471 protein-coding genes, 14 pseudogenes, 2 CRISPR repeat arrays and 1 riboswitch (2 of these 488 only partly in view) are annotated in these 461,373 nt (G+C 35.9%); of the genes and pseudogenes, 365 read left to right on the top strand and 120 right to left on the bottom strand.

Translation table 11 applies throughout. From position 1 onward, the window contains the following. The 7 genes in view from ACB089_RS15670 to ACB089_RS15640 are tightly spaced (at most 14 nt apart) and all read left to right on the top strand, a layout consistent with a single transcriptional unit that may run on beyond the window. A protein-coding gene (locus ACB089_RS15670) for an ABC transporter permease (RefSeq protein WP_374967233.1) crosses the window boundary here: on the top strand, positions 1-134 show its final stretch. The gene continues 811 nt to the left of window position 1, outside the view; only the last 134 of its 945 coding nucleotides appear in the window; its start codon lies beyond the left edge, outside the window; the stop codon is at positions 132-134. After that, the gene (locus ACB089_RS15665) at positions 134-1,108 is read left to right on the top strand and encodes an ABC transporter permease (protein ID WP_374967232.1); all 975 of its coding nucleotides are present in this window, start codon (positions 134-136) and stop codon (positions 1,106-1,108) included. The genes ACB089_RS15670 and ACB089_RS15665 overlap by 1 nt, the downstream gene beginning before the upstream one ends. A gap of 14 nt (positions 1,109-1,122) precedes the next feature. Further along, positions 1,123-2,178, top strand: coding sequence for an ABC transporter ATP-binding protein (locus tag ACB089_RS15660; RefSeq protein WP_374967231.1), 1,056 nt, complete (start codon positions 1,123-1,125; stop codon positions 2,176-2,178). Next, positions 2,168-3,115 (top strand): ATP-binding cassette domain-containing protein, encoded by a 948-nt coding sequence (locus ACB089_RS15655; protein WP_374967230.1) that lies wholly within the window; start codon positions 2,168-2,170, stop codon positions 3,113-3,115. Before ACB089_RS15660 ends, ACB089_RS15655 begins: the two co-directional genes overlap by 11 nt. Continuing rightward, the gene (locus tag ACB089_RS15650; protein ID WP_374967229.1) at positions 3,112-4,044 is read left to right on the top strand and encodes an LD-carboxypeptidase; all 933 of its coding nucleotides are present in this window, start codon (positions 3,112-3,114) and stop codon (positions 4,042-4,044) included. The genes ACB089_RS15655 and ACB089_RS15650 overlap by 4 nt, the downstream gene beginning before the upstream one ends. Positions 4,045-4,051: 7 nt before the next feature. Next, positions 4,052-4,837: a serine hydrolase gene (locus tag ACB089_RS15645; protein ID WP_374967228.1), complete on the top strand. Its 786-nt coding sequence runs from the start codon at positions 4,052-4,054 to the stop codon at positions 4,835-4,837. Then, positions 4,834-5,649 carry a C40 family peptidase gene (locus ACB089_RS15640; protein ID WP_374967227.1) on the top strand — a complete coding sequence of 272 codons (816 nt, stop codon included), beginning with the start codon at positions 4,834-4,836 and terminating at the stop codon, positions 5,647-5,649. Before ACB089_RS15645 ends, ACB089_RS15640 begins: the two co-directional genes overlap by 4 nt. A 52-nt stretch (positions 5,650-5,701) precedes the next feature. Here the strand turns inward: ACB089_RS15640 and ACB089_RS15635 are convergent, their stop codons facing one another. Then, positions 5,702-6,430, bottom strand: coding sequence for a glucosaminidase domain-containing protein (locus ACB089_RS15635; RefSeq protein ID WP_374967226.1), 729 nt, complete (start codon positions 6,428-6,430; stop codon positions 5,702-5,704). Positions 6,431-6,987: 557 nt separating this feature from the next. Between ACB089_RS15635 and ACB089_RS15630 the strand changes: the two genes are divergently transcribed. The 3 genes from ACB089_RS15630 (at position 6,988) to ACB089_RS15620 (ending at position 11,295) form a co-directional block, all read left to right on the top strand. Next, the gene (locus ACB089_RS15630) at positions 6,988-7,953 is read left to right on the top strand and encodes an ABC transporter ATP-binding protein (protein ID WP_374967225.1); all 966 of its coding nucleotides are present in this window, start codon (positions 6,988-6,990) and stop codon (positions 7,951-7,953) included. Continuing rightward, entirely contained in the window at positions 7,946-9,460 is a 1,515-nt protein-coding gene (gene opuFB / locus ACB089_RS15625; RefSeq protein ID WP_374967224.1) for an osmoprotectant update ABC transporter permease/substrate-binding subunit OpuFB, read from the top strand. Before ACB089_RS15630 ends, opuFB begins: the two co-directional genes overlap by 8 nt. A gap of 566 nt (positions 9,461-10,026) precedes the next feature. Then, positions 10,027-11,295, top strand: a complete 1,269-nt coding sequence (locus ACB089_RS15620; protein ID WP_374967223.1) for a DUF5068 domain-containing protein — start codon at positions 10,027-10,029, stop codon at positions 11,293-11,295. Between the two features lie 743 nt (positions 11,296-12,038). Here the strand turns inward: ACB089_RS15620 and ACB089_RS15615 are convergent. Further along, positions 12,039-12,749, bottom strand: coding sequence for an SUKH-4 family immunity protein (locus tag ACB089_RS15615; protein WP_374967222.1), 711 nt, complete (start codon positions 12,747-12,749; stop codon positions 12,039-12,041). Between the two features lie 75 nt (positions 12,750-12,824). On the opposite strand from ACB089_RS15615, the gene ACB089_RS15610 reads away from it, so the two are divergent. From ACB089_RS15610 to ACB089_RS15590, 5 genes are all read left to right on the top strand, one after another. Next, complete coding sequence (locus ACB089_RS15610; RefSeq protein WP_374967221.1) at positions 12,825-13,109, top strand: hypothetical protein; 285 nt, start codon at positions 12,825-12,827, stop codon at positions 13,107-13,109. Positions 13,110-13,114: 5 nt separating this feature from the next. Next, entirely contained in the window at positions 13,115-13,441 is a 327-nt protein-coding gene (locus ACB089_RS15605; RefSeq protein ID WP_368636507.1) for a multidrug efflux SMR transporter, read from the top strand. Positions 13,442-13,455: 14 nt separating this feature from the next. Continuing rightward, on the top strand, positions 13,456-13,791 hold the full coding sequence (locus tag ACB089_RS15600; RefSeq protein WP_374967220.1) for a DMT family transporter: 336 nt from the start codon (positions 13,456-13,458) through the stop codon (positions 13,789-13,791). Between the two features lie 224 nt (positions 13,792-14,015). Continuing rightward, positions 14,016-14,447 (top strand): hypothetical protein, encoded by a 432-nt coding sequence (locus ACB089_RS15595; RefSeq protein ID WP_374967219.1) that lies wholly within the window; start codon positions 14,016-14,018, stop codon positions 14,445-14,447. Between the two features lie 199 nt (positions 14,448-14,646). Next, entirely contained in the window at positions 14,647-16,818 is a 2,172-nt protein-coding gene (locus tag ACB089_RS15590; RefSeq protein WP_374967218.1) for a YheC/YheD family protein, read from the top strand. 85 nt (positions 16,819-16,903) lie between these two features. Here the strand turns inward: ACB089_RS15590 and ACB089_RS15585 are convergent, their stop codons facing one another. After that, on the bottom strand, positions 16,904-18,106 hold the full coding sequence (locus ACB089_RS15585; RefSeq protein ID WP_374967579.1) for an ATP-grasp domain-containing protein: 1,203 nt from the start codon (positions 18,104-18,106) through the stop codon (positions 16,904-16,906). A 158-nt stretch (positions 18,107-18,264) separates the two neighbouring features. On the opposite strand from ACB089_RS15585, the gene ACB089_RS15580 reads away from it, so the two are divergent. Further along, the gene (locus ACB089_RS15580; protein ID WP_374967217.1) at positions 18,265-19,659 is read left to right on the top strand and encodes a Mur ligase family protein; all 1,395 of its coding nucleotides are present in this window, start codon (positions 18,265-18,267) and stop codon (positions 19,657-19,659) included. 410 nt (positions 19,660-20,069) lie between these two features. After that, on the top strand, positions 20,070-21,455 hold the full coding sequence (gene murF, locus ACB089_RS15575; RefSeq protein ID WP_374967216.1) for a UDP-N-acetylmuramoyl-tripeptide--D-alanyl-D-alanine ligase: 1,386 nt from the start codon (positions 20,070-20,072) through the stop codon (positions 21,453-21,455). Between the two features lie 111 nt (positions 21,456-21,566). Here the strand turns inward: murF and ACB089_RS15570 are convergent, their stop codons facing one another. Then, complete coding sequence (locus ACB089_RS15570; RefSeq protein ID WP_374967578.1) at positions 21,567-21,680, bottom strand: IS3 family transposase; 114 nt, start codon at positions 21,678-21,680, stop codon at positions 21,567-21,569. A gap of 311 nt (positions 21,681-21,991) precedes the next feature. Here ACB089_RS15570 and ACB089_RS15565 point away from each other — a divergent pair, with 311 nt between their 5' ends. Next, entirely contained in the window at positions 21,992-23,116 is a 1,125-nt protein-coding gene (locus ACB089_RS15565) for an IS4 family transposase (RefSeq protein WP_374966526.1), read from the top strand. A gap of 662 nt (positions 23,117-23,778) precedes the next feature. Here the strand turns inward: ACB089_RS15565 and ACB089_RS15560 are convergent. Continuing rightward, entirely contained in the window at positions 23,779-24,711 is a 933-nt protein-coding gene (locus ACB089_RS15560; RefSeq protein ID WP_374967215.1) for a C40 family peptidase, read from the bottom strand. Between the two features lie 285 nt (positions 24,712-24,996). Then, the gene (locus tag ACB089_RS15555) at positions 24,997-25,359 is read right to left on the bottom strand and encodes a VOC family protein (protein WP_374967214.1); all 363 of its coding nucleotides are present in this window, start codon (positions 25,357-25,359) and stop codon (positions 24,997-24,999) included. A 289-nt stretch (positions 25,360-25,648) separates the two neighbouring features. Between ACB089_RS15555 and ACB089_RS15550 the strand changes: the two genes are divergently transcribed. From ACB089_RS15550 to ACB089_RS15535, 4 genes are all read left to right on the top strand, one after another. After that, entirely contained in the window at positions 25,649-25,852 is a 204-nt protein-coding gene (locus tag ACB089_RS15550; RefSeq protein ID WP_068985645.1) for a hypothetical protein, read from the top strand. 7 nt (positions 25,853-25,859) lie between these two features. Beyond that, on the top strand, positions 25,860-26,219 hold the full coding sequence (locus ACB089_RS15545; RefSeq protein ID WP_374967213.1) for a type II toxin-antitoxin system PemK/MazF family toxin: 360 nt from the start codon (positions 25,860-25,862) through the stop codon (positions 26,217-26,219). Between the two features lie 466 nt (positions 26,220-26,685). Continuing rightward, complete coding sequence (locus ACB089_RS15540; protein WP_223554926.1) at positions 26,686-26,868, top strand: hypothetical protein; 183 nt, start codon at positions 26,686-26,688, stop codon at positions 26,866-26,868. Positions 26,869-27,172: 304 nt separating this feature from the next. Next, the gene (locus ACB089_RS15535; protein WP_374967212.1) at positions 27,173-28,531 is read left to right on the top strand and encodes a PepSY-associated TM helix domain-containing protein; all 1,359 of its coding nucleotides are present in this window, start codon (positions 27,173-27,175) and stop codon (positions 28,529-28,531) included. Positions 28,532-28,588: 57 nt separating this feature from the next. Here the strand turns inward: ACB089_RS15535 and ACB089_RS15530 are convergent, their stop codons facing one another. From ACB089_RS15530 to ACB089_RS15510, 5 genes are all read right to left on the bottom strand, one after another. Then, a complete protein-coding gene (locus tag ACB089_RS15530; protein WP_374967211.1) occupies positions 28,589-29,194 on the bottom strand; it encodes a response regulator transcription factor in 606 nt (201 codons plus the stop codon). Further along, complete coding sequence (locus tag ACB089_RS15525; protein ID WP_374967210.1) at positions 29,191-30,189, bottom strand: sensor histidine kinase; 999 nt, start codon at positions 30,187-30,189, stop codon at positions 29,191-29,193. The genes ACB089_RS15530 and ACB089_RS15525 overlap by 4 nt, the downstream gene beginning before the upstream one ends. Before the next feature lie 130 nt (positions 30,190-30,319). Beyond that, on the bottom strand, positions 30,320-31,447 hold the full coding sequence (locus tag ACB089_RS15520; RefSeq protein ID WP_374967209.1) for a DUF418 domain-containing protein: 1,128 nt from the start codon (positions 31,445-31,447) through the stop codon (positions 30,320-30,322). A 210-nt stretch (positions 31,448-31,657) separates the two neighbouring features. Continuing rightward, positions 31,658-32,290, bottom strand: coding sequence for a class I SAM-dependent methyltransferase (locus tag ACB089_RS15515; RefSeq protein WP_374967577.1), 633 nt, complete (start codon positions 32,288-32,290; stop codon positions 31,658-31,660). A 669-nt stretch (positions 32,291-32,959) separates the two neighbouring features. Beyond that, positions 32,960-34,009, bottom strand: a complete 1,050-nt coding sequence (locus ACB089_RS15510) for an NAD(P)/FAD-dependent oxidoreductase (protein WP_374967208.1) — start codon at positions 34,007-34,009, stop codon at positions 32,960-32,962. A gap of 145 nt (positions 34,010-34,154) precedes the next feature. Between ACB089_RS15510 and ACB089_RS15505 the strand changes: the two genes are divergently transcribed. The 5 genes from ACB089_RS15505 to ACB089_RS15485 all read left to right on the top strand — a co-directional run bounded on the left by ACB089_RS15505 (position 34,155) and on the right by ACB089_RS15485 (position 38,371). Continuing rightward, on the top strand, positions 34,155-34,943 hold the full coding sequence (locus ACB089_RS15505) for an ABC transporter ATP-binding protein (RefSeq protein ID WP_374967207.1): 789 nt from the start codon (positions 34,155-34,157) through the stop codon (positions 34,941-34,943). Positions 34,944-34,958: 15 nt separating this feature from the next. Then, entirely contained in the window at positions 34,959-35,876 is a 918-nt protein-coding gene (locus ACB089_RS15500) for an iron-hydroxamate ABC transporter substrate-binding protein (protein ID WP_374967206.1), read from the top strand. A gap of 26 nt (positions 35,877-35,902) precedes the next feature. Next, entirely contained in the window at positions 35,903-36,904 is a 1,002-nt protein-coding gene (locus ACB089_RS15495) for a FecCD family ABC transporter permease (RefSeq protein ID WP_374967205.1), read from the top strand. After that, the gene (locus ACB089_RS15490) at positions 36,897-37,904 is read left to right on the top strand and encodes a FecCD family ABC transporter permease (protein WP_374967204.1); all 1,008 of its coding nucleotides are present in this window, start codon (positions 36,897-36,899) and stop codon (positions 37,902-37,904) included. The genes ACB089_RS15495 and ACB089_RS15490 overlap by 8 nt, the downstream gene beginning before the upstream one ends. A gap of 86 nt (positions 37,905-37,990) precedes the next feature. After that, complete coding sequence (locus tag ACB089_RS15485) at positions 37,991-38,371, top strand: hypothetical protein (protein ID WP_374967203.1); 381 nt, start codon at positions 37,991-37,993, stop codon at positions 38,369-38,371. A 67-nt stretch (positions 38,372-38,438) separates the two neighbouring features. Here ACB089_RS15485 and ACB089_RS15480 read toward each other — a convergent pair whose 3' ends face one another. From ACB089_RS15480 to ACB089_RS15460, 5 genes are read right to left on the bottom strand one after another with little or no spacing between them, the layout of a single operon-like run. Then, positions 38,439-38,708, bottom strand: a complete 270-nt coding sequence (locus ACB089_RS15480) for a hypothetical protein (protein WP_374967202.1) — start codon at positions 38,706-38,708, stop codon at positions 38,439-38,441. Then, on the bottom strand, positions 38,663-38,914 hold the full coding sequence (locus tag ACB089_RS15475; RefSeq protein ID WP_374967201.1) for a hypothetical protein: 252 nt from the start codon (positions 38,912-38,914) through the stop codon (positions 38,663-38,665). Before ACB089_RS15475 ends, ACB089_RS15480 begins: the two co-directional genes overlap by 46 nt. Beyond that, positions 38,869-39,222 (bottom strand): hypothetical protein, encoded by a 354-nt coding sequence (locus tag ACB089_RS15470; protein WP_374967200.1) that lies wholly within the window; start codon positions 39,220-39,222, stop codon positions 38,869-38,871. Before ACB089_RS15470 ends, ACB089_RS15475 begins: the two co-directional genes overlap by 46 nt. Then, the gene (locus tag ACB089_RS15465; protein ID WP_374967199.1) at positions 39,177-39,632 is read right to left on the bottom strand and encodes a hypothetical protein; all 456 of its coding nucleotides are present in this window, start codon (positions 39,630-39,632) and stop codon (positions 39,177-39,179) included. Before ACB089_RS15465 ends, ACB089_RS15470 begins: the two co-directional genes overlap by 46 nt. Next, positions 39,587-40,021 carry a hypothetical protein gene (locus ACB089_RS15460; protein ID WP_374967198.1) on the bottom strand — a complete coding sequence of 145 codons (435 nt, stop codon included), beginning with the start codon at positions 40,019-40,021 and terminating at the stop codon, positions 39,587-39,589. Before ACB089_RS15460 ends, ACB089_RS15465 begins: the two co-directional genes overlap by 46 nt. Positions 40,022-40,191: 170 nt before the next feature. Between ACB089_RS15460 and ACB089_RS15455 the strand changes: the two genes are divergently transcribed. The 5 genes from ACB089_RS15455 to ACB089_RS15435 all read left to right on the top strand — a co-directional run bounded on the left by ACB089_RS15455 (position 40,192) and on the right by ACB089_RS15435 (position 45,802). Next, a complete protein-coding gene (locus ACB089_RS15455) occupies positions 40,192-40,611 on the top strand; it encodes a MarR family winged helix-turn-helix transcriptional regulator (protein WP_374967197.1) in 420 nt (139 codons plus the stop codon). Between the two features lie 11 nt (positions 40,612-40,622). Then, positions 40,623-41,819: an MFS transporter gene (locus tag ACB089_RS15450; RefSeq protein ID WP_374967196.1), complete on the top strand. Its 1,197-nt coding sequence runs from the start codon at positions 40,623-40,625 to the stop codon at positions 41,817-41,819. A gap of 157 nt (positions 41,820-41,976) precedes the next feature. Then, positions 41,977-42,852 carry an iron uptake system protein EfeO gene (efeO, locus tag ACB089_RS15445; protein WP_374967195.1) on the top strand — a complete coding sequence of 292 codons (876 nt, stop codon included), beginning with the start codon at positions 41,977-41,979 and terminating at the stop codon, positions 42,850-42,852. A 6-nt stretch (positions 42,853-42,858) separates the two neighbouring features. Further along, positions 42,859-44,112, top strand: a complete 1,254-nt coding sequence (efeB, locus tag ACB089_RS15440; protein ID WP_374967194.1) for an iron uptake transporter deferrochelatase/peroxidase subunit — start codon at positions 42,859-42,861, stop codon at positions 44,110-44,112. After that, positions 44,087-45,802 (top strand): FTR1 family protein, encoded by a 1,716-nt coding sequence (locus ACB089_RS15435; protein WP_374967193.1) that lies wholly within the window; start codon positions 44,087-44,089, stop codon positions 45,800-45,802. Before efeB ends, ACB089_RS15435 begins: the two co-directional genes overlap by 26 nt. Positions 45,803-45,844: 42 nt before the next feature. Here ACB089_RS15435 and ACB089_RS15430 read toward each other — a convergent pair whose 3' ends face one another. Further along, positions 45,845-46,711 carry a pentapeptide repeat-containing protein gene (locus tag ACB089_RS15430; RefSeq protein WP_374967192.1) on the bottom strand — a complete coding sequence of 289 codons (867 nt, stop codon included), beginning with the start codon at positions 46,709-46,711 and terminating at the stop codon, positions 45,845-45,847. A gap of 231 nt (positions 46,712-46,942) precedes the next feature. Here ACB089_RS15430 and ACB089_RS15425 point away from each other — a divergent pair, with 231 nt between their 5' ends. The 6 genes from ACB089_RS15425 (at position 46,943) to ACB089_RS15400 (ending at position 51,729) form a co-directional block, all read left to right on the top strand. Beyond that, a complete protein-coding gene (locus ACB089_RS15425) occupies positions 46,943-47,599 on the top strand; it encodes a TetR/AcrR family transcriptional regulator (protein ID WP_374967191.1) in 657 nt (218 codons plus the stop codon). Between the two features lie 447 nt (positions 47,600-48,046). Continuing rightward, positions 48,047-48,826: a hypothetical protein gene (locus ACB089_RS15420; RefSeq protein WP_374967190.1), complete on the top strand. Its 780-nt coding sequence runs from the start codon at positions 48,047-48,049 to the stop codon at positions 48,824-48,826. Further along, positions 48,823-49,188 carry a GntR family transcriptional regulator gene (locus ACB089_RS15415; RefSeq protein WP_368636474.1) on the top strand — a complete coding sequence of 122 codons (366 nt, stop codon included), beginning with the start codon at positions 48,823-48,825 and terminating at the stop codon, positions 49,186-49,188. The genes ACB089_RS15420 and ACB089_RS15415 overlap by 4 nt, the downstream gene beginning before the upstream one ends. Further along, the gene (locus ACB089_RS15410) at positions 49,189-49,884 is read left to right on the top strand and encodes an ATP-binding cassette domain-containing protein (protein WP_374967189.1); all 696 of its coding nucleotides are present in this window, start codon (positions 49,189-49,191) and stop codon (positions 49,882-49,884) included. It begins immediately after the preceding gene. A 5-nt stretch (positions 49,885-49,889) separates the two neighbouring features. Further along, the gene (locus ACB089_RS15405) at positions 49,890-50,813 is read left to right on the top strand and encodes an ABC transporter ATP-binding protein (RefSeq protein WP_374967188.1); all 924 of its coding nucleotides are present in this window, start codon (positions 49,890-49,892) and stop codon (positions 50,811-50,813) included. Continuing rightward, positions 50,791-51,729 (top strand): ABC transporter permease, encoded by a 939-nt coding sequence (locus tag ACB089_RS15400; protein WP_374967187.1) that lies wholly within the window; start codon positions 50,791-50,793, stop codon positions 51,727-51,729. Before ACB089_RS15405 ends, ACB089_RS15400 begins: the two co-directional genes overlap by 23 nt. Positions 51,730-51,792: 63 nt before the next feature. On the opposite strand, the gene ACB089_RS15395 is transcribed toward ACB089_RS15400, so the two are convergent. After that, entirely contained in the window at positions 51,793-52,560 is a 768-nt protein-coding gene (locus ACB089_RS15395) for a sporulation protein (protein WP_374967186.1), read from the bottom strand. A gap of 273 nt (positions 52,561-52,833) precedes the next feature. On the opposite strand from ACB089_RS15395, the gene ACB089_RS15390 reads away from it, so the two are divergent. From ACB089_RS15390 to ACB089_RS15365, 6 genes and pseudogenes are all read left to right on the top strand, one after another. Continuing rightward, positions 52,834-53,079 carry a PTS glucose transporter subunit IIA gene (locus ACB089_RS15390; RefSeq protein WP_374967576.1) on the top strand — a complete coding sequence of 82 codons (246 nt, stop codon included), beginning with the start codon at positions 52,834-52,836 and terminating at the stop codon, positions 53,077-53,079. 30 nt (positions 53,080-53,109) lie between these two features. Further along, a complete protein-coding gene (locus ACB089_RS15385) occupies positions 53,110-53,817 on the top strand; it encodes a glucosamine-6-phosphate deaminase (RefSeq protein WP_374967185.1) in 708 nt (235 codons plus the stop codon). Positions 53,818-54,035: 218 nt separating this feature from the next. After that, positions 54,036-54,905, top strand: a complete 870-nt coding sequence (locus ACB089_RS15380) for a LysR family transcriptional regulator (protein ID WP_374967184.1) — start codon at positions 54,036-54,038, stop codon at positions 54,903-54,905. Between the two features lie 152 nt (positions 54,906-55,057). After that, a pseudogene (locus ACB089_RS15375) lies at positions 55,058-55,796 on the top strand (sulfite exporter TauE/SafE family protein). Between the two features lie 84 nt (positions 55,797-55,880). After that, entirely contained in the window at positions 55,881-56,786 is a 906-nt protein-coding gene (locus ACB089_RS15370; protein ID WP_374967183.1) for an aminoglycoside phosphotransferase family protein, read from the top strand. Positions 56,787-57,046: 260 nt separating this feature from the next. Then, complete coding sequence (locus ACB089_RS15365; RefSeq protein ID WP_374967182.1) at positions 57,047-57,370, top strand: YnfA family protein; 324 nt, start codon at positions 57,047-57,049, stop codon at positions 57,368-57,370. Positions 57,371-57,428: 58 nt separating this feature from the next. Here the strand turns inward: ACB089_RS15365 and ACB089_RS15360 are convergent, their stop codons facing one another. The 3 genes from ACB089_RS15360 to nhaC all read right to left on the bottom strand — a co-directional run bounded on the left by ACB089_RS15360 (position 57,429) and on the right by nhaC (position 60,232). Then, positions 57,429-58,184, bottom strand: a complete 756-nt coding sequence (locus tag ACB089_RS15360) for a class I SAM-dependent methyltransferase (RefSeq protein WP_374967181.1) — start codon at positions 58,182-58,184, stop codon at positions 57,429-57,431. A 158-nt stretch (positions 58,185-58,342) separates the two neighbouring features. Next, on the bottom strand, positions 58,343-58,744 hold the full coding sequence (locus ACB089_RS15355; RefSeq protein ID WP_374967180.1) for a hypothetical protein: 402 nt from the start codon (positions 58,742-58,744) through the stop codon (positions 58,343-58,345). Positions 58,745-58,849: 105 nt separating this feature from the next. Next, positions 58,850-60,232: a Na+/H+ antiporter NhaC gene (gene nhaC / locus ACB089_RS15350; RefSeq protein ID WP_374967179.1), complete on the bottom strand. Its 1,383-nt coding sequence runs from the start codon at positions 60,230-60,232 to the stop codon at positions 58,850-58,852. Positions 60,233-60,891: 659 nt separating this feature from the next. On the opposite strand from nhaC, the gene ACB089_RS15345 reads away from it, so the two are divergent. Continuing rightward, positions 60,892-61,512 carry a DUF47 domain-containing protein gene (locus ACB089_RS15345; RefSeq protein ID WP_374967178.1) on the top strand — a complete coding sequence of 207 codons (621 nt, stop codon included), beginning with the start codon at positions 60,892-60,894 and terminating at the stop codon, positions 61,510-61,512. Between the two features lie 15 nt (positions 61,513-61,527). Then, positions 61,528-62,544: an anion permease gene (locus ACB089_RS15340; protein WP_374967177.1), complete on the top strand. Its 1,017-nt coding sequence runs from the start codon at positions 61,528-61,530 to the stop codon at positions 62,542-62,544. A gap of 456 nt (positions 62,545-63,000) precedes the next feature. Here ACB089_RS15340 and ACB089_RS15335 read toward each other — a convergent pair whose 3' ends face one another. Continuing rightward, on the bottom strand, positions 63,001-63,174 hold the full coding sequence (locus tag ACB089_RS15335) for a hypothetical protein (protein WP_374967176.1): 174 nt from the start codon (positions 63,172-63,174) through the stop codon (positions 63,001-63,003). Between the two features lie 32 nt (positions 63,175-63,206). Next, the gene (locus tag ACB089_RS15330; RefSeq protein ID WP_374967175.1) at positions 63,207-63,998 is read right to left on the bottom strand and encodes a hypothetical protein; all 792 of its coding nucleotides are present in this window, start codon (positions 63,996-63,998) and stop codon (positions 63,207-63,209) included. A 139-nt stretch (positions 63,999-64,137) separates the two neighbouring features. Between ACB089_RS15330 and ACB089_RS15325 the strand changes: the two genes are divergently transcribed. From ACB089_RS15325 to ACB089_RS15305, 5 genes are all read left to right on the top strand, one after another. After that, complete coding sequence (locus ACB089_RS15325; protein ID WP_374967174.1) at positions 64,138-64,836, top strand: response regulator transcription factor; 699 nt, start codon at positions 64,138-64,140, stop codon at positions 64,834-64,836. After that, positions 64,833-66,278, top strand: a complete 1,446-nt coding sequence (locus tag ACB089_RS15320; RefSeq protein WP_374967173.1) for an ATP-binding protein — start codon at positions 64,833-64,835, stop codon at positions 66,276-66,278. The genes ACB089_RS15325 and ACB089_RS15320 overlap by 4 nt, the downstream gene beginning before the upstream one ends. Positions 66,279-66,280: 2 nt before the next feature. After that, positions 66,281-67,348 carry an outer membrane lipoprotein carrier protein LolA gene (locus ACB089_RS15315; protein ID WP_374967172.1) on the top strand — a complete coding sequence of 356 codons (1,068 nt, stop codon included), beginning with the start codon at positions 66,281-66,283 and terminating at the stop codon, positions 67,346-67,348. A 10-nt stretch (positions 67,349-67,358) separates the two neighbouring features. Further along, on the top strand, positions 67,359-67,580 hold the full coding sequence (locus ACB089_RS15310) for a hypothetical protein (RefSeq protein ID WP_374967171.1): 222 nt from the start codon (positions 67,359-67,361) through the stop codon (positions 67,578-67,580). Positions 67,581-67,762: 182 nt separating this feature from the next. Beyond that, entirely contained in the window at positions 67,763-68,710 is a 948-nt protein-coding gene (locus ACB089_RS15305) for an MBL fold metallo-hydrolase (RefSeq protein WP_374967170.1), read from the top strand. On the opposite strand, the gene ACB089_RS15300 is transcribed toward ACB089_RS15305, so the two are convergent. The 3 genes from ACB089_RS15300 to ACB089_RS15290 are packed head-to-tail and all read right to left on the bottom strand — an operon-like array spanning position 68,707 to position 70,207. After that, positions 68,707-69,408, bottom strand: a complete 702-nt coding sequence (locus ACB089_RS15300; protein ID WP_374967169.1) for a hypothetical protein — start codon at positions 69,406-69,408, stop codon at positions 68,707-68,709. The two genes, ACB089_RS15305 and ACB089_RS15300, sit on opposite strands and share 4 nt — an antisense overlap. An 18-nt stretch (positions 69,409-69,426) precedes the next feature. After that, positions 69,427-69,780 carry a DUF4260 domain-containing protein gene (locus tag ACB089_RS15295; protein WP_374967168.1) on the bottom strand — a complete coding sequence of 118 codons (354 nt, stop codon included), beginning with the start codon at positions 69,778-69,780 and terminating at the stop codon, positions 69,427-69,429. Beyond that, positions 69,767-70,207 carry a MerR family transcriptional regulator gene (locus ACB089_RS15290; RefSeq protein WP_068985599.1) on the bottom strand — a complete coding sequence of 147 codons (441 nt, stop codon included), beginning with the start codon at positions 70,205-70,207 and terminating at the stop codon, positions 69,767-69,769. Before ACB089_RS15290 ends, ACB089_RS15295 begins: the two co-directional genes overlap by 14 nt. A gap of 378 nt (positions 70,208-70,585) precedes the next feature. Between ACB089_RS15290 and ACB089_RS15285 the strand changes: the two genes are divergently transcribed. From ACB089_RS15285 to ACB089_RS15265, 5 genes are all read left to right on the top strand, one after another. After that, positions 70,586-72,034: a tetratricopeptide repeat-containing diguanylate cyclase gene (locus tag ACB089_RS15285; RefSeq protein ID WP_374967167.1), complete on the top strand. Its 1,449-nt coding sequence runs from the start codon at positions 70,586-70,588 to the stop codon at positions 72,032-72,034. 151 nt (positions 72,035-72,185) lie between these two features. Further along, entirely contained in the window at positions 72,186-72,665 is a 480-nt protein-coding gene (locus ACB089_RS15280) for a DUF2975 domain-containing protein (protein WP_374967166.1), read from the top strand. A 10-nt stretch (positions 72,666-72,675) separates the two neighbouring features. Beyond that, on the top strand, positions 72,676-72,900 hold the full coding sequence (locus ACB089_RS15275; protein WP_068985595.1) for a helix-turn-helix transcriptional regulator: 225 nt from the start codon (positions 72,676-72,678) through the stop codon (positions 72,898-72,900). 154 nt (positions 72,901-73,054) lie between these two features. Then, entirely contained in the window at positions 73,055-73,570 is a 516-nt protein-coding gene (locus ACB089_RS15270; RefSeq protein ID WP_374967165.1) for a sigma-70 family RNA polymerase sigma factor, read from the top strand. After that, positions 73,557-74,225 carry a TIGR04104 family putative zinc finger protein gene (locus ACB089_RS15265; protein ID WP_374967164.1) on the top strand — a complete coding sequence of 223 codons (669 nt, stop codon included), beginning with the start codon at positions 73,557-73,559 and terminating at the stop codon, positions 74,223-74,225. The genes ACB089_RS15270 and ACB089_RS15265 overlap by 14 nt, the downstream gene beginning before the upstream one ends. 251 nt (positions 74,226-74,476) lie before the next feature. Here the strand turns inward: ACB089_RS15265 and ACB089_RS15260 are convergent, their stop codons facing one another. Next, positions 74,477-75,430 carry a DUF2167 domain-containing protein gene (locus ACB089_RS15260; RefSeq protein ID WP_374967163.1) on the bottom strand — a complete coding sequence of 318 codons (954 nt, stop codon included), beginning with the start codon at positions 75,428-75,430 and terminating at the stop codon, positions 74,477-74,479. A gap of 28 nt (positions 75,431-75,458) precedes the next feature. Beyond that, positions 75,459-75,668, bottom strand: coding sequence for a hypothetical protein (locus tag ACB089_RS15255; RefSeq protein WP_068985592.1), 210 nt, complete (start codon positions 75,666-75,668; stop codon positions 75,459-75,461). A gap of 603 nt (positions 75,669-76,271) precedes the next feature. On the opposite strand from ACB089_RS15255, the gene ACB089_RS15250 reads away from it, so the two are divergent. The 3 genes from ACB089_RS15250 (at position 76,272) to ACB089_RS15240 (ending at position 78,848) form a co-directional block, all read left to right on the top strand. Continuing rightward, on the top strand, positions 76,272-76,463 hold the full coding sequence (locus ACB089_RS15250) for a hypothetical protein (protein ID WP_374967162.1): 192 nt from the start codon (positions 76,272-76,274) through the stop codon (positions 76,461-76,463). A 152-nt stretch (positions 76,464-76,615) separates the two neighbouring features. Further along, a complete protein-coding gene (locus ACB089_RS15245) occupies positions 76,616-77,197 on the top strand; it encodes a biotin transporter BioY (protein WP_374967161.1) in 582 nt (193 codons plus the stop codon). A gap of 76 nt (positions 77,198-77,273) precedes the next feature. Next, the gene (locus ACB089_RS15240) at positions 77,274-78,848 is read left to right on the top strand and encodes an amidohydrolase (protein WP_374967160.1); all 1,575 of its coding nucleotides are present in this window, start codon (positions 77,274-77,276) and stop codon (positions 78,846-78,848) included. Positions 78,849-78,915: 67 nt separating this feature from the next. Here ACB089_RS15240 and ACB089_RS15235 read toward each other — a convergent pair whose 3' ends face one another. Further along, complete coding sequence (locus tag ACB089_RS15235; RefSeq protein ID WP_374967159.1) at positions 78,916-79,134, bottom strand: hypothetical protein; 219 nt, start codon at positions 79,132-79,134, stop codon at positions 78,916-78,918. A 245-nt stretch (positions 79,135-79,379) separates the two neighbouring features. Here ACB089_RS15235 and ACB089_RS15230 point away from each other — a divergent pair, with 245 nt between their 5' ends. The 3 genes and pseudogenes from ACB089_RS15230 to ACB089_RS15220 form a co-directional block, all read left to right on the top strand. Continuing rightward, positions 79,380-81,152, top strand: coding sequence for a glycerophosphoryl diester phosphodiesterase membrane domain-containing protein (locus ACB089_RS15230; RefSeq protein WP_374967158.1), 1,773 nt, complete (start codon positions 79,380-79,382; stop codon positions 81,150-81,152). A gap of 327 nt (positions 81,153-81,479) precedes the next feature. Further along, on the top strand, positions 81,480-82,412 hold the full coding sequence (locus tag ACB089_RS15225) for a stalk domain-containing protein (protein ID WP_374967157.1): 933 nt from the start codon (positions 81,480-81,482) through the stop codon (positions 82,410-82,412). 172 nt (positions 82,413-82,584) lie between these two features. Continuing rightward, a pseudogene (locus ACB089_RS15220) lies at positions 82,585-82,689 on the top strand (malate dehydrogenase); the annotation flags it as partial. Between the two features lie 529 nt (positions 82,690-83,218). Here the strand turns inward: ACB089_RS15220 and ACB089_RS15215 are convergent. Beyond that, positions 83,219-83,665 (bottom strand): Imm30 family immunity protein, encoded by a 447-nt coding sequence (locus ACB089_RS15215; protein WP_374967156.1) that lies wholly within the window; start codon positions 83,663-83,665, stop codon positions 83,219-83,221. 441 nt (positions 83,666-84,106) lie between these two features. On the opposite strand from ACB089_RS15215, the gene ACB089_RS15210 reads away from it, so the two are divergent. The 11 genes from ACB089_RS15210 (at position 84,107) to lepB (ending at position 96,455) form a co-directional block, all read left to right on the top strand. Then, positions 84,107-84,946, top strand: a complete 840-nt coding sequence (locus ACB089_RS15210) for an MBL fold metallo-hydrolase (protein ID WP_374967155.1) — start codon at positions 84,107-84,109, stop codon at positions 84,944-84,946. Positions 84,947-85,386: 440 nt separating this feature from the next. Continuing rightward, the gene (locus ACB089_RS15205; protein WP_374967154.1) at positions 85,387-85,920 is read left to right on the top strand and encodes a cysteine hydrolase family protein; all 534 of its coding nucleotides are present in this window, start codon (positions 85,387-85,389) and stop codon (positions 85,918-85,920) included. 16 nt (positions 85,921-85,936) lie between these two features. Next, positions 85,937-86,482, top strand: coding sequence for a GNAT family N-acetyltransferase (locus ACB089_RS15200; protein WP_374967153.1), 546 nt, complete (start codon positions 85,937-85,939; stop codon positions 86,480-86,482). Between the two features lie 514 nt (positions 86,483-86,996). After that, positions 86,997-87,842 (top strand): alpha/beta fold hydrolase, encoded by an 846-nt coding sequence (locus ACB089_RS15195; RefSeq protein ID WP_374967152.1) that lies wholly within the window; start codon positions 86,997-86,999, stop codon positions 87,840-87,842. A gap of 428 nt (positions 87,843-88,270) precedes the next feature. Next, entirely contained in the window at positions 88,271-89,050 is a 780-nt protein-coding gene (locus ACB089_RS15190; protein ID WP_374967151.1) for a hypothetical protein, read from the top strand. Between the two features lie 295 nt (positions 89,051-89,345). Then, positions 89,346-89,669 (top strand): hypothetical protein, encoded by a 324-nt coding sequence (locus ACB089_RS15185; RefSeq protein WP_374967150.1) that lies wholly within the window; start codon positions 89,346-89,348, stop codon positions 89,667-89,669. Between the two features lie 463 nt (positions 89,670-90,132). Further along, the gene (locus tag ACB089_RS15180) at positions 90,133-92,079 is read left to right on the top strand and encodes a primary-amine oxidase (RefSeq protein WP_374967149.1); all 1,947 of its coding nucleotides are present in this window, start codon (positions 90,133-90,135) and stop codon (positions 92,077-92,079) included. A 21-nt stretch (positions 92,080-92,100) separates the two neighbouring features. Next, on the top strand, positions 92,101-92,646 hold the full coding sequence (locus tag ACB089_RS15175) for a hypothetical protein (RefSeq protein WP_374967148.1): 546 nt from the start codon (positions 92,101-92,103) through the stop codon (positions 92,644-92,646). A gap of 14 nt (positions 92,647-92,660) precedes the next feature. Then, the gene (locus tag ACB089_RS15170; RefSeq protein ID WP_374967147.1) at positions 92,661-94,181 is read left to right on the top strand and encodes an aldehyde dehydrogenase family protein; all 1,521 of its coding nucleotides are present in this window, start codon (positions 92,661-92,663) and stop codon (positions 94,179-94,181) included. A 33-nt stretch (positions 94,182-94,214) separates the two neighbouring features. After that, a complete protein-coding gene (locus ACB089_RS15165; protein ID WP_374967146.1) occupies positions 94,215-95,027 on the top strand; it encodes a hypothetical protein in 813 nt (270 codons plus the stop codon). 849 nt (positions 95,028-95,876) lie between these two features. Then, complete coding sequence (gene lepB, locus ACB089_RS15160; RefSeq protein WP_374967145.1) at positions 95,877-96,455, top strand: signal peptidase I; 579 nt, start codon at positions 95,877-95,879, stop codon at positions 96,453-96,455. Positions 96,456-96,836: 381 nt separating this feature from the next. On the opposite strand, the gene ACB089_RS15155 is transcribed toward lepB, so the two are convergent. Then, positions 96,837-98,126, bottom strand: coding sequence for a phenylacetate--CoA ligase family protein (locus ACB089_RS15155; protein ID WP_374967144.1), 1,290 nt, complete (start codon positions 98,124-98,126; stop codon positions 96,837-96,839). Between the two features lie 707 nt (positions 98,127-98,833). On the opposite strand from ACB089_RS15155, the gene ACB089_RS15150 reads away from it, so the two are divergent. The 12 genes from ACB089_RS15150 to ACB089_RS15095 all read left to right on the top strand — a co-directional run bounded on the left by ACB089_RS15150 (position 98,834) and on the right by ACB089_RS15095 (position 110,349). Continuing rightward, positions 98,834-100,018: a thiolase family protein gene (locus ACB089_RS15150; protein ID WP_374967143.1), complete on the top strand. Its 1,185-nt coding sequence runs from the start codon at positions 98,834-98,836 to the stop codon at positions 100,016-100,018. After that, entirely contained in the window at positions 100,008-101,006 is a 999-nt protein-coding gene (gene meaB, locus ACB089_RS15145; protein ID WP_374967142.1) for a methylmalonyl Co-A mutase-associated GTPase MeaB, read from the top strand. The genes ACB089_RS15150 and meaB overlap by 11 nt, the downstream gene beginning before the upstream one ends. Positions 101,007-101,032: 26 nt before the next feature. Continuing rightward, positions 101,033-101,437 (top strand): cobalamin B12-binding domain-containing protein, encoded by a 405-nt coding sequence (locus ACB089_RS15140; RefSeq protein ID WP_374967141.1) that lies wholly within the window; start codon positions 101,033-101,035, stop codon positions 101,435-101,437. A gap of 10 nt (positions 101,438-101,447) precedes the next feature. After that, positions 101,448-103,100, top strand: a complete 1,653-nt coding sequence (locus tag ACB089_RS15135; protein WP_374967140.1) for a methylmalonyl-CoA mutase — start codon at positions 101,448-101,450, stop codon at positions 103,098-103,100. Between the two features lie 162 nt (positions 103,101-103,262). Then, positions 103,263-104,393, top strand: a complete 1,131-nt coding sequence (locus ACB089_RS15130) for an acyl-CoA dehydrogenase family protein (protein WP_374967139.1) — start codon at positions 103,263-103,265, stop codon at positions 104,391-104,393. A gap of 16 nt (positions 104,394-104,409) precedes the next feature. Then, positions 104,410-105,972, top strand: coding sequence for a class I adenylate-forming enzyme family protein (locus tag ACB089_RS15125; protein WP_374967138.1), 1,563 nt, complete (start codon positions 104,410-104,412; stop codon positions 105,970-105,972). Between the two features lie 58 nt (positions 105,973-106,030). Beyond that, the gene (locus ACB089_RS15120; protein WP_374967137.1) at positions 106,031-107,215 is read left to right on the top strand and encodes a M24 family metallopeptidase; all 1,185 of its coding nucleotides are present in this window, start codon (positions 106,031-106,033) and stop codon (positions 107,213-107,215) included. 169 nt (positions 107,216-107,384) lie between these two features. Next, complete coding sequence (locus tag ACB089_RS15115; RefSeq protein ID WP_374967136.1) at positions 107,385-108,146, top strand: SDR family NAD(P)-dependent oxidoreductase; 762 nt, start codon at positions 107,385-107,387, stop codon at positions 108,144-108,146. 65 nt (positions 108,147-108,211) lie between these two features. Next, complete coding sequence (locus ACB089_RS15110) at positions 108,212-108,661, top strand: MaoC family dehydratase N-terminal domain-containing protein (protein ID WP_374967135.1); 450 nt, start codon at positions 108,212-108,214, stop codon at positions 108,659-108,661. Next, positions 108,658-109,062, top strand: coding sequence for a MaoC/PaaZ C-terminal domain-containing protein (locus ACB089_RS15105; protein WP_374967134.1), 405 nt, complete (start codon positions 108,658-108,660; stop codon positions 109,060-109,062). Before ACB089_RS15110 ends, ACB089_RS15105 begins: the two co-directional genes overlap by 4 nt. Before the next feature lie 155 nt (positions 109,063-109,217). After that, the gene (locus ACB089_RS15100; RefSeq protein WP_374967133.1) at positions 109,218-109,805 is read left to right on the top strand and encodes a TetR family transcriptional regulator; all 588 of its coding nucleotides are present in this window, start codon (positions 109,218-109,220) and stop codon (positions 109,803-109,805) included. A gap of 157 nt (positions 109,806-109,962) precedes the next feature. Further along, positions 109,963-110,349, top strand: a complete 387-nt coding sequence (locus ACB089_RS15095) for a tyrosine-type recombinase/integrase (RefSeq protein ID WP_374967132.1) — start codon at positions 109,963-109,965, stop codon at positions 110,347-110,349. 69 nt (positions 110,350-110,418) lie between these two features. Here the strand turns inward: ACB089_RS15095 and ACB089_RS15090 are convergent, their stop codons facing one another. After that, positions 110,419-111,012: a YdeI family protein gene (locus ACB089_RS15090; RefSeq protein ID WP_374967131.1), complete on the bottom strand. Its 594-nt coding sequence runs from the start codon at positions 111,010-111,012 to the stop codon at positions 110,419-110,421. Between the two features lie 120 nt (positions 111,013-111,132). Next, on the bottom strand, positions 111,133-111,372 hold the full coding sequence (locus ACB089_RS15085; protein ID WP_374967130.1) for a hypothetical protein: 240 nt from the start codon (positions 111,370-111,372) through the stop codon (positions 111,133-111,135). Between the two features lie 88 nt (positions 111,373-111,460). On the opposite strand from ACB089_RS15085, the gene ACB089_RS15080 reads away from it, so the two are divergent. The 3 genes from ACB089_RS15080 (at position 111,461) to ACB089_RS15070 (ending at position 113,612) form a co-directional block, all read left to right on the top strand. Further along, on the top strand, positions 111,461-112,204 hold the full coding sequence (locus ACB089_RS15080) for a hypothetical protein (protein WP_374967129.1): 744 nt from the start codon (positions 111,461-111,463) through the stop codon (positions 112,202-112,204). 474 nt (positions 112,205-112,678) lie between these two features. Next, positions 112,679-113,149 carry a hypothetical protein gene (locus tag ACB089_RS15075; protein ID WP_374967575.1) on the top strand — a complete coding sequence of 157 codons (471 nt, stop codon included), beginning with the start codon at positions 112,679-112,681 and terminating at the stop codon, positions 113,147-113,149. Between the two features lie 25 nt (positions 113,150-113,174). Beyond that, positions 113,175-113,612, top strand: coding sequence for a hypothetical protein (locus ACB089_RS15070; RefSeq protein WP_374967128.1), 438 nt, complete (start codon positions 113,175-113,177; stop codon positions 113,610-113,612). 175 nt (positions 113,613-113,787) lie between these two features. On the opposite strand, the pseudogene ACB089_RS15065 reads toward ACB089_RS15070, so the two are convergent. Continuing rightward, a pseudogene (locus tag ACB089_RS15065) lies at positions 113,788-114,015 on the bottom strand (class II fumarate hydratase); the annotation flags it as partial. 256 nt (positions 114,016-114,271) lie between these two features. On the opposite strand from ACB089_RS15065, the gene ACB089_RS15060 reads away from it, so the two are divergent. The 3 genes from ACB089_RS15060 (at position 114,272) to ACB089_RS15050 (ending at position 116,676) form a co-directional block, all read left to right on the top strand. Further along, positions 114,272-114,796, top strand: a complete 525-nt coding sequence (locus tag ACB089_RS15060) for a GNAT family N-acetyltransferase (RefSeq protein WP_374967127.1) — start codon at positions 114,272-114,274, stop codon at positions 114,794-114,796. Positions 114,797-115,006: 210 nt separating this feature from the next. Further along, positions 115,007-115,969, top strand: a complete 963-nt coding sequence (locus ACB089_RS15055; protein ID WP_374967126.1) for a helix-turn-helix transcriptional regulator — start codon at positions 115,007-115,009, stop codon at positions 115,967-115,969. A 74-nt stretch (positions 115,970-116,043) separates the two neighbouring features. Next, positions 116,044-116,676 (top strand): type 1 glutamine amidotransferase family protein, encoded by a 633-nt coding sequence (locus tag ACB089_RS15050; RefSeq protein ID WP_374967125.1) that lies wholly within the window; start codon positions 116,044-116,046, stop codon positions 116,674-116,676. Between the two features lie 434 nt (positions 116,677-117,110). Here ACB089_RS15050 and fumC read toward each other — a convergent pair whose 3' ends face one another. Next, complete coding sequence (fumC, locus tag ACB089_RS15045) at positions 117,111-118,502, bottom strand: class II fumarate hydratase (RefSeq protein WP_374967124.1); 1,392 nt, start codon at positions 118,500-118,502, stop codon at positions 117,111-117,113. Positions 118,503-118,803: 301 nt separating this feature from the next. Next, positions 118,804-119,019 (bottom strand): hypothetical protein, encoded by a 216-nt coding sequence (locus ACB089_RS15040; RefSeq protein WP_374967123.1) that lies wholly within the window; start codon positions 119,017-119,019, stop codon positions 118,804-118,806. Positions 119,020-119,968: 949 nt separating this feature from the next. Between ACB089_RS15040 and ACB089_RS15035 the strand changes: the two genes are divergently transcribed. Further along, entirely contained in the window at positions 119,969-120,700 is a 732-nt protein-coding gene (locus ACB089_RS15035) for an AAA family ATPase (RefSeq protein WP_374967122.1), read from the top strand. Between the two features lie 43 nt (positions 120,701-120,743). On the opposite strand, the gene ACB089_RS15030 is transcribed toward ACB089_RS15035, so the two are convergent. Next, a complete protein-coding gene (locus tag ACB089_RS15030) occupies positions 120,744-122,132 on the bottom strand; it encodes a PLP-dependent aminotransferase family protein (protein ID WP_374967121.1) in 1,389 nt (462 codons plus the stop codon). Positions 122,133-122,243: 111 nt separating this feature from the next. Here ACB089_RS15030 and ACB089_RS15025 point away from each other — a divergent pair, with 111 nt between their 5' ends. The 7 genes from ACB089_RS15025 to ACB089_RS14995 all read left to right on the top strand — a co-directional run bounded on the left by ACB089_RS15025 (position 122,244) and on the right by ACB089_RS14995 (position 126,364). Then, the gene (locus tag ACB089_RS15025; RefSeq protein ID WP_374967120.1) at positions 122,244-122,684 is read left to right on the top strand and encodes a GNAT family N-acetyltransferase; all 441 of its coding nucleotides are present in this window, start codon (positions 122,244-122,246) and stop codon (positions 122,682-122,684) included. 19 nt (positions 122,685-122,703) lie between these two features. Further along, complete coding sequence (locus ACB089_RS15020; RefSeq protein WP_374967119.1) at positions 122,704-123,126, top strand: GNAT family N-acetyltransferase; 423 nt, start codon at positions 122,704-122,706, stop codon at positions 123,124-123,126. A 155-nt stretch (positions 123,127-123,281) separates the two neighbouring features. Then, positions 123,282-123,596, top strand: coding sequence for a hypothetical protein (locus ACB089_RS15015; RefSeq protein WP_374967118.1), 315 nt, complete (start codon positions 123,282-123,284; stop codon positions 123,594-123,596). 96 nt (positions 123,597-123,692) lie between these two features. Beyond that, entirely contained in the window at positions 123,693-124,301 is a 609-nt protein-coding gene (locus tag ACB089_RS15010; RefSeq protein WP_374967117.1) for a lysostaphin resistance A-like protein, read from the top strand. A 59-nt stretch (positions 124,302-124,360) separates the two neighbouring features. Next, entirely contained in the window at positions 124,361-124,756 is a 396-nt protein-coding gene (locus tag ACB089_RS15005; RefSeq protein ID WP_374967116.1) for a hypothetical protein, read from the top strand. Positions 124,757-124,924: 168 nt separating this feature from the next. Beyond that, positions 124,925-125,548, top strand: coding sequence for a hypothetical protein (locus tag ACB089_RS15000; protein WP_374967115.1), 624 nt, complete (start codon positions 124,925-124,927; stop codon positions 125,546-125,548). Positions 125,549-126,049: 501 nt separating this feature from the next. After that, positions 126,050-126,364 carry an RNHCP domain-containing protein gene (locus ACB089_RS14995; RefSeq protein WP_374967114.1) on the top strand — a complete coding sequence of 105 codons (315 nt, stop codon included), beginning with the start codon at positions 126,050-126,052 and terminating at the stop codon, positions 126,362-126,364. 250 nt (positions 126,365-126,614) lie between these two features. Here the strand turns inward: ACB089_RS14995 and ACB089_RS14990 are convergent, their stop codons facing one another. Beyond that, a complete protein-coding gene (locus tag ACB089_RS14990; protein ID WP_374967113.1) occupies positions 126,615-127,115 on the bottom strand; it encodes a DUF1648 domain-containing protein in 501 nt (166 codons plus the stop codon). 90 nt (positions 127,116-127,205) lie between these two features. Here ACB089_RS14990 and ACB089_RS14985 point away from each other — a divergent pair, with 90 nt between their 5' ends. The 4 genes from ACB089_RS14985 to ACB089_RS14970 all read left to right on the top strand — a co-directional run bounded on the left by ACB089_RS14985 (position 127,206) and on the right by ACB089_RS14970 (position 130,452). Then, complete coding sequence (locus tag ACB089_RS14985; protein ID WP_374967112.1) at positions 127,206-127,946, top strand: sulfite exporter TauE/SafE family protein; 741 nt, start codon at positions 127,206-127,208, stop codon at positions 127,944-127,946. A 13-nt stretch (positions 127,947-127,959) separates the two neighbouring features. Beyond that, complete coding sequence (locus ACB089_RS14980) at positions 127,960-128,895, top strand: PD-(D/E)XK nuclease family protein (RefSeq protein ID WP_374967111.1); 936 nt, start codon at positions 127,960-127,962, stop codon at positions 128,893-128,895. A 193-nt stretch (positions 128,896-129,088) separates the two neighbouring features. After that, on the top strand, positions 129,089-129,982 hold the full coding sequence (locus ACB089_RS14975) for a DMT family transporter (protein WP_374967110.1): 894 nt from the start codon (positions 129,089-129,091) through the stop codon (positions 129,980-129,982). 296 nt (positions 129,983-130,278) lie between these two features. Continuing rightward, on the top strand, positions 130,279-130,452 hold the full coding sequence (locus ACB089_RS14970) for a hypothetical protein (protein ID WP_374967109.1): 174 nt from the start codon (positions 130,279-130,281) through the stop codon (positions 130,450-130,452). Positions 130,453-130,768: 316 nt separating this feature from the next. On the opposite strand, the gene ACB089_RS14965 is transcribed toward ACB089_RS14970, so the two are convergent. Further along, positions 130,769-131,014: a YkuS family protein gene (locus ACB089_RS14965; protein ID WP_374967108.1), complete on the bottom strand. Its 246-nt coding sequence runs from the start codon at positions 131,012-131,014 to the stop codon at positions 130,769-130,771. A 925-nt stretch (positions 131,015-131,939) separates the two neighbouring features. Between ACB089_RS14965 and ACB089_RS14960 the strand changes: the two genes are divergently transcribed. Continuing rightward, on the top strand, positions 131,940-132,500 hold the full coding sequence (locus tag ACB089_RS14960) for a hypothetical protein (protein ID WP_374967107.1): 561 nt from the start codon (positions 131,940-131,942) through the stop codon (positions 132,498-132,500). A 75-nt stretch (positions 132,501-132,575) separates the two neighbouring features. Here ACB089_RS14960 and ACB089_RS14955 read toward each other — a convergent pair whose 3' ends face one another. After that, complete coding sequence (locus ACB089_RS14955) at positions 132,576-133,742, bottom strand: hypothetical protein (RefSeq protein WP_374967106.1); 1,167 nt, start codon at positions 133,740-133,742, stop codon at positions 132,576-132,578. Positions 133,743-134,009: 267 nt separating this feature from the next. Here ACB089_RS14955 and ACB089_RS14950 point away from each other — a divergent pair, with 267 nt between their 5' ends. The 3 genes from ACB089_RS14950 (at position 134,010) to ACB089_RS14940 (ending at position 135,688) form a co-directional block, all read left to right on the top strand. Next, positions 134,010-134,198: a transmembrane Fragile-X-F protein gene (locus tag ACB089_RS14950; protein ID WP_068986245.1), complete on the top strand. Its 189-nt coding sequence runs from the start codon at positions 134,010-134,012 to the stop codon at positions 134,196-134,198. A gap of 19 nt (positions 134,199-134,217) precedes the next feature. Next, a complete protein-coding gene (locus tag ACB089_RS14945) occupies positions 134,218-134,874 on the top strand; it encodes an HAD family hydrolase (RefSeq protein ID WP_374967105.1) in 657 nt (218 codons plus the stop codon). Positions 134,875-134,992: 118 nt separating this feature from the next. Then, positions 134,993-135,688: a potassium channel family protein gene (locus ACB089_RS14940; RefSeq protein ID WP_374967104.1), complete on the top strand. Its 696-nt coding sequence runs from the start codon at positions 134,993-134,995 to the stop codon at positions 135,686-135,688. A 657-nt stretch (positions 135,689-136,345) separates the two neighbouring features. Here ACB089_RS14940 and ACB089_RS14935 read toward each other — a convergent pair. The 4 genes from ACB089_RS14935 to ACB089_RS14920 form a co-directional block, all read right to left on the bottom strand. After that, a complete protein-coding gene (locus ACB089_RS14935) occupies positions 136,346-136,729 on the bottom strand; it encodes a hypothetical protein (protein ID WP_068986249.1) in 384 nt (127 codons plus the stop codon). Between the two features lie 5 nt (positions 136,730-136,734). Further along, positions 136,735-136,932, bottom strand: a complete 198-nt coding sequence (locus ACB089_RS14930; protein ID WP_068986250.1) for a helix-turn-helix transcriptional regulator — start codon at positions 136,930-136,932, stop codon at positions 136,735-136,737. A 680-nt stretch (positions 136,933-137,612) separates the two neighbouring features. Next, positions 137,613-138,008, bottom strand: coding sequence for an HIT family protein (locus ACB089_RS14925; protein ID WP_374967103.1), 396 nt, complete (start codon positions 138,006-138,008; stop codon positions 137,613-137,615). Positions 138,009-138,161: 153 nt separating this feature from the next. Beyond that, positions 138,162-138,752: a hypothetical protein gene (locus tag ACB089_RS14920; protein WP_374967102.1), complete on the bottom strand. Its 591-nt coding sequence runs from the start codon at positions 138,750-138,752 to the stop codon at positions 138,162-138,164. Between the two features lie 300 nt (positions 138,753-139,052). On the opposite strand from ACB089_RS14920, the gene ACB089_RS14915 reads away from it, so the two are divergent. Further along, positions 139,053-139,481, top strand: a complete 429-nt coding sequence (locus ACB089_RS14915) for a DUF6241 domain-containing protein (protein ID WP_374967101.1) — start codon at positions 139,053-139,055, stop codon at positions 139,479-139,481. 350 nt (positions 139,482-139,831) lie between these two features. Here the strand turns inward: ACB089_RS14915 and ACB089_RS14910 are convergent, their stop codons facing one another. Continuing rightward, entirely contained in the window at positions 139,832-140,407 is a 576-nt protein-coding gene (locus ACB089_RS14910; protein ID WP_374967574.1) for a TIGR00730 family Rossman fold protein, read from the bottom strand. Between the two features lie 191 nt (positions 140,408-140,598). Here ACB089_RS14910 and ACB089_RS14905 point away from each other — a divergent pair, with 191 nt between their 5' ends. Further along, positions 140,599-141,042, top strand: a complete 444-nt coding sequence (locus ACB089_RS14905) for a GNAT family N-acetyltransferase (protein ID WP_374967100.1) — start codon at positions 140,599-140,601, stop codon at positions 141,040-141,042. Positions 141,043-141,089: 47 nt separating this feature from the next. Here the strand turns inward: ACB089_RS14905 and ACB089_RS14900 are convergent, their stop codons facing one another. Then, the gene (locus ACB089_RS14900) at positions 141,090-141,554 is read right to left on the bottom strand and encodes an NUDIX domain-containing protein (protein WP_374967099.1); all 465 of its coding nucleotides are present in this window, start codon (positions 141,552-141,554) and stop codon (positions 141,090-141,092) included. Positions 141,555-141,664: 110 nt separating this feature from the next. On the opposite strand from ACB089_RS14900, the gene ACB089_RS14895 reads away from it, so the two are divergent. From ACB089_RS14895 to ACB089_RS14875, 5 genes are all read left to right on the top strand, one after another. Beyond that, positions 141,665-142,162 (top strand): hypothetical protein, encoded by a 498-nt coding sequence (locus ACB089_RS14895; RefSeq protein ID WP_175401815.1) that lies wholly within the window; start codon positions 141,665-141,667, stop codon positions 142,160-142,162. Positions 142,163-142,365: 203 nt separating this feature from the next. Continuing rightward, on the top strand, positions 142,366-143,229 hold the full coding sequence (locus tag ACB089_RS14890; protein ID WP_374967098.1) for a GNAT family N-acetyltransferase: 864 nt from the start codon (positions 142,366-142,368) through the stop codon (positions 143,227-143,229). A gap of 100 nt (positions 143,230-143,329) precedes the next feature. Then, positions 143,330-143,881, top strand: coding sequence for a GNAT family N-acetyltransferase (locus ACB089_RS14885; protein ID WP_374967097.1), 552 nt, complete (start codon positions 143,330-143,332; stop codon positions 143,879-143,881). Positions 143,882-144,034: 153 nt separating this feature from the next. Beyond that, complete coding sequence (locus ACB089_RS14880; RefSeq protein ID WP_374967096.1) at positions 144,035-144,268, top strand: hypothetical protein; 234 nt, start codon at positions 144,035-144,037, stop codon at positions 144,266-144,268. Positions 144,269-144,820: 552 nt separating this feature from the next. Then, positions 144,821-146,584 carry a M60 family metallopeptidase gene (locus tag ACB089_RS14875; RefSeq protein WP_374967095.1) on the top strand — a complete coding sequence of 588 codons (1,764 nt, stop codon included), beginning with the start codon at positions 144,821-144,823 and terminating at the stop codon, positions 146,582-146,584. A 196-nt stretch (positions 146,585-146,780) separates the two neighbouring features. Here the strand turns inward: ACB089_RS14875 and ACB089_RS14870 are convergent, their stop codons facing one another. Beyond that, the gene (locus ACB089_RS14870; RefSeq protein WP_374967094.1) at positions 146,781-147,152 is read right to left on the bottom strand and encodes a hypothetical protein; all 372 of its coding nucleotides are present in this window, start codon (positions 147,150-147,152) and stop codon (positions 146,781-146,783) included. Positions 147,153-147,994: 842 nt separating this feature from the next. Between ACB089_RS14870 and ACB089_RS14865 the strand changes: the two genes are divergently transcribed. Next, entirely contained in the window at positions 147,995-148,675 is a 681-nt protein-coding gene (locus tag ACB089_RS14865) for a class I SAM-dependent methyltransferase (protein WP_223555663.1), read from the top strand. Between the two features lie 158 nt (positions 148,676-148,833). Here ACB089_RS14865 and ACB089_RS14860 read toward each other — a convergent pair whose 3' ends face one another. Beyond that, positions 148,834-149,232, bottom strand: a complete 399-nt coding sequence (locus ACB089_RS14860; protein WP_374967093.1) for a glucosamine 6-phosphate synthetase — start codon at positions 149,230-149,232, stop codon at positions 148,834-148,836. A 362-nt stretch (positions 149,233-149,594) separates the two neighbouring features. On the opposite strand from ACB089_RS14860, the gene ACB089_RS14855 reads away from it, so the two are divergent. Further along, positions 149,595-150,383 carry a DeoR/GlpR family DNA-binding transcription regulator gene (locus tag ACB089_RS14855; RefSeq protein ID WP_368636570.1) on the top strand — a complete coding sequence of 263 codons (789 nt, stop codon included), beginning with the start codon at positions 149,595-149,597 and terminating at the stop codon, positions 150,381-150,383. A gap of 308 nt (positions 150,384-150,691) precedes the next feature. Here the strand turns inward: ACB089_RS14855 and ACB089_RS14850 are convergent, their stop codons facing one another. The 4 genes from ACB089_RS14850 to ACB089_RS14835 form a co-directional block, all read right to left on the bottom strand. Further along, positions 150,692-151,744 carry a LysM peptidoglycan-binding domain-containing protein gene (locus ACB089_RS14850; RefSeq protein WP_374967092.1) on the bottom strand — a complete coding sequence of 351 codons (1,053 nt, stop codon included), beginning with the start codon at positions 151,742-151,744 and terminating at the stop codon, positions 150,692-150,694. 200 nt (positions 151,745-151,944) lie between these two features. Further along, complete coding sequence (locus ACB089_RS14845; RefSeq protein WP_374967091.1) at positions 151,945-153,249, bottom strand: alpha/beta hydrolase family protein; 1,305 nt, start codon at positions 153,247-153,249, stop codon at positions 151,945-151,947. Positions 153,250-153,538: 289 nt separating this feature from the next. Continuing rightward, on the bottom strand, positions 153,539-153,973 hold the full coding sequence (locus ACB089_RS14840; protein WP_374967090.1) for a DUF3021 family protein: 435 nt from the start codon (positions 153,971-153,973) through the stop codon (positions 153,539-153,541). A gap of 14 nt (positions 153,974-153,987) precedes the next feature. After that, the gene (locus tag ACB089_RS14835; RefSeq protein WP_374967089.1) at positions 153,988-154,425 is read right to left on the bottom strand and encodes a LytTR family DNA-binding domain-containing protein; all 438 of its coding nucleotides are present in this window, start codon (positions 154,423-154,425) and stop codon (positions 153,988-153,990) included. A 1,244-nt stretch (positions 154,426-155,669) separates the two neighbouring features. Between ACB089_RS14835 and fdhA the strand changes: the two genes are divergently transcribed. The 8 genes from fdhA to ACB089_RS14795 all read left to right on the top strand — a co-directional run bounded on the left by fdhA (position 155,670) and on the right by ACB089_RS14795 (position 162,713). Further along, positions 155,670-156,884, top strand: coding sequence for a formaldehyde dehydrogenase, glutathione-independent (gene fdhA / locus ACB089_RS14830; RefSeq protein WP_374967088.1), 1,215 nt, complete (start codon positions 155,670-155,672; stop codon positions 156,882-156,884). Positions 156,885-157,273: 389 nt separating this feature from the next. Further along, a complete protein-coding gene (locus tag ACB089_RS14825; protein WP_134025864.1) occupies positions 157,274-157,771 on the top strand; it encodes an LURP-one-related/scramblase family protein in 498 nt (165 codons plus the stop codon). Between the two features lie 265 nt (positions 157,772-158,036). Beyond that, positions 158,037-158,570, top strand: coding sequence for a dihydrofolate reductase family protein (locus tag ACB089_RS14820; RefSeq protein WP_374967087.1), 534 nt, complete (start codon positions 158,037-158,039; stop codon positions 158,568-158,570). A gap of 246 nt (positions 158,571-158,816) precedes the next feature. Further along, entirely contained in the window at positions 158,817-159,779 is a 963-nt protein-coding gene (locus ACB089_RS14815; RefSeq protein ID WP_374967086.1) for a DUF4822 domain-containing protein, read from the top strand. 68 nt (positions 159,780-159,847) lie between these two features. Further along, the gene (locus ACB089_RS14810; protein ID WP_374967085.1) at positions 159,848-160,033 is read left to right on the top strand and encodes a hypothetical protein; all 186 of its coding nucleotides are present in this window, start codon (positions 159,848-159,850) and stop codon (positions 160,031-160,033) included. Between the two features lie 50 nt (positions 160,034-160,083). Continuing rightward, positions 160,084-161,298, top strand: a complete 1,215-nt coding sequence (locus ACB089_RS14805) for an ATP-binding protein (protein ID WP_374967084.1) — start codon at positions 160,084-160,086, stop codon at positions 161,296-161,298. A gap of 18 nt (positions 161,299-161,316) precedes the next feature. Further along, a complete protein-coding gene (locus ACB089_RS14800) occupies positions 161,317-162,009 on the top strand; it encodes a response regulator transcription factor (protein ID WP_374967083.1) in 693 nt (230 codons plus the stop codon). A 107-nt stretch (positions 162,010-162,116) separates the two neighbouring features. Next, the gene (locus tag ACB089_RS14795; RefSeq protein ID WP_375122112.1) at positions 162,117-162,713 is read left to right on the top strand and encodes an ankyrin repeat domain-containing protein; all 597 of its coding nucleotides are present in this window, start codon (positions 162,117-162,119) and stop codon (positions 162,711-162,713) included. A 116-nt stretch (positions 162,714-162,829) separates the two neighbouring features. Here the strand turns inward: ACB089_RS14795 and ACB089_RS14790 are convergent. From ACB089_RS14790 to ACB089_RS14765, 6 genes and pseudogenes are all read right to left on the bottom strand, one after another. Next, positions 162,830-163,463: pseudogene (locus ACB089_RS14790) on the bottom strand (sterol desaturase family protein). A gap of 21 nt (positions 163,464-163,484) precedes the next feature. Further along, positions 163,485-164,168: a GntR family transcriptional regulator gene (locus tag ACB089_RS14785; RefSeq protein ID WP_374967081.1), complete on the bottom strand. Its 684-nt coding sequence runs from the start codon at positions 164,166-164,168 to the stop codon at positions 163,485-163,487. Positions 164,169-164,662: 494 nt separating this feature from the next. Further along, the gene (locus ACB089_RS14780) at positions 164,663-165,037 is read right to left on the bottom strand and encodes an SET domain-containing protein (protein ID WP_374967080.1); all 375 of its coding nucleotides are present in this window, start codon (positions 165,035-165,037) and stop codon (positions 164,663-164,665) included. 65 nt (positions 165,038-165,102) lie between these two features. After that, complete coding sequence (locus ACB089_RS14775) at positions 165,103-166,188, bottom strand: CotH kinase family protein (RefSeq protein WP_374967079.1); 1,086 nt, start codon at positions 166,186-166,188, stop codon at positions 165,103-165,105. Between the two features lie 170 nt (positions 166,189-166,358). Continuing rightward, complete coding sequence (locus ACB089_RS14770) at positions 166,359-166,604, bottom strand: hypothetical protein (RefSeq protein WP_374967078.1); 246 nt, start codon at positions 166,602-166,604, stop codon at positions 166,359-166,361. Between the two features lie 469 nt (positions 166,605-167,073). Then, positions 167,074-168,264, bottom strand: a complete 1,191-nt coding sequence (locus ACB089_RS14765; RefSeq protein ID WP_374967077.1) for an MFS transporter — start codon at positions 168,262-168,264, stop codon at positions 167,074-167,076. A 276-nt stretch (positions 168,265-168,540) separates the two neighbouring features. Here ACB089_RS14765 and ACB089_RS14760 point away from each other — a divergent pair, with 276 nt between their 5' ends. The 7 genes from ACB089_RS14760 (at position 168,541) to ACB089_RS14730 (ending at position 176,230) form a co-directional block, all read left to right on the top strand. Further along, positions 168,541-169,449, top strand: a complete 909-nt coding sequence (locus ACB089_RS14760; protein ID WP_374967076.1) for a DUF2268 domain-containing protein — start codon at positions 168,541-168,543, stop codon at positions 169,447-169,449. A 245-nt stretch (positions 169,450-169,694) separates the two neighbouring features. Then, positions 169,695-170,561 carry a carbohydrate ABC transporter permease gene (locus ACB089_RS14755; protein ID WP_374967075.1) on the top strand — a complete coding sequence of 289 codons (867 nt, stop codon included), beginning with the start codon at positions 169,695-169,697 and terminating at the stop codon, positions 170,559-170,561. Positions 170,562-170,564: 3 nt separating this feature from the next. Beyond that, the gene (locus ACB089_RS14750) at positions 170,565-171,392 is read left to right on the top strand and encodes a carbohydrate ABC transporter permease (RefSeq protein WP_068986278.1); all 828 of its coding nucleotides are present in this window, start codon (positions 170,565-170,567) and stop codon (positions 171,390-171,392) included. Positions 171,393-171,417: 25 nt separating this feature from the next. Beyond that, positions 171,418-172,770 (top strand): ABC transporter substrate-binding protein, encoded by a 1,353-nt coding sequence (locus ACB089_RS14745; protein WP_374967573.1) that lies wholly within the window; start codon positions 171,418-171,420, stop codon positions 172,768-172,770. Positions 172,771-172,878: 108 nt separating this feature from the next. Beyond that, complete coding sequence (locus ACB089_RS14740; protein WP_374967074.1) at positions 172,879-173,586, top strand: HAD family hydrolase; 708 nt, start codon at positions 172,879-172,881, stop codon at positions 173,584-173,586. A 271-nt stretch (positions 173,587-173,857) separates the two neighbouring features. Beyond that, positions 173,858-174,820, top strand: a complete 963-nt coding sequence (locus tag ACB089_RS14735) for a sugar phosphate isomerase/epimerase family protein (RefSeq protein ID WP_374967073.1) — start codon at positions 173,858-173,860, stop codon at positions 174,818-174,820. 309 nt (positions 174,821-175,129) lie between these two features. Then, the gene (locus ACB089_RS14730) at positions 175,130-176,230 is read left to right on the top strand and encodes an ABC transporter ATP-binding protein (RefSeq protein WP_374967072.1); all 1,101 of its coding nucleotides are present in this window, start codon (positions 175,130-175,132) and stop codon (positions 176,228-176,230) included. Positions 176,231-176,462: 232 nt separating this feature from the next. On the opposite strand, the gene ACB089_RS14725 is transcribed toward ACB089_RS14730, so the two are convergent. After that, positions 176,463-177,287, bottom strand: a complete 825-nt coding sequence (locus ACB089_RS14725) for a helix-turn-helix domain-containing protein (RefSeq protein ID WP_374967572.1) — start codon at positions 177,285-177,287, stop codon at positions 176,463-176,465. Positions 177,288-177,746: 459 nt separating this feature from the next. Between ACB089_RS14725 and ACB089_RS14720 the strand changes: the two genes are divergently transcribed. From ACB089_RS14720 to ACB089_RS14700, 5 genes are all read left to right on the top strand, one after another. Further along, entirely contained in the window at positions 177,747-178,376 is a 630-nt protein-coding gene (locus ACB089_RS14720) for a GNAT family N-acetyltransferase (protein WP_374967071.1), read from the top strand. 384 nt (positions 178,377-178,760) lie between these two features. Then, positions 178,761-180,455 carry an S-layer homology domain-containing protein gene (locus tag ACB089_RS14715; RefSeq protein ID WP_375122111.1) on the top strand — a complete coding sequence of 565 codons (1,695 nt, stop codon included), beginning with the start codon at positions 178,761-178,763 and terminating at the stop codon, positions 180,453-180,455. A 37-nt stretch (positions 180,456-180,492) separates the two neighbouring features. Then, entirely contained in the window at positions 180,493-181,104 is a 612-nt protein-coding gene (locus tag ACB089_RS14710) for a hypothetical protein (RefSeq protein ID WP_374967069.1), read from the top strand. A gap of 57 nt (positions 181,105-181,161) precedes the next feature. After that, entirely contained in the window at positions 181,162-181,506 is a 345-nt protein-coding gene (locus ACB089_RS14705) for a DUF6176 family protein (protein ID WP_374967068.1), read from the top strand. Positions 181,507-181,897: 391 nt separating this feature from the next. Continuing rightward, a complete protein-coding gene (locus ACB089_RS14700) occupies positions 181,898-183,145 on the top strand; it encodes an MFS transporter (protein WP_374967067.1) in 1,248 nt (415 codons plus the stop codon). Here ACB089_RS14700 and ACB089_RS14695 read toward each other — a convergent pair. Then, the gene (locus ACB089_RS14695) at positions 183,082-183,909 is read right to left on the bottom strand and encodes an AraC family transcriptional regulator (RefSeq protein WP_374967066.1); all 828 of its coding nucleotides are present in this window, start codon (positions 183,907-183,909) and stop codon (positions 183,082-183,084) included. The genes ACB089_RS14700 and ACB089_RS14695 overlap by 64 nt on opposite strands. A 159-nt stretch (positions 183,910-184,068) precedes the next feature. Between ACB089_RS14695 and ACB089_RS14690 the strand changes: the two genes are divergently transcribed. The 7 genes from ACB089_RS14690 (at position 184,069) to ACB089_RS14660 (ending at position 188,646) form a co-directional block, all read left to right on the top strand. Continuing rightward, a complete protein-coding gene (locus ACB089_RS14690; protein ID WP_374967065.1) occupies positions 184,069-184,374 on the top strand; it encodes a hypothetical protein in 306 nt (101 codons plus the stop codon). A gap of 343 nt (positions 184,375-184,717) precedes the next feature. After that, positions 184,718-185,194: a hypothetical protein gene (locus tag ACB089_RS14685; RefSeq protein WP_374967064.1), complete on the top strand. Its 477-nt coding sequence runs from the start codon at positions 184,718-184,720 to the stop codon at positions 185,192-185,194. A 681-nt stretch (positions 185,195-185,875) separates the two neighbouring features. After that, positions 185,876-186,337: a hypothetical protein gene (locus tag ACB089_RS14680; RefSeq protein WP_374967063.1), complete on the top strand. Its 462-nt coding sequence runs from the start codon at positions 185,876-185,878 to the stop codon at positions 186,335-186,337. A gap of 116 nt (positions 186,338-186,453) precedes the next feature. Next, positions 186,454-186,675, top strand: a complete 222-nt coding sequence (locus ACB089_RS14675) for a hypothetical protein (RefSeq protein ID WP_374967062.1) — start codon at positions 186,454-186,456, stop codon at positions 186,673-186,675. A gap of 50 nt (positions 186,676-186,725) precedes the next feature. After that, positions 186,726-186,893, top strand: coding sequence for an SMI1/KNR4 family protein (locus ACB089_RS14670; protein WP_374967571.1), 168 nt, complete (start codon positions 186,726-186,728; stop codon positions 186,891-186,893). Positions 186,894-186,957: 64 nt separating this feature from the next. Continuing rightward, on the top strand, positions 186,958-187,215 hold the full coding sequence (locus tag ACB089_RS14665; RefSeq protein WP_374967061.1) for a hypothetical protein: 258 nt from the start codon (positions 186,958-186,960) through the stop codon (positions 187,213-187,215). Between the two features lie 1,257 nt (positions 187,216-188,472). Beyond that, positions 188,473-188,646 (top strand): hypothetical protein, encoded by a 174-nt coding sequence (locus ACB089_RS14660; RefSeq protein ID WP_374967060.1) that lies wholly within the window; start codon positions 188,473-188,475, stop codon positions 188,644-188,646. Positions 188,647-188,892: 246 nt separating this feature from the next. Here the strand turns inward: ACB089_RS14660 and ACB089_RS14655 are convergent, their stop codons facing one another. Further along, on the bottom strand, positions 188,893-189,306 hold the full coding sequence (locus ACB089_RS14655; protein ID WP_374967059.1) for a DUF3888 domain-containing protein: 414 nt from the start codon (positions 189,304-189,306) through the stop codon (positions 188,893-188,895). A gap of 189 nt (positions 189,307-189,495) precedes the next feature. Between ACB089_RS14655 and ACB089_RS14650 the strand changes: the two genes are divergently transcribed. Then, positions 189,496-189,804, top strand: a complete 309-nt coding sequence (locus tag ACB089_RS14650; RefSeq protein ID WP_374967058.1) for a hypothetical protein — start codon at positions 189,496-189,498, stop codon at positions 189,802-189,804. Positions 189,805-190,216: 412 nt separating this feature from the next. Beyond that, entirely contained in the window at positions 190,217-190,576 is a 360-nt protein-coding gene (locus ACB089_RS14645; RefSeq protein ID WP_374967057.1) for a DUF2750 domain-containing protein, read from the top strand. 482 nt (positions 190,577-191,058) lie between these two features. On the opposite strand, the gene ACB089_RS14640 is transcribed toward ACB089_RS14645, so the two are convergent. Next, positions 191,059-191,502 (bottom strand): hypothetical protein, encoded by a 444-nt coding sequence (locus ACB089_RS14640; protein WP_223555587.1) that lies wholly within the window; start codon positions 191,500-191,502, stop codon positions 191,059-191,061. Between the two features lie 144 nt (positions 191,503-191,646). Here ACB089_RS14640 and ACB089_RS14635 point away from each other — a divergent pair, with 144 nt between their 5' ends. The 4 genes from ACB089_RS14635 to ACB089_RS14620 all read left to right on the top strand — a co-directional run bounded on the left by ACB089_RS14635 (position 191,647) and on the right by ACB089_RS14620 (position 194,963). Beyond that, positions 191,647-192,018 (top strand): hypothetical protein, encoded by a 372-nt coding sequence (locus ACB089_RS14635; RefSeq protein WP_374967056.1) that lies wholly within the window; start codon positions 191,647-191,649, stop codon positions 192,016-192,018. A gap of 327 nt (positions 192,019-192,345) precedes the next feature. Beyond that, positions 192,346-192,570 (top strand): DUF6176 family protein, encoded by a 225-nt coding sequence (locus tag ACB089_RS14630; RefSeq protein ID WP_374967055.1) that lies wholly within the window; start codon positions 192,346-192,348, stop codon positions 192,568-192,570. A 1,314-nt stretch (positions 192,571-193,884) separates the two neighbouring features. Further along, positions 193,885-194,430 carry a type II toxin-antitoxin system HicB family antitoxin gene (locus tag ACB089_RS14625; RefSeq protein ID WP_374967054.1) on the top strand — a complete coding sequence of 182 codons (546 nt, stop codon included), beginning with the start codon at positions 193,885-193,887 and terminating at the stop codon, positions 194,428-194,430. Between the two features lie 329 nt (positions 194,431-194,759). Beyond that, positions 194,760-194,963, top strand: a complete 204-nt coding sequence (locus tag ACB089_RS14620; RefSeq protein ID WP_374967053.1) for a transcription initiation factor TFIIIB — start codon at positions 194,760-194,762, stop codon at positions 194,961-194,963. 185 nt (positions 194,964-195,148) lie between these two features. Here the strand turns inward: ACB089_RS14620 and ACB089_RS14615 are convergent. Beyond that, positions 195,149-196,371, bottom strand: a pseudogene (locus ACB089_RS14615) (IS110 family transposase). Positions 196,372-196,907: 536 nt separating this feature from the next. Between ACB089_RS14615 and ACB089_RS14610 the strand changes: the two are divergent. The 4 genes from ACB089_RS14610 to ACB089_RS14595 all read left to right on the top strand — a co-directional run bounded on the left by ACB089_RS14610 (position 196,908) and on the right by ACB089_RS14595 (position 199,688). Then, positions 196,908-197,405 carry a hypothetical protein gene (locus tag ACB089_RS14610; RefSeq protein ID WP_374967052.1) on the top strand — a complete coding sequence of 166 codons (498 nt, stop codon included), beginning with the start codon at positions 196,908-196,910 and terminating at the stop codon, positions 197,403-197,405. 168 nt (positions 197,406-197,573) lie between these two features. Then, positions 197,574-198,014, top strand: coding sequence for a GNAT family N-acetyltransferase (locus ACB089_RS14605; RefSeq protein WP_374967051.1), 441 nt, complete (start codon positions 197,574-197,576; stop codon positions 198,012-198,014). A 184-nt stretch (positions 198,015-198,198) separates the two neighbouring features. Further along, positions 198,199-198,939, top strand: coding sequence for a hypothetical protein (locus ACB089_RS14600; protein WP_374967050.1), 741 nt, complete (start codon positions 198,199-198,201; stop codon positions 198,937-198,939). 431 nt (positions 198,940-199,370) lie between these two features. Further along, positions 199,371-199,688, top strand: a complete 318-nt coding sequence (locus tag ACB089_RS14595; RefSeq protein ID WP_374967049.1) for a S8 family serine peptidase — start codon at positions 199,371-199,373, stop codon at positions 199,686-199,688. Positions 199,689-199,882: 194 nt separating this feature from the next. Here ACB089_RS14595 and ACB089_RS14590 read toward each other — a convergent pair whose 3' ends face one another. Further along, complete coding sequence (locus ACB089_RS14590) at positions 199,883-201,007, bottom strand: IS4 family transposase (protein WP_374967048.1); 1,125 nt, start codon at positions 201,005-201,007, stop codon at positions 199,883-199,885. A 150-nt stretch (positions 201,008-201,157) separates the two neighbouring features. Beyond that, a pseudogene (locus ACB089_RS14585) lies at positions 201,158-201,373 on the bottom strand (TraX family protein); the annotation flags it as partial. Between the two features lie 131 nt (positions 201,374-201,504). Between ACB089_RS14585 and ACB089_RS14580 the strand changes: the two are divergent. The 3 genes from ACB089_RS14580 (at position 201,505) to ACB089_RS14570 (ending at position 203,696) form a co-directional block, all read left to right on the top strand. Beyond that, positions 201,505-201,699, top strand: a complete 195-nt coding sequence (locus ACB089_RS14580) for a hypothetical protein (RefSeq protein WP_068982732.1) — start codon at positions 201,505-201,507, stop codon at positions 201,697-201,699. Beyond that, positions 201,696-202,049: an IS66 family insertion sequence element accessory protein TnpB gene (gene tnpB, locus ACB089_RS14575; RefSeq protein ID WP_374963681.1), complete on the top strand. Its 354-nt coding sequence runs from the start codon at positions 201,696-201,698 to the stop codon at positions 202,047-202,049. The genes ACB089_RS14580 and tnpB overlap by 4 nt, the downstream gene beginning before the upstream one ends. A gap of 63 nt (positions 202,050-202,112) precedes the next feature. Beyond that, the gene (locus ACB089_RS14570; protein WP_374963680.1) at positions 202,113-203,696 is read left to right on the top strand and encodes an IS66 family transposase; all 1,584 of its coding nucleotides are present in this window, start codon (positions 202,113-202,115) and stop codon (positions 203,694-203,696) included. A 553-nt stretch (positions 203,697-204,249) separates the two neighbouring features. Here ACB089_RS14570 and ACB089_RS14565 read toward each other — a convergent pair. Next, positions 204,250-204,420 carry a hypothetical protein gene (locus tag ACB089_RS14565; RefSeq protein ID WP_374967047.1) on the bottom strand — a complete coding sequence of 57 codons (171 nt, stop codon included), beginning with the start codon at positions 204,418-204,420 and terminating at the stop codon, positions 204,250-204,252. A 1,020-nt stretch (positions 204,421-205,440) separates the two neighbouring features. Between ACB089_RS14565 and ACB089_RS14560 the strand changes: the two genes are divergently transcribed. Both ACB089_RS14560 and ACB089_RS14555 read left to right on the top strand, forming a co-directional pair. After that, on the top strand, positions 205,441-205,941 hold the full coding sequence (locus ACB089_RS14560; protein ID WP_374967046.1) for an amino acid oxidase: 501 nt from the start codon (positions 205,441-205,443) through the stop codon (positions 205,939-205,941). Between the two features lie 845 nt (positions 205,942-206,786). Further along, positions 206,787-208,148 carry a M1 family metallopeptidase gene (locus tag ACB089_RS14555; RefSeq protein ID WP_374967570.1) on the top strand — a complete coding sequence of 454 codons (1,362 nt, stop codon included), beginning with the start codon at positions 206,787-206,789 and terminating at the stop codon, positions 208,146-208,148. 314 nt (positions 208,149-208,462) lie between these two features. Here ACB089_RS14555 and ACB089_RS14550 read toward each other — a convergent pair whose 3' ends face one another. Next, a complete protein-coding gene (locus ACB089_RS14550; RefSeq protein ID WP_374967045.1) occupies positions 208,463-208,963 on the bottom strand; it encodes a hypothetical protein in 501 nt (166 codons plus the stop codon). A gap of 446 nt (positions 208,964-209,409) precedes the next feature. On the opposite strand from ACB089_RS14550, the gene ACB089_RS14545 reads away from it, so the two are divergent. Next, positions 209,410-210,651, top strand: a complete 1,242-nt coding sequence (locus ACB089_RS14545; RefSeq protein WP_374967044.1) for an S-layer homology domain-containing protein — start codon at positions 209,410-209,412, stop codon at positions 210,649-210,651. Between the two features lie 256 nt (positions 210,652-210,907). Here the strand turns inward: ACB089_RS14545 and ACB089_RS14540 are convergent, their stop codons facing one another. Beyond that, the gene (locus tag ACB089_RS14540) at positions 210,908-211,309 is read right to left on the bottom strand and encodes a hypothetical protein (RefSeq protein WP_374967669.1); all 402 of its coding nucleotides are present in this window, start codon (positions 211,307-211,309) and stop codon (positions 210,908-210,910) included. Here ACB089_RS14540 and ACB089_RS14535 point away from each other — a divergent pair. From ACB089_RS14535 to ACB089_RS14515, 5 genes are all read left to right on the top strand, one after another. Further along, complete coding sequence (locus ACB089_RS14535) at positions 211,203-211,541, top strand: cytidine deaminase (RefSeq protein ID WP_374967043.1); 339 nt, start codon at positions 211,203-211,205, stop codon at positions 211,539-211,541. The genes ACB089_RS14540 and ACB089_RS14535 overlap by 107 nt on opposite strands. Before the next feature lie 243 nt (positions 211,542-211,784). Beyond that, positions 211,785-212,102, top strand: a complete 318-nt coding sequence (locus ACB089_RS14530) for a hypothetical protein (RefSeq protein ID WP_374967042.1) — start codon at positions 211,785-211,787, stop codon at positions 212,100-212,102. A 16-nt stretch (positions 212,103-212,118) separates the two neighbouring features. Continuing rightward, the gene (locus tag ACB089_RS14525) at positions 212,119-212,424 is read left to right on the top strand and encodes a DUF3784 domain-containing protein (protein ID WP_374967041.1); all 306 of its coding nucleotides are present in this window, start codon (positions 212,119-212,121) and stop codon (positions 212,422-212,424) included. A gap of 13 nt (positions 212,425-212,437) precedes the next feature. Continuing rightward, on the top strand, positions 212,438-213,208 hold the full coding sequence (locus ACB089_RS14520; RefSeq protein WP_374967040.1) for a CPBP family intramembrane glutamic endopeptidase: 771 nt from the start codon (positions 212,438-212,440) through the stop codon (positions 213,206-213,208). A 1,130-nt stretch (positions 213,209-214,338) separates the two neighbouring features. Further along, positions 214,339-214,674: a histidine kinase gene (locus ACB089_RS14515; RefSeq protein ID WP_374967039.1), complete on the top strand. Its 336-nt coding sequence runs from the start codon at positions 214,339-214,341 to the stop codon at positions 214,672-214,674. Between the two features lie 342 nt (positions 214,675-215,016). Here ACB089_RS14515 and ACB089_RS14510 read toward each other — a convergent pair whose 3' ends face one another. Continuing rightward, positions 215,017-215,913 carry a DegV family protein gene (locus tag ACB089_RS14510; protein ID WP_374967038.1) on the bottom strand — a complete coding sequence of 299 codons (897 nt, stop codon included), beginning with the start codon at positions 215,911-215,913 and terminating at the stop codon, positions 215,017-215,019. A gap of 433 nt (positions 215,914-216,346) precedes the next feature. Here ACB089_RS14510 and ACB089_RS14505 point away from each other — a divergent pair, with 433 nt between their 5' ends. The 5 genes and pseudogenes from ACB089_RS14505 (at position 216,347) to ACB089_RS14485 (ending at position 222,588) form a co-directional block, all read left to right on the top strand. Then, on the top strand, positions 216,347-216,898 hold the full coding sequence (locus tag ACB089_RS14505; RefSeq protein ID WP_374967037.1) for a toprim domain-containing protein: 552 nt from the start codon (positions 216,347-216,349) through the stop codon (positions 216,896-216,898). Between the two features lie 699 nt (positions 216,899-217,597). Continuing rightward, on the top strand, positions 217,598-219,493 hold the full coding sequence (ltrA, locus tag ACB089_RS14500) for a group II intron reverse transcriptase/maturase (RefSeq protein ID WP_374967036.1): 1,896 nt from the start codon (positions 217,598-217,600) through the stop codon (positions 219,491-219,493). Between the two features lie 122 nt (positions 219,494-219,615). Further along, positions 219,616-221,241, top strand: a complete 1,626-nt coding sequence (locus ACB089_RS14495) for a DNA topoisomerase (RefSeq protein ID WP_374967035.1) — start codon at positions 219,616-219,618, stop codon at positions 221,239-221,241. Positions 221,242-221,346: 105 nt separating this feature from the next. Then, positions 221,347-221,635, top strand: a pseudogene (locus ACB089_RS14490) (topoisomerase C-terminal repeat-containing protein); the annotation flags it as partial. A gap of 231 nt (positions 221,636-221,866) precedes the next feature. After that, positions 221,867-222,588 (top strand): annotated as a pseudogene (locus tag ACB089_RS14485) (nucleotidyltransferase). A 299-nt stretch (positions 222,589-222,887) separates the two neighbouring features. Here ACB089_RS14485 and ACB089_RS14480 read toward each other — a convergent pair. Beyond that, a complete protein-coding gene (locus ACB089_RS14480) occupies positions 222,888-223,400 on the bottom strand; it encodes a peroxiredoxin family protein (RefSeq protein ID WP_374967034.1) in 513 nt (170 codons plus the stop codon). Between the two features lie 373 nt (positions 223,401-223,773). Between ACB089_RS14480 and ACB089_RS14475 the strand changes: the two genes are divergently transcribed. The 5 genes from ACB089_RS14475 (at position 223,774) to ACB089_RS14455 (ending at position 228,413) form a co-directional block, all read left to right on the top strand. After that, a complete protein-coding gene (locus ACB089_RS14475; RefSeq protein WP_374967033.1) occupies positions 223,774-224,820 on the top strand; it encodes an ankyrin repeat domain-containing protein in 1,047 nt (348 codons plus the stop codon). A gap of 717 nt (positions 224,821-225,537) precedes the next feature. Next, positions 225,538-226,053: a hypothetical protein gene (locus tag ACB089_RS14470; protein ID WP_374967569.1), complete on the top strand. Its 516-nt coding sequence runs from the start codon at positions 225,538-225,540 to the stop codon at positions 226,051-226,053. Between the two features lie 568 nt (positions 226,054-226,621). Then, entirely contained in the window at positions 226,622-227,191 is a 570-nt protein-coding gene (locus tag ACB089_RS14465; RefSeq protein WP_374967032.1) for an NUDIX hydrolase, read from the top strand. 251 nt (positions 227,192-227,442) lie between these two features. Continuing rightward, positions 227,443-227,583 (top strand): DUF2087 domain-containing protein, encoded by a 141-nt coding sequence (locus ACB089_RS14460; protein ID WP_374967568.1) that lies wholly within the window; start codon positions 227,443-227,445, stop codon positions 227,581-227,583. A 107-nt stretch (positions 227,584-227,690) separates the two neighbouring features. Beyond that, on the top strand, positions 227,691-228,413 hold the full coding sequence (locus ACB089_RS14455) for an SDR family NAD(P)-dependent oxidoreductase (protein WP_374967031.1): 723 nt from the start codon (positions 227,691-227,693) through the stop codon (positions 228,411-228,413). 585 nt (positions 228,414-228,998) lie between these two features. Here ACB089_RS14455 and ACB089_RS14450 read toward each other — a convergent pair. The 3 genes from ACB089_RS14450 to ACB089_RS14440 form a co-directional block, all read right to left on the bottom strand. Continuing rightward, a complete protein-coding gene (locus ACB089_RS14450) occupies positions 228,999-229,505 on the bottom strand; it encodes a hypothetical protein (protein ID WP_374967030.1) in 507 nt (168 codons plus the stop codon). Positions 229,506-229,987: 482 nt separating this feature from the next. Beyond that, entirely contained in the window at positions 229,988-230,587 is a 600-nt protein-coding gene (locus ACB089_RS14445; protein ID WP_374967029.1) for a hypothetical protein, read from the bottom strand. A gap of 421 nt (positions 230,588-231,008) precedes the next feature. Further along, positions 231,009-231,221 carry a hypothetical protein gene (locus tag ACB089_RS14440; protein WP_374967028.1) on the bottom strand — a complete coding sequence of 71 codons (213 nt, stop codon included), beginning with the start codon at positions 231,219-231,221 and terminating at the stop codon, positions 231,009-231,011. A 305-nt stretch (positions 231,222-231,526) separates the two neighbouring features. Here ACB089_RS14440 and ACB089_RS14435 point away from each other — a divergent pair, with 305 nt between their 5' ends. From ACB089_RS14435 to ACB089_RS14285, 31 genes and pseudogenes are all read left to right on the top strand, one after another. Continuing rightward, positions 231,527-232,321 carry a MerR family transcriptional regulator gene (locus ACB089_RS14435; RefSeq protein ID WP_374967027.1) on the top strand — a complete coding sequence of 265 codons (795 nt, stop codon included), beginning with the start codon at positions 231,527-231,529 and terminating at the stop codon, positions 232,319-232,321. Positions 232,322-232,474: 153 nt separating this feature from the next. Beyond that, positions 232,475-233,308 carry a lysostaphin resistance A-like protein gene (locus tag ACB089_RS14430; RefSeq protein ID WP_374967026.1) on the top strand — a complete coding sequence of 278 codons (834 nt, stop codon included), beginning with the start codon at positions 232,475-232,477 and terminating at the stop codon, positions 233,306-233,308. Positions 233,309-233,398: 90 nt separating this feature from the next. Beyond that, complete coding sequence (locus ACB089_RS14425; protein ID WP_374967025.1) at positions 233,399-234,124, top strand: hypothetical protein; 726 nt, start codon at positions 233,399-233,401, stop codon at positions 234,122-234,124. Between the two features lie 177 nt (positions 234,125-234,301). Beyond that, positions 234,302-234,649, top strand: coding sequence for a hypothetical protein (locus ACB089_RS14420; RefSeq protein ID WP_374967024.1), 348 nt, complete (start codon positions 234,302-234,304; stop codon positions 234,647-234,649). 595 nt (positions 234,650-235,244) lie between these two features. After that, the gene (locus ACB089_RS14415; RefSeq protein ID WP_374967023.1) at positions 235,245-235,907 is read left to right on the top strand and encodes a hypothetical protein; all 663 of its coding nucleotides are present in this window, start codon (positions 235,245-235,247) and stop codon (positions 235,905-235,907) included. A gap of 289 nt (positions 235,908-236,196) precedes the next feature. After that, positions 236,197-237,063, top strand: a complete 867-nt coding sequence (locus ACB089_RS14410) for a hypothetical protein (RefSeq protein WP_374967022.1) — start codon at positions 236,197-236,199, stop codon at positions 237,061-237,063. Between the two features lie 165 nt (positions 237,064-237,228). After that, positions 237,229-237,666: an SMI1/KNR4 family protein gene (locus ACB089_RS14405; RefSeq protein WP_374967021.1), complete on the top strand. Its 438-nt coding sequence runs from the start codon at positions 237,229-237,231 to the stop codon at positions 237,664-237,666. Between the two features lie 132 nt (positions 237,667-237,798). Next, complete coding sequence (locus ACB089_RS14400) at positions 237,799-238,359, top strand: SMI1/KNR4 family protein (protein WP_374967020.1); 561 nt, start codon at positions 237,799-237,801, stop codon at positions 238,357-238,359. 471 nt (positions 238,360-238,830) lie between these two features. After that, positions 238,831-239,406, top strand: coding sequence for an imm11 family protein (locus ACB089_RS14395; protein WP_374967019.1), 576 nt, complete (start codon positions 238,831-238,833; stop codon positions 239,404-239,406). Between the two features lie 434 nt (positions 239,407-239,840). After that, complete coding sequence (locus ACB089_RS14390) at positions 239,841-240,203, top strand: hypothetical protein (protein WP_374967018.1); 363 nt, start codon at positions 239,841-239,843, stop codon at positions 240,201-240,203. Between the two features lie 248 nt (positions 240,204-240,451). After that, positions 240,452-240,997: a hypothetical protein gene (locus ACB089_RS14385; RefSeq protein WP_374967017.1), complete on the top strand. Its 546-nt coding sequence runs from the start codon at positions 240,452-240,454 to the stop codon at positions 240,995-240,997. A 262-nt stretch (positions 240,998-241,259) separates the two neighbouring features. After that, entirely contained in the window at positions 241,260-241,724 is a 465-nt protein-coding gene (locus tag ACB089_RS14380) for a hypothetical protein (protein WP_374967016.1), read from the top strand. A 510-nt stretch (positions 241,725-242,234) separates the two neighbouring features. Next, positions 242,235-242,600: a hypothetical protein gene (locus tag ACB089_RS14375; protein ID WP_374967015.1), complete on the top strand. Its 366-nt coding sequence runs from the start codon at positions 242,235-242,237 to the stop codon at positions 242,598-242,600. Positions 242,601-242,865: 265 nt separating this feature from the next. Further along, on the top strand, positions 242,866-243,540 hold the full coding sequence (locus ACB089_RS14370) for a hypothetical protein (RefSeq protein WP_374967014.1): 675 nt from the start codon (positions 242,866-242,868) through the stop codon (positions 243,538-243,540). A gap of 13 nt (positions 243,541-243,553) precedes the next feature. After that, a complete protein-coding gene (locus tag ACB089_RS14365) occupies positions 243,554-244,228 on the top strand; it encodes a hypothetical protein (protein ID WP_374967013.1) in 675 nt (224 codons plus the stop codon). Positions 244,229-244,399: 171 nt separating this feature from the next. Beyond that, positions 244,400-245,041 carry a hypothetical protein gene (locus ACB089_RS14360; RefSeq protein WP_374967012.1) on the top strand — a complete coding sequence of 214 codons (642 nt, stop codon included), beginning with the start codon at positions 244,400-244,402 and terminating at the stop codon, positions 245,039-245,041. Positions 245,042-245,176: 135 nt separating this feature from the next. Then, a complete protein-coding gene (locus ACB089_RS14355; RefSeq protein WP_374967011.1) occupies positions 245,177-245,404 on the top strand; it encodes an SMI1/KNR4 family protein in 228 nt (75 codons plus the stop codon). Positions 245,405-245,406: 2 nt separating this feature from the next. Next, entirely contained in the window at positions 245,407-245,910 is a 504-nt protein-coding gene (locus tag ACB089_RS14350) for an SMI1/KNR4 family protein (RefSeq protein ID WP_374967010.1), read from the top strand. Between the two features lie 396 nt (positions 245,911-246,306). Continuing rightward, positions 246,307-246,954: a hypothetical protein gene (locus tag ACB089_RS14345; protein WP_374967009.1), complete on the top strand. Its 648-nt coding sequence runs from the start codon at positions 246,307-246,309 to the stop codon at positions 246,952-246,954. A 339-nt stretch (positions 246,955-247,293) separates the two neighbouring features. Next, complete coding sequence (locus ACB089_RS14340; protein ID WP_374967008.1) at positions 247,294-247,833, top strand: hypothetical protein; 540 nt, start codon at positions 247,294-247,296, stop codon at positions 247,831-247,833. Between the two features lie 88 nt (positions 247,834-247,921). Next, positions 247,922-248,278: a hypothetical protein gene (locus ACB089_RS14335; RefSeq protein ID WP_374967007.1), complete on the top strand. Its 357-nt coding sequence runs from the start codon at positions 247,922-247,924 to the stop codon at positions 248,276-248,278. Between the two features lie 305 nt (positions 248,279-248,583). Then, entirely contained in the window at positions 248,584-249,024 is a 441-nt protein-coding gene (locus ACB089_RS14330; protein ID WP_374967006.1) for an ankyrin repeat domain-containing protein, read from the top strand. A 147-nt stretch (positions 249,025-249,171) separates the two neighbouring features. Beyond that, a complete protein-coding gene (locus ACB089_RS14325) occupies positions 249,172-249,513 on the top strand; it encodes a hypothetical protein (RefSeq protein WP_374967005.1) in 342 nt (113 codons plus the stop codon). 470 nt (positions 249,514-249,983) lie between these two features. Further along, positions 249,984-250,370, top strand: coding sequence for a hypothetical protein (locus tag ACB089_RS14320; protein ID WP_374967004.1), 387 nt, complete (start codon positions 249,984-249,986; stop codon positions 250,368-250,370). A gap of 307 nt (positions 250,371-250,677) precedes the next feature. Then, positions 250,678-250,875, top strand: coding sequence for an FAD-dependent oxidoreductase (locus ACB089_RS14315; protein WP_374967003.1), 198 nt, complete (start codon positions 250,678-250,680; stop codon positions 250,873-250,875). A gap of 58 nt (positions 250,876-250,933) precedes the next feature. Further along, positions 250,934-251,248 (top strand): thioredoxin family protein, encoded by a 315-nt coding sequence (locus tag ACB089_RS14310; protein WP_374967002.1) that lies wholly within the window; start codon positions 250,934-250,936, stop codon positions 251,246-251,248. A 358-nt stretch (positions 251,249-251,606) separates the two neighbouring features. Then, entirely contained in the window at positions 251,607-251,816 is a 210-nt protein-coding gene (locus ACB089_RS14305) for a hypothetical protein (RefSeq protein WP_368637669.1), read from the top strand. A 517-nt stretch (positions 251,817-252,333) separates the two neighbouring features. Continuing rightward, a complete protein-coding gene (locus tag ACB089_RS14300; protein ID WP_374967001.1) occupies positions 252,334-252,708 on the top strand; it encodes a hypothetical protein in 375 nt (124 codons plus the stop codon). 604 nt (positions 252,709-253,312) lie between these two features. After that, positions 253,313-254,578, top strand: a pseudogene (gene ltrA, locus ACB089_RS14295) (group II intron reverse transcriptase/maturase). 163 nt (positions 254,579-254,741) lie between these two features. Continuing rightward, positions 254,742-255,356 (top strand): cysteine peptidase family C39 domain-containing protein, encoded by a 615-nt coding sequence (locus ACB089_RS14290; RefSeq protein WP_374967000.1) that lies wholly within the window; start codon positions 254,742-254,744, stop codon positions 255,354-255,356. A 124-nt stretch (positions 255,357-255,480) separates the two neighbouring features. Then, positions 255,481-256,616 (top strand): IS3 family transposase gene (locus ACB089_RS14285; protein WP_374966999.1). Its coding sequence is split into 2 segments (ribosomal slippage): positions 255,481-255,706 and positions 255,706-256,616, totalling 1,137 coding nucleotides; the frame shifts between segments, so codons are not numbered across the junction. A gap of 489 nt (positions 256,617-257,105) precedes the next feature. On the opposite strand, the gene ACB089_RS14280 is transcribed toward ACB089_RS14285, so the two are convergent. The 3 genes from ACB089_RS14280 to ACB089_RS14270 form a co-directional block, all read right to left on the bottom strand. Then, entirely contained in the window at positions 257,106-257,261 is a 156-nt protein-coding gene (locus tag ACB089_RS14280) for a hypothetical protein (RefSeq protein ID WP_175401775.1), read from the bottom strand. Between the two features lie 506 nt (positions 257,262-257,767). Then, positions 257,768-258,721, bottom strand: a complete 954-nt coding sequence (locus tag ACB089_RS14275; RefSeq protein WP_374966998.1) for a TRM11 family SAM-dependent methyltransferase — start codon at positions 258,719-258,721, stop codon at positions 257,768-257,770. A 429-nt stretch (positions 258,722-259,150) separates the two neighbouring features. Beyond that, positions 259,151-259,504, bottom strand: coding sequence for a hypothetical protein (locus tag ACB089_RS14270; protein ID WP_374966997.1), 354 nt, complete (start codon positions 259,502-259,504; stop codon positions 259,151-259,153). Positions 259,505-259,725: 221 nt separating this feature from the next. Between ACB089_RS14270 and ACB089_RS14265 the strand changes: the two genes are divergently transcribed. The 15 genes from ACB089_RS14265 (at position 259,726) to ACB089_RS14195 (ending at position 274,668) form a co-directional block, all read left to right on the top strand. Next, a complete protein-coding gene (locus tag ACB089_RS14265) occupies positions 259,726-260,553 on the top strand; it encodes a DNA alkylation repair protein (RefSeq protein WP_374966996.1) in 828 nt (275 codons plus the stop codon). A 689-nt stretch (positions 260,554-261,242) separates the two neighbouring features. Beyond that, positions 261,243-262,601 (top strand): aspartate kinase, encoded by a 1,359-nt coding sequence (locus ACB089_RS14260; RefSeq protein ID WP_374966995.1) that lies wholly within the window; start codon positions 261,243-261,245, stop codon positions 262,599-262,601. A 237-nt stretch (positions 262,602-262,838) separates the two neighbouring features. Continuing rightward, positions 262,839-263,021, top strand: a complete 183-nt coding sequence (locus tag ACB089_RS14255) for a hypothetical protein (protein ID WP_368637677.1) — start codon at positions 262,839-262,841, stop codon at positions 263,019-263,021. Positions 263,022-263,227: 206 nt separating this feature from the next. Then, positions 263,228-263,911, top strand: a complete 684-nt coding sequence (locus ACB089_RS14250; RefSeq protein ID WP_374966994.1) for an adenosylcobinamide amidohydrolase — start codon at positions 263,228-263,230, stop codon at positions 263,909-263,911. After that, complete coding sequence (gene cbiB / locus ACB089_RS14245; protein ID WP_374966993.1) at positions 263,908-264,864, top strand: adenosylcobinamide-phosphate synthase CbiB; 957 nt, start codon at positions 263,908-263,910, stop codon at positions 264,862-264,864. Before ACB089_RS14250 ends, cbiB begins: the two co-directional genes overlap by 4 nt. Continuing rightward, positions 264,851-265,975, top strand: coding sequence for a pyridoxal phosphate-dependent aminotransferase (locus tag ACB089_RS14240; RefSeq protein ID WP_374966992.1), 1,125 nt, complete (start codon positions 264,851-264,853; stop codon positions 265,973-265,975). Before cbiB ends, ACB089_RS14240 begins: the two co-directional genes overlap by 14 nt. Before the next feature lie 466 nt (positions 265,976-266,441). Beyond that, the gene (locus ACB089_RS14235; RefSeq protein WP_374966991.1) at positions 266,442-267,050 is read left to right on the top strand and encodes a histidine phosphatase family protein; all 609 of its coding nucleotides are present in this window, start codon (positions 266,442-266,444) and stop codon (positions 267,048-267,050) included. A 12-nt stretch (positions 267,051-267,062) separates the two neighbouring features. Continuing rightward, entirely contained in the window at positions 267,063-267,638 is a 576-nt protein-coding gene (locus ACB089_RS14230; RefSeq protein WP_374966990.1) for a bifunctional adenosylcobinamide kinase/adenosylcobinamide-phosphate guanylyltransferase, read from the top strand. Between the two features lie 40 nt (positions 267,639-267,678). Further along, positions 267,679-268,455, top strand: coding sequence for an adenosylcobinamide-GDP ribazoletransferase (cobS, locus tag ACB089_RS14225; protein WP_374966989.1), 777 nt, complete (start codon positions 267,679-267,681; stop codon positions 268,453-268,455). Further along, complete coding sequence (locus ACB089_RS14220; protein ID WP_374966988.1) at positions 268,428-269,027, top strand: histidine phosphatase family protein; 600 nt, start codon at positions 268,428-268,430, stop codon at positions 269,025-269,027. The genes cobS and ACB089_RS14220 overlap by 28 nt, the downstream gene beginning before the upstream one ends. Next, the gene (locus ACB089_RS14215) at positions 268,976-269,368 is read left to right on the top strand and encodes a bifunctional adenosylcobinamide kinase/adenosylcobinamide-phosphate guanylyltransferase (RefSeq protein WP_374966987.1); all 393 of its coding nucleotides are present in this window, start codon (positions 268,976-268,978) and stop codon (positions 269,366-269,368) included. The genes ACB089_RS14220 and ACB089_RS14215 overlap by 52 nt, the downstream gene beginning before the upstream one ends. A gap of 395 nt (positions 269,369-269,763) precedes the next feature. Continuing rightward, positions 269,764-270,261 (top strand): ECF transporter S component, encoded by a 498-nt coding sequence (locus tag ACB089_RS14210; protein ID WP_368637686.1) that lies wholly within the window; start codon positions 269,764-269,766, stop codon positions 270,259-270,261. Further along, the gene (locus ACB089_RS14205; protein WP_374966986.1) at positions 270,258-270,941 is read left to right on the top strand and encodes a hypothetical protein; all 684 of its coding nucleotides are present in this window, start codon (positions 270,258-270,260) and stop codon (positions 270,939-270,941) included. Before ACB089_RS14210 ends, ACB089_RS14205 begins: the two co-directional genes overlap by 4 nt. Positions 270,942-271,051: 110 nt before the next feature. Continuing rightward, a riboswitch (cobalamin riboswitch) is annotated at positions 271,052-271,239 on the top strand. A 162-nt stretch (positions 271,240-271,401) separates the two neighbouring features. Then, the gene (locus ACB089_RS14200) at positions 271,402-273,615 is read left to right on the top strand and encodes a ribonucleoside-diphosphate reductase subunit alpha (protein ID WP_374966985.1); all 2,214 of its coding nucleotides are present in this window, start codon (positions 271,402-271,404) and stop codon (positions 273,613-273,615) included. A 12-nt stretch (positions 273,616-273,627) separates the two neighbouring features. Continuing rightward, complete coding sequence (locus tag ACB089_RS14195; RefSeq protein WP_374966984.1) at positions 273,628-274,668, top strand: ribonucleotide-diphosphate reductase subunit beta; 1,041 nt, start codon at positions 273,628-273,630, stop codon at positions 274,666-274,668. Between the two features lie 133 nt (positions 274,669-274,801). On the opposite strand, the gene ACB089_RS14190 is transcribed toward ACB089_RS14195, so the two are convergent. Then, complete coding sequence (locus tag ACB089_RS14190) at positions 274,802-275,698, bottom strand: M23 family metallopeptidase (protein WP_374966983.1); 897 nt, start codon at positions 275,696-275,698, stop codon at positions 274,802-274,804. A 603-nt stretch (positions 275,699-276,301) separates the two neighbouring features. Between ACB089_RS14190 and ACB089_RS14185 the strand changes: the two genes are divergently transcribed. From ACB089_RS14185 to ACB089_RS14160, 6 genes are all read left to right on the top strand, one after another. Further along, on the top strand, positions 276,302-278,032 hold the full coding sequence (locus ACB089_RS14185) for an ABC transporter ATP-binding protein (protein WP_374966982.1): 1,731 nt from the start codon (positions 276,302-276,304) through the stop codon (positions 278,030-278,032). Next, the gene (locus ACB089_RS14180) at positions 278,032-279,843 is read left to right on the top strand and encodes an ABC transporter ATP-binding protein (RefSeq protein ID WP_374966981.1); all 1,812 of its coding nucleotides are present in this window, start codon (positions 278,032-278,034) and stop codon (positions 279,841-279,843) included. Before ACB089_RS14185 ends, ACB089_RS14180 begins: the two co-directional genes overlap by 1 nt. Positions 279,844-279,953: 110 nt before the next feature. After that, the gene (locus ACB089_RS14175) at positions 279,954-280,376 is read left to right on the top strand and encodes a DUF1801 domain-containing protein (protein ID WP_374966980.1); all 423 of its coding nucleotides are present in this window, start codon (positions 279,954-279,956) and stop codon (positions 280,374-280,376) included. 130 nt (positions 280,377-280,506) lie between these two features. After that, positions 280,507-281,490: an alpha/beta fold hydrolase gene (locus ACB089_RS14170; protein WP_374966979.1), complete on the top strand. Its 984-nt coding sequence runs from the start codon at positions 280,507-280,509 to the stop codon at positions 281,488-281,490. Next, on the top strand, positions 281,487-282,158 hold the full coding sequence (locus ACB089_RS14165) for a response regulator transcription factor (protein ID WP_374966978.1): 672 nt from the start codon (positions 281,487-281,489) through the stop codon (positions 282,156-282,158). Before ACB089_RS14170 ends, ACB089_RS14165 begins: the two co-directional genes overlap by 4 nt. After that, on the top strand, positions 282,155-283,153 hold the full coding sequence (locus tag ACB089_RS14160; protein ID WP_374966977.1) for a histidine kinase dimerization/phospho-acceptor domain-containing protein: 999 nt from the start codon (positions 282,155-282,157) through the stop codon (positions 283,151-283,153). The genes ACB089_RS14165 and ACB089_RS14160 overlap by 4 nt, the downstream gene beginning before the upstream one ends. Positions 283,154-283,279: 126 nt before the next feature. Here ACB089_RS14160 and ACB089_RS14155 read toward each other — a convergent pair whose 3' ends face one another. Beyond that, positions 283,280-284,155 (bottom strand): LysR family transcriptional regulator, encoded by an 876-nt coding sequence (locus tag ACB089_RS14155; RefSeq protein ID WP_374966976.1) that lies wholly within the window; start codon positions 284,153-284,155, stop codon positions 283,280-283,282. A gap of 144 nt (positions 284,156-284,299) precedes the next feature. On the opposite strand from ACB089_RS14155, the gene ACB089_RS14150 reads away from it, so the two are divergent. The 6 genes from ACB089_RS14150 to ACB089_RS14125 all read left to right on the top strand — a co-directional run bounded on the left by ACB089_RS14150 (position 284,300) and on the right by ACB089_RS14125 (position 289,349). After that, positions 284,300-285,481: an MFS transporter gene (locus ACB089_RS14150; protein ID WP_374966975.1), complete on the top strand. Its 1,182-nt coding sequence runs from the start codon at positions 284,300-284,302 to the stop codon at positions 285,479-285,481. A 71-nt stretch (positions 285,482-285,552) separates the two neighbouring features. After that, positions 285,553-285,945, top strand: a complete 393-nt coding sequence (locus ACB089_RS14145; RefSeq protein ID WP_374966974.1) for an SRPBCC domain-containing protein — start codon at positions 285,553-285,555, stop codon at positions 285,943-285,945. A gap of 185 nt (positions 285,946-286,130) precedes the next feature. Next, positions 286,131-286,847 carry a toast rack family protein gene (locus ACB089_RS14140; RefSeq protein ID WP_374966973.1) on the top strand — a complete coding sequence of 239 codons (717 nt, stop codon included), beginning with the start codon at positions 286,131-286,133 and terminating at the stop codon, positions 286,845-286,847. A gap of 257 nt (positions 286,848-287,104) precedes the next feature. Then, the gene (locus tag ACB089_RS14135) at positions 287,105-287,647 is read left to right on the top strand and encodes a sigma-70 family RNA polymerase sigma factor (protein WP_068985524.1); all 543 of its coding nucleotides are present in this window, start codon (positions 287,105-287,107) and stop codon (positions 287,645-287,647) included. After that, a complete protein-coding gene (locus ACB089_RS14130) occupies positions 287,631-288,737 on the top strand; it encodes a DUF4179 domain-containing protein (RefSeq protein ID WP_374966972.1) in 1,107 nt (368 codons plus the stop codon). Before ACB089_RS14135 ends, ACB089_RS14130 begins: the two co-directional genes overlap by 17 nt. An 87-nt stretch (positions 288,738-288,824) precedes the next feature. Beyond that, positions 288,825-289,349, top strand: coding sequence for a hypothetical protein (locus tag ACB089_RS14125; RefSeq protein WP_374966971.1), 525 nt, complete (start codon positions 288,825-288,827; stop codon positions 289,347-289,349). A 157-nt stretch (positions 289,350-289,506) separates the two neighbouring features. Here the strand turns inward: ACB089_RS14125 and ACB089_RS14120 are convergent, their stop codons facing one another. Further along, positions 289,507-291,162 (bottom strand): DUF6138 family protein, encoded by a 1,656-nt coding sequence (locus tag ACB089_RS14120; RefSeq protein ID WP_374966970.1) that lies wholly within the window; start codon positions 291,160-291,162, stop codon positions 289,507-289,509. Between the two features lie 416 nt (positions 291,163-291,578). On the opposite strand from ACB089_RS14120, the gene ACB089_RS14115 reads away from it, so the two are divergent. The 15 genes and pseudogenes from ACB089_RS14115 to ACB089_RS14045 all read left to right on the top strand — a co-directional run. Continuing rightward, positions 291,579-292,043: a hypothetical protein gene (locus ACB089_RS14115; RefSeq protein WP_374966969.1), complete on the top strand. Its 465-nt coding sequence runs from the start codon at positions 291,579-291,581 to the stop codon at positions 292,041-292,043. A 27-nt stretch (positions 292,044-292,070) separates the two neighbouring features. Then, positions 292,071-292,979, top strand: coding sequence for a DoxX-like family protein (locus ACB089_RS14110; protein WP_374966968.1), 909 nt, complete (start codon positions 292,071-292,073; stop codon positions 292,977-292,979). Between the two features lies 1 nt (position 292,980). Further along, positions 292,981-293,592, top strand: coding sequence for a DUF4166 domain-containing protein (locus ACB089_RS14105; RefSeq protein ID WP_374966967.1), 612 nt, complete (start codon positions 292,981-292,983; stop codon positions 293,590-293,592). Continuing rightward, positions 293,561-295,114 carry a YndJ family protein gene (locus tag ACB089_RS14100; RefSeq protein ID WP_374966966.1) on the top strand — a complete coding sequence of 518 codons (1,554 nt, stop codon included), beginning with the start codon at positions 293,561-293,563 and terminating at the stop codon, positions 295,112-295,114. The genes ACB089_RS14105 and ACB089_RS14100 overlap by 32 nt, the downstream gene beginning before the upstream one ends. A gap of 462 nt (positions 295,115-295,576) precedes the next feature. Beyond that, positions 295,577-297,259 carry a methyl-accepting chemotaxis protein gene (locus ACB089_RS14095; RefSeq protein ID WP_374966965.1) on the top strand — a complete coding sequence of 561 codons (1,683 nt, stop codon included), beginning with the start codon at positions 295,577-295,579 and terminating at the stop codon, positions 297,257-297,259. Positions 297,260-297,704: 445 nt separating this feature from the next. Further along, a CRISPR array of direct repeats spans positions 297,705-298,814; the repeat unit is 33 nt; unit sequence GTCTCTTCTCATATGAGGAGAGTGGATTGAAAT. Between the two features lie 96 nt (positions 298,815-298,910). Further along, entirely contained in the window at positions 298,911-301,349 is a 2,439-nt protein-coding gene (gene cas3 / locus ACB089_RS14090) for a CRISPR-associated helicase Cas3' (RefSeq protein ID WP_374966964.1), read from the top strand. Between the two features lie 251 nt (positions 301,350-301,600). Continuing rightward, on the top strand, positions 301,601-302,956 hold the full coding sequence (locus ACB089_RS14085) for a transposase (protein ID WP_374964127.1): 1,356 nt from the start codon (positions 301,601-301,603) through the stop codon (positions 302,954-302,956). Positions 302,957-303,296: 340 nt separating this feature from the next. Beyond that, positions 303,297-304,013, top strand: coding sequence for a type I-C CRISPR-associated protein Cas5c (cas5c, locus tag ACB089_RS14080; RefSeq protein WP_374967567.1), 717 nt, complete (start codon positions 303,297-303,299; stop codon positions 304,011-304,013). Then, positions 304,010-305,935: a type I-C CRISPR-associated protein Cas8c/Csd1 gene (gene cas8c / locus ACB089_RS14075; protein WP_374966963.1), complete on the top strand. Its 1,926-nt coding sequence runs from the start codon at positions 304,010-304,012 to the stop codon at positions 305,933-305,935. The genes cas5c and cas8c overlap by 4 nt, the downstream gene beginning before the upstream one ends. A gap of 3 nt (positions 305,936-305,938) precedes the next feature. Next, a complete protein-coding gene (gene cas7c / locus ACB089_RS14070) occupies positions 305,939-306,775 on the top strand; it encodes a type I-C CRISPR-associated protein Cas7/Csd2 (protein WP_374966962.1) in 837 nt (278 codons plus the stop codon). Then, positions 306,756-307,415, top strand: a complete 660-nt coding sequence (gene cas4, locus ACB089_RS14065; protein WP_374966961.1) for a CRISPR-associated protein Cas4 — start codon at positions 306,756-306,758, stop codon at positions 307,413-307,415. Before cas7c ends, cas4 begins: the two co-directional genes overlap by 20 nt. Beyond that, positions 307,415-308,446 (top strand): type I-C CRISPR-associated endonuclease Cas1c, encoded by a 1,032-nt coding sequence (gene cas1c / locus ACB089_RS14060; RefSeq protein WP_374966960.1) that lies wholly within the window; start codon positions 307,415-307,417, stop codon positions 308,444-308,446. Before cas4 ends, cas1c begins: the two co-directional genes overlap by 1 nt. A gap of 9 nt (positions 308,447-308,455) precedes the next feature. Continuing rightward, a complete protein-coding gene (cas2, locus tag ACB089_RS14055; protein WP_374966959.1) occupies positions 308,456-308,746 on the top strand; it encodes a CRISPR-associated endonuclease Cas2 in 291 nt (96 codons plus the stop codon). Between the two features lie 169 nt (positions 308,747-308,915). Then, a CRISPR array of direct repeats spans positions 308,916-310,289; the repeat unit is 33 nt; unit sequence GTCACTCTCTGTATGGAGAGTGTGGATTGAAAT. Between the two features lie 446 nt (positions 310,290-310,735). Next, positions 310,736-310,927, top strand: a complete 192-nt coding sequence (locus tag ACB089_RS14050) for a hypothetical protein (RefSeq protein ID WP_368637709.1) — start codon at positions 310,736-310,738, stop codon at positions 310,925-310,927. A 115-nt stretch (positions 310,928-311,042) separates the two neighbouring features. Next, positions 311,043-311,258, top strand: a pseudogene (locus ACB089_RS14045) (anti sigma factor C-terminal domain-containing protein); the annotation flags it as partial. A 100-nt stretch (positions 311,259-311,358) separates the two neighbouring features. Here ACB089_RS14045 and aac(6') read toward each other — a convergent pair. Further along, complete coding sequence (aac(6'), locus tag ACB089_RS14040) at positions 311,359-311,793, bottom strand: aminoglycoside 6'-N-acetyltransferase (protein ID WP_374966958.1); 435 nt, start codon at positions 311,791-311,793, stop codon at positions 311,359-311,361. A gap of 284 nt (positions 311,794-312,077) precedes the next feature. Here aac(6') and ACB089_RS14035 point away from each other — a divergent pair, with 284 nt between their 5' ends. The 5 genes from ACB089_RS14035 to ACB089_RS14015 all read left to right on the top strand — a co-directional run bounded on the left by ACB089_RS14035 (position 312,078) and on the right by ACB089_RS14015 (position 314,964). Beyond that, the gene (locus ACB089_RS14035) at positions 312,078-312,674 is read left to right on the top strand and encodes a class I SAM-dependent methyltransferase (RefSeq protein WP_374966957.1); all 597 of its coding nucleotides are present in this window, start codon (positions 312,078-312,080) and stop codon (positions 312,672-312,674) included. Between the two features lie 24 nt (positions 312,675-312,698). After that, on the top strand, positions 312,699-313,259 hold the full coding sequence (locus ACB089_RS14030; protein ID WP_374966956.1) for a DNA-3-methyladenine glycosylase I: 561 nt from the start codon (positions 312,699-312,701) through the stop codon (positions 313,257-313,259). Positions 313,260-313,262: 3 nt separating this feature from the next. After that, the gene (locus tag ACB089_RS14025; RefSeq protein ID WP_374966955.1) at positions 313,263-313,946 is read left to right on the top strand and encodes a DUF1963 domain-containing protein; all 684 of its coding nucleotides are present in this window, start codon (positions 313,263-313,265) and stop codon (positions 313,944-313,946) included. A gap of 277 nt (positions 313,947-314,223) precedes the next feature. Next, the gene (locus ACB089_RS14020) at positions 314,224-314,424 is read left to right on the top strand and encodes a hypothetical protein (protein WP_374966954.1); all 201 of its coding nucleotides are present in this window, start codon (positions 314,224-314,226) and stop codon (positions 314,422-314,424) included. Positions 314,425-314,661: 237 nt separating this feature from the next. Beyond that, the gene (locus tag ACB089_RS14015; RefSeq protein ID WP_368637716.1) at positions 314,662-314,964 is read left to right on the top strand and encodes a hypothetical protein; all 303 of its coding nucleotides are present in this window, start codon (positions 314,662-314,664) and stop codon (positions 314,962-314,964) included. Between the two features lie 147 nt (positions 314,965-315,111). Here ACB089_RS14015 and ACB089_RS14010 read toward each other — a convergent pair whose 3' ends face one another. Beyond that, positions 315,112-315,561, bottom strand: coding sequence for a hypothetical protein (locus tag ACB089_RS14010; protein WP_374966953.1), 450 nt, complete (start codon positions 315,559-315,561; stop codon positions 315,112-315,114). Positions 315,562-315,912: 351 nt separating this feature from the next. Here ACB089_RS14010 and ACB089_RS14005 point away from each other — a divergent pair, with 351 nt between their 5' ends. Both ACB089_RS14005 and ACB089_RS14000 read left to right on the top strand, forming a co-directional pair. Further along, positions 315,913-316,302 carry a hypothetical protein gene (locus tag ACB089_RS14005; protein WP_374966952.1) on the top strand — a complete coding sequence of 130 codons (390 nt, stop codon included), beginning with the start codon at positions 315,913-315,915 and terminating at the stop codon, positions 316,300-316,302. A gap of 91 nt (positions 316,303-316,393) precedes the next feature. Then, entirely contained in the window at positions 316,394-317,014 is a 621-nt protein-coding gene (locus tag ACB089_RS14000) for an NAD(P)-dependent oxidoreductase (RefSeq protein WP_374967566.1), read from the top strand. A 194-nt stretch (positions 317,015-317,208) separates the two neighbouring features. On the opposite strand, the gene ACB089_RS13995 is transcribed toward ACB089_RS14000, so the two are convergent. Continuing rightward, entirely contained in the window at positions 317,209-318,057 is an 849-nt protein-coding gene (locus tag ACB089_RS13995) for a hypothetical protein (RefSeq protein ID WP_374966951.1), read from the bottom strand. Positions 318,058-318,133: 76 nt separating this feature from the next. Beyond that, entirely contained in the window at positions 318,134-318,355 is a 222-nt protein-coding gene (locus ACB089_RS13990; protein ID WP_374966950.1) for a hypothetical protein, read from the bottom strand. Positions 318,356-318,654: 299 nt separating this feature from the next. On the opposite strand from ACB089_RS13990, the gene ACB089_RS13985 reads away from it, so the two are divergent. The 29 genes from ACB089_RS13985 to ACB089_RS13845 all read left to right on the top strand — a co-directional run bounded on the left by ACB089_RS13985 (position 318,655) and on the right by ACB089_RS13845 (position 352,148). Then, on the top strand, positions 318,655-319,230 hold the full coding sequence (locus tag ACB089_RS13985; protein WP_374966949.1) for a phosphoglycerate mutase family protein: 576 nt from the start codon (positions 318,655-318,657) through the stop codon (positions 319,228-319,230). Positions 319,231-319,457: 227 nt separating this feature from the next. Further along, positions 319,458-320,030: a hypothetical protein gene (locus ACB089_RS13980; protein WP_374966948.1), complete on the top strand. Its 573-nt coding sequence runs from the start codon at positions 319,458-319,460 to the stop codon at positions 320,028-320,030. An 18-nt stretch (positions 320,031-320,048) separates the two neighbouring features. Further along, positions 320,049-320,195 carry a hypothetical protein gene (locus ACB089_RS13975; protein ID WP_374966947.1) on the top strand — a complete coding sequence of 49 codons (147 nt, stop codon included), beginning with the start codon at positions 320,049-320,051 and terminating at the stop codon, positions 320,193-320,195. A gap of 798 nt (positions 320,196-320,993) precedes the next feature. Continuing rightward, positions 320,994-321,437 carry a MarR family winged helix-turn-helix transcriptional regulator gene (locus ACB089_RS13970; protein ID WP_374966946.1) on the top strand — a complete coding sequence of 148 codons (444 nt, stop codon included), beginning with the start codon at positions 320,994-320,996 and terminating at the stop codon, positions 321,435-321,437. 70 nt (positions 321,438-321,507) lie between these two features. Continuing rightward, on the top strand, positions 321,508-323,271 hold the full coding sequence (locus ACB089_RS13965; RefSeq protein WP_374966945.1) for an ABC transporter ATP-binding protein: 1,764 nt from the start codon (positions 321,508-321,510) through the stop codon (positions 323,269-323,271). Next, positions 323,264-325,090 (top strand): ABC transporter ATP-binding protein, encoded by a 1,827-nt coding sequence (locus ACB089_RS13960; RefSeq protein ID WP_374966944.1) that lies wholly within the window; start codon positions 323,264-323,266, stop codon positions 325,088-325,090. The genes ACB089_RS13965 and ACB089_RS13960 overlap by 8 nt, the downstream gene beginning before the upstream one ends. 448 nt (positions 325,091-325,538) lie before the next feature. Beyond that, entirely contained in the window at positions 325,539-327,722 is a 2,184-nt protein-coding gene (locus ACB089_RS13955; RefSeq protein WP_374966943.1) for a helix-turn-helix domain-containing protein, read from the top strand. 607 nt (positions 327,723-328,329) lie between these two features. Continuing rightward, positions 328,330-328,740, top strand: a complete 411-nt coding sequence (locus ACB089_RS13950) for an acyl-CoA thioesterase (protein WP_374966942.1) — start codon at positions 328,330-328,332, stop codon at positions 328,738-328,740. A 285-nt stretch (positions 328,741-329,025) separates the two neighbouring features. Further along, positions 329,026-329,898 carry a branched-chain amino acid ABC transporter permease gene (locus tag ACB089_RS13945; protein ID WP_374966941.1) on the top strand — a complete coding sequence of 291 codons (873 nt, stop codon included), beginning with the start codon at positions 329,026-329,028 and terminating at the stop codon, positions 329,896-329,898. Between the two features lie 15 nt (positions 329,899-329,913). Next, positions 329,914-330,954, top strand: coding sequence for a branched-chain amino acid ABC transporter permease (locus ACB089_RS13940; RefSeq protein ID WP_374966940.1), 1,041 nt, complete (start codon positions 329,914-329,916; stop codon positions 330,952-330,954). 2 nt (positions 330,955-330,956) lie between these two features. After that, the gene (locus tag ACB089_RS13935) at positions 330,957-331,724 is read left to right on the top strand and encodes an ABC transporter ATP-binding protein (protein ID WP_374966939.1); all 768 of its coding nucleotides are present in this window, start codon (positions 330,957-330,959) and stop codon (positions 331,722-331,724) included. Then, complete coding sequence (locus tag ACB089_RS13930; protein ID WP_374966938.1) at positions 331,724-332,446, top strand: ABC transporter ATP-binding protein; 723 nt, start codon at positions 331,724-331,726, stop codon at positions 332,444-332,446. The genes ACB089_RS13935 and ACB089_RS13930 overlap by 1 nt, the downstream gene beginning before the upstream one ends. A gap of 47 nt (positions 332,447-332,493) precedes the next feature. Next, complete coding sequence (locus ACB089_RS13925; RefSeq protein WP_374966937.1) at positions 332,494-333,660, top strand: ABC transporter substrate-binding protein; 1,167 nt, start codon at positions 332,494-332,496, stop codon at positions 333,658-333,660. A gap of 488 nt (positions 333,661-334,148) precedes the next feature. Next, positions 334,149-335,378 (top strand): NAD(P)/FAD-dependent oxidoreductase, encoded by a 1,230-nt coding sequence (locus ACB089_RS13920; RefSeq protein ID WP_223555245.1) that lies wholly within the window; start codon positions 334,149-334,151, stop codon positions 335,376-335,378. 39 nt (positions 335,379-335,417) lie between these two features. Further along, positions 335,418-335,966, top strand: a complete 549-nt coding sequence (locus ACB089_RS13915) for a hypothetical protein (protein WP_374966936.1) — start codon at positions 335,418-335,420, stop codon at positions 335,964-335,966. A gap of 440 nt (positions 335,967-336,406) precedes the next feature. Next, positions 336,407-337,285 carry a 3-hydroxyacyl-CoA dehydrogenase family protein gene (locus ACB089_RS13910; protein WP_374966935.1) on the top strand — a complete coding sequence of 293 codons (879 nt, stop codon included), beginning with the start codon at positions 336,407-336,409 and terminating at the stop codon, positions 337,283-337,285. After that, positions 337,282-338,061 carry an enoyl-CoA hydratase/isomerase family protein gene (locus ACB089_RS13905; RefSeq protein ID WP_374966934.1) on the top strand — a complete coding sequence of 260 codons (780 nt, stop codon included), beginning with the start codon at positions 337,282-337,284 and terminating at the stop codon, positions 338,059-338,061. Before ACB089_RS13910 ends, ACB089_RS13905 begins: the two co-directional genes overlap by 4 nt. Positions 338,062-338,180: 119 nt before the next feature. Beyond that, positions 338,181-339,884 carry an acyl-CoA dehydrogenase family protein gene (locus tag ACB089_RS13900; protein ID WP_374966933.1) on the top strand — a complete coding sequence of 568 codons (1,704 nt, stop codon included), beginning with the start codon at positions 338,181-338,183 and terminating at the stop codon, positions 339,882-339,884. Between the two features lie 505 nt (positions 339,885-340,389). Beyond that, positions 340,390-341,574: an acetyl-CoA C-acetyltransferase gene (locus tag ACB089_RS13895; RefSeq protein WP_374966932.1), complete on the top strand. Its 1,185-nt coding sequence runs from the start codon at positions 340,390-340,392 to the stop codon at positions 341,572-341,574. A gap of 90 nt (positions 341,575-341,664) precedes the next feature. After that, complete coding sequence (locus ACB089_RS13890; RefSeq protein ID WP_374966931.1) at positions 341,665-343,215, top strand: class I adenylate-forming enzyme family protein; 1,551 nt, start codon at positions 341,665-341,667, stop codon at positions 343,213-343,215. 152 nt (positions 343,216-343,367) lie between these two features. After that, positions 343,368-344,315 (top strand): fumarylacetoacetate hydrolase family protein, encoded by a 948-nt coding sequence (locus ACB089_RS13885; protein WP_374966930.1) that lies wholly within the window; start codon positions 343,368-343,370, stop codon positions 344,313-344,315. A 1-nt stretch (position 344,316) separates the two neighbouring features. Then, entirely contained in the window at positions 344,317-344,808 is a 492-nt protein-coding gene (locus ACB089_RS13880; protein WP_068985484.1) for a DinB family protein, read from the top strand. Between the two features lie 31 nt (positions 344,809-344,839). Next, positions 344,840-345,964: a cupin domain-containing protein gene (locus tag ACB089_RS13875; RefSeq protein WP_374966929.1), complete on the top strand. Its 1,125-nt coding sequence runs from the start codon at positions 344,840-344,842 to the stop codon at positions 345,962-345,964. 882 nt (positions 345,965-346,846) lie between these two features. After that, complete coding sequence (locus ACB089_RS13870; RefSeq protein WP_374966928.1) at positions 346,847-347,722, top strand: phosphotransferase family protein; 876 nt, start codon at positions 346,847-346,849, stop codon at positions 347,720-347,722. A gap of 415 nt (positions 347,723-348,137) precedes the next feature. Then, positions 348,138-348,527, top strand: coding sequence for a GntR family transcriptional regulator (locus ACB089_RS13865; protein WP_374966927.1), 390 nt, complete (start codon positions 348,138-348,140; stop codon positions 348,525-348,527). Next, positions 348,524-349,213 carry an ABC transporter ATP-binding protein gene (locus ACB089_RS13860; RefSeq protein WP_223555262.1) on the top strand — a complete coding sequence of 230 codons (690 nt, stop codon included), beginning with the start codon at positions 348,524-348,526 and terminating at the stop codon, positions 349,211-349,213. The genes ACB089_RS13865 and ACB089_RS13860 overlap by 4 nt, the downstream gene beginning before the upstream one ends. Beyond that, positions 349,210-350,037: a hypothetical protein gene (locus tag ACB089_RS13855; RefSeq protein ID WP_374966926.1), complete on the top strand. Its 828-nt coding sequence runs from the start codon at positions 349,210-349,212 to the stop codon at positions 350,035-350,037. Before ACB089_RS13860 ends, ACB089_RS13855 begins: the two co-directional genes overlap by 4 nt. A gap of 13 nt (positions 350,038-350,050) precedes the next feature. Further along, positions 350,051-351,235 carry a hypothetical protein gene (locus ACB089_RS13850; protein WP_374966925.1) on the top strand — a complete coding sequence of 395 codons (1,185 nt, stop codon included), beginning with the start codon at positions 350,051-350,053 and terminating at the stop codon, positions 351,233-351,235. Between the two features lie 316 nt (positions 351,236-351,551). Further along, entirely contained in the window at positions 351,552-352,148 is a 597-nt protein-coding gene (locus ACB089_RS13845) for a hypothetical protein (RefSeq protein ID WP_374966924.1), read from the top strand. A gap of 203 nt (positions 352,149-352,351) precedes the next feature. Here the strand turns inward: ACB089_RS13845 and ACB089_RS13840 are convergent, their stop codons facing one another. From ACB089_RS13840 to ACB089_RS13830, 3 genes are all read right to left on the bottom strand, one after another. Beyond that, positions 352,352-352,660 (bottom strand): hypothetical protein, encoded by a 309-nt coding sequence (locus ACB089_RS13840; RefSeq protein ID WP_374966923.1) that lies wholly within the window; start codon positions 352,658-352,660, stop codon positions 352,352-352,354. A gap of 355 nt (positions 352,661-353,015) precedes the next feature. Next, on the bottom strand, positions 353,016-353,396 hold the full coding sequence (locus tag ACB089_RS13835; protein ID WP_374966922.1) for a hypothetical protein: 381 nt from the start codon (positions 353,394-353,396) through the stop codon (positions 353,016-353,018). Between the two features lie 671 nt (positions 353,397-354,067). Next, on the bottom strand, positions 354,068-354,262 hold the full coding sequence (locus ACB089_RS13830; RefSeq protein ID WP_223555314.1) for a hypothetical protein: 195 nt from the start codon (positions 354,260-354,262) through the stop codon (positions 354,068-354,070). A gap of 252 nt (positions 354,263-354,514) precedes the next feature. Between ACB089_RS13830 and ACB089_RS13825 the strand changes: the two genes are divergently transcribed. The 7 genes and pseudogenes from ACB089_RS13825 to ACB089_RS13795 all read left to right on the top strand — a co-directional run. After that, positions 354,515-354,685 (top strand): hypothetical protein, encoded by a 171-nt coding sequence (locus tag ACB089_RS13825; protein WP_175401771.1) that lies wholly within the window; start codon positions 354,515-354,517, stop codon positions 354,683-354,685. Between the two features lie 156 nt (positions 354,686-354,841). Next, positions 354,842-355,333: a DfrD/DfrG/DfrK family trimethoprim-resistant dihydrofolate reductase gene (dfr, locus tag ACB089_RS13820; RefSeq protein ID WP_374966921.1), complete on the top strand. Its 492-nt coding sequence runs from the start codon at positions 354,842-354,844 to the stop codon at positions 355,331-355,333. A 163-nt stretch (positions 355,334-355,496) separates the two neighbouring features. Then, positions 355,497-355,880, top strand: coding sequence for a VOC family protein (locus ACB089_RS13815; protein ID WP_374966920.1), 384 nt, complete (start codon positions 355,497-355,499; stop codon positions 355,878-355,880). A 275-nt stretch (positions 355,881-356,155) separates the two neighbouring features. Beyond that, positions 356,156-356,665, top strand: coding sequence for a hypothetical protein (locus ACB089_RS13810; protein WP_374966919.1), 510 nt, complete (start codon positions 356,156-356,158; stop codon positions 356,663-356,665). Between the two features lie 294 nt (positions 356,666-356,959). Beyond that, complete coding sequence (locus ACB089_RS13805; protein WP_374966918.1) at positions 356,960-357,700, top strand: alpha/beta hydrolase; 741 nt, start codon at positions 356,960-356,962, stop codon at positions 357,698-357,700. A 416-nt stretch (positions 357,701-358,116) separates the two neighbouring features. After that, positions 358,117-359,151 (top strand): S66 peptidase family protein, encoded by a 1,035-nt coding sequence (locus tag ACB089_RS13800; protein ID WP_374966917.1) that lies wholly within the window; start codon positions 358,117-358,119, stop codon positions 359,149-359,151. Positions 359,152-359,262: 111 nt separating this feature from the next. Next, positions 359,263-359,428 (top strand): annotated as a pseudogene (locus tag ACB089_RS13795) (hypothetical protein); the annotation flags it as partial. Positions 359,429-359,907: 479 nt separating this feature from the next. Here the strand turns inward: ACB089_RS13795 and ACB089_RS13790 are convergent. Next, positions 359,908-360,273: a VOC family protein gene (locus tag ACB089_RS13790; RefSeq protein ID WP_374966916.1), complete on the bottom strand. Its 366-nt coding sequence runs from the start codon at positions 360,271-360,273 to the stop codon at positions 359,908-359,910. 189 nt (positions 360,274-360,462) lie between these two features. Between ACB089_RS13790 and ACB089_RS13785 the strand changes: the two genes are divergently transcribed. The 7 genes from ACB089_RS13785 (at position 360,463) to ACB089_RS13755 (ending at position 371,006) form a co-directional block, all read left to right on the top strand. Next, positions 360,463-360,903 (top strand): hypothetical protein, encoded by a 441-nt coding sequence (locus tag ACB089_RS13785; RefSeq protein ID WP_374966915.1) that lies wholly within the window; start codon positions 360,463-360,465, stop codon positions 360,901-360,903. Between the two features lie 146 nt (positions 360,904-361,049). Further along, the gene (locus ACB089_RS13780) at positions 361,050-361,535 is read left to right on the top strand and encodes a hypothetical protein (protein ID WP_374966914.1); all 486 of its coding nucleotides are present in this window, start codon (positions 361,050-361,052) and stop codon (positions 361,533-361,535) included. A 488-nt stretch (positions 361,536-362,023) separates the two neighbouring features. Further along, positions 362,024-362,764: a MerR family transcriptional regulator gene (locus ACB089_RS13775; RefSeq protein ID WP_374966913.1), complete on the top strand. Its 741-nt coding sequence runs from the start codon at positions 362,024-362,026 to the stop codon at positions 362,762-362,764. Next, a complete protein-coding gene (locus tag ACB089_RS13770; RefSeq protein ID WP_374967565.1) occupies positions 362,757-364,475 on the top strand; it encodes an ABC transporter ATP-binding protein in 1,719 nt (572 codons plus the stop codon). Before ACB089_RS13775 ends, ACB089_RS13770 begins: the two co-directional genes overlap by 8 nt. A 498-nt stretch (positions 364,476-364,973) precedes the next feature. Beyond that, positions 364,974-365,591, top strand: coding sequence for a hypothetical protein (locus tag ACB089_RS13765; RefSeq protein WP_374966912.1), 618 nt, complete (start codon positions 364,974-364,976; stop codon positions 365,589-365,591). A gap of 337 nt (positions 365,592-365,928) precedes the next feature. Then, positions 365,929-366,717, top strand: coding sequence for a putative protein N(5)-glutamine methyltransferase (locus ACB089_RS13760; RefSeq protein WP_374967564.1), 789 nt, complete (start codon positions 365,929-365,931; stop codon positions 366,715-366,717). Between the two features lie 515 nt (positions 366,718-367,232). Then, positions 367,233-371,006: a S8 family serine peptidase gene (locus tag ACB089_RS13755; protein ID WP_374966911.1), complete on the top strand. Its 3,774-nt coding sequence runs from the start codon at positions 367,233-367,235 to the stop codon at positions 371,004-371,006. Between the two features lie 108 nt (positions 371,007-371,114). On the opposite strand, the pseudogene ACB089_RS13750 reads toward ACB089_RS13755, so the two are convergent. Continuing rightward, positions 371,115-371,390 (bottom strand): annotated as a pseudogene (locus tag ACB089_RS13750) (DnaA N-terminal domain-containing protein); the annotation flags it as partial. A 110-nt stretch (positions 371,391-371,500) separates the two neighbouring features. Further along, positions 371,501-371,719 (bottom strand): site-specific integrase, encoded by a 219-nt coding sequence (locus ACB089_RS13745; RefSeq protein ID WP_374966910.1) that lies wholly within the window; start codon positions 371,717-371,719, stop codon positions 371,501-371,503. A 258-nt stretch (positions 371,720-371,977) separates the two neighbouring features. On the opposite strand from ACB089_RS13745, the gene ACB089_RS13740 reads away from it, so the two are divergent. The 5 genes from ACB089_RS13740 (at position 371,978) to ACB089_RS13720 (ending at position 374,198) form a co-directional block, all read left to right on the top strand. After that, the gene (locus tag ACB089_RS13740) at positions 371,978-372,124 is read left to right on the top strand and encodes a hypothetical protein (RefSeq protein ID WP_374966909.1); all 147 of its coding nucleotides are present in this window, start codon (positions 371,978-371,980) and stop codon (positions 372,122-372,124) included. A 10-nt stretch (positions 372,125-372,134) separates the two neighbouring features. Beyond that, positions 372,135-372,362 (top strand): hypothetical protein, encoded by a 228-nt coding sequence (locus tag ACB089_RS13735; RefSeq protein WP_374966908.1) that lies wholly within the window; start codon positions 372,135-372,137, stop codon positions 372,360-372,362. A 138-nt stretch (positions 372,363-372,500) separates the two neighbouring features. Next, positions 372,501-373,130, top strand: a complete 630-nt coding sequence (locus ACB089_RS13730) for a hypothetical protein (RefSeq protein ID WP_374966907.1) — start codon at positions 372,501-372,503, stop codon at positions 373,128-373,130. A gap of 199 nt (positions 373,131-373,329) precedes the next feature. Further along, positions 373,330-373,698, top strand: a complete 369-nt coding sequence (locus tag ACB089_RS13725; RefSeq protein ID WP_374966906.1) for a hypothetical protein — start codon at positions 373,330-373,332, stop codon at positions 373,696-373,698. Positions 373,699-373,979: 281 nt separating this feature from the next. Continuing rightward, positions 373,980-374,198: a hypothetical protein gene (locus tag ACB089_RS13720; protein WP_374966905.1), complete on the top strand. Its 219-nt coding sequence runs from the start codon at positions 373,980-373,982 to the stop codon at positions 374,196-374,198. Positions 374,199-374,739: 541 nt separating this feature from the next. On the opposite strand, the gene ACB089_RS13715 is transcribed toward ACB089_RS13720, so the two are convergent. Next, a complete protein-coding gene (locus ACB089_RS13715) occupies positions 374,740-375,213 on the bottom strand; it encodes a DUF2975 domain-containing protein (RefSeq protein ID WP_374966904.1) in 474 nt (157 codons plus the stop codon). Positions 375,214-375,516: 303 nt separating this feature from the next. On the opposite strand from ACB089_RS13715, the gene ACB089_RS13710 reads away from it, so the two are divergent. The 3 genes from ACB089_RS13710 to ACB089_RS13700 all read left to right on the top strand — a co-directional run bounded on the left by ACB089_RS13710 (position 375,517) and on the right by ACB089_RS13700 (position 377,229). Further along, positions 375,517-375,678, top strand: a complete 162-nt coding sequence (locus tag ACB089_RS13710) for a hypothetical protein (RefSeq protein WP_374966903.1) — start codon at positions 375,517-375,519, stop codon at positions 375,676-375,678. A gap of 149 nt (positions 375,679-375,827) precedes the next feature. Then, positions 375,828-376,466 carry a pyridoxamine 5'-phosphate oxidase family protein gene (locus ACB089_RS13705; protein ID WP_374966902.1) on the top strand — a complete coding sequence of 213 codons (639 nt, stop codon included), beginning with the start codon at positions 375,828-375,830 and terminating at the stop codon, positions 376,464-376,466. Positions 376,467-376,704: 238 nt separating this feature from the next. Next, a complete protein-coding gene (locus ACB089_RS13700) occupies positions 376,705-377,229 on the top strand; it encodes a DUF2199 domain-containing protein (RefSeq protein ID WP_374966901.1) in 525 nt (174 codons plus the stop codon). Between the two features lie 137 nt (positions 377,230-377,366). Here ACB089_RS13700 and ACB089_RS13695 read toward each other — a convergent pair whose 3' ends face one another. Further along, entirely contained in the window at positions 377,367-378,590 is a 1,224-nt protein-coding gene (locus ACB089_RS13695) for an IS110 family transposase (protein ID WP_374966900.1), read from the bottom strand. A 915-nt stretch (positions 378,591-379,505) separates the two neighbouring features. On the opposite strand from ACB089_RS13695, the gene ACB089_RS13690 reads away from it, so the two are divergent. Next, on the top strand, positions 379,506-382,160 hold the full coding sequence (locus ACB089_RS13690) for a SpaA isopeptide-forming pilin-related protein (protein ID WP_374966899.1): 2,655 nt from the start codon (positions 379,506-379,508) through the stop codon (positions 382,158-382,160). Positions 382,161-382,305: 145 nt separating this feature from the next. Here ACB089_RS13690 and ACB089_RS13685 read toward each other — a convergent pair. After that, positions 382,306-382,568, bottom strand: a pseudogene (locus tag ACB089_RS13685) (IS4 family transposase); the annotation flags it as partial. A 334-nt stretch (positions 382,569-382,902) separates the two neighbouring features. Between ACB089_RS13685 and ACB089_RS13680 the strand changes: the two are divergent. After that, complete coding sequence (locus ACB089_RS13680; protein WP_374966898.1) at positions 382,903-383,622, top strand: hypothetical protein; 720 nt, start codon at positions 382,903-382,905, stop codon at positions 383,620-383,622. Here the strand turns inward: ACB089_RS13680 and ACB089_RS13675 are convergent. Together ACB089_RS13675 and ACB089_RS13670 are read right to left on the bottom strand one after the other, a co-directional pair. Continuing rightward, positions 383,569-383,952: a transposase gene (locus ACB089_RS13675; protein WP_374966897.1), complete on the bottom strand. Its 384-nt coding sequence runs from the start codon at positions 383,950-383,952 to the stop codon at positions 383,569-383,571. The two genes, ACB089_RS13680 and ACB089_RS13675, sit on opposite strands and share 54 nt — an antisense overlap. 567 nt (positions 383,953-384,519) lie before the next feature. Further along, entirely contained in the window at positions 384,520-385,710 is a 1,191-nt protein-coding gene (locus ACB089_RS13670; RefSeq protein WP_374966896.1) for a multidrug effflux MFS transporter, read from the bottom strand. Positions 385,711-386,192: 482 nt separating this feature from the next. Between ACB089_RS13670 and ACB089_RS13665 the strand changes: the two genes are divergently transcribed. The 4 genes from ACB089_RS13665 to ACB089_RS13650 all read left to right on the top strand — a co-directional run bounded on the left by ACB089_RS13665 (position 386,193) and on the right by ACB089_RS13650 (position 389,746). After that, positions 386,193-386,939, top strand: a complete 747-nt coding sequence (locus ACB089_RS13665; RefSeq protein WP_374966895.1) for a YwqG family protein — start codon at positions 386,193-386,195, stop codon at positions 386,937-386,939. Positions 386,940-387,398: 459 nt separating this feature from the next. After that, the gene (locus tag ACB089_RS13660; protein WP_374966894.1) at positions 387,399-388,247 is read left to right on the top strand and encodes an MBL fold metallo-hydrolase; all 849 of its coding nucleotides are present in this window, start codon (positions 387,399-387,401) and stop codon (positions 388,245-388,247) included. 627 nt (positions 388,248-388,874) lie between these two features. Then, entirely contained in the window at positions 388,875-389,324 is a 450-nt protein-coding gene (locus tag ACB089_RS13655; RefSeq protein WP_374966893.1) for a hypothetical protein, read from the top strand. A gap of 47 nt (positions 389,325-389,371) precedes the next feature. After that, entirely contained in the window at positions 389,372-389,746 is a 375-nt protein-coding gene (locus ACB089_RS13650) for a hypothetical protein (protein ID WP_374966892.1), read from the top strand. A 192-nt stretch (positions 389,747-389,938) separates the two neighbouring features. On the opposite strand, the gene csaA is transcribed toward ACB089_RS13650, so the two are convergent. Then, positions 389,939-390,271: a chaperone CsaA gene (gene csaA, locus ACB089_RS13645; RefSeq protein WP_374966891.1), complete on the bottom strand. Its 333-nt coding sequence runs from the start codon at positions 390,269-390,271 to the stop codon at positions 389,939-389,941. A 336-nt stretch (positions 390,272-390,607) separates the two neighbouring features. Between csaA and ACB089_RS13640 the strand changes: the two genes are divergently transcribed. The 4 genes from ACB089_RS13640 to ACB089_RS13625 all read left to right on the top strand — a co-directional run bounded on the left by ACB089_RS13640 (position 390,608) and on the right by ACB089_RS13625 (position 394,200). Next, positions 390,608-391,345 carry a polysaccharide deacetylase family protein gene (locus ACB089_RS13640; protein ID WP_374966890.1) on the top strand — a complete coding sequence of 246 codons (738 nt, stop codon included), beginning with the start codon at positions 390,608-390,610 and terminating at the stop codon, positions 391,343-391,345. 142 nt (positions 391,346-391,487) lie between these two features. After that, the gene (locus ACB089_RS13635; RefSeq protein ID WP_374966889.1) at positions 391,488-392,198 is read left to right on the top strand and encodes a Type 1 glutamine amidotransferase-like domain-containing protein; all 711 of its coding nucleotides are present in this window, start codon (positions 391,488-391,490) and stop codon (positions 392,196-392,198) included. Positions 392,199-392,405: 207 nt separating this feature from the next. Then, on the top strand, positions 392,406-393,530 hold the full coding sequence (locus ACB089_RS13630; RefSeq protein ID WP_374964443.1) for an IS4 family transposase: 1,125 nt from the start codon (positions 392,406-392,408) through the stop codon (positions 393,528-393,530). Between the two features lie 400 nt (positions 393,531-393,930). Next, positions 393,931-394,200 carry a hypothetical protein gene (locus tag ACB089_RS13625; RefSeq protein WP_374966888.1) on the top strand — a complete coding sequence of 90 codons (270 nt, stop codon included), beginning with the start codon at positions 393,931-393,933 and terminating at the stop codon, positions 394,198-394,200. Between the two features lie 57 nt (positions 394,201-394,257). Here ACB089_RS13625 and ACB089_RS13620 read toward each other — a convergent pair whose 3' ends face one another. From ACB089_RS13620 to ACB089_RS13605, 4 genes are all read right to left on the bottom strand, one after another. Beyond that, positions 394,258-395,055, bottom strand: a complete 798-nt coding sequence (locus ACB089_RS13620) for an ABC transporter ATP-binding protein (RefSeq protein ID WP_374966887.1) — start codon at positions 395,053-395,055, stop codon at positions 394,258-394,260. A 14-nt stretch (positions 395,056-395,069) separates the two neighbouring features. Then, positions 395,070-396,125 carry a FecCD family ABC transporter permease gene (locus tag ACB089_RS13615; RefSeq protein ID WP_374966886.1) on the bottom strand — a complete coding sequence of 352 codons (1,056 nt, stop codon included), beginning with the start codon at positions 396,123-396,125 and terminating at the stop codon, positions 395,070-395,072. After that, complete coding sequence (locus ACB089_RS13610) at positions 396,125-397,126, bottom strand: FecCD family ABC transporter permease (RefSeq protein ID WP_374966885.1); 1,002 nt, start codon at positions 397,124-397,126, stop codon at positions 396,125-396,127. The genes ACB089_RS13615 and ACB089_RS13610 overlap by 1 nt, the downstream gene beginning before the upstream one ends. An 81-nt stretch (positions 397,127-397,207) precedes the next feature. Beyond that, positions 397,208-397,357 carry a hypothetical protein gene (locus tag ACB089_RS13605; RefSeq protein ID WP_374966884.1) on the bottom strand — a complete coding sequence of 50 codons (150 nt, stop codon included), beginning with the start codon at positions 397,355-397,357 and terminating at the stop codon, positions 397,208-397,210. Between the two features lie 456 nt (positions 397,358-397,813). On the opposite strand from ACB089_RS13605, the gene ACB089_RS13600 reads away from it, so the two are divergent. Together ACB089_RS13600 and ACB089_RS13595 are read left to right on the top strand one after the other, a co-directional pair. After that, a complete protein-coding gene (locus ACB089_RS13600; RefSeq protein ID WP_374966883.1) occupies positions 397,814-398,794 on the top strand; it encodes an ABC transporter substrate-binding protein in 981 nt (326 codons plus the stop codon). A 411-nt stretch (positions 398,795-399,205) separates the two neighbouring features. Then, positions 399,206-399,496 (top strand): DUF5316 domain-containing protein, encoded by a 291-nt coding sequence (locus tag ACB089_RS13595; RefSeq protein WP_374966882.1) that lies wholly within the window; start codon positions 399,206-399,208, stop codon positions 399,494-399,496. A 253-nt stretch (positions 399,497-399,749) separates the two neighbouring features. Here ACB089_RS13595 and ACB089_RS13590 read toward each other — a convergent pair whose 3' ends face one another. Beyond that, on the bottom strand, positions 399,750-399,884 hold the full coding sequence (locus ACB089_RS13590) for a YjcZ family sporulation protein (protein WP_068985462.1): 135 nt from the start codon (positions 399,882-399,884) through the stop codon (positions 399,750-399,752). A 945-nt stretch (positions 399,885-400,829) separates the two neighbouring features. On the opposite strand from ACB089_RS13590, the gene ltrA (ACB089_RS13585) reads away from it, so the two are divergent. Both ltrA (ACB089_RS13585) and ACB089_RS13580 read left to right on the top strand, forming a co-directional pair. After that, complete coding sequence (gene ltrA, locus ACB089_RS13585) at positions 400,830-402,092, top strand: group II intron reverse transcriptase/maturase (RefSeq protein WP_374963429.1); 1,263 nt, start codon at positions 400,830-400,832, stop codon at positions 402,090-402,092. Positions 402,093-402,482: 390 nt separating this feature from the next. Further along, on the top strand, positions 402,483-402,836 hold the full coding sequence (locus tag ACB089_RS13580) for a hypothetical protein (protein ID WP_374966881.1): 354 nt from the start codon (positions 402,483-402,485) through the stop codon (positions 402,834-402,836). 142 nt (positions 402,837-402,978) lie between these two features. Here ACB089_RS13580 and ACB089_RS13575 read toward each other — a convergent pair whose 3' ends face one another. The 3 genes from ACB089_RS13575 to ACB089_RS13565 all read right to left on the bottom strand — a co-directional run bounded on the left by ACB089_RS13575 (position 402,979) and on the right by ACB089_RS13565 (position 404,949). Further along, positions 402,979-403,203 (bottom strand): hypothetical protein, encoded by a 225-nt coding sequence (locus ACB089_RS13575; protein ID WP_374966880.1) that lies wholly within the window; start codon positions 403,201-403,203, stop codon positions 402,979-402,981. A 224-nt stretch (positions 403,204-403,427) separates the two neighbouring features. Then, complete coding sequence (locus ACB089_RS13570; RefSeq protein WP_374966879.1) at positions 403,428-403,844, bottom strand: YjdF family protein; 417 nt, start codon at positions 403,842-403,844, stop codon at positions 403,428-403,430. A gap of 886 nt (positions 403,845-404,730) precedes the next feature. Continuing rightward, a complete protein-coding gene (locus ACB089_RS13565) occupies positions 404,731-404,949 on the bottom strand; it encodes a hypothetical protein (RefSeq protein ID WP_374966878.1) in 219 nt (72 codons plus the stop codon). A gap of 54 nt (positions 404,950-405,003) precedes the next feature. Between ACB089_RS13565 and ACB089_RS13560 the strand changes: the two genes are divergently transcribed. Then, positions 405,004-407,037, top strand: coding sequence for a YfaP family protein (locus ACB089_RS13560; protein WP_374966877.1), 2,034 nt, complete (start codon positions 405,004-405,006; stop codon positions 407,035-407,037). A gap of 101 nt (positions 407,038-407,138) precedes the next feature. Here ACB089_RS13560 and ACB089_RS13555 read toward each other — a convergent pair whose 3' ends face one another. Both ACB089_RS13555 and ACB089_RS13550 read right to left on the bottom strand, forming a co-directional pair. Next, complete coding sequence (locus tag ACB089_RS13555) at positions 407,139-407,315, bottom strand: hypothetical protein (RefSeq protein ID WP_374966876.1); 177 nt, start codon at positions 407,313-407,315, stop codon at positions 407,139-407,141. A gap of 48 nt (positions 407,316-407,363) precedes the next feature. Further along, positions 407,364-407,873: an NUDIX hydrolase gene (locus tag ACB089_RS13550; protein WP_374966875.1), complete on the bottom strand. Its 510-nt coding sequence runs from the start codon at positions 407,871-407,873 to the stop codon at positions 407,364-407,366. Positions 407,874-408,461: 588 nt separating this feature from the next. On the opposite strand from ACB089_RS13550, the gene ACB089_RS13545 reads away from it, so the two are divergent. Continuing rightward, a complete protein-coding gene (locus tag ACB089_RS13545) occupies positions 408,462-409,337 on the top strand; it encodes a helix-turn-helix domain-containing protein (protein ID WP_374966874.1) in 876 nt (291 codons plus the stop codon). 200 nt (positions 409,338-409,537) lie between these two features. Beyond that, complete coding sequence (locus ACB089_RS13540) at positions 409,538-409,846, top strand: hypothetical protein (protein WP_374966873.1); 309 nt, start codon at positions 409,538-409,540, stop codon at positions 409,844-409,846. Positions 409,847-409,930: 84 nt separating this feature from the next. Here ACB089_RS13540 and ACB089_RS13535 read toward each other — a convergent pair whose 3' ends face one another. Continuing rightward, complete coding sequence (locus tag ACB089_RS13535) at positions 409,931-410,848, bottom strand: LysR family transcriptional regulator (RefSeq protein WP_374966872.1); 918 nt, start codon at positions 410,846-410,848, stop codon at positions 409,931-409,933. A gap of 567 nt (positions 410,849-411,415) precedes the next feature. On the opposite strand from ACB089_RS13535, the gene ACB089_RS13530 reads away from it, so the two are divergent. The 5 genes from ACB089_RS13530 to ACB089_RS13510 all read left to right on the top strand — a co-directional run bounded on the left by ACB089_RS13530 (position 411,416) and on the right by ACB089_RS13510 (position 416,405). Next, positions 411,416-412,618: an ABC transporter substrate-binding protein gene (locus ACB089_RS13530; RefSeq protein ID WP_374966871.1), complete on the top strand. Its 1,203-nt coding sequence runs from the start codon at positions 411,416-411,418 to the stop codon at positions 412,616-412,618. A gap of 310 nt (positions 412,619-412,928) precedes the next feature. Continuing rightward, the gene (locus tag ACB089_RS13525) at positions 412,929-413,810 is read left to right on the top strand and encodes a branched-chain amino acid ABC transporter permease (protein WP_068985452.1); all 882 of its coding nucleotides are present in this window, start codon (positions 412,929-412,931) and stop codon (positions 413,808-413,810) included. Between the two features lie 13 nt (positions 413,811-413,823). Further along, positions 413,824-414,876, top strand: a complete 1,053-nt coding sequence (locus tag ACB089_RS13520) for a branched-chain amino acid ABC transporter permease (RefSeq protein WP_374966870.1) — start codon at positions 413,824-413,826, stop codon at positions 414,874-414,876. Further along, positions 414,869-415,666 (top strand): ABC transporter ATP-binding protein, encoded by a 798-nt coding sequence (locus tag ACB089_RS13515; protein ID WP_374966869.1) that lies wholly within the window; start codon positions 414,869-414,871, stop codon positions 415,664-415,666. Before ACB089_RS13520 ends, ACB089_RS13515 begins: the two co-directional genes overlap by 8 nt. Continuing rightward, the gene (locus tag ACB089_RS13510; RefSeq protein WP_374966868.1) at positions 415,659-416,405 is read left to right on the top strand and encodes an ABC transporter ATP-binding protein; all 747 of its coding nucleotides are present in this window, start codon (positions 415,659-415,661) and stop codon (positions 416,403-416,405) included. The genes ACB089_RS13515 and ACB089_RS13510 overlap by 8 nt, the downstream gene beginning before the upstream one ends. A 125-nt stretch (positions 416,406-416,530) precedes the next feature. Here ACB089_RS13510 and ACB089_RS13505 read toward each other — a convergent pair whose 3' ends face one another. After that, complete coding sequence (locus tag ACB089_RS13505; protein ID WP_374966867.1) at positions 416,531-416,965, bottom strand: PaaI family thioesterase; 435 nt, start codon at positions 416,963-416,965, stop codon at positions 416,531-416,533. A gap of 456 nt (positions 416,966-417,421) precedes the next feature. On the opposite strand from ACB089_RS13505, the gene ACB089_RS13500 reads away from it, so the two are divergent. The 15 genes from ACB089_RS13500 to paaX all read left to right on the top strand — a co-directional run bounded on the left by ACB089_RS13500 (position 417,422) and on the right by paaX (position 430,304). After that, on the top strand, positions 417,422-418,753 hold the full coding sequence (locus ACB089_RS13500; protein ID WP_374966866.1) for a phenylacetate--CoA ligase family protein: 1,332 nt from the start codon (positions 417,422-417,424) through the stop codon (positions 418,751-418,753). Further along, complete coding sequence (locus ACB089_RS13495) at positions 418,750-419,766, top strand: NAD(P)/FAD-dependent oxidoreductase (protein WP_374966865.1); 1,017 nt, start codon at positions 418,750-418,752, stop codon at positions 419,764-419,766. The genes ACB089_RS13500 and ACB089_RS13495 overlap by 4 nt, the downstream gene beginning before the upstream one ends. Positions 419,767-419,795: 29 nt before the next feature. Continuing rightward, positions 419,796-420,035, top strand: a complete 240-nt coding sequence (locus ACB089_RS13490) for a ferredoxin (RefSeq protein WP_068985445.1) — start codon at positions 419,796-419,798, stop codon at positions 420,033-420,035. Between the two features lie 71 nt (positions 420,036-420,106). Beyond that, the gene (gene paaA / locus ACB089_RS13485; RefSeq protein ID WP_374966864.1) at positions 420,107-421,060 is read left to right on the top strand and encodes a 1,2-phenylacetyl-CoA epoxidase subunit PaaA; all 954 of its coding nucleotides are present in this window, start codon (positions 420,107-420,109) and stop codon (positions 421,058-421,060) included. 23 nt (positions 421,061-421,083) lie between these two features. Then, complete coding sequence (gene paaB / locus ACB089_RS13480) at positions 421,084-421,437, top strand: 1,2-phenylacetyl-CoA epoxidase subunit PaaB (RefSeq protein WP_374966863.1); 354 nt, start codon at positions 421,084-421,086, stop codon at positions 421,435-421,437. Further along, complete coding sequence (paaC, locus tag ACB089_RS13475; RefSeq protein ID WP_374966862.1) at positions 421,430-422,230, top strand: 1,2-phenylacetyl-CoA epoxidase subunit PaaC; 801 nt, start codon at positions 421,430-421,432, stop codon at positions 422,228-422,230. The genes paaB and paaC overlap by 8 nt, the downstream gene beginning before the upstream one ends. A gap of 11 nt (positions 422,231-422,241) precedes the next feature. Then, positions 422,242-422,739: a 1,2-phenylacetyl-CoA epoxidase subunit PaaD gene (paaD, locus tag ACB089_RS13470; protein WP_374966861.1), complete on the top strand. Its 498-nt coding sequence runs from the start codon at positions 422,242-422,244 to the stop codon at positions 422,737-422,739. A 20-nt stretch (positions 422,740-422,759) separates the two neighbouring features. Then, positions 422,760-423,062: an EthD family reductase gene (locus ACB089_RS13465; protein ID WP_374966860.1), complete on the top strand. Its 303-nt coding sequence runs from the start codon at positions 422,760-422,762 to the stop codon at positions 423,060-423,062. Further along, complete coding sequence (locus ACB089_RS13460) at positions 423,062-423,838, top strand: enoyl-CoA hydratase/isomerase family protein (RefSeq protein ID WP_374966859.1); 777 nt, start codon at positions 423,062-423,064, stop codon at positions 423,836-423,838. Before ACB089_RS13465 ends, ACB089_RS13460 begins: the two co-directional genes overlap by 1 nt. Positions 423,839-423,840: 2 nt before the next feature. Beyond that, positions 423,841-424,614 carry an enoyl-CoA hydratase-related protein gene (locus ACB089_RS13455; RefSeq protein WP_374966858.1) on the top strand — a complete coding sequence of 258 codons (774 nt, stop codon included), beginning with the start codon at positions 423,841-423,843 and terminating at the stop codon, positions 424,612-424,614. 17 nt (positions 424,615-424,631) lie between these two features. After that, entirely contained in the window at positions 424,632-426,140 is a 1,509-nt protein-coding gene (locus ACB089_RS13450) for an aldehyde dehydrogenase family protein (protein ID WP_374966857.1), read from the top strand. 74 nt (positions 426,141-426,214) lie between these two features. Then, positions 426,215-427,084 carry a 3-hydroxyacyl-CoA dehydrogenase gene (locus tag ACB089_RS13445; protein WP_374966856.1) on the top strand — a complete coding sequence of 290 codons (870 nt, stop codon included), beginning with the start codon at positions 426,215-426,217 and terminating at the stop codon, positions 427,082-427,084. After that, complete coding sequence (locus ACB089_RS13440) at positions 427,081-428,283, top strand: acetyl-CoA C-acyltransferase (RefSeq protein WP_374966855.1); 1,203 nt, start codon at positions 427,081-427,083, stop codon at positions 428,281-428,283. The genes ACB089_RS13445 and ACB089_RS13440 overlap by 4 nt, the downstream gene beginning before the upstream one ends. A 398-nt stretch (positions 428,284-428,681) precedes the next feature. Continuing rightward, the gene (locus tag ACB089_RS13435) at positions 428,682-429,458 is read left to right on the top strand and encodes an enoyl-CoA hydratase-related protein (protein ID WP_374966854.1); all 777 of its coding nucleotides are present in this window, start codon (positions 428,682-428,684) and stop codon (positions 429,456-429,458) included. Between the two features lie 21 nt (positions 429,459-429,479). Then, positions 429,480-430,304 (top strand): phenylacetic acid degradation operon negative regulatory protein PaaX, encoded by an 825-nt coding sequence (paaX, locus tag ACB089_RS13430; protein ID WP_374966853.1) that lies wholly within the window; start codon positions 429,480-429,482, stop codon positions 430,302-430,304. 257 nt (positions 430,305-430,561) lie between these two features. On the opposite strand, the gene ACB089_RS13425 is transcribed toward paaX, so the two are convergent. Both ACB089_RS13425 and ACB089_RS13420 read right to left on the bottom strand, forming a co-directional pair. After that, the gene (locus ACB089_RS13425; RefSeq protein WP_374966852.1) at positions 430,562-430,966 is read right to left on the bottom strand and encodes a PaaI family thioesterase; all 405 of its coding nucleotides are present in this window, start codon (positions 430,964-430,966) and stop codon (positions 430,562-430,564) included. Then, on the bottom strand, positions 430,963-431,940 hold the full coding sequence (locus ACB089_RS13420; protein WP_374966851.1) for an NAD(P)H-dependent flavin oxidoreductase: 978 nt from the start codon (positions 431,938-431,940) through the stop codon (positions 430,963-430,965). Before ACB089_RS13420 ends, ACB089_RS13425 begins: the two co-directional genes overlap by 4 nt. A 74-nt stretch (positions 431,941-432,014) precedes the next feature. On the opposite strand from ACB089_RS13420, the gene ACB089_RS13415 reads away from it, so the two are divergent. The 4 genes from ACB089_RS13415 to ACB089_RS13400 all read left to right on the top strand — a co-directional run bounded on the left by ACB089_RS13415 (position 432,015) and on the right by ACB089_RS13400 (position 435,066). Then, positions 432,015-432,530 (top strand): gamma carbonic anhydrase family protein, encoded by a 516-nt coding sequence (locus tag ACB089_RS13415; RefSeq protein ID WP_374966850.1) that lies wholly within the window; start codon positions 432,015-432,017, stop codon positions 432,528-432,530. A gap of 385 nt (positions 432,531-432,915) precedes the next feature. Further along, positions 432,916-433,335, top strand: a complete 420-nt coding sequence (locus ACB089_RS13410; protein ID WP_374966849.1) for a hypothetical protein — start codon at positions 432,916-432,918, stop codon at positions 433,333-433,335. A 254-nt stretch (positions 433,336-433,589) separates the two neighbouring features. Beyond that, positions 433,590-434,504, top strand: a complete 915-nt coding sequence (locus ACB089_RS13405; RefSeq protein WP_374966848.1) for a DnaD domain protein — start codon at positions 433,590-433,592, stop codon at positions 434,502-434,504. A 118-nt stretch (positions 434,505-434,622) separates the two neighbouring features. Beyond that, a complete protein-coding gene (locus ACB089_RS13400; protein WP_374966847.1) occupies positions 434,623-435,066 on the top strand; it encodes a GNAT family N-acetyltransferase in 444 nt (147 codons plus the stop codon). 251 nt (positions 435,067-435,317) lie between these two features. Here ACB089_RS13400 and ACB089_RS13395 read toward each other — a convergent pair whose 3' ends face one another. After that, positions 435,318-436,220 carry an aminoglycoside phosphotransferase family protein gene (locus tag ACB089_RS13395; RefSeq protein ID WP_374966846.1) on the bottom strand — a complete coding sequence of 301 codons (903 nt, stop codon included), beginning with the start codon at positions 436,218-436,220 and terminating at the stop codon, positions 435,318-435,320. Positions 436,221-437,175: 955 nt separating this feature from the next. On the opposite strand from ACB089_RS13395, the gene ACB089_RS13390 reads away from it, so the two are divergent. The 4 genes from ACB089_RS13390 (at position 437,176) to ACB089_RS13375 (ending at position 440,447) form a co-directional block, all read left to right on the top strand. Further along, positions 437,176-438,180, top strand: a complete 1,005-nt coding sequence (locus tag ACB089_RS13390) for a phosphotransferase enzyme family protein (RefSeq protein ID WP_374966845.1) — start codon at positions 437,176-437,178, stop codon at positions 438,178-438,180. Between the two features lie 293 nt (positions 438,181-438,473). Then, complete coding sequence (locus ACB089_RS13385) at positions 438,474-438,956, top strand: CcdC family protein (protein WP_223556759.1); 483 nt, start codon at positions 438,474-438,476, stop codon at positions 438,954-438,956. A gap of 450 nt (positions 438,957-439,406) precedes the next feature. Continuing rightward, positions 439,407-439,838 (top strand): GNAT family N-acetyltransferase, encoded by a 432-nt coding sequence (locus tag ACB089_RS13380; protein ID WP_374966844.1) that lies wholly within the window; start codon positions 439,407-439,409, stop codon positions 439,836-439,838. Between the two features lie 30 nt (positions 439,839-439,868). Then, positions 439,869-440,447: a GNAT family N-acetyltransferase gene (locus ACB089_RS13375; protein ID WP_374966843.1), complete on the top strand. Its 579-nt coding sequence runs from the start codon at positions 439,869-439,871 to the stop codon at positions 440,445-440,447. Between the two features lie 278 nt (positions 440,448-440,725). On the opposite strand, the gene ACB089_RS13370 is transcribed toward ACB089_RS13375, so the two are convergent. Beyond that, positions 440,726-441,148, bottom strand: a complete 423-nt coding sequence (locus tag ACB089_RS13370; protein WP_374966842.1) for a cytidine deaminase — start codon at positions 441,146-441,148, stop codon at positions 440,726-440,728. Between the two features lie 514 nt (positions 441,149-441,662). Here ACB089_RS13370 and ACB089_RS13365 point away from each other — a divergent pair. From ACB089_RS13365 to ACB089_RS13355, 3 genes are all read left to right on the top strand, one after another. Next, positions 441,663-442,190, top strand: a complete 528-nt coding sequence (locus tag ACB089_RS13365) for an AAA family ATPase (protein ID WP_374966841.1) — start codon at positions 441,663-441,665, stop codon at positions 442,188-442,190. Between the two features lie 129 nt (positions 442,191-442,319). Next, the gene (locus ACB089_RS13360) at positions 442,320-443,036 is read left to right on the top strand and encodes an MBL fold metallo-hydrolase (protein ID WP_374966840.1); all 717 of its coding nucleotides are present in this window, start codon (positions 442,320-442,322) and stop codon (positions 443,034-443,036) included. A gap of 227 nt (positions 443,037-443,263) precedes the next feature. Next, positions 443,264-443,560 carry a YfzA family protein gene (locus ACB089_RS13355; RefSeq protein WP_374966839.1) on the top strand — a complete coding sequence of 99 codons (297 nt, stop codon included), beginning with the start codon at positions 443,264-443,266 and terminating at the stop codon, positions 443,558-443,560. Positions 443,561-443,651: 91 nt separating this feature from the next. Here ACB089_RS13355 and ACB089_RS13350 read toward each other — a convergent pair whose 3' ends face one another. The 3 genes from ACB089_RS13350 to ACB089_RS13340 all read right to left on the bottom strand — a co-directional run bounded on the left by ACB089_RS13350 (position 443,652) and on the right by ACB089_RS13340 (position 446,866). Continuing rightward, positions 443,652-444,809: a Ger(x)C family spore germination protein gene (locus ACB089_RS13350; protein WP_374966838.1), complete on the bottom strand. Its 1,158-nt coding sequence runs from the start codon at positions 444,807-444,809 to the stop codon at positions 443,652-443,654. Between the two features lie 335 nt (positions 444,810-445,144). Continuing rightward, the gene (locus ACB089_RS13345; protein ID WP_374966837.1) at positions 445,145-445,549 is read right to left on the bottom strand and encodes a VOC family protein; all 405 of its coding nucleotides are present in this window, start codon (positions 445,547-445,549) and stop codon (positions 445,145-445,147) included. 111 nt (positions 445,550-445,660) lie between these two features. Beyond that, positions 445,661-446,866 carry a serine hydrolase domain-containing protein gene (locus ACB089_RS13340; RefSeq protein ID WP_374966836.1) on the bottom strand — a complete coding sequence of 402 codons (1,206 nt, stop codon included), beginning with the start codon at positions 446,864-446,866 and terminating at the stop codon, positions 445,661-445,663. Positions 446,867-446,987: 121 nt separating this feature from the next. On the opposite strand from ACB089_RS13340, the gene ACB089_RS13335 reads away from it, so the two are divergent. From ACB089_RS13335 to ACB089_RS13315, 5 genes are all read left to right on the top strand, one after another. Further along, complete coding sequence (locus tag ACB089_RS13335) at positions 446,988-447,581, top strand: TetR/AcrR family transcriptional regulator (RefSeq protein ID WP_374966835.1); 594 nt, start codon at positions 446,988-446,990, stop codon at positions 447,579-447,581. Between the two features lie 337 nt (positions 447,582-447,918). Then, positions 447,919-448,101: a hypothetical protein gene (locus tag ACB089_RS13330; RefSeq protein WP_374967563.1), complete on the top strand. Its 183-nt coding sequence runs from the start codon at positions 447,919-447,921 to the stop codon at positions 448,099-448,101. Between the two features lie 78 nt (positions 448,102-448,179). Continuing rightward, complete coding sequence (locus ACB089_RS13325) at positions 448,180-448,617, top strand: hypothetical protein (RefSeq protein ID WP_374966834.1); 438 nt, start codon at positions 448,180-448,182, stop codon at positions 448,615-448,617. A 318-nt stretch (positions 448,618-448,935) separates the two neighbouring features. Continuing rightward, positions 448,936-449,820, top strand: a complete 885-nt coding sequence (locus ACB089_RS13320; protein WP_374966833.1) for a hypothetical protein — start codon at positions 448,936-448,938, stop codon at positions 449,818-449,820. Between the two features lie 251 nt (positions 449,821-450,071). Further along, complete coding sequence (locus tag ACB089_RS13315; RefSeq protein ID WP_374966832.1) at positions 450,072-450,569, top strand: GNAT family N-acetyltransferase; 498 nt, start codon at positions 450,072-450,074, stop codon at positions 450,567-450,569. 46 nt (positions 450,570-450,615) lie between these two features. On the opposite strand, the gene ACB089_RS13310 is transcribed toward ACB089_RS13315, so the two are convergent. The 4 genes from ACB089_RS13310 to ACB089_RS13295 form a co-directional block, all read right to left on the bottom strand. Continuing rightward, the gene (locus ACB089_RS13310) at positions 450,616-450,900 is read right to left on the bottom strand and encodes a hypothetical protein (RefSeq protein ID WP_374966831.1); all 285 of its coding nucleotides are present in this window, start codon (positions 450,898-450,900) and stop codon (positions 450,616-450,618) included. A 356-nt stretch (positions 450,901-451,256) separates the two neighbouring features. Beyond that, entirely contained in the window at positions 451,257-451,646 is a 390-nt protein-coding gene (locus tag ACB089_RS13305; protein ID WP_374966830.1) for a spore coat protein, read from the bottom strand. Positions 451,647-452,154: 508 nt separating this feature from the next. Next, complete coding sequence (locus tag ACB089_RS13300; RefSeq protein WP_374966829.1) at positions 452,155-452,772, bottom strand: hypothetical protein; 618 nt, start codon at positions 452,770-452,772, stop codon at positions 452,155-452,157. A 1,372-nt stretch (positions 452,773-454,144) separates the two neighbouring features. Continuing rightward, a complete protein-coding gene (locus ACB089_RS13295; protein ID WP_374966828.1) occupies positions 454,145-454,348 on the bottom strand; it encodes a translation initiation factor 2 in 204 nt (67 codons plus the stop codon). A 438-nt stretch (positions 454,349-454,786) separates the two neighbouring features. Between ACB089_RS13295 and ACB089_RS13290 the strand changes: the two genes are divergently transcribed. Then, positions 454,787-455,113: a metalloregulator ArsR/SmtB family transcription factor gene (locus ACB089_RS13290; RefSeq protein ID WP_374966827.1), complete on the top strand. Its 327-nt coding sequence runs from the start codon at positions 454,787-454,789 to the stop codon at positions 455,111-455,113. Next, complete coding sequence (locus ACB089_RS13285) at positions 455,100-455,798, top strand: SRPBCC domain-containing protein (RefSeq protein ID WP_374966826.1); 699 nt, start codon at positions 455,100-455,102, stop codon at positions 455,796-455,798. Before ACB089_RS13290 ends, ACB089_RS13285 begins: the two co-directional genes overlap by 14 nt. 46 nt (positions 455,799-455,844) lie before the next feature. Here ACB089_RS13285 and ACB089_RS13280 read toward each other — a convergent pair whose 3' ends face one another. Next, the gene (locus ACB089_RS13280; protein ID WP_374966825.1) at positions 455,845-456,174 is read right to left on the bottom strand and encodes a hypothetical protein; all 330 of its coding nucleotides are present in this window, start codon (positions 456,172-456,174) and stop codon (positions 455,845-455,847) included. A gap of 367 nt (positions 456,175-456,541) precedes the next feature. Here ACB089_RS13280 and ACB089_RS13275 point away from each other — a divergent pair, with 367 nt between their 5' ends. From ACB089_RS13275 to ACB089_RS13265, 3 genes and pseudogenes are all read left to right on the top strand, one after another. Beyond that, positions 456,542-457,429 (top strand): peptidase MA family metallohydrolase, encoded by an 888-nt coding sequence (locus ACB089_RS13275; protein WP_374966824.1) that lies wholly within the window; start codon positions 456,542-456,544, stop codon positions 457,427-457,429. 730 nt (positions 457,430-458,159) lie between these two features. Beyond that, positions 458,160-458,741 (top strand): MFS transporter, encoded by a 582-nt coding sequence (locus ACB089_RS13270; RefSeq protein ID WP_374966823.1) that lies wholly within the window; start codon positions 458,160-458,162, stop codon positions 458,739-458,741. A gap of 36 nt (positions 458,742-458,777) precedes the next feature. Beyond that, positions 458,778-459,461, top strand: a pseudogene (locus ACB089_RS13265) (MFS transporter); the annotation flags it as partial. A 255-nt stretch (positions 459,462-459,716) separates the two neighbouring features. Here the strand turns inward: ACB089_RS13265 and ACB089_RS13260 are convergent. Beyond that, a complete protein-coding gene (locus tag ACB089_RS13260) occupies positions 459,717-460,031 on the bottom strand; it encodes a hypothetical protein (protein ID WP_068986723.1) in 315 nt (104 codons plus the stop codon). 397 nt (positions 460,032-460,428) lie between these two features. Between ACB089_RS13260 and ACB089_RS13255 the strand changes: the two genes are divergently transcribed. After that, the gene (locus tag ACB089_RS13255) at positions 460,429-460,860 is read left to right on the top strand and encodes a BrxA/BrxB family bacilliredoxin (RefSeq protein ID WP_068986724.1); all 432 of its coding nucleotides are present in this window, start codon (positions 460,429-460,431) and stop codon (positions 460,858-460,860) included. Further along, positions 460,848-461,373 carry the 5' portion of a class I SAM-dependent methyltransferase gene (locus ACB089_RS13250; RefSeq protein ID WP_374966822.1) on the top strand. The gene runs 263 nt beyond the window's last position, so the window shows 526 of its 789 coding nt (coding positions 1-526); its start codon is at positions 460,848-460,850; its stop codon lies beyond the right edge, outside the window. Before ACB089_RS13255 ends, ACB089_RS13250 begins: the two co-directional genes overlap by 13 nt.

Raw genomic sequence — 461,373 nt, 5'->3', positions numbered from 1 at the left:
AGGATAATACGATTGTACAAGGCTTAGTGCTTGTGTTCTCTTCGCTTGGAATTATCGGACTAATTTTAGGCGATATAGCAATGGCCCTTGTTGATCCAAGGATTAAATTAGGGAAAGGGGAGAGTGTACGTTAATGGGGATGTATTCAGAAGAAATTAACAATATTTCAAACAAATCACGTGAAGCATTGTTCGAATTTGCGGAAGTAGATGAACGTCAAGCTGAAGAAACTGCCTATTCGAATTACTCCTATTGGCGTTCAACATGGAAATCCTTTTTGAAAAATCGCATCGCTGTTTTTTTATTGGTGGGCGTGCTTATTATCGTAACCTTTACCATTTTACAGCCGTATTTACCAGCACAAAAATCGCCTACTGAAATATATATCGATGAGCAGACAGGTCTCCAAGCACGTAATATTGCACCGAACGCTGAATTTTGGTTTGGGACGAACTCTATTGGACAAGATTTATGGTCACGTATTTGGGCAGGGACAAGGACCTCGTTATTTATTGGCTGTGTCGTTGCTTTAGTAGAAGCAATCGTTGGTATTACAATCGGTACACTTTGGGGCTTTTCACGCAAATTAGAGGTGCCTATCACACAGCTTTATAACGTTGTTGATAATATACCGACAACCATTGTACTCATTTTAATGTCCTATATTTTGCGACCGAGTATTTTAACCATTATTATTGCCATGTGTATTACCGGTTGGGTAGAAATGGCAAGGTTTATCCGCAATCAAATTGTTATTTTACGTGATCGTGAATATAACTTAGCCTCAAAATGTTTAGGAACACCTGATTACCGCATTATTTTAAAAAATCTATTACCCTATCTAATTTCAGTCATTATGTTACGAATCAGTCTGGCTATACCATTTGCTATAGGTGCCGAAGTTTTTTTAACATATATCGGGTTAGGACTACCGATTAGTGAACCGTCTTTAGGAAATTTAATCAATGAAGGGCGGGTACTCATGATGTCTCCCGATTTACGATATCAGCTCATTTTCCCAAGTATTGTATTAAGTGTCATTACGATTGCATTTTATATTATAGGAAATTCATTTGCAGATGCAGCAGATCCGAAAAATCACGTATAAGGGGGATGTTGGAAGTGATACAAACGAAATCACCTATTTTAACGATCCAAAACCTAGTCATTAAATTCACACTTCGTGGCAGAGTGCTAACGGCCATTCGTCATATTTCCCTTGATTTATACAAAGGCGAAAGCCTTGCAATCGTTGGCGAATCGGGTTCAGGAAAGTCTGTGCTGATGAAATCAATCATGGGCTTACTCGATAAAAATGGCTACATTGATCAGGGGAAAATCATCTACAACGACCGGGATTTAGCACAGTTTAAAACCGAGCAGGAGTGGCTAAGCATTCGTGGAAAAGAAGTGGCAATGGTTACACAGGATCCAATGACATCCTTAAATCCACTTAAAACAATTGGCAAGCAAATTGAGGAATGTGTTGTTTTACATCAGAATGTAAAGGGCAAAGCCGCATACGAAGAAACATTGAAATTGTTAAAAGATGTTGGTATTCACGATGTGGAAAAGCGCTATAAACAATATCCTCACGAATTTTCAGGCGGCATGCGTCAACGAATTGTGATAGCTATTGCACTAGCTTGTAAGCCTAAGATTTTAATTTGTGATGAGCCAACAACTGCATTAGACGTAACCATCCAAGCGCAAATTTTGCAGCTTTTAAAAAATCTCCAGCAAAAATATGGACTAACAACTGTTTATATAACGCATGATTTAGGCGTTGTAGCGAAGGTTGCTGACCGTATTGCCGTCATGTATGCAGGTGATGTCATCGAGGTGGGAAAGACGCATGAAATTTTCTTTAATGGCAAGCATCCCTATACATGGGCACTCATTTCTTCATTACCGCAACTTGGCTCAAAAGGGGAGCAGCTTTATTCGATCAAAGGTACTCCACCAAATCTTTTTCAGGAAATCAAAGGGGATGCTTTTGCACCTCGCAATCAATATGCATTAAAGATTGATTTTGTAGAACGTCCGCCATTTTTTCAGGTGAGTGACACACATTATGCTCGGACATGGCTATTAGATCCACTCGCTCCTAAAGTAGAGCCTCCTGAAGCGCTACAAGCATTTTTCGAAGAAGGGAAACGATACGCGTATGAGCCATAAAGAAGTGTTACTCGAGGTGAAAAATTTAAAGGTTGTTTTTGGTAAAGGCAAAAATAAATTTATAGCTATTGATGATGTCAGCTTCGATATTTTCAAAGGTGAAACATTTGGCTTAGTTGGTGAATCAGGCTCAGGAAAAACAACGATTGGCAGAGCTATTATGCGTATCAATGAAGTGACTGAAGGCCAAATACTGTATCACGGTAAGAAAGTAAATGGCAAAATCTCAAAAGAGTGGGATCGAGAAATTACACAGAAAATCCAAATGATTTTTCAAGATCCTATGGCATCTCTAAATGAACGCGCCAAGGTTGACTATATTATTTCTGAGGGGCTTATGAATACTAAAAATTTCAAAAATGAGGCTGATCGCCAACAGAAGGTACGTAATGCCCTAGTAAATGTAGGATTATTACCGGAGTTTTCTAGTCGCTTTCCGCATGAATTTTCAGGAGGACAGCGACAGCGTATTGGCATTGCACGAGCATTAGTGATGGAACCAGAGTTTATTATTGCGGATGAACCGATTTCAGCATTAGACGTTTCCATTCGTGCACAAGTATTAAACTTACTAGCAAATCTCCAACAGCAAAATGATTTAACCTATTTATTCATTGCACATGACTTATCTGTAGTGCGTTTTATTACGGACCGAACTGCTGTTATTTATAAAGGCAAAATTGTTGAATTAGCTGAGACTGAAAAGCTATTTTCTAATCCGATTCATCCGTATACAAGGGCATTATTATCGGCAGTACCAGAGCCGAATCCTTATAAGGAGCGTGATAAAGTCGTAGAATTCTATGATCCGTCACAGCACCGTTATGACATTCAGCCACCGTCATTGATCGAAATGGAGGAAGGTCATTTTGTATTAGCCAATGAAGAGGAATTGGAAAGATACCGAACTTCACTAAAAATGGAGGTAAGCAAATGATTCGTCCAAAGGCATTGAAAAAAGGGGACACAATTGGTCTTATAAGTGCTTCGGGTGCCACGCCGCCTGAAAAATTTCTTCCTGCAATAGAAAGTATCGAGAAGCTAGGTTTTAAAGTTGTTGCAGGGGAGACCTGTCGAGCAAGGCATGGCTACTTAGCGGGCTCTGATGAACTACGTGCCTCTGAAGTGAATGAGATGTTTAGGGATTCAAATATTGACGGCATCTTCTGTATACGTGGAGGGTACGGGGCAACGAAAATTTTACCCCTGCTGGATTTCGAGATGATCAAGGCGAATCCCAAAGTATTTGCTGGCTATAGCGATGTGACGGCACTACATATCGCCTTTAACCAACAATGTGGCTTTGTCACGTATCATACACCTATGCCCTCTACAGAGTTTATTCAGGAAAAGATGGATGAATATACATGGAATTCTTTTCTCCAAAGCGTGACAGCCACAGACCGAAGTGATTACTATCTTGAAAATGCACCTGGCCGTAATATGACAACACTTGCAGCTGGCAACGCAACAGGACAGCTGATTGGAGGGAATTTAACACTCGTTACAGCATCTCTTGGGACACCATATGAAATTGATACAAAAGGAAAAATATTATTTTTGGAGGATATAGACGAGAATGAGCAGCGAGTAGACCGGATGCTTACCCAGTTAAAATTGGCAGGTAAGCTAGATGATGTAGCCGGTTTATTATTAGGGGCTTGGACAAATTGTGGTCCTGAAAATCCTAAGCGTCCTGAACATAGTCTATCCCTACGAACAGTTTTTCAAGAAATAGTAGGTCCACTAAAAAAACCTATTATCATGGATATCACTTGCGGTCACTGTTTACCAACGATGTCATTGCCTTTAGGGCGAACAATAACAATGGACACGGTAAATCAGACGATTAAAGTTGTAGAGTAGGTGAAATATGGAGCGGACAATCAAACAAATGCTACAAGAAACGCCTTATAAAGTGCATATGTTTGTGAAAGAACCGAAGACAGAACAATTTTTCATGAACGAAAGGCTAGAAGAGGTGTTCCAAAGTGCTAGCTTAATAAAGGTACCTATACTGCTTGCTGTGCTGAATTATTTAGAAAGCCACAATAAATCCTTAGAGCAAGAAATGAAGATAGCACCAGAAGAATGGGTTGACTTTAGTGTTATTAGTGAACAGCGCCTAGAGCAAAGCACCATCTATGAGCTTTTAGTGTGGATGATTATTACGAGTGATAATACCGCAACAAATGTCCTGATCGATTTTCTAGGGATGGATGTACTCAATCAATATTTTCGTGAAATTGGGCTTCTGCATACAACAATCCAACGCAAGATGATGGATTTTGAAAGGCTTGCAAAAGGCTTTGATAATACGACATCTGCACGTGATATGGCACATCTATTTTCGCGAATTTATCGCAGAGATCTGTTATCACCAGCATTTAGTGAGCTTACGCTAGATATTTTAAGCCGTCAACGTGTACACGAATCATTAAAGCGTTATTTAGTAGATGATGTGAAACTTGCTCATAAAACAGGTGGTCTTGATACGATAGATCATGATGTGGGCATTGTCTACAGCAGCTCTGGTGATTATCTTATTGGTATATTCATTACCGAGGTTACGAATAATGATCAGGCAAGACAGTTAATCGGTCGGATTTCCAAAGTTGTTTATGATGATTTGGTGAAGCGGAAGGGGATGATAAAATGAATGCCATTGTGACGTCAATGCTTGCAAATTTACATGCAAAGCCAGATGCATCTTCAGAATTAGTGGATGAGGTACTATACGGAATGACGGTTCAAATCATGGAAGACATAGATGAGAGCTGGGTTCGTATACAAACCGCTTATCGCTATGAAGGTTATTGCCAGAAGGATAATTTACTAGTGGATGAAGCAAAACTGGATACTTGGCTACAAGAAGCAAACCATTTCATTACCCAAAGCTTCGCCGATGTTTTGCAGCAGCCTCTAATTCAAAGCACGAAAATGATGACGCTTGTTAAAGGCTCATTCATCTGTTCTTCGGCTGTTGAAGAGCTAGATCCAGAATGGGCAGCCGTGCAATTAGTGTCAGGTGAGATCGGTTATGTACGTAGCAAATGGCTAGAAGAAAAAATACCCGTAAACAGCTTATCCGAACAACAATTACGAGAAAATGTTGTCCAAACAGCGCTTAGCTATTTAGCAACACCCTATCGTTGGGGAGGAAAATCACCACTAGGAATTGACTGCTCAGGTCTATGTTCTATGGCATATCTGCTAAACGGGGTATATATTTATCGCGATGCCAAAATCGTTGAAGGTTTTCCTATCAAGGAAATCTCTCTAAAGCACATACAAAAGGGAGACTTATTATACTTCCCAGGACATATTGCTTTATATATAGGAGATAACCTTTATGTACACTCATCGCTTGATGGGAACGAGGTTACTATAAATAGTCTGGACGACCAGCATCCGCAATATCGAAAAGATTTGGCAACATCTATTACCGCTGTCGGTAGTTTATTTAAATAAGAAGTAATGAAAAAATCTCCATGTCAAAAATTGTACATGGAGATTTTTTCCGTTAATATTTATAAATGTTTAATTGTTGGCCTGCTTCAATTCTATCAGATCGAAGTTGATTCCATTGTTTAATGGACGTCACATTCACGTTATGAGCCTCCGCAATATGCATAAGGGAGTCACCGTCGGCTACGGTAATCGTCTTTTTATCTTTAACAGGACTGTCATACTGTTGTAAGTCATATTTTGCAATTACTGCATTAAGCTTTTCATTGTATTTAGAATCTGTTGCATAGGAGCCTGTTAAAAACTTCGTAGCATCTGTATAGGACTTCGTCTTGCTTTTAAAAACACCGGCATAGAAATCTTTGTTCCAGGAAACACCATTGCGCATTAATTTAACATAATCTTGTAGGGATGCCTCGTAAGAAGGATACTTGCGGAATTCAGCCATTACCGTTGTCATATTACCCGAACCATCATCCTCAGATGTTTCCAATGTTACGGAGTTATTTTGGTAACTACCTTTCATGCCAAACAAATTGTTATTAGGAGAAGAGCCAAGGCCACTTTGCCCATGATCACTTTCTAAAACGGCTTGCGCAATAATAACCGATGCGTATAAGTCATTTTCAGCACCAAGTTCCCGAGCAGTTTCTGCTATGGAGCCGATAAACTCTTCAACACTAGGATTATCATCAACAACTACAGGTTCTTCTGTGTTGTCATTCGTATTGAACACCTGCGTCACCATAAAAAACGAAATACAGATAACTACGATTGTAATCATAAGACCTTTTAAAAAATTTATTACGTATTTCATTGTTTCATTGATGTTGGTAGATTACAACATCTCCCTCCTTTCGTATAAAGTTAATATATTTATAATTATTACAGAGTCATAAATAGAAATAAAGTCATGTTTATATTTTATAGAGTACATAATTCATAAAACGAAAAAAAACTTAATTAGTTCCTCATTTACCAGCATATTTTAGAAATGAAATGATCGTTACATATAGTGGGGATGGTTCCTTGTGAAAACAAATAATGGTATTATGAACTTTTAAAAAGCTATTAATTTCTTAAAAAATAGTAATTTCATGTTACTTATTCGATTTTCTATTCATCATGCCTAAATTGAGGATCCTTCCTATTTATAACTCAATTCCAACATTGGATGTAGAATCAAAAAAAGTTTGAAAGGATTTTAGTTTGTGAATTATAGAGAAGAAAAAGGATGTTTCTTTAAAAATAATGCTAGTTCTAGATCTACTATGTTTACCGTATATGAAAATGAAGAAGAAAAATAATGTACGTAAAAGCATACCTAAAGGAGCATATACAATGATAACATTTGAAAATGTCACAAAAAAATATGTAAATGACCAAGTCGCAGTGAAGGCTATTAATTTGGAGATCAAGAAGGGAGAATTTTTTGTTCTTATTGGACCGAGTGGCTGTGGAAAAACAACATTATTAAAGATGATTAATCGTTTAATTCCTTTAACGGAAGGGACCATTCGAATTAATGAAAAAAGAATAAGTGATTATAACATACATGAATTACGCTGGAATATTGGCTATGTGCTTCAGCAGATTGCCCTTTTTCCTCATATGACCATAGAAGAAAATATAGCCGTAGTCCCTGAATTAAAGAAATGGGGTAAACAGCAAATCCAAAAGCGAGTGTATGAATTATTGGAGATGGTCGGACTTGAACCAGACAAATATAGCGAGCGTAAGCCAAAAGAGCTCTCCGGTGGTGAACAACAAAGAGTGGGCGTTGTTCGAGCATTAGCAGCTGATCCCGAGATTATTTTAATGGATGAACCATTCAGTGCCTTAGATCCGATTAGTCGTACGAAGTTGCAAGATGACCTTCTTGAGCTTCAACGAGCCATACAAAAAACAATCGTCTTTGTGTCGCATGATATGCAAGAGGCTTTAAAATTAGGTGATCGCATTTGTGTGATGAGGGATGGTGAAATTGTACAAATAGGAACGCCGCAAGAAATTATACAAAATCCTGTTAATGATTTTGTGAGAGAGTTTATTGGGGTAAATAAACATAGTGAGAATCCATTCCATCTTGAAGCTGTAATGAAACCAATTACGGATGAAGATAGTGAAAGAAATTGTAAAGAAAGCATTTCATCTAAAGATTCTTTACAAACGATTCTTCAAAAATTAGCTCAATTTGAATGTTTAGGTGTAGTCGATAACGGAAAAATAATTGGCATGGTCACAAGAGCATCGATGCTACAGTATTTAGCGCATGATTCCTTAGAAAGAGGTAATGCAAATGACTAATTTTTTTGACGTTTTTAGCGAACGAAAAGGCCAGCTATTGGCATCCTTATTAGAGCATATTCAAATTTCCTTTATAGCGCTATTTTTTGCAGTAGTCATTGCTATACCACTAGGAATCTATTTAACGAATAAAAAGAAAATAGCGGAAAGTATTATTGGGATTAGTGCAGTTTTACAAACGATTCCTTCATTAGCACTATTAGGGTTATTGATTCCGTTGTTTGGCATCGGGAAAGTTCCTGCAATTATTGCCTTAGTTGTTTATGCTCTTCTTCCTATTTTACGTAATACTTTTACGGGAATAAACGAAGTGGATCCTTCTTTAAAAGAGGCAGCAATGGCTATGGGGATGAATAAGCGTAAGCGGTTGGTGAAGGTAGAATTACCGCTTGCTATGCCAGTGATTATGGCAGGGATTAGAACAGCAATGGTATTAATCGTTGGAACGGCAACTTTAGCAGCATTAATTGGAGCGGGAGGATTAGGGGATATCATTTTGCTTGGTATTGACCGAAATAATACAGCACTCATTATTTTAGGAGCTGTTCCTGCGGCGATTTTAGCATTAGTGTTCGACTTCTTGCTAAAAAAACTAGAATCACTGTCCTTTAGAAAAACGATGACAGCATTGAGCGTTATTAGCATTGTAGCATTATCACTAATGATCTTGCCGCTACTAAACTTCAAAGAGCAAGAAGAAATTGTCATTGCAGGTAAGCTTGGCTCTGAGCCTGAGATTCTTATCAATATGTATAAATTGCTTATTGAATATGAAACGGACTTAACGGTGCAATTAAAACCGGGTCTTGGTAAAACTTCCTTTGTATTTAATGCACTTAAATCTGGCAGTATCGATATTTATCCAGAATTTACTGGAACGGCAATTTCTGAGTTTTTAAAAGAGGAAGCCATCAATAATAATCAGGAAGATGTTTATCATCAAGCAAAAGAAGGAATGATGAATAAATTTGGCATGTTGATGCTAAGTCCCATGAAATATAACAATACGTATGCATTGGCTGTATCAAAGGAAATGGCTGAAACGTATGATTTGCAATCAATTTCTGACATTAAGCCTCTTCAAGAAACGATAAAAGCTGGCTTCACATTGGAATTTAATGATCGAGAAGATGGTTATTTGGGTATTCAAAGCAGTTATGGTATTACATTGTCTAATATAACAACAATGGAGCCAAAGCTTAGATATCAGGCGATCGAAACAGGAAATATCGATTTATTAGATGCTTATTCAACAGATAGTGAAATACGTCAATACAATTTGCAAGTTTTGGTAGATGATCAGCAACTATTCCCACCTTATCAAGGAGCCCCTTTACTAAGGAAAGAGACGGTAGATAAATATCCAGAGATCGAAACAGCCTTAAATAAGCTGGCAAATCGGATAACAGATGATGAGATGCGCGAAATGAATTATCAAGTAAATGTAGAAGGTAAAAATGTAGAAGATGTGGCACGTGAATATTTAATGAAAGCTGGACTGTTGTAACACGATCATCATATGAAACAGGTAGAGACTGGGACATAAGTATATATTCTAAGCAAAATTAACAACCTTCGTATCAGAAAAGCGCGAGAAATCAACGTTTCTAAAATTGATTTCTCACGCTTTTTAAGGTTTTGACCAGTTATGTCCCAGCCTCTATTTTTGTTAGTTTTAGGATGGATTTGCATCAAAATGTAGTGACAGCCGCCATGACGTTAAGGTGAAAATACGTGATTTCACATGTGTCTATGTTCTTAGGTATATTATCCTTATTTTCTGAAAGTTATAAAATATAAACTTTTTTTAGTACATTTATAATTATTATTCAAAGAAAATAGTTTAAAAAAGCTTGAATATGCAAATTAATGGAAATTGAAAAATAAGATTGAATTATTAAAAAAACAAAATTTGGATTGTCATTGCTTCGATAGTATAATTTCTTCCAATGTACGTTGTTTTGGAACTAAATGTGGATTAAAATGGGTATCAGCTCAAAAAATTGCTTTTATTAGTATAAATTGTTTTTTATTGAGCTTAAAAAATGATAAAGATACATCTTGGAGGAAGAAATGAAAAAGAGTTTATTTTTAATATCTTCGCTAATTTTATCCACTTCAATTATTCTAGGTGGCTGTGGAAACAATGAAGATGAAGCAAAAAAAGATGAAAATTCAAAGAACACACAGGAAGAAAAAGGTCAAGAACAAGATAAAGTTAAAAAAGACGAGCCTAAAAAAGAAAAAGAAACTACTGAAGGATCAGCCGACTTTGCTTCTTTAATTTCTTATATGGAGAAGGAAACTCAAGGGAAAACGAAAGTTCTATTTGAAAACAATGAACCCCAAGTACATAAAATGGAAAATGTTTCGATTTCACTGGATGCATATTCAGTAGTAGAATTGAAGGATTTCCATACTGATTTTAATATTCCATTTAACGAGGAAACAAATGGTGGTGTCATTTTAGCTAAATATACAGTGAAAAATGACATGGATAAAGATGTTTATTATATGCCTAGTTTAGATATCACATTTACGGGTGCAGATAAATATTATACGAACTATAAAGAGTTAATTCCTGAAGAAGATCAATTACCAACAAAGCTAAGCTACTCAACAGATTATTTGCTAAAAAAGGGTGAAGAGGTAACAGGATATATTGCTTATCCATTCGGTGCAACAGATTTAGCAAAAATCAATGAACTGGGCACTGTAGCGGTAATGGTTCCACTACCGCTTACTGAAAAAGAAAAATATGATTCTACGATCGGTTCTGAAGGAAGATTTAATCTAGCTTTACATGCTGCTGGTTCGGAAAAAGTATCAAGTAACGCATCATTCTATCAAGATAAAGCAACGATGGAAAATATGGGTGAAAAGAAGATGCTGAAGGAAAAAAGCGACATCAATGAAAGCAAAAAAATTGGTGATGTCAATGCTACTTTAGAAGGGTATCAGTTTACAGCATTTACACCAAATGAGGTGGAAGCTCCTCGTTTCTCCAATTTCACAAATGGTGTGACGTTATTAACAGTGAAATTTAAACTAGACAATAAAGCTGCTAGTGAAATTGGCTTATCTGCTATGTCTTCCAAATTAACGGTTAATGATGGCTCACAATATTTATTGAGCGAAGGTATGTTATTAAATTACAGTTATAATGACATTATTAAAGCTGGAGAAGCTGGCGAGCTATTGCAAGTATACGTATTAGACCAAGAGCAATATGAAAAAATTTGGAAAGACAAAGCCTTTGAACTTGAATTAGGTCCAATTCGAGATAAAGGTTCAAAGGATACTTCTAAAGGCCATACAGTCACGTTTACATTACCAAAATAAATTGTAAGAGCCCTCTCAATCTAATTTGAGAGGGCTTCATTTTTTCGTTGTTGGGGATTCATACAAGACGAGTATTTTGTCCTAAAGAAAATTATTATATTTTCTCTGACAAAATATGCACAACCAAATAAACAGATGGCTCATCACCAAAAGTTGTGGATGACATTTGTTAAAACATATACTATGTAAATAAGTTGATTGGAGTGGAGGCTGGGTGACTCCTTGGGGATCAGCGATAGGGGAACGAAGGCTAAGAGCATCACGTCCTGTGATAACGCCTTCGTGACCAACATCCTGTTGCCCCGAGACCCTGGAGCGAGCAACGCGACTGAATGCATAAATGCTTCGGGCAAAGGATAATTTTGATAAAAAGATAGAATAAGTAGTGTAATGATAAAAAACAAACTATAAAAAATCATTTTTTTTTTCATATTCCACCTCTAGATATTAGATGCTATTCCACCTAAGATAATATAGTGACTATAAGGAATTAGAACATTTGTCATAAAAACCACAAGTATTTTTTAAACGATTTTATTGTAAATGAAACAACTTTTTTATCACTTCTACGTTTCATTTGTGCTTTGTGGCATCCATTTTACACATTTGTAGCCATGTTCAATATACTGGATGCTCATCATTTTTGCTTCTTCACGCGCAATAGTTGTACCGGCTTCGGTCATTTGGCCAAGGCAACAGTCGGGCTTACTGCTTACCTTAACACTTTAAGTACCACTATATATTTACCACCCTCTTAACCCTAATCCTTTTCGATGAGACGTTTCTAGTAGGGCAAGTTTTTCCACCCAGTCATCACATTTTTTCTCCCAATAGTGTAAAGAATTATTTTTTGAACATAGTATAGTAGAATCAATTTTTCGTAACTTCGTCCTTAATTGATGAGGAATTGCTAATATTTCATCACTAAACTTCATTTCCTCTTGATCTCGAAAATCGTTATAGTATTTAGTAATTTTATTGACGTACCGTTTATAGATCGCTAGTGAAAGACAAAAAGTTTCTATTGATGAATTTACATAGATGCGTTCTTTGTTTTCTACATGGCTATAGTCTAATAAAACAATTTCAGCATTAAGTCGATTGAGCACAAAGTATTCATGATTGATATGCTCTTTAATCAGATAGAAGTTCTCAAAATTTACATAATTCGGTAGTTTATTGATAATATCAGCAAAGTACCAGTCATTTTCAAGTTTCGTTAAAGGTGCCTCCTCACCAGACTGTTCTAATTTTAATACTTCGGTTTTTAATTCCATTTCCTTTAGTGAGGAGTAGCTTCTTAAAAATCCTTTTGAAATAGATAAAAATTTATATTTTCTGCGGAACTTTTCAAAGTCATCCCCAATGTGTTCAACTAAAAAATCAATTGAAGCTGGAGAGATTCCTTTTTGGTCCATTTGCAAAATGGTTCTGTATGTATTTAAAGAATCCAAAATTATATATCCTCTCTTTCTGTCTTTTGTAATAGTATACAGAATTTTATTGGAACGGATAAAATGAAGTGTATAATGAACAAAGCATATCAATATACAAAATTCGTGTCTACGTTAAATGTAATATGCAAGGCATTAAAAATTCAAATTAGGCAATATGATCATTTATCTATCTCATCAGCTTATGAATGCTTGCTAGAGGAGTTATGTATGGATGGATTGGAGGTTTCTATTGTACATTTGATTCGGTTAACGATTGATGGATTGTATTATGCAAAACGATTAAATATCGCACCGATTACGGATGAAGCTGCAGAGGGTGTTTTTGAACAATTAATGCAAATGACATGGAAGGACTAACATAGATGAGTGCTTTTGGTTTTTTATTTATTTCAATTATCTCAGAAGTTTTTGCAAGCTCCATGCTGAAACTTACAAATGGCTTTAAACGAATACTACCGTCAATTGGTGTAGTAGTTGGATACGGGACTGCCTTTTATTTCCTATCCTTAACCCTACAATCTTTAGCAATTGGCACAGTCTACGCGATCTGGGCGGGGGTAGGAACGGCGCTAACAGCGATAGTCGGCGTAGTGTTTTATAAGGAATTATTCAATGTGAAAAAAATGATTGGTATTTTGTTCATTATTGTCGGTGTGGTTTTTCTTAACCTTGCTGGTGGTGGACATTAAGGAGGAAGTTGCCAATGAAAGGTTATCTATTTTTAACGTTATCCATTGTTAGCGAAGTATTTGCCACAACGATGCTCAAGCTTTCAGAAGGATTTACAATTTTAGGTCCATCCATTGCTGTTGTATTTGGATATGGCATTTCGTTTTATTCATTATCTTTATGTTTAAAAACGTTACCATTAAGCCTAGCATACGCCATTTGGTCTGGAATAGGCACAGCATTAACAGTCATTGTGGGAATCGTTATATGGGGAGATATATTTAATCTTTACTCAGCCATCGGAATTACATTCATTATTGGTGGTGTTCTTCTTCTAAATCAAGGAGACCGACATAATGCGACAACATAACGTTCATAACAAGAAAACGTCTAAATGTTAAATGATGGACGTTTTCTTTTTTTTGTAGAATTCTTTCATTTATATAAATTTATCCCGCATGAACATCCCCTTCTTTCATGAAAAAAGTCGTCATATTCCTAAGTTCTACATATTATAACGAGAAGGTGTTAAACATGTTGAAATTGGTTCATTGATAATAGATGTCTCACAAGACTTGGGAGGGGCTGGGGGAAATGAATAATGAAAACAGAAGAAATCATTTTTTATGTGAAGCACTCTACGACATAAAAACACTCCAGGATATGATGAATGATTTTCATTCTAAATACTTTGGACAGCTACTTGTGAATATAATTGGAAGTGATACGATACCCTTTTTTTTAGTTACACATAAAGGTGCTCATTTAAAATTATTAGATACAGTAAAGAAGTTTGAAACAGAGTTTTTTCGTATAGAGGATATTGATAGGGAACGTTGTCGTGGAACTGTTTCGCTTTTACGTGCCTATGATTATGAAGGGCACGATACGAATTTGTTACCAGAGGTTGTGAGGTTAGAGAAAACATCCACAAAAAAATCTATTGAATTAAGTGGTATTTCGGCAATTCAATTATTGAAGCCTGATATGTTAAAAGGGAAATACATCATTGAGCCCAAATGGTGAGGATCATTTTTTTACTATTCAAATGAAACAATACTAAAATCTGTTCTTGATATAAAAAGCAGGAGTGCCGTCAAGTACATATTTTGGTGCGGAGCCACTAAAATAACAGAATGATTAGAGCATCTGTCTGTATGCACGCTGGATTGATTGAATTTATTAGAAAGAGAATTAGAATTACAGGAAAGGAAGAGATTAATGCATGACACTTATTGGGATGTTACATCACCGTTTAGATCCTAGAACTGTTATTAAGTCGTATGCATTTGCAGCTGTGGCAAAAGCAGAAGGAGCTCAATTTTTTTATTTTACACCAAGAAGCGTGAATTTTAATACACGTTCCATAAACGGGAAAGTATATGAAGATGGCGAATGGCACGATAGGAAAATGCCCTTTCCAGATGTAATATACAATGCAGGAAGTCCTGAAAAATTATCGGTATCAAAGAGAATTATTAATAGATTAAAAAAAGAAATACCTTTTACAACACATTCAATCGGAAATAAGTGGAACGTTATGGAACGTCTTAGGGAAGCTAAGAAATTTGACAAGTATTTAATCCCAACAAAGATTGTGAAAAGTGCTGATTTGTTCCATAAGTTTATGACTACCTATAAAAAAGTAGTGTTTAAACCTATAGATGGCCGAAAGGGAAAAGGGATCTATTTTATTTCGCAAGCAGGGAGTACTAATTTTGAGGTAAGGAAGGATAGCGAAAAGAGTCTTTATTCGAAGCCCCAGTTAGATAAATTATTAGCTGATCAACTTTCTACTGGAACCTTTATCATGCAGCCCTATATTCAATCAGTAACAAAATCAGGGCAAGTTTATGATTTTCGTCTGCATGTGCAAAAAAACGGGGAAGGCAAATGGATTATTACGACAATCTATCCGCGCATTGCACCAAATGGCTCGATTATACCTAATATTAACAATGGTGGTTTTACAAATTATTTAGATCCTTTTTTGGAGCAGGAATTTGAAGAAGATGGCTATAATATCCGGCGCATGCTAGAGCATTTTTCTTTGTCATTAGCCCATCATTTAGATGATATTCAAATAGTGCAATTTGGAGAGGTCATTGATGAAATTGGCATTGATATTGGATTAGATGAAAATCAAAAAATTTGGATGTATGAGGTAAACTGGCGGCCGGGCTGCCCACCTGCCTTTTATTTAGAATTAGATGTGGTGATCAATTCTATTAAATATGCAATGTATCTTGCAAAGAACAAGAAACAACTTCAAAGTGAAATTACTCAACAGAAAAATAAACATCTAACCAAAAAACAAAATTTACCAATCATTGCAATTACCGGTAGTGCCGGAAAAACGACTTCTAAAGCATTTCTTGCCTCTATCTTATCGGTAAAATGGAACATTTTTGAATCGAAAGATTATTGGAATACGACAGAGCATACAAAAAAACACGCCGAAGAAATCAATGCTTCACATGAAGCGGTCGTGCTTGAGTACGGAATGGCCTATCCTGGAATCATAACAAATCACTGTAGCATTATCCAACCGAATATTAGTATTATCACAAATATCGGTTTGGCTCATGTCGGTAATTTTGATGGAGATATTAGAGGGGTGGCAAAGGCAAAATCAGAATTAATACATGGAATGACTCAAGGCGGTTTACTAATATTGAATAAAGATGATGACAATTCTAAGTTTTTAGAAACACAGAAGTTTAAAGGAAAGGTTTTAACAGTTGGTATTCATGGCACAGCAGACTATAATGCCTATGATATTCAATATAAAGATATTGGTATGACATTTAAAATAAAGCTGCAGGGACAAGAAACTGAAATGTATATCCCGATTTTAGGGGAACATCATGTTTATAATGCGCTCAATGCGATTGCAGTGGCCGATCATTTAGGATTTAGTCGATTAGATATTAAAGCGGGACTAAATTTCAAAAAGCCGCCAAGAAGGTTAACAATTTATAATTGTCGCGATGAAATCACAGTTATTGACGATACTGTTCACTCTCACCCTCAAGGTGTACGGGCTGCAATTGATGTTCTGAAGAATATTGCAAAGCAACGGAAAGTAGCAATCATAGGTCAGATGCGAGAACTAGGGGATTTAAGGGAAGAGGAATATCGTAAAGTTGGCGAGTACATTCAAGAGCAAGAGATAGATTTACTCATTACTTACGGATTTAGAACAGAGGAAATGGGAAATGCTGCAATAGCTAAGGGGATGAATCCTTCTAAAGTTTATCACTTTATTAATAAGGAAGAACTGCATGTACTATTAGATAAAATCATAAAACCTAATGACACCATTTTAGTAAAGGGTGCAAGTAAAACGAATATGTTTGAAACGGTAAAATTTTTAGACCAAACTTTTAAAGAATAATTTTTAAGCCCGAGTAACTGTCCACTAGAACGTGACAATTACTCGGGTATTTTTTTGGAAATATATTCTGTTTAGAAAATTTATTTTACACTTTTAGAATAAATTTTATCTCTTTTGCTGCGGTTGTTGCATTTTTTTTAGCTTCGGCTAAAGTGTTACCTTCCGCAATGACATATGCATAGCGATGACCCATTGATAAAGGTGGAGTTAGTAATGTTCCTCTTTTCGGCTTTACATATACCTCTACAATACCTGGTGATTTTGTTGCTCTATTTTTTCCAATTACCCTTTCTAAAATACCTTTACTGTCAACAATGATGTATTTTGTATAAACAGATTTTCTATGCCTCGGTTTGACATTAGGGGCTTCACCTAAAAATAACTTAAGCGTTTCTTCCACTAAACTAAATCCAAAAGCAGCTTGTAGCATATTGTTCATGGCGCCGCCTGAAATTCTAGGATTAATCTCGATCAGCTTCCAACCATTTTGTGTTAAACGAAGCTCTAAATGAAGGGCACCATTCTCAATATTAAACGCCTTAACAATGGAATGGAGTACTTCTTCGATCCCAGTTTGAATGTTCGCAGGAGCTTTGACGACTACGCCATAACCGGTAATGATAAAGCGTTTCCCCTTGGTAATTTCTTGTTCAATAATGCCTATTACATGAGCTTGGTGTTGAAAAACGATGGCTTCCACTAAATATTGAGGGCCATCAAGGTATTCTTCAATCATAATTGTTTCATTTGGATTCTTACTTCGAAGAGATTTGAGGTGATTATTAAGCTGAGCTGAATTTTTTGCTAACAACACATCTTTGGAGCCCGTTGATTTTGGAGACTTCACAATCAATGGAAAACCCATATTATTAGAAATGGTTTCGTCTGGTTTAATTAGGGCAAATTGAGGTGAATAACTTTGGTCCCTTAAATGATTTCTTGTTTTTTCTTTATCTTCCATTATTTCGATGGCGGATGAAGATGTATAGTTTTGACAAAATTCATCACATAAAATAGAAGCAATATGGACAAATGGATCAACAAAACTTACAACACTTTTAATCTCAAATCCATTTTTAGATAATTTATCAATTTCTTCTTTCATTTTTTCTATGTTCAAAGTGTCAATAAGAATCATTTTATGAATGTCGGGGTAGGCTTTTCGCTGTTGAAGTTGTTTTTCATTGTTGGTGAAAAGTATTGTAAAATAGCCTAATCTTTCTGCTGCTCTTGTTGCTTCACGACTTGACCCGGATTTATTTGTACCGATAAATACAATGGCTTTCAGAGATATCACTCCTTCTAATGGTACTTAGTTACTTATTCACTTAATCATCTATATATATATGCAAACACATAGTTTTCTTCTAGTTATGTATCATGTCTACATCCAAGCAACTTTAAGCATGCTTCATATACTAGAAATAGAAAGGAGGGAGAGAAAATATGAAGCCTCTTTCGGTGAAGAATTTAACCATGATTACTGCAGGTAAACTAGTGCATGGGTCAGATAAAGTGCTCATTCAGTATGGTGCTTATCGACTAAAGCAAGTGAAAAAAACAAATACAGCCCTTTTTACGGATAAACATATTGTTAATTGGAAAAGTCTAGAGTCGCTTTTTCCTCTAGTGCTAGTAACGGATTGGTCTTATAGTCCAAAAGAGATTCCTAGTCAAGTAATCATTATTAACGTAGCGAATGTAGATGAGGCCTATTGGAAATTTGTACATTTTTATCGAAGTCAGTTTAATATCCCAATCGTTGCGATTACAGGCACTTCAGGAAAAACAACGACAAAAGAAATGATTAAACATATTCTTTCTGCTGAAAATAAAGTGGCAGCCACTACGCTTAGCAGCAATTCTAGAACAGCTTCTTTACAATATTTACTGAGCATTGATGATGAAACTGAAGCGGCTGTTTTTGAAACGGCTGTTGGTTCACCAGGGGATGTCAGAAAAGCAGGAAAATATTTTAAGCCATCCATTGGTGTTATTACCAATATAGGAGCACATCATTTGAATTATTGTAAAACGTTGGAGGGTTATATTGAGGCAAAGGGAGAAATGCTGGACATTATTGATCCCGCTGGCTCATTAATCCTTAATGCTGAGGATGTCAACACAAGCAAAATAGATTTATCAAGGTTTCACGGAAAAATCATTAAAGTAGGTAAGCATCAATCCAGTGATTTTCGAGCAAGTAATATTCGCTACCACAAAAATGGTATGTTGTTTAACGTTCATCACAAAAAGATGAGCTATGAAATCTTTGTACCAGGATTTGGTGAGCATCAAGTATATAATGCGCTTGCAGCCATTGCAGCCGTTTATGAAATAGGTATTCCTATTCCAATGGCTGCTGAACAACTGCGATCATTCCGACACTTAAATAAGCAGCTTCAGCTTTTTGAGGGCATTAATGATTCCGTGTTATTGGATGATACATGGAGTATTACGACCACTTCTTTGGAAGCCGCATTAAAGGTTTTGAATGAGCTTGGAGTAGGTAAGAAAAAGATTGCAATAATTGGAACGATTACAGATTTAGGCTCTTGGGGATATACTATTCACGAGCAGGCGGGAGAGTTAATTAATCGCATTGGGGTCGATGTACTCATTACAATAGGGGAGCATGCACGCATTATGGCGGACCATGCCATTGATTTAGGATTTAGTTCACATGTTTATACATTTAGAAATAGTACGTTCGTCTATAAATTATTACAAAATCTTATTGATGAAAATACGATTGTTCTCATTAAAGGAGATATGTATAGTAAACAAATTTTTGAATTAGCTGCAAAATTAAAGGTAAAAACTGTACCCCCAGCTGAATAGTCTCAACGAATCGTGTGGGATCATGCCTGTGTCACACAGAGTGTTTCTCTACAAATGTATAGTATTCTGCTAGAAAGGAGCGCTCTGGAAAGAAGATAAAAAGGGATAAAACAGAAGTCCATACGAGAAATGTTGGAAGATTGGCCAAACAACAGGTTCATCACCAAAAGTTGTGGATGACATTTGTTAAAACGTTTGCCATCTATATAGGTTGATTGGAGTAGAGGCTGGGCGACTCCTTGGGGCTCATCAGACGCCCTCAGGAAGCTTTGCTCTGCGCGAAAGCGAAGCGTCAGCACCCAAGCGCCCGGTTGGTACAGAAATCAACCACACTTTATGGTGATGAGCCAAACAATACCCAATTGATTAGAGACATATATTATTGGATAAAGAGAGGGGGAATAATTACCTTGCAACATATAAGTGTGAGTGATATTAGGAAATTACTACAGGGGGAATTGATAAGCGGTTCTGAAAATTGGTCTGTCAAACATGCCATCTATTATAATCGACACGATTTGACGCAAAGTCATACACTAATGTTTGTTAGTAAAAATGATGAAATTAACTGGCAAGAGATCAATCGTATGGGTCCGTCTCTAGTGTTATCAAATAAATCAACAACAGAGCTGAAAAACGCACTAGAGAATACAACTGTTATACAGGTTAAAAGTATTGTGCAGGCATACTGGAAGTTTATCGAATATTACAGAGGTCTGTTCCAAATACCTGTTGTTGCTTTGACAGGTACATGTGGAAAAACAACAACGAAAGAAATGATTAAACATATAGCAAGTAAAGAATGGAATGTTCAAGCATCCATAAGTAGTAAAAACGAACCTCGGCAATCATTACCTTATTTGACAGGTATCGATGACACAACGAAAGCAGCAATATTTGAATTAGGTTTAGGAAATACAGGGAATATTAAGCATCAGTGTATGATTTATCAGCCGACAATTGGCATCATTACAAATATTGGTGTGCATCATTTAGATGGCTGTAGAAACCTTGAAGGCTATATTAAAGCGAAGGCAGAAATTGTAGATGGAATAAGGGATAACGGCATCTTGATTATCAATGGCGATGATGAAAATATCAAGAAGATCCCTATGCATACTTTTAAGGGAAAGATGATTACTGTTGGATTACAGGAACAAGCAGATTACAAAGCTTCTAAAATACAATTTCAAGATAACGGCATGCGGTTTGTTTTACATGTATCCGATGCAAAGTACAATGTATTTGTCCCTGGCTACGGTGAACACCAAGTATATAATGCATTAGCTGCTATCGCGGCCATAAAAGAAATGGGACTTTCCATTCGTCATGCCATCTCAAGTTTGCGATCATTTAAACCGATGGCAAGACATTTAGAATTTTCGAAAGGTATTGGTGATAGTACGATAGTAGATGACACGTGGACAAATAACCCGACATCTGTTGAAGCAGCTTTAAAAGTGATAGATACGATAGGAAAAGATAAAAAAGTCATCCTTATTTTAGGAGATATTAAGCGATTAGGTAATTTCGAAGAAAAATATCATCGGGAAATAGGCTCCATGGTCGCCCAAAGAAAAATTGATACACTGATTACGATTGGCAAAAGAGCAGAGACTATTGCAGAACAAGTGCTAAAGGAAGGAACAAGCGCAGAAGTTCATCAGTTTAAAGATGTTACGGGCGTTTTAGAAATTTTGAAACCAAAGCTTGATCAAGATACGATAGTGCTTATCAAGGGACCGATGTCTAGTAGATCTATGATTGAATTTGCCAATAACCTAAAAAATAGATAAATAGAAAAAAAGAAGCTTCCCCTGTCAAGTAGACAGCTTTAAAAGAGACTAAGCAACCATCTGGTGTCGATATTCTATCGGTGCCAGATGGTTGAGTCGTTTTTGGAAGCGTTAGTAATTATAAAAGTATATATATTCTTCAACGGCTTGTATCACTTCATCCTCCGAATTGTCAGCTAAGAGATATAAACATTCACTCTTAAAATGTGAGAAGAAGGATTCGATACAGGCATTTCATGGCAGATCTCTTTACGTGAATGGCTGCCGATTATGCCCAGTTGTTCAACCTGTTAATGGTATTTGATTGACGTGTACTGGTATCCTTGATCAGAAAGAAGGAAACTGCGATACACGTTTCTTTTTGTGGCTAGTTCTATAAAAATAAAAGATATACTATTAATCACTAGCGTCGCATTAAAATAATTCAACGTATTTTAAAAAACTGAATTTTCTGCAATATTATCCGTGCATAAAAAAAGCCTTTATAATGGTTGGGTGGTAGTAAACCATCCAAATCCAAAATAAAGGACATAAGCATGGATAAGTTTACACGAAAAACTTCATTTGAACAATGGTTTTCACCTATTTCTTCTACACAAATGGAGAAATTAGTTGAAATTCATCAATTAAATTACTATACAAAGAAGCTTCACATCGCTTCATTCTTGAAATTATTACTGTTTGCGCAACTGAATGAAACCGAAAGTCTACGTGCCATTAGTGACACGCTGTTATCAGACGACTTACAAAAAGCAACGTATTTAGAGTCCATCAGCTTTTCGCAGTTAGGTCGGCGATTAAACCAAGTGCCAACTGAGTTTTTCCAACAAATTTTTCTAGACTTAGTCGGGCAAATTCATGAGAAAACGCATTTTGAGCAGCGCCGAAAAACCACAACACCACTAAAAATCATTGATTCTAGCACATTGCCATTGAACTTAAACAACCATAGATGGGCTGAATTCCGTAAAACAAAATCAGGTGTGAAGTTACATTTGCGCCTTGTTTACCTAGAAAAAGGTTGTTCGTACCCTGATAAAGCGGTGCTGACGAATGCGAAAGAACATGATCGTGGTCAGCTTGAAATTCTCGTTGATGACAAGGAGTGCTTGTACGTGTTTGACCGAGGCTACTTAGATTATGAGCGCTTTGACCGCATGACAGATGACGGACTTTTCTTTGTCTCACGCTTGCGAAAAAACGCCGTAACACGTGTGATTGAATCATTTAAAGTACCTGAACAGTCATCGGTGTTATCGGATGAAATGATTCTGATTGGCAACACGCAAAATCGTGCTGAAAATGTATTTCGCCGTATCGAAGTAATAGATCCAAACGGTAAAGAGCTACATCTGATTACGAATCGTTTTGATTTAAGCGCAGATGAAGTCGCTAAACTGTATAAGTCACGCTGGGCAATCGAACTGTTTTTCAAGTGGATGAAACAGCATCTGAACATTAAAAAGTTCTACGGGCAAAGCGAGCAAGCTGTGCATAATCAGGTGTACATTGCGATGATCGTTTACTGCTTAAACGTGCTAGCACAGCTTTACACAAACAGTTCACTGACGTACTTACAAATTAGTAGGTACTTAAAAGCAACACTATGGAAGCCCGCACGTATTTGGCTTCGGGAAATCGAAGGAACTACGGTACCATAAGGATTTAGAACTGTCAGTTGCCCCGGTCAAAGGTTATAGTAAAAAAATGGATGTTTACTATCTCTATTTAAGTATCTTTCATTTTCTTTAAAAACGGAAGAAATAGAAAACAGAAAATTCAATTAAAATTCATGCGACATTAGTGACTATTAATGTATGAAATTTTTGATTGAACTTATTTTGCGCTTATTGCTTCGTATAAAACATTTAAAGTGAGGAATAGAGATTATATGAAGATTTTTATATTTATTCTTTTAACAATTACAACATTATGTAGTTGGTTCAAATATAGAAAAGAAATAAAAATAGCTGAAAGTAATGAAGAAATTAGACATGCATTTGTGCGATTCATGCTGATGCTATTTTTATTTTTAATTTTTATAGTTAGTGTTGGTTTCTATTAAAGAATAATAAAATGCAAATAAAAAACTTCTACTGTAGACAAACTATTTTTTCTAGGCATAGAAAAATCCCCTTTAAGTAGAATGTTAATTACAGATTACTGTAGCTCTTTTCTACTTAAAGGGGATAATATCATTCCGCATAAAGGAATGCTTCTTGTCTTCTATTTATTTAAACGTGCGTGCGTGAATAGGAGAGAAATATCGGTCCACTCCACTGTTTAGGTAGTAGAAATGATCAGCAGTTAGAGTTGAACTTTTTTAAAACACACGTTTTGCTGTAATAAAGTGGTCTTTATAATAGTCAACTAATAGTACTCTTGTCATTACACCATCAGAATTTGGAATGATGATACGATGATCACCAGCATAGATAGCTACCATTGAAGGGGTTTTAGAGCCTGTTGAACTATTAAAGAACACCAAATCGCCCTTTTTTAAATTGGCACGTGAAACCGTTGTTCCGACATTCATTTGTTGTTTTAAATTGGTTGTACCAAGATTAACGCCACTCTTACGATAAATAAACTCTACGTATCCTGGTGCTGTAAAACGTAGATTCTTTTCATTATTCGTTGAGCTAATTGTTACTTTATTTTTATAATTTAAGGCGTTTTCAACAATTTTATCGCCTTTCGTTGCAGGGTTAGCTGAAAGTAAAGTAGGTAAGACTCTGCGAGCAGAGACATAATTTTCTGTGTAATATGGCTTGCTATTTAAATCAGAAATAACAATATTTTGTTTAGAATCAGCCATGTGGATCATCTTGTTATTTCCGATATACATACCTACGTGATCAGGGTCTGTTCCTGTCTTTTTACTCTTAAAGAATAGTAAATCGCCTTTTTGTAATTGATTTCTTGCTACATATGTTCCTTGTTGAATCATATAATTTTCATTGTAAGTGCCTAGGTCAACACCGTTCTTCTCGAAAATGTACATTAAAAATGAAGCGCAAGAAAATTTATAAGGATAAGTGGGCTTATATACAGTATTGCTGTATGTTGCCTTACCAATTAAGCTTTTACCTGTTTGAATTAATTGATCTGCTTTCAAAGAAACGGCCTGTGCGTTATTTTGGGCATTTGTTGTTGCAGCTTCTACTTCTATTGGATGAACAGTAGGTTGTATCATCCCCACTGTGCTAAAACCGATCGTCAATGCTAATGTTGTAGTTAAAAATCGTTTATTCATGTTGTTAATTTCCTCCTGAAGCTTTTTTAGGATAAATCCTGTTTTGGCTTGCCATTGGAATTAATCGTAGCATGAAAAAGTAGGGCTTCTTTGAGGTAATTGTTACCACGCCTTTTTGAAATAGGCTTTCAACGCTTGATATAAAAGGCTTCATCGCGAGAGTTTACAGTTTCATTACAAATGTTTCAGTAGGATGTATTATTTGTAGATTGCATGAAATCATAAACTGCTCCAACGATGTTAGAGGACTTCCTAACATCGTTGGAGCAGTACAAAAAGGGCTTTTTAATTTTCCTGAATCATCTCAACTCTATTACCAAATGGGTCTCTAAATTCAAAACGTTCAAAATGAGGGATAGGCACAGAATCGTATATTTCTACATGATGTTCGACTAATACCTGTTTCCAGTATTCTATATTTTCAACTTGGTAGGCAATATGAGCCTTCGTCGTTAATCGATCGAAGCCATCCTCGGTTCCTATATGTACCTCTTTATTGCCGACTTGTAACCAAAATCCACCTCGTCCTTTAAGAGAATCCGGTTTTTCAATCTCATTAAGCCCTAATATCGTACAATAAAAATGTTTGGCCTGATCTTCCTGGCCTTTTGGAATAGTAATTTGAACATGGTGTAAGCCAATAATCATTTTTCTTCCTCCCTAAAAGAATTATTCTATATTTACTTCTAGAATAATATTGTTAAATCCTTCTAAGTATAGTGTTTTTTGCTTTATTAGAAGCTTTCATAAAACCAGTAAGAAGAATGAGGGAATAGGCCCATAACATTTTGTTGTGGTTCTTACTTCTTTTGTCGATAGAAAAGTTAACCTTTCTTGATACTACGCCAATATATGCTATAATTTTCCTAAATAAACCCTATCAATCTCTAATATAATAGTAGTAGTATCCATTCTACTTTATTGGAGGTGATAGACTGTGAAAGAAAGGGATGATAAAGATATGTTAGAAGTTCTAAAAGAAGAAAAATTCGATACAAAAGAAAAGATTCCTAAAAGGTATGATCTTGATAGTAAACGAATTAAGGAACTTGTAGCAAGTAAAGAAACTGTAATAGTCAAGAATGGAGTCATGCAAATTAATCCTTCTCATCCTGATTATGACTTTTGGATGGAGGATTGATTGATTTATGAAAGCAAGAGAAATATACAGACTTAACCATCCTTACGAAGAAGGACATGGTGATAAAGTTCGCCCTGTCCTTGTTTTTGTTTTGACTTCAACGCCTCATGAATTCCTCGCATTAAAAATAACTACAAAACCGAGACCTCAAAATCGAGTAGAAATTAGATATTGGCAAGAAGCTAATTTAGATTGTGAGTCATATGTTCAATGTGACCGATTTACATCTTTCATTTTAGATGGAGAAGCGGAATTTATTGGAACGCTAGAACAAAGTGATTACGATAGTGTTGTCTTGAAATTTAATGAATTTTACCCTATCTTAAATATGCAAAAAGATTATGAGGAAAGTTTAAAACGTACATAGCATTTAACTAACTAAGAAAAACTTTTATATACCTAACTCGCCCATTTTATACTGTGATGGGAGGGTTTTATTATTTCTCAAACCAATTAAATATTTCAAAATAAAAGAAGAAGGTAATTTTGGTACGCTCTTTTTTTGTTTGTAAAAAATAGTGAAAAAGTTACAACAAACAAAAAAATCCTTTATCGCTCAATGATATACCTATTTTTTCTAAATCAACACGCCTGTAAAATGACTTTAAAAATTGACTTCCATACAATAGATTATTGTAATCTTTTAGGATATTGTCTGTGTGTACACACATAATGGAATAATAATTAAAACGGAATAATAAGATAGAGGTACGGATCATAAATTCAATTTGTAGCAATTACGCCAAGACGACATTGATTCGTGATGGCGATCAACATATTATGCCGTGTAGTTGTCATAGTAGACATCTTTTTAAAGAGGAGGCGTGTTACACATGAATCCACAAGTAATTGAGTATTATGAAAGTCTGTTGAAATTTGAAATCATGCAAAAGCAATATACAAACGCTTCTCAAACATTAAGGGAGCTAGTTGAACAGTATGTAGGGCAGGATGCTGTTCATAAAAATGACATATTTACTGCTTATACGAATGTAATGAAAGAACTAATTGGATAAAGTAAAACTATAATCAGTGGGGGGGTTCTTCATCCCCACTGATTATTTATTTGTCTTCACGAATCGGCGGGCGGTTCATGTGGATCTATCAGTGTTATAAAATTTTACTAGGACTTCATTCTTATTTCACTTTTTCTTTATATAATAATTCTGCACTTATCTTCATTCAGTAAAGACTTACTGAAGATAATGCCTCCGGCGGATGTCACGGATTTTGAAAGGAATGAATTGTGCGTGCACAATTCAAAATCCGGACGCAATTACGCCAAGGCGAAATTGTATTTTATAGATTGGAGAACTAGACATGAAAAACACGCTTTATCAGAGCTTTTGGCGAATGCACTTTTATGCCGCTTTATTTATTACTCCACTACTTATTTCGCTAACGCTCAGTGGTATAGGTTTTTTATTTTATACCGATGTAGAAGATCATTTATATGATAACTACTTTTTTGGTGATAGCGGAAAAACTGAGGTACTAACCATTGACGAAGCCGTTAAACGTGCAGAAGAATCATATGCTGGCTATAAAACAAATAAAATTATAGAGTTAGAAGAGCCATACAATACACGTTTAACGATGAAAAATGCAGATGGTGAAGAAAGATATGTGTTCTTAGATGATCATAACCAAATTATTGGTGGTCAAGATGCTGGTTACACCTTTGCAAATATTATGAGAAATCTGCATAGTTCTTTATTTATAGGGGGAACTTTTGTTAATTATTTAGTAGAATTAGCTTCGTGCTGGGCTGTTTTTTTACTGCTTTCAGGTGTATACATGACATTTAAAGCAAAACTACTAAAGAAAACAAAGCAGACAAACAAACGTCAAAAGAGTAGGAAATTTCATGCCATTGTCGGAACAATTATTACGATTCCAATGCTTGTAATCATTTTTACAGGTTTACCATGGTCTGCGTTTATGGGGAACTATATTTACCAAGCTTCACAAGATCATCCTTCTTTCGGCACGCCAGTATTACAGCAGCAGCCTCCTACATCGGATGTAAGTGAGATTCCTTGGGCTACTCGACAAGAAATCCCTCCAACGTCAGATTCAGGACATGCAGCACATCATGGTATGGAAGCCAATACGGGCTGTGGTGTTAACCCTTACCAACTAAGCGTAGAAAAGCTACAACATGAAATTGATGCAATGAATATATCAAAACCTTACGCGATTATCTATCCTACAAGTGAAGTCGGTGTCTATACAGTTGCAAAATCTAGTAACACAGGTATAACAGGACTTGATGTTAGTCCGGATGAAGAAACAACAATGTATTTTGATCAATATAGCGGGAAGTTTATTGACAAAGTTGGATATGAGGACTATGGCATTCTTGCCAAATGGTTCACGTGGGGAATTCCTTTACATGAAGGTCATTTGTTTGGCTGGCCAAATAAATTAATAAATTTACTAGTATGTCTAGCATTTTTAGTGGTTATTGCTTGGGGAGTTAGAACATGGTTGCTAAGAAAGAAAAAAGGTCTTCTATCAGCACCACCTAAAATCTCTCAAAAAGTATCTATTCCTTTCATCGTTTTCATGATCGTTTTAGGTATACTGATGCCACTATTCGGACTTTCTTTAATTGCTGTTGTACTGATAGAAATCATAATAAATTTGGTATCTAAGAATAAAAAAGAAGTCAATTAAAATACTAAGCGATACTGTATCCTTTCTAGATGAGGAAGCAGTATCGCTTTTCTTTTTCTAAAGCCAGCCTTTATCACTGGCAACTTGGGCTGCTTGTTGTCTAGATTCGACATGCAGCTTTTGAATGGAGGTTGATAAATAGTTTCGAATCGTACCTTTCGTTAAAAATAATTTTTTACTAATCTCATTCGTTGTGAGTCCTTCTTTTACAAGTTGTAGAACAGCAATTTCACGTTCATTTAATGGATTTTGTTCCTTCATAAATAAGGTAGCAGCTAAATCTCTGCTAACAACCTTTTCACCATTCATTACTTTTCTGATGGTTTCAATTAAATAATCGATCGGTTCATCCTTTAGTAAATAACCGTGTACCTCACAGTCCATTGCTTTCTGTAAGTAGCCAGGACGTGCAAAGGTTGTGACAATCATCACCTTGCATGGTAAATTTGCCTGTCTAATTTTTTCAGCAAGGTCAAGTCCAGTAAGGTTCGGCATTTCGATGTCCAATACACAAACATCGGGTAGCTCTTGTTGAATAGATTCCCACGCTGTTTGACCGTCTGAAACTTCTGCGATCACTTTGATATCTGGCTCAAACGACAACAAGGAAGTTAAGGCGCCGCGTAACATTTGTTGATCCTCTGCTAGTAATACTCGTATCATGTAGTTGGCTCCTTTCTGTAGTGTTGGATAGGGAGTGTTAACGTCACAATTGTTCCGTTTCTCGATAAATTTTCAATGGAAGCACTTCCGTGAAGGGCAGTCATTCTTTCTTTCATTGATGTTAGTCCATTTCCGAGCCCTTGGTTATGTAAGCCCACACCATCATCCTCGATGTTTAACGTCAAAATGCCATCAATATCATTCATTTCAATGCGACATTTTTTCGCTTGACTATGTTTAATAATATTTGTAGTTGCTTCTCGAAGACATAAAGACAGCATCGTTTCTTCCACACTGGCTAGTAGTAGTTTTGGGCAGTTGTTTTTCATTTTTATGGAAATATTCGCTGTTTGTAAATGCTGTTTACAATGTGTGAGCTCACTTTCTAGAGAAATAAAATTCATATCAGAGACTAATTCTCTTACTTGCTTTAATGCCGTCCGCGTTGTTGCTAAAATATCACTTAATTCATCTTTTACACGCATCGTATCTTTATCGACTAATTTTGATGTTAGTTCTGTTTTTATTTTAATCATTGTCAATGTATGACCAAGCGTATCGTGGAGGTCTCTGGCAATCCGTTGTCTTTCTTCTTGCTGAACTAATTGCGTATTGACCTCTGTTAATTCCGATTGTAATTTTTTGGATTTTTCCACATAATAGATTAACATTGGAAATAGTAGCTGAATGATCATGATAGGTATTAAAGCTTCGGTCTCTAATTGGAAAGATGTTTCGGATTCAAACAAAATAACGATTAAAAACATAAGGGCAATTGCCTTCATGCCTACTGCAATATGCCACTTCGTTTTAGCTCTTCCAAGTAAATCAGCAAATGTAAATCCAAAAATCAACATAGAAGATCCTTCATAAATACCTAGTATGATAATAAGAGTAAAGCCTAGTAAAGAAGCTACAAGTAAACGCCAATCTTTAAACCATAAAGCAATATAGAACGCTACTAAAAATAACAGTAGGATTATTATTTTAGCCAATAATGGTAATTGAGAATTTGACCCTAATACCATGGTGAATAAAAAAATGAGCGATACTACATCGATAATTAGATAATGCTTTGCTTGATCTCTTGGATAAATTTTTATATGCTACACCAGCCCTTTTTGATTATTTACGTGTAATAGCTTGAATAGTACTTTTACGAATCCATTCCAATGGTCCAAAATGAAAGTGTTTTATGCACAGTTGGGCGATAAAAATTTGTAGCAGGGAAATCGTCATCCAAATGGCAATAATCTCAATGCTATTTAGCTTTCCTCCTAAACCTAAACCCCAGCCATAAAAAATGATCGATGCCATTATATTTTGAAGGACATAGCAGCTTAAGGACATTTTACCGACGTCTCCAAGCTTCTTCCATAACCAATCTACCTTCTTGTATTCTATCAGTTTACCTAAAATACCAATATAACCAATTGATAGGATTGGTGCAAATAAATAGCGAACTGGAAAATCAAAAGTTCCTCCTGGAATAAAAATAAGAAGATTCAATGGTACCCCAATATAAATCCCAATTAATAAAAGCTTTTTTCGTACCTTGCGACCCTGTTCACTTTGAGAAAAGACACCGTTACGCATAAATTTCACCCCAAGTAAAAATAAAAAGATGTTCATTGGAATAATAAAGATTGCTTCCGTTCTATAGTAGAGAAAATTTGCTAAGCGATATTGTATTTGCTCAAACCAAGTACCGTGTTGATAAAGTGAAACAACTAAATCGCTTTCATAAAGTACATTGGTACCTTGCAATGTACTGAATAAAATTAAAAGAATCATCATGGCATGAAAGCCACCGAACACATATAAACAACGATTGATCGCTTTATCACCAATTTTGACGATAAAGGCAACGATGACCCCTGTCACAGCATAGCTCATTAAAATATCGTATTCCATGACTAAGGTAAAGTGGATAAGCCCTTCCGTAAATAAAAATAACAGTGTCCAAATATACATACCTGGCCAAGCATTTCCTTGTCGCATGGATTGCTGATATTTTAATTCCAGACCAACCCCAAACATAATAGTTAATAACCCTAGGAGCTTGCCGTTTACTAAAAATAAAACGGACATTCGTAAAAAGTCATTAAATGACCACCAGCCTGAATAATTACTGGTCATAATAGATGATGGGTCCCCAAGGTAAGCAAAAATCCAAATATTTGTACCAAGCGTCCCTAATACAGCAAAACCTCGTAATATATCGATTAATGGTAGTCTTTGATTATTTTGCATGTTTCAAATCACTCTTTCTTTGTTTTCTTACTAAAATCATATGGAAAATCAAAGGAAAAAAACATTCACACGAGTCAAAGGTTCTTTATGACAGGTGTCATTTTATGGTGTATCCAGCGCTCGAAAAGTAAAAAACCAGCAATGCTTTGGCTGCTGGTTTCTTACATTTATTTGTTTAACAGTAAAATCTTTTCCTGCCGTTTGTTTTGACTATTTGGTACATGAATAAATTCTATAGTTTAAAATCTCTTCATACTTTAAGTTCATATCCAAATGTTTATCCATTACCTCATAAAGTTCAGGTTCAATATCCTCCGAGTAATGAAATTCAGGTACCGATGAGATTGATTTGTTTTTTTGAATACGAATATTTTTAAAACCAGCTTGTTGAAACAAAGCGATCCAATCCTTTTTCATTGAGAAAGAGTCAAATCCATAAAACTGTTGGACTTCCTTTTCAATCTTCGCTTCAAGTGGTTGCGTAATAGTAAATTCAATGGCGATAAAACGACCGCCATTCTTTAATACACGAAAGATTTCTTTTAGGGCACTAGGTTTATTGACAAAAGAAAGAACTGATTCGGAAATAATGACATCAAATGTATGATCCGGAAAAGGCATTTGTTCTATAGAACATGGGTATATTTCTACTGGTAGGCGGTTTTTTTTCATTCTCCTTTTTGCTTTTGCAACCATTATGGAATTGCTATCTATACCAGTTACTTTCGATTTATATTTGTCAGCCAAATAGGCAGCGGTTTGACCTGTACCACACCCTACATCTAAAATGTGAGAGGTTTTACTAATGTTCTCCGTCTTGAATATTTCCTTTGTTAGATTAATACCACCAGGATGCGCACCACCAACACCAAATTTGGACAGAAAATCGAGATATTTAGAATTTTGAATAGGAATCCCTTCTTTAATCGTCTTTTTCTATAATATGAAATAAAAAATAGTATGGTTCCTGTAAGAGATCAAATCCGCTTGCAGTGCGCCATTTTAGGCTCCGAGAGATAGAATAAATTACTAGATTTCGGGGCTTTTTTAAGGCATATATATGTATGTTTTTTTCACAAACATCTGTGAAAGTCTAAGTGTTGAAAAAATACCAACATATACTATTTAAAAGTTATTTGTTAGGGGGTGAATGAATGCCGTTTTTTCCGCCAAATCCTAGAAGGGGACCAATCCAACCAAGATATCGACAAGGCTATGGCCCTTCTCAAGGTAGATTCGTGCAGCCCTTCTATTATCCTAATCAACAACCTCAAACTTCTAGAGTAGGAAGATTACCACAGCATCTCAATATGCTTATGGGCCATGCCGGAACCATAACAAACGGAGTAAACATGATCAGGCAAATGGGATATTTTTTAAGTTTATTTAGGTAGTTTTTCTAGATTATAGACGAATAGTAATAAAACCCTCTTAGAACAAATTCTAAGAGGGTTTCTTTAGATTGAAAGAAGACAGCAAACTAATTTGCTACTATCGCAAGGGTTTTTGTGTTTATTTTACTTGTATCAGGTGCTTTTCAATAATAGAGCGATTTTTCTCTTTGAATGCCTCGTTATGTGATGAAACGATGCCATGGCGATAGGCAGTAGGCTCTAAAAATGTTTTGATGGAGTTCACGGCATTGGCTGCATCCTGGAAGGTTCCTAGGAGAAGATGAATTTTCCCTTCAAATGCTAAAATATCACCTGCTGCAAAAATTCCAGGCTGTGCGGTTTCTCCTGTAGCTCTGCCTTCGAAATAGTAATCATCCTTTTTAGGAATAGTGATGGCTTGATCAAATTCTAATGATGCTTCGCGGTTATAGCCATGACTCACAATGACTTCATCAATTTGACGTGTATAGCTTTGCTTCGTTTTTGAGTTTTCGCACGTTACTAATTGAATAGCCGTTTTGTCAGCATTCGCAGTTAGTTTCGTAATAGTTGTATTGCATTCAATCCGGACACCGACATCTAAAGCTTCTTGAATTGTGGCTTCGTGGGCAGATAACTGATCTTTGCGATAAACAACAGTAACGTTTTTAGCGATACGACTAAGCTCAACTGCCCAGTCAATCGCCGCATTTCCACCTCCCGAAATAATAACATCCTTGTCCACAAAACGTTGATAGGATTGCACGGTATAGTGTAAATTGGTCATTTCGTATTTTTCTGCGCCATCTAGAGTAAGCTTTTGAGGGTTAATGATTCCACCACCAACGGCTATAAGAACAGTTTTAGAGTAATGCTGATCGCCTTGGGCACTATGAAGTATAAAAATATCGTCTTGACGCTCTATGAAATCGATTTTTGTGTCTGTTAAAATAGTTGGATCGAACGTTTTAGCTTGCGCAATTAATTGTTGTACAAATTGTTCGCCTAACACAGGAGGGTGACCACCAATATCCCAAATTAGCTTTTCTGGATAAAGCAATACTTTCCCTCCAAGCTGTTGCTGACTCTCGATTAATTTCGTTTTTAATCCTCGTAAACCACTATAAAAGGCACTATATAGACCAGCAGGCCCACCACCAATAATTGTCACATCATATATTTGTTGCATTTTCTCGCACATCCTTAGAAAAATAATAAAAAAGTATTTGACAAAACTTGATCTGATTACTAGACTAATCTAGTGATAATGATTATCATTGTTAGTTGTGAGTATCATAGCATGGAAAGAAGTAAAAAGGAAGAGAGGTTACATTTTGCGTTTACAAGTTGAATCGATTCGTATTGGCTATGAGAACAAAACGATTGTGCATGATTTGTCGCTGGAAATTCCAGACGGTAAAATTACAACGATTATCGGCTCTAATGGCTGTGGTAAATCTACACTTTTAAAAGCTATTACAAGAATTTTGAAGCATGAGAGTGGACAAGTCATTTTAGACGGTCAAAATATTTCCAAGATGAAAACGAAGGAATTAGCGAAAGAGCTTGCTATATTGCCACAAAGTCCAGAAAGTGCGCATGGTTTAACAGTGGAAGAACTTGTATCTTACGGTCGATTTCCATATCAAAAAGGCTTCGGCAATTTATCACAAAAGGATAAAGACGTGATTGACTGGGCCTTAAAGGTAACTAAAACAGATGACTTTCGGTTAAATACAGTGGATGCCTTATCTGGTGGACAGCGTCAACGAGTGTGGATTGCGATGGCATTAGCACAGGAGACCGCTATCATTTTTTTAGATGAGCCAACAACCTATTTAGATATGGCCCATCAGTTAGAAGTTTTAGAACTACTTTACAAGTTAAATGAAGAAGAAGGACGCACAATTGTCATGGTGCTACATGATTTAAATCAAGCAGCTCGTTTTTCAGATTATATTGTTGCTCTTTCGCAAGGAGAGCTTGTGAAGTTTGGTACGGCAGAGGAAGTGATTGTACCAGAAGTATTAGAAAAAGTGTTTAATATTGATGCAGTCATTGGCAAGGATCCACGAACAGACAAGCCAATGTGCATTACATATAACTTACTAGAAACGGTGTAGAAGGAGAATTATGTAATGAAAAAGTGGTTATTACCAATGTTTATGATGGTTGTAGTAGTGCTAGCAGCGTGCGGCAATAAAGAAGAGAAGGTAGAAGAGGGCTCTAAAGAAGCATCATCAGCAGAAACGATTACGTATCAATCTGAAACAGGTCCCATTGAAGTACCTGCTAACCCTAAACGTGTCGTAGTATTATCTTCTTTTGTTGGGGATTTATTACAACTTGGAGTAAATGTCGTTGGCGTAGATTCATGGGCTGCGAAAAATCCAAACTTCCAAGATGATATTAAAGATGCAGTGGTTGTTGAGAATACAGATATTGAAAAAATTCTTGAGCTAGAACCGGATTTAATTATTGGTTTAAGCGGTATTGAAAATGCGGATAAATTAGCAGAAATCGCTCCGACTGTATTATTTACTTACGGAAAATTTGACTATTTACAACAATTCATTGAAATCGGTAAGGTTGTTAACAAAGAAAAAGAAGCTACTGAGTGGGTTGAGGATTTTAAAACGCGTGCTGCAGAAACAGGTACGAAAATTAAAGAAAAAATCGGTGAAGATGCAACCGTTACTGTTGCAGAAAGCTTTAATAAGCAATTGTATGTTTATGGTGATAACTGGGGTCGTGGAACAGAAATTTTATATCAAGCAATGGGCTTAAATATGCCTGAAAAAGTGAAACAAGATGCTTTGAAGCCAGGTTATTTTGCAATTTCACAAGAAGTTTTAGGTGAATATGCAGGAGACTATGTGATTTTTAGTATGTTCCAGGATCAAGATAATTCATTTACAGATGCTGCGTGGTTTAAAGATTTAGAAGCGGTGAAAAATGGACAATTATTTGAAGTGAATGCCAACGCATTTTACTTTAATGATCCGATTACTTTAGAGTATCAATTAGATTTCTTTGAAGAGAAGTTTTTACAATAATTTTTAGTAGAGAGTAGCGAAGGCAAATGACAAAGTTTCGACAATTCCCATTTTGGCTTCAAGCGCTGTTTGCCCTGATCTTATTAGCAGTGACAGTGACGATCTCGCTTTGTGTTGGCGCGGCTAATACTAGCATTCAGGATGTCTATGAAGCTGTTGTCGGACAAAGCGGTGGCAAGCATTATACGATTTTACGTGAAATTCGATTTCCACGTATCATTGCGGCTATTTTTGTAGGCAGTGCACTTGCGGTTGCTGGTGCTATTATGCAAGGAGTTACAAGAAATCCATTAGCAGATCCTGGGCTTCTCGGTCTAACAGCGGGTGCCAATGCTGTACTTGCTTTAACAATGGCATTTATCCCCAATGCCTCTTATATGATGCTTATTTTTGCCTGTTTCGTAGGTGCTGGGATCGGGATGATGATTGTATATGGTATTGGTGCTTCTACAAAGAATGGCTTTTCTCCATTAAAGCTTGTCTTAGCCGGTGCAGCTGTATCTGCTCTTTTACAAGCAATTGCAGATGGTACGGGAATATTATTTCAAATTTCAAAAGATGTATCGATGTGGACGAGTGGTGGTTTAATTGGCACAACATGGCAAGCGCTAATTATTGTTCCTTTTATTATAATAGGCTTAATCGTAGCGTTTATATTTAGTCGTCAGCTAACCATTTTAAGTTTAAACGAAGAAGTTGCTGTAGGGTTAGGACAAAATACAACAGTAATTAAAGGAATTATGATGTTTGTAGTTGTTGTACTGGCAGGCTCTGCAGTTGCCCTTGTTGGGAATCTTGCATTTGTTGGTTTGATGGTGCCGCATATTGTGCGTGCTATTGTTGGGACAGACTATCGATTTGTCTTACCGATGAGTGCCATTATCGGTGGTTGGTTTATGGTAACAGCGGATTTCGCAGGTAGAATGATTAATGCTCCATATGAAACACCGGTAGTTGCAATTATTTCCATTATCGGCCTTCCATTCTTCTTACTTCTTGTTCGGAAGGGAGGTCGTCAGGTTGTTTAATGACGGGCGAAAAAAACAACGTAAATGGTTAATTGTATGGATATTGTTGACAATCGTTATTTTTGTGATGGGCATATCCATGGGAGCTGCTTCGGTTTCTATTGACCGCATCATACCGATCTTGCTGGGAGACGGCAGCTTTAAAGAATCATTCGTATTGTTTTCTGTTCGTTTGCCAAGATTGTTTGTATTGGCAGCAGCAGGGATGGCATTAGCATTAGCAGGTGCCGTGTTGCAGGGAGTGACCCGTAATGACTTAGCGGACCCCGGTATTATTGGGATTAATGCTGGGGCGGGTGTTGGGATTACACTTTTTTATCTCCTTGTAGATGGTAATCTTCCTAACTTTGCGTATATATTACCACTTGTCGGATTTGGTAGTGCTTTATTAACTGCAATGTGTATCTACTTTTTCGCCTATAAGCGCAATACGGGTGTACAGCCAGTCCAACTAATTTTAGTCGGAGTGGGCGTAGCCTCTGCCTTATCTGGAGTTATGATGATGTTAATTTCTTCAGCGGAGCGTAGTGATGTGCAATTTATCGCGCAATGGCTTGCGGGCAATGTTTGGGGAACGGATTGGCCGTTTTTCTGGGCGTTATTGCCTTGGCTGGTGCTAGGCATTCCATTTATTTTTTATAAGGCCAATGTGTTAAATGTACTGGCGATGAACGAACAAACGGCAGTTGGTTTAGGCATGAATATTGCACGCGAGCGCTTGCAATTATTAGTGGTCGCTGTTGCATTAGCTGCGGCTGCTGTTTCAGTTACAGGAGGAATTGCCTTTATCGGTCTAATGGCTCCACATATTGCGAAACAGCTTGTCGGACCACGCTTCCAGTTCTTTTTACCGCTTACCTTGTTTATAGGTGCAAGTTTATTAATGCTAGCGGATACGATTGGCCGCGTAGCGATTGCCAGTGCGACAGTGCCAGCTGGTATTGTCGTAGCATGTATCGGTGCTCCTTATTTTTTATATTTATTACGAAAAAACGACTGAATGGCTTTGGCTGTTCGGTTGTTTTTTTATTTTGAAAGGCTTTTTCGGAATATTTATTGAATATGATAAATGGGGAGTGATGGTATATGAAGAAATTATTAATCGTCTTATTATGTTCAATAATTGTATTGTCAGCATGTAATTCAACAGTAGCAATTACTAAAGTAAAATCTGTACCAAAGGATTTACAAGAAACTTTAAATGTCCTTGGAATGGAAGATTATGCCCAAATGATAAATAATGGTGAAAAGCGCTCGTATATTGTGATCAATACAAAGGAAACTGTTACGGTCAGCGTGGAGAGTAAGGAAGATACGATTGTAATAAACATTGATGAAATTGAAAATCAAAACGACGAAGTTATGAAGCAGCATATTTATAAACTAACGAAAGATGCTAATTATGAATATATTTATTTATATAAAAATGGCGAACAGATTCCGTTTAATACAGTTGCGGCTTTTTAGTTAAAAGGAGTGGCGGAAAGAATAGCGACAACGACGGATAGAAATAGCTGCGACGGAAAGCAAGGCCTTATCGACGGAAAGAAGTCTCAGAGCGACGGAAAGAACCCCGGCACAGACAGAAAGAAAAGCCAAGGAGAAGGATAGAAATAGGGGCGACGGAAACAATGGAGTGATCGACGGAAAGAAGTCTCAGAACGACGGAAAGAACCCCTGCACCGACGGTAAGAAAAGCCAAGGAGACGGATAGAATAGGGGCGACGGAAACAATGGAGTTATCGATGGAAAGAAGTCTCAGAGCGACGGAAAGAACGCCAGCACCGACGGAAAGAAAAGCCAAGGGGACGGATAGAAATAGAGGCGACGGAAACAATGGAGTGATCGACGGAAAGAAGTCTCAGAGCGACGGAAAAAACCCCGGCACCGACGGAAAGAAAAGCCAAGGGGACGGATAGAAATAGAGGCGACGGAAACAATGGAGTGATCGACGGAAAGAAGTCTCAGAGCGACGGAAAGAACCCCGGCACCGACGGAAAGAAAAGCCAAGGAGACGGATAGAAATAGGGGCGACGGAAACTATGGAGTGATCGACGGAAAGAAGTCTCAGAGCGACGGAAAGAACCCCGGCACCGACGGAAAGAAAAGCCAAGGGGACGGATAGAAATAGAGGCGACGGAAACAATGGAGTAATCGACGGAAAGAAGTCTCAGAGCGACGGAAAGAACCCCGGCACCGACGGAAAGAAAAGCCAAGGAAACGGATAGAATAGAGGCGACGGAAACAATGGAATGATCGACGGAAAGAAGTCTCAGAGCGACGGAAAGAACGCCAGCACCGACGGAAAGAAAAGCCAAGGGGACGGATAGAAATAGAGGCGACGGAAACAATGGAGTGATCGACGGAAAGAAGTCTCAGAGCGACGGAAAAAACCCCGGCACCGACGGAAAGAAAAGCCAAGGGGACGGATAGAAATAGAGGCGACGGAAACAATGGAGTGATCGACGGAAAGAAGTCTCAGAGCGACGGAAAGAACGCCAGCACCGACGGAAAGAACAGTCAAGGAGACGGATAGAATAGAGGCGACGGAAACAATGGAGTGATCGACGGAAAGAAGTCTCAGAACGACGGAAAGAAGTCTCAGAACGACGGAAAGAAAAGCCAAGGAGACGGATAGAATAGAGGCGACGGAAACAATGGAGTGATCGACGGAAAGAAGTCTCAGAGCGACGGAAAGAATCCCGGCACCGACGGAAAGAAAAGCCAAGGAGACGGATAGAAATAGGGGCGACGGAAACTATGGAGTGATCGACGGAAAGAAGTCTCAGAACGACGGAAAGAAAAGCCAAGGAGACGGATAGAATAGAGGCGACGGAAACAATGGAGTGATCGACGGAAAGAAGTCTCAGAGCGACGGAAAAAACCCCGGCACCGACGGAAAGAAAAGCCAAGGGGACGGATAGAAATAGAGGCGACGGAAACAATGGAGTGATCGACGGAAAGAAGTCTCAGAGCGACGGAAAGAATCCCGGCACCGACGGAAAGAAAAGCCAAGGAGACGGATAGAATAGAGGCGACGGAAACAATGGAGTGATCGACGGATAGAAGTCTCAGAGCGACGGAAAGAATCCCGGCACCGACGGAAAGAAAAGCCAAGGGGACGGATAGAAATAGAGGCGACGGAAAGAATAGCTACAACGACGGAAAGACCAACGACAACGATAGCGGCTCTAAACTAGAGGAATTCTCGCTAATTCCCTACTAGACAAATCGCTATTTTGGGTATATAGTTACCTAGGCTAACTAATTTATAAGGAGTGGTAACTGTGACGGTTGAACAGAATTTTTTTAATCAGTATCGCTTAATGTACAGACCTTTAATCAATCAAGTGAATGTGCAATTAGAGAAATATCAGTTGTATAGCTCGCAATGGGCTGTTCTTCGATTACTTAATGATAAGGGGCGACATTCATTCGTGGAGATTGCGAATTATATGTCAATTGAAAAGCCCAGTGTCACAAGGTTTGTTCACAAGCTTGTAGATCTAGGCTATGTGGAAACGGTAGCGGGCAGGGATAAGCGCGAAAAGCTTGTACAATTAACGGCTTATGGTGAAGAACTTGTGCTAGAAATAAAGGCGCATTTAAAACCGTTGTTTGAACAGGCACTTGAAGGCGTATCAAAGCAGGAGATAGAGATTGCGACACAAGTTTTAGAGAAAATTTGTGCAAACATAAATCGGTAGGAGAGATGAAAGTGGAAACAACTAGAGATAGACTATGGACAAAAGACTTCTTAATCGTCTCACTTATTAACTTTACGATTACATTAATCTTTTTTTTATTGATGGTAACAATTGCAGGCTATGCGGTTGAGCACTTTGGAGCTTCAACTAGTACGGCAGGGCTTGTATCGAGTATTTTTATTATAGGTACATTAATAGGGCGTCTTGGGGCAGGACGAATCATTGGGGATTGGGGTAGTAAAAAAACATTATTTTGTGGATTATTATTGTTTATGCTATCAACGATGTCATATTTTTTCGCGGTAAATTTGACACTTCTCATGCTCAATCGTTTAGTACAAGGAATTGCACTTGGCGTGGCGAGTACGGCAACTGGAACAATTATTGCACAAATTTTACCGTCAAATCGACGTGGTGAAGGTATTGGTTATTACAGTTTAAGTGCCATCTTAGCAACTGCTATTGGACCGTTTGTAGGTATTCTTTTAACACAACTGTTTGAAGATTTTCGTATGATTTTTGCAGTCGATTCAGTATTAGCTATTATTTGCTTTTTGATGTATTTTATCGTGACAGTTCCTGACGCACCGAAGAAAGCCAAAGAAATGGCAGAGAAAACAAGCTTTAAGCTAAGCCATTTTATCGAAATGCGTGCTGTGCCAATTGCTTTTGTGGGGTTAGTTATCGGTTTTGCTTACTCAGGGGTTATGTCATTTATGACGTTTTATGCGAAAGAGCTTGATTTGGTCTCAGCGGGAAGTTATTTCTTTATTATTTATGCAATCGTGATTCTAGCGACACGTCCATTTACAGGAAAGCTTCTAGACTCAAGAGGCGCGAATATTGTTGTTTATCCGTGTTTAGTTATTTTTGCAATCGGTATGTATGCCTTTAGCTCGGCTACAAGTAGTGTTGTATTTTTACTAGCTGCTGCTTGCATCGGTATTGGTTATGGTAACTTCAATTCTGTAGCGCAAGCAATAGCTATTAAGGTTACACCAAATGAGCGATTAGGACTTGCGACATCGACCTATTTTATTTTATATGATTTAGGTTTAGGTGTTGGTCCTTATTTCTTAGGGTTCTTCGTTCCAACGATGGGCTACAGTGCGATTTTCTTTGCGATGGTATTCGTAATTTTACTGTCAATTATCCTTTATTATTTCTTATATGGAAAATATGAAAATAACAAAAATTTCGTAGATTAGAATCGTTATATTGTAGGAAAAGCGTTATTTTTCTAGTTATATTAAAATATCAACTAGAAAATGACGTTTTTTTCTTTAAATAAAAATACTTCTTGCAATAGAGTGTGATAATCATTATCATTCTCAATATAAACTATTTCGGAAGTAGGTACTTAGCATGAAAAAAACATCAATATTGTCAGTATTAGTTGCAGGTGGCATTCTAATGACTGGCTGTGGCAATACAGAAGAAACAAAAAAAGAAGAGAAGCCCGCAACGGAGCAAGCAGATAAAGCAGAACAAACAAAAGGGGCTGATCTTACAGCTGAACTATCAGCTTATAAACAATTTGCTTTAGAACAAATGGATCAATTTTTACTAGAAACAGAGAAATTTGTAAATCTAGTTAAAGCTGGCGATATTGAAGGAGCAAAAGCAGCCTATGCACCAGCTCGTATGTATTTTGAGCGTTCAGAGCCAATCGCAGAAAGCTTTGGAGACCTTGACCCACGTATTGACGGTCGTTTAGCCGATATCCAAGAAGAAGGTAAGGGCGAGGAAGAGTGGACAGGTTATCATAAGCTTGAACATGCACTTTGGGTTGAAAATAAAACTGCAGGCTACGAAAAAGTAGCAGATCAACTATTAGCCGATGCAAAAGAATTACACGCATTAGTTCAAACTGTTGAAGTAACACCAGATTTAATGATTACAGGTGCTGTTGATTTATTAAATGAAGTATCAACATCTAAAATCACTGGTGAAGAGGAAATCTATTCTCACACTGACCTTTATGACTTTAAAGCAAATATTGAAGGCGCAGAAAAAATCTTTGAAATCTTACGTCCGAAATTAGAAGCAAAAGATAAAGAATTAGTAGCAACATTAGATGAAAAATTCAAAGCAGTGGACGATTTATTGGCACAGCACGCAACAGCTGACGGTGGATATGTTTCTTACGAAGAATTAACAGAAGAAAACACAAAAGCACTTGCAGCAGCAGTTAATCAACTAGGAGAACCATTAAGTCAAATGGGGATTATTTTGGAGTGATAATAAATGACAGAGTCAAATGATGGAAAATGGATCAATAAAAAAATATCTAGACGTGACATGTTAAAGCTAACTGGCATCGGGGCAGCAGGTGTAGCGATCGGTGCTTCAGGCTTAGGTGGTGTTATGAAAGCAATGGGCTATGATGTGTTTGAGCCCGTTGCGGATAGCACGACAGCACGTAATAAAGTTGATTTCTATGGAAAACATCAATCTGGCATTGTTACACCCGTTCAAACGAATATTTATTTTGCTTCTTTAGATGTTTTATTCACATCAAAGAAGGAACTACAAGAGTTGTTCAAACAATGGACACCTCTTGTTGTACGTTTAATGAATGGTGAATTAATGGTAGATTTAACAACAAATACTAGAGTTCCAACAGGAGATACGGGTGAAGCTGAAGGATTAAACGCCTCAAATCTCTCCATAACTATAGGGGTTGGTCCATCTCTTTTCGAAAAGCTTGGTATCCAGCACTTAAAGCCAGCTGAACTAAATGATTTACCACATTTCCCGAAAGATCAGCTACAAAAAGAATACACAGGTGGAGATATTTGTATTCAAGCATGTGCAGATGACCCACAAGTGGCGTTTCATGCAGTACGTAATTTAGTACGTGCAGCTTCTGGTAAAGTAGAGGTTAAATGGTCACAGGCAGGATTCAACTCTTTCCCAACAGGCGGAGGAACACCTCGAAATTTATTTGCGTTCAAGGACGGTACGGGCAATCCTACTGATGAAAAAGATTTAAACAAAGTGGTTTGGGTCGATAAAGGTTGGTTAAAAGGTGGCTCTTATTTAGTTGCTCGTAAAGTTCAAATGCATCTTGAAACATGGGATCGCACATCTTTAAAAGATCAGGAAGCAACATTTGGTCGTTATCGCGATAGTGGGGCACCGTTTGGTAAAAAGAAAGAGTTTGATGATTTCGACGTAGAAGCGAAGGATAGTAATGGTGAGTATATTATGCCAGATACATCTCATGTGCATTTGGCTCGTAAATCGGGTGCGCGTATGTTACGTCGCTCATACTCTTACGCATCCGGTGTTATGACGAATACTGGCGCGCATGATGCGGGGCTAATGTTCATATCTTTTCAAAAAGACCCGGCCCAATTTACAACAGTGCAAAATAGTTTAGGGCGTATGGATAAAATGAATGAGTACATTACCCATCGAGGCAGTGCCGTGTTTGCTTGCTTCCCTGGTGTACAAAAGGGGAGTTATCTAGGTGAAGCACTTTTTAACGCGCTGTAGTTTAATTTTATGCTTGTTATTTGCACTTGCTGTACCAGTGCAGGCAGCGCAATCTTATAGTCATTTGTACATCTCGATTAGTGATGCACTGATGAATACGAAGCAGGATAAAGAAGCCGAGGCAAAACTGGCACTTGAACAGTTTACTAAAGACTGGGCATCCGTAACATCTGAACAGACAGAAGCAAAAGAAAAAGTGGATGAACTTCTTGCACAAGCAGTTGAAGCTACTTCAAAGGATGAACGTTTAGAGGCACTATCGGCTTTGTCAAATGCTTTACGTGCTCTAGAAGAGCTTGAAAACCCTGTGGATGAAGCGGCGCAACGTGCAGAATTTGGACAAAAGTTTAAACCCATCATGGCGGACTTTGAAAAAGCATTAGCCAGTGGGGACATTGCAGCCATCGATGAAGCCTATAAAGACTTTAATATCAAATGGAATAAAAATGAAAGACCTGTGCGTGAGCAAAGTATTGCGATGTATGGGCAAATTGAAACACAAATGGCGTTTTTACGCATTTCCATTTCCGCTGAGGAGCCAGATGTAACTCTTATGAAGTCCCAATTTGCAGAGTTAAAACAAACAATTGAGGATTTTGTAGCTGGTAAGGAAACAGCGAAAGCAGTTGAAGGAGAATATTCGTTATCTACATTAATTGCCTATATTGATGAGGCAAACGATTTTATCGATGCAGGTGATTATAAAGCTGCCTCTGATAAAATTCTTGAATTCATTACGATATGGCCAAGTGTAGAAATTGAAATTTCGACTCGTAACGGTAGCCTATATACTAAAATTGAGAGTGATATGCCGATTATCGCTAGTGATTTATTAAAATCAACAGTCGATAAAGAAGCTATTAAAAGTAAATTAGATAATTTCCGCACTGAAATAGAGTTGATTCAAGCTGATTCAGATTATACTTTTTGGGATTCAGCGCTTATCTTATTGCGTGAAGGCTTAGAGGCATTGCTAATTATTTTGGCATTAGTTTCATTCTTAGAGAAATCAGGACAAAAGCCAATGCGCAAATGGATCTATATCGGTGCATTTGTAGGGGTTCTATTATCAGCAGTAGCGGCTATTTTAATGTCGACAATTTTAAATTCTCCGACAGTTGATACAAACCGAGAGCTGATGGAAGGCTATATTGGCTTACTAGCTGCTGCAATGATGGTAGGAGTTGGGATTTGGCTCCACAGTAAATCAAGTGTGGCAAGCTGGAATCGCTATATTTCTAAACAAATGGGCAATGCGATCTCCAGTGGTTCAGTGTTTGCCATGGCCGCAATTAGCTTCCTATCTGTCTTCCGTGAAGGGGCAGAAACACTTGTCTTCTATGCAGGAATTGCACCTAAAATGGAGACATCGCAATTTGTACTAGGTATCGTAGTAGCACTTCTAGTATTAACGATTTTTGCATTTGTGTTATTTAAAGCAAGTGGAAAAATACCAGTTCATAAATTTTTCGCAGTGGCAACGGTGTTAATTTATGTACTGGCCTTTAAAATTATTGGTGTCAGTCTGCATACATTGCAGCTGAGGGATGCAGTTTCAACAACAATTGTAGATGGCTTACCAGTTATTAGCTTCATTGGTTTTTACCCAACTGTTGAGACAATGATTGGACAAGCGATTTTACTTGTACTAGTTGTAGTTACGATCATCTTTAAAAAGAAACAAAAATAAATAGAAGGGCAGATGAAGATATTTTCATCTGCCCTGTTTTAATTAGTGATCCCAATGAGACGGACGTTTCAGGTGGGAGGGTAATTTTGTTTGATGATTGCCTTGTGCTGAATTAAGTTGCATTTGGGTTAAAAACATACTTGTTGAAAGGTCTGCGCCACGTAAATTGGCATCACGTAAATCCGCACCAATAAAATCAACACCTCTTAAATCTGCATTTTCAAGATTAGCGGCAATTAAATAAGCTCCTCGAAGGTCAGTTGCTCTTAAATCCTTACTTTTTAAATTCTTCCCCATCCAATCGACCCCTCTATTGTCATACTTTCGAGAGTTTTTTCCATTCATCTTTGCGATAAGATTTTGGCGAATTTGCTCACTTGTTTCTAATAGTAAAATGTTCACTGGCAGTCGATAATTAGGAATATCTACTGCTAGTAATGCATCTGCTTCCAGCTCTGTTGCACGCTGTAGTTGTTCTAATTGCAAACGTAGCTTGTTAAATAGAGATGAATCAACTTTGTGGGATAAAGCCTCTGCTACATACGCAATCATTTCATATAACTGCTCCATAATCGGAAAGACACGAAACATTTTCTCAGAAATTTCAGGGGATTGTCGCCAGTCCTGCCCATGAAATGTTGTTTGGGAAACCTTTTGACCTGCTCCTAAACAATCAAAAACTGTACATCCTTTAAACCCTTGATCTCTAAGTTTACTATGAATTTGACAGCTAAAATCTGCTTGTAGATTCGGGCATGGTGTCCCAGCTGCCTTATTAATGGCGAAGTCGCTAGAAGCAACAATATTTAAAGCCGTGCAACAAAGGCCGAAACAACTTTGGCAATCCGCCTGTAAGCTTTCGCGTATCTTTTTTTCCATTGTATTATCTATTTTTTTTACTTCGGACATCATTGATTTCCCCTCTTAACGATCAACTTACATATGATTCTATCACTAATTACCTGCGTAAGGATATTTTTTCCATCGTTTTTATTAAAGATAAAAGCGAAGCGACAGTCACATTACTTAAATTAGAGTTTGTAATTCATCTTTTACAAAAATCAGTTCATTATATTGGCAATTAATTGTAAAACGCTATAATTTAATAGACAGACAGTCGGTCTATAAGGAGGGGTAAAAATGAGAAAAGAGGCGCAGGAACGTAGAAACGAAATACTTGATGCAGCGGATGAGCTGTTCGGTCAGAAGGGCTTTGATGGCACAAGTACAAATGATATTCTCGAAAAGGTCGGAATTGCGCGAGGAACATTGTATTATCATTTCAAGTCGAAAGTGGATATTATGGATGCGCTAATTGAGCGATATAATGCCCAAATTTTAGGGGCTGCTAAGGCAATTGCCGCAGATAAGAGCATTCCCGTTAACGAGCGTATTGTCCGTGTTGTCATGGCACTAAATATAAGTGACGGAAACGGCAAGGAAATTATTGATCATATACATAAGCCCCAAAACGCGCTTATGCATCGGAAAATACAAAAGGTTATCATAAACGGCCTTCCGCCAATCTTGACGGAAATAATCCGTGAGGGTATCGAACTGGGGCTATTCAGTACGCCGTATCCATATGAATGCATGGAAATGGTTGTTGCCTATACGAATACCGTTTTTGATGATGATCTGGTTGAAATGTCCAAGGAAGAGCGTGCTTCACGTATTCCTGCTTTTGTATTCAACGTAGAAAGATTGCTCGGTGTTGAAAGCGGAAGTCTTATGTACATGATGAAGATGTTTGGCAGCGGAGATGAGAGTGGAAGAATTGGAAATGAAGATGGTTAATTGAAAGGGATTATTCTTTCTGCTACGGTCAGGACAGCAGATTTCAGCAATAGGAAGCAAGGTTCCGTCGTTTTGGCTAGATATTTTGTTAAGTATTACAGAATCATCCGTAATGACATCTTAAAATTATTATCGGTGAACATGTTGTAAAGTCTTTTGGCGAGGGCGATGATTAACGCCTTCGTGACCAACATCCTGTCGCTACGTTTACACTACGCTTTCGCACAGAAAATATTTGTTGCCCTGAGCCCTAGGAAAGCGCCCAGTCGGAACGGAAATCACCCCCATATTGCCGAGGATGCATACTTTATTAAACTTAATGTCATTACAACATGAAGGAAGAAGCCTGTAATTAAAAGGCCCTTCCTTTTTTTTGCATTTAATACTTGCAAACTTAAAAGTCATAGTGTAATATTCAACTAGTACACTATAACACGAGGTGTTTGCATGAAAAAATTTGCAGGGTTATTCAAAAAGGAATGGGTGCTTTTTAGGGCATGGCTATTTGTTGCGATTTTTGCAGGGATTATGTTGTCATTGGTGCTTCCATATTTAATAAAGCGATTTGTTGATGGCTTTACATTACCGGAAAATCAGCTATCATTTGCACTCACAATGGTCGTGATTGTATTAGGCGGATTTTATTCGATATTACAATTTTTAGCTAGTATACGACACGATTTAAAGGTCAAAGAAATATGGCTACACTCCACTAGCTCTATTACACAGCTTGTGGGTGTAAAAGTTATTTTTTCACTATTTGGATATGCTATCTTCAATTTATTTTTTATTAGTATAGCCATGTACAATGTAAAAGATGAATTTGTAGCCAATTTTGGACAAATAGTATTATCATTAATACTTTCTGTAGGAATTTTAGTCATTTTCCAATGGATAATGTTTGTCATACTGCTACTATTTTTAGCATTTTATCTCCAAATAAACCACTTAATTGGTCGCTTTGCCATTGTTATTATGATGGGTGCTTTTTTCTTCAGTATGAATTTATGGTATAAATTTACTGAAAGCCAGCTATATGCTTCTATTTTTCATCATATTGAAATTCCATTAGATTGGTTGGCACACTATTTACCAAAGGCAAAAGTATCGACTATTGAGATTATCTATAATCCGCTTTATGTTGTGGAGGAAGTAGTGATGATAATTTTGATTGTCATTCTATTTATCGTAGCGACGAAGTGGCTTGAAAAGGCGGTTTTACGATGACAATCGACTTTTCACGTGATAAGCCCATATATAGCCAACTTGTAGATCGGATATGTGGAGATATTTTGAAAGGAAAGTTAGAGCTAGGGGATCGACTTCCTTCTGTTCGAGAATATGCAGTTGAAACAGGTGTAAATGTAAATACCGTACAACGCGTGTACAAGGAGTTAGAAGCCATGAATATAACGGAAACGAAACGAGGTCAAGGTACATTTATTACAACCAATGAAGAGCGGATTGTACTTTTACGAGAAGATATGAAAAACCAATTAGCTGAAAATTTTTTAACATCTATTGAAGCACTGGGATTTTCAAAGGAAGAGATGCTTGTCGTGTTAACAAAAAATCGTGAGGTGAAATAAATGTTACAGCTATCAAATGTTTCTTTTCGTTATATGAAAAAGCCAATTTTGCAAGATGTGTCTTTTTCCATTCCGGTTGGCCGAATCATTGGGCTTGTTGGAGAAAATGGGAGTGGCAAGTCGACACTTTTAAAAGTATTGGCGGGCTTATTACGTCCATCTAGTGGTGAGGTCTTGCTAAATGGAACGCCTGTAACACGCAGAAGTGCTGATAAAATTGCTTATTTACCAGATATTGATTTGTTTTTTGATTTTTACACAGGTGAGCAGCTTTTTCAGCACTATGCCTCACAATTCGAAGATTTTTCGTATGATAAGGCATGTATCGTAGCAGAGTTTTTAAACGTTGATAAAAATATGAAGCTACGACAATTATCAAAGGGGAACCGTGGTCGAATGAAAATGGCCGCAACTCTTGGGCGAGAAGTACCCTTTTATTTAATGGATGAGCCATTTTCTGGTTTAGATCCAATCGTTCGTGAACAGCTGATTAAAGGGTTAATTCAATTTACAGATATTGAAAACCAAACAATATTGTTATCAACGCATGAGTTATATGAGGTAGAACCTATTTTAGATCAAATTATTTTACTGCAAAATGGTTCGATTATTGCACATGAGGAAGTAGAGACGATTCGAGATGTTACGAATAAAGATGCTGTGCAATGGATGAAAACTTATTATAAGAAAGGATGAAATTAATGACAACACAACCAATAGTTCAATTGCAAAATTTATCAAAAACCATTCGTGGTAAGCAATTAATTCAGCAACTGAATATCGATTTATATCCAGGTCAAATTACTGGATTTTTAGGACCAAATGGTGCCGGGAAAACGACGACTATTCGTATGATGACAGGGCTTATGCATCCAACAGAGGGGAAAGTCATTGTAGATGGCCTTTCCTTACAGGAGAATTATGAAGAAGCGATTAGTAAGATTGGCGTAATTGTAGAAAACCCGGAAATGTATAAATTTATGACGGGCTATAAAAACTTACTGCATTTTGCGCGTATGCATAAAAACGTTACAAAAGAGCGTATTGAAGAAGTGGTTAGACAGGTCGGTCTAGAGAAACGCATTCATGAAAAGGTATCGACGTATTCACTTGGGATGCGTCAGCGTTTAGGACTTGCTCAGGCACTACTGCATCGACCAAAATTTTTAATTTTAGATGAACCAACAAATGGTTTAGATCCAGCGGGCATTCGTGAGTTTCGTATGTATTTGCGTAAAATTGCGGCTGAGGATGGCGTATCTGTTTTTGTTTCTAGCCATTTATTATCCGAAATTGAGTTAATGTGTGATCGAGTAGCGGTTATACAAAATGGTAAACTCATCGATATTCGTGATATTAACATTGAAACTTCTTCATTTTATTATATTGAAGCTGCACCAAAAGATGATGTTGCCATTCATCTGCAGAAGTTCGATTATAACTTTACTGTAGAAAATAATGGTTTCGTGGTGGAAATAAAGAAAGAAGATATACCGAAACTGATTACGCAATTTGTGAACGCAGAAATCCAATTATTCGCCGTACAACCACATCAAAAAACGTTAGAGGATCAATTCTTAGAAATGACAGGAGGTGGCCAAATTGCTGAAGCTAATACAAAATGAATGGATGAAATTGTGGCATAAAAAAGGAACTTGGGCAATGGTCGCACTATTAATCCTCGCTATTGTTGGTCCTGGTATTATGATGAAATACTATGAAACAAAGACTGCAGAGGATATAACGTGGCAGGAAAATGAACAACAGGTCATTAATAGTTATAAAGACATGTTGAAGGGTGACGATGTTTCAGAAGTAGATAAAAAATACTTTGAAGAGCAAATTGCTATTTCTGAGTATCGATTAGCAAATGACGTGCCTTCTCAAACAGAGGGAAGCCTAGCAAGCTTTATGACATTTGCAAGTAATATGCTATCTTTAATCACATTGTTCACAGTGATTTTAGCAGCGAGTATCGTATCAAGTGAGTTTTCAACAGGCACGATTAAAATGTTGTTAACACGTCCTATGTCTCGGGCAAAAATATTAACTTCAAAATTACTGACAACTTTCATATTTGGGCTCTTTTTGATTGCTGTCAATGTAGTAGTTAGCGCTCTAGTAGGGTTCATATTATTTGGTGGTGCAACGGGCGTTGAGTTAGAGATGGTCAATGGTCAGGTTGTTGAAAAAGCAGTATGGAATGATTTGGCCTATCACTATTTACTTTCTGGCGGAGATTTTGTGATGTCGACATTATTTGCTTTCTTAGTGGGCTCAGTATTCCGTTCAAGCTCTTTAGCAATTGGTTTAACGATGTTCTTATCTTTTATGGGCGGAATGATTGTGATGTTCTTAAGCCGATATGAATTTGTTAAATATATTTGGATAACACATTCAAATTTAACACAGTATGAAAGTGGTAATTTAATGATAGAAGGTATTACAATGCCATTCTCTCTTACAATTCTCGCGATCTATGCAGTTTTATTCTTAGCAATAAGCTATATGTCATTCATGAAACGTGATGTGACAGCATAAAAAAGACACGGTGTGAAATCGACTTTCATACCGTGTTTTTTTAATTCTTAGATTCATCAAGGGCTACAAATGTTTAGAGATAATTTGCTGTAGCTTTGCTTGAATAGTTGGTAAGTCCTGTATCGTAATCGTTGTTCTAACATTGCTTTCGTCCATATCTAAAGCTTCAGAGAAGAAGCTACCAATACCTCTTACTTTTCGATCAATTTGCATGAGTAATTCTACTGAATGATTAGTTTGAGATAAAAAGACGATTTCAAGCTCATCTAAATGTCCTCTAAATTGCCCAGTTGGCACAAATTCAAACTCTTGGATGAAAGGATAGTACCCACGGAATCGAGCTGGCGCCTGCTCACATTCTGCTTCGCGTAAACGGAATCCAAGTCCATTAATGGCATCGAGAATATGTGCTGCGAGGTCTGTAGGCTGGACACGAATATAATCTTTATCATGAGGATCTACTGCGTTTTTAATATCAAGCCCTGTTTGAATCCATACTTGTGTTTTGCCCGCTGTAATAGGTGTTTCGAATGGCAATGTTAAAGAAAAGGGAATTACTTTCTTTTCACCAGCAGCAATCACAAATGGCTCCGTTACTTTAACTTTTTGTAGCGCTACGACTTCCGTATATTTATGGTCATTAGATTCTCGAATATAAGTAGTATTCACCGATAAAAAAATGGTATCGACTTGCTGCTCAACATTCCCACCTTGCACAACGATTTCACCACGCATAACTTCTCCTGCCTGGTATGTAGACTTTTCTAGCATTGTATCGACTGTTGCCGAGCCAATCCCAATACTTGCAAGTGCTTTGTTAAAAAAAGACATTTGTATTCCTCCTATTGACTTTAATAATTATACATACGAAAATTTTTGGAAAAGGTTTCAAGATGTAAAAAAGTTTCGTCTTCATAACTGAAAACAAGAGAGGCATATTTATCCGTCACCATAAAAAATACCGAAAAGGCACTAGAAGTAGATTCTATCGACGTTTACAAGATGAATTATACAAGGGATATACATATTGAAAATTCAGAAAAACATTTATTTTTCGCAGGATGAAGATTATAATAGACAGTAAATTAATTGGTATAGACAACTATACCGAAGGGAGGCATAGATACTGTCAACTTAAATGGTGAAGGCTTTGAAACGTTGGTTACAGCTGGTCAAGTCATTCAATGCGGCGATCCGTTATTAATAGTAGACTTAGAGACTATTAAAGACAAAGTGCCTTCTATCATTACACCAGTTGTTTTCACAAGTTTAGTTGGACAGGAAGTAACACTTACTAAATCAGGTTTCCAACGAGCAGGTTCTACTAATATTATTTCGATTAATAAATAGCAAACAGCCTAAAAGAGGGGGAATAAGGAATTGAAATTGGAACGTTTTTCTTCAAAAGAAGATGTATACACGCGTGCAGTAGATATTATAGAAAAAGCTAAAATAAGCGGTGCCACAACGTTCGGTCTAGCTACAGGTGGTACGATGGAACCGCTGTATGCTAAAATCCGTGAAATCGATGTTGATTTTTCTAATTGTATTAGCTTTAATTTAGACGAATATGTTGGACTATGTGCTAAACATGAACAAAGCTATGCATGTTATATGGATCACCATTTATTTCGTCATAAACCATTTAAAGAATCCTATTTACCGAATGGTTTAGCGGATCATCCAGCAGAGGAAGCTGCACGCTATGAATCTTTATTACAGCAGCATCCATTAGATTTCCAATTGCTTGGCATCGGACAAAACGGTCATATCGGTTTCAATGAACCAGGAACGCCATTTGATTCTTTCACACATCTTGTGACGCTTGCACAATCAACTCGCCAAGCAAATGCACGCTTCTTTGAATCAATCGATGAAGTTCCAACCCAAGCATTGACGATGGGGATTCAATCCATTATGCGCGCAAAGTGTATTTTGTTAATCGCTGTCGGAGAAGCAAAACGTGATGTATTAGAACGTGTGCTTGCGTCTGAATATACAGAAGATGTACCAGCAAGTGTTTTATCGAAACATCCAAATGTTATTATTCTAACAGATTTGCAAGAAGAGGAGAATTCACACAAGTAGCCGTTAACTAAACGTTTTAGACGATGAGATAAGATAAAAAAGTAGTTGAAGATACAAGTAAATGTAGAGCTTCAACTACTTTTTTTCTTAGATTTTCTGATAGTAATAAAATAAATCGACAAACGGACGGTTAATGCTTTGTTGAAAAAAGACATAAAAAGGTTTCAATACGTAAATAGATTTCGATATAATGAATGAAAAACTAGAGAGGCCTATTTATGGAAACAGAATGGTTACGAACTTTTATTGTTGCTGCGAAAACAGAGAATTTTCGAGAGACGGCAGAACAACGTTTTATTACGCAATCGACAGTATCGAAGCATATGCAGCATCTAGAAAAAGAACTTCAAACAACACTTTTTGAAAGACAGGGTAAGCAGGTGAAATTAAATCATATTGGTGTCCATTTTTTACTACAAGCAGAGAAAATGATTGCAACAATTGATGAAGGATTACAAAATACTGCGTCCTTTATGGATGGGTATACGTCTCAGTTAACAATTGGTGTTGCACCTCAAATCGCCAATTCCACATTACCAGTAATTATTCACGCATTTCAGCAGCAAAGACCTTCCATTCAAATCACGATCGAACTGTTAAAATCCAATGAAATCGGAGAAGCGGTATATGCAGGCGTAGTAGATATCGGTTTATCAAAATTGACATCGACTCGAGACATTCTAGCAGTCCTTCTCACGCAGGAACCACTTCAATTAATTGCTTCGATGTCAAAAAGAGCGACAGATGCACTGACTCTTTTACAGCAGGAAATCATTTTAACACATGAATACGCACCGTACTGGCAAGACATACAACAAGTATTGCAACAATTCCCAAGCTATAAAAGCATGCGTATCAATCAAACAGAGGTCATCAAAAACTTTGTCAAACAAGGATTAGGTATCGCTTTTTTACCAAAGAGTGTGATCGAGGCAGAATTTCAGCAGCAATTGCTTCATAGCTATTCGGTACAGGAGTTTTCCCATATTGTATCGAACACTTATTTTTTATCAAAATATTTGTCAGCGGATATTGAGGCATTCTTAGCCGTTTGCCATTCCGACTACAATGGGGCGGCTTTAGACTAGCGTTCTTAATGAGCCTTTTTACTTAGACATCATTTGGTCAACGTTTTTCTTCAAACAACATTGTAAAGCAAATCTGCATCATTTATTCATATATTCCTTTTATACTAGATCAAGCGGAAAGTTATATAATTAAAAATAGAAGGTGTTTCTAAATGTATAGTATGATGTCGAACATAAGCGAGTTTATAAGCGGACCTATTTCAATATTTTTAAATTCCTATGAACATTCTCCGTTCATTATGGCCATTCTACTTGGATTAATAGGCGCATTAGCACCTTGTCAGTTAACGGGGAATATGAGTGCTATCACTTTTTATGGGAATCGAGCGATTCAAATGAAAAGTAATTGGCAAGAAATTATGTTTTTTATATTGGGGAAAGTCGTTGTATTTAGTTTTATCGGCTGTTTTGCTTGGTTATTTGGTCAGTCCTTTGAAACGAAGATGACTAAGTATTTCCCTATTTTTCGCCAAGCAATTGGTCCGATACTGCTGATCACAGGACTCGTGCTGATTGGCATTTTAAAACTAAAATTTCTGAATCGAATTCCCTCGTTTTTTCCGACTGTTTTAAAAGAGGGGAAAGTTGGCTCCTTTCTGATGGGTGCTAGTTTTTCCATAGCGTTTTGTCCTACGATGTTTGTTCTGTTCTTTGTTTGGTTAATGCCAACAGTCGCAACCTCTTCGTATGGTTTAGCCTTTGCCAGCCATTTTTGGTTTAGCAACCTCTGTGCCACTTCTGGTAATGCTGGGGCTTATTCATTTATTCGATGCAAAAAGGCTCATTATGCGGACAAGCATGAAAATGGGGAGAGTGATTCAGATGGTTGCGGGCTTTATTTTAATCATTTTAGGTATAACCGATACGATTACATACTGGGGATTGTACTAAAGGCTAAGGAGCGCCTTTGCTTATATAGTCTCTAAACATCGAAATTTGATTTCGAATCAATATATTATCTAAAGGAGGAAATATATGATTGAACAATTATTGAATGAAATGCCTTTGCTAAAAGACTATAAAGAATTCAAGAAAATTAATAAGGGATTTTCTTCAGATGAAAAGTATTTCATTTCTCTAAAAAATAGCGATGAAAAATATATGATAAGATTTTTTCCAATCAGTCAATTTGAAGATAGAGAAAAGGAGTTTGCAATACTAAAGACAGTTGAGACTTATACAAATAAAGCAATAAAAGCATGTGAGATTGGAAAAATTCAAGATCACGGTTATTTGGTAACCACTTATGTGGATGGGAATGATGTTGAAGCTGAGTTGTTAGTATTAACAGAAAAAGAACAATATCAATTAGGTTTTGAAGCAGGACAAGAGCTTTTGAACCTACATAAGATACAAGCACCTAAACATATAGAACCATGGTATGAACGAAAAAGTTTAAAGCATAAAAAATATGTGGAGGGTTATCTAGCATGCCCAATAAAAATTGATCAAGATGAAAAAATCCTACAATTTATAGATAATCATATGTTGTTGATGGAAAATCGCCCTAATATATTTCAGCATGATGACTATCACCCAAGTAATTTAATTGCACAGGAAGGGAAATTAAAAGGAATTATTGATTTTGGGAGATATGATTGGGGTGATCCGATTCATGAATTTGTGAAAATCGGTATTTTCACACGAAATATTAGCATTCCTTTTTCCATTGGTCAAATAAAAGGTTATTTTAATGGAGAAGAACCAAGTGATGAATTTTGGACTTTGTATAGTTTATATCTAGCCATGTGTGTTTTTTCAACAGTTGTATGGACATTAAAAACAATTCCAGCAGATATGGATAATATGCGAAATAAAATTAATATCTTCCTAGATGATCATCAGCATTTCAAAAATGTAAAACCAAGTTGGTATAAATAAAAGACAGACAGCTAATATGAAGCCTTCTAAAGACTGCAACATATCTAAAATTATGTTACAAGTAAGAGGAGTATAGTAAAACATAATAGCGATATCAACGTTCAATATTTTGCATCCCTCCTTTTATATATCTTACCCATCGTTACACAGGAGAAAAGCGAAATTATTTGATTTCATTAATTAATAGTAGCGTGCTTTTATGTAAAATAGAGCAGATAATGCAAATCTACTTTTAAACATATATAGAAAGTGTGAAAAAAATGATTAGTGCAACATTATTATTTATCCTCGCAGGAATAGGCGAAATTGGAGGCGGCTATCTAATTTGGCTGTGGTTAAGAGAAGGTAAACCATTTTATTGGGGTATTATAGGTGGTATTGCCTTAGCTTTATACGGGGTTGTCGCAACTTTTCAATCCTTCCCGACCTTTGGAAGGGTTTATGCAGCCTATGGAGGTGTCTTTATTGTCCTTTCCATTTTGTGGGGTTGGGGAATAGACGGCAAAAAACCAGACGTCTTGGACTGGGTTGGAGCAGGCATTTGTTTAATTGGCGTAATGGTTATTTTATTCCCTCGTTCATAACAAGGAAAAAGGTTACCTTAAAGAAAGTAACCTTTTCCCTTATTATTTTTTTATAGTTTCACTTAATAGCAACAAATCGTAATCGCCTATAATCAGCAATCCATTGATTATCCTGATAAGACACAGGCTTTAATAATTCTTCACATTTTGCATAGATCTGTTCTTTTTCAGCTTCTGATAAATGCTGGAGCATATTATTGCTGAACATCATTAGCCAATTGCGTAGCCCATCGTCACCTTGAAGTGGGGTTGGGCGCTCATATAACGTAATCATTTCAACCGTAAAACCAGCATCTTCTAATTTCGACTGGTATTCTTCTAAAGTAGGGAAGTACCATGGGAAATATTCCTCTATATAAGACAGATTTAAATCCTCCATACTTTTTTGTAATGCCCATACAATAGAAGCAATATTACCGTGTCCACCCATTTCTGCAACGAATCGGCCACCTTGTTTAAGGGAGTTGTAAATATTTTGAATGACTTGATCCTGCTGTTTCATCCAATGGAGTGCAGCGTTTGAGAAGACGGCATTAAATTGATTTGTTATGTGAAGTGCGGCAGCATCCAGTGTGTAAAACTTAATGTCTGGATATTTTTGCTGTGCAGCGATAATCATGTCGTGGGAGGCATCTATCCCTTGCACATTGGCACCAAGTCCTGCAATATCACGTGCTAAATCACCTGTGCCACAACCAACATCTAAAATTTCTTCATTTTCTTGAGGGGCAAGTAAGTCCACTAAGCTTCCTCCAAATTTTGAAACAAAGTCATGCTTTTGATCATATAAATTGGCATTCCATGTTGTTGACATTTCTCTTCATCTCCTTTGTTTGAGCATAACAGAGAGTTTAGGTGAACAGAAATGCGGAAAATGATCAGTTTTGATTCCACATTGGAATATAGAAGGGGGCAGGCTATGTACGATATCGCCATGATCGTTTACCTGCATTAGCAATAACGGCTCCTTCATTAAATAGTCAATTCCGTTTCAAGAAAAGTTGCTACATCATTCCAATCTTCTATTGGAGAACTTTTTTCATATTCAAATGTGCCAAAATTCACATGAGCATCTGGTTCATCTTCATAAAGTGAAAATTCTCGTATTAACTTGCCATTTTCTATTACTATTAGCTCTGCATTAAAATCCTCATCGTAGTATGCATAAGTAACAGAATGATCCATTGCAAGTTCCATCCAAGATTCATTTGTTAAACCAAAGAACGCTTCTCCTTCTAAGTCTACAAAATATGTCCATCCATCTTCATGTTCTGCAATATGTACTGATTGATCAATTTCTTCATCTATCCAATCGCAATATCTTTTTTTAGCATCTTCTAATGGTAAATTCATTTTAAAACAACATGTTCGCATTTCTATTTAACACCTCAATTTCAAATACGGCTACTATTAATTTACAGTTTAACATGAAAGATACTCAACAAAAAAGGTAGCTGACGTTTTCATCAGCTACCAATCTTATTTTTCAAGCTTCGTTAATGTTTTACCACTCCAACCAAAGATGATTGTTAAAATTGGTCCGAGTAGACAGAAGAAGGTATATGGCAGGTAAGAAGTTGTTGGTATATCTAGTACACTAGCAATAAAAATACCGCAAACACTCCACGGAACAAGAGGGTTGACTACAGTACCTGCGTCCTCCATGACACGAGATAGATTTTTAGGGGCAAGTCCGACCTTCTCAAATTGAGCTTTAAATGCTTCTCCAGTAAGAAGGATGGATAAATATTGCTCACCAATTAATGTGTTGACACCAATTCCTGTAATGGCAGCGCCTGTAATAACAGATCCAGCACTTTTAAAGAAACCTTCCACCTTCGATAAAATACTTTGAATAATGCCGAGCGTAAATAATAGACCACCCATTGTTAATGCTAATAAAACTAAGGCAATTGTAAATAGCATACTGTTCATACCACCACGTGTCAGCAATGCATCTACTTCCTTATTACCAGTATTAGAGACATAGCCATCAAAAAGCATTTTGAATACATTCGACAGTGCAATCGGTTCTTGTATGTAGGCAATTCCAACACCAATAATTGAAACGACTGCAAGTGTAATTAGTGCAGGTGCTTTATAAAATGTCATAATAACGAGAACAACAATTGGTAATAATGTATACCAATGAACAAGTCCTGTTGACAGTAATCCTTCTTTAAATTGCTCAACTGTGTCAAATGAAGTATCTGCTCCTGTTGGCGATAATATTGCATAAAGAACAAATGATATTAAGAAAGCTGGAATCGTTGTCCAACCCATATTTTTAATATGCTCGAAAAGGTCTACGCCAACTGTACCAGATGCAAGATTTGTTGTATCTGATAGCGGAGACATCTTATCTCCAAAGAAAGCTCCGGACACAATCGCACCGGCTGTTATAGCTAAAGAGATGTCCATTGCACCTGCAATCCCCATAAAAGCAACGCCCACAGTCGCAACTGTTGTTAATGAACTACCAACTGAAATACCAACGATACTACAAATCAAAAATACGATGGCAAAGAAAAAGCTTGGTGAAACCGTTAAGAAACCGTAGTAGATAAGCGTTGGGATTGTACCACCCATAATCCAGCTTGAAATTAAAATACCAATAAAGAAGAAAATAAAAACAGCTCCAAGACCAGCACTGGCACCTGCCACCATACCAGCTTCAAGCTCACGAAAAGGAACTTTTTTTAGTAATCCATAGGCAATTAAAAGCGAAATGACAAGTAAAATAGGTATATGGGGTGTCGCTTGTAAATACCCAATACTGAATGCCATCGTGGCAATAATTAATAATATAATGAAGCTTGCCTCGATAAATCGAGGGTTACTTTTTGCTTCAATTCGAAACATGCTAATCCTCCTAACAGTCACTTCTCCGCTTCAATGCGGTGAAGCCCAAAAGTATTATAGCATGCACATGAATTTTGTCAATTGATTGAAAATTACGTCAGTTCAATTAGTATGGTCCCAAACTTTCTTGAAAACCGTATAAGTTGCAACTAGGAAGAGCATAACAAGCGTTAGAGGCTTTAAAATAGCTGGTGAAACAAGGTGTATGGTGTATGCACCAATGAACGAGTAAAAAAAGTATTATTTTGGCAATCTTTTCAAAGTCAACCTTACTTGCAAGTAAAAATGTTAGCCATTTTTTGTCATAACACGACGAATGGTAATAAGTAACAATGGAAACTCGACATGTTTATGTAAAAACCGTTTACAATCCCTTAACATTTGTAAAGGCGAAAAAAATTGAAGAGAAAAAAGTTTTTTCAAGTATTTTTATAAAAATAAAAGAAAAAACGGTAATATTTAAAGAAAATATGGTGATTTTTATTAGTAGGTTACCAACGTTTTCAACTTGAAAAAGCACTTAAAAATAAATGTGTCGAATTTTATATTACATTTTTGTAAATTCAACTCGTTTATGTTTAAAAATATGTAGAATTGTGTAAAAGTTTTGTTATGATGATTGCAGAAATCCACTATATTCTTTCAACAGGAGGAACATTATGTTCAACTCAAACAAGCAAGATCCATTTTTTAAGGCGTTATTAAACATTTCTAAAAATGTTAATGAAGGCATCTACTATGCACATAATGCACGTATTCAAGATATAGATGCGCTGAAAGAGATCGCAGATACAATGAAACAATATGAAAAAAGTGGAGATAAGTTGATTCATGAGCTGATCGTCATGCTGAATAAATCATTTATGACGCCTATCGAGCGCGAGGATATTTTAGCTCTTGCTAATAAATTAGATGATGTCATTGACGGCATGGAAGGCTGTATTGCTCACTTTGATATGTATAATTTAACTGAAGTGACAGAGCCAATGCGTCAATTCCTAACATATATTGCGAAAAGTACAGATGAAATGGTACAAGCAATGGAGCTATTAAATAGTAGAAAGCTTGTGGAAATGCGTAAACATGCGATTCAAATTAAGGATTATGAGCGTGAATGTGATGAAATTTTCCGTTCTTCAATGAAGCAATTATTTATCCAGGAAAAAGATCCAATGCGTATCATCGTGTTCAAAGATATTTACGAACAATTTGAAGATATTGCAGACTACTGTCAAACAGTAGCAAATACAATTGAAACAATAATTATGCGTAACGCGTAAGATGGAGTGTACGAAATGGATACGATATTACTAATAACAATATTAATCGTTATATTCGCACTTGTGTTCGATTTTATTAACGGTTTCCATGATACAGCCAACGCGATCGCAACTTCTGTATCAACAAGAGCTTTGAAGCCGCGAACAGCAGTATATTTGGCTGCGGGTATGAACTTCATCGGAGCTATTACATTTGTAGGGGTAGCGAAAGCATTAACAAAGGATATTGTTGACCCATACAGCTTGAATGCTTTTGATGGAGATACTACAGGTTCTGTCGTTATTTTAGCGGCATTATTTTCAGCGATCACATGGAATTTAGTAACGTGGTACTTTGGAATTCCGTCTAGTTCATCGCATACATTGATTGGGTCTGTGGCAGGGGCTGCCATTGCAGCGGCAGGCTTTGATGCTTTAAACTATAGCGGCTTTATAAAAATCCTTCAAGCGCTTCTGTTCTCACCAATAATTGCGTTTGCAGCTGGTTTCTTAATGATGTCTTTATTTAAAGTTATATTCAAGGATATGAATTTATATCGAACGAATAAAGGTTTCCGAACGATGCAAATTGGTACAGCCGCTTTACAATCATTTACTCACGGTACTAACGATGCGCAAAAGGCGATGGGGATTATTACGCTCGCTTTAATTGCAGGAGGCTTGCATCAAGGTGATGATATTCCTTTCTGGGTACGTTTTGCAGCAGCATGTGCGATGGGTCTTGGTACATCAGTAGGTGGTTATAAAATCATCAAAACAGTTGGTGGTAAGATCATGAAAATTCGTCCAGTAAATGGGGTTGCAGCTGACCTTGCTTCTGCATCTATCATTTTTGGAGCGACATTAATTCACTTACCAGTATCTACAACACATGTTATTTCTTCATCCATCATGGGGGTAGGAACAGCACATCGTGTAAAAGGTGTTAAATGGGGCATGGCACGAAAAATTGTGACAACATGGGTGATCACAATGCCAATTTCTGCAGTCATGGCAGGAGCTATTTATTATTTCTTAAGTTTATTTTTCTAACATAATGAGAGGGAATGCACAATTCGCGTGCATTCCTTTTTTTGATTTTATTTAGTGATAGAGACGAGCAGAGTGACGGGAAGATAGGGCGAAGTGATGGAAAGGCTGAGCAGAACGACGGTTAGCAAAGCCGGAGAGACGGAAAGGCCGAGCAGAGCGATTGAAAGAAAGGGCAGAGTGACGGAAAGAAAGGACGAAGCGACGGAAAGCTCGAACAGAACGTCGGATAGAAAAGAAGGCGACGGAAAGTTCAGGTGGAACGACGGAAAGAAAGGGCGGAGTGACGGAAAGAAAAGCCGAAGCGACGGAAAGCTCGAGCAGAACGACGGATAGAAAAGAAGGCGACGGAAAGTTCAGGCAGAACGACGGAAAGAAAGGGCAGAGTGACGGAAAGAAAGGACGAAGCGACGGAAAGCTCGAACAGAACGTCGGATAGAAAAGAAGGCGACGGAAAGTTCAGGTGGAACGACGGAAAGAAAGGGCGGAGTGACGGAAAGAAAAGCCGAAGCGACGGATAGCTCGAGCATAACGACGGATAGAAAAGAAGGCGACGGAAAGTTCAGGCAGAACGACGGAAAGAAAGGGCAGAGTGACGGAAAGAAAAGCCGAAGCGACGGATAGCTCGAGCATAACGACGGATAGAAAAGAAGGCGACGGAAAGTTCAGGCAGAACGACGGAAAGAAAGGGCAGAGTGACGGAAAGAAAGGACGAAGCGACGGATAGCTCGAACAGAACGCTGGATAGAAAAGAAGGCGACGGAAAGTTCAGGTAGAACGACGGAAAGAAAGGGCAGAGTGACGGATAGCTCGAGCATAACGACGGATAGAAAAGAAGGCGACGGAAAGTTCAGGCAGAACGACGGAAAGAAAGGACGAGGCGACGGATAGCTCGAGCATAACGACGGATAGAAAAGAAGGCGACGGAAAGGCCTGGTAGAACGACGGAAAGAAAGGGCAGAGTGACGGAAAGAAAAGCCGAAGCGACGGATAGCTCGAGCATAACGATGGATAGAAAAGAAGGCGACGGAAAGTTCAGGCAGAACGACGGAAAGAAAGGGCAGAGTGACGGAAAGAAAGGACGAAGCGACGGATAGCTCGAACAGAACGACGGATAGAAAAGAAGGCGACGGAAAGTTCAGGTGGAACGACGGAAAGAAAGGGCAGAGTGACGGAAAGAAAGGACGAAGCGACGGATAGCTCGAACAGAACGACGGATAGAAAAGAAGGCGACGGAAAGGCCAGGCAGAACGACGGAAAGAAAGGGCAGAGTGGCGGAAAGAAAAGCCGAAGCGACGGATAGCTCGAGCATAACGACGGATAGAAAAGAATTCGACGGAAAGTTCAGGCAGAACGATGGAAAGAAAGGACGAAGCGACGGAAAGTTCAGGCAGAACGTCGGAAAGAAAAGACAAAACGACGGAAAGTTCAGGCAGAACGACGGATAGAAAAGACAAAACGACGGATAGCTCGCCCCGCTCGACGGATAGCCATATCGAATCGACGGATAGCAGAATCTATGGTAATTATAAAGAAAGTGTAAAGTTCGGATAAAAAGACTTTTTACATAGTAAGGTTAGTACAGGAGGAAAACAGATGAGAGAAAAGCTATTACTGATTGAGGATGATACGGCGATTGGACGTATTGTAAAGGATACGCTTGAACAAGAGGGTTACCAAGTTACTTGGGCAACGACAGGGCTTGAAGGACTAGCAGATTTTCAAGTAAATACATTCGATTTAGTGTTAGTCGATTGGATGTTACCTGAGATGGATGGCCTAACTGTTTGCCAAAATATTCGCTGGCAAAGTGATCTGCCAATTTTAATGATGAGTGCGCGTAAGGAAGAGGCAGATAAGGTTGAGGGCTTGCAGGGCGCTGATGATTATATAGCAAAACCGTTTAGCTTAGAGGAGTTAAAGGCACGTGTAGCTTCTCACTTACGTCGCTGGAAACGTTATAACAAAAAGGAAATATCAGAAGATGTTACATCCTTTGCACACGGCTTAAAGATTGATTGGCAAAAGGAAACAGTGCGCCTTAATGAAGAAGAGCTTGCCTTAACACAGAAGGAATTTGCTCTATTAAAATTACTGGCGAAAAATCCAAGCCAAACTTTTTCAAAAGAAGAGCTCTATCAGCATATTTGGCAACAGGCGAGCGTAGTTGAAACACATACAGTCACTGTACATATAAAGGCGCTACGAGAAAAGCTAAAAGACCCAGTCAAAACGCCGTATTATATACAAACGGTATGGGGCAAGGGCTACTGCTTTATTGGGGAACCGCTATGAAAATTAAAACTTGGTTACTCATCACTTTTTTTATCGTGATGATTTTACCTATAGCTGGTGCATATGGCCTTTATGTGTGGATTAACGCCTATTATCAAGATAAAAACTTTAGTGAATATATCGAAAAGTGGACAGAACTTAATCAGGTAAAATCTGTACTCAACAATCCTGTGTATTATAAAAAAAATGCAGATATAAAAGATATTGAAGTACTAACCAATGATCAGTTAGCCATTACACTGTATTCGAAATCTGGCTATGTTTTGTATTCCTCAAATCCATTGAATTCGGGATTTGTATCGAAAGACCGTATATTTAAAGATTTATACGATTTAAAGCAAAGGTACAATGCCTTTACGTATAAAGAACCTGTTTATCAAGATGAGGAATTGCTTGGGGTATATGAAATTCAATTAGTTAGGACGGATTGGGTAAAAGGCGTAGAAAGTCGTTCTTGGCTTGTAATAGCTGGCTCTATATTATTATTTCTCCTAATATATTTTGCAGTAATGATGCTGCTTAACCGTAAATTAAATCGACCGTTGCATGAATTGATGCGGCAAATGCGAGCTTTTGCAAAGGGAGAGCATGCGGAATCGAATTTAGGGGTAAGAAAAGATGAAATTGGGGAGCTTGCTCAAACCTTTCTTGCTATGCAGGATGAAATAGAAACTGCGCGAGCTCACTTAAAAGCTGAACAACAGCAAAAGGAACTAATGATTGCTAGCATTTCCCATGATTTAAAAACACCTCTTACAGCTATTCAAGCATATGCAGAATCTTTGCAAGGCGAGGCGTTATTAGAGGAACAGCAAGTCGAGTACCGACAGATTATTTTAACGAAGGCTGACATAATGAAGCAGATGTTAGAGGATTTACTAATGTACACTTTATTGCAATCTACAAGCTATCATTTAGAGCTAGTTGAAGTAGATGGGGAAGAATTTTTTGAAATGGCACTGTCGGATTACGAGCATCTATGTGAGAATGAAGGATTTACGCTTTCAGTTACTTGTGACATAGAGGGGATCTATGCAGTACATCCGAAGCAGCTTCAACGTGTGATCGACAATTTAATAAGTAATGCTTGGCGCTATGGGGAAATAGGTACAACGATAGGTTTAGCAGCTGTAAATGTAGGGAAATGTCCTATATGGTGCTTTGATTTTGTAGTACCAGCACTGGCAAAGCAAGATGGCATGTATATTATTGTGCAAAATAGCGGGCAAGGTGTAAATAAAGAAAATATTGAGAAGTTATTTGAGCCGATGTACCAAGCAGATACAGCGCGAACGAAGGCTGGGGAGCGAGGCACTGGACTAGGCTTAAATATTGCAAAACAAATAATAGAAAAGCATGGTGGGACAGTAGAGCTTATATCTAAAGAAGGCTATGGCACAGCTGTATTATGCTGGTTGCCACCATTTAAAGGAGAAATATGATCATGAATTGGAAAAAATCATTACGTGCAGCAGGTTTAGTTGCCGTACTAACATTTAGCTTGGTAGGTTGTAACACCGAGGCATCGTATTCACCACAGGAAATTATTGATCAAGCGTTGCAGGAAACGAAAGAGCCACTTACTTACTACGGTGAATACACAATGGATATGGGCGAGGCTGGTGGAAAAGCTCAAATCAAAGAGTGGACTAAAGATGGGAAACGACGTATTGAGATCATAGGTGAAAATGGAGAGAACAGCATTGCAGTCAACGATGGTTCACAAATTATTACGTATGATGTCAAAGCAAATAAAGCTTTAAAGATGGATATTTCTAAGGATGCATTGAACGCGTTTCCGTCACCTAGAGAACAGGCAGAGACATTGTTTAATTTAGTAAAAGATACGCATGATATATCGATTGCAGGCGAAGAGAAAATTGCTGGAAGAGATACTTTCAAACTTGTAGCGAAAGTCAAAAAAGATGATACTTTATTTGGCGATATGGAAGTTTGGGTTGATAAAAAAACATGGCTGACATTAAAAATGACAATGAACAGCGCAGGCAATAAAACAACGACTGAATATACAAAAATAGATGAAAGTGCAAAAATTGATGATACACAATTTACAATTGATTTACCAAAGGATGTAAAAGTGGAAGAAATAACTGTCGAAGAACCTGAATCAGTGACACTGGATGTAGTGAAAGAACAGCTTGGTGAATTTTTAATGGTGCCAGAAGAAAATGGTATTACTTTAGAAGAGATTTCATTAGATAAAGGGCTAGAAGATCGACCAGAGTATACTTTCAATTATGTAAAGAATGGTCAACAAGAAATTTCAGTAACGGTTTTTAAAGCGAATAGTAGTGTTTCTGAGGAAGAGCCTATTTTTGGTGAAAAAGAAATGGACATCCGAGGTCAAAAAGGTACTGTCATGGACGAGAGTAAATTCCGTTATATTGGCTGGCAAGAAAAGGGTTATCAATATGGCATTATGATGGTAAACCCTGAGCTAACAATCGAAGACCTTGCCGCTTATGCAAAACAAATGACCGTCGTAAAGTGAGGTGAATTGTATGGAGAGGAATGAATTTATAAAATGTCTCGCGTTGTTTTTATTTAGTACAGCTTTTTTATATGGTGTAGGTGAAACATATGACGTTTCATGGCTGCAATTTCATTTCTTTGGACAATACAATGAAGAAGGGTTTTATTTTAACTTTAGTTCTTTAATCCCTATACTTGGTGGCATACTGATTGTGGCATTATATGAAACGATGATTAAGCGACTTATTTAACTTCTTTTAGCGGGTGTTCAATCATCCGCTGAAAGAAGTTAATGCCTCCGGACGCAATTATGCCGAGGCATAATTGATCCTGTTGAGAAAATCCATTCTGGAAAAGAGTGGGTTTTCTTTTTTTATGTTTCTTTAATTAATGTTATAATATGTAAAAAACTTCAAAGGGGGGAGGGTTGTAAATGGCTTGTGAGAGAGTAGAAACCGAATATTTTACTTTGCATACTTTAGATGACGGTGTATTTGCTGCCATTGCTAAACCAGGTCAAGGTGCTTGGAGTAATGCAGGAATAGTTGATTTAGGTGAGGAGCTTCTTGTTTTTGACTCATTAAGTACGCCTTCTGCTGGGAAAGAGTTAAGACGCCAAGCAGAAAGTTTAACTGGTAAGAAGGTAAAGTACTTGATTAATAGTCATTATCATGGAGATCACGTTTTTGGGAATCAAGTATTTTTTGATACAACGATTATTTCAACATATGAAACACAGAAATTGTGTAATGAAAAAAATAATATTGAGGATTTAGAGAAAGAAGAGAAGGACATGAAACAATATCTTCTTCAGCTAAAAAATCAAATCGATTCAACAGAAGACAACAATTTAAAAGCAAGCCTAATCAACCAATATCAAGAAATGTCGAAAGTATTGGATGACTTATCGCAATTACAAATTGTGTTACCATCCTTGTTGTTTGAAGAAAAATTGACCATCAATGGTGCCGAACGAATGGTGGAATTATACTGTTTAGGCGGGGGACATTCACCGAGTGATACATTTATGTACCTACCAAAAGAAAAGATAGCTTTTATGGGTGATATAGCGACAGAAGACTTGCATGTACCGATTGATAACCCTGTGGAATTTTTGTCTATTTTACAGCAAGTTAAACAAATGGATATAGATACAATTATACCTGGTCATGGTAGCGTTACTAATATGGCTTTGTGTGATACATTAATCGATTATTTATCTTTTTTGATTCAAAGCTCAAAAGAGGCGATTCAACGAAAATTGCCAGTGGAAGATTTTATTTCTGCATTTGAAATCCCTAAAAAGTATAAAGAATGGAAGGGTGTAAACGGTATTAAAAAGAATCTTAAAACGATCTACACGTACCTTCAAAAAAACTAAAAAATCCACTGATAAAAAAGTGGATTTTTTAGCGTCAGCGGAATAAACACGATTGCATCGCTGATAAAAGTAACAAAATCGCTGATAAAAGCGTTCGCATCGCTGATAAAAGTAACAAAATCGCTGATAAACCCGCTCGCATCGCTGATAAAAGTAACAAAATCGCTGATAAACCCGCTCGCATCGCTGATAAAAGTAACAAAATCGCTGATAAACCCGCTCGCATCGCTGATAAAAGTAACAAAATCGCTGATAAACCCGCTCGCATCGCTGATAAAAGTAACAAAATCGCTGATAAACCCGCTCGCATCGCTGATAAAAGTAACAAAATCGCTGATAAACCCGCTCGCATCGCTGATAAAAGTAACAAAATCGCTGATAAACCCGCTCGCATCGCTGATAAAAGTAACAAAATCGCTGATAAACCCGCTCGCATCGCTGATAAAAGTAACAAAATCGCTGATAAACCTGCTCGCATCGCTGATAAAAGTAACAAAATCGCTGATAAACCTGCTCGCATCGCTGATAAAAGTAACAAAATCGCTGATAAACCCGCTCGCATCGCTGATAAAAGTAACAAAATCGCTGATAAACCCGCTCGCATCGCTGATAAAGGAAACAAAATCGCTGATAAACCTGTTCACATCGCTGATAAAGGAAACAAAATCGCCGATAAACCTGCTCACACCGCTGATCAATCTATAAAAACCGCTGATTTAAGCGATTTGCTGTAAATGAGTTTTAGTAAAGGCTTCATCATATTTTAATCCATAGCCTAGTGCACGATCTAAAAAGATATGTGCCAACCAAATAATAGAGCCCATTAGTAGTGGTGTAGATATAGTGACGAAGCCAATAATCAGGAGAATGGCTGGTAGCATGAAACTATGACCAATATTGTAAAATAAAGCGCCAACTTTTGTGTTGACGATGTAGCCTAACATGCTTACATCAGGCAGTAATAAAAACAAGACAAAATATACGAACGAAAAGTCAAAATGCCAGTAGAAAAATACAGTTACTAAAAACGCTATTACATATTCGAAAGAAATAATTTTACGTAGTTTCATAATGACCACGACCTTCCTGTAATTTTTTATACATATCCTCGATAAGTGAGCCGATCACCAGTTTATTTTCCGCATATTTCCCTTCAGCTAATAATGTTCGAGTGAGCTGTAAGGACTGTAATGCCTGCTGATAAAACAGCAATTGTTGTTCAATGTGAGTGATCTTGCTAGAGAAGAGCTGTACCGTTTCTTGATTGCAGGAATCTGAAACAGGCTTTTGCTCTAGAGAAAGTAGTTGTTTGATTTCTTGTAATGTAAAGCCAAGCTGCCTTAATACTAGAATAAATTTAATTGTATGTTCACACGTGACATCATACACTCGATAGCCATTGTCCTGTTTATTTGGATGTAGTAATCCTTCTTTTTCATAGTAACGCACGGTATCAGTAGATACATGATACTTAGTTGCAAACTGCTTGATTTGCATAATGAACACCTCCTGAATTTATCCTAACATTGGAGTATGCTCCAAGGTCAAGGTTATATTTCAAATTTTGTGAAAAGAAGTGAAACGGTCGTTTAATGGGAGCGTGGAAGGCGATAGTAGGTATTGAAGAATCTTTGCAAGCCTCTATAAGAAGGGGCTTGTTTTTCTATGTCAGGAAATTTTAGTTTTTGTACGGTCATAAAAATACGAGTCTATTTACATAGGCTAAAAAAATTTTATCGGGAGAAATTAATCCTTATATCTTATTTTTAGGTAAAATTTGCTTATTAAATTGAAAAAAATGTGCCAGAAGAATTGTAATATTTTACACATGAAGATAGTATTAAAGAAGTGAGGATTAATATGAGGGGGCGCGGCATGAACACACAAGAATTTGAAGAATTATGGATTACGCTAAATGAATTATATAATGCGAATCGCTTTTTAGAATATATAGAATTAAGTAGCGCCGCAATTGAAAGTGCCATTGAGCTTGGTATGTATAAAAAAGCAATCCTTTTATTACGTTATCGCTGTGCAAGCTATTTTCAAACAGGTGATTTGCAAGTCTCCATTAGTGTACTTGAGCAATATCGTGAATTAACCTTTCAATATGGTGATGAGATCGATTTAATCCATCATTATATTTTAGCGTCCATCTATTGGGGGACATTTGGTCATTTAAAGAAATCTGAAGAGTTTATGATCAAGGGACTAAATATTGCCGAGCGTATTCAGCATGTAGAAAGCATGGGAAAAATTTATAATAATTTAAGTGATTTAGAAATTACATCGGGAAATTATCATAAGGCAAAAGAGTTTGCTTTAAAGAGCCTAAATTACGTCAATGCTTTAGAGACGAAGGATAATAGGCCTTATACAGGAATTATTTATCCCAAATTAAACTTAGCAGTTGCTAAAATTTGGTTGGGGGAATTTTATGAAGCATATGAAATATTGCAAGAGTTACTGATGAAGATTCAGAAACCACCATATTCCAAGGTTCAATTGGAGGTTATGAATGCCTATGCTTTACTTTGCGAAAAACAAGGAAGCTTTGGTGAGGCAATTGATTGGTATCAAAAATCGAAGTATTATGCCTTAGAGAATAATGATTTATCTTTGCTTCAAACGATCTACAACTCATTAGTGAGACTAATAGAAGAGCAAGGTAATAAAATTGTCTTGTACTCGATACAAAAGGAATATATTAACATTTTACTGGAAATACAGAGGGAGAATTATGCACATGTGTTATTTGAGATGGAGTACAATGACCAGAAGAAGCAATTTGAAAAAACTTCTTATATTGATCCATTAACAAATATTTATAATCGTCGTTATTTTGATGAGAATGCAGAAAAAATGGTGGAAAAAGCTTCATTAGATAATCAGCAACTAGCGCTATTGATGATTGATTTAGACCATTTTAAAGTAATTAATGATACAAATGGTCATTTATGTGGGGATGATGCTTTAACCATTACCGCGACTACATTAAAGGAATTTTTTCATCCGTTTGAGTCGATTGTCGCTCGCTTTGGAGGAGATGAGTTTATTGTCCTTATCGAATTAAAGAAAAACGAGTCTGTTCAAACGATGGCAGAAAATCTCTATCAAGCATTAACTTCTTTGTCCTTAACAATGAATGATGAGGTCGTTCATTTGGAATTTAGTATCGGTGTAAGCACAAATAAAAAAGGGCAAATTACTGAGGTTGGGGAACTAATTCATAATGCAGATCTAGCACTCTATACGTCAAAGCGAAATGGACGAAACCAAATTACAATCAATAATCATTATAGTGAAGTGGGGAATAGTAGATAATAGAGAAGGGGCATGCCGAATATGGTGCCTCTTTTATCTTTTGTCCAATTATGCAAACGATAATAATCTCGCTAAAATAAATAAAAAATTATTGTTAAACGATAAATAATATGTTAAATTCTAATTGACAATAAATAGTGAGGTGCTTTTTATGAAACGGGAAACACTCTTTTTAAAGATGGCTGTTTTTCTTATTGGAATTCCGGTTCTTGCTTTGTGTATATTTTGGTTGCCTTGGTTCGCTAATGAAGCAGCAGAACATTATCCAAAGTTAGCTTATTTGCAATATCCCACTTTAATTGGTGTATATGTGACAGCGATCATGTTTTTCGTTGCATTATATATGGCTTTAAGACTTTTAAGCTATATTGACAAGAATGAAGCTTTTTCGGATTTGTCTGTTAGAACTTTAAAAAATATAAAATATTGTGCAATCATTATTAGTGGCATGTATGTGATAGGCATGCCTGTATTTTATCTCATGGCGGATCTAGACGACGCTCCAGGAATTATTGTAATCGGAATGGTCATTATTTTTGCTTCCTTTGTAATTGCAGTCTTTGCGGCTGTTCTTCAAAAGCTGTTGAAAAATGCCATCGATATAAAATCAGAAAATGATTTAACGGTCTGAGGTGAATAACATGCCAATGATAATTAATATTGATGTGATGCTAGCTAAAAGAAAAATGAGCGTAACAGAGCTTTCGGAGAGGGTTGGAATTACGATGGCTAACCTTTCTATATTGAAAAATGGAAAGGCAAAAGCGATTCGTTTTTCAACTTTAGAGGCAATTTGTGAAGCCTTAGAATGTCAGCCAGGAGATATTTTGGAATATAAAAGAAACGAAGACACACAAGAATCATAATACGGATTAAAAAACATAGTTAAGAATCTGCTTTATTTCAGCGAATCATCGTTGGAATTTTGCAGATTCTTTTCTTTAAAAAAATTTTTTTAAAAAAGTGAATCGGAAATGAATTGGGGTCCGTCAGTAGTGTAGAAAGAAGGTGAGGACAACCATGAATATCGAAAAAATTATTGCTGAGCACGGTGACTATTTACTAAAGGTTGCTTATTTATATGTGAAAAATGAAGCAACAGCTGAGGACATTGTGCAGGATGTGTTTATCGCCTTTTATCAAAAACAGGAACAATTTCGGCAAGAATCATCATTACGTACATATTTAGTAAAAATGACGGTCAATCGAAGTCATGATTATTTACGAAGCTGGAAAAGTAAACGACTGACACTATTTGAGAAAATTACAGGACGTACGACAGCAGTCACGCCTGAAAAAGTATTTCTTGCTAAGTCCACAAAACGAGAGCTAGTGGAAGCTTTGTTTACATTATCTGTGGCATATAGAGAAGTACTGATTCTCTATTATTTTGAGGATATGACAACCGTGGAAATCGCACAACTCGTAAGTTGTCCAGAAGCAACGGTACGCACTAGATTACAACGTGCTAGAAAGCAGCTTGCAGTAGCCATCGGTGACTATGATTGGGAGGTGTTACGCCATGAATCAATTTAAAGAAGAGGTACTTGAAGAACTTCAAGATGTAAAACTCACAGAAGCGCGAAAACAAGTGATTGCCGAAAAAGCTCGAAGTAAAAATAAACGAAAAACGAGTAGCCAGTGGCAATATCGTGTGGTGCTAGCAACGTTTACGATTTTTGTGATTGGTTTTAGTTATTTATTATCTCAGAATAAAGACCAACATAGTGGAAGTCATCAGGCTGCTAGCTTACAACAAGAAGCGGAAACATGGAGCATTTGGACATTTTTACAATACGATTTAGTAAGAGGTATATTAATTTTTAGCTTTATGGTGGGGATTGCTCTTATTGTTAAACGCGTATTAATTAAGAAAGGATATGGTCTACCAGTGTGCATTGAGTGTGGGGAAACTTTGTCGGAGAAGCAAGCTCGAAAAATGTACCGAAAAAATGGACAACTGGAATGTCCTTATTGTGGGAAAAAACAATATCGCACAAGAAAATCAATGCAAATGGGTGGTATTTTAGCTTTTCCAATTCCTCTTATGGCTTTGATGCAACATTTTATTGATAATTTTTCTATAGGGATTATTTTCTTTTTAGCAGGTGTTTTTATTTATTATCGTCTATTAGCACCATATGTATTTGATTTACAAGAAGATGATCCTATGAACGATCCGCTTTGGTAATCATTTTATGAAAGAAATTACTAGTTCAAACTCTTGTACGTTAACTGCAAATGAGTGATTTAGCAAATAAAAACTGTTGTCAATCTATTTTGATGTCTCCAACTATATAAGGCGCTTCTTTAAATGAATAAACGATATGAAAAAGCCCCTCCCAATCACTCGGCAATCGAGCGATTAGGAGGGGTTTGATTATTCCTATTTTTCGAACAATTCAATAACCACATCCGTGAAACGTTTAGCGGTTATTACTCTTACGAATTAACCTTGCTGCGGTCACTCTCCTGGTCCTGTGCCGGTTGCTCTGACTCTGCTAGCTGTTCCGGTTGTGTCGGTTGTTCCTCCGACTGCTCTTTCTTCGATCCGATTCTTCTGCGAATAAAGCCAAAAATCGCGCCACCTACTATCACAAACACGATCCCAAACTTCTTCAATAGAGGGATGAGCACAGCAAACAATCCCGCTTTTTTGGCAACTGCTAAACCCGCGCCTCCAAGAATTAATCCAGTCAAGCCGAATTCAGCTTCCTTATCGGTTTTGCTGTCAAAATCCTCATACCGCTGGCCCTGCTTTAGATGAAACTGCGACAGGATCATGTCGTTAAACACTTTACGGTCCGCTTCCAAATTCGCCGGATCTGAGACAAGTATTGCCGAGATATTACCTTCGCGCGTTAGAATTCGCACGTTGTAGTTAATAACATCGTTGTTCTGATAATCATGTGCCAATAAAGACCACGACAAACTGTGTAAGTCGTTGTCGTAGAATGGAGCAACATCCCATTTGTCAACGAATAGCTGATTTTCAGGACTTACCTCTTTATTCATTTCTTCTGTGCCTTCTTTGTAGCTTTTCAGCAAGGCGTCAGCATCGATTTCCGCTTTCTCGTCGTCTTTTATATGTCCAGATTCTTCATATTCGAAATAAACGGTCCAACTCTGTGCTTCATCCTTTGGGAAAACCACACCGATTTCTAACCCGCTCGCTTCCATTCCGTTCTGCGTAATGTACTTTTTCGTATTTTCTTCATCAAGAAAAAGAAATTCGCTGCCTAACTGCAGTTCCGCTAAATTGGTTCCCACGTCGACTTTCTGTCCACCTTCTATCCATTTTAGCTCCTCTTCGGCGAATGCGGGAACCGCACACACCATCATCATAAAAGTTATAATAGTTACTGATTTTAATAGTTTTGCAATTAACGATTTCAAAAATAGCTTCCTCCCAAACCATGTTTTCTTACGCTGCAGACGACTTGTCCTTCTTGGCTTTAAATAAATGAACGCCTATTAGAACGGCGCCGATACATGCAAGCGCAATTTCGGCATAGGTTTCGCCTCCGCCAAAAATCTTGCCAAAAACGGTGAATAATTTGAATTGCAGACCGAATAGCGGTAGTATGAATGCCCCTAACCCCAAAACTAAAAATAAGATACCAAGATTTTTCATAATTAACCTCCTTAATAATGGAAAAAAATACTTCTGTAGATTATCATATTACCCAAAATATAACAACCCATTTTTTTCTAGAAATGAAAACATAATGGTACAATTTATGGCGCTTGCTCACGTTGGAGACTGAGACACCCATTCTTCGTATTCTGGATACGGGTCTTTTTCCGAACAACTTTCAATCTAAAAAGGACTAATTATTATTAAATCACGAACACTAATTGGAGATTGTTAACGAATCGTATATTTAATAAGCATATCAACCAAACAAATAAGGGGGTTATCTGGCACATCACCAATAGTTGTGGATGACAATTGTTAAAACGTATGCCATGTATATAAGTTGATTGGAGTGGAGGCTGGGTGACTCCTTGGGGATCAGCGATAGGGGAACGAAGGCTAAGAGCATCACGTCCTGTGATAACGCCTTCGTGACCAACATCCTGTTGCCCCGAGACCCTGGAGCGAGCCACTAGAGGAACGAAGGCTAACAACATCACGTCCTGTGATAACGCCTTCGTGACCTACATCGTGTAGGCCCAAGCGGCTCATCGGACGCCCCCAGGAAGCTCTGCTCTGTGCGAAAGCGAAGCGTCAGCAATGTTTTATCTGTGCGAAAGTGCAACGACAGCAACAACAATGTTTTATCTGCGCGAAAGCGAAGCGTCAGCGGCAAATGTTTTATCTGTGCGAAAGCGAAGCGTCAGCAACAAAGCGCCCAGTCGGAACGGAAATCAACCACACGTTATGGTATTAAAAGAGGACGATCCTATGAATACACCACTTTGGTAATGGATATTATGAAAAGAAATTGCTAGTTCACTATAGTAATTTCTTTTTTTATAGCAATTTTTCGAAATAGATTGACAACAGTTTTCATTTGCTTTATCTTTGTGTTAACTTATTTATATTTAGAGTTAACGCACAAAGGGAGGCAATTTAGTTTGAAAAAGAGCAGTACATATAATTATGTGTTGGCGGCATTTGGTGCAGCGATTATCGCCGTGTTAGCACAAGTAAGCATTCCATTACCATTTTCACCTGTACCGATTACAGGACAAACATTAGCAGTAGGCTTAATCGTAACAATTTTAGGGACAAGACTTGGTACGTTTTCAGTACTGATATATATTTTACTTGGCGCAGTAGGTCTTCCAGTATTTAGTGGCATGTCGGGAGGATTTGCAATTTTGGTTGGTCCAACAGGTGGCTATATTGTAGGCTTCCTCGTTACGGCAGTTATTATGGGCTTATACTTAGATAAATTTGGCATTACATTGTTCCACGCTATTATTGCGAACCTGATCGGGATGGTTGTGACATTAGCATTTGGAACGGCTTGGTTAAAAGTTGCAGCAGACTTAAGTTGGACTGCAGCATTTATGGGCGGTGTAGCACCATTTATCGTTGTCGGTATTCTGAAAGCTGTTCTAGCAGCATGGGTTGGCGTAACTGTTCGTCGACGTTTAGAAAGTGCACATTTAATTTCTTTCAGCGGGTTACAAACACCCGCTGAAAGAAATTAAAGCCTCCGGCCGATTCAGGACGCAATTATGCCGAGGCACAATTGATTAGAAGCGATTGCATAGGAGGAGAATTGTTTTGGCAACGTTATGGACAGGTGGAACAATTTACACGATGGCGCAAGTTGGCGAAACAGTTGAAGCAGTCCTTGTAGAAGATGGAAAAATTGTGGCGACAGGCTCAGTAGATAGCCTGTCGCCACATGCTACTTCTATTCAAGATTTGCAAGGAAATGTGATGTACCCAGGATTTGTTGATAGTCATTTACATATTATTGGCTACGGGGAAAAATTAAAGCATATTGATGTATCGAACGTTAGACGTAAGGACGAGCTGCTGGCAATTATTCGTGAGCGGATGACAGACGTTCACGCTGATCAATGGGTCATCGCAATAGGGCTTAATGAGACACAATTTGAAGTTCCTATGTTCCCAACATTGGCGGAGCTTGATGCTCTGGGTGAAGCGCATCTCATTATTAAGCGGAGTTGTCACCATTTAATCTTAGCAAATTCTAAGGCATTAGCATTTGCAGGCATTACAAATGATACCCCTTCACCAGAGGGGGGCGTGATCGATAAGGTGAATGGACAGCTAACAGGTGTATTAAAGGATGTTGCCTTGTATATGATTGTTAACCATATGCCCCATATTACGCCTGAATATATTGAGGATGCTCTCGAGAAGGCAGTAGTATCACTGCAATCATACGGCTTGGTTGGTGGTCATTCTGAAGATTTAAGCTATTATGGGCCACCGATTCAACCAATAAAAGCTTTTCGAAAGATCGTCGAGGCGCAGCAATCATTTAAAGTTCATTTATTGCAACACCATACAGTATTTGAAGAAATTGCTCAGATGCAGGAAACATCTTCTCCATATTTGGAATTTGGTGCAATGAAGATCTTTATCGATGGTGCCTTTGGAGGACGTACTGCTGCATTACGTCAACCGTATTGTGATGAGTTAGACAATTGCGGTATGCTTGTGCATTCAACAGAACAATTACAGGAATATGTTCAACTTGCTCGTCAGCATGGACAAACAGTAGCGGTGCATGCCATTGGAGACTTAGCCATTGAGACGATTTTAGACGTATTTGCCGCCTATCCGCCTCGAGAGGGTCAAGTAGATCGTGTTATTCATTGTAGTTTGGTTGATGAAGATCTCTTAGAAAAACTTGCTTCATTACCGGTTGCAGTGGATATGCAACCGCAGTTTGTGCAGGGAGAATATGCAGCAGAACTAGCTAGACTAGGGGAGGAAAGAGCACAAGGCTTGCATCCGTTAAAATCGCTGCTTGATCGTGGGCTAGTTGTTGCAGGTGGCAGTGATGCCCCGATTGAAGTGCCTAATCCCTTGTACGGTATCTATGCTGCAGTAACAAGGAGAAATTTTGGAGAGACGCATGATGGCTACAACCCACAGGAGAAAATTTCACGCTTTGAGGCAGTAAGGCTTTATACTGTAGGAGCTGCACAAATAATAGCTCAAGATCATGTTCGAGGTAAGATTGAAAAGGGCTATACAGCAGACTTTACAGTACTAGAAGAAGATCTTTTTACAATAGATATCGAAAACATTCCTCAAGTTAAAGTTACATATACGGTTGTTGATGGCCGTATCGTTTATAAAAATCGCTGTAAAGAATAAACTTTACAGCGATTTTTTTGTGATGTTAGACCAAAAAGAAAGGGATAGACTTTAAAGGCTTTTCCCACTATCCTCTTTCTGATAAATCTTTCACTTGTTGCTCTAGTCTTTTAACTTGTAATGTTAAATCTTCAACTTTTTGCTGAAGTGTTTGCTGAGGAGGTAAGGGAGCTGTAGACTTCATTTTTTTAATCATATTAATCATCACGAAAAAAATGGAGAGGAAAATAACAAAAAGTACGGTTGTACTAATGATATCTCCGAAGTTATAGATTGTTTGTCTCATAATGGTTTCTCCCCTTTCAAATAGTATCAATTATATTATCTACTGAGTTACATGCAAAAAAGTTTCAAGAAAATGTTTGGAGCCACCATAAATACATAAATCTTATTCATCATCCTCGCATATTATATGGGACAAATTGTATTTCTATAGATAAAGGTAATTTAAAATAAGCAGATTATCATATCTTATAAAAAGCGTAAACATGCTGAAGTTGAAGTGCGACAGCTATGGACTGGGGTGAATGAATGCATAAAGCCGGACAAGTAATGCGACAAGCCATCTACAATATTTATAAGTATCGCATTGATTATATACAGGTTTTCGCACTGATTAGGTTATTTCAGTTTTTATTAATAATGCCGGTGACAACGATCGTATTTAAGGTAATGCTACAAGTAACAGGCTATACACATATTACTGAGCAAAATATTCAAAGCTTTATGGCGCATCCTTTTGTGATCTCGATGATTATTCTTTTGGTCATGGTCATTTTGTTATGTATTTATTATGAAATGGGCTTTCTTTTTTTAATGGCCTTTCACCAACAAAAAGGTAATCGTTATCGATTTTTACACATATGGCAGCAGCTCAATCGTAAGGTCCTTTCTTTTTTTAGTGTGCAAGTTCTTTTTTTAGTTGTCTATATAGCCCTTTTACTCCCATTAGCTTCATGGATTCTACCGCAAACAATATCTCAAACAATCTCACTTCCACATTTTTTAACAAATGAAATAATGAACAGTCGCTCTGGTAAGCTACTCTATGCTGCTGTTGTGATTGTCTTAATAATAGTAGGTATTCGTAGTTTTTTGACCTTGCCGATTTTTACAATCCAACCAAAGATATCAATCCTTCGATCCTTGATACAAAGTTGGCGTTTTTCAAGACGTGGTTTAGTTTTACTCCTTATAGTATTAGCCGTGCTTTTAGTGGGTCATTTACTCGTAATGCTAGGAATTACAGTGATAAGCACATTGCCATTATATTTGTTGGAGCGTTTTATGCCGAGTGCAGCACTTGTTACAGCAGGGATGACGCTCGCTTTTTTAGAAATGGTTTTCGTCGTGCTATTTAGTTTACTGCAAGCAACATTTTCACAAGTAATGGTAGCTATTACTTATAATACACCTATTTTAAGTAAGTTAAGGTTTACGCCGAAGTTTAAAAAAAGGAGCTATAAGCCATTATCCATCATTATTTTGATTGTTTTCATCGTATTAAGTGTCATGAACACTATTTCACTTGAGAAAAGTGTCTATGCACCAGATACAAAAATTATTGCTCATCGGGGTTATACAACAGGTAATGTGGAAAATACGATTAGTGGTCTTGTAAGTGCCGCGAGTGCTGGGGCAGACTTAATCGAGATTGATATTCAGCAAACAGCAGATGGAGAATTCGTTGTCTTCCACGATCGAACATTAAGAAGATTGACAGGTAAAAATGGTGCCATATCCAATATGACGCTTGGTGAATTAAAGACGCTGACAATCCATGCTAATGGCTTTAACGATAAAATTTCATCTTTAGATGATTTTATTGAAGTAGCAAAGGCTCTAGACGTTGCCTTGCTGATTGAATTGAAAGTGCATGGTAAAGAAACGGAAGATGTATTGCCAAAGTTAGTAGAAAAGCTAAAAGTTTATAAGGTACTCGATACACACTATGTGCAGTCATCAGATCTACAAATGATGGCACAACTAAAAAAATTGGCACCCAACTTACGTGTGGGTATTGTGTATGCATTAAATATCGGACCTATGGTAGAAACTGTAGATTTTATTTCACTTGAGGAATCTTGGATAACAGATCAGCTAATCGCAGAGCTGAAGCAACAAAAGATGGATTTGTTTGTATGGACATTGAATAAAGATCATTCATTACAAGAATTTATCGAGAAAAATGTCAACGGAGTCATTACCGATCTTCCAGATGTCGCCTTGGATATCCGAACAAAGCAAAGTGAGCATCAATATTTTTTACAACGTGTTTTAAATCGGCTTCAATCTATATTTTAAAAAAGACGCTTTTAATCGGAGCAATCCACGCGGGAGAAGTGAATTCCGCACGAGAGGAGCGAATATCGGCGCGGAGCAAGAGAATACCCGAGGAATCGAGGTAAATACCCGCGCGAAGGAGTAGAATATCCGAGAAAGCGAGGTGAATCCCCACGAACCAAACAAAACACCCGTCCAAACAGCAAAAGTAAAAAAGCCGTGATTCTTCATCATAAAAAGAATCACGGCTTTTTGAGTCATTATAAAAAAATGTTGGTAATCTTGTAACCTTTTTCATTTATAACCGACTACTACTATGAATTTGTAAAATGAGGGAGAGGCTTTATTATGAAAATGAAGAAAGTTGTACCATTTGCTATGACAGCATTACTAATTGGGGGTGCTGTAGTAGCTCCATCCGCATCAGCAAACGAAGGAAATGCAGGTGTAACGAACACTACTGAAAATAAGGAGCAAAATCCTCAGGTTGAGCCGGTTTTTATTAAAGTAGCTGGAACAGTTGACAATGTTGAACAACGTGATAAGGCAACGTACTACACTGTTAAAGAGGGCGAAGATACAAATGTTTTAGTCGTAAATGATGATACACTTGTATTCGATAATACGGGTAAAGAAGTAAAACTACAAAAAGGTGATAAAGTCACAGCATATACATATGCAAATAAACCAATGCTTACGATTTATCCACCACAATATAACCCAGAAGTAATCATTGTTGAAACAAAAGAAATGGGAACTGTTGAAGTAGACTTCTTTAATAAAGAATTAGTGAATACGGATAACACGTTAAAACTAAATGTTGGTGAAGAAACAGAATTACTTAGCCTATCTGGCAAAGAAGTAAAGGCTGAGGATCTAGCAGAACAACATTTACTAGTGTTCTATACAATCGCAACTATGAGCATCCCAGCACAAACACCGCCTTCAAAAGTAGTCGTTTTAGATACGATTGCAGAAGAGTCGGGTGAGGTGGATCCATCTGAATCTGCTATACAAGAAATCATTAACAATGACTTTTATGAAGTTGAAGGTACAAAAATGGTACCACTACGTTTAATTGCCGAAGAATTGGGCTATAAAGTAGAATCAACAGGAAAAGGCGCAATGATCTCTAAAGGTGCAGTATCTTACACAATTACACGTGGTCAAAAAGAATACGGCTATAATAAAGCAATTCGTCACTTTAAAGTAGCACCAGCTTTATTAGAACCAACGAAAACATATGTACCAGTTGAATTTGTTGAGGAATTAATGAAATAAAATGTTGTTTACCCCTTCATATTATCTATGGAGGGGTTTTATTGTGATTATTGATTGGAGTGTTGTGGTTTTATGTGTATTTGAGTGTGGTTTGTCATTAATTTAAAATTGCTAGGTATAGCTTAGTGTAGCGAAATAATGTTTTAATTAAGATTAATAGTATGAAAATAGCAATGGTAGAGCTTATTATGCCACAACAGCATCTATCGTCAAGCTGATTGAAGCCATTGTTAAAGATATACGAAGAGTTATGCCAGTGATTGCCTTTTGCAGGGGGAGTATCGTCTTTATTCAATAATAAAGACAACTAAAATGTCATTGATTTAGGTTGGGGCGTAAGAAAAAATATTGGATAGTTCTTCAATTGATTGTTCAATAGAGTTGCCGCTTTTTCACTAACGAACAGTTTTTAGTAAATGGGAAGGAGAGGAATAATTTATGTTATTTTTGCTTTGGCTTGTCATACCTTTATTAGGAGTTTTATGGTTTTTAAATTTTACTACTTTTTTGAAGAACTTAAAGAATGGAAAAAGCACTCATAACCAAAATGTTTTAGGAGCAGTCATAACTTTTATTTTTATCTTAGCTCTCATGTACTGCTATGCTGGAACCCACTAAATAAAAAAGAGCACTTAACATACTTATCAGCTGAAGAATTCATAATTATCCCAAAACGAAAAATGAACTAAATTCTCAGAGACACCTACGAAAAGAAGAAAGTTTCGTTTTGGGGCGTCTCAAAATGTTAGCTTGATGGACATGTGGTGCTACTCCATACCTAAATCATTTCTTGGAACGAATCAAATTTATTCATACGTTCCTATGATCTCGTCTATTTTATCTTTAAACCGGTCCGGCGTATCTATTCTGATCGATTGAAGTAATTGAATAAGAGGTTGTCTTTGATCTGGTTCAAATGTATGGAGATATTCTTTGTACCATATACGAGATTGATCATGATTTAGAATTCTACGATGCATCGTATCTGCCCATTCTGCCGCTCTTTCCATCATTCGCGGAGTAGCTAACATGACTTGTTTTAGTGCATCCTTCCATTCAAATGCTTCAATACAATGAATCAAACCATACATAACCTCAGGGGACTCTGTTTCATCATCAAAAACGAGACAAAGATCATAAACCAACACAGGGTTAGACAGGTCAACTTGAGCAAGTGTAGCTTCGAATGTTTCGAATTCCTCTATGGAGTAGAATAGCCTATTCTGATATAGTATTTCTGCAATTTTGTGCATTTGTCATCATCCTTTCTTACCTTTACAAGAATATGTTTTGTCATATGAACAGTAGTATCGTTAAATTTGAATCTACATTACATATTCCAGAATCAAAAATTGATCTAAAACTTTAAACTCTTATCCACTTTATTTTCAGTTAGAGGAACTTCTTTCAAATTTAAAGATTTTATCTGTTTACCAAATTGTACCGCATATTATTTTATTACACAAAAACCATTGTTGTAAAAGGGCGATACAAACTGATCATATAACAACTGTCTTTTTTTGTTATAATTAACAAAAAAGGTTATTCACCATAACGTGTGGTTGATTTCGGTTCCTCTGACACTGACCCCAAGGAGTTGCCCAGCCTCCACGCCAATCAACTTATCTAAGGCCTTGCGTCATTCAGATGTCATTCGCAATTTTTGGTGATGAGCCCAAAAAGTGAGGTATTATATGAAATTAACCGTTTTAGTAGATAATAATACTTTAATTGATCGCTATTTTTTAGGGGAACCTGCGCTATCCTTTTTTATTGAAGAAGATGATAAACGTATCCTTTTTGATACCGGATATTCTGATGTCTTTATAAAGAATGCAGATAAAATGAGAATAGACTTAAGAAATCTCGATTATGTTGTCTTATCACATGGGCATTTGGATCATACATGGGGACTGACACATTTAATTAGACTACACATGGAAGCTAAAAATGAAGCAATAATATCCAATACGCCCAAGATTATTGGGCATCCATTGATTTTTAACACTAAACTAGTTGATCCTGTAGGAGAGATAGGGAGTATCATATCTCATGAAAAGGTAAGTAGACATTTTCCAGTCCAATTAACTAAAGAACCCTTATGGTTAACCGATCGACTAGTATTTCTAGGGGAAATTAAAAGAAGATTCGATTTTGAAGGAAAAGATTCTATAGGGCAAGTTGTTACAGATCAAGGGAGCGTTAACGACCTCGTTAGGGATGACACAGCAATAGTTTATAAATCTTCAGAAGGGTTAGTTATTATCGTTGGATGTGCACATTCTGGGATATGTAACATTATTGAATATGCTAAAGAGGTATGTCAGGAAGAGAGAGTAGTTGATATTATCGGAGGATTTCACCTATTAAATCCGACTAAAGAGCAGTTAGATCATACAGTTCGTTATATAAAAGATCTTAAACCAACTAAGCTTCATGCTTGCCATTGTACAGATTTACATTCGAAAATAGCTCTTTCAACGGCTGCTGTTTTAGACGAAGTTGGGGTAGGATTACAACTTTTATATTTATAGTTTTAACTTAGTTAGCAAATAAAAGTGCTACCTATATTCCACTCCGATGAAAGAACTAAATCATCTTTCATTTTCTGTGGTGAGTGCTAATTTTTGCGGCGCATTTATTTCATTGGCGTTATATTGTCAGTCGTACTACTTATGTTTATGGGCGAAACATAAAAATCTATAACAAACGTTTATAGGTTTATTTTTATACTTTTTTATATTCATTCACAACAGTAGAGTCCATTTTGATTACACTTTTTCAAAATGGAGTATTTTTATTAGTGATTAATCAAGGAGCAGGTGAGGTGAAAAGCGAAGCGGTTCATCAGACGTCATGCTGAAAGCGCCTAGATAAAAAGGGAACCTTCCTCATTTCTCGAAATTTTCTTTAAATGGAAAATGAATTTCTATACAATAAGATAATTAAAGTCAGATTCTTAAAGGAGAATGAGATGAAGCAGACATTAATTATTATAGATATGCAGGAAGCCTTCTTTTTGGATGACCAAAACTACTTATTTGACTCTAAAAAAGTAGTAGAAAACATTAATTCTTTGATTACTTCGGCACGACATAGCGAAGTCCCAATCATTTTTATCCAGCATACGGATTCAAATGAAGACGATGATTTTGCGTTTGGCAAGCCAGGCTGGGATTTATATCATGAGCTTCTACGACAACCGGAGGATAAAGTCATACAAAAAACAACGTGGGATGCATTTTATCAAACAGAATTGGCGCAATATTTACAAGAACAAAAAATTGAGCAGCTTATTTTTGCAGGAGCTCAAACAGAGTTTTGTCTTGATACGACCATTCGAAGTGCTTATAGCCATGGTTACCACCATAATATGTTAGTCGAAGATGCACACGCTACATTGGATAGTCAGGTATTAGAGGCCCAACAAATAATAAAACACCATGAATCCATTTGGCATAATCGATTCGTGAGCATTCAGCCGAGTACGTTTTTTATAAATAAGTAGTAGAAAGGATTTAACAATGCTAATAAACAGCCAAGAATTTTATGTAAATGAACTTCATTATACAATTAGATCCGCCAAAATAGAAGATGCCGAAGCATTATCTGCAATAAGATTACAACTTGATGGAGAAACGGAAAACTTTGATAGAGAACAAGGGGAAGCTGTTATCGATACAAAAGGTTTCGAGCAGATCATTAAAGTTGACACAGAAAGTCCAAGGAATTTGTGTTTAGTAGCAGTGGTCGATGATCGCATCGTCGGATTCTCTAGATGTGAGGGGTCTCCATTAAAAAGATTTGCTCATAAAGTAGATTTCGGCGTAGGTGTATTAAAGGAATTTTGGCGCTATGGGATAGGGAAAAATTTCTTAAAAGCATCGGTAGAATGGGCTGACGCTAATGACATTAAAAAAATGGCCTTGAATGTTTTAGAGACAAATGACAAAGCGATATTGCTCTATAAAAAGCTTGGCTTTGAAGTTGAAGGCGTCTTAAAAAATGATAAACTCCTTTCAAATGGTAACTATTATAATACGATTGTCATGGGAAGAATTAAGGCATAATTTTATAATAAACCCAGCTAAGCAAATAGGTGCTTAGCTGTTTTTTTTACAACAAAAACAACTTGCTTCTCAAATTGGCTACGAAAAAATGAACTGGATAAAAGATCCTTTGCAAACACGTAATGCCTATTTGAATATAACGAAATTACATGGAGTTTGTGATACGTATATTGAGAATTGCTATGGCAAGATGGAAGTCTAAATGGTGGTCTCCCATCTGATCGTTTCCAAATAGATTGATGGATTAATAGTGATTATGTAAATCAATTTGAAAAAAGAATATGGCAACCCCTCTGTACTTGTTACATGGTTTTACAATAAGCAGCGGGGAATCAATGTAAAACGTTCAAAGGTAAAGTCTCTTGTAGCAAAAGCAGCATAATAATTGAGGTTAAGACTAACAATTATTTTATGAGGCGTGCTCTTTAACTAACGGTGCAGGTTAGTGGAAGAAAGGATATTTTAATAATGTGTAGAAATAAACAAATATAAATAATTTTAAACAGGGGGTTTTATGAAGGATATTAGTTTATGTGTTAAAGAGTTTGATGTCCATTATTACGAATTTGGAAAGAACACTAAACCCACAATAGTCTGTTTACACGGACTTGGAAATAGTGGGGCAGTCTTTTCCGAGTTAGCTGAATACCTAGAAGATGATTTTCATATATTATCTTTCGATAATCCAGGTCACGGAGGCACATCTCCTTTTGTAAATGAAGATGGTTATCTATTTTCAAGTCTTGCAAAATGGTTTAACGATGTATTCGAGCAAGTCTTAAAAGAACCCTTTTATATTTTGGGCCATTCTTGGGGAGCTGATATAGCATTACACTATGCTAAAATGTACCCTAAAAAAATTAAAGGGGTTATCTTACTGGATGGTGGCTATACGTTTCCAGATTTCCAAGAAGATATGACCTTTTCTAAAGTATATGGTGGGTGGAATGATTATATGGAGCATTCCTCGGTTTTTGACACTTGGACCGATGTAACTGGGGAGTACCGACAATATACTGACCGATGGAATGAAAAAATTGAACAAATGGTTCAAACACTTTTTATTAAAAGAGAAAAATATGAACTTATCAGTTCAAAGTTTACTATATTATCTATTATTAAAGCATTTTTTAGAGAAAGTTTTACAACAGCTTATCCATACATAAAATCACCATTGATTCTTATCCACGCAACTCATCCTAAAGAGTTAATAAACGCTAGAAGAACTGGAATCAACAAATTAAAACAGCATATAGAAAATGTCACCATTGTTTCAATAGAAGCAACTAATCATATGGTTCATTGGGATAACCCCAAAAAAGTAGCTAATGAAATTAATACCTGGGTATCTAAATGTTGAGCTACGTGGCGATTGCAAAAAAGAGCAGTCGCATCGATGAACTTTTCTTATGCTGCTAACGGGGTGCTTTCCTTGAAGATCAAGAGGCTGGGACAAAACTGGTTAAAACCTTAAAAAGCGAGGGAACTCAATTTTAGAAACGTTGATTTCCCTCGCTTTTCTGATGTGAAATTTTTTAATTTCGCTTGAAAAATGTACTTATGTCCCAGCCTCTTTCTAATTGTAATAACGGGGCAGTATAGTTGGAAGAGGAAAAAATTACATATATAAATTAAGGCAATACATAGTTATGATTTGATAGGTAAAGTATTCTATGGATGAGAATACAATCTAAACTTGGTTAGAAAATTAAAAGAGGTAAACATTTATCTTGTTCAATTAATGAGGTGCGTTAATTAAAGACATTTATAGAGCAGGAAGGTGTTAATGTGGATGAGTTTGAGAATATTATGGCGGAATTTAATGATTGGTTAGTAGATGCAAAAAAGCAAATAAAGAATTCGGGTCAAATCGATCAATCAAAGTTAGATGCTTTTGTAAAGGTTATTGCAGTGTTGGTCAGTATTAAACAGAAGTACGCGGACAAATTGTTAGAATTACGCTCTGCTGCGGAGGAGAAAATTGTAAGGTTAGAGTATTCTAAAGGAGGAGAAATAATCCATCGTGGATACTACTGTCCGAGCCCCGTTTTAGACTTAATCGTTGGTGGGATGAAAAGGGGTAGACTGTTCAAAAAGAAGAAACCTGAATTCGGGAATTACTCTTACGAATATGGCTTTGATAAGGCCGGCAGGTTGCTTCGAGTAAAGGGTGTGAATGAGTTTACAACACCAGACAGTAGATTTGACGAAGAGTATTTGATATACATTGATGATATTGTTTATGGTTTAGAATTTGATAATTCAAGCGAGTTAGTAGTAGTGTCCAAGTGCATTTACGAAAACGAAAAATTGATGAAGTATGAACGAAGTGGTTGCTGGATGGAGGAATTTGCCGATCTTCAGTATGAGGAATACAAGTACGAAAACAATTGGCTTTCTGAAGTTGATTACTTTTATAATATTTCACCACTATTGGAATCGTACGAGGAGCAAAGATTACGCGTAGAACACGATGAAGTTGGCAATATCATTAGGATAATTGGCAGTACAATTGTTAAAGGAAAATCAGAGACGCATATATATAATGTTAAACCGCTTAAAAAATAAGTGGGTGACCTGAACTATAACGGGATTGAGACTTTTGTTGAGCTAACGAGGAGCATTCCTGTAATAGAGAATTTGCTCGCTCCCCTTTAGTTTGTGAAGAAATTCACTTAAACTCCCATGAAAGAACTAAATCATCTTTCATTTTCTGTGGTGAAGTGCTGATTTTGCGCTTCATGGATGGCTAACGGGGGCAGTTTTGTTATAGAAGGAAATTTTTAAGTGAATGGCGAATTGTTGTAATGGAGTATATTACCAAATAAGGGAGCTATGACGAAGAAGTTGGAGGTGATTTTTTTTGAAGAAGGTTATTATTGGGCTATGTATAGTTGTAACTGGATTTATCCTCTTTATCGCACAAGATGAATTTGAAGGGAACGATACTGTAAATGGTATTGAAAAAATGTTTTCTGGTCAAATTTTTGATGTTGCACAAGAGAAATTTACTGTACACTCTATGGGATTTAGCCCAGAAGAAAATGTCCTTACAGTTAGAATTGGAAAAACACAATACAAAGAATACAAAGAACAAACAGAGGAATACTTTAGAGACATTTTAGATTCTCTTGATATGGAAAGTTATGAACTTGAGGTAGTCCCTGTTGATTTAACTTTAAAATAAAGAGGTTTGTGAAAAATTACACTTAAACTCCCACAGTGTTCTTATTAAACTCCTATGAAAGAACCTAATCATCTTTCATTTTCTGTGATGAAGTGCTGATTATTGCGCTTCATGGAGGGCTAACGGATGCTTTTGTTAAAAAAGGATTTACTAAAGACCAAGTTAATCTACAAAATGTGTAGAATTAACTTGGTTTTTATGTATTAATAGCAACAATCTATACGAAAACAGCCTTACTAAATAACCTTTCTATTTAAAATAGGAGGGTTTTGTTGTTTTAATAGTTACTAAGCTGAACGATAAACAGCTCAATTGGTATTTTTTTATAAAAAACACTTGAAGTAGAAAATATTATCTATTTATAGCTAAAAATAACTTATCTATAAAAATGCCGTTATTTACAATCACTTCACCGAATTTTCTGATTATAATTAAAGAGATCAAATTATAAGGGGTTGATAGAATGTCAGTAAAGGTTAATCCAAACGTTGAGCTTAATCACCCATTATCACCATTATCTGAAGTAGAAATTGAAAAAGCTGTTCAAATAGTCAAGGAACAGCAACAGTTGTCTGAACATGTCCGATTTATGTCGGTGATGTTACATGAACCTAAAAAATCAGAAGTACTAAATTACAAACCAGGTAATACTGTAGATCGCCAAGTATTTTTAGTGATTTTAGATGATAAAGAATTGAAAACATTTGAAGCAGTTGTAAATTTAACTTCAGAAAAGGTTGATTCCTACGAACATATTCCTGGCGTACAACCAAATGTAGCCTTAGAGGAATTTGAACAATGTGAAGAATTAGTAAAGAACCACCCTGATTTTGTAGCAGCTTTACAGAAACGTGGCATTAACAATCCTGAATTAATCATGGTGGATCCTTGGTCAGCAGGGAATTTTGGTGTTCAGGAACATGAGGGTAAACGTTTACTTCGTGCGATTTGTTGGCAAAAACACTCACTAGAAGATAACGGATATGCTTACCCTTTAACAGGTATTGTAACGTATGTAGACCTAAACAAAATGGAAGTTTACAAAGTAGAAGATCACGGGGTACGTCCAATTCCAACAACATCAGGTAATTACCATCCTGAAGTTGATGAATCAATAGTGTTTAGAAATGACTTAAAACCATTGGAAATCATTCAACCTGAAGGTCCAAGCTTTACAATTGAAGGTAATTTGATCAAATGGCAAAAGTGGAGTTTCCGCTATGGATTTACACCACGTGAGGGCCTTGTATTATACACGATTAATTACCATGACAAAGGCAAGGATCGTCCAGTTCTTTATCGTGCAGCATTATCGGAAATGGTTGTCCCTTATGGTGAACCAACATTTTCGCATAACACACAAAATGCCTTTGATGCTGGTGAATATGGAATGGGTCAATTAGCCAATTCGTTAGAACTAGGTTGCGACTGCTTAGGCGAAATTCAATACTTTGATGGTGTCGTTGCTGATGTTAAAGGGAATGCACGTACGATCAAAAATGCGATTTGCTTACATGAAGAAGATTACGGGATTGGTTGGAAACATACAGATTGGCGTACAGGCCATGTAGAAGTACGGCGCTCACGTCGACTAGTGATTTCATTCTTCTGTACAGTTGGAAATTATGATTACGGATTCTATTGGAGTTTCTACCAAGACGGTACGATTGAAGCTGAAGTCAAACTAACAGGTATTTTAAGCACTGGTGCATGTGAAGATGGCATCCAAACAAAATATGGATCTGAGATTTCTCCAGGATTAAATGCATCACATCATCAACACTTCTTTAATTTCCGACTTGATACGATGTTAGACGGTGAAAATAACTCAGTAGTTGAAACAGAAACCGTTTCAGAAACATTGGGAGAACACAATCCAAATGCCAATGGTTTCTATCCTGTTTCACGTATCTTTAAAACGGAGAAGGAAGCATTACGTAATTTAGATTTAAAAACGCAGCGTACTTGGAAAATTATTAATAAAAGCTCACTTAACCGAGTGAATCAACCTGTTGGATATAAAATTTTACCTGGCGAAAATTGCTTCCCATTTGCTCATGAAGAAGCAAGCGTCATGAAACGAGCTGGTTTCCTTAAACACCATTTACACGTTACGCAATTTGATGAAAATGAAAAATATGCAACAGGTATGTATCCAAATCAACATGCTGGGGGAGATGGACTTCCAAAATACGTTGAGAATAACCGTTCAATTGATGATGAAGATATCGTCGTTTGGTACACAATGGGCCATCATCATATCCCGCGCCCTGAAGATTGGCCTGTAATGCCAACTGCATACATCAACTTCCAATTAAAACCAGTTGGATTCTTTGATCGAAACCCAGCGATAGACGTTCCTAGACCGGACAAGAAGTGTCACACAACTTCGTCTTGTCATACGCAATAAAACTCTTACAGGAGTGATTATATGCTACCATTCCTAAGCATGTTGGTGATTGTTACTTTTACGGTAATCACTAACCGTTTATTAAAACAGCGTTTTGCTAATCATGGCATGGCCAAGTGCTGTATAATGCTGATTTCTATGACAATGAGTACTGCTGTTGGGATGAATATGGCTACCTGGCTTCCCGATATGGTACTTGGCGCAATAGCATCTATTATTATTTCTATTGCTTTAGGCTATTTACTGTCAACAGGCTTACCAATGTACCTATTCATGGAAAGTGTAGGATCTAGTTTTATGGGAGCAATGATGGGCGCGATGCTTACATTAATGACCACCCAATATTTAACGTTAAGCATTATCTTTTTTACAATGATGTTTATTGTAAGTGCTATTATTTCTATTGGTGTATGGAATCGTGAGATGTTTCCTATCTTTATAAAAGCCATTCCAAAGCATATTTACATTGTGGCTGGTTTAATGATTTGTGTACTAGTAGTAAGTAGTTTTGAGATTCATAACGAGGTACCTGTAAAAGAGGAACAACAGCATCATAATCATCATTAAAGGGGTCGATCATTATGGTAAAGGTAAATGTTAAACCGAATATTGAAGAATCTGGCATTCAATTCAAAAAGAAATATGACAATTTTATTGGTGGTGAATGGGTAGCACCTGTAAATGGAGAGTATTTCGATAATAGTACGCCTATCACGAAAGAAGTATTTACACGTGTAGCTGGTTCAACAAAAGAAGATGTAGAGCTAGCATTAGATGCCGCTCATGAAGCCCAAAAAACTTGGGGGAAAACACCCGTAGCAGAACGGGCACGTATCTTACTAGCCATTGCTGATCGTATGGAAGAAAATCTTGAAAAAATTGCAAAGGTAGAAACTTGGGATAATGGGAAAGCGATTCGTGAAACGATGTATGCTGATATTCCATTGGCAATTGATAATTTCCGCTATTTTGCAAGTGCCATTCGCACACAACAAGGCCAAGTGACACCTGTTGATGAGGATACAGTAGCTTATCATTACCAAGAACCTATTGGTGTAGTTGGCCAAATCATTCCATGGAACTTTCCTGTTTTAATGGCAGCTTGGAAATTGGCGCCAGCACTTGCTGCTGGAAATAGTGTTGTATTAAAATTGGCAGAACAAACGCCGGTATCATTCTTATTCGTAGTTGAGCTTATTCAAGACCTATTACCAAAAGGTGTATTGAACGTCATTAATGGTTTTGGTGTAGAGGCCGGGAAAGAGTTAGCTTCAAGCCCACGTATAGCCAAAGTGGCCTTTACGGGTTCTACAGCTGTCGGCAAACTGATTATGAAATATGCATCTGAGAATCTAATTCCTGTTACACTAGAGTTAGGTGGCAAATCTCCTAATATCTTCTTTGAAGATGTCATGGATGCTGATGACGGATATCTAGATAAGGCGATTGAAGGATTAGTTATGTTTGCTTTCAATCAAGGAGAAGTTTGCACTTGTCCATCTAGAGCATTGATCCATGAGTCTATTTATGATCGTTTCATGGAAAAAGCCATTGAACGAGTAAAGCAAATTAAAGTTGGTGATCCATTCGATCTTGAAACAATGATGGGTGCACAGGCTTCAGAAGAACAACATAAAAAAATCCTTTCTTATTTTGAAATTGCCAAACTAGATGGCGCAGAATGTTTAATCGGTGGCGCCGAAAATCACCTTGATCATGTAGATGGTTATTTTATTAAACCAACTATTTTTAAAGGCAATAACAAAATGCGTATTTTCCAAGAAGAAATTTTCGGTCCTGTATTAGCAGTGACTACGTTTAAAACCTTCGAGGAAGCGATTGAAATTGCAAATGATACTATGTATGGATTAGGGGCAGCTGTATGGTCACGTAATACAAACGTTACCTATAAAGCAAGTCGAGAGATCCAAGCAGGACGTGTTTTTATTAATGCGTATCATCAATACCCTGCTGGTACAGCATTTGGCGGCTACAAAAAGTCAGGCTTCGGTCGAGAAAATCATTTAAAAGCTTTAGAATCGTATCAATCGACTAAATGTGTTTTTGCAAGTTACAATGAACAGGCGCAAGGGTTCTTTTAATTTTACCTAAGAGTGAAGTGAGGGGGCGGCTTATTGAGTAGCTATTATCCAATCCAACCTGAATTGGTCCAAAAAACGTATTCTTATAGAGAACTGACTCCAAATAGCGAGTTAAACCAGGATATATTATTTTATTATGAGTTTGAACCAATAGGCATTAATAGTGATATTCATGTCATTCCTGATGCTTGTCAAGATTTAATGTTTTACATGGGCAAGGATCAAAAGGTTGTCTTAGGGAATACCCCGACTACACGTGGAATTTATTCATTTACCCCAAAAGGTAAATATTTTGGTGTTCGTCTAAATCCAAAACAAACAGTGATTCAATACAATTGCGCATTAAAACAAATTGTTCAACAACCGTTTGTTAATGTTGGATTAGGCTGCACACTAGACCCTAAATTTATACAAGCTGTTTTTGAAGCAGGAGATTTCGAACAAAGAGTGCAGATTTGTAATGAGTATTTTTGTTCTCAAAAAAAGGAAAAAAGTTTGAGTGATGAAATATTCGCTACTTGTTTTGATTCTATTATTGAAAATAATGGGCTGTTCTTACCAGATGTAATTCAGCATAAAACAGGTTATTCTGAGCGATATATCCGAGAACTTTTCTACAAAAAAACAGGTTTTGGACCGAAAAAACTAAGTAAATTCATACGTATTCAACTCTTGCTTCAACATTTTTCTTTTGAAGAGACACCTGTAAACATTGACCAATATGGTTACTATGATCCTTCACATTATTACAAAGAATTTAAAAGCTTGCTTATAATAACACCTGCTGAATATATAAAAGAATTTTTAGGTTGGAAAAATATAAAACGAAAGTTTCTATCTTATTAGCCCCTCAAAGCGTTCACTCTTTCTTATAAAAAACATACTGATATGAACTGCCCCGTAAAAGTTAGACACCAATCTAACTTTTACGGGGGTTTTTTATTTATTCATGAACAGTATACTTTCTTCCAGAAAAAAGCATATCAGTTAGTCTAACTACATTAACGATTCGCTACTCTAACTTTATGGAAAAATCCTATTAGCTATAAAAATTCAGATAATTGATCCAGTTACAACAGATACTCTCAGACTTAAAAGTAATCCTTTTGATTGGATAATTGTTTTGTAGGTAAAGTACAAAAAAGAGACGTATCCTGGCGATGAACAAAACAAATAACATGACATAATATAGAAACATCAAATATTATTTAAAAGGATGATGTATTATTTCTGTAGTAAGAACCGGTACCCTTCCTAACGGAGAAATACATGACGGCTGGGAAGATGTTGATGTTATTTGGGACATTGATCGTTGGGAGAATGACGGGGGTAGAAGTGTTGGCACATGACTTGGCTACGGCCGTTGAATGAAAAAATTTTTGCATTAAAAGGGAGGCAAGCCAGTCTCCCTTAAAAATATTTGTACGGACAAGAATCGAAAAAAATTTTTTCTATTGTCTTCTACAATCTTCTGTGGAGGGCTTTTTTTAGCTCGCTTAAAGCCTAATCATATTTAGGTTGGATAGAGCCACACACACTCGGTTTTTTGCGGGCCTGTTCTTTACAATTGTTGGGGCATGTCTTGCGCCTATAATTTGTGATGAATTTCCTGAAAAATAAAATATTTTAAGAGAAAGCTGAAACTATTTTCCTTGTTTAGCGTATTAAATAATAGAACACTAGGAGGTGAAAGTTTTGGAAGAAAAAATACAGGGAAAACAAAAAAGTGAGTTTTGGGAATGGGTAAAGGCAATTGCTTTCGCTCTAATGCTTACGTTTGTAATCAAGCAGTTCTTATTTACTCCAGTACTTGTTAAAGGTGCTTCTATGATGCCGACACTTGTAGACCACGATCGCGTGATTGTCAATAAAATTGGTCCAACACTTCAGTCATATGATCGATTTGACATTGTTGTTATTGAAATGAATGAAGAAACAAATTATATAAAACGTATCATTGGTCTACCAGGAGATAAAATCGAGTATAAGGATGATCAATTATACATAAACGGTGAGAAGTACAATGAACCTTATTTAGACCAATATAAGAATGAATTAAAGGATACTGGGACACTCACTTATGATTTTACGCTAGAGCAAAATTTAGGTGAAACTACCGTACCAGAAGGGCATTACTTTGTATTAGGCGATAATCGTCGAGTAAGTAATGATAGCCGAAATCCTGAAGTTGGATTCATCTCTGAAGAACAAATAATGGGGACAACTAATATCATCTGTTGGCCGATGGAGCATATTGACTTAAGGTTTAACTAGATTCATCTTGGACATCGTTGACACACAAAAAGCATCTATCATAAAGTTACTTAATCAAACTAGTTATACCGAGTAAAATCAGTACGATTAAGTATTATTTAAAAGAATATAGGAGTTTCGTAAATTAGGTTCGAACCCTTTGGGGACGTATCAAGGTTCAGAAAGAATAAGTTTGAACCAACTGAAAAGCGCTTTAATTCCTTTAATATAAAGGGTTTGAGGCGCTTTTCCTTTTTTGAGAATACGTTAAAAGATGATATAAAATAAAAATATCTACACATTTTCTACACAAGAAAAAGTAGCACGAAGACACTACCAGACTGCCAATGCGAGAAAGTTTTATTATGGCGCACAGGGAACGATGTCTATTTCGCAAAGCCTTTAGCTCTTTTTACTACGATTATCTACAACTCTTCTAGCTTTGAAAACAGTTTCAGGGATAATTCCTTGTTCTACGAGATTCACGCCTACACGAACCCCAAATTTATTTTTGAACAACTTTGCTGCTTCACCTTCAAAGGATTGTAGATTATCATTTTTATATTGGTTTTGGTATTCAATGTTAATTGTCATTTCATCTAATGACCCTTTTTTATCCAGAATAATTTGATACTCCGCTCCACTCCAATCTAATGATCGAACGGCATTTTCAATTGCACTTGGATAAATATTTACCCCTCGAATGATTAACATATCGTCTATACGGCCAAGCACGCCTTGTGGTAAACGTGGATATGTTCTCCCACAGGAACATGGCTCATCAGTCATATAACTTTCATCTCCTGACCAAAAACGAATCATTGGTTGAGATTTTCTCCATAGATGCGTGTACACAACTGCTCCTTTTTCGCTCATAGGCATTGAGCTATGGGGATCCTCTGAATTTACAATTTCAGTGAAAACCTCGTCTTGATAAAGATGGACTCCTTCCTGGGCTTCGCAAGATGTATTCGTCATGAATGGGTACATTTCCGAAGTAGAGCCAGTATCAAACAAACTAGCACCCCAACCTTTTGTGACGATTTTTCTCGTATTTGGCAAAGATGCGCCTGTTTCTCCAGCTGCGATGATTCTTTTTACAGAGCTTTGGGATAAATCGATGCCTCGACTTCGTGCTTTATCTAGTAAGTGCATACAATAGGAAATTGTCCCAACAAAAGTAGACGGTTGCAATCTTTCAATCAAATCTAAATGTTTGTCTGATTCTGTAGCACCTAATGGAAATATCGTAGCCCCTAGTTTTTCAGCTCCTTGTAATATTCCCCAACCGCCAAAAAACATTGAAAAAGCAAAGCCGAATTGGATTGTGTCTGTTGGTCTCAATCCAGTTGACCATAATGCCATCGCATGCATTTCGGATGCTCTCTCCCAATCATCTTTACTCACTTGATAAAAAGTTGGCGTTCCGGAGGTCCCACTCGATCCCTGTATACGAGCAATTTCTTCCGGTTTAAATTGACCTGCGTAACTTCCGAAAATAGGATTGTTTTTTTGATCTTCAACGAGCATCTTTTTTGTGATTATAGGAACCTTAGTCGTGAAATCTTCTAAGGTTTTTACATCAGATGGCTTAAAGTTATGATTATCATAATGTTTTCTGTAAAAAGGTAAGTTGTTATAGACATATTCCAATTGGTCTTTAATTCTTTTTAATATAAGTTTATTTCTCACCTCTGGATTTAAAGTTTCCCTTTCTTCATTCCAATACTTTTTATAATTAACAGAATTTATACTAAATCCTCCCTTGTATAAATTGTAGTTTTTACATTTTGGTCATTATAATTCCATATCTTCAATTTCTAATCTTCACTCGATTTTTTGAAATATATGTCTAAAACTAGCCGAGATTCATTATGTCTACAGCAATAATCACTACATCAAGAAATTCTATTCACCACCTTTATTGATTTCAATTCCTTGGATTTAAATATATGTTCAAATTTCTAATAATTATTTAATAGATATTATGAGTTAAATATTCAGAATATTCGTTCTATTATTTGTATTATTTTTCATTGAAACATTTTTTTAAAAATACAAATGGAGGAAGTTAACATTTTAAGTTCCAGGTAAACCTCAAAATTGATTATTCTTTTTGGGCTAATACTATATGTAAATTACTTACTGATTAAAAAATAAATATTCGAAATGTTCTGTTAATGAGGTGATTTGAATATATAGTTAATAACATACTATCTGTTCAAAATTTAAATTAATAGTTCTTTTTTTACTGAAATGAAAGTATGTATAGGGTGCCGGCTACTCCTTGGAAGGTGCTTATGTTTAGTGTATTTAGATGTTCCAACTGTTCGGCACTTAAAGTTTTAATATAAGAATAGCTTTTAGTTAATAATTGCGGAGGGGGAGCCGGAATACTTATGAAAGATGTAGCTGTAGTATCTTTTGCCCGAACACCTATAGGGAGGTTCGGATGTGCTTTTAAAGATTTGACAGCAGTTGATCTTGGGACAATTGCAATAGAAGAGGCAATCAAGAGAGCGGGTGTAAGCACTGAACAAATTGATGAAGTTGCTATGGGAGTGGTTTGGCAAGCAGGCTTAAAGGCAAACCCTGCACGTCAAGCAGCCATCCGAGCAGGTGTTAACGTGGAAGCTCCAGCAATTACAATTAATCAACAATGTTCTTCCGGGATACGCGCAATCGATATTGCGTCTGATCAAATAAGATTAGGAAAAGCCCGTGTCATTGTGGCCGGTGGGTTTGAAAGTATGAGTGGTGTTCCGTTTCTCGACGTTTCAGGACGCTGGGGACATGTAAGAGGAAGAAAGAGTTTAGAAGATGGACTTTATTATGATGGTTTAGATGATGCTTTTTCAGGAATAAATATGGGAAATACGGCCGAAACCGTGGGCAAAAATGCTCTCCTCACAAGGGAGGATGCGGACGCATTTGCTTTAGAAAGTCAGCAAAAAGCTGCGAGAGCAATTAGCAGTGGACGTTTTAATCGTGAAATCGTACCGGTTAAAATAGCTGATAGAAAAGGCGAAGAAATGATTATTAGTGAAGACGAGTGTTCTCGTCCGAATACGAAAATTGAAGATTTAAGTAGATTGCAACCTGTGTTTGATAAAGTTGGGATTTCGACGGCAGGGAACTCTCCGCCATTAAGTGATGGAGCTGCGGCACTTGTCTTAATGGAAAAAGAGTATGCGAAAGAAAACAATTTCCCGATTTTAGGATTTATTAAAGATACAGTTTCTGTTAGTGTTCCGCCGGAGATTATGGGATATGGGCCGGTACCAGCAGTGAAACGATTATTAGAAAGAAATAAACTAGCGGTCGAAGATATTGGTTTATTGGAAATCAATGAAGCTTTTGGTGCTCAAGCATTGGCGTGTATAAAGGAACTAGGTTTTCCAACGGATATTGTGAACGTCAATGGAGGAGCCATTGCACTAGGTCATCCCCCTGGAAATACGGGTGCTCGATTAGTAGGAAGCCTTCTTTTGGAACTGGGGATAAAAGGGAAGAGATATGGCATTGCTACATTATGTGCTGGTGGGGGACCAGCCATAGCGATGTTAGTTAGCGTTGAAGAGTAGCGAGAAGGGGGCGTTAACAATCAAACATCTTGATGTTGACCAAATGGTAGAAAATATTAAGTCTAGGAAAGGAAGCGCTTTAGCTAGGGCCATTACTATTGTTGAAAATAATGATGAAGACTATTTAGAAATTATCTCTAAACTTTATTCGAGTACAGGAAAATCGCATATTATTGGCATCACAGGTTCTCCTGGAACTGGAAAAAGTACACTTGTAGATAAAGTTGCTAAAATGCTGAGTGATAACGGGAAAAGTGTTGCTGTTCTTGCAGTTGATCCGAGTAGCCCATTTTCAAGAGGCGCGATTTTAGGAGATCGAATCCGAATGATGTCAGCTCAAAAAACGTCTGATATTTTTATTAGAAGTATGGCATCTAGAGGAGAAGTTGGCGGTTTAGCTAAATCCGTGCGTAATGTGATTACACTCTTTGAAGCATTCGGGTTCGATGCAATATTAATAGAAACAGTAGGCTCGGGTCAAACAGAAGTGGAGATCATGAATTTGGCACATACGACGCTGGTAGTAACAGCTCCTGGATTAGGTGATGAAATTCAGGCTCAAAAAGCAGGGATTATGGAAATTGCTGATATTTTTGTCGTTAATAAAGCTGATTTACCAACTGCTAAAACTACCGCCTATCAAATTCAAAAAATACTTAGCACAGAAGCGGCTGTTAATCGAAAGCAAGTGCCGATCATCATGACATCACCAGTAAAAGAAACAGGCATCACAGAACTTGTAGAGAAGGTTGAAGAAAGGTGGCAGAAGATTAATGACTCAGGAGAGCGAGAGCAGATTGAAAAGTCACATGCCTATTATAAGTTAATGGAAAGTATAAAAGATAAATTTTGGGGATTTATGAAAGAAGAAGTCATGAATAGTGCGAATTGGAGTACCGTTGTTGATGAAGTTTATAAGAAAGACATCTATCCGGAACAAGCGGCAGATGATTTATTTTCAGAGTTTTTCGTCAGTGTGAAAAAGTGAAACGATGGAGAGGGGGAATTTGTACTATGAACAGACCGATAAAAGTTCTGGTAACAAAGATTGGACTAGACGGACATGATCGAGGTGCAAGGGTTGTAGCAAGTGCTTTTAGAAATGCTGGAATGGAAGTGATTTATACAAGTCCATGGCAGCGTATAGAAGATGTCGTCAATATTATCCTACAAGAAGATGCGGATATTATTGCCATTAGCTCATTAGCGTATGATCACTTAATTATTCCGAAGTTAATGGACGCCTTGAAAGAAGAAGGGCTTGAGGATAAAAAGGTGATTGTAGGTGGAATAGTTCCTGATGAAGATGAGGAACTGTTGTTAAAGGCTGGGGTTGAAAAAGTGTTTCATCCAGGCGAAACATTAGATTCAATTGTTAGAAGTGTTGAAGAAATGATGGGGAAAACTATTGAGAAATGAGGTGTTTATTTTGACAAAGTCCGATAATCTCCAGCATGAAGAATGGAGAAAAGAATATGAGAAGGTTAGGAAAGTTGCGCCAGAGCAAGACCTAAAATACAACAGATCAGAAATTCCAATTAAACCATTATATACAGTAGAAGATATAGCGGAACCGGAAAGTTCTTTTCCAGGTCAATACCCGTTTACACGTGGATTATATCCAACGATGTATCGAGGACGCGGGTGGAGTCGAAGGCAATTAATAGGATTAGACACACCAGAAAGATTCAATCAAAGGCAACGAGAATTGATAAGAGCAGGTTCCAACGCGGTCAGCATCATTTTTTGTAATAGCTTTTATCGAGGCTATGATGCGGATATGGTTGATTCGCTTTTAGTGGGAACATGCGGGACGCCGATTAATACAATGGAAGATATGAGAATAGCTTTTGACCAAATCGCGATAGAGGATATTAGTGTTGGCTTAAATGATCCGATTGGTTTTACGGGTTTAGCGATGCTGCTCGTTTTAGCAGAAGAAAGAAACATTCCATATTCCAAAATAACAGGAACGAGTAACCAATCTGATTTTATCTCGCATTATGTTGCAAACCACATGTTTTATCGAATTTCATTAGAAGGAAGTTTAAGAATTTTACTCGATCATATTGAATATACAAATAAGCATGTCCCAAATTGGAATCCTGTCAGTATAGTTGGCCAGCATATGCAACAAGCCGGAGCAACTCCAGCCCAAGCATTAGCATTTACCATTTCAAGTGGAGTTACGTACATTGAAGAAACTTTAAAACGTGGATTACCGATTGATTCGTTCGCACCACGATTTACTTTCTTTTACGATATTAGCATTAGTATGTTTGAAGAAACAGCAAAGTTTCGTGCGGGTAAAAGAATTTGGGCAAAGTTGTTAAAGGAACGTTTTGGAGCGCAGGACCCTCGTTCGATGAGATTTAAGTTTCACGGGCAAACTTCGGGAGCGGACTTAACGAGACAGCAACCATTAAATAATATTATTAGAGTAACCGTCCAAGCGATTGCAGGAATTCTTGGTGGTGCCCAGTCTCTACACACGGATTCATATGATGAAGCGTTGGGTACGCCAATCGAAGAAGCGGCAAGGATTGCGATTAACACACAAAATATTTTAGCAGAAGAAGCGGGACTTGCTGATGTGATCGATCCACTTGGCGGTTCCTATTATATGGAGAAGTTAACAGATCAAATGGAAGAAAAAGTATGGGCATATATTCATGAAATTGATGAAATGGGAGGCATGCTTGAGGCAGTAAGGACGGGATATATTCAAAGAGAAATCGGTGAATCTGCAGAGAAACATCAGCGCGCCATCGATAACCTAGAACGAACTGTTGTTGGTGTGAATAAATACCAAATTGATGAAAGTCAAGATAAACGACCTCCATTAACAAGAGTAGCGCCAGAACTTGTTGAAAAACATTTACAACGTTTAGAAAACTTTAAGAAGAATCGGGACCAAAGTAAAGTCCAGAAAGCACTTGAACAAATTGAAATCGCAGCGAAAGATCCGTCTATCAATATCTTTGAAGCGACCATTGCTGCTGTGAAAGAGGGCTGTACTCATGGCGAGATCATTCATGAGCTTAGAGAACATCTTGGGTTTGGTCATCCAAATATAGTCTAGAAATTGGAAACAAAAGCGGATGCTAGGGAATAGCATAGCCTATCTTCCTCTTTTTACACGATTAAAGGCCCCTCTCGTTATAAAGAGTGTGGGGCTATAAAGTCGATACGGACAGGCAGGAATTATTAATAGCTGTGTTATGTGAAAGGGGTACATTTCAGAATGTATGTAAAAGGTGAAAATCAAATCTTTAGAACATCTCTAAAAAAGTTTTTGGAAAAAGAGGCTTATCCCTATTACGATGAATGGGAAGCTGAACGTATAATTCCACGGGATTTTTGGCGAAAGATGGGCAGTAATGGATTTCTTGCTCCTCACCTTAATGAGGAATATGGTGGAATGGAAACTGACTTTGGATTTTCAGTCATATTAATTGAAGAGCTAGAGCGAGTCGGCGCTGGTTTAATTGGTGTTTCGAATCATAACGATATCGTTGTTCCTTACTTGGACACGTTTGGAAGTGAAGAACAAAAAAAGCGGTGGTTACCGGGATGTATTACTGGAGAGAAAATAACCGCAATAGCGATGACGGAACCTGGAACAGGTTCAGATTTGGCGAATATTAAAACAAAGGCAATTCGTGACGGTGATCATTATATTGTCAATGGTGAGAAAACTTTTATAACGAATGGGATTCATGCAGATTTGGTAGTCGTTGCTTGTAAAACAAGCACAAATGAAGGTCATAAAGGGATTAGTCTTCTTGTAGTTGAACAAGGAACGAAAGGTTTTACAAAGGGAAAAACATTAAATAAGGTTGGTCTTCATTGTCAAGATACGGCAGAATTAATTTTTGAAGATGCAAAAGTTCCAGCTAGTAATCTTTTAGGTGAAGAAGGACGAGGCTTTTATTATTTAATGGAAAAGCTACAACAGGAAAGATTAGTTGTCTCAATTCAAGCCCAAGCTGCGGCAGAAAAGATGTTAGAATTGACGGTTGACTATGTAAAGGAAAGAAGTGCTTTTGGTCAAACTATAAGCAAGTTCCAGAACACACAATTTAAGATAGCGGAATTGGCTACTGAAATAGAATTAGGACGTACATTTTTAGATAAGCTAATCGTAAATCATATGGAAAATAAGCAGATTGTGAAAGAAGTTTCAATGGCAAAATGGTGGGTAACAGAAATGACGAAAAGAGTTGCTGCTCAATGTATACAATTATTTGGGGGATACGGTTATATGGAGGAGTATGAAATCGCTAGAAGATATAGAGATGCCCCAGTTTCGGCTATTTATGCCGGGACAAATGAAATTATGAAGTTAATCATAGCGAAGAAAATGACTTTGTAAAAGGAGTTAATTCTGTATGATAATGAAAAATATGATTGAAAATGTTGTGATGGAGTATGGAACGAAGACAGCCACGGTTTTTGAAGAAGTGGAACGTACTTACCAACAGTTTTATAACAGAATTAATAAAGTTTCGAACAGTCTTATAAATTTAATGATTAAAAAAGGCGACCGAGTCGTACTTTTACTCAACAACAGACCTGAATATTTTGAATTGTATTTCGGTATTTTTGGTTTTGGCGGAATTGCAGTTCCTTTAAATACGAGACTAGCAACTACTGAACTGATTTATATAATTAATCACTCTGGTGCAAATACGCTCATTTATGAGGATGTCTTTAAAGAAAAAATAGCTACTATAATAAATGACTTACCAGAGGTTAAAAATTTTGTTTCGGTGGGCGAAAAAGATGAAAAGAGTCTTAATTATGAAGAAATGCTTCAGGATGCAGAATCTACTGAGATTGACTGTGACGTAGTAGAAGATGATATCGCCTTTCTTTGCTATACGAGCGGGACAACGGGCAGGCCTAAAGGTGCGATGATTACACATAAAAACATGACACAAATGTGTAGTTATCAATTGATTGAATTACCACGTTTTCGTCACTATATCGGCATGTGTTTATTTCCCTTTTTTCATATTGGCGTGATGATGGGCTTGAACAAAATAGCAATGGGCATGACATGTGTTTTCGCTAACTTCTCAACTGAACGAATAGCCAAAGTCATCGAACAATATAAGGTGAATGATCTTGATATCACCGCAACCCAATTGAAAATCTTTTCAAATGACCCTGTCATTCAAGAATATGATCTGACAAGCTTGAAAACAGTTTCAACTGGTGGTGGGTTTTCTTCAGCAGATACACTGGGAAAGTTTTTTGAAAGGTTTAAAAAAGATGATGATGTTGTCGTTGCCAATATCTATGGGATGACTGAAAATACAGCACATGTCATGAGTAATATTATTTCTCCCAAAACATTAGGAAAAGAAATTAAAAAGATGGATCTTCTCCCAGGAATTAAAGCTTCTGGTTTAGGGGCAGGAAAACCGATATACGGAATGCTTGTCAAACTGGTAGACAATAATGGCAATCAAGTATCGGAAAACGAAGCGGGTGAACTTATCGTTAAAGGTGATACCGTAATGAAAGGATATTGGCAAGAACCTGACAAAACAGCCGAGGCCGTCATTGATGGTTGGTATTACACGGGGGATATAGGGGTTCGTTTAGAGACTGGGGAATATTTTGTGGTAGATCGAAAGAAAGATATGATTGTGAGTGGCGATGAAAATATTTATTCAGCAGAAGTAGAAAATGTATTAGCGACGCATCCAGAAATAGAAGAAGTGGCGATGATTGGACTTCCCCACGAAGTGTATGGAGAAGTTGCCATTGCGATTGTTGTGTTAAAGGAAGAAAGTAGTGTGAATGATCAGGAATTGCAAGACTTTTGCCGTGGAAAACTTGCGGGTTATAAAATTCCAAAACAAGTTCATTTTGCACAACAATTACCACGGAATGCTTCGGGGAAAATATTGAAGCACAGATTGAAAGCAACCTATTCCGAATGAACGTACAGCGTACTGACCTCCACTTCGAAAAGATATAGAGGCATAAGGAGTTGAGAGCATGCAAGAAAAAAAAGATGAATATGAAAAAAGAATAGAGAAACTTCAACAGCAATTACAAGCGGAAGAAACTGATGGTGCAATCTTTTTTCACCCTGAAGAAATCTTTTATTTCACAGGGAGTGGTGTTCATAGTGTTCTTTTAGTGCCAAGTCATCAACCACCGATTTTATTAGTACGAATTAATTTTGAACGTGGCAAAAAAGACAGTTATATAGCAGATATTCGTCCTTCTCAGGGAATGAATACTTTAATCGATGTCATAGAGGAAGTATATGGAGAGAAAAAAGTAGTACTTGGACTTTCCTTTGATGTGACAACTCTTCAGTTTTATTCAAGATTGAAGAAAAGCTTACCTCAAGTAACATTTGTGGATGTTCAAAAAATTGTATGGTCACTCAGATTGATCAAATCGAATTGGGAAGTTTCACAAATGAAAAACACAGCCCTAATTTCGCGTAAAGGGTTCGAACAAGCAATAGAAGCCTTGCAAGAAGGCATGACAGAAATACAATTTTTAAAGACAATTGAAAAGATTACTAGCTCTTATGGTGATGAAGGTAACATGATTCAAAGGGGATCGAGTAATCGCTTGCCATTCGGAGTTGTTGCATTTGGTGAAAATACAAGTGTCATTTCTGGTAACTGGTTAACGATGACAGGTTCAGGAAGCAGTCCAAGTCGACCTTATGGTGCAGGCAATCGAAAAATTGCCCAAGGGGATCTCGTTGTCATTGATAAAGGAACAGTTTCCAAAGGTTACCACGTGGACGAGGCACGGACATTTGTTTTCGGAAAGGCGAATCAAAAGCAAAAAGAGCTACACAAAATCGTAAATGAAATATTGGATCATACAATAGAGTCAATTCGGCCTGGAAAAAGAGTGGCCGACATTTATTCAAAAGCTGAGGAAATTGCTTTTTCTTATGATTTGAATAAAGAATTTATGGGACTAGGACAATATGGATTCAAATATGTAGGGCATGGTGTCGGATTAGAAATGGATGAACCGCCACTCGTTTCTTCCTTCAATGAAATGATCTTAGAGCCCGGTATGGTGTTAGCAATTGAGCCAAAAGTTATTTTTCCTAATCAGTTTGGATTAACCATTGAGGATACAGTCTTAGTTACTGAAACAGGCGTAGAAATCTTGACGAGTTCTTCACGTGATACACTCGAAATCTAGAGGCAATGAAAAGGAAGAAAGAAGAGCAATCGGATAGTTGCTCTTCTAATATTTAGTAGACTGTAAATCCCTGTGGTAATAGCCGCTCTCCTAAGCGGAAAAAATAGCGTTAGAAAAATGGTATAATTTGGTGGTGTGCTAAGGTGGATTTGAAAAGGGAGGAATAAAATTGGGGAGATTTGATGGTAGAGTAGCAATTATTACTGGGGGAAGCCGTGGAATTGGCTATGCAATTGCAGAAAAGCTTGCTGAAGAAGGCGCAAAGATCGCACTATTTGACATTGAGGAACAATCATTAGAAGTTGGGGCAAATGAACTTCGTGAAAGTGGTTACCAAGTTATGACCCGAGTCACAAATATTGTGGAGGTTGACCAAGTAGAAAGTGCTGTAAAGGCGGTCGCGAATCAATTCGGAAAAGTTGATATTCTTGTGAACAACGCTGGGATTATTCGCGATAACTATTTGTTTAAAATGACAGACGAAGATTGGCAGTTTGTCATGGATGTTCACCTAAAAGGTTCATTTAACTGCTCTCGTGCTGCTCAAAAGTATATGGTGGAAAATAAATATGGACGTATTGTTAACATTTCATCAACATCTGCGCTCGGAAATCCCGGACAAGCAAACTATTCTGCTGCGAAAGCTGGACTTCAAGGGTTTACAAAAACACTAGCACTTGAACTCGGTCGTTATGGGATTACCGCAAACTCGGTTGCACCGGGCTTTATCGAAACAGACATGACGAGGGCAACAGCAGAAAGAATTGGCGTTCCTTTCGAAGAATTTATGAAAGCAGCTATTTCTCAAATTCCAGTTGGCTTTGGTGGGAAGCCCGCTGATATTGCAAATGCAGTTGCATTTTTCTGTGATGAAGCATCAGGATTCGTTAACGGTCAAGTGATTTATGTTGCTGGTGGACCACAAGCCTAACAAGGAAATTCGAATATCGCTAACTGTTAATTGAGTATGATTAGTAAATTGAAAGGGGAATGATTATGTACCGAGAGATGATTGGCAAGCGTTCTGTGAAGGTGTTGAATATCGTTGAGCCTAGTACTGTAAGTAAGTTTGCACATGCGATTGGAGATGCTCACCCAATTTATTTGGATCCGGAATATGCAAAAAACTCACGACATAGAAGAAATATCGCCCCTGCCACATTTCCGCGTACGTTTGACGATGGAAAAATCGAAGGGCTTGATCTTCCAGAAAAAGGGCTGATTCATGGGACACAGAGTTTTTACTATGAGCGGCCACTTTATGTTGGGGAGAGTGTCTATTGCTACAAAGAAATTAAAAATTACTATGAAAAGAAGGGTGGAAGTGGAGTTATGGGCTTTCTAGTCATAGAAAGTAATGGTGATGATCGTGATGGTCATACAATTTTTACGTCGACCGCAATTATCGTGATTAGTGAGGCAGTTAGAAAGGGAATCAATCCATGATGACACTAGCAAATTTGCAAGTTGGTGGATCATTGGAACCAATTGAATTACCTCCAGTTTCACTCTCGGAGTTAATCGAGTACTCTGATGCTTCCGGTGACTTTAACCCGATACATACAGTCGAAGCAGAAGCCAAAAGAGTAGGACTTCCAGGCGTCATTGCTCATGGGATGTGGACGATGGGTAATCTCGCGAAGTTGTTCACGCCTTACTATGAAGAAGGTTTTATTCAAGATTATGCCATTCGTTTTGTAACGATGTTGTTCATTGATGAAGTTGTTACGCTTAAAGGAAAACTTGTTGAAAAGAACGATGATATTTTAGTATTCCTGGTTGTCGTAGAGAATCAAAAAGCAAAAGAAGTTATCAAAGGTTCAGTAAAATTTAAATTATTTAAGTGAATAGATACAAAATAAATCAATCATAATGACCTTTGGTGTAGACGTTAGTGTGCTTGAAATACAAATAGTGGGGACAGTTAGAGTCTCTCTATCATGACTCTTGAGGAGAGTGTCATTCTTCGTTAAGATACAAATAGTCAAAGGAGTTGTTTTTTATGTCAGCATTTCGAGAGGAAAGGGCTATAGCAAAAAAGCTTGAAATTTTAAGAACAGCAGCAAACCTTTTTAATAGAAACGGATACTTCCAAACAACAATCGAGGACCTTGCAAACGAACTTCGTCTTACAAAAGGTGCGATTTATTATTATGTTGAGAGTAAAGAAGATTTGTTATTTCAATGTCATACGCTAGTAGCAACTGAGTGTATCGAAAGAATTAAGGAAATTGTTAAAAGCAACAAAACGCCAGTTGAAAAGTTAGAAGCAGCGATGGAATCATTAATTATGTTGATGGTTGAAGATGATGCTGTCTTCAGCGTTGTGAACAGAGCTAATATGCTTTCTGGAGATATGCGTGCAGAGGCTCTTCGACAAAGGGATGAATATGAAAGTATTTTTCAATCTATTATTGAAGAAGGAATTACTGAAGGATATTTTCATTCCGAGAATAAAAAATTGGCGAAATTATTAATTTTAGGTGCGATAAACTCCATTCCTTATTGGTTTAAAAAGCAGGATGAAGAATCTGATCAAGAAGTTGTAAAGTTTTTCTCACAGAATTTAATTAAAGTGGTCATGAAGTGATCAGTATTGCACTTGTGTTGCAGTGTATGGAAAAGAAGTTATCTTGAACAAGATTTGCTCAGAATAGCTTCTTCTATCTATAGTTAAGTTGATTTATTGTAGTTGAGTTGTTTAGAAACGATCATATTTATCCTTCTTTCTTCGTCCTATTTTAGTTTTGGGTTCATTATTCAAGCAGAAAAAGAAGGCAAAAGAATTAAATAGCAAAGCGGTAGATGCAAATCAGCTTACAATCAACAGTTTCCGATTCCAAAAGGTTTACTTAATATTATATTTACGTCATACACACGCATCTATCCTAATTTCTAAAGGTGTAGATATTGTTAAGGTGGCACATCGATTAGGACATGTTAATCCTAAAAATACATTAGAAACATACGCTCACCTTATTCCAAATCAAGAAAATGAAGTAGCGGATATTTTCCATTTCGCATTAAGTCGTTCCGTGAGCAAATGCAAAAATGAGAGTAAGAAGCTACTAAGTGAAACGGCCAATAAACATTATTATATTAACGTTTATTGGCTGGGTTATATAATGATTTAGAGTTAAGAGCATTAATCCACAATGAATTGATGCTTTTTGTATTGTATTTCATCTTATCTTCTTTTAAACTTAATCATTTAATCCCTTACCATCAAGAATTTGCTGCGTGTATTTTTCAATCCTTGACACTCGCGTTTTGGATTGTTTAGGCTGAGAAAAATATAAAATATATGCTCTTTGTCGCCCTGGCGTCAATTCTTCAAAAGCAGTTTTCAAAGTAGGCATTTCATCGAATTTATTGTGAAGTTCTTCAGGAATTATGTATTCCTTATGCTCTTTCATGGGCACTTCTAAACCTGCTTTTTCAACTTCAATGGCTTCTTTAATATAGTCTTTAATGATGGCTTCCATTGCAACTATTTCTTGCACATTGGTGAAACGAATTTGGCGTGCAGCTTGTACATTTTCCGTTTGTTGGATTAGTATCCCATGTGTATCCTTTAACAGGGCTCCTTTGTGAAACAGAAGTGCACAATACTCTTTAAATCCGTGTATTAACACGATGTTTTTGTTCTCCAATGTGTAACAAGGATGCATCCACTTAAAATCCTCGGTCAGCTCACAGTCACAAACGATATTTCTCAACACCGAATATTCTTCCTGCCACTTTTTAGCTTTACTTAAAAATTCATCAACCTTCGGATTCATTCTATTATTTGTCATCAAGGAACACCCCTCTACAATTTTTTAATCAGTTGATATCAATTACTCTAATCGATTTATAATAAAACATAAATTAGTATCATGTCTAGCTAGAAAACACTCTAAATTTGGTTTACATTATTATGGCTCATCACCATAGCGTGTGGTTGAAATCCGTTCCGATTGGGCGCTTTGTAGCTGTCGCTTCGCTTTCGCATAGATAAAAATCGTGGATAGAACCTTCGAAATGATGGATAGAAAGTTTAAAGTCGTGGATAGTACCTTTGAAATTTGTCGCTGACGCTTCGCTTTCGCCCAGTCTCCACTCAACTTATATAAATGGCATATGTTTGTCATCCAAAACTTTTGGTGATAAGCCATTACTATTCCTTCATTGGTAGAATATAGGATTAATAGTATATAATACTGAGGGATTATGTTTAGTAAAATTAAGCTGAGGGGGAGAATAATGAAAAAATTTTTTATTGTGTTACTAGCAGCATTTGTACTTGCAGTAATAAATCCAACAAAGTCAGAAGCAAAAGTGATGCATGATGGAGCAGAAGTTGTTAAAGGGCAAACAGGAAAAATGACCTTTAAAAAAGACATCAAGGTATACAAGAGAAATCCAAATGGTACATTTGATTCGTTAGTGGTAAAACAAAATAACTTCTTTAAAACGTATGATATTGAAAAATATGAAGGCAAAACATTCTATCATATGGGGCAATATCGAGTACAAGCAACGGATTTGGTAGTTTTCAAAGAAGTACCAATAAAGATTCGTGCTTCTTTCTATAACAATCCAACTTATGTTGTTATTAATCGTGATGGTAATTATAATTACGGATATTACGGAAAATATTTCAATGAAACGGGTGATACTTCATACGTGGATTTAAATAATGAACAATTTAAGTATTGCGTGAGCAATGGAGTAGGTTGGTTATGTGAGAAGTATCCTGGTACAGATCTTAAAATCTTTGAGACAACAGTGAGACAAATTGACGTGCGTTATGAGCTAACAGAAAATGCAGAAGCGAAACACACTCCATTAAAAGAAGCTAAACCTGAAATAATGTTTGAAAAGGGAAGCATTTTTTCATCAGATAGTATTGAAGTTAATGGTTATCTATTGGTAAGATTTGAGGGAGAAGTCAGATATCTTGGTTGGCTCCCTGTAAATTTATTAAAGCCAGTTGGAGATAAGTGATAGATTATGAATAATATATAGCTCTCTTAATAAATATTTATTAAGGGGGCTATTTTTTTGGTTTGTTGACAGACATACGGATAGGATGTTTGTCGATGTCCTGGGCTTAGCTGAATAAACGATAATAAGGTTTGAATTGGCTCATCACCAAAAGTTGTGGATGACATTTGTTAAAACATATACTATGTAAATAAGTTGATTGGAGTGAAGGCTGGGTGACTCCTTGGGGATCAGCGTCACAGATGAGACCCTGGAGCGAGCAACGCGAGTGAAGCGGCTCATCGGACGCCCCCAGGAAAGCGCCCAGTCGGAACGGAAATCAACCACACGTTTTGGTGATGAACCTTTGAATTATATTAAATGGAAGAATTTATCCAAATGATTCTGGTTTGAGGTATTATTATACTAGCGGAGCAGGATTGTGTTCCATTTATGACCTATACTTTCGATAGATAAAGGGATGGTAGGGTGAATATGAAAGGATTTTTGAAATTATTTATAGGATTGTGTTTAATTTTTATATTAACAGGGTGTATTGGTGAAGATTATGATGTAGGGGTGCCAACTGCCCATATATATTTCGAGGGTTTATCTTCAAATTTTCAATTAACAGAGGCAAATATCAGTTGGAAAACGGCAAGTGAAGAAGTGGAAAAAACAAAAAAAGATATTATCACATACGCATCATCACTGGATGAAATAAAGGTTTTTCCAGGTCAAAAAGTGTCTTTGGATTTTAGAGAGAATCCAAAAAATGGTGGGGATATATGGACTGATCCAAAGATAACTGTTGCCTTATTAAAAGATGGCGAACGAACAGAACTTGCTTTGGATGATTTTAGAGAATTTCAATTCCCAACAGACAAAGGAAATTATGTTTTAGAAGTTGAATTTATTAGTTCAGCAGGCAATGCTCAATATTTAGGAAATATTCTAATTCAGTGATTAAAACATAGCTGAGGAGTTTTGTATGGAAGAAATTACGTTAAATGATTTTATTGTAAAAATAGATACGGATAAAACTCTTGAATTGTATGAAGCACTTCCGAAAGTTTCCGATAAAGCGCATTGTGGTTGTGATGATTGTCAACTTTTCGCTAAGCAAATTCAACATGCGAGCCCAGAAGTTTTAAAATTCTTTAAACAATTTGGAGTTGACCCTACAAAAGAGGCAGAAGTTTGGAGAGCTCTTCCTAATGAAGATGGCTTTGATACTTATACTGCAGATTATCATTTTATAGGCATTATACAAGGGACAGATGAATTAGATTGGATTCAAATAGGAGAAGCATCTTTTGGACTTGCAAATCATGATGGAGATTTACCAAGTCCAATGATTCCAAGCACTTTTTCAAAGCCGATTGTAGAATTAGCTGTGAGAATAACAATGCCTCATATAGCGATATAATATAGAAAGTAATTATTCTATAAATATTTCCACTATTATGGTAATAGAAAAACACTTTCAGCTGCATGATTAGCTGAAAGTGTTTTTTGCCCGATTTATTCTTTAATGGACATATAAATTACATCTTCTACTTCGAACTCTAAGTAATCACATAATTTGTCTATTACACTAATGATCACTTTACATTTGGATAAATCATCGTCGCAGGATCCACATCTTCATCGAACTGTTCCTCTATTAGTTAACCAGTTGCAATCACTGCTTCTTTTAATGTTGTACCTTCTTTATAGACTTTCTTTGCGATTTTTGCCGCATTTTCATAGCCGATATAACAGTTTAAAGCTGTTGCAAGCATTAAAGAGTTTTGTAAATTATGGTCAAGCACTTCTTTATTTGGCTCAATTTCGAAGTGCATGGAATTTATTTGCTACAGAGTAATTGCCGCTGCTACACGCTCACCAAATTCAGGATGTGTGTTAATACCAGTACCTTTTGTAATAAAGATTGATATTTATGTTAAAGTCACTCAAAAGATAAGGTACGTTTGAATTGGGTTGTATATTAAGATTAGCAAAGACGAGCTAAATAAGTAATGACATCCTCACTTTTTTGGTATAAAATGTGTAAAATATTATTTACTTGGAAGTGGGGGGTAAAAAATGTTTCCTGTTTTAGATACTGAACGATTAATGTTAAGAGAACTCAAAATTAATGATGCCCAAGCTATTTTAAATTGCTTTTCTAATCCTGATGTATTACGTCACTATGGGCAGAACCCATTGACAAGTTTGGATCAAGTGAAGCACATAATTAATAATTTTTCTAAGAACTATGATGAAAAACGTGGCATTAAATGGGGAATAGAATTAAAAGGGCAAGAAGGTATAATTGGTACTATTGGTTTTCAGGAATGGTCAACTGAGCATAGTAGAGCCGAAATAAGCTATGCACTTTTTCCAGAGAGTTGGGGAAAAGGATATGCAATGGAAGCTGTTAATAGAGTTATCTCATTTGGCTTTCAAGAGATGGATTTAGTGCGTATTGGAGCAATTGTTTTTACTGAAAATGATGCTTCAAACAAGCTATTAACTAAAGTTGGTTTTGAAAAAGAAGGAATATTAAAAAAATATGTGCATCAAAATCAAGTTCCATATGACACTTATATTTATTCTCTAATAAGATAAAGTCATCATCATTATTATTAACGACAAAGACCAAGCTTGATTTGGTCTTTTTTTACATCAATGTGAGTGAAAAAAATGATGAGGGAGGGAAACACTTATGATTCTAGGGCCTCATTATATAGAAAGCGATCGGAAAGGAACAGTTGATGAGTTATACCAAAAATCGGAAATATATAATAGAAAATAAATTTCATATAGAGGTGGAATTATATGCCTAAAATTGACAATATGTTAGCAATTCTATGGATGCTTCGTTCAGGTGAAAAAATTACTGCAAAACAAATTTCAGAAAAGTTAGAGATGAATATAAGGACTGTGTATCGTTATATTGATACAATTTCAACAAGTGGCGTACCTATAATTTCAGAACCAGGACATAACGGTGGATACACTTTATTGAACAATTTTATTGAGGCTCCTCTTTTTTTTGATTTTGAAGAGCAAACTTCACTATTTCACGCTGCTGTTTTTGCAGAAGAAGCCGGATATTATGGAGGTGAGGCACTAAATAGGGCCATTTCAAAACTAAGTAACTACTCAAATCAAGAGCAGGAAACAAAGATAAACCAACATTTAACTAGTCTTGAAGTAATAAGTCGAGTAAGTTCAGTCTCAATGGAACCTTTTTTGAAGGAGTTGGAGCAGGCCGTAGCTGACGGGTACTCAGTAAAAATTCTTTACCATAAAAGTGGCGAAAAGCAATTAAATGATAGATTGGTCGATCCGTACAGAATTATCTATTGGAATAATAAGTGGTATGTGATTGGATTTTGTCATCTTAGGAAGGATATCCGTAGTTTTAGAGTAGGTCGAATTGAAAGTCTAATGCTAACCGAAAATAAGTTTAACCGGCCAGAAAATTTTTCAGCACGTGACTTTTTTATAAAAAATCTTCTTCCAACTATAGAAGATAAGGAAGGGATTATTTCTTTGGTTATTAATGGGGATAAAAGTGTATTGGCTGATATTTGCCAACATTGGTTTTTAGGACATTATTTACAAGAACGGACTTCAAATCAAGCAGTTTTTCTTCTTGAAAAAGATATATTACATACATATGTACCTTATTTACTTTTACCGTACAATAAATCTATTAAAGTTATTGAGCCAATCAGTCTTAAGAAAAGACTGATTGAAGTTCTGTCGGAATTAATAAAATTTCATCAAGTATGATAACTTCCCTGACGTTAACTGTCAGGGAAGTTATCTTATAATAGCCATATCAATTGTGATTGGAGTGTTATTGGATGCAAACAAAAAAAGTTTTTCTATATGTATTTAATACAATGTCGGACTGGGAATATGGATATTTAATTGCTGAACTAAACTCAGGAAGATATTTCAAAAAAGATTTAGCACCTTTAAAAGTAATTACAGTAGGAGCTAATAAAGAAATAATTACTACTATGGGAGGACTGAGCATAAAACCAGATATGTCCCTTGATGAATGTACTCTTGAGAGTAAAGATCTTTTAATTTTACCAGGAGGGACTACTTGGAGTGAAGAAATTCATCAACCTATCTTGGAAAGAATAGGCCAAGCTTTAAAACTTGGCACTATTGTTGCTGCAATTTGTGGTGCAACTGAGGGCCTCGCGAATATGGGATACTTAGATACTAGAAAGCATACAAGTAATAACTTAGAATATACTAAAATGGTATGTCCTAACTATAAAGGAGAAAAGTTTTATGAGTTGGGATCTGCGGTATCTGATGCGAATTTAATTACTGCATCAGGAATAGCTCCTCTGGAATTTGCAATGGAGGTACTGAAAAAAATAGATGTATTTACACCAGATGCATTACATTCATGGTATAACCTAAATAAGACACATAAACCTGAATACTTCTTCCAGTTAATGAATTCAATAAATAAATGAAGTAACTGAAACGCTCAATTTCTCTATTTTGATTTGTAGAGAAGTTGGGCTTTTTAATTTGGAATTTCCTTATCGTTGTAAATCCGCATTTTCCTGACGCTACCCCAATAAAAAAAGGTGATATTAGCTTAACATTTAGCGGCATATTTTTTGGCTAATACAACTGCAATCCTATCCAAAACGAGGGTTTTAAAAGCACTTGCTACGCAGGTGTTTTTTTGTGGGGGAAAAATAAAAAGGACTGGGGAGTTAACCCCAATCCTTCTTACACATTCCTGTAAACATGCCACCAAAGCGTATTAATTAGCCCACTTATCCTCAAAAACATGCTGTAATATATACCAACTTGCTAAGAACATAAAGGGAGTTTATTATCTAAAAACGTTGATATATCAATGTTTTGAAGGTGTTGTGTGTTTCAACTTGCACCTACATCATTTTACGTTTGGATAGATCATCGTCGCAGGATCCACGTATTCGTCAAACTGTTCCTCTGTCAGTAAACCTGTTGCAATTGCAGCTTCTTTTAATGTAGTGCCTTCTTTGTGAGCCTTTTTCGCGATTTTTGCTGCATTTTCATAACCGATATATGGGTTTAATGCTGTTACAAGCATTAATGAATTTTGTAAATTATGGTCAAGCACTTCTTTATTTGGCTCAATTCCTTCAGCACAATGATCATTAAATGATTTCATCGTGTCTGCTAGTAGGCGAGTTGATTGTAAGAAGTTATAAATAATTACTGGCTTGAAGACATTTAGCTCAAAATTACCTTGGGAAGCGGCAAAAGCAATTGTTGCGTCATTTCCAACAACCTGTGTGACAACCATTGTCATCGCTTCACTTTGCGTTGGATTCACTTTACCAGGCATAATGGATGAACCCGGTTCGTTTTCTGGAATTGTAATTTCACCAATACCAGAACGAGGGCCACTTGCTAACCAGCGTACATCATTGGCTATTTTCATTAAGTCAGCTGCAAGAGCCTTTAATGCGCCGTGTGCGACAACGGCTTCATCATGACTTGTTAGTGCATGGAATTTATTTGCTGCAGAAGTAAAATGTTTTCCTGTCAATTCACTAATTTCCGCTGCTACACGCTCACCAAATTCAGGATGTGCGTTAATACCAGTACCAACTGCTGTTCCACCAATTGCTAGTTCCTTCATATATTCGATATTTTGGATAATCATATGTTCAGATTTAGCAAGCATTGCAGCCCAGCCACTAATTTCTTGACCTAAAGTTAGTGGTGTTGCATCTTGTAAATGTGTACGTCCAATTTTAATAATATCTTTAAACTTTTCTGCTTTGTCATCAAGTGTTACTTTTAGAAAGCGCAGACGAGGTAGTAAATAATCCTCAACTTTTAACACGGCAGCAATATGCAAAGCAGTAGGGAAAGTATCGTTTGAGCTTTGAGATTTGTTGACATCATCGTTAGGATGAATACAATCAGCCTCTCCAGCATTTTGTAAAATTTGGTTTGCTCGGTGTGCAATTACTTCGTTGACGTTCATATTTGACTGTGTACCACTACCAGTCTGCCAAACGACAAGAGGGAATTGATCATCCCATTGACCATTTAAAATTTCATCAGCTGCTTGCACAATTGCATTTGTTTTTATAGCTGAAAGCTTGCCTAGTTTACTATTGGCGATAGCCGCACTTTTCTTTAAAATTGCCATTGCTTGAATAAGCTCAATCGGCATTTGTTCTGTACCGATTTGGAAATTTTCTTTACTGCGCTGCGTTTGAGCACCCCAAATTTTATCTGCAGGTACTTTAATTTCACCCATAGTGTCTTTTTCAATACGATAATCCATGTCAAACAGCTCCTTTATTTATGTAACTCTTCTCTATCTAAATTAAAGTTAAAAAAACGGATATTCTTAGTCTGATGTAAGAATATCCGTTTGATACATGCTTATTTCAAAAAAAAGGGGGGATTCTGATTTAAGCAATTTGGAGAAAAGAAATAATCTATTGATAATGATAATTGTTATCAATTAAAAAGTCAATCATTTTGCTAGAATAAATTTAATGTGAATTGAGAATAGCTTGCAATTGATTATTTCTTATAATTCGATCCCCGCTTTTTAGCGTTGTTACATAAATCGGAAGGGGCTATCTCTTTTTCTTCCCAAGATCTTTAAGTGGTACTTTTTTAGGCACTTTCTCAAAAATGATACGCACATGATAGTTGTTGTTGTCTATTTGAGCAACCTGAACAACTTTTGCTTTACGTCCTTTAATTTTTATGTTCTCTTCAACAGCAGGTAAACTTACAAGTAGCTGGCTTAAAACGGACGTTTTGTTTTCGTAAAAATGAGTTACAAACATATTATTTCTCCTTATAACTTTTTTTTTTGCCTAGAATAAAGCTTGATCTTTTAAAACTTAATAGAGTCAGGGGTGTTACAGGGGTATGAGCATGGTGAAGGTTTTACTCAATGTATGAAAAGGACCTTTTGTATAGAACAATTATGAATTTAAGGCAAGCTACTTGGATTTTGAGCTTTTAATCGATAGAAGCTTAATGAAAAAAAGTAGTAATGAATGTAGTTTCGTTGTGATGAAGGCTTGTGAAAATCATCGCAAACCATTTATGAAGGCGTTCAGGATTTTTTATTTGGGAAATTTTCGATTGTATATGCGGAATTGGTGAGACGCTCAAGTAAATGCTCCAAAACGGAATCGCTTCGGTAAGCTAGATTAAAAGCACGGTTTGAAGGGTTTACGGTAAGAAAAAGAGAGGTAAAAGAATGGGAATCACAAAAAAGTCAACGACGATTATTTTAGTAGCGTTTATTTCGAAAAGCCAGTAGCACATTAGAGAGTGACAAGGGTACACTCAGTGTTTGACTATTAGTAGTTGTTAATGGGAAATTAGCAAGGGTGCTTGATAGAGCGGTTTGTTGCACAATGTATTTTAAATGGGTAAATGAGGATAATTGGTCTTCTTCAATGTTTTTTTGTATATCGCTATTATATGGCATAATTTTATTATTTTTTATTGCAACTTTCGACATGTTTTTTATTTATTTCTCGGGAAATATTTCACAGGTTCTTATAGTATCAGTAAGGGATTTGCATGCAATATATCGTATTTATACAATTAGGGATTCTACAGTGTTCAATGTTAATGATAATGTTGAGTTTATGATGAGTGGTTGAAATATTCTGATTTTTAATTATCGCAATGCTTTCCTGTATCGTCATAAACTTTGGGTGAAAGGGCAGTTTCATAGTAGCATAAGCGCGTTATAATAGTAGTAAGGGAGGAATCGAAATGTATTTAAAATCATGTAAGGTATTACAGGACAACATTGCGGATAAAGACCAGTATCCGTTTAACATACCGAGTTTGCAGGATTTACAGGAGCTAGAGTTTCCTACGAATGTGACCTTCTTTGTGGGGGAAAATGGCTCTGGGAAATCAACACTATTAGAGGCTATTGCGGATCGTTGTGATTTTAATACAGCGGGAGGCGGTCGCCAAAATTTATATGAAGTACATAAAGCGGAATCGTCACTTGGGGATTATATTCGTTTATCCTGGTGGCCGAAAATTTCAAATGGCTTTTTCCTTCGCTCAGAAACGTTTTATCAATTTGCGAGTCATATTGATTTATTAGAAAATCATCCAAATAAGTATGCTGCTTTTGGTGGCAAGTCGTTACATCATCAATCACATGGCGAGTCCTTTTTATCGTTATTTATGAATCGATTTAAAGGGAAGGCAATCTATTTATTGGATGAGCCTGAAGCGGCGTTGTCACCAACGAGACAGCTTAGCCTATTAAAAATTATGAAAGATTTAGAGCACGAGGCACAGTTTATTATTGCCACACACTCACCCATTTTACTTGGCTATCCCAAAGCTACTATCTACAGTTTTGATCATGGGGAAATTGAGTCTATTCGCTATGAGGAAACGATCCATTACATTGTCACAAAACGTTTTTTAAGCGCACCTGAAACTATTTTTTCAGAGTTATTTGATGAAGAAAATGAAACATAAGATTATCGTGAAAATGAGTAGCCATAACCATTGCGGTTATGGCTTATTTTTGAGTTAGCCAAGCTTTTTTTAGCAGATCTACACCGAGTATGATCTCCTCCATTTTTAATTTACTAAAGCCTAATTGTACAATTGGTTCAGAGCTAGGCTGTTGTAGAAAATAGGGGCTCGTAGGGTAGACTTTGACTCCGTATTGTTGTGCATTCTGAATGAGCTGCTCTTCTGAAAGTTGTGTATGCACCTTCACCAATATATATAACCCAGATTGCTCTCCTAATATCGTAATTTTTTCTCCGAATTGCTTGTTAAGCTCATCTACAAGGCCGTTTATTTTATGTTTATAGGTGATACGCATTCTTTTAATATGTCGTGTCCATTCACCCTGTGCCATGAATGTGGCCATTGTGAGTTGATGTAAAGACGAAGCATTATGTTCAAATTGAGCAAAGCGTTCCTTATATGAATGAACAAGTGTTTTCGGTAGCACCATATAGCTCAAACGAATGGCTGGTAAAAACGATTTTGAAAATGTCCCCATATAGATAACACGTGACTTATCAATAGAGGCGAGAGCAGGAAATGGTTGCTGTGTATATCGAAATTCACTGTCATAATCATCCTCTAAAATATAGCCATCAACATTTTTTGCCCATTGAATTAAAGTTTGTCGTTGCTGAATGCTCATGGAAACACCATACGGAAAATGATGGGATGGTGTGACATACATTAAGCGCGAATAGAAATGTGCTAGTTGCTGTAGCTGTGCACCGTTTTCTAACACTTGTAATGTCTCTATTTCAAAGCCTTGCAACTGAAATGCCTCTCGTGCACCGTTGTAGCCTGGGTCCTCCAAAATAATACTTGTAAAGTCCTGTTTTAACAGAAAGCCTAGATAAATTAACATTTGTTGCGTACTACTACCGATAATAATGTCCTCTACATTGACATGAACGCCACGTGCTTGTAGCAAATAATGCACAAGCTGTTCTTTTAAAAGTGGTTCACCGAAAGGGTCGCCATATTCATAGCAATTTTTTAAAGGTAAAACTTGATTGGCCATTTGTCTCCATGCTTTCAAGGGGAAATGCTGTTGATCGACAGCACCTGCTCGAAAGTCAATGATGAAATCTTCACGATTGTTTGCTTTTTGAATAAGGTTTGGACGTTCCTCATCATGTAAAAAAACTTGCTCAATTTCATTAACGAAATAACCTTTCCGTCCTTCACCACGTATGTATCCTTCCGCTACGAGTTGTTCATAAGCAGTCAATGTTGTATTCCGACTGACATGTAAAGTATCGGCAAGCCTTCGAATAGAAGGGAGCGTATCATTCGTTGTCAACGTCCCTTGCTCGATTAACGATTTGATTTGCTGGTAAATTTGTTTATATTTTGGCTCTTCATTCGTCAATAAAAAAATAAAATCATCCATATAGGACCTCCTTGACATGTTGAAATATTTGAAACTGTTTCTTTTTAGATGTCAGATTGTTTTTTATCATAATACAAGAATTACATAAAAATAGAAATGGAGAGAAAGTCAATGGAAATTAGCACAGTAACATTAGCAACAGTCGGAGAAGTGGTGCCATTATTTAATGCATATCGCGAATTTTATGGTCAACAATCCGATTTAGAACAAGCAAAGCACTTTCTTACGGAGCGTTTAAAGAAGGAAGAATCAATTATTTTTCTAGCTTATGTAAATGAACAGCCAGTTGGGTTTGTTCAGTTATATCCTATTTTTTCATCTGTAGCGATGAAAAAGGCATTTATTTTAAACGATTTATATGTGGTTGAACATGCCAGGAAACAAGGAGTAGCACAGGGCTTATTTGAACAGTGTTATTCGTACTGTATGAAGGAAGATGCTCGTTATGTCGCTTTAGAAACAGCGACAGATAACATCAATGCACAAAAGCTCTATGAAAAGCTCGGAATGCACATAGATCATGGAGTATTTCACTATATCAAATATTGGTAATAGAGAGAAGGGCGGAAAAATGACTATTAAACAATTAACAACACAAGAAGAATGGGTTGAAGCATATGCCATAATGGTACAACTCCGCACAGAATTGACGTTAGAAAATTATCTTCAATTATTAGAAGAAATGATGAAGGATGGCTATAGCTTGTTTGCATTATACAAAAACAAGGAAATGGTTGTTGTAGCCGGTGTAAGTTGGCGCATTAATTTTTACAATAAACGTCATATTTTTGTTTATGATTTAGTAACGCATGAGGCTTATCGTTCGTGCGGCTATGGTGAGAAATTATTAGCACATATTCATCAGTGGGGTAAAGAAAACGGCGCACACTATATTGCTCTAGAGTCAGGAGTTCAAAGAAATAATGCACACCGCTTTTATGAGGAGCGATTAGGATATGAAAAATGGTGTTATTCTTTTCGCAAAGAATTGTGATTGCTTATTTAAATTGAACGAAATCTGAATATAGAATGAAGCAGCGACTAGTATAGTTCTAGTCGCATTTTTGGGGGAGAAATCGTTAAATGAATCTTGATATTAAGTCTGCTGTTTAATATGCTTAACATGAAGAGGGGCAGCAATATTGACTATTGGCGATTTTTTTCGAACATCAATCGGTGCAATTGGAGCGTAAACCGGCGGAAAAGCGTGAGTTAGCGGCGGAATTGGAGAGTTTGCCGGCGGAAAAGCGTGGGTTAGCGGCGGAACAGGAGAGTTTAGCGGCGGAAAAGCGTGAGTTAGCGGCGGAATTGGGGAGTTTACCGGCGGAAAAGCGTGAGTTAGCGGCGGAACAGGAGAGTTTAGCGGCGGAAAAGCGTGAGTTAGCGGCGGAATTGGAGAGTTTAGCGGCGGAAAAGCAGGAGTTAGTGGCGCAACAGGAACGAAAACCGATGGAAAAGCAGTAACCACCGGCGAAATTCGAACATCAACCATTGAAAAGGATCTTTTAACAAGTGCTAGTCATTCTACATGTAAAGCTTCATAAAACAGGAGGGAAAATCATGGTTATGGAAAGTGCAATAAATGCAATTATTCAGGTCATTTTATTTTCACTTATACCGTTTGTTTGGTGGTTTTTTACAGCGAAAAAGGAATTATCATTTTTAAAATGGCTCGGCATCAAAAAGCCTGTCATTGAAAATAAAGTTACTTATTTTGCGTGGTGTCTAGTCATTATTGTTTTAATGTTCGTACCAATTAATACAATTATCTTTTTCTATATAGACAGTTCACTATTAGCTTCAAATCGTTTTACAGGACTTGGTTTTTCGGCGCTCGTACCAGCACTATTCTATGCAATTGTACAAACAGGGTTATCAGAGGAGCTGTTTTTCCGTGGTTTTTTAATGAAAAGATTCATGCATAAGTTTGGTTTTCAAATAGGGAATATCATGCAAAGTTTACTATTTGGCACAATACATGGGTTGATGCTGTTTTCTTTTATTCCTTTTGGAGGTGTTGTGTTAGTTGTTATGGCTACTGCGTTGGCAGGTTATTTAATGGGTTGGATCAATGAACAAAAATCCAATGGCTCCATCATAACGAGTTGGGGCATACATGGCATGACCAATCTGATTGCCTCCTTTGTCGCAATGTTTAATGTGCTCTAAAGACCAGAACCAATTTGCATTAAATCGTTTTCGATTGCATAATAGCTAGAGGTGTTTGAATGAAATTGATTGAGAACATTGCAAAAGGATGCTTAATTGTTGGTTTTTTATTACTTGGAGGGCGTTTTCTCACTGCAATATGCCATTATTATAATATAGCATTTACGACTTTTTTTGTTGATTATCATGTCGTTTCACTAGCTATACTATTAATAGGTATTTTAGGAGTTGAGATACGCAATAGACGCAAAAGGAAAGGACGAGCATACATGACGGAGTGGCCAAAGGGAGTAGCGAAGCCTGCTATACGTGCATTAAATGCGGCGGGATATACTCAATTAGAGCAATTGGAAAAAATTGATCTTTCAACATTGAAAAATTTACATGGGATGGGACCAAAAGCGCTAGCGGCCATTGAAACAGCACTGAATGAAAGTAGGAAGCACAGTGAATAAGCTGACATTATTTTTGTTGACAATGGTCGTCTATTATATTTTCGTTGTTTTCGTTATTAGCAAGCTATTTATTATCCCTATCATGAAGTTTATGGCACTTGTATTCTTCCTGGGAGCAGGCTTTATTTTTTCTCGAAAGATCCGAAAGAGATTACAATAGGAGGAGTTATGAAAATCGTAAAACTTAGTATATTTTATTTGATCATTATCATGCTAGCAATAGGGCTATCACTAGCAGGAGTTCGTTTATCCTTGTCACTTGGTATTTTTGCGCTAGTTGCTATCGCCATGGTTTACAGATATATACATATTTTATACCGCACAAATAATATGAAGTTAGTTGATGTACTAGTAAAAGATCGCAAAAAAGAGCCCTTTTTTGCCTACCTTTTTGCAGTTGCTTACGGTACAAGAGAAGACCAGTTACGTTCACTAGATGTAGTCATTGCAAAGTATAAGCAGCCAGCCATGAAGTATAATTATCAATTTTTGAAGGCAATTATGGAAAATAATTTAGAGGAAGCTAAGGATGCGGCTGATAAAATAAATAAAGAGCCATTAACAAGCTATGCAAAATGTTATATCGCTGCACTTGAGGGGCGAACAACAGATATGCGAAGTGAACAGCTTACTCAGCCTTGGATGCAGCCTGCCGTTGAAGCGGTTTATGCGCATAAAATGAAAAATGAAACAGCCTTTCAGCAATTTGCCCAAGAAAGTATGGAAGTGGCTCGAGGTGTACAAAAATATGCGTTAATACATACGTTTGAAGAGATGAAAAAGGATATGTAAAAATTTTGGCTACTTGATACTATTTGTGTCAGGTAGTTTTTCTTTTCATATATGGTTAGTTGTTGAGGGACATGTAATATTAGGGATTGAAAGAAGTTGTTTATTTGGATATTTATACCATGTGATGTGATATAATAACAGTAAGCATGAAACAAATATAGGAGTGAATGTAGTGAAATCGAATTTATTCCTTACAATTGTTCATAAGGGGACGAATGCCTAAGTTAGTGATTATCAAAGAGCACCGACTAGTGGAAGGTGGAGATGTCCGTCTTACAGTGGTTGATACAATTTAACTTCTTTCAGCGGGTGTCAAAGTCAATCGTGGTTCGGATAAAGAGATGAAAAAGGCTCTTTTGAAGTCGGAACTAGAAGTAATCGTTTTGTAGAGCAGAACGGTGAATGGGTCAATCTTGATAAAAGCCTAATGCTACTTACGTAGAAAAACTAAACGGAACCCTTTCTCCAATGATGAAAAATATCATCTTGGAGGAAGAACAATTGAGTAGAAAAACTGAAAATACAGCTTTTCAATGTGAACATTGCGGATTTACTGTTTTACCATTAAATAATGGTAGCTTCCGAAATCATTGTCCAAATTGTTTATATTCTAAACACTTGGATATTTTACCCGGAGATAGAGCTAGTCATTGTAAAGGATTAATGAAACCTATTGATGTAGATTATTCATCTAAAAAAGGTTATCAATTAATTCATCAATGTATTAAATGTAGGTATACGGTTCGAAATAAAGTTGCAACTAATTGCAAGCAAGAAGATCAGCTTGTTCAATTTATGCAAATGCAAACAAAATAATCGTTTCATGCAATGTAAAGACATATTAAAGATTATCGGATCTTTAATATGTCTTTTTAACTTCTTTCAGCGAGTATCCAAACACCCGTACCTGTCGCTACGCTTTTGGTACAAAAGACACCCGCTGAAATAGAGGAACTCAGTCTAAAAACATCTGCAGGCCTAAGCACAAAGCCGATTCCGGACGCAATTATCCCAGGCATAATTGATTTCTCGCCTACGCGTTCTGTACAGCTGTAACTATTTGACCTTATTTATCTTTCTTGCCCAACGTAATACCTCGTACGATGCCTATGATAAATATAGTACTTACTACAAATAGAAATAAATAAGCATGCCATTGCTGTAAAATACGGTTATGGCCTAAAGCAACTGTTAAGTCATTGAAAAGTGAATATGTAAAGTATAATAGAATACTATTTTTGATAAGACAAAAGGTAATAATTCCGTTTTGTCGTTGGGTATGAGATAGAGTAGGCTTATTTTTTCGTAGTATAGGATAAGCTGCTTTCATCTCTAAGTAATGTAAAAGTAAAAATAGCATGAAGCCGATAAAGGGTAAATAAAAAATAGCGATTTTCGGGCCAAATTGTGCATGTTCACTCTTAAAGCTTTGTAAAATTGGTATAGATGCAGGGAGCTTATTATATTGGATAAGCGTTGCTGTCATGCCAGCAATAAAAATGGTTGCGACTATTAGTGTAAGCTGCTTACAGAAACGCGGTGTAGGTGTTTTTTGTTGTTCAGGCATCGATTCACCTCATTTTTCTTCTTAAAAAAAAGCATTCTGTTATACTGTATCATAGAATAACATCATGTGTGTCATAGAAAGAAGGATTACATGGAATACTTGTTGTTTTTAGTCATTGGAATCGCTGGAAACGTCATTGGAACGTTAGTTGGTGGCGGGGGATTAATTACCTTACCGACGATGATGTTAATGGGTGTACCCGTTCATTCAGCGATAGGGGCAAATAAGGTTTCGAATATGGTCAGTGCCTTTTCAAGCTTCTACACGATTTTTAGGAGAAAAGAATTATTATGGTCAGAAATGCGTTCCCTATTACTCGTTTCTCTAGTTGGCGGTACACTTGGCGGACTATTTGCATCGTTCATCAGCAGTCAAACACTCACACTTATTGCCATTATTTTATTAGGTTTTGCACTTATTATGTCCTTTATAGGTGGGGCTGAATTTGGAGAAAAGGACAGTTTTACAATGAATCGCAAAAACGGCCCGATCCTTCTTGCTGTAGGTTTTTATGATGGGTTGTTCGGTCCTGGTAGCAGTACGTTGGCACTTTATACATATGCTCATGAGAAAATCTCCTATTTGAAAGCTGTAGGTTTGTCGCGTGTAGGTGTTTTTGCGATGTGCTCAGGAGCAGCTATTACGTATATTGCTACAGGTAAGATAGAATGGCCGCTGACATTAGTATTAATGATCGGTTCTGTCATTGGTGCGCAAATAGGCATTATCCTTGCAAGGAAGGTCAAGGCAAATCAAGTAAAGCTATTACTTCGTATTGTGACAATTGTACTGATACTGCAGCTTGTCTATGATTTTATCAAACAGTTATAAGGAGGCGATATTCATGTTTGAAATCACACCTTATCCATCTTTTTCGTGGTCATTGTCACGTCATAAAACGTTAACAAGCTGTGCGCGAAAATATGGCTATGAATACTATTTTTCTCATAACGGCTGGCTTAGTTACAATGTGGAGCCCTATCATCAACATGTCTATCGCTTAAAGAAGCTACAATCCATGCCGATTTTATTTGGGCAAATTGTCCATCATTTAATAGAGCAATCGATCAATGATTATTTACAAACAGGCAAGGTGCCGACTTTGGCTGAGTTAGTAAATCGTGCGCGTGGACAACTTAATGCGGCTTTTATTGATTCTACACGCCATGTAGATTTATGGAGACATAAGCCTAATAAATTTTATATGATGCAGGAAATTTATTATGTAGGGAAGCTAAATCCTGAACTTATACAAGATTATAAGGAGCGACTGGCGGCTGTATTTGAAAACTTTCTAAACAGTGAGACGTTTCAGCAAATTACTGCACAAAAAGGCTCCCTACGAATCGGTGAGCCTGAACAATTTCGCTCCATGAAAATTGAAGGTATTCAGGTTTTCGTCGTAATGGATTTTCATTATTATGATGAAATAGCTGACAAGTGGATTATTATCGACTGGAAGACAGGCGGGGAGTCTGATGATGATCGCCAGCAATTAGCACTCTATGCTTACTATGTTCAGCAGAAATACCGTGTAGCTCTTGAGCAGATTGATGTCTATAATGAATATTTACTGACTGGTAAACGAAAAAAATATTCATTTACTGCATTTGATATGGACAATATTTTACATACGTTTCAGCGGAGTGTGCTGGAAATGAAAAAATATCAAGCCGATATTTTTTCCAATGAACCAGTGGACGTTGAGGATTTTGAACAAACCCTTGATAAATGGCACTGCAAAGGGTGTAATTTTAAAGAATTATGTGCTCAGAAATGAGTTGGAAAATGGAGAAGGAGACCAAAAAGAGACTATTTAATAATTTTCTGTGACCTAATTGCACTTGAATTATTTTAATATTCCATAAGAATGATGAAGTGCATGAAAGCTAATTTTCTTAGCCCTACATTAGGAGGGAGTACGCCTTACAAGAGCTACTGAATAAAGATTAACAGAAGGAAGATAATATTTAATGACAAATCTAATGTATGCATTTTGTTTAATCGTATGGGGTCTTAATTTTATTGCCGTGAAAATTCAAGGGACACCAGTAAGTTTAGAATTATCATTGACCTATAGGCTAGTTATGACTGCAATTTTATTTACTGTTCTAGTTTTGTTTCTCAAACCAAAAGGGAAACCGAAAAGTAAAGATATACCATTTATCGTTGTCTTTGGTGTGTGTAACTTTGCTTTAAGCTATTTATGCCTATATTACGCAACCATATTAAGCTCAGCTGCCATTGTAACATTAATCTTTTCATTGAAAGTGATTTTGACGCCACTAGCTCTTCGGATTTTTTTAAAAGAGGAACTACATCCACGCGTTTTATTTGGGGGAGTACTAGGGGTATTTGGTGTATGCGTTTTAATTTATCCTACTTTAAGTAATTTTTCTGGCTTAGATGATTTAAAAGGCATAATGATTGCTCTTTTAGGTACAGTACTTACAGCAATTGGTGATGCCAGTTCTGCAAGGAATGCCAAAGTAAAGATTGATCCAATCTATGCAAATGCTATTGGATTTGCTGTAGGAAGTATATTAATGTCAATCATTGTATTGCTGCAAGGGCAAAAAATTATGATTCCTATATCAATCACATATATTTCAGCTTTATTATACTTAACATTAATCGCATCTTTCCTAGCATGGCTATTTTATTTAAAGCTTGTTGAAAGAATAGGCGGTGCAAAAAGTGGCTACATGGTAGCGTTATTTCCGGTAATTGGAGGTATTGCTTCTGTTCTAATTGGTGAATCACCTCTTTCAATGTATTTGGTAATCGGATGTCTATCTAGTTGTATAGGTGCTGCTATAGCTTTAGGGTTTAGAATTCCAAGAAGAATTTATACGCCTGCTAAATAGGAGAATCAGCCAAAGTTGTGAAAGCTCAACAGTGAACTTCATAGCGGTTGGCAATACATAATTAAGTATTTGCATTGTAATTTTTATTGTGTCTTGAAAAATATCCCATGGTTGCGGCGGGATTTTGATAGAAGTGAAAGCCTCCTGACGCAATTATGCAGAGGCATCATTGATAGGCAATTTTGTCCCCTTTACTTACTTTTATTTAATTCTACAGTAAATGGAAATTACGTATACGGAATAATACTTGAGCCAATAATAAGGGGGAATAAAATTTCCTTAAATGAGGTGAATACATGAAAAAAATAATAAAAGGTACGTGTACAACAATGCTTTCTGCAGGATTATTGTTCGGTTGTGGAACAGCGAATGATGAACAGGAGCCAGATCCAACTGAAGAACCTTCTGAACAACGAGAAGATCAAAATCTAAACGATAACGAAAAGGATCATAAAGACGATAACCATTAATTAAGATTTTGCATTTTTAGCGAGTGCTCCAGTTTTATATTTCATTAAAAGACCATTCCGTAAAAGGATGGTCTCTTATTAATGTTAAAAGGATGGAATAATAAAGAACTATGTAATCTAATTAACCTGATTAGAGGAGCGGTAAATAAAGTATAGTTTGTGCTTAAAAAGATTACGTAAATTTCGTCAGAAAGCCAAGCAAAGAAGATATATACAAGGTCTGAATTGATGAATGTAGATTTCCATTTTATACATAAAAATTATAAGGTGCTGCTCTATCGTCACAAAGACAATAGTGACAGCACCTAGTTCATATTTAGTGGAAATATTTGTCGACACGCTGAAGGACTTCATCAGCAGAAAGTCCATTAGCATCAATAACAGGTCCTGCCAAAACAGGATCACTAATGCCCATAATATCTCTGTCTTGCCCAGTGATTACACAGGCATCACATTTTTTTGCATCTTCTTCAGTACGAAGTTGAATAACTTCATAACCTTTTGACTTTAAAGCGTCTTCAACGTTTGTTAACGATTGTTCCACACCAATTATTCTAGACATTATTCTTCCACCTCCTATATGTAATGTGTCATATAGGATTGCTATTTATTCACTTAATTCGCATTTTGTTAAACATCAATGGATTATTAACAATAACTAAAAGTGAACCACAGTTATGACGGGTAAGATCAATCGCTTAAATCAAAATCAAATCTCTTAGTCCACATTTGTCTCCAAAAGGAATAATAGTAACATTACATATTCTGTCATTTATTGAAAATGAAGGCTCATCACCAAAAGTTGTGGATGACATTTGTTAAAACATATACTATGTAAATAAGTTGATTGGAGTGGAGGCTGGGTGACTCCTTGGGGATCAGCGATAGGGGAACGAAGGCTAAGAGCATCACGTCCTGTGATAACGCCTTCGTGACCAACATCGTGACGCTGACGCTGCGTTTGCACTACGCTTTCGCACAGAAAACATTTGTTGGCCCGAGACCCTGGAGCAAGCAGGCAGAGGAACGAAGGCTAAAACCATCACGTCCTGTGATAACGCCTTCGTGACCAACATCCTGCTGCTGCCGCTACGTTAGCACTACGCTTTCGCGCAAAAAACATCTGTTGCCCCAAGCGGCTCATCGGACGCCCCCAGGAAGCTCTGCTCTGCGCGAAAGCGAAGCGTCAGCGGCAAAGCGCCCAGTCGGAACGGAAATCAACCACACGTTTTGGTGATGAACCAAAACGAATCCATGTTGCCGTACTCCATTATAATTTTTTTCTAAAAACGGAATAGTAGCCTATCCAAAGTCAATCTTCTTTACTGATGGGATGTCATCTGAAGCGTTCAGTTATTGCTTCATTGAAAAATATATAATCTAATGGATAAGGGGAGTAATAATATCATTTTCGAATTTGTTTTTTTCCATATCTAGGTAATTTGTTATTGATAGTATGATGCTTAAGTACAGAGAGGTGAAATGAATTGTTTAAAATTAAATATGAAATCTTTGAGGATGATGTAGAAGAATTAAGAGTTATGGATATGTTGACATTTGATAAAGAATACAACCAAATTTATGGTTCTTTTACCGTAACATTCGGAGGACACGATTTTATTCCGTACCCGCCTGATCATATCCCTATGTCAGCTAAAAGACTGTATTCTGAACTGATTCTTACTTACTTTGAATTATTAAATGAGGCTGTTACATTATTAGATTATCACCATTATATCGCTATAAAATATATAGAAAATAACTCTACTTGGTTAGAATTACGGGTTGAAAAAGATTGCATCAAAGTAAGTGAATTGGAATGCGAAATAGGACCTTCATGGAATAGCCTTATTTGCACAGAGGAAAAATACTTTACAGATGCTAAATTTGGATCCTTTCATGATATCACGATTTTAAAAGAACAGTTTGAGAATGAAGTGAAGGAAAAGACTCAAATGTTTATTGAAGAAATAAAGTGTATTAATCCAATGATAGTAGAATCGAAATTTTTTAAGCGTATTTTTTATTATTCCGCTAAGATGCTTTAGTCGAGTAACCAAAAGAAAGGGGGTATTTCAAAAGCCATTTTACAATGACTTCTGAAATACCCCAAATTCCATTACTTATTGAGCAAGATATTCTTGGCCGTTAATTGTTACTTTAGAAGCGGAGATTAGAGTGTCTTTATTTGCTTCAAAATATGGGTCTAAAATTTTGTAAAATGCTTCCCATTTTTCCTGAGCTTTTTCAACATCCTCTTTTTTATCAAGGGCTAAAGCTTCTTCATAAAGTGATTTTAATTGCTTTTGATCGGCTTCACTGATTTCAAATTCGAAGTCAGACATGTATTCTTCAAATGTTACTGGTTTGATGAACGGAATAATCAATTGATGGAATTCTTCCCATAGCTTTTCAGACAACTCCACATCTTCCTCTTTCTCTGCTTTTTGAGCATTTTCATAGATCGTTTTTAGTTTGGCTAAAGTTTCAGTAGGGATATCTAATTCCCAGCCTTCCATGTACTCTTCAAAAGTTTGTGGTGGATATAGTTCATCTAAATATGGTTGGAGGATTTTATAAAATTCATCCATTTTTTCAGTAGCTTTTTCATCATCACCGTTTTTTTGGAGCTTTACCCATTCTGCATAAATAGGTTTAAGCTGTGTAATATCGTTTTCTTTAATAACGATATTTTTCTCTTTAAACCCGAAATCTTCTATATACTCTTCAAAAGTTTGTGGCTGCCAATTAGCCAAAATATAAGGTTTTGCAATTTTATACATTTCTTCGTGAATCTTTTCTATTTCTTCATATTTCTTTTCGATCTCTTCTTCAGTCGCTTCTTTTTCTATTTCAGCAGACACTTCTTTTTCTAACTTCTTGATATCATTAAACATTTTTTCTAATTTTGTTAAATCTTCTTTAGTTACTTCTTTAGGCAATTCTTTTTTAAAAACTTCAAACGTATAAAAGTCTGAATAACTCTCTACAACACTACCTTCTACAGAAATTTCCTGTCCTTCTACTAAGTTCATTTTTTCTAGCTGTTCGGCAGGAAATTTATAGAAACTGATAAAGTAATTTTTACCATCATTTCCTTTAAGGTTCATTCCATCGCCGTAGATGTCTTTAATTGTTCCTGTAATTTTGTGTTCAAGTTGAACAGTAATACTACTACTACTATCTGTTGTTTTTATTTCTTCAGCTCCTGCTGAAAGTGGTGTCAGAACAGCCATTCCTATTGTTAGTGCAGATGCAAGCATCCAAGTTTTTTTAATCGGTTTGTTCATATTTATTTCTCCTTTTATTTTTAAAATTGGTTGTTACCAATAATTAGACGATTTACCATTTGAAAAAGTTCATTGTTTTAGAAAAAAAGTTAAAAAGTAAAAAAGGTGAGTGGATGAAAAGACATATTTCATGATTGGTGCTTTAATAGTTGTAGAACAAAAAGCTTTAGCATTCTAATTTAAGTACAGACTTCATCATAAAGTCTGAGGCATGACGAAATTCAGGCATTCATTGGAGAGACTTTATATTTGACAGGTGGTGTGAACATGGGAGTCGCTGAAGTATTAACAATTGTCTTGGTAGTGTTAAAGCTTACAGGTGTTATTGCATGGTCTTGGTGGTTAGTGCTATTACCAGCAATCATTTCCTTCAGTATTTACCTATTAATTTTCGTGATAAAGTTAATAACGGTCATAATTGCTGCGGTAGCCGTGAAAAAACGTAAAGAGGTGTAGTGAAAGGGGATAAAGGACATTGATTAAAGCGGTAATATTTGATTTAGATGGAACATTGTTAGATCGTGATCGTTCTGTACGTTTATTCATTGACCAACAGTACGAGCGATTAAAGCCACATCTGTCACATATTTTAAAGGAGACCTATGTTCATCGCTTTATTGAGTTAGACAACGGAGGCTACGTTTGGAAAGACACAGTTTATAAGCAAATGGTTGAAGAATTTTCTATTGAGCTTTCTCCAGAAGCATTGTTAGAGGATTATTTACAACAATTTAAACATCACAGTGTTCCATTTGAAAACTTGCATAGTATGTTACACAATTTGAAAAAGCAAGGCTTCAAACTTGGCATCATTACAAATGGTTATGGGCAATTTCAATTAGACAATATACGGGCATTAGGGATTGAAGATCATTTTGACGTGATTCTTATTTCTGAATGGGAAGGCATCAAAAAGCCGAATGCTGAAATATTTCATCGAGTACTATCCAAACTAGGGGTGTCAGCAAACGAAAGTATGTACATAGGGGATCATCCTTTCAATGATGTGGAAGCTGCTAAAAAAGTAGGAATGGTGGCTACTTGGAAAAGAAATGATGGATGGCAAAGTGTTGAAGCGGATTACATCATTGATCATTTAATTGAAATTCAAGACATTTTAAAAGTTTTGTAGGCAACCTAAGGAGTTTATCCTGGTGGTAAAGTATATAGAGAGGATGGATAAAAATAGTTCAACACACTTGATATGAAATAGATGACTAATAAACTATTTGATATAGGCGGTAGATTTAGTGAAAAAGTTTGTAATTACATATGAAATTTTTATGATTGTTTTAATCCTTATCTCAGTAGTCCTTGCTCTCATGGTTGATAAACGATTTGTGATTTTTCAACAAACTATTTGGCTCATCTTCGTAGTGGATTACATTGTTCGTTTTGCTCGAGCAGAAAACAAGTGGCACTATGTAAAGAAACATCCCTTAGAGTTAGTAGCTATAATCCCTTTCGATTCCCTTTTAAGAGCAGCTAGACTCGTCCGTATATTTAAAGTTCTTCAATTGCTTGGCATTAGTTCTCGTTATTTAAAACCTTTTTATGAGGTGTTAAAAACGAATGGATTAGACACAGCTTTCAAGTTTGGTGTCGCAATGTTATTTCTCATACCAATACCGATTGCTATAGTTGAACCGGCGATTGAAACTTACGCTGAAGCGTTGTGGTGGGGTTTGATTACAATTACTACAGTTGGATATGGAGATATTGCGCCTGTTACCGTAGTAGGTCGATTAATGGCTGCTGTATTATTAATGGTAGGGCTTGGGATTATCGCTATATTCACATCTGCAGTGACTAATTATTTTAGTAATAAACCTAAAGATTCTCGAGATAAGCAAGTTATGAAAGTCATTCAGTCGATTGATGAGATTGAAGACATAACAAAAGAGGATATTGAGTTTATCCAGTTATTCTTGAAAAGGAAATTATGACTATACGCAAAAGGGTTACCCATCGGAAGCGCCCACTCTTTATTTAACAGAGGTTTGTTTTCAGAAATCCATTAATTCACCTTTTAACGTTTTTTGGGTCACCTGGTTGTATGCTTATGTTAATAATATGTATCATTGTCTTTTTTCTTCTTAAAGATTACTTTGGAATGTGAAAAACGATTTGTTATATGTACATAGACTTTAGTTAGAAATTAAAAAAGAAACAAGAATCAGTATGCAGTATTATACATGCTGCATCTGATGATCTAGCCGAAAAACAATTGTAATGGAGTAACAACAAGCCCGACAACACATTGGTGGGGGAAAAGTAGGAAACTTAATTCATGTGATGCTAATAAATTTGCAGCTGATTTAGCTAGTGTAGCAGTAGGTGGTGGTAGTGCTGCTCTTTTAGCAGTTTGGATTCCAGGAATGGGATGGGCAAGTATAATTGCAGCAGGATATGCTGGTCTATTTTCAACACGTGTTTATGCAAACAATTCATATAGTACTGGAGTAATATGTAATCTCACTAGGGATAATTATTTTTGTTTTAATACTAAATCACCTCTTTATGGAATTAAGTTTTCTGATTGATCTTTACATCATAGGATAAACTTCGTAATTAACAATTTATTAGTACTAGATTGTTAATTACTAAACTCTTTTAGAATAAAGAATCATTGTTCCTGGAATAGTCAGGGCCATGATACAAAATAGAACACTAAGTGCTTGTGTCGAGCTAAGCGTTAAAGGTCCTAAGGAACTTGTTAGTAAAAAAAGAACGCTGATCGTACCGAATAAAACGAAATAATTAACTGTCATTGCTTTTCCAATAATTTCTTTTGCACGTTCATCCTTAGGGAAAATATGTGGTGAAAGGTATGCTAGCATTAGCTGATTTAACCCCAAAGCTAGGAGTATAATATAATTAGGAAATTCTCCCTTGAATATAGCCTCATAATTTAAAAAAATCCCCATTCCAGTTGCAAAAAGTCCAGAAGTTAAAAATGATATTTGATTTTTCTTTGCATCAGACATAAAGTTCATTCCTCCTGATAAATAAATATCTCTTCAATTCTACAATTAAATATACGAGCTAGTTCAAATGCTAATATGATAGATGGGTTGTAGCGTTCTTTTTCGAGTGAAATAATTGTTTGTCTTGATACATTAAGTAATTCAGCCAATTTATCTTGAGTTAAATCATGCTTAGCGCGTAAATTCTTTATATTATTCTTCAAACTTTGCCCTCCCAAAAAAAGTAAACTTAACTTTACGTAAAGCTTACTTTACTTTCTGGAGGTCGTCAAGTACAAAAAGCACTTCCGATTTGAGTGTTCTTTAGTGTTCCCCCAGACCCCTGGCGCGCTACCTATAAGGTAGTTACCAGAGATCAGGATTGCCACCCTGCTAATAACTTTTAAAGCAACAAATCCGTGTTGCAGTAGATCCATGCAAAAAATACGTACGGTTCAACCGCAGCACTCCTTTTATTCTCTCAAATAAACTATTGCCAATCTCCAATGATTAAATGCTTTCACTCCTCAAAAAGGCGTCTTAACTTTAATTTGTCAGTTTTGACTCACACAAAAAAAGAATCCAACTATTATAGATGAATTTTAGAAACATTAAAAAGTATAATCTTCGTCATTTTCATACCATTCCCGATCATGGGGTCCCGTCAGATTAATGCGGATAACGTTACAGAAATATACACGATTTTATGCAAAGTGAAGAACAAACCAAACAAGTAAAAATACTGCTACATCAACCGTTTACGTCACCTGTATAAAAAGACGTATAAACAATGTTCAAAAGAAAATCCACGAAACGTTGATTTAACAACATTTGTGGATTTTTGGTGTATGTCCAAACTTCGATTTGGGAACGTTATTTTTAAATGAAATGTATATATACTATTTTAAATTGATAACAATTTTAAATGTGATTGAAGGTCTTGAAGTGAAATTTTTTGTTCTTTTACGATTTGATTATCCCAAAAGTTATCATTAACATACCTAGGGATTAAATGAACATGAAAATGTGTCCCCTCATCCATAATTGGACCATTATTTCGAATTACACTTACACTTGTTATTGAAAAATGTTTTTCAAAGATATTAATTATGGATTTTTCTAATTCTATTAATTCAATAAGTTTGGCAGTAGTTATTTCTCTGATATCCATAATGTGATTTTTAGAGATGATGAGTAAATGTCCAAATTGAATTGGGTCAATATCAAAAACAACTTTATAGTTTTTAGATTCAACTAGTATTTGTTCGTCTGTTATTGCATTACAAAAAATACAGTTCATAATAAACACCTTCTTTTTAGTCCAATGATATTGAATTTACATATTAAGTCAAGAATTATTCCAAGCAACTAAAACAACGCCTATTCAATTGAATAAGGGTGTTGGTTCCCTAAGTCTTATTTAGGAATGTTTTTAAGTATATATGTGTATATTTTATTCGACAATTTTTGCTTGGCTATTTAATTTATAAGAGCGAATAAAATTTACTGTGTACTTTACTAAAAATATGCTTAATACTCCGCCTGAAATATTAAATAACAAATAGAGAATATCTGTATAAGTAAAGCTACTTATAGTAAAACCAGTCCACCCAAGTAAAAGACGAGCTAAATCCAACACTAAACAGCTTAAAATGACCATTGAAATGGCTTTCTTATTACTTTTTAAATTGAATAAAAGGAATAAATAAATGCCTAATGGTACAAATAAAATGACGTTATAAACCATAGCTGAGTAGCTCCACATAGAAATCTTAAAGTTCATTGTATCGAATATTCCAAACCAATCATTCGTTGAAATAAAAGTTCTACTATTATCTGATGAATTTTGATGAAGTGTAAATCCACCAAATTTAATTTGAATAAGGCTGATTAAGTAAAAAATAAAGCTATACAGAATAACTCGTTTCTTATTGCTTTTTTCTGCTTTTCTAAAATAATCAAGAAATATATCAATAAAAATATATACCAGCAAAATAAAAAATGCTACGGGAACAATATTGTAAAGAATATATGTTGAATCCACATTTAACCCCTCCCACCGTTTATAATATTTTATAGCCACTATTAATTTTACTTAATTCACCACCTTAAAACAAATGCAATTCATTATATTAATCAAAGTACAAAACAAGTTACCAGCATGGATTTGATCCATCGCTTCCCTTGCATCTGCAATAGATGCTTATCATGTTCGCTCAGAATACCATAGCTGCCGCGCGACCCATTTGAAAAAGGAGAGTCCGAACATGCTGAGAACGAATTAGAAAATGGTTCAAAAGAAGATGAAAAAGAAAAATTTGTATCGACGGTGGAAACGAGCGGCATGGGGTGGGAAACTCCTACTTTTTCCAAGAGGATTGATGAATGGAAAAGTGGAGATGAACCCTTCGTTGGCAATCTAGTAGAAGAAGTGATTCAACAGATGGCGCACCAAAAGATTATCGCTGAAATGAAAGAAGGTTCTATTATGAATACGCCAGAAAGAATCGACATTTTATTACAGATGGTAGAAGAAAACAAAGATAAATATGAACGTCATGAAACGTATCTAGATATATTAAAGCGTTGGAAAAAGGTCGATTTTTCAATAGTTGACGATGATCATAATGTTTTGATGCGTATGCAAGGGGGGGAACGGCCTGAAGGTTCAGCGATAGGTATTGCTTCAGAAGAACAAGAGAAAGACTATATATTCCAAGTCATCGCTAAAGAGGTAGATGAAGTCTTTGGAACGACAGAAAAACGGAATTAAATTATGTTATTTTGCTATTTGAAGTTTTTGTTAAATCATCAATGTATAAAATGCAGAATAAATAGTCCAAGAATACACCAAAAAAACATCTGTTGCCCCAAGCGGCTCATCGGGCGACCCCAGGAAGCTTTGCTCTGTGCGAAAGCGAACCGACAGCACTCGGTCGGAACGGAAATCAACCCCCGCGTTTTGCCATAGAGTCATACTTAATTTAATATGACACCTCAATTCAATATGAAAAACAGCTGATGAACATATTTCAGCTGTTTTTTGAGTATGTAAGATAGTAAAGAATTTTTATTAAAACCAATACAATATCTTATAATTTCAAGCCACTTTTATCAATCTAATCATTTACTAGTTTGATATGTTTTAACTGCAGGAGGAACATATGCTGCACATTTGTCCAAAAGCGCTACAACGTCTTCATCGACAAGCAATGCGTTTCGATATTGGGCTTGTAAAAATTGTTCGTTTTGCATATGATCAAATAACCCAATGAGTAAATCGTAATAATGATTAATATTTAAAATACCGCATGGCTTTTGCAGAAGGCCAATTTGATTCCATGTGAATACTTCGAAAAATTCTTCTAACGTACCAGGTCCACCCGGTAAAGCGATAAAGCCATCAGCTAGTTCCATCATTTTGCTTTTGCGTTCATGCATTGAATTGACAACAATTAGCTCTGTTAAATGTTTATGTGAAATTTCTCGTTCCTCTAGCAAAGTAGGGATCACGCCAATCACTTTACCACCTTCACGAAGAACCGTGTCTGCAACTGTACCCATCACACCTACACTAGCTCCACCATAAATTAAGGTAATATTACGTTTAGCTAATTCTTTTCCTAGAAGAATAGCCCCTTCTTTATATGCCTCAGAAGCACCGATGCTCGATCCGCAAAACACTGCAATACTATTCATCATCTTTCCTCCATAACTGATTCTTTTCTTATATAGTATAATTTAATTTTAAAAGGAAAGAAATGGAGGAAGATGAAATGGAATTAAATGAATTTCAAAAATGGGTGAAAGATATGAAATTTTCACAGCTCATCAGGAAAAGCTAATGGCGCGTTATAAAGCGTAAAAATCTGTATCGAAAGGGGATTCATATGGATTATCAAATTGAGGTTTTATTAGAAAATCACGATGACTTTACTACGTTTTTAAATACAAAGTTAAAAGAGTACAATGACGAACATTCACCGTATCATAAAGAAAGTAGACAAAAAGGTTCTGTACGTCCTTTAAACTTAATCGTCACAGATCACCAACATCAATGGATTGGTGGTATCACTGCTGAGGTTTATTGGGGATGGGTGGAAATCAACAAGTTTTGGTTTTGTAAAGAATACCGTGGAAAAGGAATTGGTGGACAGCTACTAGCGAAAGCTGAAGAAACAGCTAAGCAAATGGGAGCTACAAAGGCACTGTTAACTACATATGAATTTCAAGCACGCACGTTTTATGAAGCGAGGGGCTACCATGTTGTAGGAGAAATAAAAGACTATCCTCCAGGAAGTAGCTATTTCACAATGGTAAAACATTTAGTTTAAGGTTAAAGGGCTGTCACATTCTTTCGTTATGACAGCCTTCTGTTTTATTAATTTATATCTCCTAAATAGATGGGCGTTGCTTGACCGCTATCATACTGCTGGAGATACTTTTTTAATTCCTTTGGGTAAAGTCGATAATTAGATAAATCCTCAATCGTTACCCATTCTAGTCCTATTTGATGACTATCAGGATTTGTTGGCTGAAAGTTCGTGTCTTTTCCCTGTGATAACTGACAAACAAAATAAAATTCCGCTTGATGAGCATCAAAATCGAAAGCTGCATGCTCATGATTTTTCCCAATATATTCCCGAATGAACAGTAGATCTCCGATTTCAACCGAGCAACCAATCTCTTCGATACATTCTCTTTTTAAAGCAGTGTGAAAAGTTTCTCCATGCTCCTGACCACCTCCAGGAAAAAGATAAAAGTAGCCTTCAGTATCTTTATTTTTTGTCAGTAAAATTTTATTTTCTTCTACTATTACAGCTTTAATGGAATTCCTAATATGCATGTATATCTCTCCTAAATTAGATTGTGTAATGAAAATATATGGCTTAAAGATGACTAAAAAAACGCCCGAATGTCAAACTTATAGAAAAGGGGAGATTTAGTGTGTACTCTATGTCAAATTTTAAATTACTCGTTGAAAAGCAGGCTGAAATTGATACTATTTATCAAAATTGCGATACATTAATACAAAATAATGTAACGCCAAAATTAGATGCTGAAGTCAATACATTTCTTGATAGCATAAATAAAAAATTAACAGAACAAGGCTTTACAATAACTGTAACATCTACGGGACTAATTGCCAATTATAATGAAGCTGTTATTAATGTTGATAAGTCTTCGAAAAATCTAGAAGAATGTTTTTTCATTAATTTAAATAATTACGTGGAGGATCAAGTTTCCATTAAGCTCGACATTTCGGATTCAATGCTGCCGAAAATATCTAATAATCTTGATGGCTATTCTGATATGATCGAGCAAATGACCGATACGTTGAAGCAAGCAAAAAGTCTCGAAAAAGCCTGTACTTCACCAAAGTTTATTTATAAAACCAAAAATAATATCGTGTTAAATTCTGCGGACGAGGCCGTCAATTACTATTTTCAGTAAAAAGGAAGCGCTAATGATTATTTGGATTGGAGGCTGGGCGACTACCTTGGGCTCATTTGACACCTAAGGAAAGCGGTCAGCCAGAACGGAAATCAATCTCACGTTTTGGTGTTAAGTAAAAATTTTCTGGAAATTCCACTTGAATAGAATAATCTATATATATAAAATGGAAACAAATGTTCTTTTGAGGAGGAATAAATGAGTTGAATACACATAATCCATTCCAGTTAGTGTTATTTGATGCAAATGATATTCCAGGATTAATAGCCCTTTCTGACTCTGTCGGGTGGGATTACGATGAATTCGAAATAACAACGGTTATGTTGTCAGGTAAAATATTTGGTCACAAAAATGCTGGGGGAAAAATTGTATCAAGTGCGGCCATTACTACATATGAAAGAAATTTAGCTTCAATTGGCATGGTCATAGTTCATGAGAATTATAGAGGACTCGGTCTAGGTAAATTAGCTACTCAAAAATGTATCGACAGTGTTTCAGAACATACAGCAATTATGCTCGTTGCGACCAAAGACGGTGAGCCCTTATATAAGAAAATGGGCTTTACTACGGTTGATTGTGTTCATAAATATCTTGCAGACCATTATAGCGGGACACATAGCTTAGCTTCAAATGAGTGGGCAATAGATGATTTTCGTGAGCAGGACTTTGCCGATATTGTCAGCTTGGATGCAGCAGCCTTTGGAGATCAAAGAAGTAATTTCCTAAAGAACAGAATTCAACAATCACAGCGTTGTATCGTTGTGAAAGACCATCAGGCAAATATTATAGGCTTTGGCATGTCTATTGCGGGGCCAATCAATCTAATTTTAGGTCCTATTGTGGCGCCAGATTCAAAAACGGCTACCTATATTTTAGATGCTTTAGCGAAAGACCATCATGGAAAATTAAGAATGGATGTACCATCTGGACATGCTGAATTCACTAAACTTTTAGAGCAAAGTGGCTTTAAAAAGGCAAATACACCTCCAGTTATGATTCTTCATGCTGAAAAAATGCCAGCAAGAAATAATACGTTATTCGCCATAGCTGCGCAAATTTTTGGATAAAACCTATGAGGGCATCATTCTATTGGATGTGCTCTTTTTTTATTTTTTAAAGGGTTTTAATGGAAATATAGAGAAATAGATAGTAAAGGGGGAGAATTGAATGTTTCCTAATTTAGAGACAGAAAGACTTATTTTAAGAGAGCTTACACAGGATGATGCAGAGAGCATTTTTAAGTGTTTTTCTAATGAAGAAGTCACTCGCTATTATGGACAAGAGCCATTCCTAGAAATACAGCAAGCAGAAAATCTAGTAAAATTATTTTCAAAGAACTTTGCTGAAAAAAGAGGAATAAGATGGGGAATTGAAAGAAAAGGAACGAATGATATAATCGGAACAATTGGCTTTAACGCTTGGTCGCCTATATATAAACGAGCAGAAATCGGTTATGAAATTCATCCTGATTATTGGAGAAAAGGATATACGTTAGAAGCGGTTACCGAAATTGTAACTTATGGCTTTGAGCACATGGGACTGACTCGTATAGGGGCTGTTGTCTTTATAGAAAATGAAGCCTCAAATAAATTACTAACTAAAATTGGTTTTCAAAAGGAAGGGATTCTGAGAGATTATATGTATCAAAATGGTCAAGCGCACGATACGTTTGTCTATTCATTTTTACAAAGAGATATGGAAGGTGCATTTTCTCGATAATAAATCCTACGGAAATATATTCTTGTATAGCTTTAAATTGGATAATAGATGCTAACTAAGACCCGGTTTTGTATTTGCTTTTTTCGGTTATAGTACTAGTAAAAGCATGTATTTTATTAGTGGTGAAAAAGTAATATGTAAGGGGCTTTGAGTATGGAAATACAATATAGTACAGCTTATTTTGAAAAGTTGGATTTACTAGAAATTCTATATGCAGGGCAGGCAGCGTTAAAAGAAGCTATACCAACGGACAACCTCAGCAAAAGTCATTTAGAACGCTTTGAACAAATGGAAGCGGCAATTTCTAAGTTAAATCAGGAAATTCGAATTCTTGAGCTAAACATTATCCAATCCGTAGATACTGCTGAAAATGAGGAAGAAAAATGAATTTAATAAGATTAACTCATGCAAAAATAATTAATTGCATGAGTTTTTTTGTTAAGAATTTATGTACTTATTCTAATACACATTCAAAAACAATAGAAAACTCGGTGGGAAAATCGGAATTAAACAATTTTTATTATCTATTTTTGAACAATATTAATTCAATTGATCTCTATTTAAACACCTTTAAAACAGCATTCTACGTAGTATAATTAGTGAATCTTTCGTTTTATTTGAGGAGAAATAAATGATTTTATTAGATCTATATATGAGTTATAGGGCTAAGTGCCTGTGAAAAAATAATAATAACGGGGTAGCTTTTATGTCTAATCCTTTATTCTTATATAAAAGTAGTTTTTTCGCTTAATTAAAACAAGCTTTTTAAGCTTTAATAATTATTGTTAGGTGTTATTAGTAGTGTTAGAGTAAATAAAGAATTAAAACCGTCTTTCCCTTCTGCACAAAGGGAAAGACGGTTTTAATTCTTGTCATTCTATCACTGGTAGCTTTTGCTTCATCGACGTCAAAAAATCTTGTGATATAAGGAGAACTTATATGTTAGAAAAATCAATGAAAATATTTGCAACTTCGGCTATTTTAACAACTGCACTATTTACACCTATCATGACTAATCATGCAGTTGTTCATGCTGAAACAGCTGCTACGCAAACCACAGCTCAATATGAACAAAGAGAATTTGATCTTCCAGGTACAGGGAGCTATGGGGAGGAAGCAAAAAGAGAAAGAAGAGGACAACAAAAAACATTTACTCCAACTGGAATCTATGTAAAGCCAAATGAACAAGTTACAATTGAAGTATCAGGATCACAACCAATTAGAGCTATTATTGGTACACATGGATACGATAAAGAATGGGGAAAAGAATCTACTCTTGTTCCCGGCTCTAATACCATTTCCTCTCCGAACGGTGGTTTATTAGGATTTGATAACTATCAAAATACAGGAACAATTCACGTGAAAGTAACACAAGGTGGAAGCCCTGTTCCATTCTTTGAATTAGGGAAGCATACGAAAGAAGACTGGATGGCTATGATGAATGCATATCCTGATGCACATGCCGTCCAACTAAAATCAGAGAAAGCAGTACTTACTGTTACTCAGGCTAGTGCTAGAAAATATATCGTAGATCAAGACCCTGTTCCCTTACTAGAGAAATATGATGAAATGATTCGAGCACAAGATAAGATATCAGGGTTATCCGAAACAGACTCTAACCCATTACATCGACCAACTCGCCGCCTTTGGGCTTTTGTAGAAAACCCTAACAAACCAGATTGGGGAATGTATGCATCTCTTGATGGAGGCTTTTTTACTACTGCTGGGAACGCAATCGAAAGTGCTTTGAATGTAAATAAGTTTGGGTGGGGACAGATGCATGAAGCAGGACACGCAAGACAACAACACCCGTGGAAGTGGAATGACCTTAGAGGTATGGGTGAAGTAACGGTTAATCTATATTCTTTAGCTGCGCAAAAGCAATTATTCCCGAATGAACCAACACGTTTAGAAAAAGAAGGGGATTATGAAAGAGCCTTTCAATACTTAAAACAAACAGATAAAGATTATAAAAATATTGATGACTTGTTTGTGAAGCTTGTGATGATTTGGCAACTTCAATTAGCATATGGTGATGATTTTTATCAGAATATTCATAAAATATACCGTGAATTACCCGAAAATCAACTTCCAAAAACGGATGAAGAGAAAATACAAGCATTTATTTATAACACATCCAAAGTAGCAAAACAAAATTTGCTTCCGTTTTTTGATCAATGGGGACTTAAAGCATCGGCAGAAACTAGACAGAATATAGAAGCTTTACATTATCCAACATTAACTGCACCTATTTGGGAAGCGACGGATACTAGACATATTTCGTTAAACACATTATCTAAAGAAAACATGAAGGTAATTGCAAGTAGTGAAGAATTAGGTGTGGAACCTGCAACGAATGCGATTGATGGAAGAACTAGTACGATTTGGCATAGTAAATGGAGCGAGCAAAACAAATATCCGTTCTATTTAACAATTGATCTTGGCAATACTCGTACGATTACACAATTAGCATATGTTCCAAGGCAATCTGGACCTGCAAACGGTCGTATTCTTAACTACAACATTTACACAAGTACAGATGGTGTTAATTATCAAAAAGCAGCTTCTGGAACATGGGAAAATAGCACGAAACAACAATTTGCAACATTTGATCCCGTATCTGCTAAATATGTGAAATTAGAGGTAGTAAACGGAATAAATGGATACGCCTCAGCAGCAGAAGTAGATATTTTAGGCTATTAATTTATCAATAAAACGAAATAGACGTTATCCTTTCTATAGAGTTAATTGTTTGTGTAATTAAAGGGGTTGCTTATTTATTGTTCGGGTAACCCAAGTCTATCAACTTTTTAAATTATATACATTTAAACAAAAAACCAGGACTCACTTTACAAATGAGTACCTGGTTATTTTGTGCTTACTAAGGTCTATATTTTGATTAAAGCGCCATTTCTTTTTGAGTGAATAGGGAACCTGCTGCTAAAAATACCATAGCTGCTACGTTAATGACAAGGGCAACAATATTTAAAAAGTCATTTGTCTGCATAAATACAATAATCAGTGATGTTACTGCGACAAATAATGGAATTACTTTATTGATGTTTGTGACTAATTGTAGCTTGTGGTAATGTCTTAGGATGAAATAAATACCTATTAAGATTGGTGCCGTTAGGAATACGCCTAAATATCCCCATGCGTCTTCAATAAACCAAGGGAAAATGGGCATACGTGAAGTAAAGATAAAAAGATTTAATAGGATTGTTCCTACTAATAGGCTGTTTAAAATAATGACTTTCTTGTTTTTTTCCATGTTAATTGCTCCTTTAAAATTTAAATAGTATAAACTCTCTTCTTTCGTGGTCTCATTCCAAAATAATTTCCCCCAAATGTTTTTCCTTTTTGACCTCCGTGACCTAATACGTTCGACCAATCAAAAGATGTTCTTTTTTCAACTTAACCAGTGTCTTTATAGAACAGGATCTAATTGTTTTTGAGAATATCTTCTTTCAAGATGGATAAGTCGAACATTCTTAGAAATCAAATCTTTATTCAAATAACATTATCCTTATTAATAAAGGTGACTTATAGTGTAATTTTACACTGAAAGTTACCTTTTTGTAAAGAGTTATTATAACGGTAAATATTCACATTTATTAACGGCTGTTTATGTCTCGGTAGGGGGATTTCTTGGAAAATGTCTTATTTTGCAGCATTTTATGCATATGAAAAACTAAAATTATTAGAGTGGATTTTATATCGATAAGGAGAGCTTATTGAAAATTATAATTAACATTAATTTTACTTATGTTCCATAATAGGTGTAAAATGTAGATAACAAAAATATCCATAAAGAAAAGAGTGATAAAGATGGGAATTGATTTTCACAATAAGGGCAATCAAACTTCTTATACAACTCGACATGCTGACAACTCATGGATGGAAACCTTGAAAGAACTTGTCCCAATCACGAGTATTTCTAAGGCTGCAGACATTGGCTGTGGTGGAGGAATTTATCTTCATTCAGTAGAAAGATTCCCACCTCTGAAGTTGTAAAATGAATAAATATGTGGTGCCTCTCCAGTGAGTATTCAAACACCTACTGAATGAAGACAAGCCTCCGGCGGATGTCACGGATTTTCAAAGGAATGAATTGTGTCGGCACAATTCAAAATCCGGACCCAATTACGCCAAGGCGAAATTGATTTAAAAGCACTAGCAGATATGGGTATACCATCTGTGATTGGCGTGGATTTTTCGGAGGCAATGCTCGTAGGGGCAAAAGAAAATTGTAAAGACTATCATAATATTACGTTCAAACAAGGGAATGCGTTGGATACAGGCTTAGAGAATGACAGCTTTCAGTTATTACTTGAACGAGCTTTAATTCATCATATCCAAGATTTAAAAACTTGTTTTCAAGAGGCCTATCGAATTTTGGAGGATAAAGGGGTCTACATTATCCAAGACCGTACACCAGAAGATTGTTTATTAAAAGGTGATGACTGCCATATAAGAGGTTATTTCTTTGAACGTTTTCCAAAATTAAAAGAACAAGAAATTAAACGCAGACATAGTAGCGACCGAGTAGTTGAAACACTGAAGGAAATAGGATTTAGCGAGATTAAAGAAGTAAAACTATGGGAAACCAGGGAAGTGTATGAACAGAAAGAGCAATTATTAAAAGATTTAAAGGAAAGAACAGGAAGAAGCATTTTACATGAATTAGACGATGAAGAATTAAATGCATTAGTGACTTATATGGATAAGTCAATTTCAATAGAAAGTACTATAGTTGAAAAAGACAGATGGACCATTTGGAAAGCGGTAAAATGATTAATTGTTTTCCGAAAATGAAGGTTCTATTTCAATTTTTGGTAGATTCAATCCGTCGCTACGGAGATTCAATCCATCACCTCCGTACTGTTAACGGACTGTTTAACTTAATCTAAAAAGCTCTCGTTCTGATTATCACACGAGAGCTTTATCTTCATTTATTCGCCTGATAGAGCTAAAAGGTATTTGTCCCGATCCGCTTCCTCCTGCATTTTATTGTCAACCAGCATGGCACCGTACCGCACATTAGTCATGTCACGGTCAACTAAAAATTGAACATTCACCTTTTCCGTTTTTTTATTAACGGGACAATCACCTTTAAATTCAACAACATCTTGTCCTTTTTGTGTTTCAAAATACACCCAATACGGATTTTCACAAGCACTTGCAAAGCCCGATTCTATAGTTTTACTACTATTTTCAAATGAATAGTTTTTAACATATGTAATATATTCATTATCTGTAATGTCCTTTTGTGGACCGTAAAAATACCAAAATACCCCTAAAATACCGATTGGCACAATCCACAGTATATTTCTTTTGCTTAATTTCCCCATATTTGTAGCCCCCTTTATTAGTATATTTTATCATCTTTATACTAATTATTGCTAGCTTACAATAATATTTTCTGTTTAATGATTTTATCTTGTCGTGAATGGAAGGGGAGAATATGAAGAAGAAGGTAGTTATTTTATAAAGATTTAGCAAGAATAAATTTGATTTAGTTCGAAATGAATGATTTCAACTTTTCCCAGAGATTTTTTAAAGGAATTGTAAAGGGAATGTTTAAAAGGTTAAGTATTTATCGGGAACTTTCATTTGCTGGGTAACTTAATTACAATAGAATTAAGGATCAATACATTTTGGGTGAAGAGCCTTTAAGGTTAAAGTATATTGTGGAATACAAAGAGGTGTTATGATGAAATCTTATACACAATTTGAGCGAAGAAAATACATACTTGATGAGCTAGATCAATACAATCGTGTGATGGTCAATGATTTAGCAAAAGTGTTAAATGTTACGACAGAAACCATCCGAAGAGATTTAGATTTGTTGCATAAAGAAGGCAAGCTAACGAAAATACACGGTGGAGCTCTAAAGAAAAACGATCATACCGTGGAATTATTTTTTAATAAACGTCGCAATGAAAACATTGATAAAAAACGTAGTATAGCAATGGCAGCAAGTAATTTGGTAGAAGATAATGATATTATTGCCATTGAAGTTGGCACAACGACGATGCAAATATTGGACTATCTATATGACAAAAAAAACCTCACTATTTTGACAAATTCTATACCTGCTGCGAATAAAATTATTGAGCTAAAGGAACAGTATGAGTCATTTGATTGCAAACTGATAGTAGCTGGTGGAATGTTAAATACAAATTCATTAGCATTATCGGGTGATATGACATTAAACTTACTTGATCATTTTACAGTGAATAAATTATTTGCTTCTTGTGATGGAATTTCATTGGAAAAGGAATTAACATGCACGTATATTGAGGACGCTCAAATATTTAATCGATTAAAGAAAAATGCAAGACAAGTTGTCATGATGGTCGATGAATCAAAATTCAACTTAATGAAGTTTTATAAAAGTGGGAGTTTTGATGATATCGATCTATTATTTACGAATGCTAAGCTCGATGCAGAATGGCAAAGTGCTTTAATAGCAAAAGGTGTTGAAATAATAACCGTTTAGAGGAAAAGAACATCCAACTGCCAAGAACAGAATTTACTTCACGATATCGATAATGGAATAAATTGCAAAGGGAAGAGCGAAATAGTCGGGGACACACACCAATTAGATGGGAACAAGGTTGACGAAGTCGAATAGTTTCATCTATTAAATTGCCAATCAGGTTAGTTATATAACATTTATTGATTAAAAAGAGCTGAAAAAATAAGCAAAAAAGGACCGAATCTGGTTCTTTTTTGCTTATTAAAAGGATTCAAAATCACCTTTTTGTACATATATGAAATCCTAAGAATAGGATGGAATTAGAATTGTTAGTTTAAGATTGTTACCTTTAATTTTTTTACTCCAAAATTGATTGCATCTTGTTGAGAAGGGAAAAAGACATCGATTCGATTTCCTTTAATGGCTCCGCCAGTATCTCCTGCAATTGCTTCACCATAGCCTTCAACATAAACTTTACTACCAAGTGGGATTACAGTAGGGTCAACTGAGATGACCTTTGCATTTGGGTTTGTTTTAAGGTTAATTCCAGTAGCGGTAATACCGGTACATCCCTCACATGAAGCCGTATAGGCTGAAGCTTCCACTGTAATCTCCTTTGAAGCAGTCTTACTTGTTGATGGAGCAGTTGCTTCAGGTGTACGATCCTTTGAAGCGGTATTACTTGTAGATGGAGCAGTTGCTTCAGGTGTACGATCCTTTGAAGCGGTATTACTTGTAGATGGAGCAGTTGCTTCAGGTGTACGTTCCTTTGCAGCAGTATTACTTGTTGCTGGAGCGGTTGCTTCCGGTGTATTACCCTTTGCAGCAGTATTACTTGTTGATGGAGCGGTTGCTTCCGGTCTATGATCCTTTGCGGCAGTATTGCTTGTTGCTGGAGCAGTTGCTTCAGTTGTACGATCCTTTGAAGTTGTTTTATTTGTTGATGGAGCGGCTGCTGAAGTTGTAGCTCCCTTTGATTCATTTGCTGCAGGCATTATTGATTTTTCAGTTACAGCCGTATTATTAGTTTTCAAACCATCAAAAATGAATAGTTTTAAACCTGGATGAATGAAATCAGTATGTAATTGGTTCCATTCTTTAATTTGCGAAACTGTTACTTGATGATCTAGGGCTATGTCCCATAATGTATCACCTTGTTTAACGGTATATTGTTGTGCAATGGTTAGGACATCCCCTGGGTGAATAAGGTCGGTAGTAAGATGATTCAACGTTTGGATATTTTCTACAGATGTATTATTTGCACGTGATAGATCCCAAAGGGTATCTCCTTTTTGTACGGTAATCGTTGCAGCTTGAGCATTAGCACTTAAAGTTGCTGAGAGCATTGCAACTGGTACAATTGAAATAATTTTTTTAAGCATTTTTTTATCCTCCATGTTCTTGGTTGCTAATTCTAAATAATCGTAACATAGATTTTTCTGAGAAAAAGAACAAGGAGATGTTAATTTGTTTACGTCCATGGCATTTATATTGCAATAATATTGCTACTATTACTAAGAAAGTATTATTATTTCTTGAGCCGCTTTCAATATCTAAATATTTTATAGCCACTAGAAAAAAATCAATATGTTTCTTTGGGAGTAAAATGTCCTTTGTCTTTTAACTTATTGTCAAAAAATTCAAGAATGAGTTCGTTTGTCTTTTCAATACAGTAATATTGATCAATGTCGGCCCTTCCGCCTTGCAGAATATTTGCAAGTATAGGAGAGAAAAGTGGTAAATCGGTCAAGCTTAAATGTTTTGCCCCTTTTAAATGAGTAGTATATGCATCTTTGAAGTGTTCGTTATTGAGTTTGTTTGCTACGTAAGTAGAGTTGCTTTTGAGTTGTTCCCAAACATCGTCAGAATAAATGTTAAGAAGTGGGATTGTAAAGTCTTCGTCTCGCGCTACAAAATCATTCATTTCTCTATTATAAATAAGCTCACTAAAGAACGGTGCGTCAATATTTACAACTGCATCTACATCATCACGTTCTTTACCGATCCAAACACTTGCAGCACCGCCCATTGAATGCCCGAACACACCAATTTTCTCTGTATCGATATGTTGATAAATGGGGTCATTGTCACTTTTGGCTTTTGTAAGTATTGTATCAATGACAAAATTCATATCGTCTGTTCGAAGTTTCATCCATTTTTGAATAAGTCCATAGACTTCTTCCTTCGTGAAAATGCCTTCTTTATTAGAATTGCTAATTTCACTGTTATAATCAGTATTGATTAAAGCCTTCGTTCCATCATTTGAAACGGTATAAAAAGAGTGATAAGGATGATCGATTGAAGCGACTACATAACCGTGACTTGCAAGTTCAGTATAGGTAGACGTATTACTTGCCTTAATACCAGTTGCTCCATGTGAGAACACCAATAGAGGGTATGTTTCATCTGCGTTTTTTGGATACCAAAACTCCACATTAACAAATCTGTGTTCCCCCTTGTCAGTAAATTGCTCAATACGACTCTTGTCAATATATGTGTAAGTAGCGGTTGCGACTTGATATTGACCAGTCACTTTTGGCGATTTATACTGTGGAAAAACAATTGCAGGTGTAAATGCAAATACCAATGCCAATATCGTAATTATGGTTTTCCACATAATCGATGAAGTTTTGTATTGTTGGTTATTTGTTTTGTTATGGATAAGAGAAATCGTTCCCTGTACTGCCAAAATGAAAAGTAATATTGTAAGCATTAGCCAGCGGAAATTCCACACAATCACCAATGAAAGTGTGAGTATTACAAAGGCTATAAATACAGCAATCCTCATCCAACTCTTCATTTTTTTGTGATTTTGCTTCGTTATAACACAGTAGATGGCAAAAGCAATCTCGAAAATCAAAGTGATCAATAATAATAAAGTTCCCATAGTAGTTACTCCTTTCTTTCGATTCATTTTTATTGAACTCATCATATGTAATCGCTGAAAGGAAGTATATAGAAAAACGGTAAGTTGTATCCACGAGCAACTAAGTTGTAAAAAAGGGGCAGGGACATAAAAATATTTCAATGCAAAATCAAAAAGTTTCACATCAGAAAAGCGCGAGAAATCAACGTTGCTAAAATTGATTTCTCGCGCTTATTAAGGTTTTGATTAGTTATGTCCCAGCCTCGTAATATACTGCTTGCAGATAACTGCTGCTTTATGATTTTATTGACTACTCAAATGCGTCTTTCTTAAATGCTTTTAGTTTTTCGTTGATTTTTTTGGCTTCTTTTTTATCCTTTTGCCATGACAGCAAACGAACTAGAAGATAGATTACGGAGATTTGCAGTGCCAAAAAGATGCAATCTAATACACTATTCACAATACCAAAAATGCTACTAAGGGTAATCAATAGAATCTCTAAAGTGAAAAAGTGAATGCCTATTCTTATACGCATTTTTTTCTCACTTATAGCATTAGGAGAATACAAAATAAATCCAATTGAGGCGCTTAAAAAAGAAAATGCCATAATGATATAAATCGAATTCAAATCAAAGGCCATATTGGGATAAAACATTTGTCGCAAAATAGTAATGATAATGATGATGGATGCGAAGATAATCAAGAAATCTTTAACAATCTTTTGTACAAATGCGCTAGTTCTCATTTTTATCCCTCCTTTTATAATCCAAGCATATTTTTAAGGACTGGCACATACTGTCTTGATACAACAGCCCGTTCCCCATTATCAAGTACCGCTTCAAATCGGCCACTTATGGACGGATTAATAGAAGAAATTTTGGCTATGTTCAAAATTGTTGATTTAGATGCACGAAAACAGTTCTTCCCCTGTAATAATTCTTCAAGCTCATAAAGCTTTTGTTTTACCTCAAAAACGTTTTCCTTGCAGTAAAGAAAAACCTTTCCATCAACTGCCTCGAAATAATAGATAGCACTAAGCTTAATACGGTGAACTCTATCATTTTGATATCCAAGTAAAATGAGGTTTTCAGTTTTCAGCTTATTTACGATTTCGTATATTTCATCATTCACTTCATGACATCTGATGAGGATTTCTTCTTTCATTTCTTTGCTTATTTCTTCTATTCTAATTTTCATATTATCACCTGCGAAAATTCAAATTATTTCAGGTCGACTAAGGATTCTTGTTTTTCATTGTTTTCAAGTTGTTCGCGTGTTTAGTAGTACAATCTGATCTGGATAATACTTACATCCCTCAGACTACTTTATTATAACACTCCATATACAGTTCTATTTTACATTTTATTTGATTATTGGGATATATACTAAGATATTAGCCAGAGGAGAAAAGGCAGCGGTACAGGAAAAGTGTAGTGCAGCTTAAAACAATGTTAAAGTCAAACGATTAGAGAACTTGTGGGGCAAAAAGGAATCATGGTTGTGTTTAATCGATTATTATAATAATTTCTGATCTTACTTGACTAACAAAGATAGAAGTTGACCAATACAAGGTAGAATACCGACAAGGGGGAGTACATGTTGAGCAAAAGCTGAGAACATAGGTGAAATACATCCTACAAAAAAAAAGACCATTTAGGACGTTGAATTTGCAACGTCTTAGGTGGTTTTAATTTATTGAGTAAGAAAATATAAATTTCTTCAGAAGGAAACATTGAAAATGCTATTATTTACGTTTATGGCAAAGCGCTTTTGTTTATGATTTTAATTGATAGCCCCAAAAAATTTCATGGAAACAAAAAAGGCAACATCTCACAAGGAGATGCTGCGGTAGAATTCTTTGTTCCTGAAGAACTCTAATGGGTTTGGCACCCAATAACGCTAATTTGTTCAATCTAAAATTACCATTATTCGGTGTCAATAATTGTTGTTTACTACTTATATAATATAGCATAGCAACCTGTGATATATTAATTAATTATGTATTCTGTGTATACGTTACACAGAATACATAAAACTGAGGACACATTTGATTTATATTTAATCGTTGTATAAAAATCGCACTTAAGCCTATTACGGTGAACCGTATCATAAGTAAGTGAGATTCTATTCATTTCATGGAGCGTTGATTAAATAGAAAAAATAGACCTAATAGTATGAACTAAAAGAAGAGAGTCAGTTCTTTATGGACTAACTCTCTTCTTTCAGTTCATATGCAGTTTGCAAGGAAAAAAATCTCTACTTAATTGAAATGGGTGAATTCAATTGTAAAGTAGAGAAATAGACGTGAGAGATAGAGCCATTTCGTTAAACAGGAAATGAATAATTTGAACGAACGAATATTATTTTTCATAGGAATGATTAGGACAAAGTGGCCGTATATATAGATTGTATGAATTTATGATATAGGGGAGGAATTGCAAGTGTTTGGAAATAGAGCTGTGGCCTATATGGGCTCCGGAAAAGTAGAAGTGCAAGATATTGGTTTTCCAGATTTGGTTTTACGAGATGGACCAGGGGTAAATCCACTTAATATAGGACGTAAATGTGATCATGGTGTTATTTTAAAGGTAGTAACAACTAATATTTGTGGAAGCGATCAGCATATGGTGAGGGGGAGAACTACAGCTCCGACAGGATTAGTTCTAGGCCACGAGATTACAGGAGAAGTGATTGAAGTAGGCCGAGATGTTGAATATATTAAAAAAGGTGATTTAGTTTCTGTTCCATTTAATATAGCTTGCGGTCGGTGCCGTAGCTGTAAGGAGCGGGATACTCATATTTGTGAGAATGTAAATCCAGATCGTCCTGGTTCAGCATATGGTTATGTCGATATGGGAGGATGGGTTGGAGGACAATCTGAGTATGTAATGGTGCCATATGCCGACTTCCAATTATTAAAATTTCCTGATAAAGACCAAGCAATGGAGAAAATTAGAGATTTAACAATGCTTTCAGATATATTTCCAACTGGATATCATGGTGCCGTAAGTGCAGGTGTGAAACCGGGATCAACTGTGTATATAGCAGGTGCAGGTCCAGTTGGTCTCGCTGCTGCTCATTCAGCTCAGTTACTAGGAGCTGCTGTAGTAATTGTAGGAGATTTAAATGAAGAAAGGTTAGCTCAAGCTAAAAGCTTTGGTTGCGAAACAGTTAATTTACGAAATCATTCAAACCTAGGAGAGCAAATCGACCAAATACTTGGAGCACCTGAAGTAGATTGTGCTGTAGATTGTGTAGGATTTGAAGCATCTGCACATGGAGCTAATGCAGTTGAAGCACCTGCTACTGTTTTAAATTCTATTATGCAAATAACACGTGCTGGAGGACGTTTAGGTATACCGGGTCTTTACGTAACCGGGGACCCTGGTGGAATTGATGAGGATGCAAAAATTGGTACGTTAAAAATTCGTCTTGGCTTAGGATGGGCTAAAGCACATACTTTTGTAACTGGTCAAACACCTGTTATGAAATATCATCGCGATTTAATGGCGGCAATTTTGAGTGGAAGAGCTCAAATTGCGAAAGCTGTTAATGCTACAGTAATATCATTAGAAGAAGCTCCAAAGGCATATCAAGATTTTGATAAAGGGGCTGCCAGAAAATTCGTCATCGACCCACACGGTCTAGTAAAGTAAGAGATTTCTACAGGGGTTAAGGGGTTAAATTGAAATAAGCATAGAGGACAAACCTTTGGCTACTTTTCAATAAGAACTAGATAGCATGCTGATATTCTAAGGAGACTTTGAACTTCATTTCTCAAAGTCTCCTTTTTTTCGTTGCTTACATAAGTAAGTGTGTTTTCTCTGTAAAAAAACAATAAGCCTATTTAAGATATAGCAGTCTTGAATAGGCTTTATTTCCATGTTACAAGTAAGAGAGTTATTTAAAAGGTGAATATATATAAAGAAAATATATTTCTCCTAGGCAAATTTCATTAAATATTATACATATATAACCCACTTCTGTGATTATTATCTATGATAAAAACGGTTTTAGTAATATGCTATTAAAAAGGAGGCGTAGTATGAAGCAACTTTATATAAAGCAGAAGGTATTCAGTTTAAGTGGAAAATTTACGGTAAAGGATCAGCAGGAGAAGGATGTTTATTATGTGGAGGGCAGTTTTATGCAAATTCCAAAAACGTTCTCCATTATGAATGCAGCAAGAGATGAGGTCGCGCTTATTACGAAAAAGGTGTTCAGCTTTTTACCGATTTTTTTTGTTGAAGTAAACGGTCAAGAGGTGTTAACGATTAAGAAGGAGTTTTCTTTCTTTAAAGCACGCTATACAATTGATGCGGCAGGCATTGAGGTAGAAGGTAACTGGTGGGATATGGATTTTCAAATCTTACAGCATGGTGAAGTCGTCGGTAAAGTGAACAAGGAGTGGTTCACTTGGGGTGATAGCTACAAGGTACAAATATTGAATGAAGAGATGGAAGCGATCATTATTGCGCTCGTTGTCGCAATTGATTGTGTAAAGGCTGACCAAGCTGCTGCTTCCTCAGCAGCGGCGACTTAATTGAGCCAATACCAACTAAAGAAGCAGTGTGTAATTTACCAAGTCTTAATAGAAATAGAGAATTTCGTCGACCTTCATTTTTAATTATAAGCGCGAAAAGATATAATTTAAAATTAGCATAGAATTTGAGATTAAAAACCGCACTTACACATGTTACGGTGAACCGTATCAAAAATAAGTGCGCTTTTTTAAAAGAGTCGTGTAGTCTTAATAAGTAACAGGTATACTTAATTTTATCTACTGAAACAAAGGAATAGGGATTTATATGGAAAAAAGACGTAACGTTATTTTATATATAGGTACTTCAATAGATGGCTATATTGCAAAAGATGATGGAACATTAGAGTGGTTGGAGTCTACGGAAGTAGAAGGTGATTCCGGGTACAATTCCCTTCTAAAAAGAATTGATACTGTTGTTATGGGAAAGGGAACATATGATATCATTCGTGGATTTGAAATGGATTATCCTTATAGTGATTATACAAACTATGTGTTTTCTAATTCTGTTAGCGGTTCAGATGAATATGCTTCATTTATTAATGAAGATGTAAAAACTTTCATTAACAATATAAAACAACAGCCTGGTAAAGATATATGGTTAATTGGTGGAGGAAACTTAGCCCGCGAGTTTTTTAAGGAAAATTTAATTGATGAATTCCAACTAGCCATTGCACCTATTATTTTGGGAACTGGAATCTCCCTTTATAATGGGGATGATATTACTCAAAAATATAGGTTAACCAAAGTTGAAAAGTTAGGTCAACTCGCTATGCTTCGTTATGAAAAACTGAATAAATAACAAAAAAACTCGCCAATTATAGTGGCGAGTTTTGCCTTTTTATAAGCTGATTTTTGAGAAGTACCCTAAAATGGAACAACTTACGCCTTCTTATTTATCGTTAAATTTAACCTATACGAACGCATAATGTTTAGCGCATTATGCGTTTTTTCTCGAATTTATATTTTGTTTATATTTGCGATATATGCAGTTTAGTACTGGGCCTCATAATTAAGTTTAAGCAAATGATAAGGGAGAGAATATCTTATGAATAACAAATTAAAATTCGCAACACTCGCTATTTTCAGTTCAGTCACAATATTAACGGCATGCACTGATACAGGGGAAGATGAGGCGGACAATGCAGTCGTGCAAAATGAACAGGCGGAAGCCAATAAAGCTGAGCAACCACTTACAAAAGGCCAAACAATGGCGAATATTTTAAGCAGTACAAATTGGCAAGGTACACGTATTTACGACAAAGATAACAATGATTTAACTAAGGAAAATGCTGGATTTATCGGTTTAGCAAAATACGATTTTGAGTCAGGTCGATATGAATTTTTTGATGCGAAAACAGGTAAGACACGTGGCGATGAGGGTACATTCTTTATGACGAATGATGGTCAGCAGCGCATTTTAATTTCCGATACGATGAAATATCAAGCCGTTGTCGATATAATTGCTTTAGATGAAGAAATTTTCACTTACAAGCGTATGGGGAAAGATACGAAAGGTAATGACATAGAAGTGTTTGTGGAGCATATACCATATGAAAATGATTTAGCCTTCACTACACAAACTCAAAAGTTAACTACTTCTACAGGAGATATTAATACGCGTGTAGATGGTGATGAAATTCTTGGTAAAACATTATGGCACGGAACAAAAGTACTGGATGAAAAAGGTAATGATGTCACGCAGTATAATGCGAATTTTTTGAGTGTCGCAAAATTTGAAGAGGACACGAATAAATACGAATTCTTTAATACCGAAACAGGAGAAAGTCGTGGAGATTACGGTTACTTTGATGTCGTTCATGACAATAAAATTCGCGCACATGTATCGATAGGCGATAATAAATACGGTGCAGCGTTGGAACTTACTGAATTAAACGATAACAAGTTTACTTATAAGCGTGTAGGTAAGGATGCAGATGGCAATGATATCACAATCTTTGTAGAGCATGAGCCATATAAGGGAGATTTGAAGCCAACATTTAGTTTTTAAATCACAGTAAAGTCCATTACTTGAAAAAGTAAGGAATCTCCTTTATAAATTGAGCAAAGGAGATTAATATGACAATCAAGAATAGATTTTTAACTTCTTATATTGGCGGTATTATAATTGCGAGTGTCTCTATTCTCTCAATCTTATGCATTGTTTTTTATGTGACAACAGGATCCGTTCCGACACCAAAAATATTGTATAAAACTTTTACGAAGCAACGCTCCTTGAGCCCGGAAGAGGAGCTTGCTTATTAGAGCTACGTAATATTGCCAAGCATGATCCAGACAAGCTTTTAGTGCAAGACATGCAAAAAAAAATGCAACAGATTGAGGAGAAGTCACTTGAGGTTGTCATTCGCCATGAAGAGGAAATTGTATATTATTCGGAGAGGCTAGTAGAAAAGTCACTAGTCGTTCATTTCCCCATGTTTGACACGAATAATATTGAAACGAAGGGCACAATAGATAATGCAGGGGGACTCTATCGTTATATTAAGTTTGATTTCTATTATAGCGACAAGTCGAAGGGTAGCGTCTTAGTGCTGAAAAAAGAAAACAGCTTTTTAGAGTTCCTTACAAAATGGGGAATTATTATTATTTTCTTCATCCTTCTTGTATCCATTGCAGCTATGCTCTTTTTAAATCAACTTTTACACAAGACGATTATTAATCCTTTAGAAAATTTAGGACATACCATGTCTGAAATAAAAGAGGGAGATTTAATGATCAAGGCACCCACTATGCCTGCTAATACAGCAAGGGAAGTACATGAACTGACAGCTAATTTTGAGAATATGCGATCAGCGCTTTTGGTTTCAATCCAGGAGCAGCGAAATCTTGAAAAAAATCGTAAAGATCTAATAGCAAGTATTTCTCATGATTTAAAAACACCGATTACAACTATTATTGGGTATATTGAAGGATTACAGGAGGGAGTTGCCGAAACACCTGAAAAGCGAGAAAAGTATTTGAATACCATTCATTCTAAATCACTTGCATTGAACAGATTAATTGAAGAACTCTTCCTTTACTCTAAGTTTGATGCGGAGGCAGTTCATTTTCATTTTGAACGAATACAGCTTGCAAAGTTCCTTACACATATAGTAGAGGAGTTTCAGTTATACAATCGAGAAGTTCAATTAGAGTTGAATGTAGTGGAGGATGTGTATGTTCATATTGATCGTATGCATATGAATCGGGCAGTCACTAATTTAATTGAAAATAGTATGAAGTTTAAAAAGCCAACTGAACCTTTATGTATGATATTAGAAGTAGTAGTAGTCGATGATCTAGTTGAAATCGTCATAAAGGATAACGGGCAAGGAATTTCGGACCTCCAACTCCCATATGTATTCGATCATTTTTATCGTGGGGAAGAAGCGCGTACCTCGACGACAGGCGGTAGCGGCTTGGGGCTTGCAATTGTGAAACAAATCGTTGAAAAGCATAATGGTCACGTAAAAATTCAAAGTAAGCTACATTATGGTACAACGGTAACAATAGTCTTGGGTAAGGCTTAAAGGAAGTGTCAATGACTGGTGCCAACACGAATTTTAATCATTGAAGATGATATTAGCATTGCAGAATTACAGAGAGATTATTTAGAAATTCATGAAATAGAGGCGGAAATTGTAACGGACGGTTTTGAGGGGTTGAATCGAGCATTAACTGAGCCTTTTGATTTAATTGTTGTTGATTTAATGCTCCCTTCAATGAACGGTTTTGAAATTTGCCGACGCATTCGTGAAAAGAAAAATATTCCACTTATAATTGTATCTGCAAAAAAAGAAGATATTGATAAGATAAGAGGGCTTGGCTTAGGTGCGGATGATTATATAACGAAACCATTTAGTCCGAGTGAGTTCGTCGCACGTGTACAAGCTCATAGTAAGCGTTATAGGCAACTAACAGGTACTGGACAAACACAGGATTATTTAGAGATTAAAAATATTATAGTTGATAAGGCTGCACGAAAAGTATTCGTTTTAGGTCAGGAAGTTATTTTTACAACGAAGGAATTTGATTTACTCGTGTTCTTTATGGAGCATCCCAATCGTGTTTGGACAAAGGAGCAGCTTTTCCGTCAATTATGGTATATGGATGATTTAGATGGAGATGTTTTTACAGTTGTTGTTCATGTAGGTCGCATTCGAGATAAATTAAAAAAGGGAAAACTATCAGAACTGCCAATTGATACAATTTGGGGCAGTGGATATCGCTTTAATAGTTGAAACATCTCCTTGTGAAAGGAGGATATTACATGAAATATTTTATGATCATTGTAGTAAGCACATTATTCATATTGACCGGGTGTTATGATAAGGGGGAGGAAGAGAATATGAAGCCACAATCAGATCATCTTATTCAAGCAGTTGAAAACAATGATTTAGAAAAAGTACAAGAAATTTTGCAGGATCCATCATATCCAATTAATGAATCGAATGATAAAGGGGAAACGCCTTTATTAATTGCTACTCATGAAAACTATATTGAGGTGGCAAAACTTTTAATTGAAGTGGGAGCCGATATTAATCAACAAGATAATATTCAGGATAGTGCCTATCTGTATGCAGGTGCGCAAGGAAAAACAGAGATTTTAAAGTATATGATTGAGCATGCGGAGCCAAATCAAAATATTGTTAATCGCTATGGAGGCAATGCCTTAATACCTGCAGCAGAAAAAGGACATTTAAACAATGTGAAGCTACTTTTACTTGATGGGAAAGCGGATATCGATCATCAAAATAAATTTGGCTATACAGCATTAATTGAAGCGGTAGCATTAACTGACGGTTCAGTGGTATATCAGCAAATTGTACAAGAATTATTAGCACACAATGCGAATAAAGAACTTCGTGACAATTCAGGTAAGACAGCACTTGAATATGCCAAGGAGATGGGCTATACAAAAATGATTGAAATGTTAGAAGACTAGTAGATTTTACGAAGAACGTATCATTAAAAAGGACCAAAATCCAATCATCAAATAACGATGATTGGATTTTTATCATAAAGACAGAATAGGACCGAATATTGCAGAAGGCATATTTTTTATAATTCTATTTTCTGGTCAACCACGTTTCTCTAGATTTTTAGCAGTTTTACTTTGGTCAACATCCTTTTGGTTTTTAAAGGTACCCATGAGAAAATCATAGGCAGGATTCGTTACACCATACCAGTAATTTTCATTTTTGAAATGATGCCATAAATGAACCTTTTTCATCCAACGCCCCCATGGAGATATTGGCTGTATAGGGCGATGGGCGATATAATGCTTCCACTCATAAAATAATAAAAAGAGCATGATACCTGCAATAAATGCGTTTGTCATGACAAAGCTAGATGAAAGAAAATAAAAAATGGCTGCTACAATTACAATGTTTGGCACACTATACCATAAAGGTAAAAATAATAAATGTAATTCATTCGGACTTGAATGGTGGTCATAATGTAAGCGTTTAAGCATTTTTAACAAAAAAGCATTCTTTGGTGGTTTCAGATGAAAAAGAAACCTGTGTGTAACATACTCAGCTAAGGAATACATAATCATTCCCAGAATAAAAGCACCCAAAATTCCGAAAGAGGTTAAATGTAGAATCATATAACCAAAGCTAATGAGGAATAGACAGCTCATGATTAATATATCAGGGTAGGAAAAATATTCTTTCATATATTTCATTTTCATTGATCACGCCTCCAGCATTCTTTATTTTTTTCTATCTTTCCAGAGAGCCAAGCTTTTCGCCATTGTTGTCGTAGTTAACCTTTCCGCCTCCATTGCATCTCCCTTTAATGCAGCTTTTAATAAGTCGTGGTAATAGTTGAAGGACAATTCACGATGATCTTTTACAGAAAAAAATCTCTTCGCCATATCTATATAAATGGAATCGAAGCTATTTAAAATGAGTAGAAAGATTGGATTGACAGCCAGGCCAGCACACCTTTTTTGCAAATCCCAATCAAATGCTGCGTAGCTTTCTGCACAATCTTCAAGCTGCTCTAAATTGGCAAGGAGAGCAACCACTTTAGGCTGATTAAACGTAACAGCATTACGAATATAAGTAGGAGTCAAAGAACTTCTTAATTCTAATAAGTACATGACGAATTCATCTGTTATGGTATGATGATTCTCAACAATATTAACAAGTGTCGATAGATTCCCATTGCGCCAATAATCATTTACAATCGCAGGCATTCCTTTTCTCCCTGTTATCCATCCACTCCTTCCTAAACGTTGAAGTGCCTCCCGAATAGTTGGACGACCAACCCCAAATTCTTTTGCAAGCTCTCTTTCCGGCGGTAAAGTACTTCCTATAGAATAAACACCAGCCAATATAGATCTAATTAATTCATTCTCAATTTTATCTGAGGAGCGTTCTTTTTCGTTCAAATCCTCGTCTCCTTTGTTTTTGGTAATACAAATTAAATACAGTGGTAATACCAAAAAGTATATATCAAATTTGAATTTTCTGTCAATGGAAAATGGCGAATTTTTATTAGAGAAGCAACGATCCAATCAGATCTAATGGTTTCCCTAAGATTATGGAACCTTACACAAGACAATTCGACGAATATTGAAAGAAAACGAAACAGAGAATTACTATTTTTGAGAAAGAATTTGATTTAGACTACAAAATTGAAGTGAAGGAGAAAAAGAAGACATTAAAAAACGAGAAGAAGGGATCTTAATGTGGTTAGATGGACTTTTTCGTAGCACTGAATAATCTCAAGTTTTTGTTCTATAAAAATTTCCCAATAAAAAATACTCCCAATAGATAGATTTTTTTAAAAATCTGTCTATCTATTGGCGAGCATAGCAAACCGTATATTCTGGTGTTACCATTATTTTTGAAAGCAAAACAATTATTCATGAAGGTAAGATGTTTATCCGATTACATCAAACCATAACGGAGATTTATCTTCAAGATCACCATTGTAATTAATCGTTAATTGTTCGCCCATCGAAATATCATGTAGTGCATAAAAGTCAATTGATAAATTTTCTTGATTATTTTCATAATTAATATTTGGGGTATATGAATGATTAAAAAGTGATCCCAATCCAAGTGCAATGGCTGTATCATCTTCCCCCCAATAAAAGCTATAATAAAGAAGGGAAGTCTTTTCTAAATATCCCCAATCCTCTTTAGGTAATACGATAACTGGTGATACCTCAATAAGTTCATCTTTTTTTATATCTCGTGTAGCATATAAACCTCTACCATATTTCCCGGTATCTTTTATACAGATAGGTCCCAAAATGAATACTCCTTTCCCCAATCCCTATTTCTCTCTAATCAAAAAAAACATTATTGATTAGATTTTTAAACTAAATTCAAGAGTTGATTTTTTAAATAATCATTGCGGTCACGAATGAATTGGAAAATTAATTCTGGTTCATTATCAAAAATATCAATCTTCTTTTTTTTATAAGGATCAAGGAGGATTTGGGGACGTATACATTGATGTAGTGGTAATACTTTGTTTTCCATATAGTCAACTGTAAACATAGTTTCAAGGATTTCTTCTAATGTTTCTTTGTAGAGTTTTCGGAATTCGGGCACTTGCAATAGAACATAATTAAGATGGTTTCCTGATTTACCTTCAATTGGGACATACGTATGATCCATGATCCCACCATTTACTTTCCGTCCCCAAGTTGCATCGTAGTCCCATGGAAGTATTTCGAATAAGCCAGTGTCACTATTACGATAGAGGGCATAATTGTGTGTAAAACCGTCGTTATTCATTGTACAAACTGCTCCAGCGAGCCACCGGAAATATTGATCAATATTAATTTTCTGGGAGATTTCATCTGGAAAATTAGATGGAATTGTAGTATTTATGGTTGTAATCAAATCATGAAGAAAGATATCGTCTGATGAAGCGCCACACACTCGTTTATAGCCCGACAAAAGTGATTTTTTGGGTTTGTCATCACACACTAATGAGAAATTTGCATCATTGTTGATGGCGTAGTAAATGGGACCGGCGGGAAGCCCTCGCTTTTCTAAAAATAAATCATCAACTGATTCCAAGTGCAAGTAGACACCTTTAAATGAGCCATTTCTGTAAAAATTGATATGTTGACTATCTGGTGAAAGGACTTCGAGGTCTTGAAAGAAGTCAAGGGAAAGCTTATTGCGAATTAGGGAGGGGTCTTTGTATTCTGCATTGAGGTGAATTCTACGTACGCCTAAGAATTTTTCGGCATCATCGAAATCAATCATATAGGATCTTTTACGGAATTTTCGTGTATAGTCTCCACGATAGGCAATCTTAATATTGTAGGTAATGCTATCTACCAACAACTTGGCGGAAACAGGGTCATCTTTTGATACTTTTTTCCTTAAATCATTTAATTCATCTTCTTCAATCATTAAAAAATACAAGGGTAGAATGTTTGACATATACTCACCTCCCTTATGTACTCTATCAGTTATCAAATGTATATACGCTGACGCTAGTAGAAAAATGAAATAGCTTTGATTAAGGAGTAAATGCCCCACTAACCTTTTGGATAGTGATTAATGGAGGCATTTCACCGGGTACGTTTACAATTGTTTCTGGTAAATGTACTTTAGTTAGAAGTACTACCAGAGGAAGTACTACCAGAGGAAGTACTGCCAGAGGAAGTACTACCAGAAGATGTACTACCAGAGGAAGTACTACCAGAAGATGTACTGCCAGAAGAAGTACTACCAGAAGAAGTAGTACCAGAGGAAGTACTACCAGAAGAAGTACTACCAGAAGAAGTAGTACCAGAAGATTTGCTTCCTGTAGACGAATGACTACCCGAACCTTTTTTTCCTTTTTTTCCAGGCACAACAGACCCTCCTTAAAAATAGTGTTAAATTTATAGTACGCAATGAATGTTTCTGTACTTAGACTATTATCACAATAAATTCAGGGATTATATCGACCCTAAACATAGTGATTTTTAAAGCTAAGATGCGTACCCGCCATGCACAACAACTTGGTGCTGAAAGTCCACAACAGGCTTGGCAGTAGGAATTGTTAACGATAGTCAAGGGTGTCCATGGTGACGTGGAATTTGAAGGAAGTAGGACGCCAAATCTCAGATTGACGACCAGAAATCAGATATAAGGCTGAATGGGGATGGACGAGTTTGCATCACAATACAAAGTCTAATACTCCCCGAGTCTCACACAGTAAATCTGGCAGTTGCATGAGAGGAAAGTGGTTGCACTTACCCGGGGAGGTCTCTTGAGGGATATAAAATTTAACAATCGGATTCGTGATAGTCAGATGAATCAAGAGAAATCAGCTCATTTTTAGGCTGATTTCTTTTGTTTTTGGTCTAAAAGATGACAAAAGAAAGTTAGTAGACTTGCACAGACTGCAACTATTCCACCGACCCATGTTACATTCATCAAATTCCCTTGATGGTATACAATTCCGCCTAATGCAGAACCAAAAGCGATGCCTACATTGCTTGCCACTGGCATAAGTGAAGCCGCGAGTCCTGTAGCATTTGGCTGATAAATTCCAGCGAGGTCTATTAAATATAGCTGAGTAGATGTTGTTAAGAGGATGGCCATTAACGACATTAAGCCAATGTTTACCAGTCCTAAAATAAAATGATTTGTTGTCCAAAATAAACTTGTCAGAACAACTGCCTGCACGAGAAAAACAAACCGAAGGCGACCGATTGGATTGTGGCTGGCAATTTTACCGGCAAGGATGTTGCTGAAAATCGAGATAAACCCGTAAGCAAATAAGATTAAACTAATTGAATGATCGGGTGCACCCATTCCCTTTAAGATCGGAACAAGGTAAGTAAAGACGGCATAAGTTGCGCCAAATCCGAGAGCAGGAATGAAAAAAGCCATCAAAATTCTTGGCTGGGCCATTAAAGAAAACTGATCTCGTATCGAGCTGCGTTCTTGGCTGAGACCATTAGGTAAGACAAAAAAGGATGCCAAAAACGCCAATCCTCCTAGGAAAGTGGTTAACATGAAAGTGGCATTCCAGCCGTACCGTTCGGCGATGACAATACCAATTGGCACTCCAACGACATTTGCAAGTGTGAAACCACCAAAAACGAATGATATCGCAAGTCCGCGTTTTTTAATCGGCATGGTTTCACTTGCAACAATCATAGCTAGAGAGATTAATACTCCTGTTACAATCGCTGTCATAATCCGAAGTACAAGGAGCATGATATAGCTCGTCGAAATGACGCACAAAGCATTCAGGACGATGAAAGATCCTATCAAAAACAACATCCATTTACGCTTTGGTAAATGACTTGTTGCTGACATCACTAGGGGTGTGGAGATGGCAAACGTAATGGCAAACGCAGAAACGAGTGTGCCTGCCTTTGCATTTGTCATATGAAGGCTCGAAGAAATATCTGTTAAAATTCCGACAATAACAAATTCGCTTGTCCCGAGTACAAATGTTAATAAAGAAAGTGTTAAAATGAGCAACCAATGTCGCTTGGTTAATTTTGTGGGGTGCATAAATACCTCTTTTCTTAGATGTATGTAAATGTGTCACAGAGTAAATACACAACCTGAACATCATACCATAAAATTTTTAGCGAGAAAAACCCTTTCTGAATCAATAGATCACCACAATCGACAAGGCTGCAGAGTTAGAAGAAGATTATTAAAGTAAGCATATTTTTGTTGAATGATTAAGAAACGGACTAAGTACATGGAATGCAATAGTAAACATTAAAAGCTTTACATTGACGTTGCGTAAAGGATTAAGCTTTTAAAAAAGGGGGCGATAACATGGGAAAAGTAAGAATCAATTTAATCAATAGCTTAGATTTCTATGAAAAATGTTTACTAGGAAATGTTAATGAGAATGCATTCCGCTATGAATTGATGCAACCAATGAAAACAATGTGGGATTATTTAAATGTACCGTTAAAAGCAACGCAACCTAATGGATACGATGTTGTTATGGCATCAGAGATGTTAGGGATTTGGACGCCTAGAAAATCTATTCAACAAGTTGAGGATAATCTTCCAGAGCTTATCGAATCTAGAATTTTTGATGAATATCAGGAAGTGATCTCAAAAGGAATGGATGCATTTGAAAAGATCGGTTATTCTATTCCACTAGAAAAAATCGACATAACTATTCTTTTAGGGGATGAAGATAGTCAAGAAATGAAAGTAAATAAAGGATATTCAGGTTTTGGTGGAATACCGGGATATATTTTGCTAATGGCTGTTCCTAATGATTTTAATAAGAAACGATTAAAATCCGCTTTAGCTCACGAGTTTAATCATAATGTTCGTTTTACATTTGAACCATTTAATCATGGTGACGTGACTGTAGAAGAATATATAGTATTGGAAGGTTTAGCTGAATGTTTTGCTGAAGAAATGTATGGGAAAGAATTGATCGGACCTTGGATTGAAGATTTTGATCAAGAAGAGATGGCGTACTCAATCAAAGTGATAAAAGAAGGACGAAAGACGAAAGGTTTTGGAGAAGTATCAGCTTATATGTTTGGTGATGAGGTTGCTAAGAGACAGGGGCATAGTCCAGTTGGTTTATCAGGGAATGCAGGTTATACTATTGGTTACCATTTGATTAAGAAATACTTGGCTAACAGTAACAAGAGCATTGCCGAAGCGACACTGACGCCTACTGAAGAAATAGTGAGCGTCTCTAAATTTTTCGATTAACCTCACTTACAACTGATCGGTAGTGCAACAACGGTTTTATAAATAATCAAAATTTATTACAAAACTACACCTAATAATCAATCAAACTATTTCTCAACGAAAACGAGAAATAGTTTTTTTATGATAAAAATTGGTTTTTGTGTTGTTTTACTTTGTTTATATGTTTATTTTTACAACATGTTAATAAAAGTACAACATCTGATTAATAATTTGGCTTTACAATGTGAAACAGGAGGTGACACTGAATGCAAATAAAATTTTCAAAGGCTGCGTTCTTTTTATTACCGGTTGGAATACCTCTTATACTCTTTTGGATTATTCCGAATTTGTTTAGTTTAGGTATTAGTTTTACAGACTGGGATTTCATGACAAATGATTTTCATTTTGTTGGTTTAGATAACTATTTCAATTTGTTTACCCAGTCATCATTTAAGCAGGCATTGCTAAACACTCTTTATTTTGGATTTGGGACAGTTATTCCAACAACTGTATTAGGATTAGGTTTTGCTCTGTTCTTTAGAAAAAATTTCAAAGGCTCTGCCATTTATAAATTGATGATTTTTTCACCATGGGTAACACCAACAGTAGCTGTATCGATTGTATGGTCACTTCTATATGAACCGGAACTAGGTGTTATCAATAAGCTGTTAGGTTTAGTAGGAATACCCGGTTTGGAATGGCTTAAGAGCAGTGAAACCGCAATGCTAGCAGTTATTATTGTAACGGTTTGGAAACTAGTTGGATGGACAATGATTTTCTATATTGGTGCATTAGAGAAAGTACCTGATAGCTTATATGAAGCGGCGAGTATCGATGGAGCAAATGCATGGCAAAAGTTTCGACATGTCACACTCCCAATGGTTTCACCAACAACTTTTTTCTTAATTGTTGTGAATACAATTGTATCGCTGCAAGCATACGATCAAATTAAAATCTTAACACAAGGTGGGCCGAGTGGTTCGACAAGAACATTACTCTATTTATTCTTTGAACAAGCGTTTGAACAATTTGATATGGGATCAGCGACAGCCATCGCATTTATCATATTAATTATTACAATCCTACTATCGTTCTTAAACAAGATAATAGGTGACAAGTGGGTGAATTATTAAGACATGAGTAATCGAAAAAAGACGCCATTGATTTTCAAGCATCTCTTTTTAGCTGTATCAAGTATCTTGTTTGTCTTTCCTTTTATATGGATGATCCTTAGTTCGTTTAAAACATCCAGTGAAGTACTACAAGGTAGTTTTTGGCCTAAAGAATTTCATTGGGAAAATTATTCTGAAGTATTAGAAATCATTCCTTTTCACACGTATATCTTTAACAGTTTCTATACTTCTTTGTTGATTACAATCTATGTTCTTATTTCGTCAGCGCTCTTTGCTTATATGTTGGCATTTTATAAATTTAAAGGGAAAGAATTAACGTTTGGCGTTGTCATGGCAACATATATGATTCCAGGTGCTGTATCATATGTTCCTGTTTATGTGATGTTAGCAAAAATGGGCATTCTTAATACCCATTTCGGATACATTATTTCTTTAGCAGTTAGTGTATTTGGGATTTTTTATTTAAGACAAGCGTTCCTTAAAGTTGGTTATGAAATTGTAGAAGCAGCCAAAATTGATGGAGCTAGTGATTGGAAAATTCTTTGGAAGATTGTCTTTCCGGTGACACGTTCATCATTTGTGACACTAGGTTTAGTGACATTTATAGAAAACTATAATAACTATATTTGGCCAGCGCTAGTATTAAAAGATAACGATAAAAAATTAATCACAAATGGGATTGCTGATTATTTCATTAATAGCTCCTTAGGTAGGGATTGGTCACACATTATGGTTGCAAGTACAATCGCTACAGTCCCACTTTTACTTGTATTTTTAGTATTGCAAAAATGGTTCCTCTCAGGTGTTTCTGATTCTGGAATAAAAGGTTAACTAATTTTAAAGGAGGCATTTCATGATGAAGAAATTATTAACGCTTTTTATGGTTGTATCATTATTTGTTAGTGTACTAGCAGGTTGTTCTGGAGGAGAAGGAAATACAGTTAAGGTAACGAAAGAAGGGGAAAAAATCGTTGTCCCATTTATTAACGGAGTTGGGGGGTCCCTTGCGGATCGTTTAGATAAGATTGTGATGGAATTCAATGAAAGTCAGGACAAGTACGTTGTAAAAACGACAAAAGCAGGCAACTACGATGAGTCTTATCAAAAGCTTCAAAGTGGATTTGCGGCAAACAATCAAGAAGCCATTGCTTTACTAGGTTCAGACGTTATTCAAAACTACATTAACAAAGATTTAGTTGTACCCATCGATACATTTATCAATAATGATAAAGAATTGAAAATAGAGAATTATGGTAAAGGTTTTGTTAGTCAAGCAACAGTTGATGGGAAAATATATGGAATTCCTCTATATGGTACAACTCAAATACTTTATTATAATAAAAAAGTATTAGAGGAAAATGGCTTTACTACGGATGACTTAAAGACATGGGAAGGGCTAGAGAAGGTAGCTGAAAAAGTATCAAAACGTGATGAAAATGGCAACGTTCAATATGCAGGGTGGATGCCAATTTGGGGTACGACAAATTTAATTGATTCGGTTCGAAGTGCTGGAGGAAATGTATTAAGTGAAGACGGAACAAAAGTTTTAATTAACGATGAAACTTGGGTAAAGGTATGGGAGAAATACCGTACATGGCTTCATGAAGATAAAATCATGAACATTCATACAGGTGGTACTGGATGGGAATATTGGGATAACACTATTATTGATTTTGTTGAAGGTAAAACGTTAGGATATACAGGTTCATCTGGTGACCAAGGATTTGTCTATAAATCGTTAGGTGAAGGAATGAATGAGGCAGAAAGACTAGCTACGTTTGGAGCAGTTCCGCAACCAGGCTGGGGTGATCATAAGCCAGCACCGAAATTAGAAGCATATTTTTTCACATTAACTAGAAATATTGATCCAGAAGTAGCACAAGGTGCATATGAGTTTATGAAATTTGCGACAACTACTGAAAAAACAGCTGAATGGTCAATGGAAACAGGCTATATCCCTGTTCAAAACAATGTCACTGATTATGAGCCTTATGCAGAATTCGTAAAAAAACAACCACAGGCGTTAGTTCCGTTAGAGCAAGCGAATGAATATGGAGTTTCACCATTTATTGATCCAACAGGCGGAAAAATCTATGATGCACTAGATATAGCGAAAGATAAAGTAGAAATCGAAGGGATCTCTGCTAAGGAAGCATTAAATGAAGCAGCAGCAATTGCCCAGCAAGAATTAGACAAAGTAAATAAATAAAACTTTTCGAAGAGAAATGGTGGTGCTTCTCTTTTGGATGGAAGAAGTACCTTTATTCGTCTTACAGAAAGAACAAAAAATAGGCTGTAAGTTATAGGAGGCAAAAAAATGAAAAAAGGAATTATTTTCGATAAGGATGGCACATTAATACAGCTCGATTCGGTTTGGTATAAAATCGTTGATTGTGTACTTCATGACGTATTTCAAAAGTATCCGAATGAAAAGAACAAACGAAATGAATACATGCAGATCATTGGAATGGACAACAATGATTTTGAGAGTACGAGCTTACTAGCTAGTCAAACGAATTCCTTTATTGCAGCGGCATGGTATTCACTATTAGAAGAAAAGAATATAAAAAAAGGGGAATTTATCCATGATGTGTGTGCATCATTCAAAAAGCATTCAACATCAGATGACCTCGTATTTACAGAAGTACAAGGTGCACAAGAAACACTAAAATATTTAAAAGATCATGCGTATATTATCGGTATTGTGACAGCAGATGATATTGATGCAGCTGTTCATTCACTAAAAATGACTAGGCTTTACGAGTATATAGATTTTTTAAGTGCTGATGATGGAATCAACAAACCTAAACCTTATAGTGATTGTTATCATATGTTCAAAGATAAATTTCTACTGAATGATGAAGAAGTTTTAATGGTAGGTGACACATTAACTGACATTCGATTTGCACGAAATAGTAATATTGAAGTTGCCGGAGTTCTTTCTGGTGCATGTAGGAAGGAAGATCTTGAAGGAAAAGCGGATTATATTATAGATAGTGTTAAAGATATTCAAAAGATTTTATAGCACATTGTTACCAAACGAGAGAGGTCAATTCATCTAAAAACAATGACTATTTTAACTTCTTGCAGCAAATGGTCTTTGTAGCGAAAGCAAAGCGTCAGCTACAGAAGTGTCCCACCTCTAAAAGTGAAAAGCTAGACAATGGGCTGAAGCTAAATTTTCTAGAAAGACAGCAAAATAGTAAGGGATTAGGAGTACTTTAATCACCCCCTTAGTAAATGTATTGGGTTATTGTCTGAAATTCAAAAATTTTATTACACAGAAGGTGAAACGGATGAAATTAGGCTTAGAAACGGAAACCTATCACTTACTTTTTCAAAATGGTCGAATGGATATTTTTGATTTTATTAGAACAACAGCAGAACACGGTTTAGATGGCGTCATGATTAATGTCATTGCTTATCCTGGCGATAAATATTTACATCCTAAGTGGGGAGCTCTTGGTGGCGCTGAACTGGATCATTTACAGAAGGTACGTCAGGAAATCGAAAAATATGGATTATACGCTGAGATTGACGCAAGAGGAACAGAACCTGACCATTTATCAGAGATTATCGAAGTAGCACATAAAATTGGTGCAGATGTGATTCGGACGTATTGCTGTCCAGGGAAATATGATAAAGAGTTACTAGATCAAGCGCCAAATAATATAAAAAAAGTTGTGCCACTTCTAAAAAAATATCGAATTAAACTTGCTGTTGAAAACCACGAGGAAGAAATAGCTGATGAAATCATACAAATTGTCAATGACGTAAACAGCTATTGGGTAGGCGCTCATTGTGATTTTGGAAATTCAATGATGGCATGGGAAGACCCGGTGGAAGCAGCAAGAAAGCTTGCTCCGTATACGTATACAACCCACTTTAAAGATCATATTATCATCGAAGCAAAAGATGGTTATAAAGTGTGCGGTGTTCCAGCAGGGCAAGGGAATATTAATTTAGATGAAATCTTTAAAATTATGGTGGAGCATTCTCCGTTAACAAGAATTAATATTGAAATGTGCTATCCATATGTAGCTCAGTTTAAAAGGGAAAAAGGTACTGGAGGGGTTTTTGAAGTAGGCGAAGGTGCGTTTAAAGTAGAGGATCCTCCATTTGATCGACATGTGATCGAGCCAGAAAATTATTATTATCCTGCTGAAGAACATTTAGAAGAGCTGATTGAAAAACAAATTCAAGGTGCTGAACAATCGATTAAACATGCAATAGCGCTAAGAGATAAGTATTGTAGATAACGTCAATTTTAATAGAATATTGGCCTAAGCGTAGGGTTGATTTCCGTTCCGACTGGACGCTTTCCTGGGGGCGTCCGATGAGCCGCTTGGGGCAACAGGATGTTGGTCACGAAGGCGTTATCACAGGACGTGATGGTTTTAGCCTTCGTTCCTCTGCCTGCTCGCTGCAGGGTCTCATCTGTGACGCTGATCCCCAAGGAGTCGCCCAGCCTCCACTCCAATCAACTTATATATGGTGAATGTTTCAATAAATGTCATACCCAACTTTTCGCGATAATCCGGAAAAAATCACAATATTAGGAGGCAATGATGGCTCAGCTATTATTCGAACATATTTATAAAAACTATGATAATGATACAACAATCGTAAAAGATTTTAACCTAGAAGTGCAGGATGGAGAATTTATCGTTTTTGTAGGACCTTCAGGTTGTGGGAAATCGACGACATTACGTATGATTGCAGGTCTTGAAGAGATTACAGATGGAAACTTTTATATTGATGGACAGCGGATGAATGATGTTGCACCTAAAGATCGAGATATCGCAATGGTCTTCCAAAATTACGCTCTTTATCCACATATGACGGTTTTCGAAAATATGGCATTCGGTTTAAAACTTAGAAAGTATAGCAAAAAAGAGATTGAAGAACGTGTAAAACATGCAGCGGAAATCCTTGGGCTTGAGGAATATTTGGAGAGAAAGCCAAAAGCTCTTTCAGGTGGACAACGTCAGCGTGTGGCATTAGGACGTGCGATTGTTCGAAATGCAAAAGTTTTTTTAATGGATGAGCCGTTGTCAAACTTAGATGCAAAGCTTCGTGTTCAAATGCGTGCTGAAATTTCAAAATTACACCACCAATTGCAAACAACAACGATCTATGTTACGCACGATCAAATCGAAGCGATGACGATGGCTTCACGTATTGTTGTGTTAAAGGACGGCATCATCCAACAAGTGGGTACACCTAAAGAAGTTTATGATAAACCAGCGAACGTATTTGTAGGAGGTTTTATTGGCTCTCCTGGAATGAATTTTTTCAAAGGTACATTAACGGAAAGTGCTTTTATTGTTGGAGATTGGAATCTTCAGGTGCCAGAAGAGAAGCTAGAGTGCTTTAGAAATAACGGGTATATGAATAAAGAAATCATCTTAGGTATACGACCAGAAGACTTCTCTGTTAGTCAAACATCTGTAGATTTCCCACATCAAACGAAGGTAACAGTCCAGATTGAAGTGGCAGAATTAATGGGTTCGGAAACATATCTCTATTCGAATCATGATGGTCAATCTTTCGTTGCACGTGTTGACTCCTCAACCGATGTGCAAAGCCAATCAAAGATGGACCTTATGTTGAATATGGAAAAAGCTCATTATTTTGATGCTCAAACTGAAAAAAGAATTATTTTATAAATCAGCATTATTGAAGTAGCTTACTATCATAAGATATCAAAAAAGAGATTTAGGTGATCTAAATCTCTTTTTGCTTTATCAAACACTACTTTATTACTTTTGCGCATAATCAGGTATGGGTTACTCCTTGGACACGATTGAATGCATCAAGTTTGCGAATGGTAGAACGAACATAATTTTGTAATGTAAACTCACTAATCCCAATAGATGCTGCCATCTCCTGTAGATGATCCTAACAATCAACTGTTTCATTATTTTCTATAAATATTTGAATTTGACAACTATAAGATTCTGTATTAAAGAAATCGTTATATAACTCTACTTCAATGAAGCTTCTTACTGTTAACTTATTCTCTTTTACAAATTTAATTATTTTATTTCTACGCTCCTCTTCATTTTCTTTACTATAAGCTATCGTTAAGTACTTTCCTTTTGGTAATGTTTTTATATTTTGTTCAGCTTCTAAAGCAGCATCTCCTTGAAGTCTACTAAAAACATACATTGGTATTACATTCGACTCTGCATTAACGTTGTAGAGGATCCCTCTTTCAAGTGACATTTTTCCGCCTTTATCTTGTATGCTCTTCTCTAAGTCTGAATAATATAGTAACTCCTGTAAACTTCCTACTTCTTTACATGGTGCTACAACTACATAACGCTGTTCAAAGAACTGAATAGATATGTCATCATTAATTAAAATATCTTTAGAAGTCTCTACCTTTATATTTAAACGATCAATGGTTTTGATGACTTCCTGCATTTTCTTTATTTGTTCTTCAGCTTCATATTTTTTTAATTGTAAAAATGCCAGTAATTCATCAGTATTACAGTTCTTAAAAATTTCTTGAAGTTCGACGATGCTTGTTTTTAATTCTCTACAGCTTTTTATTATATCTATATGAATAAATTGATCTATAGAATAGTATCTATAGCCTGTTGTTTCATCAATATATTTTGGAATAAGAATCCCCATTTTATGATAATAGCGTAAAGCTTTTATTGTAATGTCCTTCATTTTCGAAACTTCCCCAATAGAAAATAAGTGTTGCACCATCATCACTTCCTTTATATTTTTTCTTACAGAATCGTTGACTCTCCTCTTAGGGGAGACCTTATGATCATTATAGGGCATTTGCAAGAAATACTAAATGAATTTACCAGGTGTGTTGATTGGGAAAAAACAGGATTATTATTGGGCGATAAAAGGATTTTTTTGTTGCTATTTTGCTGGTATATTTCGATTTTCAACTGATTGTAGCGTAGGGCTACTCGACTCCCGCGGGAAAGCGAGACAGACGAGACCCTGAGGCCAACACGATGTTGGTCACGAAGGCATTGTCACAGAACGTGACGCACTTAGCCTTCGTTCCAATAGCGGAGGAAGCGGCTCGACGCTCGCCCGCAGGAAAGCGAGTAGCCCGTAGCGGAAATCAGCATCTTCGAATTAATTCGAATGTATAAAAATGGTTAATCTACACACCTATAAATTTACTTAAATAACAGGGAGTTTTTAAATATGGAAAAAGTCATATACAGAAGTCTAGTTAAAGAAGATTACGAAGCGGTTAAAGAATTGATTGGTGAAGCATTTGGTTTCAATGAATTTATTAAGGATAAGAAATTTTTAGATTCAGTATTAAACATCTACTTACACGGTTGCATTTTAGAAAGCTCATTTAGCAAAGTAGCAGAAAAAGACAATAAGGTTATTGGTATTATTTTGGGCCATGCGAAAAAGGACAATAACCGTTTAAAAAAAGCGCATAATATTTTCAGTTTTGCCTATTCCATAATAAAAGTACTCTTAACTAATAAGGAAAATAAAAAATTTATGAAAGAGTATGGGAAGGTTCAAAAGGCATATAAAGAACTGATACACGGAAAAGAAGATGATTTTCAAGGTTGTATAGAATTATTTATTGTATCGGGGGAATCTAGAGGTCTTGGGGTTGGTAAGGCTCTAATGAATGATTTGTTTAATTATACGCAAAGTATGGATGTGAAATCTTTATATTTATATACAGATAATAGATGTAACTATGGATATTATGACAGTCAAAACTTCGATCGTATAGGTGAAAAAGAAATTCAATTTGATTCAACAAAGGAAAAACTTAACGTGTATATATATGGTTATGATTTTTAATTAATAGTGATAAGGAGCTGGACTAATCGCTGCCAACACCTATAGAACCAAGCGCACACCGTATGACAGGTGTGCGCTTGTTTTCATTCAAAATGAACAACAAACTCATACGATACAAGATTATGAATTCCAATTTTTCACGGACAAGGATGAATAATTATCATTGAGGACAATTAATGGGAATAATTGATCGAAAAAGATATAGGAACAATAGCTACAAATAATTCATAAATTGCCCCCCTAGAGATCGAACACTAAACAAACCTCCAACTGTCCGATAAAAACCCCAGGTAGAGAAAACATTCATATATTGTTTTTCTCATGTAATACTGGTATAATTTTGGGAAATTTTATATAAAAGAATAGTTACATCGGGGGGCCAATTTGCTTAAAAGAAAAATCTGGTGCAAAATTTTATGCTCCATGTTAGTGATAATGATCTTGAATTCATTTTCATTAAACAGAACAGGTGACGATGAGTATAAAATAGATGAACCTAGCGAGAGGGTTTCTCTAGCATTACCGAATTCCACACAATTACATTTGGAAGCCAATGGTTTACTACTGCAAAAAACAACAAGTTCGTATAAAACGTATATTCGTTCAATGGATCAAACAACGGTCTATAATTTATTTGAAGATGGAGAAAACATGGGCTCCATCAAGGTTACTGTTCGAGAAATCGATAATGGGGATTTTTTCATTTTCACTCAATTCCAAAACAAAAGCAGTAAAGGTTGTAGTGCTACAATCTCATACCCTATCAGCGGAAATGTACGGTATGATTTGATAGATTTCGAACGACAGGAAATTCAACATGAGCACGATAATGTATCTGGCGTAGATCCAACCACTTATCCTATCGGTCTGTTAAAAATAAAGGAAAACGAAAACGAAAACGAAAACGAAAACGAAAACCTAGTTACTAATATGATGATAAGCCGAAACTACGTAACGAAAGAACTGATTAAAAAGTATGAAAACGGAGACAAGAGTGTGGTCCGGGAATTGACGAGTGAAAATAAGTCCTTGGAATTAATTAAAGATAATAAAGGCCTTACTGTAACTCTTCCACTTCACTCAGTAGGAAATGATTTATCTGAAAACTGGATGTTAGTTTCACAAGAGCCTCTGTTTAAAAAAGATAAAGCTCTCGATGAATGGATAAGTCAAAGTACCAAACATTACAAAGAAACTAACAAATGGTATACAGCCGAAGGGCCTTATACAAAACTCCCGTGGTCGATCGAACCTGAAACAAAGTTAGGATATGGGAGAAACCTAGTGAGGGTCCAAGATAGAAAAGTATTAAATTACTATGAAACTACACAGGAGCGATACTTCTACGATTTGCTATTAAATTCTATTGCTAACTTATTTATTTTTCAAGAAGATAAAAAAGGGTTATGGCAAACGGAATATACGAGTACGTGGTTGAAAAAGGATTACGGAATCAATGCTCCCTATATCGATACTAGGCATAACGAAAAAATCGCGTTATTCCTAAAAGAAACTGGGGACATGCTTGACATCAAAGAACTCAAAAACTCAACCATCATCTATGCGGATTTCTTGGTCAATCAGGCGAAAAATGGAAACATAATTGAAGTTCCCAAAGGTGGTTACCTTGTGACCGATTATTATTCTCCTCTGCAGACAAAGAAGACACATGTATCCTTAAATCACGCTTTAGGAGAAATGAATTTCTTACTAGAAACCTATCAACAAACAAAAGAAGAATCCTATTTAGACGTAGCCAGAAATATGAGACGGGGCGTTGAAAACATCGGAGAAAAATGGTTACGAGAGAATGGGGATGTGTGGTATCAAGTAAATGGTGATTTCACTTTTGAAGGAACTGATTATCCTCTCTTGACATTAGAAGATTTACTGAAGTCTCAACAATCATGGGAGGCAGTTGGAGAAAAACGAAGTGAAATATTTGATCGTCTCATTCGTTCGAAGGCACAATATCTTGTGGAAAGCAAACAGGAAATTCTTCGACCGGTAGCGAATTCTCTCATCAATCAAGGATTTGGAGATATCATTGAAGGATACAATCATATTCCTAAGTTCTAATAAACCTCATTATGCAAATAAATTAGGAGGTGATACGATGAATAAATGGCTAAGAGGTTGGAGCATATTCATTTTTTCAATTGGAGGAATAGTGATATTACTAATATTCGGGACTGTCTTTTCATTATTTAATTATAAGGCATCGTTGATACCAGATGAAAAAGAGGAGGAAAAGGTAATTTCACAAGCAAAACAATATATACAAGAGAAATATCCAACTATGAAATACGAAATCTCTCATGTCCTTTATGATAGTGATGATCAATACCCTGATTTTGAATATGCTGCAATCATTTTAAATACAGAAACACAAAAAACGTTCAAGGTTTATGAAAATAAAAATACGAAACAAATAGAAGACGATGTAACAATTCAAGAAGAAGCAAAATTCATAGAACAATTAAGACCAAAAGTTCATAGTTACATAACTAAAACATTTGGGGAACCGGAAAGTATTTCATTTACGCCTACCTATCATACAAGAGGTACACCTACGCTTAATATTAGGTTAAATAACAGAAAAGAAGAAGTAAACGAAGAAATGTTTCAATCTTTTATTGATTATTTACAGCATGAATTGAATGTTGAACATGCATATGTAAATTTTTTGTATGATAATGAAACTGAAGAATGGAGTACGGAATATTAAATAAAGCAAAATATAGCAGAATGAATGTGGATTATAAAAAGAAAGGAACAAAGTACAATGAATATTGAGTGCACGCGATATCGAGTGAAACAAAATAAAACAGAAAAAGTAAATGAGTGGTTGGCTTTCTTGAATGAAAATATGGAAGATGTACTAGTTACCCTTGAAGGCGAGAAAATGTACGTTGAAACGATTTTTCGAGAAGTTTTAGGTGGAGAAGAATATTTGTATTGGTATGTTGTTCAAGGGACAGGTGGAATTGATGTCGATGAATCAGAACATTGGATTGATAAAAAACACATTGAATACTGGGATGAATGTATTGATGAAACCTTTAAACCTGTAGCTTTACAAACTGAGGTAGTGATGATTCCTGAAAAGGTACGAAATTCTATGAAGTAAGCACTTCTTATACTAACGAGTGCTTTACTTGAAGAACCATGAGTTGCATATGCAGCTCTTTTGTTCTTTCTTGAACTCCCATGAAAGAACTTAATCATCTTTCATTTTCTGTGGTGAAGTGCTGATTTTTGCATTTCATGGATGGCTAACGGTGCAGTTGAGTTGAACAAATTTTTTCGGTATGTAGGGTCATACTATTGATTTATTTTGAAAGACTTATAAAAGGGTTATCAGAAACCATTCGTTATATAAAAGTTTTTGAAACATTACACTTAAACTACATGAAAATTAAAACATTAGTAAGTACATCATAATCTTGCAAGTAAAGCTAGCAATATGTGTAAAGAAATCACCTCAAATAAAAAGTACACTCAATAAGAGGTGATTTAATGTGTATTTAAAAGTTATAAAAAGCAATAGAAATGTATTACTTTACTTATTAGGAGCTGGGACTTCTAGTTTGGGGAATGTTATATCTGGGTTAGCCTTCCTATTTTTAGCTTATCAGATGACAGAATCAAATATACATACAACTGGTGTTGCAATTTCACAAGTAGTCCCTTATCTTATATTTGGGTTAATAGGGGGAGTAATTGCTGATTGGCTAGATAAAAAAAGGATATTACTAATAATTGACCTTATAAGAGTACCTCTAACATTATCACTAGTGCTATTTCACCAATTTGAGTTGCTGAACTATTGGCATTTAATAGTAGTGAGTTTCCTTATTCAGTGCCTAGGCTGTTTTATTAATCCTGCTCATAGGGCTATATTACCCATTATTACAAAGGACGAGGAAAGATCTTCTGTTAACAGTTTGCTTGACACAGTTACAAGGGGCATTACTGTATTAGGACCTATTGTTAGTATAGGTTTAATGAATACAATTAACGTTATACATTTTTTTACTTTCGATGCACTAACATACCTCATAAGTGCGATTCTTATTTATAAAATTCAATTTACAGAAAAAAATATCACAAGTGAAAGTTCAAACCAAAGAAAAATAAGTGAAATATTTATCTCAATAAGGGATTTTTCAATGTGGGTGAAAAAACAAACGACAATTCGAACCCTATTTATAGTTACAGTAATCATTGTGTTTTTCAATACCTGGGTATGGCAAGTCGGTTTATTATTGCAACTAAAGGAAACAACCCCAAATGGAGAGGAATTATATAGCTTACTTTTAGGATGGTATGGTGCTGCCGTTATTGCAGTAAACCTACTTATCCCATTAATTTGGAAAAAGTTAAGTGTGAAAATTTATTTGTTTGGCTCATTGATTTGGGGTATAGGCATTCTCCTTTTAGGATTTGCGTATACCATCCCATTGTATTTTATAGGGATATTAGTTGCAGCAATAGGCTTACCTATATCTGGCTTATCGCGAGTATATTTGTTACAAAAATATCTTCCCACAGAAAAACTAGGCAGGGGCTTTAGTTTTAATGCATTTCTTCTATATTTATCAAATGCTATTTCTCTTGGTGTATTTGGATTCATTTCTTCATTCTTGTCTACAAGAATCTTGTTTATAATATGTGGAATTATGATGATCATTTGTTCAGTCGCTTACTTATTAACCATCTCTCGAAAAGTACCAGGAGTAATGCCATATAATCGCTTAAATAATTGATTATAAACAGTAACAGATGAAAAACCACAGTCCATTGCAATTTTTAATATAGTTTTATTTGTTTTTTTAAGCATTTCCTGACTTCTGACAACTCGGTAAATTTGTAACCAAGAGTAAGGGGAAATCCCTAAGATGTCTTTAAAGTAATGGGCAAATTGAAATTTACTTAATCTCGCTACTTTTGCCATTTCATCCAAGGTCCAAGAATGCTGATAATCTTCTTTTAAAGCTAGTATTGTTTTGTAAATTTGTGGATCTATTGTTTTGTATATATTTGTATTTATATCCTGTGTATGGGTTCCAACAGCGCTTTTCAGTAACATTAAAGCCAATTGAGTGAAACTGTGTTCCAAAAATATTTCCATGGATCTTGTGTTATCTTTTTCAAGTTTTACGAAATCTAATACGAACTTAACCCAATTTGATATCTGAGAGTTTTTCTGGATACTTGTAGCAAACTGAATATCATTGTGAACAGGATATAGAGCTTGAGAAACTTCACTAAGAAAAGAAGGGTTTAATTCAATTAAAAATTTACTGTCATCTATTGCTAATTGTTTATGTTCATCTTGAGGGTTAAATAAAATAAATTGTTGATTATTAAGAGTAATCTGACTTCTGTTAGTTTGGTAATCTATAGTTCCTTTTAAAGAGTAAATAAATTTATAGCAATCATCTGAACGCCAGTTGCTCTCTTGGCTGAAATCTTTTTTAAATAAGAAAACTCCGTTTTTGTTTTCTAGTAGTAATTTTGTTGAGCGCACATAATCACCTTCTTAGTTATTATAAAAAATTGTATCACAAAGAGCAGGAAAATAAATGAGGCACGCATTAGTAGTTGGTGGAACAGGTATGTTATCAGGGGTATCACTCTGGTTATTAAATCAAGGGTATCATGTTTCAATCATCGCTAGGAACTCTGATTGCATGAAGGTTTAATAATACAGACTGACTTAGATAGTCATATCACACGACTATCTGTTGATTATAGTAATCATGATGAATTACAAAAGAAAGTGCATGCAACAATAAATAAAAATGGTGGTATTGATATTGTAGTAGCATGGATTCACTCGAATGCTCCAAATGCACTTAAAATAATTGCGAAAGAGGTTTCAATTAGTAAAAGTGAATGGGAGTTATTCCACGTTTTAGTCAGTAGTTCAGATTTAAATAGAATTAAGAGAGAAGTTACAATGTCTACGGGTTGTTCATATCATCAAGTTTAAGGTGGTTAACAAATAAGGAAATTTCTGATGAGGTAATTGAAGCTATTAAGAAAAGAAATAAATACTAACTATTGGACAAATTGACTCTTGATAGCATAGATGAAATTGACCGTTATTGGTATGGAAGTGGTTCATCACAAGATAACGGATCTGATAACTTTACGGAATATCAACAAAAATTTGTTTTTTACGCAAAAGGATTATCTGAAGAGGATATTGAAAGAGTTTAGTGATGCAAAGATTACAGTAGCGTGGACTGACAGTAATAATCAACAAGAAGAAAAACAATACAAAAGTAGATTTAATAGAGTTTAGTACGAATAAGAATTATTAGGAGTAAGTGATGGAGACTAAAATTTTGTATTACAAAATATTTGAAAAGAAAGTGGAGCCTATTGATTATGTTAATTGGGCTTGTGAAATGTTGGCAAATGGTATTTCATCTACATCCTTAAATATCCTTTCTTCCTTACGTGAACCTCTAAATATTTTTGAGGTAGAAGATTATTTTTATAGGGCAGTAAAGGAAATAGACATACAGGAACCTTCACATGAATATTGTGCCAAGTACTTCATAAGGTATTTATTAAAACAAATTATAGATGATGAATATAAAGCAATAGACAATGCATATGAAATTTATAAGGTGATTCGTGAACACTTTATTAACGATGAATGGAATGTATGGTATGAAATAAGTGAAATGATAGATGATTATCAGTTTGGTGATAATGTGATGAATATTACAGGGAAATCCCTAATCTCAAGCATTGTAAACGAAGCTAATAAACAATTGAAGTTAAACTTCTTATTGAACTAACGGGCCTTTACTTCAATATGGTTCACTTTTTTTCACCAATCCCTAAATCTATTAGAGAAACGAAGTAAGACGTAAAAACAAAAAAAGGCTGGGACATAACTGACCCAAATCATAAAAAGCGTGAAAAATCAATTTTAGAAACGTTGCTTCTCACGCTTTTTAATGTGAAATTTTTAAATTTTGCTTTGGAAATATACTTATGTCCTAGCGTCCTTATTTTTTTCTCAACAGTGTATCCCCAAGAGGGATTCCAATTACAACAACCAAAACCGTTAGAATTACCAGGGCTTGAAAAATAAAATACGCAACTTGATCGAACATCATATCTCTCCTTCTTTTCTTAATAATTCCTACCTTATATTCTGTAATTATCCAACTCCTATTGAAGAGTCAAATTAAACTAATAAAGCCCAAAATCATTTGTACTTTATTAGTTTAGTTTAGTTTATTTCATTACAACGTATGTATGCAGTCGTCACTTTTTATATTTTGTGATCTTCAACAATAGGGCACGATTGTTTAATAAGCTTCGCTGTTCTTCTTAAACTCCCATGAAAGAACTTAATCATCTTTCATTTTCTGTGGTGAAGAGCTGTTTATTGCGCTTCATGGATGGCTAACGGGGAGTTTAGTTCAATAAGAAGTGGTACAATACAAATAAAATAATCTGGGATTGATTAAATGGAAATAACAAATGCGGTTTTGGATAAAGTATTTTTCAATGATGGAAGTCTAAGGGATATTTATGTTATTGACGTTAATTTAACCAATTGGCAAAAATTTTTTGATTGGATTCGGACTTCTACTTGGGATATTGTTATTTACAAGGATGGACACGTAACAGTGTATGATGAAACTGATGTTGCCCATTTTTTTGAGGAAAAGGATAACCACAGTATTTTAATGTCTATTCACACCAATGGAGTTTTGATTAATTGCCATTTCTTTTCAGAAGAAGAGTTAGAATTCGATATTGACCCAAAAGAAGTTAAAAGTAAATCTGAGGCTAATGCTGTTTTTGAATTTATGAAAAATCTATCAAAAATTCTTGATAAAGATAGTATTCTTACTGGAGAAAACTCACCTGAATATCCATTGGTCACAGTTAATCCAGATGGAACATTGAATATAAGTGCTTGTTGAACTAACGGAGTGCTTTACTTGAAGATCAGTGAGCTGTTTAGACAGCTCACTTTTCTCATTGTGCTAACGGTGCAGGTTAGTGAAATATCATAGGTGTATCAAGAGGGGGAATTAATGTGACAAATATTCCGTATTCTGTTTGGATTGAAGCTGAACAGTGGGAACAGTTATGGAATGAAGATGATGATAATGCTGATGTTGTCGTAAGGTTTGATGGTGGTTCCGCATGGAAGGCAACCTTCTTTACTTATCAAAACATTTTTAGCATGGCAAAGAAAAATGAGGAAACAGGAGAATGTTTAAGAGGTAGTTATTTTTGGGCAAGTGAAATGATTTAGTTGAGGGAAATCACTCGGATTGATATTGAAGTGGTTATAAAAAACTAGAGATAGTAGAAAGTTTTAATGAACCAGCTGCTGAAACTGAAATTGCTAAAGCTGAACAAAAGATGGGAATTACGTTTCCCAATAGTTTTAAGGAATTATTGCTGCAACGAAATGAATATTTAGAGCAACGATTCGAGTACGTAGGAGTCGTAGGCAATTATGATTTATAGGTTAATTGAAGAAGGAAATAATGAATGGTTAGAGAAATCAATTTTATACGAGGAGGAAAGGTTAATGAGTAAAAGTTTACAACCTTTTTCTATTGTGTTCTTGGGAATATGTATTGTTTTAAGTTCATGGTTAATTTCCCAATCTTTAATAACCAATCATATAGCTATTGAAAAGACTGATAACGAACAAAATAGATATGATTTTATTACAATAGCATCCGATTACTTTATCATTTTTGATAAACAAAAAGGGGAGTATTGGATGAAAATCGGTTCTTCTGATTGGGAAAAACAGCAATCTTTTTCTAATCCAACAGAATAGCTTCTTCTGATGTTAGCTTTTTCAACTAACGAGGGCTTTACTTCAATAAGAAGTAGAGCTTGTTTCATATTGAGCTAACGGGGCAGGTTAGTTGAATAGTGTTGTTTAATTTTTGTTCAACTTTCGTGCCATTTTTTAGTAAGATATATAGAATTAACGTTAGCAGAATAATTGTGAAAGGAATTGTAGCCATTGTTAATTAATAAGTTCTATACAAAAGAGGTGATGTTATCACAAAATTTATTACGTTTTTTATCACAATTGGACTTGTATTAGGCGGGTGTAGTCAAGATGAAATAAATGATTCGACGAAACAGAGGGTTTATAGCAGTTCGTGGGATAGTAATCCCATAATTATTAAACAAAGAACCTATAACGGAGATTACGAAACAGTAAATGAGATAACTGATACCGAAAAAGCTGAAAACCTTATAAATGCTTTGAAAAATGCAGATTGGCAAGAGAATATTAAAGTAGATATACGCCCCCCAGACTATAGTTTCTCTTGGAATTCATTTGAACATGACGTATGGATAAATCAGGAATCCGAGAGAATAGCACTTTCGATTCATGGACAATCAAATTATGGAACTTTGACTAAAGATGTTACTGAAACTGTATTTGAGATATTAACAGATGAAAAATTTGAAAATTACAAGTAAAGAAAATGTTGTTTTTTTAATACAAACGGACGCAATTGTTGAATAAGCTTCACTTTTCTTCCTCAACTCCCATGAAAGAACTTAATCATCTTTCATTTTCTGTGATGTAGCGCTGGTTTTTGCGTTACATGGATGGCTAGCGGGGTGCTTTACTCGAAGATCATTGAGTTGCATAGTGAGTTCTATTTAATTATTCAATTAAAGGGGTGAGGCAAGTGAGTGACCGATTTGAACTAAGTTTTAAAAACAAGGAAGTTAGAATGTGGTTTGTTATTATGGTATCAATTTGCATAGCAGGAATATTAATTGCGATTTTCACTGAAATCCAAGACTTATATATTACAGGTTCGATTCCTTTAATTGCTTGGATAACATATTATATATGGAGGTATCTTTATAGAAGGAAACAGAAAAAGGAATCTTCTATTACTTAGTGGTTTTAGTTCAAAAGAATTGGTTAATTATTATTTCTAATTGAACTTGAACTCCCATGAAAGAACTTAATCATCTTTCATTTTCTGTGATGTAGCGCTGGTTTTTGCGCTACATGGGTGTCTAACGGTCAAAAAGAAGGATTTTAAAGGGAGGTGTCCAAATGGTTGGTTTAGTTATTGTACTTCCAATTATCTCGGTTTTGGTTGGACTATATTTTATAACTTTAGGGCTATGGGAATTAAAAGAAGGCGTAAATAGAAAACAATACATAAAGTATATGTTTACTGGCTTATTTTTGCTGGTAGTTTTACCCCCTATGATTTGGCTATTTTGAAGTAGCTTTTTTATGCCAATGGGTTAAGTATGTGAAAAAATATAATGTAATCACGGTTTCAAAATTGAAGTATTAGATTACAAACATTTATCTCAATAAGAATTATTACCTTTAATTCAACTAGTGAAGGTTTTACTTCAATAAGGGGTAGAGCCTTTTTCTACTTAAACTAACGGTGCTGGCTTGTTTAATATTGCTGTTTTATCTTTTCGCAAAGAAACGGGAAAAGTCGATATAAGTATTTAATTATTCTGGAGGATATTTATACGTCTCTAGGTGAGTGTGATTTATCAATTTAACCTCAGATCCAGCAGATATTTCATAAGTCATTCGATCCTTCCCTAATGAAATATTATGACCGCCATCAGTTGGTTCAATTTCAAAAGTAATTTGCAAATCAAAGCCTCGGAAATGATTTCTTTTAGTTTCAATCAATTCAATTTTCCACGGAGTTACATGAGGTGAAACATCCTTAAAAATCTTCGGATAATAATAGTTAGTCAAATCTTTTTCAATATAAGGAGTAAGCATCAGCATAAGCATATCCTGTAATCTAAGTTCCTCAGAATCTTGAGTTGGTTTAGCTGATGAAACGATTATTTTTTGAAAAGAAGTAATAAGAAAAAGGGATACTATAAAAACGATTAACATCTTTTTCATTATTCTTCAACACACCTCTTTGCGACTTTATCTAATTAATTGTATTGTTTCCTTTATTGAATAAAGTATGTACTTATTGAAGTAATGGGTAGCTTTACTTCAATAAGAAGTAGAGCTAAATTAAAGGCGCGGTTTAGTTAAACAAGATGATAAAATAATGTTAGTACAAGCAAACAATCGAGGTAAATTATGAAATTAACATTGGCAACAAACGAAGAAATCAATATCCTGCATTCAAAATATAAAAGATTTAACACTCACCTTCTTGAAAAGCCAAGTGAGTTATACAATCATATCGGTATTATGGACGTATTCAATCGTGTTCTTACTGAAGAAGAGGCATCTGAGTTATTGGGAAAAAATCATAATTTAAAGTATGGTGCAAATTTCTTGGATACTTTTACGCAACTTTTTCATCTAAAAGAGAGTGGAGTGTATATACATATTTATAAAAAAGGACTGAGTAAAGAAGCATTCAAATATAAATTAAGTTGCTAAAATCGATCGGAGGCGAATCTCTTTCGAAAACTATTTTCCCATAGTAAGGGTATTTATAAAATAGGAGATGTGGAAGCCCTTGTCTTTTTAACGAAACTCTCAGTAACTGAACTATATTTCGTAGATTTTTTCTTTCCTTCTCTGGATACAGTGATAATAGGGAATTATGATTTGTCGTTTCCTATTTATTCTAAGACGCTAATAGGTTTTAATAAATGCAAAGAAATTATTGAAGAAAACGGCTTATTTATACGACAATAGGAAATGAACAATGATAGAAGTATGGATTTCTTGTTTTACTTACGAAATGCGATTGTTCAATAGAGCAGTCGCTTTTTCACTAAGAAGCAGTATTGTTCAATAAGAATAATTTAATAATATTATTGAAGTATTAATTAAAGGGAGAAGTAAAATGTCATTTGATTTAACAATAAATTCTAAAAGAAGATATGAAAAATTTATCGAAAGAGTTTCGAAGAGTAAATTGGTTTGGGGTTTGACGAATGAAAAAGGTTGGTGTGTATGTGAATCAAAGGAAGACACTGATGTAATGCCATTTTGGTCAGATGAAGCGTATGCACGCCAATGTGCGATAGAGGGTTGGTCAAATTATCATCCAACTCTCATACCATTAGAAGAATTTATGAATAGCTGGCTTTATGGAATGAATGAAGATGGTTTATTAGTAGGCGTTAACTGGAATGCAAAGTTAATTGGCTTAGATATAGAGCCTGCTGAATTATTTAGTGAATTAGAACGTAAGATTAGCTAGAAATAATTGTTACTATGCAACTAACGGAGTGCTTTACTTGAAGATCAGTGAGCTGTTTTGACAGCTCACTTTTCTCATTGTGCAAACGGCGCAGATTTGTTGCTAGCGAAAAACAGTAGAATCCGAAGCCATTTTATCAAGCATATGAAGAAGTTGAAAAGCAGAATTATCGTTGTTTATATAAGTGGAAAAAGACGAAGGTAAGTCCGAATCGTCCGATATTTTTCCAAGCATTTACTACCCCTGAAAAATAATATGTAACTGGTAAAAAAGTAATTGTACTTAGAAGCATGTAAACCCAAGAGCGCTCAACTATTGCAAATATTAAAATTAGAATTGAGTCAAAGAATGAAGCACTTCAAAAGTAATAGCATTCCATCCATCACACTTCCTCCTGAAAAGACCTGAATCTCATTAATTAAGTGAGTCCCAGTCTTTTTTGTAGCTTTGAAATTAAGCCGTACTTCAGTAAATCGAATTTTTTATTCTATATTCAAATCGAAAACATAAGTTGATTTTCCTTCATTCCACTTGGCAACAACTTCGTAAATATAATATCCTTTTTCCGTTGGAAGGGTTATTTCATTATTTTGAATTTCAAAATTATCAATTGTACCATTTTCATTCTCCTGATATACAATTATTGAAGATGGATTTTGATCAATTTCAATTTTTATTTTATCTCCTTTTTCAACAGTTAATGTTTCAAATTCTTCTGCTAAGCCATATGTATCGGATGGACTAATTTTTCGAGCTTCAAAGTCATCATCTTTCCATTCGAATTCGCCAATCATCATCGGGTAACCTTCATGATCTACAATAACTTTTCCCTCTGGTTGTCCAACAGAATCGGACTGTGATGAAGGTATTCCGTTACAACCAGCTATAATCATCACAATGAACATTAAATAAAACAAATTTTTCATTGAATATCCCCCTCTTAATATTAATTATTTTATAATAAAGACTTATTTTAACTTATTTTTTATTATTTTATCCAAAAGTATTAAAATTTACCATCATTAGTGTTGAGGTTATCTACAACCAAGGAGTACCCTAGCAGTCTTTCCGTGTTATTAAGAAATCCTGTTTATTCACAATCTACACCTTCAGATAAAATTGAATATTTATATCCTGCAAATAAGGAAACAGTTTTTGATGAGACTGTAGATGAATTTTACCAGGCATTAAGAGACCTAAAGTATCCTGTACATCAGGAGCTTTATCAAAGACATAAGCAGGAGCAGAGACATCTGGATACTGTTCTTTTTAAAGAAATGCCTGATGCATCTGTAAATATTAGAAAAAAGTTATTGTTTAATGGGATAGAAGGATTAAATTATCTAACTTTTGATGGAAATATTCTTCGTCCCTACCCTGATATAGATATTAACTACCATCAGGCTGTTAGTCCTGATAGGCAAGTTTATTTCTTTTATTAAGAAACTGAAGAAGAATTTAGAGGTAGATATGCAATTTATGATGTTGAAACAAAAGAAACAGTCGCAGGCGGAAATACTTATACGCCAAAGTCTCCAACTTATAAGGAACACTTACGATAAAGAAGGATAAATTTAGAGCCAGAAAAAATAGCAAAAAGGTTGTGGTCGTCTTGTTCAACTCCCATGAAAGAACGTAATAATCTTTCATTCTCAGGGTGTAGCGCTGGTTTTGCGCTACATGAATGGCTAATAGGGGCATTACTTGAAAATCATTGGGTTGCAGAGGCAGTTCTTTTTTTCTTATTGAACGGAGCGGGTTAATTAAATATGAAAATAAAATTAAATATGTTAAAATATAGCAGAAATAATGTGGTTTATAAAAGAAAGGAACAAAGTACAATGAATATTGAGTGCACGCGATATCGAGTGAAACAAAATAAAACAGATAAAGTAAATGAGTGGTTGGTTTTCTTGAATGAAAATATGGAGGATGTACTAGTTAACCTTAAAGGCGAGAAAATGTACGTTGAAATGCAACCTTTAAACCTGTAGCTTTACAAACTGAGGTAGTGATGATTCCTGAAAAAGTACGAAATTCTATGAAGTAAGCACTTCTTAAACTAACGAGTGCTTTACTTCAATCAGGAGTAGAGCTTTTTTTACTTCAACTAACAGGGCAGATTAATTGAACAAGATGTTGGTACAATATGTATATTATTTAAGAAGAAATTAGATGAAAATTAGAAAAGATATGAGACAAATATGTCCTAAGTGTGGTTATGAAAAATGTATAACAAAGGTTGTAGTGATAATCCAAAGTATCCCTCAGGTGTTATTTTAAGATATAAGCAGTGCAAATCTATATTTTCATTGGACAATGGAAAGTGGGTATTCTTCAAAGAGTGGTATTAGAGTTTAATGATTTTTCACTAACGGGGGCTTTACTTGAAGATCATTGAGTTGCGTAGGCAGCTCTTTTTTTCTTATTGAACTAACGCAGCAGTTTAGTTGTGCGAAATGTTCCTAGCTCAAATGGAGAATGGTCACATTACTCTGGGAAAGCTAGGCAGTTCCTTTCGGAATTGAAGGGTTATATCGAAGAATCAAATGAAGAGGTAACGCTCGGAAGGGTTCTCTCTTAGTCGAATAGCACTTGATTTAGTATGAATGAAAGTGTTATAAGCTCGGCGAAAAGGCGTGAGAATTTACCGTAACAGTTCGGCTGACGAAAGCCTACCCGCGGGGGTGGTGTAAATCATGATGCTTGAGTTGAATGAATATGGTGAGAATGCGAATGAACCTACAATAAAAGGTTAAGCTGACAAACTTCTGAATGTACGGGTCTATAACTGCGATACATAGAAATGTGTATGTCACCAAATTGTGAGGTTAGATGTGGGTGAGTAAGACTAGCTAATATGAAAATCCATGATACGTTACAGGCGTATGAATGCTAACAGGCTTACAGGAAGCACCTAAGTTCATTCCATAATAGATATAATTCAACATTGTAAACTGATAACGTGGAGGGATAGCCACTAGACTAATGAAGAATTACTTAATCATGCTTGGCAAATCTTTATCGGTTAATAAGGTTCTCGTGAGACTAAAAGAGGTTCACCTTCCAAGGGAGGCACCGACTTATTGAAACGGAAGAATTGAGACATAGAGGGTATTTTGATATCAGAAGTGTTGATGATTAAGTGAATTGGATTAGTTGGAACGCCGTATGCGGTGAAAGTCGCACGTACGGTGTGGACAGGGGGAAAAGCTGGCGATAACTTCAAAAGCTTACCTATCTGTATGAACAAGATCACATCCAGATTTCTGGATTACACTAATTTTCGAAGGGTAGGTATAGTTGATATGGCATTTGAGAATGTAGTTTATCCAGCATTTATAAAGCAAGAAGAAGAAATTTTCGGTATTCATTTCCCAACATTACTTCCGGAAAATGGGTGGGAGCATTACTTAACCTCGGGCCCAACGAAAAAGGAAGCTATCCAAAATGCAAAGAAGGCCTTAGCTTATTTGTTAGCTGGTTATCTATATGATAATGAAGATTTACCAAGTCAGGCACCCATTCCTGCTAATCTTGTTACGGAAGAGATGGAACTTGTTTTTATTAAAACATCTTATAGCGATTATGCGAAGGAAATTAAGGAGCATTTACCTGGACGTCATTGGCATATCAATTTTAACAGAGATTGGGAAAGCGATTTTCTAGCGGTTGCATATAAGAATAAGCAAGGATTTTGGGATGTAAGGATAGATGGTGATTTACCTATCGAAATGGAACCGGAGAAGTTGTTACAACTTTGTCCTACATATCCTGTAATTTGTACTGTACGACGTCGAGTTGAGGCGGAAGAAGCTTTCGATAGTTTTGTACTCAGAGTAAAAGAGATGTAAAAGCATTTGTAGATATTAATCATATTGCTTCAAAAAAAAGAAACGTAATAATTAGAGAAGAAAATATGGAGAAAACAAATACTATCGGAGAAGTTTTTAAAGGAGACATATTGCCATAAAGGTACAGTTGTTTTATAAGATTGTGAAAAAATGTACTTAAACTAAACGGGGTGCTTTAGCAGAACAAGGTGCTGCCTTTAGGGTAGCCTTTTCTTATTGAATAACGGGGCAGTTTAGTTATACAAGATGAAAGCAAATTATTGTTCATTCATAATTACATAAGGAACATCGTAATAATATTTATATAAAATCAAAGTGGAGGTTTTCAAATGAAACATACTACGAAAGTAACAGAATGCCCTAAATGTGGTGGAAAAGAATTGGGGGAAGGTCATCAAAGTAGTTATTGTGTTATGATTCCATCTAATAAGTTAAGCTTTGGGTATGATGTTGAATATATTATTTGTACTGAATGTGGACTAATAATTGAAAGTTATGTAGAAAAACCAGAGAAATTTAAGGGGACACTTTAGATGTTCTTCAAGTAACGGGGGGCTTTACTTGAAGAACAATGAGTTGCAAATGCAGCTCTTTTTTTCTTTATTGAACTCCCATGAAAATTAAATCTCTGGCTCTAAAAAAGTCCATGCTAAAACAAACGCGACCTTTATATGCAAAAAATGGTAGCGCCTAAAATAGAGATCAGATTTAGATTGTATTAGGAAGCACCAAGTTCAGTGATGGTCACATTGTAACCCAAACTTTCAAGTCTCCGAACAGAATATCGAATAATGGATTGTTCTTTTAGTTTATCGAAGTAGTCTTCACCTAAGTCTACATACATTTCTTTCCGTGTTAAAAGGTAATAAGCAATGCGTAAGATGGCATGAGCTACGGATATGCCTGCTCGTTTTTTCCCCTTTCGAGCTGCAGTCCGTCTATATAATGCACCTAGATAGGTTTTAGATCCTCTGACGGAATGAGCTGCTTCGATTAGAGCCGATTTCAAATATTTATTGCCTTTCTTCATAGCGGAGGATTTCCTTTTTCCTGCACTTTCGTTGTGTCCAGGTACTAGTCCTGCCCAAGAACAGTGATGTGCTGCACTTGAAAATTGCTTTTCTACATTAGTTCCGATTTCAGCTAGGATTTGTTCTGCCATTCGAGTGGCGATACCAGGAATAGAATCTAATCTTTCGATATCTTCTTGGTGTGTGGAAAGTCGGCAAGCAACTTCTTGATTTAACAGTTCAATTTGTGCAGTCAGAAAATCAATATGAGTAAGAATGGTTTTAATCATTAGTCGTTGATGTGGTTGGATATAGCCACGAAGTGCGAGTTCAAGCTCTGCTTTTTTCTTTTTCATTGAACGTCTAGCGAAGCCAGCCAACTTTTCTGGATCATTTTCACCTTCGGCAATGGCACGAAGCATATCAAGAGAGGAAACACCCATCACATCTGACACAACAGAACCAAGTTTAATATTCGCACCTTCGAGTACCTTTTGAATGCGGTTATGTTGTCTCGCGCGTTCTTCAATCATACTCCGGCGATACCGAACCAATTCTCGCAATTCACGTTGTGTTCGATCTGGAATGAAGCTAGCTTTGAGCAATCCGTGACGAAGTAACTTGGCGATCCATTCCGCATCTTTAACATCAGTCTTACGACCAGGAACTGCTTTGATATGTTGGACATTTACAACTGAAAATTCGATACTCTCAGCCTCGAGTATGTTTACAATAGGCTTCCAAAATACACCTGTACTTTCCATAGCTTCGTGCGTACAGCCGTGTTCTTTAATCCAATCAATTAACTGCAATAGAAAAACCGTTTTAGTAGAAAAGGTTTGAATCACTTTGCCCTCAATGTCATAATACATGCGGTAATCGAATCCTTATGAATATCCATACCACATGCACGTTCAATGATGACTTCCATTAGAAACATCCTTTCTACGGCCAATCAAATTAGAGGCTGGTGCAGCAACCTGAGTAGGATGAATCTCCCATGAGTGCTTCCCGTGAGGGAGCGACAGTCAGTGATACACCGTGGTCGTTGGAGTCAGACTAACGGAAGGGCTCAAGGCACCATAGTTTATCGACCTTCCTCTCCCAGCCGTAGTATACTATACCCGTTCTGAGTACATTTTCATCTTCTGTGGTGTAGCGCTGGTTTTTGCGCTACATAGATGGCTAACGGGGCAGTTTAGTTCAATAAAATAAGTAGAATGTTATATTTTGTTAAATGATATAATGTATGTATTACCTTAGGGGGGGTATTGTTTACACGTGGATTTTTAAAACAGTAAGTGACCAAGTTCAAAAATAGACAACAAAAAAGTAGCATAAAAGCTATTCTTATTAAGCTAACGGAGTGCTTTAGCAGAACAAGGTGCTGCCTTTAGGGTAGCCTTTTCTTATTGAACTAACGCTGCAGTTTAGTGGAAGGAAAATAATTGTATAGGGGGAGAGAATTTGAAGAAGAAACATTGGGTTCCTATTCTAATTTTAGCATTAACATTAACATTTGGTGGTGTTTATACCTTTGTACTATTTAATCCACCTTTGGAAATAGGTACGCTTGGTACTGCTGTTGGTAATAAATCAGTTGTTATTGGAATTGGTAATAAAGGCTTTCGTGAAGTGAAACTATTAGAAGTATCAGTAAATAATAATGAAAAGCCATCAAAAACAAAAGTACAAGTTAGTAATGCTTTACAAGGTTTCATCATAACGGATGATTATAATAATAATAATGAGTCAAAAAAATATGGTTTTAAGGATATAAAGGATGTATCAATTAAGCCAGACACATCTCCTTCTGCTACCTATAAAAAATTAGATGATGGCACTGCTTCTAAGAAGGATGAAATCTATGGGATTAGTGTTTTTCATAGTGAAGAAATCAATCAAGTTATTATAAAATATAGCTATTTTGGGATTTCATTTAATAAAACTGTGTTGTTAAACTAACGGATACTTACTTGAAGATCATTGAGTTGCATATGCAGCTCTTTTTTTATTGAACTAACGTTGCAGGTTAGTACAATAAGAATTCAAGTTAATAATAGCTTTTAGAGGAGAATTATTGGGGTATTATGCTAAACTGAATAAAAGGGGATTAAAGGACTGATACAATTAATGGATATTAGAAAACCTAACGATTTTGAACTTAAAAAGGTATTATCGCTTTCTCCAAAAGCTGTTTTTGATGGCACTTTAGGTGAAGTAGAACCTACGAAAGAAAAAATTGACCAACTTGTTAAACCACTGTTGGAAAAGGGAAGCTATTATTTAATAGCAACAGAAAACGATAAATTAAAAGGCTGGATTCTTATAGGGACAAGCAAAGACCAATTTACTGATATGATGAATGGATTTATTTACGAACTATTTGTTATAGAAGAATATAGAGGGAATGGGATTTCCAAACTGTTAATGATAGCTGGTATTGACCATCTAAAACAAGATGGATACTCAGAAATCCGTCTAAGTGCATTTGCAGGGAATCAAGCAATTAAAATGTATGAAAAATTGGGATTTAACATCAGGACAGTTACTATGAGTTTGAGGTTATTATAAACTTTCACTAACGAAGTGCTTTAGGTTAATAAAAAGTATGAGGTATCCATAGCGAACTGAACCCTGAATAGTGGACACTATAAAAAAAGTGCCTCTGTTTGGGGTTTTGTGTTTTTTTAAAACTATTATATTTTTTTGAAGTATAATAAATGGAAAATATTGCAACAAAGGGGATTGGATGAAGGTGAGAAAACATTTATATGTAGGGATTTTATTAACAATGTTCGTATTAACGGGGTGCAATGAAAAGGTAGAAACAGAGGAACAGGTTAAGAAAGAGGAGGCAAAGATTTCACCTGTCAATCAAGCAACAGAAGATAAGACTGTATCTGATACGAATGAAGAAAAACCAAAAACTCCTTTAAAATTAACTCAAGAGCAAAAGGAAGAATATCATAAGCAATATGTAAAAATCGCAGAAAAAGTGAATCAACAGAAGTTAGGAATGCAGCTGGGAGTATCCGCAATAGATGAATTTAAAGCAGAAGATTGGGTAGATCCGAAAGTGTTTGCAGAAAGGGTTCAGGAACACGTAGATGGGTTTTGGGAAGAGGAACGGAAAGCGTTAGCTACTATTCCAACGAATAAAAATCAAGATGCTACCGAAGTAAGCGATGGTTGGACATTAGATAAATATATTTATGTTGCAGGTATAGTAACTCAAATTGAGGTTATAGGAGATTTTGAAACGCAATACAGCGAATCTAGAAAAGGCCAAGTATTTGCAGGAATAAACAAGATATCAACGCAGGTAGCGAAAGGTTCTAAAGGAACGTGGGAGCAAACGTCATACAAAGCCTCTTTGATAGATGGTGGCCAAACGTATAGCATTCGTATTGAAGGTATTTATCATTATAATAGTTTATCAATTGATAAAGTTCTTACTATAGAATTTAACTGTGATAAATTCGGAAATATACATTAATATATATAGAAACATTTTTTGTGAAGATCAAGCAGCACGACCAGTCGCACGCATAGGGGATATACCTCCTGGTGCAAAATTTAACGATTTGAAAATTAGAACACAATATCAGACGGTGTGGTTGTTGGGTTAGTTGCTTGTATCAAAGCTATCGGAATGACTATAAGAGAAGAAGTTATGGTTTACGTATATACACTAAATGAAAAGACTGCATTAGAAACCTTGAAGAAACACAAGTATCCATTTCAGGTATGAATGGAGCATTAAAAAAACACTTTAAAAACCTTCAAACTAGCGCGGAACAACTATAATTCATAAAGAATCCCTAGGAGAGCGAAACTTTCTAGGGATTTTTTATATTTTAAAAGGTTGAGATATTTGAGATTGCTTGCTTCTATATACCATATGAATATAATTGGGGGTGTTGGAGAATGAATGATACTCAAATTAAATTAAAAGTAGGGCCACATTCTTTTGCTGAAGAGAAATTTAAAGATGAGGTGACAAATAATATCTCTAGTATTGGTGCTAAACATCTTTGGGATCAAGGATATACAGGGAGAGGTGTAGTTGTTGCTATATTAGATACTGGTTGTAACTATCATCATTTAGACTTAATGGATTGCATTATTGGTGGCTATAATTTTACAAAAGAATCTAATAGAGAAATAACTATATTTGAAGATTTAAATGGATATGGTACACATGTAGCTGGAATAATAGCAGTCTCATCAAATGAATTGAGATAGTCGGAGTAGGATCTGAAACAAATTTTAAATATTTTCTTTTACTATTTTATCACTAACGTCGCACGAATTTTAATTGAATTTTCTGTTTTCTAATTCTTCCGTTTTTGAAGAAAATGAAAGACGCTTAAGTAGAGATAGTAAACATCCATTTTTTTACTATAACCTTTGACTAGGGCAACTGCAGTTCAAAATCCTTATGGTACCGTATTTCCTTCGATTTTTCGAAGCCAAATACGTGCTGGTTTCCATAGTGTTGCTTTTAAGTACCTACTAATTTGTAAATATGTCCGTGAACTGTTTGTGTGAAGCTGTGCTAGCACGTTTAAGCAGTAAACGATCATCGCAATGTATACCTGATTATGCACAGCTTGCTCGCTTTGCCCGTAGAACTTTTTAATGTTCAGATGCTGTTTCATCCATTTGAAAAACAGTTCGATTGCCCAGCGTGACTTATACAGTTCAGCGATCTCATCTGCACTTAAATCAAAACGATTCGTCATCAGATGTAGTTCTTTACCGTTTGGATCCAGTACTTCGATACGGCGAAATACATTTTCAGCACGATTTTGCGTGTTGCCAATCAGAATCATTTCATCCGATAACACCGATGACTGTTCAGGTACTTCAAATGATTCAATCACACGTGTTACAGCGTTTTTTCGCAAGCGTGAGACAAAGAAAAGTCCGTCATCTGTCATGCGGTCAAAGCGCTCATAATCTAAGTAGCCTCGGTCAAACACGTACATGCACTCCTTGTCATCAACGAGAATTTCAAGCTGACCACGATCATGTTCTTTCGCATTCGTCAGCACCGCTTTATCAGGGTACGAACAACCTTTTTCTAGGTAAACAAGGCGCAAATGTAACTTCACACCTGATTTTGTTTTACGGAATTCAGCCCATCTATGGTTGTTTAAGTTCAATGGCAATGTGCTAGAATCAATGATTTTTAGTGGTGTTGTGGTTTTTCGGCGCTGCTCAAAATGCGTTTTCTCATGAATTTGCCCGACTAAGTCTAGAAAAATTTGTTGGAAAAACTCAGTTGGCACTTGGTTTAATCGCCGACCTAACTGCGAAAAGCTGATGGACTCTAAATACGTTGCTTTTTGTAAGTCGTCTGATAACAGCGTGTCACTAATGGCACGTAGACTTTCGGTTTCATTCAGTTGCGCAAACAGTAATAATTTCAAGAATGAAGCGATGTGAAGCTTCTTTGTATAGTAATTTAATTGATGAATTTCAACTAATTTCTCCATTTGTGTAGAAGAAATAGGTGAAAACCATTGTTCAAATGATGTTTTTCGTGTAAACTTATCCATGCTTATGTCCTTTATTTTGGATTTGGATGGTTTACTATCGCCCAACCATTATAAAGGCTTTTTTTATGCACGGATAATATTGCGGAAAATTCAGTTTTTTAAAATACGTTGAATTATTTTAATGCGACGCTAGTGCTATTTTATAAATATTTATAATACATAGTCCCAATAATAATGAAACAAACATTTAAGTTTTGGATTGTTAAATAATAAACAATATGAAAACTGAGATACAACGGCAATAAGAATAAACGATTCGCATATCTGTTGAAAATTGCTTATTCTCTTACTTCCAGTCGCTATATTCCAAGCAAAAAGAGGAAATGAAAGTCTTCCTATAATCAATAATATCGGATTGTTAAATTGATAAACATAATTTTATGATCAATTGTCATCGCTATAAAAGCAATGTAAGCCCGTAATCAAATAACGCATATAAACAACCAGGCACCTCCGGTACGATGATAAATGTATCAAATTAGAGGAGGTGCTTCTTTATGTCAACTACCAAACTGACAATTGTCCCTGTGACACTAGATCCGATCACTGACAACTCTTCATCAACAACTTCACCACAAAACTCTCCTGAGCCGAGCTGCATCATTAAAACAACTAGTGCTGAAATTTCCTTCTTTAATGGCGTAGATGAGCGCATCATCCAAACGATCCTGAAGGAGTTGAATAATCAATGAAGCAAGATTTTACGAGCGTGCAGAACATCTACATTATTTGCGGTAAGACCGATATGCGTAAAGGTATCGACGGTCTCGCAGCACTCATTCAGGATTCTTTTAAACTCGATCCATATAGTGATTCCATCTTCTTATTTTCTGGAACGAGTAAAGACCGTTATAAATGTTTGTATTTTGATGGAGATGGCTTCGCCATACTTTATAAACGATTAGATAATGGCAAACTGCAATGGCCAAAAGATGAAAAGGAAGTACGTAACCTTTCACAAAAGGAACTTCGCTGGCTTTTAGAAGGTTTATCGCTTCAGCAGCCAAAAGCGATTACGAAATCTGAAAAAGGTGTCTTTTAAACTCACCTATTAAAATGGTATAATCATCCATAACTTATACTGAACGGAAATGTGGTGAATACAGTGGGTAACGTATCTTCTGACCAAAATGAACGATTCATTCAATTACTTGAGCAACAATTGGCTCATTCAAATCAGCAAAACAATGAACTGACAAAGAAGTTGGATCAATCATTGAAACAAATCGAAGTGTTAACAGAACAAGTTCGCCAATTAACCAAGGCTTTGTACGGTTCAAAATCGGAAAAATCAAAGTATCAAGCACCAGACGGACAAGGCTCTTTATTCGATGACGATCCGTCTTTTAACGAATCTGAGCACACAGAAGAACAAAGCACAGCGACGATTACTTACACTGTTAACCGTAAACTACATAAGAAAAAACGGAATGATTCTTTTCATGAAGGAATTGAAATAGAAGAAATTCATCATCACCCCACCAATACACAATGCGACTGTTGCCTTGGCCAAATGACCGAAGCCGGTACAACTATTGCGCGTGAAGAAGCAAAATTTATTCCGGCAAAAATGATGCGCATCCAGCATATTGAACATGCCTACGAGTGCAAGCACTGTAAAATGGATGCCACACAAAAGGCACAAATGAAACGAGGGAAAGCTTCACAAGCTGCCATTCAGCGAAGCATTGCGGGACCTACCGTTCTAGCAAAACTCATCTATGATAAGTTCATCCAATACTTACCTCTTTACCGTCAGGTAAAGGAGTGGGAACGATATGGCCTGCTTACGAATGATAAGAACTTATCAAACTGGGTAATCCGTGCAGCTGAAGATTGGCTTCTACCGATTTATGAACAGATGAAGCAGACATTAACAGCAAAATCTGTTCTACATGTGGATGAAACCTATGCGCAAATAATCAATCGTTCAGACGGAAAATCCGGTCAATCGAACGCCTATAATTGGGTGTTCCGAAGTGTGCCAAGTCAAGGACCGATCATCGTTCTTTTTCAAAGTGCATTATCGAGAAGTCGTTCTGTACTAGTAGAATTTACAGAAGGCTTTAAAGGAACCGTGATTTGTGATGGTTATTCGGCATATGGTAATCTACCTGATGTCACGTTCGCCAATTGTTGGGCGCATGTGCGGCGTTATTGGCTGAAAGCCAATAGCAAAAACGGGCAAATTGGCGTGGATTACTGTGATCAACTGTATCACCTAGAACGTCAATTCAAGCATCTTTCACCAGGTAAACGCCGAAAAGCAAGGCAAAAACATTCAAAGCCGATTGTAGAGAAGTTTCTAAAATGGGTTGACGAATCGCCTTTCTTCGGGAAAAATGCGCTCGCAAAAGCAGCCGAATACACATTAAATCGTGTACACGGATTAAAGGCTTTTCTATACGATGGTCGAATTGAAATCGATAATAATCCAGCTGAAAATGCGATTCGTCCAAATGTGATCGGTCGTAAGAACTGGCTTTTCTCTGTTAGTGAAGCAGGCGCTAAAGCAAATGCGATCTGTTTAAGTTTGGCTGAAACGGCAAAAGCAAACGGCATCGATTTCTATCAATACCTAGTGACGTTAATGACAGAATTGCCAAATTTACCGATTCACCAACAACCAGAGATTTTAAATAATTACATGCCTTGGTCGAAAAAAATCCAAGTCACATGTGCAAAATAGCCATCTATCCGAAAAAAATAGGATAGATGGCCATTCGTCGTGCGTACCGAGAAGGTGCGCTTTTTTTATATTTCGGGCTTACAAAGCAATTACCTTAATCATAGTAAATTATTTAATGAATACAATAGTATTATTCTCTCCAATATAATCTTCAAAACCAAGCATTTGGCATTCGGAAGGTTGAGATTTCAAAGTATTAGTAGAACAGAATGATTATGGCCCAGTGATTTATCAATTGAAAGAAGATATGATACATACACTTCCCAAAGTGTAGGATCACAACAGCGTATTTCTGGTACTGGAGTTGCTGAGATAGAATACAGAGATTTTTCAAGTTATGACGATGGAGATAATAAGTTTGCTGAATTTTATATGACAAAGTTAACACGTAAAAATAATGGTTAATTCATGGCATTTTACGATAAAATATTCAAACAAACGTAATTTTTCCGCGCCTCTTTTTGATTGAAAGAGGCGTTTTTATTGTCTAAAATAATTAATAACTCTTTCCTAATTTTTGATTTATTTAAGTCATGCAACAATCTAGAATTTTTCAATAGTAGTATAAGATAAGTACTAAAATAGCTAATACAGCGCAAATATTTACAATGACTATTGCAATTTTATTGACATCTTTATCTTCTTTCTGCTGCTGTTTTGTCTTTCTATATATAACTTGAATCTTTTTTTGTATCTGTTTTTTAGATTGATTTTTTGGGCTCAATCATTTTTCCTCCTTTTCAGATAAGATTATAGGAAATTGATATATAAAATTTTATATTGAAATAAATTCGCGGTAGCTTAAGTACAAACTATTGAATTAATATTAACATAAATATCCAATAACAAAAATAGAGAACAATCCCGAATACCTTTACCTGTTATGAAACGAATTGTTTTGCCATCTACCACGTATTCGATAAACGGAAGCATAATTTCAACTGATGTATACTGAGGAAAAAAGAGACGGCACCACCCAAAAAACGTGGAAGAAAATCAAAAGAAGGACGAAACGCTTGGCTTACGAAACAAGCAAAAGTCAAAGGCAATAAGTCAACTTATGAAAAAGAAATCAAGGAAAAAAATACTTATCTATAGCTTCTTTGTAATACTGTTTTTATTATCAACAGTTTGGGATTATTTCAGAAATAGCGATTTGGATTTACGGGAACACTGCTAATTAAAAGTAAAAAAGATGTAACTTTAATCAATTTCATAAATCATATTTTCCAAAAGCTTAGACTGCTCCTATTAAGATAAATTACGTTTTCAAAATTTTTGCTGCTTGAGTTTGTGTTTGTAATAAAGCATTGGGACGATCTATTGCTAATTTGCAGGCATTATAAATAAACGTCAATAGGTTGAAATGAAGTTTAGCTTTTCTCCTGTTCTTTGACGGACATTGTTTAACTGAAAAAATTATGTTAGAAATAATTATCAACAACGCTTAAAACAATGGATAAAGCGTTTTAAAGGAGTTGCTACAAAATATTTGCAACAGCATTTGTCGTGGTTTAATTTCTTAGATACACTTGCGTTCGATTCTGACGAACGTAGTATTCGTGCATTTGCGGTGGAAAGTTGCTTATACCCAATAAACGAAACAAACGCAACGATACCATTAAGAAAGATGATAGCATAGCAAAGTTTTTGGGAATATTTGTAGAATGATAATATATAATTAAAGAAATACAAGTAGCCTTAGATAAAAAATGGGCAGAATTACGATAAAAGGGGAATAAATTTGAGAAAAGTTTTATTAATATTATGTTTGTTATTATTAGTTGGGTGTTCAAATGATGAAGTTAAATATGATGGAGCACCTTTAAATATTGCTGTAGTTGGTGATACTCCGGAATTAAATAACGAAAAAATTCATTTCGAACCAATTTCATTAGATGAATTTAGTGAAGATACTTTGTATATTTCAACAAATTTTGATGCGGTTATGATAACACCAGTGATGTTTGAAGAAGCATCAGATGATAGATTTGTTAAAGTTTATGATAATTCTAGAATGCCTATTATTTTTTTTGATTCAACAAAACGTCATTTTCCATTTACAAGAGAAGGGACTACCTTTGAAACGGCTCATTGGGAATCATTAAATAATGGTTCTCATACGACAATTTATTTATCGGATTTAGATGCAAATAGAGAAGATGCTTGGTATTTCTATCTAAAAGATGAAAAAGAGTTAGATATCCTTTACAAAGAGATTTTTCAAAAGATTGAAACGTTATAAAAGTAGATTTTTATGTATTTGCCACTCGAAAAAAGCGTATTCGAAATTTCTTGAATACGCTTCTAATTTGAAGAAATACAACAATCAAGTTAAACAGAGCCAAAGAATAAAAAGTAAGATAGGAACAAAATTATAAGGTTGTGAAGAATTACACTTAAACTAAAAACTGAACTTAAATGATAAAGAGTATACACTTCAAGATGGTGCAAAAGCCATTTATTTTGAACATCAACTATTTAATTTTTTTGTCTTTGAAAAAAATAATTTGCAGTATATGCTTGGAATTTATAATAAAGTAGCCAATAAAGTAACACCTGAAACGTTTGTTCTAATAGCTAACTCAATTTAATAATTAATGTAACTAATGGATACGCTTTTGATTACATGTCACCACACGATAATAATCAGGAATTTACAGTAAAATAAAAATAGAAATGTTAAGGGTCACTTTAAATGAGCGACCCTTTATTAGTTTCTCCTCATAATGTACCCCCCTTACTGCCCAAGCCGAAATTGAAAATTTCGTGTATTAAGCAGATCAAACATAATTCATTTCACCCCTTTTCAAATTAGAGGATGCAAAGAATTAGAAAATGTTTCTTGTTGTTTTCACTGAGTTATTAAGTTTATTAGACAGATTTTTAACTGAACGATATGAGGGAATTAATAAATAATAATCCACTACTTTTATCGAATATCCAAGAATTTGTGAAGAATCATACTATAACTAAATGCGCAGGCTAGTTTAACAAGAATTTTCTAATGTACATATGGAATATATATATTAATGGGAAATTAAGATCTTAATATTTGATGCAGGAAAGGGGTAACATATTTTGAAGAAAATGTTGTTTATTTACTTTCTGAGTATATTTTTATTAATAGGTTGTTCTGAGGTAGTTTTTAATCCCCATGAAGTACCAGCTGGAAGCCAAAGTAATTATAATATGAAATTAAGTATGGATACCAATGGGCTTTTTAGTGCAGATATATCAATAGATATTCTCAATGTTTCTAATGAAAAATGGGACGAGTTAAAACTTTATTTTATTCCTAATATGTTTACGTCCGAAAATTCTCCACAATTAAATACTCCTTCTGAAATTGGGATTGAGTCAGTTAAAATTGACAATCAAGATGCATCATACTCACTAGAGAAAGACACAATTAACATCCCTTTAAGAACATTAGTTTCTCCAAATGAAAGTGTTAAATTTCAAATGAAATATCACTTCACCTTACCAATCGACGGGTTTAGATTCGAAAAAATCGATAGTAATTATCATCTCGCTCAATGGTATCCAATGGTCCCTACCTATCAAAAAGGATGGAATAAACAAGCTTATTCTTCCAAAGGGGAGTCATATCACACAACTTTTAGTAACTTTAATTTAACATTTGATATTCCTAATGAATACACTCTTGTTACGACTAGTGACGAAGATAGATTGCTAAGTGTAAACAATAATTCATTTCGAATTGAAAATGTAAAAGAAATATTTGTTGCTATATTAAAAGACCCACAAGTTATCCAAAAAAAATCTGATAACGTAAATATAAGAGTATTTGGAAAGGGCGAATCAGAGGAGTTTTTAGATGAAGTGGCAGAGACTGCTGTTGAATCTTTCAATTACTTTCAAAGTAATATTGGGCAGTATCCACACAAACAGTTAGATATTATTTTAGATGGGCCAGGAATGGAATATCCAGGAGTAGTAACAGTAGGCTCCATCTATGAGCGTTTTGTCTCAAACGAAGCAATAAAAAATATTGTAATTCATGAAATTGCTCATCAATGGTTTTACGGAATAGTAAGTAATGACCCATACACCGATGCGTGGTTAGATGAGGGGATTGCAGAGATTGCAACTTATTTATTTAAATATTCTAATGAGAAAGAATTTAGTTATATAGACTTTTCAGACAAAATGGAACCGTTGCCATCCAATTTACCATTACACGAGTATTCAAAAAGTCCACAAAGTAATTATATCTATGGTCAATCTTACACAAACTTAGCTAAGATTTTCAATCAACATGGTGGAAAACAAACAGCAAAGGATTTTTTAAGCAGTTATTTTACTCATTTTAAGTATAAAGAAGTAGATACAGATGAATTCGTAAGGTTCATGAAATTCTATTTAGAATTAGAAGATGATTCCTTATTTGAAGGTTGGTTAGAACTGGAAAAGACTAAAAATGAATAATTAATTATTCAACTAACGAGGTGTAAGAGTTTAAGATCAAACTGCCGAAGTCAAAGGCCTTTCCATGGTCCAAAAAACAATTATAAATGGTGAAGGGATTGTTGTTGGTGAAATATGTTATGCCTGGGGGAGAACGATTTTACCGCAATCAAAGTAACCCATAGATCATATTTCTGAACATTATGATCCTTGTAATAGCAACTTTGCGTTATGGATTTCAGAAACGTTCAAACCCGAACATATTGTCCGGTACCCGGAAGTATGCATCAAAAGAATCGAAAATCCTCTAAAAGGGAGTAACTGCTCTTTTTGTTTTATATTATTGAAGTAAATATCTTCACTATTCCATCTACCGTAATTGTATTATTACTAGCTTTATCAACAATAATTGTATATTCAAAATCATTTGCCACAGTTCTATAAATTATAAAATCATTACTTTTAAAATAACCCATTTCCTGACCATTTCCCAGATAAACTTTCTTTGCATCGTTTGGATATGACATATCATTCTCGTTAGGTATGATAACTAAAGTGTAGTGTTTTTTTCCGTTGTTTTCATCTAAATAATATATAGTTAATTGTGAACCTTTTTGGTTAAACGATGCGAAAACATGTGTAAATGAAATTGGGGGAAGTCGAGTAGGCAAAGGAATGTCCTTTTTTAAAAATGCCTTTGCCTCTTGAATAGCTTTGTTTACCTCAGTATATTCTCCGTTTTCTAAATATATTTTTTCTAAATCAGTAGTAATAGAATATGCATTATTTATATGAAAAGTTAGAATCAAAAAAAGAAAAAATACTATTTTTCCCAAATTAAATCTCCTCCGTTTAATTAAAAATTATATTATTTAATTTTCCCGTAAAAGAAGGATTTATGAATGGGCTAGAATAGTTAAAAAAGCTAAGCACTCAAATAGGAAATCCTGTTTATTCACAAATTACACCTTCAGATAAAATTGAATTTATGGGGTAGAACGATTTAACCGCAATCAAAGTAATCCATAATAGGCTTTATTTTGATTTTGTTATGATAATAACAATGAAATATTAATAAGTCGGATAGAACCCGTTTCAAGAATGACCATATTGTCATCTGAAGCGGGTTTTTTCTTTTTATAAAAATTTGTTATAGGAAAAGAGAGGTGTTTTTAATAGATAATAGACTATAAACCGAAAGACCTTAGGGAATTTGAAAACAACTCTATTAATGGTAAAATTAGATTATATATGAAACTAATTCATTCGGAGGGGAAAATTTATGAAACGTGGTACTTATAGAAAAAAATCACAAAAATTAATGATGGCTACTTTAGCGTTAGCTATTGCTACGCCTGTAATTGCAGTGCCAGGCAATAATTCTCATGCGGAAGCGGCTACATACAAAAATCCATTTAAGGATATTATTAGCGCGCATCCATATTACGATATTCTACATGAAATGCGTGACAAAGGTATTATTACAGGTTATGGGGATGGAACTTTTAGACCTAATGAGAAGATCAGTAGACAACATGCTGCGGTATTAATTCAACGAGTTAAAACACTTACACCTAAAGTTGGGGTTAAGGCTTATAAAGATGTACCAAAAACGTATCCATACTATGACGCAATTATGCAGATTCAACAAACTGGATTGATTAAGGCCGATGCAAACGGAAACTTCAATCCGAACAAGGATTTAACACGTGGGGAAATGGCGTTAATTTTAGCAAATGCCTTTAAGCTAGAAGCAAAAGGAAAGCATCCATTTAAAGATGTTTCTCAAACGACTGAGGAAGGTAAAGCTATCGCGGCTCTTTATGAAGCGGAAATTGCAACTGGCTATACTGAAACTACTTTCAAGCCAAATGAACCACTATCAAGAGCGCACTATGCCGTATTCTTATATCGTGCACTAAACTACGAGAAGACTGCTGGAAAGCCTACTGAAAAGGATATTCCAAAAATGAGTATGGATATGAGTTTCAACAATTTTCAAAAGGTAGTTACTAACGATAAATCATTATACGATGTAGCTCCTGATTACAAAGTAACAGAATTTGCTTTTAACGACCCTCGATTTAAAAAGCTATTAATCGAAGGACAACAGTTTGTTAAACAAACTAACTTTAAGTATAAAGAAGCGGGAGCGTATATACATTTGGAGGAACCAAATTGGGTAAATACGTTACCACCGGGATATATGTCAACTCAAATAGGTATTCAATTAGATAACAGAAATGGCAATATCGATTTTCATATTGACTATACAAGTGAGAATGCTGTTAATTTAACTCTTCAATTATTTAAACTAGCGTATCCTGAACTATCATCTTTAGAGCTTAAAATTGCTGAACTTGCAAAAGAAGCACGTGAAGCTTATGCCATTGAAAAAAATACTCCACCAGGTGAACGAGATTTCAGAGGGAATATTACTGTTGAAGAAATTGGAGGATATAAGGTTAACTTCGGAACAGATTCTAGAATGGAGTTCTTCTGGATTGAGGTAGTAAAGAAATAACAGGAGTGATTGAATGCTCATGAAAGCACAGAAGAAGGTATGGCTAACCTTTTAGCCGTAAAAAGTGAATGCTTGTATACTATGCAAGCAGTAGAAGAATAATTTTACATAACTATCATCGTAGCCATCTGGCGCGGATTGAATATCTGCAACAGATGGCTACTAGTGTTTAAAGTTGAGTCGACTAATTGATAAGGAAAAGATTGAAATCGATTTAATAATTTTATATACAAAATTAATCTTTGTATTGAAGATCTCATTGAGCTTGCATTTCTTGCTCCACATCTTCTTTCAAATATAAAACATAATCCATAACAAAATGTAAATCAACCTGGCCTTTATTGTATGCCGATTCCAGAGCTTCATAATTTTTAGCGACCAAGTAATAAAACAGGTCATCTTTGTTTATTCCTTGAATTTCAGCCATTTCTATCATACTTTTATCTTCCCGCATTTGGAAATATTTATTTTCGGTAAGGTTGAAAAAACTTGCCAAAGATTTGAAATCTTTTTCGTAAATAAAAACAACTTTTCCTTCATCTTCTTTTTCTATGTGTGAAGATGAACAATACTTTACTAGTGTTTCTATTGAAACTGCAAATTCGAGTGTAGATTTATGTATTGAAGTTGGAGCGATGTGTGAAGCACATAAATGCAATGTAGGTGTAACCCACTGTTTATGTGTTGTAAGAGATGATGAAACTAGTCCTTTTAAGGTACTTTCGCCTTGCGGGTTATGTCAAGAAAGATTACGTTTCTGGGGTGTAGATGTCAAGGTCGGTGTCACTACTCCCGATAATACGTTAAAATTTGTGACCTTAAATGAATTACAGCCATACCATTGGACAAATGCATATCCAGCAGAAGAGTTAGAACATTATCATAAATAATTATTGTAGAAAATGATTGTGAAAAGATGTACATAAAATTAACGGAGGCGATTGTTCAATTAGAGCAATCGCTTCTTGTGCTAACGGTGCAGTTTAGTTGAATAGTGTTGTTTAACTTGTGTTCAACAATTGGGCCATTTAATGGAATAATATTACCAAGAGAAACTAGATTTATATTTTTGTGTTAATATTAGTATTATATTACAAAAATACTAAACCTAGGTGATAATAGGAGAGATTGAGGTGATTTATTTGAAGAAAGCAATGACACTTCTGGCTTTCATTTTTATTGGTATTTTTATGATAGGCTCTTTTCCTTCGATTACAAGTGCTAGTTCGTGTGCATATTTACCAAGTGTAGAAGAATTTGAACGTTCAAAAGCCGTATTTAGTGGGAAAGTCGTTGATATAAAAGAGAGACTAAGTTTAAAAGGATATACAACTAAATCAGTTCTTTTTGAGGTAACGAACGCCTGGAAGGGTGTTGAACGATCACAAATTATCTTTACTACTGGTCAAGGTGGTGGAGATTGTGGATATAATTTTATAAAGGGAGAATAAAGGGAGGACAAAAGAAATGGGAATTGAAATGGTAATCGGCCTAGTTATCGGTGTATTTTTAATTTGGGCTGGCTATATTGTTCGGACAAAACAGGCATTTGCATTTCTTGCAGGTTTCAGGGAAACATGGGAACCGGTTAATAAAGAAAGACTAGGGAACAGAGTCGGTATTCTCTTAATTATTATAGGTGTTATAGCCATTTTTACATCTATTTTTACCATATGGTTTGGGGCTACAGTTGGAAAAATCTCTGGGGTCTTGGCTATTATTGATACGATTATGATAATTATAGTAATCGGATTAGATCAAATAGGATATTGAAAGGAGAGTACACGTGGGAAACTGGAGAATAAAACTAGTCCTGTTATTTACGATATTAAATACAATAGGAATATTCGCTATAATTCCATATGAGATAACTTTAATGGGCGATCAACCTGTACCGGGAGATATACCAACTTCATTAATAGTTATTATAAATTCAACTTTTCAAGTTTTATATATGTTTGTATTGATATTGGTTGGTTTAAGACTTCAAAATCGTACAGGGTTAAATGCTCGACTATTAAATGGAATTGTTTATCCTAAGACACGAGTACATATCTCAAAAAAGTGGTTAATCAATAGTATTGTTGGAGCATTAATTGGAAGCGTTATTATAATTCTTCTTGATTTATTCGTATTTAGCCCTTTGATTGGAGCACCCATGAATCAAGTTCCTTCACCAAATTGGTGGCAAGGTTTACTTGCTTCATTATACGGAGGATTTACAGAAGAAATAATGCTTCGATTGTTTGGCATGACGTTCATTGTATGGTTATTGGCCTGGATAACAAAAAAAGAAAAGGATAACATTCCTAATAGTTTTTACTATGTTGCAATTTTTCTTGTAGCAATAATATTTGGATTAGGGCATTTGCCAGCGACAATACTAGTATTCGGCGATCTATCTACAATTATTGTAATACGGGCATTGGTGTTAAATGGGCTCTTAGGCTTGTGGTTTGGTTATTTGTACTGGAGGAAGGGCTTAGAATATGCAATGATTGCACATATGTCAGCAGATATCTTTCTTCACGTTCTATTTGCGTCAATACTCTATTAAGCAATCGGGCGCGATTGTTGGTGCGACACATTCCTGGCTCAGATGAGATGTGGATAACACAATCTTGGTAAAGGTCAGGCAATTTACGATTTAAATTGAAGGATATTATCAAGGAGCCGAATGATGAGGTAACGCTCAGAAAGGCTCCCCCTGCGTCGAATAGCATGTTATTTAGTAAGGGAAAGCGTGTTATAAGCTCGGCTAATAGGCGTGAGAATTTACCGTAACAGTTCGGCTGACGAAAGTCTACCCGATGGGGTGGTGTAAATCATTGTGTTTGGGTTGAACAAATATGGTGAGAATGCAATGAAATACAATAAGATACTGTATTACTGACGAACTTCTGAATGTACGGGTCTAGACGCGCGTTATATAGAAATGTATTTACTACTAAATGTAGGGTTAGCTATGGGTGAGTAAGAATCAACAATATAAAAATCCATCTTGTGTTACAGGCACATGCGATGCTAACAGGCTCATAGGGAGCACCTAAGTTTGTTCCATAATAGATAATGTTCAACGTGGTAAGCTGATAACGTGGAGAGCTTACTCTTGATGAAGCGTTGAGAAGGAAAATAATCGTGAAATTAGCGAGTATATAACTTCTCTTTATATCAGTGAAAGTGGTGGTATAGTAGCATTGAAGCGTGTAATGAACGTGGAGGGATAGCCACTGCGATTGTTCAATAGAGCAGTCGCTTTTTTACTAACGATGTAGAATACTTTAATAAGATTTGAATTACGTTGTTTAGAAAAGGAATATTAAATCTTATGGTATCGGGCATCATTGAGAATTCTTTTTAGTCATCCCAATATGGGCTTTTGGAGTACTACTGATGTGGAGATTCGTTTCCAAAGACAAATTAGAAAATGCTTCTCATTTTAAAATAATATTGAGTAATTCTCTGCTTTGGTTTAACTATCCCTTTAGGTTTAATGTTTGCGTTTGAATTCATATAAGAATATTGGGAAGAAAGATAAAGAATTAAGTTATTTTCTTGTTAAACTCCCATGAAAGAACGTAATAATCTTTCATTTTTTGTGGTGTAGCGTTGATTTTACGCGACATGGATGGCTAACGGGTGATTTAGATATATTCTTGATACTTGATATGGCGGAAGGAGAGGAAAATGAAAAAAAAAATAATTATTTTTAATCTGTTATTTTGTATAGTAGTTATTTTTGTTAATTACAATTATTTTAATTCTAAATCTCGAAACGCTATCGCATACAACTATGTGGAAAACTATATTGAAACTAACTATGGCATTGCTAGAGAAAATTTAAAATCTGAAGAAATCGATTACATGAGAGGAATGGGTTTGTTTGAAATAGAAGTTAAAGATATAGAAACTAAAAATTATTACTTTTTTGAAGTGGATATTAACGATGACTATTCATTATATTATATAAAAGATCTTACTGAGCTTCATCGTAAAAATCATCATAAAAATCAAGCTGATTAAAGAAAGTTTATTTCAACAGGTAGCAGCAATATTTTGAGAAAGATATAAAGTTTTACAATACAACAATATATCCTGACTTATAAAGCATTCTTGAGAGAGTGCTTTTTTATTATGTTTAAAATTAGGAGGAAAAGATAAATGAATCATCCATTAAATAGGCATATTAATCATATGATTAGTATGCCTATTTAGTTATGGGATGGTGTTAATTTTGAGTTTCTTAAAAAAATCTCCTGTTTGTTAGTGTTTACTTAAGCTAAAATGCTCTCTGACTGGATAATAGTTGGTTTATAGGAATTTCGCAACTTCATGTATCTACAATAATTTAGATTACAATTATGTTTATATAGTAACTAATTCAGCTTTGTTTTGCTTAAGTGGTGCAAGCGCTGGTAGACGTACCCAACTTAAACCAAGCGTTCCTTCACCTGCATGAACCGCTACACAAGCACTTAGTGGTAATACGGAGAAGTTTATGAGCGGATATTCGTTCTCTAAAGCTTTTTTCCAAGCGGTTGCGCCTTCTTCATCATTACAGTGAATAATTGCAACTTCAGGGATAATACTTTTTTCTAGATCTGTATTTAAAACATTTTGTACATATGTTTTAGCTCTAGTCGTAGCGCGTACTTTTTCTTTCATAACGGGCTTCCCATCTTCAAATGATATGACAACTTTAATATTCAACAAGTTACTTAAAAATGCTTGAGTCCCTGAAACTCGACCACTTTTATGTAATTGTGATAAGCTAGCCGGAATAAATGAAAGCTCACTGTTATCTGCCATCTCATTGATTCTTTCAACAATATAGCCAGGTTCAAAACCTTCACGCTCTAACTGCTGACCGAGTTCAATCATTTTCATCATCGGAAATGACCCGATTTTTGAATCCACTGGATATACTTCAAATTCAGCTTGATCAGCTGCTGTGAAAGCGCTTTGATAAGTGCCCGAAAGATGTTGAGAGGTATGAATTGCAATTGCACATGTATACCCTTGTTCTTTTAATGATTTATATAAGTCTACAACTTCACCAATAGCAGGTTGTGATGTCTTTGGATTTTTTTTAGCATTTCGTAGCTTTTCGTAAAACTGATCATGTGTCATATCAACAGTTTCGCGTAAAGCCCCTTCTTCGAACACTATATTAAGTGGTAATACGTGAATTTGATTGTCCTGTATGAACTTTTCATCTAACAATGCTGCTGTATCTGTAACCCATGCAATTTTCTTTCCCATTTAAAAGTAATCCCCTTCATCTATCGTAGAATATTATTCATTTTATATGTAACTATACACAGATAAGATCATCATGAGTAGTGACATTTATAATGCTGTATTTATTTTTTTGCAATCTTCGACATTATTTCGACAATAATTGCGATAAAAAAGTAAGCCCGAAATATAAAAAAAGCGCACCTTTTCGGTAGAAACATCCTTTCTACGGCCAATCAAATTAGAGGCTGGTGCAGCAACCTGAGTTGGATGAATCTCCCATGAGTGCTTTGTAAGGGTGCTTCTGGTACAAAGATCTTAGTAAGTGATATTTTAAATTGTTTAAAGTAAAATAGAAGTAAGGTATTTCACAATAAACTCAACTAATCTGATTAGTTGAGTTTTATGTTTTTATATAAAAATCTACTAAAATATTTTAAAGAAGATGTGATGATTAATGGGAAAAATCGCAATTTTGGCAGAGAAACCATCTCAAGCAAGAGCTTATGCAGACGCATTTAAAATTAAACAAAAAGAGAAAGTATTTATAGAATTGGAACCTTGTTCTACTTTTCCTGAGGGTGCAGTAATTACCTGGGCAGTTGGTCATCTTGTTGAATTAAAGGAACCAAAAGAATATCAAAAAGAATGGGAGAAATGGTCGCTTGGATCATTACCTATCCTTCCACAAAAATTTGAAGATAAAGTTGTCTCTAAAATGTATTCACAATTTAATGCAGTAAAAAAAATCTTTAGTGATCCGCAAGTAACAATGATTTATAACTGCTGCGATAGTGAACGTGAGGGCTCAAATATCTTCTACTCACTTTTAAAAATGACGAAAGTAAATAAGCCTGTTAAACGATTATGGATCAATTCATTAGAGGTTGAGGAAATACGAAAAGGTTTTAATACTATGCAAAGTAATGAGCGTGATTTGCTCATGTACCAAGAAGCAAAAACACGTCAAATTAGCGATTGGTTAGTTGGCATGAGTGCGACACGTTAGATAGTGAAAAGCTATCTTATTCCAAACGTGCTGTGAAAAGCTTAAATGGAATAAAGTCCTATTTCGAATAGTGGAATGATAGGGTAACTCCTTGAAACGCTATCTTTAATACTCCGACATGCTATAAGTAGAATGTGTAATCGAAAGTAGTGTGAAGCTCGGTGAAGTCGGGTGAAGTATACCGTAGTAGTCAATTGAATAACCGAAAAGGCAATAGAGGTATTGTCCGTATATGATAGCTCGGAAGTCGTTAAAAACTTAGTATGGTGAGAATGTGGTAATACACTGACGAACTGGCGAATGTACGTCCCAACGACTGACCTTGAGAAATCTAGGTTTATCATTTTGTGGTTGAGTAAGAATTCATGCTATGAAAGACCATGCAACGTTAAAGGCGTTGGATAAAATGGTGGGGCATAGTCAGCACCTAACCTAATGTAAGTCAGATAGAAATAGGGCAACGTGGAAAGCTAGAAACGTGGAGAGGACACACTCGGTGAAGCGTTACAAGGAAATACGTGGTTTGCGAATAACCTTGTTTAGTTCTAGTGAGAGCAGTGGCATGAGCGTTGATGTTCTTGTAATGAGAACGGAGCAATAGCCACAAGTCAATTTAGTTTAGTTATCAGAAACCCTAATCATTTTTTCATAGGTTCGTGTAAGACAACTAAAACACGTCCAAATAGGAAGTGATTAACTATGAGTAACGAGCTAAAAGAGGGATTGAAAGATAGCAAGTTAAGACATGCCGAATATTATGGCATGACTGATATATTTGACTCGCTTTATCTCAATAGCTCTGAAAACGCAAATTTCAAGAATCTTATGCAATATATTATTTCTGATGAAAACCTACTGCTTGCGTACCGCAACATTAAACGCAATAAGGGTAGTTATACAGCAGGAATTGATAAGCTAACAATCAAAGACATTGAAAAACTTAGCACCAACGAATACCTAACTATCATGAAAAAACGTTTTGCTTGGTATCAACCTAGGAAAGTTAAACGTGTCGATATACCTAAGCCAAATGGTAAAACAAGACCCCTTGGAATAGGTTCGATATGGGATAGGTTGGCACAACAAAGCATTCTTCAAGTGCTTGAACCAATCTGTGAAGCGAAATTCAGTGACCACAGTTATGGTTTCAGACCTAACAGGTCAGTAGAGCAGGCAATTGTAGCTTGTGGAAATAGGATTAACTTCAACCAATGTCAGTACGTAGTTGATGTCGATATTAAAGGTTTCTTTGACGAAGTATGCCATAGCAAACTTATGAAACAACTATGGACTTTAGGTATCAGAGATAAAAAGTTATTATCCATTATTGGTAAAATGCTCAAATCTCCAATAAAATTACCTAACGGCAAGGTGGTAATTCCAACAAAAGGGACACCACAAGGAGCTGTGCTATCGCCTCTACTTGCCAACATTAACCTTAACGAGTTCGATTGGTGGATGTCTAATCAGTGGCAAGACCGTCGCTGTAAAGAAATCATCAACCAATATGCTAAAGGTAAAGGTGAAGTAAAATCTAACCACTACCGAAAACTTAGGTCAAACACATCACTTAAAGAATTCTACTATGTCAGATACGCAGACGACTTCAAAATCTTTTGCAAAGACAAAGACACTGCTGAACGCATATTCAATGCTAGTAAGTTGTGGTTGGAGGATAGATTAAGACTTCCTATTTCGACCGAAAAGTCAGGAATTACAGACTTACGGGCAGAACGAAGTTCGTTTTTAGGGTTTGAAATTAAGGCTGAAAAGAAAGGCAAAAGATATGTCATGCACACACATGTGTCGCAAAAGGCTATCCAGAGTATCCGGTTTCAACTCAAAAATCAGGTACGAGCAATTCAAAAAAGCCCAAACTCAAATAAAACAGTCGCCGAAATTAGTAGATACAACGCTTTAGTGATAGGTATTCATAATTATTACGGAATTGCTTCACATGTTTCAACTGATATAAACGGAATTCACTACTCTATAGTCAAAAGTATGAAAAGCCGTCTACGTGGGTTAAGCAAAACAGGTGAAATCAAAACCAAAGATAAAGGTATTCGTAGATACATGAAATCCAGCAACATGAAATTTCTTTGTGGTGCACCTATCATTCCCATTGGATATGTGAAACATAGGAAGCCAGTAGGGAAAAAGAAAAGTGTATGCAAGTATACCCCTACGGGGAGGGCTGAAATACACAAAAATCAAACCCTAATATCTGAATACGTACTTCAATGGTTACGAGAGAATCCTGTTATTAACGACAGAGCAACGATTGAATATAATGACAACAGAATATCTAAATTTGTCGCCCAACATGGTAAATGTGCAGTTTCTGGACGTGAGTTACTGTTCAATGAAATTCACTGTCACCACATCACACCTTACCATGTGTCCAAAGACGATAGATATAACAATCTAGTGATTGTTCATAGTGATATTCATAAATTGATTCACACCCATGAACCAATGTTGATTAATTCAGTGTTAAACTCGTTCGACTTAAACCAAAATCAGTTAGAAAAACTCAACAAATTCCGTTTAAAAATTGGTAACGAAGCTATTCAATGTCAAATAGCTCTATAAGATGCAAATGAAATTCTGCGTACCAAAAATGTTACTAGATTAGGGGAAACTAAGATAAGACTAAATTGAGGGAACGCCGTGTGCGGGGAAACTCGCACGCACGGTGTGGAGCGGGGGAAAAGTTGGAGATAATTTCAAAGACTTACCTATCGCTATACTGTAGTCGTCTATATACGCTACTTTTACAAAAAAAAGGCTTTAAGGGTAGTATCTCCATCGGACGTGTGCAATCGCCAACCGTATATTTAATTTATAAAAGACAGCAGGAAATCGAACATTTCAAGCCTGAAAATTTTTATGAAATTGAAGGGATTTTTAAAGCACAAAATGGTGTATATAAAGGGAAGGCAAAGTTAAAAACAAAAGAGCGTGCAGAGGCTGTGCAATTATTGCAACACCATGGGGTTGAACCGGTGGATACGGGTCTAATTACGAGTGTAACGAACAAAACGAAGCGTATTGCACCACCCAAACTACATGCGTTATCAACATTACAAGCCGCCGCTAATAGACGTTGGAAATACAGTCCGTCACATGTGTTGAAACTTACGCAATCACTTTATGAGAAAAAGCTTGTTTCTTACCCACGTACCGATTCACAGCTCATTACACATAATGAGTTTGCCTATTTAAATGAATCATTGGCAAAATATCAGCAGCTCGTGGGAAAGTCATTTAATGCGTTGAATCGAGGGAATAACAAACGCTACGTCGACAGTGCCAACGTTGGGGAGCACTATGCTATTATTCCAACGAAAAAAGTGCCGACAGAAAAAGCGTTACAATCAATGAATGCTGATGAACGCAATATTTATTTCGAAATAGTCAATACGACACTCGCCATGTTTCATCAAGATTATGAATACGATGAAAAAACGATTATAACGAATGTCAAAAATTTAGAGTTTAAAACGGTAGGGAAAACAGAACTTGTAAAAGGTTGGAAAGAATTGTTTTCAAGTGAAAAAGAGTTGCAGGAGCGTGAAGAGTCGTTACCTGTCGTTTTCCAAGATGAGATGGTACAAAGTAAGGTTTCTATTCTAGAAGGCACGACAACGCCTCCTAAACCTTATACAGAAGGGCAACTCATTACGATGATGAAAACATGTGGTAAATCAGTTGAGGATGAAGAAGAAATCGAGGTGCTGAAATCGATTGAAGGTATTGGTACAGAAGCAACTCGGAGTGGCATTATAGAGACGATTAAAAAGCATGGATTTATTGAAGTACGAAAAAACATAGTACACATTATGCCGAAAGGGGAGCTTTTATGTCGGTCAATTGAAGGGACATTACTCTCAAGTCCATCTATGACTGCAAAATGGGAAATCTACTTAAATAAAATTGGTCGTGGGGAAGGCTCTGCTAAACATTTCATTGAAAGTATAGGCAAATTTGTTAATCAATTAATAGCGGAGGTGCCTAAACAGTTAGAGTCACTCACAATTGATGCTGAGCAGTTTAAACCAGCTGTTGTGAAAGATATTGTGATGTGTCCGACATGTAAAGTAGGAAAAATAGGTTTGCGTAAAAGCTTTTACGGTTGCTCGAATTATAAAAATGGTTGTAAGCAAACGTTCCCAGGAAGGTTATTAGGAAAAAAACTAACTGAAAAGAACATTAATGATTTATGTAAGATTGGTAAAACAGCTGTGGTTAAAGGATTTAAATCAAAGAATGGTAAACAATTTAATGCGTCACTCCGTTTGGTAGAAGGAAAAATTGAATTTGAGTTTAATGAAAAGTAAAAGCGGAAGAGATTTATCATCTATTCCGCAAAAAAACTTATAAATTGAATTTATCTTGTAGTTTTTGAAATATTAAGATGTGACACTCAGCGAAGTAACACGAGCGAATGCCCATTATGTGCTCATAGCGTAATCGAAGGGCAAAAAGGCTTTGGCTGCAGTAACTGGAAAAAGGGCTGCAAATTTGTCATCTGGAAAAACGATAAATTTTTAGCCACGATGAAGAAGAAGTCTAGCAAAACTATGGTGAAGAAATTGCTAGCTGACGGAACGGTGTTGGTGAAAGGCTTAACGAGTAAAAAGGGTCTAAATTTGATGCTCATTTAACATATGAAAAAATCTAGATAACGAATATTTTAGCTGGAAGGTGGAGTTTGCTGAAAAGAAGGATTAATTTTACATTAATTCTCTACTACCCTAAACTTCCAAAATGAAATAGGATAGCGTGTTCACTATAGAACGTGCTATCCTTTTTTTATATGAAATAGATATAATGTTCAGATATTCGAAAAATTACTATTAGATATAATATCATTAGTTGTTTTTATTCGTCAGGGGACAAATCCCGCAGGCATAGTATAGTAGGTAGACTAAGTTACTATAAATCTTTAAAAGGAGATATGTGATGACTACTATTAGAGAAATTGGAAGCTTATGTGTTACTGATAGAGATGGCTACATTATTAACCATTCAGACTGGAATAAAATCAACCCAATTTTTCTTCCTGTGATATACGATGTAGTTAATACGTATTCCACTCATCTTCAAGATGACTTACATAGTGTATACATAAGAGGTTCCATTCCAAAAGGGATAGGTATTGAAGGAGTAGCTGACTTAGACACAATAGCGGTTACGAAAATAAAATAAATAGTTTCATACTTAAAACCCATGGAATATGTGTGTTTGGAGAAGACTTGATACCTCAATTACCAAGATATAGAGCTGACGAAGCTTTAGCAAATGACCACCTTATTCATTTACAAGGTCAAATTAAAAATGCCTGTGACGATCTTCAAGATAATTTTGATATAGAAGATATTAAAGATTGTTGCAAGTGGATTATGAAAATTATAGTAAGAGCTGGACTTGCACTTGCCATAACCAAAGAAAACATATATACAAGGGATTTATACCCTGCTTATAAATTGTTTTCGAAATATTTCCCTGAAAAGGAAAATGACATGAGAAAAGCACTTGAATATGCAATAATACCCATAATAGATACAAACTTATTGTTATCGTTTTTAAATGAATTTGGAACGTGGATGGTTAGTGAAGCTGATAAATGGCTACAGTTCTACAACCCTAATAGAGAATTAAACATGAAACTATCATCTAATTAAGATTCTGTATAAGTAGCTAAAAATGGAATTAGCTTTGTTATTTTAGCCTACATTATCCACGTTATAACAGACGGAATTGATTCCACATACAGAAAAAGGTAATCACATTTTAGTCATGTCTCATATGGGATTACCTTTTATTTTTAAGCATTTTTAGATTTTAGGTCAATCGTATAATACAAATAAGGTTTGATCAAAAATACTTCTTTAAACTCAAATTTTACGATAAAAAAACTATTCGAGATTGATCATTTTCTTCGTATGTTGCTCAACAATTACGAACAATCAAATATTTTTATTTATGGATTTGTTTTTAAATTTTTTCCAATATATTGGACAATCTTGCGAAGTTCTGTAGATGATGGGCGCCCAAATGGACTAGTTTGTTTTTGTTGATATAGCAGTTGTCCATTTTCATCAACTAGGAAATAAGCCGGCTCTCCATGCTTGCCATGATCCTCATAGGGTGCATCTTCTCCATGATAAAAAACATCATATGCTTTTAATGTTTTTAACTCTTCATCAGCCAAGACAGTAAAAGTAAGATTGTGCTCATCAACCATTTTCTTTAAATTTTCCAATCGATCTGTTGAGAGGGTAATTAGATGTACATTCTTGCCTTCAAAATAACTTTTATTTTCTTCAAGCTCTTTTAATTCATGAAGACAAACAGGGCACCACGATCCTCTGAAAAAGATAATGAGATGCCAACTTCTATGCTGATTTTGATGAGATTCTAAAGAGAATTTTCCTCCATTAACTGCTGGAAGAGTGAAATCGGGTACTTTATCACCCAAATTAAATATAGACATGCGTATCCTCCTTAAAATTGAAAATTCTATTCCTCCTTAATAGTATTTCCTGTTTTGAATTTGCTATGTAAAATAAAAAAATACATATACCTTCTATATTCATGATAGTAGCTAAAATTTCGAGTCATCTTTGTCGGTATATCATCTTCAATAATTCGTCCTTCATTTTGATTGTACGAGCTATCTAATTGATTTCTCGCGCTTTTTAGCTAAATAGACTAAAATGGGATTTTGATCTAATATGCTGAGTATGTAAGAATAATATACTTTTCCTTTTCCTAAAATTAAGTGTGAAAAATCCATTTTTATTATTATTAATATCTATAATGGAATCGCCACTTGCACTAGAGAAAAGGTAGGGAGGCATGAATATATGAAAAACCTTGAAGATTTAATAAATGCAATTATTAATGAGTCAATACTAAGGGGAAGAACGTATACCTATTTAATTTTAGGGACTAAGAATTTATTTACGAGCGGATATTTTACTATTGTTAATAATGAAGCATCATATGATGGTGACATTACGATTGCACTTTTTAATAAGTATCTCAGCGAGATTAAGACTTTTATGCAGGGACAGGGCATTCTTTGTATCAAAGTAGATGCGGGTACATTAGCTGAGCATTGCTTGGTGAAAGATATGAACCCTGAACTCCTTGATATGGATGTTTTTGAGTTACTTAATTATCAAAGGTACGGTTGGGAACCCATGGAGGGGGAAAGAAAAGAAGTTTTGCAGAAATCGTTACGGGCGGAAAAAATTAAAATTACATTAGTCTTTGCGTGTTATATGAATGATTTGGACCGAATTAGAGAGTTAGTTATCCGTGCAAAAAAGTCTGATTTGGATAAGATCTTGGAATCTCGGGGCACTCCATTACAGTTTTGCAGTATGCACAATAATGTTGAGGCATTTCGATTATTAGCCGAAAGAGGCGCAAACGTAGGTAAACGAGCTCTCGCACAAACACCTCTTGAAATTGCTTTTAAATATTCAAGCGATATTGTTAATTATATTCATTCGGAATATCCAGATACTTATGAGAAAGAGGTAAAAAAGAAAGGTTTTGGGATCGCTCTTCATTGTCAAGATATAGTTCTACTAGAGGACATTTTAAAATTAGGCTGCGACATGGACAAGGAAAGAAAGCCATTCCCTCCACTGCACAATTTTGCGGATACTAATAACGTTATCGGAATTAAATTCCTTTTGGATCGTGGAGCTAATATTGAATGCAGGAATCAGTACAAACAAACAGCGCTGCATAGGGCAATTAAGGCTAGAAATACTGCTGCTGTTGAAATGCTATTAAAATACGGAGCGGACATTTATGCTAAAGATCATGAAGGAAAAACAGCTTTAGATTTAGCGGAAACTTGTGAAAATAAAGATGTTTTACATTTTATAGGAAAATAATAGTGGGGATGTACGAAGACGATTTAATAATAAAGGCAAAGATACAGCAATGCTTTTGAAAATAAATGAGCTGAGTAATCCAGTTGAACTACGTATACAACCGATTTAAATTCAAATGTAATCAATTCAAAGCCACACGATTAATGAAACATTAATTTATAAGGTTATGGGGAATTTTATTAGTGTTTATACAGTAGAATTAATCGATGGTGGATTCTATATAACTGTATTAAACCCATAATAGTAATGTATAAAAAACCGTACTTAGACTAGTCACGGTGAACCGTATCATAAGTAAGTGAGGTTTTTTTGAAAAATAGTACAGCACCTCCCCAAATAGTGGAATAAGTGTTTTTCTGTTGTTTGACCGTATAAAAAGAATGAACTCCTTATGAGAACAGAATAGTGGTAAAGCAGAGAATAGAAGTTCCTCTGGATAGCATTGATGATTCGCACTTATTGGAGCGATACGTGAACAATTTATTGGGTAATGCGGTTAGACATACTCCTCGCCATGGGAAGATTTTTGTATAATGCTATACACAAAGATATTATCCACATAATATTTTAGGAAAATTAATGTATTTGACTAAATCTAAATTTCTTCTTCGAATAAGATATACTATTCTAAATCGAAAAGAAGGTGGTATAATGTCAAATCAACGAGGTAATAAAGATAGTAATGATGGGTCTAATTCCAAGGAATTACAAAGCAGTGTGGAAAGTAAAAATGAAAAAGTAAGGATTATTGTAAAAAAAGATGGAGAAGAAATTAGGACTGATTCTCCTGTATCGGATAAGTTAAAGCTTGTAATTGTTATAAATAATCAGTTCACTAGTGCACCTAATACCACGCAAATTGCAAGTGGGGCAGGAAGAAATAGTGCAGCTGGTAGTAATGCTGCAATAGATTCCTCGAATACCGATCAACAGCAAAGTGTTGGAGCACAAGGGGTAGCTAGAAACAGCGGTATGAAGGGAGAGCAGACTCAACCTCACGAACAGCATGAAGACTGTGATGGTGACGAGGAAATTGTTATCATCATCAATAATCAGGTAAATAAGGGTCAAAGACAGTCGTCAGCTACTCAGGTAGCAAGCGGAAGCGGTTTAGATAGTACGGGAGGAACTAATTCAGCCATAGGAAGTTCTAATACGAAGCAGCAGCATGCGGTTGGTGGAGGCGGTCGTGCAATAAATAAGGGTGAGAATGGTGATCAAGAGGAAAAGTAACAATTCATTGGAAAAGTTAAAAAGGATTAACATATAATTATCTACGTAAACTAAAAGAGAAGGGATCCCATAGCTTATAGATAGTTAGGAATCAGTTTTTTATTTAATCAGAAGGATAACATCTGAGCGATATCATATTTCTAGTTTTTTAGACTCGGCAGTAAAGTTAACCATTGAAAGAATGGGTAGCAAATATTTATTCGCCTTTTTCATAGAATGAATAGTCTATAGTTTTTACCTATAGGAAACGTAAATACTGTTCTGTTTTATCTCTCTTTTTAGATGATAGTAAAGCAGCGACTAATAGCGAATAGCTGACATGCGTAGGGCCAGAGTAATGTATGAGTACATTTGATCGAAAACCTCATTAAAAGGGAAAAAAATAGAGTTAGTCTTCACTTTTGGTTTAACTTCTTTCAGCAAATATTTTTATACCGAAAGCTTAGCGACAGGTAAAGAAGTCTCCCATCTCTATAGGCGGTGTGATGAATGTTGATTTAAGTTATTTTTCCGGGCTCAATTATGCCTCGATATTATTGATCGAAGTAACAAATTTTGGAGGAAAACTATGGATGAATGGAAAAGGCTAAAATCAGAGTATTTGCATAAAAGTCCATTCGGGAATATCAGAAAAGATCGTTGTCAACTTCCGAATGGCATATTGATTGATGATTATTATGTCAATGAATATGCTGATTGGGTAAATGCAGTTGTAATAACAAAAGAAAACCAGATTGTGCTGGTTGAACAATATCGTTATGCCGGGGAAGACTTTTTCTTAGAAGTCCCTGCTGGTAAAAAAGAAGGAAATGAAACAGACGAAGAAGGGTTAATTAGAGAAGTAAAAGAAGAGACAGGTTACACTTCTTTAAGAAGGCCGATTTTCTTAGGTGAATTTATGGTGAATCCAGCAACACAAAATAATAAAGTAAAAACCTTTCTAATCCTAGAAGCATTCAAAGCGTATGAACAAGACTTAGATGATACAGAAGAGATAAAAGTTAAATTGTTTGAATTTGATAATTTTGGCAATGAAATGATTACAAATAAAATTAAAACACAGCTATTTACTGCAAATGCTTATTTTATGGCAAAGAATTTTATTGCAGAAAACCTAATGAAAAATATAAAAAATTAACAATAATTAGTAAGTTAAAGGGGGTGTTTCTACAACAAGTGGGGACACCTTTTTAAAACCATTCTGGTTAAATGAGTGCAATAACTTGGAAAGTAAATAAAGAAGAGTTTAAGATCAAGCTGCCGAAGTCAAAGGGTCGATGAGCGTTATGCGATTACGGGAGAAGAGAAAGAAAAAGTACTAGCGACATACTTTAAACATGGCTTAGATGGTTCTATTGAAAGCTTTCCGAGTAAGGAAAAACGAAAAAAATTTTACTGCAACACATCGTAACTAAGTTTGAGGTAGGTCGCAAATATAGCGATTATGTTTCAATTCGAAGATACTTAATTGAATACGGTTTCCTAGATCGAAGCGATGATTGTACAACCTATTGGGTGAAAGAGGCTTAAAACATAGATAATTATTGTTACCTAAATATTCCCAGAAATCACTTTAGTTGTTACTAATTTTTATATTAACTATACTTACGTTGTAGTTATATAGAAAGGGTGGTTGGATGAGTAAAAACTTTATTATATTTGGAGCAAGCCAAGGATTAGGTGATGCATTTGTAAAGGGTTTACCAACTGAAGGGGATACAGTATGGGTGGTGTCACGTACACGACCAAGTAGTTTAGATATAAATGATGGCGTAAATCGTAAATGGCTGACTATTGATTTATCTAGTCAACAACAAATTCCTGCTTTAAAAGAAGCTTTAAAAGGCGTTGCTATTGATGTATTAATTTACAATGTTGGAGTATGGGAAAAGCGTGGTTTTGAAGATGACTATACGTTTGATAACGATGAAGTTGGGGATATTGCAAACTTAATTAATATTAATTTAACTTCCACAATTACATATATTCAGGCGCTTTTATCTAATTTAAGACAGGCGGAGAATGGAAAAATAATTTTAATAGGATCGACAGCAGGTTTAGATCATACAAATAATGCGCAAGTTTCGTTTGTGACATCTAAATTTGGCTTACGAGGCATTACAAATGCTTTACGCGAGCATGTGAGAAAAGATAAGATCTCTGTAACGTGTATTAATCCAGGAGAACTTGCTGCTGAAGTACCTTTTGAAGAAGGTGCTGAAAAGGCAATTAAGTTGTATGAGGGTACACGTATTCCTGTACAAGATATTGTAGCCATTGTCCAATGTGTGATTAATCTATCACCAGTTTCATGTGTGAAGGAAATAAATATTCCTGCCATTACAGATATGAATGTATAATTCAGTATAAAAAAAAGGCTCACATGTTGAACGATTCTGTTCAACGTGTGAGCCGTTTAAAATGGTGCTTATAATTGTGATTCATTCGACGTGTAAACTCAACTCAATTGATTGAAAATGAGTTCGAGCAAAGCATACGGAATTATTGAAGATCTGTTTGGTGTTCAAATCCAATTAATGTTTGATGATCGACTAAGCATTTAAAGCTTCAGGCATTGGATATCTATAAATATGTTTTTTAAGTGGGTCTTTTCTTTTTCGATGGATGTTTTCTTAAAAATAGGATTTCTTGATGTCTAATGATTGGGGTGATTGAAGAGGGAAATAACTTAGAGAAATCAAAAATAGAAAGTGAACCAGAAGTTCACTTTCTATTCGGATTTATTTTGTTTTTGGGTGTTTCATATCATATGCTTTCCAATCAGATGTTGAATTTTCTTTTATCAAATACAGGTCGCTGTAAAATCCATTGTGCGAAGATACCACACTTTCATAAGGTTTGTTATATTGAGAGATAAGTAGATATTCTTTACCATCCTTTTTGCTATAAGTTACAGTAGGTTTTTTAACGTATTGATTTTCTTCTCAGGAATCTATAAAGATTGTGTTTGGATTTGCTGTTATAACATCAGTGCCTTTAAATATATATTTGTTATTATTTTCCAGAAGCATCATATCTTCTTTAATATACTTATCAATATATTCCGGTGTGAATCCAGGAGATAAGATTTTAATTATTTCTTCCTTTGTGAAATAGTAGGTTTCTCCAAGTCTTATCTTATCTTGCATTTCTATTAGACCATCAACTATTTTCTTGGCTTCAGAAAGTTTGTAAATGTTTTTTTCTAGTTTCCTAATGTGAGAATTGCGGTTTATAGAAGAAGGTTTTATTAGCTCTTTGTTATCGCTAAACATCTTATTTAAGTACGTAACTAAGCGTGGGTTACTCTCTGAAGTTGTTTCTTCTTTAGTAAGATTTTCGGGGTCAAGATTTGGTATAGTTTCTGCTTTTGTTTCTTGTGGTTTTACACCGCTAAAAATGACTGATAAAATTGTGGTCATCATTAAAAGATACAAAAAATTTCTTTTCAAAAAAATCCTCCTTTATCCATTTCAAACAATTATATCATGAATCTTCCAATAAACTCAATTTTTGCAGGTGATTATTCCTGTTTTTGGAGAAAGGTAATTCTTTTGTACGTCTAAGTGTATTGGATACCTATAAAATATCTTTTTTGGTGGCTTCGGTGATGTTAAAGAAAGAGAATTAGACAGCATAGAAAGTTTAATTGTTTATCTGAATGAGAATCAATCCATCAGCTTAGACAACATGAGAGAGATGTTGACAGATCTTGCTACTTCAAGCTAGATGGTGTTTTGGGTAGTGATATTGCTAAAGAAGGGCGTTTGGTGATTGATTATACGAATAGAAATTTTGAGGTTGTAATTAACGAATGATGCTTTAAGGAGTCAAGCAATTATTAAGACCTCTTTATGGATTTTACCTTACCACTCTTATCACATTTATGAGGCTATCAAAATAAAGCATGAGAAAAATGTATCCTCATGCTTTATTAAAACTCTTTATCCCAATGTTCATTTTCATACATAATAGTTACATGTGCGTGTTCGACTTTTAATTCATGCTGAAGATAATCAATTAAAGATTCAAACATTGCTTCGTTTACCTCTTCTTTTTTGTTATTTAATTTTATAGTAAGCGAAGAGGGGGGATCGATTGAAGGCGTAAATGCTATACCTTGTGGCTCTCCGAATGTTTCAGTTATATAACTATAAACTTTCGGTTTTACTTGTTCTATGAATGTTGATAATTCTTGAAATGCTAGATCATCTTCCATTTGGTTCGTATGTCTATTTTCATAAACCATGAACGTATTTTGTGTTTTTGTATTTAAAATCACTGCAGCATAATCAAATTTATCGTGTTGCGACTCTGTATCATACTCGACACCGGAGATTTCGTATTCCATGGTTGGATATTTCTCTTGTAAGTATTGTTCGGCTTGTGAAAGTACCTTTGCTTCTTCTTTTTCATCTGGTATTAACGATGCCCTAAAATTAAAAATTAATAAGACAGTCCCGAATATTAGTAATATCGCTATTCCTCCAATTGAAAAAATGAATATGCTCCAACCTTTTAACCACTTATTCATCTTTTTCTCCCCCTCTCTTTCAAAGTATATCGATTTAGTGATTGAATTTCCAAGTATTTGCAGTATCAATGTCAACGGTGTAATAAAACAGACTCTTTGAGCATGGCGAGACGATAATCCGGAGGTCTTTGCTCCCTACTGCACTGTCGGAGAGACCCGGTAGGATGGGGACATCTTTTCTTGATGAATAAGTTTTATAAGAGGGCGGCTTACATATGCTCGCGTTTTTTATTCAGGAAAATGCTTCGTTACAAAATCCTCATTAATACGAACAGTCATCATTTTTTATATCCTGCATTTATAATTTATGGCTGTTTTCTCAAAGATTGTTGCTATTAAAACCAAAAAGGCAGATTTAATCTACACGTTTTAGATTAAATTCTGTCTTTTTGGTTTGATATTTCGTGAAAAACACTACTTCTTATAAGGATAAATTATGTTTATTGCTGTTCGCTTTTTTCTGTGCTCGCCAAGTATTAATCATACTAGGAACCCCTACAAGCATACTCACCATAAAACTCCACATTACAAACCGCCAATTTGTTGTGAATATCGCCACTCCTATGAAAATTGCTAACTGCCCCACAAGTGCAAACCATGAAGCTATCCAAGCAATTTTTAAATTTTCTTTCATTCCCTTCACTCCTCTTATCTATTGTAAATAGGATTGATCCCAAACCAAACTACTGTTTAGTTATATACCAATTATTTTATATACCCTTATTTTAAGCAATTGCTATTCTTCATTTAACGGTCATATTTATATATAAAGAATATATTTACAATTATAACATATTAAACTATTTTTTTATAAGGCTCTACTCCTCATTGAAGTAAATGCTCCGTTAATTGAATAGCAACAATCTTTTCGAAAATAGCCTAATTTATAAATAAGTAATGGTATTATATGGTTATAAAGATAATGAATAGGAGAGTAACATGTACACCATAGGACAAGTAGCTAAATTTTTAGGAGTCTCTAGAGATACCTTGAAATTTTATGAAGAAAAGAAATTAGTAAAGCCAAAGCAAAATATGGAGAATGGATATAGAAAATATGATCATTTCGATATTTACGATATAACAATAGTAAATTTCTATCGAGAAGTTGATATTGAAATTAAAAAAATTCAGGAATTAAGAAAAAGTAAGAGCATAGAGGGAATAAAGTCATTGCTAGAAGAGAAAGAACAAGAGGTTTTAGAGGAGATAGAATATAAAAAGCTGCTTTTAAAAAAGCTCCAGACAGTAAAAGAGGATTGTGAAAAAGTTAAACAATTCTTAGGCGAATACATAGTAAAAGAAATGAAGCCTTTAGAAATAAAAGGAGAAATAGAACATTTTACTGCGTTTGATGAATATGAAACGCTAAAAAAGAATGCAGAAAACCTAAAAAAAGCAGTAACACTAACATCTTTAAGAAGAGTCATAAGTTTCAATGAAGAAGGTATTATAGACGATCAGTTTTTCGTCGTAAGAAAAGTAGAGGACGTAGATAAAGAATTAGAAGGAGAAATTCGATCTCATCCAAAATGTATTTATACCGTTATTGAAGATGGAAGATGGTCAACCGGTGGAAAAAGTATTGACCATAACGTGGAAGCAAGTTTAAGAAAAGTAGCAAAAGACAAAGGGGATGAACTTTTGGGGCTAGTATATATTAATCAACTACTGACCACTTATGAAGGTGGGCTTGAACGTGTATTTTTAGAAATTTATGCACCTATCAAGTGAAACTGAACTTGGATTTTAGTGCCTGTTACTGCGGGATAAAATAATACAAGCATGTATTGACCTGTGAGTAACTCCTAGGTTTAAGCTGATGATATTGGTAAATATGCGCGTTATTATATTTACGAAATACTTAGTTTGAAGCGGGGAATATGTATGAAAAGTAAAAAGAAATTAAAAAAACCAATAGCAAGTTTTATTTTACTTACCAATCTCATTTTTTTGCCACTTTTTTGTCTAATAGGGATCATAAGCATGTTAGGATTTCCTGCATGGGTTATTGATGTAATGTTTTGCCTATCAGCTTGGTCCTCAACCTTTGCTTTTGCAGTACTATTTAAAAAAATTTATCCTGGGCAAAGTTTTATCCAATTTGTAAAAGATAAGTTCAACAATAAACTAAAATTTTCTGTGATTCTTACTGCAATTATGATTCAAGCCTCCATATTTTTGATGATTTTATTTCTCGTATCGAAAAATAGTGAAGTAGACGCTATTTTTACTATTTCTTCATGGGGAATGTTGGTTTATTTCTTTTTTAAAAACCTCCTTTCTGGACCACTAGGAGAAGAATTAGGGTGGAGAGGTTTCGCTCAAATGGAGCTCCAAAAAAAGCATTCGCCATTAATAGCTTCGATCATTATAGGGTTTTGGTGGGGGATGTGGCATCTACCTATATGGTTTACTACAGGGCTTGTGGGCATTGATTTAATCAAATATATTCTATTCTTTATGATTGCAATCATGTCTACAAAGATCGTCATGACTGCATTTTATAACTTAAACCAAAATTTAATCGTCCCAATCATCATCCACCAATTCTTTAATTTTTTTATTGGCTTAATAAACGGAAACTTACTCGATTTAATCATGTATAACGCTATCCTTTATTCAGTGGTGGCAGTTTTACTCATCGTGATAAATCCAAAGAACGTATTGTATGGAAAGGAAGAAATCAACGTTATTCATGGAGAAATCAATTGTCATTAAATGTGCAGTAGATGGGGTATTGGAATGCCTACATTAGATGAATTATCATATAAGGACTTAAAGTGTAAAGGATAGAAAGTAGGAATCTAAATGGAGTTGAATAAAAAGGCTTTAAAAATTTTATTGGAATACGATTTACTTAATCCTGATAGAACTGCAAAGGAAGATTTTGAATTTGCTAAGGATGCAGGTTATATGTTTGATAGTATTACACAAACACATGATGAAACAATAGAGTTTGCTTTGCAAGAGTTGAATAAGTGTGAAAAGAAGAATATGACAGATTTATTTCTATCGAGTTTAAGTTCAGGTCGTTTAGATTGGAGAATTGGATTATCTGCATATAACATTTTAAGGATGTTTCCAAAACATTTCATCGAATCAAATGGAGTAAATTGTATTATTTGTTCAAGTAATCCGTACGAGTTAGTGGATTTTTCGTTTATTAATAATATTCGGTTTAATATAGGCGGAATTATCAGCGGAAGAATATATCATTTGGCTTTTATACTTCAACAGCACAATAAACTTCCGCATGTAAAGCCGACAAAAAAAGATTTTGATATTTTTCAATCTATAGTTGAAATTGTTAGAAATGCAGAAAGTAATGATACGCCATCTAAAGTTCAAAAAAAGATTGGAAAAATTGATGGATTTAAAACAAATGCAGAACAAAGAAAAGCATTGCTGGAGACACTTGGTTTCTGTAGTATTTTGGAAACAGAAAAGCATAAAGGTTTTTTACATCAATTCACAAGTCTTGGTTTAGCTCCAAGATCTAGACATAGCTCAGATTGGTTATATCCCGCGGTATAAATCAAGATGCACTAAAATTTTGGTTTGGTGAATATGAGGAATTACGAAGTTTGTTTAAATGAAGCTTTTGGAAATCCGGCCTATAGGTATGTAGCGAAAGATGCGGAGGTTCTCATACAAGGTGAAATACCTAAAAGTGCCTATGCTATTCATAAAAAGGGAAGGGGTCGTTAAATTATGAAAATAGATTATCGAAGTGAAATCAATAAAATTAAAAATTCTTTAAAGAACTACTACAATGAGCAATTCAAAAGTGAAGAAGAAGAGTACATTGAAAACAAAAAGGTCAAAGAACAAATCAAAAAATTAATAATTCAAGTTTATAATGATAGTACTCTGTCTGAAGAAGACAGAGAGTATCTGATAAAAGTAGGGGTAGAACTTCTGGCAAAAAATACAGGTTGTGCAGAAGACCTAGAGATTGCTGAAGAGATTCTTGATAGTCTTTTTGATGATATGAAAATACTAAGTCAGGAAAATAGTGATAATTTTTACGAGCAATATTTATGCAAAAGATGGGAGTAGGGGCTGGACCATTCTCAAAAAAGTAGACGTCCGTTTAGAAAAGTAAAAACGATGCCCATGTACAAATAGAAAATAGACTCGCCATGACTTTTCATGTCATAACGAGCCAATTTTCTATTATTTTGTTTTAGCGATGAATTAAATATCGAAAATTAGGTCTTTTGGTGAACAAGGAGATTGCGAATATTGTAAGAGCGAAAATGTCAACAATATTAACATTCACGAACTAGCAGATGATTTTAAAAAGTAATGGATTATTATCAGGAACAGAACCATATCATCATTTAATGACAGGAACTAAAGAACCGAGAATGAATTCACTTGTTGTATAAATTCAAGCACATGGAATTGAATCGGATGGAAAATATAATGGGATTTGGTTACTGACACGAGAATAATGATAAAGTAATAGGTGGAGCAGATACTTCTCATCAACAAGATGGTCTACATAGAAAAGATAGCAAATACGAACTATTCGATAGTTTAGATTAATAAAGAAAAGTTTGAGAATGAACTGAAGAAAAATAAAGAAGGAACTAAATAAAGGACGGACTTGGGAAACAAAAACAACTAAAGAATTAGGGGAGTGTATAAGATGATAGAAAAAGATTACGAGATGATTGTAAAAATATTCGAGGAATATCGTTCCTCATATAATGTGTTGCATCATCAAGTTGAAGACGTTGAAAATGAAACGATTATTTGGAGCAATTCTTATCTAGAAATACACCCATATCAATATGAATTAGATCAATTACCAAAACCAAAAATTTATAAAAAGGAACCGAAATCTAAGGAAGGAATTATAGTGAATAAGTTGAAAAACAATGAACTATATTTTTCTTATAACGCTGAAAATAAGGGGTGGGGGAGTTCTTTCATAATAAATGAAACTGAAAAGAAAATCTGTCTTAGATTTCTAAATAACGATGATGACGAAATGGTTTTAAGCCAAGTATATTGTATAATATATGAAGGATCTGTGATAGAAAAAATATTATTCTACACACAGGACGATGATGTGGACGAAGAAACGTTTATGGTTGACAGATATTCTTATAATGACAATTTGACTGCTCATACTATTATTAGAGATGGTTTCTTTGAAGAAAAAATAAGAATTTTATCCACAAGGACATTTAGATTTGAGTATGAAAATGGAGATGTACGTATTTACTCGAAACAATTGAAAAAAAATCTAAAAGTTGTTGAAGATCTATTGTATACCTCTAGAAAGGCAAAAAAAAATAAACAGTGAAATCAGAGACAGGTAATGCGAAACGAAAATAGGGAATTAAGATTAGAGTGTAAGGAATTGTAATTAGCGGATGCGGTAGGATCTGATTCCAAAACTCCATGTAGAGAAGAATAAACTTTCTTTTCTACATGGTTTTTTTGTTAGAAATGGAAATGGTTTAATTCATGTATTTCGTGAACACCACACCATCATTCGGAGAGTAAGTATATATAACCCGAATAGACAATCGATATATAACCAATGCGAACAGAAAGATTAACAAGAAAATATTGTAGATGAGGCAGATGGTATGAGAAGAGAGTTAAAAATATTACCTAAAATCGGGATAAACGAAGTAAAGCTATCTATGACATCTTCAGACTTAAACAATATCATAGGTGAATTGGATAAGAAAAATGTCAATGGAAAAGAATTTTCTCAATATCAAGATGATTATGTATTTCATTTTGTAGATGATGTTTTAGTAAGTATTTCTGTGAACAACCCAAAGATTATTTTCTTGAATAAACAAAAAATTGATTTAATGAATGAATCAAAGCAATTTTTATTCAAAGAAAATCCGTATATTGTTGATGGATGTTATATATTTCCTCAGTATAACATGTTGATTTACGGTTTAGATTTTCCTGATGACGGAATCCAATTAACAATTTATTCAGATAATCAAAAAAATATATACGAGAAAGATATAAAATCAGGTTTTCCATTCAGAAGTATTGAAAATCAGCTAATAAACTTAAAATATGAAATTACTCCGTATCAATCTGTAGGATTATTGACATTCGGCATGCAACCGAGTGAAATTGAAAAAATATGGGGAATTCCTTTGAAAATAAGCAAGAATAATAAAAAGGGTATAACTACAGAAAACAGGAAGAATAGTCAAGCAATGTATAATGAAAAAGGTCAGTTAATTCAACTAGCCTTAAATTGTAAAGAGGAAGTTTTTATTGATCATAAATTGGTATCAAAGCTCGGATCTAAATTGGATAGTTTAAAAAATGAAGAGTATTTTATAAACAGAAACTATAAAATATATTTCAAGTTTGGAATTGCATTAGATAATTTAGGACACCTATCTTCTAATGATTTCATTTATATTTTTTCAGTAGAGATGATTCCTTACTGGAAAGATATATATCGCCCTTTAATCTAACGAATCATCAGAAGTGACATGAATACTTCGCCCCTAGTTGTTTATTGCAAAATAAAAAATGTATATGAAGGTATAGTCGGAGCAAAAGCGAGAGAAGCAGTGCTAGCTGAGCTAGAGAATATCAAGAATGCTTTGTCGGGGATAAATAAAAGGGGTTAAGGAAAAATGAAAGAAGAACTGATGAAAAGAATTGAATGTTTTCTTGAAAAACATCCTGAATTAAAAGGAGTACCTGCTACGCTTAATGAGATTGCGAAAGCGGAGGAAGAACTTCAAATAAAGCTAGATGATGATTATAAAGAATTTATTAAGCGATTTGGAGGCTCTTTTGCAGGAATAGCAATTCATGCATTTTCTAATGGGTCATCCATGGGGAATGAAACTGTTATTAATTTGACGAATTGGTGCAGAGAATCATTTGAAGGAGATGAGTTTTCTCCTGAAATTAACAAAAGCTTAATTTTTTCTGATGATGGTTCAGGTAATCCAATAGCAATAAATGCTAACGGGGAAGTCGTAATATACTACCACGACTCAGGAGAAAAAGAAATTTTATCGAAATCTTTCGAAAGTTTCGTCGAGGAGAATTTTACTGAATGGTAATTTGATAATTATTACCAACCAATTTGCCGTTATTTTTTATCAGAACAGAAATGGGATAGAAGTAACCCCCTGAAATAAACATACGTTCGTTCTGATTGAGTATGGCATTGTAAATGAAGGGTGTGAAATATTATGAATAATACGTTATTAAATATTGATGAAATAACAACAATTTTAGATAGAGATTTTATTCCTATAGAGTCAATTGTTACAGGATTAAGACTAAAGAAACAAGCTGAGATGCAAAAAAATGTGGAGCAAGTAGAGCGAAGACTTGGGGTGAAATTCCCTGCTGATTTTGTTAATTTAATTTTAAATTACGATTTTGGTGATTTTAGTATTTTAGGGGTACATTTTGGGAGTGAAACAAATTATCTAGAAAAGTTAATAAATTTCCATGAACATTTGTCAAATGAAAATGTGGTTAATTTTTCCAATCAATTTATATGTATAGCAATTGGGGATTACTTTACATTTATTATGGATGTAAATTGTGGGAATATTTATGTTTTTGGTTCAGAGACACCCTTTAATAAAAAAATAAAAATAGCTGAATCTTTTACGAAACTAATTCAAGTGTTAGGAACAGCATATTTTCATAGAACTCAAAACACCCAAACTGAGTTTTTAGATATAGTAATAAAAACATTCGACTCAGATAGTATAGACTTTTGGAAAGAAGTAATCAAATAAATACTAACATGAGCCATATTAAGCAGTTAGTTAAAAGGAGCTAAGTTGAACGAGATATGAAAGGGAAATTCATTAAGGAAATCGGCTTTGATGAGATGACAAAAACGTATGAGAGAAGTTAGGCAGGGATGGTTCAGAGGATCACTTGGTAGGTGAAAAAAATGGATTATCTTTATCGGAGGTTAAATTAAATGCCAGTTAAGTAGGAACTTTGCGCTTAAATTTTATTCTATCTATAAAATATCAAGTTTCTATGAAAACGAATTAAAAGAGAGACTTTATGCAGTCCGTTTTGATAGAAAGACTAAATTAATACCAAAATCAAAGTACATATAAAGAAGAGCCTTTCTTACGTGCTGATTCTTAATTGGACTCAAACGCAATCTAGAGATGAAATTAAAAAGTTAATTAGAGACACTAAAAAATTTGAGGGATGGAAAAATTCAATAATTGTAAAGGAAAGTGGTGCGAATGAAGTACTATAGATTAGTGGAGTTTTATAAAAGGGATGTTTATTTTTACCAAGATGATCAAAAGAATCAGGTGAAATCATATGAATTAGAATCAGGAGTATCATCTTTTAGTATAGAAAGTATTTATTACAAAGTTGATAAACTTGATAAATATGTTAACAAATACGACTTGTTACCATCCGTTGGTGCGCCTTTAGTAAGCTTAAAAATGAAGTGTTTTTTAGAGGAAATCGCTAACAACGCCTGTGAATTTTTTCCGGCTATTATTGTAGACGAAAAAGGTGAGATGAACACAGATTTCTTTGCACTGAATATATTGGCTGTTTCTGATTGTTTTGATGAACAGAAATCGGAATACGATATGACTGCAAACGATCCTAAAAAAATTGGCCGAATCACAAGTATATACTTTAATTATCAAAAACTTGGACAAGAGCATATTTATCGTATGAGCATAAGACCTTCCATGATTGTTGTATCTGAGGCTTTTGTTGAAGAATATAGAAAGAATAAACTAAAAGGATTACTCTTTGCAAAAGAGGGAAGTCGCCTAAGACCGGAATTTTTGGATTAGATCGTTTATGTTTGAACGTGATAAAAAGGATCAGAATTATATCATGCATTCCAAACGGATGCTAATGTACGTACGAGCAGTCTTCGAGGATAAGGTTCATTACGAGCACCGAAACAATATAGATAGACCATATCATCAGGATAGTCGCTAAGATGGCCCAACTACAGGTGCATGAGTAATCCAAACATGGGGAGATGGCAATGTCCTTTAGATGAACTTTCATATCATTAGGGTTATAACGAAATTATGAATAGTTTAGGTCATAAGAGTTATTACTTTTTTAACAAAGATAGGCTGTGTACGAAAATGTTCATCCAGTGGGTAGTGAAGTCAGCTATGAATATAATGAGGACTTAGAATTGACGTTTTAGCACTGAAACAGACGATAGGACGAATTGAAATTCGTTGCTCTATGTAAAGAAATGGGGGGCATAATGAGAACCAGATTTATTGATACAACAGTGGGTGTAATAAATGCTAGAGATGCGTTGATTTTAAATAAGTTAATCACGGAACGATTTCCAAGAGAAGTTGAACTTTCGTTAAATTTAGCAACATCGTTGGCATCAAATATTTCCATAGAAGAACGATACATAGATATTTCTTTCATTTTTAAAAATGTAGTCAAGTTTGGACTTTGTGGTCTTGATTATTTTAACGAAAATTTATTGGATACGTGTTTTTGTGAAGTGATTGATTCCGACTTTTTGAATCAGCAAAAGACACTGGTTGAAAAGGGATTTAAGCATTATTTTCTTGAATGTTATGATGAAATTATTGAAGTTGTGGCCCAATAATACAATCTTATTTTGCCAGATGGACTTAGAATAGCTGATGAAAAAATGGATAAAAGCAATTGAAAAGAGTTTGAATTGTAAGCACGTAATGATGATAGGCGAACGTAGCCTATCCATATACAAAAAAATGATTCCAGTTACTCAAAAAGAACAGAAAATCTAACAGAAACTGAAATTGCTTGCTGAACAACATGATATGAGAAGAAGTCTCAATAATAGAATTACATATAAGGGATGTGGATAATTGAATGTATTATTACTTGAAAACTATTTTAAAAAAAGAAGAAACTTTAATTGTATTTCAGGGAAATACAGATAGATTATTTGATTATTTTGTACGAGATGCGACTAACGGGGAGTTCTTGAATTATGTTGAATTGAAAGGAACTGCTCAAGAAGGCATGAAGGAAGAAGACCTAGAGAAATGTGATTTTTTAAGCGGTAAAGTTGGTATACCGATATTTTCTGAACGTTTTGTTGAAAAGTCCTCCTCTTTTTTAAATCAAGAATGTATGTTTTATCCAATAGAAATAAAATGTAAAAATAGAGTAAAAACTTTTTATCTAACTAAAATAAATTGTTATCAAGAATGGATTGACTATGACAGTTCTGGATTTCGAATTTTAGTCGATGGTAGTAAAATGTTGACCAAACCAATTGTTACTAAGGTTTGTGATAATGAATTTTATTTAACTAGAGATACCATCACAAAGTCTAGATGGGCTGCTAGTGAAAATTTCAAGAAGTTTGTCGAGGAACATAAACTTAATGTTGAATTTGAAATTGTTCGATGAGTTAAAGCACACTCGAACTTTTGCGGTAACAAATAAATTTATCGACTTTCAAATTCGAACGTATCCAAAACTTGGTTGTAAGTGGCGGTAGGTTAAAACTGACAACTTAACGAAAAAAATCTTTATTAAAATGTCAGTTTTCTCCCATTCTGTATTTAAAATAGAATTGCAGTATCTTTGTATTTACTGTATAGCTTTATCAGAAAAAATGTTTTTCATTGTAATGAAGTAACAACACACAATTAATTAATGGAGGGCTATTATGGAAAATTTACAGAGTGTAAAAGAATTAGTTCAATCACAAGAGTATAATGTAATTTTAGAAAAAGTAAGAAAATATAAGGAGGTAGATGAAGAAATTTGGACAGGGGGTTTAGACCAAAACATTAAGCGTTTATATAAAGCTGAGTTGTCAGCAAAAGAATTACATAATTTAATGGAGTCAGACACAGAAGAATTAGCCAAATATGCTCTACTTAGATCTAAGGGGAAAATTAACTTTGAACAAGAATATCCAGAAAATGAAGAACCTGATCCTGATGATGAGGATGAAATAGTTGCCATACTTCCTCCCAATAAAGATTTCCTACTTTCTTTTTTTATCGAATACTTTGTCATCAAAAATAAATCCAATGAACTTCTTTCTTATTTAAAAGCATTACGAATACCAAAGGCTAGTGAAGAGGCAAATTTATTGAGAGAATTATATCATAAATCAATTTCTTAATTTGGTTCTGGAATGGGTTCTAAGGAGTAGTCAACATTCCACATTAAGAGATTTTCCGAAACAAAATAAAGGTAATTAATAGTTTTTTAGTAAAAATTACGAGATATCTTGATTAATTTTGAATAGGGTGTCTAAACTTGCAAAATAGTCTTTACATTTTTCGAATAATTTCGAAAAAAGTGATGCAAATCACTGCTTCTCACTCAGAGTAAGAAATAGAGAGGATTTTATAAGGAGTTGTTATGAGGAAATAGCAGTATGATACGACATTTCGCTGTTTATCCATGGGATTTTGTTTGTTGGAAAATCATCAATTGAAAATAAAATAATTGGGGAAAGAACTTCTAATATACAAATGCTAAAAGATTTTGATTTGATAGAAATTACATATTTAGGTTTGTTTGGTACAATTAATTATGCAAATAGGTTAGATGAACTTAGTGCAAAGAAATATTTTAAGAAATACAAATAAAACTACAAATAGTAATTCTTCTTTCCGGAAAAATGTCCTTGATGAAAGTTGGTGGATTTTTGCAAGAGTCTATCAATGATAAATTTCATGATGCAGAGATTTATTGTATAAAGATAAATAAAAATAGTCTAGACTTATATCTTTCGCTTATTAACAAAATTGATAAGGTAATTATTTTTGTTAGTCCTGTATTTTGGGAGTTTACCTCCTTTGAACAACAAAATGTCATATTTGAATTTTCAACGTTTGATAGAAAAACGATCCCAGACTTTTTATTGGAAGAATATCCAGAGTTAAATAATTTTAAAATGAGTAGTTATCAAATATCTTATCTTGATTCCTCAATAGGACTTGGAGGGATTATTGTACATGAATTACTTGAAATACTTGAAATTAATAAATGAGATTCCAAAACACATGTAAAGAAAACACATAACCCTTTCTTTATATGTGTTTTTTGTGTTAGATATATATATTTCATCTGGGCAAAAGTATTTTTACACGAGAAATCAAAACAGATCAAGACATGAACGATTTATCGCTATGATAATGGGCCAATCAATAGAAATGCCGTATTAACAAGACTTGGGATTGTGAATGAACTCATTACTAGAGGTTGGGACATTATGAAAGTTAATGGACTAAATTACATTGAATTGGAGGAAATCAATGATTTTAAATTTTAAGTCGACACCATTAATCACTAGAACAGAAAGAAACATTGATGCAAATGAGATCAATACCAGTTTTCAAACTAGTATACATACGAGACTAATTGAGTTTTGGGAATTTTTTAAGGAAGTTACATTTGAAAACGGAATAAATATTTATGGTTTTGACATTGCAATGGAAAGGAACGGGGTGTATGAAGTAAGTGTTTACGCATCAGATTATATTTTGATAGGGAATGATGGTGAGGGTCAAGGAGTATTTTTAAAAAAGAATAGCGACCAACTTAACGTATTCTATCAAGATTTGGGTGCATTGTCGTCGCCTTTTTATTCTTTAGATATTGATTTATTTAGTTGGCTTGAAAATAATCCTGTTATAGATGACGAAGAGTCACCTTCAAACGAACTTGATTTAATAGATGCGGTAAAAGTGTATATAGTCAGAATACCAAATGATGTAAACAAGTTTATTATGGAAATAAGAAAATATTTTAATTTGAAACTTTCTATTAACGACATTAGAGAAAAACTAAATGGTTTACCTTTTTTGATTATCCAAGATATCACACTTATGAAGTATGGCAAAATAATTGAAATTTTAAATCGAAAATACAATTGTTTAGAGGTTCTCAATTCAAAGAATGAGATTTTAATTAGGCCAGTAAAAAATTAGGGGAGTGTATAAGATGATCAAAAAAGATTACGATTTGCTGCTCGAAATTTTTGAAAAATATTACGATTCATACGAAGAAATACTTGAGCGAGTGAAAGACATAGAAAATGATACGGTTATTTGGAGTGATTCGTATTTGGAATTTTTCCCATATCAATATGCACTGAATCAATTAAAGAAGCCAAAAATCTATAAAACTGAACCTGAATCCAATGAAGGTATTATAGTAAATAGGTTAAAAGATGGTGAACTGTACTATTCTTATGATAATGAAAATAAGGGATGGGGCAGTGTTTTTGTAATAAAAGAAGATGGAATGAAACTGTATCTTAGGTTTCTAAATAACGATAATGATGAAATCGTTTTAGAACAAGTATATTGTGTAGTTTTTAAAGAGACTGTGATTGAAAAAGTATTATTCTATTTAAAGGACGTTGACTTGGACGGAGACGAAGAATTGAACGAAGAAACTTTATTGGTAGATACATATTCATATAATAGCGATGAGTCAATTGATACAATTATTAGAAATGGTTTCTATCATGAAAGTAAAAATATTATCCCAACTACCACATTTCGATTTGAGTATGTTAACGAAGATATATTCATATACACAAAACAATTGAAACTAAATCAAATGGATGTCGAAAAGTTAAGGTGGAAGATGAAAAAATCCAGAATCAAGTAGGAAACAGATAATGTGGACTAAACCCCATTTTAAAATCAGCTGTACCTCAAATACTTATTGAATTTTAAGGAATGCTGAAAAGGACGTGTTCTTTCTGATATAGGTAGAAGAATGAAAGCTGGTAGTTGGAAAAACATGTGAAATGTCATTAGTTTAAAGGGTGGAGTAGAAATGAATTCAACAGTATTGGAAATTCGAAAAGAATTATTAGATAAGTGGAGTGAAGTAGAACAAAATATAGACAGTATGATTACTACAAAGTTATCAGAGGTTTCTTATTGGAAATATGCTTCAGATGAATATTATACTCACCTTCCTTACTTTCATGAGATAAATAAATTTAAAAAGGGCAGAATTTTAAAAAATATAACGGAAAGCGAAAGATTTAGTAAAAGAATGATTCATTCTTTTGGATTTAATGAATTAGATCAACTAATTATGATGCAGTATCCACAAGCTGACAATGATATAAAACTTGGTACAGGTACTCAAATTTATATGATAAATTCAGATGAAAGTGTGAATACGTATGTAACAAGGTGGTATCCGGAGAATAATTTCCCTACGAAATTATCAGCTATTAGCGTATTTAAACCTTTAGATGAGCGTAGTTGGATAGATGTGGGAATTGGTGGAAAAAAAGATTGGTCAGCAATGAACTATATTTATAATGACTCTAACAAAATGGAAAAAGTAGTTTCTTGTAATTCTAATGTAGAGACACCATTATGTTATGATTTTATCTACGATAATGAAGAAAAATTAGAAAAGATTATGATTGGTGAAGTTGTATGGTGGAAAAGAAAAAAATAATCAAAAAGTTGAAGATTATAACCCTATTAAAGACGAGCATAAACCTTAGAATTTAGAGATTATGCTCGTTTTTTCAAGAAATAAAGATCGGTTAAACAGTAAAAAAGACATGTAAGTTACTAAGGAGCGAAGAGGATGTTTATAGAATGTTCTACTCAACTAATAATAAGTGATTTAAACGATGTTGAAACTAAATTGGGATTTAATTTACCACAACAGCTTAAAGAACACTATTTACAATTTAATGGCGGGATTCCAGTTAAACCTTGTTATTATGCGCAAGAGATTGACCTTGAAACGGAAATTGCCGTGTTTTCTCCAATAAAATATAAGAATAACTCAATATTGAGATTAAAGGAGTAAGTATGAGGATAATAGAGATTATTAAAAAAAGTGAACAAGATAGTAATTGCAAACTTATGAAAAGGATCACAGATTTCACAAGTGAATTAGCTCTTCCAAAAGATTTGAATTATTTTTTTAGTAATTATGACTCCTTACAAATGTTTATAGATAAGCCTTATGGAATAAAAATAGTTTCTTCAAATGAGTTTATTCCAACTAGTAAAAGACTTTACCCAGAGGATGATGTTATTTGGGAGGAACTAGAGGGGGATATTAGTAATGAGTGGTATCTTATTGCTGAATCTGAACAAATAAACCAATACATTAGCATGGACATGAGCAAGTTGCATTTAGGTTATTGCTATGATAGTTTCTTGGAAACCCATGCAACACCAGGAGACAGTCAGATTATTGCTAAAAGCTTTACGGAACTGTTAGAGCATTTATACTCTAGTAAAGGTGAAAATTGGTTTTGGTTGGCTGAAAATTTCGAGCCGTATGGGGATGCTTATGATAGCAGGTAAAAAAGGAGAAAGGGATAATAATTAGTTGGATCGTTGGATGACTTTAATATTTTGCTAAAAGCTAATTACAAAAATTCTAAAACATATGTAAAGAAGATGTCTCAATCTCTTTCTTTACATATGTTTTTTTGTTAGATTCCTTGTCTTAAAGTTTTAAAGATATGAGTATAAATCAATGCCTGGTGGTCCAATTGGTACAAAATCTATTACTTATATTCCAGATGCACCTAATGGATACCATATGGATGTAAGAAGCAGAAAAACCACTCTTTGCATTAATTTTATTTAAAACTGTATAAAATGGTATTATATGTTATGAGGTATTTGGTGACACCTGAGAGATGTTTGACTATGACAAAATGGATTGTAAGTAATAAACGAGAGGATTGAGCTTTTGTGAAGCAAATAGATGATTCGATATTAAATTTTATAGAGACTATGAATAAATATCCGCAAGAAGAATGCACAATTGTAAAGAATGGTGGAGTACGTTATAGATCAGAATTAGTAAAACTACAGGTAGATGAAAAAATAAATCTTTCTCCTGAATTAAAATTTTTTTATGAACATTGTGAAATAATTTGTGATATTCGTCATGATGGTCACAAGCTAAAAAACACGAGTGTGGATTTAGGAAATTCACTTCTTGATCTTTGTTCTCCTGAAAATCTTATTTATAGGCAAGAGGGGTTTCGTTGGATTGGAACGGATTTGAAAGAAAACCCAGAATGGAATCCATTTTGGCTTGTCATTGCAGATATAAATGATGATCCTGTCGTGGTTGTAATTGATAAAGAAGGCTCACCAGTCATGGCTTCTTATGAATCAGGTACCCTTTTTCCGATTGCAAACTCATTTTCCGATTTTCTGGATTACCTCTCAATTACAATAGAATTAATACAGGGAAAATATAATGGGGAAATAATAGATGATGAATCTTTTGAATTCCTAGAAGGCTTTATAGAGGACTTAAAAGAGAGGATAAGTAAGTTAAATCATAACGATGAACTTGTTGGAAATTTTATCGATTATTTATATGGTTAATAAATCAAAAATTGTTTGACTCATTTGGTATAAAGGTAAACCTGCCTTAAACACAAAAAATAAAAGGAAAAATTCAACTGTGACTAAGTTCAAGATGACGATGATTAATATACATATAGGCTTAATTTCGAATATCGTCAATCTAGCCATTGAAGAAATTAAGCTGATTCAAAATTGATGTCAACAGTGCAGATAATGGGGTTCATTTGAGGATACCTATTTAAAAAATGTGGCTAATAGGTTGGAGGCAGCTGAACGTTTTGGTGGAGAAAAAAGCGAGAGAAGCAGTGCTAGCTGACTAGATTTAATGTTAAAATTTAGTAGGGAGAGGTGTTGTTTATGAAAGTATATAGATTTGAAAATGACTATGATTATAAAGATTTAACTTTTTTGAATAAAGAAGATGTTCGTCTTTTTTCAACTTTTAAGGGACAGAAGATTACTCTGGATTGGAACGAAGAGATTTTTGGTATCTCAGACGATAAACATACAAAAGGAAAATTGTTAGATTTTGATTCACGTTGTTATGGAGCTACATTTATAATAAAAAAGAAATTTGAAAAGCTTTTTATTGAGGAGTTTTCTGACATTATAGAAACCTTCCCAATAAAAATCAAAGGAATTTTAGAAGAATATATATTTATAAGTGTAACGAATGTGGTGACAGCTATTAATTTTGATGGTTTAGATATGCAAGAATCTCTTTCAATGATGCGTAGTGGAAACATCAGATTTAATTTAGAGGAGATAGAAAATGAAACTTTATTTAGAGACGGTAAAGTTAGTTCAAACTATTATTGTACACAAAAGTTTATAGATTTTATTAAAAAAAATGGATTTAATGGATTGTATTTCGATGAGGTAGGAACAGCTACGTGAATCATGTAGTACCACAAATACGAACTATGTCTTGCTAGGTGTTAAAGATTGTTTGATCACTTTATGGATATAAATAAGGAGCATATTAATGGAAAATATAGCGTTCAGAAAGCCATATAATTTAAGTCAGATAATCTATGTGATTTCAAAGGATATTGAAAAAAACGGTTTTAAAAATACTAACTTCTGTTTGTATACTAATGAAGTAGAAATTGCCAGTTCAGACCTAATTTGTTATTTGGATCTCAATCCAACTATTACAGATGACGATGAGGAAGTATACCCGGATTTTGTGATTAATGAATCATTAGAATTCTTTTATGACGGACAACAATTTGAAGATGTGTTAATGAATGTGTTACACCAGAAAAAACAAGCTTCAATTGATGACTTTATATTGGGACTAAATTATTATATGGAACACGATACGTTTATGGATTTTTAATCTACTGAATATTAACATTTTCATGATTCGTTCAACGGCTTTAGCTAATAATATTTTTTGAGCTAAAGTCGTTTTTTCAATGGAAAATGAAATTGTTTGAAAGATATTTTTGTGGTTAGGCAATGAAAGAAGTTACTAGAAAGGTTGTTAAATCAGAAATTAATGCAAAAATTCACATTCAGAATGCCTGTCGAAGCTTATGATGGAAAACCCTGATTTAACCATATCGAGGATCCGGTCTTGAATCAATCTCACAAGAACAAAAATAAAGCAGATACACCATGTAGGGAAGGGATGAAAAGAAAATGAATAAATTCGATGATACACAGTTGTATGCGTTACTACATGAATCAAATTATGAGAAAATCAATGCGTTTTTAGAAAAATATGGTTTAGATAGTGTTGATAGGGACGGACGGACGTTTTTGATGTCCGCAATCGTTGAAGGAAAGGAGGATATTGTTAATTATCTTGTGAATATAGGATGTAATGTTAATACTAAAGATAAATTAGGCTTAACCGCACTGCATTTTGCAGCTATTTATGACAGAAGTAATATTGTTAAGGTTCTTATAACTCATGGAGCTGAAATTGATGTAGTAGACAACGTAGGTAATACTCCCTTATGGAGAGCGATAATGGAAAATAGTAATGAGACATCAACAATAAGGTATCTATTAGAGAATGGAGCGGATCCTAATAAGACAAATAATCGTGGGATAGCACCAAAGGATTTACTTGAATAGTGTGATATGGAAATGAAAGACTATTAGTATAAAGAGCATTAGCATTAAGGAAAGCAGGTTTAACTTTAGATTAAGCGAGTATCCTTGAATCAGATAATATTTTAAAACGATTTTGTAACAACCTATAGGAAATAGACGAAGGTGCATATGAGTTTAACTATTGATATGTATATTCCAATGATAAGTGAAACTATAGCAGATCTTTCGAAAGAAAATTATAACAAAATTGAAGAGGATGGTAGGTTGGGTAGAATAAATATTGATGATTTAAAAAGAGTAATAACTGAGTATGGCTGTGAAATAATTCCTTTACCGGATAGAGCTTTTAATCTAGTGGAAATTTACTATATTGCAGCAGAAAAACGACTTGATATTTATTTGCCTTTATGGACAAAAGAAGAAGGTAGAAGCGATTTGACTTTATCATTGTCAGGACAAAGAAATAATAATCAACTTAAAATTGAATTTAATGACTTGAGAGTCTTGTAAAGTATGAAATAAAAAATGAAGAATGGGGAGAAAACACAAAATATTAGTACTCTTCAAAGAAGGAATATAGTAAGGTTTATTTCTAAATACGGTAAAGAATAAAGCGGATATTGAACTTGATTTAACAAAATTTTAATCTGCTACACCTTACAGAATTTTAGATTTAGCTTTTTACTGCCGATGAGAAACCGTCTCTCTTATGGATTTGGCCAAATTATCTTCAAATCAATAATAGTTTGATGGGGAAACTACCCATTTAGTGTGGGATCGAAATATGATTTTTGTTTGAATGGGTTGAAGTTCACCGACGCTAACGGATGAGGTATGGAAGAAATAAGTCAATACGAAGGAACAGAAGCTGATTATATTCGAATGCTTAGAGATGTAAAAGAAAGGCCCGACAATACTGATATGAATAAAGTTTACTAATATCAAAGAACAACAGGGTTTACAGGAAGGAAATCATTTCTATGAATGACATAAAACTAGAGGTTGAGGGATATTATGAAATTTTAAACTTGCATAAAGCTTTACTTGAGGCAAAATTTCATAAGGATCCAGATAATCTCGATGTTGCGGGTAGTCCTATTATTGCAAAAATCTGCAACAATATTGTAGACATGTTATCAGAATACGAAATAAATGAAAAAGGAAAAGATTCATGGTGTGAATGGCGGAAGATTGAAAACCACAATTTCTTTAAAGAAAGAGCGGTAGAGAATGCCCAAAATTCTCGATGGGAGGAATTAAATTACGAAGAAAAAGAGTCGTTAACAAAAAGTATTTTTAGTCCATTTACCTTTACGGATAAAGATGTAATAGATTTTATAAAAACGGTGGATGGAAAATCTACATAAAAAAATAGCTGAATTTAACCCTTTCTGTATATCGCTTCCAGGTGGAAATGGAACTGCTTTATCTCGTGTATTTACTCCATACTTCATCTTAGGGGAGCAGTATCTGAACCTAATGTAATAAAGGTCTATTTCGTTATTCTTACAGGGAAAAACCCCAACAATGCATTTCAAAATGTCATTGTTGGGGTTTTAGCTTTATACATTATAGATCTTTGTTAATATTTAACATGGATTCCGACATGACACTCAGGTATTTAGTTCAGGTCTTGAATTAGAAAGAGTTGGAGGTTTTATAGTACCTAAATTTGTGCGTCCAAATCAATTTTCAGTGCAGCTTTGTTGTCATTTAAATGAAGATGGTAGCATTGTGGTGGATGAGGCAGGGCGTACGTCACAAGAAAAAGTTTATGCAGCGGGGGGAACTGCTAATTTAGTCGGGTCTTCATTAATAGTAGCTGTTGCTGAAGGATATAAAACGGCAATAGTAGGGTCTAATCATAACTAAAAGCATATTATATCTTCAAGATTCATATTTCTTATTTCTACAAAGGGAGGAAGGGATTATGTCAATTGTTCATGTAATAACAAAGAAGGAATTAAAAGAACAATTAAAAACTAAAAAGATGGTGTTAATAAGTTTTTGGGCTGAGTGGTGTGGGCCGTGTAAAATGTTCGCGAGGGTTCTTAATCAACTCAATGAAGAATGCAATGGTAAGGTGAAAATTGTAAGGGTGAATATTGAAAAAAGCCCAGAGATTGCAGCGGAATATAAGGTAATGGGCATTCCTCATACTCGATTGATTATTCATAATAAATTACGCGAACCAATTATTGGATATGTTCCTTTTGAAAACTTAAAGCAAATGATTGGCATTTGATTCGCCAAACAGGAAGAAACTTGATTGCATATTTTATTGGTGGAGGACCAGCAGAATAGTTCTTTCTACAGTTTACTTAAGACTTTGAGAATTTCGGGAAGAAGGCACTTGTAACATTAGAAATGCCGTCATTAATAAAATGAGGGGGAATATTTTTCCTTCATCATAAAGTGATTGAATCCGTTGATACATCAATGTTTGTAAAAGGATGTTAGTCAAATACGATACATTCAATTTGTTTAATTATATACGAGCTCATGTTATAATGAGGAACTTAAGGTAATGAATACTTTTCCTTATAACGGAACGGATGCCAAGAAAGCCTCCGCATAGAGATAAAATATAGAGGTGTAAGAGATTGAATAAAAAATGGACGATTGATAAAATTAAAGAATTTGTTGAGAATAATTCGGAAAGTAAGTTGCTAACGACGGAATATCACGGTTTTTCTCAAAAGTTACTATTTAAATGTGCATGTGGTAGCAACTTTGAAAAAACATTTACAAAATTTAAAAATAAAAATCAACGTAAATGTGACGTCTGCCAACCCCCAAAAGAGTCACGCTAAACGAAGTGCCAAAAGAGAAGTTGGCGTCTTGATTAGAATCACCTCATACCTATTCTTTATAGAGATGAGGTGATTTTTTATGGATATTAATATTACTGAAAAGATAGTGAATTAACATAGTTTTTAAAAAACAATAAGCCTGTATCTATGATTACTTATTATGTTTGAGAAAGATTTATTAAATTCTATATCAGAAGAGTTAACCACATTTAACTAAAAAATTCGGAATTTTTCGGAATTTTTATAGAAATATTTCTGGATGTAATTTTATACCAAAAGTAGATAAAGGTGTGTTAATGAAATATAGATGAACGCACTTTTTAACATTTGATGTAAAAACAGATGGGGTTACTGTAACTGAAATTAAAGAGTGATGTGATTGGGTGCTTTACTTCAAAAGGGGTAAAGCTAGACTAACAGCGCAGAATACTCCAAGAAAAAATTATAAAGTAATATAGATTTATTTGTGGTAAAATATGGTTGTTGTTGCGAATTAAAGATATATGGAGGTATTTATATGAAAAGGAAGTTAGTCTTAGCCCTTGGTTTAACAGGAGTTTTAGCATTACCTTTTGGTTTTGCAAAAGACTTGCAAAGCATAAAGGTATCTGCAGCAGAACAAACAGTAGTTACTTCAAAACAAACAGACATTACTACGGTTATAACAAAAGACGAACAAAATACGGTGGAAAATCTGTCAGCTGAAAAGGGGTTTGTACCACAAGAAAATGGAACTGGCTTCTTTTTTATAAAAGGGGAGCCAATTGAAAGAAAGGATATTACCACTGTTATCACAGCAGAGGAACAAAAAATGGTGGAAAAAATGTCCGTTAAAGAAGGATTTGTAACACAGGAAAATGAAACAGGTTTCTTTTTTATAAAAGAAAAATAATTGTTAAATAAGGTTGCGTTTCTGTTATAGGCAGGAATGCTTTTTCATTAACGGGGGCGATTGTTCAATTTAAGCAATCGCTTTTTGGTGTGCCGGGCATGTCCGTCAACTAGGTGATGAAAGTTCACTGTGGGCGTTGGGATATGCGAACCACTAGCCAAGTGCAAGGGTGTCCGTGGTGACACGGAATCTGAAGGAAGCAGGCGGTAAAACCTTGGTCCGAGGTACACGAATCACATTCGAGGTTGTCCTGACTGGACGAGATTGCCAAACAAATCAAAATCCAAAATATCCACGGAAGTCAGGGCAATAAATGTGGCGGATATATGAGGTGAAAGTGGACGGACTTACCCCGGGAGATCTGATGAATACCTGGAAACAGAACCTATTTAGTGATAGATAGCTGAATCATCAGAAGTCAGCAGAAGCCATAGTACCAGTAATGGGAAGGGCTGAACGAAAGGAGTGAACATGGAAGGGCACATTATATGACAGTGAAGACACAGCCAATCGTAAGACTTTTCGCTGCCTTGAAACGCAGAACGTGAATCGCGCAACGAAAAGAGTGGAACTGTTCATATGCATACCTATACCATGAGAACATATGGATACAAATGGACTAATTTATTTAATAACAGACCGAGATAATCTAAATGAAGCTTTTAAGAAGGTACGTAGAAATAAAGGGGCTGCCGGAGTCGATGCGAAAGATATAGAGGCAACACGCCAATACTTAAAAGAAAATAAAGAAAAGATTACTCGCCAAATTCAAACAGGGCAATATACACCGCAACCGGTAAAACGGGTAGAAATTCCGAAAGGAAATGGTGATACGAGAAAATTGGGAATCCCAACTGTAACAGACCGCGTTATTCAACAAGCGGTTGTTCAAATCTTAACACCAATCATCGACCCAATTTTCAGTGACTATAGCTATGGTTTTCGTCCAAATAAAAGTGCCCATCAAGCAATTACACAAGCGCAATCTTATATGGATGAAGGCTACAAATTCGTGGTAGACATGGACCTTGAAAAATTCTTTGACCGTGTCCAACACGATAAACTGATGTCACTAGTTGCAGGATATATTAAGGATAAGCCAACCTTAAAGCTAATCCGTAAGTTTCTCAACGCTGGCACTATGGCAAATGGGGTCGTAGTACATAGCCAAGAAGGCACGCCACAAGGTGGTCCACTGAGTCCACTACTTAGTAATATCCTTCTCCATGAACTAGATAAAGAGCTTGAAAAACGAGGTCACAGATTCGTCCGTTACGCAGATGACTGCAATATCTATGTTAAAAGTCTAAAAGCAGGAGAGCGTGTGAAATTAGGGATGACAACATTTATCGAAAAGAAACTAAAGCTTAAGGTAAATGAGGAGAAATCCGCAGTGGGAAAGCCGAGAGCACGGACATTCTTAGGAGTGAGTTTCTACCGAAACAAGCAACAAACAAGGATTTACGTGCCGAAGAAAAGTAAACAGAAATTGGAAGATAGAATCCGCCATCTCACGAATCGCAATCGAAGCATGTGAATGGATGAAAGAATTAAATACCTCAACTACCTGATTCAGGGATGGGTTAATTACTTTAAAATCGCGGACATTGGAGAATACGCTAAAAAGATGGATGCCCATATACGCCGAAGATTGAGAGCGTGTCGATGGAAAGAGTGGAAGAAAACCACAACCAAGTATCGCAACCTTAAGAAACTTGGTATCTGCCCGAACGACGCTTACAGAATAGCAAATACCCGAAAGGGATATTGGCGTTCATCCAATAATCCAATCATAAATAGAGCCCTAAATAATAAATACTGGGAGAAACAAAATTTAAAAAGTCTCTCCCAAATCATTTTAAAACCATAAAACTTTCGAACCGCCGTATACGGAACCGTACGTACGGTGGTGTGAGAGGTCGACTAGTCAATTAATGGCTAGTCTCCTACTCGATTGCTAATGGCGCAGTTTAGTGAAAGAAGGACTTAGAATATTGTTGCGATATGGACGCAAAACAATGGGGGGAAGTAGTATGTTTATAATTAGAACAGCTATTTTATGGATTATTATATCAACGATCATTAATGCATATTTAATGACTTTACCCATACCTGTTTTACGAAAAAGAGATTATCCGGCTAACTTTCTCATTAAACGAAATAATAGGATAGATAGTCAAAACAAAAGGGAATGTGCAGCATTTTCAACAGCATATGTGTTGCGTCATTTCGGAATAGAGGCAGATGGTGAAGAGTTATATACTAATTTTCCTAGTAAAGTGAGGTCAGGTAATGTATATCCAAAAGGAATCCGTACGGTGTTAAGAAAAAAGGGATTTAAAACAAACTATTATAAAGGAAATATAAATACATTAAAGTACGAAGTTAGTAAAGGAACTCCCGTAATTGTTTTTATTAAAGTACATAAGGATCGTAATAATTTGCATTTTGTCCCTGTCGTAGGATATGACAAGGAGTATTTCTACCTTTCAGAATCATTAAGGCAACTGGTGAATTGTAATGATGATAACAAAAGCTATAATCGAAAAGTTCCTATTAATGAATTTAGGAAATTGTGGAATGTAAAAAATATTAATATGCTTCTTTATAGCAATACTTACATAACCGTAGACGCCACACAGAGCTAATGTTAACGGCGAAGAATTTTATCTGGATACATGGAGAAAATTAAGATACTGGATGTATTATAGATGAGTGGACATACCTCGGTTAAATCAATAGAATTGAGTATAAGAGAGGACGTGTCCGACCATGAGTCAAAAAAAGTACAATAAAGAATTCAAACAAACAGTAGTCGAGCTTTATCGCGCGGGTACACCGGTCAATCAATTAGCTAGCGAATATGGTGTGTCAGAAGTCACAATTTATAAATGGATTAAACTCCATTGTCCAATTGAAGGAACTGGGGAGTTAACTGCAGCTGAAGTAGCCGCCATCCAGAAGGAAAATCTTCGATTAAAACAAGAGGTAGATATCCTAAAAAAGGCTATGACCATATTCGCGAAAAAATAGATGACCAAGAGCTAATCGACCACATTACGAAAGAAAGCGAACATCAACCCGTTCAATTGATGTGTCGCATTTTAAAGATGCCTAAAAGTACGTATTATCAATCATTTCATAAAAAGCCGAACAGCTATCATGCTGCTAATGAAAAGCTACTCGCACGCATTCGCGTCATTCATAAGGAAAGTGACGGTCGTTATGGTGCACCGAAAATATTTCAAATCCTTAAACAAGAGGGCTATACAGGTAGTATTGATCGCGTTCAACGCGTTATGAGAAATGCAGGCATTCGTTCAAACATCACAAAAAAGTACCGTCCGACGCCAACACAGAAACCCGTGGAAGAGCGTGAAAACGTGTTGGGACAAGACTTTACAACCGAAACTATCAATGAAAAATGGGTGGCAGATATTACGTATATCCACACAGTACAAGATGGTTGGTGTTATTTGGCGTCGGTATTAGATTGTCACACCAAGAAAATTATTGGGTATAAATTTGGTCGTAAAATGACGGTTGACCTAGTTTTAGAAGCCCTTGATAACGCAGTAGCAGCGCAAAATCCAGCACCAGGACTAATTGTACACACTGATTTAGGCTCTCAATATACAAGTGAAGTTTTTGGTGAACGCTTAAAGAAATACGAAATGATCCCATCATTTAGTCGAAAAGGATGCCCGTATGACAATGCATGCATCGAATCATTTCACGCAACACTCAAAAAAGAAGAAGTATACCGAACACGTTACGACCGCTTTGAAACCGCACGCGTAGCTTTATTTAAGTACATCGAAGGCTGGTACAATCGCAAGCGAATCCACGGTAGCATTGATTATTTCACACCCGATGCGTATGAGAAAATGTGTCGAGCAGCAGCGTAAAAAAGGGGTACAAAGAAATCTACCCCTCCACATTTTTCGGGCGCAACTTCCATACATTTTCCGCTCTACATCCCGAGTAGGCGGTCAAAGGCTCTTTTCACTTTGACGGGCTACTCGGGATGTGGAACACTCCAAAAATGGACGTTGCGCAACACAAAAAAAATTAACTTGAGTGTGTCTATAAACTTGACGTAGATCCAGATATAATACCACCTGTTTAGGTTTTTTTCCACTGGTTTGACTAAAAAATAACAAAGGGGTAAAGTTTTACAACTTTTTTATAAACGTCGCGACTTTATTTTAAACATCGCGTCTTTTTTATAAACATTGTGACTTTATTTCAAAGTCACACCGGGTTTTTTGTGCTTTAAGAAATTGAAGGAGATGGATCATAGGCGATGTATTTACAGAATAAGAAAAGCCCCAATACACACCTTTTTCTAAAGTGAATATTGGGGGTTAGTTCAAAATTATCTTTAGATTTTACTACTAACGTTTATTTTCATTTTGAATATTACTGAAGTCTACTTCCTCAGCGAACTCTTCTCTGTTTTTATTTTTACGCTCTCTGTTAGCATTTTGATTTTGATTCTGCTGTTTTTTGTTGTCTTGAGTTTTATTATTTTTATGTTTATTATTACCCATTATCATCTCACCTCCACCATTAGTGTGAGTGAAAGATGATTTTTTATCCGCATAACTTACAATTAATTAATGAACTATATGTGATGAAACAAAGTTTATTTTTGCTTCTTTCACAATATTTATACTAGCAGGTGTATTTTGTGGAATCGGCGTTATACTAGCACTATTTATTATTCGTGATGCCTTTGCAGTATTCAATGGGCTGAATATTGCCTACGATTTGCTAATAAATAGTCTTATCGTATTTGTTATTGCCATTTTAGTTACTATAATTAAAAAATATAACAGAAAAAAATTGTGATTCACCGAATATACAAAGAAATTATTGCTAAAGGATATGCTGTCTCCGAGTAATCAATATAAAGTTCTTAGTGAGGGGGCCAAGTTGTTTATTATTTGATATATTTGTATCCTTCTATACATATGGACAAAAAAAGTAAACCGCCTCCGCCTTGCAAGCTGTGAGTAGGTTTACTTTCTTTTTTAATGATAGAAAGTACGTGCTTTTATTTACATAATAGAATTTGGCGTAAAAATGATTGCTTTTTAGCAATGCATCGATCTGCTATCACAAAACCTGCATCTTCTATCAAGTCATCAATTGTCTCAATTGTAACAACCACAACTTTATCGGCAATCCGGCGAGCTTGTTTTATAATATCAAATTGATCTTCGATTGATGTATGCGTAAATAAGTTATAAGGTAAATCAATTATGGCGACATCATAATGTTCCGTTACTTCTGAAATTGGACCTAATGTAATGTTACCTGTTAATCCAAAATAAGTGATGTTTTCTCGGGAACCTTTGCAAACATTGTAATTAATATCTCGCCCTTCAATATTAATTCCCATGGAAAGGGCTTCAATGATTACGGTCCCTATACCACAGCAAGGATCGATTGCATGAATATTTTGAGGCTGGGGAACGGCGATATTTGCAACAGCACGAGCGACTCTAGTACTAAGTGCCGTTGAATAACTGTTAGGTTTGTGTAAATGTTTAAGCCAAATGGATTCACTCTTCATATGTTTTCCAAAATACCATATTCCATCTATTAAAATCATTCCAAATACAATTTCGGGAAGATCTAGGTCTGGTTCTCCCTCAATACATAATCCTGTCTCGCGTTCTATTAATCGACGCTCTGGCTGAGGAATTTTCTTCGTTTCACCTATATCCATATTATTTAAACAAACCACTTTAAAAGTTGCTTCATTTATGTTTACATCCTTCACCAATGTCTTGATGTTCTCTAAGCTATTATCTGCATATAGCACTTCAAGTCTCTCTTGTATAAAAGGGCTACGGCTTGGATCAATTTTAACATTGCTTATTATATAGTTTGATTGGGAATCAAAACTAAAAAATGAACGCATCTCCATTCTACACAAATCGTATTCGTCAACATGATGTACATATGTGTATATAAATTTACTCTTATTTTGTTCGTTACTCAATTGACTATCATCCTTTTATATTGTTGTTCACTTGATTTCACTAAAGTTAATAAAAACCAAATGAAGTTGTTTATTTTGTAATCGTATCATAGGTGACACTATCAAGCCACTCGATATCAGTATCGAAATTAGATAGTATTCAAATAGAGAAGAGGTCAATGCCTAAAGAACGCTACCCAATTGTTGGTTTTCATGAAAAACTAACAATAATATATTCAGCAGTTATGCATTCTGCCATCACGTTATCCTGTTAATTGGTTGCAAGGGAGATTGTGGATCATGTACTATCGGAAGAATTAGGAAGTTGTAGACTATCTCAATTTTATCCAGTAATTGGGCGGAGGACTTTATCCCGCATTAACTGCCCGTAACGATCGCAACCTTAAATTTTTCACTATAACAATCACTAAGTTAAACAAGCAAAAGGTATTAATCCTGTTGCTTGTTTATTTTGTTATGCTTGATTGCTAAATGTAATGAGAAACTAATCGCAACGAACATTATTACAGAAAAAGCAACCGAGAACGTGGCTTTATAGTAGATTGATGTAATAAACATGACGATCGAACTAATGATGATGGCTACACGTAGTAATATATCTGTTCTTTCACTTGGATTAAAAAAATCTTGAAGAATAGCAAAGAAATAAGCTATTCCGAAAAATACAAGATACTCATAAACAAACACAGGTTTTACATAATCCGGAATGCCAAAATGAATTATTTTAAATATAAAAATGAGTAGTATTACATATTTCGAATATTTGCTAAAGAAGTTTGACAAAGTATCATCACCTTTCAATACTTATTCTAAAAAAAATAGAAATTTTTGCTATGAGCATTTAGTTTCAATCTAAAGGGATTTTTCTGAAAGGTGATGGTATTTATCTCCGGTACTTCATTTTTAATAGAGGAAAACAGTGGAAATAATTTGCAAGAGAAAATAATATAGAGAGAGACATCTAATAATTTCTAGGATTTTTCCATTATTTCAGGGGGTGTGACATGGTTGTAAAAGAAGATATTTTAAATAGAAAGGGAGCTAGAAAGGCTAGCGATATCCCTAATGACGTTTTAACGTTGTTGAATCAAGGCCGAATCGAGAGTGTTAATTTAACGGAATGGCAAACTGTTAACCATATTACTTTAGTCAAAAATGTTCTACCATCAATGGGGCTAGATGAAGAGTTGGAAATTATTTTAACTGAGATAGAGAAGCAAAAAGTTGAAACGGGAATGAAGGCTATACGTTTAATAGGTGGTTTATTAGACACAGTCATGGTTAATGAAAGTGCGACTAAAAAAGAGGATGTAATCAAAATATGCTCCCAACATGTATCTGATAGCGTCCGCTGTTGGGCAGCATTTATGAATAAAAACAACGATCATTCTTTAGAAGAGAAATTGTTGTATATCCGATCTTTCGCAGCAGATCATCATTTTGGTGTACGAGAAATTGCTTGGATGTCAATTAGGGAAGACCTTTCAGAAAATGTTGAGAGAAGTGTAGACTTGTTAACGGAGTGGGCGAAAAGCGAAGATGAAAACATTCGTAGGTTCAGTTTAGAATCAATCCGTCCTCGCGGGGTATGGACAAAGCATATTGAAAGATTAAAGGAAGAACCACAAATCGTACTTCCTATTCTAAATTTGCTAAAATCAGATTCGTCAAAGTATGTTCAAGATTCTGTCGGCAACTGGTTAAATGATGCTAGCAAAACTCAACCAGAGTGGGTAATAAACCTTTGTGATGAATGGCAAAAGGATTCTCCAACTAAGGCAACTGAGAGAATTATTACAAAAGCTCAAAGAACAATAGTAAAAGGGAAATAACGTTTGTACAAAATATATAATCAAAACCATCCTTTTAAATAAAATGGACCCATTATAAATGGACATTTTAAAACTGAAGGATGGTTTTTAAGCATTATCTCCTAAAAGGATTGTCAACATAAGTGCCCTTCCACGCGCAAGAGGAGAATATCCGCAGAGGATAAGAATTCCAACGCAAAACAGGTGAATCAACTTGAAGAGTGAGCGACTTTCAGCAATCGCGGGTAGCACAAACATCACAAATTTTTCTGCATATGATAATAAGGAAGCGTTTTCATTAATTAATATAGAAGAAAGGTAATTTAATTTCATTCAAATTGGAAACAATATAGAAGGAAAATTTGGCTGAAAAAAATTGTTAAAATGACGGGTTTAAGTTGGTTCGAATTGGCATGTTTTATCGCTAAAATTGATTACTTAAATCCTGTACTTTAGATGATTTAAGCTAGTTCAGACAAAGATTTGTACGATTATGTGAATTCTACAAAAAAATTTTGTAAAAACCTTAACTATTTCATATGAAATCCGTATAATAAATCAAACAGTGCGGAAATTGTCCATATTCTATCGGTAAATTGCGTGAATTTTTTAAATTGTATTGACGTAGAGAGCGATAATTTGTACACTGTGTACATTCAATTGTTTTGTGGGGGAATACAATTAATTTAAAAAGTTAGGATTTGATAGATATGATCGTATGTAAATTTGGTGGAACATCTGTAGCAAGTGCAGAACAAATTCAAAAAGTAGCAAACATTGTAAAATCTAATCCGGCACGTAAAATCGTAGCCGTTTCTGCACCAGGGAAACGCTCCGGTGACGATATAAAGGTAACTGATTTATTAATTAATTTAGCAATGGCAGCATTAAAAAATGAAGATATTGAAGAGAAAGTGCAAACCGTTGTGAATCGTTTTAAGGCGATTGCAGATGGTTTGCAGTTAGATCATACAATTTGTGGCGTGATAGCTGAAGATTTACGTGAACGTGTGCAAGGTGATAAATCAAATGAAGAATTATTTATCGATAGCATTAAAGCAGCAGGGGAAGATAATAACGCGAAGTTAATCGCAGCGTATTTCAATTCTATCGGTATGCCGGCTCGTTACGTAAGTCCGAAAGATGGTTTAGTGGTCAATGATTTACCTGAACGCACGTTTGCTTTACCAGAGGCTTATGCAAATTTAGCACCTCTAAAAAATACAAAAGAAATTATTGTGTTCCCAGGTTTCTTCGGTTACACTAAAGCGGGCATATTGCGAACATTTGACCGCGGTGGCTCTGATATTACAGGCTCTATATTAGCAGCAGCTGTTGAGGCAGAGCTTTATGAAAACTTTACGGATGTGGATTGTGTGTTCTCCGCGAATCCGAAAGTCGTGAATGATCCAGTGGAAATTAAAGAAATTACGTATCGCGAAATGCGCGAATTATCCTATGCAGGCTTTTCGGTGTTCCATGATGAAGCGTTAATGCCTGTCTATAAGATTGGGGTGCCAGTTAACATAAAAAATACAAATAATCCATCAGCCCCAGGTACTCGTATCGTACCAAGTCGTCCTGCAACAGGTCGTCCAGTTACAGGTATCTCGGCAGACAGTGGTTTTTCAACTTTATATGTGTCAAAGTACTTGATGAATCGTGAAGTAGGCTTTGGACGTAAGCTTCTACAAATTTTAGAAGACGAAAATATTTCTTATGAACATACACCGTCTGGTTTAGACGATATTTCAGTCATTATGCGTTCAAATCAAATAACACCAGAAAATGAAGCGCGTATTCTTTCTCGTGTAAAACATGAATTACATGCAGATGATGTGCAAATGCGTCATGGTTTCTCTATGATTGTTATCGTAGGTGAAGGCATGCGTAATAATACAGGTTTAGCGGCACGCGCTGCAACGGCCATTTCAAAAACAGGTGCAAATATCGAGATGATTAATCAAGGTTCATCTGAAGTAAGTCTAGTATTCGGTGTGCTACAGGAATTTGAAAACCAAATTTTACAAGCACTTTATGAAGAATTTTTTGCACATGTGAGAGTATAAGTAAATAAAGTGAAACGATAATCAGTGGGGGTTTTTCTTTACCTCCACTGATTATTAGTCTTCACCAATCGGGATTTTACGGGCAGTTAATCGCTGACCTAAGTACTTTGCTTTCGCTACAGACAAATTACTGCCCGTTCATGCGGGATAAACACTAATCCTTGAACGGGATTAGTGTTTTCTTTTTCACTGGAATACGGTAAAATCGAGGGCGTACATAGATTGGAGGTTTTTCTTTTGAAAAAATTATCGATTGGTATGTTTCTATCAATGATTGGCATACTATTTGTTTGTTTAACGATTATGGATATTTTACCGGCCTCGACAAAAACAATGAAAATTGTCTACATCGGTATTGGCTGGGTATTTATCATTGCAGGATCCATTGTTCGTTTTAAACACTTAAAACAAAAGCAATAACGGAATATCTCGAAATTGAATTGTTATAAAACGTGAATTTGTGATACAATTTCAAAAAAATAAATAATTTGAGTATTAGGAAGTTGTAATGCTGTACAAAATTCAAAAAGTTCAAATTTGGGAACAATCATAAATTTAAGATTGAACAGTACAAATTCTTCTTTGTAAGAATTTGTTTTTTTATTTTCTGAATGGGAGGCGAGATAATGCCAGTACTACGCAAGGAAGATATTCACATTTCTGAACATTATGTTGCTTTCCGCACAGATTCACCAATGAAGGTCGTATCCTCGGCAGTACATAATCCGGGATTTGGCTATTATACACATCTAATAAATCGTTCAGTGCCGTATACGTACGATGAGCGAAAACCGCAGTTAGAATTGCAACGGTTTTTACAGTCCGAAGGCTTTCCAATTGATAAGACGGTTGCGATGATGACGGCTGTCTATGCCAGGTACGCAACAATTCGTGAGTTTACATATGAAGGCATTCATCTTGTCATTATGATTACAGCTGGGCTCGGTAATGCCGTAGATATAACGCGTGCCTTTCATCGTCAAGAGCAGTATCATGCTGGAACCATCAATACGTGGGTACTTATCAATGGGAAATTGTCAGATGAGGCTTTATTTCAGGCAATGATCTCTACGACAGAGGCAAAGGTCAAGGCTCTCATTGATGAAGGTATTACAGATCCAACAACGGGCACGCAAGCTACAGGTACTTCAACAGATAGCTTGTTAATTGCTTCGACGCAGGAAGGTGATTACCATCAATATGCTGGTCCGATTACAATGCTTGGGAAAGTCATTGGTCATGGAGTTTACGAAACGATGCGTGAGGCTGTTCAAAAATATAAAAAAGATAAAGAGGAGAATCCTTTATGATGGCATTGATGATTGCCTGTATCATTGGGCTTGCTTTTGATTTAGTAGTCGGTGATCCTCCTAAAATGCCTCATCCAGTACGCTGGATTGGAAAGCTCATTCAATCTCAAACGGAATTATGGAATAAAGGAAGAATGAGAAAGTTTCGTGGTATGATCATGGCGCTCACTGTAGTCGGCACAACGATGTTTGTTGTGATGGTCATTTTGCTACTAAGCTATAAGATTAGTCTATTATTTGGCATACTGGTAGAGGGATTACTAATTGGTATAGGATTAGCACAGCGTAGCTTAAAGGAAGCTGCGATGGCTGTGTATGAACCACTTGTTAAAGGGGATTTTGCTGAAGCTCGTGTGAAGCTATCTTGGATTGTCGGACGTGATACGGAGAAGCTTGACGAGGATGAGATTGTTCGTGGTGTTGTAGAGACGGTCTCAGAAAACACGAGTGATGGTGTAACAGCTCCATTATTTTATGCCTTTTTATTTGGCGCAATAGGGTTATGGGGCTATAAGGCAGTCAATACGTTAGATTCTATGGTTGGCTATAAAAATGAGAAATATAAAGATTTTGGTATGTTTTCTGCAAAGCTAGACGATGTATTGAATTTTATTCCTAGCCGATTAACAGGCTTACTCATGGTACTAGGGACTAAAAATGAAACAACAGTATCTCTTGGTCAGCGATTAAAACGTTGGTTACAGGATGCAAAAAAGCACCCAAGTCCGAATAGTGGTTATTTGGAGGCGGCTACAGCTGTTCAGCTTGGGGTACAGCTTGGAGGGAAAAATACATATCAGGGTGTCGTTTCTTATCGAGCAATTATGGGAGAAAAATTAGTTCCATTAACTAAAGAGCATATTGCAACGTCTATTATTCATATGCGTTTGGCTACTTTGCTCTTTACTCTTGTTATATTAGCAGTGGAGGTGTTAATTTTTGCAATTACCTAATCATGGAGCAAATCCGCAAAATGTCTATCATCAACTTGGGCTGAACATGCCCAAAGAGGTGTATGATTTTAGTGAAAATGTCAATTCGGCAGGACCACCTCAATTTGTTGAGGCACGTTGGCGCACATTTTATCCGCTCATTCAACGTTATCCAGATCCAGATGGAGAGCCATTTTTAACAAAGGTGACAGCTTTTCATCATGTACAGAAAGATTGCGTTTTACTAGGCAACGGTGCCTCAGAGCTTTTTAGTGTTCTGGCTAAACGCTATGCCAATAAACGTGTGATTATCGTACATCCCACTTTTTCAGAATATGAACGAACATTGCGGGCGGCAGGTGCTGAAATTGTGCCAATACTTGTAGAGGATATTGTCCACTACACATTGCCGATGGAGCGTCTAAAAAGAGAGATGGCGAATGCAGATGCTTTATATATTTGCACGCCGAATAATCCGACGGGGGTACTTCCAAATATGGAGGAGCTCCTACAATTAATTACTCACGGTGCACAAGTGAATTGCGAGCTTGTTATTGATGAGGCCTTTATTGACTGGATCGATGAAGCCTATTCATTGATTCAATATGTGGTAGATAATCCTCATATGATCGTCGTTCGTTCGATGACAAAAATGTATGCGATTCCAGGTTTGCGACTTGGCTATTTAGTTACGAGTCCTATCGTTGTTGCTGAGTTAAAGTCCAGTCTACCGCATTGGAATTTGAATGCCTTTGCTCTAGTTATAGGGGCAGGTTGTTTAGATGAAGAAAATTATTGTCAACAAGCGATTGCCTATGCAACAACACAGCGGGAATTGCTACAAAGCTATTTACAAGAAAATGGTTGCCAGGTGACAAATAGTGTAACCAATTATGTATGTTTTAAGTTGCCTGATAAACAGCAAGCAGATACATTTTTTACTTATTGTTTATCAAAGGGCGTCGTACTACGCCATACAAAAAACTTTATGGGCTTAAATGGTGAATGGTTCCGTATCGGGATTAAAGATATTGCGGCCATGACTTATTTAAAAAACTGTTTGCAGGCATGGTTTAACTTATTTCAGCCGAAGTCTCCCACCTCTGTAGGTGGTGAGGTGAATGCGGGTTAAAGCTACTTTTCAGCGGGTGTCCAAATATCTGTACCTTTCGCTACGCTTTCGGTACAAAAAACATCCGCTGAAATAGAGGAACTCAGGCTAAGAGCTTCACATCCTGAGAAAACGCCTGAGTGACCAACGGCGTGTTGTCGCTGATGCTACGCTTACGCGCAAAAAACATCTGTTACTGTCGCTACGTTAGCACTGCGCTTTCGCACAAAAAACATCTGTTGCTGTCGCTACGTTAGCACTACGCTTTCGCACAAAAAACATCTGTTGCTGTCGCTACGTTAGCACTACGCTTTCGCACAAAAAACATCTGCCGCTGCCGCTACGCTTACGCGCAAAAAACATCTGTTGCTGTCGCTACGTTAGCACTGCGCTTTCGCACAAAAAACATTTGCAGGCCTAAGCACAAAGCCGATTCCGGAAGTAAATATGCCGAGGCATAATTGAATATTAATTAGGGGTGAGAAAAGTGACAACTTTTTATTTAGTGAGACACGGTGAAACAATGTGGAATAAAGAACATCGTCTACAAGGATGGTTAGATTCGCCATTGTCTGAAAATGGTATTTCAAATGCGAAAAAACTGCAAAAACATTTGGGGGAAATTGCATTCGCTGCAGCATTTAGCAGTTCGAGTGGTCGTGCCAAGGAAACATTGCAGATTCTTGTCGGTGATCGACAGCTTCCCATTTACCATGCGGATGATTTACGCGAGATTTTTTTAGGGGATTGGCAAGGTAAAACGGTCGAGGACATCGTAAAGACACAACGCTTAGATTATGAATTATATACCGATTATCCTGCACAATTTACCGCAACTCATACCGAAAGCTTCGGCGCAGTAACAGAGCGAGCTATGTATATGTTGAAAGAAATTGCAGATAAATTTCCTGAGGAAAATGTATTAATTGTTTCCCATGCTGTAACAATTAAATGTGTTGTTAACGCCATTTTAGGCAGAAGCATTGATCAGCTTTGGTCAGAACCATTCATTCATGGTACAAGCGTAACGATTATTGAACGATTAGAGCATCAATTGTTCGTTAAAGATATCGGTAACATTCAACATCTACAATAGGAGGCGTAATCATTGCCACTGATTTTCATTACAGGGGGAGTACGCAGTGGTAAATCCCACTTTGCTGAACATGCGGCTGTTACTCACTTTCAAACAAAGTCCATGCATGGACAACGACTTATTTATATTGCTTCAGGCGTAGCGATGGACCGTGAGATGGAGAAGCGAATAGTGCGACATCGGGCTGACAGACAGGCGCAAACTGTTAAATGGCTAACGATAGAAGCACCTTATGAAATCGTTGAAACATTGAATAACCTGATTGATGGAGATGTCGTGTTATGGGACTGTGTCACGACATGGCTGACAAATGCTTTTTACGAAGGGTTTGAAACAGGGACTCCGTGTGTGGCACAACCAGGCTGTTTAGAGAAGAAGCTCCGTGTTGTAAAAAGGGCGGTAGAGACGTTACTTGAGAAAAGGGTGACGTTTTTTGTCGTCTCGAACGAATTGTTTGATGAGCCTCCATATACAAACGAGGAAGTTGAATTATACCGACAAATGCTCGGGAAGTTCCATCAATGGTTCGTTTCTATAGCGGATGAGGCGTATGAAATCAATTATGGAATCGTAAAGAAATGGAAATAATGAAACGCGCTTTGAAAATAAAAAGAAAGAAGGCAAGGCGATGAAAAATTTCTGGCAGAGCATACAACTTGCATTTCAATTTTTTACAGTTTTGCCGGTACATAAAGAAATTCCTTTAACCAAAGTAACCATTACGGGGATGTTCGCCTTTTTGCCGTGGATAGGTGCTCTGATGGGTACCGTAGTGGCAGCGGTGATATATGGTTTAACAGAATGGACGACGAGCAGTGAAGTCTTGCTTTCCTTTATGATTGTCGGATTATTCGCTTTGTTTACGGGTGGTTTACATTTAGACGGTTTTATTGATATGGGGGATGCTTATTTTTCATATCGGGATCGTGAGAAGCGGCTTGAAATTCTAGATGATCCACGTGTTGGCGCATTTGGAGTGCTTTCAGTCTTATTTTTAGTGCTTGGTAAACTTGTTATTTTACATGAGCTATTTGTGCAGCATAAATTAGCTCTTTGGATGCTGATTTTTATTCCATTATTAACACGAGTGGGTATGAGTTTTTATTTTATGTCGCTACAGTGCTCAAAAGAAAAAGGGCTTGCCTACTTTTTTAAAACGCATATTAAGCCAGGATTACTTATCTGCTTTATGCTTATAACATTGGTAGTGGCGTATAGTAGCTTATTGATCGTAATAGGCTTTTCGTTTGTTCCGTTCGTGTTGATGGCTGTATTAGCGATTGCCTTTTTAGTCTTTCGACAATTTACGGTGCGCAACTTTGGTGGCGTTTCTGGGGATTTACTCGGTGCATCAATTGAAGGAATGGAGGTTGTATTGTGGGTGACGTTGTTAATGTGCGCTTAATGAGACATGCACCAACAAAGGAAAATTTAGAAAAACGGTATATTGGCTGGACAGATTCTTCATTAGCCGATGTATCTTCGCTGACTGTTGTAGATAAAGATATCACGAAAGTGTATGGTAGCGATTTACTGCGCTGTAGAGAAACGGCTGCTCATTATTTTCCGAATGCAACTTACATGGCAGATAAAAGATTCCGAGAGTCGAACTTCGGAGAATTTGAAGGGCGAACATATGAGGATTTAAAATCTGATCGTCGTTATTGTGCATGGTTAGATGATCCGGTACAGTCACCGCCTCCAAAAGGGGAAGGTTTTGATGCATTTTGTGCCCGAGTCATTGAAGGATTTACAGAGTTACCAAAAGGAGAAGACGATTATCATCTTGTTGTGCATGGTGGAGTCATTCGAGCACTTCTTGTTGCATTTGCACCGACTGAGCAATCCTTTTGGACGTACCATACACCGCATGATAAAATGTTTTCTTTAACGTTTTCAAGAAAGGCTTGGGAGGAGGGGGAGAGATGCATGTCTTTATCGGAGGAGCTTATAGCGGAAAAACCGACTATGTCATGAATTTACTTGCAGATCAAAAAGTTGAGCTAGTAGATGGCTATGTACCTGATGATACTCCTGCCAGTGATGTACTGGTTATTAAAAACCTAGAGAAGTGGCTCGTGACACAAGAACTAGAGGATGATGAGGTCATTGTCAGAACCATTTTGACAAGACTAAAGACTCTTGAAGAAAATTGTGCACTCTATATAATTGTGACCGATATGGGACGAGGGGTTGTGCCGATGGAAAAACAGGCACGATTATTGCGTGATACATGTGGGCGTTTGTACCAGGCTTTATTTGCAGAAGCCGAACGTGTTGTACGCATTTGGTATGGTGTCGGGGAACAGATCAAATGATATAGTTTTAAAAAATTTTTATTAGGCTTTTCGTTTTGTGGATAAGATTTCCAAGGACGTATGCTTTGTAAATAAGTTGATTGGAGTGGAGGATGGGCGACTCCCTGGGGATTAGCGCTAGAGGAACGAAGGCTAAGAGCATCACGTCTGTGATAACGCCTTCATGACCTACATCAGTGCTGTTGCTGTCGCTGCGCTTTCGCACAAACAAAACCCTCTGCTGCCGCTTCGTTAGCACTACGCTTTCGCGCAAAAAACATCTGTAGGCCCGAGACCCTGGAGCGCAGCGGATGTTTTCTGTGCGAAAGCGAAGCGACAGCAACAAAGCGCCCAGCCGGAACGGAAATCAACCTCACGCTATGATGAACAATGTTAAAAAGAAAAGAGGGAATGGAATGGATCGACAAAGATTAATGAAGTTGACACTCGTTGCCATGGTAGCGGCAATTTGTGCAGTTGGGGCAGTTATTAAAATTCCAACACCATTTATTACAACTGCTGCGCTGGACGCTGCTCCTGCATTTTTGAGCGTTGTATTTTTATCTCCAGTATTGGCTGGGGTTGCAGGGGCAATTGGGCATTTTATTACGGCCTTAACCTCTGGCTTCCCACTTGGACCACTCCATATTATTATCGCAGTAGAGATGTTTATCGTTGTATGGATCTTCGGAGTGATGCATAAAAAAGGAATGCATTTCTGGAAATGGCCTGTGGCACTGATTTTAAATGGCGTTGTGGCACCATTACCGTTTTACTTTATCATTAGTCCGGCATTTTATTGGGCATCTCTTACTAGTCTTCCGTTGGCAACACTAATTAATTTAGTCATCGTTGCAGTTGTAATGCCAATTTTATCTAAAGTATTTGTGCGTAAGGCAGGGCGATTACATTGAGAAATGCCATAAAAGTAGGTGAGCTGATTGCTACGACAGATAATGCCGCAGCCATTGGTGAAAAACCACAAGATGTTGTGTCTGCCTCAGATCAACTCACGGCATACTTGACAGCACGTGTTACTTTTTTAGAGCAGCTTGCCGCAAATGCTTTACCTACACATGTCCTACTCGCTAATTTTTCAGGGGATGCGGCATGGTCTCGTTATGTGGCAGGTATTCAGCAAGTTTTTGATGAAGCTGGTCTTATTTGTCCACAAATAGACGGTAGCACTGAGTCCAATATGCCGACTGTACAATCTGGTTTGTCCATAACGATGCTTGGTGAACAGCAGCAACGTACACCATATAAGCATGAACATCTTATTTGGTATACATATGGACTGCCGCTTGTTGGCAATGAAGTCCTTGCACAGCCTGAGGATGTTGCCCAGCTACAGCCTATTTTTCAGGCATGGAAAGAGGAAATTGTACAGCAAGTTTGGCCAGTTGGATCAAAAGGTTTGCAAGCAGAATTTACCCGTCTTTTTGGTAATCAACAGGTCAAAAGTTCGTTAAATGTTGAGAAAACGGCTGGTCCATGTGCAGTCATTTTACTCGGAATACATCCAGAAAAAGAGCAGCTGGCACAAAAAATCTTTCTTAGAAATTTTGAGAAACTACGTAAAACTGCATTGTAATTGGGCTTGCTTCGAGAAAAAGTAGTGCGTAAAAAAAATCAAGGGGCAAAACACCTATTGCAACAATAAACACAATATGTTAGATTTGTTTAGAAATTAAAACACAATATATAGTATTTTGGACGAGCGGTACCAATGTGGTTTAAAAGGGAATTCGGAAAAAGAGTCATCTTATGCCGAAGCTGTCCCCGCAACTGTAAGTGCTGACAAATGATGAAGAGGCCACTGTTAACAATGGGAAGGCGATCATTTGGAGGAAGCATGAGCCAGGAGACCTGCCGATTGTTCAAGACAGCGACACATTCTTCGGGGATTGAGAAGTGGAGGCGAGAGATTTGTTCACTTCTTTGTGTGCATGTCCTTCATTTCCATTTCCGATTTTACAGCGATCACGCAACCGATAGAGGACGCGTGATCGCTTTTTGTGTTGTCTGGAGAAAGAAAGGGAGAGTATGTGTATATGACAATTCAAATCGAACAGCAAATTGCTAAGCTAAAGAAAAGTTACACGGAGGATGAACTTGAAAGTTTTGTAAGGTTATCGGATCGATGGCTACGAAAAAATGACGATGCCACATTTGAGGCATGGGCGGATGCGATGATTTTACAAACGCTTAGCCTAATTGATGAAGAGGAGCCATATTGGACATTTGTTGCAGCGCAAATTTATTTAGAAAAATTATATGACCAGTTTGCAATGCGTCGCGGTGTTTCAGTAAAAGATGTATATCAGGTTTTCCCAGCACAATTAGCACGCTATACAGAGGCTGGTTTGTATCATGAAAGTTTAACAACAAAATATAGTGAGCAGGAGCTTCAGGAACTTGCTACATATTTAGAACAAAGTCGAGATGAGTTATTTACATATATTGGCTTAAAAACATTAATGGATCGCTATGTTGTCCGTGATTATACGAAAACTCCTGTAGAGTTACCACAGGAACGTTGGATGGTCATTGCGATGACATTGATGCAGGATGAAACAGAAAATCGTTTACAAAAGGTGCGAGAGTCTTATTGGGCGATGAGTAATTTATATATGACTGTAGCCACTCCGACATTATCGAATGCAGGGAAAACGCATGGCCAGTTATCTAGCTGCTTTATCGATACAGTAGATGATAGTTTACAAAGTATTTATGACACAAATACAGATGTTGCAACATTATCGAAATACGGTGGGGGCATTGGCGTTTATATGGGCAAAATTCGTAGCCGAGGCTCATCTATTAAAGGTTTTAAAGGTGCATCAAGTGGCGTATTGCCTTGGATTAAACAGCTTAATAATACGGCAGTTTCAGTCGACCAGCTTGGTCAACGCCAAGGAGCTATTGCGGTCTATTTAGATGTTTGGCATAAGGACGTCTTTACGTTTTTAGATTTACGTTTAAACAATGGGGATGAGCGTTTGCGTGCCCATGATATTTTCACAGGATTATGCTTACCGGATTTATTTATGGAGACAGTTGAGGCACGTGGGGAATGGCATTTATTTGACCCACATGAAGTACGAGAGGTCATGGGCTTCTCATTAGAAGATTTCTATGATGAGAAAAAAGGTGACGGCTCCTTCCGTACAAAATATGCAGAATGTATCGCCAATCCTTTATTAAGCCGTGAAGTCGTACCAGCGATCGATATTATGAAGCGTATTATGCGCTCACAGCTTGAAACAGGCGTGCCGTTTATGTTCTATCGAGATGAAGTCAATCGCATGAACCCGAATAAGCATGAGGGGATGGTTTACAGCTCGAACCTGTGCACAGAAATTTTTCAAAATATGTCACCCACTGAATTCGAATCTATTACCCTTGAAGATGATGTTATCGTAACACGTCGTAAGCCTGGAGATTTCGTTGTATGTAACTTATCATCTATTAATTTAGGCAGAGCTGTACCGGCTGGTGTTCTAGAACGATTGATCCCGGTGCAAGTACGTATGCTAGATAACGTTATTGCTCTAAATACAATTCCAGTAAAACAAGCAGAACGTACGAACTTACGCTACCGCGGTATCGGGCTTGGAACATTTGGCTGGCACCACCTATTAGCTTTGAATGAAATTCAATGGGAGTCTGAGGAAGCTGTAGAATTTGCGGACAAGCTATATGAGGAAATTGCCTATTTAACGATTCGTGCTTCTAACGATTTGGCAAGTGAAAAAGGTGCTTACCCATTATTTGAAGGCTCAGATTGGCATACTGGTGCGTATTTTGACAAACGTGGCTATGACAGTGATAAATGGAATGCGTTACGCGCAGCAGTTGCTGATAACGGTATGCGTAACGGCTATGTTATGGCAGTTGCCCCTAACTCATCAACATCTATTTTAGCGGGTAGTACGGCAACGATTGATCCAATCTTCCAAAAGAGTTATTCAGAGGAGAAAAAGGATTACAAAATTCCAGTAACCGTACCAGATCTATCACCGACGACGACTTGGTATTATAAATCAGCTTATTTCATCGATCAAAATTGGACAATCAAGCAAAATGCTGCACGAGCTCGTCATATTGACCAAGGCATTTCACTTAATTTATATGTTCAAAATACGATTAAGGCAAAGGATTTACTAGCACTACATATGAACGCTTGGGCGAGTGGTGTGAAAACGACTTATTATGTACGCTCAACGTCTGTAGAATTGCTAGAATGTGAGTCTTGTGCAAGCTAGGAGGAAGTAACGATGACAACGATTACGAAACGACAAATTATGGATAAAGAAGCGCCGAACCGTTCAACAGGGATTGTGAACGGACGCTCTTCTAACATTTTAAACTGGGATGATGTGCGTTTTAGCTGGGCTTATCCAAAGTATAAAAAAATGCTTGGTAACTTCTGGACACCATTTGAAATTAATATGAGCAATGATGTCAAGCAGTTTCCTGAGCTATCAGCAGTTGAACAGGAATCATTTTTGAAAATAATTGGTTTACTAGCACTTTTAGATAGTGTACAAACAGATTTTGCTGGTAAAGTAGCAGATTATTTAACAGATTCAAGCTTAAATGCATTAATGATTATTTTAGCGCAGCAAGAGGTTATCCATAATCACTCTTATTCCTATGTGCTATCAAGTATTGTAAACAAAAATGAGCAGGATCGTACGTTTGACTTTTGGCGTACGGAGCCTGTGTTAGAGCGACGCAATGATTTCGTTATTAAAGGCTACCATGCATTTTCGGAAGAGCCATCTGTTGAAAATATGCTAGAAGCGATTATCTATGATGTGATTTTAGAAGGTTTATTCTTTTATTCTGGCTTTGCGTTCTTCTATCATTTAGCACGCAATCAAAAAATGGTGGCCTCGTCAACGATGATTAATTATATTAATCGCGATGAGCAGCTTCATGTCGATTTATTCATCAAAATTTATCAAGAGCTATTAGCGGAATATCCTGAATACGATACACCTGAACGAGCAGCACGTGTACAGGAAATATTCCGTGAGGCCGTACAGCTAGAGGTAGATTGGGCCAATGAAGTGATTGGCGATAAAATTGATGGCCTCGATGTGGAAGATGTCCATGATTATGTGCACTTCTATGCCAATGTTCGTTGTAATCAGCTTGGCGTTGAGCGTCCATTTGAGGGCTATCGCAAAAATCCATTGAAGTGGGTTAAAGCTTACGAGGATGTGGACTTAGGAAAAACGGACTTCTTCGAGCAACGTTCGCGTCAATATGTGAAGGTTAATGTAGAAGATAACGGGTTTGATGATTTGTAATGCTAAATACACCTCAATGTTGAAATAACATTGAGGTGTATTTTTTTGAGAGTGCTCAGGGTAGGGGAAACGCTTAGGTAAAAGAAAGAGCTGCTCGGGCTAAACTGCAATAAACAGTAGGCGTAGATTTATATTATCGTACTAAACTATTTCTCACTAAAAATCGATCATTAAATGTGATCGGTACGCCTTTCCCGTTCTTTTCGGCGTGAATATGTAAATGTGGTTCGCTTGTATTTCCCGAGTTTCCTACTTTCCCAAGTATTTGGCCCGTTGTTACTTTTTCTCCTTTTTCCACCACTATGCTGCCTTTTTGCATATGGGCTAATAAAACGGTAGCATCATAGTTCTCACATAATAAGGCGACCTGATTGCCCTCAGGGTTTTCCGGATCAGATTTAGGAGGAGGGAGATCAGGTAAACCATTTTGTATGTTGACTACTTTTCCGTTACATGGACTATACAAATCCTCTGTGAATATTTGATACTTATCCAATTCTTCTGGATATAGTCCACTTGCGCGGGTTCCAAGCGTATTTAATTTTAAAATGTCTAACGCATATTTTTGGCCTGGATGGCCTTGATGATAGTTCATTAATACCTGATTGCCACCCTGTCCGACATAATAGGTGCCATTCTTAAGTGGGAAAGATAACTCAATTCCTTTTTCGGCTACTGTATAGCTTTTTACAATCAAAGCATTATAAGTACCAAAAAACAAAATAAGGACAATAGATATACCAATTGAAAACTTTTGATTTAGTGTATATTTTATTGTAAACGGTAAATTCCTTACCCTTTTCCAAGAAAAAATGAAAGTGACAATCAAGAGAATCAACCAAAGAAAGCGAACATAATATCCGACCCAACCCCAGTTTCCTGCTTGAAATAACCAAACGATTAGTGCTGTAGTCACCAATGAGTCCAACAACCATTCGAGTTTACTTTTAAAAGCAGCTTTCCATAGCGAAATAATAAAGCTGGCAGGCAATATGATTAGCAAACCAATGGAAAAAAAGATGGGAAACACTATTTCTCAACCCCCTTTTGATGTTCTGTATGAGTTATAACATTTTTGGTAATATTTACTTCACCCTGATTTTCATTCTAACATAGTGATAATAGTAAAAGAACCTTTGCCACTGATCTTCCTTATAAGATAATCGAAAGCTGATAGCCTGAACAATTGCTACAGTAACTATAACCTACATAATATATCACTCGTGTCCCAAATATTACGAGACACGAAATTTAATAGCCATTTGAGAATGTTTTTCAGTTATAATTAGAGCAGATGTGATTTAACTTCTTTCAGCGAAGTACCTAACCTCTACTGGTGGGGGGGAATGCAGTTTTAAGTCACTTTTCAGCGGGGTGTCCAAACATCCGCTGAAAGAAGTTAAAGCCTCCAGCGGATGTCACAGAATCGGAAAGGAGTTCTTAGGGGATGTTAGCCTAAAACCATCGCATCCATGCGATAACGGCTAACTGACCTGCATCGGTAATAACGCCACGTCCTGTGGCATTACCGAAATGACCGACATCGTGTCGGCCCTCGTGCAGGCCTAAGCACAAAGCCGATTCCAGACGCAATTATACCAAGGCATAATTGATAAGAAACGGAGACGAAAGAATGCAGGCAATTAAACAGTTAGGAGGGTATTTAGGGCCCTATAAATTTTTTACCTTGATTGCACCGCTTCTTATGGTGCTTGAGGTGACGATGGATTTGCTTCAGCCGACCATAATGCAGCATATGATTGATACGGGCATTGCCAATGGCGACAATCCATATGTACTGAAAATGTTCGTGTTGATGCTGATAAGTGCTATGCTCGGACTTGTTGGCGGAGTTGGTTGTTCTTATTATAGTTCGAAGGCAGCCATCCATTTTGCCTCTGATGTACGTCAGTCACTTTATAAGAAAATGATGACGTATTCGGCAAAGGAACGGGAGGCTTTTACGACAGGGAAGCTCATTACGATTTTAACAAGTGATGTGGAAAGTATTCAGCGCGCCTTTATGATGACGCTACGTATTTTTGTGCGTGGGCCTCTCTTATTTATTGGAGCGGTCATTATTGTTTTTGTGACAGCGCGTGAGCTATTTTCCATACTGCTTATGATCGTCCCAATTTTAATAATAGCGATGTACTTTTTCACCAAGTATTCAGGTGTCCTGTATCGCAAGGTTCAAAAGGCAATTGATGGAGTGAACACGAAGCTTCAGGAGAATTTAGCGGGGATTCGTGTCGTGAAGGCGTTCCGTCGTGAAACACAACAAACTGAACAATTTAGTGAACTCAATAATACGCTCACGAAACGTTTTATTACAGCCGAACAAATTGTTGGTGTTCTAGTGCCATTTACGATGTTTGTTGTGAATATCGGAATCGTAGCTGGACTTTGGCTAGGTGCTATTAAAGTGGAAGCAGGGACTTTGCAAGTAGGGGTTATTCTCGCTTTTATCAACTATTTAACGATCATTTTAAATGGACTTATGTCATCAAGCATGGTGCTCATGCATATAGCCCGTGCGATCCCTTCAGGTGAGCGTATCGTGGATGTCTTAAACAGAGAGGTAACGGTTAAGGAAACTGAAAATGCGCTTACTACACCCATTCAAGGGGCTTTGGACTTTCAAAATGTAAGCTACCGTTATTATGAAACAGCTGAGGATGTCTTGAAAAATATTTCATTTTCGGTGAAAGCAGGGCAAACGGTAGGTCTAATCGGTAAAACAGGAAGCGGAAAATCAACGCTAGTCAAGCTTTTACCCCGTTTATTTGATCCAACGAGTGGCGAAATACGCTTAGATGGAAAGCCACTTAAGGAATATGCATTACCAACTTTACGAAAACATATCGGCTTTACTTCTCAAAAAGCACTACTGTTCTCAGGTGCCATTGAAAACAATATCCGTCTTGGGAAGGAAGATGCAACTTCAGAAGAATTACAGCAAGCTCTTGATGCAGCATGTGCCACAGAATTTGTTGCGCGACTTGATAAAGGCTTAGCGCATGAACTTTCACAGGGGGCAACAAATCTCTCTGGCGGTCAAAAGCAGCGACTAGCATTAACGCGCGCACTCGTAAGACAGCCAGCTATTTTAGTGCTGGATGATACAACATCTGCTCTTGATAGCGCCTCTGAAAAACATGTCCAGCAAGCCATTAGCGATCAATATAAAAACACAACAACGTTTATCGTAGCGTCTAAAATTGCCTCTATTCAACAGGCAGACCTCATTTTAGTATTAGAGGACGGTGAGATTGTTGGTCAAGGTACGCATCAACAATTATTACAGAATAATAATTTCTACCAAGCAATTTACGCTTCACAGCAAAAGGCTGGTGAACAATAATGAGTCAAAATCAACCAAAGCAAATGAGTTTTGGACGTGGACCACGTATGGCAGGACCAGCTGAAAAGGCTAAAAATTCAAAAGCAACGATCAATCGCGTGTGGCAATATGTGAAGCAACAAAAAACAGGGCTTTATTGCTCTATATTTTTTGTTGTGGCCTCTACATTTTTAAGCTTAGCAGGACCGTACTTAATCGGACATATCGTTGACGAATACATTATGAAAAAGGACATTGCTGGAACCATTCGTCTCGGTATTGTACTAGCAGTTATTTTTACAGTAGCGTCTATTTTTACATGGTTACAAACATATGTCATGATTCATGTGGCCATGAAAACCATTCGAACACTGCGTCTTGAACTATTTGAGAAGCTGCAAACGTTAACACTGAGATTTTTTGATCAGCGAGCACTTGGTGATTTAATGAGCCGTGTAACTAATGATATTGATAATTTAAATACGGCACTTGCACAAAGTGTAACACAAATCGTATCGTCACTTTTAACAGTCATTGGTGTTAGTATTGCCATGTTCTCTTTAAGCTGGCAGCTCGCAATTGTGACACTTATCATTATTCCACTAATTGTTTTTACGACGAAGCAAATTGTGAAACGTAGTAGTAAAAACTATGCGACGCGTCAACGTGATTTAGGAAAGCTTAACGGTTATATTGAGGAGATGATTACGGGAGCGGAGGTTGTGACGCTTTTTGGGAAAGAGCAACAGACCATCGATATGTTCCATCAACAAAATGAAAATCTCCGTAACTCGGCACAGCGCGCAGAAATTACTTCAGGTCTACTAGGTCCAATTAATAACTTTATGAATAACTTAGGCTTAGCTGTTGTCATTGGCACAGGAGCGTTTTTATCGGTAAAAGGTATTGTTTCTGTTGGGGTAATCGCTGCGTTTGTCACATATACACGACAATTTTTCCGTCCGTTAAATCAGCTATCCAATCTTTTAAATACATTCCAGTCGGCAATTGCTGGGGCAGAACGAGTCTTTGAAATTTTAGATGAACCCTCAGAAGTAGCTGATAAAAAGCATGCCATTGATTGTCAAAGTTTAAAAGGGGATGTGGCATTTCAACATGTGTCCTTTAGCTATGTGCCAGAGAAGCCAGTACTGAAAAATATTAGCTTTCATGCCAAGGCGGGTGAAACTATTGCACTTGTAGGGCCGACGGGATCAGGGAAAACGACCATTATCAATTTGTTAACTCGTTTTTATGATGTGGATGCAGGTGAAATATTAATTGACGGTCATAACATCGAGGATTATAAAATGGCAACAATTCGTCAAAGAGTAGGTGTCGTATTACAGGATACATATTTATTCTCTGGGACGATCCGTGAAAATATTCGTTTTGGTAAACTTGACGCTACGGATGCAGAAGTGGAGGAAGCGGCGAAAATAGCCAATGCCCATAATTTTATAAAATATTTACCAGCACAGTATGATACACCTGTACAGGCAGGCGGGGCAAACCTTAGTCAAGGTCAACGACAATTACTTGCTATTGCCCGGGAAATTTTAGAAAATTCCGATATTTTAATTTTGGATGAAGCTACGTCTAGTGTGGATACGCAAACAGAGGTTGATATTCAAAAAGGCCTACAGCATTTGATGCAGGGACGCACAAGCTTTGTCATTGCACACCGCTTAAAAACAATCGAAAATGCCGACCAAATTCTTGTTATTCAACAGGGGGAAATTGTTGAGCAGGGTAATCACCAAGAGCTCATGCAAAAACAAGGAATTTATAGTCATCTACAGCAAAAACTTTTGCTAGAGCAAGTGGAGTAAGATATAGAAGGCGGTCTATTAAAATCTTTTAGACAGCTTTTGGTATAGCAGTTGTGGTAAACTTCTGTAAACGTTATGATGCACTAAAATGTAGAAGGTGAGGCATAAACATGTACGAATTAAAAACGAAAGAAACGGATGACAGTGTTATTGAATTTATAGAAAACGTTGATCATCCTAAGAAACGTGAAGATGCTTACCGACTATTAGATATTTTTGCTGAAGTAACAGGGCATGAAGCGAAAATGTGGGGGCCAAGTATTATCGGATTTGGCAGCTATCATTACAAATATGAATCTGGACATGAAGGCGATGCACCTTTAGTTGGATTTTCTCCTCGAAAGGCTAAAATTAGTTTATATTTTGCCCCTGGTGACAGTGAGCGAGACCATTTATTACAAGAATTTGGCAAATATACTACAGGAAAAGCTTGTGTTTATATTAATAAACTAGCGGATGTTGATGTAGAAGTGTTAAAGTTGCTTATTAAACAATCTGTATCTTTTTTACAAAAAACGTATCCCCAATCATAATTCTCTTCGGGTCAAGGGCTGTCTAAATGGTGTAAAAACTTTTAGACAGTTTTTTTATTTCTTGAAAAAATTTATTAGAAATTTATTTTTAACGTGTATCCTTTCAAGTATCAACTGAGAGGAGAATTGTATGAAAAAACTAGTTAAGAAAATAGGAATCTACTTTATTGCGTTTATGCTACTTGGGCTTGGCGTGATATTTAGCTATCATCAATACGAGTTAAGTAAGGAATCTGATATTTTGGAAAATAAAGGAGTGAATGTAGAGGTCGATCATAACAAAATGAATGTGTATACTGAGGGCGATGGTGAGGACACTTATGTATTTATGGCAGGTTCAGGGGTTGCGGCTCCTATTTATGAGATGAAAGGACTTTACAATAAATTTTCACATGAACATAAGATTGCTGTTATTGAAAGAGCGGGATATGGATATAGTGATGTCTCAAACGACGAACGAGATATTGATACAATTTTAGCCCAGACAAGAGAAGCACTTCTGCAAAGTGGCAATAAGCCTCCTTATATACTAGTACCACATTCCATTTCGGGGGTTGAAGCAATTTATTGGGCACAAAAATACCCTGAAGAAATAAAAGGGATTATTGCACTTGATATCAGTTTGCCAAGCCAATATATAGAGCATAAAATGGGAGTAGCCGATTCTTGGACTGTTAGAGGAATGAATCTGTTAACGGACATGGGCTTACACCGTCTAGCACCTTCGAAAGTGTATAATCCAGAAGTAATCAAGCAAACTTTTTTAACGGATGAAGAAAAAGAAATCTATAAAGCACTATCCTTTAAACAATTTTTGAATGATGATATGAAAAATGAGCTATTACATGTATACGATAATAGTATGAAATCAGAAAAGCTTCCAAAACCAAAAGACACTCCTATTTTATTGATTGATGCCATTGCTGAACAACATAAAGATTCCAAATATACGAAGTACCATCGCCAAAAATATGCGGAATTTGCTGAGCAAATACATATAGCAGATGTGAAAGAATTAAGTGGTACCCATAGCATCTATTTGTATAAACCGGATGAGATTTATCATTTTGCTATGGAATTTATGAAACAAACGAATGAAAGGCTGATGGAATGAAAGGATTTACGATTTTAATTGTAGAAGACGATCCGATGATTGGTGATTTGATGCAAAAAATACTACAGCGTGAAGGTTACGATGTTGTATGGAAAACAGATGGGCAAGAAATGATGAGCATTATTCATCAAATTGATTTAGTGATAATGGACATTATGCTCCCAGGGGAAGATGGTTATCAGCTGACAAAGAATATTAAAAGCTTAGGCTTAAATATACCTATTATTTTTCTGTCTGCTCGTAATGATATCGACAGCAAGCTTCAAGGCTTAACGGTTGGAGAAGACTATATGACAAAGCCTTTTGACCCTAGAGAGCTGCTATTAAGAATACAGAAAATGCTAACGCAGCAATATGGAACATTTACGCAAATCCAGCATTTGTTAATTGATGGTGAGCATCGTAAAGTTTTTATAAATACGATTCATGATGAAATTTCATTGACTGCGATTGAACGTAAAATCTTCTTTTATTTATTTGACAACAGGGACAGAGTTTTAACAAAGGATCATTTTTTTGACTATTTATGGCCACTTGAGGATCGAAATCATAATATTATCAATGTTCACATCAAAAAGATCAGAACAAAAATGGATGATCCTTCAGGGTACATCCTTCAAAATATTTACGGAGAAGGGTATCGATTAAATACCTACATAAAGAAATGACATTAAAAACAAAATATCGAATGTTATTATTTTCTGCCATTGTTAGTGTGCCAATCGTTTTGTTAGGGATCAGTGTGTCAATGTCCATTATTTATGACGTTGCCTTTAAAACGCATAATAAAGGCACGCCATTCCATGAATCGTTTGCCTATCCAGCCATGCTGATTGTATTTTTTCTATCATTATGTTTGCTAGCGTTTTTATTTTCGAAATCAATCAATTCATTACTTTCCAAAATTAATATGCTAAACAAAACGATTCGTGACTTAGCAAGCAATGAAAGAACACTAAGTACATTAAAGGTTGATAGTGAGGATGAAATTGGACAGCTCATTCAGTCTGTGAATATTTTAATTGAGCGGACTACTTACCGGGAATTAGAGCTTAAGCAACAACAGGAGTTGCAAAAAGAGCTTCTACAAAAGCTAAGACACGATATTAATACACCGCTCACGGCGATCCGTTTACAATTATTTTATCTAGAAGATCACTATAAGGAACAACCGAAAATGATAGAGTCTTTAAACGAGCAAATTCAATACATGGCTAACTTAACGAATGAATTTAATGTGCAGTCCTTAGATACAATCGAAAATTCGTATGTTGTGAATGAAGAAGTGCAGCTCACGATATTGTTGGAAACGATGATAAAAAAGTGGAGCTACTTATATCGAATGCATAACATCGAACTAATCTTTCATGCAGACGATCTCGATTTAACATGGACGAGCAATGAGCTATGGCTACAACGCTTGTTCGATAATGTGTTTCAAAACACAATGAAACATTCAAAAGCTACAAAACTTGAGGTAACGATTAAAGAAGGCAAGGTTTATATGAGCGATAATGGGATTGGTTTTGATCAGCATAATGCAAGTACTGGTCTAGGGTTAAAAATAATAGACGATATCACAAGAATATTGACTATTACCTATACGTTACAATCAACTGGTGAAGGAACTTTTTATTGTTTTTCTTTCGCTGAATATCGATAAATTATGAAAGTTAGGCGATAAATTCTAAAATTGTTCCGATAAATCTGTAAATCGTTCCGATAAATATAAAAATTAGAGCGATAAATCTAAAAACAGTTCCGATAAACTGATAAAGCCCCTATCGAACTAGCTTTGTTCAATAGGGGCTTCCAGTAATGATTCAATAACATTTTTTAGTTGATAAATGGGTGATTGTTTACTGTCGCTCTTTTTGTAAATAAAGACTGTTTCTATTATGTTGTGGAGCTGCTGTAAATCGTAATAATGAATGTTGGTATAGTTATATAAATCAATTAGTTTTGTATTTAACACAGCAATCGAATTGTCAATTTGAAGGAAATCAAGAATACTACTCACTGATTTTATTTCTTTCATCGTAAACGGAACTTGATGCTTTTTCAGCCACTCGGCCATCGCGCGTGAATACATACATCCTTTACTTAGTACAAGTAATGTAACGGGTGAACGTTCCTCAAAATTAATGATATGTGTATTATTCGATATGACTTCAAATGTTTCGGATGCAATCATGTCATAATTTAAATCAGGATAATGTTTAATAGGGTTACTTGTTAGTGCACAATCCGTTTCGGCATTGTGTACTTTTTCATTTAAGGAAGTACTAGATTCTACTGTGAAATCGACATCTAAAGGTATATTATTTGTTTGCAAGCTATTCATAATGGATGCGCCATAAATTTTGATCGTTGTATGGGAAGTGCCAAAGCTAATTTTTGTGTTCGTTTGTGCTGCTCCAATGGCTTGCAAAAACTCATCGTACTCCTCTGTAACCAGCTTTAAAAAGTGTAAATATTGTATGCCTACATCCGTAATTTTTAAGCCTTGAGGTGTACGCTTAAAAACTTCCTGACCAATTTCAGCCTCCATTTTTTTCACTTTAGACGTTAAGGCAGATTGCGTATAATTCGTCATTTCTGCGGATTTACTGAGATTTTGCCTCTCCAAAATTTCAATTTTTAATGCGATTTCTTCTATGTTCATGTTGTATTTCACACACCTATTAAATTTTTTGATAGCCACTATCATTTTCCTCCATTTTACGCGTTGCTATGGCAAGCGTAAACTCTAGATACATAAAGTTATACTGCACAAAGGAATCAGTGTAATGGTATTGGAGGAATTTTCATGAATACATATTATAAATGGATCATCGTATTGGTAGCTACGCTTTCCCAAACAGCAGCAACTTTTGTGACGTACGGCATGGGGCCAATTGCTACATTTTATCAAACTGAATGGGATTTATCATCGTTCCAAGCAGGATTTATTGTTTCGGCTGTTAATATTGGACCCATTTTCTCGATGATTGTTTTTGGCTATTTAATGGATAAGAAAGGGGAAAAACAAATCATCGGATGGGGCTCTATTTTACTAGGGTTCTCAGTTTTACTGCTCATGTTGGCGAATAGCTATACGGTGTTAATCATTTTATTAGTAGTCGTAGGGATATGGTATGGAAGTGCGCAAACAGGAGGTAGCACGGCCATTGTGAAATGGTTTCCGGATAAACATCGAGGGCTGGCGATTGGTATTCGGCAGACAGGTATTCCGATTGGTGGCGCTTTAGCATCAGTTATCCTCACATATATGTACCATCAATATAACCTAACATCGGTGCATCTTGTGCAAGGCTTGGTAGCGATTGCTGGTGGATTAATTTTTTTACTGATCTATCAGGAACCTAAAAATCATATCGCAGCGGCGGCATCATCTGTAACCTTTAAAGAAAAGATGAGTGCCATTAAAAAAAACAAAGAATTATACCCGATTTATATTGTAGGTATCGTCATGATGACCTTACAAATGATACTTGTCGCCCATTTTATGAGTTATTTACATCAAGAGGGTGATTATTCATTAACTGAGGCTGGGCAGTATTTAAGCCTTGTATTATTAGGAGGAATGATTGGAAGAGTAGCTATTGCCTGGATCAGTGATCAATTTTTTGCACAGAAGCGGGAGCATTTATTAATCATGGTGATGGCGAGTGCAGTTATTTTCACAGTTCTATTGCCTTTTATCCTGCAGGAGAAAATATTAATGCTACTATTCTGCTTTTTATTAGGCTTTGTAGCGCTTGGCTGGTATTCATTGTTTATTGCCTGTGTGACAGAGCGATCAAATCCACATTATGTCGCTCTAACTGTAAGTGCAGCCTTAACGTTAAATCAACTATTTATTGTGATTGCCCCTTCATTATTTGGCTTCATGGTAACGGTTTTTTCAAGCTATCAATTGGCGATGGACATTGTCGCGATCTTTATAGCGCTAGGTGCAGTTAATTTATTTAGATCTTTAAAAAGGTAAATTTTGTTCTATTCCCTAAAATAGGATAAAATCATTTGAAAAGGCATGAATTCTGCAAACGGAGGAGCGCAATGATGAATAAAGAAAAAAGTTCGATTTGGATTGATGCAAGTATTGCTACAGTTTGGCAAGCAATTACGGATGAAGAGCAGCTGTCGCAATGGTACGCCCCAGGTTCAATATGGAAGATCCCTAAATTAGAGGCTGGTGAAAAAATAACTTTCACATTAATGCCGAATGCACATAATCAGCTCTCCGAAGAATTACCGATGATGTTAACGATACAACAAGTCCTTCCGAATCGGGAGTTTTCGTTTTACTTAGAAGTGCCAGAAACATTAATTGCTATTGTCCTGAAGGAAGAACAAAATGGCACCACCGCAACTTTTAATATGAGCGGCTATGAGGCTTCTCTTACTAATTTGAAGGCGTTAGTAGAGGAAAAAAATATACCAAAATTTTAAAAATGAACCCTGTATGAAGGCAAATGTGTCACAATACAGGGTTCATTTTTGTTTGGTCATATTCATGAGTAAAGTCCTCACTACGTCTTAGGTCGTAGATGAATTTAAATCTGAGGGGCGTATTTATAAATTGGTATTTTGATACAATTTAATGAGTGGTATATTATGCGGTAGGAGGAATTATTTTGAAAAAGTTTTTCGGTTTTGGATTAGTCATAAGTGCTTCATTACTTGTTTTATCAGGGTGCAACTCAGTTATACCAGGTAAAACTAAAGATGAAACGATCTTAGTTGAAAAGGATAAAGCAGAGAAATTAGATGTTGAAATACAATTTGGTGTTGGAGAAATTACAGTTAAAAAAGGTGCTAAAGATTGGGTTGAGGGTACGGCTCAATATAACATTAATAAACTGGCACCAAGAGTTGAATATGACTTACGCGGCAAGACAGGAGAAGTGGTGATTGACCAAAAAGGTTCCGCGAAGGTGCGTTTGGGAAAAATAAAAAATACATGGGATATCGAATTGAATGAAGATATGCCAATGGATCTTTTCGTTGAAACAGGTGCCTCGGATGCAGAACTTGATTTACAAGGTCTTCAGTTGGAAAAATTAGAGATCGAAACAGGCGTTGGCGATCTAACTGTGAATTTAGGTGGGGATTGGAAAAAAAGCTTCAAAGCGAACATTGAAACAGGTGTTGGTGAAACTACTGTCATTTTACCATCAAAGGTCGGGGTAAAGCTGACGACAGAAGAAGGCATCGGCTCTTCCAATATAGAAGATTTTATTTCAAAAGGGAATGGCGTTTATGTCAATGAAGCATATGAAAATGCAGATGTAGTGCTAGAATTGCACTCGGAAATCGGTGTAGGCGATATTTCTTTTGAATTGGATAAATAATGAAAAGTTAAGTAGGCTACTTTGGATGAAGTAGTCTATTTTTTTGTTCTATAATAATTGGCGAGTACTAGTGACGGATAAAAGGGTCGAAGTAGCGGATAGAAGAGCGAAAGCGCCGGAACGATTATGGAAACTTTACATTGTACCTTATTTCAACATTGGAGGTAGGACCGCTTTGTTCTATAAAAAAAGAAATATTTAAAAGTGAAACCTTTTGATAGGGTTATTTACTCTAAGTATTGAAAGGAGGAAACAGCATGGAACATGATCTATCTATTGTCAAACAGGCTATTGCAGGGAATAAGGAAGCGTTTGAGCAGCTACTCATTTTAGAGGAAGAAAAACTATTTTATACTGCGCTTTCTTATGTTGGCCAAAAAGAGGATGCACTGGATGCGATTCAAGAGGCAGCGTGTAAAGCCTATCTAACCGTTCACCAGTTAAAGCATCCGGAATTTTTTTCCACATGGCTGTTTCGCATTTTAATTAATGAGTGCTACCGATTACTAAAAAAAGGGCAAAAAATCATTCCTTATGAAGAAAGCGAATTATTAAATCGTTTACAAGAGCAAGAAAATGTCACGGGTAATCCTATTGATTTATCGGAAGCTATACAGCACCTCAATCATTCTCAACAAATGGCCATCATCTTATTTTATTATCACGATTTACCGATTAAAGAAATTTCAGAAGTAATGGAAAAGCCAGTAAGCACGATTAAAACGTATTTGCATCGTGGAAAAAAACAGTTGAAGCGAGAATTAGAAAGGAGTGCAACGTTCAATGAAAAAGTCATTTAATGTAAACGGCCCCCTTCCAGAATTCCCAAGAGATGAGGTACGAGGAGCGATTGCAAAAGGAATACAACAAGCAGAGGAGCAAACAAATATGAGTCAGCCACCTGTACAAATGAAAAGAAAAAGCAAACGTAAACCATTATTATATATAGCAAGCACGGCAGCCGCATTTAGTATAATGATAGGTTCTGCAGCCTATGTATCACCAACCTTCGCAAGCACTTTATCACAGCTACCGATTGTTGGATCGGTATTTAGTAACTCTGGCTTACTTGGGCTAAAACAAGCTAGCGAACAAGGGTTAACAAGCACGATTGGAGAAAAGCAGACCATTAACGGTATTTCCGTAACCGTAGATGAAGTACTTTATGATGAATCAAATATTACGGTAGGTATTACAATTGATTCTGAAAAGGAATTAAGTAATGAATATTTTGGTGCAGGGTTTGATATTACTATAAATGGTAAAAATCCTGAGGCGAGTTCTGGTTCCTATGGTGAAAAAATTTTAAGTCCGACGGTTCGTACAGGTATCGCGACATTTGATGTGAAGGACAACATGCCAGATTCCTTTGAAATGGGCTTAGTGCTAGAGGGCAAAGGAGGAGAAAAATGGGAATTTACGGCGCCAGTTAAAAAAATTACGGATATTGTTCATGTTCCTGTCAATCATCACCAACAAGCAGAGGGCATTCAATTAGATGTTTCCGAAATTTCATTGAGTCCCTCAGGCGTAGCACTAACTTACGAAGCGACTGAAAAGGGAACAATTGATAACGCACAAGTAGGCGCATCGTTTATAGAATTCCGTATGACGGATGAGCATGGCAAGGAAATCACGTCACATTCAGGTGGCGGAGAAGGACATTTTAATGATGGTCAATGGAAGTTTAGTAGCAACAAATCCTTTGACCCGATTTCAAAAGATGTTCAAAAATTAGTCATTACACCGTATTTAATGCTTCCATCAGACGGTGGTGGAGTTCAAATCGATTCTACGGGTGTAGAAACAAAAATACCATATGATAAATCAGCCCTTAAAGAAGTGAAGTTCCAACCATTCACAGTAGAAATCCCTTCACAACAAAAATAATGAAAAAAGCGTCAAATACAATCTTTGTATTTGGCGCTTATTTTATGGTAGCTTTAAGAAAGCATAAGTATTGAAGGAGCGAAGGTATTGAAAATCTATACATATCAGCAACCAGCGGCGATCGAGTCAACAGAAAAGGTAGCAGTATTAAATGAAGCGGGGGAAGTATCGTCTACTGTTCAACGTGTATATTCAAACGCACTAAAAAAAGCATTCGACCGCTCAATGGACTATCGTTATTTTGTGCGTTTCGACGTCAGTGATGTCGCTGGTCAGCCTCTTTTCACCTGTAAAAAGATGTCGCGTCGTGGGCGAGTGCATTTCAAAGGCAAGGATTTCATCACAGGAAAGGACTATATGATTGCTTATGATGGCTGGCAAATTATGATCCCTGATTTAATCATTACAGATGGCGTCCAAAAAATAAATCTGAACAAAGAGATGGAGGACTGGTCCATATTCTCTCTAGACGATCAACCCATTGCGCGCTGGCAGGCCATTTTTCAGGAGACTCATTTTGAAATTACCCTGCAAATCGAAGACAACAGCCCGATACAGCATGAAGCCTTTTTTATTGCGATTGGACAGGCCGTGTTGTTTGTAGGCGCGTAATATGTCGATAAATTTGAAAAGTTGGTCGATAAATCTAAAAAGTTGGTCGATAAACTTAAAAATTTGAGCGATAAATCTTTGTCATAAAGTTTGGAACTAATCTAAAGAGCATGTTTTGAAAAAATTAATCAAAACATGCTCTTATTGATGTTGCAAATCAGGTCATTTCAATTTGAAGCGTCAACAGCCGCTCTAATGCTTCTTTTAATGGCGGTTGTGCCTTTTGGGTTTCTGCTACAAGATTTTCTATGCTCTCAAAAATCCGGCACAGTACCATTTCGCATTCATAAATTTCTTTGCCTTTCAGCGCCTCGAATAGCGCCTCGGCAAGCTCAAGGCTGTCGATGGTTAGATTTTTGACCAGTGTGCCTTCATCAATCCCACCCTGCAAAATGGATACAATCACGGGCATAAGCTCTACCTTTACGCCATGCGCCTCAATAAACGCCTCTGCATAGCCATCCTGCGCTAACTGATGTTCTGTATCTACTAGTTCCATATAACGGCAGACTAGCGGAAAATACTCTTCGCTGTACAAGCCAAGACCCATTACTGCATAAGTGCCCGGCATGACCGATTCCTCGCTCGGCTCTACATCCTCGTACCATGCGTATTCTTCCATCGCTGTATCCGCATATTCTGCAAGCTTCGGGAACAAAGCAGGGTAGCTAAGCGCATTGGCAAAAAACTGATGTAGCTCGGACCTCGCTAGTTCCTTCAAAGGAAGGAAGTTCTTTTGGCTACTCTCCAGCTTAAGCTGATAACTTTTGGAAAACCCTTGCTTCAAAAGGTCAATAATATAATCCAACGCTTCTTTATAAGCAAGTTCTTCTTCGGAAAGAATCCGGATTTCTATCGTTTGTGTAATATCGTTGTTTCTTCCTTCTATCAGCTCTCCTCGATATGTGCGAGCAAATTTTCCGCTACCATTTTTCAAATATTCTGCAGCCTCCTTAGAACCCAATTGGATCGCCAGTTCCATATACTTCTGCGGGATATACGGATCTGATTTGCCAATCTGCAATGCTGTATAAAGAAAGAACTCCATTTCTATGGCATCTACGGAAGGATGAACCTCCTTCAAAGTCCAATTCATTCCATAATTACTGGATCGAGTAAAATGCTGCAATAAAAAGTCAATCGCCCATTTGTCGAAGGCCGAGGTATACCGGCGAATCCAGTTGTTTTTGAGTTCTTGATTATTATTTAGCTTGTCGGAGAGACGACGGATTAACGGATCAATTACTCCCACTTCCTGTTTCATTAGATCAGGATTGACCAAATGCTTGGCGAAAAAGAAAATGTCTTTCTCAGGTAACATGAGCGAATCAGAAAGAACCATTGTTTGAATAAAATGATCCAGCGTCTTTTGGAGTTGGATCAACTTGGGCTCATTCAACAGTTGTTTGTTAAGCGTTAATTTCGATTTCTCCCACTCAAACTCAAATACAACTTCAAACTTGTAATCAAAGAAACGAGGTCCCAATTCCTCTGAGCGGAACAGGTCATCCACAAGCCCGCACAAAGCTGGAAAGAACTCCTCAGTCAGAAGTTCATCGGTCAACTCCATGATGTAAGTATCCACTTCCAATTTATACGAGCCAGAGTATGACGACTTGGAGAAATCAATATGAATTTTACCTTTAGCCCAGGTAAACTTGCCTTTTCTCCACGTCACTCGGAGGTAATTGTGAACGCCAGCTTGCAATGTTCTTTCACCGTTAAACTCATTAATCCTTTTGCTTTCTTGTGCGTAAATCGTAGTGATTTCCTTCCATACCTTATTCAGAAAAGCTTCCACAGCCTGATTCAAAGGTTTCTCCTCCTAATATCACATTCTAGTTGCTCATTTAGTTAATATAAGTAAAAGGTGTAATGTTACTACTCTATAGTTTCAATCTTCATACATATTACATAATTTTACACTAAAAGCGAACATCTTTTTTACGAATCGAATCCGTTCGTTTAGTTCAAGTTCAAAAATTTATAATCTTCACAGTCAGGTTCGCATAAATCTCCAATAAAAAGATATCTATAGAGGTAAGATAATTTTAATTAAACCCTTTCTTAGGGGGCTACTTTCGACTTGTAGACTTCGTAAATTGTCATTTCCATTCAATTATTTTTATTTTATTGAAATGTAACGGGTAAATCCTAATTTATGGTGATTAATCAATTTACTGCTATAATAGTATAAATCGATATTCAAATGGAGGTAGGATGTATCTAGTGATTAAAAGAATATTAGTAGCTGTTGCTTTCATTATATTGATTTTCGCAGGGTATAGTTTTTCTATTAATAAAGAGCGATCGATTGAAAGTGAATTTTCAATGGATCTTTTTGAAGAACAAATTAGAAGCATTGATATCGTAAGCACTCAAAATGACGAGGTAAAAATTATTTCTCTAAAGGATGAAAAAGAGGTTCATGACTATCTTAAACTATTATCAGATAGTAGATTTACAAAAAAAGACATAAGCTACAAGGATAATAAGGAAGATATTCAATCTTATGATGTCAGTCTTACCAGCTATAAAAGAGGAACAACTTTTCATTTAACGGTTGATCATGCTGGAGGATTTTACTTTGATGCAGGTGGCAAAATGAAAAACAGCGGGAAAAATTATCGTTTAGTAGACCAGCTGCTATTTGAAGCAACTGCTAAGATTATGAAAGAAAATATGACTGAATAGTGCTTTCCAACGAGGAGGGAAGAAAGCGTGAAGAAAAAGCCGATTTTTGTGGAGATAGAGATAAATGCACCTATAGAGGAAGCATGGACGTATACGCAAAATCCAAAGCTACACGAGCAATGGGATTTACGTTTTACCTCTATTACATATATGGAGAAAAATTCACCAGAAGAGCCTCAGCATTTTACTTATGAAACGAAGGTAATGCCAGGCTTAACAGTTAGTGGATGGGGAGAAAGTAAGGGGGAGCATCAGAAGGGAAATGGCAGCAAAACATCGTCATTACACTTTGGCACGCCTCAAAAAATATCACCAATTGCAGAAGGGAAAGGGTACTGGCGGTATATTCCTCATGACAAGGGACTTACATTTTTAACACAGTATGACTACGATGTTCGCTATGGAAAACTAGGAGAGTTATTTGATCGAGTGTTTCGTCCAATAATGGGCTGGGCAACAGCTCTTAGCTTCGATGTCTTAAAAAGATGGCTTGAAAAGGGAGAAAATCCTTCTTCTCAGTATCGTCGCTTTTTTTTAACAATCCTGATCAGTGTCTTATTTTGTTTTGTGTGGTTGTACCATGGATTTGTACCGAAAGTCATGATGCAGCATCCTACTGAAGTGATGATGATTGAGGAATTACTTGGTGGGGAGAACAGCTATGCTAGTCAAATTGTAAAATGGATTGGCATTGCAGAGATGATCTTTGCACTTTTTTGGCTGTTACTTCGAGGGAAGCGTTTCTTGTTTGGAACTCAAATTTTACTATTTCCGCTATTAACATGGTGGGTCATTTTAGCAGATAAAACGATTGTCACTGCTCCGTTCAATCCAGTGACATTTAATCTAGCATTATGGGTATTGTCCATTATTGGCTTTGTTCTTTGTCAAGATATGCCAAGTGCCAAAAGCTGTAAACGAAAGCGAGGGAAGTAACATGACGATTTATCAAACTTTGTTGGGCGAGGATTTTAGACGGCTGCATCCAATGCTTCAGAGGCGTTATACATTACCTGTCGATCAACCTTTTTATGCTACGGGTGTGATGCGCAAAATTGAGTCTGGTGCCAAGTGGCTGCGTCCCTTTTATGCGATTGCTACAAAAACGAGATTTTTGTTTCCTGAATCAGGTGAGGATGTTCCGTTTTCAATTTGTAATACTTGTCGAACATTGCCAAGTGGGGAACATGAAGTGTTATGGGAGCGTACCTTCTATTTTTCTAATAAAACTAGACATTTTGATGCGAGGATGACAGTTGATCCAGTTCAAAAAATAGTGAAGGACTATCTAGGTTCACCAGCTCTTTTTTATTCAGACTTACATTTTGCGGTGACAAGTGAGGGACGATTAGTTATTCGCTCCGGTGTTCAACGATTTGTAGTCTCGAAATTAGAATGTTCGATACCCAATATTTTGGAGGGACGTGTTGTTGTCGAGGAAGGATTTGATGATAGCAGGAATGTCTTTACGATTCATGTGTCCATTCATAATCCGTTGATTGGGAGGCTGATGATGTATGCAGGCGAATTTACGCAACAATCTAGGTAGCCCCGTATTACTCTTAGGATTTGTGCTGACGGTTGTTTGTTTTGTCTTTAGTGTTCAACCTAACTATATGTTGTTACTGACAGTTGCCCAGCTGATCTTCGTTCCTGCGATGGTGAAAATGGTCATAGATGTTACCAAAGTCGGCGATGCTATTGTTGTCGTAATGATGCTTGCAGTTACGATGCTCCACTGGTGGTCTGAAGGTTGGGTGGCAATCGCTCTAGCACTTATCTATGTTCTTTATACCGCGTTTATCGCTGTGCAAGGTGTAAAGCGATTTTTACAGCGAGGCTTTACCAATATGGCAGAAATTTCGATTGATGTTGGACTCATCTACATATTTATTGGGGGACTATGGTTTTTCGCTTTTATCGCAAATATTGATACAGGTTTTTCATCATTGATAACGTGGTTAACAGCTATTCATTTTCATTACTCAGCTTGTTTATTAGCGATTTCAATTGGTCTTTTTGGGCGTATTCATAAGGGTAGCTGCTACAATATGGTCGTTGTAATTTTAGTAACAGGTCCGCTTCTTGTTGCACTCGGTATCACGTTTTCGACGATACTAGAAATTATTTCAGTGGCACTTTATATAGTGGCTATTTACTGTTTATTTTTCCTTGCTCTAAAAACGAAACTTCCTCGTCAACAAAGCTTGCTTTTACTCATTTCCTACGGTGCTTTATGTATCACGATATTATGGTCGTTTATGTACGCATTTAGTAATCTTGTAGGTAATTCCTATGTAGGGATACCAGAAATGCTAAAATTTCATGGAATTATGAATGGTGTTTTCTTCGGTGGAGTAGGGGTGCTGGCTTGGGCTTTAGCAATACCAGACACTACACATCAACCATTTCATTTTCCAGTTAGCCAAATTCGGGGGAAATGGCAAGACCAAAGTAATCCGCATCCAGGTTTAGTCGATGCGCTTAGTGACTTTGTTGATACGACAAAGCTACCTTACACGATTCCACATTTTTATGAAGAAACCAATCAGTATCGTTTGCAGGCCTCTGTACAGTGGAAAACTTGGTTTAAACCGTTTGCGTTGATTTATCAAGCTATAAGCCGTGTCATGCAACAGCTGAATTTACCCTTTTCTAGTAAGGAAATTGAGATGACAGGTAGGATTGTTAAAGTGGATGAACTGCAAGATGGGCGGCTTGCTCCACGTGCTTGGATTCGTCAAATCGATAAACAAACAATCTTTGTTGCAATTTATTCTAAGCACACGACAGGGCAAACAACCTATATGAATATTGCGCTACCATTGCCTTTTTCAACAATGATCGGGGTGTTATATTTATACGAGGATCATGGAGAGTTATATTTAACGAGTAATCATGCTGGAGATGCGGGCATTTATTTAGCCATCAATCGATTTTTATTCAAACTACCTATACATGAACATTTTACGATTACTGCAAAAGACGAAAAAACACTAACCGCCGTACATAAAATGCGGATTTTTGGTGTACCTTTTTTACAAATCAACTATCGAATTACCCGAAAATAGATAATGTTAAAGGAGTCAGTTTGCCTTTACGAGAAGGAACATTTGGACGCAATAAAGGGGGATCGATAATCCTCATTTTGTTTATATGCAAGCAGTGATTCAACTCGCGGATGAATAATTTATGATTCTTCATCACAGACTTATGCCCTATGTTACGTTAGTGAAGTATGATGAGGAACTAAGTTTGGGATGGATGATCGTTTTTCTAAAGAAGGGAGCAGCTTACTTTTGAGGCTGTTCCTTTTTTTAGAACGAAAGTCTTGTTTAAATGTTTTAAGATAGTTCATCTGTTTAGTAAATTTGGTTTTGGAAGATGCTAGAAAATACATAAAAATTAACTATTTATTTCTTTAACTATTGGAAAAATTCATAAATCATCCAAGACCAGTTTGAGAATGGTAAATTAATATTGATGAGCAAAATAATATGTAAATTGGATTTAGAAAATAAGGAGAATTTGAAATGAATTTTAAGTCAATTAGTAAAAGAATCGTTTTTTCCTTCAGTATTGTAGTAGCGGTAGTAGTTTTATACATCGGTTACAATTTTTATGCGGTCACGCAAAGTAACAAAGCAACGGAACAAATTATTGATGAAGAATTGCAATTACTAATTACTGAGTATGAGGAAGCTCAAACGATAGGGCTAAGAATTGCCGCAGCTAGAGGGTACATCCTTTCTGGTGAAGAAAAGTACAAGGAGATTTTTGAGAATAACGTAAAGCATGCTGAAGAAAACGAAAAAATACGTTTAGCATTAACAAATTCAGGAGAGTTCAACAAATATACTGAAATGGCTAAGGAATGGAGCAGCTATGTTGAAAAAGAGGTATTTGATGTTTATGATCAAGGCCAGGTTGAACTAGCGAAGAATAATTTAGCTACTGTGAGTGAAGAGGCTACGGAAATACGCGAAGGCTTTGAAGGGTTAGCCGAGGATCGTAAGCAATCGATAAATGCGTTGGGTGCAGACATTATTAAAGCGGGAGAGACTAAGCAGCTTACAGGTATGATCGTAGGTGCTGTGATTGTGATCATTGCAATGATCATTGCATTGTTTAGTGCTCGAATAATTTCAAGACCAATCATCACAGTGACAAAACGTATGCAACAAATTACGGAAGGTGATTTAAGTGAGCCTCCACTTATTGTGAATTCAAAAGATGAGGTAGGGCAACTTACGGAAGCGACTAATACGATGTCGGATATTTTGAATCGTTTATTAAAGCAAATTCAAACAGTATCAACTGACGTAGCCGCGCATAGTGAAGAGCTCATGCAATCAGCGACAGAGGTGAAGACGGGTACGGAACAAATTGTTGATACAGTAAATGAGATTGCGAGTGGTACAGAATTGCAGGCAAGTAACGCATCTGATGTAGCCTCTACAATGGCAGAATTCACCCAAAAGATGTCAGATGTCAATAACAGCAGTAAGGATGTTCATCAGTATTCCCAAAATGTCATGGCTTTAACGAAAGAGGGGCAAGGATTAATGGACGCCTCCACTGAGCAAATGACATCCATTCATCATATTGTGAAGGATGCTGTTTATAAGGTAGATGAACTAAGTAAACAAACACAGGAAATCTCAAAAATCGTAGCTGTTATACAGGATATTGCTTCGCAAACGAATTTACTGGCGCTCAATGCTGCGATCGAAGCGGCGCGTGCAGGGGAGCATGGAAAAGGTTTTGCGGTCGTTGCAGATGAGGTTCGTAAACTTGCTGAACAAGTAGCTGTCTCAGTGGACGATATTACGGGCATTGTTCAAAGAATTCAACAAGATTCAAACATGGTGACATCTTCACTGGAAACTGGCTTTGGAGAAGTTGAAAAAGGTACAACACAAATCGCCGCTACAAATGAAACATTCAGCCAGATTGCAGAGGCTGTTTACTCGATGTCAACGAATATTGACAACATGTCGACGAAGCTAGAAGACGTTGTACAAAATACGATTAATATTCATAAATCAGTGGACGAAATTGCAGCTATATCAGAACAGTCCGCAGCAGGAATTCAAGAAACCTCTGCAACGATTGAACAAGCAGCAAGCTCTATGGATGAAATCAACAATAGTTCAGTAAATTTAGCGGACATGGCGGAAAATTTAAACGAGCTTACGAGAAAGTTTAAATTATAACTCAGCAACTACAGACACAACTCTAGTATTGTATGGATGGTAGTAATATTTGTATTACTAGCTGTCATTTCATTTTTGTGTTTATGAATTGAAAAAATGATATTAATAGAAATAAAACCAGCAATTGACGACAATGAATCGTGTAATTGCTGGTTTTATTTTGTTTGAAAAGATGAGATGCGGCTTATAAGGGTGGGTGAATCTAGAAGATATTTAATACTAATTGAATGTAAAATAATAGTTTTTATTTAGATTTATAATACAATTTTTTGTTATAATTAGGTAAGGTGCGGATGTTAAGCTAACACAATTTTATAGAGGGATCCGCACCAGAATTCATTTAAAAATGATTGTTTAATTTATTGTTTTATTTCATAAAGCATGGATGTATAAATGTTCATGTTAATAAATTGATTTATTTAATAATGTTATGTTGAAATTTGCAGTCTCTTCTCATATGAGGAGAGTGGATTGAAATAAACGTCCAATTTAATCGTGTAACCCCTTAAAATCTCAGTCTCTTCTCATATGAGGAGAGTGGATTGAAATAAACGCTAAAGCTAATAGCATAAAACCACCTATGTCTCTTCTCATATGAGGAGAGTGGATTGAAATATCCATCCGTACTACCTCCTCACCGCATTGCTAGTCTCTTCTCATATGAGGAGAGTGGATTGAAATAATCTTTTGATAGTGATGATAATATGACGCCAGATCGTCTCTTCTCATATGAGGAGAGTGGATTGAAATAATAAATAATTGACGATAGATAAACGCTCTATAGTCTCTTCTCATATGAGGAGAGTGGATTGAAATAGTGAAAACTTTACTAAACACCACATCTATCATGTCTCTTCTCATATGAGGAGAGTGGATTGAAATACAATCAAAATTACCTGTAAACGTAAATGTTGAAGTCTCTTCTCATATGAGGAGAGTGGATTGAAATCCTAATATTTAGGATTTTATAAATACCAAGGGAGGTCTCTTCTCATATGAGGAGAGTGGATTGAAATTACATCTTTCCCATTTTGTTTAATCTTTAAATTTGTCTCTTCTCATATGAGGAGAGTGGATTGAAATGCTATTTTTAAACACAAAATGCTTAAAAACCTAGTCTCTTCTCATATGAGGAGAGTGGATTGAAATTCCGACTTAACGATAACTACACCTGGCGAAGATCGTCTCTTCTTCTCATATGAGGAGAGTGGATTGAAATGGAGTATTTCCGTTGAGGTAGGCGAGTTTTCTCGTCTCTTCTCATATGAGGAGAGTGGATTGAAATAGTAGAACAATGTAATGCAAGATTGCAAATGTGGGTCTCTTCTCATATGAGGAGAGTGGATTGAAATAAACGGAACCTATATTCACAACACCGGCAAAGAGTCTCTTCTCATATGAGGAGAGTGGATTGAAATTGAGGGTGTTGTTAAGCGTGCTACAACTGGTACAACGTCTCTTCTCATATGAGGAGAGTGGATTGAAATTCTCGACCCCCAATAGCAAAATATTTTTAGGACAGGTCTCTTCTCATACGAGGAAAGTGGTTTGAAAAATGTATTATATGGGTACTAAATAATTTGAAGAGGTGTCTTTTCTAGGGTGAGGAGAGCAGATTAATAAATTTTTAAAAACGAGAAGGTGAATATTAATGACGGTTAAAGACTTTGTTGCCCATATTCGAACTAGTGACGGCGCTGAACAATTGTTAGTAGATCATTTAAAAGAGGTACAAAATATTGCTGAAGAAATTGGAGCGAAGATTGGTCTTCAACATGTAACAGGACTTGCGGGTATGTTGCATGATATGGGGAAATTTAGTGATTCGTTTCAGGAATATATTCACGATGCGATGGCTAATCCTGATAATCCACCAAAACGTGGGAGTGTTGATCATTCTACCGCTGGTGGTAAATTTTTAATAGTGCATTTTCAACGAGTAAATCCAGTTGCACCTTTTTTAGTGGAGTGTGTAGCGAATGCTATTTTTTCACATCATGGACAATTACTTGATATGGTAGATATGGATGGATTGTCGCCTTTTGTGAATCGACTGACATCTGAGAAAAACATTAATTTTTCACAAGTAAAGCAACGTTTTTTACAAGATATGTATGATCTATCCTATATGAAAAATTATGTTATTAAAGCTACATGTGAATTGCAAACGTATTTCGAGAGTAAACTGAAAAATGCGAAAACAACAGAAGAAGCGGCTAGTGTAATGCAAAAAGCAACAAGTTTTGTCACGATGTACATTTTTAGTGCGTTGATTGATGCTGACCGTAGCAATTCACGTGCTTTTGAGAATCAGGAGAAGATAACGCAATTTGAGGTTCAATCACTTTGGCAGACTTTTGAACATCATTTAGACAAAGACTTGCATGAAAAGCAGCAAAACGCATTACCCAATGAAATTACACGTTTACGTAAACAAATGTCGATGAATTGTTTTGAAAAAGCATCACTTCCAACAGGTATTTACACACTGTCTATTCCGACAGGTGGTGGAAAAACCTTAGCAAGTCTTCGTTTTGCACTGCGGCACGCTTTACTTTATCGGAAAAATCGGATTATTTACATTGTACCCTTTACAACAATCATAGAACAAAATGCGCAAGAAGTACGCGAGGTTTTGCAGAACGAGGATACTATATTAGAACATCATAGCAATTTAATTGATGATGAAGGACGTTTTGAATATTTATCCTTTAAGGAATATCAAGCGGCAAGAAGGCTGAATATGGCTAAGGATGATTGGGACGTGCCGATAATTTTCACAACAATGGTACAATTTTTAGAAACGTTTTATAGTGGGAAATCGCGTAATGCAAGAAGATTACATAACTTATCTAATAGCATTCTTATCTTTGACGAAGTGCAATCTTTGCCGATTCACTGTGTATCGTTATTTAATGAAGCTTTGAATTTCCTGAAAAATACATGCAATACAACTTCAATTATGTGTACAGCGACACAGCCTGCACTACAACATGTATACAATAATATTGAGGTCGATGGAGAGCTTATTGAGGACTTGCCAACAATTAATCAAGCATTTAAACGTACAGTAATTACACCGTTGTTAAAAAATGAGGGATGGAAAACCGAGGAGCTAAGAGATTTTGTCGAGGAAACATTAACTGAGCACAGCAATGTATTAGTAATTTTAAATACAAAAAAGGCTGTTCGGGACTTATTCAACCAGTTTAAATCTGCTGATTTCGATGTTGTCCATTTAAGTACAGGTATGTGTCCAGTACATCGCAAGAAAAAAATAGAGAAAATGCGACAGAGACTTCAAAGTAAGGAGAAATTTGTTTGTATTAGTACGCAGTTGATTGAAGCAGGTGTAGATATTAGCTTTGAATGTGTAATTCGTTCATTAGCTGGACTAGACTCCATTGCACAATCCGCTGGGCGCTGTAATCGAAATGGTGAGGCAGTAATTCAGGATGTATATGTCTTTAACCATGCAGAGGAATCGCTAAGTAAGCTACCCACTATTAAAAAGGGTGGTGAGTTTTCCCGTTTTATTATAAAAGACTTGCAGCAAAATCCATCTTTGTTTGGTGGATATTTATTATCTTCTGAGGCGATGACACATTACTTTAATATCTTTTATAAAGCCTTTGATTCGACACTAAATTATCCATTGCCAAAACTAAAAACCTCAATTTATGAGCTACTTTTTCAAGCGGAAACAGAGTGGAGTAAATCGTATATTAAAGGACTTGGCAGACAATATCCGCTAGCTACTCTTGCTAGTTACAAAACAGCTTTTACACATTTTGAAGTGATTGATGCCAAAACACAGGGGGTACTCGTTCCATACGATGAGGGGAAGAACCTCATTAGCCAGCTTATGAGCTATGAGCTAATTGATGATTATCAAGTATTTTTGAAAAAAGCGCAGCAATACAGTGTCAATGTGTTCCATCATGATTTTGAAGCATTGAAACAAAACAACCAACTGATTGTTGTACAATTTGGGGCATTTAATATTTATATCGCAAAAGAAACAGCATACGATGATCAATTTGGAATAAGTGTTCAGGGAGAAGCACAATTAGACGATTTTATTATTTAAGAGGTGAAAAGCAGCTCATTGCTTTTCGGGTAGTGAGCTGCATTCAAACTTAAATGATATAGTATATTTTTCAATCCACGCTATCAAGCGACATTAATAATAATAGCATAATTTTTTGAGAATTGAGTTAATTTCATAATTTTAATCCCTTTAGTATCAAGGATTCTGAAACAATAAAAAACGGGCACCTCCCCAAATTCGGTATAATGGTAGCGACGAAACTAAACCATACTGAATGAGGTGAATGCCCTATGACTATTGTAAAACAAATGAGCCTATTTGACATCCAAGAATTATTGAAAATGGAAAGTTCCCATCGATTTGATGCGATTTTTGCCACTTTCGACGTACAGCCGATTTTTCAGCTATTTTCAAAAAAGACGTTACGCGGTGCTCCACGTGAATTAAATTACGGTGCTATGATACAGTCACTCATTGTTCGCATTGTCGAACGTATTCCAACAATCAAGGATTTAAACAAACGTTTGGTCAATGATCCTTTATTCCGCTTGGATTGTGGATTTCTTGTTTCTGATGTTGTGCCTTCTGAAGCGTCTTATTCTCGAATGATTGATGTCATTAGTCAATCCGATGTACTTGATGTGATGCAAGATACATTGATACAAGTAGCCATGACAGAAGGCTTTCTAAACGATGTACATCTCGCTATAGATGCCACACATTTTGAATCATGCGATGCAGCGAAACCTTCGGTGAAAAAAGGGACGGCACCACCAAAAAAACGTGGACGAAAATCAAAAGAAGAACGAGATGCTTGGCTGACGAAACAAGTAGAAATCAAAGCCAATCAGTCAACTTATGAAAAAGAAATCAAGGACCAACTCGACACACCACTGGAGACACTGTGGCAAGATGCCCCCATCGAACCGAATTGGGGCATCAAAAAGAACAGTGACGGTAAAAATACGTTTTGGTTTGGCTTTAAAGGACATCTCGCGGTGACGACCAAGAGTCAATATATCGTTAGACGCCTCATGACATCTGCTAATTTGTCAGATAGTAAAGCAGCGATTCCTCTTTTAAAGAAAGCAGAAGACCAATTTCCAGGGCATTTTACAACCGCTATTTTGGATGCAGGGTATGATTATGAACCCATTTACCGTCAATTACACGAATATCAAATGCGTGCAGTCATTCCCTATAATGTCCGCAATGAAGGCGAGTATCTCGGATTTGATGAGCATTTCAGACCGACTTGTGTACGTGAACACAGCTACCGCTATGACAGCTTCGACGAAAAATACCGAACACTAAAATTCACAAGGCCAAAGGAATGTGCAACCTGTCCGTTACGTGATGATTCCCTCTGTCAGAAGGTTTTCAAAATCAAATGTGACATAGATTTACGAAAATTCACGTATCCAGCACGAGGCTCCGAACTATGGAAGCAACTTTATAAGGAACGTACAGCCGTTGAACGTGTAAATGCATACCTAAAGCAATATTTTCAGTTAAACAATGTCCGTCACAGAACAGGAAGAAAAGCTAAACTACATTTCAACCTGGTGACGTTTATTTATAATGCCTGCAAGTTAGCGGTGGATCGTCTGAATGCTTTATCACAAGTACAAATTCAAGCAGCATAATTTTTAAAAACGCAAGTTTTCTTAATAGGAGTAGTCTAGGCTTTTGAAAAATATGATTTATGAAATTGATTCAATTAAATTTTAATTTAAAATATTGTTCATATATTATATTTATTTAATGTTTGTTATGTTACTTAATAAGATGTTGACAAAATAGGTTAATATTGGAATGATTGGATATGGATAATTCTTAAATAGAATTACTCACTAAGAATTTTTGAGTGAGAGATTCTCCTTTCTAATTTTCTCGCTTTCATTAAAAAGAGAATTTTCCTCAAGAATCCATAAAGAAGTTCGTGCAATTATTTTATTAATTCAAGGGGGTGACAAAATGACAAAAATACGAAATCAAATTGAGTTTGAGTTACATGGTGCCTATGCATTATTTACAGACCCACTTATGAAGCTTGGTGGTGAAAAGATGACAACTCAAATTCCAAGTTATCAAGCACTAAAAGGAATTGTGGAATCAATCTATTGGAAACCTTCTATTATTTGGTATATCGATGAAATTCGTGTTATGAATGCTATTCGTATGGAATCGAAGGGTGTACGACCAATTGACATGTCAGGTGGAAATACGCTTGCCAATTACAGTTATTTGCGAGATGTACGTTATCAAGTAAAGGCACATTTTGAATTTAATACAAATCGTATGGATTTGGAGCAAGATTTCAATGAGAATAAACATCACAATATCGCTAAACGTTGTGTCGAAAAGGGTGGACGTCGTGATGTCTTTTTAGGCGCAAGAGAATGTCAGGCTTATGTAGAGTCGTGCATTTTTGGTTCTGGGGATGGTTTTTATGATAATTATGATGAGGTGCACTTTGGTACGATGGTGCATGGCTTAAATTATCCTGATGAAACTGGACGTAATATGCTAGAAACAAGACTTTGGCAGCCAAGAATGAAAAATGGCTATATTTCTTTTATTCGCCCAGAAGATTGTTCGCTCGTCCGTCCAATTAAGGAAATGCATGCAAAATCGTTTACTCTAGGAGAATCCATGACCGCTGTGGATGAAGAACACGAGGAGCTGGAGGTGAAAAAATGAGTTATTTACGTGCTTTGTTTAAAACTTATGAGGAAAATGAAGCGCAAGTAGGCGAGATTTTCTCTAAAGAAACAAAAGATAAAAAAGTGCTTGAATATACACTATTGCCGATTTCACATACAACTCAAACCGCACATATTGAGATGATTGTTACGCTCGACAGTACATTATATGATGCAAAAGTTATTGAAAAAATAAATACTATTTTACCGTTCACAGAAAGCTCTGGTAGTCGTTCAGGTAAAAACTATGTGTCACATATGCTGCAAGACAAGCTGATGTATGTGGCAGGCGATTATTTTGCATTTACACAAGAAGAAGATAAGAGAGATGCACATTTATATTATTTAGAACAGCTCGGAGAATGGTGTAAATCGCCTTATAGTCACCCACATGTACAGGCAATATACGAATATGTAAAAAAAGGAACGCTCATTCAGGATTTGGTGGACCTCTCTATTTTACACCTTACAGATGCAGGACTACTGCGTTCAAAATGGGATACAAAGCAAGATGGGGACAAGCCGCTTATTTTCCAAATGCTTGCAGGTGCGCAGGAAAGCGCATTTGTTCGTTTTAATGTTCATGTGCCTGGAGAAAAAACTGACCCTGTCTGGAGTAATAAGGATATTTATAATGCCTATAGTCAATTTTATAATACAAAGCTGCAGGAAAGCGATATTTGCTATGTGACTGGTGAATATTTACCATTTACTGTGCGTCACCCTAATAAACTACGAAATTCGGGTGATAAAGCTAAGCTAATTTCAGCAAATGACAGTACCGGTTTTACATACCGTGGTCGTTTTAAGGATAGTTTTGAAGCGGCGAATATTAGCTATGATGTCTCGCAAAAAGCGCATAATGCATTAAAATGGCTGATTGAACGGCAAGGAAAGCAAATAGATGGACGCATATTCCTTGTATGGGGCTCAAAAAATCCTGATATGCCCTATGTAGCTGATGATTTATCAAGCGATGTTTTTAAAGGCTTGAATTTCTTTTTGGAGCAACGTGATGCAATGCTTTTGCAAAAAGCGGATACAAAAAAGGTTTTAGCCGACCAGCATAGCCAAATTATTAGCGGCATCAAAAAGAATATGGATATTCAGGAACATGATGATGAAAAAGTATATATATTAACGCTTGATGCTGCAACACCAGGACGATTGGCAGTACTCTATTATCGAGATTTAGATATCAAAGAGTATTTTGCTAAGCTACTAATCTGGCATGAGGATTGCAGCTGGCGCCATACTAGGAAAAAGAATGATGAATGGGTGCAGTACTTCGGCTCTCCATCCTTTTATACAATTTCACATGCTGCATATGGCCCGAGACCTAGTGATAAGGTTGTCAAAGGTGTCATGGAGCGAATGCTGCCTTGTATACTTGATGGACGAAAAATTCCGATTGACATAGTACGTAGTTCTGTTGCACGCGCCTCTAACCCACAATTTTACAATCAAACGTGGGAATGGGAACAGGTACTAGGAGTTGCATGCTCACTGGTGAAAAAACATTACTATGACAAAGATGAGGAGGTTTATACTGTGGCACTCAATACTACAAACCTAGAGCGTGATTATCTATTTGGTCGTTTACTTGCGGTTGCGGATGTATTAGAAAGGAATGCGTTAGGTAAAGAAGAGAACCGACCAACAAATGCCTTACGTTATATGAATGCATTCTCTCGACACCCTGCAAGAACTTGGTCTACAATTCAGCGAAATTTACAACCTTATCAAATGAAGCTAAGAGACAAAGGAATTTATTATACGAAGCTTATTGATGAGATTGGTGCGCAAATGGATATTAACGACTTCACCGATGTACCACTGACTGGTAAATATTTACTTGGGTACTACAGCCAGCGACAAGCGTTGTACACAAAAAAAGAGAAAAATGAAGAGGAGAGTTAATTGATGACAACATTAGATCATAAAATTGATTTTGCGGTTGTATTTTCTGTACAAAATGCCAATCCGAACGGTGATCCATTAAATGGAAATCGTCCGCGTCAAAATTACGATGGTTATGGTGAAGTATCAGATGTTTGTATTAAGCGTAAATTACGCAATCGCCTACAAGATATGGGTGAAGCAATTTTTGTACAATCTGATGATCGTAATAATGATGGCTTTAAAAGTTTAAACGATCGTGTAGATGCGATTCCAGAGCTTAAAAAGATTAAGGCTGATAAAAAAGGCAATGCAGATGTGTATGCAACGATTGCAAGTACTACTTGGTTTGATGTACGTGCATTTGGGCAAGTATTTGCTTTTAAAGGAGATTCTTTGTCTGTCGGAGTACGTGGTCCAGTATCTATTCACCCAGCTATTAGTCTTGCTCCAATCGACATTACAAGTATTCAAATAACAAAAAGTGTAAATTCTGTGACGGGCGATAAAAAAGGCTCTGATACAATGGGTATGAAGCATCGAGTTGATTTTGGTATCTATAAATTTTTTGGAAGTATTAATACACAATTGGCTGAGAAAACAGGCTTTACAAATGAAGATGCTGATAGATTAAAAGAAGCATTAATTACATTATTTGAAAACGATGCTTCCTCTGCTCGTCCAGAGGGATCACTAGAAGTACATAAAGTGATTTGGTGGGAGCATAATTCAAAACTTGGCCAATACTCATCAGCTAAAGTTCACCGTTCATTAAAGGTAGAAGGGGAATCTATAGATGATTTAACAATCTTAGTTGCGCCATTAGAGAGGCTGAAGGTAAATGAGCTGGACGGTAAGTGATGATGTCGATTATTTAATGTTATCGGGTATTCAGCATTTTCGCTTCTGTCCACGACAATGGGCGTTAATTCATATAGAACAGCAATGGGCAGAAAATGTTTTGACGATTGAAGGCCAACATGTTCACGAAAAAGCAGATCAACCATTTTTACGTGAAAAGCGGGGAAGTAAATTAATTGTGAGGGCGATGCCTATTCACTCTCGTAGTTTAAAGACGAATGGTATTTGTGATGTTGTAGAATTTCATGAACATAAGGAAGGTGTTCCCATACATGGCGAGACAGGCACTTATATACCAATTCCAGTGGAATACAAGCGTGGAAAACCAAAGAAAGGTCAAGAGGATGTTGTTCAACTTGTGGCACAAGTAATATGTTTAGAGGAGATGCTATTATGTGACATTTCTTCTGCATATTTATTTTATGATGAAATAAAACGTCGTGTTAAAGTTGATATTACAGATGAAATGCGTGATGAAGTACGGCTTATATTTAAACAAATGCATCAATATTTTGATAGAAGACATACGCCAAAAGTGAAAACAGGAAAGCACTGCTCAAGCTGCTCTTTACAAAATTTATGCATGCCAGAGCTCATGTCATCGACTACGATTCGGCGCTATATGGAAAGGTATTTATAATGAAAAAATTACTAAATACATTATTTATTACAACTCCTGATATTTACCTGTCGTTAAAAGGTGAGAATGTTGTCATAACAAAAGAAGAGCAGCAACTTGGTAGATTTCCACTACACAATTTTGAGGCAATCTGTACTTTCGGATATGCTGGAGCAAGTCCTAAATTAATGCATGCTTGTGCAGAAAAGAACATTAATTTAACGTTTTTGTCACGTTCAGGAAGATTTCTGGCGCGAGTAGTTGGAGAAAGTAAAGGTAATGTAATCTTACGTAAGACGCAATATCGTTTATCAGAAAGTGAGGTCGAAAGTGCCAAAATTGCTCGTAATTTTATATTTGCAAAGATTTCTAATCAAAAATGGATTTTGGAGCGAATGGCGCGTGATTATCCCCTTCGTATAGATGTACCAATGTTTAAGCAAGTTTCTAGTGAATTAACTGGAACCATGAGGTCGATTTTAGTGACTGAGGATTTAGAACGTTTACGTGGACTAGAAGGACAAGCTGCCACAGCGTATTTTAAACTGTTCGACCAAATGATTTTGCAACAGAAAGATGTTTTTTACTTTAAAAATCGTAATCGTCGTCCACCAACAGACAACGTAAATGCTTTATTATCTCTTGCCTATACATTGCTTGCCTCAGATGTTACAGCTGCTTTGGAAGCGGTAGGTTTAGATGCTTATGTAGGCTATTTACATCGTGATCGTCCTGGTCGTGCATCACTTGCTTTAGATGTCATGGAGGAGCTTCGTGGAGTTATGGCAGATCGCTTTGTTCTTAAAATGATTAACAAAAAAATGATGCAGACTACTGATTTTGTACAAAAAGAAAATGGTGCTGTGCTTTTAACAGATGATGGACGAAGAAAATTCATTAAAGCATGGCAAGAACGTAAACAAGAAAGTCTTACACATCCATATTTAAACGAAAAAATAAATTGGGGCCTTGTTCCCCACGCACAAGCAATATTGCTTGCACGTTTCTTGCGGGGTGATTTAGAAGAATACCCACCATTTTTGTGGAAATGAGGATTTTACATGTTAGTATTAGTCACTTACGATGTTGTTACAAAAACAACTATTGGTCAAAAGCGATTACGTAAGGTTGCGAAAATATGTGAAAATTACGGAATGCGTGTGCAAAATTCAGTTTTTGAGTGTGTAGTGGATGCAACTCAGTTTAAGCAACTACAACTCGCTCTTCAGGAAATTATTGATGTGGAAGAAGATAGTCTACGCTTCTATCAACTAGGCAACAATTACAAATCAAAGGTTATTCATATTGGAGTAAAAGAAACGTTGAATGTTGAAGATACGTTAATTTTATAAACAAAAATCGGTGCGGATATCAAGCAAACATAAATTCCTAGAGAGATCCGCACCGAATTGTGCTAATAAATCAATCATTAGAATTGAATAGTGTAGTACGAAGGTATTAGGGTTGAATGAAAAATAGTGAAAATCGTTTATAATTACTATTTTTTTATGGATTTTTGCAGTCACTCTCTGTATGGAGAGTGTGGATTGAAATTCAAAAGCTTCAGTATCTGCTGTTAAAGAGGCAAGTCACTCTCTGTATGGAGAGTGTGGATTGAAATGATTGTTTAATTAACGGCATACGTTTATGTTTGGTGTCACTCTCTGTATGGAGAGTGTGGATTGAAATTAGAATTCCAAAAAAAAAATGACTAAATTTTATTAGTCACTCTCTGTATGGAGAGTGTGGATTGAAATACTTGCACAGCTGCAGGTCGGTGAAAATACGATTGTCACTCTCTGTATGGAGAGTGTGGATTGAAATCACCACCAAGTGAGTACCATCCATTTTTTTCTTCGTCACTCTCTGTATGGAGAGTGTGGATTGAAATCTCGTGTACATAGCAACCTCTGTAGCTATACCTTGTCACTCTCTGTATGGAGAGTGTGGATTGAAATAAGAAACTTTGAACCAAATCTTTTATCAATGGTGTCACTCTCTGTATGGAGAGTGTGGATTGAAATTTTTCCAGTAAGCGTGGTGTTATCGCATACGTTAGTCACTCTCTGTATGGAGAGTGTGGATTGAAATTCATATAGAGAAGGTGAGCTTTGTTACAGGGCAACGTCACTCTCTGTATGGAGAGTGTGGATTGAAATGGGAAAAGTTTAGTGCTAGTGAAAAACATATTAAGTCACTCTCTGTATGGAGAGTGTGGATTGAAATGACGATTATTCAGCCCATCCTCAAATACTTTTAGTCACTCTCTGTATGGAGAGTGTGGATTGAAATCTACAAAGGCAGCACCTAAAGTTATCGGAGAAACAGGTCACTCTCTGTATGGAGAGTGTGGATTGAAATTGTTGATTTAAGTGGTTATGCAAACGATAAATTAACGTCACTTTCTGTATGGAGAGTGTGGATTGAAATAGTAGCATCAATCTTTATGATGTTGGTGTAGCGAGTCACTCTCTGTATGGAGAGTGTGGATTGAAATAATATGACGGTGATCCTTTTTACTTTAAGGTTGAGTCACTCTCTGTATGGAGAGTGTGGATTGAAATTTTGCAGACTTAATGAGTGTTATGCCAACGCCGGTCACTCTCTGTATGGAGAGTGTGGATTGAAATGCACATTGGAAAGTAGCGTTTGAAACAATAACTTTGTCACTCTCTGTATGGAGAGTGTGGATTGAAATTGGATAAGCTAAAGGCAATGCATAACTTAACACGTCACTCTCTGCATGGAGAGTGTGGATTGAAATTAACTTTCAAATTCAGCATTTTTTTCATTTCTGTCACTCTCTGTATGGAGAGTGTGGATTGAAATATATTCAATATTTTCGTTATGATCGGACGTACTGTCACTCTCTGTATGGAGAGTGTGGATTGACATATGACAATTTAGATGGTAAGCCCGTAATCAAATAACGCATATAAACAATCAGGCACCTCCTCCGAAAAGGTGCACTTTTTTTTATATTTCGAACTTACAAAGTAGATTAAATAGTTTCAATTATATATGATTTCTTCTGCAATTATACGTGTTAATTAAAAATGTTAAAATTCGACAAAAAAGCTAATATTTTTTATGATAGAATTATAATAAGACAAGCAACGATATAGTAACTTCAATGAAAATTATTATTAAATAATATTAATGTTTTTTTAGAGAAGTTAAAATATTATTAAAATAAAATTGATTTTGGATTGATTAATTTCCATGAATTATCCTATAATTAGTATAAAATGTTCATGGGATGTAGTAATAGTGCATTGTTTTAGAAGTTAGCGTAATGTTTATGAAATAATAATTTCCGATGAAGTTGAGGTGAAAAAAGCATGTTTGGGCTTTCAAAAGAAGAAATTATGTTAATGCTAGAAAAAGTAGATTTAAAAGAGAATCAAAAAAGTGCCATAGCGGAGATCCTTCAGATGAACAATTTGCGAATTGAGCAACAGCTAGCATTTATTATCCATCTAGTAATCGATGAGCGAGAAAAAAATATTTCACATAATACATATTTAAATTAGAAAATGTCGAAGGAATGAGAAAATTGACTTTGACACATAGAATCCGAAATATTTGGACTTATAAGATTTATCAAATCCAAATGGTAAGGTAGCAGAGAACCCGGCCGAGCAATTTGTACGTGCTATAAGTAGTGGCACTAGACAAAAATCAAGTTTACAAGATGAGTATAAACGATTGGAAAAAGAAATTGGCGGAGCTGATGGGTTGTCAGTAAATTATCTTGTCATTTATGGGGCTGTCGTCACTGGTAATAAGAAGACACTCACAAGCTTACAGGATCTTGATTTTATTAAAGCATCTTCAATCGGAGTAATAACGGATAAATATTAACATCTAAATAAGAGACTATATTTGGTCAAAACCTTAAAAAGCGCGAGAAATCAATTTTAAAAACGTTGATTTCTCGCGCTTTTCTGATGTGCTCTTATGCTTATAATCTTTTTGTAAAGCAAATAATACGATTAGCTTCTGAGAAACCTAGTTTAAGATGGACGGCTAGACTTTCGAGATTTTGTAATTCACAATCACTTGCAAATTCAATACATCCCTTACGTTTAGCCCACTGCTCACAACTCTCGACTAGGAGCTTTGCAAAGCCTTTCTGTCGATTTAGTTCTTTGACAAAGAGTCCTTCTAAATAGCCGACTGGGCTTGAGTGGGTACCTTCCACATAATCTGTTCGGAGTTGACATTGTGCAAAACCGACTGCTTCATCTTCTTCATAAGCAAGATAGATCGCAGCGTTTTCTGCGTTAATTAATTGCGCCATTTCCTCGCTAAATTCTTCTAAAGTATGATTTGGCCAAAGTTGTAGTGCTAATAATGCGGCTGTTTGTACATCTTCTATGACGGCTTGTTTAATCATATAGAGTCTCCTTCTTCAATGAAATGGTAAAAATTGAAACTTTTTATTATTCAGAACGTAAAAAGATATAAGATATAAAATACAGGGAGGTTAGTACTTCTATTATCTATATTAGGAATGAATTTGAGCGAAAGCAATTACTTTTGTATTTTTACGAAGATTCACTGCTTTAAAAGGTAAGGTGCTAAATTGGATGAACACCTAACAATGCAAGCGACACAAGACACCTTAATTGTTAGTTCACAGCAAATTTTTGAAAGGAAGATGGAAAGGGGGGAACCTGAATGACAATTTTACAAAAACTGATACAGCAAGCTAAAAAACCAAAAGGATTCGTAGGGTCATTGATGTTGCGAATTATGAATAAGGCACACAAAGGTATGAACACTTGGCTAATGCGTCAAGAAGTTATTAAAGATGGCGATACAGTATTGGATATTGGATGTGGAGGCGGGAATACACTTCGATCATTATCGAAAATGAATCAAAGTGGTACAATTTATGGTATAGATTTTTCTACGCAGGCTGTGCAAGAATCTATAAAAACAAATGAAACAGATGTAGCAAATGGAAAAGTGATCGTGACGCAAGCAAGTGTTTCAAGCATTCCGTACACGGATAAGTTTTTCGATACGATTACAGCCTTCCAAACACATTATTTTTGGCCAGACTTAGCAAATGATGTGAAAGAAGTATTTAGAGTGTTGAAGGACGGGGGTAAATTCATCATTATTTCGGAGCTCTATAAAATTAATTATCATATGAAAGCGTATAAAACAAAACTTGAGATACAGCAGTTATTTGAAAGTGTTGGATTTCAAAGCGTTACTATACAGGAAAACACACAAAAAGGCTGGCTTTGTATTACAGGGCTTAAATAATACATAAAAATGGGGGATTTATAAATGAAAAGATGTGAATGGGTCAAGCTAGATGAACCTTTATATGTTGAGTATCATGACAAGGAATGGGGAAAACCGGTCTATGATGATCGGCATTTATTTGAAATGCTCTGTCTAGAAGGGGCACAGGCTGGACTTAGCTGGTGGACGATCTTACAAAAGAGAGAGGGCTACCGGGCTGCTTTCGACCAATTTGATGTTTCGAAAATTGTTCTCTATACGGAGGACAAGCTACAGGAGCTAAGTCAAGATTCTCGTATCGTGCGTAATAAATTAAAAATTGCCAGTGTTGTGACGAATGCCCATGCTTTTCTACGAATACAAGAGGAGTATGGTTCGTTCTCTGAATATATTTGGGGCTTTGTGGATCATCAGCCGATCATCAATGAATGGTCGTCAATTGCTGATGTGCCTGTCACGACGGAAATTAGTGAACGGATGAGCAAGCAATTGAAAAAAGACGGCTTTAAATTTGTTGGTAGTACTATTTGCTATTCATTTATGCAGGCCATAGGAATGGTTAATGATCATGTCGTTGATTGTATTTGTCGCAGTGAGGATTAGCTGATGAAAATCATTGACATCAAGTCACAGTTGGTGAGACAGGCAACGATCTTTGAAACAGGTGGGATTAGACCTACACATGACTTACTAGAAAGTTGGATTGGCTATGTAGTGTGGTCATTACGACAGGAACAGTGGCCAGAAGGATTTCAGCCACTTGCTACTTTATTTTTAAAGGAACTGCCATTTGTACCAGCATCACTGCAACATTTTAAACTGCTAACGATATTTATTAAAGAAGAAATATTTAATCACCTTATAGAAGATGATCTTAGCCGTTTTTTTGAAATAAGAGCATATACATCTCTAGAAGGGTTAATCCAGCAAAGTTGGAAGCATGAACATATTCGTGCTTTCCCACTTATTCCAAAGCATATTGATAATGATTATCCAGCATGGGATGGGGGAGGGATTCCATCCGATATGGAGGATGAAATTTTGAGTCTAGAGCACGAGGAACATATTGAGTATTTCGATGATATCGTAGAGGAAATATACGCAATTCATAAAATAGGTGGCTATCCAGCTTTTTGCCAAAGTGGTTATGATTTCGGTGAGGAGTTTCCATTTGTATTCCAAATTTCCTCAGACGAAAAGGCATATTTTAATATCGTCGATAATGGAAATTTCTATTTCTTTTTTAATCCAGAGCTAAATGAGTGGCGAGTTCATTGTGATTTTTATTAGCAGTAAAATCATTTCTCCTTCACAGCTAGCAGCGTCAATTCAAAGGTCATAAATACGGCATTCTCAACAATAACTTGATAAATAGACATGTAGCGAATCACCAAAAAAGTGACAGCAATAACAGTAGCTATAAACTCTAATAAAATTTTTCTTATTTATGCTGTTAAGGCTTGAGGGTACTTCCTACTATGTGTCCTTGATAGGATGGAGGCTACGGAAGAGTGAAATGAGGGCGCATCGCTCTTATTAATTGATCTCATGAAGAGGAGGAATGAAGATGAGTCGGCACATACCAGAAAAAAACGGAACAAAGAAGGTGAAAAGAATGGAAAGTAAAACAGTGGTAAAAAACGGTATTGGTTTTGGCTCGGTATTAGCCATTACTATTTCTTGGAGTGTAAATCATTCAATATTATGGGCAATCATTCACGGTTGTTTTAGTTGGTTGTATGTAATCTACTATGCGATAACAAGATAAATTGTGGGTTAACGTGTGAAAATACAAGCAAAGAAGCGGGATAGATGTGAAACCTGATACTATGCAATTGTTTAGAAAAAAATTGCAACATTACATACAATAGTGAATGTATTTTCGTTCATAACTTATAGGCATTTAGCATAAATAACTAAGTGCTCTTTTTTCAAAGAAAAGCTCCTATTATGAATGAAAGTTCACTTACATCATTGCATGTATCGTAGAAGAAAGGTTGATCGGATGACACATCAAGTAACCGCCACAAGCAATATTAATTTTAATGCTTCAGGCGTTGATGAAATATTACAAAATGTAGCTTTTATATTATCTACTTTCGTAATACCTTGCCCGTTATACAGAGATTTTGGTTTTAGACTAGATACTCTCCCGCCTTTTCAGCTGGCAAAAAGACGTAATACCGCACGTCTTATTGAAAGCATTCAACGTTTCGAGCCACGAGCTGTAGTAGTAGATGTAGATTACCTTGGAGATACTTTTGTAGGAAAATTAGAACCAGTTGTGAAAGTAATCGTAAATGAATAAAATTACAAAAAATTGCCAGGCTATTTAACGGTTAGCCTGGCAAAATATAAGTAGATAAGTTGTCAAAAAAAAATAGTTATTGCTTTGATCTCAGAGCTTTTTGTATTGATCGAACAATATGCATTTGCGTTAGAATGCTAGGATTAATTATGCAGCTCTTCTGATTGCATCAACTTTTTGGCAATCAATAGTAAGAGTAGTGTAAGCATTACCTACTTCTTCTAGGAAGTATGCACAACAATTTTTGGGATTAAAGGATAAGAAAATTAGACCTAAGAATCTACCACCGCCAGTTAAGAAAACATCTACATGTCTACCTGGCTCTAAATGTCTTAAGAAATCACATGCACAACCTTTACAGTGATGGTGTTCAGACTTTTCTTCATGACAATGACATTTCTCGTGTTTCATTTCATGTTCACGTTCGCATTTGCATTTATCATGTTCGTGTTCCCACTTGCATTTGTCATGCTTACATTTACATTCGCACTTGCACTCTAACTTCTCATGTTCCTGCTGCCATTTGTCGTGCCAACTACCACAATGGCATTTCTTATGATCCCAGTTCATGTGTTTTCCATATCTATTATCTTGCATATTTTAGTCTCCTTTTAGATTAGTTTTGTTGTATTGGTAGCGCTAACCTTTACACTTATAATCTATGTTTGAAAAATGTAAGGAGATTGGTAAGATGCCCCTGAGTCAGAATAAAAATAATTTTTTTCTAGAAATATGAATAGCTCAATATATATAAATGTTAGAAAAAGATAATTTTTAGAGATGGATAGATAGACTTTCGCCTGAAAAAATGTTTCTGAAGAAATAATCGTCATCAAGAATATACAAGAATAAAAACAACTTGCATGTTGTAACATTGTATAAAATATATAGTATGGAGCGGAAAAATAAGATTATTTATTTTGAAAAAATATGAAATGGAGAGAATAAATGGGGAGATTAATAAAAGGTATTTTTATTTTATTTTCCTTGATATTAATGACTGTAGCATTAATAAAGTATAATCAACCTTCATTTGAATATACCATGCAAAAAAATCCCGACCTAGTTTACGCTGAAGAAATTGGTGGGAAATTACAACAAACGAAGTTTACGCAAAAAATTATCGTAGCATTACGAGCGGCAGGTTATTCTCCAGATAGTACGATAGGGTATTTAATTGAATCTCCAAACAATCAAGTAGTAACTATACAATTACATAATTTAGATGAATTTGATAAAAGTACAGAAAGTGAAATTCAATATATCGTCAACACGATAGCGAAAAATAATAATCTTCAGATGTTTATCGTTGATGTCAAACTTATTGATGTACATTAACAAATGGCACGAAAATTAGCGCAGTATCGGTAAAGACATCGAAATGGGTACAGAAAATTGTGTGCTATAATCAAAAAAAGAGGTGATCATGCTGAGGATTTTAGTTTTAGGTGCTACCGGGCGCGTTGGTAGCCACATTGTTTCCCTAGCGTTACGGGATAAACACATCATTACAGCTGTAGTGCGCAACTCAAATAAGGTAAAAGTAGATAATGAAAATTTGCATATTATACAAGGTAATGTGTTGGAAAAACAAGATATAGAAAATGCCATGAAGAATGTAGATGTTGTGATTAGTGCATTAAACACAGATGGTACAAATACATTAACGAAAAGCATGTCTCTGATTCTGGAAGCAATGAATAAAATGAATGTGAAAAGAATAATAACTGTTGGAACGGCTGGTATTCTACAAAGTCGGCTGATGCCAAGTATCCTACGTTACCAATCGAGTGAATCAAAAAGAAAAACAACCTTTGCAGCACAGGAACATCATAATGTCTATGAATTATTGAAGAAATCTGACACTGATTGGACAATCGTCTGTCCTACATACTTACCTGATGGTGAATATACCGGCACCTATCGTATCGAACGAAGCTTATTACCTAAAGGTGGGGTAGAAATATCGGTAGCAGATACAGCAGAATTTACCTATCAACAAATTCAGTGCAAGGAATATTTGAAATCGCGTGTTGGGATTGCGTACTGAACCCTAAAGGATAACGATCAAACAGTAAAGACGTCCAATTGACGTCTTTTTTCTTTTCATGTCCATTTCGCCACATAGACTCAAAAAAAATTAAAGGCCACCTTCAGCGATAGAAAGAGACCTGTTGTAATAAGACTAGATTTAAGGACATAAATAAACTATTGCGTAGCCAAAGTCTTAAAAATTGAGTTGAATCATACTTTTTTCTGCATTTCGATTATTTGCTGATAAATAATATCTTGATAGTTTATGTTTCGCCATAATGTAATAACATCCAATTCTGCTAGCTCTTGAAGGAAGCTTTGTATTAACTCATATGCGATAAAATAAGCTAATCGGTTAAAGCCAAATCGTTTACCGCCATTAATAGAGAACCATTCCAGGAACACAGCTCTTGCATCGAGCAAAGTTAAATCGTTTAAAAACGCTTCGATAATTTTTTGTTTATTATTTGTAGCAAATGATAACCACTCTAAATCATCTTGAAACGCAAAATACTCATCTTTCCGGGCATTTACCACCTTTATAGAAAAATACGTTGCAATACCTTCCTGTAAAAGCCAAGTGAATGGGCTCTCCCAGTCTACTTTAGCCCAATCAATACCTCTTTTTTCGGATAATAAATGGTGTAAAGAATGCCCAAACTCATGAGCGATAATAATTTTTAAATGGTGGTTTTGAGGAGAAAGTTTCTCTAAACAAAATGCGATTTCTGGAATAATTTGTCGGTAAGTAAAAGCATTACTTCCATATAAACCTACGATCAGGTGTACATCCTTTGTAAATGTGATATTGTACATCCGTTCATAGTTACTAACAATTTCACGAATAAGCTTAGGCATTTTATCTTTTATTTCCATTAATGCTGGCATCTTTTCTTGATGTTTTGGGATAGCAGTTTTCATTTTTTCATCTACATTATGGCAATGATACCGAAAGTATTCTTCAAAATGGCTCGCATGTTTTTCATAATATCCCTTTAAATAATCAATGGTAGGCAAATAGTTTTCGGTAAAATCTGTTACTGTATCATGAATTAACATGTTCGTCTCCCTTCTAGTAAAGCAACCTTCAGATCATGTCTTAACATACTTTTTTTGCTTAATACTCTTTTGTAGCCTAAAAGTATAAATAATTGAGTATCCATCCGGCGATCCCACCTATGATCCCTACAATAATTAAGGTAAGCCCATGTTTTTCCGCATGATAATCACTTTTTAAAACGATACCCATGCAAACGGCAATAATTCCACAAAACAATTGAAAAAAGACAAATGCAAACAAAGCATTAATCCAACCAATTGTTATTAGTAAGGACTTGCAGTTTTTTTCATTTCTCATGAAGATTCCTCTTTTCACAATCATTTGGCTTTATACATACCATTTTATTGGAAAAAGCTCTTTGAGTACATGATATTCTTTGGATATTGTCAGTAACATAAAAAGAGCATTTCGATTTAAAGATTATAGGGTAGCAGGAGAGAAGGCTAAATTCTTGTGTAGATTTTAAACAAAGTTACGACGTTTTAAAAAAGGTCGCTACGCATTTGCTCAAGATAATATATCTGGAGCTTTTTTATTCAATTAATGTACGTAGGTTATTTGAAGAAAGATATTCAAATAGGAGGAGTGGTGATTAGATGGATCTAGTATTTATTCGTCACGGTCAAGGTGAACATACATTAGATATGCCAAAAAGCTTACAGATAAAAGACCCTTCATTAACACTTAAAGGGGAGAAACAAGCAAAACTGTTAAGAAGTCAATTCCCTTTAACTAATGATGATATTATAGTCATTAGTCCTACTAGAAGAACTCTGCGAACAGCATTTATTTGGAGTGAAAATATAGATTGTCGCAAGATTGTAAGTCCTTTAGTTTCACCACGATTGTTTCCTTTATTACCTGATAAAAGCACATTGCCTTGTGATAAAATACTCGATTTAGAAATAATCCAAAAAGATTTTCCAACTTTCGAAATTGATATTAACGTCCCCCTAGATTTATGGTCAAATGGAATAAATGTTATGCCAGAAAATAAATTCATAAAAATTGCAGAAGAATTTATTATCAATTGCCAGCTATTACAAAAAGAAAAGATTTATATTGTTTCCCACGATGGTACCATTACTTCTTATCGTCAATTAATTTCAGGTCATAATTTATCCAGAAACGATTTCCCATCAGAAACAGGATGGTTTCAAATTACTTGTTAAACTGACGGGGTGCTTTAAGGATCATCTAATTGATCAAACTTTTTTATGAAAATCGCATACTTAGCTAGATAGATTAACTCCATTTATTGCTTTAATTTCATCTTCAGCTATTTTATCAATAGTACATTTAATGGAATAATATGACCAAGCAAAACTAGATTCCTGTGTTAATATTAGTATTAGATTATAAAAAATACTAAACATGAGTGATAGTGGGAGAGGTTGAGATGATTTATTTGAAGAAAGCAATGACACTTCTGGCTTTCATTTTTATTGTTATTTTTATGATAGGCTCTTTTCCTTCGATTACATGTGCTTGTTCATGTGCATATTTACCAAGTGTAGAAGAAGAATTTGAAAATTCAAAAGTCGTATTTAGTGGGAAAGTTGTTGATATAAAAGAGAGACTAAGTTTAAAAGGATATACAACTAAATCAGTTCTTTTTGAGGTAACGAACACCTGGAAGGGTGTTGAACAATCACAAATTATCATTACTACTGGTCAAGGTGGTGGAGATTGTGGATATAATTTTATAAAGGGAGAAGAATATTTGGTTTATGCTAATGAATCAATTATGTACGGGGCAAAATCGCTTGTATCAGCCATTTGTAATCGTACTGAAATGTTGAGTTCTTCACAGGAGGACTTGGAGGTACTTGGAGAAGGACAGCCCCCGATTGAAGAAGTTAATTTAAGAGGTAAACATAATGGAAATCATATGTATATTTGGGCTACAGTGGCAGTAGCCATTGGCATTGTTGTGTTTTTCATTTTAAATAAAAGAAAAAGGTTGAATTAGTGGTTGGAAAAAGGGTTATTGCAGAAAGAATTTTTGAACATTGCGATTTATGGTGATGATTTTGGTACCTCTCCAACTGCTGTATATGGTAGCGACTTCTCGCTTTATATGGCATGGTTACGTATAGGCTCTACTTGCAATTATTACTTTAATCTCTGGAATTAAGTTAATTACTAAATAGAGAAAATTATCGTTATTCTTATGAAAACTTATTCCATTATCGGGCGCAATTGTGGAAGAAGCGACTCTTATCTTAAAAGCTCTCATTTTGATCAATGTTTTTTCAAAATGATGCCTTTCTTCTGTCATTAAATCAATGTTTGCAGCACCTTCTTAATCATTTTTTTTACAAAGTAACCAACAAAAGAGTTCAAACATATTTAATATATAAAATATGTTTGAACTCTTTATTTACATATGTTTGAATGTCGTTACCCGAAGATAAATTAGTAATAAAGTTTGTGATTTAAAGATTGTGAAGAAATGTACTTAAACTAATATGAACTGGCGGGATAGTTCAACAAGAGTTTGGGAATTAAAACAATAGAAAGAGACCAAAAGGGGGTAATTCCAATTTTAAAATTAATCCACTTCTGCTCTAGATAATTTGCCCTTAATATAGCGGGGGTCTGGCGCACGAATAATTCTATGCCAAGCAGTACGTTATTCACGTACTCAGGCTTAGACTAACACTATGTACTTTATTATTTTGACATTTATAAGCATACTTTATTTCAAAGCAAAACCACTTATTTTTATAACCAGTAAGTGGTTTGGTTTTATTGTTGCATTTTTTGCAAACAATATGGCAAAATTAATACGTCTGTAAGTGACCTATTTTCACCTAAGGACATAAGCATCTTTACGAAATATTTGCTATGTCTTGAGTTAAATACGCCATTTGTGGAGGATGCTATTTTTAAATACTATTGTTTAGACGTTAACATTTTGGAGGTAGAAAAATTGAGTAAAAGGAGATCAGTTGGATTAGAGTTGCGTACATTGTCTCTCTTAATGAGAAGACAATTGGATCAAACCACATGTACTACATTACCGGAAAAAGATAACCTTACGGCCATGCACGGTTGGACGATTAGTTATCTTTACAAAAACCAAGATAAAGATGTGTTTCAAAAGGATTTTGAAAGAGCATTTTCTATTCGTAAATCAACAGCGTCTAGAGTACTAAAATCCATGGAAAGTAATGGTTTGATTACAAGGCAATCAGTTCCTTACGATACAAGACTAAAAAAAATTGTCTTAACAGAAGAAGCGCTGAGAATACATGACGGTATCGAATCCCGTAGAGCAATACTTGAACAAAAATTACTAACAGGTATCCCGGAAGAGAAAATGGAAGTTTTTTTTGAAGTGATGGATGCTATGAAAGAGAATATTGAATCTTGAAGAAGATGCTATTTTGATGTTTTTATTACTATATAGTTAGCACGCTAACTAAATAGGGAGGACTGCAAACATGTTGAAAATATTTAAATACTTAAAACCAAAAGAATGGACGCTAATCGTTGCCAGCATTGTGTTCATTGTAGGGCAAGTTTGGCTGGATTTGAAGTTGCCAGATTATATGTCTAAAATTACGACACTTGTCCAAACAGAGGGCAGTAAAACGAGCGAGATATGGTCAGCTGGAGGAAAGATGCTTTTATGTGCCCTTGGCAGTATGATATTGGCAGTCGTTGTTGGTTATTTTGCGGCAAAGGTAGCAACGTCTCTTTCAAAGGAATTGCGAAAAGGAGTATTTGACAAAACTTTATCTTTCTCTATGGAGGAGATTAATGGTTTTTCAATCGCAAGTCTTATTACTCGTTCTACAAATGATATTACGCAAATACAGCAAACCGTTGCAATGGGTCTTCAAGTTATGATCAAGGCTCCTATCCTTGCAACGTGGGCTATTTTGAAGATTATGGGGAAAAGTTGGGAGTGGTCAGCGGCAACAGGAGTAGCTGTCATTGTTTTACTTATTTTGATAGGTAACCTGATTATCTTTGTGCTACCGAAATTTAAAGTCGTTCAAAAACTGACAGATAATCTTAATCGAGTAACAAGAGAAGGTTTAACTGGTATTCGTGTTGTTCATGCTTATAACGCACAAGGGTATCAGGAAGAAAAATTTGAACAAGTAAATAAAAACTTAACGGATACAAATCTTTTTGTGAATCGCCTTATGGCCCTTATGCAGCCAGGGATGGGTCTGATTATGTCAGGTTTAACTCTTGCAATCTATTGGATTGGAGCGCATTTAATTAATAATGCAGCGGGTATGGATAGAATCGGTAAGTTTAGTGATATGGTCGTATTTTCATCTTATGCAATGCAGGTAGTTATGGCATTTATGCTATTATCAATGACGTTCATTTTGCTACCGAGAGCAGCAGTATCTGCAGCACGTATTAATGAAGTACTAAATACACCTCAGACAATTATTGATGGAGACATAAAATCGTCGCCTAAAGGAATCGAAGGTGAAATCGAACTGCGTAAAGTTAGTTTTAAATATCCTGATGCAGAAGACTATGTTTTAAAGGATATTAGCTTTACAGCACATAAAGGCGAAACTGTTGCTTTTATCGGTTCTACGGGTAGTGGTAAGAGTACGTTAATTAATTTAATCCCAAGATTTTACGATGCTACGGAGGGAGAGGTATTAGTCGACGGAATCAATGTGAAAGAATACGCACATGAAGCTCTTTATAATAAGCTTGGCTACGTTTCACAAAAAGCCGTATTATTTTCAGGTACGGTAAAATCTAATGTTGCCTACGGTGAAAACGGCCAGATCCCTTCAACAGATGAAGGAATCAAAAAAGCAGTGGAAATTGCCCAAGGTAAGGAATTTGTGGAGACAATGGAAGGCGAATATGAAGCGGCGATCGCCCAAGGTGGTACAAATCTTTCGGGAGGACAGAAACAGCGTATTTCTATTGCAAGGGCAGTTAATAGAAATCCAGAAATCTTTATTTTTGATGATTCGTTCTCTGCATTAGATTATAAAACGGACCGTCAACTTCGTTCTACATTGAAAAAAGAGACAAAAGGTGCAACCTCTTTAATTGTGGCACAGCGAATTGGAACAATTAAAGATGCTGATAAAATTATTGTTCTTGATGAAGGTAAAATTGTTGGTATGGGAAAACATAGTGAATTATTGAAAACTTGTAACACTTATCAGGAAATCGCCTATTCTCAGCTATCGAAGGAGGAGTTGGAAAATGACTAATACACAAAATAAGCCCCGAAAAGGTCCAGGTGGTCCAGGTCATATGATGGCTCCTGGAGAAAAGCCCAAGAATTTTAAAAAGCCTTGGGGGAAGTTGATTGCCTATTGTAAACCTTATTTGCCTGCGATTATCTTTGCGCTTGTATTAGCAGTTGTAGGAACAATTTTTACGATCATTGGACCCAATAAACTTAGTGAGATCACCGATTTGATAATGGAAGGCATGGCTGGTGAGATTGATCTTACGGCTATCGGAAAAATTGGTCTGTTCCTTGCTATTTTGTATGGGTTGAGTTTTATCTTCAATTATATTCAAGCGTTTATGATGGCTACTATTACGCAGAGAGTTTCCAAAAGATTACGGACAGATATCTCGAACAAAATCGATAGATTACCGTTGAAATACTTTGATTCTACAACCAACGGCGATGTGTTAAGCCGTGTCACGAATGATGTGGATATGATTGGACAGTCTCTAAACCAAAGTATCGGTTCGTTAGTATCAGCGGCAGTAATGTTCTTTGGATCTTTGATAATGATGTTCTATATTAATGTTACGATGGCTCTTTCTGCCATTGCTGCAACTTTCATTGGATTTGTATTCATGACTTTTATTATATCCAAATCTCGCAAGTACTTCGTTCGTCAGCAGCAAGACCTTGGTAGAATAAATGGTCATATTGAAGAAATCTATTCAGGGCATAGTGTTATGAAGGTTTATAACGGTGAAAATGTAGCGAAGCAAGAATTTAATGAAATCAATGAAAGTCTATTTAATAGCGCTTGGCGAGCACAGTTTATGTCGGGCATGATGATGCCTCTCATGATCTTTATTGGAAATTTAGGTTATGTTGTTGTTTGTGTAGTAGGTGCTGCACTAACAATGAAAGGATCCATTACATTTGGTGTTATTGTTTCATTTATGGTCTATATCCGCTTATTTACGCAGCCGTTGTCTCAATTAGCACAGGCAGCTACAAGCTTGCAGTCAACTGCCGCAGCGAGCGAACGTGTATTTGAGTTCTTACAAGAAGAGGAGCTTAAAGATGAAAGTGATAAGGAAGCCACTTTAGATGCTAAAGATGTTAAAGGTAATGTAAAATTTGAAAATGTTAAGTTCGGATATACGAAAGAGAAACTTATTATTAAAGATTTCTCTGCTCAAATAAAAGCCGGACAAAAAGTGGCAATCGTCGGACCTACAGGGGCTGGGAAAACAACACTTGTTAATCTACTCATGCGTTTCTATGAAATAGACAGCGGGGAAATCATGATTGAGGATGTACCGACTAAGTCCATTACTCGTAAAAATGTTCATGACTTATTTTGCATGGTGCTGCAAGATACTTGGTTATTCGAAGGTACCATTAAGGAAAATATCATTTATAACAAAGAGCATGTAACCGATGAAGAAGTAGTTGCAGCTTGTCGGGCAGTAGGTTTGGACCACTTTATTAAAACGTTGCCGAAAGGTTATGATACAGTTTTAAATGATAATACAAGTTTATCTGTCGGACAGAAACAGCTTATTACGATTGCTAGGGCAATGGTTAAAAAAGCACCGTTGCTTATTTTAGATGAAGCTACTAGTTCCGTTGATACGCGTACTGAGGCACTTATTCAAAAAGCAATGGATAAGTTGATGGTGGGCCGAACATCATTTGTCATTGCGCATAGACTTTCAACAATTAAAAACGCCGATTTAATTTTAGTTATGAAAGACGGAGATATTATTGAAAGCGGTAATCATGAAGAGCTGATTGCCGAAAAAGGATTCTATGCGGATCTATATAATAGTCAGTTTGAAGATGCTTCTTAAAATCAATGCCCATATACTCCCTTCCGGTTACTAGGGGAGAGAGTAGCTTTGTAAAGAAGATTGATCGTTAATAATAAAGATTTATAAAAAGTACCTCGTTTTCCTATGAACTGCACCCCAATTATTAGACACACCATCTAACAATTGGAGTTGCAGTTTTTTTGTCTAAATTTACTGCAGAAGAAAAACTATAAGCTGTTGAACGCTATTTGAACGGTAATGAAAAACGTATGTTAGAACGCTGACGATGACAGCTAAAGGCTCTTAGTTAATAGTCTAAGTTTACAAACAAACGTTCCTTTTTGTTGCAATGGTCTATTTTTTTAGTATCTGATTATCTAACATAACCCATTCAACTAGAAGCGGCGTACCAAAAAAGGTAGTACCACTTCTCATGTCGAATAGTTAATTACAAATATGCTTTTAGACAAGAAGGGGGAACTTATACATGGGGGCGAATAAAGAAAAGATTATAAATAGACTTGAACATCATTTGCGAATGACATCGAGGCAATTGATTAAAATGGGGACGGAAGAAGAAGCGATTCATTATTTAATAGAGTCATTTAAATCAGAGCTATATTGTGATTTTGTTGGTGTGATTTTGGTGGATGCTGATGAATTCGTACCGAAAGCATGGGGTGGAAATGCTAATGAGTTTAGTCATGTTTTTCCTATGGAAATAGAAAAATGCTCACCGCTAATACTTGAGCAAAGTTTACATAGTAAAGAAACGAACAAACAGGAAGACTGTCTATTAATGGCTAAGTTAAAAGAAACGGGTGTAAAAACATGGTTTACAGTGCCTCTTACAGATGATGTACATCGATTTGGATATTGTATTATCGGATTTTTTACCTATGTACCTTTGCTTGAAATGGATAAAATATTTGATGAGTTCGGTAAAGATGTTGCGATTGCGATTTCTTTGGCAAGACGTAAGGACCAGCAATTAAGAAAAATTGAGGGAATTGAGTGGATTAGTCGAAACTTATCAATTAATCAGTCACTCAAGGAGAATATAAATGAATTTACTACCCAAGCTGGACTAGGGACAAATGCACAATCTGCCTGTATCTATTTATTTAATGAAAAAGAAAATTGTTTTGATTTACAAGTCCCTATATTTGGTATTAAAGATTTCGATGAAAAGGTTATAGTGGATCATAAAAATACATTTAAAGAGTATTTTCCATTCATCGAAAAATCGGGTGGTCATCAAATAACAATCCCGATTATCGTTGATTTGAAAACAATCGGTGTTCTGCAAGTAGGAAATAAGAATGGCAATCTCCTATTTTCAGAAGACGATGTAAATACACTGAAATTATTAAGTGATCATATAGCGATTTTGCTCAAAAATGCGCTACTTTACAATTTAGAGAAAGATAATCGTAAACGTTTACAAATCCTCCTCGATTATCAGCAAGCTCTTGTGAAAGAAACGGTTGTCACTGATGATTTTCACGGTGTAACGAAAATGTTAGCTGAATTATATTGTGGTTCAGTGATTTTATTAGATCGTTTTTTCCATCCTTTATCATACAAAATTGAAGAAAGTGAATTAGGGGATATTGGTAAGTTGAGAGAGGTATTGGAAAATGAGCGTATAAGGACAGGGACGTTTAAAATATTGGAACAAGGCGGACCCCCCTTTTTGATTTCGCCAATCAATGGTGTGAATGCGCTATTGGGCTATCTGGCAATTTGCATAAATAATGGAGATTTAGATGAATTTGATCAATTGACTGTGGAACTTTCAAGAAATATTTGTTCCATTCAATTCATCAAGCAGAAACTTGTGTTGGATGCCGATAAACAGGCGAAAGATACATTGATGAGTAAATTACTTGTGAAAAATATTGAGGATGACCAAAGTATTTTGCAATATGCAAATCTTTTTCAATGGGATATTTTTAAGCCTCATCGTGTAGCAAATTTGTCAATCGACTTGGCTGAATCTGAAGTAGCTGGACTGAATTTATTTGAGCAAACAGTAAAAAAATCGATTGTATGGGATTACATTAATGAAGGAATTACGCTGAAATCGAAGAAAATTTTAATGGCTACATTGAGTGAACACTATTTATTCATTGTGCCGATAGAGGATGAAAAAAATCGTAAACAGTTTTGGGTGGATTTTTATAAAAGAGTAAGAAAAGCAGTATCCAAAAGTATGATAAAGTGTGAAGTTTACTTAGGCATTGGGAGTAAGGTAGAAAATATGAATGAGTATTTCAATAGTTACGAACAATCATTGCAAGTATTAAATGTCGTTAAAAGCCGATTTAAATCTAAGGGCTATTCATTGTTTGAAGAAATAGGATCATACACAATCTTGCATGATCTAAACTCTTCAGTTGTCACTACATTCATTAAAAGTCAGTTGGGCATATTGCTTGATTTTACAGATAAAAAGAATATTGATTTGCTTCAAACACTCAGCACTTATTTGCAGAATAACGGCAATGCAAAAGGTACCTCTGATGAGTTATTTATTCATCGAAGCTCGTTACTTTACCGTTTAGAAAAGATTGAGAGTCTACTGGAAATAGATTTAAATGATTCAGAGACACGTTTTAACTTAATGATGGCAATCAAACTATACGATTTAAATCGACAGATCTTTTAAGTGGCCCTTGTAAGTGTGAGCTAAATCAAAAAAAGGCAATTCGTTCAAAACCGAACGAATTGCCTCTTTTCCTTTTCATATTTTTTACACCGTCATCTTCATTAAAGTCCTAATTCTTTTGAGATTTACTGTCAATATGGCAGGGTACCTTGCATTTTACATACTAAATAGATTCACAGATGATGCCACATCATAACCGTGCCTTTGAACTCACTATTTTTCGCTTCAATTTTATAGCGTGATTTCGCATTCCCTTAAAATTCCTCACTATTTTGAATCACTTCTTGATTTTTTTGTTTAGTCGATTTAATTGTCGCAGAATAGTTTTTTTTTTGCCCCCTGATTTTTTTATGGGTCGGTCTCTTTTTTATTTAACAATTTTGATGAAAAAAATAGAATGATTCCTACAGAGTGTACGTTTCAAATAAAATGATTGAAAAATATAATTACGATAACAATAAAAATTGTTACATTGTTACAAAATAGTTACAAAAAAGTGAAATATTGAAAATGTTTTATGGGGCATGAAAAGACTATTGGATTAAAGAGTAAAATCGATGCAAGTTGTTTGTAGATACATGATTTATTCAAAATCAGGGGGGATATAATGGCTGTAGATTACTCGTTTAAAGTAAGATTTGGCGATACGGATGCTGCGGGAATTGTTTTTTTTCCAAATTTTTATAGGTGGATGGACGAAGCAATGCATGAATTTTTTACCGAGTTGGGACATCCAACATCTGAGTTATTATCCATAGAAAAAATTTCGACGCCACTTTTAGATTCTAAATGCGAATTTAAGACGCCACTTTTTTTTGAAGATGAGGTTATTGTGAAAACGGAAGTCATCGAGCTTCACAATAAAGTATTTAAATTATTTCATACATTTTATCGTGGAGAGACATTGATTGCTGAAGGGTACACATTACGTGCTTGGACTTCATTTAAAGAGAAACCAAAAGCATTTGCAATTCCAGAACATATTCGTGAAAAACTAACAGTACATCAAAAAATATGATCAGGTAGGAATTGAGATAGTCTTTTAATGCGGAAGACAAACGGATCCTACAAAAGTTGAGGGTTTGAGTTTTTCAGAGTCTTCTATATTAGGAAATATAAAAGAGTCTAATTGCTTTAATTTTATTTTTATGAAAGCGTTATCTTTTTGAAGGTGTCTTGTCGGAACCGTAGCACCAATAACTTAATAGTGAAAGAGAAATGGACGGATATTAAGAAAGTGATTTTTGTCATCATTTTCAAAACCGACAATAATTTAGAGCTATTTCGAAAGGGGTTATATCAGATGGATTTGTTTTTACAATACTTAATTACTGGACTAACTGTGGGGAGTATTTATGCATTATTAGCTATTGGGTTTGTAACGATTTATAACGTTACAGGGGTATTGAATTTGGCGCAAGGAGAATTTGCAATGATTGGAGCATTATCTTGTGTCACATTTGTCAATTTGGGTATCCCAATCTTAGGTGCAATTCCACTTGCGATTTTGCTTACGGCCTTTATCGGCTTAGCGGTTGAAAGATTCGCTATAAATCCTGCTGGTAAAGCAACGCCGATCGTGTTGGTTGTTATTACATTAGGTGTTTCAACTTTTTTAAAAGGAATGGGTTTGATCATATGGGGAACATCTCCAAAATCTCTGCCACCGTTAGTTGAAAGTAAGTCAATCGAATTTTTGGGGGCTGTCGTAAATTCGCAAAGTTTATGGATTCTTGTAGTATTACTTGCACTTTTAATAGTGCTTTATTGGTTTTTTGAAAAAACATTTCTCGGTTCTGCTTTACGCGCAAGTGAAAAAAACCCACGTGCTGCAAGCTTAATGGGGATTAACACAAAAACGATGTCTATGATTGCTTTTACAATTGCTGCTGGATTAGGCGCTATAGCAGGTGTCATGATTGCCCCACTGACAGATGCAACTTATGAAATGGGCTTTTTTCTCGGTATAAAAGGTTTTGTAGCAATGATTTTCGGCGGAATGCACAGCATACCTGGAGCTGTTGCAGGCGGATTATTATTGGGCGTCATTGAAGCATTTTCGGGCGGGTACATCTCTACTTATTATACGGACGCATTGGCATTTGGTTTCTTATTGCTCGTTTTATTTTTCAGACCACAAGGATTGTTTACAAAGGCAACTGGAGAACGTGTTTAATAGGGGGGATATATAGTGGAGAAAGTAGAAACGATTTTATATGGAAGGCGCTGGAAAAGCTTTTTAGGATTTATTGCATTGATTTTGATATTACCACTAGTTGTAAGTTCGCAATACGTATTTACGCTTTTGATTTTAATCGGGATTTATTGCATCATCACCATTGGTCTAAGTTTACTTATAGGTTACGCTGGGCAAATTTCCATAGGACACGCTGCATTTGTCGGAATTGGCGCATATGTTTCCGGTGTCTTAACAGTTAAATATAGCGTATCACCATGGGTTGCGATGGGAATTGGAATGGTCGCGACGTTCATCATTGCTTATTTAATAGGGATGCAAGTTCTAAAACTAAAAGGTCATATTTTGGCATTGGCTACCATTGCGATTAACATCATTGTATACATTTTATTGGTGGGGCTAAGCGATTATACAGGGGGAGCTGGTGGATTAGTCGGTATTCCAAATTTATCATTACTGGGACTGGACTTAGGAAACCAAGTGAACTTCTACTTCTTTGTTTGGAGTATTGTCTTTGTTGTTATCTTGTTTTCTACTAATATTATTCGTTCGAGTGTTGGGAGGATATTACGAAGCATTCATGATAGTGAAATTGGAACGGAGACACTAGGCGTTAATGTAACAAAATATAAAGTAGCTATTTTCGCATTAAGTGCTGTGTATGCTTCATTGGCGGGTAGTCTGTACGCGCATTACATTAATTTTATCGCACCACCAACATTTTACATTTCATTTTCAATTTTACTTCTTGTCATGGTGATGGTCGGTGGTGTCCATTCCATTTGGGGAGCGATTATCGGAACGGCTTCGATCATGTTTTTAAATGAAGTAATTCGTTTTGTAGGGCATACGTATTTCAATATTAATGGTGAAGTCGAAATTGTAGTTTATGGTTTAATCATAATACTTGTTATGATCTTCATACCTAAAGGCTTGGTTGGAATACTAGACGTCAGGAAAATATCACCTGTTAAAAGCTCTATAAAAAAAGATGTAACCATTAAGAAAAATGTTGCTTCTGAGAAAGGGGTTTAGATATGGGCAATTTACTCCAAGTAAATGGTTTAACAAAAAAGTTCGGTGGAGTGACAGCGGTGAATGATGTTAGCTTTCATGTCGGTGAAGGAGAAATTGTAGCTGTTATCGGCCCTAATGGAGCGGGTAAAACGACATTGTTTAATATGATTTCTTCATACATTCAACAGACTGACGGAGAAGTTCTTTTTAAAGGAAAAAAAATATCAGGGAGGAAAATTTTTGATTTGGCTCACCTTGGGATCTCCAGGACGTTTCAAAACTTGCAAATTTTCAGTAATATGACGGTATTGGAAAACGTGATGATGGGGACTTCAGTGAATATAAAAACGAACGTTTTTAGTGCTGGATTCCGTCTTCCAACGGTAAAAAGAGATGAAGAATATGCATATAAAGCAGCTTATGAAGTATTGACGATGATGGAGATGAGTGATCTATTACATGAACAAGCTGGACAACTATCTTATGGATTGCAAAAGAAGTTGGAGTTCGCACGGGCAATTGTTTACAAACCACAGCTCATCATGTTGGACGAACCAATGGCAGGCCTGAATGATGCCGAGACAAATACAATGGCAGGATATATTAGTGATTTAAAAGAAAAAGGGCATTCATTTTTATTTGTAGAGCATAAAATGGCGACAATTATGCAACTCGCTGATCGGATTGTGGTTCTTGATTTCGGGACTAAGATTGCGGAAGGTACCCCCGATGAAATACAAAAAAATGAAAAGGTAATTAGTGCTTATTTAGGAGAGGAGGCAATTTAATGTTCAAAGTTGAAAGTCTTAGTTCACGTATCGGGAAGATTCAAATTTTACATTCGCTCGACTTTCATGTGGACAAAGGAGAAATTGTATCTATTATTGGTGCTAATGGCGCAGGGAAAAGTACGTTATTAAATACATTAGCGGGCATTTACACACCAGTCGAAGGAAAAGTAATACTTCAAGATGAGTTAATTAGTGGTCTTCCTGCCCACAAAATAGTTGGGAAGGGTTTATGTCTTGTTCCAGAGGGGCGTCAAGTTTTTCCAGGACACACCGTAAAGGAAAACCTGACGTTAGGGATTTACTCGAAATACTATAAAGACCGGAAACATGTAGAGGAGAATTTGGAAAGAATGCTGGAGTTATTTCCAGGATTGAAAAAACATTATCATAGGATTGGCGGGAATTTGAGTGGCGGGGAGCAGCAGATGCTTGCGATTGGACGTGCGCTTATGTCTGATCCTAAAATAATTCTCCTAGATGAACCATCGATGGGGTTAGCGCCAAAAATAGTGAATGAAATTTTGGAGATTTTAGTGCGAATTAAAGAAGAAATGGGAACAATGGTCATTTTAGTAGAACAAAATGTTAAAGCAGCGTTAAAAGTGGCGGATCGTGCATACGTAATGGATCAAGGAAAATTCATAATGGACGGCACGAATGAAGAAATTAGTTCGAATCCCGAAGTGAAATCAGCATATCTAGGAATAAAGGTAGGGTAAGTGAACGAATTGTTTTGACAAAAAAATTGGGGGAGTGAAGGGTTTGTATGAAAAAATTTTTTATGGGTAAACTAGTTGCTATTTTATCTTTAGTTTTTCTATTAGTTGTTGCGGGATGTGGAATTGAGAATGCAGAGGAGACAAGCGGTGGGAAAAGTGAGGAAGGAGTTATAAAAATTGGTGTGATTGTAGCTGAAACAGGTCCAGCATCAACACTTGGTAGCGCACAAGCAAAGACTGTGGAGTTATTACAAAAACAATTAGATGAAGCAGGTCCAATTGATGGTAAGAAAGTTCAGCTTATCAAACAAGACTATGAAACGAATGATACAAAAGCGGTAGTCGCGATGGATAAATTAATTTCAGAAGATGTTGTAGCGGTTGTTGGAGCGACTCAATCAAGTACTACGATGGCCATTATACCAAAAGCAATTGAGAAAAAACTACCATTACTTACAATTGCACCGATTGAATCGGAAAGTGAGTATGTATATAGCATGGCACAAAGCACAACGGTCATTGCAATGCCGATTGTTGAATATTTAAAGAAGAATAATATTAAAAAAGTAGCGTGGGTGAATGCTTCTGACGGCTTCGGAGTAACTGGTATGCCAGCATTTGAAGCGTTGGCTAAGGAAAATGACATCGAGATTATTGCTCATGAAGAGTTCGATGCTACTGCTACAGATATGACAATTCAATTGACAAAAGTTCGTAAAAAGAATCCCGAAGCGATCATCGTTTGGTCGAGAACACCTGGAGCTGGAATTATCGCTCGTAATTTTAAAGCGATGAATTTTGACATTCCGATGATTCAAAGTACGGCTGCTGCAAACCAAGGGTTCTTGGAACAAGTGAAGGATGACAATGAAAACATTATGGTAGTTGGTAGTAAACTAAGTGTTATAGATCAATTGCCAGATTCGGATCAAAAAGAAATGCTAAAGGCATTCAGTGATGCATATAAAAAAGAATTTAATAGTGAACCAGACTTATTCGCTGCGCATCTTTTGGACGGTATAAATGTTGTCGTAAATGCGATTAAAGCAGGAAATGTAACATCTGAAGATATTCATACTTATTTACAAAACGATTTAGGAAAATACTTAGGGGCTACGGGAACTTTTGATTTTGGTGTATCACAAGCAAGCCCTGAGCCTGATGGAATATCTGTTTTAAGTATTGAAAATAATGATTGGAAGTTTACTGAGTAAATAAAGAGACCTATAACATTAAAAATTAATATAGGTCTCTTTTTTAAAAAAAGATAATGGTATTATAAAGTATTTTTAGTTTTTTTAAGGTTCTTTACCAAAAGTTGTGTAGGATATTTTTAAAAATATATGCCATGTATATTAGTTGATTGGAGTGAAGTCTGGGCGACTCCTTAGGGACAGCGTACAGATGAGCCTCTGGAGCGAGCACCTAGGGACGTCCTGTGATAACGCCTTTGTGACCAACATCTTGTTGCTATCGCTACGTTAGCTCTGCGCTTTCGCACAAAAAACACTTGCTGCTGACGCTGCGCTTTCGCGCAAAAAACATCTGTTGCTCCAAGCGGCTCATCGGACGCCCTTAGGAAAGCACCCAGTCGGAACGGAAATCAACCACACGTTATGGTGATGGACCTTTTTTATAGAAGTTTGATCACTAAAATCAGATTGAATACTATTTCAATTGCTTAAAAAAGGGGATGTAATAAATGGTGAATGTGAAAAAAAGAAATGTAATTGTTGTAGGAGCTGGACCAGTTGGACTTACTGCGGCATTGGCCCTTCAAAAAAAAGGTATATCATGTGTAGTAATTGAATCGCAAGAAAAGGATACTCCGCGAGCTGGTAGCCGAGCGATCTATATTCATGGGGCATCGTTAAAGTTACTGGAAGAAACATCAAAAGGTCTTGGTTTTGAATTGTCGAAAGATGGAGTTATTTGGCCAATCAAAAGAACTTTATTCCGTGGAAAAGAAGTTTATGTGCGTAATTATGGGGTAACCAATACTCAAGATCCGACTAAATTACCACATTTTGCATCGCTTCATCAACATAAGATAGAAAAGCATATTTACAATGCTTGTTCTGAGGCAGGTGTTGAATTTGTATGGGGAGAATCTGCAAAGGATCTAGACATTACAGATGGAGGCGTCAAGTTAACAACGGCTTCAGGTGAGATTTGGGAAGCAGATTATATAATCGGCTGCGATGGTGCACGCTCTGTCGTGCGTGAACAGTCTGGTATTCAATTTGAAGGTCCGCGTACGAATGATACATTCATAGTCGTTGATATTGAAGAGGATGAAAATGATCCAATGCCTATTGAACGGATCTTCCATTATCAGCACCCGGCAATGGAACGCCGTAACGTAATGTTTGTTCCATTTAAGGGAGGCATGCGTGTCGATCTTCAATTGCTAGCTGAAGATAAGGTCGAAGATTACGGCACAGAAGAAAGTGTGAAAGAGTGGCTTCCAAAAGTGATGAATCCAAAATATGCAGAACGAGTTACTTGGGTGTCCTCGTACCGTTTCCATCAAGTAGTTGTCGATTCATTTACGGATGAAAAGCGCCGTATCTTGCTAGCGGGAGAGGCAGCTCATTTATTCGCTCCTTTCGGTGCACGTGGATTGAATTCTGGGATACCTGATGCAATTATTGCGGTTCGTGGTATCGAACAGGCAATAAAAGCAACTAGTGAAGCAGAACGTTGTCAAGCTATTGTTGCAGCGGCCACTGAACGGAGAATTGCAGCATTGTGGAATAGAGATGGATCGACAACTGCGCTTCATCACTTACAGGGCGATTCGCGAGAAATGAATATGAAGCGCGAACTTGCAGCTTCACTCGTTTCAATCGTTCCGACTCTAGGACGCTGGCTCGATGAAGGTCCATATGGTCCGAAATTTGGTCCACCTGAACTGACAACAAAATACTAATGGTTATTAAAACTTGAAGTTGAAAAGGAGGATTATCGCATGGTGTTGATTAGTGAGAATAAGTTTGGTTCGAAAGCGCAGTCAATCAATGAGATAGCTGAACGATTATCTGCTATAGACTGGTACGAAAAAGCAGGATTTAAAGAAAAGATTGCCGAAGAAGCATTACAACGCTTAATGCGGAAGTTGCAAGTGGATGATTACGAAATTCAGTGGGTAACCAAAGAGCAGACATCAGAAACAATTAGTAAACTGACATTTGATAATAGCAATCTATGGAAAGTTTTGAGTGGTCTTCCAGATCAATTGAAAAAAAATATTGATGAAGCAGGTCAAGCAGATTTGCTTAAAATAGCAATTGAATCCGTACCGCAAGCAGTTTTTCATGCAACATTTCAAAAAGCATTCCAAGAATTCGGTGATGAAAAGCAGGTTAATTTCTTTGTAGGACACGCCATGTACATTGCAGTTCTCGTTTGTACAGCAGAACTTGCAGGTGAGGAAGATTTGTTTATTCCTTTGCTTGAATTGCTTGAAATGGGTCACGTACCTGTGGGTCTAGATGGAAATAGGATTTATCTATTGTAATATGAAACAACATATTTATACATCGTAACTTACAACAGAAAAGCTGTACCGGAGCTACCTCCAGTACAGCTTTTTTTGTATTTATTATTGTAATAGAAAAAGATAATCGTAATGTGAAATGTTCTATTTTGAGAAGGAGGATGACTTGAATAAGTGATTTATGTGAGTTAAAACTTATTTCCTTTGTCGATTGTCTCTTATTTTCCAGGCATTCTTTATTCCTGTAGAGGTTTACCTATGGCTAATATGATCAGGGAGAAGGTGGTATGAAGACTCATGGATTTATTTAAGGGATTTCAAAGGTAACACTTATGAATGAAAAGTAAGAAATTCATATTATTTGATGAAAGAAGATCTCGTTTTCCTACACTATGTAGATACAATGCGAAAAATTGTCTGTATATAATGAAAATATAGAAAAAAGTTAGGGGAGATAAATAATGATCATTAAAACAATTGGTGTAGTTGGCGCTGGTTCTATGGGTGCAGGTATTGCAAATCTTGCCGCATTAAATGGCTTTAACGTAGTTTTGCGAGATATTGAAGACAGGTATTTAGAAGGGGCCATGGCTCGGCTTAATAAATTTATGTCAAAAAGTGTTGAGCGAGGAAAAATGACTGAAGAGCAAAAGCAGGAAACACTTACGCGCATCCAGACAACTACAAAGCTTGAAGATTTGAAAGATGTCGATGTTGTTATTGAAGCAGTTCTTGAAGATCTCGATTTAAAGAAAGAGGTATTCTCACAACTTGATGTAATTGTTAGAGAAGATGTCATATTAACGACGAATACATCATCCATGTCCATAACAGAAATTGCGGCTGCAACGAAACGTCCGGATCGTGTCGCAGGTATGCATTTTTTCAACCCTGCACAATTAATGAAGCTAGTAGAAATCGTACGCGGTTACGAAACGAGTGATGATACAGTGTCTGCTTTGAAAGCGCTGTCACTTCAACTAAGGAAAGAAGTTGTGGAAGTCAAAAAAGATACGCCTGGATTTATTGTCAATCGCATTATGATCCCTCAGTTTATCGAGGCGATTCGTCTTTTAGAAGAAGGTGTAGCAACTGCAGAAGATATTGATAAAGCAGTGAAATTTGGCTTGAACTACCCCATGGGACCGTTTGAATTACAAGACTATGCTGGTGTCGATATCGGCTACCATGTAATGGAATATTTCAACAATGAATTTAACGATCCACGCTTTGCACCACCTTTACTAATGAAACAAATGATGAGAGCTGGTCGTTTCGGTAAGAAATCAGGAGCAGGATTTTACGATTATAAAGAAAAAAAGGAGCTGGTGAAAAAATGATATATAAATCTTTGTTAGTGGAAGTTGAAAATAATATAGCTACAATAACGATTAACCGTCCGCCTGTAAATCCTCTAAATACTCAAGTTTTCAATGAGTTATCTGATGTGTTCAGTAAGTTGGATGAAGAGGATGATGTTCGGGCAATTGTTTTAACTGGCAGTGGTGAAAAAGCATTTGTTGCTGGTGCAGATATTTCCGAAATGGCGGGATTGGATCTTGTTGGAATCAATAAGATGAATAAAGTATCTAGATCAGTATTCACACAAATAGAAAATTCAACTAAGCCAGTCATAGCAGCGTTGAATGGAATGGCACTTGGCGGTGGACTAGAACTTGCTCTGGTGTGTGACTTACGTATTAGCACTGAAAAAGCAAAGTTCGCATTCCCAGAAGTAGGTCTTGGAATTATTCCTGGCGGAGGAGGCACTCAGCGATTACCTAAAATTGTTGGGCAGGGGATAGCGAAAGAACTCCTCTATTTTGGAGAAATGTTCGATGCTGTTCGTGCACTTGAACTGGGTATTGTAAATAAAGTTGTGCCAGCTGAAGAAGTAATACCTGTTGCAAAAGAATGGGCAAAAAAACTTGCTCAAAAGCCACCAGTTGCCCTGCAAATGGTAAAACAGGCCGTCAATGCTGGAAGTAATACAGATATCGATTCTGGGTTAATCATTGAAGCAGCATGTTTCGGTAATGCATTTTCCACAGAAGATCGAAAAGAAGGCTTGAATGCATTCGTTGAGAAGAGAAAGCCAGTTTATACTGGTCGTTAATAAAACTAATAATTATAGAAACGTTCATATACAAAGTCATCAGGTTCTTTATTTTCTACAAAACTTTGGTAAGACAAACAGTGAATAACCAAATTTCTAGATGGAGGGAGTGAAAGAAAGTGTTTATAGAAGAAAAGGAGACTAATAGCTTCTTATCCAGAAGTATTGTTCTGGAAGATATATTCACACCGGAAGATTTTAGTGAAGAGCATAAAATGATTGCCGATATGACTGAGAAGTTTGTGATGAATAAAGTTATGCCTGCACTAAAAAAAATTGAAAATCAAGAATTCGATGAAACGGTCCGTCTTATTAAAGAAGCGGGAGAACTTGGATTAATCGGTGCCGATATTCCGGAACTAGATGGCGGATTGGACCTTGGGAAAGTGTGTGGCGCAATCATTTCTGAGAAGATGGCTATTAGCCGTTCTTTTTCCATTACATTTGGGGGACAAACTGGAATTGGTGCACTACCAATTGCTTACTTTGGAAATAAGGGACAAAAAGATAAATATTTGCCTGTTTTATTAACTGGAGAAAAGATTGCTGCGTATGCGTTGACGGAGCCATCTGCTGGAACTGATGCAATGGGATTGAAAACAACTGCTAAGTTATCAGCTGATGGAAAATATTATGTGCTGAACGGAGAAAAACAGTGGATTACAAATTCGGCATTTGCAGATATCTTTATTATTTATGCAAAAATAGGCGACGCTAAAATAACGACATTTATCGTTGAAAAAGAGTACGAGGGTTTAACGACTGGTCCTGAAGAGAAAAAAATGGGGCTGAAAGGATCGTCAACTCGTTCACTCATCTTGGAAAATGTAAAAGTACCGGTAGAAAATGTGATTGGAGAAATTGGTCGTGGTCATATCATCGCTTTTAATGTCTTAAATATTGGTCGTTTTAAATTATCTTCAGCGACACTTGGTATTTCCAAGCGATCGATTGAACTTGCGACAAAGTATGCCAATGAGCGTAAACAGTTTCACAAGTCAATTTCTAGTTTTAATTTGATCAAACAAAAAATTGCTGATATGACGATTCAAATATATGCCAATGAAAGTAGCGTCTATCGCACGGCTGGTGCAATGCAAAAAGGTTTTGAGGAAATGAAAGACAACGGTGCGAGTTACGGTGAAACAATTGCAGGTTTTGCTGTCGAATGTTCGATGAATAAAGTTTTGTCTTCTGAAACGCTAGATTTTGTCATCGATGAAGCTGTTCAAATTCATGGTGGGTATGGCTATATGGGGGAATATGAGGTAGAAACTCTTTACCGTGATTCACGTATCAATCGAATTTTTGAAGGTACAAATGAAATAAACAGAATCATAATAGCTTCTACATTGTTGAAAAGTTATGTTGCAAAAAATCATTCAGTACATCCTGAAAATGGTCCACTTCAACATGAAAAACAGACACTCCGTCTTTTGAAGGATTATTACCATGTGACAATCCAAGCGATTCATCAGGCTAGTATCGATAATATGAATGAAGAGCAAGAAATTGCGGCATTCCTTGCAAATCTTGCAATTGGTATTTACACAAGTGAAAGTGCCATCCTGCGTGCTGAAAAAGCAATCAAGCAGTCTGGGGAAGAACAAAATGGACAAAAATTAGATTGTGCAAAAGTCTTAATTCATGAAATTGCGCAACGGAGTGCAATTGTAGGGTTAAATTTACTTAATCATCTTAACGATCATGAGGAGTTCTCACATGCAACGGGACGCCTGATTGCAAGTAGTAAAGAAAATATAGTTGAAACAAAGAGGCGTATTGCTGATCGAGTAATTGCGATAGAACGCTATATGATTTAATTAATACGAAGTAGAGGTACTGAAAAACTGAAAAGGAGAATTTTTAACAGGTGTGTTATTGGGAAAAAATAGGTTTTTCATTAAGTGATAAAAGGAATTTTTTTGTTGCTTCATTTGCCTGTATATTCCTATTTTAGCTGAGTATAGTGTAGGGCTACTAGACTCCCGCCCACAGGAAAGCGAGTAGTCCGTAGCGGAAATCAGTCTTTTTTTAAATGTATAAAAATGCTTAATCGACACACTTGAATTTTTCTTAATATTCAGAATGAGAGAGAAAGTCGAGGCCCTACACGAAGCGAAAGAGAAGAAGGCTTGCTTAGGGTCGCGTCGTCCTGAGTCGACCGAAGCCTTCATGACCAACTTCCAATTGGCTCAGGAAGCTCGGTACCGCTCAAAGATAGCGTATGCCAGAGTAGTGAATCCAAATAGTAGATTTTTCATTAATATTTTTTAGGTAAATCATTTTTTTTCAGTGGCCTCAAGAATAGTGAAAGGAATGTATAGAATGACAGACATTGTTTTATTAGAAGGTGCACGTACGCCATTTGCAAAAATTTCAGGTTCATTCCGTGACATTACGGCTACAGAACTAGGTGTAATCGCAGCAAAAGAAGCAATTCGTAAATCAAATATCAACCCGGATGACATCGATCAAGTCGTATTCGGGAATGTTCAGCAGTCGAGTAAAGATGCTCATATGTTAGCAAGACATGTTGGTTTGAAAGCTGGTACATCTCTTGAGGTACCTGCAATCACAATCAACCGTGTCTGTGGTACTGGTATTGAGGCAATTTTAACTGGTGCACGCTATATTCTTACAGGAGAAGCGAATGTCGTTTTGGCCGGTGGTACTGAAAATATGAGCCAAGTACCTCACGTTATTCGCGGTGCGAGATGGGGAAGCCCTCTTGGAGGACCGATAGTTGAAGACTGGGTATGGGATGGCTTACTTGATACGAACGCTGGATACACCATGTCGCAAACCGCAGAAAACCTTGCAGAAAAGTATAAAATAACACGCGAAGAAGTGGATGCCCATGCACTTTCCAGTCATAAGCGCGCTATCAAAGCGAGAGAAAAAGGCTATTTTAAAGAAGAAATTGTCTCTGTAAATGTAAAAGGAAGTAAAGGTGATAGCATCGTTGAACATGACGAACATATCCGTGAGACAACTATGGAAAAGCTCGGGAAGCTGGAATCCCGTTTTGTTGTGGGAGGGGTTGTTACGCCGGGAAATGCAAGTGGAATGGTTGACGGTGCAGCGGCAGTGATTATTGCATCTAGCCATTATGCAGAGAAGAATGGATTGAAACCGATTGCGCGTCTTGTTTCATGGGATGTTGTTGGTGTTGACCCCAAATATATGGGGATTGGTCCGGTACCAGCAATTAGAGGAGCTTTGAAAAAAGCAAATTTACAGTTGGAAGATTTGGATTTGATCGAAATTAATGAGGCTTTCTCCGCACAATATTTAGCTTGCCAGAAGGAACTAGGATTTGACTTGGAAATAGGAAACGTTAATGGTGGTGCTGTTGCTCTTGGACATCCACTTGCAGCAAGCGGAACAAGAATCACACATTCACTTATTTACGAGTTAAAAAGACGTAATAAAAGGTATGGTGCAGCAGCCGTTTGCATCGGCGGCGGCCAAGGAATCGCAGCAATTTGGGAATCATTACAAAAAATATAAGTAATTCTAAGTGTTGTCCGTGGAAGTCGATTTGAGCATTTAATTTCTAGCCAGTTTTTGGGACTATCTATAGTAGGAGAGGTGGATAATTTGGATAACATTGTAATGCATTCTAATGTCAGTGATTTATTGAAAATCAAAGCTAATAAATTGCCGAATCGGGAAGCAATCTATTATGAAAAAAGAAGAATGACATACGGACAATTAGATCGTGAAGTGACAAAACTTGCACAAGGACTAATAAATAGTGGTATTAATAGCGGGGATCGCGTGGCGGTTGCACTCATAAATTCAATTGAATTCGTCACATCATTATTTGCTATTGCACGTGTTGGAGCTGTTTTAATTCCACTTAATCCATTTTTCACCAAGGAGGAAAGTTCCTATATAGTGCAGCAAACAGAAGCCAAAGCGTTACTTTGTGGAGAAGTAAGTTTTTATTCAGAGCTTCGTGCAGAAATAGAATCGTTGGAGATCCTAATTTCCGTTGGTTTTCAGGCAGAGGAATATCTTTATTATGATGATTTATTAGTTGGTAATGAATTTGAAGATATTCGCGTTGAGCCGAAAGGTAATTTATTTACAATTATGTTTACATCAGGCACAACTGGACGTCCAAAAGGTGCGATGCTAACGCATGAAAATGTATTATTTAGTTCCGGTTCAGCTTCAAAAATTATGGAATGTACAGAGGATGATGTGTTTTTAATTCCAAATCCATTATTTCATATTATGGGTATCACATTTCTCCTTCGGGCAGTATTTTGTGGTGGGAAATTAGTAATAATGCGGAAGTATTCAGTAACAGGGGCATTGGCACTCATCGAATCAGAAAAAGTAACTGTACATCCAGGTGTTCCAACGATGTTTATATTGGAACTGAATTCTTCTGATTTAGAGAAATATGACTTAAGTTCCCTTCGAACAGGTGAAATGGCTGCTGCACCATGTCCGGTGGAAGTTGTAAAAAAAATACGGACGAATATGAACTGCAATATACTAATCGCATATGGCTCAACTGAAACGTCTGCAACACTTACGCTGACTGGATTTGATGCCGATGATAAGGCTCGTTCAGAGACAGTGGGTCGACCGATACCTGGCGTGGAATTAAAAGTGGTCGATGAAAATCGTCAGGAGTGTAAGGTCGGCGAGGTTGGTGAACTTGCTTGTAAAGGTCCTGGAGTGACTAAAGGTTATTACAATATGCCGATAGAAACTGCTCAAGCGATTGATCAGGAAGGTTGGTTTTATACAGGAGATTTGGCTACAATCGATGAAAATGGTTACGTTCGTATAGTCGGTCGGAAAAAAGAAATGATCATTAAAGGTGGATTTAATATTTATCCGCGGGAATTAGAGGAAACGCTTCATCAACATCCAGCTGTTTTGGAAGCGGCAGTCATCGGTCTTCCAGATGCGATATTTGGCGAATTGACATATGCCTGTGTTGTCCTTCGTGAAGGGGAGACATCTAACGAAGAGGAATTACTTGCTTTTATGAAAGAGCGGTTTGTCAAATACAAAATTCCAGACAAGTTCCTCATTCTAGATGAGTTACCCGTCACAGCGTCAGGGAAGATAAGCAAAATAAAGTTGAAAGAAGAGCTAGTTAAGTATAATAAAGCATTTACACGTTAGTATGAGATAGCCATATTACTACGTCTAATTCGCAGACATATTGTATTAGTATTTTGGCAAGATTGCTATTACTACTGTTCTGAGCTAGTAGATTGAGCATCATTGCTAATAGAATTGGAGTGTTTAAATAAAACATTTAAAGGGAGATAATTATGAAATTGATAACATTTACAACTGCAGGTTTTTCTCGTATTGGTGCAATTGTTGAAGGGGAAAAGGTAGTCGACCTCAATTATGCGTACCAAGCACAACTTCAGAGTGAAGGTAAGTATCGCTATGAAGCCATTGCCGAAGCATATGTACCAGCCAAAATGGAAGGCTTCCTCGAGGGAGGAAATGACAGTATGGAAATTGCGAAGTCTGCGATTAACTATGCACTTTCCAATACTGGAAACTTCAAGCACCAGCTGATTTATGATAAAAGTGAAGTAAAAGTAAATGCACCAGTGACAAACCCTGGGAAGATCTTCTGTGTAGGGCATAACTACCGTGAACATATTTTAGAAATGGGGCGCGACATTCCAACTAATCCAGTTTTATTTGCTAAGTTTGCGAATACAGTTATTGGACCAGAAGATGATATCCCATTCCACCCGATTTCTGAACAACTCGATTACGAAGCTGAATTCACAGTTATTATCGGTAAACAAGCGCGCAATGTAACTGAAGAAGATGCACTTGCTTACGTGGCAGGTTACACAATTGCCAACGACGTAACTTATCGTGATTTACAAAGGCGAACACTGCAATGGCTACAAGGAAAAACAGTTGATGGCAGTGCACCAATGGGACCTTGGATGGTTACTTCTGATGAATTAACAAATCCATCTGGACTCGGTGTCGTACTGTCAGTTAATGGTGAGGTGAGACAGAAAACGAATACAGAAAATCTCGTTTTCTCTGTTCCACATCTTGTTTCATTTCTTTCGAAGTTAGTTACTCTTGAACCGGGTGACATTATTTTAACTGGAACGCCAGGCGGTGTAGGTGTTGCAATGGATCCTCCCACATTCTTAAAAGATGGCGATGTCGTGAAAATTGAAATTGATCAAGTAGGAATACTGGAAAATAAAGTAGTTCTACAGGGAGAAGGTAACTAACATGACTACTACAACAAATAAAGACTCGATTCAAGCTATTAATAACTCAATCTGTGACATTCTCAAAAGTGTAGAAGGTTTAGATGAAAAGGTTTTTCGTTGGAATCCAACTGAAGAAGAATGGTCAATAATGCAAATTGTATCGCACTTAAACGAGGCGATTCCGTACTGGCTTGGCGAAGTGGAACGCGTAGTTGCAGAGCCGGGTTCGAAGTGGGGACGTGGTTTAGAGGATGAAAGTCGACGTGCTGCAGTATTTAATCCAGATGAGCTGAGTATTGAAGAAGAAATTGCGACGTTGAAAAAGATACAGCAACAAGTTTCAGACCGTCTAATCGGTTTAAGTGAAGCACAACTTAATGCAGAGAATCCGCATCGTAATTTTGAAAAGTTTGGCCACAAACCAGTGTCGTTCATCATCAATCATTTCCTGGTAGAACATGTGAACGGACATTACGTTCAAATCCAACGTAATTTAAGTAAACGTAACTAAGTAGACTACTAAAAGAAAAGGAGTGTTTTGAATGGCTGAAATGAAAGAAGAAGTCAAACAATTTATGAGTAGTGATACAGTTAAAGACTTTACGAAAGATATTCAACAATACAATCTCGGTCCCCTTTGGGAAGCCATCCCTGAAATTATGAATAAAACACCAAAACCGCAAGCGGAGGCATATCTTTGGAGCGGGGAACTGTTGACTAAGAAATTGATGGAAGCAGCAGAAATATTCACACCAGAACGCGGTGGCGAACGTCGTGCGATTTATTTTCAAAACCCTGGTTTGACTTACCGTCAGCCTTGGGGTTGGGCGTCGACAACACAAACATTGTATGCAGCGGTTCAACTTTTACTTCCTGGAGAAGAAGCACCATCGCATCGACATACACAAAGTGCAATTCGTTTTATTACAGATGGTGAAGGTGCGTATACAATCGTTCAAGGTGAACGGATTTATATGCGAGAAGGTGACTTCTTGACGACACCGAAAAACCTATGGCACGGTCATGGTCATGTCGGTGATAAACCGATGATATGGATGGATGCGCTCGATATTCCAACCATTTATTCGATTGGCGGGACATTCTTTGAGCCACATAAAGATGGACTCCAACAGCCTAATGTACCGGATAACTTTTCGGAACTTCGTTATAGTGGCGGTATGGTTCGCCCGGTTGGTGATGTCAATTATACGATTGCACCTTTGGCAAATTACAAGTGGAATCGCACAGAGGAAGCGATTAAAGGTTTAATGAATTTTGATCCTGATCCGTATGAAGGTTTTGCGATTGAGTATATCAATCCATCTACTGGCAAGACGGCAAACCCAACGATAGGTTCAAGGATGCAGTATCTTCCGAAAGGATTTCATACGAAAGCTCATCGGCATACGCATTCGACAATCCATCATGCTTATAAAGGATCTGGTTATACGATTATTAACGGAGTACGTTTTGATTGGAAAAAAGGCGATTATTTTGTCATACCAAACTGGGCATGGCATGAACATGTAGTTTCAGAAGATTCTTATCTGTTCTCGGTGAACGATCTGCCAATTATGGATCGCTTCGAACTAGAACAAGAACAAGCTTATGATGTGGATAACGGGCATCAGAAAATCACTGGTGAATTCAAAGCGGCTTTTCGTTAATAGCTTAACAATTGGATAAATGGGAACCTCTTCTTCAAAAATGATTTAAGTGTTTTTTAGAAGATACTAGGTTCCTTTTTTAGATAGCAGTTCAAAATCATTTGGTGGAATATTCTAGTCATTTATGGGGTAGTTTCAGATACAATTTAAAATTCAAAGGTAAAGGTCTACTACGTTTATTATCACCATTCAATATAGCTACTTCAAGAATTTTTTTGCTTCCGCATAAAAGCTTTTCTTAAAGAAAACTGCGAAAGTTGCACATGCTAACATGACGGAAAAAGCATTAAGAAATGCTCAACTAACGATTAAACAAGTTATAAAAGCGATTCAGAAGCAGTAAAAGACGCCTATAATTCTCAAGAATTTTAAAAGTACATGGATGAAAATAACAAAGATAATTATTGGTTCATACTTAAAAATGATGAATCCTAGTATGACTAATGGAGAATTATTTCCTACGAGTGTGGTAAATATTTTAAAAATATATATTACACCTTGAAGTAAAAAAATAAACATGTCCATCGTTCTGTTTATTTCTATAGATGATTTATCCGCTGAACGGAGATATGATTGAAAGTGGGAATCATGAAGAACTGATTGCCGAAAAAGGATTCTATGCGGATCTTTATAATAGTCAGTTTGAAAATGCTTCTTAAAATCAATGCCCATTTACTTGCTTTCGGTACTAGGGTAGAGTGTAGTTTTAATGTAAAAAAGATTGATCGTTAATAATAAAGATTTATAAAAGTACCTCTTTTTTAGAGGTGCTTTTTTATTGGATATATATGTTAAAATGAATTTAAATTTTGTGAAGAAATGTAGTTATACAAGAGTTTAGGAATCAAAACAACAGAAAGAGACCAAAGGGGGTATTTCTAAATGAATAATAGCTTTATTGAAAACATTCAATCCTGTTATTCCGACCTTTCCATTGAAAACTTTTATCTTAATGAAATCGGACAGAATAATGATGTATTAATTGTAAACAAATCTTTGGTTTTTAGATTTCCAAAATATAAAAATGGCATCATTCAATTAAGAAGAGAGACGGAAATTTTGAAATACATTAAAGGGATCGTTTCCACTCCTATTCCGAATCTAATTTATCAGTCTTTTGAAGAATTAGAACCAGGGAAGGTCTTTACTGGCAATAAACTAATAGATGGTGTTCCTTTGTGGAAGGAAAGTTTAACAGATGTTAAGAGTGTTGAATTGATGAAAGGGTTGGCAAAACAACTAGTTTCTTTTCTTGTAGAACTCCATTCTATTTCAGGAGAAAAAGCAAGTCGAGAATTGAAACTAAAGGTTCGTAATCCTAGTGAAGAGATGTATAACCTGTATGATAAGATTCAAAATACATTATTTCCTTTTATCAGAAAAGACGCTCAAAAGGAAATATCACAATCCTTTGAAACGTTCCTAAAAGGGAAAGCATTCTCAAATTTAGAGATAACACTTATACACGGAGATTTCGGAGCATCTAACATCTTGTGGAATCCAGAAACAAGTATGATTTCAGGGATAATAGATTTTGGTGGTTCTGGTTTAGGAGATCCAGCGTATGACTTTGCTGGCATACTCTCTAGTTATGGTGAAGATTTCTTTGATATGTGTATGGACCTATATCCTAACGGTAATGAAATATCTGAACGAGTTAAATTTTACAAGAGTACATTTGCTTTACAAGAAGCCTTGCACGGGATTGAGAATGACGATAAACAGGCTTTTGAAAGTGGAATAAAAGATTATAGATAGATTACTTGTTCAACGAAAGAGTGCATTGATCACAGAAGGATTAACGCTTTTTTGTTGAACTTTTTGTATTAACGGTGCAGTTAATAAGGAGTAGAGCTTTTTACTACTTAAACTTTCGTTGCAGGTTAGTTTTACTGGTTGTCTTTTTAAATATTGAGAGTTGTTTCCATGGAATTGATTGACATATAAAGTGTATTAAGCCTATAATACATTACGAAGAGTGTATTATAGGCTTAATACACTTTTATATTTTTGAGAATGGTGTATTAAGCAGTTGATACATCAAGGCTGATTAGCGGGGTAATGGCTAAATATCAAACAGGGTGGTTCTTTAAAAGTACTAAGCCCACCATTATGCTCAATCTGTATTAAGTGCTTAATACGCGAAAATATGATTTTCTGGGAGTTGAGTTAATTGACTGTAAAGTTTAATAATCGGGATCCAGTGTATGTCCAGGTTATCCGGCATTTTAAAGAGCAAATCGCCAAGGGGTATTTTGAACCTGGTCAGGAGATTCCATCAAGAAGAGAACTAGCCAACCAGCTGAAGATTAACCCAAATACTGCACAACGAGCTTATAAGGAAATGGGGGAACAAGGATTGATTTTTACTGAGGGGAATATGCCGAGCTGCATTACTAAAGATGAAGCGGTCCTTAAAAGTGTCCGCGAGGAATTGATTATTGAAGCGGTTGACTTATTTTTAGGTTCTATTAAATCCATTGATGTGCCGTTATCCGAAGTGTTGGAACTAGTGAAGAAAAAGCATGATGCCGAAAGCGGAGAAGCGGAGGAATCGAAATGATCGAAGTAAAAAATGTCATGAAAAAATACGGCAGGAAACAGGTATTAAAAGGTCTTTCTTTTACTGCTGAAAAAGGTGAAATTACTTGTTTAATCGGAATAAACGGAGTAGGGAAGACGACAATCATGAAAGCTATTATGGCGCTCACTCCGATTAATAGCGGTGAAATTTTGATTGATGGGGAAAAAATCCGGAAAGAAAGCTTTGAAAAAGTTACCTTTATTCCAGATACGATTACGATGTTGCCGCAAATGAAAATTTGTGATGCCTTTGCGTTCATGGCCGATTTTTATAAAAACTGGGATCCTAAAAGGGCAGAAGAGCTGCTGCAATTTTTTAAACTAGACCCTACAGAACGAATTGCCAATTTATCAAAGGGGAATATGGCTAAAGTCAATATGATATTAGGTTTGGCACTGAATGTGGATTACTTACTCATGGATGAACCATTTTCTGGTATTGATATTTTCTCCCGTGAGCAGATTGCAGAAGTGTTTACAAGCCATTTAATCGAAGATCGTGGTGTGATTATCACAACCCATGAAATTAGTGATATTGAACACTTGATTGATAGAGCGGTGATTATTGATAACGGTGAAGTATTAAAGGAATTTAGCGTAGAGGAAGTACGTGAAAAGGAAGGGAAATCAGTCGTTGATGTCATGAGAGAGGTGTATCGTAGATGAAAAACTTTTTCAAACTTCTTAATTTCGAAGTAAATCGATTTTTCAAATTGTACCTAATCTTAATAGGGATGATAATTGTCAGTCAGTTCATTGGGGCGATTGTCGTGTCAAAAGAATATATGAATGACGCAGATCAAGTGATGTATAAAAATCAACTATCAATGAGCCAATATATTAAGGAAAACGGGGTTTCTCCTTTTCATCGTTTCATTGAGTCTGGTTGGTTTCTGATGCCAATCTTTTTTAGCATCGCCATGTTGATGATTTATGTTTTCTTTATTTGGTATCGGGATTGGTTTGGAAAAAATACGTTTATTTATAGATTATTAATGTTACCAACTGAAAGAATTACTATTTATTTCGCAAAATTGACGTCTATTATGCTGTTGGTACTTGGGCTAGTTACCTTGCAAATATTGTTAATTCCTATCGAAATACAAATTGTTAATAGTATTATACCAACAGATTTACAATCGTATTTTTCATTTTATGATATTAATAGTTTAGAAATGTGGGGCTGGCTGTATCCGAAAACCTTGACAGAATTTATTCTGATTTATGGAGTCGGGCTAATCTTTGTAGCAGTTCTATTCACTGCCATTTTAATTGAACGAAGTTACGGTATTAAAGGCATTTTTTTCGCAATCGTTTATGGAATGCTTTCGTTCGGAGTCTTTTCTGTACCAATACTAGTGAATGAATATGATGGTGGCTATTTTTACGCACTAGAAGTCTTTTTAATGGAACTGGTAATGAGCGTCATCGTATTAGGCAGTGCCATTTGGATCGCAAATCATTTGCTAAAAAATAAAATCAGGGTCTAAGGGGGGAATAACAATGAAAAAATATTGGAATACGATATTGATTAGTTTAATCATCGTGACGACAATCAGTTCTTACTATATTCAACAGGCAATGGCAAAGGGTATATCCTTTAAAATTGAAACAACTAGCGGAAATAAGGGAGAAATTGACAATCTTATTCTTCAAGCGAGTTATCAGAGCGGTGATATTATTCGAGGGTTGCATATATCAAAGGATGGTTCGACTAATCAGAGCAGGTCTTTCATTGGAGAGTTGATAGGACGAAATAACCCTTTGATGTTTCAAAAATATATTCAAGAACACCGTAGTTTTATGCGTGGAAAAGAATTAAATCCTGGTCAGTATTTTGAAGACGAAGACCGTTTGATTTACACCACTTTTCAAAGTAATGGTCGAAAAGACGGCCGAGGAAATTTGTTCACTCTTCAAATCGATACACTTGATAAACATACAAATGACAGTTCTTCATTTGAAATCAATATGCCAGACCAAGTGAGATATGACTGGATCAATGAGAGAGATGTCTATGTAGAAAATGGTAAAATAAAGATTTTAGGAACTAGCTATCTCAATGGTGATGAAGAGCTGCATATATATACGGTTGATGAAAACAAAAAGGAATTAGAACATGACTCAATACTTGCAAAAAGAGAGTCAAAAGAGATAGGCCAGGCCAACATCAATATATTGAATGACAATAATAAAGTACAAAATGAAAATTATATCTTATATATGGTTGAAAAATACAAATACCAAGATGATGATGAGCTTGAAACGATCCCTAGCAAAATATATTTTTATAACTATCTCAATAATGAAGTGAAGGAATTGACAATTCCAGACGAATTAAAACCATATATGAAGTCGATGATTCTACATGGAACAGATATATTCATTCCTGTTCATTCAGCCATGGGGTTAGAGCTGAAGCGTTATAATATAGAAAAGAAACAGTGGGAAGAGCATTTAAACTTTAAATATCCAAGCATTGCAAATGATGAAGAAGCACCTTTTTTACAGATTACAGATGATAAGCTATATTTAGTCAGTCGTGTTTCTGACGGTCATTTCTTCTTTATCGGTGATGTACGTACAGGTGAATCATTATATGAAGGTAAAATCATCAGCGAAAATAAAGAAAAACGAGATGCAGATTACTCACTTTATATCGGGCAAATATATAACAACATGAATTAAATTAAAGAACATACAATTTAGAAAAATAGTGTAAGAAGCTTTGGCAGGTATGAATTCTATGATTTATATCTGCCGATTTTTGACCCTTGGGCTGATGATTGTGAAATGATATTAGATAGTCTAACGATCATGAAATTTGTCACTGTGCGAAGTATATAAAACTTAGCATTAGTATTATCTTTTTAACTTTGAAGTAACGGTTTCAAGAGTTTAAGTTCCAGAGCCATTGTCAAAGGCAACTTTTCTTATTGAGCTAACGGAGCAGAATAATCGAACAAGGTTTGGAAATAATATCACTAAAAAGGGGGGCGAGAAATTGAAAAAAATGGTGTTTGTTGTCTTGTTTTTGTTAATTTTAACTGGTCAAGTTGAAAAAGTATCTGCTGAAGATACTTTTGAAGTAAATGAACACCAAGAATTATCAATAAGGCAAGCGATTGAATTAGCATTTCCTCCTGCATTGAAATGGAATGAAGATGCTCAGTTATTACAGGCAATAAATATAGATTTGGATAAACCAGGGAAGTCAATCGGAAGTAACGGTAAAAGAAAACATTGGAACATTTCATTTGGAGTACCAGATACGAATAAGTATTTCTTAGTTACCATTCACGATGGAAAAATTGATATGGTCAATGATTTAACAGGAGAGGGTACATCTCCTTACCCTAAAAAAGAGTTTGTACTAATGAAGGATATCAAGTATGATTCACCAGAGTTGCTGAAAAAAGCATTAAAAGTTGGTGGTATTTATCCTGGTAAAGATTGGGCTAAAGGTTTTAATTTTATGCTTAGAAAAGATACAGAGAGAAATATTAACCTGCTATTAGTAATAGGTTGGAACAGTGACCAGACAAACATGGAAGCTGCGGGCTTTAATGCTTCAACAGGAGAATACATTAAACCTAATTAGTAAGTTTTGTCCTTTTTAAGCTAACGGGGGCGTTACTTGACGATCATTGAGTTGCATAGGCAGCTCTTTTTTCTTATTGAACGAATGGGGTTAGTTGAATAGGAATTAGGTGTGACTGGAAGAATTGTCGATGATATAAAAAAACACCGAAGTGTCTTATGTATTTTCAAATTAAGCTTATGGACAACTTGGAATTTGTAGGGTTAATCATAATAGTGAAATTCAAAACCGTCTTCTGGTTCGCCAACTTCATATCCCAATAATTTTGTAGCTCTATTCTTAAATAATGTAATCCATTCATTCCATTCTTCTGATGGTAATTTAGCATAGAATTGTAATCCGCTTGGTTCAACACTTACTTCTATCAATTTACCATCTGAACCATACCACTTTGGACAGCCGTTTACAAAGTTGTTCCAGTTAGGCATTTCTCTATATAAACGCTCCAACTGATCCCAAACTTCTTGAGGGGCAGAATAATGAATATTCAAATTAATGTTGTATATTTCCATATGTTCTCCTTTTAATATTTAGATTTAAAAGTTGTTAATTCTTGATTTTATTCGCTAATTCAACCAAAAGTCGAACTTCTGAATCTTTGATCAGGTCATACACTGAATTGGAATATCCCATATCTACTTATAACCTTGCAGTAAAATAGTCATACTATTTTTATCTGAGTATTTAGAAAATAATATCTAACGCTTTTTTAACACTTTCAATTAATTCTGCGTAACCCATCATTTTCATAAAATCTAAAGTTCAATGTTTCTTTTTATAACCTAATAGTTTTAGAACTCATTAATTTTTTTCATTAATTCCTTGAATTCATCATCTATATTCTAGCGTTTCTTTCGAATTATTGTTTTACTGTGGGTCAACTGTGATAAAAACACTTTTTAATCCGTCATCCGTATATAAAAACTCCATTTGTAAACACATATCTGCCAATTCTGAATTTGAAGTTAAATCATAATCAACAGCAAATCCACTGTGATCATTGAATTCATAGAAGTTGATTTGTGAATATTCGTATTTTGGGTGGAAATTACATGGAGCGCCATATTCATCAAATGAATCAAATCCATTTAAGTTTAATGTTTCTTGGACATAATAGAATAATTCACCAATATCATCTACTTCAGATTCATCCACATAATTTAAAATGTTTTCATATTCTTTACTGTGCATTACTTTTAATATATTAGTAATAACAGTTAAAGCATATTGTTTATCTTCACTTTTCATATTGAACCTCCAAATTCTAATTTGTCTTTCCATTCAACTGTATAATATCATACATTTGTGAGAAAATTTACTTAAACTAACAGGGGCATTAATTGAACAGAGAAACATTTATTCAAAAGCAGGTTATGAACACATTTCTGTCAGAAAGCAGTTTCGTAATAGGCAGTCTGATTTCCATAAGGATAATGTAGAAGTCACATTTTGCTATATAACCCATTCCGTTAATGGAAGCCTTATTATGAACGGATTACTTGAATGGATATGGCGAGCAGACGCCCTGTTACCCCAAAGTTTTATGTTGCACGGAATATCAGCAAATGTCTTAAACCCAAAACAACTTTTGGAAGAAAAAGAAGTCTATAAACAAATTGGTCGGAAGCCTCGACTAAAGGATGTAGAAAGCAAAAAGATTTTGCACCGTATAATATCGGATTTCAGTTAGATTGAGAAATAGTGTACTTAAAGTAACGGGGTGCGTTAATTAAAGATCATTGAGTTGCATAAGCAGCAATTTTTTTACGAAGCATTTAGCTTAACAAGTTATAAAATGAAAAGAATAAAATAATTTAAAAAAGCATTCAGGGAACAGTTCGCCCTTGAATGCTTTTTCACTTTTTTTACAATATCAACAGCTTTGCCTGGTAATATGTCTTCCCGATATTGTCCGTATATTAGACGCCCATTTTTCTACGGGTATTGCTTGTTTTTTTCGTTTGCTGGCTTTTCATTTTTTTTGTTGAAAGGTCGACATTCTTTTTTCCTTTATTAGAAGAGGAATGGTTCTTTTTGTTTTCAAGCTGCTGTTTCACTGCCTCATGCAGGCTGATTTTTTTCTTTGGTACTTCAGAATGATTATTCTCGGTCATAGAAAATGCTCCTTTTTGAATATGATAGTTAGTCCAGTATACTCTATTTTCTATCATTTGTGAAACTTTCCACTTTAACTTACAACAAGTAAAGACGCTTTTTTCCTAACGATGCAGGATAGTTGAAAAAGCGTGGGTACTTTTGTGTTTTAATTTCAAACAAAGGAAATTAATGTTAATATTAAAATGGAATATCGGCAATAATTAGAATAGTAAAAGAACACGACTGCTATTAAGGTGGAGGTAAAACTTATGAAATACAATAAAGGCTTATATGTATCACTTGTACTAATGCTGTTTGTTATTTTGGTTAACACAACAATATTTGATGATGAATATTCAGGGATTGCAATGTTCGTTTGTTTAGGCATATTTATAATGGGAACAGCATTTTTTATAAATACTAAACAATTAAAAAATTAGGATGCGTAAAGCATAAACTAACGGCGGTTTTACTTCAAGATGGGATTTAACAGGTCCCATCTTTTTCTTCTTCAACGGAGGAGAATAGTTTTACAAGGAATATCTATAGAAATGTAAGGTTACATGGTAAAGTAGCGAAAAAAGGTTGTGTCAAATATGAATGTTTCTTTAATTGTTGGTATGGACAAGAATAGAGTAATTGGCAAAAAAAATGATATTCCATGGAGGATTCCAAAGGATTGGGAGTATGTTAAAAATACTACAAAGGGACATCCAATTATATTAGGTAGAAAGAACCTTGAGTCAATCGGAAGGGCTTTGCCTGACAGAAGAAATATTATTTTGACGAGAGATAGGGATTTTGACTTTGACGGTTGTGAAATTGTCCATTCAATCGAAAATGTATTTGAGTTATGTAAAAATGAAGAAGAGATTTTTATTTTCGGTGGAGAACAGATTTATAATATATTCTTGCCTTATGTTGATAAGATGTATATTACAAAAATTCATCATGAATTCGAAGGAGATACATTTTTCCCAGAAGTTAATTTCGATGAATGGAAAGAAGTATCTGTTGAAAAAGGGATAATGAATGACAAAAACCCTTATAACTACTATTTTCATGTTTATGAAAGAAAACTTTATTAAGCTAACGGAGGGCTTTACTTGAAGAACATTGAACTGTCCAGACAGCTCTTTCTTATTATTCAACTATAGGAGAAGGTTAGCGAAAGAAGGAGTATTCAAAGATAGTCCAAAGATAGTATAGACATAAAAAGCGAAAACACAAATTTTAAGTGGAGAAGGCAATATGAAGAACCTTTTATTAGAGTCACACTGTATATTTCCAACATCAGACATAGTTAAAACTGCTAATTTTTATGAACGAAAAATGGGATTTAAGGCTGTACAGTATTTGGATGCAATTGAACCTCATATTTGTCTGTATCGTGATACAACAGAAATTATCTTAACTAAAACTAACGGTCAAAATGTAATTCCGAATAGGGAACTATATGGCTATGGGTACGATGCTTACTTTATATCAAAAAATCAAGAGGAACTTCAAGAAGAGTTAATCAACGCTAATGTGAAAATCGTCCGTACTTTAGATAATACTGATTACAATAATAAAGAATTTGTAATTGAAGATATAGATGGGAGATGGATAGCGTTTGGCATTAAAGTAGGTTAAAGAGAAGAAGCTAAGTTTTGCATAAATGTACTTAAAGTACCGGGGTGCGTTAATTTAAGTACATTGAGTTACATAGGCAATTCTCTTTTTCTTTATTGAACTAACGAAGCAGGTTAGTTGAACAATCGACTTCTGTAGAAGGATATTTTTCATCCCACAGAGAAGTAAGAAGAGATATAATTAATACTTTTATAAAGGAATGAAAAATAGTAGGGCCTCTCTTAGTCAATATTTAAATATTGATGCATGTAAGAAGTTAAAAGGAGTTGAAGATAGTGATAGAAGACCTATCCCAAGAGGAACATGGTATGAGTGGAACCATCCATTCCAAATTGTTTGATAAAAACTTAGAGGTGTGGATTGAAGAAGATGTGAGCATTGAATATGCCAATTTATGTGCAAAGTCTTTAAGCAGTACGGATGATAATCTTATAGATGACATATGCAAAGCAGCCATCACCTACTCCAAAGACTTCTGTGAAATGGTTGGACAAGAACCTCCTAAGATTGAAAAGGTTAGGGACATCCTTCAGTATATCGAATTTGGCTCTATGCTTGTAGATGAGCCAGAGGATAGTGCGGTACCAGTTGTCCATTTAGCAGGTGGTTGTGAGTGGGAACCAGAGCATGGGATTGAAGTTATTATCCGCAATGGAGAATTAATCTATCTGGGAGCTTACAATGGTGAATGGGCGTGGGGAGAACCAGAACACTATGAGGAAGACTATAACTATGCCTTTGTGATAAAACAAAGGATAGATATAGAAAAAGAGAGCTTAGATTAAAGGTTAACATCAGCAACTTGTCCTTTGTTAAACGATTACTTGAAAGTAGTTTTATAAAAAAGTTTATAATTTAAAATAAAGTTTGATTAAAAATCCTGTGTTGATATGCAGGATTTTTTCTAATTCCGCAATCACAACTTCTTTGAATGATATGGATATTTATGTAAATGCCAGTCGGACTTGTGAAGTAATGCACTTAAACTAAAGGGTGGACGTTATACTTAAAAGAAATTGTTAAAATCGATGTTCAGCTATTTATTTAAAATCTAAGAATAAGTTAGTGAGGTATTCAAAATGATGAAAATAGTACCCCCTAAGCCTTTTTACTATAAAGGTGGAGAGAAGGCCGTTTTACTATTACATTCTTTTACAAGCAATACGATTGATATGAAAAAGTTAGGGAAGTATTTGCAAAGGAACGATTATTCTTGCTATGCACCATTGTACAGTGGACATGGTTTAACAGCAGAAGAACTTCTCACATACAGACCGTCAGATTGGTGGCAAGATGTACTAAACGGTTATCAATTTTTGAGGGATGAAGGTTTTGAAAAAATAGCTGTGATCGGTCTTTCTCTTGGTGGTGTGTTTGCATTAAAAGCTGGTCAAGAGTTAGAGATAAATGGTGTTGTGACAATGTCTGTACCAATGCATAGGGAAGCTAGTTTTCTACAGAAGCGGGTCTTTCATTATGCAAAAGGCTACAAACAACTTGAAGGGAAAAATGAAGAACAAATAAATTTAGAAATGAATCGTCTTCAAAATATGTCAATCGATTCATTAGTGGAGTTCCAACAGCTAATTAATAAAACGATGAATAAATTAGCACTTTTAACGTCACCCATTCGTATATTATATGGTGAATTAGATGAACCATTGTATAAAGAGAGTGCAGAGGTGATTTTTCAAAGCGTTGCGACGAATCAAAAAACAATGAAGGGGTATCCGAACTCTAAACATTTAATGACAATAGGTACGGACATTAACGACGTGAACAAAGATATTCTTACATTCTTAGATGATTTAACTTGGTAGTTTTAATGATCTTCAACTAACAGTAGCTTTACTTCAAAAAGGAGTAACGCTGTTTCCTTATTCAACAAACAGGGGTTTTACTTTAAATAAGTTTCTTAATAATACAACTGCAATCAGCGCAGTTGCAATTGACTGGAATACATATTCATATAAAAGGAGGTTTGTTGTGGTCTTGACGGCTTTATGGAATGAACAGGGTTTGCTTGCATGATCACTAAATTGGTACAGAATACTCTGATTGTTGTAGATTTCATAAAGTTGTATTAAATCCGGAGTTAGTATACAACTTATTTAAGATTTACACTCGTTCCTTATTAAACTGACGGTGCAGTATAGTGGAAGAAGGAATAATTCTTAGTAATGTAGAACCTATTAAATAACATTAATGTTAAAAAAGTATCAAAAGGATGAATTTTATGAAAATTAAATATCCAGCATCCCTAAAGACAGGCAGTTTAATAGGTGTAACTGCGCCCTCAAGTGGCGTCGAAGAATCATTACATATACTTGTGGATGAAGCAAAGCTACAAATAGAGAAAAAAGGTTTTAAAGTCTTAATTGGTGAAACTGTGCTAACTCAACACAAAGGGAGAAGTGCTTCTAAAGAAAAAAGAGTAGAAGAATTAATGGATTTTCTTCAAGATCATAGTATTAGTGTAATAATGCCTCCTTGGGGAGGTAGTTTTGCAATGGAAATCTTACCATTTATCGATTGGGAAAAACTAAAAGAATTGAATCCGAAATGGATATTAGGTTACTCAGATATAAGTACATTCATTTTTGCTTACACTACAATAACGGGTCATGCTTCTGCTCATGGTGTAAATTTCACTGAACTATCAGCGCCTGAATGGGATAGGCTATCTAGTATGTGGATAGATGTACTTAGTTGCAATAAAAATGAAGAAATTACACAATATTCGTCTGAAAAATATCAATCCAGTTGGGATAAAGTGTATTCAAATCCTGCCAAAGGATTTTATCTCGATTCACAAACAGAATGGAAAACTTTAAATAAAGAAGATGAAGTGACATTTTCAGGGAGATTGATTGGAGGGTGTTTGAATACTTTACAAGTTTTGGTTGGCACTCCGTTTGATAATGTTAATAATTTTGTGTATCAATACTGTCATGAAGAAGGTGTCATTTGGTATCTTGAAATGGTTGGAATGGATGCAGCAACAATTTATAGAGCTTTATGGCAAATGAAACAAAATCATTGGTTTTCAAATATTAAAGGTGTGCTTTTTGGACGAACGAGTGGATATAAAGATATGGGGGATTTTACATTAACTGATGCTTTAAAGGATGTTTTTGAAAGTTTTAATATCCCTGTTATTCTAGATGCTGATGTTGGTCATACACCCCCACAAAATATTTTGGTGAATGGTGCATATACGACAGTAAAATATAGTAATGGTAAGGGTTCTATCATAATGAAATATATATAGATGTAGAGAGTAAGATGACAAAATAGCGGAAAAGTAATGTCGCCTGAAGATGAGAGGCTTTTAAAGTTTGTAAGGAAAAACACCTTCAATTCTTTTTTTAGTTTCATATGTTTCGCAGTTGGAGTTCCGTCTGCATTATCATATAGTGTTTTTGAAGATATTACCATCTTCTCGAAGAATATATTTGATGCCGCAGATTATTTAGTTAGTAATATATTAATGCCACTCGGCGTATTTTTAATCTCTATTTTCGTACCACTTAAGATTAAAAAGAGTAAATTACGTGAAGAAGTATTACAGCATTCTAGTTTGGGTGCTACTGTATTTAACATTTGGTTCTTTATCATGAGATATATTATTCCGTTAGTAATTATCATCGTATTCCTTGATATAACTGGAATACTAGATAAAATTATTTCTATCTTTTAAATAAGAAAACTATTTAAAGAAACCCAACAAAAAGTGCTGAAGCTAGATAGCAGAAATTCTGCTTAACTTCAGCACTTTTTTTGTGCGCCCAGCATGGGAAATAACTAGTAGGTGAAAGTCCGATACAAAAGGATACTGGCGCATCTCAAAAAGCCTCATATTACACAGAACCCTCGGCAATTACTACTGGGAAAGCCAAGTACTGAAATGCTAGCAAATTCTTTACGAAATTTTGCGTTGTTCAACTTAATTGAACCGCCGTATACGGAACCGTACGTACGGTGGTTTGAGAGGTCGGGAGCTAATCACTTCCTCCTACTCGATTTGTTACATATTTTCAAATTGGAGGTATTCAAAAATATTTCCGAAAGGGTCTCTAAAACTAATATATTTTCCTGGAGGACAATTAGTTGGTACATCTACAATAAAATTCACTTCCTTCTCGTTTAAGAATTTAACCGTTTCAAAAATATCTTCAGTTTGCAATCCTAATACAACTCCTGTAATTTTATTATCTTGATTATAGGTTGTATGATCGTTCTCTTCTAAAATAATTGGTAACTCTCCGTGAACAAGTGATGCAATTTTAGGACCATACTGCTTGTTTAATTCAAACCCTAAAGTATTAGTGTAAAAGTCTATTGCTTTGTTTAAATTTGGCACATAAATGCTTATCACACAAATCTGATTCACTATTTTAGACCACCTTTTTTAGTATTATAGTAAATATTCTACATACATTAATATCAATCCTTTTTTGAAATTTTATTCAGTAGTCTTAATAAACTAATTGGTGCGATTGTTCAATTAGAGCAATCGCTTTTTCACTAACGGTGCAGTTTAGTGGAATAAGGTCTTTAGAAACACTAAGGGGGAAAGTGTATGAAAAAGGTTTTTATTTCTGTAATAGCCGTAGTTGTGTTAGTAGTTGGGATTTATTTTGTACTTAACATTAAACCACCCAAACCAACCATAACTATTGAAAATAATACAGTAGAAGTGGCACGAGGTTCTTATTGTTGGAGTGGGCTTATTAACGTTCAATGTGTTGATAAGATTTCCCCGCCAGATCTTATTAAACATCAAGAACTTAAACCTGTTGTTGTTTCACCTGGAGCTGAATTAAAAATAGAATTTAATCGTAAACCACAAGAAAATACATTGGGCGCATATATATGGTTTAGTAACGATGAAATAGAAAATGCTCCACTAAATGACAATGTATTATTAGTGCCAAAAGAAAAAGGTGTATATATTTATAGTGTTTCTGCACATTGGGAAAAGGGAAGTTCGAATTATGCCTTTGTAATTGAAGTTAAGTAAGTCTTTTTTTACTGACGGAGGCGAGTGTTCAATAGAGCAGTCGCTTTTTTACTAATGGAACAGATTAGTTAAATAATGTATATTTTGGTATAATGTTTAAAGTAATCCGATGAGAATAAGTGAATATTATATATTAGGAGGATCTAATGAAACAGTTAAATTTATTTCTAATCCTTCTACTTTTGGCTTTAACAGGTTGTTCATCTGAGACTGGAGCGAAAAGTGAAAAAGTTGAAGGAACAACGGTTAAATCTAAAGAATTACAAGTTGTGTATACTGCAAAAGATGAAGATTTAAATACAAATGGCACATTGTCGGATGGAATCCATAACACCTCAATTTGGCTTGATGCACTTGTAGGAAATGTTGAATCCTTTGATGAAATGGGAAATACTGACCTTCTTATGGATTACGTAAAAGGAGCAAATAAATTGGCGGAAAAAGTTAACGCTTCTAAGGAAATAAAGGAAGTATTAAACAAAGTTTTGAAGCTAACTGAGCAAGGATTAGCAGATAAAGATATTACAAAATTACATCAAGCGAACGATATTCTTATAAATCTTGATTACAATTACAACATTGAAATATTTAGAGAGGATGAACTGGAACAAATTAAAGCTAAACTGAAATAAAAAAGGGAACAAATCAATTTTACAATTTTTTCTTCATACTCGATTCCTAGTTCCATGAAAAAATTAATTGAGCATGCATTATACATAATAAGATTGTAAATAAATGTACCTAAACTCCCATGAAAGAACTTAATCATCTTTCATTTTCTGTGGTGAAGTGCGGAGTTTTCCGCTACATGGAAGGCTAACGGGGTGCTTTACTTGAGATCATTGAGCTGTTTTAGACAGCTCTTTTTTCTTATTTTACTAACGGAGGTTAGTTAAATAAGGAATTCCATTTTTATTACGAATTTAATATTAGTTACGCTGAACCGTATCATAAGTAAGTGCGGTTCATAATTTCACAGAAATAAAAATCGTCGTATTAATTATATAAGATTTTTTATTCAAGAACGCAATAGGTTGTGTTCTTATTTTGTTAAGTGAATTAAAGTAGTTGCATCTGACGTAACGGTAGATTTTATACTAAAGAAAAGGGAGATGAAAATATGTATTCAATAGGTCAATTTGCTAAAAAGACGGGGCTAACGGTACGAGCGTTACGATATTATAGTGAAAAGGGATTGCTAGAACCATGTTTTATTTCAGATTCGGGTCATCGTTATTACAATGATGATAGCATTGAAACAATTCAAAAAATAGTAACATTAAAATATTTAGATTACTCATTGGAGGAGATTGAAGATCTTTTACGGAATGGGGAACAGCAGCTAATAGAATCATTAATGTTTCAAAAACTACAACTAGAGAAGAAGCGAAACCAAATTGATCGTGTTATTGCTAGTTTGGATCAGGTGATTGAGATAGGAAAACAAAGTGAAGTAATTGATACATCAATTTTTTTAACGGTTATTTTTAACTTACTAAAAGAGGATGAACAAAGGGACTATTGGCGAAGTATATTACCTGATGAGTTGGTAGAGCGCCTATATGACTTTTTCGGAATGAATATTATTGAAATAAATCAAAAATACATAGATTTAGCAAATCAGTTGAAGCAGGCATACATTCAACCGACTCAAGACGAATATTTGAAATCGTTAATCGAGCAGTTATTCTCACTAATTCCACAAGATATGATAGAAGAGTTAGTAGAAGTATTAATGGAATATGAGGATATTCAACTAAATGAATGGTTATTTCCTACGCCCTTTACAAAGGAAGAGGAAGAGTGGTTGATTTCGCAGGCTGAAAGACTTGGGGTGTATGGAGATGTGGATGATGAATAATTCTGTACGAGGAATTTGGCAGCTTGTTAATAGTAATCGATTGTCGAAGAAACTCACGATAGGCACTCTTTTACTAAGTATCGTTGAAACACTTATCGGGTTGGCTGTTCCCTTGGTTACGATGAGAATGATTAATGATTTTTCAACGATTGGCTTTTCATTGCAGTCGATTTTATTAGTAGGTGCATTTCTAATTTTCCAAGCTGTACTGAGTGGAGTAACGTTTTATATGATGCGTAAGCTTGGGGAAAGAATTGTGGCAAATTTGCGCAATACAGTATGGGCACATGTTTTACGGTTACGTATTCCTTACTTTGATGCACATGAATCTGGTGAAACAATGAGCAGAATTACGCAAGATTCTAATGTTATTAAGGAGCTTATTACAGATCATTTGATTAGTTTTATTTCGGGTTTATTTGCAATTGTCGGTGCAGTAATAATACTAATCATCATTGATTGGAAAATGACACTACTGATGCTAACTGCAGTTCCAGTAGCAATTTTATTGACACTGCCTCTTGGACAACGTATTCATAAAATCGCAAAAGAAAATCAAGACGAGCTTGCTAGTTTTACAGGACAGTTGGGGCGTGTATTAACGAATATTCGACTCGTGAAAACTTCGCAAACAGAAAATTTTGAGCAGCAAAATGGAGAAGAAAAAATTCATCATTTGTATCAATTTGGGTTGAAGGAAGGAAAAATTTTAGCAGTTTTATCACCGATTATGACGTTCATTATGATGGTTGTACTCATTTTATTATTTGGCTATGGTGGCGCGAAAGTAGCAACAGGTACGATTTCAGCGGGTGAACTAGTAGCAATTATGATTTATCTTGTGCAAATTATTATGCCATTTACTCAAATGGCAACATTTTTCACTGCATTTCAAAAAGCGATGGGTGCAACAGAACGATTACAAGAAATTTTGAACGAACCAATCGAAGGGCACGGGATGAATGTTATTTCGTCTCCCGATGAGTCGATTGTTTTTGAAAATGTTGCGTTTCAATATAATGACAACCCTATTTTAAAAGGTATTTCCTTTACGATCCCAGCAGGAAAAACAACCGCATTGGTTAGTGCCAGTGGGGGAGGAAAGACCACAATGTTTTCATTAATAGAACAATTTTATGATGTAACAGATGGTACTATTCGATTTGGAGAACAGCCTATTGAAAGTATCGATTTAAAGCAGTGGCGCAGTTTATTTGGGTATGTATCGCAAGAAGCACCACTCATGAATGGAACAATTCGAGATAATGTAACTTATGGCAAAAGTGAGGTTTTAGAAGCAGATATTATAGGGGCATTAAAAAACGCTTATGCATGGGATTTTGTCCAACAATTTGAAAAAGGGTTAGATACAGAAGTAGGGGAGGGAGGAATTAAATTATCAGGTGGGCAAAGGCAGCGGATAGCGATAGCACGTGCATTATTCCGAAATCCAGCGATATTATTATTAGATGAAGCAACATCTAACCTTGATAATGACTCAGAGAGAGAAGTACAAAAGGCATTTGAGCATGTAATGAAAGAACGTACAACGGTTATTATTGCACATCGTTTATCGACAATTACACATGCGGATCAAATTCTAGTATTTGAGGATGGTCTGATTACTGGTTCTGGAAAACATGAGGAGCTTCAAGAAAACCATACTTACTATAAACAGCTAATTAAATTAATGACGACAGAAGCTATATAATAAATGATTATCGAGTTTGAATAAAGTCGTAAATTTGCCACATAGTGAAACAAATTGAATCGCACTTACCCATAATACGAAAAACCGTAACATAAGCAAGTGCTGTTTTTAGAGGAGTATCATTCACATATAAGAATGATGCTCTTTAATTTAGTTTTTAGTCTCTTTTAGAAAGAGATATAAGTTGAAATAACTATTTGTGAATGTATACACTTAAACTCCCATGAAAGAACTTATACATCTTTCATTTTCTGTGGTGAAGTGCTGATTTTGGTACTTCATGGATGGCAAACGGGGGCTTTACTTGAAGATCATTGAGTTGCATAAGCAGCTCTTTTTTTATTGAGCTAACAGGGAAAATTATTCAGTAATTTACCCACCTGAATATAAATATAAAAAGGTATATCGGATTTTTTTACGAATAAAATTCCTTATACTAAGGTAAATTGATATGCGGTTGCAATGAACAAATACTTAGGTAATAGGAGGTTTTTATTTGTGACACAAACATCAAGAATTATTCCTAGATTCGCAGTACATGGAACGGCAACTGGTGTATTTTTCATGGCGTTTTTCGGTACTCTGTGGGCGTACACAGGAATTATGGGATTACAAGGCTGGGGCGTTCCATTATTGTTAGTTACTGCTGTTGCCATCGGTATAGGGCTGTTCATCGGCGGTGTTTCATTAATACGCGCATCGCGAGAATTGACGAATCAGGTTTCAAAAACAGACTTAAGTCATGGGAAGCGTACGAGGTTTTGGTTTAATATTATTTTCGCGGCAGAGGGTTTGGCAATAGCAATTACGATTGCTGTCTGTAACGCTACTCGTCACACTGAACTTTTACCTGTCTTAATAGCTATTATTGTCGGTGTTCATTTTATCCCATTGGCCCCTCTATTCCAAGTTAAATTCTATTATTTTACAGGTGCACTCCTTTGTTTACTTGCTATTATTACATTACTGTTTGTGCCTGCGAAGATCACACTAGGGGAACATCAAATAAATGCATTTATGTCTGTGGTAGGCTTTGGCTCTGCCCTGATCTTGTGGGGAACTGGTCTGGCAATATGGTTAATGGGTAGAAGATTGCTAGGTATCGTCCCGAAATAAATAACTAAAGAAGTGAGATGGTACTTTACAGCGAAAAAATATGCCCTATACATTGAGGGATTAGATTTTGTTGAGGTAAAAAAAGATTATGAAGATTTTCACTTCAACTCCCATGAAAAAACTTAATCATCTTTCATTTTCTGTGGTGAAGTGCTGATTTTGGTACTTCATGGATGGCTAACGGGGGCTTTACTTGAAGATCATTGAGTTGCATAGGCAGCTCTTTTTTTATTGAACTAAAGCAGCAGTTTAGTTGAAGAAGGACATTTATATTATTTCTAGAATAAAAAGATAAATAACTGGGATTAAGGAAGCGGTGAGATTAATAGCACAGAAAATCAATTTATTTTTAGATAATAAAACTGAAAGAAGTATAATCAACAGACTACGGAGTGGGGGTTGTGTCTTCGCTGAAGAAGAAACGCAGTTACTTACCACTGAGGCAAGAAGTATAGAGGATTTAATGAAAATGGTAGAAAAACGAGTAAGTGGTTTACCGCTTGAATACGCACTTGGGTTTACGAAGTTTTGTGGGCTACGAATAGAAGTAGAACAAGGAGTTTTTATACCACGTCGACGTACGGAATTTCTAGTTCAGCAAGCAAAAGTTTTAGCCCGCCCATATGATATTGTTTTGGATTTATGTTGCGGGTCTGGTGCTATTGGTGCTGCAATTGCAACCGACCTTAAAAAGATTTTATTACACTCCGTTGATATTGACCCTGTTGCTGTACGATGTACTTCCCGTAACATAACTAAGGTTGGTGGTCACGTTTATCAAAGTGATTTATATGATGCCTTATCCGATTCATTGAGAGGTCGAGTGAACATCATAGTAGCTAACGCACCTTACGTTCCTACTGATTCAATAAAACTGCTTCCCCAAGAAGCACGTTTATACGAACCAAAAACGGCACTTGATGGTGGGTTGGATGGACTAGACCTTCAGCGAAAGGTAGTAGAAAAAGCATCTCACTGGCTTGTTTCTGGAGGACATCTATTGATAGAGACGAGTGAAATTCAGGCTACTCAAACTTCAGAAGTTTTTGCTAATGTTGGCCTAATTACCAAAATAGCTAGGGATGATGAATTAGATGCAACAGTTGTTATTGGAAGAAATCCTTAAACTACCGATAACACGTAAATTTGAAATTAACTTCAAATCCTTGTTCAACTAGGAAGCGATTGTTCAATTATAACAATCGCTTCTTGTGCTAACAGTGCATATTAGTTGGAGAAGGATTTTTTGGATATATTACCTTAAACAGTCTGGAATTGATGTATATTCACATTGTGATTAACCAGACAGTGGGAGGAGTAAAAGAGCTGCAAATTCCGATTCCCCTCCAATCACTCCTCTTACTGTTCTCCTAATTTTCTATAAGCAACTGCACCACCGACTGCTGCCTTGATAGGATTAATTAATGAATTACTGTAAATCTTTCTCGTTTGAAAGTTCTACTTTTTTATTAAATTTCCAGGAAGATAGATTTAATCTATATTTGATAAATTGATACTAATTATCAATATTTTAAAATGTTTAAATATTCCGATATTCGTATTGGTATCTTTGTGATAAATTTGAAATATCGCACTAAACTGAAAAGTGTGACAACTAAAAGCAGAAGGGGGAAATGAGATTTGAAAAAGTTTAAGTTTACGAAGTTCTTAAGTAGTATTCTAGCTTTCGTTATGGTGCTTTCTCTATTGGTGCCATTGTCGAGCGCTAGTGCTGAAGAATCGAAACCATTCAAGCAGGATAGTCAAAGTGAAAGTATAATTCAACAAAAGGCGGCTATCGCTGAACAGCTAAGCTTGTCTAAAGATGGTCCAACTCTTCACGAAAGCTTACAAAATGTATCAGGCAATCAAGATGTTGCAGTCATCGTTCATTTATCTGAAAAGCCTGTGGCACTAGAGCAAGGAATGAGCCAAGTCAAAGGCAAAAAATTCTCTAATGCCCGAGCAAATGAAGTTCGTTCAAATGTAAAAGCACAACAAGCAGAGGTTAAACAAGAGTTAGCTGCTAAAAAAGTTCAGATGACTCAAGGATACACATTTGATACTGTTTTAAACGGTTTTGCGGCAACTGTAAAAGCAAATGATCTCCCGAAACTGCTTACAGTAGAAGGAATTACATTAATCGAACCTGATGCAATTGTTTACGCATCAGAAGATAATACAATGAAATCATCGGAACTTATTAAAGAAGATCAATTAGAAGCTCAAATGAATACAAGTAATTCTTTCCTTGGCATCGAACAGCTTTGGAAGGAAGGACTTGAAGGACAAGGGATAAAAGTAGCAGTATTAGATACGGGTATTGATGCAGATCACCCTGAGTTTGCCGGAATTTATAAAGGTGGAAAAAACTTCATTCCGAATTCAGCAACTTACACGAAGCCTCGGGCAGATGACGATGCATCGGAAACATTGCCTTCGGAGCGTCCAGTCGGGACACCTGAATTTAATGAAAAAGGAAGCGCGTTCTATACTTCTCACGGTACACATGTTGCTGGAACAATTGCAGCAATCGGAGCTAACGAATTTGGTATTAAAGGAATTGCTCCAAAAGTAGACCTTTATGCTTACCGTGTTCTTGGGGCATACGGAAGTGGATCTACATCTGGTATTGTGAAAGCAATTGAAACTGCTGTAAACGAAAAAATGGACATTATCAACCTTTCACTTGGCGGGGGAGCTAACTCTGAAACGGATGCTGGTTCATTTGCTATTAATAATGCAATGATGGCTGGAACAATCGGAGTACTTGCAACAGGGAACGAAGGCCCAAATCGCGGAACAATGGGCACGCCTGCAACCGCTCGTTTAGGAATTGCTGTTGGTAACACAACAAATCCTGAAACAATGTATAACGGTGAAGTGAATGTTACAGTTGGCAACTACAACTTAACAAAGCAGCTTCCATTAATGGGAACGACCTTTGCGAAAAATTTAGAAACACAGCTTCAAGGAGAATTTGACCTAGTTGCTGTTCCTGGAAACGGGGAAGTAAAAGACTATGCAGGAATTGATGTAAAAGGTAAAGTGGCATTGATTTCTCGTGGCAGTATCGCATTCGTTGATAAAATTGCGAATGCAAAGGCAAATGGAGCAGTCGCAACAATTATTCATAACTTTGCCGGTGGAACGAATGCACCGAACATTTCAGGTACATTCCTTGGTGATTCATTTGAATTTCTGCCAACATTTGATATGTCCCAAACGGATGGCGATGCAATTCGCGCTGCATTAGCAAGCGGAACCGGAAAAGTAAGCTTTAGTAAATTTGCTTCCACAAAGACACTGGGAGATGATGTAAACTCTTCAAGTTCACGTGGACCATCTACACCAAACTTTGATATTAAACCAGATGTAAGTGCACCTGGAACAAACATTATGTCAACGATTCCAATGTATAAAAAAGATTTCCCTGATGCAGATTATGGGGAAGCATATGGTCGTAAAACAGGAACTTCTATGGCAACACCGCATATTGCAGGTATTGCTGCATTAGTTAAACAAGCAAATCCGGATTGGAACGCGTTCGATGTAAAAGTGGCGCTTTCTAATACAGCAAAGGTTATAGATAAAACAAAATACGATGTGTTTTCTCAGGGTGCAGGGCGTGTAGATGCTTATGCAGCAGCTCATCCGGAAATTCTTGCCTATGCACTTGATAGCGCAATTTTAGATGGAACTGGTATAGTTACAGAAAACTTGAAAGGTACAGTTACTTTCGGTCCACAATCGCTTAAAGACCGGGATATTTCTGTAACGAAACAAGTTTTAGTAAAAGATATTAAAGGGAACGGTGGCAATTATAACGTATCAATTGATGTAACAAAAACATTTGGTGATGCAACGGTTACAGTAGATCAGCCGACATTTAATCTAGATGGTGAGCAACTTTTAAATATTACATTAACTGCTTCACAAGCTACGGCACCAAACGGCTCTGAAATACTAGGGTATATTAACATTAACGGTGGAGATACAGAAATTTCATTGCCATTCGCAGCCGACTTTGGCGGCGCGGCAGCAACTGAAATTAAAGATTTTAAGATTACAGAAACAGACCTATCCTTTAACGGAGATGGAGTAAAAGACTCAGCTGTACTTTCATTCACATTAACTGGAGATGTAACAACTAACTATATCGAGCTTTGGGATATTATGAATCCTGAAGGTGGAGAATACGGAGACGGCTACATTGGTTATCTACATGCAGGTACTGCGCTAGGAAAAGGCTCTTATACGCTGAATATTGGTGGGCAGTACAAGCCATGGGGAACAGCACCTGCCACAAAGATTCCAGATGGTCTGTATACAATTGACTTCACCGGCCTTGCAGCATCAGGAGTAGTTTCCGATTATGTTGGACCAATTATCGTGAAATCGACTAAACCAGAAATTACTGGTTCAGTAGCTGAAGGTGTCGCTACAGGACAGGTAACAGATAAGTATATCGACTACAATGAAGAGTTATATTTATATGGTTTAAATTACAATTTAAATGATAAATTAAAAGCTTCCTATATTTCGACGGTGAATGGCGAAGTACAAGCTCCAGTTGCTTTTGAATTAAATCAAGATGGTAGCTTCACATTCCCAGTAACAGCAGAAACAAATGCTGTATCAGTAATAATTAAAGACGCTGCTGGGAATGTTGGTGAAGCGAAGATATATGAAAAAGAAGTAGTAGAACCAGTAGTAACACTTTCTGTAAATCCAACTGAGCTAGCCCTAACAGCTGGAGAAACTGCACAACTTACGGTAACAGAAACGTCAACGCCTGTAGAAGGTGATGCAACAAAGGAAGACGTAACTTCAAAAGCAACTTATGTTGTTGGAGATGAAAATGTTGCAACAATAGTAAATGGATTAGTAACTGCAGTAGATGAGGGCACGACTACAATTACTATTTCATACGGTGATAATGAAGTTACTATAAATGTTACAGTTAAAGCACCTGATGTAGAACAACCAATAGTAACACTAGAAATTGACCAAGCTCAGGTTGAAACTAGAATAGGTAAAGAAGTTACAGTTAAGATTACTGAAGTAACTACTTTTGATGGTAAAACAACAGAAAAAGATGTTACAAATCTTGCAACCTACGAAGTAGCGAATGATAAAATAGCTACTGTAAAAGCAGGGGCTGTAAAAGGAAAAGGTCAAGGGAATACGACGGTTACGGTAACGTATGGTGAGCATACACTAACATTTGATGTGTTGGTTGTAAAGCCAGGGAATGACAATGGTAACGGCAATGGCAATGGCAACGGCAATGGAAATGGAAATGGCAACGGCAATGGAAATGGCAATGGCAATGGCAACGGCAATGGAAATGGAAATGGCAACGGCAATGGAAATGGCAATGGCAATGGCAACGGTAATGGTAACGGTAATTAAATAATAATGAAGTTACCGAGGATGAGTTATAATTAATTTCAGTTCAAGCAAAAAGAGAAATTGCACAGTGCAATTTCTCTTTTTGGCTTTGCTTGGTTAGTTCGTCTTAGGTAAATCGAAATCAGTCCTGGTTTTTTGATTAACAAAGTTAATAAGCAACTCTTCACCTGTAAGATCCGTTAATATACATTTAATCAAATGCATATAGTGATTTTCAAGCCAGGCTCGAGCAAACGAATTTGGCGCAGAAATCGTCACAGTTGAGTCACTACTATTATAGGACAGTAATTTTGTAGACTTTATCCACGTTTCGAAGCTTGGTTTAGAAATTTCTTGTCCAACCCGAACCAGGACATTTTTCCAAAGTTCTTCTAAATGTTCCAAGCGGCCAGTCTCTTGTACTGAGTTCATTAAGATTTCATCTGGCATTTGTCCATTTAATTCAAGTTTTTGCTTTGGCTTGTTCATGCATTGTCTTGGCTGTGATTAACCATCTATCTATGTCCTTCTTCATGTGACCAACGGAACAATGATTTCATAAAACGAATTCGGTGAGCAAGACTAGAGGGTTTAAGATACACATTAGATTTTGCTAAGTACTCTTTTAGTTGAACAGTCGTAAGTCTCTCAATATCAATATCTTCAAAATAGCGAGTAAGTAATGTCGCCTGAAGATGATATGCTTTTAAAGTTTGTAAGGAAAAAACCTTCAATTCACTTTTCTCATGCTTTTGACATTAACAAAATACACTCCTCCAAAAATAGTATTTATAGAGAAGTTATTTCCAATTTGCTAGAAAGAGTATACATAGAAAAAATACTTCACTCCCATGAAAGAACTTAATCATCTTTCATTTTTTGTGGTGAAGTGCTGTTTATTGCGCTTCATAGATGGCTAACGGGGCTAGAAGGACATTAAATCAAAAAAAAGAATAATAACATATAAGAGCTATGTTCTTAGGAGGAGAAAAATGAAAAAAACATTGATCATTATTAGTATAGTTTTACTTATGCTTTTAACAGCCTGTAATTCCTCTTCAAAAGTAGTTGATGACTATGATACAAGCCAATTAAATGCTGATTTTGGTGACGATGAAGCTTATGAAATAGGAGCCTAATGCTGATGGCATGCCCGTTTTTAAAAATCATCAGAAAGCATTACAACAAGCTCAAATTGATTATAAAGAAGGGTTTGCAGCCACTGCCAAAGAACATGATTTAAAGCCTATTAGCCAAAAAAATTATAAAAATTATATGACCTATGCTTGGCAACTTGAAACTAAAGATGAAACCGTTGTTCAACAAGGTGTAATGATAGCGAAATTCTTGGATATTTATGAAAATAGTTTTGAATAATTAATTATACTAACTGAACTAACTGGGGTTTTACTTCAATAAGGGTAGAGCATTTTCTTCTTAGACTAACGGTGCAGGTTAGTTCAGCAAAAATATAAGATATTATTGAGTTATATGAACTACAAAGGAAGTGTACAAGTGTTTTATTACTCAAAAAAGAAGAAAATACGAGGTTGGAAAAGACATAGGAGAAAAATTGAAAGATGGAAGCAAAACGCAATAAATTTAGATATGGACTATTTAAAGAATTACCAAAGACAATACGAAAAATTGTGGATTCATCCCTTTTATGTATGGGTACGAAAAAACCCTCCCAATTGGTATAATCGACTTTTACTTGATGCAATGATTGAAGTTTACCTGGAGTGGCATCGAAAAATGATGGATGAAAATGAAGAGTTTTATTTAAAAATCTGGCTTTATGACCCTAATTTTATCAATTCACAAATTGTCGTTGCATATAGAGATTGTCTTGATTTCTATAATAAAACCTTCAAAATAAGGGAAGAAAACAAGGAATTCCCTTTCAATAAATTTCATTCCTTGAGGGACAAGTTAGAACAATTCCAATGGGATTTGCACATAGAGATTGATTATTACGATGAAAACGACTTGAATGAATGGTTAGAAGAAGGAAGTTTAACTGAAAAAGAAGTATCAAAAATTAAGGGAAAAGCCTTTGAAACCATTAAATTTGAAAATGAATTTGGGGGTTTCTTACAATATAGTCTCGACAAAGGAGATGTTTGGATAGGGACTTTAAAGTGAGAAAGATAATACAGTAATTGTTGAACTAACGGAGTGCGATTGTTCAATAGGGCAGTTGCTTTTTCACTAACGGTGCAGATTAGTTAAATAAGAATTAGAAATAAAAAAACTACAGCATATTGAAAAAACCACCTTATAGTGTAAAATTACACTATAAGGTGGTTTTTCTTAATCAATTTAATATGGAGGTATATATATATTGAAGATTTTTATTAGAAGTATTTTGTCTTTATTTCCAGTTCCTTTCTTATTTCATTATTACGAATATAATAGTCATCTTGCTAGGCAACACGCTGATTTTTTGTTTCCGGTATTTCTAGTGTTAATAATTGTTGTAGGTATATCAACGAGAAACATTAAATTTCCTTTGTTCTTTAGTTTGAATTTTATCATGACTGTTATTTCTTTGATATTTGGTTATTTTTTTATAGTTGATGATGGAGGTTGGTTTAAACCTTTTGGCAGAGATGCCGCCATTATATTTGTTTCAATTATTTATATTTTAGGGCAATTAATTATAAGAGTATTTAGCAAGCAAGGTCATACGAACAGCCAAAGTAATAAGTAAATATGAAACGAAAAGAAGTAATTCTTCGTTTATGGATTGCTTTTTCATAGCTGCTAACGGAGTAGTATTTCTGTAATATATAAACTGTTTAATGTTGCTAAATCAATAAAGTTTGTGAAAGAATGTACTTAAACTCCCATGAAAGAACGTAATCATCTCTCATTTTCTGTGATATAGCGCTGGTTTTTGCGCTACATGGATGGCTAACGGGGGCTTTACTCGAAGATCATTGAGCTGCATAGAGAGTTCTTTTTTCTTATTCAATTAAAGGGGTGAGGCAAGTGAGTGATCGATTTGAACTAAGTTTTAAAAACAAGGAAGTTAGAATGTGGTTTGTTATTATGGTACCAATTTTCATAGCAGGAATATTAATTGCGAATTTCACTGAAATCCAAGACCTATACATTACAGGTTCGATTCCTTTAATTGCTTGGATAACATATTATATATGGCGGTATCTTTATAGAAGGAAACAGAAAAAGGAATCTTCTATTACTTAGTGGTTTTATTTCAAAAGAATTGGTTAATTATTTTTTCTAATTGAACTCCCATGAAAGAACGTAATCATCTTTCATTTTCTGTGGTGAAGTGCTGATTTTGCGCTTCATGGATGGCTAACGGGTGCATTCCTTGAAGATCATTGAGTGGAATAGGCAGCTCTTTTTTCTTATTGAACTAATGTCGCAGTTTAGTTGAATAAGCAATTATGAAAAGTAAGAAGTTGTGGTAGGGTTTATTAGGGGGAGGAATTATTAATGCAAAATGTTGTTCGTTTATTACAGAGGCTTTACTTGAAGAACATTGGGTTGCGTATTTTAGAACTAAAAGGTAAGAGATAATTACTTATTGTCACACCATTTATATAATATGCAATTATTGTGTAAGTCTGTTTGTATAACTAACAAGGGCTTTAGTTAAATAACGATCATCCACAATCGGGCGCAATTCTTGAAAAAGAATAGGCGCCAATTTTTCATTTAAGAGCCATTTAATTTAATAGGGAAAGAATATAGTATACCTGCAAAATAAACATATACATTTTTATTTCTTTTTTTCTAGGATATTTTTTAATGGCTTTTGAAGTACGTCCATAATGGCAGCGATGATAGCTGTTGCTAATATCCCAATTAGTCCAAGTGCTATTGGACCTGCTGGGTCATCACCCGTGAACATGGCATACACCCTTAAGTAAACTATTACTAATAAAATTAAGAAAATAATTGTAAAAGCGCATTTTTTTATAACCTTCAAGGATTTAAGGGATAACTCGGAAAAAGCGTTGTTACGATCGATATAACTCAATAGTTTATATGCTTGATACAAAGCTACAGAAAACGTAATGCATACTCCATACGCGCATATTAACAACGGATATATCGAGTAATCTCCTGGACGCACTATAGCATCTCTTCTGGCTGCTTCAGGCAACAAAAATATACACACGGCAAGTACCGCAATTCCAATAAGAAATGCAACAACCTTTAAGAAAAAAGTTGAACCTAGTTTACCATTCATTTAAAGCACCTCACTGATTTAATAATTATATAATTGTAATACAGTATTTATCGATTATCAATAAAGTTATTTTGTTTTTTATTATATTTTTATTGTTTTAAATGTTAGTTTGATTGTTATGTGGGAATCGTACTTGAATTATTGTAAATTTTATGATGAAGGAACCTAACAATCGTGCGCAATTCTGTAGCAAGAATTGTGCTTCTTCTATTTGAAAAGGTTAGATTGGAAATCGAAAAAGGTTTCTGATAAATAGAAGGAAAAATACACATGTATGGCTAGCAACACAAAGATAAATGTCTTATGAAATTAGCGAGGCAAAATGAAGCCGAAGAATGTTTTTTAGAAGCCTTGAAATTAAGAAAAACAAAAGAAGATTTCTCATTGATTGACTCAACTCAAAAAGCATTGAATCTGTTAAATGAATTGGAGTGGAAAGCCTCTAGTGAAAATCCTGATGGATAAGAATAAAAGAAGAGTATAGGTTTATTCAACAATCGTGCGCATTCGCGGAATAAGAATTGCTCCCTTTTTGCTTTTAAGGGCCATTTAATTAAAGAAGAATGGTATGATCAGCTCATATGTTAGTCGTAAATCGAAGGAGCGAAGTCTGTTTGGAACAAAATAAAAAATTTGAAAATACGATTGAAACTGAAGAAGAATTACGTTCAATTATTGGATTTCCTAGTGAATTAGTAATAAGAAAGGTGATTACAGATTTAGACCATCATTGTTATGATTTTATTTCTAAGTCACCTTTTTTAGTGATTTCAACTTCTGATAATTTAGGTTTCTGTGATGTTTCACCAAGAGGGGATATGCCTGGTTTTGTTCGTGTACTAGATAAAAAGCATTTAATTATTCCAGAAAGACCAGGAAACAAAAGAATAGATTCTATGCGTAATATTTTATTAAATCCGAAAGTGGGTCTTTTATTTTTTATTCCGGGATTAGGGGAAACACTCAGAGTTAACGGTAAGGCTTATTTGGTAAAAGATGATGAACTACTTGAAAAGATGGCTGTTAAAGGACAAAAACCTATTGTAGGTATTGGAGTGGAAGTAGAGGAATGTTTCATACATTGTGCAAAAGCTTTTAAGAGGTCAAAATTATGGGAACCGTCCTCTTGGGCTAATAAAGAAACATTACCATCTGCTGCTAAAATTTTATTTGAACACGCTAAGATTCCAAACTCTAGTGTTGATATAATTGCTGAAAGACTTCAGGAAAGTTATATAAAAAGACTTTATTGAAAAGTTGTTTTTCTTAATCAATGCTCAGCAATGATCTTCAACAAACGGGGATCTTTACTTGAAGATCATTGAGTTGCATGGGCAGCTCTTTTTTCTTATTGAACTAATGGTGCAGGTTAGTTTTATAAGGAACTAGTTAACAAAGCATAAGATTTGATATTTTGAGATAATTAAAAAGGTATCAAGGTATGGGATAAAACTAAATCTATTTAGATGATTAAAATGATGGAGGTGGAAAATGACAAGTATTACTGGATTCACTTGTAATTGCTGTGGGGAATATCATGAAGAACTTCCTACAAGTTATGGAAGCCCTGCACCAGTTTATTATGATGATGTTGCACCTGAAGAACGTAAGGATAGGTTTGAATTAGATGATGACTTATGCATTATGGACAATGAACATTTCTTTATTCGTGGATGTATTGAAATTCCTATTATCAGTACAGATGAACATTTAATTTGGGGTGTATGGGTATCGTTAAGTGAAGCTAATTTTAATAAAACAAATGCCCTCTGGGACAAACAAGAATTGTTGGAACCAATGTTAGGTTGGTTATCTACCGCTTTGCCTTGTTATCCTGATACTGTGAATTTAAAAGCAAGGGTTCATTATAGACCAAATGGAATTAGACCTTACATTGAACTCGAACCAACCGACCATCCATTAGCAGTGGAATATAGGAATGGAGTAACCATTGAAAGGGTACGAGAGATAGCTGGTGTACTATGTGTTAATAGCGATAATCGAGAAAAAGAGTGATCGTTTTTGAATCTATGCTTCTTAAACTCCCATGAAAATTAAATCTCTGGCTCTAAAAAAGTCCATGCTAAAACAAACGCGACCTTTATATTCAAAAAAATGGTAGCGCCTAAAATAGAGATCAGGTTTAGATTGTATTAGGAAGCACCTAGTTCAGTGATGGTCACATTGTAACCCAAACTTTCAAGTCTCCGAACAGAATATCGAATAATGGATTGTTCTTTTTGTTTATCAAAGTAGTCTTCGCCTAAGTCTATATACATTTCTTTCCGTGTTAAAAGGTAATAAGCAATGCGTAAGATGGCATGAGCAACGGATATGCCTGCTCGTTTTTTACCCTTTCGAGCTGCAGTCCGTCTATATAATGCACCTAGATAGGTTTTAGATCCTCTGACGGAATGAGCTGCTTCGATTAGAGCCGATTTCAAATATTTATTGCCTTTCTTCATAGCGGAGGATTTCCTTTTTCCTGCACTTTCGTTGTGTCCAGGTACTAGTCCCGCCCAAGAACAGAGATGTGCTGCACTTGGAAATTGCTTTTCTACATTAGTTCCGATTTCAGCTAGGATTTGTTCTGCCATTCGAGTGGCGATACCAGGAATAGAATCTAATCTTTCGATATCTTCTTGGTGTGTGGAAAGTCGGCAAGCAACTTCTTGATTTAACAATTCAATTTGTGCAGTCAGAAAATCAATATGAGTAAGAATGGTTTTAATCATTAGTCGTTGATGTGGTTGGATATAGCCACGAAGTGCGAGTTCAAGCTCTGCTTTTTTCTTTTTCATTGAACGTCTAGCGAAGCCAGCCAACTTTTCTGGATCATTTTCACCTTCGGCAATGGCACGAAGCATATCAAGAGAGGAAACACCCATCACATCTGACACAACAGAACCAAGTTTAATATTCGCACCTTCAAGTACCTTTTGAATGCGGTTATGTTGTCTCGCGCGTTCTTCAATCATACTCCGGCTATACCGAACTAATTCTCGCAATTCACGTTGTGTGCGATCTGGAATGAAGCTAGCTTTGAGCAATCCGTGACGAAGTAACTTGGCGATCCATTCCGCATCTTTAACATCAGTCTTACGACCAGGAACTGCTTTGATATGTTGGGCATTTACAACTAAAAATTCGATACTCTCAGCCTCGAGTATGTTTACAATAGGCTTCCAAAATACACCTGTACTTTCCATAGCTACGTGCGTACAGCCGTGTTCTTTAATCCAATCAATTAACTGCAATAGAAAAACCGTTTTAGTAGAAAAGGTTTGAATCACTTTGCCTTCGGGTGTCATAATACATGCGGTAATCGAATCCTTATGAATATCCATACCACATGCACGTTCAATGATGACTTCCATTAGAAACATCCTTTCTACGGCCAATCAAATTAGAGGCTGGTGCAGCAACCTGAGTAGGATGAATCTCCCATGAGTGCTTCCCGTGAGGGAGCGACAGTCAGTGATACACCGTGGTCGTTGGAGTCAGACTAACGGAAGGGCTCAAGGCACCATAGTTTATCGACCTTCCTCTCCCAGCCGTAGTATACTATACCCGTTCTGAGTACATTTTCATCTTCTGTGGTGTAGCGCTGGTTTTTGCGCTACATGGATGGCTAACGGGGCAGGTTAGCTAAGAAGTTTAGGCTGCCGTATTACAGCAATTAATCGAGTTTCAAAAAGATGCTACAAATAAGACCTATAAGAAAATCAAAAAGCTCTTTCAAAGTAAACTTGAGCAATGGATTTCGGGTCTTTCTAGTTATATCAAGACTTATTTGCCGATTTTACTGTGCGAAAGTTGAGTTATAAAAAAATTTTTCTATGTATAAAAACATGTATGTTAAATAAGTAAAGTGAATGGAATTCCAATATACCTATTTGAAAAACAGTTAAAAGTACTCTGTTTGAGTGATTTTCACTGTTTTTTGTTGTTATATAAAGATGAATGAAATGGAATAAATATAGAAATTTTTTTGAATTATATGAACGAAAAGTCCTAAAGTGTTTAGAATTTGTTAAGTGGTTTCGTTTATGATGAGTCTGAGTTCTTAAAGGCGGTGAGTTCTGTTATTAAATGCGTAACAAAAGTAGGGCTGATACACAGAAGTTTGTACACCGTCAATTCGTAAGTAATTACGATTACCTAATAAGTGAATTGAAAGAAAGAGGGACCAACCTATTTGTTTGTGACATACCTTTCCGACATTATGAAAGGATGCACGTCGTCAGCAAACACTAACAGGTATCTCTCTAGATCTAGAAAAGGAGAGAAACATGAAAAAATTAAACATAGCAGTATTATTATTGCTACTCGTATTCCAAACAGTACTATCACCAATTTCAGTGTTTGCGAGTGAAGTGGATCCTAGTAATGGACCACATGAAACGGAAGGAATAACTGAAACAAAAAGTGAAGAACCAGCAGTAGTAGAAGACGGAGCACATGCCAATCAAGCCGCAGATGTAAGTGATGAGACAGCAGGAGAAGAAAACAGCATTAATACATCTGAACAATCAGAAAAACCAAGTGCTCCTACAGAACCGAGTACTCCTGAAGACAAACCGAGTACTCCTGTAGACAAAACAAATGAGCCTTTAGACAAACCAAGTACTCCAGCAGAAGAATCTAAAACTGCCGGAGAAGATAATAACTCCGCAAAACCCGAACCAACTGAAGGAGATGCTTCACCAGAATCAATTCAAACAATTGCACCTCCACAAGAACTAAGCCATACAGGATTTCTTGATAGTGCGGAAATTATAAAAAAAGAGTTAACATACGGTGAACAAACAAAGATCCATGTAACTTTTAGTGAAAAGTCTAATATCAAATTAAAAACAGGCGATACACTTACAATGACGTTACCACCTGAATTAAAAGGTTTTAATAAGACTATTGATCTAGATGGTTACGGTTCATGTGATGTAACTAGCGGGCAAGTTGTATGTACATTCAATAGCATAGTAGATGAACGTGAAAATATTAAAGGTTTCTTTGAATTTACTATTCAAGCAACGAATGTAGAAGCTGGAAAAACAAAAGAAGTTAAGACAGACTTTGAAACAGATTTAAGTAAGCAAGCTGTAACAATTACTCATCCAAGTGGCGGTTCTTCGCCAGGAGTCTTCTTCTATAAAACAGGAGATATCCAGCCAGAAAAATCAGATGAAGTTCGTTGGTTCCTAAACTTCAACTTAAAGCAGGAAGAGCTTGCTAGTGATATCGATTTAAAAGACTCTTCACAAGGCGGTCAACAATTACAGAAAGATAGTTTCTATATCTACACAAGTGGCCCATTAGGTGATAATCAATATACACCTGAAGAGTTTAAAAACATAGGGTATGGATATGTGAATCTTAATGGTGATAATTCATTTGAGGTATTGATTAAACAAAGCTTTGCAAGTAAAACATCGATCACTGTAGGTTATAAAACGACTATTACAGCTGATGGTGTAAATCAAGAATATTTCGAGAATGAATATGATTTGAGTTACCAAGTTAAAGGTCAAGACCTAGTAGAAGAGAACAAAGTGGTTAAAGTAAAAAACATTTCATCCGATGGTGGGGCTGTGGGAGATTTGCCAGCCAAAGGTACATTAAGAATACTGAAACATATAGATGGTAATAAAGAGCAAGTCATTCAAGGTGTTCAATTTAAAGTTTTCTCAAAAGATGGTCAACTAATTGGCGAGAATTATACAACCAATGAAAAAGGAATTGTAGAAGTACCAAACTTAAAAGCTGGTGAGTACTATGTACAAGAAGTATCAGCTCCTGAATATGTAACATTTGACCCGGATAAGAAAATTCCATTTACAATAGTAGCTGGCGCTGAAAAAGGTATTGAATTACCAATTGCTAACAGTGTGGAAAAAACTTTGATTAAGGGAATGAAAACGTGGATCAACGATCGTGAACAAGATCGCCCTTCAGAAATCAAAGTAGATTTACTAAAAGATGATAAGGTCATTTTGACGGAAACAGTAACACAAAAAAATAATTGGGAATATCAATTCGATGATTTAGACAAGTACACAGTAGACGGTAAAGAAATCAAATATGCTGTGAAAGAGCAACCGGTAGTAGGGTATGAGTCTAAAGTTGATGGTTACAATATTACAAATACAAAAATTTCTAAAGAATCAGTTGTTTTAACGAAAATAGATGCCGATACTAAAAACATTTTAGCGGGCGTTGAATTTAAGTTAATGAACGATAAAGGCGAAGTAATTGCAGAAAAATTAGTAACTGACAAAGAAGGTCAAATTAAAGTAGATAACCTAGATCCGGGTAAATATGCGTTTGTGGAAACAAAAGCATTAAAAGGATATAAACTTTTAAATGAAAAAACGGAGTTTACAATTGAGAACGGTCAACAAGAAGCTGTTCAAATAACAGTAAAAAATTCCAAAGAAACAGAAAAACCGACAACACCAGAAAAACCGGTAGAACCAAGTGAAAAACCGACAACACCAGAAAAACCGGTAGAACCAAGTGAAAAACCGACAACACCAGAAAAACCGGTAGTACCGAGTGAAAAACCAACAACACCAGAAAAACCGATAGTACCGAGTGAAAAACCGACAACACCAGAAAAACCGATAGAACCGATTGAAAAAACATATGACCCAAAAGATGCGGGTAATGTAGAAGAGGAACAAAAAATTCCAGAGAAACCAGAACAACCAGTAGAACAGATTGAACAGATTGAACAGATTGAACAGATTGGAAAAACATATGATCCAAAAGATGCTGGTAATGTAGCAGAAATGCCATCAGTAGAAAAGAATAAACAAACTTCAAATAAAGCTGAACGCTTACCTCAAACAGGAGAAAGTGACACAACTTTATATCAAGTACTTGGTTTAATCTTAGTAGCTTTAGCAGGCTGCTTGTTATTACGACGTAACAGAAAAGAAATTTAAAATATAAACCCCCTGTTCAACATGAACAGGGGGTTTATTATGTCGAAAATGTTCTTTAGTAATACGTTCGTTTGGAATAAAGTTTAAATTTTAGCTACGTTTATAATTTCAATAAGAAATAAAATGAAAACTTAATGTTATAAACTCAACTTTCGCAGAGTGAAACCGGCAAATAAGCCTTGATATAGCTGGGAAGAGCGGAGATCCACTGCTCAAGTTGACTTTGAATTAAATTTTTGATTCTCTTATTTGTCTGTTTCAAGGCATCCTGAAGAGAAGAAACTCAATTAACTGCTGCAAAACAACAGCCCAATCAAGTTCATTGACTTCATCACATAATTCATAAAATAGTCCACCTAGCGTGCGTTGATCGGAGTGACAACGATTCTTCCAAGCGAGTATGATAAATGTAGCTTTGAAATAAAGTTGCGATGTTTATAAAAAAGATACGATGTTTAAAATAATGTCGCGACGATTGTAAAAAAATTGCGATGAAATAAACCTGGGTATTGGCTCAATGGGCCACTGGAAAAATACGTTACTGAGCCACCAAAAAACTTCAAAGCCAAGAGCAAGACAGATATTTATGTTCCGATTGAGTAAAAATACAATATTTAGGTAGCCTTTAATGTTAGTTGATACAATGTGAATAATACACATAAACTAATAGGTGCTTTATTTGAAGAAGGCTCATTGAAATGATCAAACTTTTTTATAAAAATCAACTGTAGGAGGAATGTCCATGTATTTTGTCAGTCAGCCTAAATCATTTCAACATGACTTTCTTGTGGAGATTGAGGCAATATTTTTTCCGCCAGGCTATCTAACATTTCTGCAACAGTTTGGAGCAGGAACTTATAGAGGATGGATATATGTTCACTTACCCGATAGTGAGGTACTAAAGCCTTTTGTTGAATACGATTTATGGGAGCATAACGAAGGGAGTCCGATTACTCAGCAACAAATCGGTGAGTGCATAGTTATTGGCACAACAATTGATGGTGATTTTCTAGCTGTACATCCTGAGGTCAATCAGCTGCTCTGGTTGCCTCGCCATGCTGATCACGTACTAACTGTGCAAAAGAGCGGGGTTGAAGATGATGAAATATTTACGGTAGTGCTAGATAATCTATATTATCAAGTTTACGGCGAAGCTCAAGAAGGCCCCATGTATTACGAGCCTTGTTCTGACTCACAAAATTATCTTTTTTTACGTTTACCACCAAAAGAGGAGGGGCCTACACTACAAGAGCTAGCTAAAATGTTTAAAGCTGCTTTTCTTCCAGATTTGATAATGGAGAACTCGTATATTTGTAAATTTTTCTATCAGATGTTAGGTGGCTATGTAACATTTAATTATGCCTACGGGCAAGAGATCGCCATTATATATGAGCAAGATAAACAACAGTTATACAACGATATAGAGGAATGGCTCGTAACAAAAGGATCTGAACGTATATAACTTACATAAAGATCCCAGGAATTGAAGCCGCCGGAATGATCCAATTTCTAAATAGAATGCGTTCACCGCTTTGATATGTTGGGCATTTACAACTAAAAATTCGATACTCTCAGCCTCGAGTATGTTTACAATAGGCTTCCAAAATACACCTGTACTTTCCATAGCTACGTGCGTACAACCGTGTTCTTTAATCCAATCAATTAATTTCAATAGAAAAACCGTTTTAGTAGAAAAGGTTTGAATCACTTTACCTTCTGGTGTCATAATACATGCGGTAATCGAATCATTATGAATATCCATGCCACATGCACGTTCAATGATGACTTCCATTAGAAACATCCTTTCTACGGCCAATCAAATTAGAGGCTGGTGCAGCAACCTGAGTAGGATGAATCTCCCATGAATGCTTCCCGTGAGGGAGCGACAGTCAGTGATACACCGTGGTCGTTGGAGTCAAACTAACGGAAGGGCTCAAGGCACCATAGTTTATCGACCTTCCTCTCCCAGCCGTAGTATTCAATACCCGTTCTGAATACATTTTCATCTTCTGTGGTGTAGCGCTGGTTTTTGTGCTACATGGATGGCTAACGGGGTGCATTACTTGAAGATCATTGAGTTGCTGTAGCTTTAAAATAAAGCTTGATCAAAAATATCACGAAAACCCAGATTTTACGAAAAATAAAAAGAATCCATTTTGAAAAAAGATTGATCAAAATGGATTCTTACCCAGCAGATTTAAGTTTAGTTTTTATAATAAAGTTTAATCATTTTCGAGGTGCCTATAGTTTATTTTCGACTTGGCTTATAAATGATATAGTGACTCCTATTACGTAGCGTGAAGGTCAAGCATTTATCTTTTTTTAAATGGTGCAACTTTTTAAAGAATCGCGACATTATTCAATACATCGCATCTTTTTTATAAAGTAACGGTATGCTTATTAAGAGCATAACAATCCCTAGTGCTAAAAAATATAGTGGCATCGCAAGGACTGTTCCGTTATGGAAAACGCTCATACCATAGATTGTAGCGCTGACGAGTAGATAATAACCTAAACTAAATATCGCACCCGCAGAACCAATGACATCTTGAAAGTCAATCAGCGCTAAGCTTAAACAGTTTGGTAAAGCGGTACCTGTCCCAAATAAAATAATAAATACACTAACAATCATGGTTGGCATTTGTAATGAAACCTGTAAAAAATGTACCGATGTAGCGAGCAATGTACCGATGAGCATAATGGCTAATCCGCGTACGATAATCATCTCCGGTTTTGTGTGGTTAACGAGTCGTTTAGATAGCATCGCACCTGCGATAGAAGCGAGCGCAACGATAATGCCTAAAAAACCATACATCGCACTTGATAGTGTAAAGTATTGCGTAAAAATAAATGGCGCTTCGGTATAATAGCTAAATAATACACCGTTAATACCGCCAATTAATACGCCGTAGCGCCAGAGACGCGTATTTGTAATCATGCGCATCACTATTGGTAGTATAGGTTTCATTTCGATTGTAGTAAGCGCTGTTTCAGGTAAGCGTAAAAACGCATAGCAAAATACAATAACGCTCATAGCAACTAACACCAAAAATACGACTTTAAAGCCAAAATAATAATCGGTAAAGCCACCGATTAACGGGCCAATGGCAGGTGTGAAGGCAAGGGCAGCTGAGATTTGAGCAAACAATTTATGACGCTCAACACCAGAAAAACTTTCGCGTAAAATCGTTTGTGTTACGACAGAGCCAACACTTGCACCAAACGCTTGAATAAAGCGTGCGACTAATAAAACCGCCATTTCATTTGCTACTAAACAAAGTATGTTACCAACAAAATATAAAAACAGCCCATAAAGCATTGCCTTGCGACGACCGATTTTATCGGATAAACGACCAAAGAAAAACACTCCGAAGGCAAAAGCGATAAAGTACACACTCATCGTAAGCTGTGCATCACTCATAGAAGTTTCAAATGCATCTGCGATAGAAGGTAATGATGGGCTAAAAATAGTTTCACTAATTTGTGGGAAGCCTACTAATACAATCAGTAATAATAAGCTAGGTGTTTTGTTTCCGATGTTTTTCTTCAAAATAATCCTCTCCTAGATAATTATAGGTTTGAAAGAAAAACATCGTAGCTTGGGAAATGGTGGCTTCACGAGTTTAATTTTTTCCAAATCACTCATGAATTCACTTCCTTCTAATTAAAATACGTAAAAAATTATACCATCCAAAGGGATAAAATGGTCCAACTTTTTTATTAAAGGTTAATCTTTTTTACAAACGATCGAACTTTATTTCAAACCAACAGTTGCATAGGCAGCTCTTTTTTCTTTATTAAACTCTCATGATAGAACGTAATTATCTTTCATTCTAAGTGGGATAGCGCTGGTTTTTGCGCTACATGACTGGCTAACGGAGTTTAGTTGAAAAGTGGTATTAACAAAAAACAAAGAAATATAGTTTTTTTCCATTATTAGTATAATCATTTTTCTCGCAACCACGATGAAGTATAATTAATTATGGGGAAAATTCAAATCTCGTTTTAAAAAAACACACGACGGAGGATGGAATGAATAGAAATAATTTTTTAGAGATGATAGAACAGTCAAATATTGCTAATCATAAAGAGTATTTATCTCAAGTGTTAAGGCCAGCAATTGATATACTTAAGAATAAAGATGCCGAACCACGATTAGGCTGTAGTCGTTTTGGAGGAGCACCTGATTTACCAGTTGGTAGCGAATGGCCAACGTATGAGAAGAAGCCGTATCGTTTCCTTGGCCAGATCAATTTCTCAGAAATCGCTTCACCTGAAAGAGGTCTGCCATCGAAAGGGCTCCTAAGTCTCTTTGTAGCAGATGATAATGATGATGATGATGATGATGATTATCTAGAGGTGTTTGAGGACGGATATATTCATGGTATCTATATTCCTGAAACGACGAATCTAGAGACGATAATGCCTCCCCATTCAGATATTGGCAAGACTACAGTGATTGAGTTTTTCCCGACTATTGATATTCCTTATGACGAATACCAGTTAAAGGACTGGCCTTTCGATGAAGTTCAGAGCGACATATACACAGAAATCCGGGATTCTCTACATAAAAGTTCGGACTATCTTCTTGGCTATCCTTCTCATTATTCACTAGCGTATGATCCAACGCCTGAAGCAGAATGGATCTCACTGTTAACGGTTGATTCGGATGATAGTCTTGAGTGGTGTTGGCATGACGGCGATAAATTAATGATATTTATTGAAACAGAACGACTGAAAAATTTGGACTTTAGTAGATTAAGGTCTGATGCAGGTTAAAGAGCAATATATAGTGTAAAAGATGAATCGTTACGCTAAACTAAATGAGCGTAAATACCATGTTACAAATGAAGGTTAAATCAATATTTATCAGTGAGAACTCTTTTGATAAACGAGGTCTGACCCGGCGTTTTGTTCAGAAAAAGGATAAATTTAGAAGAGAACCACTATATGTTTTTCTAATATTTGTGGTTATTTATTTTTATTTTTTGAGGGTTATTCTTTTTTCTTATTCAACTAACGAAGCAGGTTAGTCCAATAAGGAAATCTATTTTTATAACGAAATTTAATATTAGTTTCGGTGAACCGTACCATAAGTGAGGTTTTTCAGTATTTAAAATTGTCTTTTATAAAATTTATCTATTAAGGATTTAATGTCGTTTGCTTTTAATATATTCTGTTTTTACAGTAAAATCTGAGCAAGTCAGTTAATAATTAAGGTTAAGGAGGGGGTTTTACATGCATTCGATCGAGCAAATAGGTAAGTATTTTTGGTATATCACACCAGTCTCGGAGACCGACCGTCCAATACTTGGGATGGTTGTTGGTAGGGATAAGACATTAATGATTGATGCAGGTAACTCGGAAAAACATGCCAAGTATTTTCTAGATGAACTATTAAAAAGAAACGTTTCAAATCCAGATATGGTTGTCCTTACACATTGGCACTGGGATCATATTTTTGGTCTCTCTACTCTAACAAATGCATTATCAATTTCCTCAATAGAAACAAAAACGGAAATAGAAAAGTTAAAGCATCTGTCGTGGTCGAATGAGGCATTGGATTCTCGAGTTAAAGAAGGAACGGAGATTGAATTTTGTGCAAATGCAATAAAAAAAGAATTCCCTAGTCAAAGGAATATCACGATTGTATTACCAGATTTAATCTTTGAAAAACAACTGGAAGTAGATCTTGGGGAGGTGACTTGTGTCATACAACATGTGGGAGGAAGTCATGCTTCAGATTCTGTAGTTGTGTACATCAAAGAAGAAAAGATTCTATTTTTAGGAGATTGTATTTATTGTGATATTTTTTCCGAAAAGAGGAATTACAAAGTAAACGAAACTCTTCAACTTTTAGATAAACTAGAAACATTTGATGCAGAAACATATATTCTCTCTCATTGGAAACCGATTTCAAAAGAGGAATTTAATCAGGAAATTACAATGCTTAGAACCATTGCAACATATACAGATATTTTTAAAGGTGAAAAACAAAAAATAATAGAAAATTATAAGAAATACGTAAAAAGGAAACCGACTGATGACGAATTGGTAGTAATAGATGAATTTGCTAATGGTTATTAAAGTAATGTATTTTTGTGTAATTACCAATGCATATTGTAACAGCACCATTCCATTAGTCTAGTAATCATACATGGTATATGTCATAGGCAAACTACGGTTGATAGCTGAAATAAGTGTCGGTTTTATAGAGGGCATTTGTATGCAATGGAAGAACGCTTACTACGTCAATAGGTTTCATAATTGCCGTGCTTTCAATAGCCCTCATTAAAACATCTATTGTAACAATTTATATTCCAATATTTACCTTAGCACTACCATTCACTTTATATTATTTTATTCAAGATAAATTTACGAGTGTATATTCAATTACAGTTAGCACTTTAACAGCTATATTATTTGGTGTATTAATGTACATAGTTCCTTTTCATATAATGTGGTATCTCGTTGTTGGGTTAACGATTATTTTGGTTATCACACAATTTTCACGTAAATATCGCTTTATTTAGACACTAAACTTCTTCTTAGACCTGAATTTGATTAATGAAAACGATGGTACGGGGGCAAGAGTTTAAGATCATGCTACTGAAGTCAAAGGCAACTTTGCATATAACGGGGAAGGATAGTTGAAAAAGTTAGCGAACTTATCAAATTGGGTAGTTAACTAATTCGACCAAAAAGGATAAAAAAATGGAAAAAATAGATGAAATTATTGAGTTAATCACTAATAAAGGTTTTGTAAAAAATGATCATCTAGAATTGCAGAGGTTAAAAAGTGGTACAACTGATGGTATTTTATATACTATCCTGTTGAAAAATAGGCCAACCTATGTGGTAAAGATAGACCATCCTAAGGTAATAACAGCCACTGAGGAATTCCTACTTGCATATAAAAATGTGAAATTGTTGCCTGATGTTCTTTACACGGATAATAAAAAAGAATTTATTATTTACTCTTATATACCTGGAGAAACTCACTATAATCGGGGATCGAAATTAGAATGGATGAAAATTTTAACTAAAAGATTATTTAATAATTATGAAAAGGTAGACAAAGACATTCCTTGGGGAAGAATAAACGGGATTCATAGAAACTCCTGGTCAGACTTTAAAAAAGTAGTTTTGAGTTTGCCAAAATGAACATAGGTAAGCTCTTACCGAGCGAGGACCATAAAAGAGTAGAGTTGTTGGTAAATATATTAAAAACTTATCACGATCAAGAGGAGAAGTACTATCTTCACGGAGATACAGGTGTTCATAATTTTGTATACGCTTGTAATCAGTTAAAAGGAGTTATTGACCCATCACCATTAATCGGTCCCAAAGTTTACGATTTTACCTATGCTTTTTGTTCTTCACCAGATAGTCTAGATGTAAATACACTTTTTTCATCGTTTTCTTTGTGGAACGGGAATGCATCCTTTACTAAGGAAAGACTTTTGAATGAAGTTGTTTTTCAATTATATACACGTATTGGAGTGTGTATTGAAGTTCATCCGCATGACCTAAATGGTTATATGGAGGCTTGGAAGAAATGGAGGAAGTATCTTCCCTTTAACTAATAGTTACTTTGGTGGAGTAAGAAGAATCAAAATAATCAATTTTTTATAAAAAAAATAAAGGAAAGCCAACGTTTTGATCAAAACTTTATTCAAAATGTTGGCTTTTTAAATACAGTGAAATCAAGAGTTTAGAATGATTTTCAATAAACTCAACTATCACAAAAACCTTTTCGCAAAGAGGCTTACCTATCTTTAACTAATTTTAGTTCCATTTGGCACATGTTGTTCAGGCGTTAGTAGAATTACATCACCATCTACGGGCACTCCACCAATAACTAAAACTTCAGATTTAAAGCCTGCCACTCGACGAGGAGGGAAATTAACAATAGCTACTACTTGCTTGCCTATAATGCCTTCTGGCGTATAGCGTTTGGTAATTTGAGCAGAGGATTGTTTAATTCCAATATCTTCACCAAAGTCAATTTTCATTTTAATAGCAGGAATTCTTGCTTTCTGAAGTTCTTCAGCTTGGGTAACTGTCCCAATTCTAATATCAAGATTAACAAAGTCTTCTATAGTTGCCATAAAGTATCCCCCTTTAGTGAATGTAATTTTGTATAATGACCCAATTCAAAAAATGAAAGTATTTGCGTTTATTAAATGAAATTCAGGAGATATGTACCTCTTAAAAGTGACGGAATTTACCATTATTATAAAAAATAACTATACTCCTTTTTAATAATATAACATTTGGAATTGGCATCTGCAGGTTTTTTGATACCTGAGAAAAATACATCATTACATTCATTTTGGATTGTAATTGGTTTTATATACAGTTAATAATACAAAAATACAAGCATTTTTTTAGTTTAAACCTCAAATAATAATGATTAGAAATAATTATTTGCAGGAGGTGAAAACTTGAGGAAGTATTATCTGTTGATCGCACTTTGCATTCTTGGGATCTTTGTATTTTTTGTAAGTGAAAAATCTTTTGCCGACAAAGGAAGAAAATATTACGAAGAAGCAGGACAAATTTTGTGGGATATCAATACGGATGAAAAAGTTATTGCCTTAACTTTTGATGATGGTCCTCATAAAAAGTATACCCCTGAAATTTTAGATATATTATCCAAATATAATGCAAAGGCAACTTTTTTTATTGTGGGTGAAAATGCAGAAAAAAATCCTGAGCTTGCTTTACGTGTACACGAAGAAGGACACGAACTAGCTATTCACACATATACACATCCTTTAAGAACGAACGTTTCCAAACTAATGAAAGAAATAAAACAATCACATGCAACGATTTTTGGAATTACTGGATATTCGCCTGTTTTATTTAGACCAGTAGAAGGTCAGTATACGGATGCCATGATTGATGCAATTATCCAAGAAGGATATAAAGTTGTCATGTGGTCATGGCATTTAGATACATTCGATTGGAAAAATCCTGGAGAAAAGAGGATTGTTAACACTGTTTTAAAAGGTGCTAAGCCCGGAAGTGTAGTGTTATTTCATGACGGTGGAGGGAATCGTGCGCAAACCGTGAGAGCATTGAAAAAAATCTTACCAGAACTTGAAGAGCAAGGATATAAATTTGTAACGATTTCTGAGCTGCTGGAAATCCAAAAATTCAGTAATAAAGAAGGAAAATAACTATTGATTAGAAAGCGTAAATAGGGCAGGGCTTGGTTTCTACTGAAAACTAAGCCTTGCTTTATGAAGTTGGTTGAAATTATTATATAATTAAGAAAAGTTTGGCATTTACAAAAAATCAATAAAATGGAAGGAGCATAAAATGAAACAAATTATTGCATTAGGGGGAGGGGGCTTTTCTATGGAGCCTCACAATCCATTATTAGATACATATATTTTACAGCAATCTAACAAAGCTAATCCTAAAATTTGCTTTGTTCCGACTGCAAGCGGGGACTCGGAAAATTATATTTCGAGATTTTATTCTTTTTTTGACTCACATCAATGTATTCCGTCCCACTTATCACTTTTTTCTCCACCTACTCAAGATTTGGAAAGTTTTATTTTGGACAAGGATATAATTTATGTTGGCGGAGGAAATACTAAAAACCTTTTAGCTTTATGGAAAGAATGGTCGTTAGATCGCATTTTTAAGACAGCTTGGCATGAAGGAATCCTTTTGACAGGCATTAGCGCGGGCTCAATTTGTTGGTTTGAAGAAGGAATAACAGATTCATATGGTGGTGGAAATTTACAGCCGATAAACTGTTTAGGGTTTCTTCCAGGAAGTAATTGCCCTCATTACGATGGTGAAATCAATCGAAAACCAGCTTATCAAGATTTGGTCCAAGCAAAAAAGCTCTCATCTGGTCTTGCCGTTGATGATGGAGTAGCTGTTCATTTTATCAATCAAGAAATCCATAAAATTGTTAGTTCAAAGCCTAACGGGAAAGCATATAGGGTCTCTTTTGATGAGGAGATGAATGAGCAAGAATTATTTGTAGAGTATTTAGGACGTATGAAAAAACTATAACTTTAAGGGGGCACTACCTATTTGAATAGGCTTATTTACATTTTGAAGAAAACAACATCATTAATTATGAATCACTAGCGTCGCATTAAAATAATTCAACGTATTTTAAAAAACTGAATTTTCCGCAATATTATCCGTGCATAAAAAAAGCCTTTATAATGGTTGGGTGGTAGTAAACCATCCAAATCCAAAATAAAGGACATAAGCATGGATAAGTTTACACGAAAAACTTCATTTGAACAATGGTTTTCACCTATTTCTTCTACACAAATGGAGAAATTAGTTGAAATTCATCAATTAAATTACTATACAAAGAAGCTTCACATCGCTTCATTCTTGAAATTATTACTGTTTGCGCAACTGAATGAAACCGAAAGTCTACGTGCCATTAGTGACACGCTGTTATCAGACGACTTACAAAAAGCAACGTATTTAGAGTCCATCAGCTTTTCGCAGTTAGGTCGGCGATTAAACCAAGTGCCAACTGAGTTTTTCCAACAAATTTTTCTAGACTTAGTCGGGCAAATTCATGAGAAAACGCATTTTGAGCAGCGCCGAAAAACCACAACACCACTAAAAATCATTGATTCTAGTACATTGCCATTGAACTTAAACAACCATAGATGGGCTGAATTCCGTAAAACAAAATCAGGTGTGAAGTTACATTTGCGCCTTGTTTACCTAGAAAAAGGTTGTTCGTACCCTGATAAAGCGGTGCTAACGAATGCGAAAGAACATGATCGTGGTCAGCTTGAAATTCTCGTTGATGACAAGGAGTGCATGTACGTGTTTGACCGAGGCTACTTAGATTATGAGCGCTTTGACCGCATGACAGATGACGGACTTTTCTTTGTCTCACGCTTGCGAAAAAACGCCGTAACACGTGTGATTGAATCATTTAAAGTACCTGAACAGTCATCGGTGTTATCGGATGAAATGATTCTGATTGGCAACACGCAAAATCGTGCTGAAAATGTATTTCGCCGTATCGAAGTACTAGATCCAAACGGTAAAGAGCTACATCTGATTACGAATCGTTTTGATTTAAGCGCAGATGAAGTCGCTAAACTGTATAAGTCACGCTGGGCAATCGAACTGTTTTTCAAGTGGATGAAACAGCATCTGAACATTAAAAAGTTCTACGGGCAAAGCGAGCAAGCTGTGCATAATCAGGTGTACATTGCGATGATCGTTTACTGCTTAAACGTGCTAGCACAGCTTTACACAAACAGTTCACTGACGTACTTACAAATTAGTAGGTACTTAAAAGCAACACTATGGAAGCCCGCACGTATTTGGCTTCGGGAAATCGAAGGAACTACGGTACCATAAGGATTTAGAACTGTCAGTTGCCCCAGTCAAAGGTTATAGTAAAAAAATGGATGTTTACTATCTCTATTTAAGTATCTTTCATTTTCTTTAAAAACGGAAGAAACAGAAAACAGAAAATTCAATTAAAATTCATGCGACATTAGTGATTATGAATAAATATAAAATTCTATATAACCCCTATCTTTACTAATGTTAGATTCATCACCGAAAGTCAGTATGATATTTGTAAAAACGTATACCATGTATTTTAGTTGATTGGAGTGGAGACTGGGTGACTCCTTGGGGATCAGCGATAGAGGAACGAAGGCTAAAACCATCACGTCCTGTGATAACGCCTTCGTGACCAACATCCTGTCGCTGACGCTACGTTTGCACTACGCTTTCGCACAGAAAACATTTGTTGCCCCGAGACCCTGCAGCGAAGCGGCGCATCGGACGCCCCCAGGAAGCTCTGCTCTGCGCGAAAGCGAAGCGTCAGCGGCAAATGTTTTATCTGTGCGAAAGCGAAGCGTCAGCAACAAATGTTTTATCTATGCGAAAGCGAAGCGTCAGCAACAAATGTTTTATCTGTGCGAAAGCGAAGCGTCAGCAACAAATGTTTTATCTGCGCGAAAGCGAAGCGTCAGCGGCAAAGCGCCCAGTCGGAACGGAAATCAACCACACGTTATAGTGACGAGCCTAATGTTGCAAAGATAGGGGTTACGTGTTTTCATTCTAAATTTTAAAGTTAAGAAATAATTCGTCCTTTACCGAAAGGAATACATAATGGTGTGCCAAAAATAGGATCAGCCGTCATTTTACAATCTAGATCAAAGACATGCTTTACTAATGTAGTGGTCATGATTTCTTCAGGTCTTCCTTCTTCAAAGACGCCGCGATCTCGAACGGTAATAATATGATCAGCATAACGACAGGCCAAGTTTATATCGTGTAGCACCATAATAATTGTCCGGTTTTGCTGTTGATTTAATTCAAATAGTAAATCTAGAACCTCAATTTGATGAGTTAGATCTAAGTAGGTAGTAGGTTCATCTAATAAAATAATATCTGTATCCTGGGCAAGGGTCATGGCGATCCAGGCACGTTGACGTTGACCACCTGAAAGCTCGTCGACCGGTTTATCTCGTAAATGATCAACGCCGGTTGCCTTTAAGGCGTTTAACACGACTTCTTCATCTTTCTCTGTCCACTGTTTGCGCCAGCTTTGATGAGGGTAACGACCTTGTTTAACAAGTTGTAAAACGGTTAATCCTTCTGGTGCTACTGGTGATTGCGGAAGAATAGAAAGTTTTTTTGCTACTTGTTTAGTGGATAATTTAAAAATATCTTGGCCATCTAATAATACAGAGCCATTTTTAGGCTTTAATAATCGAGCAATTGAGCGTAAAAGTGTAGATTTTCCACAACCGTTGGCGCCAATGAGCACCGTAATTTCATTCATCGGAATAGATAAATTCAGATTTTCAATGATATTGGAATCACCATAGTTTAGTGTAAGTGATTTAGTTTCTAACGTAATAGTCATGACATTTGACTCCTTTATTTTCTAGGGTTTCTAAATAATAAATAGATGAAATAAGGAGCACCAATGGCAGCTGTAAACACACCAGCTGGTACTTCTAAAGGGCTAAATGCAGTTCGTCCAATAATATCTGCAACCATTACTAGTAATGCGCCAATTGCAGCAGATGTCGGAATGAGAACACCGTATGACGGTCCTACAATGCGTCTTGCAATATGTGGTGCCATTAAGCCGACAAAACCGATCGCTCCTGCAAAACAAATAGCACTTGCTACTAGACTTGAACTCAAGAGTAATAAGAATAAACGAGTTTTTTGTACAGATTGTCCTAAACTAGCAGCTGTATCATCACCCAATTCTTGGACATTTAGCTGTCGAGTAATAAAAAATGTTATCAGTAGAAGAACTATGATCACTGGAACGATAATTTGAATTTGATCCCAATCAGCACTTTTGACGCTCCCTGTAATCCACTTATTTGCTTCACTGGCTTGATAAATAGGACCGATAATCATTAACATCGTCGTTATGGCTTGCATAAATGCAGAAACGCCGATACCGATTAATACAAGTCGAGAGGGTGTTACACCATCTTTCCAAGCAAATATGTAAACAATGACACCAACGAAAGTTGCTCCGATAAAACCTGCAAGGGGTAACCATTCAATACTAACAGTTAAAGAATGATTGGAATCACTAAAGATGGCTAAAAAACCAACGACCGCTGCTCCGCCACCGGCAGAAATACCGATAATATCAGGGGAGGCTAGTGGGTTTTTAATGATTCCTTGCAATATAGCACCCGCCACTGCTAAAGCCATACCAGCAAAAGCAGCAAGAAAAATTCTAGGCATTCGGAAATCCACAATAATTAATTGATCAAACTCAGAGCCTTTGCCGAACAAGGTTTGGATCACCGTTAATGGATTTATAAATGAATCACCAAATGATGCACTAAAGAAAAAGACGGCTAGTGTCAGGATGCTAATAAAGGTAAGTTTTTTAGAAGCTTTGACATCAAGTAAAAACGAGATTTTATTTTGTAGTAAACGTATTGTTTTTAACTGTTTCATTATTTTTTTCCACCTTTTCGCGCAAGGTAAATAAAGAATGGCGTACCAATCATGGCTGTCATTACTCCTACTGGAACTTCTTGAGGCATAATGATATAGCGTGCTGCTACATCGGCTATCAGTAAAAGAATGCCACCTAATAGAGCGGCCATTGGAATGAGCCAACGATGATCTGTGCCAACAAACTTTCGCGCAAAATGGGGTACCACAATTCCAACAAACCCTATTGGACCAGCTACTGCAACTGAACCACCTGCTAATAAAATGACAATAATACCTACCATCAACTTCATGAATCCAAGGGGTAATCCTAGGCCTCTTGCTACATCGTCCCCAAGAGCAAGAATATTCATTTTAGTAGAGATCAACAGAGCGCCAATCCATCCAATGATAAAATAAGGTAATACAGATATAAGAATTTCAATCTTTCGACCTTGTACGGAACCAGCTAACCAAAACAATACTTGTTCGAGTGCTGCTTCGTTTGTTGCAAGTAATCCTTGCGTAAAGGAAGCAAATAATGCACCGATAGCGGAACCTGCTAAAGTTATTTTGACTGGCGTAATCGCGTCTCGTCCAGCTGCGCTAATACCATAAACAGATAGAGCAGCTATTGTAGCACCTAAAAATGCAATCCATGCAAATGCTTGCAAACTTGTAACATTGAAGAAAATCATAGAAAAAACGACCGCAAAACCAGCTCCCGCATTAATTCCTAATATGCCTGGTGATGCTAAAGGATTTTTCGTTAATGTCTGCATGAGTACGCCTGTAATAGCTAGGGAAGCACCCACACAAGTAGCGATTAGTGCTCTTGGAATGCGAACATTTTGAATAATAATATGCTCGTTAGAATTATTAAACTGTGTAAAAGATTCAATAGTCGTTTGAATGGACGTATCTGCATAGCCGCATACAATACTGATTCCCATACAAAGGAGTAGGAGTAGTGTTCCCACTATTAGTGCAATTGTTTTTGAAAAATTATTTTTTAAAATCATATAAATTCATACTCTTTCTTTGCATATTTATCATGTGTGTTGATTAACCATTTTTATCCTCTATTATCAATTAGAGGCTCATCACCATAACGTGGAGTTGATCTCCGTTCCGGCTGGGCGCTTTGTTGCTGACGCTTCGCTTTCGCACAGAGCAGAGCTTCCTGGGGGCGTCCGATGAGCCGCTTTTGTTGCTGCCGCTACGTTAGCACTACGCTTTCGCACAGAAAACATTCGCTTCGCTCCAGGGTCTCGGGCCTACACGATGTAGGCCACGAAGGCGTTATCACAGGACGTGATGCTCTTAGCCTTCGTTCCTCTATCGCTGATCCCCAAGGAGTCGCCCAGCCTCCACTCCGATCAACTTATATGTATGACAAACGTTTTAACAAATGCCATTCCCAACTTTTGATGATGAATTTAATAACAAGAAGCTGATTTTCGCTAAGTACAACTCTCTTTAATCAGTTAAAAACGGGAATATAATAGCAAAATAGCAACAAAAATCCTTTTATCGCTCAATAATAAACCTATTTTTTCCTAATCAACACTTCTGCATATTTATAAAAAAATATTGACAGTAATAGATTCTTACAATATGATTAATTTCGTTCTTAAGTAAATGAAAGTGATTCTCATTATCGCTTAATCTGCTTAAATATTCTATCATATACATTGGAGGAAGAAAAGATGCAAAAGGCATTTAAAAAATTACTTGTTTTGCTTGCTGTTGTCGCTGTATTTGCTTTAGCTGCATGTGGCAATGACAAGGAAAACAAGAAAGAAGAAAGTGCAACTAAGAGCACTGCATATACTGTAGAACATGCAATGGGGACAACTGAAATAAAAGACACGCCAAAACGTGTTGTTGTTTTAACAAATGAAGGAACAGAAGCACTTTTAGCTTTAGGTATTAAGCCGGTAGGGGCTGTACAAGCATTTTCAGGTAACCCTTGGTATGATCATTTAACAGATAAGTTAGAAGGCGTAGAAGTTGTTGGGTTTGAAAGTGAAATTAACCTTGAAAAAATCGCTTCTTTAAAACCAGATTTAATCATTGGGAATAAATTAAGACAAGAAAAAGACTATGAAAAATTAAGCAAAATTGCACCTACAGTTTTCTCAGAAACATTACGCGGTGATTGGAAAGAAAACTTTACACTTTATTCAAAAGCGGTAAATCAAGAAGCTAAAGGCAAGGAAGTTTTAACAGCATACGAAGATAAAGTTCTAGCTCTTAAAGAGAAGCTTGGCGATAAAACAAACCAAGAGGTTTCATTCGTACGCTTTATGGCCGATAAATCTCGAATCTACTATACAGATTCATTCTCAGGCGTTATTTTTGATTCTTTAGGATTCAAACGTGTACCAGAGCAAGCGGAATTATTTAAAGATAATGCGAAATTAGGTAATTTAGCGGTTGAGGTAGGTAAAGAAGCAATCCCTAAAATGGACGGAGATGTACTTTTCTACTTCACTTACATGCCAACAAGTGATGAAACAGGATTAGCTACTGAAAAAGAATGGACAGAAGATCCACTTTGGAAAAACTTAAGTGCCGTACAAAAAGGCAATGTCCATAAAGTTGACGATGTCATTTGGAACACAGCAGGCGGTATTCTTGCAGCTGATATTATGCTTGACCAAATTGAAGAAATCTTTGTTAAATAACATCGATATCCAGAATACTAATTAAGAAAACGCTATACTCTCATCGACATAAGATGATTGTATAGCGTTTTTTGGGCGCTAAAAGTAACTAAATTTCATCAAGTACTTTTCGATGGACGCTTTTTCGAGAGTTTCACTTTCTTCTATATAATACCCGGAATATTAAATTCTCTGTCACTCACATTCCCCAAGGAAAATTTTACTTCAATATAAAGGGGAGTCACCAAAAGTTGTGGATGAAAACGTATGCCTTGTATTAAGTTGATCTTCGTTCCGACTGGGCGACTCCTTGGGGATCAGCGGCTCATCGGACGCCCTCAGTCGGAACGGAAATCAACCACACGTTATTGTGATTAGCCAATTTGAACAAAAAATGGTGATTAAACGTAAAATAAGTAAGGGGGTGTTGAGTTGAGGTATTTTTTAATGGGTATATTCTTATCATTATTCGGTGTTTTAATATCCATGATTTTTTGGGGAATGGAAAAAGTCTATTTAGTTACAGGGACGGTCGGTTGTATTTTCATTGGCATATCCATGATTCTTTCGGGTTCCATGGTAAGTGGAGATAGGATGAGGGCAAACTTCGCAACCGAGACAACTGATGAGAGGGACGAACGCAACAAAATTACTGTAAATGCATTACTAATTGCTTTACCAAATATTTTTGTAGCGATTTTATTTTACTATTTAAGTAAATAGAGGATATTGAATAGACAAAATGCTAAAAAATTTTTGGGCGTTTTTTGAACTTTTAATTAAAATAAAAGGTCACTCGGACAATAGTGACCTTTTTGTATTACCTGTAGTGGGTAAGGCTGGTGCATGATCCTACTATTACTATGGTGTGATATTTAGCAACAGCGATTTTGGAAATAATTAATTGTGACAATGATAAATAGCATTAACTTCTTCATGAATAATTGTATACGTAATCATAAGAAAAAATCACCAATTAATATAAGAATGTTGCACCGACAATAATTAATAGAATGAACAGAACAACAATTAATACAAATGTTGAACCGCCGCCATAGCCTCCGCCACCGCAATTGTAGCTACCAACATTTCCACCTTGCCAGTATCCCATAGAGCATCCCTCCTTTCTACAATCTATAATATGTATAAGTGTAGGAAGGAGGGGTGGTAATCATCTAAGTATTATTTCCATTTGGTAATAAAATTTGAAAATTGTATTCAAGTTATAAATTTAAAAAGGGTCACTTACAAAAATGACCCTTAGTAACAAGTTTAGGAGGAGCAAAGCTAAATTAGCTTTACACTACTATTATTATGATGAATTGCTTTTTTTCTATAGTGAATTGCCTGTCAAAAAATTTTATTGGGAAAATCAATTCCGAAATGAAGAAACAACTTGAAGAAAATATTGTTCGAAATGATAAAAGAAAAGTATCATTTAGATGAGACTTTAGGACAAGTTATCCCCATTAAATAAACATGTCTATTTAATGGGGATTTTTTGTGTGCGCCCGGCATGCGTATGAACTATAGGGTGCAAGTCCCGAACCTCGAAGACAGAAGTAGAGGTTAGCCAAGAGCAAGGGTGTCCGTGGCGACGCGGAATCTGAAGGAAGCTGGAGGCAAAACACCGGTCCGAGGAACACAAATCTCATATAAGGCTAGGTATGATTGGATGAGTGTGCACAACAACACAAAGTCCTTTCTGTCGAAGGTCATATCGAGTAAATGAGGCGGATAGATGGTGTGAAAGTGCATACGCTTACCCGGGGAGGTCTGATGGAAACGCAAAGTACACTTTGTAACCTACTTAGCGATAGGTAGCTGAACCATCAGAAGTCAGCAGAGGTCATAGTACCATTCACTTCTAGAATGAATGGAAAGGACCGAACAATTCGGAGAGAATAGCCCTTGGCATGCAGTTTTCTATGATAAACACAGAAAATCCAGAAGGACCGACTTAATGGAGGTAATGGTGAATCCCATGAGGGACATTGAGCGGGTGCAGTAGAAACTGTTATAAGAAGACAAGCTATTCACGGAGGAGTCGAACGAGATGTTAATGAATCAAATTTTATCACGAGAGAATCTGCTTCTCGCACTCAAACGGGTGGAACGAAACAAAGGGAGTCATGGAGTAGACAAAATGCCCGTAAAATTCCTACGACAGCATGTAGTCGAAAACTGGCTAACGATTAAGAAGCAAATTCTTGAGGGAACCTACCAACCACAACCAGTTCGCAGAATCGAAATCCCGAAACCTGACGGCGGTGTGCGACTATTAGGAATCCCAACCGTGACAGACCGACTCATTCAACAGGCAATTGCCCAAGTGCTATCCAACCTATACGACCCGAACTTCTCGAATCATAGTTACGGATTTCGACCAAAACGAAGTGCTCACGATGCAATCCGAGAAGCCAAAGGCTATATAAAAGAAGGATATCGCTGGGTAGTAGATATGGACTTAGAGAAATTCTTCGACAAAGTAAACCATGACCGTCTAATGAGTACATTAGCGAAGAAAATTTCTGATAAACCTCTACTCAAGCTGATTCGTAGATACTTGCAATCGGGTGTCATGATAAATGGTGTCGTTTATGATACAGATGAAGGAACACCCCAAGGGGGTCCACTGAGTCCACTTCTCTCAAACATTGTGCTGGATGAATTAGACAAAGAATTAGAGAAACGTGGTCATAAATTTGTCCGTTACGCCGATGACTGCAATATTTATGTGAAAACAAAACGAGCAGGAGAACGAGTGATGGCAAGTATCAAAACCTTTATTGAGAAGACGCTGCGATTGAAAATAAATGAGAAGAAATCCGCAGTGGCTCGTCCTTGGCAACGTAAATTCCTAGGATTTAGCTTTACCTCCCGCAAAGAACCACAAGTTCGAATTGCGAAAGAGAGCATAAAGCGAATGAAGAACAAAATTCGGGAATTAACAGCTAGAAAGAAGCCATTTCCAATGGAGTACCGAATTCAACAATTGAATCAATACTTAATTGGGTGGTGTGGCTACTTTTCATTAGCGGATACGAAATCAATATTTGAATCACTGGATGGATGGATTAGAAGAAGACTTCGCATGTGTTTATGGAAGAATTGGAAGAAGCCTCGTACGAAAGTGCGCAACCTTATTCGCTTAGGAGTTCCAGACTGGAAGGCTTACGAATGGGGCAATACTCGCAAGAGTTACTGGCGTATTTCGAAAAGTCCAATATTACACAGAACCCTTGGTAACTCTTATTGGAGTAACCAAGGGCTCAAAAGTCTGCAAGCTCGTTATGAAATCTTGCGTTATTCATCTTAATTGAACCGCCGTATACGGATCCGTACGTACGGTGGTTGGAGAGGTCGGGAGTTAGTCACTCCCTCCTACTCGATTTTTATTAACGCTCTGTTAAATTTAATTGTTGGTTTTTAAATCAATAATTAGGGGAACCTAATCTGTTAAGTTTCACCGTTATTTCGGGGGTTCGTCTTAATAATGCGAATCTATAACGCAAAGAAAAATACGTGATTTTATGCAAAAGGAAGAACAAGTCTATCGAGTGAAAATATTGGTATATCTGCGATTTACCCTATTTGTATAAATGTTGTATAAATGGTTTTCAAAAGCAATACCGCACGTGTAAAATTTTATCTGAGTATACGTGAATTAATGATAAAATATTAAACTATCAATCTATTGGAGAGCATAATGAACACGAAACAATTAAATGAGCAATATTATTCAAAGAGAGAACTTGTTGGTACTGACGATCATTGCATATGTGAAGATTGTGTTTTTTATGCGGAGCAAATTATGAAAAATGATGCGGTTGTCGAGTTTTTGCATACTAAAGGCCTCGATCGACGAAAAGCGAATGAAGTTTGGTGCTACATGGAAAACGACGGATATAAGTATTACACGGTCGATTTTTTTGAAGTGTATGCGGATAAAGAAGAAACACATACTTTTGGCAACGCAAAAATTACATTTTACGTCAACATTTATGCTGAAAAAGAAAAGCTACCACACGTATGCACAATCGATGTCGTTTTTAAAATGTAGTGTTCCGAATGCAGTCAATTAAAGCACCTCTATATGTAATGTTTCACTAAAGCATCCGTGAGCTCATCCATGAAGGGCAAAATCAGCACGTCACCACAGAAAATGAAAGATGATTAATTTCTTTCATGGGAGTTTAATTTCGCTATTTGTGAGTTAAAGGTGTTTCTGGTCGATTAGAGCAATATTTGCAAGTAGGGTCACTACATTTTGATTCAATCCAACTATTACATTTAGGACAAAAATAAGAATCAAAATCATCGTAATATACTAAATTAAACTTGCATTTAGAACATTTTTCTTGTTTAATTTCACCATAAAATGCAAAGTCATCTATCATCACTTTGCCATAGTCTTCTGTTATTTTCATAAATAACCTCCTTGAAACTATTTAACTGATAATTATGTAATTAATAACTATATTAATATATATTATCCATACATCTGTTTCGACTATTTTACATTCCTTTTTCAACTTTCTGCTTCGTTAGTTGAATAAAAAAAATTATTACTGATGAGAACTGAACAATCTAAAGGAAATGCACAGTAATCAATAAAAAAACTGACAACTAATGTTATCAGTAAAAAATGATATTACCTACCTCTATGTTTATTTTTAGACTTTTGAACTTTGATATTTCTAATATAATTTTTTCGTTCTTCTTTAAGTCGTTTGCAAGTAACTGATTTTTCTTTTTTTCTAAGTTCAATTTCAGCTTTAATCGCCTCTTCGGCCTTAGAAGAAATACTAGGTTTTTTAAGTTCTTTTGCTACTTTTCTTTGAAGTCTTTTAGGGTTGATTTTTTTAACTTTCTTTTGTTGGATAGGTATTCCATCATGTTTTTCATTATTCTTGATGAAATCCAACAAGTTCATGTTTACAAAATCAAAGACTTCTTGATCTTTAGGTTCATTTCCGAAGATATACTTGTACGCTTTGTATTTGTTTTCAGAAATGTTTTCTATTAGTCCTATATAAAATTGTCCATCATAACAAATGGTTAGTTTCATAGTAGGTCCCTCCTCATAAATTAAACTCGAATGATGGACATCCCGAGGAGGGGAAGGTTACTGACATCAAAATTGTGATGCATTCGGACTACCAACCGAATCGTGTTTTTTCATTCAACTATGTATTATAAACGATTTCATATTTTTTGTAAAAAATTTCCCTAACGCACCTTGGATAATTAGTGTAAACAAAAAGAATTGACACCAATGTTTGTAGTTTGACGAACCAACAACAATTTCTGTTTATACAGTTGAAAATGGTAAAGTCATTCAATTATATAGAATTTAAGAAGAAGAGAATCGAAGTTAATGCAAAATCTTAATCGCCACCTAGATTAGCAGTATTGGCACGAAAAAATAGGGGGAATTCGGATAACCATGAGAGAGACGTAAAAAAAGGGTCACTCGAACCAAAGTGACCCTAAACCACAAACTAGGAGGGCAAAGCTAAGTTAGCTTTACACTACTATTAATATGATTTAGTAGCTAGGTTTGTATAGTGAAATGCCTGTGAATTAGATTAAAAAAATTAAAGTTGCAAGGGATTACTGTATGTTTATAGATATCTATATGCTCTTCTTATTATTTTAAGATGATTTAAGTGGTCAACATCGCTAGTGATACCGAGACCTAAAAACTGTTATTGTTACTTTATCCATTCGAAAAAGAGGTAGGTAAAATTTTTCTGCACTCTTCCTCATAAATAAAAATTTCTTTTCAAGTCGCTTCGAAGTACCGTACAAATTTGCAAGAGATTACTGCCATCATATAAACCAATTTCAATTACTATTCTAGACATTTTATATGTATAATAGAATAAATTACATATGAAGGAAATTTAGATTATTTCAGTAAATGTTTTGTTACGAAAGTGAAACGTCATCTATTAGAAGTCTTCAAAAAAACCATTACCGCTTCGCTTTCGCGCAAAACCCCCATGCTGCTGCCGCTTCGCTTTCGCGCAAAACCCCCATGCTGCTGCCGCTTCGCTTTCGCGCAAAACCCCCATGCTGCTGCCGCTTCGCTTTCGCGCAAAACCCCCATGCTGCTGCCGCTTCGCTTTCGCGCAAAACCCCCATGCTGCTGCCGCTTCGCTTTCGCGCAAAACCCCCATGCTGCTGCCGTGGCATAGTTGAATAGACTAAGGAGATGTTGAAAATTGGAAGAGAATTTAAACATAGCAACTAATGTTTATAATAATGAAAATGATAGATATCCTGAATTCGAGAAAAATTTAAAAAGCTATTTTGATGAAGCGATTAGTAGTAAAAAATTATTTAATACAAATGTTCAAGGTCTGTTTGATTTGTATGTAGATAATTTACCAGTAGAAGCTAGACAACATTATACTTGTAGCGCTTGTAGACATTTTATTGAGCGATTTGGTGGTCTTGTAACGATTGATGAAAATGGCATTATGGTATCCGCTATATGGGATGAGGATATGGCTCCTCCATTTTTTAAAGCTGCTGTTTTAGCAATGAAAGCAGAAGTTTTAAACTCAAAAGTGATGGGTGTATTTATTTCAAACTCCCCAGTATTAGGAAAGCCTTGTACTGGAAAGTGGAATCATTTATCCGTTATAGTTCCTGAAGAAATGGTGAACCACTCTAGATTACAAACTGCGGGACAAGTGATGGCTGAGAAATTAGAAGAATTCAAGATGCTATCAAATGCATTGCTTGATTATACGATCGAGACAGTGGAACAAGCTGTAGTTTTATTACAATCAGAAGCATTATACCGTGCAGATAGAGTATTAGGGATTGCAGAATGGTTTAAAACATTGCATGACAAACGAAATAGCGTAGGAAACAATAATCAGAAAACAAATCTTGTTTGGTTAGCAGTTGCGACAGCTCCTGCTGGATTCTGTCATGTAAGAAGTTCGATGATCGGTACATTATTAGATGACATAGCTTCAGGAATGTCCGTTGAATCGGTTGCTCGTCGTTTTGCAGAGAAGATGAATCCAGCGAATTACATGCGCTCACAAGCTGCTCCAACGCAAAATGCAATTGTAGAAGCAGAAAAAATAGTTGAAAAATTAGGAATTGCCAATTCTTTGCGAAGAAGATATGCCACTTTTGAAGAGATTCCGTCATTTCTGTGGGAAAATCAATCTGAGCCTAAAGTTGTTGAACAAAAGAAGGGCATATTTTCAAACATTCTTCCTAAGGAAAAAGCCTCATCAAAGGTATCTCTTCCGAGTTCCGTAATGACGTGGGAAAAATTCCAACGAACTATTCTACCAACGGCTGAAAATATGGAAGTATTAATCGATAATCCTAGTCGTTTTATGGCGGTAGTAACTGCGTCTGATGAAGCAGCGCCAAATATTTTACAATGGGACAATACTTTTAGTTGGTATTACCACGGAGGAATAGATGGCGAAATTAAAAGGAGAGTGGAAAGTGCCGGTGGAAGATATGAGAATAATGAAATTCGAGCTTCATTAATATGGGAAGGCTATACCGACTTAGATCTACATTGCCAAACACCAAAAGGGGACCACATCTACTATGGAGATAAAAGTGATAAATTTGGTGGGTTTTTAGATATTGATATGAATGGTGGCCATCATAGAAATCCCTCTCCTGTAGAAAATATCAGGTGGAGTGAAAATGCGCCGGGTGGTCATTATAGATTTTATGTTCATAATTATTGTGAAAGAGGAAATGGAAGTACGCCGTTCAAAGTTGAACTCGAAGTAAACGGGAAAACCTACTCATTTACCGGTGTTGCTGGTGGGACTGGTTATGTAACGGATGTATTTGAATTTGATTATGTCAAAGGGCGTCAGCCGAATATTAGTAGCCATTCATACGCTAGTGATGATTCATGGAGTGTTCAAGTAAATAATTTTGTGAAGGTCAATGGTATTACAACTTCGCCAAATTTATGGGGTGAAGAGCCGATTTCTCATTCTGGAAGTCATATTTTCTTTCTATTGGACGGCGTGAAGGACACTTCGGAAGGAAAAGGTAGAGGATTCTTTAATGAAACGCTTAAAGCTGACTTAAGACAAATTAGAAAAACGCTAGAAGCCTATACTGCTAGTACACCAATTGAAGGTACTGAGCATGCAACAGCTTGTGGTGTGGGATACTCGAAAGATCATGAATGGAATTTAACGGTTAAAGTAACAACAAATAATGCTACTAGAGTCATTAAGATTGATAGATGGGATTAAAAGTGAAAAGAAAGTAAAATAAACTCTCCCAGTCAAAAATTGCGACAGGAAGAGTTACCTTATAGGATTTTCAGTGGCAAGTTTATCGCATAACCGTTTTTTTATTGTTTTTTGCGATGAATTTGCTTCTGTAAAACCCAAAGTCCTACAAATAATATAATTGCTCCAAAAAGTTTATAAAGAATATTTCTTATTAAAAAGGTTTCGCTTGTGATGCTCATTAACAAACTTCCAAATAAAATAATTAAAACACCGAAAAAGCCTATTAACAATCTCATGAACTAACCTCCTAACTGAATCTAATAGGAGCAAATGGGAGTGTGCTGCTAGTCTATATGGTAAGAAAATTTGCAATTTACAGCTTCTTGTATGATTAATTGTGAAATCTCATGGTCATTGATTACATAAGCTACTTCTTCTGGCTCAACCCAAATACGTGAAATCGTTTCATGCTCTCGAAGAAAAGGGAGGCACTTTTGAATATCGATCCTATAAAACATTTGATATCCGATTAAAGGATACTTACCAGCAGCATTAAATAAAGGATTCTCTTCGTGACTGACTTCTATTGCTCCAATATAGTTGATATGACCCTTTACATAACCTTCTTCAAATGCTTCTCTATGCATTGTATCTTCAGGGGTTTCTCTTTTTTCTATATGACCTCCAGGAAAGTTAAATCCTCTCCCGTCTACATGAACTAACAAAACATTCCCATTATAAAAACAAACGCCATGTACACTTGTTACTTTGCTGTAATCGTCAATTTTCTTATGTGGTAGCCACGTTAGTTTAACATGATGCCCGCTCCAGTTCGCATAAATTTGATTGTTCATATGCTTCTTCCCTTTTTCTCATATTTTAAACCATTACACTTCCATTTTAACAATTATAAGGATTTTTACCAAAAGTTGTGGATGGGATTTGTTGGGGTATATGCATTGTATATAAGTTGATTGGAGTGGGGGCTGGGCGACTCCTCGGGATTAGCGATAGGGGAACGAAGGCTAAGAGCATCACGTCCTGTGATAACGCGCCTTCGTGACCAACATCGTGTTGGCCCGACACCCTGGAGCGAACAGGCAGAGGAACGAAGGCTAATAACATCACGTCCTGTGATAACGCCTTCGTGACCAACATCCTGCTGCTGCCGCTACGTTAGCACTACGCTTTCGCGCAAAAAACATCTGTTGCCACAAGCGGCTCATCGGACGCCCCCAGGAAAGTGCCCAGTCGGAACGGAAATCAACCACAAGTTATAGTAATAAGACAATTGTAAGATGTATGTATATATAAATCGCAGCAAACGTTTTGAATGAGATACTTTGTATATATATTTCTATTTTGGCTAACATCGCAAAAAAAATCAAAAATCACTAAATATTATTCGATATGATAGTAAATGAAGGGGAGGTGTAATACCGTTGAAATATGAATGGGTCATTCAAAAAACAATAGATTGGATAGAATCTCATTTACATGAGCAAATTTCCGCTAATGACATTGATGAGGTTACAGGATTTTCAAAATATCATTTTCACAGGATTTTTCAAACTTCTGTTGGAATGTCTGTCTCAGAATATATCCGAATGAGGAGACTTGCAAATGCGGCAAGTACACTTCTCAATACTGATGAAAGAATTATTGATATCGCATTCTATTATCAATTTGAGTCACAAGAAACCTTTACACGTGCTTTCAAAAAATTGTACAGTTTGCCACCAGGGCAATACAGAAAAGTAATGGGAACTATGAGGAAAAACAAGGAGGAATCAATAATGGAAGAAAAAATTAAAGGCTGGTTCATTAGTGGAAGTCATCCTTATAATTACGAAATAGGAATAGATCAGAAAAATATACATCAAGGAAAAGCATCGGGCTATTTAACATCAAAAACTGTTCAAGCTCCAGACGAATTTGCAACAATGATGCAACAATTCAAGGCTGATGAATTTAGAGGGAAGAGAGTTAAACTTTCTGGATTTATTAAAACGAATAATGTAAAACAATTCTCGGGACTTTGGATGCGAGTTGATAGTGCATCGGAGGATATCCTACAATTCGATAATATGAGTAACAGACCAATTATTGGTACAAATAGTTGGAATCAGTATTCTATCGTTCTTGATGTCCCAGAAAACAGTGCAATCGTATCGTTCGGTATTTTATTGGCAGGAAAAGGGGGAATTTGGCTGGATGGACTTAATTTTGAGATAGTAAATAACGATACCCCTACAACTCATATTAGTTTTGAAAACCATCTTTTAAAAGGTCCGACAAACTTATCATTTGAAGAATAAAATATGTTAAGGATCATTTTGAACCTAAAATTTAACAAGTTGTCTTGTTATTGATTATATAAAAAATACAAAAAGAGGTCACATCTAACTAGGTGTGGCTTTTTCTTATGCATTTAATAGCTAAGAGTAGATGGAATGAAGGTATTCGAATTCTGCAGTCATATTTGTTATCAACTTTACGGAACTAAAGAGGTGGTACTATGCAAATAACAGATGGTGCATGGACTTTTGATACAGAAGTGATCGATAGGGTCGCAAATAAAATAGTAAGAGATGAGCAGGAGCGAGAAATGTTAAATGCATTTGCTCGCTATGCTTATCGTCGCTTCAAACAGATTAGAAATGGTGTAAATCCTCGAAAGTGTAAATATATGTGGATTGATCAAGTGCGTGAACAATTAAAATCACCAGCAAAAATACAAAAAGTTTGCAAGTTATTAAAAATGACAGATGAAGAAGTGCATTACGTTGTAGATTTTGTTAAAGAGTATGTGAAGTATGTAAAATAACAAACAGCTCCCGGTTAAAATTGAACCGGGAGTACCATTTACTATTCTCTTAGATTTTCAATTGCCAAAGCATAAACCTACCTGTTAAACGTTTTGGCTCTGGCAGATTGTTTCGCGAGCTAGTATATGAGTTTCTTCCTTAAATAATTGTAAAAAATTCATTGCGTGCTTTGCTAAATAGCGATCTTTTGGCCAAACAATGTTCGCTTTAGATTGGATATTACAATTTGCAAATTTAATGATGTTAATACCTTTAATTAAAAATTTATCGAGACTCGTTTTCGGTAAAATAGTGATCCCCAAACCTTCACTTATTAACGAAATAACCATCGCAATATCAATACACTCACAAATAATATTAGGTTCAAACCCGTGACTTTTAAATTCATCGATAATAATGCGAAACGTACTACAACTACGATGACGATAAAAAGAAAGAAACGGTAAATCTTTTAAGTCTTCCATTTGAATAGGGTTCGGTAAATGCCATTGTGCAGGTGTGGCAAGTACAAACTCCTTTAATGCTAACCCAATCGAAGAGAAATTTTCATCTTCAATCGGTTGTTGCAGTATAGCTAAATCGATTTCTTTATTTAAAAGACTATTTGTTAAGAAAAATGTATCTCCTTCAATAATTTTGAAGTTTAAATTAGGGTATCTTTCACGCATCAGTTTAATTTTTTCAGGTAAGTAAGATAAACAAGTTTGATCTGCACCAATCGATAATACCCCCCTTAGCCCTTCTCCAACTTCTTTTATTTCCGAAATCGTATCTTCGAAATTAGCTAATAATGTTTTGCCTTTTTCATATAAAATCTTTCCAGGTTCAGTAAGTTCTAATGTTCTACCATTTCGATCCAATAGTTTACAGTTTAATTCTTCCTCCATTACTTTCAATTGATTGCTAAGTGGTGGTTGTGCCATATGAAGCTTTTTTGCAGCTTTTGTAATTTGTTTTTCTTCAACGATTGTAATGAAATAGTTTAATTGTCTTAAATCCATCTTTTTCACCCCTATACTTAAAATCCACTAGTTTATGCAATTCATATACTTATTCTGTATAGTAACATTTTTTAGAGTGTTTTCGTTAAATTTGTAAGATATTTCTGATTTTTTAGATAAATAATCTATAAGAACCTAGAAATAGCAAGGGTTTCATAGGAAATTAAATTACATAGTTTTGGTGAAATATATATAACAATTAGAATACGGGTATACCAAAAATGTATATATAACGATTTAAAATATATATTTTTGGTATTTATCATTTTTTAACATACATGCTATTCTTTTGATTAACTAAAAACACGAATATCTGCTTTGGGTATCGTTTAGTCTGCAATAATCTATTTTTATCTTATTTGTTTTATTATTTCCGCAAAGGTTGATATTACAGATAATGTTAATTTTATTTATTTTTGTTACAATGTTTGTTTTTATTTCAGGGGCTATACATACCGTCATTTTAACTTCTTTCAGCAAAATATCCGCTGAAAGAAGTTAATGCCTCCGGCGGATAAGGAGATGCGGTTTTATAGGTATAAAAATAATGAAGGGGTGTAGTGCTTTATGAAAAAGACTTTATTGTCTCTTTTCCTATTAGTGGGTGTATTAGTGTTGGCGGCATGTAGTTCATCATCTGGAAAAGGTGATGCATCATCCGCTAGTTCAGGTACAGATACATCAGGTGATTCAATCAAAATGGCTGGGATTTTCTCAGCATCTGGTGGGGCGGCTGCTTTAGGTGAACCGGAGATGCAAACGCTTAAAATGTTAGTCGATCAAAAAAATGCGGATGGTGGCATTAACGGTCGAAAAATCGATTTAGTCACATATGATGATAAATCTGACCAAAATGAAGCTATTCTTGCCATGAAAAAAGCGTTAACACAAGACAAAGTATCAATCGTTATCGGAGGCACTACAAGTGGGAACTCATTAGCGATGTTACCTTTGGCAGAGCAAAATCAAGTGCCTTACATTTCAGTTGCTGCTAGTAAACAAATTTACATGACTGAAGATGGACAAGCACGAAAATGGGTATTCAAAATGCCGCAAGACGATCAACAAGCGGTGGAGCGGATTTTACAATATTTAAAAGATAATAATTTAACGAAAGTTGCCTGGTTGAACGTTGCGAATTCTTATGGAACTGGTGGTCATGAAGAATTTGGTAAACACGCTGCAGATTACGGTGTGGAATCAGTTATTGAAGATGAATTCGAGGCGACAGTGAAAGATGCAAAACCTCTGTTAACTCGTGTGAAAAAAGAAAGTCCAGATGCCATTATTGTTTGGGGAACAGTGCAAGAGTCAGCGGTAGTGATTAAAAATATTCGTGAATTAGGGCTAGATATACCAGTTCTTGCAAGTCATGGCGTTGCAACGGACCAATTTATCGAAGTAGCCGGTGCTGCAGCTAACGATGTAGTCTTGCCAACGGGGAAATTATTAGTAGCTGATAAATTGGAGGATTCAAATCCACAAAAAGAATTATTAAAAGCGTATAACGAAGCGTTCACAGCTAAATACAATAAACCAGCAAGTACATTCGGTGCATATGCAGCAGATGCTTTCGCGATTGCGACAAAAGCAATCGAAGCAAAAGGCAGTGATAGCGCTGCGCTCCGTGATTACATTGAGCAAGAGCTAGGTGAATATGTAGGTCTAACAGGCGTATTTAACATTAATGCAGATAATCATATGGGATTGAGCCCAGATAGTTTTGCGATGGTACGAATTGTTGATGGTAAGTGGACTTTAGAAGACTAATAAAATAATAGATCAGGCGTGTTGATTAGATAAAATAGGTTTGTTTTTGAGCGATAAAAGGATTTTTCGTTGCCATTTTGCTATTATATTTCCATTTTAACTGATTGTAGCGTAGGGCTACTCGACTCCCGCAGGAAAGCGAGTAGCCCGTAGCGGAAATCGGAGCCTTCAAATTAATTAGGTTGGATAAAAATGGTTAATCAACATACCTAAAAAAATAATACAAATCCAATGAACAGTGGTGTCTTTCCATCACTGTTCATTCATTATCAGCTTAGTAATCTCGAAAAGAAATGGAGTGAACGACAGTATGGAAATATTCTCTCAAATGTTGCAATTATTATTTTCAGGTTTAACAATAGGAGCCATTTACGCATTAATTGCGGTTGGATTCGTCATTATCTATAACGTGACCGGCATACTTAACTTTGCACAAGGTGAATTTGCGATGTTTGGTGCTTTAATTAGTATTTCACTTGTAAAGGCAAATCTACCCTTATGGTTAGCCATTATTTTAAGTATCGTCATTGTGGCGGCAATCGGTGCTGTATTTGAACGAACGGCCATTCATACAGCTCGTAAATCATCCATGACAACACTCATTATCATTACAATTGGCGTATCAATAGCCTTCCGAGGCATTGCGATTTTAATTTGGGGAACACAAGCCCAAACATTACCGCCGTTTACAGATAATACACCTATTGAATTTTTAGAAGCCGTCTTACTTCCACAAAATCTATGGGCGATTGGCCTTTCGATCGTTATTTTAATCGTGATGATGTACTTCTTTAACTATACGTTTACAGGAAAATCATTAACAGCTTGCGTTGTAAATCCGTTTGCTGCGCGTTTAATGGGCATCAATCCAAATAAAATGTCATTGCTTGCTGTTGTGGTAAGTGCTGGGTTAGGGGCACTAGCAGGTACAGTGATTGCACCTATTTCCGGTGCTTCCTACGATATGGGTATGATGCTTGGCATAAAAGCGTTTGTAGCAGCAGTTGTTGGTGGTTTAACAAATGCCCCAGCGGCAATTGCGGGTGCCTTTCTAATTGGCATTATTGAGGCGTTTACAGAGGGGTTATGGTCTTCAGGATTAAAAGATGTAGTGAGCTTCTCTTTATTGCTATTAATTTTATTTATAAAACCAGAAGGTCTATTTGCTAAAGCTTCTGGAAAACGTGTGTAAGGAGGCTGCAACGATGAATAAAAAAAACTTAAAGCTGATCTACAATAACAGCTTAGTTGGACCAGGCATTTTTTTCGCGCTACTATTTTGTCTTCCGCTTGTTGGATCTAATTATACACTCGCTATTTTTACGATGATTGGGTTTTATGCATTAGTATGTATAGGTTTAACGATGCTAACAGGTTACGCTGGACAAATTTCATTAGGGCATGCGGCTTTTTATGGAATTGGTGCCTACACATCTGCTTATATGACAGCAACAGTAGGTTTATCTCCCTGGTTAGCGATCGTAGTAGGTGCACTTATTTCTGCACTTGTTGCTTTATTAATCGGCATTCCTACATTTAAGTTAAAAGGCTATTATTTAGCGTTAGCAACACTAGGGTTTGGAATTATTGTTTACACCGCCTTTAAAGAATTATCATCCATTACAGGAGGCTCGAATGGCTTCTTCGGTATACCGAGTATCAGTTTATTCGGCTTTGAATTCATGACAGATCAAAGTTACTTCTATCTTATTTGGCTATTTGTTTTTATGGCTCTCATTTTCTCGCGCAATATTATTCACTCAAGAGTTGGACGTGGCTTACGTTCGATTGAGGGGAGTGAGATTGCAGCGGATGCCGTTGGTGTGAATTTAATGAAATATAAACTACAAATCTTTGTGATAAGTGCTATTTTCACATCCATTTCAGGTTCGCTCCTAGCACACTATGTCTCATTTATTAATCCAGATTTATTTACAGCTAATACGTCAATTTATTTATTAATCATGGTTATTATCGGTGGATCAACTAATATTTGGGGTGCCATTGTCGGTTCAGCTACTTATGTTTTATTAGGCGAACTGTTAAAACATTATGTACCAGTCATCTTACCTAACGTAGGAGGGGAGTTCGAAATCGTCTTCTTCGGATTATTGCTCGTGTTAACTTTAATTTATATGCCAAATGGATTAGTCCCTCAATTTATGAAAATTGCCGGAAAACTTCACAAGAAGGAACGCTCTACACCGATTGCGTTCTCCATCGATACACGTGCTACTGGAGGTAAAACAAATGACTAACAAAGAGCTGATCTTACGTGTAGAAAACTTAACGAAAGTGTTCGGAGGGGTAGTTGCTGTAGACAATGTATCCTTCACTATTAATAAAGGTGAAATATTCGCTGTTATTGGTCCTAACGGTGCAGGTAAAACAACACTTTTCAATATGATTACAGGCGTATTGCCAAGTTCATCAGGGAATGTCTATTTCCAAGGTAAACGCTTAACGCGAAAAAAGCCTTACCAAATTGCACAAGCAGGTATCACTAGAACATTTCAGAACTTAGAAGTATTCGATAATATGACAGTCATTGAGAATGTAATGACCGGTGCACATATTGCGATGAAAACAAATATTTTAACGGCTGGACTACGCTTACCGACTGTCGTTAAAGAAGAAGTTCGGATAATGGAAAGAGCGTTGCAATGTTTAAAGGATGTAGGAATTGCTGAGTTTGCCTATGAAATGTCCGATAAATTACCTTATGGCAGTCAGCGACTCCTTGAAATTGTACGTGCAGCTATTTCAAAACCGCAACTCATTTTATTAGATGAGCCAATGGCAGGTCTGAACGCTGAGGAATCAAGGCAATTAGTCGAAGTCATTTTAAAAATGCGCGCAGAAGGCATGACTTTTTTATTCGTCGAACATGATATGGAAACGGTTATGTCGATTTCAGATCGTTTAGTTGTTGTAGATAATGGGGTCAAGATTGGGGAAGGTACACCAGAAGAGATTTACAAAAATCCAAAGGTTGTGGCAGCGTATTTAGGCGATGATGAAGCGGAAGAAGGTGTGGCATATGCTTAAAATCGAAAATTTACATACCTATCATGGCCATTTACATGTGCTAGAAGGTATTGATTTCGAACTATTAGAAGGGGAGTTATTATCAATTGTCGGGTCAAATGGAGCCGGGAAAAGTACTCTCCTTGGTACATTAGCGGGTGTCTATTCACCGAGTGAAGGAAAAATTGAATTCAAAGGTTTAGATATTACGAAAGATGGTGTACAGAAGACAGTTGCTAACGGGATTTGTTTAGTGCCAGAGCGAAGACAAATTTTTTCTTCATTATCTGTCAAGGACAATCTGATGCTCGGTGCTTATCATCGCTATAGTAAAGACAAGAAAACGGTGCATCGAGACTACGAGGAAATTGTGGAATTATTTCCACGCTTAAAGCAAATGCTTAATCGCCCAGGTGGATTACTTTCAGGTGGAGAACAGCAAATGGTGGCTATAGGTCGAGGTTTAATGGCCAATCCGAAAGTTTTGATGCTGGATGAGCCATCATTAGGACTCGCTCCGCTAATTGTCAAAGACATTATGAATATATTACGTAGATTATGCGATGAACGAGGTGTCACGATCATTTTGGTCGAGCAGAACGTGAAAGCTGCATTGAAGGTGGCTGACCGTGCCTGCGTTTTAGCTCATGGTAAGATGGCCATTTCAGGTACAGCACAAGAGTTGTTGAATGACCCGAAAATCCAAGAAGCGTACTTCGGAAAACCGCAGTCAAAATCGAAAGATGGAATACAGGTATAAACTAGCTTCGTCAAAGATTCCTCCTAGTTGCATGAAGGGCTTCTTGTAACTAGTGAGGGATTTTCGCGTGTTAAAAAAGATGTGAGAAACCTAATTAAAGCTTAAAAGGTCTCTCACATCTTTTGTTATTGGATGAAATTTTCATTTTTACGATAAACCATTGCTTCCATTGTTGCACATAATTCATCGTTGGTCCAAACATTAATACGATACCAGGCTAAACGACGAGTTTTTTTAACTTCTTCAGCGATCGCTGTTAGTTGGTGTTCTGCCAAGCCTGCGCTCATGTAATGTATGGTATTCGTAACACCGACAGCTGTTGTACCGTAAGAATTACTAGCTGCTGCAAAAGCGTAGTCTGCTAAAGAAAAAATGATCCCTCCATGTACAGTCCCATGAGTGTTTAGCATGTGGAGTGTTGGAGAAAGTGTGACTTTTGCATACCCTGCTTTTAATTCTACTAACTCCATCCCTAAATAATTTGCGAATGGTTCCTGTTTTAACGTTTCAAAAATTTCGTCATAATGTTTTTCGTGTTGTTGAGCCTCGGTTAACGTCATCGTAAACTCCCCTTTGCATTTAGTTTGCCATTCGTCTGTTTGTAATTAACATCCATATCGTTGATACAAAATAAAAACGAATGAGAATAAAGTGAAATATAAAAATAATTTAACATCTATCATTTGGAAAGTAAATGTATTAACGTATTTTTGTAAAATTATTTTAAATTTTCGATTATTTTTTTAATTACGTTTGATTATCCTTGATTAATGGCGGATTTAAAAGGTTATCTAATAAATACCACTTTGTATTTCAACATACATTTCAACTAAGATAAATCATCTGAAATCGAATTAATTAATTACACAAAATAGAGAAAATAAAATATATTGACAATTCGGACAAATAAGTTTATCGTAAAATTAATTACGGAATACAAACTCTCGTAATTTATTTGTTACACAAAGATAAATATAGTTGTACCGAATTGGAATAGCATAAGGGGGGCTAGGAAAATGTATCATCTAGAAATAGAAACAGCTTCAAGGGGAGAAATGGAAAGGATTCAACTAGAGCGTTTAAAAGCAACGGTTGAAAATGTCTATAACAACACACCTTTCTACAAGGAACAGTTTGATCGGCTCGGGGTAAAGCCGGCTGATATTCAAAGTTTAGAAGATATTTGCAAATTGCCATTTACGAAAAAAATAAATTTACGTGAGCAATATCCATTTAAGCTTTTTGCAGTACCGATGGATGATGTAGTGCGCATTCATGGTTCTTCGGGAACTAGTGGAAAACCAACAATTGTCGGGTATACAAAAAATGATATCGATATGTGGTCGGGACTTTTAGCTCGCGCTATTGTTACCGCAGGGGGACGCAAATCAGATATTTTTCATAATGCATATGGATATGGTCTATTTACTGGTGGGATAGGTTTACACTACGGAGCTGAAACATTAGGAGCGGCCGTTGTACCAGTCTCAGGAGGAAATACAGAACGTCAAATTACATTAATTGAAGATTTTAAACCGCGAGGCATCGCAGGTACTCCTTCTTATATTCTGAACATCGCTGAAAAGATGGAGGAAATGGGCATTGATCCAGCGACGAACGGGATTGAATATGGAATTTTTGGTGCAGAGCCTTGGTCAGAGGAAATGCGTCGTGCGATAGAAGATAAATTAAAAATTCGTGCAATGGATATTTACGGTTTAAGTGAAGTGATGGGTCCAGGTGTTTCAGTTGAATGCTATGAAGCACAAGATGGTTTACATATTGCAGAAGACCATTTCTTCGTAGAAATTATCGATCCAGATACATTAGAACCTGTAGCTGATGGTGAAGATGGTGAATTGGTTATTACTAGTTTAACAAAGGAAGCGCTACCAATTATTCGTTATCGTACAGGTGATATTACATCGATTACACGTGAAAAATGTAAATGTGGACGTACAACAATGCGGATGGCGCGCGTGAAGGGACGAACAGATGACATGTTAATTATTCGTGGCGTTAATGTCTTCCCGTCTGAAATCGAACGTGAGTTGTTACAAATTGAAGGTTTGGCACCACATTATCAAATCCATTTGTTGAAAAAGGGCAATATGGATGCGATCGAACTCCATGTTGAGTTAACGCCAAAACTATGTGAAAAAGTAAAAGGTGATCTAAATCATCCGCTGATTCAATTACTGACAAAGGAAATCAAGCACGATTTAAAAAATGCCTGCTTAATTTCTGTTAGTCTGGTCATTGAAAATATTGGTACAATTCCACGCTCTGAAGGAAAAGCAATTCGTGTCATTGATAGAAGAAAGGAACAGAAGGAGGTTCTTCAATGATTGATACTGAGCAAATAAAAGATGTGACCATTATAGGTGGGGGTCCTGTTGGTATGTTTGCTGCCTTCTATGGTGGTATGCGAGGCATGAGCGTCAAAATTATCGAAAGCCTTCCTCAGCTGGGCGGCCAACTAGCTGCGCTTTATCCGGAAAAATATATTTATGATATTGCAGGTTTTCCGAAAATTCGGGCGCAAGATCTTATCTATAATTTACGACAGCAAATGAATACTTTCCCAGTAGATGTTTGTACGAATGAATCTGTACAAACAATCGAAAAAGACGAAAACGGTATTTTCAAACTTGTCACGACTACGGGTACTCATTATTCACGTACAATACTAATCACTGCCGGAAACGGTGCGTTTAAAGTTCGTACGCTAGAGTTTGATGGGGAAGACAAGTATGCACAACATAATTTACACTACTTCATTAATGACCTCAATGCTTTTAAAGATCGTAACGTGATGGTTTTTGGTGGCGGTGATTCAGCGGTTGATTGGGCAATGATGCTAGAACCAATTGCTAAAAAGGTCTCTATAGTCCACAGACGTGATAAATTTCGTGCACATGAACATAGTGTAGAAAACTTAATGCAATCTTCTGTTGAGGTGATTACACCTTATGTACCCGAAGAATTGATAGGGGAAGAGCACATTACACATGTTAAATTAAAGCATGCAAAAGACGAAACACAACAGCCCATCTATGGAGTCGATGATATAATCGTGAACTTTGGTTTTGTCTCCTCTTTAGGTGCTATTAAAGACTGGGGCTTAGAAATTAGTAAAAACTCTATCGTCGTTAATTCTCGAATGGAAACGAACATTCCGGGTATTTATGCGGCAGGTGATATTTGCACATATGATGGGAAAGTAAAATTAATTGTCAGTGGTTTCGGAGAGGCGCCTACTGCAATTAGTAATGCGAAAGTATATATTGACCCAACATCGAAAGTGCAGCCGTTGCATAGTACGAGTGTAATGGAAGAAAAAAAGAAACAGCTTTCCTAATGCTGTAGGTTTGTGAAAGGAGTGAGTATATGGCGAAATTCACTAGAGTAGATCAAGATACATGTATTGCTTGTGGTGCATGTGGCGCATCGGCACCGGATATTTTTGATTATAATGACGAAGGAATTGCATTTGTTATTTTAGACAATAACCAAGGTTGCCAAGAAGTTCCGATAGATTTATATGATGATTTAGAGGATGCAATGGAAGGCTGTCCAACAGAATCCATTAAAGTAGCAAATAATAATAAGGTCTTGTTAGAAGTGTGATTTTTTTTGCACTCCAACATAACATAATAGTAACGATTATCAGAAATCGGTTATATAAGGAGGCTTTTACTATGAGTGTCGTTACACAATTATCTGAACAAGAATTACAGGAGCAATTTGAGGCACGTATTGCTGCTGGAGAGAAGATTGAAGTAGATGATTGGATGCCGGAAGAATACCGCTTAGCGCTAATCAAATTAATTTCAATGCATGGTATTAGTGAAATTATGGGCGCTCTACCTGAAAAAGAATGGGTTCCGAAAGCACCGACTTTATATCGTAAGTTAGGAATTATGGCAAAGGTTCAAGATGAGATGGGACATGGTCAATTATTATTACGCGTAGCAGAAGATTTACTTAAGCCATATGGTAAAAATCGCGGCGATTTAATGATTGATTTATTCGAAGGACGCCTTAAATTCCACAACGTATTCCATATGGAAGCAAAATCATGGGGGGATGCGGGGTTAATCGGCTGGCTTGTTGACGGCGCTGCCATTATTTCACAAACAAACATGTTAGGTTCTTCATACGGACCTTATGCGCGTGCCTTACAACGTATTTGTGCGGAAGAAGTATTCCATGCACAACACGGTGAAGCCATTATTATGGCATTAGCAGAAGGCACAACGGAACAACGTGCACTTGTACAAGATGCGTTAAATCGTTGGTGGGAATCATTGTTATTTTTCTTTGGCCCAGCATCAAAAGATACAACAGGTACTAGTAAACAAGATCTAACGATTAAATATAAAATTCGTGTCTTAACGAATGAGGAGTTAAGACAAAATTTCTTAACAAAATATATTCCTCGTATTCAATCGATCGGTTTAACTGTGCCAGACTCAACTTTGCACTTTGATGAAGCAAAAAATAAATGGATTTACCAAGAGCCAAACTGGGAATATTTCAAAAAAATCCAGCGCAACGAAGGTCCGTGCTCACAAGAACGCTTAGCACTTCGTCGTTCATCTTACGAAAATAACGCTTGGGTACGGGAAGCATTAACTGCTCTAGTAAATTAACTAGTAGAGAGAGGAGGTTCATCATGAAAAAGCAATCTTTCTATCAAGAATTTGAAGTATTTAGTAAACGAACACCAACATCAAATTTTCAACATCAGTTTAGTCTTTTAGCGCCGAATGGAGAAATGGCGCTAATTATGGCACAGGAAAACTTTATGCGTCGGGAGCCAGTAGTGGACATTTGGGTCGTCAATCGCAAACATTTACACGGTCTAACTCAAGACAATAAACAAGCGCTGCAACGCCTAGACAATAAAGATTACCGGACAACAAAGGGCTATGGCTATTTAAAGAAAAAATGGCGTCACTATGAACAAGTCATGCTGGATGAAAAAGAAATCCTATCTTGGGCAGGAGGGGGGAAGGAAAATGAATAACGAAGTAACGCCTGAATATAAAAAAGCCGTCATTACGCTACTTTATCAATTAGCGGACGATGATTATTTATTTTCTTATCGTGGCTCCGAGTGGCTTGGATTAGCGCCGCATATTGAGGAAGACGTAGCGTTTTCATCCATTACACAAGATACGATGGGGCATGCGAAATTATTTTACTCACTTCTAGAAGAACTTGGTGAAGGTACTTCAGACTCGTTAGCACAGCTTCGACCTAAAGAGGAGCGTTGTAATAGTTTACTTGTAGAACGCCCGAATGGAGAAGGTTACTACAAGGAAGCACCGAATTACGACTGGGGATACGCCATCGCACGCAATTTTGTCTATACCACGGCGAAAAAAGCGAAAATGGATGCACTAAAGGCGAGTAGTTATGCACCTATCCGAGAAGTGGCTGTGAAAATTAGTACGGAGCTTTATTATCATCAGATGCATTGGACAACATGGTTTACTCAATTATGTACAGCAACAGAGGAATCACGTTCACGCATGATGACAGCATTACAGGAAGTGATAAAGGATGCTGGTGATTTATTGTCTTTTGGCAAGTCCGCTACGCATCTAGCAACATGTGAATTAATCGAGTCAGAAGCGGCCATAAAAGAACGTTGGTTGGCTATTGTAACACCAACTTTTGAAGCGGTAGAAATCACAATACCTGGACTACCTGCACCGAAGATCAATGGTCGCAACGGGCAACATACAGACGATTTAACATCGGCAATCGAAACGATGTCAGAGGTGTATCGTTCTGATTTAGCGGCAAGCTGGTAAGGAGGGTAACGATGCCAACTACTGATCTGCACGAAGCGCACATCTATGAGGTGCTCGATACAGTGAAGGACCCAGAAATTGATACGGTGAGTATTATTGACCTTGGCATGGTTGAACGTGTGCAAGTGAATGATGGCCATATCCGTATTGAAGTGCTACCAACATTTTCGGGATGTCCTGCACTGACAATCATTCAACAAAATATAAAAAAAGCAGTCGAACAACTAGAAGACGTTCGTGAAGTAAGTGTCGTGTTTATAAATAATCCTACCTGGACTTCGGATCGTGTAACAGCGAAGGGGCGAGAAGGACTAAAGCAATTCGGTATTGCTCCTCCACCTCGTTTTTTACAAGAAGATGGCTCTTGGCATGTAGATTGCCCGTACTGTGGCTCTACGTATGTAACACTTGAAAATATTTTTGGTCCAACAGCGTGCCGCAGTATTTTATATTGCAAAAGCTGTAAAAATCCATTTGAGGCAATGAAATTAATTTCTACTTCGATGTAGACAAAGGAGCGTATTTTACTATGGCAAAATTAATCGCGTTATATAAACACCCAGTTGATAAGGTAGCATTTGATGAGCATTACGAAAAGGTTCATACTCCGATTACTGCGAAAATCCCAGGCTTACGTGAAATGAAAGTGACAAAATTTAATTCAACGCCGATGGGCACAGAAACGCCATACTACTTAATGTGTGAAATGACCTATGATAGCACAGAAGATTTAAAGCTTGGGCTACGTTCACCAGAAGGGAAAGCATCTGGTAAAGATTTAATGAGCTTTGCAAGCGATATCGTCACATTAATAATCGGTGAAGATGCGTAATGACAGCATTCACATTTATTGAAATAACAATGGACAGTGGGATCGGGTATATCTACTTAAACCGCCCTCGCCAATACAATTCATTAAATCGTGCAATGGTACATGAAATTGTGCAGGCAATGGAAATGTTTGATCGTGATGAGCACGTACAGGTCATCGTTTTAGCTGGAAATGGAAAAGCGTTCTCATCCGGTGCAGATATTGATGAGATGGCGGCAGACAATACGATTCGTTTAGAGTTATTAAATCAATTCGCCGATTGGGATCGTATTGGGCAAATTAAAAAGCCTATTATCGGTAGTGTTAAAGGGTTTGTTTTCGGAGGTGGCTTTGAATTAGCCCTGTGCTGCGATGTATTAATTGCCGCAGAGGGTACAGAATTTAGTTTCCCTGAAATAAACCTTGGTGTAATGCCTGGCGCGGGTGGTACACAGCGCTTAACAAAATTAGTAGGGCGAACAAAAGCATTAGAGTGGATTTGGAGCGCGGCGCGGATTACTGCCGATGAAGCGCTCGCATATGGGGTCATCAATAAAATTGTACAGCCAGAAATTTTAATAGAGGAAACACATAAAACAGCGTTGATGCTCGCGCAAAAACCTGCCCTAGCTTTACGACTCATAAAGGAAGCAGTCAACAAAGCTGTAGACTACTCGCTCTATGAAGGTATGCAGTTTGAGCGTAAAAATTTCTATGTATTATTCTCTTCAGAAGATCAAAAAGAAGGCATGCAAGCATTCGTTGAAAAACGTCAAGCGAACTTTAAGGGGAGATAATTATGTTTGAAACGATTCTATACGAACTAAAAGAATCTGTAGCTTATATTTCATTAAATCGTCCTGACACATTAAATGCGTTCACGGCACAGATGAATCACGAAATTCGTACGGCTGTCAAACAAGCATCTACAGATGATTCGGTACGTTGTATTGTACTGCGTGGTGAAGGGCGCGCATTTTGTTCAGGTCAAGATCTTTCGGTTATTGATGAAGGTACTAAACTTGGTGATATTTTAACAGATTACTATGGTCCAATGGTACAACAACTACATAGCTGTGAAAAACCGATAATCGCAGCTGTGAGTGGTGCAGCGGCGGGGGCTGGTTTTAGTTTAGCCCTTGCTGCCGACTTTCGCGTGATGGCAGAAAAGTCCTTCTTTATGAATGCTTTCATCCATGTAGGGCTAATTCCTGATTCAGGGAATTTATACTATTTAAAACGATTAGTAGGCGACGCGAAAGCTCTTGAAATTTCTATAATCGGTCAACGCATTAAACCAGATGAAGCCAAACAATTAGGGTTAGCAACAGCTGTTTATAGCAATGAAACATTTGAAGAGGATGTGCATACATTCGCTCAACAGATTGTCCAGTTACCGACAAAAGCAATAGGTCTTATTAAACGTAATATCAAGGCGGCAGAACATTTAAAGTTCGAAGACTTCCTTGCTTACGAAGCACAAAGTCAAAGTATTGCTGGAGCGACAGACGATCACCAAGAAGGTATGAAAGCATTTGCAGAAAAAAGACAACCTCAATTTAGCGGACAATAAAAAAGGAGTGAATGACAATGGCACAACAAGTACAAGAGCAAGTTTCAGTGAAACGTGATTTTTATCATTTAATTATTAATGGTGAAAAAGTGGAGAGCAGTAAAGGTGAGACATTCCAAACGATTAATCCTGCGACAGGAGAAGTCGTAGCGACTATCGCTAAAGCCTCGCAGGAAGATGCGGAACGTGCAGTACAAGCAGCTCGTGAAGCATTTGATCACGGGAAGTGGAAACAATATCCAATTAATCGTCGTGCACAAGTGCTTCATAAAATTGCTGCTATCATGCGTGCTCGTTTTAATGAAATCGTCGAGCTAGAAATGCTTGATACAGGAAAATCACTTGGCACAGCGCAGGGTCAAGTAAACCAAGCAATAGAAGATTTCGAATTTTATGCAGGCGCGATTGTTGGTCATCGCGGAGCAGTAAATAATATGCCGGGTCAATTCCATAACTACACGGAAAAAGAGCCTGTTGGCGTATGTGCACAAATTGTTCCTTGGAATTACCCACTTATGATGGCTGCTTGGAAGATTGCTCCAGCCATAGCCGTTGGTTGCTCCGTTATTGTGAAACCAGCATCTTTAACGCCTTTGACAGCAATCGTGTTAGGGGAGATTTGCTTAGAAGCAGGTGTACCAGCAGGGGTTGTCAACATCGTTCCTGGTTCAGGGAAAGATGTAGGGAATTACTTAGTAGAACATCAGCAAGTCGATAAAGTAGCCTTTACAGGTTCAACACCAGTCGGCAAAGGCATTATGGAAAAAGCTTCACAAACATTAAAACGCGTTACATTAGAGCTAGGTGGAAAATCTCCAAATCTAGTATTCGAAGATGCAGATATCGATGCGGCGGTAGATGGCTCACTATACGGCATTTTCTATAACTCAGGCCAATCTTGTGAAGCGCGTTCACGCTTATATGTACACAAAGACATTTACGATGAGTTTTTAGAGAAATTTGTCGCGAAAACAAAAGCGATTAAACTAGGTGATCCATTCGATAAAGGGACTCATATGGGAGCAATTATCGACCAAGACCAATTAAATACGATCGATGGCTATGTAAAATCTGCCATTGAAGAAGGCGCAACGATTTTAACAGGTGGCAAAGTGGCAGCTGTAGAGGGCTTTGAAAATGGTTTCTGGTATGAGCCAACTATAATTGCTGATGTCAATCAATCCATGAAAGTCGTTTGTGAAGAAATATTTGGTCCAGTAGTGGTTGTCATGCCATTTAGCGATGAAAAAGAAGCTATTAGACTAGCGAACGATTCAGAGTTTGGTTTAGGCTCAGCGGTTTGGTCAAAAGACGGTGCACGTGCTACGCGTGTAGCCAATCAAATCCAAGCAGGAATCGTGATGGTCAATTGTCCATTCTCTGCAATGCCGGGTACTCCTTTTGGCGGGTATAAGCAATCTGGTTTCGGACGTGAACTATGTATCGAAACATTAGACTTATATACAGAGACAAAAAGTATCATTTCATATTATGGAAGCCGCCCACTAAATCCACTAGGCGTCTAACTAAGACAAAAACCATATGCGATGAGATATCTCCACTCTTCGTATATGGTTTTCACAATAAGGAGGCAGTTTGAATGAAAAAAGTTATTGTCATCGGATCAGGGGTTATGGGACGTGGAATTGCCTACGTAAGTGCAGTTAGTGGCTTCGAAACAGCTATTATAGACATTAACGAACAGGCGTTACAAAATGCTCAAAATGAAATTATCTCCATATTCGAAAAATCCGTTGTACGCGGAAAATTAACAGCGCAACAAGTACAAGAAGCGATGTTACGTCTGACTTATGTAACTGATTTAGCGACTGTTGCAAATGAAGCAGACTTAATTATTGAAGCTGTACCCGAAAAAAGCGACATTAAACGAGCCGTCTTTGAGCAGATGGAACAGTTTGCATCCCCTCATTGTTTATTTGCAACAAATACGTCTACAATGAGCCCAACAGAAATTGCTTCCTATGCAAAGCGACCTGAACAAACAATTGCGATGCACTTCTTTAATCCTGTCCATAAAATGGAACTCGTTGAGGTGATTAGAGGTTTGGAAACAAGTGATGAGACGGTCCAAACTATTTGTGAAATTGCGAAACAAATGGGCAAACAAACTGTCGTCATTAATGAGTTTCCGGGTTTTGTTACAAGTCGTATTAGTGCGCTTGTTGGTAATGAAGCCTTTTACATGTTACAAGAAGGCTTAGGAAGTCCGGAAGACATCGATAAAGCGATTAAGCTCGGCTTGAATTATCCTATGGGGCCATTCGAATTGGTCGATTTAGTCGGCCTTGATGCACGTCTAAATAATTTACGCTATTTACATGAAAAGCTCGGTGAAAAATACCGCCCAGCACCACTGCTCGAACAATATGTACAAGCTGGACGTTTAGGGAGAAAGAGTGGGAAAGGTGTCTATGACTATAGCGAGCAAAAAGAGGTGGTAAAAAAATGACGGAAGTCGTTATTGTAGATGCTGTACGTACACCGATTGGACGTTATAAAGGTGCATTAAAAACCGTTCGGCCGGATGATTTAGCTGCTATTGTCATCAAGGCACTTATAGAACGAAACCCAAAAGTGTCAGCTGAACAAATTGAGGATGTTATTTTCGGAAATGCCAACCAAGCAGGAGAAGATAATCGAAATGTCGCGCGGATGGCTGCATTACTTGCTGAACTACCAATTGAAGTTGGAGGAACAACCATTAACCGACTTTGTGGTTCGGGAATGGATGCAATACATTTCGCAGCACGTGCTATTAAAAGTGGTGAAGGGGATATTTTTATCGCAGGTGGTACGGAAAGTATGACGCGTGCGCCATTTGTAATGGGTAAACCGGAAGTTGATTATCCAAGAGGCGATCAAAAGATGTTTGATACGACGATTGGCTGGCGCTTTACGAATCCGAAGTTGCAAAATATGTATGGCGCAGATACAATGCCACAAACTGCTGAAAACGTAGCCCAGCGCTTTCACATTAGCCGTGAGGAACAAGATGCATTTGCATTTGAAAGCCAACAACGTGCGAAAAAAGCGATGACCACAAATCGATTCGCAGAAGAAATCGTGCCCGTCTATTTGAAAGATAAAAAAGGAAATGACATCATCGTAGATACAGATGAACATCCACGCCCGGATACATCATTAGAAGCACTTGCTAAACTACGACCTATTTTTGAAAATGGGACTGTTACAGCCGGTAATGCTTCTGGCGTGAATGATGGTGCCTCAGCATTATTACTAATGAGTGCAGAAAAAGCAAAAGAGTTAGGTATAACACCATTAGCACGATATGTAACAGGTGCTGTTGCAGGATTAGAGCCTGCTGTTATGGGGTTAGGTCCGATCCATTCTTCAAGAAAAGCATTACAACGCGCTGGCCTAACAACAAATGACATCGGTTTATATGAAATCAATGAAGCATTTGCGTCCCAAGCATTAGAATCGATCAAGCAACTTGAACTAAATCCAGCGCAAGTGAATGTCAATGGAGGCGCGATCGCATTTGGTCATCCACTTGGAGCAAGCGGTGCCCGAATAGTGACAACATTAATTTACGAGATGAAAAAACAAAACGTACAATACGGTCTTGCCTCCATGTGTATCGGAGTTGGGCAGGGAATTGCAACGATTATTGAAAATATTGAATGATCATTAATAAGAACAAAGTATGACTCTCAGAAAACATTTGTTGCAGCCGCTTAGTTTTAATATATTAAAGTGACATGCCAGAAGATACATGCTAGGTGATATGGGTGATTGGAGTGGAGGCTGGGCGACTCCTTGGGGATCAGCGTCACAGATGAGACCCTGGAGCGAAGCGAAGCGGCTCATCGGACGCCCCCAGGAAAGCGCCCAGCCGGAACGGAAATCACCGCCTCGCTTTGCCAATGCGAAAGCAAAGCGGTCGCAACAACAGAATTACAATCGTTTCACTGTTTAATAGGACAGCTTAATTTTATTGACATAATAGTTTTTTCAACAATATGAAACGGCGCAATCGATGTGCCGTTTTTTTAAATAGACAAATGAAAAAGGAGAGTTTGCAAATGAAAAGTATTTCATTTAGAATAGAAAATTATATTGCTTATGTAACAATAAATCGTCCAGAGGTGTTAAATTGTTTCAACTATGATGCGTTGTCGCAACTCCAACAAATAGTGGACGAATTACATATAGCTGAGAATGTCCGCGTCGTAATTTTTACAGGTGCGGGTGATAAGGCATTTAGTGCAGGGGCAGATTTAAAAGAACGAAAAACATTAACAATACAAGAAGTACATCGGAACGTACGAGCAATTCGAGACGTGTTTAATAGTATAGCGAATTTACCACAACCAACTATAGCGGCAGTCAATGGACATGCACTAGGTGGGGGATTTGAATGGTTATTAGCATGTGATTTTGCGATTGCAGTAAACGAAGCACTACTCGGACTAACTGAAACAAGTTGGGCAATAATTCCTGGGGCAGGTGGTACGCAACGACTACCACGCTTAATCGGTGAAATGAAGGCAAAAGAAATGATACTAACAGCAGCGAAAATTACAGCTTCTGAGGCAACATCACTAGGCATCGTGTTAAAAACAGTGCCCCGTGAATCGTTGCTAATGGAATGTGAATCACTCGCAATGCGGATGATGCAAAATGGTCCTGTAGCTGTTCGTCAAGCCAAATATGCCATTTCACAAGGGATGAATACCGATATTCAAACGGGTCTTGCCATCGAATCGAAGGCATACGAGCTAGTCATTCCGACAGAGGATCGTCTTGAAGCATTACAGGCATTTAGTGAGAAACGCCAACCTGCATTTCAAGGAAAATGAGTAAGAAAGTAGAGGGATAGAATGGGCGCAAATACACAGTCGATGATTTTTACGCTCTATGGCGATTATATCATGCATTACGGTTCAAAAATCTGGATTGGTAGTTTGATTCGTTTGTTAAAAGAATTTGGTCACACAGAGCAAAATGTACGCGTTTCTGTATCTAGAATGGTCAAACAAGGATGGCTGCAATCAGAAAAACGAGGGAATCGTAGTTATTATTTTTTAACAAAACGCGGTGAAAAGCGGATGCAAGAAGCGGCAAATCGTATTTTTAAATTGAAACCGACGAAGTGGGATGGAAAATGGCGACTTTTGATGTACTCTATTCCAGAGGATAAGCGTCAAATACGGGATGAATTACGGAAAGAGCTATTATGGAGTGGATTTGGCTCCTTTTCGAATGGCTGTTGGATCTCTCCGAATAATTTAGAAGAAGAGGTTAAACTACTTATTCAAAAATATGATGTTGCTAATTATGTAGACTTTTTTACAGCTGAATATATAGGCCCTCATGATCATGAAACGCTTATTGAAAAAAGCTGGTCGTTGGCTGAGATTGAAGCACGTTATGAGAAGTTTATGGATCAATATAGTAAGCAGTACATTATCCATCAAAGTGCAATCTCACGAAAAGAAATGTCGGATGCGGAGTGTTTTGTAGAGCGTACAAATCTCGTTCATGAATATCGTAAATTCTTATTTATCGATCCAGGACTGCCGCAAGAATTATTACCGCCTATGTGGAGTGGAAATCATGCTGCGCTCTTATTCCAAGAATATTATAATTTACTAGAAGGTCCATCATGCCGTTTCTTTGAAGAAATATTCCATGCAGATAATTAAAAAGCGAAAAAGAGCTTGTCCATATTTTTTTATGGATAAGCTTTTTTGGTATTGAAAAACTATGGAATCAGTAAAATTGAGGTGTCGTATTAAAGTATGGTTCTTCGGTAACGCGAGGGGGTGATTTCCGTTGCGGCTGGGCTTCGCTGCGGGGGCTCGGGGCAACAGATGTTTTTTGTGCGAAAGCGAAGCGACAGCAACAAATATTTGTTTTTAAACATTTTGAGAGCTTTCCGATATTGGATAAGTATTTTTGTTTACAGGATCATGATAGAAGATGTTATTTTGGCGATACACTGCTCATTTTGGAAAACGGATGCCTCAACATAGCATGTTTTTCGCCCTTGTTTGACAATTATTGATTCAATCAAAGCAGTTCCGATATGAAGTGGTCGTAAAAATGTTGTTTGCAGATTAATCGATGCGAATCCTTGATTATTTTCTAATATAGAAGCCATCGAATAGGCCATCGTGATATCTGCTGCAGAAGTGATGAATCCGCCCATTACGACTTGATGACCATTTAAAAAACGTTCGTCCACCTCCCAAGAGCAAACGGCTTTTCCTGCAATAGCCGATATTACTTGGATACCTAACGTTGTATCACATGCTGGTGGTTCAATTTCTCCAGTAATCACTCGTTTTAAATCGATTAAGGTCACGATTGAACACTCCTAACTGAGTCTTTGAAATTATTCAGTAATGTACGATTTAGACAGTTCTTAGCTTCTTCCATCATCTTCTCGATAAGAGTTGCAACAGTCGGCAAGTCTTGAATGATTCCTGCAATTTGACCGCTATTCATAAAACCAGCTTGTTCCTGACCTTCAATAGCCCCTTTAATATGAAAGATTTCGGATGTACGTTCTTGATAGTCAACGAGAGTTATACCTTCAGCTTCGTCAGCAAGCAGTGAGGAGGCGTACGGTGATTGTAACACACGGCGAACCTGTCCAATAGAACGTCCTAGAATAACCGTTTCCACATCAGTAGCATCGAGTAGCCTTTGTTTATAGGTTGGATGTACAGGCATTTCTTCTGTTGCAATAAAGCGTGTTCCCATTTGTACACCTGCTGCTCCGAGCATGAATGCAGCAGCCAAGCCACGTCCATCACCAATACCACCAGCGGCCACTACAGGTACAGAAACGGCATCAACTACTTGAGGAATTAATGTAAGGGTTGTTAATTCTAAATTGGAGTTAATTCCTGCAGCTTCATAACCTTCCGCAACAATCACATCTGCGCCACCTTGCTCCGCTTTAAGAGCTTGTTTCACAGATGCTACAACAGCAATCACACGAATTTGATGAGCATGCAATTTCTCTATATATAATGTTGGATTACCTGCCGATAATGAAACGACCGGTATTTTATGTGTAATAGCCAATTGCAATAATTCTTTCGTATGAGGATTAACATTAATTGGTACATTGAGTGCAAATGGTTTTTGTGTAAGTTGCTTCGTTGCTACAATGCGTTCCTCAACTTCAGCTGGTGTCATTGTTCCACAGCCAATTGTTCCTAAGCCACCCGCATTTGAGACAGCTGCCGCAAGTTCAGGGCTACTGATATTACCCATTCCACCTTGAATAATTGGAAATTGAATTGCTAATACAGAACATAATTGATTCAAAAATAGCACCTCCGTTTAAAATATGTTATACTAAATTCTAGCAAAATATTCAGATGAATGAAAGGATGAATTTAATGGAGATTACATACGCTTTAAAAAAGCCAAATGTTCATGATTCAGTATTTCAAGCACCAGGTACGTATATTATTGGAGATGTTACGATTGGTGAACAATCATCTATTTGGTTTAACGCCGTACTACGGGGCGATGAAGACAGCATCACGATCGGAAAACGCTGTAGTATTCAAGACAATGCAACTATTCATTTATATGAAGGGGCACCGGTAGTTGTAGAAGACGATGTAACAGTAGGCCATCAAGTAGTCTTACATGGTTGTAAAATTGGTCGCCGTTCGATTGTTGGTATGGGTTCTGTTATTTTAGATCATGCTGAAATTGGGGAAGAGTGTATTATCGGTGCAAACACACTTATCACACAAGGCTCTAAAATACCGCCACGTTCATTGGTCGTGGGCTCACCAGGGAAAGTCGTACGCCAACTGCAAGACAAAGACATCGAGTTAATCCAGCTATCAATCGACACATACGTACAAAAAGGAAAAGAATTTAAAGAAATAATAGAGGACTAATTTTAGCCGAAGTTCTCTTTGAACAGTAAAGGTTATAAACCCAAAAAGGTAAACATTTTGTAAGGATTGAGTTCAGTATCGTCTTGAACTTAGTCCTTTTCATTTTGTCTTCATTCGAGTTTGATTGCTATCAAAAGAAGTGAAAACTTGATGAGCTTGGATTTATAAAATGAGGAATGATCTATGCAAGGTTATCATTTCTCATTTATCCACACTATATAGTATTATAAAGTTTCAGGCGTGTTGATCCTGTCGCTTCGCTTTTATCGCAGAGCAAAACTTCCAGCAGGAAAGCGAGTAGCCCGTAGCGGAATTCAGAGCCTTCTATTTAATTAGGGAGGATAATACGTACCTGATAAAGTGTAGAATTAAGGAGTGTGAGAATATGAGATTCATGAAATTCCTTCTGATCATTTTAATTTTCCTAGGTGTTATTGGTTATGGGGTTTATCATTATGGTACAAAAATTGCATCTGATAAGATAGCAGATACAGTAACAACAGAATTAGAGAACAGCGGACAAAAAGATGAAATTAAGAATGTGATTGAAAGTGACCCACAACTAAAAACATATATGGAAGAGGCTAAAACTGCAGATAGCAGCAAATTGCCGTTTACGACTAAAGAAGAAGCTACAAAAGTATTAATTCAAAAAGTTGGTATTTCGGAGCTTAATAATATAAGAGTAAAAGTACAAAATGGTTCGATGACAAAAGAACAGGTCATTCAAGAAATGGAAGGTAAATTAACTGAAGAAGAAATTATGGCACTGAAAGTAATTGTTTATAAAGAGTTATATCAATAAAACGTTTATAGACCGTAAAAAAGAAAAAGCAACGTTGCATTTAATTGCAAAGGTTTAGGACATGCCCCTGAAGCATGTCCTAATTTTTTTTGCTTTCTAAAGCAAAGTAGTTCATCTTGCAAAAAAAAATAGTAAAGCTTTGTCCCTTATTGTTGTCAAAACCTGTATATAAGTTAATAAAGCGGAATTGCGATGAAGTGTGATTGGTTGAAACGCAATTGTCCATAGATCTCAAAGACAAAAGGAGGGGCATCATGGTCATATTTAGAGTTCAGAAAAAAGAAAATTATGTTGTGTTGGATAAAGGATTTTTGAATGACAGTCATTTAAGTTGGAGAGCAAAAGGTTTGCTGGCTTACATGTTGTCATTGCCAAATGATTGGTTATTTTCTATTTCTGATTTAGCCATTCGAAGTAAGTGTGGTCGTGATACAACGGCTAACATTATCAAGGAGCTAACGAATGCTGGTTATATTCACAAGGAGCAGGGCAGAACAAACCTTGGAAAGTTTGGCAAAATGGATCTCTTAGTTTACGAAACACCACAATCTGCACCGTTTACTGAAAATCAGGTAACGGAAAACCCGCTGACGGAGAATCCGCTGACGGAAAACCCGCTGACGGAAAATCCGTCACTACTAATTAATAAATCACTAAATAATAATTTACTAAATAATAATTTACTAAATAATAATAACAATGAAGATAGGAGCCATTTGTCAGCAGAAAATCATTCAAAAATACAAACGGCTTTCCAGTTTTATGAGCAAAATGGCTTTGGCGCTTTAGCTGCTCATGTTGCATACAAAATCGGTCACTGGATTGATGACCTTTCGGAAGAGCTTGTTATTCATGCTATGAAACTAGCAGTAGAAAACAATATACTTCGTTGGAATTACGTTGAGAAAATTCTACACGATTGGACTAACAAAAAATTTAGAACGATTGAGGAGGTAGAAGCGAACCGACTTCGATATACCGCTCAAAAAAAACAACGACATCATTCAATCCGATCCAATCAACAAGGGCGTCAAGAAATTGTTCCTGAATGGTTCCATCAACGCCATGAGGATAATAATGATACGGAAGCGGGCAAAGCTATTGATTTTGAAGCTGAACGTCAAAAAATTTTGGCAACTTTAAGGGAGGCTAAAAGGAGTAAAAGGTGAGATATTTTCAATTCAATCCCAAAGCAAAAGCTTTTGTATCAATGTAGGAAATATACCGACTTATGCATAATATGATACTATAAAATGGAAGTTTACTATAAAGCAAAGGGGCACTTTAATGAGCACAAATTTTACTTTTACAATTTTTCCTGAATTCGAAACGGCACGTTTTATTGTTCGAAAAGCACAGGAAAATGATTGTTTTGACCTTTTTGAGCTTTACTCCGATGAAAGTGTTGTGAAATACATACCATTGGCACCGTTTAAGTCAATTGAGGATGCAAAACATGAAATGAATTGGTATGAAAAAATTTTTAAAGAACAGATTGGGTTAAGGTGGGTAATTGAAGATCCTACGACTAAAAAAGTAATTGGAACATGTGGATTTTTACATTATGAAAAGGCCCATAATCGTATAGAAATTGGTTATGATTTAATGCCTACTTATTGGGGTAAGGGCATTATGAAAGAGACCTTAGAAAGTATCATACATTTTGCTTTTACAAAGATGAACATTAATAAAATAGAAGCAAAGTCGAACCAGAAAATACATCATCGCTAAGATTATTGGAAAAATTAAATTTTCAACAAGAAGGTATTTTACGAGAGCATGAGTTTGAGAAAGGTCAGTATGTTGATCTTGTTATTTTCTCAAAATTGAAAAGGGAATATCTATAATATGTTCTCTCTGTCAGAAGGTGTGGTTTTTTGAATATAAACCCTCAAGAATAGTACTACGATCCTTGAGGTTAGAAAAATTATACCATCACTTTCTGACATCCAAATTATCTGAGCAATATGATAATTGAATAATTAAAGAGCTTTATACCATAAAGGTTTAGCGGAAGTGAAATCATCATGATCTTGGATAATCAAATGAATTCTTTCTAAAGCATCGTCAAAAGATGAAGGATCGTATTGTTTAGTCCACACGATAGTGGAAAATATATTCATGGCTGCATATAAGGCGAATATCCGCCAAAAAGTATCATCAGGTGACGTTGGGAAATAACCATTAATTTGTCCAATGCAATAAGGAATACTAAGTCTTCTGCTAAACAAGGAAAGATTATAAAAATCATGATAGGGATCTCCAAAATCATACCCATTAAAATCAATTACGCCATTGAAATCACGATTGAATATGATGATATGTCCGAGATGAAAATCATCATGGAGTAAGGTTACAGGTCTATCTTTTAGCAGGTGAAAATTACGGTTAATAAAATCGAGTATTTTCTGCTCCTGTGGAATTTTAAAGCGATCCTTTTGATATTCACTTAAATAATAGTTGAATTTCTTTCGTTGTGCAGCTTCCCAATTCATAGGGTGTGGGGCTTGTAGTTGGTGAATTTTTCTTAATTCTTTGCCGGCTGCAAGGCCAATCGTAAATTGCTCCATATCTGAAAGATTCTTTATGATTTCATCTGCCGGAGTTCCTTCAATGTAACTTAGCAACATGACAGATAAATTTGCATCAGTTTTGTATTCAATCGCTTTATGCGTTTGTACACCTTGTTTTTTTAACTCTCTAAGCAATGAGAATTCTATTTTTCTCTTTTCATGATATTTCATGTCCGATAAGCGTATAAAATACTTGGTTTGACCAATTGTTACTATGTATTTTTCATCTGGTGAATAGCCTTTATCAATTTTCTCTAGCAATGAATAACCTTTAAGACTCGATATGTTGTTTATAACATCTTCAATTATCATTATTACTTCCTCGCTTTCACAATTCAGAAGGTGAATGATACTATGCATAGAAGTAATTGTCAATAATTTTCTTTTATTGTAAATTGAAGGAATGGATAAGTTGAATTTCTTTCGTTGTGCAGCTTCCCAATTCATAGGGTGTGGGGCTTGTATTTGGTGAATTTTTCTTCATTTTTTGCCGGCAGCGAGGTCAATAGTAAATTGCTCCATATCTGAAAGATTCTTTATGATCTCACCTGCAGGAGTTCCTTCAATGAAACTTAGTAACATGACAGATAAATTTGCATCATTTTTGTATTCAATCGCTTTTGCGTTTGTACCCCCTGTTTTTCTAACTCCAATAAAGTCGGTGATAGTATGTTTAAGCAAAGTATCAGATTGCCATTAATATATTTTGTAGTATTAACCGCGTTAAAGTTTATTTCTAACAAAGAGGTTAATTGGTTTGAAAACATAATGTCCAGTTTTATAATGTTCTTGTTTATTCTGTTATATAAATGGGCGGAAATTCCGTATAAGTGGAATAAGGACGATGAATGAGAAAATATAAACAATAATTTCCTATTCAACTCCCATGAAAGAACTTGATCATCTTTCATTTTCTGTGATGTAGTGCTGTTTTTTTCGCTACATGGATGGGTATGGAGCAGGTTAGTCAAAATCATTAATAAATTCTAAACAACCGGTGAAAGAGTTGCTGAACAAACATGATACGGCAGCTCTTTTTCTTCTTGTAGTAAGTCTTAATGACCTATTAGGGCAGAAATTACAAAAGAGGTATTTGTTATTTTATGTATAATTAGTATATATAGGGCTATTTAGTTTTTATAGCCGAAACTTAAGGAAGGGGTGACATATTGAAAATGATAGAATTTCAAAATAGCATGCTAATGAGAGGCATTACTTCTTAACTAAGGTTTAATCCTCTCAAAGGTAATGGGAGGAAAAATAAAAGATGATGAATTTAGGAAACATGGTAAGAGGAGTAGCTTCCGATGCTGTTGCTCAGAGTCTCGTTCAATTCTGGGGATATGACGAGGGAACTTTGGAGTTGTGGCGTGCAAGTTCAAACTTTGTGTATGCTTTTGAACGTAATCAAGTTCAATATTTTTTGAGAGTTAGTTTTGAGCAGGATCAATCTATTGAACAAATAAAAGCTGAGTTAGAGTTTATGCAATATTTGCGATTAAATGGATTTCCATCAGTAACGCCAATTCAATCAATAAGTGGAGAACTAATTGAAACACTAAAAACATCAGAAGGAACATATATTGCCGTTGTCTTTAGTGCAGCAAACGGAATCAATTTGGATGCCGATACTATTACTGCAAAACAGATGGAGAAATGGGGAAGATCACTTGCCTCACTTCATTTTTTGTCAAAAACTTTTGAGCCTGTGTCAGAAAGAAGAAAGAGTTGGCTGGACACAGTACAATTCATGGAAAGTGTATTTAAAAAGCATCCAGGAGAACAAATAGCCCTTCAAGAGCTAAGTAGGGTGTCGAATTGGCTTCAATCGTTACCTACTAACAAAGATGTGTTCGGATTGATACACTATGATTTTCAATTGGATAATATCTTTTTGGAAGAGGATAAGGATCATAGTTTCAATATAATCGACTTTGATGATGCAATATATCACTGGTATGCACTTGATATTGTAACAGCACTTGATGATTTTATTGACGATGACAATCCACATTCAAAATTACTGATTCAATCTTTTTTGAACGGATATCGTTCCAAAATGGATTTAGAAAATGATGTAGTGGCTCAATTTCCGCAGTTTCAAAGATATGCAAACTTATATAAGTTCTCCAGAATAGTAAAGTCTTTGGATTATGGTGAAATAAATGAAACGCCATCTTGGTTTGTTGGATTGAGGGGTAAATTAGTTCGTGTTGCAGACGAATTAAGACAAAGCTTTCAAAAACCATGGCAACAGGATAACATGAAATAAATTAATAAGCCATTCCAAACTTTTGGGAGTGGCTTTTACTTTTATCTCATAAATAAATGAATAATAAAGTAGAATTATTTTATTTAGATAATTATGTTAATTTTATTATAGGGATTGTGAAAAGATGTACTTAAACTAACAGGTGCTGTACTTGAATAATATTGAGCTTTTTAGGTAGCTCTTATTTTTTACTTCCAAATGGCGCAGTTTAGTTATAAAAGGAAAAACATGGTTTTTATTGAAGTTTATGAAATGATAGAGATGTTAAAAAAACATAATTCGGGGAGGTTTTTATGCAAACTGCAATACCAGATACTTCTATGTTTCTAATTATTGGATTGTTCATTTTAGTTCGTAGAATCCGTTCTATGTACAAACCAACCAAAGGCAGAGGAGGGCGATTAATTCTTCCTCTTCTATTTTTAACCCCAGGATTTTCATTTTTTCTAAACACCTCTGGGCACGTCACATACCTTCAATTATCTATAGCAATTTTTTTAGGAGTGGGTTTTTCTATTCCTCTTATTTTATGGTCAGATTATGAAATACGAAACGATGGTTTAATTTATGCTAAAAAAAGTTCCGCTTTTATAATTACTTTCTCCATTATGATTGCTTTACGTTATTATTTTCGACAACATATTTCTTCTATCGAACCAGGTACACTCAATATGCTAATTTACTTACTTATTATTTGTTATTTAATTCCTTGGAGAATAGCTTGCTATATAAAATATAAAAAGGTTCTTAAACAAAAAAATGTGGTCAGTTTGTAGAACTTCGTATATCTCTAATACCCCCAAAATGAAATAAGAAGTATAAGTTTTGAAGAGCTGAAGTGCGATGAGGAGTTGTCATATAGCATAAAATGCCTCGAAGAAGATATCCTGTATAAGGGATTTCTCCATGAAGTTTTCTCATGCGAGGAACGAAATGTTTAATCCACCAATTTCCGATGATGACGACGGTGTATCGTCATCTTCACTTTTCTTCTTTAATTTAATGGAGGATTTAATGCAACAAGTATTTATAACGTATATAAAATAAACATAATCAACGTTCCAGAATGAAAGTTCGGAAACACATTGAAATAAACCAATGTGGTTTTTTACCGCATTGGCTTATTTTCTTTTATGAAACAACTATGAGGTTTTTTCAAGTAAGGTAATCCGCTTATAATCAAATCAACACTTATAAAAAGAATAATAAAAAAGGAGAAATGAATAGTGAGTTTGTATATTACGAAAGAAATAAATAAAGAGGATAAACGGAAAATTAATGATGAGCTTTATAAGTTTAATTTAGAGCATTTTCCAGTAGATTTAAGAGGTCGATACGAAGAAATCAATTTAATTATTAAAGACGAAAACAGCATTGTACGTGGCGGTATACTTGCTGAAGTGTGTTGGAATTGGTTAGAAATTCACACCTTTATCATAGATGAAGATATACGAAAATCGGGAACTGGAACGAGATTATTAAAAGAGCTTGAAAAGATAGCTTTAGAAAAAGAATGTGATTTCATAAAGGTAGATACGTTAAGTTTTCAAGCGTTAGGTTTTTACGAAAAAAATGGATATCAAGTGTTTGGGATTTTGGATAACGTCGGTAGAGATTATAAGCATTACTATTTAAAAAAAGATTTAAATAAATGTTAATCTAATAGAATAAGAAGGGGAAGGATCGGTATGGATAGGGACGATTTATTTACAATTGACTGTGGTGAAATATTACTGAGAGAGTTTAGAGTTGAAGATGTTGATGCCATTTATGAACTTACATCCCAACCTGAAGTTTATGAATTTCTGCCTGATTGGCATTCGACAAGAGAACAACGATTGATCTGGGTTACAAATTATGAGATACCATCAAATAAAGAATTTTTGTCTGCCCTGCCTAATATCAGTGGTCAAAATTTTTTGAAATTAGGAATTGTATTAAAGGAAACTGGTGAATTCATAGGTTTCTGCAATACAGGTATTAAAGAAGAGCTATGTGAACCAAACCGGGAAATAGCTTATGCTATTTCAAAACATTACAGAAATCGTGGATACACAACAAAAGCAGTAAAAGGATTGATACAATATTTGTTTAACCATACAGATGTAGAACATCTTAATACAGTTGTTGTGCCCCACAATTTAAGCTCAAAAAAAGTAATTCAAAAATGCGGCTTTCGCTTTAATGGAAATATTGAAATTGAAGAGCGAACTCATTCTCATTACATGCTTAACAAAGATGATTGGAAAAGTGAAAATAATCACTAAGGCTATTGAAATTTTCAACTAGTGGGAGTTTTTCTGCAACAAGCGAGGCGCTCTCTTACTAACGAAATTACGAACGATAAGTAGACGGAATATTCTAAAATATTTAAGTTTGTGAATAAATGTACTTAAACTATTGGGGCTTTAGCAAAATGATTGGGGAGTTATTTTGTTTGAATATAACAACAAATGCCTATCAAACTTGTAGATAGGCATTTGTTAAAGTTTTTAAAAAATTATCGTACTGTTTTATTAAATGTTATTTTATAAAAAATAAACTTTTAATTTCGAGTATATTTTAGTGGAATGAGTTCTTCAATCGTAGTTTTGACTAACTCACCATTTATTTCTATTAACACAAAACAATCTGGTGCATAGTCTGAAATCAACTCCCTACACATACCACAAGGACTTACTACTCGAATACTTCTATCTACTTCATCAGAATAAGGGTGTCTAACAGCTACAATCGTGTCAAAATCCTTTTGTCCATTCGAAATCGCACTACCAATCGCAATGGCTTCTGCACAAACCGTTACTCGTCCTATATACGCTTCAATATGTACTGCCGAAATGATTTCTCCTGTTTTAGCACGAATCGCCGCTCCCACATGATGTTTATTATCCTCATAAAGCATTGTAATCTTCTCTGTTGCTACTTCTACTAATTCTAGATCTTGTTGAGAAATGTTAAATGTTTTCATATCTTCTCCCTCCGATTTCTACAAAAAAAAAATCGAATATCTAAATATTCTTAATTTCATTTTACAAAAATAGAGAGAAAGATAAAATAGAAATTCTATTTTATTCCATCTTTTATTGTCAAAATAACAACTGTTTTATCTCTTTACTTAGTTTACAGTCATCGTGTTTTTCAATAAACTACATCGGGGGCTATTTTTAAAAATATTGCTTCTATTTCAAGATTAGGACAAGGTTGTTTCTTAATCATTCCTTTAGCTACCCACATGGCTCTGTAACACCAATCAGATACTCGTTAATCCCCTCTAAGAGTTAGTAGTCATACAGATTCACATAACACCAATATTTGTAAATGTGCTACACTAGAATAAACATCTGATTATTCAGTGATTAAGCTAACAAGGTAGGATAAATTAGTAATAATGATATCTAAATCTAATGGTGAGCTCCCAAAACACAGCTTTTTGGGAGTTTTTCAATTTATACTTATATTAATAAATAAGAGGAGATTGTGTAATGATTATCATGATAAATGGAGCATTTGGTGTGGGTAAAACCACTATTGCAAATATGCTTCAAAACGACATTAAAAATAGTATGATTTATGACCCTGAAGAGATAGGTTTTATGTTAAGAAATGTTGTTCCAGAGGATATAAAAAGAAATGAAGCTTGTACAGGGGACTTTCAAGATTTAGAATTATGGAAAGAATTAACCGTGGATGTAGCGAGACGTTTAATTTCTAACTATAAGATTAATCTAATAGTGCCAATGACTATTCGGAAAATAGAATACTTACATTTCATTCACAACGGATTCAAAAGTATTGATGAACAAACATATCATTTTTGTTTGAGTGCAAGTAAAGAGACAATTTACGAAAGGTTAAGACTACGTGGAGAGGAAGAAGGTAACTGGTGTTTTCAACAAACTGATAAATGCTTGGAAGCCTACAATAAATATGATTTTAGAGAGTATATAGACACAGAAAAAGTTGATATCAATGTCATTGTTCATAAGATAAAAGAAAAGTTAAATATTTAAGTAGAGGACATCCAAGAAGAATCATCACAAGCAAGTAACGAGCCTACAGAAGAAGTTTTGCAAGCGTTAAACCGTAAGATTGCATTAATGCAAAGAAGTAGTTGTATACAGAAATGGAGAGATTACTTGATGTTGAAATTTATCGGCTCAGGAAGTGCATTTAATACGAAATTAGGGAACAATTCAGCTTATTATAAAGTAGGGAATCGAATGTTGCTAATTGATTGTGGAAGCAATATTTTTCACCGCATTAAGGAAAATAGTATTCTAAAAGGGATTGAGCACATCCATGTATTGGTCACTCATACGCATGCAGACCATGTAGGGAGCCTAGCTGATTTAATTTTTTATAGCTATTATTGTCATGGAGAATTTGCAATACCGAAAGTGACTGTTTATTACGTCGATGATGTGAAAATTAATGAACTGTTGGCCATCAATGGCATCATCCCTGATATTCATTGCTTAACAAAAAAATTACATGCAGATACACAGTACACACTTAATTTCTGTAAAGTGCTATTCGAGAAATCTAGTCATGTTGAAGAGATCCCTTCTTATTCAATTGAAATAAATATTGATAACAAGCATATTTATTACACCGGAGATACGAATAGTCTAAAATCAGCTTTAGTAAATCCTGAATCGAGTAAGGTATATGATTATGTTTATGTAGATACTTGTAAAGCAGATTATGATGGCAATGTTCACTTGTCATTACGAAAACTTAGTGAATTAGTCCGACATGAATTACGTTCGAAATTTTGGTGTATGCATTTAGATGAAGGTTTTGAGCGTCAAGAAGCGGAAAAGTTAGGATTTAATGTTGTGACGAATGAATTTTAGTTACTGGTAATAACGATGACATAATTCGATGTGATAAGGCAAAAGCATATATGACCAAGTTTCAATTAACGTTGAACTTGGTTTTTTAGTATGTCTATATCCAAATTTTATAAATTTAGGTATTGATGAACTATATACTACAGTGTATATTGTTTATATAGTGTATATACAATATACATTTGAGGATTTTGTAGTATTCAAATAAATTAGAAGGGGGGCTAGCCATCGTGGCAGATACAATAAAAAAAGATCGTCCTATTCGAAATCGAAATTGGATGAAAGCTTTGAGTGCATTTCTCGCGTTGTTATTATTCTTTTTCCTTTGTGAAACGTATTCATGGCCACTGTTCAGAAAATTTAACGAAGGAACCTTATTCGGGAGAATTTCTAATTCAGAACTTTTTGTGGAATGGTTTACTCCATATAACACACCCCAATTTAATCTATTCACTGCATTCTTTGCCATTACACTACTTCCAAGTGCACTAATAGGTGCCGTAAAAGATATCTTTTCTAGAGAATAAAACGATCAGACGTTGCGAATACCGAAAAAAGTGAAGAAATAGCAAACATCCCTCAAATCGTCTAAATATTTGAGGGATGTTATTGTCATAGCTATTCCTTAATAGTTTCGTCAAATGATTTTCGACCCGGATTCACTTTATTGACGGTAACGTTTATTTTACTGAGCGAATCTGCTGACAATGGAACCTTGCCATTTTTCTCTAACTTTTTCCACGTTTTTACGTCTTTTCGATATAGATGCTCCGATAAGCGGTAAATATCAGCATCTAATTTTAAACCCTCTTCATAGGTTGTTTTTATATCTTTTTTTACTGCCGCAACAATGCCTTTTCTTATTTCATCAGTGGTTATTTTTCCTTTAAAACCATTGATGATTGCATTAAATTTTACATCTACTTCAAATTTTACATCATCGTTTTTTACAATTGGTTTTACGTCTATACTTATTTTTTCTAAATCAACTGTTAAGTAATCTCTTTCTTTACTGTCTAATTTAAAGGTTACGTCTCCTCGAGCTTTTTTATCCTGCATCCATTGGACCCCTTTGGCAGCCTCATTCTTAACGAAGCCTTTAAAACCATCCTTAGAAAATACGCCAACACCCGTTAAGGCAGTTTCCTCTGTAGGTTCGTTTGTATTTTCCCAGTTTTTATTAATTGTCACGAATGGAATATTCACTTCATGACTCGGTTCATTTAATTTGATAACGAGGTTGCGTAAATCAACGGGCTCTACAAATGTTTCTAACTCTTTTGTATGCAATGGATTACTTAATTTTGAAGCTGTGATTGATTTATTTAATAACGGTGTCACTAGAAGAATATCTTTAATAGGGTCCTGTGTACAAAAAGTCAATATTTGGTATCTTGTTTCCCGATGACGCAAAAAACTGTCAATAACGGAAATCGCATTTTCACTTTTCAAAGCATCCTCAGAGAAAAGAAGGTAGGTCATATGTCCCCAAAAAACTTTTTGGTCGATCGAACGATACAATTTGAAAAAGGCTTCTTCCATCGTTTTTCCTTTAGCAAACCCAATCTCTGCCTGTGCAGTTTGAGGAGCAGGCGTTTCAGATTTAGCAACATTAGCAAAGTTGATGATTTGCATATATATTTCATATTGACCATCTTTAAAATCGATACCAATACCGTCAACATAGTACATTCTTTGAGGTTCAGCGACATCCCAACATCCAGAAAGCAATAGTACAACTGTTAAACTTACTATTAATGCAATTTTTTTCTTCATGTTTGATCCCTACTTTTAGCAATTCTTGTGTTATTAGGAGGAGCAAAGTGGTTTGTTTGATACAGTTTAAGCTTAGACAAAAGATGAAAGGATTATAAGTAGTGAAAAACATTGAAAAACTATGAAATAAAATATCAGGACTCAATCCCTAGTGTTCGAAAAATGGACAAGGGATTTTTGTGAATGTCGTGGCACTCTATTAAAGGTAATTTCCGTTCCAAGCTACTCGCTTCCAGTGGGCGAGTAGCTTGGAACGGAAATCAACAGTAGCGCAGAGATTTTTATGAATAATCAGAGGGGATGAAGAAAACCCCCGCTGATTAGTAGTCTAAACTTTAAATTCCTTTATGATCGCGAATTTCTATTATGGTTCCTTCGGGTGCTTTTAACTTACATAGTTGACCATTTTCAACCTTATAAATAATGTCACCATTTTTGTAGATAAAATTCACATTCATATCCTTCAGTCGATCTACCTCATCACTAAGATTGTCAACCCATAAACAGAAATGTACAATGCCTTGACCATTTGAATTGCATGCCTCAAGTTCTTCATTATATTTTCCTGTTTGGAGTTCAATATAAAAGGTTCCGAGCTTTAACCAAGTGTTAAAATGTCTATCGTGGAAATTTGGTGACTCTTGTACAAGTTCAAATCCTAATACTTCCGTATAAAAATTTACAGACTCAGCATATGTATTAGTTTGTATACATAGGTGATGCACATATTTTTCAACCATAAATCTAAATCTCCCTTTTATTTAAAAATGTTACGTTAATCAAAATGCATATCGATTAGGCTAAGATAGCAATAAAGTGGCATACGAATTCCATCATATTCTTATCTATCCTTAAAGACAACTGTATAATGCATTCCTTAGAGCCAGTTCTCTTGGTTCATTAGCCATGCCAAAGCCATGCTTATTCATTGCGTAAGCATAACCTAACCCCTCATCTGGATCAGCAAAGCAGAATGAGCCTCCAGCTCCAGGATGTCCAAAAGAGCTCTCACTTCGACCAAATGGCATATCCGAAAAGTGTTTCCAAAACCCTAAAGAGTAAGCGATGTTTATACAATTTACATGGTCATAAAAACCTTCTGTTGGGGGAGTAGGGCTCTTTCTTAATTCATTCGTAGTGGAAGAATTTAATCCCAGTATTTTCGCTCCACTTGCAAATGCACCATAAATTTTTGCCATCGCTTTTACTTGTCCAACGCCATTACCTGAAGGAAATTCAATAGATAGTATAGGACGATGATTAAAATTATCATTCGCAACAAACTTTTTAGGGTCAACTAAACTTCGAGCTACTAGTGACTTAGCATTTAAAAATCCAAGTAACATTTTGGGTGGCAATTTAGTTAGCCCCTTAAGTAATTGAATAGGATGATTTATTCCTTCAATCGTTGTCATTCTATCTTTTGAGATTTCTGAAGGCAAACCCATATAAAATTCAGCATTGAGCGGTTCTGCTATGTCTTCGTTAAAAAAATCTTTTAAAGTACGTCCTTTTGGATCCGTTCTTTTAATAAGTTCAGAAATTAAAGTTCCTATAGTCCATGCATGATACCCATGAAATTTTCCTACTTCCCAATCTGGTTTACGTGCAGCAAGGGAAGGTGATAGACGTGAAGTATCTAGGTCTTCTATATTTTCAATTTTAAGTTCATCGAGAGTGGATAAACCAGCTTGATGTGCAAGTAGCTGTCTAACTGTAATTTTCTCTTTGCCATTCTGAGCGAATTCTGGCCAATATGTACACACGGTCTCATCATAGTTAATGTAACCCTTTGAATGAGCTAGACTTAAAGCTAATGCAGCAAATCCTTTTGTAGCTGAAAACACTTGAACTAATGTGTCTTTTTCCCATTGTGCAGAAGTTTTTCGATCTCGATATCCGCCCCATAAATCAACGACAGGTTCGTTATTAATATACACAGAAAAGGCAGCTCCAAGTTCTCCTCGGTCTGTAAAATTCTTAATAAATTCGTCCTTCACTAATTCAAAACCCGGTGCCACAAAACCATGTATGGGAATATTATTTTTTGTTCTCATATTGTTTTCTCCTTCTGATATAATCTCCATCTCTTTACAAAAAAGAATAAATTTAATAAAATTAACTTAACAGATAAATGACTAAAAAACAATAAATAGTCAAATAAAGAGGTGCGTTAGAATGGCAAGAATTTCAGCTGAACAGAGAAAGCAGATACATGAAACACTTCTCAGCAAGAGTAAAGAATTATTTATTCAGTACGGATTTTCGAAAACAAGTATTGATGACATTGTAAATGCTTGCGGAATTGCAAAAGGTTCTTTTTATTCATATTATCCAACAAAAGAAGAATTATTTTACGCGGTGTTACGAAGGGAAGAAGAAATAAAAAATAACATCATTACTGAGGTAATGAGTGAATCTTTACCACCAAAGGAACTTTTAATGAGATTCTTTGACATCTCCTTTAAAGCTATTGAGGAAAATGAATTTTTCCAAAGTCTATATCAAAGAGGAGAGTACGAGCGAATAGTTAAGAGACTCCCGAAAGAACTTATCGATGACCATGCCAGGGAGGATTTAGAGAGTTCATTACAGTTTGTTAAATTTCTTCAAGAAAAAGGGGTTACAGAAGAAGATCCTGAAATTTTAATTGGCCTTTTTCGAATAATGATGCTTATACCTTTACATCGACAAGAGATTGGGGAACAAACGTTTTCAAAGACCATAAAAAAAATGATTGAATGTTTATCAAATGATTTAACTTCTTCCTAAAATCATCGCATCTATGCGATAACCGCTAACTGGCCTGCATCGTGCAGGCATAAGTACAAAGCTGATTCCTGACGCAATTATGCCGAGGCATAATTGATCAAGTAAAATAGTTGAATGGAAGGAACAACTTATCAAGACAAATGACCAGTGCTCACTACATTTTAAACAAGGTGTATCTGGTTTATTTTGCTTATTGGAGAAATTTATTGATTTAAATTTCAGTCATCATAAAAGTCTCATGAGTGATGAGGATCTGCTTAAATAATAGCAGAATAGCTTATTACCGAGGAAATAACGTGTATAAATGACACCAAAATGGATAATTTATAAATCGGAGGTGATAATTTTGACTAAAGAAAAGCGTAATAACCTTGAACTAGATCAAGTAGAACTTGGATCAGATTTAAGCCCAGATGATTTAGATGTACGTGAAGAAAATGATCTAACAAAAGAGCAAAAAAACAATTCAAGTAAAGATAAACAATGCAACGAAAACACTTCCTCAAGACGTAATAAATAATAACGTAAATCGCATAAAATTTATTACCACAATCTTTAGGTTGTGGTAATTTTTTAAAAGGTGATTTATGGGGAGGAGATGTCCATTTACAACTTGAAATATTTAATTACTTTTATGGGAATAATCTTGATTTTTATAGCAGGTTGTTCAGATGTAAGAAATGAAGAGCAAATGATAGAAGTTCAAATGCGTATTGGTGATGAAAATAATTATGAAGACTTCAAAGAAATCACGGATCATGAGCAAGTTCAAAAGGTGCAAAAGATATTAGATGATATAGATTGGGAAAATGCAAAAGTAGATATGGCACATCCTGCAGATTACATATTTTATTTTCAATTTAATAATCCAGAAATAGAAGCAAAAGCGGTGTTATATAAACTTTGGATAAGTCCAAATAAAGATAAGGTGGAACTCGTAATAGATGCTCAAAGTAAGTATAGTCAATTAGACAAGAAGAAGTCAGGAGAACTATTTGAAATACTTACTGGTGAAAAATTGGCTGATCTCAAATAATAAAAAACGGCTTTAATCATTACGATTAAAAGCCGTTTTTTATGTATGAATAACTGTCGTAAGCAGAAACAATTGTTGTTTGCTGAATTTGTAAAATTAGTTTTGTAATATGTCAGGAACAATTGATCACATACCGCATTGCGCGTCGGGTCAAATCCAAAGAAGATCGGTTTCCAAAACAAACATTAGAAGTAACGTAAAAATCTTATACAAACCAACCCATATCTTTATTTGATTTTATAATATGTACTAAAAAATGAAACTTTTGGAATTAATATTCGTATTAATTAGAAAATACTGATTTTTTCAGGAGGGAATATGTTAAAGTTTAGAGGTTTCTTTCTTATAATTATACTGTTATTAACAGCGTGTACGCAGGATACAGTTGTTCCTAAAGAAAAATTACAAGATGAAAAGAATGATGAAAACATTGTTGTTACAGCGGATGGGAAAATAACCTTTGAGATTATTAATACAATAAAGATTCCACAAGAAAAAGTAGAATCAATAAAAGATGAACTCCTTCATGCCTATGATGATATTCAGAATTCAATTCATACTGCATATGTTCCATCCGAGAGAATCAAGGTATATCTCAATGAAGGAAATGATGTTTCGTTGGGGTTGAAATCGAAAATCGAACTATTTGACATTAAGGAAAATCAATATCCACTTGTCCATGAACTAACACATTCCATACTTGGTTATGGCAACAATTTTGATACAAGCAGTGGCTATTTTACGCAAGAGGGTTTTGCTGATTATATGGAAGAAATGTATGGGAAAACGAAGACAAGTTCCCATCAGTTTATGAAGTATTTTATGGATTCAAACAAATTAATTCCAATTAGCAAGTTGATCGATCCGAATCAAGACGACTCTTATTTTCGCCCAAACCTTACAAATCCAGAAGAGTGGAACACCCTTAGATGGATGAGCTATACGCATGCAGCTTCATTTATAAAATATTTAATTGATACCTATGGATTAGAAAAGTTTGAACAGATATACAACGAAAAGGACTTGGCTGAAAAAATAGAGGACGTATATGGAAAAAGTGTGGGTGAGCTAGAAAATGATTGGTTAGTTTTTATTAATAATCAAACTGGGCTAACATATGAAGAAAAATCTAAAATGGGATATTTTTACAGAGTAAATTCTATTATTATTCAACTTGATCCAAAATATTTTACAAAGGAATAATTATATGGAACGATGCTATTTCCATTTTGGAGAACTCCCTTTATGAAAGTACATAAAGAGAAATTGTAATCAGTGTGGTTTTTCATCCCCAATGATTAGTAGTATTCACCAATCGAGCTTTTCGGGTAGTAAGACTCGCACCTAACTTATTGGCTGAATTTTTAGGTGGGAGTCCTACTGCCCGTTAATGCGGGATAAAACACTATTGGTAATTGTCGATAAAAATGAAAAGTATCGTAGGAGGGAAACGAATGAATTGTAGACTTTTAACTGTAGCAGATGCTGAGGCATATCGGAATTTAAGATTGGAAGGATTACAAAATAATCCTGAGGCATTTGGTTCTAGCTTTGAGGAGGAAAAGAATGATCAGATTGAGCTGTTTGCCAACCGGTTTGAATCACAGGGTTCCTTTACGTTAGGGGTATTTGATCATGAAGAATTAGTGGGCGTTACGACGTTAGTTCAGGAAAGTAAGCTTAAGTTAAAGCATAAGGCAAGCATCTTTGCTGTTTATGTTTCTCCAAGAATGCGTGGACTTGGCGTTGGCAAACATTTAATGATTGAAGCAATTAACAAAGCGAGGGAGTTAAAGGGAGTTGAGCAGCTTAATTTAACGGTTGTGTCAACGAATGCTTCAGCAAAAAGACTGTATTCTTCTTTAGGGTTTGAGGTTTTTGGAACGGAGAAGAGGGCAATGAAAATAGGTCAACAATATTTTGATGAGGATTATATGGTTTTATTTCTATAGCGTGAACAACTCCAATAGCTTTTTAGCAATTGGAGTTGTTTGGTTTTTATGGAGAGCTCCAACGAAATAATGTAATCAAAGCAATGATTAAAATTACCACAGCAATCATAAAAGCGACATAGGTACTAAATTTGCCCGTTTTATTTTTTAGCAGCTTTAAACTCAGTACTATATTGATTATTGATAAAGAGAATGCTAGCCAAATCCCTAAATTCCCTAAGCGTTCAATTTGAATGGGTGATTGATTGTAAAAATAATGATAGGTGATACCAAGAACAAGTAAAATTGTCAGCACAATATTGGTCGATGCAATTTTCTTGTTGCTAATCATAATTGCCTCCAATCGATCCTTTTATAGATGTATAGTATGCTTGAAAAAATAATCTGACAAAATTTCATGGTTTTGATTACTTTACTTAGGTACACAATATGAAAGGAGCACTTACAATCTAATGAACCCTAAAAAGGAGAGGGATTTATGTGGAAGATGATAGTTAAACAAGTTAATACAGGCCCATGAGAATTAGTGGGTGTAATTAAAGTTAAAGATAATTGATTTGCTGTCTAGTAATAATTAAGTCGTTTCATTTTGAAGTGTTAAACATGCATAAATACTTTCAAAAAAAACAAGCAACCAATAAAATCGGTCGCTTGTTTTGACCCTTACATTTAAAAGGGCAATAACATTTAGTTAATGAAATCTTGAGGAATACATTCACGAACACCAGAATTTCTCAATGAGTTAAATAAAGCTGCACCGATTCTTAATAAAACATTTGTATCAGTTCCATTTTCTAAATCATAGATGACATAGTATGCATTATCAACTGTAAAAATACATTTTCGTTCTAATTCAAATCCAGGTGGTACAGTTGGAAGTTTAATAACTGGTCGAATCACAGGTGTATCTCCTTCATCTCTGATAAAATTGAAAGTTTGTTGGTCAATCTCATAGATATTAACTGGATCAATCTCTATACCTTTCTCTGGAACTGTAATTTCATCTTCAACAAATAGGAAAAAGCGTTCGTTTCGGAAATTGAAAAGACTTCTCGAGCCTATTTCAAATGATGCCATTTTATATTCACCTCCTCTCCTATAAATAAGTTATTCATATCGAATACAATTGTTTGGACAATAAGGAAGGTAGAGTGAAGAATAATTAAAATAAACATTCATAGTAGTTGTTCCAGCATGACTGCTAAAGAAGCAAATGTTGAATACATGGAAGTTGTTTAGTTTTGATCGTAAGAAGATAATCCTCGAAATAGATATTAATAATGTTGTTTTAAATTGGACTATAAAGCCCTGATAATTTAAGGTTCACCCTTTTTAAACAACTATATTATGCTGACACATTTGCTGAATAATTTGAGGAAATTGGACCAAATGAAAAAAGCCGCAGCGTGATCAGACGCTACAGCTCAGAATTGATTATGCCCTTTGAGGTTTCTCAAAAGTATTATATCACAATGGCTAAAAAGAAGGCTTAAATTAACTAGCAGCATTGAACCAGTTACAGAAAAGATATTCCTAATCTCTGATGGCGAATATAGGACAAAAAAGAGATAGGTTTAGAACTTGATCAAATTTTATTCCAGATGACCATGAATTGTGCTGCTTCAGATTCAAGAGCAATTAGGTGATCTTCAGTGGAGGGGTTAACTGAAATTAGTTTACCTTTTTGGACGTTTAAAATTGCAGGTTTTACATCAGGAGCATGTTCAATGGTGAACTCAGATTGATTTAATAGTGTTAAAGAGGAGCGACATTTGTTTTTATCAATTCGTTCGTCCTTCCCTTTGAAATATAACTTGATTAAATGTGGAACTCCTTCAATCTTTAATCCAAGTTCTGGTGAAGAACGAACGGTTATATATTCGCTATTCCAATTGGATTTGCCTGGTTCAAACCATTCAATTTTTTTATTTTTAATAAATTTTAAATGTGCTTTGACTGCTTCAAGGTAATTCTTTTGTTTGGCTTCAGAAACCTTTTCAACAAGAGAAAGCAGGTAATCGTTACTAAATTCTTTCTCATGAAATTTTCGGATACCATCTCGTAATGGTTTCCAGTAATCGAAAGCAGGATTGTATTCATTTTGATATTTTATTTGTCTTACCATAGAGGTTTTACCAGTAACACCTTTAAAAGTAAAGTCTGTAAATTGTGTAAGACCGACAGATATTTTTTTTGAAGACATTCATTACAACTCCTTTATTTGTAAAAATTCCACATTTGTATCGTCCATGACAACCGTCGTGTATAAACGACAACCCAATTGGCTGAGAGTTACAAAACTGAATAATTAAGATCGCTATAAAGAGAGAAGGTAAAGGCCATTCATTTACAAAGTCAATTTCGGACGCATAATTGATAAACTTTACGAGTAAAAGCAAATTTCACACAACAACAATTAACAGACAAATTACATCGTAGCCGTATTTCTAAGTACGAAAAAGAATCAAACACAATTGATATGCCAATATTCATGCACAGACGGACAAGCTGCAACGGCTACCATGATGTACGGAATGAAGGCTATGTAAGATTACTATGTAGCCATTGAAAGGCCTATGACATTATTTGTAGTTTAGAAGCACTACAGGCTAGTTAGAAAATTAATGACAAGGAAGTGGGTAAGGTTATGAATAGCCTTCAACAGTTGAGGTGCTAAATGTAAGGACGCTTGGTTTTAGAGGGCAAGTGGCGGTTCAGAAGGTGGAGTGGTTAGTTGAATGATCTTTATATGCTAGAGGTTGGACAAGTTCAAAATAGTAGGAGTTTTGTTTTGTGCGATATGTGAGTTAACCATCATAGCTAATGGTGCAGTGATTAAGCGCGGCGTATTCTTGAATTAAACAAAAAGCTGCTTAACAGTTACCTGTTAAACAGCACATGGATATTGTAAATATAAAACAAAAATAGGTAAATGTCAACAAATTCATTAGACATTTACGAGTATGTTTCGCTCTCGTCAAGCAGGCAGAAAATGGTTGGTTAGCCTTAATCAAAATCAGTACGATGCGCTTGCTAGTTTTATATCCTAAAAATTAGCGTTCAATTAAAATACTTAAACTCTCGCCAATGGGATATGGCATGCCTCAGATATCATTTATTAAAATAAATAGAAAACCGAAAATTGGATTTTTCTCGACGTTTAAACAAGAAGATTCCATATGTATTTAATTCCATCCCATAAAGCTAAAGCTAAAATTACTGCTAAAACCCCTTTAATAAAATCCTTCATTAGGTACCTCCATAGAAATTGTTATTAATGTATTTACGAAAGATAGTTAAAAAAGATTCATTTTGACATTTCATTTGAACACAGTACGTTTTTTTGTAGTAATAAAAACTGTAAAAAGCCAATTGGATTATTCCGATTGGCTAAGAATTAATGTTTTAACTAGAAACGTTAAATGCCTAAAAATTTTTTATTTTAATTTTAAGTTGTCAAAAAGCTTCATTAATGATATTTAGAACATCTGGTATGTCAGTTAAGTTGTTTTCCAAGAAAAACACTCCTTTTTTACTTTTAAACGACGAAAAAATAATCAAATATTGTATGTACATTATTTGATTATTTTTTTTATTTGCTTTAATTCGTAAATAAGATGATCAATCTGTTTTTGCATATTATCTTTCTGCAAGGATTGTTTCGCATCATTTTGAGAATTTTGGGTATTGGAATTTCTTAACGCCTCTAATGCTAGACCAGCACCGATTGTTTGAATTCCATCTCCTAATGTAGAAATAGCTGCGCCGATATAGGACAACTTGGCTGCATAAATCTCAAGAGAATCATTGGATTGACTCGAATTACCATTACTGTTATTAATGTTCCATCCCTCCTTCTGAATAAGTCCGATATTGTATCATATGCTTCACGTTGAAAAAATGAAAAGAAAAAATTTATTCATATGAGGCAATCCTGTAGGGAAATTAGGGGTTTATTCCACTGTAATTGAACTGAGATATCATCTGATATTCAACAGAGCTGTACGGTAGATGAGTTTAAGTTGACTGTAGTTAAGTAATTTACATAACGGGCCGAGTGGTTACTGAACAATATGGAAGAAATGGGGGGAGCAACGAACGAACAGGTGTAAGTATAAGTATAATTTTTTTATTTTTCAGAAAAGTATTGACGTTGTTTTCGGGAATATTTATATTTTGTATAACCGAACAGTTATGTAAAAAGTGAGGGAATGATCATGCCAAATGTTTATCGAGCATTAGGTGATTCAACGCGACGCCAGATATTAAGTATGCTTAAACAGGGAAGCAAAACCCAAAAAGAGATAGTTGAAGCATTTGATATCTCTCAACCAGGAATTAAAAAGCACTTGAATATTTTATTGGAGGAAGGAATTATTTCGGAGAGCTTGAATGGGAAGTATCGTATCTATTCAATAAATCTCAATATACTCCAAATCGCCAGTCATGAAATACTTCAATACATCGGAGAACTACTTGATGATCAGCTCGTAAGTCTAAAAAATTATGTGGAAAAGGGAGAGTTTCGAGATGAAGAAGAGTAAGGATTCTATAAAGAGAGAAATTGTTGTTAATGCACCTTTGAAGCAAGTTTGGGATGCATTGACTAAGCCTGAGCATTTAAACCTTTGGTATACAAAAAATGCTGAGATAGAATTTCGTATTGGCGGAAGAGGTTATATGAATCATGGCTGGGGGGCAACCTCTGAGGGGGTATTCATAGAAATAGATGCGATGAAACGCTTTGTACTTCAGAGCCTTGATAAGGATTTTACTACCATTACTTCTTTAGAAAAAGTTGAAAATGGTATTCTAGTGAGTATTGAATATCAGGCTTCCTTTCTTGGTGAAATGAATCAATCTACAAAGGAAAATATGTTATTTGGTACAAGTCAATTCTTAGAAAATCTCAAGAGTGTTTATGAAACTGGTACTGATAATCGTGCAAAGTTTTGGAAATCGTGGATTGGTATTGCACACACATCAATCGATGGGGGCAGAGGTACAAGAGTTTTACAGGTGAAGGAAGATTCAGTCGCTGCAGCTGCTGGAATTAAACCTGAGGATATTATACTAGAAATAGATGGAGAAGAAATCGGAGGATATGAATCATTTGAAAGAACATTGAATACAAAAAATGTTAATGGCAATGTTACCTTAACAATAGAAAGAAAAAATGAAAAGTCACGGGTAAATTGTCTTGTAGATATTTATCCTGTACCTTATTAGTATTAAATTAAAAGTAATTAGAAAACCTGCAAATGTCTATTTGGATTTAAATGATTTTTACGAATGTTACTCTCCTGCTGCAACAATTTTTTTGCTGGAAAGCAGAAAGGTATGAAGCATTGAAAGATGCTAACCAAGGTTTATACTGAGGTCTTTCTTTCCAATCGTTTTCAAATACAGATACTGTTCCTACACATTGACCATCTACATTCGCTATGAAAGTAATTGGGAGTTCATTTGCATATGTTTCTTTAAAAAAATCGACCACTTCTTCATATGTTTTCTTACTGCTAGTTGGTACAACAAATTCCTTATAGACTAATTTTGCTATATCTTCTATATGTTCTGGATAATTTACTAATAAGTCGATATTCATAAATACCTCCTGTTTTTTTAATTCTTCACTGAATTTGTGTAAAAATCTGGTTAATGATTATTCAACCTACATTATAAACGATGTAAAGTATTTATAAATAGCAAAGATACACAAGCTACCATAACAATGGGAAGTAATAACATCGGTGGTATGAACTTGGCCGGCACATATTTTTAAGAGATTAGGATCAAAGACTAAAATCAATAAAAATAAATGAGTAGGGTAATTGGTATACAAACCAACCCCTACTTTTTATTTGTTTGATTAACTTTTTGTTACATTTTATTTTTATAATATTTAAAAAAATGAAACTTTCGCATTTTACGTCCGTATAAATTGGAAAATACTATTTTTTCTGGGGGTAAAAATGAAAAAGTTTAGAGGCTTCTTTCTTATATTAGTATTCTTATTAACAGCTTGTACTCAGGATACAGTTGTTCCTAAAGAAAAAGAAGAAGAAAAAAATAATGAAAATATTGTGGTTACACCGGATGGAAAAATAACCTTTGAGATTGTTAATAATATTAAGGTTCCTCAAGAAAAAGTAGAATCAATAAAAGACGAAATCCTTACTGCCTATGATGATATTCAAGATTCAATTCATACTGATTATGTTCCATCTGAGAGAATAAATGTATATCTCAATGAAGGAAATGAAATATCATGGGGTCTGAGATCGAAAATCCTACTATATGGTACTAGACAAGACCATTATCCACTTGTTCATGAACTGACACATTCTTTACTTGGTTATGGTATCAATTTTGAAAAAAGCAGTGGCTATGGCTACTTTACGCCAGAGGGTTTTGCTACTTATATGGAAGATAAGTATGGGAAAATAAACTCATATTCCCATCAGTTTGTGAAGTCTTTTATCGATACAAATAAATTAATACCAATTAGCAATTTAATAGATCCAAATCAAGACGATTCCTATTTTCGACCAGACCTTACAAGCCAAACAGGGGAAACCCTTATGATGATGAGCTATATTCATTCAGCTTCATTTACTAAATATTTAATTGACACTTATGGGTTAGAAAAGTTTGAAAAGATATACAACAAAAAGAATGTAGGTGAAAAAATAGAGGAAGTATATGGGGAAAATATTAGTGAGATAGAAAAGGATTGGATAGGTTTTATAAAAAATAGTCAAGAACCAACAAATAAAGAGAAAATAAAAATGATGAATTATTCTTATTTATCTTCTTCACTTATTGATCAAATTGATCCAAAGTATTTTACAAAAGATTAGTTTGACGAGCCTTATCACTAGCACGGTAAGGCTTTTTATTATGCTTTGAAAACTGCATCAAACAGCCAATTAAATGATAAAGGATTAGATTACGGGTGAGAAGTATCTCAGGAACATTAGATACTGAAGAAGGCCGGCATGTTCTAGTAGCCGATAGGTCCAGAGTTTGGTAGAGAATGAATCGAATGGAGCGTTCCATAAAAAAGAAACTGAAGCGGAGCAAATTTAAAGCTCAAACGAAAATAAATAAAGTTACCCTCTGCAGCACCTACTTTAACAATAACAATACAATAAGCGGTTAAATTAGTATTTTCGATGTGAGTAGTTATAGTAACTACGATTTCTTTAATGGCTCTAATATGACCAAATTGATCAACTGTTACAATACTCTCCTGGTTGCTATTGATTCTGATGAAACTTAACATTTCGAATTGTTAAATAATTCAGTAAAATGTATAATTATTTAAATGGAGGTAATAAATACCGTATAAATTGTTTTGGTGTCGTCAGTTTCCAAATAAATTAAAAACTATAATTCGCGGTTAAACAAGTAGGAGATGTTCAATCTTCATAAGAATCTTCCGCATCTATGTATATTCCCTCTACTTGACATTCTAAACTAGAAAACAATACTATATACCTTTTTTTCCAAAACGATCTATGCAGTATCTTCATTTTGCTTGTAGATAATTCTTTCAAAACAATCTAGGGATGCGGAAGGAGATATGTTATGGAAAAGAACTCAAATCTATGGAAAATTGTATTTGTAGCTAGTTTTATAGGTTTAACAGTTGATGGTATGGATATCCAAATGTTGTCATTGGTGATGCCTAGCCTAATTGACGAATTCGTCTTAGATACCAAGGCTGCTGGTTGGATCAGTACATTCTCTCTATTAGGGATGGCACTTGGTGGAATCTTAGGAGGTTGGTTATCTGACCGCTTTGGCCGCGTTAAAATGATGACCTATATGATGGTATTATTCTCAGTTGGAACCGCTCTCTTAGCTTTTGTACAAACATATGAACAATTTATTATTGTTCGTTTCATATCAGCAATTGGTATGGGGGCTGAATATTCATTAGCCACAATGTTAATGGCTGAATATGTAAAAATTAAAAATAGAGCAACTATTATGGGCGTATTAGGTTCTTCCTATTCATTAGGATATTTAGTCGCTGTTTTATTAGCGGGCGCGATTCTACCTGAATATGGTTGGAGACCATTATTCTTAATTTCAATCTTCCCGGTTATTGTGGCGATCTATATTCGAGTAAAAGTACCTGAACCTACCGGCTGGAGATTGGCTTAAGAACAAGCTAAGACATCTAAAGTTAAGAAATCAAATGAATGGCTTGCGTTGTTTAGGGATAAGAAAGTTTTTACAATCTTTCTATTATGGATTGCAACTTCTTCTCTATTGCAATTCGGCTATTACGGAGTAGGTACATGGTTACCGACGTATATAGTTAAAGAATTAGGCTTTAATTTCAAAGAAATGACAGGTTATTTAATTGGAACATATACAGCTTCGATTCTTGGTAAAGCACTTGCTGGTTGGGTTGCTAATGTAATTGGTCGTCGTGGGGTTTTCGTGATTGCAGGATTATCTACAGCGGTCATGCTACCAGTCATATATTTTTATCAATCACCAGGAAACATCATTATTTTAATGACTGTTCTAGGTTTCGTATATGGAGCGCCGTATGGTGTAAATGCTACTTATTTAAGTGAAAGCTTCCCGACTCATATTAGAGGAACTGCTGTAGGTGCGGCTTATAATACGGGAAGAATAGGTGCTGCTTTAGCTCCTATCCTTATTGGAATTATCGCTACTACACAATCAATTGGATTTGGACTAGCTGTGTTAGGTATTTCTTATGCATTCATGGGGTTAATTCCTGCATTATTCATTAAAGAGAAAATGTACGATACTTTTGAAAACGATACAAAAGGAGAAATGTTAGAAAAAGAGGGGGAGGTAGGAAAAGAAGGGGTTCTAGCAAAAGAGGTTCTAGTCCAAAAATCTTAAAACAAGGGATAAATCAGCCGCAAAGCGTTTCTTTAAAAAGGCTTTGCGGTTTATTTATGTTTCTAAGCAGGCGAATTCAACCTAAAATGGTTGGCGTTTTAATAGTGGATGGAGTAACACCTTGCATGAAGCTAAACAAATTGTTGGAAGTGCTATTTTAGCAGGTAAATTAAGTTTTGCTACAATACGTGGTACTTCTAAATAAATGTTAAAACCCAGGTCATAAATGCCGTCTTGGTCATTTTTAATTCATTATTAAAATTTTATATAACCTTCATCGCTGTCTATGTCAAGATAATAAAATTCCTGTATTTCATGCTTTTCCTGAAAATATTTCTTTACCCTTTCTATATCTTCTCTAAAAAAGGAGTAAGGGATAGAATAAAAAGAGATTTTATTTTGTGACTCTTCATATATTCTTCCATCAAATATTTCTTCATTGAAATGAATTTCAATATTGTGACCACTGTAGGCAATTTCATATGTTCCGTCTTCATTTAGCCCACATTTGTCTTCAAATGGAATAAACTTAATTTTATAAGTTCTCTCATTCGTAATTAGTGTTTCCATGATTCTTTAACTCCTTGTAATAAATTTATGTACAATTACATATTAATAGAATTCTATTTGATCACAAAATAATTTTAATACTTGCCGAAATATAAACGTTCGCGGAAAAGTAAATAAAGCTATTCATAACGACTAACTATTACAACCTGTGGAGAAGTGTGAGTGATTATTTTAGAGACTTGACCGTAAAATAATATAAAAATAGAAAACTATAATTATTACCTATTAAATTATTATCTGCTAAATCGTTAGTATGTATTAAAATCCATTTTTTATCACGAAAAAGTCACATTTCCCCCGAAAACCCATGAAATCAGGCAAAAGGCAAGTCTTTGTACATTCGTGAGAAACCTTGCTATAATAAGCTTTGCGAATACATATGAAAGAGGGTAAAAACATGAACGCTTACGATGAATATATGAAACAGGTAGTGAAGCCGATGCGTGAGGAGTTAGTGGAGGCTGGCTTTACGGAGCTGACTACTGCTGATGCGGTGAATGAATTTATGGCAGAGGCGAAGGGGACTTCCTTGGTTGTGATTAACTCGGTTTGTGGTTGTGCGGCTGGGTTGGCGCGTCCGGCAGCTCGTGAGGCAGTGGCGGCGGTGAAGCCGGATCATCTTGTGACGGTTTTTGCGGGTCAGGATCCTGAGGCGACTGTTGCGATGCGTAGCTTTTTTGAGGATGTACCACCAAGCTCACCATCGATGGCGATTTTAAAGGATGGGGAATTGGCTTACTTCATTCCGCGCGAGCAAATTGAAGGATTCCCTGTGGAGCAGATTGTTACACATTTAACAGGTGTTTTAGAGCAAACATGCGAAAAGTAAAAACCATTGTTACGACAGCGGGCAGACCAGACGATTTATCGTTGGCGCTCGCTGCTTTTGCATGTGAACAATTAAGTGCTTCGTTTGAGCCAAGGAAAAAGCGTTCTGTTCGGAAGATTTCTCAGGAATTGCATGCGCATGTGATCGTTGCGGGGAAAAATCGTTTTGAATATTATGCTTTTGGCGCGAATGAGCCGTTTTTCTTTCACCCGAATTCTGCAGCTTTTCGCTTAAAACGTGTAGCTCGTGGAGAAGCGGAGCCGTTTTTAGAAGCGGCACAGCTTGAAATAGGGGATTCTGTGCTTGATTGTACGCTGGGACTTGCTGCGGATGCTATGTTGGCGGCCTATACAGTTGGCGAAGCGGGCAGAGTTGTTGGGTTGGAAGCGAATCCTAATGTGGCATTTATTGTTGAGCAGGGGATGCAATCCTATGATACGACTGAGCTGCCGTTAACTGCATGTATGCGCCAAATTGAAGTGGTGCATGCTGAAGCGATTAGCTATTTGAAGA

The organism is Lysinibacillus sp. RS10, assembly GCF_041956855.1.
Lineage (GTDB): Bacteria > Bacillota > Bacilli > Bacillales_A > Planococcaceae > Lysinibacillus > Lysinibacillus xylanilyticus_A.
The sequence above is the reverse complement of the archived record's forward strand: the minus strand, read 5'-3'. Positions and strand labels throughout refer to the sequence as shown.

Excerpts from the sequence above, each read along its gene's own strand:
- ACB089_RS15665 (WP_374967232.1), top strand. The coding sequence starts at position 134 with ATGGGGATGTATTCAGAAGAAATTAACAATATTTCAAACAAATCACGT.
- ACB089_RS15655 (WP_374967230.1), top strand. The coding sequence starts at position 2,168 with ATGAGCCATAAAGAAGTGTTACTCGAGGTGAAAAATTTAAAGGTTGTT.
- ACB089_RS15650 (WP_374967229.1), top strand. The coding sequence starts at position 3,112 with ATGATTCGTCCAAAGGCATTGAAAAAAGGGGACACAATTGGTCTTATA.
- ACB089_RS15645 (WP_374967228.1), top strand. The coding sequence starts at position 4,052 with ATGGAGCGGACAATCAAACAAATGCTACAAGAAACGCCTTATAAAGTG.
- ACB089_RS15640 (WP_374967227.1), top strand. The coding sequence starts at position 4,834 with ATGAATGCCATTGTGACGTCAATGCTTGCAAATTTACATGCAAAGCCA.
- ACB089_RS15635 (WP_374967226.1), bottom strand. The coding sequence starts at position 6,430 with ATGATTACAATCGTAGTTATCTGTATTTCGTTTTTTATGGTGACGCAG.
- ACB089_RS15630 (WP_374967225.1), top strand. The coding sequence starts at position 6,988 with ATGATAACATTTGAAAATGTCACAAAAAAATATGTAAATGACCAAGTC.
- opuFB (WP_374967224.1), top strand. The coding sequence starts at position 7,946 with ATGACTAATTTTTTTGACGTTTTTAGCGAACGAAAAGGCCAGCTATTG.
- ACB089_RS15620 (WP_374967223.1), top strand. The coding sequence starts at position 10,027 with ATGAAAAAGAGTTTATTTTTAATATCTTCGCTAATTTTATCCACTTCA.
- ACB089_RS15610 (WP_374967221.1), top strand. The coding sequence starts at position 12,825 with ATGAACAAAGCATATCAATATACAAAATTCGTGTCTACGTTAAATGTA.
- ACB089_RS15605 (WP_368636507.1), top strand. The coding sequence starts at position 13,115 with ATGAGTGCTTTTGGTTTTTTATTTATTTCAATTATCTCAGAAGTTTTT.
- ACB089_RS15600 (WP_374967220.1), top strand. The coding sequence starts at position 13,456 with ATGAAAGGTTATCTATTTTTAACGTTATCCATTGTTAGCGAAGTATTT.
- ACB089_RS15595 (WP_374967219.1), top strand. The coding sequence starts at position 14,016 with ATGAATAATGAAAACAGAAGAAATCATTTTTTATGTGAAGCACTCTAC.
- ACB089_RS15590 (WP_374967218.1), top strand. The coding sequence starts at position 14,647 with ATGACACTTATTGGGATGTTACATCACCGTTTAGATCCTAGAACTGTT.
- ACB089_RS15580 (WP_374967217.1), top strand. The coding sequence starts at position 18,265 with ATGAAGCCTCTTTCGGTGAAGAATTTAACCATGATTACTGCAGGTAAA.
- ACB089_RS15565 (WP_374966526.1), top strand. The coding sequence starts at position 21,992 with ATGGATAAGTTTACACGAAAAACTTCATTTGAACAATGGTTTTCACCT.
- ACB089_RS15560 (WP_374967215.1), bottom strand. The coding sequence starts at position 24,711 with ATGAATAAACGATTTTTAACTACAACATTAGCATTGACGATCGGTTTT.
- ACB089_RS15555 (WP_374967214.1), bottom strand. The coding sequence starts at position 25,359 with ATGATTATTGGCTTACACCATGTTCAAATTACTATTCCAAAAGGCCAG.
- ACB089_RS15545 (WP_374967213.1), top strand. The coding sequence starts at position 25,860 with ATGAAAGCAAGAGAAATATACAGACTTAACCATCCTTACGAAGAAGGA.
- ACB089_RS15540 (WP_223554926.1), top strand. The coding sequence starts at position 26,686 with ATGAATCCACAAGTAATTGAGTATTATGAAAGTCTGTTGAAATTTGAA.
- ACB089_RS15535 (WP_374967212.1), top strand. The coding sequence starts at position 27,173 with ATGAAAAACACGCTTTATCAGAGCTTTTGGCGAATGCACTTTTATGCC.
- ACB089_RS15530 (WP_374967211.1), bottom strand. The coding sequence starts at position 29,194 with ATGATACGAGTATTACTAGCAGAGGATCAACAAATGTTACGCGGCGCC.
- ACB089_RS15520 (WP_374967209.1), bottom strand. The coding sequence starts at position 31,447 with ATGCAAAATAATCAAAGACTACCATTAATCGATATATTACGAGGTTTT.
- ACB089_RS15510 (WP_374967208.1), bottom strand. The coding sequence starts at position 34,009 with ATGCAACAAATATATGATGTGACAATTATTGGTGGTGGGCCTGCTGGT.
- ACB089_RS15500 (WP_374967206.1), top strand. The coding sequence starts at position 34,959 with ATGAAAAAGTGGTTATTACCAATGTTTATGATGGTTGTAGTAGTGCTA.
- ACB089_RS15495 (WP_374967205.1), top strand. The coding sequence starts at position 35,903 with ATGACAAAGTTTCGACAATTCCCATTTTGGCTTCAAGCGCTGTTTGCC.
- ACB089_RS15485 (WP_374967203.1), top strand. The coding sequence starts at position 37,991 with ATGAAGAAATTATTAATCGTCTTATTATGTTCAATAATTGTATTGTCA.
- efeO (WP_374967195.1), top strand. The coding sequence starts at position 41,977 with ATGAAAAAAACATCAATATTGTCAGTATTAGTTGCAGGTGGCATTCTA.
- efeB (WP_374967194.1), top strand. The coding sequence starts at position 42,859 with ATGACAGAGTCAAATGATGGAAAATGGATCAATAAAAAAATATCTAGA.
- ACB089_RS15430 (WP_374967192.1), bottom strand. The coding sequence starts at position 46,711 with ATGTCCGAAGTAAAAAAAATAGATAATACAATGGAAAAAAAGATACGC.
- ACB089_RS15425 (WP_374967191.1), top strand. The coding sequence starts at position 46,943 with ATGAGAAAAGAGGCGCAGGAACGTAGAAACGAAATACTTGATGCAGCG.
- ACB089_RS15420 (WP_374967190.1), top strand. The coding sequence starts at position 48,047 with ATGAAAAAATTTGCAGGGTTATTCAAAAAGGAATGGGTGCTTTTTAGG.
- ACB089_RS15415 (WP_368636474.1), top strand. The coding sequence starts at position 48,823 with ATGACAATCGACTTTTCACGTGATAAGCCCATATATAGCCAACTTGTA.
- ACB089_RS15410 (WP_374967189.1), top strand. The coding sequence starts at position 49,189 with ATGTTACAGCTATCAAATGTTTCTTTTCGTTATATGAAAAAGCCAATT.
- ACB089_RS15405 (WP_374967188.1), top strand. The coding sequence starts at position 49,890 with ATGACAACACAACCAATAGTTCAATTGCAAAATTTATCAAAAACCATT.
- ACB089_RS15395 (WP_374967186.1), bottom strand. The coding sequence starts at position 52,560 with ATGTCTTTTTTTAACAAAGCACTTGCAAGTATTGGGATTGGCTCGGCA.
- ACB089_RS15380 (WP_374967184.1), top strand. The coding sequence starts at position 54,036 with ATGGAAACAGAATGGTTACGAACTTTTATTGTTGCTGCGAAAACAGAG.
- ACB089_RS15370 (WP_374967183.1), top strand. The coding sequence starts at position 55,881 with ATGATTGAACAATTATTGAATGAAATGCCTTTGCTAAAAGACTATAAA.
- ACB089_RS15365 (WP_374967182.1), top strand. The coding sequence starts at position 57,047 with ATGATTAGTGCAACATTATTATTTATCCTCGCAGGAATAGGCGAAATT.
- ACB089_RS15360 (WP_374967181.1), bottom strand. The coding sequence starts at position 58,184 with ATGTCAACAACATGGAATGCCAATTTATATGATCAAAAGCATGACTTT.
- ACB089_RS15355 (WP_374967180.1), bottom strand. The coding sequence starts at position 58,744 with ATGCGAACATGTTGTTTTAAAATGAATTTACCATTAGAAGATGCTAAA.
- nhaC (WP_374967179.1), bottom strand. The coding sequence starts at position 60,232 with ATGTTTCGAATTGAAGCAAAAAGTAACCCTCGATTTATCGAGGCAAGC.
- ACB089_RS15345 (WP_374967178.1), top strand. The coding sequence starts at position 60,892 with ATGTTCAACTCAAACAAGCAAGATCCATTTTTTAAGGCGTTATTAAAC.
- ACB089_RS15340 (WP_374967177.1), top strand. The coding sequence starts at position 61,528 with ATGGATACGATATTACTAATAACAATATTAATCGTTATATTCGCACTT.
- ACB089_RS15335 (WP_374967176.1), bottom strand. The coding sequence starts at position 63,174 with ATGCTCGAGCTATCCGTCGCTTCGGCTTTTCTTTCCGTCACTCTGCCC.
- ACB089_RS15325 (WP_374967174.1), top strand. The coding sequence starts at position 64,138 with ATGAGAGAAAAGCTATTACTGATTGAGGATGATACGGCGATTGGACGT.
- ACB089_RS15320 (WP_374967173.1), top strand. The coding sequence starts at position 64,833 with ATGAAAATTAAAACTTGGTTACTCATCACTTTTTTTATCGTGATGATT.
- ACB089_RS15315 (WP_374967172.1), top strand. The coding sequence starts at position 66,281 with ATGAATTGGAAAAAATCATTACGTGCAGCAGGTTTAGTTGCCGTACTA.
- ACB089_RS15310 (WP_374967171.1), top strand. The coding sequence starts at position 67,359 with ATGGAGAGGAATGAATTTATAAAATGTCTCGCGTTGTTTTTATTTAGT.
- ACB089_RS15305 (WP_374967170.1), top strand. The coding sequence starts at position 67,763 with ATGGCTTGTGAGAGAGTAGAAACCGAATATTTTACTTTGCATACTTTA.
- ACB089_RS15295 (WP_374967168.1), bottom strand. The coding sequence starts at position 69,780 with ATGAAACTACGTAAAATTATTTCTTTCGAATATGTAATAGCGTTTTTA.
- ACB089_RS15290 (WP_068985599.1), bottom strand. The coding sequence starts at position 70,207 with ATGCAAATCAAGCAGTTTGCAACTAAGTATCATGTATCTACTGATACC.
- ACB089_RS15285 (WP_374967167.1), top strand. The coding sequence starts at position 70,586 with ATGAACACACAAGAATTTGAAGAATTATGGATTACGCTAAATGAATTA.
- ACB089_RS15280 (WP_374967166.1), top strand. The coding sequence starts at position 72,186 with ATGAAACGGGAAACACTCTTTTTAAAGATGGCTGTTTTTCTTATTGGA.
- ACB089_RS15275 (WP_068985595.1), top strand. The coding sequence starts at position 72,676 with ATGCCAATGATAATTAATATTGATGTGATGCTAGCTAAAAGAAAAATG.
- ACB089_RS15270 (WP_374967165.1), top strand. The coding sequence starts at position 73,055 with ATGAATATCGAAAAAATTATTGCTGAGCACGGTGACTATTTACTAAAG.
- ACB089_RS15265 (WP_374967164.1), top strand. The coding sequence starts at position 73,557 with ATGAATCAATTTAAAGAAGAGGTACTTGAAGAACTTCAAGATGTAAAA.
- ACB089_RS15255 (WP_068985592.1), bottom strand. The coding sequence starts at position 75,668 with ATGAAAAATCTTGGTATCTTATTTTTAGTTTTGGGGTTAGGGGCATTC.
- ACB089_RS15250 (WP_374967162.1), top strand. The coding sequence starts at position 76,272 with ATGTTTTATCTGTGCGAAAGTGCAACGACAGCAACAACAATGTTTTAT.
- ACB089_RS15235 (WP_374967159.1), bottom strand. The coding sequence starts at position 79,134 with ATGAGACAAACAATCTATAACTTCGGAGATATCATTAGTACAACCGTA.
- ACB089_RS15230 (WP_374967158.1), top strand. The coding sequence starts at position 79,380 with ATGCATAAAGCCGGACAAGTAATGCGACAAGCCATCTACAATATTTAT.
- ACB089_RS15225 (WP_374967157.1), top strand. The coding sequence starts at position 81,480 with ATGAAAATGAAGAAAGTTGTACCATTTGCTATGACAGCATTACTAATT.
- ACB089_RS15215 (WP_374967156.1), bottom strand. The coding sequence starts at position 83,665 with ATGCACAAAATTGCAGAAATACTATATCAGAATAGGCTATTCTACTCC.
- ACB089_RS15210 (WP_374967155.1), top strand. The coding sequence starts at position 84,107 with ATGAAATTAACCGTTTTAGTAGATAATAATACTTTAATTGATCGCTAT.
- ACB089_RS15205 (WP_374967154.1), top strand. The coding sequence starts at position 85,387 with ATGAAGCAGACATTAATTATTATAGATATGCAGGAAGCCTTCTTTTTG.
- ACB089_RS15200 (WP_374967153.1), top strand. The coding sequence starts at position 85,937 with ATGCTAATAAACAGCCAAGAATTTTATGTAAATGAACTTCATTATACA.
- ACB089_RS15195 (WP_374967152.1), top strand. The coding sequence starts at position 86,997 with ATGAAGGATATTAGTTTATGTGTTAAAGAGTTTGATGTCCATTATTAC.
- ACB089_RS15180 (WP_374967149.1), top strand. The coding sequence starts at position 90,133 with ATGTCAGTAAAGGTTAATCCAAACGTTGAGCTTAATCACCCATTATCA.
- ACB089_RS15175 (WP_374967148.1), top strand. The coding sequence starts at position 92,101 with ATGCTACCATTCCTAAGCATGTTGGTGATTGTTACTTTTACGGTAATC.
- ACB089_RS15170 (WP_374967147.1), top strand. The coding sequence starts at position 92,661 with ATGGTAAAGGTAAATGTTAAACCGAATATTGAAGAATCTGGCATTCAA.
- ACB089_RS15150 (WP_374967143.1), top strand. The coding sequence starts at position 98,834 with ATGAAAGATGTAGCTGTAGTATCTTTTGCCCGAACACCTATAGGGAGG.
- ACB089_RS15140 (WP_374967141.1), top strand. The coding sequence starts at position 101,033 with ATGAACAGACCGATAAAAGTTCTGGTAACAAAGATTGGACTAGACGGA.
- ACB089_RS15130 (WP_374967139.1), top strand. The coding sequence starts at position 103,263 with ATGTATGTAAAAGGTGAAAATCAAATCTTTAGAACATCTCTAAAAAAG.
- ACB089_RS15125 (WP_374967138.1), top strand. The coding sequence starts at position 104,410 with ATGATAATGAAAAATATGATTGAAAATGTTGTGATGGAGTATGGAACG.
- ACB089_RS15120 (WP_374967137.1), top strand. The coding sequence starts at position 106,031 with ATGCAAGAAAAAAAAGATGAATATGAAAAAAGAATAGAGAAACTTCAA.
- ACB089_RS15110 (WP_374967135.1), top strand. The coding sequence starts at position 108,212 with ATGTACCGAGAGATGATTGGCAAGCGTTCTGTGAAGGTGTTGAATATC.
- ACB089_RS15105 (WP_374967134.1), top strand. The coding sequence starts at position 108,658 with ATGATGACACTAGCAAATTTGCAAGTTGGTGGATCATTGGAACCAATT.
- ACB089_RS15100 (WP_374967133.1), top strand. The coding sequence starts at position 109,218 with ATGTCAGCATTTCGAGAGGAAAGGGCTATAGCAAAAAAGCTTGAAATT.
- ACB089_RS15090 (WP_374967131.1), bottom strand. The coding sequence starts at position 111,012 with ATGACAAATAATAGAATGAATCCGAAGGTTGATGAATTTTTAAGTAAA.
- ACB089_RS15085 (WP_374967130.1), bottom strand. The coding sequence starts at position 111,372 with ATGGCTTATCACCAAAAGTTTTGGATGACAAACATATGCCATTTATAT.
- ACB089_RS15080 (WP_374967129.1), top strand. The coding sequence starts at position 111,461 with ATGAAAAAATTTTTTATTGTGTTACTAGCAGCATTTGTACTTGCAGTA.
- ACB089_RS15075 (WP_374967575.1), top strand. The coding sequence starts at position 112,679 with ATGAAAGGATTTTTGAAATTATTTATAGGATTGTGTTTAATTTTTATA.
- ACB089_RS15070 (WP_374967128.1), top strand. The coding sequence starts at position 113,175 with ATGGAAGAAATTACGTTAAATGATTTTATTGTAAAAATAGATACGGAT.
- ACB089_RS15060 (WP_374967127.1), top strand. The coding sequence starts at position 114,272 with ATGTTTCCTGTTTTAGATACTGAACGATTAATGTTAAGAGAACTCAAA.
- ACB089_RS15055 (WP_374967126.1), top strand. The coding sequence starts at position 115,007 with ATGCCTAAAATTGACAATATGTTAGCAATTCTATGGATGCTTCGTTCA.
- ACB089_RS15050 (WP_374967125.1), top strand. The coding sequence starts at position 116,044 with ATGCAAACAAAAAAAGTTTTTCTATATGTATTTAATACAATGTCGGAC.
- fumC (WP_374967124.1), bottom strand. The coding sequence starts at position 118,502 with ATGGATTATCGTATTGAAAAAGACACTATGGGTGAAATTAAAGTACCT.
- ACB089_RS15040 (WP_374967123.1), bottom strand. The coding sequence starts at position 119,019 with ATGTTTGTAACTCATTTTTACGAAAACAAAACGTCCGTTTTAAGCCAG.
- ACB089_RS15035 (WP_374967122.1), top strand. The coding sequence starts at position 119,969 with ATGTATTTAAAATCATGTAAGGTATTACAGGACAACATTGCGGATAAA.
- ACB089_RS15030 (WP_374967121.1), bottom strand. The coding sequence starts at position 122,132 with ATGGATGATTTTATTTTTTTATTGACGAATGAAGAGCCAAAATATAAA.
- ACB089_RS15025 (WP_374967120.1), top strand. The coding sequence starts at position 122,244 with ATGGAAATTAGCACAGTAACATTAGCAACAGTCGGAGAAGTGGTGCCA.
- ACB089_RS15020 (WP_374967119.1), top strand. The coding sequence starts at position 122,704 with ATGACTATTAAACAATTAACAACACAAGAAGAATGGGTTGAAGCATAT.
- ACB089_RS15010 (WP_374967117.1), top strand. The coding sequence starts at position 123,693 with ATGGTTATGGAAAGTGCAATAAATGCAATTATTCAGGTCATTTTATTT.
- ACB089_RS15005 (WP_374967116.1), top strand. The coding sequence starts at position 124,361 with ATGAAATTGATTGAGAACATTGCAAAAGGATGCTTAATTGTTGGTTTT.
- ACB089_RS15000 (WP_374967115.1), top strand. The coding sequence starts at position 124,925 with ATGAAAATCGTAAAACTTAGTATATTTTATTTGATCATTATCATGCTA.
- ACB089_RS14990 (WP_374967113.1), bottom strand. The coding sequence starts at position 127,115 with ATGCCTGAACAACAAAAAACACCTACACCGCGTTTCTGTAAGCAGCTT.
- ACB089_RS14985 (WP_374967112.1), top strand. The coding sequence starts at position 127,206 with ATGGAATACTTGTTGTTTTTAGTCATTGGAATCGCTGGAAACGTCATT.
- ACB089_RS14980 (WP_374967111.1), top strand. The coding sequence starts at position 127,960 with ATGTTTGAAATCACACCTTATCCATCTTTTTCGTGGTCATTGTCACGT.
- ACB089_RS14975 (WP_374967110.1), top strand. The coding sequence starts at position 129,089 with ATGACAAATCTAATGTATGCATTTTGTTTAATCGTATGGGGTCTTAAT.
- ACB089_RS14970 (WP_374967109.1), top strand. The coding sequence starts at position 130,279 with ATGAAAAAAATAATAAAAGGTACGTGTACAACAATGCTTTCTGCAGGA.
- ACB089_RS14965 (WP_374967108.1), bottom strand. The coding sequence starts at position 131,014 with ATGTCTAGAATAATTGGTGTGGAACAATCGTTAACAAACGTTGAAGAC.
- ACB089_RS14955 (WP_374967106.1), bottom strand. The coding sequence starts at position 133,742 with ATGAACAAACCGATTAAAAAAACTTGGATGCTTGCATCTGCACTAACA.
- ACB089_RS14950 (WP_068986245.1), top strand. The coding sequence starts at position 134,010 with ATGGGAGTCGCTGAAGTATTAACAATTGTCTTGGTAGTGTTAAAGCTT.
- ACB089_RS14935 (WP_068986249.1), bottom strand. The coding sequence starts at position 136,729 with ATGTCTGATGCAAAGAAAAATCAAATATCATTTTTAACTTCTGGACTT.
- ACB089_RS14925 (WP_374967103.1), bottom strand. The coding sequence starts at position 138,008 with ATGAACTGTATTTTTTGTAATGCAATAACAGACGAACAAATACTAGTT.
- ACB089_RS14915 (WP_374967101.1), top strand. The coding sequence starts at position 139,053 with ATGGGGTGGGAAACTCCTACTTTTTCCAAGAGGATTGATGAATGGAAA.
- ACB089_RS14910 (WP_374967574.1), bottom strand. The coding sequence starts at position 140,407 with ATGAATAGTATTGCAGTGTTTTGCGGATCGAGCATCGGTGCTTCTGAG.
- ACB089_RS14905 (WP_374967100.1), top strand. The coding sequence starts at position 140,599 with ATGGATTATCAAATTGAGGTTTTATTAGAAAATCACGATGACTTTACT.
- ACB089_RS14900 (WP_374967099.1), bottom strand. The coding sequence starts at position 141,554 with ATGCATATTAGGAATTCCATTAAAGCTGTAATAGTAGAAGAAAATAAA.
- ACB089_RS14895 (WP_175401815.1), top strand. The coding sequence starts at position 141,665 with ATGTCAAATTTTAAATTACTCGTTGAAAAGCAGGCTGAAATTGATACT.
- ACB089_RS14885 (WP_374967097.1), top strand. The coding sequence starts at position 143,330 with ATGTTTCCTAATTTAGAGACAGAAAGACTTATTTTAAGAGAGCTTACA.
- ACB089_RS14880 (WP_374967096.1), top strand. The coding sequence starts at position 144,035 with ATGGAAATACAATATAGTACAGCTTATTTTGAAAAGTTGGATTTACTA.
- ACB089_RS14875 (WP_374967095.1), top strand. The coding sequence starts at position 144,821 with ATGTTAGAAAAATCAATGAAAATATTTGCAACTTCGGCTATTTTAACA.
- ACB089_RS14870 (WP_374967094.1), bottom strand. The coding sequence starts at position 147,152 with ATGGAAAAAAACAAGAAAGTCATTATTTTAAACAGCCTATTAGTAGGA.
- ACB089_RS14860 (WP_374967093.1), bottom strand. The coding sequence starts at position 149,232 with ATGGGGAAATTAAGCAAAAGAAATATACTGTGGATTGTGCCAATCGGT.
- ACB089_RS14855 (WP_368636570.1), top strand. The coding sequence starts at position 149,595 with ATGAAATCTTATACACAATTTGAGCGAAGAAAATACATACTTGATGAG.
- ACB089_RS14850 (WP_374967092.1), bottom strand. The coding sequence starts at position 151,744 with ATGCTTAAAAAAATTATTTCAATTGTACCAGTTGCAATGCTCTCAGCA.
- ACB089_RS14845 (WP_374967091.1), bottom strand. The coding sequence starts at position 153,249 with ATGGGAACTTTATTATTATTGATCACTTTGATTTTCGAGATTGCTTTT.
- ACB089_RS14840 (WP_374967090.1), bottom strand. The coding sequence starts at position 153,973 with ATGAGAACTAGCGCATTTGTACAAAAGATTGTTAAAGATTTCTTGATT.
- ACB089_RS14835 (WP_374967089.1), bottom strand. The coding sequence starts at position 154,425 with ATGAAAATTAGAATAGAAGAAATAAGCAAAGAAATGAAAGAAGAAATC.
- ACB089_RS14825 (WP_134025864.1), top strand. The coding sequence starts at position 157,274 with ATGAAGCAACTTTATATAAAGCAGAAGGTATTCAGTTTAAGTGGAAAA.
- ACB089_RS14820 (WP_374967087.1), top strand. The coding sequence starts at position 158,037 with ATGGAAAAAAGACGTAACGTTATTTTATATATAGGTACTTCAATAGAT.
- ACB089_RS14815 (WP_374967086.1), top strand. The coding sequence starts at position 158,817 with ATGAATAACAAATTAAAATTCGCAACACTCGCTATTTTCAGTTCAGTC.
- ACB089_RS14810 (WP_374967085.1), top strand. The coding sequence starts at position 159,848 with ATGACAATCAAGAATAGATTTTTAACTTCTTATATTGGCGGTATTATA.
- ACB089_RS14805 (WP_374967084.1), top strand. The coding sequence starts at position 160,084 with ATGCAAAAAAAAATGCAACAGATTGAGGAGAAGTCACTTGAGGTTGTC.
- ACB089_RS14795 (WP_375122112.1), top strand. The coding sequence starts at position 162,117 with ATGAAGCCACAATCAGATCATCTTATTCAAGCAGTTGAAAACAATGAT.
- ACB089_RS14775 (WP_374967079.1), bottom strand. The coding sequence starts at position 166,188 with ATGTCAAACATTCTACCCTTGTATTTTTTAATGATTGAAGAAGATGAA.
- ACB089_RS14765 (WP_374967077.1), bottom strand. The coding sequence starts at position 168,264 with ATGCACCCCACAAAATTAACCAAGCGACATTGGTTGCTCATTTTAACA.
- ACB089_RS14760 (WP_374967076.1), top strand. The coding sequence starts at position 168,541 with ATGGGAAAAGTAAGAATCAATTTAATCAATAGCTTAGATTTCTATGAA.
- ACB089_RS14755 (WP_374967075.1), top strand. The coding sequence starts at position 169,695 with ATGCAAATAAAATTTTCAAAGGCTGCGTTCTTTTTATTACCGGTTGGA.
- ACB089_RS14750 (WP_068986278.1), top strand. The coding sequence starts at position 170,565 with ATGAGTAATCGAAAAAAGACGCCATTGATTTTCAAGCATCTCTTTTTA.
- ACB089_RS14745 (WP_374967573.1), top strand. The coding sequence starts at position 171,418 with ATGAAGAAATTATTAACGCTTTTTATGGTTGTATCATTATTTGTTAGT.
- ACB089_RS14740 (WP_374967074.1), top strand. The coding sequence starts at position 172,879 with ATGAAAAAAGGAATTATTTTCGATAAGGATGGCACATTAATACAGCTC.
- ACB089_RS14735 (WP_374967073.1), top strand. The coding sequence starts at position 173,858 with ATGAAATTAGGCTTAGAAACGGAAACCTATCACTTACTTTTTCAAAAT.
- ACB089_RS14730 (WP_374967072.1), top strand. The coding sequence starts at position 175,130 with ATGGCTCAGCTATTATTCGAACATATTTATAAAAACTATGATAATGAT.
- ACB089_RS14725 (WP_374967572.1), bottom strand. The coding sequence starts at position 177,287 with ATGATGGTGCAACACTTATTTTCTATTGGGGAAGTTTCGAAAATGAAG.
- ACB089_RS14720 (WP_374967071.1), top strand. The coding sequence starts at position 177,747 with ATGGAAAAAGTCATATACAGAAGTCTAGTTAAAGAAGATTACGAAGCG.
- ACB089_RS14710 (WP_374967069.1), top strand. The coding sequence starts at position 180,493 with ATGAATAAATGGCTAAGAGGTTGGAGCATATTCATTTTTTCAATTGGA.
- ACB089_RS14705 (WP_374967068.1), top strand. The coding sequence starts at position 181,162 with ATGAATATTGAGTGCACGCGATATCGAGTGAAACAAAATAAAACAGAA.
- ACB089_RS14685 (WP_374967064.1), top strand. The coding sequence starts at position 184,718 with ATGGAGACTAAAATTTTGTATTACAAAATATTTGAAAAGAAAGTGGAG.
- ACB089_RS14680 (WP_374967063.1), top strand. The coding sequence starts at position 185,876 with ATGGAAATAACAAATGCGGTTTTGGATAAAGTATTTTTCAATGATGGA.
- ACB089_RS14665 (WP_374967061.1), top strand. The coding sequence starts at position 186,958 with ATGAGTAAAAGTTTACAACCTTTTTCTATTGTGTTCTTGGGAATATGT.
- ACB089_RS14660 (WP_374967060.1), top strand. The coding sequence starts at position 188,473 with ATGGTTGGTTTAGTTATTGTACTTCCAATTATCTCGGTTTTGGTTGGA.
- ACB089_RS14655 (WP_374967059.1), bottom strand. The coding sequence starts at position 189,306 with ATGAAAAAGATGTTAATCGTTTTTATAGTATCCCTTTTTCTTATTACT.
- ACB089_RS14650 (WP_374967058.1), top strand. The coding sequence starts at position 189,496 with ATGAAATTAACATTGGCAACAAACGAAGAAATCAATATCCTGCATTCA.
- ACB089_RS14645 (WP_374967057.1), top strand. The coding sequence starts at position 190,217 with ATGTCATTTGATTTAACAATAAATTCTAAAAGAAGATATGAAAAATTT.
- ACB089_RS14640 (WP_223555587.1), bottom strand. The coding sequence starts at position 191,502 with ATGAAAAATTTGTTTTATTTAATGTTCATTGTGATGATTATAGCTGGT.
- ACB089_RS14630 (WP_374967055.1), top strand. The coding sequence starts at position 192,346 with ATGAAAATAAAATTAAATATGTTAAAATATAGCAGAAATAATGTGGTT.
- ACB089_RS14625 (WP_374967054.1), top strand. The coding sequence starts at position 193,885 with ATGGCATTTGAGAATGTAGTTTATCCAGCATTTATAAAGCAAGAAGAA.
- ACB089_RS14620 (WP_374967053.1), top strand. The coding sequence starts at position 194,760 with ATGAAACATACTACGAAAGTAACAGAATGCCCTAAATGTGGTGGAAAA.
- ACB089_RS14605 (WP_374967051.1), top strand. The coding sequence starts at position 197,574 with ATGGATATTAGAAAACCTAACGATTTTGAACTTAAAAAGGTATTATCG.
- ACB089_RS14595 (WP_374967049.1), top strand. The coding sequence starts at position 199,371 with ATGAATGATACTCAAATTAAATTAAAAGTAGGGCCACATTCTTTTGCT.
- ACB089_RS14590 (WP_374967048.1), bottom strand. The coding sequence starts at position 201,007 with ATGGATAAGTTTACACGAAAAACATCATTTGAACAATGGTTTTCACCT.
- ACB089_RS14580 (WP_068982732.1), top strand. The coding sequence starts at position 201,505 with ATGTCAACTACCAAACTGACAATTGTCCCTGTGACACTAGATCCGATC.
- tnpB (WP_374963681.1), top strand. The coding sequence starts at position 201,696 with ATGAAGCAAGATTTTACGAGCGTGCAGAACATCTACATTATTTGCGGT.
- ACB089_RS14555 (WP_374967570.1), top strand. The coding sequence starts at position 206,787 with ATGTTGTTTATTTACTTTCTGAGTATATTTTTATTAATAGGTTGTTCT.
- ACB089_RS14545 (WP_374967044.1), top strand. The coding sequence starts at position 209,410 with ATGAAACGTGGTACTTATAGAAAAAAATCACAAAAATTAATGATGGCT.
- ACB089_RS14535 (WP_374967043.1), top strand. The coding sequence starts at position 211,203 with ATGTGTGAAGATGAACAATACTTTACTAGTGTTTCTATTGAAACTGCA.
- ACB089_RS14525 (WP_374967041.1), top strand. The coding sequence starts at position 212,119 with ATGGGAATTGAAATGGTAATCGGCCTAGTTATCGGTGTATTTTTAATT.
- ACB089_RS14515 (WP_374967039.1), top strand. The coding sequence starts at position 214,339 with ATGAAAAAAAAAATAATTATTTTTAATCTGTTATTTTGTATAGTAGTT.
- ACB089_RS14510 (WP_374967038.1), bottom strand. The coding sequence starts at position 215,913 with ATGGGAAAGAAAATTGCATGGGTTACAGATACAGCAGCATTGTTAGAT.
- ACB089_RS14505 (WP_374967037.1), top strand. The coding sequence starts at position 216,347 with ATGGGAAAAATCGCAATTTTGGCAGAGAAACCATCTCAAGCAAGAGCT.
- ltrA (WP_374967036.1), top strand. The coding sequence starts at position 217,598 with ATGAGTAACGAGCTAAAAGAGGGATTGAAAGATAGCAAGTTAAGACAT.
- ACB089_RS14480 (WP_374967034.1), bottom strand. The coding sequence starts at position 223,400 with ATGTCTATATTTAATTTGGGTGATAAAGTACCCGATTTCACTCTTCCA.
- ACB089_RS14475 (WP_374967033.1), top strand. The coding sequence starts at position 223,774 with ATGAAAAACCTTGAAGATTTAATAAATGCAATTATTAATGAGTCAATA.
- ACB089_RS14465 (WP_374967032.1), top strand. The coding sequence starts at position 226,622 with ATGGATGAATGGAAAAGGCTAAAATCAGAGTATTTGCATAAAAGTCCA.
- ACB089_RS14455 (WP_374967031.1), top strand. The coding sequence starts at position 227,691 with ATGAGTAAAAACTTTATTATATTTGGAGCAAGCCAAGGATTAGGTGAT.
- ACB089_RS14445 (WP_374967029.1), bottom strand. The coding sequence starts at position 230,587 with ATGAATAAGTGGTTAAAAGGTTGGAGCATATTCATTTTTTCAATTGGA.
- ACB089_RS14440 (WP_374967028.1), bottom strand. The coding sequence starts at position 231,221 with ATGAAAGAAAATTTAAAAATTGCTTGGATAGCTTCATGGTTTGCACTT.
- ACB089_RS14435 (WP_374967027.1), top strand. The coding sequence starts at position 231,527 with ATGTACACCATAGGACAAGTAGCTAAATTTTTAGGAGTCTCTAGAGAT.
- ACB089_RS14430 (WP_374967026.1), top strand. The coding sequence starts at position 232,475 with ATGAAAAGTAAAAAGAAATTAAAAAAACCAATAGCAAGTTTTATTTTA.
- ACB089_RS14425 (WP_374967025.1), top strand. The coding sequence starts at position 233,399 with ATGGAGTTGAATAAAAAGGCTTTAAAAATTTTATTGGAATACGATTTA.
- ACB089_RS14420 (WP_374967024.1), top strand. The coding sequence starts at position 234,302 with ATGAAAATAGATTATCGAAGTGAAATCAATAAAATTAAAAATTCTTTA.
- ACB089_RS14415 (WP_374967023.1), top strand. The coding sequence starts at position 235,245 with ATGATAGAAAAAGATTACGAGATGATTGTAAAAATATTCGAGGAATAT.
- ACB089_RS14410 (WP_374967022.1), top strand. The coding sequence starts at position 236,197 with ATGAGAAGAGAGTTAAAAATATTACCTAAAATCGGGATAAACGAAGTA.
- ACB089_RS14405 (WP_374967021.1), top strand. The coding sequence starts at position 237,229 with ATGAAAGAAGAACTGATGAAAAGAATTGAATGTTTTCTTGAAAAACAT.
- ACB089_RS14400 (WP_374967020.1), top strand. The coding sequence starts at position 237,799 with ATGAATAATACGTTATTAAATATTGATGAAATAACAACAATTTTAGAT.
- ACB089_RS14395 (WP_374967019.1), top strand. The coding sequence starts at position 238,831 with ATGAAGTACTATAGATTAGTGGAGTTTTATAAAAGGGATGTTTATTTT.
- ACB089_RS14390 (WP_374967018.1), top strand. The coding sequence starts at position 239,841 with ATGAGAACCAGATTTATTGATACAACAGTGGGTGTAATAAATGCTAGA.
- ACB089_RS14385 (WP_374967017.1), top strand. The coding sequence starts at position 240,452 with ATGTATTATTACTTGAAAACTATTTTAAAAAAAGAAGAAACTTTAATT.
- ACB089_RS14380 (WP_374967016.1), top strand. The coding sequence starts at position 241,260 with ATGGAAAATTTACAGAGTGTAAAAGAATTAGTTCAATCACAAGAGTAT.
- ACB089_RS14370 (WP_374967014.1), top strand. The coding sequence starts at position 242,866 with ATGATTTTAAATTTTAAGTCGACACCATTAATCACTAGAACAGAAAGA.
- ACB089_RS14365 (WP_374967013.1), top strand. The coding sequence starts at position 243,554 with ATGATCAAAAAAGATTACGATTTGCTGCTCGAAATTTTTGAAAAATAT.
- ACB089_RS14360 (WP_374967012.1), top strand. The coding sequence starts at position 244,400 with ATGAATTCAACAGTATTGGAAATTCGAAAAGAATTATTAGATAAGTGG.
- ACB089_RS14355 (WP_374967011.1), top strand. The coding sequence starts at position 245,177 with ATGTTTATAGAATGTTCTACTCAACTAATAATAAGTGATTTAAACGAT.
- ACB089_RS14350 (WP_374967010.1), top strand. The coding sequence starts at position 245,407 with ATGAGGATAATAGAGATTATTAAAAAAAGTGAACAAGATAGTAATTGC.
- ACB089_RS14340 (WP_374967008.1), top strand. The coding sequence starts at position 247,294 with ATGAAAGTATATAGATTTGAAAATGACTATGATTATAAAGATTTAACT.
- ACB089_RS14335 (WP_374967007.1), top strand. The coding sequence starts at position 247,922 with ATGGAAAATATAGCGTTCAGAAAGCCATATAATTTAAGTCAGATAATC.
- ACB089_RS14330 (WP_374967006.1), top strand. The coding sequence starts at position 248,584 with ATGAATAAATTCGATGATACACAGTTGTATGCGTTACTACATGAATCA.
- ACB089_RS14325 (WP_374967005.1), top strand. The coding sequence starts at position 249,172 with ATGAGTTTAACTATTGATATGTATATTCCAATGATAAGTGAAACTATA.
- ACB089_RS14320 (WP_374967004.1), top strand. The coding sequence starts at position 249,984 with ATGAATGACATAAAACTAGAGGTTGAGGGATATTATGAAATTTTAAAC.
- ACB089_RS14310 (WP_374967002.1), top strand. The coding sequence starts at position 250,934 with ATGTCAATTGTTCATGTAATAACAAAGAAGGAATTAAAAGAACAATTA.
- ACB089_RS14300 (WP_374967001.1), top strand. The coding sequence starts at position 252,334 with ATGAAAAGGAAGTTAGTCTTAGCCCTTGGTTTAACAGGAGTTTTAGCA.
- ACB089_RS14290 (WP_374967000.1), top strand. The coding sequence starts at position 254,742 with ATGTTTATAATTAGAACAGCTATTTTATGGATTATTATATCAACGATC.
- ACB089_RS14280 (WP_175401775.1), bottom strand. The coding sequence starts at position 257,261 with ATGGGTAATAATAAACATAAAAATAATAAAACTCAAGACAACAAAAAA.
- ACB089_RS14265 (WP_374966996.1), top strand. The coding sequence starts at position 259,726 with ATGGTTGTAAAAGAAGATATTTTAAATAGAAAGGGAGCTAGAAAGGCT.
- ACB089_RS14260 (WP_374966995.1), top strand. The coding sequence starts at position 261,243 with ATGATCGTATGTAAATTTGGTGGAACATCTGTAGCAAGTGCAGAACAA.
- ACB089_RS14250 (WP_374966994.1), top strand. The coding sequence starts at position 263,228 with ATGCCAGTACTACGCAAGGAAGATATTCACATTTCTGAACATTATGTT.
- cbiB (WP_374966993.1), top strand. The coding sequence starts at position 263,908 with ATGATGGCATTGATGATTGCCTGTATCATTGGGCTTGCTTTTGATTTA.
- cobS (WP_374966989.1), top strand. The coding sequence starts at position 267,679 with ATGAAAAATTTCTGGCAGAGCATACAACTTGCATTTCAATTTTTTACA.
- ACB089_RS14215 (WP_374966987.1), top strand. The coding sequence starts at position 268,976 with ATGCATGTCTTTATCGGAGGAGCTTATAGCGGAAAAACCGACTATGTC.
- ACB089_RS14210 (WP_368637686.1), top strand. The coding sequence starts at position 269,764 with ATGGATCGACAAAGATTAATGAAGTTGACACTCGTTGCCATGGTAGCG.
- ACB089_RS14200 (WP_374966985.1), top strand. The coding sequence starts at position 271,402 with ATGACAATTCAAATCGAACAGCAAATTGCTAAGCTAAAGAAAAGTTAC.
- ACB089_RS14195 (WP_374966984.1), top strand. The coding sequence starts at position 273,628 with ATGACAACGATTACGAAACGACAAATTATGGATAAAGAAGCGCCGAAC.
- ACB089_RS14185 (WP_374966982.1), top strand. The coding sequence starts at position 276,302 with ATGCAGGCAATTAAACAGTTAGGAGGGTATTTAGGGCCCTATAAATTT.
- ACB089_RS14180 (WP_374966981.1), top strand. The coding sequence starts at position 278,032 with ATGAGTCAAAATCAACCAAAGCAAATGAGTTTTGGACGTGGACCACGT.
- ACB089_RS14175 (WP_374966980.1), top strand. The coding sequence starts at position 279,954 with ATGTACGAATTAAAAACGAAAGAAACGGATGACAGTGTTATTGAATTT.
- ACB089_RS14170 (WP_374966979.1), top strand. The coding sequence starts at position 280,507 with ATGAAAAAACTAGTTAAGAAAATAGGAATCTACTTTATTGCGTTTATG.
- ACB089_RS14165 (WP_374966978.1), top strand. The coding sequence starts at position 281,487 with ATGAAAGGATTTACGATTTTAATTGTAGAAGACGATCCGATGATTGGT.
- ACB089_RS14160 (WP_374966977.1), top strand. The coding sequence starts at position 282,155 with ATGACATTAAAAACAAAATATCGAATGTTATTATTTTCTGCCATTGTT.
- ACB089_RS14155 (WP_374966976.1), bottom strand. The coding sequence starts at position 284,155 with ATGAACATAGAAGAAATCGCATTAAAAATTGAAATTTTGGAGAGGCAA.
- ACB089_RS14150 (WP_374966975.1), top strand. The coding sequence starts at position 284,300 with ATGAATACATATTATAAATGGATCATCGTATTGGTAGCTACGCTTTCC.
- ACB089_RS14145 (WP_374966974.1), top strand. The coding sequence starts at position 285,553 with ATGATGAATAAAGAAAAAAGTTCGATTTGGATTGATGCAAGTATTGCT.
- ACB089_RS14135 (WP_068985524.1), top strand. The coding sequence starts at position 287,105 with ATGGAACATGATCTATCTATTGTCAAACAGGCTATTGCAGGGAATAAG.
- ACB089_RS14130 (WP_374966972.1), top strand. The coding sequence starts at position 287,631 with ATGAAAAAGTCATTTAATGTAAACGGCCCCCTTCCAGAATTCCCAAGA.
- ACB089_RS14105 (WP_374966967.1), top strand. The coding sequence starts at position 292,981 with ATGACGATTTATCAAACTTTGTTGGGCGAGGATTTTAGACGGCTGCAT.
- ACB089_RS14100 (WP_374966966.1), top strand. The coding sequence starts at position 293,561 with ATGCAGGCGAATTTACGCAACAATCTAGGTAGCCCCGTATTACTCTTA.
- ACB089_RS14095 (WP_374966965.1), top strand. The coding sequence starts at position 295,577 with ATGAATTTTAAGTCAATTAGTAAAAGAATCGTTTTTTCCTTCAGTATT.
- cas3 (WP_374966964.1), top strand. The coding sequence starts at position 298,911 with ATGACGGTTAAAGACTTTGTTGCCCATATTCGAACTAGTGACGGCGCT.
- ACB089_RS14085 (WP_374964127.1), top strand. The coding sequence starts at position 301,601 with ATGACTATTGTAAAACAAATGAGCCTATTTGACATCCAAGAATTATTG.
- cas8c (WP_374966963.1), top strand. The coding sequence starts at position 304,010 with ATGAGTTATTTACGTGCTTTGTTTAAAACTTATGAGGAAAATGAAGCG.
- cas7c (WP_374966962.1), top strand. The coding sequence starts at position 305,939 with ATGACAACATTAGATCATAAAATTGATTTTGCGGTTGTATTTTCTGTA.
- cas4 (WP_374966961.1), top strand. The coding sequence starts at position 306,756 with ATGAGCTGGACGGTAAGTGATGATGTCGATTATTTAATGTTATCGGGT.
- cas1c (WP_374966960.1), top strand. The coding sequence starts at position 307,415 with ATGAAAAAATTACTAAATACATTATTTATTACAACTCCTGATATTTAC.
- cas2 (WP_374966959.1), top strand. The coding sequence starts at position 308,456 with ATGTTAGTATTAGTCACTTACGATGTTGTTACAAAAACAACTATTGGT.
- ACB089_RS14050 (WP_368637709.1), top strand. The coding sequence starts at position 310,736 with ATGTTTGGGCTTTCAAAAGAAGAAATTATGTTAATGCTAGAAAAAGTA.
- ACB089_RS14035 (WP_374966957.1), top strand. The coding sequence starts at position 312,078 with ATGACAATTTTACAAAAACTGATACAGCAAGCTAAAAAACCAAAAGGA.
- ACB089_RS14030 (WP_374966956.1), top strand. The coding sequence starts at position 312,699 with ATGAAAAGATGTGAATGGGTCAAGCTAGATGAACCTTTATATGTTGAG.
- ACB089_RS14025 (WP_374966955.1), top strand. The coding sequence starts at position 313,263 with ATGAAAATCATTGACATCAAGTCACAGTTGGTGAGACAGGCAACGATC.
- ACB089_RS14020 (WP_374966954.1), top strand. The coding sequence starts at position 314,224 with ATGAGTCGGCACATACCAGAAAAAAACGGAACAAAGAAGGTGAAAAGA.
- ACB089_RS14015 (WP_368637716.1), top strand. The coding sequence starts at position 314,662 with ATGACACATCAAGTAACCGCCACAAGCAATATTAATTTTAATGCTTCA.
- ACB089_RS14010 (WP_374966953.1), bottom strand. The coding sequence starts at position 315,561 with ATGCAAGATAATAGATATGGAAAACACATGAACTGGGATCATAAGAAA.
- ACB089_RS14005 (WP_374966952.1), top strand. The coding sequence starts at position 315,913 with ATGGGGAGATTAATAAAAGGTATTTTTATTTTATTTTCCTTGATATTA.
- ACB089_RS13995 (WP_374966951.1), bottom strand. The coding sequence starts at position 318,057 with ATGTTAATTCATGATACAGTAACAGATTTTACCGAAAACTATTTGCCT.
- ACB089_RS13990 (WP_374966950.1), bottom strand. The coding sequence starts at position 318,355 with ATGAGAAATGAAAAAAACTGCAAGTCCTTACTAATAACAATTGGTTGG.
- ACB089_RS13985 (WP_374966949.1), top strand. The coding sequence starts at position 318,655 with ATGGATCTAGTATTTATTCGTCACGGTCAAGGTGAACATACATTAGAT.
- ACB089_RS13980 (WP_374966948.1), top strand. The coding sequence starts at position 319,458 with ATGATTTATTTGAAGAAAGCAATGACACTTCTGGCTTTCATTTTTATT.
- ACB089_RS13965 (WP_374966945.1), top strand. The coding sequence starts at position 321,508 with ATGTTGAAAATATTTAAATACTTAAAACCAAAAGAATGGACGCTAATC.
- ACB089_RS13960 (WP_374966944.1), top strand. The coding sequence starts at position 323,264 with ATGACTAATACACAAAATAAGCCCCGAAAAGGTCCAGGTGGTCCAGGT.
- ACB089_RS13955 (WP_374966943.1), top strand. The coding sequence starts at position 325,539 with ATGGGGGCGAATAAAGAAAAGATTATAAATAGACTTGAACATCATTTG.
- ACB089_RS13950 (WP_374966942.1), top strand. The coding sequence starts at position 328,330 with ATGGCTGTAGATTACTCGTTTAAAGTAAGATTTGGCGATACGGATGCT.
- ACB089_RS13945 (WP_374966941.1), top strand. The coding sequence starts at position 329,026 with ATGGATTTGTTTTTACAATACTTAATTACTGGACTAACTGTGGGGAGT.
- ACB089_RS13935 (WP_374966939.1), top strand. The coding sequence starts at position 330,957 with ATGGGCAATTTACTCCAAGTAAATGGTTTAACAAAAAAGTTCGGTGGA.
- ACB089_RS13930 (WP_374966938.1), top strand. The coding sequence starts at position 331,724 with ATGTTCAAAGTTGAAAGTCTTAGTTCACGTATCGGGAAGATTCAAATT.
- ACB089_RS13925 (WP_374966937.1), top strand. The coding sequence starts at position 332,494 with ATGAAAAAATTTTTTATGGGTAAACTAGTTGCTATTTTATCTTTAGTT.
- ACB089_RS13920 (WP_223555245.1), top strand. The coding sequence starts at position 334,149 with ATGGTGAATGTGAAAAAAAGAAATGTAATTGTTGTAGGAGCTGGACCA.
- ACB089_RS13915 (WP_374966936.1), top strand. The coding sequence starts at position 335,418 with ATGGTGTTGATTAGTGAGAATAAGTTTGGTTCGAAAGCGCAGTCAATC.
- ACB089_RS13910 (WP_374966935.1), top strand. The coding sequence starts at position 336,407 with ATGATCATTAAAACAATTGGTGTAGTTGGCGCTGGTTCTATGGGTGCA.
- ACB089_RS13905 (WP_374966934.1), top strand. The coding sequence starts at position 337,282 with ATGATATATAAATCTTTGTTAGTGGAAGTTGAAAATAATATAGCTACA.
- ACB089_RS13895 (WP_374966932.1), top strand. The coding sequence starts at position 340,390 with ATGACAGACATTGTTTTATTAGAAGGTGCACGTACGCCATTTGCAAAA.
- ACB089_RS13885 (WP_374966930.1), top strand. The coding sequence starts at position 343,368 with ATGAAATTGATAACATTTACAACTGCAGGTTTTTCTCGTATTGGTGCA.
- ACB089_RS13880 (WP_068985484.1), top strand. The coding sequence starts at position 344,317 with ATGACTACTACAACAAATAAAGACTCGATTCAAGCTATTAATAACTCA.
- ACB089_RS13875 (WP_374966929.1), top strand. The coding sequence starts at position 344,840 with ATGGCTGAAATGAAAGAAGAAGTCAAACAATTTATGAGTAGTGATACA.
- ACB089_RS13870 (WP_374966928.1), top strand. The coding sequence starts at position 346,847 with ATGAATAATAGCTTTATTGAAAACATTCAATCCTGTTATTCCGACCTT.
- ACB089_RS13860 (WP_223555262.1), top strand. The coding sequence starts at position 348,524 with ATGATCGAAGTAAAAAATGTCATGAAAAAATACGGCAGGAAACAGGTA.
- ACB089_RS13855 (WP_374966926.1), top strand. The coding sequence starts at position 349,210 with ATGAAAAACTTTTTCAAACTTCTTAATTTCGAAGTAAATCGATTTTTC.
- ACB089_RS13850 (WP_374966925.1), top strand. The coding sequence starts at position 350,051 with ATGAAAAAATATTGGAATACGATATTGATTAGTTTAATCATCGTGACG.
- ACB089_RS13840 (WP_374966923.1), bottom strand. The coding sequence starts at position 352,660 with ATGGAAATATACAACATTAATTTGAATATTCATTATTCTGCCCCTCAA.
- ACB089_RS13835 (WP_374966922.1), bottom strand. The coding sequence starts at position 353,396 with ATGAAAAGTGAAGATAAACAATATGCTTTAACTGTTATTACTAATATA.
- ACB089_RS13830 (WP_223555314.1), bottom strand. The coding sequence starts at position 354,262 with ATGACCGAGAATAATCATTCTGAAGTACCAAAGAAAAAAATCAGCCTG.
- ACB089_RS13825 (WP_175401771.1), top strand. The coding sequence starts at position 354,515 with ATGAAATACAATAAAGGCTTATATGTATCACTTGTACTAATGCTGTTT.
- dfr (WP_374966921.1), top strand. The coding sequence starts at position 354,842 with ATGAATGTTTCTTTAATTGTTGGTATGGACAAGAATAGAGTAATTGGC.
- ACB089_RS13815 (WP_374966920.1), top strand. The coding sequence starts at position 355,497 with ATGAAGAACCTTTTATTAGAGTCACACTGTATATTTCCAACATCAGAC.
- ACB089_RS13805 (WP_374966918.1), top strand. The coding sequence starts at position 356,960 with ATGATGAAAATAGTACCCCCTAAGCCTTTTTACTATAAAGGTGGAGAG.
- ACB089_RS13800 (WP_374966917.1), top strand. The coding sequence starts at position 358,117 with ATGAAAATTAAATATCCAGCATCCCTAAAGACAGGCAGTTTAATAGGT.
- ACB089_RS13785 (WP_374966915.1), top strand. The coding sequence starts at position 360,463 with ATGAAAAAGGTTTTTATTTCTGTAATAGCCGTAGTTGTGTTAGTAGTT.
- ACB089_RS13780 (WP_374966914.1), top strand. The coding sequence starts at position 361,050 with ATGAAACAGTTAAATTTATTTCTAATCCTTCTACTTTTGGCTTTAACA.
- ACB089_RS13775 (WP_374966913.1), top strand. The coding sequence starts at position 362,024 with ATGTATTCAATAGGTCAATTTGCTAAAAAGACGGGGCTAACGGTACGA.
- ACB089_RS13770 (WP_374967565.1), top strand. The coding sequence starts at position 362,757 with ATGAATAATTCTGTACGAGGAATTTGGCAGCTTGTTAATAGTAATCGA.
- ACB089_RS13740 (WP_374966909.1), top strand. The coding sequence starts at position 371,978 with ATGAAAAAAACATTGATCATTATTAGTATAGTTTTACTTATGCTTTTA.
- ACB089_RS13735 (WP_374966908.1), top strand. The coding sequence starts at position 372,135 with ATGCCCGTTTTTAAAAATCATCAGAAAGCATTACAACAAGCTCAAATT.
- ACB089_RS13715 (WP_374966904.1), bottom strand. The coding sequence starts at position 375,213 with ATGAATGGTAAACTAGGTTCAACTTTTTTCTTAAAGGTTGTTGCATTT.
- ACB089_RS13710 (WP_374966903.1), top strand. The coding sequence starts at position 375,517 with ATGAAATTAGCGAGGCAAAATGAAGCCGAAGAATGTTTTTTAGAAGCC.
- ACB089_RS13700 (WP_374966901.1), top strand. The coding sequence starts at position 376,705 with ATGACAAGTATTACTGGATTCACTTGTAATTGCTGTGGGGAATATCAT.
- ACB089_RS13695 (WP_374966900.1), bottom strand. The coding sequence starts at position 378,590 with ATGGAAGTCATCATTGAACGTGCATGTGGTATGGATATTCATAAGGAT.
- ACB089_RS13690 (WP_374966899.1), top strand. The coding sequence starts at position 379,506 with ATGAAAAAATTAAACATAGCAGTATTATTATTGCTACTCGTATTCCAA.
- ACB089_RS13680 (WP_374966898.1), top strand. The coding sequence starts at position 382,903 with ATGTATTTTGTCAGTCAGCCTAAATCATTTCAACATGACTTTCTTGTG.
- ACB089_RS13675 (WP_374966897.1), bottom strand. The coding sequence starts at position 383,952 with ATGGAAGTCATCATTGAACGTGCATGTGGCATGGATATTCATAATGAT.
- ACB089_RS13665 (WP_374966895.1), top strand. The coding sequence starts at position 386,193 with ATGAATAGAAATAATTTTTTAGAGATGATAGAACAGTCAAATATTGCT.
- ACB089_RS13660 (WP_374966894.1), top strand. The coding sequence starts at position 387,399 with ATGCATTCGATCGAGCAAATAGGTAAGTATTTTTGGTATATCACACCA.
- ACB089_RS13655 (WP_374966893.1), top strand. The coding sequence starts at position 388,875 with ATGGAAAAAATAGATGAAATTATTGAGTTAATCACTAATAAAGGTTTT.
- csaA (WP_374966891.1), bottom strand. The coding sequence starts at position 390,271 with ATGGCAACTATAGAAGACTTTGTTAATCTTGATATTAGAATTGGGACA.
- ACB089_RS13635 (WP_374966889.1), top strand. The coding sequence starts at position 391,488 with ATGAAACAAATTATTGCATTAGGGGGAGGGGGCTTTTCTATGGAGCCT.
- ACB089_RS13630 (WP_374964443.1), top strand. The coding sequence starts at position 392,406 with ATGGATAAGTTTACACGAAAAACTTCATTTGAACAATGGTTTTCACCT.
- ACB089_RS13620 (WP_374966887.1), bottom strand. The coding sequence starts at position 395,055 with ATGACTATTACGTTAGAAACTAAATCACTTACACTAAACTATGGTGAT.
- ACB089_RS13615 (WP_374966886.1), bottom strand. The coding sequence starts at position 396,125 with ATGAAACAGTTAAAAACAATACGTTTACTACAAAATAAAATCTCGTTT.
- ACB089_RS13610 (WP_374966885.1), bottom strand. The coding sequence starts at position 397,126 with ATGATTTTAAAAAATAATTTTTCAAAAACAATTGCACTAATAGTGGGA.
- ACB089_RS13605 (WP_374966884.1), bottom strand. The coding sequence starts at position 397,357 with ATGTTTTCTGTGCGAAAGCGTAGTGCTAACGTAGCGGCAGCAACAAAA.
- ACB089_RS13600 (WP_374966883.1), top strand. The coding sequence starts at position 397,814 with ATGCAAAAGGCATTTAAAAAATTACTTGTTTTGCTTGCTGTTGTCGCT.
- ACB089_RS13590 (WP_068985462.1), bottom strand. The coding sequence starts at position 399,884 with ATGGGATACTGGCAAGGTGGAAATGTTGGTAGCTACAATTGCGGTGGC.
- ltrA (WP_374963429.1), top strand. The coding sequence starts at position 400,830 with ATGTTAATGAATCAAATTTTATCACGAGAGAATCTGCTTCTCGCACTC.
- ACB089_RS13580 (WP_374966881.1), top strand. The coding sequence starts at position 402,483 with ATGAACACGAAACAATTAAATGAGCAATATTATTCAAAGAGAGAACTT.
- ACB089_RS13575 (WP_374966880.1), bottom strand. The coding sequence starts at position 403,203 with ATGAAAATAACAGAAGACTATGGCAAAGTGATGATAGATGACTTTGCA.
- ACB089_RS13570 (WP_374966879.1), bottom strand. The coding sequence starts at position 403,844 with ATGAAACTAACCATTTGTTATGATGGACAATTTTATATAGGACTAATA.
- ACB089_RS13555 (WP_374966876.1), bottom strand. The coding sequence starts at position 407,315 with ATGAGATTGTTAATAGGCTTTTTCGGTGTTTTAATTATTTTATTTGGA.
- ACB089_RS13550 (WP_374966875.1), bottom strand. The coding sequence starts at position 407,873 with ATGAACAATCAAATTTATGCGAACTGGAGCGGGCATCATGTTAAACTA.
- ACB089_RS13540 (WP_374966873.1), top strand. The coding sequence starts at position 409,538 with ATGCAAATAACAGATGGTGCATGGACTTTTGATACAGAAGTGATCGAT.
- ACB089_RS13535 (WP_374966872.1), bottom strand. The coding sequence starts at position 410,848 with ATGGATTTAAGACAATTAAACTATTTCATTACAATCGTTGAAGAAAAA.
- ACB089_RS13530 (WP_374966871.1), top strand. The coding sequence starts at position 411,416 with ATGAAAAAGACTTTATTGTCTCTTTTCCTATTAGTGGGTGTATTAGTG.
- ACB089_RS13525 (WP_068985452.1), top strand. The coding sequence starts at position 412,929 with ATGGAAATATTCTCTCAAATGTTGCAATTATTATTTTCAGGTTTAACA.
- ACB089_RS13520 (WP_374966870.1), top strand. The coding sequence starts at position 413,824 with ATGAATAAAAAAAACTTAAAGCTGATCTACAATAACAGCTTAGTTGGA.
- ACB089_RS13515 (WP_374966869.1), top strand. The coding sequence starts at position 414,869 with ATGACTAACAAAGAGCTGATCTTACGTGTAGAAAACTTAACGAAAGTG.
- ACB089_RS13510 (WP_374966868.1), top strand. The coding sequence starts at position 415,659 with ATGCTTAAAATCGAAAATTTACATACCTATCATGGCCATTTACATGTG.
- ACB089_RS13505 (WP_374966867.1), bottom strand. The coding sequence starts at position 416,965 with ATGACGTTAACCGAGGCTCAACAACACGAAAAACATTATGACGAAATT.
- ACB089_RS13500 (WP_374966866.1), top strand. The coding sequence starts at position 417,422 with ATGTATCATCTAGAAATAGAAACAGCTTCAAGGGGAGAAATGGAAAGG.
- ACB089_RS13495 (WP_374966865.1), top strand. The coding sequence starts at position 418,750 with ATGATTGATACTGAGCAAATAAAAGATGTGACCATTATAGGTGGGGGT.
- ACB089_RS13490 (WP_068985445.1), top strand. The coding sequence starts at position 419,796 with ATGGCGAAATTCACTAGAGTAGATCAAGATACATGTATTGCTTGTGGT.
- paaA (WP_374966864.1), top strand. The coding sequence starts at position 420,107 with ATGAGTGTCGTTACACAATTATCTGAACAAGAATTACAGGAGCAATTT.
- paaB (WP_374966863.1), top strand. The coding sequence starts at position 421,084 with ATGAAAAAGCAATCTTTCTATCAAGAATTTGAAGTATTTAGTAAACGA.
- paaC (WP_374966862.1), top strand. The coding sequence starts at position 421,430 with ATGAATAACGAAGTAACGCCTGAATATAAAAAAGCCGTCATTACGCTA.
- paaD (WP_374966861.1), top strand. The coding sequence starts at position 422,242 with ATGCCAACTACTGATCTGCACGAAGCGCACATCTATGAGGTGCTCGAT.
- ACB089_RS13465 (WP_374966860.1), top strand. The coding sequence starts at position 422,760 with ATGGCAAAATTAATCGCGTTATATAAACACCCAGTTGATAAGGTAGCA.
- ACB089_RS13460 (WP_374966859.1), top strand. The coding sequence starts at position 423,062 with ATGACAGCATTCACATTTATTGAAATAACAATGGACAGTGGGATCGGG.
- ACB089_RS13455 (WP_374966858.1), top strand. The coding sequence starts at position 423,841 with ATGTTTGAAACGATTCTATACGAACTAAAAGAATCTGTAGCTTATATT.
- ACB089_RS13450 (WP_374966857.1), top strand. The coding sequence starts at position 424,632 with ATGGCACAACAAGTACAAGAGCAAGTTTCAGTGAAACGTGATTTTTAT.
- ACB089_RS13445 (WP_374966856.1), top strand. The coding sequence starts at position 426,215 with ATGAAAAAAGTTATTGTCATCGGATCAGGGGTTATGGGACGTGGAATT.
- ACB089_RS13440 (WP_374966855.1), top strand. The coding sequence starts at position 427,081 with ATGACGGAAGTCGTTATTGTAGATGCTGTACGTACACCGATTGGACGT.
- ACB089_RS13435 (WP_374966854.1), top strand. The coding sequence starts at position 428,682 with ATGAAAAGTATTTCATTTAGAATAGAAAATTATATTGCTTATGTAACA.
- paaX (WP_374966853.1), top strand. The coding sequence starts at position 429,480 with ATGGGCGCAAATACACAGTCGATGATTTTTACGCTCTATGGCGATTAT.
- ACB089_RS13415 (WP_374966850.1), top strand. The coding sequence starts at position 432,015 with ATGGAGATTACATACGCTTTAAAAAAGCCAAATGTTCATGATTCAGTA.
- ACB089_RS13410 (WP_374966849.1), top strand. The coding sequence starts at position 432,916 with ATGAGATTCATGAAATTCCTTCTGATCATTTTAATTTTCCTAGGTGTT.
- ACB089_RS13405 (WP_374966848.1), top strand. The coding sequence starts at position 433,590 with ATGGTCATATTTAGAGTTCAGAAAAAAGAAAATTATGTTGTGTTGGAT.
- ACB089_RS13400 (WP_374966847.1), top strand. The coding sequence starts at position 434,623 with ATGAGCACAAATTTTACTTTTACAATTTTTCCTGAATTCGAAACGGCA.
- ACB089_RS13395 (WP_374966846.1), bottom strand. The coding sequence starts at position 436,220 with ATGATAATTGAAGATGTTATAAACAACATATCGAGTCTTAAAGGTTAT.
- ACB089_RS13390 (WP_374966845.1), top strand. The coding sequence starts at position 437,176 with ATGATGAATTTAGGAAACATGGTAAGAGGAGTAGCTTCCGATGCTGTT.
- ACB089_RS13385 (WP_223556759.1), top strand. The coding sequence starts at position 438,474 with ATGCAAACTGCAATACCAGATACTTCTATGTTTCTAATTATTGGATTG.
- ACB089_RS13375 (WP_374966843.1), top strand. The coding sequence starts at position 439,869 with ATGGATAGGGACGATTTATTTACAATTGACTGTGGTGAAATATTACTG.
- ACB089_RS13370 (WP_374966842.1), bottom strand. The coding sequence starts at position 441,148 with ATGAAAACATTTAACATTTCTCAACAAGATCTAGAATTAGTAGAAGTA.
- ACB089_RS13365 (WP_374966841.1), top strand. The coding sequence starts at position 441,663 with ATGATTATCATGATAAATGGAGCATTTGGTGTGGGTAAAACCACTATT.
- ACB089_RS13360 (WP_374966840.1), top strand. The coding sequence starts at position 442,320 with ATGTTGAAATTTATCGGCTCAGGAAGTGCATTTAATACGAAATTAGGG.
- ACB089_RS13350 (WP_374966838.1), bottom strand. The coding sequence starts at position 444,809 with ATGAAGAAAAAAATTGCATTAATAGTAAGTTTAACAGTTGTACTATTG.
- ACB089_RS13345 (WP_374966837.1), bottom strand. The coding sequence starts at position 445,549 with ATGGTTGAAAAATATGTGCATCACCTATGTATACAAACTAATACATAT.
- ACB089_RS13340 (WP_374966836.1), bottom strand. The coding sequence starts at position 446,866 with ATGAGAACAAAAAATAATATTCCCATACATGGTTTTGTGGCACCGGGT.
- ACB089_RS13335 (WP_374966835.1), top strand. The coding sequence starts at position 446,988 with ATGGCAAGAATTTCAGCTGAACAGAGAAAGCAGATACATGAAACACTT.
- ACB089_RS13325 (WP_374966834.1), top strand. The coding sequence starts at position 448,180 with ATGTCCATTTACAACTTGAAATATTTAATTACTTTTATGGGAATAATC.
- ACB089_RS13320 (WP_374966833.1), top strand. The coding sequence starts at position 448,936 with ATGTTAAAGTTTAGAGGTTTCTTTCTTATAATTATACTGTTATTAACA.
- ACB089_RS13315 (WP_374966832.1), top strand. The coding sequence starts at position 450,072 with ATGAATTGTAGACTTTTAACTGTAGCAGATGCTGAGGCATATCGGAAT.
- ACB089_RS13310 (WP_374966831.1), bottom strand. The coding sequence starts at position 450,900 with ATGATTAGCAACAAGAAAATTGCATCGACCAATATTGTGCTGACAATT.
- ACB089_RS13305 (WP_374966830.1), bottom strand. The coding sequence starts at position 451,646 with ATGGCATCATTTGAAATAGGCTCGAGAAGTCTTTTCAATTTCCGAAAC.
- ACB089_RS13300 (WP_374966829.1), bottom strand. The coding sequence starts at position 452,772 with ATGTCTTCAAAAAAAATATCTGTCGGTCTTACACAATTTACAGACTTT.
- ACB089_RS13290 (WP_374966827.1), top strand. The coding sequence starts at position 454,787 with ATGCCAAATGTTTATCGAGCATTAGGTGATTCAACGCGACGCCAGATA.
- ACB089_RS13285 (WP_374966826.1), top strand. The coding sequence starts at position 455,100 with ATGAAGAAGAGTAAGGATTCTATAAAGAGAGAAATTGTTGTTAATGCA.
- ACB089_RS13280 (WP_374966825.1), bottom strand. The coding sequence starts at position 456,174 with ATGAATATCGACTTATTAGTAAATTATCCAGAACATATAGAAGATATA.
- ACB089_RS13275 (WP_374966824.1), top strand. The coding sequence starts at position 456,542 with ATGAAAAAGTTTAGAGGCTTCTTTCTTATATTAGTATTCTTATTAACA.
- ACB089_RS13270 (WP_374966823.1), top strand. The coding sequence starts at position 458,160 with ATGGAAAAGAACTCAAATCTATGGAAAATTGTATTTGTAGCTAGTTTT.
- ACB089_RS13260 (WP_068986723.1), bottom strand. The coding sequence starts at position 460,031 with ATGGAAACACTAATTACGAATGAGAGAACTTATAAAATTAAGTTTATT.
- ACB089_RS13255 (WP_068986724.1), top strand. The coding sequence starts at position 460,429 with ATGAACGCTTACGATGAATATATGAAACAGGTAGTGAAGCCGATGCGT.